General features: G+C 72.4%; 418 protein-coding genes, 6 tRNA genes, 6 pseudogenes and 1 riboswitch (2 of these 431 running past the window's edge). Of the genes and pseudogenes, 196 read left to right on the plus strand and 234 right to left on the minus strand.

Going from position 1 to position 447392, the window contains the following annotated elements; genetic code table 11:
- Positions 1–207, minus strand: the 5' end (the start) of a protein-coding gene (locus ACIP93_RS01300; RefSeq protein WP_401754390.1) for an MFS transporter. Its footprint begins 1194 nt before the window's first position; 207 of the gene's 1401 nt are visible here — the first part of the coding sequence; its start codon is at positions 205–207; its stop codon lies off the left edge, out of view.
- A 16-nt stretch (positions 208–223) separates the two neighbouring features.
- Between ACIP93_RS01300 and ACIP93_RS01305 the strand changes: the two genes are divergently transcribed.
- Complete coding sequence (locus tag ACIP93_RS01305) at positions 224–1222, plus strand: helix-turn-helix domain-containing protein (protein WP_345221811.1); 999 nt, start codon at positions 224–226, stop codon at positions 1220–1222.
- Between the two features lie 205 nt (positions 1223–1427).
- Here ACIP93_RS01305 and ACIP93_RS01310 read toward each other — a convergent pair whose 3' ends face one another.
- The gene (locus ACIP93_RS01310) at positions 1428–2477 is read right to left on the minus strand and encodes a Zn-dependent alcohol dehydrogenase (protein WP_401754393.1); all 1050 of its coding nucleotides are present in this window, start codon (positions 2475–2477) and stop codon (positions 1428–1430) included.
- Positions 2474–3412: an SDR family NAD(P)-dependent oxidoreductase gene (locus tag ACIP93_RS01315; protein ID WP_401754396.1), complete on the minus strand. Its 939-nt coding sequence runs from the start codon at positions 3410–3412 to the stop codon at positions 2474–2476. Before ACIP93_RS01315 ends, ACIP93_RS01310 begins: the two co-directional genes overlap by 4 nt.
- Positions 3413–3498: 86 nt before the next feature.
- On the opposite strand from ACIP93_RS01315, the gene ACIP93_RS01320 reads away from it, so the two are divergent.
- Positions 3499–4425, plus strand: a complete 927-nt coding sequence (locus tag ACIP93_RS01320; protein ID WP_401754399.1) for a cyclase family protein — start codon at positions 3499–3501, stop codon at positions 4423–4425.
- A gap of 210 nt (positions 4426–4635) precedes the next feature.
- On the opposite strand, the gene ACIP93_RS01325 is transcribed toward ACIP93_RS01320, so the two are convergent.
- From ACIP93_RS01325 to ACIP93_RS01340, 4 genes are all read right to left on the minus strand, one after another.
- The gene (locus tag ACIP93_RS01325) at positions 4636–5415 is read right to left on the minus strand and encodes an ATP-binding protein (protein WP_401755608.1); all 780 of its coding nucleotides are present in this window, start codon (positions 5413–5415) and stop codon (positions 4636–4638) included.
- Between the two features lie 431 nt (positions 5416–5846).
- Positions 5847–6743, minus strand: coding sequence for an acyl-CoA dehydrogenase family protein (locus ACIP93_RS01330; RefSeq protein WP_401754401.1), 897 nt, complete (start codon positions 6741–6743; stop codon positions 5847–5849).
- Between the two features lie 9 nt (positions 6744–6752).
- Complete coding sequence (locus tag ACIP93_RS01335) at positions 6753–7895, minus strand: acyl-CoA dehydrogenase family protein (RefSeq protein ID WP_401754404.1); 1143 nt, start codon at positions 7893–7895, stop codon at positions 6753–6755.
- Positions 7895–9100 carry an amidohydrolase family protein gene (locus ACIP93_RS01340; RefSeq protein WP_345221792.1) on the minus strand — a complete coding sequence of 402 codons (1206 nt, stop codon included), beginning with the start codon at positions 9098–9100 and terminating at the stop codon, positions 7895–7897. Before ACIP93_RS01340 ends, ACIP93_RS01335 begins: the two co-directional genes overlap by 1 nt.
- Positions 9101–9253: 153 nt before the next feature.
- On the opposite strand from ACIP93_RS01340, the gene ACIP93_RS01345 reads away from it, so the two are divergent.
- The gene (locus tag ACIP93_RS01345; RefSeq protein ID WP_401754407.1) at positions 9254–10804 is read left to right on the plus strand and encodes a class I adenylate-forming enzyme family protein; all 1551 of its coding nucleotides are present in this window, start codon (positions 9254–9256) and stop codon (positions 10802–10804) included.
- Positions 10805–10882: 78 nt separating this feature from the next.
- On the opposite strand, the gene ACIP93_RS01350 is transcribed toward ACIP93_RS01345, so the two are convergent.
- Both ACIP93_RS01350 and ACIP93_RS01355 read right to left on the minus strand, forming a co-directional pair.
- Positions 10883–11410, minus strand: coding sequence for an EF-hand domain-containing protein (locus ACIP93_RS01350; protein WP_345221788.1), 528 nt, complete (start codon positions 11408–11410; stop codon positions 10883–10885).
- Positions 11411–11514: 104 nt separating this feature from the next.
- A complete protein-coding gene (locus ACIP93_RS01355; RefSeq protein WP_401754410.1) occupies positions 11515–11889 on the minus strand; it encodes an STAS domain-containing protein in 375 nt (124 codons plus the stop codon).
- A 250-nt stretch (positions 11890–12139) separates the two neighbouring features.
- On the opposite strand from ACIP93_RS01355, the gene ACIP93_RS01360 reads away from it, so the two are divergent.
- Together ACIP93_RS01360 and ACIP93_RS01365 are read left to right on the plus strand one after the other, a co-directional pair.
- A complete protein-coding gene (locus ACIP93_RS01360) occupies positions 12140–12742 on the plus strand; it encodes a sigma-70 family RNA polymerase sigma factor (protein WP_345221784.1) in 603 nt (200 codons plus the stop codon).
- The gene (locus ACIP93_RS01365; RefSeq protein WP_401754413.1) at positions 12739–13878 is read left to right on the plus strand and encodes a maleylpyruvate isomerase N-terminal domain-containing protein; all 1140 of its coding nucleotides are present in this window, start codon (positions 12739–12741) and stop codon (positions 13876–13878) included. Before ACIP93_RS01360 ends, ACIP93_RS01365 begins: the two co-directional genes overlap by 4 nt.
- A gap of 40 nt (positions 13879–13918) precedes the next feature.
- Here the strand turns inward: ACIP93_RS01365 and purU are convergent, their stop codons facing one another.
- The 4 genes from purU to ACIP93_RS01385 form a co-directional block, all read right to left on the minus strand.
- On the minus strand, positions 13919–14800 hold the full coding sequence (purU, locus tag ACIP93_RS01370; RefSeq protein ID WP_345221779.1) for a formyltetrahydrofolate deformylase: 882 nt from the start codon (positions 14798–14800) through the stop codon (positions 13919–13921).
- 29 nt (positions 14801–14829) lie between these two features.
- Complete coding sequence (locus ACIP93_RS01375) at positions 14830–15345, minus strand: hypothetical protein (RefSeq protein ID WP_345221777.1); 516 nt, start codon at positions 15343–15345, stop codon at positions 14830–14832.
- 64 nt (positions 15346–15409) lie between these two features.
- Positions 15410–16864 (minus strand): hypothetical protein, encoded by a 1455-nt coding sequence (locus ACIP93_RS01380; RefSeq protein WP_401754417.1) that lies wholly within the window; start codon positions 16862–16864, stop codon positions 15410–15412.
- 260 nt (positions 16865–17124) lie between these two features.
- The gene (locus ACIP93_RS01385) at positions 17125–18513 is read right to left on the minus strand and encodes a transcriptional regulator (RefSeq protein WP_401754420.1); all 1389 of its coding nucleotides are present in this window, start codon (positions 18511–18513) and stop codon (positions 17125–17127) included.
- Between the two features lie 311 nt (positions 18514–18824).
- On the opposite strand from ACIP93_RS01385, the gene ACIP93_RS01390 reads away from it, so the two are divergent.
- From ACIP93_RS01390 to ACIP93_RS01400, 3 genes are read left to right on the plus strand one after another with little or no spacing between them, the layout of a single operon-like run.
- Positions 18825–19514, plus strand: coding sequence for a bifunctional DNA primase/polymerase (locus ACIP93_RS01390; protein ID WP_345221771.1), 690 nt, complete (start codon positions 18825–18827; stop codon positions 19512–19514).
- A gap of 41 nt (positions 19515–19555) precedes the next feature.
- Entirely contained in the window at positions 19556–20374 is an 819-nt protein-coding gene (locus ACIP93_RS01395) for an ABC transporter ATP-binding protein (RefSeq protein WP_345221769.1), read from the plus strand.
- Entirely contained in the window at positions 20371–22017 is a 1647-nt protein-coding gene (locus ACIP93_RS01400) for a transporter (RefSeq protein WP_401754424.1), read from the plus strand. The genes ACIP93_RS01395 and ACIP93_RS01400 overlap by 4 nt, the downstream gene beginning before the upstream one ends.
- A gap of 39 nt (positions 22018–22056) precedes the next feature.
- On the opposite strand, the gene ACIP93_RS01405 is transcribed toward ACIP93_RS01400, so the two are convergent.
- Together ACIP93_RS01405 and ACIP93_RS01410 are read right to left on the minus strand one after the other, a co-directional pair.
- Positions 22057–22935 (minus strand): alpha/beta hydrolase, encoded by an 879-nt coding sequence (locus tag ACIP93_RS01405; protein ID WP_345226381.1) that lies wholly within the window; start codon positions 22933–22935, stop codon positions 22057–22059.
- A 604-nt stretch (positions 22936–23539) separates the two neighbouring features.
- Complete coding sequence (locus ACIP93_RS01410) at positions 23540–24232, minus strand: metal-dependent transcriptional regulator (protein ID WP_345221765.1); 693 nt, start codon at positions 24230–24232, stop codon at positions 23540–23542.
- A gap of 266 nt (positions 24233–24498) precedes the next feature.
- On the opposite strand from ACIP93_RS01410, the gene ACIP93_RS01415 reads away from it, so the two are divergent.
- Positions 24499–25254, plus strand: coding sequence for an SIS domain-containing protein (locus ACIP93_RS01415; RefSeq protein WP_345221763.1), 756 nt, complete (start codon positions 24499–24501; stop codon positions 25252–25254).
- Positions 25255–25701: 447 nt separating this feature from the next.
- Here the strand turns inward: ACIP93_RS01415 and pdxH are convergent, their stop codons facing one another.
- Complete coding sequence (gene pdxH, locus ACIP93_RS01420) at positions 25702–26328, minus strand: pyridoxamine 5'-phosphate oxidase (RefSeq protein WP_401755612.1); 627 nt, start codon at positions 26326–26328, stop codon at positions 25702–25704.
- 335 nt (positions 26329–26663) lie between these two features.
- Here pdxH and ACIP93_RS01425 point away from each other — a divergent pair, with 335 nt between their 5' ends.
- Complete coding sequence (locus ACIP93_RS01425) at positions 26664–27764, plus strand: citrate synthase 2 (protein ID WP_401754427.1); 1101 nt, start codon at positions 26664–26666, stop codon at positions 27762–27764.
- A 115-nt stretch (positions 27765–27879) separates the two neighbouring features.
- Here ACIP93_RS01425 and ACIP93_RS01430 read toward each other — a convergent pair whose 3' ends face one another.
- The 10 genes from ACIP93_RS01430 to ACIP93_RS01475 form a co-directional block, all read right to left on the minus strand.
- A complete protein-coding gene (locus ACIP93_RS01430) occupies positions 27880–28479 on the minus strand; it encodes a TetR/AcrR family transcriptional regulator (RefSeq protein ID WP_345221759.1) in 600 nt (199 codons plus the stop codon).
- Positions 28467–29210, minus strand: coding sequence for an enoyl-CoA hydratase family protein (locus ACIP93_RS01435; RefSeq protein ID WP_401754430.1), 744 nt, complete (start codon positions 29208–29210; stop codon positions 28467–28469). Before ACIP93_RS01435 ends, ACIP93_RS01430 begins: the two co-directional genes overlap by 13 nt.
- Positions 29207–30784, minus strand: a complete 1578-nt coding sequence (locus ACIP93_RS01440) for a 4-coumarate--CoA ligase family protein (protein WP_345221754.1) — start codon at positions 30782–30784, stop codon at positions 29207–29209. Before ACIP93_RS01440 ends, ACIP93_RS01435 begins: the two co-directional genes overlap by 4 nt.
- A gap of 166 nt (positions 30785–30950) precedes the next feature.
- Positions 30951–32126 carry an acyl-CoA dehydrogenase family protein gene (locus ACIP93_RS01445; RefSeq protein ID WP_401754433.1) on the minus strand — a complete coding sequence of 392 codons (1176 nt, stop codon included), beginning with the start codon at positions 32124–32126 and terminating at the stop codon, positions 30951–30953.
- A complete protein-coding gene (locus ACIP93_RS01450; protein WP_401754436.1) occupies positions 32123–34087 on the minus strand; it encodes an acetyl/propionyl/methylcrotonyl-CoA carboxylase subunit alpha in 1965 nt (654 codons plus the stop codon). The genes ACIP93_RS01445 and ACIP93_RS01450 overlap by 4 nt, the downstream gene beginning before the upstream one ends.
- 8 nt (positions 34088–34095) lie before the next feature.
- Positions 34096–35700, minus strand: a complete 1605-nt coding sequence (locus ACIP93_RS01455) for an acyl-CoA carboxylase subunit beta (RefSeq protein WP_401754439.1) — start codon at positions 35698–35700, stop codon at positions 34096–34098.
- A gap of 328 nt (positions 35701–36028) precedes the next feature.
- Positions 36029–37732, minus strand: coding sequence for an acyclic terpene utilization AtuA family protein (locus tag ACIP93_RS01460; protein ID WP_401754441.1), 1704 nt, complete (start codon positions 37730–37732; stop codon positions 36029–36031).
- On the minus strand, positions 37729–38565 hold the full coding sequence (locus tag ACIP93_RS01465) for a TIGR03084 family metal-binding protein (RefSeq protein WP_401754444.1): 837 nt from the start codon (positions 38563–38565) through the stop codon (positions 37729–37731). Before ACIP93_RS01465 ends, ACIP93_RS01460 begins: the two co-directional genes overlap by 4 nt.
- Positions 38566–38674: 109 nt before the next feature.
- Positions 38675–39652 (minus strand): EamA family transporter, encoded by a 978-nt coding sequence (locus ACIP93_RS01470; RefSeq protein WP_401754447.1) that lies wholly within the window; start codon positions 39650–39652, stop codon positions 38675–38677.
- Between the two features lie 150 nt (positions 39653–39802).
- On the minus strand, positions 39803–42676 hold the full coding sequence (locus ACIP93_RS01475; RefSeq protein WP_401754449.1) for an FAD-binding and (Fe-S)-binding domain-containing protein: 2874 nt from the start codon (positions 42674–42676) through the stop codon (positions 39803–39805).
- 210 nt (positions 42677–42886) lie between these two features.
- Here ACIP93_RS01475 and ACIP93_RS01480 point away from each other — a divergent pair, with 210 nt between their 5' ends.
- The 7 genes from ACIP93_RS01480 (at position 42887) to serC (ending at position 49800) form a co-directional block, all read left to right on the plus strand.
- Entirely contained in the window at positions 42887–44365 is a 1479-nt protein-coding gene (locus ACIP93_RS01480) for a sensor histidine kinase (protein WP_401754452.1), read from the plus strand.
- Between the two features lie 205 nt (positions 44366–44570).
- The gene (locus ACIP93_RS01485; RefSeq protein ID WP_345221741.1) at positions 44571–44999 is read left to right on the plus strand and encodes a roadblock/LC7 domain-containing protein; all 429 of its coding nucleotides are present in this window, start codon (positions 44571–44573) and stop codon (positions 44997–44999) included.
- Positions 44996–45400: a DUF742 domain-containing protein gene (locus tag ACIP93_RS01490; RefSeq protein WP_345221739.1), complete on the plus strand. Its 405-nt coding sequence runs from the start codon at positions 44996–44998 to the stop codon at positions 45398–45400. The genes ACIP93_RS01485 and ACIP93_RS01490 overlap by 4 nt, the downstream gene beginning before the upstream one ends.
- Complete coding sequence (locus tag ACIP93_RS01495) at positions 45381–46007, plus strand: GTP-binding protein (protein WP_401754456.1); 627 nt, start codon at positions 45381–45383, stop codon at positions 46005–46007. Before ACIP93_RS01490 ends, ACIP93_RS01495 begins: the two co-directional genes overlap by 20 nt.
- Positions 46004–47260 carry a cytochrome P450 gene (locus ACIP93_RS01500; protein ID WP_401754459.1) on the plus strand — a complete coding sequence of 419 codons (1257 nt, stop codon included), beginning with the start codon at positions 46004–46006 and terminating at the stop codon, positions 47258–47260. The genes ACIP93_RS01495 and ACIP93_RS01500 overlap by 4 nt, the downstream gene beginning before the upstream one ends.
- A 20-nt stretch (positions 47261–47280) precedes the next feature.
- Positions 47281–48552, plus strand: coding sequence for a cytochrome P450 (locus ACIP93_RS01505; protein ID WP_401755615.1), 1272 nt, complete (start codon positions 47281–47283; stop codon positions 48550–48552).
- Between the two features lie 129 nt (positions 48553–48681).
- On the plus strand, positions 48682–49800 hold the full coding sequence (gene serC, locus ACIP93_RS01510) for a phosphoserine transaminase (RefSeq protein WP_345221731.1): 1119 nt from the start codon (positions 48682–48684) through the stop codon (positions 49798–49800).
- 77 nt (positions 49801–49877) lie between these two features.
- Here the strand turns inward: serC and ACIP93_RS01515 are convergent, their stop codons facing one another.
- A complete protein-coding gene (locus tag ACIP93_RS01515) occupies positions 49878–50663 on the minus strand; it encodes a TetR/AcrR family transcriptional regulator (protein WP_401754463.1) in 786 nt (261 codons plus the stop codon).
- 84 nt (positions 50664–50747) lie between these two features.
- Between ACIP93_RS01515 and ACIP93_RS01520 the strand changes: the two genes are divergently transcribed.
- Positions 50748–51731, plus strand: a complete 984-nt coding sequence (locus ACIP93_RS01520) for an ATP-binding cassette domain-containing protein (protein WP_401754465.1) — start codon at positions 50748–50750, stop codon at positions 51729–51731.
- Positions 51728–52552, plus strand: a complete 825-nt coding sequence (locus tag ACIP93_RS01525) for an ABC transporter permease (protein WP_401754468.1) — start codon at positions 51728–51730, stop codon at positions 52550–52552. The genes ACIP93_RS01520 and ACIP93_RS01525 overlap by 4 nt, the downstream gene beginning before the upstream one ends.
- Here the strand turns inward: ACIP93_RS01525 and ACIP93_RS01530 are convergent.
- A complete protein-coding gene (locus ACIP93_RS01530) occupies positions 52549–53166 on the minus strand; it encodes a Uma2 family endonuclease (protein ID WP_345221722.1) in 618 nt (205 codons plus the stop codon). The two genes, ACIP93_RS01525 and ACIP93_RS01530, sit on opposite strands and share 4 nt — an antisense overlap.
- 128 nt (positions 53167–53294) lie before the next feature.
- Positions 53295–54260, minus strand: a complete 966-nt coding sequence (locus ACIP93_RS01535) for a WD40 repeat domain-containing protein (protein ID WP_401754471.1) — start codon at positions 54258–54260, stop codon at positions 53295–53297.
- A gap of 23 nt (positions 54261–54283) precedes the next feature.
- Between ACIP93_RS01535 and ACIP93_RS01540 the strand changes: the two genes are divergently transcribed.
- Together ACIP93_RS01540 and ACIP93_RS01545 are read left to right on the plus strand one after the other, a co-directional pair.
- Complete coding sequence (locus ACIP93_RS01540; protein ID WP_380836831.1) at positions 54284–55018, plus strand: GDSL-type esterase/lipase family protein; 735 nt, start codon at positions 54284–54286, stop codon at positions 55016–55018.
- Entirely contained in the window at positions 55005–55211 is a 207-nt protein-coding gene (locus ACIP93_RS01545; protein WP_345221713.1) for a hypothetical protein, read from the plus strand. The genes ACIP93_RS01540 and ACIP93_RS01545 overlap by 14 nt, the downstream gene beginning before the upstream one ends.
- Positions 55212–55228: 17 nt before the next feature.
- Here ACIP93_RS01545 and ACIP93_RS01550 read toward each other — a convergent pair whose 3' ends face one another.
- From ACIP93_RS01550 to ACIP93_RS01560, 3 genes are all read right to left on the minus strand, one after another.
- Positions 55229–55507 (minus strand): DUF6199 family natural product biosynthesis protein, encoded by a 279-nt coding sequence (locus ACIP93_RS01550; protein ID WP_345221711.1) that lies wholly within the window; start codon positions 55505–55507, stop codon positions 55229–55231.
- A gap of 215 nt (positions 55508–55722) precedes the next feature.
- Entirely contained in the window at positions 55723–55920 is a 198-nt protein-coding gene (locus ACIP93_RS01555) for a hypothetical protein (protein WP_345221709.1), read from the minus strand.
- Between the two features lie 998 nt (positions 55921–56918).
- Positions 56919–57338, minus strand: a complete 420-nt coding sequence (locus ACIP93_RS01560) for a hypothetical protein (protein ID WP_401754476.1) — start codon at positions 57336–57338, stop codon at positions 56919–56921.
- 62 nt (positions 57339–57400) lie between these two features.
- On the opposite strand from ACIP93_RS01560, the gene ACIP93_RS01565 reads away from it, so the two are divergent.
- The 3 genes from ACIP93_RS01565 (at position 57401) to ACIP93_RS01575 (ending at position 60321) form a co-directional block, all read left to right on the plus strand.
- Positions 57401–58249, plus strand: coding sequence for a helix-turn-helix domain-containing protein (locus tag ACIP93_RS01565; protein ID WP_401754479.1), 849 nt, complete (start codon positions 57401–57403; stop codon positions 58247–58249).
- The gene (locus ACIP93_RS01570) at positions 58246–58506 is read left to right on the plus strand and encodes a DUF397 domain-containing protein (RefSeq protein ID WP_401754482.1); all 261 of its coding nucleotides are present in this window, start codon (positions 58246–58248) and stop codon (positions 58504–58506) included. The genes ACIP93_RS01565 and ACIP93_RS01570 overlap by 4 nt, the downstream gene beginning before the upstream one ends.
- Before the next feature lie 1317 nt (positions 58507–59823).
- The gene (locus tag ACIP93_RS01575) at positions 59824–60321 is read left to right on the plus strand and encodes a peptidylprolyl isomerase (protein ID WP_345221697.1); all 498 of its coding nucleotides are present in this window, start codon (positions 59824–59826) and stop codon (positions 60319–60321) included.
- 110 nt (positions 60322–60431) lie between these two features.
- Here the strand turns inward: ACIP93_RS01575 and ACIP93_RS01580 are convergent, their stop codons facing one another.
- Both ACIP93_RS01580 and ACIP93_RS01585 read right to left on the minus strand, forming a co-directional pair.
- Positions 60432–61592 carry an alpha/beta hydrolase family protein gene (locus ACIP93_RS01580; RefSeq protein ID WP_401754485.1) on the minus strand — a complete coding sequence of 387 codons (1161 nt, stop codon included), beginning with the start codon at positions 61590–61592 and terminating at the stop codon, positions 60432–60434.
- Between the two features lie 81 nt (positions 61593–61673).
- Positions 61674–62216 carry a carboxymuconolactone decarboxylase family protein gene (locus tag ACIP93_RS01585; RefSeq protein ID WP_401754488.1) on the minus strand — a complete coding sequence of 181 codons (543 nt, stop codon included), beginning with the start codon at positions 62214–62216 and terminating at the stop codon, positions 61674–61676.
- A gap of 24 nt (positions 62217–62240) precedes the next feature.
- On the opposite strand from ACIP93_RS01585, the gene ACIP93_RS01590 reads away from it, so the two are divergent.
- Positions 62241–62765 (plus strand): MarR family winged helix-turn-helix transcriptional regulator, encoded by a 525-nt coding sequence (locus ACIP93_RS01590; protein ID WP_401754491.1) that lies wholly within the window; start codon positions 62241–62243, stop codon positions 62763–62765.
- Positions 62766–62876: 111 nt separating this feature from the next.
- Entirely contained in the window at positions 62877–63875 is a 999-nt protein-coding gene (locus ACIP93_RS01595; RefSeq protein WP_401754494.1) for an aldo/keto reductase, read from the plus strand.
- 190 nt (positions 63876–64065) lie between these two features.
- Here ACIP93_RS01595 and ACIP93_RS01600 read toward each other — a convergent pair whose 3' ends face one another.
- The 3 genes from ACIP93_RS01600 to ACIP93_RS01610 form a co-directional block, all read right to left on the minus strand.
- A complete protein-coding gene (locus tag ACIP93_RS01600; RefSeq protein ID WP_401754497.1) occupies positions 64066–64413 on the minus strand; it encodes a TetR/AcrR family transcriptional regulator C-terminal domain-containing protein in 348 nt (115 codons plus the stop codon).
- A 464-nt stretch (positions 64414–64877) separates the two neighbouring features.
- The gene (locus ACIP93_RS01605; protein ID WP_345221684.1) at positions 64878–66215 is read right to left on the minus strand and encodes an MFS transporter; all 1338 of its coding nucleotides are present in this window, start codon (positions 66213–66215) and stop codon (positions 64878–64880) included.
- A gap of 63 nt (positions 66216–66278) precedes the next feature.
- Positions 66279–66716, minus strand: coding sequence for a MarR family transcriptional regulator (locus tag ACIP93_RS01610; protein ID WP_345221682.1), 438 nt, complete (start codon positions 66714–66716; stop codon positions 66279–66281).
- A gap of 154 nt (positions 66717–66870) precedes the next feature.
- On the opposite strand from ACIP93_RS01610, the gene ACIP93_RS01615 reads away from it, so the two are divergent.
- A complete protein-coding gene (locus ACIP93_RS01615; protein WP_345221679.1) occupies positions 66871–67053 on the plus strand; it encodes a ribbon-helix-helix protein, CopG family in 183 nt (60 codons plus the stop codon).
- A 68-nt stretch (positions 67054–67121) separates the two neighbouring features.
- On the opposite strand, the gene ACIP93_RS01620 is transcribed toward ACIP93_RS01615, so the two are convergent.
- A complete protein-coding gene (locus ACIP93_RS01620) occupies positions 67122–68600 on the minus strand; it encodes an NCS2 family permease (protein ID WP_345221678.1) in 1479 nt (492 codons plus the stop codon).
- 200 nt (positions 68601–68800) lie between these two features.
- On the opposite strand from ACIP93_RS01620, the gene ACIP93_RS01625 reads away from it, so the two are divergent.
- Together ACIP93_RS01625 and ACIP93_RS01630 are read left to right on the plus strand one after the other, a co-directional pair.
- Positions 68801–69076, plus strand: a complete 276-nt coding sequence (locus tag ACIP93_RS01625; RefSeq protein ID WP_380836753.1) for a DUF2530 domain-containing protein — start codon at positions 68801–68803, stop codon at positions 69074–69076.
- A gap of 230 nt (positions 69077–69306) precedes the next feature.
- Positions 69307–71730: a cation-translocating P-type ATPase gene (locus ACIP93_RS01630; protein ID WP_345221676.1), complete on the plus strand. Its 2424-nt coding sequence runs from the start codon at positions 69307–69309 to the stop codon at positions 71728–71730.
- 261 nt (positions 71731–71991) lie between these two features.
- Here ACIP93_RS01630 and ACIP93_RS01635 read toward each other — a convergent pair whose 3' ends face one another.
- Together ACIP93_RS01635 and ACIP93_RS01640 are read right to left on the minus strand one after the other, a co-directional pair.
- Positions 71992–75129, minus strand: a complete 3138-nt coding sequence (locus tag ACIP93_RS01635) for a sacsin N-terminal ATP-binding-like domain-containing protein (protein WP_401754503.1) — start codon at positions 75127–75129, stop codon at positions 71992–71994.
- 780 nt (positions 75130–75909) lie between these two features.
- Positions 75910–76821 (minus strand): DUF3027 domain-containing protein, encoded by a 912-nt coding sequence (locus ACIP93_RS01640; protein ID WP_401754506.1) that lies wholly within the window; start codon positions 76819–76821, stop codon positions 75910–75912.
- Between the two features lie 300 nt (positions 76822–77121).
- Between ACIP93_RS01640 and ACIP93_RS01645 the strand changes: the two genes are divergently transcribed.
- From ACIP93_RS01645 to ACIP93_RS01660, 4 genes are all read left to right on the plus strand, one after another.
- Positions 77122–78507 carry an MFS transporter gene (locus ACIP93_RS01645; RefSeq protein WP_401754509.1) on the plus strand — a complete coding sequence of 462 codons (1386 nt, stop codon included), beginning with the start codon at positions 77122–77124 and terminating at the stop codon, positions 78505–78507.
- 104 nt (positions 78508–78611) lie between these two features.
- Complete coding sequence (locus tag ACIP93_RS01650) at positions 78612–79097, plus strand: DUF2771 domain-containing protein (protein ID WP_345221667.1); 486 nt, start codon at positions 78612–78614, stop codon at positions 79095–79097.
- A 5-nt stretch (positions 79098–79102) separates the two neighbouring features.
- The gene (locus ACIP93_RS01655) at positions 79103–79741 is read left to right on the plus strand and encodes a futalosine hydrolase (protein ID WP_345221665.1); all 639 of its coding nucleotides are present in this window, start codon (positions 79103–79105) and stop codon (positions 79739–79741) included.
- Positions 79734–80585, plus strand: a complete 852-nt coding sequence (locus ACIP93_RS01660; protein ID WP_401754512.1) for a 1,4-dihydroxy-6-naphthoate synthase — start codon at positions 79734–79736, stop codon at positions 80583–80585. Before ACIP93_RS01655 ends, ACIP93_RS01660 begins: the two co-directional genes overlap by 8 nt.
- A 4-nt stretch (positions 80586–80589) precedes the next feature.
- Here the strand turns inward: ACIP93_RS01660 and ACIP93_RS01665 are convergent, their stop codons facing one another.
- Positions 80590–80973 carry a cold-shock protein gene (locus ACIP93_RS01665; RefSeq protein ID WP_189825350.1) on the minus strand — a complete coding sequence of 128 codons (384 nt, stop codon included), beginning with the start codon at positions 80971–80973 and terminating at the stop codon, positions 80590–80592.
- A gap of 196 nt (positions 80974–81169) precedes the next feature.
- Here ACIP93_RS01665 and ACIP93_RS01670 point away from each other — a divergent pair, with 196 nt between their 5' ends.
- Positions 81170–81421, plus strand: coding sequence for a hypothetical protein (locus tag ACIP93_RS01670; RefSeq protein ID WP_345221657.1), 252 nt, complete (start codon positions 81170–81172; stop codon positions 81419–81421).
- A 37-nt stretch (positions 81422–81458) separates the two neighbouring features.
- On the opposite strand, the gene ACIP93_RS01675 is transcribed toward ACIP93_RS01670, so the two are convergent.
- Together ACIP93_RS01675 and ACIP93_RS01680 are read right to left on the minus strand one after the other, a co-directional pair.
- Positions 81459–81659: a hypothetical protein gene (locus tag ACIP93_RS01675; protein ID WP_401754516.1), complete on the minus strand. Its 201-nt coding sequence runs from the start codon at positions 81657–81659 to the stop codon at positions 81459–81461.
- Between the two features lie 41 nt (positions 81660–81700).
- Positions 81701–82345 carry an HAD family hydrolase gene (locus tag ACIP93_RS01680; RefSeq protein WP_401754519.1) on the minus strand — a complete coding sequence of 215 codons (645 nt, stop codon included), beginning with the start codon at positions 82343–82345 and terminating at the stop codon, positions 81701–81703.
- Between the two features lie 162 nt (positions 82346–82507).
- Here ACIP93_RS01680 and ACIP93_RS01685 point away from each other — a divergent pair, with 162 nt between their 5' ends.
- Positions 82508–83473: an ABC transporter substrate-binding protein gene (locus ACIP93_RS01685; protein WP_401754521.1), complete on the plus strand. Its 966-nt coding sequence runs from the start codon at positions 82508–82510 to the stop codon at positions 83471–83473.
- Positions 83474–83499: 26 nt separating this feature from the next.
- Here the strand turns inward: ACIP93_RS01685 and ACIP93_RS01690 are convergent, their stop codons facing one another.
- Positions 83500–84603 (minus strand): hypothetical protein, encoded by a 1104-nt coding sequence (locus tag ACIP93_RS01690; RefSeq protein WP_401754523.1) that lies wholly within the window; start codon positions 84601–84603, stop codon positions 83500–83502.
- 130 nt (positions 84604–84733) lie between these two features.
- Here ACIP93_RS01690 and ACIP93_RS01695 point away from each other — a divergent pair, with 130 nt between their 5' ends.
- Positions 84734–87421 (plus strand): helicase-associated domain-containing protein, encoded by a 2688-nt coding sequence (locus ACIP93_RS01695; protein ID WP_401754525.1) that lies wholly within the window; start codon positions 84734–84736, stop codon positions 87419–87421.
- Between the two features lie 24 nt (positions 87422–87445).
- On the opposite strand, the gene ACIP93_RS01700 is transcribed toward ACIP93_RS01695, so the two are convergent.
- Positions 87446–88084 carry a VanZ family protein gene (locus ACIP93_RS01700; RefSeq protein WP_401754528.1) on the minus strand — a complete coding sequence of 213 codons (639 nt, stop codon included), beginning with the start codon at positions 88082–88084 and terminating at the stop codon, positions 87446–87448.
- Positions 88085–88183: 99 nt separating this feature from the next.
- Here ACIP93_RS01700 and ACIP93_RS01705 point away from each other — a divergent pair, with 99 nt between their 5' ends.
- A complete protein-coding gene (locus tag ACIP93_RS01705; RefSeq protein WP_345221640.1) occupies positions 88184–89827 on the plus strand; it encodes a DNA repair helicase XPB in 1644 nt (547 codons plus the stop codon).
- Positions 89828–89981: 154 nt separating this feature from the next.
- Here the strand turns inward: ACIP93_RS01705 and ACIP93_RS01710 are convergent, their stop codons facing one another.
- Together ACIP93_RS01710 and ACIP93_RS01715 are read right to left on the minus strand one after the other, a co-directional pair.
- Complete coding sequence (locus ACIP93_RS01710; protein WP_401755618.1) at positions 89982–91202, minus strand: glycosyltransferase 87 family protein; 1221 nt, start codon at positions 91200–91202, stop codon at positions 89982–89984.
- A 462-nt stretch (positions 91203–91664) separates the two neighbouring features.
- The gene (locus ACIP93_RS01715; protein ID WP_345221637.1) at positions 91665–91958 is read right to left on the minus strand and encodes a hypothetical protein; all 294 of its coding nucleotides are present in this window, start codon (positions 91956–91958) and stop codon (positions 91665–91667) included.
- 407 nt (positions 91959–92365) lie between these two features.
- On the opposite strand from ACIP93_RS01715, the gene ACIP93_RS01720 reads away from it, so the two are divergent.
- Complete coding sequence (locus ACIP93_RS01720; RefSeq protein ID WP_401754533.1) at positions 92366–94468, plus strand: HelD family protein; 2103 nt, start codon at positions 92366–92368, stop codon at positions 94466–94468.
- Between the two features lie 480 nt (positions 94469–94948).
- Here the strand turns inward: ACIP93_RS01720 and ACIP93_RS01725 are convergent, their stop codons facing one another.
- The gene (locus ACIP93_RS01725; RefSeq protein WP_401754536.1) at positions 94949–95647 is read right to left on the minus strand and encodes a copper homeostasis protein CutC; all 699 of its coding nucleotides are present in this window, start codon (positions 95645–95647) and stop codon (positions 94949–94951) included.
- 272 nt (positions 95648–95919) lie between these two features.
- Between ACIP93_RS01725 and ACIP93_RS01730 the strand changes: the two genes are divergently transcribed.
- The 5 genes from ACIP93_RS01730 to ACIP93_RS01750 all read left to right on the plus strand — a co-directional run bounded on the left by ACIP93_RS01730 (position 95920) and on the right by ACIP93_RS01750 (position 101729).
- Entirely contained in the window at positions 95920–98199 is a 2280-nt protein-coding gene (locus ACIP93_RS01730; RefSeq protein WP_401754539.1) for a heavy metal translocating P-type ATPase, read from the plus strand.
- A gap of 112 nt (positions 98200–98311) precedes the next feature.
- Positions 98312–99232 (plus strand): LysR family transcriptional regulator, encoded by a 921-nt coding sequence (locus ACIP93_RS01735; RefSeq protein ID WP_401754542.1) that lies wholly within the window; start codon positions 98312–98314, stop codon positions 99230–99232.
- 22 nt (positions 99233–99254) lie between these two features.
- Positions 99255–99902, plus strand: a complete 648-nt coding sequence (locus tag ACIP93_RS01740) for a hypothetical protein (protein WP_401754545.1) — start codon at positions 99255–99257, stop codon at positions 99900–99902.
- Between the two features lie 64 nt (positions 99903–99966).
- Positions 99967–100863, plus strand: coding sequence for a DUF2268 domain-containing protein (locus ACIP93_RS01745; protein ID WP_401754548.1), 897 nt, complete (start codon positions 99967–99969; stop codon positions 100861–100863).
- Positions 100864–100916: 53 nt separating this feature from the next.
- Positions 100917–101729: a MerR family transcriptional regulator gene (locus tag ACIP93_RS01750; RefSeq protein WP_401754551.1), complete on the plus strand. Its 813-nt coding sequence runs from the start codon at positions 100917–100919 to the stop codon at positions 101727–101729.
- A gap of 28 nt (positions 101730–101757) precedes the next feature.
- Here ACIP93_RS01750 and ACIP93_RS01755 read toward each other — a convergent pair whose 3' ends face one another.
- The gene (locus ACIP93_RS01755) at positions 101758–102261 is read right to left on the minus strand and encodes an NUDIX domain-containing protein (protein WP_345221622.1); all 504 of its coding nucleotides are present in this window, start codon (positions 102259–102261) and stop codon (positions 101758–101760) included.
- Positions 102262–102303: 42 nt separating this feature from the next.
- Positions 102304–102537, minus strand: coding sequence for a hypothetical protein (locus tag ACIP93_RS01760; RefSeq protein WP_401754554.1), 234 nt, complete (start codon positions 102535–102537; stop codon positions 102304–102306).
- A 216-nt stretch (positions 102538–102753) separates the two neighbouring features.
- Between ACIP93_RS01760 and ACIP93_RS01765 the strand changes: the two genes are divergently transcribed.
- Positions 102754–103995 (plus strand): Cmx/CmrA family chloramphenicol efflux MFS transporter, encoded by a 1242-nt coding sequence (locus ACIP93_RS01765; protein WP_401755621.1) that lies wholly within the window; start codon positions 102754–102756, stop codon positions 103993–103995.
- 25 nt (positions 103996–104020) lie between these two features.
- Here the strand turns inward: ACIP93_RS01765 and ACIP93_RS01770 are convergent, their stop codons facing one another.
- Both ACIP93_RS01770 and ACIP93_RS01775 read right to left on the minus strand, forming a co-directional pair.
- On the minus strand, positions 104021–105202 hold the full coding sequence (locus tag ACIP93_RS01770) for a methyltransferase domain-containing protein (RefSeq protein WP_401754557.1): 1182 nt from the start codon (positions 105200–105202) through the stop codon (positions 104021–104023).
- 469 nt (positions 105203–105671) lie between these two features.
- The gene (locus tag ACIP93_RS01775; protein ID WP_401754560.1) at positions 105672–105806 is read right to left on the minus strand and encodes a hypothetical protein; all 135 of its coding nucleotides are present in this window, start codon (positions 105804–105806) and stop codon (positions 105672–105674) included.
- A gap of 208 nt (positions 105807–106014) precedes the next feature.
- On the opposite strand from ACIP93_RS01775, the gene ACIP93_RS01780 reads away from it, so the two are divergent.
- The 4 genes and pseudogenes from ACIP93_RS01780 (at position 106015) to ACIP93_RS01795 (ending at position 108831) form a co-directional block, all read left to right on the plus strand.
- Entirely contained in the window at positions 106015–106563 is a 549-nt protein-coding gene (locus ACIP93_RS01780) for a UTRA domain-containing protein (protein ID WP_345221612.1), read from the plus strand.
- The gene (locus ACIP93_RS01785) at positions 106560–107348 is read left to right on the plus strand and encodes a GntR family transcriptional regulator (RefSeq protein ID WP_401754563.1); all 789 of its coding nucleotides are present in this window, start codon (positions 106560–106562) and stop codon (positions 107346–107348) included. Before ACIP93_RS01780 ends, ACIP93_RS01785 begins: the two co-directional genes overlap by 4 nt.
- 518 nt (positions 107349–107866) lie before the next feature.
- A pseudogene (locus ACIP93_RS01790) lies at positions 107867–108157 on the plus strand (transposase family protein); the annotation flags it as partial.
- Positions 108158–108261: 104 nt separating this feature from the next.
- A complete protein-coding gene (locus tag ACIP93_RS01795; RefSeq protein WP_401754566.1) occupies positions 108262–108831 on the plus strand; it encodes a hypothetical protein in 570 nt (189 codons plus the stop codon).
- 4 nt (positions 108832–108835) lie between these two features.
- On the opposite strand, the gene ACIP93_RS01800 is transcribed toward ACIP93_RS01795, so the two are convergent.
- Both ACIP93_RS01800 and ACIP93_RS01805 read right to left on the minus strand, forming a co-directional pair.
- On the minus strand, positions 108836–109108 hold the full coding sequence (locus ACIP93_RS01800; RefSeq protein ID WP_401754569.1) for a DUF4031 domain-containing protein: 273 nt from the start codon (positions 109106–109108) through the stop codon (positions 108836–108838).
- A complete protein-coding gene (locus ACIP93_RS01805; RefSeq protein WP_345221587.1) occupies positions 109105–109458 on the minus strand; it encodes a hypothetical protein in 354 nt (117 codons plus the stop codon). Before ACIP93_RS01805 ends, ACIP93_RS01800 begins: the two co-directional genes overlap by 4 nt.
- A gap of 135 nt (positions 109459–109593) precedes the next feature.
- Here ACIP93_RS01805 and ACIP93_RS01810 point away from each other — a divergent pair, with 135 nt between their 5' ends.
- The 3 genes from ACIP93_RS01810 to ACIP93_RS01820 are packed head-to-tail and all read left to right on the plus strand — an operon-like array spanning position 109594 to position 112980.
- Positions 109594–110523, plus strand: coding sequence for a MurR/RpiR family transcriptional regulator (locus ACIP93_RS01810; protein WP_401755624.1), 930 nt, complete (start codon positions 109594–109596; stop codon positions 110521–110523).
- Positions 110520–111461, plus strand: a complete 942-nt coding sequence (gene murQ, locus ACIP93_RS01815; RefSeq protein WP_401754572.1) for an N-acetylmuramic acid 6-phosphate etherase — start codon at positions 110520–110522, stop codon at positions 111459–111461. Before ACIP93_RS01810 ends, murQ begins: the two co-directional genes overlap by 4 nt.
- A gap of 37 nt (positions 111462–111498) precedes the next feature.
- Positions 111499–112980 carry a PTS transporter subunit EIIC gene (locus ACIP93_RS01820; RefSeq protein WP_401754575.1) on the plus strand — a complete coding sequence of 494 codons (1482 nt, stop codon included), beginning with the start codon at positions 111499–111501 and terminating at the stop codon, positions 112978–112980.
- A 3-nt stretch (positions 112981–112983) separates the two neighbouring features.
- Here ACIP93_RS01820 and ACIP93_RS01825 read toward each other — a convergent pair whose 3' ends face one another.
- From ACIP93_RS01825 to thrC, 5 genes are all read right to left on the minus strand, one after another.
- Positions 112984–113586: a Uma2 family endonuclease gene (locus tag ACIP93_RS01825; RefSeq protein WP_345221579.1), complete on the minus strand. Its 603-nt coding sequence runs from the start codon at positions 113584–113586 to the stop codon at positions 112984–112986.
- A 200-nt stretch (positions 113587–113786) separates the two neighbouring features.
- Positions 113787–115409 (minus strand): chaperonin GroEL, encoded by a 1623-nt coding sequence (gene groL, locus ACIP93_RS01830; RefSeq protein WP_345221576.1) that lies wholly within the window; start codon positions 115407–115409, stop codon positions 113787–113789.
- Between the two features lie 431 nt (positions 115410–115840).
- Positions 115841–116044 (minus strand): cold-shock protein, encoded by a 204-nt coding sequence (locus ACIP93_RS01835; protein ID WP_005315736.1) that lies wholly within the window; start codon positions 116042–116044, stop codon positions 115841–115843.
- A gap of 442 nt (positions 116045–116486) precedes the next feature.
- Positions 116487–116762: a MoaD/ThiS family protein gene (locus ACIP93_RS01840; protein WP_189822116.1), complete on the minus strand. Its 276-nt coding sequence runs from the start codon at positions 116760–116762 to the stop codon at positions 116487–116489.
- Between the two features lie 29 nt (positions 116763–116791).
- Complete coding sequence (thrC, locus tag ACIP93_RS01845; protein WP_345221570.1) at positions 116792–118078, minus strand: threonine synthase; 1287 nt, start codon at positions 118076–118078, stop codon at positions 116792–116794.
- 15 nt (positions 118079–118093) lie between these two features.
- Positions 118094–118221: riboswitch (SAM riboswitch) on the minus strand.
- Positions 118222–118392: 171 nt separating this feature from the next.
- Between thrC and ACIP93_RS01850 the strand changes: the two genes are divergently transcribed.
- Together ACIP93_RS01850 and ACIP93_RS01855 are read left to right on the plus strand one after the other, a co-directional pair.
- Positions 118393–119340 (plus strand): glucosyl-3-phosphoglycerate synthase, encoded by a 948-nt coding sequence (locus tag ACIP93_RS01850; RefSeq protein WP_345221568.1) that lies wholly within the window; start codon positions 118393–118395, stop codon positions 119338–119340.
- Positions 119341–119450: 110 nt separating this feature from the next.
- Positions 119451–120869 carry a trehalose-6-phosphate synthase gene (locus ACIP93_RS01855; RefSeq protein ID WP_401754581.1) on the plus strand — a complete coding sequence of 473 codons (1419 nt, stop codon included), beginning with the start codon at positions 119451–119453 and terminating at the stop codon, positions 120867–120869.
- Between the two features lie 56 nt (positions 120870–120925).
- Here ACIP93_RS01855 and ACIP93_RS01860 read toward each other — a convergent pair.
- The 4 genes from ACIP93_RS01860 to ACIP93_RS01875 all read right to left on the minus strand — a co-directional run bounded on the left by ACIP93_RS01860 (position 120926) and on the right by ACIP93_RS01875 (position 123541).
- Positions 120926–121002, minus strand: a tRNA-Met gene (locus ACIP93_RS01860).
- Between the two features lie 46 nt (positions 121003–121048).
- Positions 121049–121882: a trehalose-phosphatase gene (otsB, locus tag ACIP93_RS01865; RefSeq protein WP_345221564.1), complete on the minus strand. Its 834-nt coding sequence runs from the start codon at positions 121880–121882 to the stop codon at positions 121049–121051.
- 80 nt (positions 121883–121962) lie between these two features.
- Positions 121963–122244, minus strand: coding sequence for a DUF3263 domain-containing protein (locus tag ACIP93_RS01870; RefSeq protein ID WP_345221563.1), 282 nt, complete (start codon positions 122242–122244; stop codon positions 121963–121965).
- A 25-nt stretch (positions 122245–122269) separates the two neighbouring features.
- Positions 122270–123541, minus strand: coding sequence for an extracellular solute-binding protein (locus ACIP93_RS01875; RefSeq protein ID WP_345221562.1), 1272 nt, complete (start codon positions 123539–123541; stop codon positions 122270–122272).
- Positions 123542–123801: 260 nt separating this feature from the next.
- On the opposite strand from ACIP93_RS01875, the gene ACIP93_RS01880 reads away from it, so the two are divergent.
- The 5 genes from ACIP93_RS01880 to ACIP93_RS01900 all read left to right on the plus strand — a co-directional run bounded on the left by ACIP93_RS01880 (position 123802) and on the right by ACIP93_RS01900 (position 129476).
- The gene (locus ACIP93_RS01880) at positions 123802–124707 is read left to right on the plus strand and encodes a sugar isomerase (protein WP_345221561.1); all 906 of its coding nucleotides are present in this window, start codon (positions 123802–123804) and stop codon (positions 124705–124707) included.
- Positions 124708–125217: 510 nt separating this feature from the next.
- Positions 125218–126240, plus strand: coding sequence for an ROK family protein (locus ACIP93_RS01885; RefSeq protein ID WP_345221558.1), 1023 nt, complete (start codon positions 125218–125220; stop codon positions 126238–126240).
- Positions 126240–127406 carry an N-acetylglucosamine-6-phosphate deacetylase gene (gene nagA, locus ACIP93_RS01890; RefSeq protein WP_345221555.1) on the plus strand — a complete coding sequence of 389 codons (1167 nt, stop codon included), beginning with the start codon at positions 126240–126242 and terminating at the stop codon, positions 127404–127406. Before ACIP93_RS01885 ends, nagA begins: the two co-directional genes overlap by 1 nt.
- A 140-nt stretch (positions 127407–127546) precedes the next feature.
- Positions 127547–128479, plus strand: coding sequence for a 1-phosphofructokinase family hexose kinase (locus tag ACIP93_RS01895; RefSeq protein ID WP_401754588.1), 933 nt, complete (start codon positions 127547–127549; stop codon positions 128477–128479).
- A gap of 148 nt (positions 128480–128627) precedes the next feature.
- The gene (locus ACIP93_RS01900; protein WP_401754591.1) at positions 128628–129476 is read left to right on the plus strand and encodes a ketose-bisphosphate aldolase; all 849 of its coding nucleotides are present in this window, start codon (positions 128628–128630) and stop codon (positions 129474–129476) included.
- Positions 129477–129543: 67 nt separating this feature from the next.
- Here the strand turns inward: ACIP93_RS01900 and ACIP93_RS01905 are convergent, their stop codons facing one another.
- Positions 129544–130527 (minus strand): carbohydrate-binding protein, encoded by a 984-nt coding sequence (locus tag ACIP93_RS01905; protein WP_345221549.1) that lies wholly within the window; start codon positions 130525–130527, stop codon positions 129544–129546.
- 132 nt (positions 130528–130659) lie between these two features.
- Positions 130660–132360, minus strand: coding sequence for a diguanylate cyclase CdgB (cdgB, locus tag ACIP93_RS01910; protein ID WP_345221546.1), 1701 nt, complete (start codon positions 132358–132360; stop codon positions 130660–130662).
- A 422-nt stretch (positions 132361–132782) separates the two neighbouring features.
- On the opposite strand from cdgB, the gene ACIP93_RS01915 reads away from it, so the two are divergent.
- Complete coding sequence (locus tag ACIP93_RS01915; RefSeq protein ID WP_380836747.1) at positions 132783–133283, plus strand: flavin reductase family protein; 501 nt, start codon at positions 132783–132785, stop codon at positions 133281–133283.
- A 39-nt stretch (positions 133284–133322) separates the two neighbouring features.
- Here the strand turns inward: ACIP93_RS01915 and arfB are convergent, their stop codons facing one another.
- The gene (gene arfB / locus ACIP93_RS01920) at positions 133323–133751 is read right to left on the minus strand and encodes an alternative ribosome rescue aminoacyl-tRNA hydrolase ArfB (protein ID WP_345221544.1); all 429 of its coding nucleotides are present in this window, start codon (positions 133749–133751) and stop codon (positions 133323–133325) included.
- Positions 133752–133979: 228 nt separating this feature from the next.
- Between arfB and ACIP93_RS01925 the strand changes: the two genes are divergently transcribed.
- Positions 133980–134555 (plus strand): TerD family protein, encoded by a 576-nt coding sequence (locus ACIP93_RS01925; RefSeq protein ID WP_345221541.1) that lies wholly within the window; start codon positions 133980–133982, stop codon positions 134553–134555.
- Positions 134556–134687: 132 nt separating this feature from the next.
- On the opposite strand, the gene ACIP93_RS01930 is transcribed toward ACIP93_RS01925, so the two are convergent.
- From ACIP93_RS01930 to ACIP93_RS02005, 16 genes are all read right to left on the minus strand, one after another.
- Positions 134688–134930: a hypothetical protein gene (locus tag ACIP93_RS01930; RefSeq protein WP_401754597.1), complete on the minus strand. Its 243-nt coding sequence runs from the start codon at positions 134928–134930 to the stop codon at positions 134688–134690.
- A 112-nt stretch (positions 134931–135042) separates the two neighbouring features.
- Positions 135043–135225 (minus strand): hypothetical protein, encoded by a 183-nt coding sequence (locus tag ACIP93_RS01935; protein ID WP_345221537.1) that lies wholly within the window; start codon positions 135223–135225, stop codon positions 135043–135045.
- A 144-nt stretch (positions 135226–135369) separates the two neighbouring features.
- A complete protein-coding gene (locus ACIP93_RS01940; protein WP_401754600.1) occupies positions 135370–136647 on the minus strand; it encodes an ABC transporter permease in 1278 nt (425 codons plus the stop codon).
- Positions 136644–137528: an ATP-binding cassette domain-containing protein gene (locus ACIP93_RS01945; protein ID WP_345221532.1), complete on the minus strand. Its 885-nt coding sequence runs from the start codon at positions 137526–137528 to the stop codon at positions 136644–136646. The genes ACIP93_RS01940 and ACIP93_RS01945 overlap by 4 nt, the downstream gene beginning before the upstream one ends.
- A 99-nt stretch (positions 137529–137627) precedes the next feature.
- On the minus strand, positions 137628–138935 hold the full coding sequence (locus ACIP93_RS01950) for a YcaO-like family protein (RefSeq protein ID WP_401754604.1): 1308 nt from the start codon (positions 138933–138935) through the stop codon (positions 137628–137630).
- The gene (gene lanKC, locus ACIP93_RS01955; protein WP_401754607.1) at positions 138932–141487 is read right to left on the minus strand and encodes a class III lanthionine synthetase LanKC; all 2556 of its coding nucleotides are present in this window, start codon (positions 141485–141487) and stop codon (positions 138932–138934) included. The genes ACIP93_RS01950 and lanKC overlap by 4 nt, the downstream gene beginning before the upstream one ends.
- Positions 141488–141557: 70 nt before the next feature.
- Entirely contained in the window at positions 141558–143207 is a 1650-nt protein-coding gene (mpaP, locus tag ACIP93_RS01960; protein ID WP_380836744.1) for a daptide biosynthesis intramembrane metalloprotease, read from the minus strand.
- A gap of 197 nt (positions 143208–143404) precedes the next feature.
- The gene (locus ACIP93_RS01965) at positions 143405–143566 is read right to left on the minus strand and encodes a daptide-type RiPP (protein ID WP_189822142.1); all 162 of its coding nucleotides are present in this window, start codon (positions 143564–143566) and stop codon (positions 143405–143407) included.
- A gap of 83 nt (positions 143567–143649) precedes the next feature.
- Positions 143650–143808 carry a daptide-type RiPP gene (locus ACIP93_RS01970; protein WP_345221521.1) on the minus strand — a complete coding sequence of 53 codons (159 nt, stop codon included), beginning with the start codon at positions 143806–143808 and terminating at the stop codon, positions 143650–143652.
- Between the two features lie 110 nt (positions 143809–143918).
- Positions 143919–144077, minus strand: a complete 159-nt coding sequence (locus ACIP93_RS01975; protein ID WP_189822144.1) for a daptide-type RiPP — start codon at positions 144075–144077, stop codon at positions 143919–143921.
- A 72-nt stretch (positions 144078–144149) separates the two neighbouring features.
- The gene (gene mpaC / locus ACIP93_RS01980) at positions 144150–145361 is read right to left on the minus strand and encodes a daptide-type RiPP biosynthesis dehydogenase (protein ID WP_401754613.1); all 1212 of its coding nucleotides are present in this window, start codon (positions 145359–145361) and stop codon (positions 144150–144152) included.
- Between the two features lie 18 nt (positions 145362–145379).
- Positions 145380–146666: a daptide-type RiPP biosynthesis aminotransferase gene (gene mpaD, locus ACIP93_RS01985; RefSeq protein WP_401754616.1), complete on the minus strand. Its 1287-nt coding sequence runs from the start codon at positions 146664–146666 to the stop codon at positions 145380–145382.
- The gene (gene mpaM / locus ACIP93_RS01990) at positions 146663–147511 is read right to left on the minus strand and encodes a daptide-type RiPP biosynthesis methyltransferase (RefSeq protein WP_401754619.1); all 849 of its coding nucleotides are present in this window, start codon (positions 147509–147511) and stop codon (positions 146663–146665) included. The genes mpaD and mpaM overlap by 4 nt, the downstream gene beginning before the upstream one ends.
- The gene (gene mpaB, locus ACIP93_RS01995) at positions 147508–148584 is read right to left on the minus strand and encodes a daptide biosynthesis RiPP recognition protein (RefSeq protein WP_401754622.1); all 1077 of its coding nucleotides are present in this window, start codon (positions 148582–148584) and stop codon (positions 147508–147510) included. Before mpaB ends, mpaM begins: the two co-directional genes overlap by 4 nt.
- A 108-nt stretch (positions 148585–148692) precedes the next feature.
- Positions 148693–149673, minus strand: a complete 981-nt coding sequence (locus tag ACIP93_RS02000) for an LLM class flavin-dependent oxidoreductase (RefSeq protein WP_345221504.1) — start codon at positions 149671–149673, stop codon at positions 148693–148695.
- A 92-nt stretch (positions 149674–149765) separates the two neighbouring features.
- The gene (locus ACIP93_RS02005) at positions 149766–150143 is read right to left on the minus strand and encodes a hypothetical protein (protein ID WP_401754626.1); all 378 of its coding nucleotides are present in this window, start codon (positions 150141–150143) and stop codon (positions 149766–149768) included.
- Positions 150144–150478: 335 nt separating this feature from the next.
- Between ACIP93_RS02005 and ACIP93_RS02010 the strand changes: the two genes are divergently transcribed.
- Positions 150479–151495, plus strand: a complete 1017-nt coding sequence (locus ACIP93_RS02010) for a LuxR C-terminal-related transcriptional regulator (RefSeq protein ID WP_401754629.1) — start codon at positions 150479–150481, stop codon at positions 151493–151495.
- Positions 151496–151521: 26 nt separating this feature from the next.
- Here the strand turns inward: ACIP93_RS02010 and ACIP93_RS02015 are convergent, their stop codons facing one another.
- Positions 151522–152430 (minus strand): hypothetical protein, encoded by a 909-nt coding sequence (locus ACIP93_RS02015; RefSeq protein ID WP_401754632.1) that lies wholly within the window; start codon positions 152428–152430, stop codon positions 151522–151524.
- 279 nt (positions 152431–152709) lie between these two features.
- On the opposite strand from ACIP93_RS02015, the gene ACIP93_RS02020 reads away from it, so the two are divergent.
- Positions 152710–153522, plus strand: coding sequence for an alpha/beta hydrolase (locus ACIP93_RS02020; RefSeq protein WP_401754635.1), 813 nt, complete (start codon positions 152710–152712; stop codon positions 153520–153522).
- Here ACIP93_RS02020 and ACIP93_RS02025 read toward each other — a convergent pair.
- A complete protein-coding gene (locus ACIP93_RS02025; RefSeq protein WP_401754638.1) occupies positions 153519–154940 on the minus strand; it encodes a multiprotein-bridging factor 1 family protein in 1422 nt (473 codons plus the stop codon). The genes ACIP93_RS02020 and ACIP93_RS02025 overlap by 4 nt on opposite strands.
- Before the next feature lie 124 nt (positions 154941–155064).
- Here ACIP93_RS02025 and ACIP93_RS02030 point away from each other — a divergent pair, with 124 nt between their 5' ends.
- The 4 genes from ACIP93_RS02030 to ACIP93_RS02045 all read left to right on the plus strand — a co-directional run bounded on the left by ACIP93_RS02030 (position 155065) and on the right by ACIP93_RS02045 (position 157756).
- A complete protein-coding gene (locus ACIP93_RS02030; protein WP_401754641.1) occupies positions 155065–155736 on the plus strand; it encodes a hypothetical protein in 672 nt (223 codons plus the stop codon).
- Between the two features lie 87 nt (positions 155737–155823).
- Positions 155824–155973, plus strand: a complete 150-nt coding sequence (locus tag ACIP93_RS02035) for a hypothetical protein (RefSeq protein WP_401754644.1) — start codon at positions 155824–155826, stop codon at positions 155971–155973.
- Positions 155970–157178: a methyltransferase domain-containing protein gene (locus ACIP93_RS02040; protein ID WP_401754647.1), complete on the plus strand. Its 1209-nt coding sequence runs from the start codon at positions 155970–155972 to the stop codon at positions 157176–157178. Before ACIP93_RS02035 ends, ACIP93_RS02040 begins: the two co-directional genes overlap by 4 nt.
- Entirely contained in the window at positions 157178–157756 is a 579-nt protein-coding gene (locus ACIP93_RS02045; protein ID WP_401754650.1) for a DUF6879 family protein, read from the plus strand. The genes ACIP93_RS02040 and ACIP93_RS02045 overlap by 1 nt, the downstream gene beginning before the upstream one ends.
- A gap of 6 nt (positions 157757–157762) precedes the next feature.
- Here the strand turns inward: ACIP93_RS02045 and ACIP93_RS02050 are convergent, their stop codons facing one another.
- Positions 157763–158575, minus strand: a complete 813-nt coding sequence (locus ACIP93_RS02050) for a hypothetical protein (protein WP_401754653.1) — start codon at positions 158573–158575, stop codon at positions 157763–157765.
- Between the two features lie 308 nt (positions 158576–158883).
- Here ACIP93_RS02050 and ACIP93_RS02055 point away from each other — a divergent pair, with 308 nt between their 5' ends.
- Positions 158884–160446: a M4 family metallopeptidase gene (locus ACIP93_RS02055; protein WP_401754656.1), complete on the plus strand. Its 1563-nt coding sequence runs from the start codon at positions 158884–158886 to the stop codon at positions 160444–160446.
- Between the two features lie 134 nt (positions 160447–160580).
- Here the strand turns inward: ACIP93_RS02055 and ACIP93_RS02060 are convergent, their stop codons facing one another.
- From ACIP93_RS02060 to ACIP93_RS02070, 3 genes are all read right to left on the minus strand, one after another.
- Positions 160581–162044, minus strand: a complete 1464-nt coding sequence (locus ACIP93_RS02060; protein WP_345221486.1) for a M1 family metallopeptidase — start codon at positions 162042–162044, stop codon at positions 160581–160583.
- A gap of 184 nt (positions 162045–162228) precedes the next feature.
- Positions 162229–163245 (minus strand): zinc-binding dehydrogenase, encoded by a 1017-nt coding sequence (locus tag ACIP93_RS02065; protein WP_401754659.1) that lies wholly within the window; start codon positions 163243–163245, stop codon positions 162229–162231.
- Positions 163246–163312: 67 nt separating this feature from the next.
- A complete protein-coding gene (locus ACIP93_RS02070; RefSeq protein WP_345221482.1) occupies positions 163313–164503 on the minus strand; it encodes an NAD(P)-binding protein in 1191 nt (396 codons plus the stop codon).
- Between the two features lie 132 nt (positions 164504–164635).
- Between ACIP93_RS02070 and ACIP93_RS02075 the strand changes: the two genes are divergently transcribed.
- A complete protein-coding gene (locus ACIP93_RS02075; protein WP_401754662.1) occupies positions 164636–165310 on the plus strand; it encodes a pentapeptide repeat-containing protein in 675 nt (224 codons plus the stop codon).
- A gap of 33 nt (positions 165311–165343) precedes the next feature.
- Here ACIP93_RS02075 and ACIP93_RS02080 read toward each other — a convergent pair whose 3' ends face one another.
- On the minus strand, positions 165344–165844 hold the full coding sequence (locus ACIP93_RS02080) for a hypothetical protein (protein ID WP_345221477.1): 501 nt from the start codon (positions 165842–165844) through the stop codon (positions 165344–165346).
- Between the two features lie 134 nt (positions 165845–165978).
- Between ACIP93_RS02080 and ACIP93_RS02085 the strand changes: the two genes are divergently transcribed.
- Positions 165979–166584, plus strand: coding sequence for a Uma2 family endonuclease (locus ACIP93_RS02085; protein ID WP_401754665.1), 606 nt, complete (start codon positions 165979–165981; stop codon positions 166582–166584).
- 18 nt (positions 166585–166602) lie between these two features.
- Here the strand turns inward: ACIP93_RS02085 and ACIP93_RS02090 are convergent, their stop codons facing one another.
- A complete protein-coding gene (locus ACIP93_RS02090) occupies positions 166603–167235 on the minus strand; it encodes a response regulator (RefSeq protein WP_401754668.1) in 633 nt (210 codons plus the stop codon).
- Positions 167232–168773, minus strand: a complete 1542-nt coding sequence (locus ACIP93_RS02095) for a histidine kinase (RefSeq protein WP_401754671.1) — start codon at positions 168771–168773, stop codon at positions 167232–167234. The genes ACIP93_RS02090 and ACIP93_RS02095 overlap by 4 nt, the downstream gene beginning before the upstream one ends.
- A 363-nt stretch (positions 168774–169136) precedes the next feature.
- Here ACIP93_RS02095 and ACIP93_RS02100 point away from each other — a divergent pair, with 363 nt between their 5' ends.
- The gene (locus ACIP93_RS02100; RefSeq protein WP_345221468.1) at positions 169137–169694 is read left to right on the plus strand and encodes a heme-binding protein; all 558 of its coding nucleotides are present in this window, start codon (positions 169137–169139) and stop codon (positions 169692–169694) included.
- 474 nt (positions 169695–170168) lie between these two features.
- Here ACIP93_RS02100 and ACIP93_RS02105 read toward each other — a convergent pair whose 3' ends face one another.
- Together ACIP93_RS02105 and ACIP93_RS02110 are read right to left on the minus strand one after the other, a co-directional pair.
- Entirely contained in the window at positions 170169–170651 is a 483-nt protein-coding gene (locus ACIP93_RS02105) for a GNAT family N-acetyltransferase (protein WP_401754675.1), read from the minus strand.
- Positions 170648–171571: an aminoglycoside phosphotransferase family protein gene (locus ACIP93_RS02110; RefSeq protein WP_401754678.1), complete on the minus strand. Its 924-nt coding sequence runs from the start codon at positions 171569–171571 to the stop codon at positions 170648–170650. The genes ACIP93_RS02105 and ACIP93_RS02110 overlap by 4 nt, the downstream gene beginning before the upstream one ends.
- A gap of 73 nt (positions 171572–171644) precedes the next feature.
- Here ACIP93_RS02110 and ACIP93_RS02115 point away from each other — a divergent pair, with 73 nt between their 5' ends.
- Positions 171645–172367 carry a rhomboid-like protein gene (locus tag ACIP93_RS02115; RefSeq protein ID WP_345221461.1) on the plus strand — a complete coding sequence of 241 codons (723 nt, stop codon included), beginning with the start codon at positions 171645–171647 and terminating at the stop codon, positions 172365–172367.
- Here the strand turns inward: ACIP93_RS02115 and ACIP93_RS02120 are convergent.
- On the minus strand, positions 172288–173466 hold the full coding sequence (locus ACIP93_RS02120; protein ID WP_401754682.1) for a hypothetical protein: 1179 nt from the start codon (positions 173464–173466) through the stop codon (positions 172288–172290). The two genes, ACIP93_RS02115 and ACIP93_RS02120, sit on opposite strands and share 80 nt — an antisense overlap.
- Before the next feature lie 181 nt (positions 173467–173647).
- Between ACIP93_RS02120 and ACIP93_RS02125 the strand changes: the two genes are divergently transcribed.
- The gene (locus ACIP93_RS02125; protein WP_401754685.1) at positions 173648–175054 is read left to right on the plus strand and encodes an NAD(P)/FAD-dependent oxidoreductase; all 1407 of its coding nucleotides are present in this window, start codon (positions 173648–173650) and stop codon (positions 175052–175054) included.
- Positions 175055–175113: 59 nt separating this feature from the next.
- Here ACIP93_RS02125 and ACIP93_RS02130 read toward each other — a convergent pair whose 3' ends face one another.
- Both ACIP93_RS02130 and ACIP93_RS02135 read right to left on the minus strand, forming a co-directional pair.
- Complete coding sequence (locus ACIP93_RS02130) at positions 175114–177198, minus strand: restriction endonuclease (RefSeq protein WP_401754687.1); 2085 nt, start codon at positions 177196–177198, stop codon at positions 175114–175116.
- Between the two features lie 105 nt (positions 177199–177303).
- Positions 177304–177379 (minus strand) — tRNA-Thr (locus tag ACIP93_RS02135).
- Between the two features lie 171 nt (positions 177380–177550).
- Between ACIP93_RS02135 and ACIP93_RS02140 the strand changes: the two genes are divergently transcribed.
- From ACIP93_RS02140 to ACIP93_RS02155, 4 genes are all read left to right on the plus strand, one after another.
- On the plus strand, positions 177551–178957 hold the full coding sequence (locus tag ACIP93_RS02140; RefSeq protein ID WP_401754690.1) for an RNA-guided endonuclease InsQ/TnpB family protein: 1407 nt from the start codon (positions 177551–177553) through the stop codon (positions 178955–178957).
- 352 nt (positions 178958–179309) lie between these two features.
- A complete protein-coding gene (locus tag ACIP93_RS02145) occupies positions 179310–180446 on the plus strand; it encodes a sn-glycerol-3-phosphate ABC transporter ATP-binding protein UgpC (protein ID WP_345221450.1) in 1137 nt (378 codons plus the stop codon).
- A gap of 276 nt (positions 180447–180722) precedes the next feature.
- A complete protein-coding gene (locus tag ACIP93_RS02150; protein WP_345221448.1) occupies positions 180723–181139 on the plus strand; it encodes a hypothetical protein in 417 nt (138 codons plus the stop codon).
- Positions 181140–181232: 93 nt separating this feature from the next.
- On the plus strand, positions 181233–181985 hold the full coding sequence (locus ACIP93_RS02155; protein ID WP_345221446.1) for a nucleotidyltransferase family protein: 753 nt from the start codon (positions 181233–181235) through the stop codon (positions 181983–181985).
- 87 nt (positions 181986–182072) lie between these two features.
- Here ACIP93_RS02155 and ACIP93_RS02160 read toward each other — a convergent pair whose 3' ends face one another.
- The 11 genes from ACIP93_RS02160 to ACIP93_RS02210 all read right to left on the minus strand — a co-directional run bounded on the left by ACIP93_RS02160 (position 182073) and on the right by ACIP93_RS02210 (position 194414).
- The gene (locus ACIP93_RS02160) at positions 182073–183740 is read right to left on the minus strand and encodes a DoxX family membrane protein (protein ID WP_401754695.1); all 1668 of its coding nucleotides are present in this window, start codon (positions 183738–183740) and stop codon (positions 182073–182075) included.
- Positions 183741–183906: 166 nt separating this feature from the next.
- Positions 183907–184863, minus strand: coding sequence for a 23S rRNA (guanosine(2251)-2'-O)-methyltransferase RlmB (rlmB, locus tag ACIP93_RS02165; protein ID WP_345221444.1), 957 nt, complete (start codon positions 184861–184863; stop codon positions 183907–183909).
- Positions 184864–184994: 131 nt separating this feature from the next.
- Positions 184995–186392: a cysteine--tRNA ligase gene (cysS, locus tag ACIP93_RS02170; protein WP_345221442.1), complete on the minus strand. Its 1398-nt coding sequence runs from the start codon at positions 186390–186392 to the stop codon at positions 184995–184997.
- Between the two features lie 82 nt (positions 186393–186474).
- Positions 186475–186879, minus strand: coding sequence for a PPOX class F420-dependent oxidoreductase (locus ACIP93_RS02175; protein WP_345221440.1), 405 nt, complete (start codon positions 186877–186879; stop codon positions 186475–186477).
- A 50-nt stretch (positions 186880–186929) separates the two neighbouring features.
- Positions 186930–188144 (minus strand): MFS transporter, encoded by a 1215-nt coding sequence (locus ACIP93_RS02180; protein WP_401755627.1) that lies wholly within the window; start codon positions 188142–188144, stop codon positions 186930–186932.
- A 200-nt stretch (positions 188145–188344) separates the two neighbouring features.
- On the minus strand, positions 188345–190111 hold the full coding sequence (locus ACIP93_RS02185) for an ABC transporter permease subunit (protein WP_401754700.1): 1767 nt from the start codon (positions 190109–190111) through the stop codon (positions 188345–188347).
- A complete protein-coding gene (locus ACIP93_RS02190) occupies positions 190108–191634 on the minus strand; it encodes an ABC transporter substrate-binding protein (protein ID WP_401754703.1) in 1527 nt (508 codons plus the stop codon). Before ACIP93_RS02190 ends, ACIP93_RS02185 begins: the two co-directional genes overlap by 4 nt.
- Positions 191635–191664: 30 nt before the next feature.
- A complete protein-coding gene (locus ACIP93_RS02195; protein ID WP_345221436.1) occupies positions 191665–192240 on the minus strand; it encodes a GNAT family N-acetyltransferase in 576 nt (191 codons plus the stop codon).
- Between the two features lie 100 nt (positions 192241–192340).
- Positions 192341–192838, minus strand: a complete 498-nt coding sequence (gene ispF / locus ACIP93_RS02200) for a 2-C-methyl-D-erythritol 2,4-cyclodiphosphate synthase (RefSeq protein ID WP_345221433.1) — start codon at positions 192836–192838, stop codon at positions 192341–192343.
- Entirely contained in the window at positions 192828–193652 is an 825-nt protein-coding gene (gene ispD / locus ACIP93_RS02205) for a 2-C-methyl-D-erythritol 4-phosphate cytidylyltransferase (protein ID WP_401754707.1), read from the minus strand. The genes ispF and ispD overlap by 11 nt, the downstream gene beginning before the upstream one ends.
- A gap of 279 nt (positions 193653–193931) precedes the next feature.
- Entirely contained in the window at positions 193932–194414 is a 483-nt protein-coding gene (locus ACIP93_RS02210; protein ID WP_003953493.1) for a CarD family transcriptional regulator, read from the minus strand.
- A 569-nt stretch (positions 194415–194983) separates the two neighbouring features.
- Here ACIP93_RS02210 and ACIP93_RS02215 point away from each other — a divergent pair.
- Entirely contained in the window at positions 194984–195715 is a 732-nt protein-coding gene (locus ACIP93_RS02215) for a DUF461 domain-containing protein (protein WP_345221428.1), read from the plus strand.
- A 147-nt stretch (positions 195716–195862) separates the two neighbouring features.
- Here ACIP93_RS02215 and ACIP93_RS02220 read toward each other — a convergent pair whose 3' ends face one another.
- Positions 195863–196543: a response regulator transcription factor gene (locus ACIP93_RS02220; RefSeq protein WP_189822183.1), complete on the minus strand. Its 681-nt coding sequence runs from the start codon at positions 196541–196543 to the stop codon at positions 195863–195865.
- Positions 196540–197856: an ATP-binding protein gene (locus ACIP93_RS02225; RefSeq protein WP_345221423.1), complete on the minus strand. Its 1317-nt coding sequence runs from the start codon at positions 197854–197856 to the stop codon at positions 196540–196542. The genes ACIP93_RS02220 and ACIP93_RS02225 overlap by 4 nt, the downstream gene beginning before the upstream one ends.
- A 231-nt stretch (positions 197857–198087) precedes the next feature.
- Between ACIP93_RS02225 and phoU the strand changes: the two genes are divergently transcribed.
- On the plus strand, positions 198088–198768 hold the full coding sequence (gene phoU, locus ACIP93_RS02230) for a phosphate signaling complex protein PhoU (protein ID WP_345221420.1): 681 nt from the start codon (positions 198088–198090) through the stop codon (positions 198766–198768).
- A 159-nt stretch (positions 198769–198927) separates the two neighbouring features.
- Entirely contained in the window at positions 198928–199077 is a 150-nt protein-coding gene (locus ACIP93_RS02235; RefSeq protein ID WP_345221418.1) for a hypothetical protein, read from the plus strand.
- A 193-nt stretch (positions 199078–199270) separates the two neighbouring features.
- On the opposite strand, the gene ACIP93_RS02240 is transcribed toward ACIP93_RS02235, so the two are convergent.
- Both ACIP93_RS02240 and ACIP93_RS02245 read right to left on the minus strand, forming a co-directional pair.
- Positions 199271–199486 (minus strand): hypothetical protein, encoded by a 216-nt coding sequence (locus ACIP93_RS02240; protein ID WP_345221415.1) that lies wholly within the window; start codon positions 199484–199486, stop codon positions 199271–199273.
- A 147-nt stretch (positions 199487–199633) separates the two neighbouring features.
- The gene (locus ACIP93_RS02245) at positions 199634–200395 is read right to left on the minus strand and encodes a phosphoglyceromutase (RefSeq protein ID WP_401754713.1); all 762 of its coding nucleotides are present in this window, start codon (positions 200393–200395) and stop codon (positions 199634–199636) included.
- Positions 200396–200554: 159 nt separating this feature from the next.
- Here ACIP93_RS02245 and ACIP93_RS02250 point away from each other — a divergent pair, with 159 nt between their 5' ends.
- A complete protein-coding gene (locus ACIP93_RS02250; RefSeq protein WP_401754715.1) occupies positions 200555–201838 on the plus strand; it encodes an MDR family MFS transporter in 1284 nt (427 codons plus the stop codon).
- A 148-nt stretch (positions 201839–201986) separates the two neighbouring features.
- Here ACIP93_RS02250 and ACIP93_RS02255 read toward each other — a convergent pair whose 3' ends face one another.
- The gene (locus tag ACIP93_RS02255; protein ID WP_345221409.1) at positions 201987–202499 is read right to left on the minus strand and encodes a YbjN domain-containing protein; all 513 of its coding nucleotides are present in this window, start codon (positions 202497–202499) and stop codon (positions 201987–201989) included.
- Positions 202492–203841: a D-inositol-3-phosphate glycosyltransferase gene (mshA, locus tag ACIP93_RS02260; RefSeq protein WP_401754718.1), complete on the minus strand. Its 1350-nt coding sequence runs from the start codon at positions 203839–203841 to the stop codon at positions 202492–202494. The genes ACIP93_RS02255 and mshA overlap by 8 nt, the downstream gene beginning before the upstream one ends.
- Positions 203842–203997: 156 nt before the next feature.
- On the opposite strand from mshA, the gene ACIP93_RS02265 reads away from it, so the two are divergent.
- The 3 genes from ACIP93_RS02265 to ACIP93_RS02275 all read left to right on the plus strand — a co-directional run bounded on the left by ACIP93_RS02265 (position 203998) and on the right by ACIP93_RS02275 (position 207878).
- A complete protein-coding gene (locus tag ACIP93_RS02265) occupies positions 203998–204840 on the plus strand; it encodes a class I SAM-dependent methyltransferase (RefSeq protein ID WP_401754721.1) in 843 nt (280 codons plus the stop codon).
- A gap of 458 nt (positions 204841–205298) precedes the next feature.
- Positions 205299–206267, plus strand: a complete 969-nt coding sequence (locus ACIP93_RS02270) for an NlpC/P60 family protein (protein WP_401755630.1) — start codon at positions 205299–205301, stop codon at positions 206265–206267.
- A 267-nt stretch (positions 206268–206534) separates the two neighbouring features.
- Complete coding sequence (locus ACIP93_RS02275) at positions 206535–207878, plus strand: PP2C family protein-serine/threonine phosphatase (protein WP_401754724.1); 1344 nt, start codon at positions 206535–206537, stop codon at positions 207876–207878.
- Here ACIP93_RS02275 and ACIP93_RS02280 read toward each other — a convergent pair.
- The 3 genes from ACIP93_RS02280 to ACIP93_RS02290 form a co-directional block, all read right to left on the minus strand.
- Positions 207860–208198, minus strand: a complete 339-nt coding sequence (locus ACIP93_RS02280) for a DUF2516 family protein (RefSeq protein WP_345221399.1) — start codon at positions 208196–208198, stop codon at positions 207860–207862. The two genes, ACIP93_RS02275 and ACIP93_RS02280, sit on opposite strands and share 19 nt — an antisense overlap.
- Before the next feature lie 237 nt (positions 208199–208435).
- Complete coding sequence (locus ACIP93_RS02285; protein WP_401754727.1) at positions 208436–209059, minus strand: hypothetical protein; 624 nt, start codon at positions 209057–209059, stop codon at positions 208436–208438.
- 24 nt (positions 209060–209083) lie between these two features.
- Positions 209084–209494: a helix-turn-helix domain-containing protein gene (locus ACIP93_RS02290; RefSeq protein ID WP_401754730.1), complete on the minus strand. Its 411-nt coding sequence runs from the start codon at positions 209492–209494 to the stop codon at positions 209084–209086.
- A 222-nt stretch (positions 209495–209716) separates the two neighbouring features.
- On the opposite strand from ACIP93_RS02290, the pseudogene ACIP93_RS02295 reads away from it, so the two are divergent.
- From ACIP93_RS02295 to ACIP93_RS02330, 8 genes and pseudogenes are all read left to right on the plus strand, one after another.
- A pseudogene (locus ACIP93_RS02295) lies at positions 209717–210607 on the plus strand (IS630 family transposase); the annotation flags it as partial.
- A 45-nt stretch (positions 210608–210652) separates the two neighbouring features.
- Positions 210653–210853: a DUF262 domain-containing protein gene (locus ACIP93_RS02300; protein ID WP_401754733.1), complete on the plus strand. Its 201-nt coding sequence runs from the start codon at positions 210653–210655 to the stop codon at positions 210851–210853.
- Positions 210837–211121 carry a hypothetical protein gene (locus ACIP93_RS02305; protein ID WP_401754736.1) on the plus strand — a complete coding sequence of 95 codons (285 nt, stop codon included), beginning with the start codon at positions 210837–210839 and terminating at the stop codon, positions 211119–211121. The genes ACIP93_RS02300 and ACIP93_RS02305 overlap by 17 nt, the downstream gene beginning before the upstream one ends.
- Before the next feature lie 126 nt (positions 211122–211247).
- On the plus strand, positions 211248–212417 hold the full coding sequence (locus tag ACIP93_RS02310; RefSeq protein ID WP_401754739.1) for an RNA-binding domain-containing protein: 1170 nt from the start codon (positions 211248–211250) through the stop codon (positions 212415–212417).
- A gap of 188 nt (positions 212418–212605) precedes the next feature.
- A complete protein-coding gene (locus ACIP93_RS02315; RefSeq protein ID WP_401754742.1) occupies positions 212606–213235 on the plus strand; it encodes a hypothetical protein in 630 nt (209 codons plus the stop codon).
- Positions 213236–213573: 338 nt separating this feature from the next.
- On the plus strand, positions 213574–214185 hold the full coding sequence (locus tag ACIP93_RS02320) for a DUF6461 domain-containing protein (protein WP_401754745.1): 612 nt from the start codon (positions 213574–213576) through the stop codon (positions 214183–214185).
- Positions 214186–214599: 414 nt separating this feature from the next.
- On the plus strand, positions 214600–215217 hold the full coding sequence (locus ACIP93_RS02325) for a histidine phosphatase family protein (RefSeq protein ID WP_401754748.1): 618 nt from the start codon (positions 214600–214602) through the stop codon (positions 215215–215217).
- Between the two features lie 123 nt (positions 215218–215340).
- Complete coding sequence (locus ACIP93_RS02330; protein ID WP_401754751.1) at positions 215341–217011, plus strand: CBS domain-containing protein; 1671 nt, start codon at positions 215341–215343, stop codon at positions 217009–217011.
- Between the two features lie 309 nt (positions 217012–217320).
- Here the strand turns inward: ACIP93_RS02330 and ACIP93_RS02335 are convergent, their stop codons facing one another.
- Complete coding sequence (locus tag ACIP93_RS02335) at positions 217321–217920, minus strand: TetR/AcrR family transcriptional regulator (protein ID WP_401754754.1); 600 nt, start codon at positions 217918–217920, stop codon at positions 217321–217323.
- A gap of 62 nt (positions 217921–217982) precedes the next feature.
- On the opposite strand from ACIP93_RS02335, the gene ACIP93_RS02340 reads away from it, so the two are divergent.
- The 4 genes from ACIP93_RS02340 to ACIP93_RS02355 all read left to right on the plus strand — a co-directional run bounded on the left by ACIP93_RS02340 (position 217983) and on the right by ACIP93_RS02355 (position 220656).
- On the plus strand, positions 217983–218813 hold the full coding sequence (locus ACIP93_RS02340; protein WP_401754757.1) for a class I SAM-dependent methyltransferase: 831 nt from the start codon (positions 217983–217985) through the stop codon (positions 218811–218813).
- Between the two features lie 214 nt (positions 218814–219027).
- Positions 219028–219732: a hypothetical protein gene (locus ACIP93_RS02345; protein WP_401754760.1), complete on the plus strand. Its 705-nt coding sequence runs from the start codon at positions 219028–219030 to the stop codon at positions 219730–219732.
- Positions 219733–219791: 59 nt separating this feature from the next.
- Entirely contained in the window at positions 219792–220232 is a 441-nt protein-coding gene (locus ACIP93_RS02350) for a helix-turn-helix transcriptional regulator (protein WP_345221386.1), read from the plus strand.
- A gap of 10 nt (positions 220233–220242) precedes the next feature.
- A complete protein-coding gene (locus tag ACIP93_RS02355) occupies positions 220243–220656 on the plus strand; it encodes a VOC family protein (RefSeq protein ID WP_401754763.1) in 414 nt (137 codons plus the stop codon).
- A gap of 42 nt (positions 220657–220698) precedes the next feature.
- Here the strand turns inward: ACIP93_RS02355 and ACIP93_RS02360 are convergent, their stop codons facing one another.
- On the minus strand, positions 220699–221208 hold the full coding sequence (locus ACIP93_RS02360) for a cupin domain-containing protein (RefSeq protein ID WP_401754766.1): 510 nt from the start codon (positions 221206–221208) through the stop codon (positions 220699–220701).
- A gap of 91 nt (positions 221209–221299) precedes the next feature.
- Positions 221300–221668 carry a MerR family transcriptional regulator gene (locus ACIP93_RS02365; protein WP_345226355.1) on the minus strand — a complete coding sequence of 123 codons (369 nt, stop codon included), beginning with the start codon at positions 221666–221668 and terminating at the stop codon, positions 221300–221302.
- A 76-nt stretch (positions 221669–221744) separates the two neighbouring features.
- Between ACIP93_RS02365 and ACIP93_RS02370 the strand changes: the two genes are divergently transcribed.
- Positions 221745–223016 carry an MFS transporter gene (locus ACIP93_RS02370; RefSeq protein ID WP_401754769.1) on the plus strand — a complete coding sequence of 424 codons (1272 nt, stop codon included), beginning with the start codon at positions 221745–221747 and terminating at the stop codon, positions 223014–223016.
- A gap of 282 nt (positions 223017–223298) precedes the next feature.
- Positions 223299–223796, plus strand: coding sequence for a hypothetical protein (locus ACIP93_RS02375; protein ID WP_401754772.1), 498 nt, complete (start codon positions 223299–223301; stop codon positions 223794–223796).
- Positions 223797–223978: 182 nt separating this feature from the next.
- Here the strand turns inward: ACIP93_RS02375 and ACIP93_RS02380 are convergent, their stop codons facing one another.
- From ACIP93_RS02380 to ACIP93_RS02405, 6 genes are all read right to left on the minus strand, one after another.
- Positions 223979–224641 (minus strand): TetR family transcriptional regulator, encoded by a 663-nt coding sequence (locus tag ACIP93_RS02380; protein ID WP_345221375.1) that lies wholly within the window; start codon positions 224639–224641, stop codon positions 223979–223981.
- Positions 224642–224757: 116 nt separating this feature from the next.
- Positions 224758–227040, minus strand: coding sequence for an aminoglycoside phosphotransferase family protein (locus ACIP93_RS02385; protein ID WP_345221373.1), 2283 nt, complete (start codon positions 227038–227040; stop codon positions 224758–224760).
- Between the two features lie 174 nt (positions 227041–227214).
- Positions 227215–228081 carry a winged helix-turn-helix domain-containing protein gene (locus ACIP93_RS02390; RefSeq protein ID WP_401754776.1) on the minus strand — a complete coding sequence of 289 codons (867 nt, stop codon included), beginning with the start codon at positions 228079–228081 and terminating at the stop codon, positions 227215–227217.
- 29 nt (positions 228082–228110) lie between these two features.
- Entirely contained in the window at positions 228111–228311 is a 201-nt protein-coding gene (locus ACIP93_RS02395; protein ID WP_401754779.1) for an HAD family hydrolase, read from the minus strand.
- Positions 228311–228874, minus strand: a complete 564-nt coding sequence (locus ACIP93_RS02400; protein ID WP_401754782.1) for an HAD family hydrolase — start codon at positions 228872–228874, stop codon at positions 228311–228313. The genes ACIP93_RS02395 and ACIP93_RS02400 overlap by 1 nt, the downstream gene beginning before the upstream one ends.
- Positions 228874–229761 (minus strand): winged helix-turn-helix domain-containing protein, encoded by an 888-nt coding sequence (locus tag ACIP93_RS02405; protein WP_345221367.1) that lies wholly within the window; start codon positions 229759–229761, stop codon positions 228874–228876. The genes ACIP93_RS02400 and ACIP93_RS02405 overlap by 1 nt, the downstream gene beginning before the upstream one ends.
- A gap of 172 nt (positions 229762–229933) precedes the next feature.
- On the opposite strand from ACIP93_RS02405, the gene ACIP93_RS02410 reads away from it, so the two are divergent.
- Complete coding sequence (locus tag ACIP93_RS02410; RefSeq protein ID WP_401754785.1) at positions 229934–230128, plus strand: hypothetical protein; 195 nt, start codon at positions 229934–229936, stop codon at positions 230126–230128.
- A gap of 26 nt (positions 230129–230154) precedes the next feature.
- Here ACIP93_RS02410 and ACIP93_RS02415 read toward each other — a convergent pair whose 3' ends face one another.
- Positions 230155–231060, minus strand: a complete 906-nt coding sequence (locus tag ACIP93_RS02415; RefSeq protein ID WP_401755633.1) for a winged helix-turn-helix domain-containing protein — start codon at positions 231058–231060, stop codon at positions 230155–230157.
- 235 nt (positions 231061–231295) lie between these two features.
- Here ACIP93_RS02415 and ACIP93_RS02420 point away from each other — a divergent pair, with 235 nt between their 5' ends.
- Positions 231296–231481 carry a hypothetical protein gene (locus tag ACIP93_RS02420; protein ID WP_345221363.1) on the plus strand — a complete coding sequence of 62 codons (186 nt, stop codon included), beginning with the start codon at positions 231296–231298 and terminating at the stop codon, positions 231479–231481.
- A gap of 20 nt (positions 231482–231501) precedes the next feature.
- Here ACIP93_RS02420 and ACIP93_RS02425 read toward each other — a convergent pair whose 3' ends face one another.
- The 3 genes from ACIP93_RS02425 to ACIP93_RS02435 form a co-directional block, all read right to left on the minus strand.
- A complete protein-coding gene (locus ACIP93_RS02425; protein ID WP_401754788.1) occupies positions 231502–232791 on the minus strand; it encodes a GNAT family N-acetyltransferase in 1290 nt (429 codons plus the stop codon).
- A gap of 24 nt (positions 232792–232815) precedes the next feature.
- Positions 232816–233796 (minus strand): asparaginase, encoded by a 981-nt coding sequence (locus ACIP93_RS02430; protein ID WP_345221359.1) that lies wholly within the window; start codon positions 233794–233796, stop codon positions 232816–232818.
- Positions 233797–233867: 71 nt separating this feature from the next.
- Positions 233868–234428 (minus strand): ABC transporter substrate-binding protein, encoded by a 561-nt coding sequence (locus ACIP93_RS02435; RefSeq protein ID WP_345221357.1) that lies wholly within the window; start codon positions 234426–234428, stop codon positions 233868–233870.
- Between the two features lie 138 nt (positions 234429–234566).
- Between ACIP93_RS02435 and dtd the strand changes: the two genes are divergently transcribed.
- Positions 234567–234992: a D-aminoacyl-tRNA deacylase gene (gene dtd / locus ACIP93_RS02440; RefSeq protein WP_401754793.1), complete on the plus strand. Its 426-nt coding sequence runs from the start codon at positions 234567–234569 to the stop codon at positions 234990–234992.
- 66 nt (positions 234993–235058) lie between these two features.
- On the opposite strand, the gene ACIP93_RS02445 is transcribed toward dtd, so the two are convergent.
- From ACIP93_RS02445 to ACIP93_RS02455, 3 genes are read right to left on the minus strand one after another with little or no spacing between them, the layout of a single operon-like run.
- Positions 235059–236039 carry a folate-binding protein gene (locus ACIP93_RS02445; protein ID WP_345221353.1) on the minus strand — a complete coding sequence of 327 codons (981 nt, stop codon included), beginning with the start codon at positions 236037–236039 and terminating at the stop codon, positions 235059–235061.
- Between the two features lie 10 nt (positions 236040–236049).
- Positions 236050–236502 carry a transcriptional repressor gene (locus tag ACIP93_RS02450; protein ID WP_345221351.1) on the minus strand — a complete coding sequence of 151 codons (453 nt, stop codon included), beginning with the start codon at positions 236500–236502 and terminating at the stop codon, positions 236050–236052.
- 46 nt (positions 236503–236548) lie between these two features.
- Positions 236549–237121 carry an FABP family protein gene (locus ACIP93_RS02455; protein WP_345221349.1) on the minus strand — a complete coding sequence of 191 codons (573 nt, stop codon included), beginning with the start codon at positions 237119–237121 and terminating at the stop codon, positions 236549–236551.
- A gap of 279 nt (positions 237122–237400) precedes the next feature.
- Here ACIP93_RS02455 and ACIP93_RS02460 point away from each other — a divergent pair, with 279 nt between their 5' ends.
- Entirely contained in the window at positions 237401–237763 is a 363-nt protein-coding gene (locus ACIP93_RS02460) for a DsrE family protein (protein ID WP_401754798.1), read from the plus strand.
- Here ACIP93_RS02460 and ACIP93_RS02465 read toward each other — a convergent pair.
- The 7 genes from ACIP93_RS02465 to ACIP93_RS02495 all read right to left on the minus strand — a co-directional run bounded on the left by ACIP93_RS02465 (position 237757) and on the right by ACIP93_RS02495 (position 242207).
- The gene (locus tag ACIP93_RS02465) at positions 237757–238017 is read right to left on the minus strand and encodes a DUF3099 domain-containing protein (protein ID WP_345221345.1); all 261 of its coding nucleotides are present in this window, start codon (positions 238015–238017) and stop codon (positions 237757–237759) included. The genes ACIP93_RS02460 and ACIP93_RS02465 overlap by 7 nt on opposite strands.
- Before the next feature lie 146 nt (positions 238018–238163).
- Complete coding sequence (locus tag ACIP93_RS02470) at positions 238164–238451, minus strand: DUF1416 domain-containing protein (RefSeq protein ID WP_345221343.1); 288 nt, start codon at positions 238449–238451, stop codon at positions 238164–238166.
- Positions 238452–238488: 37 nt separating this feature from the next.
- Complete coding sequence (locus tag ACIP93_RS02475) at positions 238489–239334, minus strand: sulfurtransferase (protein WP_345221341.1); 846 nt, start codon at positions 239332–239334, stop codon at positions 238489–238491.
- Between the two features lie 177 nt (positions 239335–239511).
- Positions 239512–239598: a putative leader peptide gene (locus tag ACIP93_RS02480; protein WP_380836819.1), complete on the minus strand. Its 87-nt coding sequence runs from the start codon at positions 239596–239598 to the stop codon at positions 239512–239514.
- A gap of 164 nt (positions 239599–239762) precedes the next feature.
- A complete protein-coding gene (locus ACIP93_RS02485; RefSeq protein WP_345221340.1) occupies positions 239763–240458 on the minus strand; it encodes a DUF2993 domain-containing protein in 696 nt (231 codons plus the stop codon).
- Between the two features lie 110 nt (positions 240459–240568).
- Positions 240569–241942, minus strand: coding sequence for a hypothetical protein (locus ACIP93_RS02490; RefSeq protein WP_401754803.1), 1374 nt, complete (start codon positions 241940–241942; stop codon positions 240569–240571).
- Between the two features lie 10 nt (positions 241943–241952).
- Positions 241953–242207, minus strand: a complete 255-nt coding sequence (locus tag ACIP93_RS02495; protein WP_345221336.1) for a MoaD/ThiS family protein — start codon at positions 242205–242207, stop codon at positions 241953–241955.
- A gap of 536 nt (positions 242208–242743) precedes the next feature.
- Here ACIP93_RS02495 and ACIP93_RS02500 point away from each other — a divergent pair.
- The 5 genes from ACIP93_RS02500 (at position 242744) to ACIP93_RS02520 (ending at position 248148) form a co-directional block, all read left to right on the plus strand.
- Positions 242744–243544 carry a winged-helix domain-containing protein gene (locus tag ACIP93_RS02500; protein WP_401754807.1) on the plus strand — a complete coding sequence of 267 codons (801 nt, stop codon included), beginning with the start codon at positions 242744–242746 and terminating at the stop codon, positions 243542–243544.
- 76 nt (positions 243545–243620) lie between these two features.
- Complete coding sequence (locus tag ACIP93_RS02505) at positions 243621–244643, plus strand: LacI family DNA-binding transcriptional regulator (RefSeq protein WP_345221332.1); 1023 nt, start codon at positions 243621–243623, stop codon at positions 244641–244643.
- 188 nt (positions 244644–244831) lie between these two features.
- Positions 244832–245896: a S1C family serine protease gene (locus ACIP93_RS02510; RefSeq protein WP_401754810.1), complete on the plus strand. Its 1065-nt coding sequence runs from the start codon at positions 244832–244834 to the stop codon at positions 245894–245896.
- Positions 245897–245959: 63 nt separating this feature from the next.
- Positions 245960–246706 carry a response regulator transcription factor gene (locus ACIP93_RS02515; protein WP_401754813.1) on the plus strand — a complete coding sequence of 249 codons (747 nt, stop codon included), beginning with the start codon at positions 245960–245962 and terminating at the stop codon, positions 246704–246706.
- Complete coding sequence (locus tag ACIP93_RS02520; RefSeq protein ID WP_401754816.1) at positions 246703–248148, plus strand: ATP-binding protein; 1446 nt, start codon at positions 246703–246705, stop codon at positions 248146–248148. Before ACIP93_RS02515 ends, ACIP93_RS02520 begins: the two co-directional genes overlap by 4 nt.
- 45 nt (positions 248149–248193) lie before the next feature.
- On the opposite strand, the gene ACIP93_RS02525 is transcribed toward ACIP93_RS02520, so the two are convergent.
- Complete coding sequence (locus ACIP93_RS02525) at positions 248194–249087, minus strand: helix-turn-helix domain-containing protein (protein ID WP_401754819.1); 894 nt, start codon at positions 249085–249087, stop codon at positions 248194–248196.
- A 147-nt stretch (positions 249088–249234) separates the two neighbouring features.
- Between ACIP93_RS02525 and ACIP93_RS02530 the strand changes: the two genes are divergently transcribed.
- The gene (locus ACIP93_RS02530; RefSeq protein ID WP_401754822.1) at positions 249235–250122 is read left to right on the plus strand and encodes an alpha/beta hydrolase; all 888 of its coding nucleotides are present in this window, start codon (positions 249235–249237) and stop codon (positions 250120–250122) included.
- A gap of 42 nt (positions 250123–250164) precedes the next feature.
- Here ACIP93_RS02530 and ACIP93_RS02535 read toward each other — a convergent pair whose 3' ends face one another.
- On the minus strand, positions 250165–250752 hold the full coding sequence (locus tag ACIP93_RS02535; RefSeq protein WP_401754825.1) for a TetR/AcrR family transcriptional regulator: 588 nt from the start codon (positions 250750–250752) through the stop codon (positions 250165–250167).
- 98 nt (positions 250753–250850) lie between these two features.
- Between ACIP93_RS02535 and ACIP93_RS02540 the strand changes: the two genes are divergently transcribed.
- On the plus strand, positions 250851–251285 hold the full coding sequence (locus ACIP93_RS02540; RefSeq protein ID WP_401754828.1) for an anthrone oxygenase family protein: 435 nt from the start codon (positions 250851–250853) through the stop codon (positions 251283–251285).
- 675 nt (positions 251286–251960) lie between these two features.
- Here ACIP93_RS02540 and ACIP93_RS02545 read toward each other — a convergent pair.
- The gene (locus tag ACIP93_RS02545; RefSeq protein ID WP_401754831.1) at positions 251961–252956 is read right to left on the minus strand and encodes a LysR family transcriptional regulator; all 996 of its coding nucleotides are present in this window, start codon (positions 252954–252956) and stop codon (positions 251961–251963) included.
- A 330-nt stretch (positions 252957–253286) separates the two neighbouring features.
- On the opposite strand from ACIP93_RS02545, the gene ACIP93_RS02550 reads away from it, so the two are divergent.
- Together ACIP93_RS02550 and abc-f are read left to right on the plus strand one after the other, a co-directional pair.
- Positions 253287–253892 carry a hypothetical protein gene (locus ACIP93_RS02550; protein ID WP_401754834.1) on the plus strand — a complete coding sequence of 202 codons (606 nt, stop codon included), beginning with the start codon at positions 253287–253289 and terminating at the stop codon, positions 253890–253892.
- 77 nt (positions 253893–253969) lie between these two features.
- Positions 253970–255556, plus strand: a complete 1587-nt coding sequence (gene abc-f, locus ACIP93_RS02555) for a ribosomal protection-like ABC-F family protein (RefSeq protein WP_401754836.1) — start codon at positions 253970–253972, stop codon at positions 255554–255556.
- A gap of 79 nt (positions 255557–255635) precedes the next feature.
- Here the strand turns inward: abc-f and ACIP93_RS02560 are convergent, their stop codons facing one another.
- Positions 255636–257462 carry a bifunctional metallophosphatase/5'-nucleotidase gene (locus ACIP93_RS02560; protein WP_401754839.1) on the minus strand — a complete coding sequence of 609 codons (1827 nt, stop codon included), beginning with the start codon at positions 257460–257462 and terminating at the stop codon, positions 255636–255638.
- Between the two features lie 177 nt (positions 257463–257639).
- Between ACIP93_RS02560 and mshD the strand changes: the two genes are divergently transcribed.
- The 7 genes from mshD (at position 257640) to ACIP93_RS02595 (ending at position 262781) form a co-directional block, all read left to right on the plus strand.
- Positions 257640–258560, plus strand: a complete 921-nt coding sequence (gene mshD / locus ACIP93_RS02565; RefSeq protein ID WP_345221306.1) for a mycothiol synthase — start codon at positions 257640–257642, stop codon at positions 258558–258560.
- A gap of 113 nt (positions 258561–258673) precedes the next feature.
- Complete coding sequence (locus tag ACIP93_RS02570; protein WP_345221303.1) at positions 258674–259063, plus strand: GntR family transcriptional regulator; 390 nt, start codon at positions 258674–258676, stop codon at positions 259061–259063.
- Positions 259060–259983 carry an ABC transporter ATP-binding protein gene (locus ACIP93_RS02575; RefSeq protein WP_401754843.1) on the plus strand — a complete coding sequence of 308 codons (924 nt, stop codon included), beginning with the start codon at positions 259060–259062 and terminating at the stop codon, positions 259981–259983. Before ACIP93_RS02570 ends, ACIP93_RS02575 begins: the two co-directional genes overlap by 4 nt.
- Positions 259980–260933, plus strand: a complete 954-nt coding sequence (locus ACIP93_RS02580) for an ABC transporter permease (protein WP_401754845.1) — start codon at positions 259980–259982, stop codon at positions 260931–260933. The genes ACIP93_RS02575 and ACIP93_RS02580 overlap by 4 nt, the downstream gene beginning before the upstream one ends.
- The gene (locus ACIP93_RS02585) at positions 260930–261574 is read left to right on the plus strand and encodes a hypothetical protein (protein ID WP_401754848.1); all 645 of its coding nucleotides are present in this window, start codon (positions 260930–260932) and stop codon (positions 261572–261574) included. Before ACIP93_RS02580 ends, ACIP93_RS02585 begins: the two co-directional genes overlap by 4 nt.
- Positions 261571–261858 (plus strand): hypothetical protein, encoded by a 288-nt coding sequence (locus ACIP93_RS02590; protein ID WP_401754851.1) that lies wholly within the window; start codon positions 261571–261573, stop codon positions 261856–261858. The genes ACIP93_RS02585 and ACIP93_RS02590 overlap by 4 nt, the downstream gene beginning before the upstream one ends.
- Entirely contained in the window at positions 261855–262781 is a 927-nt protein-coding gene (locus ACIP93_RS02595) for an ABC transporter permease (protein WP_401754854.1), read from the plus strand. The genes ACIP93_RS02590 and ACIP93_RS02595 overlap by 4 nt, the downstream gene beginning before the upstream one ends.
- Positions 262782–262859: 78 nt before the next feature.
- Here the strand turns inward: ACIP93_RS02595 and ACIP93_RS02600 are convergent, their stop codons facing one another.
- From ACIP93_RS02600 to ACIP93_RS02680, 17 genes and pseudogenes are all read right to left on the minus strand, one after another.
- Positions 262860–263360, minus strand: coding sequence for a tetratricopeptide repeat protein (locus tag ACIP93_RS02600; protein ID WP_345221287.1), 501 nt, complete (start codon positions 263358–263360; stop codon positions 262860–262862).
- 129 nt (positions 263361–263489) lie between these two features.
- Positions 263490–264194 (minus strand): response regulator, encoded by a 705-nt coding sequence (locus ACIP93_RS02605; RefSeq protein ID WP_380836726.1) that lies wholly within the window; start codon positions 264192–264194, stop codon positions 263490–263492.
- Between the two features lie 269 nt (positions 264195–264463).
- Positions 264464–265750: pseudogene (locus ACIP93_RS02610) on the minus strand (sensor histidine kinase); the annotation flags it as partial.
- A 221-nt stretch (positions 265751–265971) separates the two neighbouring features.
- Positions 265972–266850 carry an SDR family oxidoreductase gene (locus ACIP93_RS02615; RefSeq protein WP_401754858.1) on the minus strand — a complete coding sequence of 293 codons (879 nt, stop codon included), beginning with the start codon at positions 266848–266850 and terminating at the stop codon, positions 265972–265974.
- A gap of 50 nt (positions 266851–266900) precedes the next feature.
- The gene (locus tag ACIP93_RS02620) at positions 266901–267806 is read right to left on the minus strand and encodes an alpha/beta hydrolase (protein WP_401754861.1); all 906 of its coding nucleotides are present in this window, start codon (positions 267804–267806) and stop codon (positions 266901–266903) included.
- 140 nt (positions 267807–267946) lie between these two features.
- Positions 267947–269128: a kynureninase gene (gene kynU / locus ACIP93_RS02625; RefSeq protein ID WP_401754864.1), complete on the minus strand. Its 1182-nt coding sequence runs from the start codon at positions 269126–269128 to the stop codon at positions 267947–267949.
- Positions 269129–269177: 49 nt separating this feature from the next.
- Entirely contained in the window at positions 269178–270035 is an 858-nt protein-coding gene (locus tag ACIP93_RS02630; protein WP_345221278.1) for a tryptophan 2,3-dioxygenase family protein, read from the minus strand.
- Between the two features lie 110 nt (positions 270036–270145).
- Complete coding sequence (locus ACIP93_RS02635; RefSeq protein ID WP_401754867.1) at positions 270146–270979, minus strand: DUF3152 domain-containing protein; 834 nt, start codon at positions 270977–270979, stop codon at positions 270146–270148.
- A 227-nt stretch (positions 270980–271206) separates the two neighbouring features.
- A complete protein-coding gene (locus ACIP93_RS02640; protein ID WP_345221273.1) occupies positions 271207–271620 on the minus strand; it encodes a DUF3151 domain-containing protein in 414 nt (137 codons plus the stop codon).
- 176 nt (positions 271621–271796) lie between these two features.
- A complete protein-coding gene (locus ACIP93_RS02645) occupies positions 271797–273290 on the minus strand; it encodes an MFS transporter (RefSeq protein WP_401754872.1) in 1494 nt (497 codons plus the stop codon).
- A gap of 124 nt (positions 273291–273414) precedes the next feature.
- Positions 273415–274437: a class II fructose-bisphosphate aldolase gene (gene fbaA / locus ACIP93_RS02650; RefSeq protein WP_401754875.1), complete on the minus strand. Its 1023-nt coding sequence runs from the start codon at positions 274435–274437 to the stop codon at positions 273415–273417.
- 231 nt (positions 274438–274668) lie between these two features.
- Positions 274669–275208 carry an orotate phosphoribosyltransferase gene (gene pyrE / locus ACIP93_RS02655; protein ID WP_401754877.1) on the minus strand — a complete coding sequence of 180 codons (540 nt, stop codon included), beginning with the start codon at positions 275206–275208 and terminating at the stop codon, positions 274669–274671.
- A gap of 141 nt (positions 275209–275349) precedes the next feature.
- The gene (locus ACIP93_RS02660; protein WP_345221264.1) at positions 275350–276165 is read right to left on the minus strand and encodes an aldose 1-epimerase; all 816 of its coding nucleotides are present in this window, start codon (positions 276163–276165) and stop codon (positions 275350–275352) included.
- 27 nt (positions 276166–276192) lie between these two features.
- On the minus strand, positions 276193–277107 hold the full coding sequence (locus tag ACIP93_RS02665) for an SRPBCC domain-containing protein (RefSeq protein ID WP_401754880.1): 915 nt from the start codon (positions 277105–277107) through the stop codon (positions 276193–276195).
- 167 nt (positions 277108–277274) lie between these two features.
- On the minus strand, positions 277275–279002 hold the full coding sequence (locus ACIP93_RS02670) for a polyamine aminopropyltransferase (RefSeq protein ID WP_401754883.1): 1728 nt from the start codon (positions 279000–279002) through the stop codon (positions 277275–277277).
- A 112-nt stretch (positions 279003–279114) separates the two neighbouring features.
- The gene (locus tag ACIP93_RS02675; protein WP_345221259.1) at positions 279115–279636 is read right to left on the minus strand and encodes a DUF2617 family protein; all 522 of its coding nucleotides are present in this window, start codon (positions 279634–279636) and stop codon (positions 279115–279117) included.
- A 320-nt stretch (positions 279637–279956) separates the two neighbouring features.
- Positions 279957–280217: a hypothetical protein gene (locus tag ACIP93_RS02680; protein WP_345221257.1), complete on the minus strand. Its 261-nt coding sequence runs from the start codon at positions 280215–280217 to the stop codon at positions 279957–279959.
- Positions 280218–280338: 121 nt separating this feature from the next.
- Between ACIP93_RS02680 and ACIP93_RS02685 the strand changes: the two genes are divergently transcribed.
- Positions 280339–281565: a pyridoxal phosphate-dependent aminotransferase gene (locus ACIP93_RS02685; protein ID WP_401754887.1), complete on the plus strand. Its 1227-nt coding sequence runs from the start codon at positions 280339–280341 to the stop codon at positions 281563–281565.
- Between the two features lie 70 nt (positions 281566–281635).
- Here ACIP93_RS02685 and ACIP93_RS02690 read toward each other — a convergent pair whose 3' ends face one another.
- On the minus strand, positions 281636–281878 hold the full coding sequence (locus ACIP93_RS02690; protein WP_345221253.1) for a hypothetical protein: 243 nt from the start codon (positions 281876–281878) through the stop codon (positions 281636–281638).
- A gap of 315 nt (positions 281879–282193) precedes the next feature.
- Between ACIP93_RS02690 and ACIP93_RS02695 the strand changes: the two genes are divergently transcribed.
- Entirely contained in the window at positions 282194–283408 is a 1215-nt protein-coding gene (locus ACIP93_RS02695; RefSeq protein ID WP_401754891.1) for a glycosyltransferase family 39 protein, read from the plus strand.
- A 42-nt stretch (positions 283409–283450) separates the two neighbouring features.
- Here the strand turns inward: ACIP93_RS02695 and ACIP93_RS02700 are convergent, their stop codons facing one another.
- The 4 genes from ACIP93_RS02700 to clpB form a co-directional block, all read right to left on the minus strand.
- Positions 283451–284290, minus strand: coding sequence for a serine hydrolase domain-containing protein (locus ACIP93_RS02700; protein WP_401754893.1), 840 nt, complete (start codon positions 284288–284290; stop codon positions 283451–283453).
- Positions 284291–284339: 49 nt separating this feature from the next.
- A complete protein-coding gene (locus tag ACIP93_RS02705) occupies positions 284340–284744 on the minus strand; it encodes a thiol-disulfide oxidoreductase DCC family protein (RefSeq protein ID WP_401754896.1) in 405 nt (134 codons plus the stop codon).
- Between the two features lie 111 nt (positions 284745–284855).
- Entirely contained in the window at positions 284856–285398 is a 543-nt protein-coding gene (locus tag ACIP93_RS02710; protein WP_345221244.1) for a YbjN domain-containing protein, read from the minus strand.
- A gap of 134 nt (positions 285399–285532) precedes the next feature.
- Complete coding sequence (gene clpB / locus ACIP93_RS02715; RefSeq protein ID WP_345221242.1) at positions 285533–288145, minus strand: ATP-dependent chaperone ClpB; 2613 nt, start codon at positions 288143–288145, stop codon at positions 285533–285535.
- A gap of 157 nt (positions 288146–288302) precedes the next feature.
- On the opposite strand from clpB, the gene ACIP93_RS02720 reads away from it, so the two are divergent.
- A complete protein-coding gene (locus ACIP93_RS02720; RefSeq protein WP_401754900.1) occupies positions 288303–288707 on the plus strand; it encodes a TIGR03618 family F420-dependent PPOX class oxidoreductase in 405 nt (134 codons plus the stop codon).
- A 107-nt stretch (positions 288708–288814) separates the two neighbouring features.
- On the opposite strand, the gene ACIP93_RS02725 is transcribed toward ACIP93_RS02720, so the two are convergent.
- Positions 288815–289192 carry a (2Fe-2S)-binding protein gene (locus ACIP93_RS02725; protein ID WP_345221239.1) on the minus strand — a complete coding sequence of 126 codons (378 nt, stop codon included), beginning with the start codon at positions 289190–289192 and terminating at the stop codon, positions 288815–288817.
- 478 nt (positions 289193–289670) lie between these two features.
- Here ACIP93_RS02725 and ACIP93_RS02730 point away from each other — a divergent pair, with 478 nt between their 5' ends.
- From ACIP93_RS02730 to ACIP93_RS02740, 3 genes are all read left to right on the plus strand, one after another.
- The gene (locus ACIP93_RS02730) at positions 289671–290513 is read left to right on the plus strand and encodes a helix-turn-helix transcriptional regulator (protein ID WP_380836720.1); all 843 of its coding nucleotides are present in this window, start codon (positions 289671–289673) and stop codon (positions 290511–290513) included.
- A gap of 34 nt (positions 290514–290547) precedes the next feature.
- Positions 290548–291192 carry a helix-turn-helix transcriptional regulator gene (locus ACIP93_RS02735; protein WP_401754904.1) on the plus strand — a complete coding sequence of 215 codons (645 nt, stop codon included), beginning with the start codon at positions 290548–290550 and terminating at the stop codon, positions 291190–291192.
- A 92-nt stretch (positions 291193–291284) separates the two neighbouring features.
- Positions 291285–291839 (plus strand): hypothetical protein, encoded by a 555-nt coding sequence (locus tag ACIP93_RS02740; protein WP_401754907.1) that lies wholly within the window; start codon positions 291285–291287, stop codon positions 291837–291839.
- Positions 291840–291893: 54 nt separating this feature from the next.
- On the opposite strand, the gene ACIP93_RS02745 is transcribed toward ACIP93_RS02740, so the two are convergent.
- From ACIP93_RS02745 to ACIP93_RS02770, 6 genes are all read right to left on the minus strand, one after another.
- Positions 291894–292340: a heat shock protein transcriptional repressor HspR gene (locus ACIP93_RS02745; protein WP_401754910.1), complete on the minus strand. Its 447-nt coding sequence runs from the start codon at positions 292338–292340 to the stop codon at positions 291894–291896.
- 7 nt (positions 292341–292347) lie between these two features.
- Complete coding sequence (dnaJ, locus tag ACIP93_RS02750; RefSeq protein ID WP_345221234.1) at positions 292348–293520, minus strand: molecular chaperone DnaJ; 1173 nt, start codon at positions 293518–293520, stop codon at positions 292348–292350.
- Positions 293521–293559: 39 nt separating this feature from the next.
- Positions 293560–294231, minus strand: coding sequence for a nucleotide exchange factor GrpE (grpE, locus tag ACIP93_RS02755; RefSeq protein ID WP_345221233.1), 672 nt, complete (start codon positions 294229–294231; stop codon positions 293560–293562).
- Positions 294231–296087 carry a molecular chaperone DnaK gene (gene dnaK, locus ACIP93_RS02760; protein WP_345221232.1) on the minus strand — a complete coding sequence of 619 codons (1857 nt, stop codon included), beginning with the start codon at positions 296085–296087 and terminating at the stop codon, positions 294231–294233. The genes grpE and dnaK overlap by 1 nt, the downstream gene beginning before the upstream one ends.
- Positions 296088–296438: 351 nt before the next feature.
- Complete coding sequence (locus ACIP93_RS02765; RefSeq protein WP_401754915.1) at positions 296439–297569, minus strand: LCP family protein; 1131 nt, start codon at positions 297567–297569, stop codon at positions 296439–296441.
- Positions 297570–297584: 15 nt separating this feature from the next.
- Positions 297585–298298, minus strand: a complete 714-nt coding sequence (locus ACIP93_RS02770; RefSeq protein ID WP_401754918.1) for an NAD-dependent epimerase/dehydratase family protein — start codon at positions 298296–298298, stop codon at positions 297585–297587.
- A 153-nt stretch (positions 298299–298451) separates the two neighbouring features.
- Between ACIP93_RS02770 and ACIP93_RS02775 the strand changes: the two genes are divergently transcribed.
- The 3 genes from ACIP93_RS02775 to ACIP93_RS02785 all read left to right on the plus strand — a co-directional run bounded on the left by ACIP93_RS02775 (position 298452) and on the right by ACIP93_RS02785 (position 304035).
- The gene (locus tag ACIP93_RS02775) at positions 298452–299051 is read left to right on the plus strand and encodes a sugar transferase (RefSeq protein WP_401754921.1); all 600 of its coding nucleotides are present in this window, start codon (positions 298452–298454) and stop codon (positions 299049–299051) included.
- 1477 nt (positions 299052–300528) lie between these two features.
- Positions 300529–302811, plus strand: a complete 2283-nt coding sequence (locus ACIP93_RS02780; RefSeq protein ID WP_401754924.1) for a (Fe-S)-binding protein — start codon at positions 300529–300531, stop codon at positions 302809–302811.
- Between the two features lie 258 nt (positions 302812–303069).
- Positions 303070–304035, plus strand: coding sequence for a Yip1 family protein (locus ACIP93_RS02785; protein ID WP_345221225.1), 966 nt, complete (start codon positions 303070–303072; stop codon positions 304033–304035).
- Between the two features lie 137 nt (positions 304036–304172).
- Here the strand turns inward: ACIP93_RS02785 and ACIP93_RS02790 are convergent, their stop codons facing one another.
- From ACIP93_RS02790 to ACIP93_RS02800, 3 genes are all read right to left on the minus strand, one after another.
- Positions 304173–304670, minus strand: a complete 498-nt coding sequence (locus ACIP93_RS02790) for a phosphoribosyltransferase (protein WP_345221223.1) — start codon at positions 304668–304670, stop codon at positions 304173–304175.
- 8 nt (positions 304671–304678) lie between these two features.
- The gene (gene dcd / locus ACIP93_RS02795) at positions 304679–305254 is read right to left on the minus strand and encodes a dCTP deaminase (RefSeq protein WP_345221221.1); all 576 of its coding nucleotides are present in this window, start codon (positions 305252–305254) and stop codon (positions 304679–304681) included.
- 84 nt (positions 305255–305338) lie between these two features.
- A complete protein-coding gene (locus tag ACIP93_RS02800) occupies positions 305339–305542 on the minus strand; it encodes a hypothetical protein (RefSeq protein WP_229897511.1) in 204 nt (67 codons plus the stop codon).
- A 124-nt stretch (positions 305543–305666) separates the two neighbouring features.
- Between ACIP93_RS02800 and ACIP93_RS02805 the strand changes: the two genes are divergently transcribed.
- Positions 305667–305740 (plus strand) — tRNA-Gly (locus ACIP93_RS02805).
- 573 nt (positions 305741–306313) lie between these two features.
- Here ACIP93_RS02805 and ACIP93_RS02810 read toward each other — a convergent pair.
- Positions 306314–306630 (minus strand): annotated as a pseudogene (locus ACIP93_RS02810) (IS5/IS1182 family transposase); the annotation flags it as partial.
- Positions 306631–306826: 196 nt separating this feature from the next.
- On the opposite strand from ACIP93_RS02810, the gene ACIP93_RS02815 reads away from it, so the two are divergent.
- The gene (locus ACIP93_RS02815; protein ID WP_401754929.1) at positions 306827–308611 is read left to right on the plus strand and encodes a DUF262 domain-containing protein; all 1785 of its coding nucleotides are present in this window, start codon (positions 306827–306829) and stop codon (positions 308609–308611) included.
- Positions 308612–308711: 100 nt separating this feature from the next.
- On the opposite strand, the pseudogene ACIP93_RS02820 reads toward ACIP93_RS02815, so the two are convergent.
- Positions 308712–309248 (minus strand): annotated as a pseudogene (locus ACIP93_RS02820) (transcriptional regulator); the annotation flags it as partial.
- 57 nt (positions 309249–309305) lie between these two features.
- Between ACIP93_RS02820 and ACIP93_RS02825 the strand changes: the two are divergent.
- The 5 genes and pseudogenes from ACIP93_RS02825 to ACIP93_RS02845 all read left to right on the plus strand — a co-directional run.
- A pseudogene (locus ACIP93_RS02825) lies at positions 309306–309492 on the plus strand (phosphotyrosine protein phosphatase); the annotation flags it as partial.
- A 164-nt stretch (positions 309493–309656) separates the two neighbouring features.
- Entirely contained in the window at positions 309657–311192 is a 1536-nt protein-coding gene (locus ACIP93_RS02830; protein WP_401754932.1) for an ATP-dependent DNA ligase, read from the plus strand.
- Positions 311193–311725: 533 nt separating this feature from the next.
- The gene (locus tag ACIP93_RS02835) at positions 311726–312190 is read left to right on the plus strand and encodes a cytidine deaminase family protein (RefSeq protein ID WP_401754935.1); all 465 of its coding nucleotides are present in this window, start codon (positions 311726–311728) and stop codon (positions 312188–312190) included.
- Positions 312187–313020 (plus strand): sulfurtransferase, encoded by an 834-nt coding sequence (locus ACIP93_RS02840; RefSeq protein WP_401754938.1) that lies wholly within the window; start codon positions 312187–312189, stop codon positions 313018–313020. Before ACIP93_RS02835 ends, ACIP93_RS02840 begins: the two co-directional genes overlap by 4 nt.
- 133 nt (positions 313021–313153) lie before the next feature.
- Positions 313154–313675: a hypothetical protein gene (locus ACIP93_RS02845; protein WP_345221159.1), complete on the plus strand. Its 522-nt coding sequence runs from the start codon at positions 313154–313156 to the stop codon at positions 313673–313675.
- A gap of 100 nt (positions 313676–313775) precedes the next feature.
- Here the strand turns inward: ACIP93_RS02845 and ACIP93_RS02850 are convergent, their stop codons facing one another.
- Positions 313776–315383, minus strand: a complete 1608-nt coding sequence (locus ACIP93_RS02850) for an alpha/beta hydrolase (protein WP_401754942.1) — start codon at positions 315381–315383, stop codon at positions 313776–313778.
- 304 nt (positions 315384–315687) lie between these two features.
- Between ACIP93_RS02850 and ACIP93_RS02855 the strand changes: the two genes are divergently transcribed.
- Genes ACIP93_RS02855 through mnhG form a run of 6 tightly spaced genes read left to right on the plus strand, consistent with a single transcriptional unit; the run spans position 315688 to position 322267 of the window.
- Positions 315688–318672 (plus strand): Na+/H+ antiporter subunit A, encoded by a 2985-nt coding sequence (locus ACIP93_RS02855; RefSeq protein ID WP_401754945.1) that lies wholly within the window; start codon positions 315688–315690, stop codon positions 318670–318672.
- On the plus strand, positions 318669–319313 hold the full coding sequence (locus tag ACIP93_RS02860; RefSeq protein ID WP_401754947.1) for a Na(+)/H(+) antiporter subunit C: 645 nt from the start codon (positions 318669–318671) through the stop codon (positions 319311–319313). The genes ACIP93_RS02855 and ACIP93_RS02860 overlap by 4 nt, the downstream gene beginning before the upstream one ends.
- Positions 319310–320902 (plus strand): Na+/H+ antiporter subunit D, encoded by a 1593-nt coding sequence (locus ACIP93_RS02865; protein ID WP_401754950.1) that lies wholly within the window; start codon positions 319310–319312, stop codon positions 320900–320902. Before ACIP93_RS02860 ends, ACIP93_RS02865 begins: the two co-directional genes overlap by 4 nt.
- Complete coding sequence (locus ACIP93_RS02870; protein ID WP_401754953.1) at positions 320899–321618, plus strand: Na+/H+ antiporter subunit E; 720 nt, start codon at positions 320899–320901, stop codon at positions 321616–321618. Before ACIP93_RS02865 ends, ACIP93_RS02870 begins: the two co-directional genes overlap by 4 nt.
- Positions 321615–321911 carry a monovalent cation/H+ antiporter complex subunit F gene (locus ACIP93_RS02875; protein ID WP_345221151.1) on the plus strand — a complete coding sequence of 99 codons (297 nt, stop codon included), beginning with the start codon at positions 321615–321617 and terminating at the stop codon, positions 321909–321911. The genes ACIP93_RS02870 and ACIP93_RS02875 overlap by 4 nt, the downstream gene beginning before the upstream one ends.
- Complete coding sequence (gene mnhG / locus ACIP93_RS02880; RefSeq protein WP_345221147.1) at positions 321908–322267, plus strand: monovalent cation/H(+) antiporter subunit G; 360 nt, start codon at positions 321908–321910, stop codon at positions 322265–322267. Before ACIP93_RS02875 ends, mnhG begins: the two co-directional genes overlap by 4 nt.
- Positions 322268–322332: 65 nt before the next feature.
- On the opposite strand, the gene ACIP93_RS02885 is transcribed toward mnhG, so the two are convergent.
- A complete protein-coding gene (locus ACIP93_RS02885) occupies positions 322333–323352 on the minus strand; it encodes a PRC and DUF2382 domain-containing protein (RefSeq protein ID WP_345221144.1) in 1020 nt (339 codons plus the stop codon).
- A 363-nt stretch (positions 323353–323715) separates the two neighbouring features.
- Between ACIP93_RS02885 and ACIP93_RS02890 the strand changes: the two genes are divergently transcribed.
- Positions 323716–326094: an ATP-binding protein gene (locus ACIP93_RS02890; RefSeq protein WP_401754957.1), complete on the plus strand. Its 2379-nt coding sequence runs from the start codon at positions 323716–323718 to the stop codon at positions 326092–326094.
- Between the two features lie 56 nt (positions 326095–326150).
- Here ACIP93_RS02890 and ACIP93_RS02895 read toward each other — a convergent pair whose 3' ends face one another.
- Positions 326151–326288, minus strand: coding sequence for a hypothetical protein (locus tag ACIP93_RS02895; protein WP_345221140.1), 138 nt, complete (start codon positions 326286–326288; stop codon positions 326151–326153).
- 294 nt (positions 326289–326582) lie between these two features.
- On the opposite strand from ACIP93_RS02895, the gene ACIP93_RS02900 reads away from it, so the two are divergent.
- The 3 genes from ACIP93_RS02900 to ACIP93_RS02910 all read left to right on the plus strand — a co-directional run bounded on the left by ACIP93_RS02900 (position 326583) and on the right by ACIP93_RS02910 (position 328842).
- Positions 326583–327005: an ATP-binding protein gene (locus ACIP93_RS02900; protein ID WP_345221138.1), complete on the plus strand. Its 423-nt coding sequence runs from the start codon at positions 326583–326585 to the stop codon at positions 327003–327005.
- 96 nt (positions 327006–327101) lie between these two features.
- Positions 327102–327590 carry a TrkA C-terminal domain-containing protein gene (locus ACIP93_RS02905; RefSeq protein ID WP_345226346.1) on the plus strand — a complete coding sequence of 163 codons (489 nt, stop codon included), beginning with the start codon at positions 327102–327104 and terminating at the stop codon, positions 327588–327590.
- Between the two features lie 19 nt (positions 327591–327609).
- The gene (locus tag ACIP93_RS02910) at positions 327610–328842 is read left to right on the plus strand and encodes a cation:proton antiporter (RefSeq protein ID WP_345221136.1); all 1233 of its coding nucleotides are present in this window, start codon (positions 327610–327612) and stop codon (positions 328840–328842) included.
- A 143-nt stretch (positions 328843–328985) separates the two neighbouring features.
- On the opposite strand, the gene ACIP93_RS02915 is transcribed toward ACIP93_RS02910, so the two are convergent.
- Together ACIP93_RS02915 and ACIP93_RS02920 are read right to left on the minus strand one after the other, a co-directional pair.
- On the minus strand, positions 328986–329651 hold the full coding sequence (locus tag ACIP93_RS02915) for a CatB-related O-acetyltransferase (RefSeq protein WP_401754962.1): 666 nt from the start codon (positions 329649–329651) through the stop codon (positions 328986–328988).
- Positions 329652–329793: 142 nt separating this feature from the next.
- Positions 329794–331032, minus strand: coding sequence for an MFS transporter (locus ACIP93_RS02920; protein WP_401754965.1), 1239 nt, complete (start codon positions 331030–331032; stop codon positions 329794–329796).
- 180 nt (positions 331033–331212) lie between these two features.
- On the opposite strand from ACIP93_RS02920, the gene ACIP93_RS02925 reads away from it, so the two are divergent.
- Positions 331213–332112 carry a winged helix-turn-helix transcriptional regulator gene (locus tag ACIP93_RS02925; protein WP_401754968.1) on the plus strand — a complete coding sequence of 300 codons (900 nt, stop codon included), beginning with the start codon at positions 331213–331215 and terminating at the stop codon, positions 332110–332112.
- Between the two features lie 115 nt (positions 332113–332227).
- Positions 332228–333805 (plus strand): alpha/beta fold hydrolase, encoded by a 1578-nt coding sequence (locus tag ACIP93_RS02930; RefSeq protein WP_401754971.1) that lies wholly within the window; start codon positions 332228–332230, stop codon positions 333803–333805.
- 15 nt (positions 333806–333820) lie between these two features.
- Here the strand turns inward: ACIP93_RS02930 and ACIP93_RS02935 are convergent, their stop codons facing one another.
- Positions 333821–334069 carry a hypothetical protein gene (locus tag ACIP93_RS02935; RefSeq protein WP_401754974.1) on the minus strand — a complete coding sequence of 83 codons (249 nt, stop codon included), beginning with the start codon at positions 334067–334069 and terminating at the stop codon, positions 333821–333823.
- A gap of 201 nt (positions 334070–334270) precedes the next feature.
- Here ACIP93_RS02935 and ACIP93_RS02940 point away from each other — a divergent pair, with 201 nt between their 5' ends.
- The 3 genes from ACIP93_RS02940 to ACIP93_RS02950 are packed head-to-tail and all read left to right on the plus strand — an operon-like array spanning position 334271 to position 336542.
- Entirely contained in the window at positions 334271–335446 is a 1176-nt protein-coding gene (locus tag ACIP93_RS02940) for an LLM class flavin-dependent oxidoreductase (RefSeq protein WP_401755637.1), read from the plus strand.
- Positions 335443–336069, plus strand: coding sequence for an FMN reductase (locus tag ACIP93_RS02945; protein WP_401754977.1), 627 nt, complete (start codon positions 335443–335445; stop codon positions 336067–336069). Before ACIP93_RS02940 ends, ACIP93_RS02945 begins: the two co-directional genes overlap by 4 nt.
- 50 nt (positions 336070–336119) lie before the next feature.
- Positions 336120–336542, plus strand: a complete 423-nt coding sequence (locus ACIP93_RS02950) for a universal stress protein (protein WP_401754980.1) — start codon at positions 336120–336122, stop codon at positions 336540–336542.
- 37 nt (positions 336543–336579) lie between these two features.
- On the opposite strand, the gene ACIP93_RS02955 is transcribed toward ACIP93_RS02950, so the two are convergent.
- From ACIP93_RS02955 to ACIP93_RS02965, 3 genes are all read right to left on the minus strand, one after another.
- Complete coding sequence (locus ACIP93_RS02955) at positions 336580–337464, minus strand: ABC transporter permease (protein ID WP_401754983.1); 885 nt, start codon at positions 337462–337464, stop codon at positions 336580–336582.
- The gene (locus ACIP93_RS02960) at positions 337461–338471 is read right to left on the minus strand and encodes an ATP-binding cassette domain-containing protein (protein WP_345221116.1); all 1011 of its coding nucleotides are present in this window, start codon (positions 338469–338471) and stop codon (positions 337461–337463) included. The genes ACIP93_RS02955 and ACIP93_RS02960 overlap by 4 nt, the downstream gene beginning before the upstream one ends.
- A gap of 263 nt (positions 338472–338734) precedes the next feature.
- Positions 338735–339154: a hypothetical protein gene (locus tag ACIP93_RS02965; protein WP_401754986.1), complete on the minus strand. Its 420-nt coding sequence runs from the start codon at positions 339152–339154 to the stop codon at positions 338735–338737.
- Between the two features lie 187 nt (positions 339155–339341).
- Between ACIP93_RS02965 and ACIP93_RS02970 the strand changes: the two genes are divergently transcribed.
- From ACIP93_RS02970 to ACIP93_RS02985, 4 genes are all read left to right on the plus strand, one after another.
- Positions 339342–340247, plus strand: a complete 906-nt coding sequence (locus ACIP93_RS02970; protein ID WP_401754989.1) for a hypothetical protein — start codon at positions 339342–339344, stop codon at positions 340245–340247.
- A gap of 5 nt (positions 340248–340252) precedes the next feature.
- A complete protein-coding gene (locus tag ACIP93_RS02975; RefSeq protein ID WP_345221112.1) occupies positions 340253–340795 on the plus strand; it encodes a hypothetical protein in 543 nt (180 codons plus the stop codon).
- Positions 340796–340890: 95 nt separating this feature from the next.
- Positions 340891–341166, plus strand: coding sequence for a DUF2630 family protein (locus ACIP93_RS02980; RefSeq protein WP_345221111.1), 276 nt, complete (start codon positions 340891–340893; stop codon positions 341164–341166).
- A gap of 255 nt (positions 341167–341421) precedes the next feature.
- Positions 341422–343065 carry an alpha/beta fold hydrolase gene (locus ACIP93_RS02985; RefSeq protein WP_401754993.1) on the plus strand — a complete coding sequence of 548 codons (1644 nt, stop codon included), beginning with the start codon at positions 341422–341424 and terminating at the stop codon, positions 343063–343065.
- Positions 343066–343098: 33 nt separating this feature from the next.
- Here ACIP93_RS02985 and ACIP93_RS02990 read toward each other — a convergent pair whose 3' ends face one another.
- Positions 343099–345198, minus strand: coding sequence for a PhoX family phosphatase (locus tag ACIP93_RS02990; RefSeq protein WP_345226344.1), 2100 nt, complete (start codon positions 345196–345198; stop codon positions 343099–343101).
- A 61-nt stretch (positions 345199–345259) separates the two neighbouring features.
- The gene (locus ACIP93_RS02995) at positions 345260–345973 is read right to left on the minus strand and encodes an MFS transporter (protein WP_401754996.1); all 714 of its coding nucleotides are present in this window, start codon (positions 345971–345973) and stop codon (positions 345260–345262) included.
- Positions 345974–346011: 38 nt separating this feature from the next.
- Between ACIP93_RS02995 and ACIP93_RS03000 the strand changes: the two genes are divergently transcribed.
- A complete protein-coding gene (locus ACIP93_RS03000; RefSeq protein WP_401755640.1) occupies positions 346012–346680 on the plus strand; it encodes a TetR/AcrR family transcriptional regulator in 669 nt (222 codons plus the stop codon).
- Between the two features lie 33 nt (positions 346681–346713).
- Here ACIP93_RS03000 and ACIP93_RS03005 read toward each other — a convergent pair whose 3' ends face one another.
- Positions 346714–347136 carry a DUF6344 domain-containing protein gene (locus ACIP93_RS03005; RefSeq protein WP_345221105.1) on the minus strand — a complete coding sequence of 141 codons (423 nt, stop codon included), beginning with the start codon at positions 347134–347136 and terminating at the stop codon, positions 346714–346716.
- Positions 347137–347450: 314 nt separating this feature from the next.
- On the opposite strand from ACIP93_RS03005, the gene ACIP93_RS03010 reads away from it, so the two are divergent.
- From ACIP93_RS03010 to ACIP93_RS03020, 3 genes are all read left to right on the plus strand, one after another.
- On the plus strand, positions 347451–349022 hold the full coding sequence (locus tag ACIP93_RS03010) for a VWA domain-containing protein (RefSeq protein ID WP_401754999.1): 1572 nt from the start codon (positions 347451–347453) through the stop codon (positions 349020–349022).
- Positions 349023–349093: 71 nt separating this feature from the next.
- Positions 349094–350704: a methionine--tRNA ligase gene (gene metG / locus ACIP93_RS03015; RefSeq protein WP_401755002.1), complete on the plus strand. Its 1611-nt coding sequence runs from the start codon at positions 349094–349096 to the stop codon at positions 350702–350704.
- Positions 350705–350878: 174 nt separating this feature from the next.
- A complete protein-coding gene (locus ACIP93_RS03020) occupies positions 350879–352810 on the plus strand; it encodes a protein kinase (protein WP_401755005.1) in 1932 nt (643 codons plus the stop codon).
- A gap of 3 nt (positions 352811–352813) precedes the next feature.
- Here the strand turns inward: ACIP93_RS03020 and ACIP93_RS03025 are convergent, their stop codons facing one another.
- Together ACIP93_RS03025 and aspS are read right to left on the minus strand one after the other, a co-directional pair.
- Complete coding sequence (locus tag ACIP93_RS03025) at positions 352814–353584, minus strand: L,D-transpeptidase family protein (protein ID WP_345221095.1); 771 nt, start codon at positions 353582–353584, stop codon at positions 352814–352816.
- Between the two features lie 396 nt (positions 353585–353980).
- Positions 353981–355747, minus strand: a complete 1767-nt coding sequence (gene aspS, locus ACIP93_RS03030; RefSeq protein ID WP_401755009.1) for an aspartate--tRNA ligase — start codon at positions 355745–355747, stop codon at positions 353981–353983.
- Between the two features lie 255 nt (positions 355748–356002).
- Between aspS and ACIP93_RS03035 the strand changes: the two genes are divergently transcribed.
- Positions 356003–358102, plus strand: a complete 2100-nt coding sequence (locus ACIP93_RS03035) for a SpoIIE family protein phosphatase (RefSeq protein ID WP_401755012.1) — start codon at positions 356003–356005, stop codon at positions 358100–358102.
- A gap of 106 nt (positions 358103–358208) precedes the next feature.
- On the opposite strand, the gene ACIP93_RS03040 is transcribed toward ACIP93_RS03035, so the two are convergent.
- Positions 358209–359168 (minus strand): pirin family protein, encoded by a 960-nt coding sequence (locus ACIP93_RS03040; protein ID WP_345221088.1) that lies wholly within the window; start codon positions 359166–359168, stop codon positions 358209–358211.
- A 117-nt stretch (positions 359169–359285) separates the two neighbouring features.
- Positions 359286–359795, minus strand: a complete 510-nt coding sequence (locus ACIP93_RS03045) for an SseB family protein (RefSeq protein ID WP_345221085.1) — start codon at positions 359793–359795, stop codon at positions 359286–359288.
- A gap of 131 nt (positions 359796–359926) precedes the next feature.
- Between ACIP93_RS03045 and ACIP93_RS03050 the strand changes: the two genes are divergently transcribed.
- From ACIP93_RS03050 to ACIP93_RS03075, 6 genes are all read left to right on the plus strand, one after another.
- On the plus strand, positions 359927–361762 hold the full coding sequence (locus ACIP93_RS03050) for an acyl-CoA dehydrogenase (protein ID WP_345221083.1): 1836 nt from the start codon (positions 359927–359929) through the stop codon (positions 361760–361762).
- A 94-nt stretch (positions 361763–361856) separates the two neighbouring features.
- Positions 361857–362573: a hypothetical protein gene (locus ACIP93_RS03055; protein ID WP_401755017.1), complete on the plus strand. Its 717-nt coding sequence runs from the start codon at positions 361857–361859 to the stop codon at positions 362571–362573.
- Between the two features lie 73 nt (positions 362574–362646).
- Positions 362647–363951, plus strand: coding sequence for a M18 family aminopeptidase (locus ACIP93_RS03060; RefSeq protein WP_401755020.1), 1305 nt, complete (start codon positions 362647–362649; stop codon positions 363949–363951).
- A 168-nt stretch (positions 363952–364119) separates the two neighbouring features.
- Positions 364120–364344, plus strand: coding sequence for a DUF6458 family protein (locus ACIP93_RS03065; RefSeq protein ID WP_345221075.1), 225 nt, complete (start codon positions 364120–364122; stop codon positions 364342–364344).
- A 120-nt stretch (positions 364345–364464) separates the two neighbouring features.
- On the plus strand, positions 364465–367701 hold the full coding sequence (locus ACIP93_RS03070) for an AfsR/SARP family transcriptional regulator (RefSeq protein WP_401755024.1): 3237 nt from the start codon (positions 364465–364467) through the stop codon (positions 367699–367701).
- Between the two features lie 223 nt (positions 367702–367924).
- Entirely contained in the window at positions 367925–368566 is a 642-nt protein-coding gene (locus tag ACIP93_RS03075; RefSeq protein ID WP_401755027.1) for a DUF4232 domain-containing protein, read from the plus strand.
- A 51-nt stretch (positions 368567–368617) separates the two neighbouring features.
- On the opposite strand, the gene ACIP93_RS03080 is transcribed toward ACIP93_RS03075, so the two are convergent.
- Positions 368618–370423, minus strand: coding sequence for an NHL domain-containing thioredoxin family protein (locus ACIP93_RS03080; RefSeq protein WP_345221068.1), 1806 nt, complete (start codon positions 370421–370423; stop codon positions 368618–368620).
- Positions 370424–370546: 123 nt separating this feature from the next.
- On the opposite strand from ACIP93_RS03080, the gene ACIP93_RS03085 reads away from it, so the two are divergent.
- The 5 genes from ACIP93_RS03085 to ACIP93_RS03105 all read left to right on the plus strand — a co-directional run bounded on the left by ACIP93_RS03085 (position 370547) and on the right by ACIP93_RS03105 (position 373696).
- Complete coding sequence (locus tag ACIP93_RS03085; protein WP_345221066.1) at positions 370547–371065, plus strand: hypothetical protein; 519 nt, start codon at positions 370547–370549, stop codon at positions 371063–371065.
- A gap of 78 nt (positions 371066–371143) precedes the next feature.
- Entirely contained in the window at positions 371144–372019 is an 876-nt protein-coding gene (locus ACIP93_RS03090) for a DUF4097 family beta strand repeat-containing protein (RefSeq protein ID WP_401755030.1), read from the plus strand.
- A 52-nt stretch (positions 372020–372071) separates the two neighbouring features.
- The gene (locus ACIP93_RS03095) at positions 372072–372560 is read left to right on the plus strand and encodes a GNAT family N-acetyltransferase (protein ID WP_401755033.1); all 489 of its coding nucleotides are present in this window, start codon (positions 372072–372074) and stop codon (positions 372558–372560) included.
- 112 nt (positions 372561–372672) lie between these two features.
- Complete coding sequence (locus ACIP93_RS03100) at positions 372673–373170, plus strand: GNAT family N-acetyltransferase (RefSeq protein ID WP_401755036.1); 498 nt, start codon at positions 372673–372675, stop codon at positions 373168–373170.
- A 31-nt stretch (positions 373171–373201) separates the two neighbouring features.
- On the plus strand, positions 373202–373696 hold the full coding sequence (locus ACIP93_RS03105) for an LURP-one-related family protein (protein WP_345221058.1): 495 nt from the start codon (positions 373202–373204) through the stop codon (positions 373694–373696).
- A 100-nt stretch (positions 373697–373796) separates the two neighbouring features.
- Here the strand turns inward: ACIP93_RS03105 and ACIP93_RS03110 are convergent, their stop codons facing one another.
- Positions 373797–374591, minus strand: a complete 795-nt coding sequence (locus tag ACIP93_RS03110; protein ID WP_345221055.1) for a carbon-nitrogen family hydrolase — start codon at positions 374589–374591, stop codon at positions 373797–373799.
- Positions 374592–374782: 191 nt separating this feature from the next.
- Between ACIP93_RS03110 and ACIP93_RS03115 the strand changes: the two genes are divergently transcribed.
- Complete coding sequence (locus ACIP93_RS03115; protein WP_401755041.1) at positions 374783–375613, plus strand: maleylpyruvate isomerase family mycothiol-dependent enzyme; 831 nt, start codon at positions 374783–374785, stop codon at positions 375611–375613.
- A 79-nt stretch (positions 375614–375692) separates the two neighbouring features.
- On the opposite strand, the gene ACIP93_RS03120 is transcribed toward ACIP93_RS03115, so the two are convergent.
- From ACIP93_RS03120 to pdhA (ACIP93_RS03140), 5 genes are all read right to left on the minus strand, one after another.
- Entirely contained in the window at positions 375693–376994 is a 1302-nt protein-coding gene (locus ACIP93_RS03120; RefSeq protein WP_401755044.1) for a nitrate/nitrite transporter, read from the minus strand.
- The gene (locus ACIP93_RS03125) at positions 376991–377632 is read right to left on the minus strand and encodes a GntR family transcriptional regulator (protein ID WP_401755047.1); all 642 of its coding nucleotides are present in this window, start codon (positions 377630–377632) and stop codon (positions 376991–376993) included. Before ACIP93_RS03125 ends, ACIP93_RS03120 begins: the two co-directional genes overlap by 4 nt.
- Before the next feature lie 77 nt (positions 377633–377709).
- The gene (locus tag ACIP93_RS03130) at positions 377710–379155 is read right to left on the minus strand and encodes a dihydrolipoamide acetyltransferase family protein (protein ID WP_401755050.1); all 1446 of its coding nucleotides are present in this window, start codon (positions 379153–379155) and stop codon (positions 377710–377712) included.
- 14 nt (positions 379156–379169) lie between these two features.
- The gene (locus ACIP93_RS03135) at positions 379170–380150 is read right to left on the minus strand and encodes an alpha-ketoacid dehydrogenase subunit beta (RefSeq protein ID WP_401755053.1); all 981 of its coding nucleotides are present in this window, start codon (positions 380148–380150) and stop codon (positions 379170–379172) included.
- Between the two features lie 3 nt (positions 380151–380153).
- Positions 380154–381323, minus strand: coding sequence for a pyruvate dehydrogenase (acetyl-transferring) E1 component subunit alpha (pdhA, locus tag ACIP93_RS03140; RefSeq protein ID WP_345221043.1), 1170 nt, complete (start codon positions 381321–381323; stop codon positions 380154–380156).
- 327 nt (positions 381324–381650) lie between these two features.
- Between pdhA (ACIP93_RS03140) and ACIP93_RS03145 the strand changes: the two genes are divergently transcribed.
- The 3 genes from ACIP93_RS03145 to ACIP93_RS03155 all read left to right on the plus strand — a co-directional run bounded on the left by ACIP93_RS03145 (position 381651) and on the right by ACIP93_RS03155 (position 383954).
- A complete protein-coding gene (locus ACIP93_RS03145; protein WP_345221041.1) occupies positions 381651–382313 on the plus strand; it encodes a response regulator transcription factor in 663 nt (220 codons plus the stop codon).
- A gap of 106 nt (positions 382314–382419) precedes the next feature.
- Complete coding sequence (locus ACIP93_RS03150) at positions 382420–382839, plus strand: pyridoxamine 5'-phosphate oxidase family protein (protein WP_345221039.1); 420 nt, start codon at positions 382420–382422, stop codon at positions 382837–382839.
- 35 nt (positions 382840–382874) lie between these two features.
- The gene (locus ACIP93_RS03155) at positions 382875–383954 is read left to right on the plus strand and encodes a phosphotransferase (protein ID WP_401755058.1); all 1080 of its coding nucleotides are present in this window, start codon (positions 382875–382877) and stop codon (positions 383952–383954) included.
- Between the two features lie 12 nt (positions 383955–383966).
- Here the strand turns inward: ACIP93_RS03155 and ACIP93_RS03160 are convergent, their stop codons facing one another.
- Complete coding sequence (locus tag ACIP93_RS03160) at positions 383967–385691, minus strand: protein kinase (RefSeq protein WP_401755061.1); 1725 nt, start codon at positions 385689–385691, stop codon at positions 383967–383969.
- 394 nt (positions 385692–386085) lie between these two features.
- On the opposite strand from ACIP93_RS03160, the gene ACIP93_RS03165 reads away from it, so the two are divergent.
- From ACIP93_RS03165 to ACIP93_RS03185, 5 genes are all read left to right on the plus strand, one after another.
- Complete coding sequence (locus tag ACIP93_RS03165) at positions 386086–387702, plus strand: protein kinase (RefSeq protein ID WP_401755064.1); 1617 nt, start codon at positions 386086–386088, stop codon at positions 387700–387702.
- Between the two features lie 766 nt (positions 387703–388468).
- Positions 388469–389116, plus strand: a complete 648-nt coding sequence (locus tag ACIP93_RS03170; RefSeq protein ID WP_345221034.1) for a PadR family transcriptional regulator — start codon at positions 388469–388471, stop codon at positions 389114–389116.
- A gap of 132 nt (positions 389117–389248) precedes the next feature.
- Positions 389249–390004, plus strand: a complete 756-nt coding sequence (locus tag ACIP93_RS03175; protein WP_345221032.1) for an ABC transporter ATP-binding protein — start codon at positions 389249–389251, stop codon at positions 390002–390004.
- Entirely contained in the window at positions 390001–392856 is a 2856-nt protein-coding gene (locus tag ACIP93_RS03180; RefSeq protein ID WP_401755069.1) for an FtsX-like permease family protein, read from the plus strand. The genes ACIP93_RS03175 and ACIP93_RS03180 overlap by 4 nt, the downstream gene beginning before the upstream one ends.
- Before the next feature lie 98 nt (positions 392857–392954).
- Positions 392955–393497 carry a bacterial proteasome activator family protein gene (locus tag ACIP93_RS03185; protein ID WP_345221028.1) on the plus strand — a complete coding sequence of 181 codons (543 nt, stop codon included), beginning with the start codon at positions 392955–392957 and terminating at the stop codon, positions 393495–393497.
- Positions 393498–393576: 79 nt separating this feature from the next.
- On the opposite strand, the gene ACIP93_RS03190 is transcribed toward ACIP93_RS03185, so the two are convergent.
- From ACIP93_RS03190 to pdhA (ACIP93_RS03220), 7 genes are all read right to left on the minus strand, one after another.
- On the minus strand, positions 393577–394557 hold the full coding sequence (locus tag ACIP93_RS03190) for an NAD(P)H-quinone oxidoreductase (RefSeq protein WP_401755072.1): 981 nt from the start codon (positions 394555–394557) through the stop codon (positions 393577–393579).
- Between the two features lie 111 nt (positions 394558–394668).
- The gene (locus tag ACIP93_RS03195; RefSeq protein ID WP_345221024.1) at positions 394669–395772 is read right to left on the minus strand and encodes a potassium channel family protein; all 1104 of its coding nucleotides are present in this window, start codon (positions 395770–395772) and stop codon (positions 394669–394671) included.
- A 37-nt stretch (positions 395773–395809) separates the two neighbouring features.
- The gene (locus ACIP93_RS03200; RefSeq protein ID WP_401755076.1) at positions 395810–397186 is read right to left on the minus strand and encodes a molybdopterin molybdotransferase MoeA; all 1377 of its coding nucleotides are present in this window, start codon (positions 397184–397186) and stop codon (positions 395810–395812) included.
- Positions 397183–398214 carry a DUF6457 domain-containing protein gene (locus tag ACIP93_RS03205; RefSeq protein WP_401755079.1) on the minus strand — a complete coding sequence of 344 codons (1032 nt, stop codon included), beginning with the start codon at positions 398212–398214 and terminating at the stop codon, positions 397183–397185. Before ACIP93_RS03205 ends, ACIP93_RS03200 begins: the two co-directional genes overlap by 4 nt.
- 68 nt (positions 398215–398282) lie before the next feature.
- Positions 398283–399749, minus strand: a complete 1467-nt coding sequence (locus tag ACIP93_RS03210) for a dihydrolipoamide acetyltransferase family protein (RefSeq protein WP_401755082.1) — start codon at positions 399747–399749, stop codon at positions 398283–398285.
- A gap of 2 nt (positions 399750–399751) precedes the next feature.
- Positions 399752–400777 (minus strand): alpha-ketoacid dehydrogenase subunit beta, encoded by a 1026-nt coding sequence (locus ACIP93_RS03215; RefSeq protein ID WP_345221018.1) that lies wholly within the window; start codon positions 400775–400777, stop codon positions 399752–399754.
- Entirely contained in the window at positions 400774–401919 is a 1146-nt protein-coding gene (pdhA, locus tag ACIP93_RS03220; RefSeq protein WP_345221015.1) for a pyruvate dehydrogenase (acetyl-transferring) E1 component subunit alpha, read from the minus strand. The genes ACIP93_RS03215 and pdhA (ACIP93_RS03220) overlap by 4 nt, the downstream gene beginning before the upstream one ends.
- 227 nt (positions 401920–402146) lie before the next feature.
- Between pdhA (ACIP93_RS03220) and ACIP93_RS03225 the strand changes: the two genes are divergently transcribed.
- Positions 402147–402767: an Lrp/AsnC family transcriptional regulator gene (locus ACIP93_RS03225; RefSeq protein WP_401755087.1), complete on the plus strand. Its 621-nt coding sequence runs from the start codon at positions 402147–402149 to the stop codon at positions 402765–402767.
- Between the two features lie 95 nt (positions 402768–402862).
- On the opposite strand, the gene ACIP93_RS03230 is transcribed toward ACIP93_RS03225, so the two are convergent.
- Positions 402863–403471 carry a TetR/AcrR family transcriptional regulator gene (locus tag ACIP93_RS03230; protein WP_345221011.1) on the minus strand — a complete coding sequence of 203 codons (609 nt, stop codon included), beginning with the start codon at positions 403469–403471 and terminating at the stop codon, positions 402863–402865.
- Positions 403468–405021: a 3-hydroxyacyl-CoA dehydrogenase gene (locus ACIP93_RS03235; RefSeq protein ID WP_401755090.1), complete on the minus strand. Its 1554-nt coding sequence runs from the start codon at positions 405019–405021 to the stop codon at positions 403468–403470. The genes ACIP93_RS03230 and ACIP93_RS03235 overlap by 4 nt, the downstream gene beginning before the upstream one ends.
- A 203-nt stretch (positions 405022–405224) precedes the next feature.
- Between ACIP93_RS03235 and paaN the strand changes: the two genes are divergently transcribed.
- Positions 405225–406949 (plus strand): phenylacetic acid degradation protein PaaN, encoded by a 1725-nt coding sequence (gene paaN / locus ACIP93_RS03240; RefSeq protein WP_401755093.1) that lies wholly within the window; start codon positions 405225–405227, stop codon positions 406947–406949.
- Between the two features lie 84 nt (positions 406950–407033).
- Here the strand turns inward: paaN and ACIP93_RS03245 are convergent, their stop codons facing one another.
- From ACIP93_RS03245 to ACIP93_RS03255, 3 genes are read right to left on the minus strand one after another with little or no spacing between them, the layout of a single operon-like run.
- Positions 407034–407726, minus strand: a complete 693-nt coding sequence (locus tag ACIP93_RS03245; RefSeq protein ID WP_401755643.1) for a TrmH family RNA methyltransferase — start codon at positions 407724–407726, stop codon at positions 407034–407036.
- Between the two features lie 20 nt (positions 407727–407746).
- Positions 407747–408970 (minus strand): HTTM domain-containing protein, encoded by a 1224-nt coding sequence (locus ACIP93_RS03250; RefSeq protein WP_401755096.1) that lies wholly within the window; start codon positions 408968–408970, stop codon positions 407747–407749.
- Positions 408967–409815, minus strand: coding sequence for a DUF5819 family protein (locus tag ACIP93_RS03255; RefSeq protein ID WP_401755099.1), 849 nt, complete (start codon positions 409813–409815; stop codon positions 408967–408969). The genes ACIP93_RS03250 and ACIP93_RS03255 overlap by 4 nt, the downstream gene beginning before the upstream one ends.
- A gap of 120 nt (positions 409816–409935) precedes the next feature.
- Here ACIP93_RS03255 and paaA point away from each other — a divergent pair, with 120 nt between their 5' ends.
- From paaA to ACIP93_RS03285, 6 genes are all read left to right on the plus strand, one after another.
- Positions 409936–410931 (plus strand): 1,2-phenylacetyl-CoA epoxidase subunit PaaA, encoded by a 996-nt coding sequence (paaA, locus tag ACIP93_RS03260; RefSeq protein WP_401755102.1) that lies wholly within the window; start codon positions 409936–409938, stop codon positions 410929–410931.
- The gene (paaB, locus tag ACIP93_RS03265; protein ID WP_345220996.1) at positions 410928–411242 is read left to right on the plus strand and encodes a 1,2-phenylacetyl-CoA epoxidase subunit PaaB; all 315 of its coding nucleotides are present in this window, start codon (positions 410928–410930) and stop codon (positions 411240–411242) included. The genes paaA and paaB overlap by 4 nt, the downstream gene beginning before the upstream one ends.
- The gene (gene paaC, locus ACIP93_RS03270; RefSeq protein WP_401755105.1) at positions 411239–411955 is read left to right on the plus strand and encodes a 1,2-phenylacetyl-CoA epoxidase subunit PaaC; all 717 of its coding nucleotides are present in this window, start codon (positions 411239–411241) and stop codon (positions 411953–411955) included. Before paaB ends, paaC begins: the two co-directional genes overlap by 4 nt.
- On the plus strand, positions 411949–412515 hold the full coding sequence (paaD, locus tag ACIP93_RS03275; protein ID WP_401755108.1) for a 1,2-phenylacetyl-CoA epoxidase subunit PaaD: 567 nt from the start codon (positions 411949–411951) through the stop codon (positions 412513–412515). Before paaC ends, paaD begins: the two co-directional genes overlap by 7 nt.
- On the plus strand, positions 412516–413580 hold the full coding sequence (locus ACIP93_RS03280) for a 2Fe-2S iron-sulfur cluster-binding protein (protein WP_345220989.1): 1065 nt from the start codon (positions 412516–412518) through the stop codon (positions 413578–413580).
- Positions 413581–413689: 109 nt separating this feature from the next.
- Positions 413690–414826, plus strand: a complete 1137-nt coding sequence (locus ACIP93_RS03285) for an acyl-CoA dehydrogenase family protein (protein WP_401755112.1) — start codon at positions 413690–413692, stop codon at positions 414824–414826.
- Positions 414827–414958: 132 nt separating this feature from the next.
- Here the strand turns inward: ACIP93_RS03285 and ACIP93_RS03290 are convergent, their stop codons facing one another.
- The 4 genes from ACIP93_RS03290 to ACIP93_RS03305 form a co-directional block, all read right to left on the minus strand.
- The gene (locus ACIP93_RS03290; RefSeq protein WP_345220984.1) at positions 414959–415303 is read right to left on the minus strand and encodes a rhodanese-like domain-containing protein; all 345 of its coding nucleotides are present in this window, start codon (positions 415301–415303) and stop codon (positions 414959–414961) included.
- A 108-nt stretch (positions 415304–415411) separates the two neighbouring features.
- Positions 415412–416230: a hypothetical protein gene (locus tag ACIP93_RS03295; RefSeq protein ID WP_345220981.1), complete on the minus strand. Its 819-nt coding sequence runs from the start codon at positions 416228–416230 to the stop codon at positions 415412–415414.
- A gap of 105 nt (positions 416231–416335) precedes the next feature.
- On the minus strand, positions 416336–417829 hold the full coding sequence (locus ACIP93_RS03300) for a DUF2252 domain-containing protein (RefSeq protein ID WP_401755117.1): 1494 nt from the start codon (positions 417827–417829) through the stop codon (positions 416336–416338).
- A gap of 235 nt (positions 417830–418064) precedes the next feature.
- Complete coding sequence (locus ACIP93_RS03305) at positions 418065–419126, minus strand: hypothetical protein (RefSeq protein WP_401755120.1); 1062 nt, start codon at positions 419124–419126, stop codon at positions 418065–418067.
- Between the two features lie 143 nt (positions 419127–419269).
- Between ACIP93_RS03305 and ACIP93_RS03310 the strand changes: the two genes are divergently transcribed.
- Positions 419270–419794 carry a MarR family winged helix-turn-helix transcriptional regulator gene (locus ACIP93_RS03310; RefSeq protein ID WP_401755123.1) on the plus strand — a complete coding sequence of 175 codons (525 nt, stop codon included), beginning with the start codon at positions 419270–419272 and terminating at the stop codon, positions 419792–419794.
- 35 nt (positions 419795–419829) lie between these two features.
- On the opposite strand, the gene ACIP93_RS03315 is transcribed toward ACIP93_RS03310, so the two are convergent.
- Both ACIP93_RS03315 and ACIP93_RS03320 read right to left on the minus strand, forming a co-directional pair.
- Positions 419830–421557, minus strand: a complete 1728-nt coding sequence (locus ACIP93_RS03315; RefSeq protein ID WP_401755126.1) for a glycosyltransferase — start codon at positions 421555–421557, stop codon at positions 419830–419832.
- 134 nt (positions 421558–421691) lie between these two features.
- Positions 421692–421774, minus strand: a tRNA-Leu gene (locus ACIP93_RS03320).
- Between the two features lie 311 nt (positions 421775–422085).
- On the opposite strand from ACIP93_RS03320, the gene ACIP93_RS03325 reads away from it, so the two are divergent.
- The 6 genes from ACIP93_RS03325 to pknB all read left to right on the plus strand — a co-directional run bounded on the left by ACIP93_RS03325 (position 422086) and on the right by pknB (position 430257).
- The gene (locus tag ACIP93_RS03325) at positions 422086–422919 is read left to right on the plus strand and encodes a DUF3662 and FHA domain-containing protein (protein ID WP_345220971.1); all 834 of its coding nucleotides are present in this window, start codon (positions 422086–422088) and stop codon (positions 422917–422919) included.
- 10 nt (positions 422920–422929) lie between these two features.
- Positions 422930–423448 carry an FHA domain-containing protein gene (locus ACIP93_RS03330; protein ID WP_345220969.1) on the plus strand — a complete coding sequence of 173 codons (519 nt, stop codon included), beginning with the start codon at positions 422930–422932 and terminating at the stop codon, positions 423446–423448.
- 150 nt (positions 423449–423598) lie between these two features.
- Entirely contained in the window at positions 423599–425089 is a 1491-nt protein-coding gene (locus ACIP93_RS03335; RefSeq protein ID WP_401755131.1) for a PP2C family protein-serine/threonine phosphatase, read from the plus strand.
- A 15-nt stretch (positions 425090–425104) separates the two neighbouring features.
- Entirely contained in the window at positions 425105–426490 is a 1386-nt protein-coding gene (locus ACIP93_RS03340) for an FtsW/RodA/SpoVE family cell cycle protein (protein WP_401755134.1), read from the plus strand.
- A complete protein-coding gene (locus ACIP93_RS03345) occupies positions 426487–427947 on the plus strand; it encodes a peptidoglycan D,D-transpeptidase FtsI family protein (protein ID WP_401755137.1) in 1461 nt (486 codons plus the stop codon). The genes ACIP93_RS03340 and ACIP93_RS03345 overlap by 4 nt, the downstream gene beginning before the upstream one ends.
- A gap of 315 nt (positions 427948–428262) precedes the next feature.
- Entirely contained in the window at positions 428263–430257 is a 1995-nt protein-coding gene (pknB, locus tag ACIP93_RS03350) for a Stk1 family PASTA domain-containing Ser/Thr kinase (protein ID WP_401755140.1), read from the plus strand.
- Positions 430258–430335: 78 nt separating this feature from the next.
- Here the strand turns inward: pknB and ACIP93_RS03355 are convergent, their stop codons facing one another.
- From ACIP93_RS03355 to ACIP93_RS03380, 6 genes are all read right to left on the minus strand, one after another.
- Positions 430336–431067 (minus strand): class E sortase, encoded by a 732-nt coding sequence (locus ACIP93_RS03355; protein WP_401755143.1) that lies wholly within the window; start codon positions 431065–431067, stop codon positions 430336–430338.
- Positions 431068–431133: 66 nt separating this feature from the next.
- Entirely contained in the window at positions 431134–432531 is a 1398-nt protein-coding gene (locus ACIP93_RS03360; protein WP_401755646.1) for a class E sortase, read from the minus strand.
- 5 nt (positions 432532–432536) lie between these two features.
- Positions 432537–433181, minus strand: coding sequence for an aminodeoxychorismate/anthranilate synthase component II (locus ACIP93_RS03365; RefSeq protein WP_345220956.1), 645 nt, complete (start codon positions 433179–433181; stop codon positions 432537–432539).
- Positions 433178–433357 carry a hypothetical protein gene (locus tag ACIP93_RS03370; protein WP_345220953.1) on the minus strand — a complete coding sequence of 60 codons (180 nt, stop codon included), beginning with the start codon at positions 433355–433357 and terminating at the stop codon, positions 433178–433180. The genes ACIP93_RS03365 and ACIP93_RS03370 overlap by 4 nt, the downstream gene beginning before the upstream one ends.
- A 78-nt stretch (positions 433358–433435) precedes the next feature.
- On the minus strand, positions 433436–434140 hold the full coding sequence (locus ACIP93_RS03375) for a class E sortase (protein ID WP_345220951.1): 705 nt from the start codon (positions 434138–434140) through the stop codon (positions 433436–433438).
- A gap of 23 nt (positions 434141–434163) precedes the next feature.
- On the minus strand, positions 434164–434976 hold the full coding sequence (locus ACIP93_RS03380; RefSeq protein ID WP_401755148.1) for a DUF881 domain-containing protein: 813 nt from the start codon (positions 434974–434976) through the stop codon (positions 434164–434166).
- A gap of 147 nt (positions 434977–435123) precedes the next feature.
- On the opposite strand from ACIP93_RS03380, the gene crgA reads away from it, so the two are divergent.
- Positions 435124–435381 carry a cell division protein CrgA gene (crgA, locus tag ACIP93_RS03385; protein WP_345220947.1) on the plus strand — a complete coding sequence of 86 codons (258 nt, stop codon included), beginning with the start codon at positions 435124–435126 and terminating at the stop codon, positions 435379–435381.
- A gap of 321 nt (positions 435382–435702) precedes the next feature.
- Here crgA and ACIP93_RS03390 read toward each other — a convergent pair whose 3' ends face one another.
- Together ACIP93_RS03390 and ACIP93_RS03395 are read right to left on the minus strand one after the other, a co-directional pair.
- Complete coding sequence (locus ACIP93_RS03390) at positions 435703–436620, minus strand: rhomboid family intramembrane serine protease (protein WP_345220945.1); 918 nt, start codon at positions 436618–436620, stop codon at positions 435703–435705.
- Positions 436621–436673: 53 nt separating this feature from the next.
- Positions 436674–437201 carry a peptidylprolyl isomerase gene (locus ACIP93_RS03395; protein ID WP_401755152.1) on the minus strand — a complete coding sequence of 176 codons (528 nt, stop codon included), beginning with the start codon at positions 437199–437201 and terminating at the stop codon, positions 436674–436676.
- A 342-nt stretch (positions 437202–437543) separates the two neighbouring features.
- On the opposite strand from ACIP93_RS03395, the gene ACIP93_RS03400 reads away from it, so the two are divergent.
- Positions 437544–438254, plus strand: a complete 711-nt coding sequence (locus ACIP93_RS03400) for a DUF5324 family protein (RefSeq protein WP_401755155.1) — start codon at positions 437544–437546, stop codon at positions 438252–438254.
- Between the two features lie 827 nt (positions 438255–439081).
- On the opposite strand, the gene ACIP93_RS03405 is transcribed toward ACIP93_RS03400, so the two are convergent.
- Positions 439082–439154: transfer RNA gene (locus ACIP93_RS03405), tRNA-Ala, on the minus strand.
- A gap of 161 nt (positions 439155–439315) precedes the next feature.
- Here ACIP93_RS03405 and ACIP93_RS03410 point away from each other — a divergent pair.
- Positions 439316–439864 (plus strand): DNA-binding protein, encoded by a 549-nt coding sequence (locus tag ACIP93_RS03410; protein ID WP_345220938.1) that lies wholly within the window; start codon positions 439316–439318, stop codon positions 439862–439864.
- Positions 439865–439905: 41 nt separating this feature from the next.
- A complete protein-coding gene (locus tag ACIP93_RS03415; protein ID WP_401755159.1) occupies positions 439906–441240 on the plus strand; it encodes a protein kinase in 1335 nt (444 codons plus the stop codon).
- Positions 441241–441295: 55 nt separating this feature from the next.
- Here the strand turns inward: ACIP93_RS03415 and ACIP93_RS03420 are convergent, their stop codons facing one another.
- The 6 genes from ACIP93_RS03420 to gyrB all read right to left on the minus strand — a co-directional run.
- The gene (locus ACIP93_RS03420; protein ID WP_401755162.1) at positions 441296–442669 is read right to left on the minus strand and encodes a hypothetical protein; all 1374 of its coding nucleotides are present in this window, start codon (positions 442667–442669) and stop codon (positions 441296–441298) included.
- A 392-nt stretch (positions 442670–443061) separates the two neighbouring features.
- Complete coding sequence (locus ACIP93_RS03425; protein WP_003958712.1) at positions 443062–443196, minus strand: DLW-39 family protein; 135 nt, start codon at positions 443194–443196, stop codon at positions 443062–443064.
- Positions 443197–443356: 160 nt separating this feature from the next.
- Positions 443357–443430 (minus strand) — tRNA-Ile (locus tag ACIP93_RS03430).
- Positions 443431–443514: 84 nt separating this feature from the next.
- Positions 443515–444162 (minus strand): DUF3566 domain-containing protein, encoded by a 648-nt coding sequence (locus ACIP93_RS03435; protein ID WP_345220932.1) that lies wholly within the window; start codon positions 444160–444162, stop codon positions 443515–443517.
- Between the two features lie 93 nt (positions 444163–444255).
- Positions 444256–446871: a DNA gyrase subunit A gene (gene gyrA / locus ACIP93_RS03440; RefSeq protein WP_345220930.1), complete on the minus strand. Its 2616-nt coding sequence runs from the start codon at positions 446869–446871 to the stop codon at positions 444256–444258.
- 42 nt (positions 446872–446913) lie between these two features.
- A protein-coding gene (gene gyrB / locus ACIP93_RS03445; protein ID WP_345220928.1) for a DNA topoisomerase (ATP-hydrolyzing) subunit B crosses the window boundary here: on the minus strand, positions 446914–447392 show its 3' portion. 1627 nt of this gene lie beyond the right edge of the window; 479 of the gene's 2106 nt are visible here — the last part of the coding sequence; its start codon lies off the right edge, out of view; it ends in the stop codon at positions 446914–446916.

Genomic DNA, 447392 nt, shown 5'->3' on the forward strand with positions numbered 1-447392 from the left:
GGACGCGAAACCGGCCGCGCCGATGATCGTCACGAAGGCGACGGCCGCGACGAACCAGGCGCGGTGGACGCGGGGCCGACGGGGCCCGTGGGACGGGAGGGGCTCAGTGGGGAGCGGCTCGGAGGGCCGTACCGGAGGTGTCGTCTGGGTCACGGGAACAGCTTCCGGGAGGCGCTCACCGCGATCGAGTGGCCCGGAGGACAGCATTCGCTACGATCGGGCCATGCCCGCGACAGACGAAACCCCGAAGCGCCACCGCGTCGCCGTCCTCGCCCTGCCCGGGGTCATCCCCTTCGAGCTCGGCATCCCGCACCGGATCTTCGGACGGGCCTACGACGAGAGCGGATCGCCGCTGTACGAGGTCGTGACCTTCGGCACCGGGCCCGGTCAAGTGCTGGGCACCCAGGCCGACTTCAAGCTGTACGTCGAACACGGCCCGGAAGTGCTGGCCGGGGCGGACACGGTGATGGTCCCGGCCGCGTACGAACCCGCCCTGCTGTACCGCGAGGGGCGGCTGCCCGACGAGGTGGCCGAGGTCCTCCGCCAGGTGCGCCCGGGGACGCGGCTCGCGTCGATCTGCACCGGCGGGTACGTCCTGGCCGCCGCCGGCCTCCTCGACGGACGGCCCGCGACCACGCACTGGCACTGGGCGGAGCACTTCCAGCGGCTGTTTCCGGCGGTGCGGGTCGACCCCGAGGTGCTGTACGTCGACGACGGCGACGTGCTGACCTCGGCGGGGGTCGCCGCGGGCATCGACCTGTGCGTGCACATGGTGCGCCGGGACTTCGGGGCGGCCGTCGCCAACGACGTGGCACGGCGCAGCGTGGTGCCGCCGCACCGGGACGGGGGCCAGTCGCAGTACATCCGCCGTCCGGTGCCGGAACCGCAGTTGGCGACCACGACGGCGGCCCGGGCGTGGGCGCTGGGGCATCTGCACGAGCCGATCCAGCTCCGGGACATGGCCGAGCAGGAGGCCATGTCGGTACGGACCTTCACGCGACGGTTCCGCGAGGAGGTGGGGGTGAGCCCGGGGCAGTGGCTGGCGCAGCAGCGGGTGGAGCGGGCCCGGCACCTGCTGGAGTCCAGCGACCTGTCGATGGAGGGGGTGGCCAGGGAGGCGGGTTTCGGGACGGCGCAGTCGATGCGGGGGCACGTGCAGGCGGCGCTGGGTGTCTCACCGACGGTCTACCGGCGCACCTTCCGCACGGGGCGAAGCGCCTGACCCCTTGGCGCGACATCCCGCACGGGGCGAAACGCCTGAACCCTTGCCGCGACGTTCCGCACGGAGCGAAACGCCTGCCCCCTTGCCGCGACCTCCCGCACGAAACGGAACGCCCGCCCCCCGGCGTACGACGTCCCGCACACGACCCCGGCCCGGCCGCCCGGCTCCCCCCCTCCCCGGCCCCCCGGCCCCCCTCCCCGCCCGCTCAGAACGTCAGCACCCCGCGCGCCACCCTCCCCCGCCCGGCGTCCGCCGCCGCCTTCGCGAAGTCCTCCACCGGGTAGGTCGCGGTCACCAACTCGTCCAGCAGCAGCCTCCCTTGGCGGTACAGCTCCGCGTACCGCGGAATGTCGCGCTGCGGCCGCGAGGACCCGTACCGGCAGCCCAGAATGGACTTGTCGAGGAACATCGCGGCGGGCAGGAAGGTCGCCTCGTCGGTCGGCGCGGTCATGCCGAGCAGGACCGCCTGACCGTGCCGGTCCAGGAGGTCGATCGCGCTGCGCACCAAGGACGTCCGGCCGACGCACTCGAAGACGTGGTCCGCGCCCGTCGGCAGCACGTCGCGCACCGCGTCCGTCGACGTCAGGAACTCCGTCGCGCCGAAGAGGCGGGCGGAGGTCTCCTTCGCCGGGTTGGTGTCCACCGCGACGATGCGCGACGCGCCCGCGACGCGCGCGCCCTGGATGACGTTCAGGCCGATGCCGCCGGTGCCGATGACCACGACCGTGTCCCCGAGCGCCACCCGCGCCCGGTTGAGGACCGCGCCCACCCCCGTCACCACGCCGCAGCCCATCAGCGCGGCGGAGGTCAGCGGAATGTCGGCCGGAATCCTGATCGCCTGGACCGCCTTCACCAAGGTCCGCTCGGCGAAGGCGGAGTTGGCGGCGAACTGGTACAGCGGGCGCCCGCCCCGCGAGAACGGCTGCCCCGGCATCCCGATCGCCTTGCGGCACATCGTCGGCCGCCCCCGGTCGCACTCCCCGCACACCCCGCAGCCCGCGAGCGTGGAGAGCGCGACGTGGTCGCCGGGGGCGACGTGCGTGACGCCCGCGCCGACCGCCTCCACCAACCCCGCGCCCTCGTGGCCGAGCACCACCGGCACCGGGAACGGAATGGTCCCGTCGATCACCGAGAGGTCGCTGTGGCACAGGCCCGCCGCCCGGATCCCGACCAGCACCTCGCCGGGGCCCGGGTCCCGGATCTCCAGGTCGTCCACCACTTCGGCCCGTTCGCCGTCGAAGACGACCGCCCTCATCGTGCTGCCCCTTCGCCGCCGGCCGCCTGCGGCCGTTCCTTCTTCGCCGCCGCCTCGCGCATCGCCGCCAACTGCGCCAGCATCGGCATCGGGTCCGTGCCCACCGTCCCGGGCAGGAAGTCCGCGATCGACTCCGGCGTCCAGGAGCCCGCGGCCGCGTAGCCCGCACGCAGCTCGCGGGGCTGTGCCCACACCGCGATCTTGGGCCCGGCGACCGTGTAGACCTGCCCGGTGATGCCCTCGGCGCGGGCCCGTTCGGAGAGGAGGTAGACGACGAGTGCCGCCACGTCCTCGGGCTCGCCGATCTCCTTCAGTTCCATGGGCACGTTCGCGGACATGCGGGTACGGGCCACGGGCGCGACCGCGTTCGCCGTCACCCCGTACCGGTGCAGGCCGAGCGCCGCGCTGCGCACCAGCGAGATGATCCCGCCCTTGGCCGCGCTGTAGTTGGCCTGGGAGACGCTGCCCTGGTGGTTGCCGCTGGTGAAGCCGACGAGGGCGCCCGAGCCCTGGGTGCGCATCACGGCGGAGGCGGCCCGGAAGAGGGTGAAGGTGCCTTTCAGGTGGGTGGCGACGACGGGGTCCCACTCCGCCTCCGACATGTTGAAGAGCATCCGCTCGCGCAGGATTCCGGCGACGCAGACGACGCCGTCGACACGTCCGTACCGGGCCAGCGCGGTGTCCACCACCCGCTGCCCGCCCGCCATGGTGGAGATGTCGTCCGCGACGGCGACCGCCTCCCCGCCCGCCGCCTCGATCTCCTTGACCACCGCCGCCGCGACCTCGCTCGTCGGCTCCGCGCCCGCCACGGAGACGCCGTAGTCGTTGACGACCACCCGCGCGCCCTCGGCCGCGCACGCCAGTGCCACCGCCCGCCCGATCCCGCGCCCCGCTCCGGTCACCGCTATGACCTTGCCGGCCAAGAAGTTCCCCATCACCACGCCTTCCCAAGGTTTCTGACGGTCCGTTAGATTTTAGGGCCGGTACGACGCCCCGGCACAAGACCCAGGAGGCCCGCAACATGTCACTGCCCGCGGAGTTCCACGACATCGCCAAGCGCGTGAACAACTGGGGGCGCTGGGGAGCGGACGACGAGATCGGCACGCTCAACCTCATCACCGACGAGGTGGTCCGGGCCGCCGCGCGGACCGTGCGCACCGGCCGCCGCGTCCCGCTCGCGCTGCCCCTGAAGCAGGACGGCGTGCAGACCGGCATGATCCCGGGGCGGGTCAACCCGCTGCACTCCATGGTGCAGATCAACCAGGAGCTCTTCGGCCCCGGCACCGTCGCCACCAGCGACGACGCCGTGACCATGGGCCTCCAGGCGGGCACCCACTGGGACGCCCTCACCCATGTCTCGCACTCGGGGAAGATCTACAACGGCCGTCCCGCCGACACCGTCACCGCGCACACCCGCGCCGCCTTCAGCGGCATCGACAAGGCCCGCCACGTCGTCTCGCGCGGCGTGCTGCTGGACGTGGCCCGCGCCCGGGGCGTCGAACGGCTCACCAGCGACCCGGCGGTGACACCCGAGGACCTGTCGGCCGCCGAGGAGCTGGCGGGCGTCACGGTCGGTCCCGGCGACATCGTTCTTGTACGGACCGGACAGGTGCAGGTGTACCTGGAGGGCGACAGGCACGGGTACGGACACCCCTCACCGGGGCTCTCGATCCGTACGCCCGAGTGGTTCCACGCGCGGGACGTCGCCGCCGTCGCGAACGACACCCTCACCTTCGAGATCTTCCCGCCGGAGATCGAGAACCTCTGGCTGCCCGTGCACGCGCTCGACCTGGTCGAGATGGGGATGCTCCAGGGGCAGAACTGGAATCTCGAAAAGTTGTCCACAGCCTGTGCACAAGAGGGCCGGTACGCGTTCCTGCTGTCCGCGATGCCGGAGCCGTTCGTCGGCGGCACGGGCACCCCGGTCGCCCCGGTCGCGATCCTGTAGCCCCCGCCGCCCGCAGGAGCCGCACCGCCCGTCCCGCACGGGTCAGCGCAGCGGAAGGCGGCCGTCCACCAGGGGCGGCCGCCGCACGTCCCGACCCGCACTCGCCGAGGAGGCCGGTGCTCCGCCTCGACGTCCCCTCGCTCACGAATCGCTCGTCCAAGCGTGATCAGGGCATCCGAGGGCGTCAACAGCACCTCGGTGAAATGTTCGTTACGTACGGTTTGTGACGGCGCACGGCGGCTTGTACGAGGGCTCGAAGGGGGGCTCGTACGGCGTCCCGAAGGCCGACGCGGCCCCCGGCTCGCGGCACACGCCCCGCGCGGCGTCCCGGGCGGTGTCGTACGGCTTCTCCGACAACCCCTCCCCGAGCCCTTCGCAGCCGGCCGCTTCGGCCCGGTCGGCGCAGGCGCTCTCCGGTGTCCGCACCCGGCGGTCCACCTCGCACCAGATGCGCTTGCCCGCGCCCTCGGCCTGCCAGCCCCACCGGTCGGCGAGGCCGTCGACGAGCTCCAGACCGCGCCCGTTCGTGTCGTCGCCCTCCGCGCGCCGGGGCCTGGGGGGGCAGGAGCTGGCGTCCGCGACCTCCACCCGCACGGTGCCGTCCGGCATCGCGGGACCGGAAGCGGGCCCGAAAGCGGGACCGGAAGCCGCCGCCTCGTCGGCGCCGCTCGCCCCGTGGGGGCGGCTCACGCCGTTGACGGCGTGCGGGCCGCCTGCGGCGGCCACGCCTCCCGCGTCACCCGGGCCGTCCGCGCCGCCGGCGCCGTTCGCCGGGGAGCCGGCCTCGTCGGACCCCCCCGGCAGCAGCATCCGCAGCACGGCCGGACAGCCCGTGTGCACCACCGCGTTGGTCACCAGCTCGGAAATGAGCAGCACCAACGTCTCGGCGACCGGCTCGTCGGCCTGTATTCCGCATCCCACGAGCCTGGACCGCGCCCACCTGCGGGCCCGCCCCACTTCCGCGGGGTCGGCCCCGACCTCCAACTGCATCTGAAGCACCTGCACCGCTCACACCATCCGAACCGGCGGACACAACGCCTCGCGTCTCCACAGGGTCACGGAACGTGATTCCCTTGCAGAGCAGCATGGTTGACGTACAGTCACCGCAACAAGCGCTTCAGGCATATTCCAGCGCGAAGGAGTACACGTGCTGCATACTGTGCGACGCACGCTGCGGAGAGTCGAACGTGAGCACTTGTGGCGCCTCCGTCCGACGCGAGGAGCGGTTACGCCGAAGCGCGCCGTCCGGTCCGGGGCCGCCGTACAGGCCGTACCGGGAATCGGGCGCTCCACCACCACTCGCATCTGACGGAGCGTACCCGAGCGACGGCCCGACTCCGGCCCGTGACGACTCCTGCAAAGGACACAACCCGATATCGACACAGGGTGACCCGTTCATGACCTCTTCTGGCAGCGGCCGTTCACCCCGGATCACCCAGCAGAGCGGCCGCCAGTTCCTCCTCCGCCTCCGCCTTCGAAGGTCCGCGTCCGGCCCGCACCCACGCCCGCTTCAGATGGAGGTGCACATCGGACTCCCAGGTGAAGCCCATGCCGCCGCACACCTGGAGGCAGTCCCGCGCGTTGCGCACGGCCGCCTCGTCGGCCAGCAGCTTGGCCGCCGCGCCCTCGACGGCCACGCCGGTGACCGCTGCCGCGTACACGGCGGTACGGGCGGTCTCGACCCGCACGAACATCTGCGCGCAGAGGTGCTTGACCGCCTGGAAGCCCCCGATCGGCTGCCCGAACTGGACGCGTTCGCAAGAGTGTTGGACGGCCAGTTCGAGTGTGCGGGCGGCGGTGCCGACCTGTTCGGCCGCGGTGAGCAGCACGCCTTCGCGGGGGTACGGGTGCGGGACCGGCCCGGGCAGCCGGTGCAGCGGTGTCAGCGGGTCGACCGAGCGGATCGGGGCGGCGGCCCCGTGCGGGCGCCCGGCGTCCGCGTGCCGGACGACGTCGGCGTCGGCGAGGTGTGCGACCAGCCTGCCGTAGGGGGCGGTGACCACCGTCTTCCCCTCGGCGGCCCCCGCCACCTCCCCCGCCGCGAGGTGGGTGTCCACCAGCGGGCCCGGCAGCAGGGCCCGCCCCGCCTCCTCGAAGAGCAGCACCGCCTCCGGGAGCCCGAGGCCGACGCCGCCCGCCGCCTCGGGCAGCCGCAGGGCGAAGAAGCCCGCGTCGCCGAGGGCCCGCCACAGGCCGCGGTCCACGCCGCCGCCCGCGTCCACGGCCGCGCGCAGGGCGGTGCGGTCGAAGCGCCGGGCGAGGAGCGCCCGCAGCCCCTGCCGCAACGCCCTCTGGTCTGCGGTGAGTTGGAAGTCCACGGGAGCGGCTCACCGGCCCTTCGGGAGGCCGAGGACGCGCTCGGCGACGATGTTCCGCTGGATCTGGGAGGTGCCGGCGGCGATCGTGTACGAGAGGGCGGAGAGCCGGTCGACGGTCCAGGTGCGGCCGAGGTCGAACGCGTCGGGCCCCAGGACCTCGGCGGCCGTGTCGTACAGCTCCTGGCGGGCGTGCGAGTAGCGGAGCTTGAAGACCGAGCCGCCGGCCCCGGGGACGCCGCCGGTGCGCTGGGCCTCGCTCACGTTCCACTGGGTGAGCCGCCACAGGGCCAGGAACTCGGCGTTCAGGCGGCCCAGCCGGCGTCGGAGGCCGGGGTCGTCCCAGCTCCCGTTGGCGCGGGCCTCGCGCGCGAGTTCCGCGAGGGTGCGCCGGCACGCGACGACCTCGCCCGCGAAGGCCGTGCCGCGCTCGAAGGAGAGGGTGACCATGGTGACGCGCCAGCCGTCGTTCTCCGCGCCGACCCGGTTCGCGACCGGCACCCGCACCTCGTCGAGGAACACCTCGGCGAACTCGGCGGACCCGGCGAGCGTGCGCAGCGGGCGGACGGTGATGCCGGGCGCGTCCATCGGCACCGCGAGCCAGGTGATGCCCTTGTGCTTGGGGGTGTCGGGTGTGACGGGCGCGGTGCGGACGAGGAGTTCGCACCAGTCGGCGACCTCGGCGTGCGAGGTCCAGATCTTGGACCCGGTGACCACGTAGTGATCGCCGTCGCGGACCGCTCTCGTACGGAGCGCGGCCAGGTCGGAGCCCGCGTCGGGCTCGCTGAAGCCCTGGCACCAGACCTCGTCGCCGCGCAGGATCGGCGGCAGCCAGCGCTCCCGCTGCTCCGGCGTGCCCTCGGCCGCGATGGTGGGGCCCGCGTGCAGCAGCCCGACGAAGTTCGCGCCGACGTACGGGGCCCCGGCGCGCTCGGTCTCCTCCAGGAAGATCAGGTGCTGGGTGGGGGTGCCCTCGCGCTGGAGGCCGGCGTACCCCGCCTCGTACAGCGTCCGCTGCCAGGCCGTGTCGTACGCGCGCCTGCCCGGCCAGTCCAGCGGATCGGGCCTGGCGGGCAGCCCCGGCAGCACCGTGCCCAGCCAGCTCCGCAGCTCCGCCCGGAACTCCTCCTCCTGCTCCGTGTACGCGAGGTCCATCAGCGCGCCCGCCGGTCCCTGTCCAGGTCGAGTCCGAGCATGCGGATGGCGTTGCCGCGCATCAGCTTGTAGACCGTCTCGTCGTCGAGGCCCTTGACGTGGTCGAGGGCCACCTCCTTGGTGTGCGGGAAGGTCGAGTCGACGTGCGGGTAGTCGGTCTCGAAGGTGGCGTTGTCGCGGCCGACGACGTCGATCGAGGCGACGCCGTGCTTGTCGCGGAAGAAGCAGCAGAAGATCTGCCGGTAGTAGTACGTGGAGGGGGGCTCGGGGATCAGGTCCTTGACCCCGCCCCAGGCGCGGTGCTCCTCCCACACGTCGTCGACGCGCTCCAGGGCGTACGGGATCCAGCCCATCTGGCCCTCGCTGTAGGCGAGTTTGAGCTGCGGGAACTTCACCAGGACTCCGGAGAAGAGGAAGTCCGTCATCGAGGCCATGGCGTTGTTGAAGGAGAGCGCGGCCTGGACGGCGGGCGGGGCGTCGGGGGACGCGGCGGGCATCTGGGAGCTGCTGCCGATGTGCATGTTGACCACCGTCCCGGTCTCCTCGCAGACCGCGAAGAAGGGGTCCCAGTAACCGGAGTGGATGGAGGGGAGCCCGAGGTGGGTGGGGATCTCGGAGAAGGTGACCGCGCGGACCCCGCGGGCCGCGTTGCGGCGGATCTCGGCCACCGCGAGGCCGATGTCCCAGAGCGGGACGATGCACAGCGGGATCAGCCGGCCGCCGCTGTCGCCGCACCACTCCTCGACCATCCAGTCGTTGTACGCGCGCACGCAGGCGAGGGCGACCTCCTTGTCGTGGGCCTCGGCGAAGGTCTGGCCGCAGAAGCGCGGGAAGGTGGGGAAGCACAGGGAGCCCTCGACGTGGTTGAGGTCCATGTCCGCGAGGCGGGCCTTGGGGTCCCAGCAGCCGCGCCGCATCTCCTCGCGGGTGATCCCCTCCAGGGTCATCTCGTCGCGGTCGAAGCCGACGGCGGCGATGTTGCGCTTGTACGGGAACTGCAGGTCCTCGTAGATCCACCAGTCGGTGGGCGGCCCGTCCGGGTCCATCGTGATCCGGTACTTGCCCGCGACGTAGGCGAGCTCCCCGATGCCGGCGGTGAGCGGTTGGGGCCCGCGGTCGCGGTACTTGGCGGGGAGCCAGGTGGAGAAGAGGTGCGGGGGCTCGATCACGTGGTCGTCGACGCTGATGATCCGAGGCAGTTCCATCCGGCGCTCCCCTTCGGGTGTTCGCTGATCTGCTGAACTGGATCTGATGACCCGTCAGAAATCAGGCTAGCCGCCGGACCTCTGGACCGACAAGGCATAGCGCCCTACGCTCACCGTCAATTCTGACTGTCCGTCAGTTACCGGGAGCGTGACGTGACTTCACCCCTGCACACCGCCCGCCCGCTCGACGCTTCCGGCACGTTCTGGGAGCTGGTGGAGCGCCGCGCCCGCCTCACCCCGCACCGCCCGGCGCTCCTCCAGGAGGACCGCTCCCTCACCTTCGGCGAGCTGCGGGAGCGCGCCGAGCGGGCCGCCGCCGGGCTGTACGAGCTGGGGGTGCGGGCCGGCAGCGTGGTGGTCTGGCAACTGCCCACCCGCATCGAGACCGTCCTGCTCTCCCTCGCGCTGGCCCGCCTGGGCGCGGTCCAGTCGCCGGTCATCCCCTTCTACCGGGACCGCGAGGTCGGTTTCGCGCTGCGGGAGTCGAAGGCGGAGTACCTGGTGGTGCCGGGCGAGTGGCGCGGCTTCGACCACGCGTCGATGGCCCGCCGCCTCGCGCGCCGTCTCCCCGGCCCCCTCGTCGTGCTCCGGGCGTACGACGAGCTGCCGGACGGCGACCCGGCCCTCCTGCCGCCCCCGCCCGGCGACGGAGCCTCCGTGCGGTGGATCTACTGGACCTCGGGCACCACCTCCGCCCCCCGGGGCGTGCTGCACACCGACCGCTCCCTGCTCGCGGGCGGCTCCTGCCTGGCCCACGCCCTGCGCCCGGCCCCGGACGACGTGGGGTCGATCGCCTTCCCGTACGCGCACATCGGCGGTCCGGACTACCTGGTGATGCTGCTCCTCCGCGGCTTCCCGGCCGTCCTCTTCGAGCAGTTCGCGATGCCGGACGCTTTGGCCGAATACCGCCGCCACGGGGTGACGGTGGCGGGCGGCTCGACGGCGTTCTACTCGATGTTCCTGACCGAGCAGCGCAAGGACCCGGCCACCCCCGTGCTGCCGACGCTGCGGCTGCTGGCGGGCGGGGGCGCGCCGAAGCCCCCGGAGCTGTACCACGCGGTGGTGCGGGAGCTGGGGTGCGAGCTCACCCACGGGTACGGCATGACGGAGGTCCCCATGATCACGATGGGTTCCCCGGACGACACCCCCGAGAACCTCGCCACCACCGAGGGCCGTCCCCCGCGGGGCATGTCGATCCGCATCACCGATCCGGCGGGCGAGCCGGTGCCGGCCGGGACCGACGGGGAGGTGCGGCTGCGCGGGGAGGCGGTGTGCCAGGGCTACCTGGGGGCGGCGGCGGACGCCGGGACCTTCGACCAGGACGGCTACCTGCTCACCGGCGACCTCGGGCACCTGACGCCGTCCGGGCACCTGGTCCTCACCGGCCGCCTCAAGGACGTCATCATCCGCAAGGGGGAGAACATCTCGGCCAAGGAGATCGAGGACCTGCTGCACGAGCACCCGGCGGTGGCGGACGCGGCCGTGATCGGCCTGCCGGACGCGGAGCGGGGCGAGCGGGTCTGCGCGGTCCTGGAACTGCGGGACTCCGCCGCCCTCGCCCCCGCGGAGGCGGTCGCGTACCTCCGCGGGACGGGCCTGGCCGGGCACAAGCTCCCGGAGCAGGTGGAGGTGGTCGACGCCCTCCCCCGCAACGAGGCCCTCCGCAAGGTCCTGAAGTACCGCCTGCGCGAGATGTTCGGGTAGCGGAGGGCGCCGACGGGGCCGGACGCGGGGACGGGCCGCGGAGACCGCCCGCCCGGGGACCGGTGCCCACGGGGCCGGCTACTGGGGGTCGGGTCCGTCGACCGTGTAGTACGTCGCGAAGGCGGTCAGGGTCTCCTCCTCGGTGATCCTGCCGTCCCCGTCCGCGTCCAGCGCCGCCGCCACCTGCTCGGCACGCCGCTCGTCCGCGCCCAGGACCCGCAGCAGCCGGATGGCCGCCCCGACCGTCACGCCGCTGTCCTCCCCCTCCGCCGCCGCGATCTCGATCGCCGCGTGCAGGAAGGGCCGGGCGATCTCGGCGAACCGCTTCGGGTTGTCCCGCAGCCGCTTCACCGCCCCCGTCACGAACTCGTCGCGGCTGACCCGCTGGTCCCCGTCGACGTCGGCGATCCCGGCCATCCCCTGCCAGAACGCCTCGGCCCCGCTGTAGAGGGCCTGGCCCTTGTCGCAACGGGCGGTCGTGCCGAACTCGGCAAGGATGGCGGCCGCCGCGGCACTGAAGTCCTCGCGGTCGATGTAACCGTTGCCGTCCTGGTCGAAGGAGGCGAAACGGGCCGCCGTCTTGCGCTCGTACTCTGCGCTGTCCATGCAGGGGAGGGTACGTCCTTGACGTGCGGAAGAAGCCGTTTCCGCGGGGAAATCATCCACCGGTGGGGCAGTCGGACACCAGGGCGACGGACGGGACGGGCCGTTCACGCGGACAGCGCCCGCGCGGTGTCGTCGACCGCCGTGTCGACATCGGGGAACACCTCGAACAGCCGCCGCACCCCGAGCGCCGCGAGCACCCGGTTCACATGGCTCCCGTCGACCGCCCCGCGCGCCGGGAGGATCAGCCGCAGGCTCCCCCGGCACGAGCGCATGAGCCGTCGCGCGGCGATCAGCAGCCCCACCCCGCTGGAGTCGCAGAAGAGCACGTCCGACAGGTCCAGCACCACCCGGTGCCGCCCGTCCGCGACGGCCCCGTGCACGCGCTGCCGCACGGCCGGCGAGGTCACCAGGTCCAGTTCGCCGGAGATGTGCAGCACGGCCCAGCCGCCGTGCTCTGCCTCTGTCACCTTCAGCGTCACGCGTCGGACCTCTCAACTAACCGGAAGTAGTCCTTCCTCATCGCGGCTGCCCTCGCCGCGCTCCCATGAAACACCGGGTGCCGGTGAGCCCCGTGCGCGGGAGGCGCGCGATGACCGGATCACTACCATCCCGAACTGCGTACCAGGCGCACTTGCCACAAAGGTGCGTGCACCGCCCGGTCTCGCACTACATTCGAAAGAGCAGCCGCTGCGGGGCGCGGCGGCACGGGGCCGGGGTTGGGGGGAAGGGATGCCGAAGGACGCACCGCCGCGCTGGGACCGCAGGATGCAGCAGCGGCTGGCGCGGGGCGAGGCGGCGGCGCTGGGCGAGCTGTACGACAGGTTCGCCTCCCTGGTGCACGGCCTGGCGCACCGGGTGCTGGACGACGAGGACGCCGCCGACCAGGTCACCCGGGAGGTCTTCGGCCACGTCTGGGAGAACCCGCAGTCCTTCGACCCCAAGGACGGCTCCATGCGGGCCTGGATGGCGCGCCTGACGCACCGGCGCGCCGTGCACCGGCTGCGGCAGGCGGAGGCGGCCGCCCTGGCGGACGGCGAGGGCACCGCGGAGGAGCTGGAGCTGAAGGTGTGCCGGGCGGCGGCGGCAGCCCGCGCGGACTACATCGTGACGTCCATGCCCGCACCCCTGCGGGAGGCCCTGGAGCTGGCGTACTTCCAGCGGCACGACTACCGGCAGACCGCGTCCCGCCTGAGCATCACCGAGGACGAGGCCCGCCGCAGGCTCCGGCTGGGGCTGCAGCTGCTGTCGACGGCGCACACCGTCCCCGGCTCCGGCCCCGGCTCCGGCCTGGACACCGCCCCCGGTGCTCCCGGCTTCGGGAGCGCGCTGTGAGCGAGGAGCACGGGGGCCACCGGGAGCGGACGGCCGGCGGCCTGTCGCACCGGGTGCTCAAGTCGCTGCTCGGGGCCTGGGCGCTGGCCGCCTGTTCCGCCGAGGAGACGCTCGCCGTGGAGGAGCACCTCACCGCGTGCGCCCCGTGCGCGGAGGAGGCCCTGCGGCTGCGGGACGCGGTGGGCCTGCTCCAGGCCGAACGCGGCCTCGACCTGGACCCGACGCTGCGCTCCCGGGTGCTGGCCGCCTGCCTGGGCCGCCGTCCGGCCCGCATCCCGGTGCCGGCCTGGGCCCGGCCGTACGACACGGAGACGGCCCGGCTGGACGCCCTGCTCGCCGACATCGACCCCGGCGAGTGGCACGCGCCCGTGCAGCTGCGCTGGTTCGAGCAGGACCGTCCGGTACGGCGCAAGGCGACGGTGGCCGCGGTCATCGGGCATCTGATGACCGTCGACGGCCTGGTGGCCGACGCGCTGGGCCTGGCCGACCCGGCCGCGTCCGACGGCCCCGGCGACCCCACCGGCCGCACCGAGGCGTACTGGCGGGGCTCCCGGCAGCCGCCCACCCGCGCGGTGCGCGTCCCCTGGCGCGAGCAGAGCCACACGCTGGTGCGCACGGTGTCCTTCGCCGGACGCGGCTCCGCCGAGCTGGCGGTGTCCTACGGAGCCTTCTCGCTGCCGCTCAGGGACGCGCTCCTGGAGCGGGCCTTCGAGTGCTGGGTGCACGCGGAGGACATCGCGCAGGCCGTGGACTACCCGTACGAACCCCCGTCGGGGGCGCATCTGCACGCGCTGGTCGACCTGGCGGCCCGGCTGCTCCCCGGCACGCTGGCCGCCCGCCGCCGGACCGGTCTCGCGCCTCCCGCGCGGGAACTGGTCGCGGCAGGCGCCCCGGGACGCACGCTGCACCTGGAGGTGGAGGGCGCGGGCGGCGGGCACTGGTACATCCCGCTGGACTCCCCCGCGGCCGCCGCCGTCCCGGACCACGAAGTGGCGCACATCGCCCTGGACGGCGTCGAGTTCTGCCGGCTCGCGGCCGGACACGTGCCGCCGCACGAGGCGGCGGCGGGCCAGGACGGCGACAAGGCGGCGGTGCGGGACGTGCTGTTCGCGGCGGCCTCGCTGTCCCGGCTGTGACGGCGCACTCGGGCAAGGGGCGGCAGAGGCGTCGGGAGCGTCAGGCGAACACGACCGTGCGGTGCCCGTTGAGCAGCACCCGGTGCTCGCTGTGCCACTTCACCGCGCGCGCCAGCGCCTGGCACTCCACGTCGCGGCCGACCGCCACCAGTTGCTCCGGGGTGACCTCGTGGCCGACCCGCTCGACCTCCTGCTCGATGATCGGGCCCTCGTCGAGGTCGGCCGTCACGTAGTGGGCGGTCGCGCCGATCAGCTTCACTCCGCGCGCGTGCGCCTGGTGGTAGGGCTTGGCGCCCTTGAAGCTCGGCAGGAAGGAGTGGTGGATGTTGATGATCCGGCCGCTGAGCTGCTTGCACAGGTGGTCGGAGAGCACCTGCATGTAGCGGGCGAGGACGACCAGCTCGACGTTCTCGGCGTCCACCAGGTCGAGGAGCCGCTGCTCGGCCGCGGCCTTGGTGTCCTTCGTCACGGGGATGTGGTGGAAGGGGATGCCGTACGAGCCGACCAGCTCGCGGAAGTCCGGGTGGTTGGAGACGACGGCGGCGATCTCCACCGGCAGGGCGCCGATCCGCGACCGGAACAGCAGGTCGTTCAGGCAGTGACCGAACCTGCTGACCATCAGCACGATCCGCATCCGGTCCTCGGCCCGGTGGATCTGCCAGTCCATCCGGAAGGAGTCCCCGACGGCCGCGAAACTAGCCCGCAGCTTGTCCACCGACACCGGGGCCCCGGCGGAGAAGGCGACCCGCATGAAGAACAGACCCGTGTCGTGGTCGCCGAACTGCCTGCTGTCCTCGATGTTGCAGCCGGTCATGAAGAGGTAGCTGGACACGGCGTGCACGATGCCCTGCTTGTCCGGGCAGGACAGGGTGAGGACGTAGTGGTCGGTTTCGGACTGTTCGGCAGGCTTGGGGTCGCTCATGACCCCAGAGGATCGCACACCGGGCCGCTTCAGGCCGACCTGGTCAGAATGCGGATGACCTCCAGCGAGCGGGGAGCCGCGTCCGGGTCGTCGCCGTCGCTCTGCGCCATGCGCACGTGCGCCTCGCGGGCGGCGCGCACGGCCTCGGGCCAGCCGGGGTCGGCCAGGTACGCCGAGACGGGGGCGTCCGCGCCGACCTGGTGCATGATCCGCAGGACCCGGAGCACGGCCACGTCCACGAGGGCCGCCTCGTCCGGGTCCCGGAATATGGACCCGACGTACTTCTCGGCGGACCAGTTGTCGAGCCAGGTGTCCTCGACGAGCCGGTAGACGGCGTCGGTGATGTCCCCGTACCCGTCCACCCCGGCGAGCCAGCACTCCTGGTGGAAGACGGGGTCGGAGAGCATGTGCAGCGCGGAACGCACCTGAGTGCGCCAGCGCCACCACGGCATGTCATTCAGCGGCATGCCGCCCATGGTGGTGGAGCGACGGCCGCGACGGGAAGGGTTCGCTGAACTTTGCACGGTCGTCGATCGTACGGGCATACGAATCCGGAGCGGACGAAGGTCCCGCGCGGGGCTCGGACGGAGGCCCCGCGCGGGGCACGGGTCACAGCTCGTTCGCCTGGTGCTCGGTGAGGCCGTACTTCCCGGCGATCGCGTTCCAGGGGTTCACCGCCTGCTGCTTCTGCTGCGAGGCCCTTCCGCTCTCGCGGTCGCCCGCGCGCCGCTCCTGGGTCGCCTTCGCCCGGCCGCCGCGGCACAGGCGGTCCTTGTCGCCCGCCACCTTGTCCGCCCACGCCGCGTAGTGGTCGTCGGCGGCGGCCGAGGCCTCCCACGCGCCGTTGAGCGCGGCGGTGAGCGCCTCGTGCCCCTCCAGCTTGTCGACCTTCAGGGCCTTCAGCCGGGTGACCAGACCGCGCCGCTGGGTGGCGGCGGCCCGCAGGTCGGTGGCGGCCTTGGCCAGGTCGCCGCACTGGCCGATGGCGGCCACCGCGTCGATCACCGAGGCGCGGCTGTCGTTGCTGTCGGCGAGCAGCTTGTCCAGCGCCTGCGCCTGGCCCTTCGCTCCGTCGGCGACCTTCTCGGCGGCGGTCTCCCGGTTGGGCAGTTCGGCACCGGCCGCGGTGTTCGTGGCGTCGGCGCCCTCGCCGGTGCCGTCGCCGCCGAAGCTCGCCAGCGCGCCGATGCCGAGGCCGATCACCGAGCAGCCGACCACCACGGCGGCGATCATCGGCACCGGCGAGATCCTGCGCCGCCGCGGCTCGGGGCCGCCCTGCCGCGCGGCGGGCTGCTGGAACTGCTGGTAGCGCGCCTCCTCCTGCTCGGCCTCCTGCTGCCGGGGCGGCAGGAAACGCGGCATCTGCTGCGTGGACCCGGCCGCCTCGCCCTGCCCGCCGCCGGCCGGCGCCTGGGTGCGGAAGAGGCTGTCGAACTCGGCGGGCGGCTGCCGCTCCCCGGGCACGCCGGGCAGCACGGGCCCCCCGTGCGTGCCGTGCTGCGCCTGCTGGTGCTGTGCCTGCTGATGCTGCGTCCGCTGATGTTGCGTCTGCTGGTGCTGCGGTGCCTGCTGGTGCTGCGGTACGCCGTCGGGCCTGGGCGCATACGGGGCGTCCGCCGGGACCGGCGGGAGGTACTGGGTGGCGTCCGCGTCCGAACCCACGGGCGGCTGGAGCGCCTGCTGACCCAGGAACGCGGTGCCGTCGAGCGGCCCGGCCTGCTGGGCCTGCGTCCCGGGCTGCCCGGCGGGGGCCTCCGGCGGCAGCGCGCCGGGCCCGGACGGCACGGGCGGCATGAACTGCGTCGGCTCGCCGTCACTGCCCGGCGCGACGGGCTCCGCCGGCACCGCGGGCATGTACTGGGTGGGCCCGGCGTCGGCGTCGGGCGCGGCAGGTGCGCCCCACACGGCCTGCTGCGGCTGCTCCGGGGGCAGCCCCTGCGGCGCGCCCGGCCCCCACGGCGGGCCCCAGCTCTGCCCGTGCGGCGGCATCGGGCCCGGCGCCTGCGGCGGCTGCCACTGCTGCTGTGCCGGGGGCAGCACTACGCCCTCGTGTGCGGGGCGCACAGCGGGATGCTGCGGCTCATCACCCTGCTCGCTTCGCGTCAACGGGGGCTCCTGCCATCGGTTCTGAACGGCCTCGCCGCGCGGGCGAGGGACGGAATCACCGCTTCACGCTACCGGGTGAATCCTCCCTCGGGCCACGCACCCACGATCCGCGCAGGCCAGGGCCGTACCCCCGCCTCCTCCCCGTAACGGACGGAGGGAAGTTGACGCTGTTCAAGCACCGCGTTGACGAGCCTCGCCCCCGGCGGGACGCTCCCCCCTCACGCCGCCTGGACCTCCATCCGGGCCCCGAACTCCCGCACCGCGGGCTCGTCGCGGTACGGCGCGAGCCGCTGCTGGAGGTCCTCCAGGTACTCCGCGCCCCGGTTCGAGCGCAGGGTGCTCAGCAGTTCCACCGCCCGCGTACCGGTCTGGCAGGCCTCCTCCACCTCGCGCTGCTGCACCTGAGCCGAGGCGAGCAGCACCAGCCCGATGGCCCGCCTGCGCACCCTGCTGTCGGGGTGCCCGGCGAGGCTCTCGCGGGCCCGGCGCGCGGCCGCGTCCGCCTGCCCCAGGTCACGGTGGCAGTGCGCCAACTCGTCGGCCAGGTACGCCTGGTCGAAGTGGGCGATCCAGACCGGGTCATCGCCCGTGTCGCCCGCGTCGTGCGCCTTGTCCATCGCGTTCTGCGCCTTCGCCGACACCACCGCGCAGGTGCGTTCGTCGCCGAGCAGGGCATGCCCGCGCGCCTCCGCCGCGTAGAACATCGCCTCCGCGCGCGGTGTCACCCTCCCCCGCGCCCCCTCCTGCGCCGCCCGCGCCAACTGGGCGATCTCACGCGGGTTCCCGAGCTGCGCGGCCAGGTGGCTCATGGACGCGGCCAGGACGTATCCGCCGTAGCCGCGGTCCCCGGCCGCCTGCGCGAGCCGCAGCGCCTGGATGTAGTACCGCTGCGCCAGCCCCGGCTGCCCGGTGTCGACGGCCATGTATCCGGCCAGCTCCGTCAACCGGGCGACGGCGGCGAAGAGTTCGCGCCCCACCGACTCGCGGTAGGAGCCCGACAGCAGCCCGGAGACGACGCTGTTGAGGTAGTGCACGACGATCGGGCGCACGTGCCCGGCGCCGAACCGGTGGTCGAGCGTCTGGAGCGCCTCCGTCGTCGCCCGCACCGCCGCCACGTCGCCGGGCCCCACCCGCGAGCCCGCCGTGCGCGCCACCTGGTGGTCGGCGCCCGTGATCAGCCAGTCGCGGCTCGGCTCCACCAGCGCCGACGACGCCACCGAGGAACCCGACAGGAAGTCCCGCCGCCCCACGTCGCTGCGCCACAGCTCGCAGACCTGCTCGATGGCGCCCAGCACGGTCGGCGAGAACTGGAGCCCGATGCCGGACGCCAGGTTCTTGCCGTTCGCCATGCCGATCTCGTCGATGGTGACGGTGCGCCCCAGCTTGCGGCCGAGCGCCTCGGCGATGATGCCCGGGGCCCGCCCCCTGGGCTGCTGGCCGCGCAGCCACCGGGCCACCGACGTCTTGTCGTAACGGAGATCGAGCCCGTGCTCCGCGCCGCACATGTTGACCCTGCGGGCGAGTCCGGCGTTGGAGCATCCGGCTTCCTGGATGAGCGCCTGGAGCCGTTCGTTCGGCTGTCGGGCGACGAGCGGCCTGGCTGCCATGTGTACCCCCTGGTGCGGGCGCGGATGAAGTCCTCGTGAATTCCGTGGAATTCGTACGCGGACATCACTGCCCGGTGGATATGCAAAGAATGCAGGTCATACGCGGAGATGGCGGAGATGAGTGCGATGTCGGAAGGCACAGGCGTTTTCCGGTACCTCCCGGCCCCCCTCCTGTGGTTGCCCGCTCGCCGCACGCCGCCCACCTGCGCGCCCCCGCCCGTGCACCGATGCGCCCCACATGCAGGATCGATGCGTCGGCGCCCGCTCGCGCGCGCCCGTAACCGGAGGTGGTGCGGGCAGTTGAGCTGTGCGTGGAAGAGACCATCGGAGTCACGGACGTCACGGACGCAGCCCAGATCCCCCAGCAGCGCGGTGATCAACTGCTCGACAGCGCCGTGCGGTACGCGGAAGAACGGCACTGGGACGTGGTCCCCGGGACCTGGCTGGAGGCCGAGGCGGGGGTGGAGCGCTGTTCGTGCGGCGACGTGACCTGCGCCGCCCCCGGCGCGCACCCGGAGAAGAAGGACTGGGCGACGCTGGCGACCGGCAGCGCGGTGGCCGCGCGCCGCATGTGGCAGAAGAACCCGAAGGCCTCGATCCTGCTGCCGACCGGACGCACCTTCGACGCCGTCGACGTGCCCGAGACGGCCGGCTTCCTGGCCCTCGCCCGCATGGAGCGCATGGAGCTCACCCTCGGTCCGGTCACCAGCACCCCCGACCGGCGGCTGCTGTTCTTCGTGCTGCCGGGCGCGGGCGCCAAGATCCCTGACCTGGTGCGCAAGTTGGGCTGGGCGCCGAGCACCCTGGACCTGGTCGCGCGCGGCGAGGGCGACTTCGTGGCGGCCCCGCCGACCCGGATGGGCGCGATGGGCGCCGTGCAGTGGGCGCGCCGCCCCACTCCCGCCAACCGGTGGCTGCCGGACGCGGAGGAGCTGATCAGCCCGCTCGCGTACGCCTGCGGGCGGGAAGCGGCTGCTGCGCGGGGGCGCGTTCGAACATAAGGTGGGCCCGTATTCCACGGGGACCACGAAAGGCTGACGACATGCCTGACCAGGCATTCGAAGCGGCGGGCGGAGCGCATGCGGCGCCGCCCGCCGCCGTACGTGTCCAGGGATTGTGGAAGCGGTTCGGCGAGCAGACCGCCGTGGCCGGAATCGATCTGGAGCTGCCGGCCGGGAAGTTCATCGGGCTGGTCGGTCCGAACGGGGCGGGCAAGACCACCACCCTGTCCATGGTGACGGGGCTGCTGCGCCCGGACCGGGGCACGGTGCACATCGGCGGCCACGACGTGTGGGCGGACCCGGTGCGGGTCAAGTCGCGGATCGGCGTGCTGCCGGAGGGGCTCCGGCTCTTCGAGCGGCTGTCGGGGCGGGAACTCCTGGCCTACAGCGGGCGGTTGCGGGGGCTGCCCGGCGAGGAGGTCGACAAGCGCGCCACCCAGCTCCTGGACGTACTGGACCTGGCGGGCGCGCAGCACAAGCTGGTGGTCGACTACTCGACCGGCATGCGCAAGAAGATCGGGCTCGCGGCCGCCCTCCTGCACAACCCGGAAGTGCTCTTCCTGGACGAGCCCTTCGAGGGCGTGGACCCGGTGTCCGCGCAGACCATCCGCGGCGTGCTGGAGCGGTACACCGCGTCCGGCGCCACCGTCGTCTTCTCCAGCCACGTGATGGAGCTGGTGGAGTCGCTGTGCGACTGGGTGGCCGTGATGGCCGCCGGGCAGATCCGCGCGCAGGGCACCCTCGCGCAGGTGCGCGGCGACGCGCCGACGCTCCAGAACGCGTTCCTGGAGCTGGTCGGGGCGCAGGGGCGCGACGCGGGGGACAGCCTGGACTGGCTCGGCGGCGGGGCGCCGCGATGAGCGCCGTCGCGGGCCGCACGCCCGGCGGCGCGTCCGCCGGGGCCGTTTCGACGGGGCTGACCCCGGTGTTCGTACGGCTGAAGCTCGCGCTGCTGAAGAACGGGCTGCGGCAGTCCTCCGGGCGCACGGCGGCGTTCGCCACGAGCTGCGTGCTGGTGCTGCTCTTCTCGGCGCTGCTGGTGCTGGGGCTGCTCGCGCTGCGGGGCACGCAGTACGCGCCGACGGTGACGGTGCTGCTGGCGCTGGTGTTCGCCGTCGCGTGGGCGTTCATGCCGCTGTTCTTCCCCAGCGGCGACGAGACGCTCGACCCCTCGCGGCTGGTGATGCTGCCGCTGGAGCCGCGGCCGCTGGTGCGGGCGCTGCTGGCGGCGTCGCTGGTGGGCATCGGACCGCTGTTCACGGTGTGCCTGGCGGTCGGCTCGGTGATCGCCGTCGCGCGGGGCCTCCTCGCGGCGCTGACGGCGGTCGTGGCGGCCGGGCTGCTGGTGCTCACCTGTGTGGCGCTGGCGCGCGCGGTGGCGACGGCGAACGTACGGCTGCTGACCAGCCGGCGCGGGCGGGACCTGGCCGTGCTGAGCGGTCTGGTCGTCGCGGTCGGCGTCCAGGTGGTGAACTTCGGCTGGCAGCGGCTGGCGGCCACCGGCGGCATGCCGGTGCTGGAGCCGGTCGCGGACGTGGTGCGGTGGGTGCCGCCCGCCTCCGCGGTCGGTGCGGTGCACTCCGTGAGCGAGGGCGCGTACGGGCGCGGCGCGGTGCAACTGCTGCTCACCGCGGTGCTGCTGGCGGCGCTGCTGTGGTCGTGGGAGCGCGGGCTGGTGAAGCTGATGACCTCGCCGGACGGCTCGACCGTCCAGGCGGCGCCGGGGTCCTCGGGGGGCTCGCGCAAGGAGTCCACGGCGGGGCCGCTGGCCCGGCTGCTGCCGGACGGGCGCACGGCGGCCACCGCGCAGCGGGTGCTGCGTTACGTCTGGCGCGACCCGAAGACCAAGGGCGCGTGGATCACCTCGCTGGCGATCGGGCTCATCGTCCCGGTGTTCAACGCCCTCCAGGGCACCGGGTCGCCGTACTGGGCGTGCTTCGCGGCGGGGATGCTCGGGATGCAGACCTTCAACCAGTTCGGCACCGACACCTCGGCGTTCTGGATGGTGGCGACGACGATCTCCTCCGTGCGGGACGCCTACGAGGAGCTGCGGGCGCGGCTGCTGGCGCTGCTGGTCATCACGGTGCCGTACACGCTGCTGGTGACGGGCCTCACGACGGCGCTGGCGGACGGCTGGGCGATCTTCCCCGAGGTGCTGGGGCTGTCCTTCGCCCTGCTGGGCGCGCTGCTCGCGGCGGGCCTGGTGGCCTCGGCCCGGTTCCCGTACTCGATCCCGCAGGACAGCTCGTACAAGAACGTGGCCCCCGGGCAGGGGTCGCTGGCCTGGATGTCGCTGGTGGTGGGGCTCGTGGTGTCGGCGGTGGTGTGCGGCCCGCTGATCGCGCTGACGGTGTGGCTGCACCTCGCCGGGACCGCCACGTGGTTCCTGCTGCCGCTGGGGGTGGCGTACGGGGCCCTGGTCACCTGGGGCGGGCTGCGGGTCGCCGCGCCCCGGACCGCCGCCCGGCTGCCGGAGATCCTGGCGGCGGTGAGCAAGGGGTAGCCGGCCGCGGGCGGGGCGGCGCTCCCGGGCGCCGTCCCGCTACCGGCCCGGCACGGGCTCGCCCGCGACCTCCTCCAGGAAGGGCTCGACGGCCGCGCGCCAGCCGTCCGGCTGGTCGTAGTGGACGAGATGACCGGCGTCCACCACCTCCGCGTACTGGCCGCGCGGCAGCACCCGCACCATCTCCTGGGCCTCCGCGCGGCCCAGCTCGCCGTCCAGGCCGCGCACGACCAGCGTCGGGCACCGCACCTGGGAGAGCTCGTCCCAGTGCGCGTCGTGCACCCAGGTCGCCCGGGACAGCAGCATCTGACGGCGGGAGAAGACCGGACGCCAGCCGTCCGCCCGCTCGGCCATCACCTCCGCGAAGAACTCGCCGCGCGCCGGGGAGGGCCGCTCCACCCAGGGGTCGTCCTCGCCGAACCACTTCCGTACGTCCGCGAGCGTCGCGAACGGCACCGGCCAGGCCTTGAACCAGTCCTCCCACTCCCGCTGGGAGGCGGCCCCGAGCGCGGAGGCGCGCATGTCGCAGACGACCAGGGCGCGCACCAGGTCCGGCCGCTTGGCGGCGAGCTGCCAGGCCGTCAGCGCGCCCATGGAGTGCCCCACCAGGGTGACCGGGCCCAGTCCCAGCTCCTCCACCACCGCCTCCGCGTCCGCGACGTAGGCGTCCCGGGAGAAGGGGCCTTCGGAGGGCTTCTCGCTGCGGCCGTGGCCGCGCTGGTCGAGGGCGACGGCCCGGTGCCGCTCGGAGAGCCACCGGGCGGTGGCCGCCCAGTGCGAGGAGCGGCCCATCAGGCCGTGCAGCAGTAAGACGCCGGGGAGCCGCTCCAGGTCGCCGCCCTCCTTGGGCGGGTCGGCGAACTCCCAGGCGGCGAGGCGTACGCCGTCTGCTCCGGTCACGTCGATGCGCCGCACCATATGACCTGGCACCCCCTTCTCGTACGGATCGTGCGTGCTCGTCCCTCGCCTGCTGACGTCCGCCGTCTCCATGTCATCGAACCCATATTCGAAGATCGGGGCGGAGCGGCCAAGAGCCCTCTTTCGAGTGACAGCGCTCAAGGATTGGCGTTCGCCGCCGAGGGGAGATCTTCTGCGGGAGGCGGGCCGCTCGGGGAAGACGGTCCGCGGGGGCCGGCCTGAAGAGCTCGGGGCTCCAGGCCGGCACAGGGGAGGACAGGCCCCGGCGCCTCAGGGCGCCGGGGCCCTCCGCGTACGGGCCGCTCGCGTGCGGCGCGCGTCGGTGCGGGCCGCTCGCGTGCGGCGCGCGTCGGTGCGGGCCGCTCGCGTGCGGTGCGTGCTCGTGCGGTGCGTACGACGGGCGCATCTCCCGCCTCCTCCCCGGCCGTGCGACGGGCCCGGCCGGCAGCCCTCGTTCACCTCTGGTGCCCCGGTTCATGTGCCGCAGACACAGCGTGGCACGCGATCCGTCCGGCCGCTGGCATTCCGGTGCGGAAGCGGGCCGGGGAACGCGACCTCAAGTCCCGTCCCCCGGCCCGCCGTTGACCTTCGAGGCGGAGACGTCTCAGCGCTTGGCGACGAAGACGTGCGAGGCCGTCTCCGCGTCCAGCTCGGCCGCCTCGCCGCTGCTGCCGACCAGCACACCGCCGGGCGAGTCCGTCACGCTGACCACCGAACCGGGCTGCACGCCGGCGCGGCGCAGCGTGTACATCAGCTGGGCGTCGGTCTGGATGGGCTCGCCGATGCGCCGTACGACGACGGTCTTGCCCTCCGGACCCGGCGCCAGCTCGCTCAGGCTGACCATGCCCGCGTCCAGGAACGGGTCGGCCTCGGACTTCTCGCCGAGCTCCTCCAGACCCGGGATCGGGTTGCCGTACGGGGACTCGGTGGGGTGGCGGAGCAGTTCGAGGACGCGGCGCTCGACCGCCTCGCTCATCACGTGCTCCCAGCGGCACGCCTCGGCGTGCACCTGCTCCCACTCCAGCCCGATCACGTCGACGAGCAGGCACTCGGCGAGCCGGTGCTTGCGCATCACGCGCGTGGCCAGTCGGCGGCCCTCCTCGGTGAATTCCAGGTGGCGGTCGCCCGCGACCGTCACCAGGCCGTCGCGCTCCATGCGGGCGACGGTCTGACTGACCGTCGGGCCGCTCTGGTCAAGGCGCTCGGCGATGCGGGCGCGCATGGGGACGACGCCCTCCTCCTCGAGTTCGAGGATGGTGCGGAGATACATCTCCGTGGTGTCGATCAGTCCGGACATGTGTGCCCCTCGGTGCTGTGACAGAAATCGTCGTGCGCTCGGTCTTCGTACTCGGTTGTGCTCAGTCGTCCTGCGCCGGCCCTGTCCCAATTCTGACGCATCGCACCGACAACCGTGCCGGGCCGGGGCGGGGCCGTATTGACAGGTCGCGGCTCAAGACCGCAACGTGATCCGCGGCACGGACGCCGCCCCTGTTCGTAACCTTGGGTAACCGCCCCGCATTCCCGGCAACTCCCACGAAACCGCCACTGGAAGGGCCCTCCGCGATGAGCGAGAACAAACTGGCCGGTCAGTTCTTCGACGCCGCGATCGGCCTGCTCCACCGGGTACGGGACGAGGAGGGCGACGCGATCGCCGCCGCCGGGACCGCGATCGCCGACACCGTCGCCGCCGGGGGCCGGCTCTTCGCGTTCGGCGCCGGGCACTCCTCGCTCGCCGCGCAGGACGTCGTCTACCGGGCGGGCGGGCTCGCCCTGATGAACCTCCTCGCGGTGCCCGGTGTCGTCGGCGTCGACGTCATGCCCGCCACCCTGGGCTCCGCCCTGGAACGCGTGGACGGCCTCGCGGGCGCGGTGCTCGACAGCAGCCCCGCCAAGCCCGGTGACGTACTCGTGGTGATCTCCCTGTCCGGGCGCAACGCGCTGCCCGTCGAGATGGCGATGAACGCGCGCGCCCTGGGGCTGAAGGTCATCGGCGTCACGTCCGTGGCGTACGCGCAGGACACCAGGTCGCGCCACAGGTCGGGCAGCTTCCTCAAGGACCACTGCGACATCGTGCTGGACAGCAAGATCGCGGTCGGTGACGCGGAACTGACGACGGAGGGCATCGACGCCCCCTTCGCGCCCGCCTCGACGGTGGTCACCACGGCCCTGATGCAGGCGGTCATGGCGGCCGCCGCCGGTGAGCTCGCGGAGCGCGGCGTCGAGGTGCCGCTGCTGCGGTCGGGGAACGTGGACGGCGGCCACGAGTGGAACGGACGCGTGATGAGCGAGTACGGCGACCGGATCTTCTTCCGGCACTGACGGCGTCCGCCGCCGCTCCACCGCCCACCCCTCCGGGTCGGCCCGGAGCGCCGGGCGCCCCTCCCCGTACCGGACCGGAAGGCCCGCGCGCCCCGGCGCCCCCGCAGGCGTTCACTCGTGCTGCACGTCCCGATCATTCAGCTCCGCCGTGTCGCGGAGCACACCCGCCTCGGGGGGACCGAGGTGCCGCGTTAATTCGGTTGAGCCGCCCCGGAAGGGCTCCTAATGTGTGACGCACACTGAAAGGAGGTGATTCGGAAGTGATTTCTTTCCGGACTCGTGAGGTGGCTGCGGGCTAGTTGCCCGTCGTCGCACTCAGTGCGGTAGCCGGCGCAGCCGGTTCCCATCCCAAGCAGTCACCGCCCCGCGGGCTCGCCGGTGTGTCCGGCCGGCCCCCTCCTCGGAGGGGACCAGAGCCCGCGGGGTTCTGCGTTCACGGGGTGTGTTTCAGGGGTTGAGGCGTTCCACGGACCAGGCGCCGGGGCCGGTGCTCACGTAGCGCAGGCGGTCGTGGAGGCGGTTCTGGTGGCCCTGCCAGAACTCGACCGTCTCCGGGGTGACGCGGAAGCCGCCCCAGTGCGGCGGCACGGGGACCTTCTCGCCCTCGGGGTAGCGGGCGGCCAACGCGTCGTAGGCGGTGGTGAGTTCCTCGCGGGAGGCGATGGGGCGGGACTGGTCGCTGGCCCAGGCGCCGAGCTGCGAGCCGTGCGGGCGGGTGCGGAAGTAGGCGGCCGTCTCGGCGCGGGAGACGCGGGCGGCGGTGCCGGTGACGATGACCTGGCGGGCGATGCGGTGCCAGGGGAAGAGCAGCGAGACGTGCGGGTTCGCGGCCAGTTCGGTGCCCTTGCGGGAGTCGTAGTTGGTGAAGAAGACGAAGCCGTCGCCGTCGTAGGCCTTCAGGAGCACCGTACGGGTGCTGGGGCGGCCGTCGGGGGTGGCGGTGGCGACGACCATGGCGTTGGGCTCGTCCAGGCCCGCGTCGACCGCCTGCTGGAACCAGTGGGCGAACTGTTCCATCGGGGTGGCGGCGAGCGCCCGCTCGGCGAGGGGCTCGCCGCGGTACTGCTCGCGCATGGCGGCGGGGTCGGGGGCGCGCCCCCCGGAGAAGGGCGAGGAGGAGGGGTCGGACGCGGCGGGAGCTGTGTTCGGCACGGGGCCATCCTGCCGCAGGGGGTGCGGAGCCCCCGCACAGAGGGTGCGCGCCGGGCGACGAGGCGCGGGCGCAGTCTTCCCACCCGCAACCGGCCTCAACCCTCTCGGAAGCGGGTCGTGCAGTGTGCCTGTTCTCACGCTTCCCCGCATCGGTGGAACCCGCCAAAATCCGGGGTGGAGCCGCTGTCGCCCCTCCACAGCAGGGGTATCGTTCCTGCCTCCCGCCGCTTGGCCTACACGCATAGAGGAGCCGCCTGATGTCCGACTTCGTACCCGGACTCGAGGGAGTCGTCGCGTTCGAAACGGAGATCGCCGAACCGGACAAGGAGGGCGGCTCGCTCCGTTACCGGGGTGTCGACATCGAAGACCTGGTCGGGCACGTGTCCTTCGGGAACGTGTGGGGCCTGCTGGTCGACGGCGCCTTCAACCCGGGGCTGCCGCCCGCCGAGCCGTTCCCGATCCCCGTGCACTCCGGCGACATCCGGGTCGACGTGCAGTCGGCGCTGGCGATGCTCGCCCCGGTGTGGGGCCTGAAACCGCTGCTGGACATCGACGAGACCACCGCCCGCGACGACCTGGCGCGGGCCGCGGTCATGGCGCTGTCGTACGTCGCCCAGTCGGCCCGCGGCCAGGGGCTGCCGATGGTGCCGCAGCGCGAGATCGACAAGGCCGAGTCGGTGGTCGAGCGGTTCATGATCCGCTGGCGCGGCGAGCCGGACCCCAAGCACATCAAGGCGGTCGACGCGTACTGGACCTCGGCGGCGGAGCACGGCATGAACGCCTCCACGTTCACCGCGCGGGTGATCGCCTCCACCGGGGCCGATGTCGCCGCCGCGCTGTCGGGGGCGGTGGGCGCCATGTCCGGGCCGCTGCACGGCGGTGCGCCGTCCCGGGTGCTCGGCATGATCGAGGAGATCGAGCGCACCGGTGACGCCCGCGCGTACGTGCGCCAGGCCCTCGACAAGGGCGAGCGCCTGATGGGCTTCGGGCACCGGGTGTACCGCGCGGAGGACCCGCGTGCGCGCGTGCTGCGGCGCACGGCCAAGGAGCTGGCGGCCCCGCGCTTCGAGGTGGCGGAGGCGCTGGAGAAGGCCGCGCTGGAGGAGCTGCACGCGCGGCGTCCGGACCGGGTGCTGGCGACGAACGTGGAGTTCTGGGCGGCGATCGTGCTGGACTTCGCGGAGGTCCCGGCGCACATGTTCACGTCGATGTTCACCTGTGCCCGCACGGCCGGGTGGTCGGCGCACATCCTGGAGCAGAAGCGCACCGGCCGGCTGGTGCGCCCGTCGGCGCGGTACGTGGGTCCCGGCGCCCGCGGCCCGCAGGAGATCGACGGCTTCGGGGACATCGCGGGCTGAGTTCCGCGGACGTACGCACGACGAGCGGGTGAACGGGCAGGGGGCGTCCTCCGGGGGGGCGCCCCCCGCCCGTGGCCCGGGAGCTCCCCCCGCCCGTGACCCGGGGGGGAGCCTCTTATCCGCGTTCCGGCGCGGGGGCGCCGAGCGCCGCCTCCAGCAGGTGCGCCCACTGGGCGACCACCCGGTCGCGGCGGGCGGTGTCGTCGGTGAGCAGGTTGGCGAGGCCGAGGCCGCGGGCCATGTCCAGGAAGCCCTGGACGATCTCGCGCACTCCGGGGCGGGTCTCGTCGGCGTGCAGGAGTTCCACCGCGATGCGGTGGCTCTCGCGGCCGAACCTGGCCTCCAGCTCGGTGACCCGGGCACGCAGCTGCTCCTCGTTGGAGGCGGCGACCCACAGGTGCAGGGCGGCCCGGAAGAGGGGGCCGGTGTAGAGGTCGACCAGCGCGCCGACGACGGCCGCCGTATGGTGCCCCGGCAGGGCGCGCAGGGCGCGGGAGCGTTCCTCGGCGACGTACTCGACGGCGGCGGTGAACAGGTCCTCGCGGGTCGGGAAGTGGTGCTGGGCGGCTCCCCGGGAGACGCCCGCCCGTTCGGCGACGACGGACACCGTGGAGCCCGCCCAGCCGCGTTCGGCGAGGCAGGCCACGGCGGCCTCCAGCAGCCGCTGCCGGGTGACGCGGCTGCGGTCCTGCTTGGGGGTGGTCACAACAGCCACGCGGGGTCCCGTCGTTCGAGGTGTGCGGTGACGCCCTCGCGTGCCTCGGCGGACGCGAACAGCGCTGCCGAGCGTTGTACCAGGTCCTCCGCGTCCCGGTCGAAGGCGTTGCGCATCTCGGCCGTCAGCAGCCGCTTGGTCTCGGCGAGCCCCTGCGGGGACGCCCTGCGCAGCGCGTCCAGCACCGGCGTGAGGACGGCGTCCACGTCCGGCGCCGTCTCGGTGAGCAGCCCGATCTCCTGGGCGCGCGGCCCGGCGAAGACCTCCCCGGTGAGGAAGTACCGGGAGGCCGCCCTGGGGTCGAGCCGGGGCAGCAGCGGGATCGAGATGACGGCGGGGGCGACCCCGATGCGCACCTCCGAGAAGGCGAAGTCGGAGGCTATGGTCGCGAACGCCATGTCGCAGGCGGCGAGCAGGCCGAGCCCGCCCGCCCGCGCGTGCCCGTCGACGCGCGCGATCACCGGCTTCGGCAGTTCGGCGATCTGCCGCAGCAGGGCGACGAACGCGTACGGGCTGGCCGGCGACTTCAGGTCGGCGCCCGCGCTGAAGGTGTTGCCGTTGTGCGCGAGCACCACCGCCCGCACCGAGGCGTCCTTGCCGCAGCGTTCGAGGGACCGGCTCAGCTCGCCGACGAGCGACGCCGAGAGGGCGTTGCGGTTCGCCGGCGAGTCGAGGGTGAGGGTGGTGATGCCGCGGTCGTGCGTGGTGGGGGCGAGGGCCTGGCGTGTCACTGTCGCTGTTCCCTTTCTCGGAGCTCCCGGCGCAGGATCTTGCCGGAGGCGGCACGGGGCACCGCGTCGACGAACTCCACGCGGCGCACCTTCTTGTACGGGGCGACGCGTTCGGCGACATGGGTGATCACGTCCTCCTCCGTGAGGTGTGCGGCGTGCGCCTGTCGGACGACGTATGCCTTGGGGATCTCGTTGTCGTCCTCGTCGCGTACCCCGATCACGGCGGCATCCGCGATGTCTTCGTGGGTGAGCAGGAGGGCTTCGAGTTCGGCGGGGGCCACCTGGAAGCCCTTGTACTTGATGAGTTCCTTGACGCGGTCGACGACGAAGAGCCAGCCGTCGGCGTCGACGCGGCCGATGTCGCCGGTGTGCACCCAGCCGTCGGCGTCGATCATCTCGGCGGTGGCGTCGGGGCGGCCGAGGTAGCCCTTCATCCGCTGCGGGCCCCGGACGGCGATCTCGCCCGCCTCGCCGACGCCGAGGTCCTTGCCGGGGGTCTCCAGGGACAGGATGCGCAGCTCGGTGCGCGGCAGGAGCTTGCCGACGGTGCCGGGCGGGGGGCTGGGGGCGTCCAGCGGCACCACGTGGGTCCCCGGCGACAGTTCGGTCATTCCGTACGCCTGGAGGACCGGCGGCAGCCCGAGGCGGTCCGCGCAGGCCTGCGCGAGGTTCGCGTCGAGGGGGGCCGCTGCGCTGACGACGTACTCCAGCGAGGAGAGGTCGTAGCGCTCGACGGCGGGGTGCTTGGCCAGCGCGAGGACGATCGGCGGGGCGACGAAGAGGGCGTTGACCCGGTGGTCCTGGATGGCCCGGAGGAACTGGTCGAGTTCGAAGCGGGGCAGGGTGACGACGGTCGCGCCGTGCGAGAGGGGCTGGTTGACCAGCGCCATCAGGCCGTAGATGTGGAAGAAGGGGAGGACCGCGAGGACGCGGTCGCCCGGCTTCATCGGGATGAACGGGTCGAGCTGGGCCATGTTGGTGGCGATGGAGTGGTGGGTGAGCATGACGCCCTTGGGGGTGCCGGTGGTGCCCGAGGAGTAGGGCAGGGCGGCGATGTCCTCGCGGGGGTCGACGGCGATCTGCGGCTCGGGGTCGGTGCAGGCGAGCAGGTCGAGTACGGAGCGGTGGCCGGGGGCGCTGTCGCAGACGAGGATCTCGGTGACGCCGCCGCTGAGTCCGGCGGCGCGTTTCGCCGTCTCCAGCAGGGGCGACACCGTGACGATCCAGCGGGCCGAGGAGTCGCGGAGCTGTTTGGCGAACTCCTCGGCGGTGGCCAGCGGGTGCACGGTGGTGACGGCGGCGCCGGCCCTGGTGGCGGCGAAGAAGACCGCCGGGTAGGCGATGGTGTTGGGGCTGTGCAGGGCCAGCACGTCGCCCTTGCGCAGGCCGGACGCGGCCAGGGCGGCGGCGATCCGGCGGTGTCCGGCGTCGAGTTGGGCGTAGGTGAGGGTGGTGCCGTTCGTCCCGTCGACGAGCGCGGGGGTGTCGCCGTAGTGGGCGGCGTGTCCGAGGACCGCCTCGTGGACGGGACGTTCGACGTCGGGCACATCGGCGTACTCGCTGTGGAACACCATGGTGTGACGGTCCCCTTCGGCACGGTGGTGCGACGGTGCGCACGGCCGGTGCGGCGGCCGCGCGCGGTGGGTGGACGGACAGGATGCGGGTACGGGGTGCGGCTCGGGGAGACCCCGGCGCGGGCCGGCCGGGGTCCGGGCGCGGCCCCGTGGGGGCCGGTGGGGCTCAGTACGACTTGGGGAGCCCCAGGGACTGGTGGGAGACGAAGTTGAGGATCATCTCCCGGCTGACGGGGGCGATCCGGGCGACCCGGGAGGCGACAATGAGCTGGGCGAGGCCGTACTCGCGGGTGAGGCCGTTGCCGCCGAGGGTGTGGACGGCCTGGTCGACGGTCTTCACACAGGCTTCGGCGGCCGCGTACTTCGCCATGTTGGCGGCCTCCCCCGCGCCCATGTCGTCGCCCGCGTCGTACAGAGCGGCGGCCTTGCGCATCATCAGGCGGGCCAGCTCGATCTCGATGTGCGCCTGCGCGAGGGGGTGCGCGACGGCCTGGTGGGCGCCGATCGGCGTCTTCCAGACGGTGCGCTCCTTGGCGTACGCCACCGCCCTGCCGAGGGCGTAGCGGGCCATGCCGACGGCGAACGCGGCGGTCATGATGCGCTCGGGGTTGAGCCCGGCGAAGAGCTGGAGCAGCCCGGCGTCCTCGTCGCCCACCAGGGCGTCGGCGGGCAGCCGTACGTCGTCCAGGACCAGCTCGAACTGCTTCTCCGGGGCCTGGAGTTCCATGTCGATCCGCGAGCGCCCGAAGCCGGGGGCCTCGCGGGGGACGATGAACAGGCAGGGCTTGAGGCTGCCGGTGCGGGCGTCCTCCGTACGGCCGACGATCAGGGTGGCGTCGGCGATGTCGACGCCGGAGACGAACACCTTGCGGCCGGTGAGGACCCAGTGGTCGCCGTCGCGGCGAGCGGTGGTGGTGATGCGGTGGGAGTTGGACCCGGCGTCGGGCTCGGTGATGCCGAAGGCCATGGTGAGGCTGCCGTCGGCGAGGCCGGGCAGCCACTGCCGCCGCTGCGCGTCGGTGCCGAAGCGGGCGATGACGGTGGCGCAGATGGCGGGCGAGACGACCATCATGAGCAGCGGCGACCCGGCGGCCCCCAACTCCTCCAGCACGATGGAGAGTTCCGCGATGCCGCCGCCTCCGCCGCCGTACTCCTCGGGAATGCTGACGCCGAGGTAGCCGAGCTCGGCGGCCTCCGCCCACAGGGCGTCGGGGTGTGCGCCGTCGGCGACGACCCCGGTGAAGTAGTCGCGCCCGTAGCGCTTGCCGAGGGCGGCGACGGCGGCGCGGAGGGCCCGCTGCTCCTCGGTCTCGACGACACTGCTGATCATGGTGGTGCTCATGCTTCCTGGTCCTCCTGTGCACTGGTGTCCGTGACGACGGCGAGCAGGGCGCCGACCTCGACCTGGCGGCCGGGGACGGCGTGGAGCGCGGTGAGCGTGCCGGAGGCGGGAGCGGTGACGCGGTGCTCCATCTTCATGGCCTCCAGCCACAGCAGGGGCTGCCCCGCCGTCACCCGGACGCCCTCCGCGAGCCCTTCGGCGACCCGTACGACCGTCCCCGGCATGGGGGCGAGCAGGGAGCCGGGGGCGGTGCGCGCGGCGGGGTCGGGGAAGCGGGGGGCGGGGGTGAGGGCGTGGCAGCCGGCGGGGGTGTCGACGTACACGGTGCGCACGGGCGCGGAGCCGCCGCGGCCGGTGTGCGCGTACGTCCGGACGCGGTGGCGGCGCCGCACCCCGCCGGTTTCGAGGACGACCTCGTGCGGGGTGACGGACACGACGCGTTCGACGCCCTCCACGCGGTAGCCGCCGTCGCGTTCGCGCCGGTAGCGGACCTCGTGCCCGTTGTAGGTCTTGGTCTGCGGCTGGGACGGGACATTCCGCCACGCCCCGCCGAAGCGGCCGCCCCGCGCGGCGGCGTCCGCGAGGGCGGCGGCGACGGCGGCCAGGGCCTCGCCGGGGGGCGGGGCGGTGAGGGCGTCCAGGTGGCGGCCGTAGAACCCGGTGTCGTGGCGGGCGGCCCGGAAGTCGGGGTGGCGCAGGGAGCGCACGAGGAGGTCCCGGTTGGTGACGGGGCCGTGCGCGCGGGTGCGGGCGAGGGCGTGCGCGAGGGCGCGGACGGCTTCGGCGCGGGTGGGCGCGTGCGCGACGACCTTGGCGAGCAGGGGGTCGTAGTGCACGCCGACGGTGTCGCCGCTCACGAAGCCGGTGTCCAGGCGCAGTCCGGGCCCGGTGGGCACGTCCAGGGCGTGCAGGACGCCGGTCTGGGGCTGCCAGTCGTGGGCGGGGTCCTCGGCGTACAGCCGGGCCTCCACGGCGTGCCCGTGCGCGTCCGGGGGCGTCGGCGGGAGCGCGCGGCCCTCGGCGACGCGGATCTGGAGGGCGACCAGGTCGATGCCGAACACGGCCTCGGTGACCGGGTGTTCGACCTGGAGGCGGGTGTTCATCTCCAGGAAGTACGCCCTGCCGCCCTCGTCGACGAGGAACTCGACGGTGCCCGCGCCGACGTATCCGACGGCGCGGGCGGCGGCGGTGGCGGCGTCGTGCAGGGTGTGCCGCTGGGCGTCGGTGAGCGCCGGCGCGGGAGCCTCCTCGATCACCTTCTGGTGCCGGCGCTGGAGCGAGCAGTCGCGGGTGCCGAGCGCCCAGACGGTGCCGTGCGCGTCGGCGAGGACCTGCACCTCGATGTGGCGTCCGCGTTCGACGTAGGGCTCGGCGAAGACCTCGCCGTCGCCGAAGGCGGACCGCGCCTCGGCGGACGCCGCCGCCAACTCCTCTTCCAGGTGCGCGAGTTCCCGGACGACGCGCATGCCGCGTCCGCCGCCCCCCGCCGCCGCCTTGAGCAGCAGGGGCAGGTCGGCTTCCGTCGCGGCGGCCGGGTCGACGGGGGCGAGCAGCGGCACGCCCGCCTTCGCCATCAGCTCCTTGGCGCGGGTCTTGGACGCCATGGCCTCGACGGCGGCCGGGGGCGGGCCGATCCAGGTGAGTCCGGCGTCGGTGACGGCGCGGGCGAAGCCGGCGCTCTCGGAGAGGAACCCGTATCCGGGGTGCACGGCGTCCGCCCCCGCGGCGAGGGCGGCCTTCACGATCAGCTCGCCGCGCAGATAGGTGTCGGCGGGGGCCGCGCCCGGCAGCCGTACGGACACATCCGCCGTACGGGTGTGCAGGGCGTCCGCGTCGGGGTCGGAGTGCACGGCGACGGTGCCGATGCCCAGCTCGGCGCAGGTGCGGAAGACGCGGCAGGCGATCTCGCCGCGGTTGGCGACGAGCAGGGTGTTGATCACGGAGGGCTCGCGTTCGGTCATGGGGTGCCTCACATCCGGAAGACGCCGAAGCCGCCGCGCACGCCCTCGACGGGGGCGGTGTGGATCGCGGACAGGCACAGGCCGAGGACGGTGCGGGTGTCGCGGGGGTCGATGACCCCGTCGTCGTACAGCCGCCCGGACAGGAACATCGGGAGGGACTCGGACTCGATCTGCTGCTCCACCACCGCGCGCAGGGCGGCGTCCCCCTCCTCGTCGTACGGCTGCCCCTTCGCGGCGGCGGAGGCGCGGGCGACGATCGACAGCACCCCGGCGAGCTGCTGCGGGCCCATCACGGCGGACTTCGCGGTGGGCCAGGCGAAGAGGAAGCGGGGGTCGTAGGCGCGCCCGCACATGCCGTAGTGCCCGGCTCCGTACGAGGCGCCCATGAGGACGGACAGGTGCGGGACCCTGGAGTTGGCGACGGCGTTGATCATCATCGCGCCGTGCTTGATGATGCCGCCCTGCTCGTACTCCTTGCCGACCATGTAGCCGGTGGTGTTGTGCAGGAACAGCAGCGGGATGTCGCGCTGGTTGGCGAGCTGGACGAACTGGGCGGCCTTCTGCGACTCGGCGCTGAAGAGGACGCCTTGGGCGTTGGCGAGGATGCCCACGGGATAGCCGTGCAGGCGCGCCCAGCCGGTGACCAGGCTCGTCCCGTACAGCGGCTTGAACTCGTCGAAGTCGGAGGCGTCGACGATGCGGGCGACGACTTCGCGCGGGTCGAAGGGGGTCTTGAGGTCGCCGGGGACGATCCCGGCGAGTTCCTCCTGGTCGTAGCGGGGCTCCTGAACCGTCTCCGGGTCCGGGTCGGGGTGTGCCTTGCGCCAGTTGAGGCGGGCGACGACGCGCCGGGCCTGGTGCAGGGCGTCGTGCTCGTCCACGGCGTAGTGGTCGGCGAGGCCGGAGGTGCGGGCGTGCATGTCGGCGCCGCCGAGCGATTCGTCGTCGCTCTCCTCGCCGGTGGCCATCTTCACCAGGGGCGGGCCGCCGAGGAACACCTTGGACCGGTCCTTGATCATCACCGTGTGGTCCGACATGCCGGGGACGTAGGCGCCGCCGGCGGTGGAGTTGCCGAAGACGACGGCGACGGTGGGGATGCCGGCGGCGGAGAGGCGGGTGATGTCCCGGAAGAGGGCGCCCCCCGGAATGAAGATCTCCTTCTGGGAGGGCAGGTCGGCGCCGCCGGACTCCACGAGGCTGATGCAGGGGAGCCGGTTCTCGTACGCGATCTGGTTGGCGCGCAGGGCCTTCTTCAGGGTCCAGGGGTTGGAGGCGCCGCCGCGGACGGTGGGGTCGTTGGCGGTGATGAGGCATTCGACGCCCTCCACGACGCCGATGCCGGTGACCATCGAGGCGCCGACGGGGTAGTCGCTGCCCCACGCGGCGAGGGGGGAGAGCTCCAGGAACGGGGTGTCGGGGTCGAGCAGCAGCTCGACGCGCTCCCGGGCGAGGAGCTTGCCGCGCGCGCGGTGCCGGGCGAGGTACTTGTCGCCGCCGCCGGCGAGGGCGCCGGCGTGGGCTTCCTGGAGGGCGGCGAGCTTGGCGAGGGTGGCGGCGCGGTGGGAGGCGTAGGCGGGGGCGGTGGGGTCGAGTGCGGTGGGGAGGGTGGGCATGGGCGGGGCCTCTCCGGGGGACGGGGGTGCTGGGCGCGGGGGGTGGGGGGCGTTCGCTCGCGCGGGGCGGGGGCGGAGGTGTCGGCGGTGGGTGTCGGCACCCGGCGCGGAGGCGGTCAGCCGCCGGGCGGTGCGACGGGGCCCGGCGCGGGGCGCCGGGGGCGGCGGGCGGGTGACGGCGGCGGGTCATCGGCGCCCGGCGCCGGGGGGCTTTTCCCCCTGCCCGCCCCTTCCCGTGGCCCTGCGGGGCCCGGGGTTGCGTGCGGGTGCGTCGTGGCTGGTCGCGCCCGCGCGGCGGAGCCGCACACCGGCACGGTCCCGGACCGGGTCACAGCAGGGCCTCCGGGATCTCCGTGCGGCGGGACCGCAGCCACTCCCCCAGCGCCTTGGCCTGCGGGTCGAAGCGGGCCTGGGACGCCACCCCCTCCCCCAGCAGCCCCGTGACGGTGAAGTTCAGCGCGCGGAGCCGGGGGAGGACGGTGCGGGTGACCGGCAAGTCGCGTACCTCGGGGAGGAGTTCCCGCAGGCGCGCCTCCGTCACGTGGTGGGCCAGCCACCGCCACGCCTCCTCCGTGCGGACCCAGAGCCCGACGTTCGCGTCACCGCCCTTGTCCCCGCTGCGGGCCCCGGCCACCAGGCCGAGCGGCGCCCGCCGCGTCGGGCCGGAGGGCAGCGGGCGCGGCAGCTCCGGCGCGGGAACGGGGACCAGCGGGCGCGTCCGTACCGGCCCGGGCACGGCCCGCGAGGTCCCGTCCGGCAGCACCGCCACGTGCGGCACCTGTGCCCTGGGCACGTACGCCGCCGAGAACACCCCGTACGGCGCCCCCTTCCCCGGCGGCGCCGTCACGTGGAAGCCCGGGTAGCTGCCGAGCGCCAGCTCCACCGCCGCCCCGCTCACCGCCCGCCCGACCTTCTCCGCGTCCGCGTCCCGCACGACGAGCCGCAGCAGGGCGCTCGCGCGCTCCTCGGTGTCCGCGTCCTCCCGGTCGGTGCGCGCCAGCTCCCAGCGCACCTGCGCCGGACGCGCCTCGGCCGCGTCGAGCGCGTCCTCGACCTGTGCGCGCACCAGCTCCGCCTTCGCCTCCACGTCGAGCCCGGTGAGGACGAAGACGACCTCGTTGCGCCAGCCCCCGACGCGGGTGAGTCCCGTCTTGAGGGCGGGCGGCGGCGCCTCGCCCCGTACGCCGCTCACCCGCACCCGGTCCGGCCCCTCCCGCGTCAGCGTGACGGTGTCCAGGCGGGCCGTGACGTCCGGCCCGGCGTACCGTGCGCCGCCCGTCTCGTAGAGGAGCTGCGCGGTCACCGTGCCGGTGTCGACGACGCCGCCCGTGCCCGGGTGCTTGGTGACGACGCAGGAGCCGTCCCGGCGGATCTCGGCGAGCGGGAAGCCGGGGCGGCGCACGTCGTGCGCGCCGAAGAAGGAGTAGTTGCCGCCCGTCGCCTGGGTGCCGCACTCCAGTACGTGACCGGCCACGACCGCGCCCGCCAGCTCGTCGTACGCCTGCGGGCCCCACCCGAACCAGTGCGCGGCCGGGCCGGTCACCAGGGCGGCGTCCGTGACGCGTCCCGTGACGACGACGTCCGCGCCCGCGTCGAGGCAGGCGGTGATACCGGCGCCGCCGAGGTAGGCGTTGGCGGTGAGGGTGCCCTCGGGCCACTGACCGGTTCCGATCAGGTCGTCCCCCTGGACGTGAGCGACCCGGACCGGAACGCCCAGCCGCCGCGCCAGCTCCCGGAGCGCCGTGGCGAGCCCGGCGGGGTTGAGCCCTCCCGCGTTGGTGACGATCCTGACGCCCTTGTCGTGGGCGAGACCGAGGCTGCTCTCCATCTGCCGCAGGAAGGTCTTGGCGTACCCCGTGGCCGGGTCCTTCAGCCGGTCCCGGCCGAGGATCAGCATGGTCAGCTCGGCGAGGTAGTCGCCGGTGAGGACGTCGAGCCCGCCGCCGGTGAGCATCTCGCGGACGGCGTCGAAGCGGTCGCCGTAGAAGCCGGACGCATTGCCGACGCGCAGGACCTCCGGCCGGCGCGTCACGCGGACGCCCCCGGTCCGGCGGAGCCGTCCGCGTCGCCCCGCCCGGCGGCCCCCCGGGGTGCGCGTCCCGCCCCCGCCGGGCCCGCGAAGGCCTGCGCGATGTCCAGCCAGGCGTCCGCGTCCTGGCCCTCCGCGCGCAGCGCCAGGTCGGCCCGGTGGGCCCGCTGCGTGGCCAGCAGGCAGAAGTCCAGCGCGGGCCCGGTGACCCGCTGGGTCGCGTCCTCCGGCCCGTACGCCCACAACTCGCCCCCCGGGCCCACCAGTTCGACCCGGAACTCCTCCTCCGGCGGCTTCCGCCCCCGTACGAGGTACGCGTAGTCGCGCGCCCGCACCCCGATCCTGGCCACCTGCCGCAGCCGTCCGGTGGGGGTGCGGCGGACGCCCAGCGCGTCCGCCACGTCCTGCCCGTGCGCCCAGGTCTCCATCAGGCGCGCGGTGGCCATCGAGGCGACGCTCATCGGCGGCCCGTACCAGGGGAGCCGGGTGCCCGCCGGGGCGGCCGCCAGGACCCGGTGCAGGCGCTCGCGGCCCGCGCGCCAGCCGGCCAGCAGCTCGGCGGGCGGCAGGGCGGCGCCCCGCGCCGCGCCCTCGTCGACGAAGCCGCCGGGGTCCGCCGCCGCCCTGGCCGCCTCGTCGGCGAAGGCCCCGGGGTCGGTCGCGGAGAGCAGTGCGACGCGGTCGGTCCAGGCGAGGTGGGCGATCTGGTGGGCGACGGTCCAGCCGACGGCGGGGGTCGCGGTCCCCCACCGGTCGTCGGGCAAGTCGCCGACCAGGCGATCGAGTTCGGCGCTCTCGTCCCGCAAGTCGCGGAGGACGGCTTCGAGTTCGGACACGTGGCGCTCCCGTTCGGGCGTGGCTGCGTGCCCGGGAGCATGACAGCCCCCGGAGAAACAAGCAAGCATGCTTGAATCTCGCGGGGGCTGTTCCGTGCGGCCGGATTGTCTACTTCCGGGACGGTTCGCGCCGCGTCCGGCTGCGGACCGCGCCGACGCTCGCGCCGATCACCAGCGCGATGGCGAGGGCGTCGACCAGCGTCAACGCCTGGTGCAGGACGAGGAACCCGGCTCCGGCGGCGATCGCGGGCTCCAGGCTCATGAGGACCGCGAAAGTCGGTGCGGGCATCCGGCGCAGGGCGATCAGTTCGAGCGTGTACGGCAGCACCGACGACAGCAGGGCGACCGCCGCGCCGAGGCCGAGCGTCACCGGGTCCAGCAGCTTGCCGCCCGCCTCCAGGACGCCGAGCGGGAGGCTGAGCAGGGCCGCGAAGGCCATCGCGAGGGCGAGCCCGTCGGCCTGCGGGAAGCGGCGTCCGGTCTGGGCGCTGAAGACGATGTACGCCGCCCAGCAGGCCCCCGCGCCGAGGGCGCAGGCGGCGCCGGCGACATCGAGACCGCCGAAGCCGGACGAGCCCAGCAGGGCGACGCCCGAGAGCGCCAGCACGGCCCACAGGGCGCTCGACCACTGCCGGGAGGCGAAGACGGAGAGCGCGAGCGGGCCGAGCACCTCCAGGGTGACGGCGGCGCCGAGCGGGATGCGGTCGGTGGCCTGGTAGATCAGGGTGTTCATGCCGCCCATGGCGAGGCCGAAGGCCAGGATCGTGCCCCAGTCCCGGCGCGTGTAGCCGCGCACCTTCGGGCGGCACACCAGGAGCAGCACCACGGCGGCGACGGCCAGCCGCAGCGTGACGACGCCGAAGGCGCCGGTCCTGGGCATGATCAGCACGGCGAGCGCCGATCCGAACTGGACGCTCAGGCCGCCCGCGACGACGAGGGCCACGGGACCCGGGCCGGGCGCGCGCCGCCGCCCGGCGGCGAGGACGGTGCCGGTCGTGGCGGTGGTGGCGGCCGCTGCCGCAGCGGCTTCCGCGTCCAGGAGGGGGGCCGGGGCGCCCTGGGCGCCGTGCGGCTCAGCGGCGTTCACTGTGGTGCACCTCGAGTTCAATGGGATGTACTCCCATGATGACACGGGGGGTTGGCGCGTCACCCGGCGCCACCGGGCCCGACGAGGGGCACGCCGGCCGCCCGCCGCCGGGCCCGCCACCGGGCCCGACGAGGGGCACGCCGACCGGCATCAAGCCTCACCCCGCCCCTCCCGAGCGCCTCCGCCGGACGCCCCGCCCCGCCGCCCCTCTCCGAGTGCCTCCGCCAGCACCTCCGCCAGGTGCCTGGCCCGGACGTTTCCGAGCTGGCCGAGCTGTGTCCGGCACGAGTAGCCGTCCGCCAGCACCTCGCCGCCCTCCGGCAGCGCCCGCACCGCGGGCAGCAACTGCTCCTCCGCGCACGCCTTCGACACCTCGTAGTGCCCCTTCTCGAAGCCGAAGTTGCCCGCCAGGCCGCAGCAGCCGCCCGACAGCGCGCCCGTCAGGCCCGCCCTCTCGCGCAGGCGGGCCTCCGCCGCGTCGCCGAGCACGGCGTGCTGGTGGCAGTGCGTCTGGCCCGCCACCGGACGGTCCACGCGCGGCGGCGTCCAGTGCGGGGCGCACTCCTCCAGCACCTGGGCGAAGGTCCGCACCCGGGCGGCCAGCGCGGCGGCGCGCGGGTCGTCCCCCAGCAGCTCCGGCAGGTCGCCGCGCAGGGCCGCCGCGCAGCTCGGCTCCAGCACCACCAGCGGTGCGTCCGCCGGCACGGCCGCCAGGGTCCGCCGCATGGCCTCCCGCGCCCGGTCGAGCTGCCCCGTGGAGACGTACGTCAGCCCGCAGCACAGCCCTGCGCGCGGCAGCCGCACCCGCAGCCCCGCCGCCTCCAGCACCCGGACCGCCGCGACGCCCACGTCCGGCGACAGGTGGTTGGTGAAGGTGTCCGGCCACAGCGTGACGACGGGGGCGGACGCGGAGGCGGGCGTGCGGGGCCGGGCCCGCGCCCACTGCCGGAAGGTGCGCGGGGCGATCCGCGGCAGCGTCCGCTCCGGGGCGATGCCCGCCGCCCGCTTGGCGAGCGCCGCCAACGGCCGCACCTGCGCACCGGCGTTGAGGAGCGCCGCCACCGCCGACGCAGGCCGCAGCCACTGCGGCAGCCGGCCCAGCGCGTAGTGCGCGGCGGGACGCAGCCGGCCCGCGTAGTGGTGGTGCAGGAACTCCGCCTTGTACGTGGCCATGTCGACGCCCACCGGGCAGTCGCTGCGGCAGCCCTTGCACGACAGGCACAGATCGAGGGCGTCGCGCACCTCCGCCGAGCGCCAGCCGTCCTCGACGACCTCCCCGGCGAGCATCTCGTGCAGCAGCCGCGCCCGCCCGCGCGTGGAGTGCCGCTCCTCGCCGGTGGCGCGGAAGGAGGGGCACATGACGCCCGCCCCGGCCTCGGCCGTACGGCACTTGGCGACGCCCACGCAGCGGCGCACGGCGGCGGAGAAGTCGCCGCCGTCGTGCGGGTAGGCGAAGGCGACGTCGCGCACCGGCTCGGCCGGCAGGACGGCGAAGCGCAGGTTCTCGTCCAGGCGGGCGGGGCGGGCGAGCATGCCGGGGTTCATGCCGCCCGCCGGGTCCCAGCAGTCCTTGAACCGTTCGAAGAGGCGCACGAGCTCGGGGCCGTACATCGTCGGCAGCAGCTCGGCCCGGGCCTGGCCGTCGCCGTGCTCGCCGGAGAGGGAGCCGCCGTGGGCGGCGACCAGGCGGGCGAGCTCCTCGGAGAAGGCACGGAAGCGGGCGACGCCCTCGCGCCGCAGCAGGTCGAAGTCGATGCGGACGTGGACGCAGCCGTCGCCGAAGTGCCCGTACGGGGTGCCGCGCAGCCCGTGGGCGGCCAGCAGCGCCCGGAAGTCGCGCAGGTACGCGCCGAGGCGGGCCACCGGCACCGCGCAGTCCTCCCAGCCCGGCCAGGCCTCCGAGCCGTCGGGCATCCGGGTGGCCGTGCCGCTGGCGTCCTCGCGGACGCGCCACAGCGCCCGCCGGCCCGCGGCGTCGGTCACCACCATGCAGTCGACGGCGTCGGCGTCCGCGCCCCGGACGATCTCCAGGGCCCGCGCCCGGGCCTCCTCGGCGCTCGCCCCGCCGGTCTCGACGAACAGCCAGGCGGCTCCGCGCGGCAGCAGCCCCCGTTCCCGTTCCGGTACGAGGTCGGCGGCCATGCCCTCCACGGTCAGCGGCCCGTACGGGAGGATGCCGGGCGCGGCCTCGGCCGCCGCGCTCTCGTCGGCGTACCCGAGGACGGCGAGCGCCCGCGCCCGCGGCGCCTCCACCAGACCGACGACGGCCTCGGTGACCACGCCGAGGGTGCCCTCGCTGCCGCAGAAGGCGCGCGCGAGGTCGACGCCGTTCTCGGGCAGCAGCGCGTCCAGGGCGTACCCGGAGATCCGGCGCGGGAGCCCGGGGAAGCCCGTGCGCAGCAGGGCGAGGTTGTCGTCCACCAGGGTGCGCAGGCCGGTGCGCGCGAGGGCGCGCGGCGCCTGGTCCCAGCCGCCGCGCGCCAGGTGCAGCGCGTCGCCGCCGTACGTCAGCACGTCCAGCTCCCGGACCTGGTCGGCGGTGGTGCCCCAGGCCACCGAGTGCGCGCCGCAGGAGTTGTTGCCGATCATGCCGCCGAGGGTGCAGCGGCTGTGGGTGGAGGGGTCGGGCCCGAAGGTCAGCCCGTGCGGGGCGGCGGCGGACCGCAGGGTGTCGAGCACGAGTCCGGGCTGGACGCGCGCCGTACGGGAGGCGGGATCGAGGTCCAGGAGGGCGCGCAGGTGCCGGGTGGTGTCCAGGACGACGCCGGTGCCGGTGGCCTGGCCCGCGATGGAGGTGCCGCCGCCGCGCGGGACGACCGGCACGCCGTGCGCCCGGCAGACGGCGAGGGCGGCGGCGACGTCGTCGCCGTCGCGCGGGGCGACCACGCCCAGCGGGACCCGCCGGTAGTTCGAGGCGTCCATCGTCATGAGGGCGCGGGCGGCGGCGTCGAAGGACACCTCGCCGCGCACGGCCGCTCTCAGATCCGCCGCCAACTCGGTCGTACCACCCTGTCGTTCAGCCATGCGTCCAGCATGCCCGGTGTCCCGAATCGGGCGAAGTGGGCAGACTTGTCCTTCTCATCCTTCGGAAAACAATCAGAAACTTTCCCAAGTGATCATCAACTCACCTATAGTGAGCACGCTTTAGGCGGACATTCCGCTTGCGGAGAGGTCCGAACGCCCTGAGCGCCCCGAACGCCCCACCGGCTCGCCACTCCAAGAGGCCCCCTTCCCATGTCGTTGCGCCGCGCGTCCGCACTGGCCCTGTCGACCACCGCGGTCGTCGGCGGCCTGCTGGTCCTGGGAGCGGTACTGCTCGCTCCCCCCGAGGCGAAGGTCCCGCTGGCCTGGGGAGGCGGAGCGGCGGCCGTGCTGCTGACCGCGGCCGTCACCACCGCCGTGCACGCCACGCTGCGCGCACGCGCCCTCGCGGACGACCTCGCCCGCGGGCAGCGGGACGCCGACCGGTTCATCGGGGACACGCTCCCGCGGCTCGTCGCGCGGCTGCGCGCGGGCGACTCGGCGGCCACCGCGCTGAACGCCGCGACGCGCGGGCTCGGCGAGCTGGACAACGCCAACTCGCGGGCGCTGCTGGACATCGTGGCCACCGAGGTCGGGCGCGGCGAGTCCGCCCGCGCGGCGGCCATGTCGGCCTGCGCCAACGCGGCGGGCCGCATGCAGGCCCTGGCGACGGGCATGCTGGCGGACCTGCGCGAGATGGAGCACCGGCACACCGACGAGGACGTGCTCGGCGACCTCCTGCACCTCGACCACCGCACCGCGCAGGCCGGCCGCCTCGCGGACAGCATCGCCGTCCTCACGGGCGCGCGGTCCGGCCGCCGGTGGGCGAAACCGATCGTGATGGAGTCGGTGCTGCGCGGGGCGATGGGCCGGATCAACGGCTACCAACGGGTCCGGCTGCACTCCACCAGCGAGATCGCCGTCGCCGGGCACGCGGCCGAGGGCGTCATGCACGCGCTGGCCGAACTCCTCGACAACGCGGCGAACTTCTCGCCGCCGACGGCCGAGGTGCACGTGTACGTGGAGGAGGTTCCGGCCGGGGCCATCATCACGGTGGAGGACAGCGGCCTGGTCATGAGCGACGTCCAGCTCCGCCGGGCGGAGCGGGCGGTGTGCGCGCAGACCCCGCTGGACCTGACCGGCCTGTCGGGCACCCGGCTGGGTCTCGCCGTGGTGGGCTGCCTGGCCCGCAAGCACAACCTGACGGTGTCGTTCCGGCCGTCCGCGCGGGGCGGCACGGGGGCGCTGATGCTGCTGCCGCAGGAGCTGCTGGTGCAGGGGGTGGCGGGGCCCGGCCCGGCTGCGGCGGCGGCGGTGCAGGCGCCCCCGGCGCCGGCGCCGGTCGCCGACGCGGAGGTGCGGGAGGAGCCCACGACGCTCCGGGTACGCCGCCGGGAGCACGCCCGGGCGGAGACCGCCGAGCCCGTGCGGCCCGCGCCGGCCGCCGAGCCGGCCTCGGACACCACCGGCGGGCTTCCCCAGTTCGGGGAGAGCGGGCTGCCGAAGCGCAAGCGGGGGCGGACGCTGGCCGCGGCACACCCGGACGGGCCGCAGGCGCCGGCCAGGCCCGCACCGGAGGCGGCGGCGCGGCGGAGTGCGGCGAACCGTTTCAGCACGTTTCGGCAGGCGGTGCAGGGGCGGGCGGAGGAGGCTGCGGATGAGGCGTCGCCCCCGTCCCACCCCTTCGCCTAGGCCCGCGGGGCGGTCGCACGGTTTCCCGCGGGAGCGTCGTGGCCGGTCGCGCCCACGCGGCGGAGCCGCACATCGGAACAGCCCCGCGCCTCCGGCGGCACGCCCTTCGGGCAGCCGTCACCCGGCCCCCTGAAAGACCCCCCGAGCCACCCCGTACCCACACTCCGACCCACCCCCACCCCCACCCGGAAGGCCACGACAGCACATGACCGCCACCACCGACGAAAAGCTCAACTGGCTGCTGGAGAGCCTTCTGGAGCGCACCCCCGGCGCCCGTCACGCCCTCGTCCTGTCCCGTGACGGGCTCAAGCTCTGCCGTACCCCCGAGCTCTCCGTCGACCAGGCCGACCAGCTCGCCGCCATCGCCGCGGGCATCCAGAGCCTGACGCACGGCGCGTCGATCGAATTCGGCGACGGCAGCGGCGGCGTACGGCAGGCCATGGCCGAGTTCTACGGCGGCATCCTGTTCATCGTCGAGGCCGGGGCGGGCGCCCACCTCGCGGTCGTCGCGGGCGAGGACTCCGACGTCGGCCTCATCGGCCACAACATGAGCGAACTCATCGAGCAGCTCGGCGACTACCTCAGCGCCGAGCCCCGCACCACCAAGGACGCCGACAGCACCCGCACCGCATGAGCACCGGGGGCAGCGCACGCATCCCCGGCCGCCCGGCGCGCACCACGCCCCGCCCCGGCCGCGACGACTCCCCGGACCGCCTCTACACCGTCACCGGCGGCCGCAGCCGCACCCACTCCGACGCGTTCGACCTGGTCACCCTGGTCGTCGCCGAGAGCGCCCCGACACCGGGGATGCAGTCCGAGCACGCGGCGATCCTGCGCATGTGCGACTACCCGGTCGCCGTCGTGGAGATCGCCGCCGAACTCGGCCTGCCGGTGAGCATCACCCGCATCCTGCTGGCCGACCTCCTCGGCACCGGCCGGATCAGCGCCCGCCATCCCCGCGCCGCCCCCGCGGCGGCCGAACTCCCCGAACCCGAACTCCTGGAGCAGGTGCTCGTTGGCCTCCGCAATATCTGACCCCGCCCCGGCCCCCGCGCGGCCGCACCTGTCCCGCACCGCCGACAACGGCCTGAAGATCGTCGTCGTCGGCGGTTTCGGCGTCGGCAAGACCACCCTCGTACGCTCCGTCAGCGAGATCCGCCCCCTCAACACCGAGGAGACGATGACCCGCGCGGGCGAGGCCGTGGACGATCTCGACCAGGCGAGCACCAAGACCTCCACCACGGTCGCCTTCGACTTCGGCCGCATCTCCATCGACGCCCGCACCGTCCTCTACCTCTTCGGCGCGCCCGGGCAGGAGCGGTTCTGGTTCCTGTGGGACCGGCTGTTCGCCGGCACCCTCGGCGCGGTCGTCCTGGTCGACACCCGCCGCCTCGCCGACTCCTGGTACGCCATCGACCGCCTCGAACACCACGGCACGCCGTTCGTCGTGGCCCGCAACGACTTCGGCGACGCCGCCCGGCACACCGACGCCCAGGTGCGCGAGGCGCTGGACCTGGCCGAGCACATCCCGATGGTCACCTGCGACGCCCGCGACCGGGCCTCGTCCAAGAACGTGCTGATCACGCTCGTACAACACCTGCACACCCTGTCCACCGCGGCCCGAGGGAGCACCGTCCAGTGACCGCACCGCCGCCGGGCTGCCCGGCCCACGCGCAGAGCGTCCCGCTCTCCGGCCCCCGCTTCCAGACGGACCCGGTCGCCCTGTACCGCGAGATGCGCCGCACGCACGGCCCCGTCGTTCCGGTCGTCCTGCCCGGCGACGTCCCGGCCTGGCTCGTCGTCGGCTACCGCGAGCTGCACCAGATCACCTCCGACCCGCAGCTCTTCTCCCGCGACTCCGACCTGTGGAACCAGTGGCCGCACATCCCCGCCGACTGGCCGCTGCTGCCGATGATCGGCCGCAAGCAGCCGTCGATCCTCTACACGGTCGGCGAACGGCACAGCCGCCGCGCCCGCCTGATCAGCGACGCGCTGGAGGCGGTGGACCCCTTCGAACTGCGGCGGTACGCCGAGGAGTTCGCGGACGGGCTCGTCGACACGTTCTGCACCAGGGGCGAGACGGACATCATCAGCCGGTACGCGATGCTGCTCCCGGTCCGCGTCCTGGCGAGGATCTACGGCATCCCCGACGCCCAGGGCCCCGACCTGGTCGCCGCCCTGAACGACATGATCGACGGCCGGGAGCGGGCGGTGGCCGGCCAGCAGCACCTGATCAGGACCTTCTCCGCGCTCATCGCCGAACGGCAGGCCGCGCCCGCCCACGACGTGGCGTCCCGGATGCTGGCGGCCGGCGCGGGCCCCGACGGCTTCGGCCCGGAGGAGATCCTCCAGGACCTGATGGTCATGATGGCGGCGGGCCACCAGCCGACCGCCGACTGGATCGGCAACACGCTGCGCCTGATGCTCACCGACGACCGTTTCACGGCGTCCCTCTCCGGCGGGCGGCACAGCGTCGCCGAGGCCATGAACGAGGTGCTCTGGGAGGACACCCCCACCCAGAACGTCGCGGGCCGCTGGGCCGCCCGCGACATCCGCCTGGGCGGGCGCGCGATCGCCGCGGGCGACCTGCTCCTGCTGGGCCTGGCGGCGGCCAACGGCGATCCCCAGGTGCGTACCGACGCCTCCGTCCTGACCGGCGGCAACAACGCCTTCCTCTCCTTCGGCCACGGCGAGCACCGCTGCCCGTTCCCGGCGCAGGAGACGGCCGAGGTCATCGCCCGGACGGCGGTGGAGGTCCTGCTGGACCGCCTGCCGGACATCGACCTGGCGGTGCCCGCCGAGTCCCTCACCCGCCGCCCGTCCCCCTGGCTGCGCGGCCTGACCGCGCTGCCGGTGACGTTCACGCCCACTCCCGCCCTTGGAGGCTCCGCATGACCGACACCACCGCCACCCCCATGACCTGCCCCGTCACGGGCGCGGGTGCGGCCGGCGCCCCCGCAGACCCCGACGCCCCGATAGCCCTGGACCCCTTCGTCACCGACCTCGTCGGCGAGGGCGCCCGGCTGCGCGCCGCCGGCCCGCTGGCCCGGGTGGTGCTCCCCGGCGGCGTGAGCGCCTACGCGGTGACCCACCACACCGCCGCCCGCGCGCTGCTCACCGACCCCCGCGTGGTCAAGGACATCGACCGGTGGACCGCCTGGCAGCGCGGCGAGATCGCCCCGGACTGGCCGCTGATCGGCCTGGTCAACCCGGGCCGCTCGATGCTGACCGTGGACGGCCCCGAGCACCGCCGGCTGCGCCTGCTGGTCGCGCAGGCGCTGACCGTACGCAGAGTGGAGCACCTGCGCGGCAACGTCGAGGCGATCACCAACTCCCTGCTGGACGCCCTGTCGGCGCACACCGCCGACGAGGTCGTGGACCTGAAGGCCCTGTTCGCCGCGCCGCTGCCGATGAAGGTCGTCACCGAGCTGATGGGCGTCGAGCAGGTCGTCTCCCCGCGCCTGACGGCCGTCTTCGACCGGTTCTTCTCCAGCGAGACCGAGCCCGGCGAGATGCCGAGGGTGATCGCGGAGATCGACGAGATCTTCACCGGCGTCATCGAGGAGAAGCGCGGCACCGCGTCCGACGACCTCACCAGCGCCCTGCTGAACGCCTCCGAGGAAGGCGACCGGCTCACCGACGAGGAACTCCTCAACACCATCAAGGTCATGATCATCGCCGGTCACGAGACCACGATCAGCCTGATCCTCCAGGCCGTCATCGGCCTGGAGACCCACCCCGACCAGCGCGCCAGGGTGCTGGCCGGCGAGGTGCCGTGGGAGGCGGTCATCGAGGAGACCCTGCGCTGGTCCACCCCCACCACGCACGTCCTGATGCGGTACGCCACCGAGGACGTCCCCGTCGGCGACGACGTCCTGCCCGAGGGCGAGGCCCTGGTCGTCTCCTTCGGCGCGCTCGGCCGCGACGAACGCGTCCACGGCGAGACCGCCGAGGACTTCGACGTCACCCGCGAGAGCGGCACGAAGCACATCTCCTTCGGGTACGGACCGCACGTCTGCCCCGGTGCCGCCCTGGCCCGCCTGGAGGCGGCCGTCGCCCTCCCGGCGCTGTACGCGCGCTTCCCCGACCTCACCCTCGCGGTGCCGGCCGCGGAGCTGCGCAACAAGCCGGTGGTGACGCAGAACGACCTCGCCGAGGTGCCGGTGCGCCTGGGCAAGCGGGCCTGACCAGCGGTTTCGCCAAGGAGCAGCACAGGAACGCACCGCAGGACGACACCCCCCGCCCCGGAGTGTCGGTCGTCTCATCCGCCGGACGGATGTAACGACCGGCCTCCGGAAGCGGCTACGCTCCGGCTCGTGGCTGAGATCCAGATTCCCGCTGACATCAAGCCCGCCGACGGCCGTTTCGGCGCGGGCCCCTCCAAGGTACGGACGGAGGCGCTCGACGCGCTTGCCGCCACCGGCACTTCCCTCATGGGCACCTCCCACCGCCAGGCTCCGGTCAAGAACCTGGTCGGCTCGGTACGGGACGGCGTGCGCGACCTCTTCTCCCTCCCCGAGGGGTACGAGGTGATCCTGGGCAACGGCGGCTCCACCGCCTTCTGGGACGTCGCGACGCACGGCCTGATCGAGAACAAGTCCCAGCACCTGTCCTTCGGCGAGTTCTCGTCCAAGTTCGCCAAGGCGGCCAAGCTGGCCCCGTGGCTGGCGGAGCCGACCGTCATCTCCTCGGACCCGGGCACCCACCCGGACCCGCGGGCCGAGGCGGGCGTCGACGTCTACGCGTACACGCACAACGAGACCTCCACCGGCGTCGCGGCCCCGATCGAGCGCGTCGCGGACGCCGACGCGGGCTCCCTGGTCCTGGTGGACGCCACCTCGGGCGCGGGCGGCCTCCCGGTCGACATCACCGAGACCGACGTCTACTACTTCGCCCCGCAGAAGTCCTTCGCGGCGGACGGCGGCCTGTGGCTGGCGGTCTTCTCCCCCGCCGCCCTGGAGCGCGCGGCCCGCGTCCACGCCTCCGGCCGTCACGTCCCGGAGTTCTTCAGCCTCCCCACGGCGATCGACAACTCCCTCAAGAACCAGACGTACAACACCCCGGCCCTCGCCACGCTCTTCCTCCTCAACGAGCAGCTCACCTGGCTGAACAAGCAGGGCGGCCTCGACTGGGCGGTCAAGCGCACGGCGGCGTCCTCGAACGCGCTGTACTCGTGGGCGGAGACCTCGAAGCACGCGACGCCGTTCGTCACCGACCCGGCGAAGCGCTCGCAGGTCATCGGCACGATCGACTTCGCGGACGGCATCGACGCCGCCGCCGTCGCCAAGGCCCTGCGCGCCAACGGCATCGTCGACACCGAGCCGTACCGCAAGCTGGGCCGCAACCAGCTGCGGGTGGCGATGTTCCCGGCGGTCGACCCGGCGGACGTGCAGGCGCTGACGGCGTGCGTCGACTACGTCATCGAGCAGCTCTGACGTTCTCGTCGAAGACGTGACGAGGGGCCCGGCGCCGCAAGCGCCGGGCCCCTCGTCGACGAGCCCCGCCCCGCGCCTCAGCGCGCCGCGAGCCGCTGGTCCACCAGCACTCCGAACCCGTCGATCAGCCGCTCCAGGCCGAAGGCGAAGTGGTCGAAGGCCGGGCTGAAGGCGTCCTCGGACAGGGACGCCATCACCGGGTAGTTCCCGCTCCGCATCGCCTTCTCCAGGTACGGCAGTTGGCCCGCCCAGAACGCGTCGTTGTCGAGCCCCGTCTCCTCCGCCGCCTCCCGCGCCTCGATCTCCATCCGCGCGCTGCCCGCGGCGAGGCTCTGCACCGCCATCAGCACCGAGACCAGCTCCGGGTCCGAGAAGTCCGTCAGGTCGCGCAGGCCCGCCATCGACACCTCCATGCTGCGCAGGGTGCCGGGCCCCAGCAGCACCCGGGACTGGTTGACCTTGAGCAGCCACGGGTGCCGGCGGTGCAGTGCGAGGGTGCCGTACGCGATCGCCCGCACCGCCCCGCGCCAGTCCTCGGCCGCCGCCGGGTCGTACTCCTCGATGAGCTCGCCCTGGACGTGGTCGAGCATCACGTCCAGCAGCTCCGTCTTGCCGGGGACGTAGCGGTAGAGCGACATCGTGCCGGTGCCGAGTTCGCCCGCGAGGCGGCGCATGGAGAGCGTGTCGAGGCCCTCCGCGTCGGCGATGCGGACCGCCGCCCCGACGACCGTCTCCAGGGAGAGGCCGCGCTTGGGGCCGCGGGCGGGGCGCTCACCGGCGCCCCAGAGGAGTTCGAGGCTGGGGCGCAGCGCGGCTGTCCCGGCCTCGACGGCACCGTCCGCCGTGTCCTTCGTTTCGCTCATGCCGCCACCCTATTTCGCGGAAACTGGGTACACCGTACTCGAATTAGGGTACGCTGTACTCAGTTCGACGGGAAGGGGAGTCTCATGAACGACGGCGAGTACGCGGTCCGGGCCCGGGGCCTGCGGAAGGCGTACAGCGGGAAGAAGGCCCTGGACGGCTTCGACATGGCCGTCCGGCGGGGCACGGTGCACGGCCTGCTCGGGCCGAACGGGGCGGGCAAGACCACGGCGGTACGGACCCTGGCGACCCTGCTGACGCTGGACGGCGGACAGGCCGAGGTGGCGGGCCTGGACGTCGTGCGACAGGCCCGCGGGGTACGGGCCCGGATCGGCCTGACGGGCCAGTACGCGGCGGTGGACGAGGTGCTGAGCGGCCGTCAGAACCTGGAGATGTTCGGCCGGCTCTTCCACCTCGGCGCACGGCGGGCCCGGGTGCGGGCCGGGGAGCTCCTGGAGCAGTTCGACCTCACCGAGGCCGCGGCGAAGAACGCGGGCTCGTACAGCGGCGGCATGCGACGCCGCCTGGACCTCGCGGCGTCGATGATCCTGGCCCCGGAGGTCCTGTTCCTGGACGAGCCGACGACGGGGCTCGACCCCCGGGCCCGCGTCGAGGTCTGGGAGTCCGTACGGGACCTGGTGGCGCGCGGTACGACGGTCCTGCTCACCACGCAGTACCTGGAGGAGGCCGACCGGCTGGCCTCGCACATCACCGTCATCGACCGGGGCCGGGCCATCGCCGACGACACCCCCGACGGGCTGAAGCGCACGGTGGGCGGGGACCGCGTCGAGGTCGTCGCGGAACAGGCGGCGGACCTTCCGGCGGTCCTGAAGGCGGTCGCGGAGGTGGCCGAGACGCCACCGGAGTGCGAGGAACTGGAACGGAGGGTGCACGCGCAGGTACGGGACCGGGTGGCGGCGCTGACGGAGGTGGCCCGGACGCTCCAGGACCAGGGGATCGCGGTGGAGGACATCGGGCTGCGCAGGCCGAGCCTGGACGACGTGTTCATGAGCCTGACCGGGCACCGCACGGACCTTTCGCAGCAGCCGGCCGAGGGAGTCGCCGCATGAGCGCCACCGCACCGGCCGCACCCGCCGCCGGCAGCCGCCTGAGCTGGGCCGCCGCCGACGGCTGGAACGTCGCCCGCCGCAGCCTCACCCACTACCAGCGCCAACCCTCGCTGATCGTCTGGCAGTTGGGCTTCCCCATCGTCTCCGTCCTCCTCTACGGGTTCGTCTTCGGAGCGGCGATGGTGGTGCCCGGCGGCGGCGACTACAAGGACTTCCTGATGCCCGGGATGTTCGCCTCGACCATGGCGTTCGGCTTCATGAACACCTGCGTGGCGATGGTGAACGACGCCTCGAAGGGGGTCATCGACCGGTTCCGCTCGATGCCGATGTCCACCTCCGCGGTCGCGACGGGGCGCGGCCTCGCCGACCTGGTCATCGCGGCGGCCGAGCTGACGATCCTGGTCGCGACGGCGCTGGCGATCGGCTGGCGGGCCGACGGCAGCCTCGCGGAGACCCTGACCGCCTTCGCCCTGCTCCTGCTGCTGCGCTTCAGCCTGATCTGGGTGGGCGTGTGGCTGGGCCTGCTGATCCCCACCCCGGAGGGCGCGGGCGGCCTCTACGCGGTGGCGTTCCCGCTGACGATGATCTCCTCGATCTTCGTGGCGCCGTCCCTGATGCCGGACTGGCTGGGCACGGTCGCGGCCTGGAACCCGGTGTCCTCGACGGTGACCGCGACCCGCGAACTCTTCGGCAACCCGGTCGCGAGCGGGGGCAGTTGGGTGGAGGAGAACGCACTGCTGATGGCGGTGGTGTGGCCGCTGCTCGTCACGGCGGTCTTCCTGCCGCTGGCGGTGCGGAGGTTCCGGGGCCTGAGCCGCTAGCTCTGGGGCTTGTGGTGGCCCGCCTCGAGGATTTCGGCGACGTCGAGAGTGACTTCGGCGCCGATGGACTCGGGGAGGGTCACCTGCTGGCCGGAGGCGTACACCTGGTGGTGGGCGTAATCGCTGGCCACCGGGTCTGTCAGGACGTGGACCCGGTTGTGCCTGCGGTTGACGACGACGTACACGGGGATGTCCGCCTCGGCGTATGCGGCGACCTTGGCCTTCAGGTCCTGGTTGTAGTTGCTGGAGGTGACTTCCAGGACGAGGCGGAAGGCGACGGGGTCGTAGCAGTTGTTCTCGACGAGGTGGTCGTCGACATCGGCGTCCACCACGACGAGATCGGGGACGGCGTAGTCGTCGGCCCCGGCGGGAAGCCACAGACCGACGCCCTGGAGGACTTCGGACTCTCCGTCGTCGAGCCCGGCTGCAATGAACGGGCGCATGAGTTTCGTCAGAGCACGGGCGTGGGCCGCATTCGGGGGCGGGGTCACGGTGAGGATGCCTCCGATGATCTCGACGCGATGGCCGGGAAGCTGCTCCATGAGGACGTTTGCCTCTTCGAGCAGGGTGCGCGGCTCACCGTCACAGGGGTGCTCGACTGCTTCGGCAGACATTGCGGGCCTCCTGGTGGGCTGTGGTCGAGAGCATCATCGTAGGCCGGGGCGGCCCGATGTGTCCTGTACGTAAGCGTTCACTCCGGAGTGAGGGTGGGGGCAAAGGAAGCACGCGACCGGCATCCTCCTCACCGCTTCCGGCGGAACCCCAGCCACGCCAGAACCACCGCCCCCGCCAGGCCCAGGAGCAGGACGCTCTTGCCGGAGAGGGCCGGGTCCTCGGCCGGCGCGGGCTTGCCGGAGGGGGACGCGGAGGAGGAGCCCGAGGGCGAGCCGGAGCCGCCCTCGACCTTCAGGGCGTACACCTCGCTCTGCTCCCCCTCCGCCCCGAAGAGCATCGTCCGCCCGTCCGGCGTGAAGGTCACCGACTCCGACTGCCCCCGGTAGCCGACGCCGAGCGACTCGCCCTCGCCCATCTCGGGCCACCGGTAGCTCTCCGCCGACAGGTACGACCGCAGCACCAGCCGCTTCCCGTCCGGCGAGAACGCCCCGTCCGTCACCCACGGGATGTCGTGCACCTTGCGGAAGACGTTCGTCCGCCCGGTGGCCAGCTTCTCCGGGCCCTCGTAGAGCCCCGCCCCGTCCTCCTCCTTGGACCCGATGTAGACGCGCCCGGTCTTCGGGTGGACCATCAGCGCCTCCGCGTTGCGCGCCCCGTCCGCGTACTTCACGTCGTACTGCGTGGCCCGTACGGTCTGGTCCTTCAGCACCTCGGGCTCGGGGAACCGGTAGATCCACACGTGGTCCCAGGACCCGTTCAGGTTGTCCCCGATGTCCCCGACGTACACGTCCCCGTCCGGGCCGACCGAGATCGCCTCCATGTCGCGCGGCTTCCCGACCCCCCGCATGGTGATCCGCGCGACGGTCTCGCCGGACCTCCCGTCCACGGCGTACACGTACGGCCCGTCCTGGTCGTTGTGCGTCCAGTACACGCCCGGATGCGCCCGGCTCGCCGCGAGCCCGCTGGACTCCGTGATCCGGGGGTCCTTGACGGTGAACCCCCCGTCGTCCGCGACGGCCGCCGCCGGGGACCCGACGACGAGGCCCGTCACAGCGGCCAGGACCACACATGTACGACGAGGAGAGATGCGCATGCGCCCAAGTGTTCAGCATCACGATGCAGGCCCCGCTCCGCATCCCCGATGATGAGCGGATGCGCAGCTTCCTCTTCGTCGGTGACTCCATGACCATCGGCTGTCCCGGCGACTACACCTGGCGCCACCGCATGTGGCGGCACCTGGAAGCGACCATGCCCGGCGCGTACGAGATCGTGGGCCCCCGCACGGCCCTGTACGACCCCGCCACCGGAGCCCCGACCTCCGACGCCTACGCCGACCCCGCGTTCCCCGCCGCGGCCCGCCGCCACCTGGCCGGCTGGGGCGAGGGCTGGCTGCACATGGCCCCCGCGATCCGTCCGGCGATGGAGACGACCGGCGCGGACACCCTCCTGGTCTCCCTCGGCCTGATCGACCTCGGCTTCTACACCGACGCCGAGCAGACCGCCGCCAACCTGGCCCTCTTCCTGACCGAGGCCCGCGCCGCGAACCCGCACGTCAGCATCGCCGTGCACCCCGTCATCCCCAACATCCGGGCCGAACGCGACGCCCCCTTCGCCGCCCAGTGCGAGCGCTTCAACGAACTCCTCGCCAAGACGGTCGCCGACCAGGACCGCCCCGGCTCACCGGTCCTCCTGGCCACCGCCCACCCGGCGTACGACATCCACACCGACACCTACGACGGCACGCACCCGGGCCCGAGCGGCGAGCACAAACTCGCCGCGGCCTTCGCCGACGCGATGCACCAGGCGTGGGGCGTCGGTGGCGCATACTCCCTGCATCATGAACACGCGTAAGCCACTGCGGCCGTCTCCCGCCCCACCCGAGATCACGTACACCAACTGCCGCCGCTGCGGCACGGAGATAGCGGGCCTGGACGGCCGCTACGCGTGCGGCGTGTGCGGCTGGGCGAACCACTACTCGGAGGGCTACCGCACCCTGCCCACCGCCCAGGACGACCCGGACTGGACGGGCCCCCACTGCCGCTGACCGCGCGGGTGTTCACCTCACATCAGCACCCGGACGAGCGCGTACACGAAGATCGCCAGGAACAGCGCGCCCACGACCCGCTGGATCGCGTACCCCTTGCGGGTCGGCTCGGTCGCGTCCACGTCCTTGACGTAGCCGCGCTGGAGTCTGCGGTTCATCCGCCACAGCAGTTGCGGCCTGACCAGTTGCAAAAGGCCCATGATCAGGGTGAAGGCCAGGAAGAACCAGGTCCCGGCATCGGGCCCCCCGTCCCGCACCGCCGCCAGGACCACATCGCCCGCCGTCTGTCTTCTCATGCCCCCCAACTACCCAGCGCCCAACGCCGCATGAGCGCCGACCAGACGCTGTCCGACCCGCCCCGCCGGGAAGAGGCGGCCCCTCACGCACACCGGACCGCCGGGCCGCCGTCCCCTCCAGCAACGACAGCCCGGTCACATGAGTGCGACCGGGCTGTCGTTGTTGCCCATCGAGCTGCCACAGGTTCCGGCTGTGGCGTCCTGATGGGTGCTGGTCAGTCCACGACCAGGTCGCCGAACGACACGATGTTGGTCTCGTGGTGGACGCTGTTGAAGTCGCCGCCGTTTTCGATCTCGTACTCGTAGCCGTAGCCGGGGCCGTCGTGGTCGTCGGCGGAGGCCGCAGCGGCACCTCCCAGAACAGTCAGGGAGGCGAGCAGGAGCGCTGCGGCGGTGCGGGGCAGTGCGGACATGAGTTGCCGTGCCTTTCGTCTGCGGATGTGTCGTTACGACCTTGTGCACACGTCACCGACGCGACCACTCGAGGAGGCCGACAGGGGGACCTAATCATCCATATGGCTTCCACCTGGTGCCCATCGGCCCTTCACGGACGGGAACGCGGAAGGTGATCGATCCGGCCGCACGGCCGCCCTCCGCTCCGAAATGCGAGGGCTTCGGCACCGAACGCCCGGCGCCCCGACGAGTTTCCTGCACGGCGGGGTCCTACTGGCAGCAACGCACACCACAGCGGTACGGCCCCTGCGCGAACCGGAGAGAGAAACACGGCAACAGCGCGAGAGCAGCCGGACCGCAGGCCGACCGTCGCCCTGCCTGCCTCGGTACTGGCAGACCGCCCGGACACGACACCAGCGGTGACGCCAGTGCTGACGCCCCTGACCACGAGATCGAAGACATCGCCGCGCCGGTCGAACACGTCGACGGTTCGGCGTCGCCGTTCGGCTCGTCCTCCGGAGCGGTCCTCGCCCTGCGCGCGGCCGGGGTGAACATCGACCGCCTGGCTCCGCATGAGCCGCCGTTCGTGGTCGCCGAAGACGACGACGGGCCGCCCAAGGGCCTCGCGCAGCAGATCACCGCGCTGCTTGCGGAAGGCCGGCACGGTGACGCGGTCAAACACTTCATGACCAGGGTGCATCATCGAGGGACGACCTTGCCGTTCGAGCGGTTCGGCGGCGCTTGGCGCCCCTCCCGGCACCCGGAGCGGAGCACGCCCCACCCCCGGCCGACCGCCGAACCCCGAACGACCACCACTTACGGGACAGCATGCAGCCGTGCTGGACGAGCTCCTTCTTGCCCCGCTCGTACGCGCTGCCCTTGTAGCCGAGGTCGGCGGCGTGCCCGCTGAGCGGCTTGCGGAGCTGGTCCTCGTGGTGAAGGTTCCCGGTCGGTGTCGGCGCACCGCCGGGGGCCGGCCCATCACCCCCTCCCGGGGCAACAGAACGTCACAAAACGGTCACCGTAGCGCGCTCGCCGCCCGCATGACCATTTCTTGCAACAACTCCGCCTCGACGAACGGCACTTCACGGGTCGGCAGCGAACGCCAGCCCAGCGGGTACGTCTCGCCCGCCACCGCCGGTACGCCCACGAAGGCGAGCGCACCCGCCTGCCGGGACAGCGCTCGGGCCCCCGCCGGCCACACGTGCCCGGCCGCCGTTTGCGGAGGCAACAGGAAGTAGTGGTACTCCTCGCCGGTGTACTCGCGCACGATCGGACCCGCGCGGAAGTCGGTGAACTCCATGAGCAGGTACGCCACATGCTCCGCGAAGAAGCCACCGATGCGGATGGCGTCGAAGTGGATGCCCGCGTGGCGCAGGGCGTGTCCGGTGGCGGGCACCCAGTCCGGCATCAGTGCCGGTGAACTTTTCCGTTCCATGCCGCAAAGGGTTCCGCCTCGCCGCTACCGTGACCAGGGACACACCGATTCTGTGCAGAGCCGTGCACAAGGAGGAGGGCACTGTGCACTCAGGTGATCGGGGATCAAAGGCGTTCGGCGCGCTACTGCGGTTCCTCCGCGAGAAAGCCGGCTTGTCCCAGGATGCGCTGGCCGCACGAATCGGATTCTCCAAGTCTCAAGTGGCCATGGTTGAGCGAGGAGAGCGCCGCCCCAGGGGCCGGTTCGTGCTCAGGTCCGACAACGCGCTGGGTGCACAGGGTGCACTGCGGCACGTCGCAGATGCCGAATTCGGCGATGCTGTTGTCGATGAACCGCCGCTCAATGACCTCGACTTGGAGGAATACCTCGCGGAGGAACGGAACGCGGCATCTATCCGCTCGTACCAGAACGTCGTCATCCCTGGCCTACTTCAGACAGAGGCGTACGCGCGGGCCGTCCATCAGTCTCTGTCCTACCCGACGCTCGACGACGAGGAGGTGGAGGAGCAGGTGGCCTTTCGAATGGACCGCAAGGCGCTGTTCCACCGCAAGCCGGCACCCGACCTCTCGTTCGTGCTGGAAGAGAGCACGCTGACTCGCCCGCTGGGAAGCACGTCCACCCTTAAAGCCGCACTCCAGCACCTCATCGAACTTGGTGAACTCCGGCACGTACGCGTCCAAGTCATGCCGCACAACGTCCAGTTCCACCCTGGTCTTATGGGGTGCATTACCCTGCTGGAAACGCGAGATCATCGGCACGCCGCGTACGTCGAGGGGCAGCGGGCCAACCGGTACCTCAACGCACCACTCGACGTGGGAAACCTGAACGGAATCTACGGCGTGCTGCAGTCCCAGGCACTCACCCAGCAAGATTCCGCGAAGCTGATCGCAAAGGTGGCACAAGAACTGTGAGCACGATTCTGACCTGGCGGAAGAGCAGCTACAGCGGTGGCGCAGGCAGCGAGTGCGTAGAGGTCGCCATCGAGTGGACCAAGTCCAGCTACAGCACCGGCCCCACCAGTGAATGCGTGGAGGTTGCCGCCAGCGCTGCGGGGACCTCCATCCACATCCGCGATTCCAAAGACATCACCCGCCCCTCCCTCACCACGACCCCCGCCGCCTGGGCGGCCTTCCTCACCCTTCCCCAGGCTGCGCGGCGAGCGCCTTAAAACTCCTGTCGAAGGTCGCGATCCGCTACCGGAGCACGACCTCTGATACGTACCTGTACGGGCACGGCCTGCTCGTCCCGAGGCTCGACGGCGTCGGAAAGCGGCACCGACAGGCAGTTGGGTGAGACAGCAGGGGCGCTGGCGAACAGAGGTCGCCTGCACTTGCGTCGGGCTGGCACGGAGACTGTTTCGCCGAACGGGTTCGCGAGAGCACGTCCCAGAAGTGGGACAGACACACGCGAAAGTGTCCCACTTCTGAGACCCCTCTCCCCGCTTCCCGCCGCATCCCCTGCCCGCTCACCAGCCCGCCCGTTCGTTCGTCCTGGTTTCGCCGCACACCCTCACGCCTCCAGGCCATCAGGCGGGGCGGGAGCCATCAGGCAGGGCGGCGACACATGCACTCGACGTACACATCACGGCACGGACTGACGACATGTGCGCCCAACGTATATGTCCCAGCTTCGACACCTCCGCGCAATGCGCCCACCCACCTACCTCAGCCACCAGCTTGTGCACCGGCCCCACGACGGCCCGCACCCGCGAAACCCAGACCGGCAGCCCCATTGAGGTCGGCGCACCCCCACAGACCGCCACCGGACGCACGCACCGGTCACCCATAGCCGACACCCCACCCACCCGCCGACGGGCAGCGAACAGCTGGGACCGTTTCCCGGCGCCCCCACCCACCCACTCGCACCCGGCAACGGCGAACGGCTGCTTCCCGGCCTCCTCCGGGGCCATTTCTGGGCCGTCCTCCGCACCACGAAACCAGCGCTGGAGGGGAGACAGTCAAGGGTGGAGCGCACGCGACATCGGCGAAGCCGACGCGACGAAGGAGCGCCCTTGACGGGCTCCCCGCAAGCGCCACACTCCGGACAAGAGGACGGCCCCCACAACACCCGATACGGGCCCATCAACCACCGCCCGAGACGCCCGCCTGGTCGTCGACAACGAGTCGACAACGACCGGTACGAGCAGGCGGCCGCCCCCACCCCGGAACGGATCACCCCACCCCGCAGAGCCCACGCACCAACAAGGTCCTCCCCACCTGTTCACCCGGCACGATCACCCCCACCGGGCCCGTCACCACCCCCTGCGCGCCGACCTCGCGCCAGAGACGAAGGTCCGGCCGACGGAAACCAACAGCATCGAGAATCCCGCACGCCAGCTCCAGCACGCCCCAGCGCACCCCGGCACGACCCTGCACGCCCCAGCACACCCCGGCACGGCCCGGCGCGACACCCACACCTACGGGCTGACCTGCGCTTTCATAGCCCGGTTGGCAGCCCGCACCCCCCAGGTGTCAGGATTGCCCCCATGACGATCCAGACGTACTTCGACATCACGATCAACGACGAGCCCGCGGGCCGCATCACCTTCAACCTCTTCGACGACGTCACCCCGAAGACGGCCGAGAACTTCCGCGCGCTGTGCACGGGCGAGCAGGGCTTCGGCTACGCCGGTTCCTCCTTCCACCGCGTCATCCCGGAGTTCATGCTCCAGGGCGGCGACTTCACGCGCGGCGACGGCACCGGCGGCAAGTCCATCTACGGCGAGAAGTTCGCCGACGAGAACTTCCAGCTCAAGCACACCAAGCCGGGCCTGCTGTCGATGGCCAACGCGGGCCCGAACACCAACGGCTCGCAGTTCTTCATCACCACGATCGTCACCGGCTGGCTCGACGGCAAGCACGTCGTGTTCGGCGAGGTCGCGGACGAGGAGAGCATGAAGCTCGTCAAGAAGATCGAGTCGCTCGGCTCGCAGTCCGGCCGCACCCAGGCGAAGATCACCATCTCCGCCTCCGGCCAGCTCTGAGCAGCCACTCGACGGCCCGGTGTCCTCTCAGGACGCCGGGCCGTCGGGCGTTTTCCGCACCCGCACCCACGCCCCCGGCACCGCACGCACTCACTCACGCACTCACGCACTCACGCACTCACGCACGGTGCGTGGAAGCTGACCTCCGGGTTCGCCCCCGACGGACCGTCCAGCAACGGCTCCCGCTCGCCCTTCAGGTGCCGGTCGAAGAACGCGGCCACGTACGTCCGCGTGATCTCCCCCGGCCTGGCCCCCGGCAGCTCCGCCGCCGGGTCGACCACACCTGTCTGACCGCCCAGGACGGGTACGTCGCAGAAGGAGAAGTGCCCGGTACCGGCGACCGTCAGCCACCGCTTCCAGCCGTCCATCGCCGCCCATGCCTGGTCCCACCGGCCCTTTCCGCCGGGGCGGTGCGTCGCGTCGGTGCCGAGGAGGAGGAAGGGGCGACCGGTGAGCCCGGCCCCGGGAGCGGCGTCGGAGAAGGCACCGTCGAGGTTGGCTCCCGCCTTGATGCGGGGATCGCGGGCCATGGCCGCCGCCGCACTGTTGCCGCCGACGGAATGGCCCGCCATGCCGATGCGCCGCCGGTCGACGTGCCGGGCGAACCGGCTTCCTCGGTCCAGGAGGCGGTCCAGTACGAAGGAGGCGTCGGCGGCCCGTACCGGCACCACCTCCGCGCTCGGGGCCCCGGCCGGCGTCAGCGTCCGCCCACCCGGGAACTCCGTCCCGAAGGACTCGTACGCATGGTCCACGGCCGCGACCACGTGACCTCGGCTCGCGAGCTCCTCGGCGAGGAGGGTGACGGTGGCGCGGTGGAGGCCGTAGCCGGGCGAGAGGAGGACCAGGGGGTGTCTGCCGGGGACGGGGCGGGCGTTCATACGGGAGTTGGTGCGGGTGCCGACAAGGAGCCGCGCGGGGAACTCGTCGGCGCGCCGGATGCCCTCCACGAGGAGCTGGGCCTCGCCCGTCCTCAGATACGGGGAGGGGGAGCCGGTGCCCTTCCGGGCGGGGTAGTGGACGGAGAGCATCAGCTCGCGGGGGCCGGGGGTCTGCGCCCAGGGGTCGGCGCGGGACGTGTCCACGAGGTGCAGATCCTCGCGGCCGACGGCGAACTCGCCGGTCGGGGCGGGGAGTCGCAGCTGCTCGACCCCGGACGCGGGGACTGCGGGACGGGGGGCGGCCGCAGCCGTGCCCGGCACTGCCGTGGGGCCGGAGACGGCGAGTGCGACCAGGGCGGCTGCGGATACGACCAGGTACCGGTTTCGTGTCATGGGGTCAACGTACGGAGCGGGGTGCCCCCGGGGCTCTGCCGAAAGTCATGCCCCGCCCCTCCCTTTCCTGCGGGTCGTCCCTCACGCCGGCAGGCCCGAAGTGCCGTGTTCCACCAGCCGGTTGGCGAAGGTGGAGAGGGTGTACGCGCCGATGCCGAGGACGACTTCGAGGGCGTTGCGCGGGGTGTGGCCGTGGGCGTAGAAGGCCGAGAGTTGGTCGGAGGCGACGTCGCCCCGGCCGTCCATGACCGCCCGGGTGAAGACCCGTACCGCCTCCCACTCCGGTACGTCCAGGGGCCGCTGCTCCTCCAGCGCGGCCACCACCCCCTCCCCCGCCCCCAGCTTCTCCAGCTTGCCCGCGTGCATCCGCACGCAGAAGCCGCACTCGTTGCGCGTGGCGACGGTCATGATCACCACCTCGCGGGCAACCGGTTCCAGGGTCGCGCTCTCGAAGAGCGCGCTCAGACGCAGGAAGCCGTTCAGCAGCTCGGGCGACTCGGCCTGCTTGGCGGCGAGCGGCGGCACGGAGCCGAGGTTCTTGGCGATGCTCTCCAAAGCCCGGACGGAACCGGCGGGGGCGGTGTCAGAACTGTGGACGGTGAAACGGAGGTCGGTGGTGCGCACGGGGCGGCCCCTAAGATGGACAACATGGTTGACGAAAAGAAGGTAAACCAGGTTGTCGATCCCGGCAAGGGAATTGCGGGGGTGGAGGACGGCCCGGCCTGGGAGCTGCCGTTCCTCCTGCTCTCCGGGTTCCGGGCCCTCATCGACCGGCTGCACGGCGAGCTGGCCGCCCAGGGCCACCCGGACGCCCGCCCGGCCCACGGTTTCGCCCTCCAGGCCATCGGGCCGGACGGCGCCACCGCCAGCGAGCTGGGGCGGCGGCTCGGCGTCTCCAAGCAGGCCGCGGGCAAGACCGCCGACCGGCTCGCCGCCCTCGGGTACGTCACCACCGCCGCCGACCCCGCCGACGCCCGCCGCAAGGTCGTCCGCCTCACCCCGCACGGCCTCGACCTGCTGAACAGGTCGGCGGCGGTCTTCGCGGCACTGCGCGCGGAATGGGCCCGGCAGGCCGGCCCCGGTCGCGTACAGGACATGGAGACGACCCTGCGGGCCCTCGTCCCCGCATCGGACCGCTACCGCCTGGACGCGGCGGGCTGGCTGGGCGGATAGGCGGTCTGGCGGGTAGGCGGTCGGGCGGGTAGGCGGACGGGCGGAGGCCCGGGGCGGGGAACGGACAGTCCCCTTGCGTCGAGTGCGCTCGAAGGCGTTGGCTTGAGTGCCATGAAGTACACACAGCTCGGACGCACCGGACTCAAGGTCAGCCGTCTCGTCCTCGGCACGATGAACTTCGGGCCGCAGACCGACGAGGCCGACAGCCACACGATCATGGATGCCGCCCTCGGCGCGGGCGTCAACTTCTTCGACACCGCCAACGCGTACGGGTGGGGGAACAACAAGGGCCGCACCGAGGAGATCATCGGGTCCTGGTTCGCCCGGGGCGGCGGGCGGCGCGACAAGGTGGTCCTCGGGACCAAGGTGTACGCCAACATGGCGGGCGACGGCGAGGCCCCCTGGCCCAACCACGACAAGCTGTCCGCCGTCAACATCCGGCGGTCGGTCGAGGCCAGTCTGCGGCGGCTGGGTACCGACCACATCGACGTGTACCAGTTCCACCACGTCGACCGGTCGACTCCCTTCGAGGAGATCTGGCAGGCCGTCGACGTCCTCGTGCAGCAGGGGAAGATCCTGTACGCCGGGTCCTCGAACTTCGCCGGGTGGCACATCGCGCGGGCCAACGAGACCGCGCGGCGGCTCGGTTCGTACGGGCTGGTCAGCGAGCAGTGCCTCTACAACCTCGCCGAGCGGCGGGCCGAGATGGAGGTCATTCCGGCGGCCCGGGAGTACGGGCTCGGGGTCATTCCGTGGTCCCCGCTGCACGGCGGGCTGCTCGGCGGCGCGTTGCGCAAGGAACGCGAGGGCGGCGGGGCGCGCAGCACGTCCGGGCGCTCGGCGGACGAGCTGGCCAAGCCGGAAGTGCGGGCCAGGGTGCAGCGGTACGAGGACCTGCTCGACAAGCACGGGCTGCAACCCGGCGAGACGGCCCTGGCGTGGCTGCTGACCCGGCCCGGCGTCACGGGCCCGATCGTCGGCCCGCGCACCGCCGACCAGCTCGCGTCCGCGCTGCGGGCGGTCGAGCTGGAGCTCTCGGAGGAGGTGCTGGGCGGGCTGGACGAGATCTTCCCGGGACCGGGACCCTCGCCGGAGGCGTTCGCCTGGTAGCGCCGCGCGGGGCCCGTCCTAGTTGCCGAGGACGGACGCCGCCGCGATGACGACGAACAGGAGGACCAGGACGCCGGCCATGATCTGGTTGCGGATTTTGGGATTCACGCATCGAGCGTAACCGGCGGGGCGGGGGCGGCCGGTCACCGGCCTCCCCCGCCCCGTAGCGGGTCGGCCGCCGGTCTCCCCGTCAGCGGGGGGCCGAGTCGATCGCGCCGAGCAGCAGGTCCAGGGCGCGTTCGAAGGCGGAGTGCCGCATCAGCGGCAGGTGTTCGCGCGCCTCGTGCAGGTGCGGGTGGGTGTCCGGTGACACCCCCGCGCAGACCGCCGCCCACGCCCCCTCGTCCGCCTCCCGCTGCTCCGGCCGCAGGCCCTGGACCGCCGCGTCCAGGGCCGCGTGGCCCAGCACCGTGTCCACGAACACGTGGTAGTGGCGGACCGCGTCCCGGGGCGGGAAGCCGGCCGCCCGCAGCAGGCCGATGCCCGTGTCGACGGCGCGCTGCTCGTTGGGCAGGCGGGTCGCCCGGAAACCGCTCAACAGGGCCGCGCGGGGGTGGCGTTGGGCCGAGAGGGGCGCGGGGAACTGCGCGACCAGCCACGACGCACCCGCACGGAACCGTGCACTTGACCGCGCGGCGAGCGCTTTAGGGAAAGGGGCGGGTCCGGGGCCTCCCTGCCCGAGCCGGGCGGGGCCGCACGGGCCGGTGCCGGGGTTGAGCTCACAGCCTCGGCGCAGAAGCGTGCCCGGCACACGCGCTCGGGCAGGGGCGGCACCCGGGTGGGCCGGGAGCGGGAGGGGCCGCCCCCTTGCCCGCCCTCCCCCAAGCTCTCGGCTTCGCTCGAGCAGGGGGTACCCCCCTCGCCCCCTTGGGGCGGCCCCGTCGCCCAAGGCGGCGGGGGAAGCGGGAAAGGCGGCCCCGCCGCCCGAGGGGACGGGGGCCGCGACGCTTGAGGGGGCGGGGGAGGGGGGCGGCGACGCCCGAGGGGGCGCGCCCCCGGGGGTCAGGTTGCCGGGGCGGGTTGGCGGGGGCGGGACCTCTCGCTCGGGACCAGCCGGAAATGCTCCCGCCCCCGCCTCAGATCCACCTTCGGCCGCAGCCCGCCGACCCGCAGGAGCAGCGCCCCGACGCCCGCCGCCGCGACGGCGGAGATGACCCCGCCGGCCGCGAAGCCGATCCGGGCCCCGTAGGTGTCGGTGATCCAGCCCAGCAGCGGCGCCCCCAGCGGCGTGCCGCCCGTGAAGACCATCATGAACAGGGCCATCACCCGCCCCCGCATCGCGGGATCGGTCGCCATCTGCACGCTGGAATTCGCGGTGACGTTGACCGTGAGCCCGAACATCCCGATCGGCACCATCAGCGCCGCGAACAGCCAGAAGGTCGGCGCGAACGCGGTCACCGCCTCCAGCACGCCGAACAGCAGCGCGGCTCCCACCAGCAGCCGCAGCCGCGAGGTGCCGCGGCGGGCGGCCAGCAGCGCGCCGGCCAGCGAGCCCGCCGCCATCAGCGTGTTGAGCAGGCCGTACGTTCCCGCCCCCTCGTGGAAGACGTCGTCGGTGAAGGCCGAGAGCCAGATGGGGAAGTTGAAGCCGAAGGTCCCGATGAAGCCGACCAGCACGATCGGCCAGATCAGCTCCGGCCGCCCCGCGACGTACCGCAGGCCCTCGCGGAGCTGTCCCTTGCCGCGCGGGGCGCGTTCGACCTTGTGCAGTTCGGACGTACGCATCATCAGCAGCCCGGCGATGGGCGCCAGGAAGGAGAGGCCGTTCAGCAGGAAGGCCGCCCCGCTGCCGACGGCGGTGATCAGCACACCGGCCACCGCGGGCCCCACCAGCCGCGCCGACTGGAAGTTCGCGGAGTTGAGGCTGACGGCGTTGCGGATCTCGTCGGGTCCGACCATCTCGGCGACGAAGGTCTGCCGGGCCGGGTTGTCGACGACGGTGACCAGTCCGCCGACGAAGGCGGTGGCGTACACGTGCCAGACCTCGACGTGTCCGGACAGGGTGAGCGCGGCCAGCGCCAGCCCGGTCAGTCCCATCGCGGACTGCGTGGCCAGCAGCAGCGGCCGCTTGGGCAGCCGGTCGGCGAGCACGCCGCCGTACAGGCCGAAGAGCAGCATGGGAAGGAACTGCAGCGCGATGGTGACGCCCACCGCGGAGGCGGACCCGGTGAGGGACAGCACCAGCCAGTCCTGGGCGATGCGCTGCATCCAGGTGCCGGTGTTGGAGATGACCTGCCCGCTTGCGAAGAGCCGGTAGTTCCGGTTCCTGAGCGAGCTGAACATGGACTGCTTGGGGGTGGTCGGTGCGGGGGCGGAGTCTGCTCCGGATCCCGTACTCAAAGTGGGTTCGCCTCCTCGACGGCGCGCGGGGTTGTTGTCGGCAGGGCCCACCCTGAACGGTTCCTACAGGTGGGCGAGTTTCTCCAGGACGGGGGCGGCAGCGCGCAGCTTCGCCCAGTCGTCCTCGTCCAGACCGTCGGCGAGGTGGGACAGCCAGACGTTCCGCTTGCGGCGGCTCTCCTCGAGCATCGCCTCGGCGGTCTCGGTCTGGCTGACCACCTTCTGGCGGCGGTCCTCGGGGTGCGGCTCCAGCCGGACCAGTCCCTTGGCCTCCAGCAGCGCCACGATGCGGGTCATCGACGGCGGCTGCACGTGCTCCTTGCGGGCCAGCTCCCCCGGGGTGGCGCTGCCGCAGCGCGCCAGGGTGCCGAGCACCGACATCTCGGTGGGGCTCAGCGATTCGTCTACACGCTGGTGCTTCAGTCGCCTGCCCAGCAGCATGACTGCGGAGCGGAGGGCGTTCACGGCGGCGGCGTTGTCGCCGTGGGACAGGTCAGGCATGTTTGTTAGCGTAACTCATTACCCATGCTAAGGACCACCTGAAACACAGTGGTAAACGCGGCGGTGGCCGATCTCACCCTTCATGTCACCCGTACGAGTGAGTCGCGGCCGGAAAGCGACGCGTCCGGCGGCCCGTCGGGCCGACTCTGGGCAGATGGACTCGTCAGTGCTCAGCCTGCGGATAGACGGCGATCTCCTCGACCGCCTCCGGGACCGTGCCGCGAAACGCGGAATGAGCGTCCAGGACTACGTGACCCGGACGCTCATTCGCGACGACTTCGACGAACGCTTCAGGACGGCGGTCGACGAGACGCAGAAGTTCTACGGCCTCACCTGAGGCGGGCGCGCTGCGTCGGGCCTCACCTGACGGGCGCGCTGCGTCGGGCCTCGCCCGAGGCGGGGGCGCTACGTCAGACCCAGCGCCGGCATCAGGTAGTAGAAGGCGAAGACCGCTGACACCGCGTACATCGCGATCGGCACCTCGCGCCCGCGCCCCGCCGCGAGCCGCAGCACGCAGAAGGTCACGAAGCCGATGCCGATGCCGTTCGTGATCGAGTACGTGAACGGCATCATCAGCATCGTCAGGAACGCCGGGATCGCGATCGTGTGGTCGCTCCAGTCGATGGCCTTGACCGAGCCCGCCAGGATCATGAATCCGACCGCGAGCAGCGCGGGGGTGGCCGCCTGGGACGGGACCATGGTGACGATCGGGGTCAGGAAGAGGCCGACCGCGAAGAGGCCGCCGGTGACCATGTTGGCCAGGCCGGTGCGCGCGCCCTCGCCGACGCCCGCCGTGGACTCCACGAAGCAGGTGGTGGCGGAGGACGAGGTGCCGCCGCCCGCCGCGACCGCGAGGCCGTCGACCAGCAGGACCTTGTTGACGCCCGGCAGGTTGCCCTTGGCGTCCGTCAGCCTGGCCTCGTCGCCGACGGCGAGGATCGTGCCCATGGCGTCGAAGAAGCAGGAGAGCAGGACGGAGAAGACGAAGAGCAGTCCGGTGAGGACGCCGACCTTCTCGAAGCCGCCGAAGAGGCTCACCTCGCCGACCAGGCCGAAGTCGGGGAGCGCGACCGGGTTGCCGGGCCACTGCGGGGTGGTCAGGCCCCAGGCCTTCGCGTCGAGGCCCGCGACCGCGTGGATGACCATCGCGACGACGGTCATCACGACCATCGAGATCAGGATCGCGCCCGGCACCCTGCGGGTGAGCAGGGCCATGGTGAGCAGGACGCCGAGGACGAAGACCAGGACCGGCCAGCCGTTGAGGTGGCCGCCCGTGCCGAGCTGGAGCGGGACGGTGGTGTGCGCGGCGTCCGGCATGCGGCTCACGAAGCCCGAGTCGACCAGGCCGATCAGCATGATGAACAGGCCGATGCCGATCGCGATGCCCTTGCGCAGGCCGAGCGGCACCGCGTTCATCACGCGCTCCCGCAGCCCGGTGGCGACCATCAGCATGACGACCACGCCGGCGAGGACGACCATGCCCATCGCGTCGGGCCAGCTCATCTGCGGGGCGAGCTGAAGGGCGACGACGGTGTTCACGCCGAGACCGGCGGCGAGCGCGATCGGCACGTTGCCGATGACGCCCATCAGGAGGGTGGAGAGCGCGGCGGTCAGGACGGTCGCGGTGACCAACTGGCCGTTGTCGAGCTGGTGACCGTACATGTCCTTGGCGTTGCCGAGAATAATCGGGTTCAGCACGATGATGTACGCCATCGCGAAGAAGGTGGCGAGACCGCCGCGCAGTTCGCGGCCGACGGTCGAACCCCGCTCGGTGATCTTGAAGAACCGGTCGAGTCCGTTGACCGGCCCCGTCGGCTGCGCCGATGACGGCTTCGGGGCGGGCGGCTGCTCGGCGGCATCCACCGGGGAGCTGGCGGGGGACATGCGTGACCTCACGGGGCGACAGGAGCGGGGCTAGATTCGGCCTGACTTGGAGGTTTAAACGAACGGAACAAGTCAAACCAGGGAAGTTTCAGTATGAATGCATAAGTCGAAGATCGGTATCTCCGCGCGTAGACCCTTGCGCCGACCGGCCCGGCGGGCTTCCCGCGACCCCCTCCCGGGTGCCGCCTACACTGACCGGCATGGCGAAGTGGACAGCGAAGCACGAGGCACCCGAGCCCCTGGAGGGCCCTGTCGTCGGCACGATCGTCGGCGGCACGATCATCTGGTTCGTGCTCTTCCTCGCCCAGTCCGCGTTCTACGGCTGGTTCGCCGACCGCGATCTGACCTGGTGGTACTGGACCCCGCTGGCCGGAGCGGGCCTCGGTCTCATCGGCATCTGGTACGTCCGGGGCCGCGACGCGGCGCTCAAGCGCTTCGCGGCGGAGCGGGCGGCGCAGGCCGGGCGGACGGACTAGGCGGGCGCGGACGTGCGGTGGGCGCGGACGTGCGGCGAGCGCGCGGGGGCCGCAGGGAGTCGCGGAGCCCCGGGCACGCCGTCCGCCGCCCCGTAACCGACGAAAGTCAACGCCGGTGTACGACTCCCGGCCGCCCCGCGTCGTCCCCGGGGCTGATCTTGCCTCCCGGTGGCCCTGAAATCCGGCCACTCGACGGGTGAACCCGAACATCCGGCCGTACCGTCGGTGCCATGACGCACATTGACGCGGGCTCGGAGCTGGACCCCGTACATCCGGTGAAACCCCCCGCTTCCGAAGGGTCGGTCGCCGTGCGCGCGTCCGGGCTGACCTCGGCCGAGGTCGCGGAGCGCATCGCGCGGGGCGAGGTCAACGACGTACCGGTACGGAGTTCGCGCTCGACGGCCGAAATCGTCCGGGGCAACGTCTTCACCCGCTTCAACGCGATCATCGGCGTGCTCTGGGTCATCATGCTGTTCGTCGCGCCGATCCAGGACAGCCTGTTCGGCTTCGTGATCATCGCGAACACCGGCATCGGCATCATCCAGGAGCTGCGCGCCAAGAAGACCCTGGACGGCCTCGCGGTCATCGGCGAGGCCAAGCCGACGGTCCGCCGCGACGGAACGGCCGCCGCGATCTCCACCTCGGAGATCGTGCTCGGCGACGTCATCGAGCTGGGCCCCGGCGACAAGGTGGTGGTCGACGGCGAGGTGGCCGAGGCGGACAGCCTGGAGGTCGACGAGTCGCTGCTGACGGGCGAGGCGGACCCGGTGCTGAAGAAGCCCGGCGACGTGATGATGTCGGGCTCGTTCGTGGTGGCGGGCGGCGGCGCGTTCACCGCGACGAAGGTCGGCCGGGAGGCGTACGCGGCGCAGCTCGCCGAGGAGGCGTCCCGCTTCACCCTCGTCCACTCCGAGCTGCGCTCGGGCATCTCCACGATCCTCAAGTACGTGACGTGGATGATGATCCCGACGGCGATCGGCCTGATCATCAGCCAGATGGTCGTGAAGGACAACGACTTCAAGAACTCGGTCGCCCGGACCGTCGGCGGCATCGTCCCGATGATCCCCGAGGGCCTGGTCCTGCTCACCTCGGTCGCCTTCGCGATCGGCGTCATCCGGCTCGGCCGCAAGCAGTGCCTCGTCCAGGAGCTGCCGGCCATCGAGGGCCTGGCCCGCGTCGACGTGGTCTGCCTCGACAAGACCGGCACCCTCACCGAGGGCGGCATGGACGTCACCGGGCTGCGCCCCCTGAACGGGGCGGACGAGGGTCACGTACGACAGGTGCTCGGCGCGCTCGGCGAGTCCGACCCGCGCCCGAACGCGAGCCTGACGGCCATCAAGGACGCCTACCCGGACGACGCCGGGTGGCGGGTCCTGGAGGCCCTCCCCTTCTCCTCCGCCCGCAAGTACAGCGGGGCGTCCTTCAGCGACGGCACGGGCGAGAACTCGACGTGGCTGCTCGGCGCGCCGGACGTGCTGCTGCCCGCCGGCGACCCGGCCCTGGCCGAGATCGACGACCTGAACGCCCAGGGCCTGCGGGTCCTGCTGCTGGCCCGGGCGACCGGCTCGGACCTGACCGACCCGCGGATCGGCGCGGGCGCGCAGGCGACGGCCCTGGTCGTCCTGGAGCAGCGCCTGCGCCCGGACGCGGGCGAGACCCTCGCCTACTTCGCCGACCAGAACGTCGCCGCGAAGGTCATCTCCGGTGACAACGCGGTGTCGGTGGGCGCGGTGGCCGGGAAGCTGGGCCTGTCGGGCGCGGAGAACACGGTCGACGCGCGGAACCTCCCCACGGACCGGGCGGAGATGGCCAAGGTCCTGGACGAGAACGCCGTCTTCGGCCGGGTCACCCCGCAGCAGAAGCGGGACATGGTCGCCGCCCTCCAGTCCCAGGGGCACACGGTCGCCATGACGGGCGACGGCGTGAACGACGTGCTGGCGCTGAAGGACGCCGACATCGGCGTCTCGATGGGCTCCGGCTCGGAGGCGACGCGGGCGGTCGCGCAGATCGTCCTCCTCAACAACAGCTTCGCCACCCTCCCCTCGGTGGTCGCCGAGGGCCGCCGGGTCATCGGCAACATCACCCGGGTCGCGACGCTCTTCCTGACGAAGACCGTCTACTCGGTGCTGCTGGCGGTCCTGGTGGTGTGCAGCCAGGTGGACTACCCCTTCCTGCCGCGCCACCTGACGCTGCTCTCGACGCTGACGATCGGCGTCCCGGCCTTCTTCCTGGCGCTCGCGCCGAACAAGGAGCGGGCCAAGCCGGACTTCGTGAAGCGGGTCATGCGGTACGCGATCCCCAGCGGGGTGATCGCCGCCACCGCCACGTTCACGACGTACCTGATCGCCCGCCACCACTACACCGGCCCGGACGCGCTGGCCGCGGAGACGAGCGCGGCGACGCTGGCGCTGTTCCTGGTGTCGATGTGGGTGCTGGCGATCATCGCCCGGCCGTACACGTGGTGGCGGATCGGACTGGTCGCGGCGATGGGGCTGGGCTTCCTGATCGTGCTGGTCGTGCCGTGGCTGCAGACCTTCTTCGCGCTGAAGCTGATCGGGACGACGATGCCGTGGACGGCGGTCGGCATCGCGGCGGCGGCGGCGGTGCTGCTGGAGCTGGCGTGGCGGTGGGTGGGGAAGAAGTGGGACGCGTGACGCCGGGCCCCGTCGGGGGCGCGGGGAACCGCGCGGGCGGCCCACCGCACGCCGCGCGGCGAGCGCCCTAGGCGAAGGGCGGGGCCGCAGGCAGCCGGGGCGCCGGGCGCGGCGCGCACGGGGCGCGCACCCGGCGCCGTCGGCACGCGCGGCACCTCCGGCAGCCCGCGCCCCCGAATCCCCCCGCTGCCTCGGAGACCGCGTGCCCCCGGTGCCTCCCGCCCCCGCCCCCGCCCCCGCCCCCGCCCCCGCCCGCAGGGCCTAGTCGAACCAGCGGTTGCGCGCCAGTTCCGCCGTGCGCGTCGGGTCCTCCAGGAGCGCCGCGACCTCGAAGCGCCGCGGCCACTGGCCGGCCGCCCAGGCGAGCCCCGCCGCCACCCCCTCCAGCGTGGCGGCGTGGATCACCCCGTCCGGCGTGCGCCGCCAGTCCAGCGAGACGCCCCCCGCGAGCAGCTCCTCGTGCTCGTGGTACGAGGCGGGGACGGCGGCCCCGAGAAGCTCCCGCACCTCCGCCGGCACCTCGTGCACCGCGCCCGACGACGTGACCTCCGCCGGCACCGTCTCGCTCAGCCGGCGGACCTGGAGGAGTTCCGCCAGCTCCGCCGCCCGCGCCGGGGCGACCGGCAGCAGCGGCAGCCCCCCGGTCAGCGGCAGCAGGTCCGGCGCGTCCACGATCAGCGCGTCACGGGCGTCCACGACCTCGACCCGCCCGTCCGTGACCACGCACAGGTCCTCCGGGATGGTGACCTGTTCGGGATCGAGCCCGGCCAGGGCCGTGTAGAGCACGTGCAGTTGCCCGGCCGTCACGTCGCTCTCCGGGTCCGTCATGCGGCCCAGCAGCTCCGCCGCGCCCCCGGGCTCCGTGAGCAGCGACGCCAGGGTGGTCCGTACCCCCAGGGCCCGCAGCACCTGTTCGTCGTCGAAGCCGGTCGCGTCGGCCTCGTCGTACAGGCCCTCCAGGAGCGCGTCCCCGCCCGCCGCGAGCAGGCCCGCCGGGCGGCGGCCGTCCAGGACCGGGTGGTCGCGCAGCCACCACGCCGTGTACGGGCGCACCGACCGGGTCGTGCCGTCGGGGAGCAGCACCCGCACCTGCTGGGTGAGCGCGTCCCGCAGCGGGGGCAGGGCGAGCAGCGCCAGCGCCTGCGGCCACTTGTCGTCGTCGACCAGGTCCAGGTCCCGTACCGCCACCAGTTCCGTCGCGACCGGCGGCAGCGGGGTGTCCGGAAGCTGGTCCAGGACGTCCTCGCACCACACGTCGACCGCGTCGAGGAGCCCCGCGTCGTCGGGTTCCGCGAAGTCGCCGGAGCGGGGCTCGAACTCGTCCGGGTCCAGGACCACGTCGGTCGCCCGTACGAGCGCGAAGGTGGCCAGCACCCCGGCCGCGGCGAGCACCTGCTCGCCCCACCTGTCGGTCAGCTCCTGGTCGCAGAGGGCGAGTTCGCCCTCGCGCATGACGGAGGCGAAGGCGCTGCCGGGGACGACCAGTTCGCCCGCCGGGGACAGCTCGCCGTCCTCGTCGGGGAGGGCGAGCGCGCCGAGCCAGGGCTCGTCGCCGGGGGCCAGGTCCGCGTCCCGTACGAGGGAGAGGACCGTGTCGGCCAGTTCGTCGGCGTCGAGCGCGTCCTCGTCCCAGACGTCGGAGCCGTCGAGCGAGGCGGCGACGGCCGCCCTCACCTGGGGGGTGGTGAGGACCGCGCGCGGGGTCGCGGGCAGCGCGCCCAGCTTCTCCAGGAGGGGGTGCGCGGCGTCCGCGTGCGCCACGCGCAGGCCGAGCCGGGCGAGGTTCTGCGGGGCGGTGGTGTCCGGCAGCGGAAGGAGGACCTGCCGGGGGCCGATCGCGGTCCGGCCGCCCGCGAGCGGGACCGGCAGGCCGGCCAGCCGGTCCGGGTCGACGCCCGCCAGGGACTCGTACAGCCGGTGCCACCAGCCGGGCGCGCGCTCGGCGCCCGCGATGCGCTCGATGGCGTCGCCGAGGGGCAGGCGGCCGACGCCCAGGGTCCTGAGCTCGGCACGGCGCTCCAGCCCGGCGGGCAGCAGGGTGGGCAGGACCTCGGAGAGGACCCGTACCGTCTCCTCCCCCGCCCCCTCCACGACCTCCGCCTCGAACGGGCGCAGCGCGGGCTGCTCCTCGGTGGGGTGGGCGGGGAGCAGGAAGGCGACGCGGGGGAGCCGGGCGACGATCGCGGCGCGCAGCGCGCCGTCGAGGACGCCCTTGCCGAGGGGGCCGGGGGTGAGGTCGAGGGTGCCGGTGGACACCGGCCGCCAGTCGCGGAGGAGTCCGGCGTACGTGTCCGCCGCCCGCTCGACCAGGAAGTCGGTGAGCGGACCGGGCGCGGGGTGGCGGCGGGTGGTGTCGAGCGGGAAGGACGCGATGAGCAGGGCGGGCACGCCCAGCGGCTCGTCGGTGGGGGTCGGCGCGTGGACGAAGCGGGCGGTCCGGGGCGGGACGGGCGCTCCGTCGGTGTCGACGGGAACGGCCCAGGCCAGGGACCAGTGGGGGCGCAGGCGTTCCTCGGTGGGGCGGTCGGCGAGGAGGTCGCGGGTGAGGGGGCCGGAGGCGGTGGCGGTGCGCCAGCGGGTGAGGCCGTGGGCGCTGTCCTCGATGTGGGTGTACGGGCCGTGCACCGAGCGGGTCAGGGTGCGGACGGCCTCCGGGGTCTCGACCACGACCTCGCTCAGTCCGGGCAGCGTGAGCAGCAGGGCGTCGTCGATCGCGGCGAGGAGGTGCTCGACCAGGGCGACGGCCGCCGGGTCGCGGAGCGGCAGCACGACGACGGTGTCGTAGCCGTCCGGGGCGGAGCCCTCGGCGGGCAGCGGCAGGCGCAGGAGGGGGACGTGGCCGTCGCGGCGGCGCAGCTCGTCGGCGAGGCCGGGGCTGCGCAGGGCCGCGTCCTCGGCCAGGCCGCGCGCCTCGGGCAGCGACCAGCGGACGCCGCCGTGGCGGCCGAGCACGGCGGGTTCGTCGCTCACCGCGAGCACGGCCGCGAAGCCGACGCCGAAGCGGCCCACGGCGGTGTCGGCGTCCTCGCGCTTGGCGGAGGCGCGCAGGGTGCTGAGGGACTCGGCGCCGGCGGCGTCCAGCGGGGCGCCGGTGTTCGCGGCGGCGAGGACGGCGGGGCCGTCGGGGGTGGCGGGGTGCAGGGTGAGGCGGAGCCGGCCGGGGACGCCGGTCCGGCCCGCGGCGTCGGCGGCGTTCTGGGCCAGCTCCACGACGAGGCGGTCGCGGTAGCCGCCGAGGGCGAGGTCCTCCTCGGCGTTCGCGTCCTCGCGGAAGCGGGCGGGGGTGGTGGTCCAGGCGTCGAGCACCGCGCGGCGGAGGCGGGAGGTGCTGAACGGGTCGCCGGGGGTGGTGTCCTCGCCCGTGTCGGCCCCGGGGGTGTCCGTCTCCTGAACGCTCACGGTGGTGCTCCTCTGTTGTGGTGTGCGGCGTGCAAGGTATCGCGCGGCTGAGCTCTGCCCCTGCCCGACGGGAGCGGGACCAGTCCCCCTCCCCCGAACCCCACCCCCCACATCCCCCAATCCTCCCTCTCCCCGGCCCCCCGGGCTCTTGGACGCCGCAGCCCGCCTTCCCCCGCTCCCTTGGGCGGCCGGGTCCGCCCTGTCACCCCGCCCCCTGAGGCTTCGCAGCCACCCTGCCGTCCCGCCCCCTTGGGCGACGCAGCCACCCTGCCGTCCCGCCCCCTTGGGCGACGGGGCCGCCCTTCCCGCTCCCCCCGCCCCCTTGGGCGACGGGGCCGCCCTCCTCGCTTTCCCCCGTCCCCTTGGGCGACGGGGCCGCCCCAAGGGGGCGGAACGGGCGGGCAAGGGGGCGGCCCCTCCCGCTCCCGGCCCACCCGGGTGCCGCTCCTGCCCGAGCGCCTGTTCCGGGCGAGCTCCTCCGCCAAGGCCGAGAGCTCAGCGCCTGTGCCGGATGCGTCAGCCCCTGCCGCTCGGGCAGAAGAGGCCCCGGACCCGCCCCTTTCCCTAAAGCGCTCGCCGCGCGGCTGCCTCCGGTTCACTGCGGACGCGTCGTGGCTGGGCGCGCAGTTCCCCGCGCCCCTGGCGGGGCGCACCGCCCGGTGGGAAATGTGCAGGAGCGTCGTGGCGGGGCGCGCAGTTCCCCGCGCCCCTGGACGGGGCGTACCGCCCGGCGGGAGGCGTGCGGGAGCGTGGGAAGGGGTTCCGCGCCCCTGAAGGGGGTCAGGAGTGGCCGAGGTCCTCCGAGGACGGGTCCGGGGTGGCGGGGACCGAGCCGCCCTCCGGGTCCGGGCGGAGGGGAAAGGCGTCGATCGCCATCGAGTCCAGCACCGGAGTCGGCTGCTTGGCCGGCTTGGGCACGACCGCCGCCTCCGAGTGGCCTCCGCAGCCGTAGGAGAGGGAGACCACGTGCCCGTCGGCCGGGCCGAACTCATTGGCGCAGATGCCGAAGGCCTGGCCGAGCGAGCCCGAGACCGGGATCAGGAAGGCGCAGGACACGCAGGTCGCGGGGGCCGCCATGGCCATCGGGGTCTTCGCCCCGTACTCCTCGTCCCAGCGGTCGGCGGCGAGGTGGAGACCGTAACGGGACAGCACCCGGGCCCGGCGCATGCCGAGTTCCTCGGCGACGGAGGTGATGGACCCCCGGACCGGGGGGACCGTCGCCGTGGCCAGTTCGGCGTCCTCGGCCTCGACGAGGGCTTCCATCTCCTCGGAGAGGAGCGAGTTCGGCGGCGGCGCGTCCTCGCCCGTCCAGCCCGGCTCCAGGCGCAGGTCCTCGGCCTCGGTGGGCAGCAGGTCGCCGGGGCCCATGTCGCCGGGGCGCAGCCGCTCGCTCCACGGCACCCAGGCGGGGGCCTGGAGGGAGTCGGGGCCCGGGAGCAGGACCGTCTCGTCGACGGTCACGACCTTGGCGCGGGAGGCGCGGGCCACCGTGACGGCCCAGCGCCAGCCCCGGTAGCCGGGCTCCTTGGCCTCGAAGAGGTGGGTGACCACCCGGTCGCCCTCGGAGAAGAGAGAAACGTGCTCGCCCACCACCCCGGGGTGGGCGGCCTCCTCGGCGGCCTCGCGTGCGAGGTCGACCGCTTCGGCGCACAGACGGTCGGGGGTACGGCTTCTCGTCGTCGCAGCACTCACAGGTTTCGCTTCTCTCCTACGCCGTATCACGGGTGCGCCAGCCGGGGAGCGATGCAGACGGATGTCGGATGTACGAGCCGCGGGCGGAGCGGACCAAGGGGCCGCGTCGACGTCCGCGCCCGGTCCTGTCCTGTCTACGTGTCTCGGGCACACCTTCCACGAACCATTCTGCGGGATCGCCGAGAGGCGCGCGGCCGAGGACAACCGCCGGTGGCGCGCTACGCACGCTACCCCCTCCGCCGCCCCCATCCCACCTGCGCGTCCGAATCCCGGTTCGGGTCGTGTGGGGTCGGCGCGTCATTGGGGCACTATGACGTGGTGGCCGGTACTCGTACGTCGTCACGCGTCTCCACCCCAACCGGGCCGCTGCGCAAGGCGGGCCGGGCGGTCGGACATGCCCTCCACCTGCCGTTCACCGGTACCGCGAAGGGCATCCGGCGGGCCACGCACGCGAACGGAGCGGGCGAGTCCGGTCTCGGGAAACTCATCGAACTGCACGCCGTGAACGGTGCGGGCGACGTATTGATCACAATTGCGCTCGCCTCGACCGTTTTCTTTTCGGTGCCGACCGATGAGGCGCGGGGCCGTGTGGCCCTGTACCTCGCGATCACGATGGCGCCGTTCACGCTGCTCGCCCCGGTGATCGGCCCGCTCCTGGACCGGCTGCCGCACGGGCGCAGGGCCGCGATGGCCGGTGCGATGCTGGCCCGCGCGGTGCTGGCGCTGGCCATGTCGGGGGCGGTCGCGACCGGCGGGATCGAGCTGTACCCCGCCGCGCTGGGCGTGCTGGTGGCGTCCAAGGCGTACGGGGTGGTGCGCAGCGCCGTCGTCCCGAGACTCCTGCCGCCGCGCTTCTCGCTGGTCAAGGCGAACTCGCGGGTCACCCTGGCCGGGCTGCTCGCCACCGGGGCCGCTGCTCCGATCGGGGCGGGACTCCAGCGGATCGGGCCCGCCTGGCCGCTCTACGGGGCGTTCCTGGTCTTCGTCGCCGGGGCCTTCCTCGCCTTCACCATGCCGGGGAAGGTGGACTCCGCGAAGGGTGAACGACGGGCCCATCTGGCGGCGGAGCACGTCGGCGAGGCCCAGACGAAGACCGGACTGCGGGACGTCGGACCGTCCGTGGTGCACGCCCTGCAGGCGAACGCGGCGCTGCGGGCCCTGTCCGGGTTCCTGATCTTCTTCCTCGCCTTCCTGCTGCGGCAGCACCCGCTCGCCGGGCAGAGCGCGGCCGTCTCGCTCGGGATCGTCGGCGTCGCGGCGGGGCTCGGGAACGCGGTGGGGACGGCCGTGGGGGCCTGGCTGAAGTCCCGCGCCCCGGAGCTGATCATCGCGACCGTGCTCGGGGCCGCCCTGGCGGTGTCCGTGCTGACCTCGGTCTTCTTCAGCGGGTTCCTGGTGGCGGCGCTGGGCGCGGTGGCCGGGCTGTGCCAGGCGCTCGGCAAGCTGTCGCTGGACGCGCTGATCCAGCGGGACGTGCCGGAGGCCGTCCGCAACTCGGCCTTCGCCCGCTCCGAGACCCTGCTCCAGGTGGCCTGGGTGGTGGGCGGCGCGATCGGCATCGCCCTGCCGCTGGTGGCCTGGCTGGGCATGGGCGTGGGCGCGGCCCTGGTGGGGCTGGGCGCGCTGGTGGCGGTACGGGGCCTGTTCAGGGCCGCCCGCGCGAAGGGCCGCGCGCCCCTCGGCTGACCCCCGGCCCGTACCGCGCCCCCCTCGGCCGGCCCCCGGCCCGCCGGGACACCCCGGAAGCCCCCCGGCGCAGCCCGGCGGCCCCGGAACGATAGCCTTCGCGCATGACCGCTGCGTTGTTCACGGGCAAGGCCCGCCGTACCACTGCCGCCCTCGGCGTTGCCGCTGCCGGGCTGCTCGTCCTCTCCGCCTGCGACAAGCCGACGCCCCGCGTGACCATGACGGTCGGCACGAGCTCGGTCAACGCCGAGGCGGACTGCTACGACGCCGACAAGGGCATCGCCGAGAAGGACATGAAGGCCTGCCTGAACAAGAAGCCCAAGGAGTCCGTCAAGGTCGCCATGGAGGAGACGCTCCGCATGGGCGTCGACCCCGAGGTCGCCGAGAACGGCTGGTCGCTGTTCATCAACGGCGAGCAGGCCGAGCCCCAGCCGTACAAGAAGACCTACCGCACCCTGCCCGGTTCGGCCTTCTTCGGTCCCCGCCAGGACGGCTCGCCTGCCCCCAAGGAGGTCGTGCTGAGCGTCGTGGAGACCGGCAGCAACAAGCTCATCGGCTCCTGGAACTTCAAGCTGGAAAAGGCCGCCTGAGCCCGGTGGACGTCCTCGTCGTGACCGCGGTCCCCGCTGAGCGGGACGCGGTCACGCGTGCGTGCGGGGACGGTTTCGACGTCCTGGCGGGCGGTGTCGGGCCCGCCGCGGCGGCCGCCGCCACCGCCCGTGCGCTGGCCGCCGGCGCGTACGGCCTGGTGGTCTCGGCCGGCATCGGCGGCGGGTTCCCCGGCCGGGCCCCCCTCGGCGCCGTCGTCGTCGCGGACGCGATCGTCGCCGCCGACCTGGGCGCCGAGACCCCGGACGGGTACCTGCCCGTCACCGCTCTCGGATTCGGGACGGTGGAGCACCTGCCTCCGGCCGATCTCGTACGCCTGACCGGCGAGGCCGCCGGGGCCGTCACCGGGACCGTCCTGACCGTCTCCACCGTCACCGGCACCGCCGCCCGCGCCGCCGAGCTGGCCGCGCGGCACCCGCGGGCCGCCGTGGAGGCGATGGAGGGCTTCGGGGCGGCCGAGGCCGCCGCGCTCTTCGGGCTGCCGGTGCTGGAGATCCGTGCCGTGTCCAACGCGGTGGGGCCCCGTGACCGGGACGCCTGGCGGATCGGGGAGGCGCTCGCCGCGCTGAGCGACGCCTTCGGGAAGATCGCACCCGTACTGGAGGGTTGGACCCCGCATGACTGACGACCGGCTGAAGATCGCCTTCTCGCCCTGCCCCAACGACACCTTCGTCTTCGACGCCTGGGCGCACGGCCGCGTCCCCGGGGCCCCCGCGCTCGACGTCGCCTTCGCGGACATCGACATCACGAACGGCATGGCCGAGCGCGGCGAGTTCGACGTGCTGAAGGTGTCGTACGCGGTGCTGCCCTGGGTGCTGGAGGAGTACGCGCTGCTGCCGTGCGGCGGGGCGCTCGGGCGGGGCTGCGGCCCGCTGGTCCTCACGCGCGAAGCCGGGGCCGACCTCACCGGGAAGACCGTCGCCGTGCCGAGCGAGCGCTCGACGGCGTACCTGCTGTTCCGGCTGTGGGCGGCCGACGTGCTGCCGGGCGGGGTCGGGGAGGTCCGGGTCATGCCGTTCGACCGGATCATGCCCGCCGTGCGCGACGGCGAGGTGGACGCCGGACTCGTCATCCACGAGGCGCGCTTCACGTACCAGAACTACGGGCTGCACAAGCTGGCCGACATGGGCGAGCACTGGGAGGCCACCACCGGACTGCCCATCCCGCTCGGCGCGATCATCGCCAAGCGCTCGCTGGGCGGGGCGCGGCTGCGGGAACTGGCGGAGGCGGCGCGCACCTCCGTGCGCATGGCGTGGGACGAACCGGAGGCGTCGCGCCCGTACGTGGCGGCGCACGCCCAGGAGATGGACCCGGCCGTCGCCGACCAGCACATCGCGCTGTACGTGAACGAGTTCAGCGCCGACCTCGGCGAGGACGGCTACGCGGCCGTGCGCGGGCTCCTGGAACGCGCGGCGGCCGAAGGGCTCGTTCCGCCCCTCGGCCGCGACGCGCTGGATTTTCCCGGGTAGCCGGTTACACGTCGAGCTGGTCCGCCACCGCACGCAGCAGGCCCGCGATCTTCTTGCCCGCCGCCTTGTCGGGGTAGCGGCCCCGCTCCAGGGACGGGGTGATGTTCTCCAGGAGCGTGGTGAGGTCCTGGACGATGGAGGCCAGCTCGTCGGGCTTGCGGCGCTGGGCGGCGGCCACCGAGGGCGTCGGGTCCAGGACCGTCACCGACAGGGCCTGGTCGCCGCGCTGACCGGCCACGACGCCGAACTCGACCCGCTGGCCGGGCTTGAGGCTCTCGACACCGGCCGGAAGCACCGAGGAGTGGACGAAAACGTCGCCGCCGTCGTCGCGGGAGAGGAAGCCGAAGCCCTTCTCGCTGTTGAACCACTTGACCTTGCCGGTAGGCACCGTCTGTCCTCGTCCTCGTACTCGTCGGGTCCGGACAGGCCGCGAAAACGGGTCCGGATAGCACTACAGCGGGTCTCCAGTGACCCGCCACTCATTAGGCTAATGGTCTGTTCGCCGCTGACAAGAGCCGCCGGGACCCCCGGGCCTCCGCCCGGGGCCGGGCCGGCTCCCGGGGGTGGGGAACTACCCTTGCCGGGTGAGCAACGAAACCCGTACGACAGAGTCCGCCGAGTCCACGGCCGGTGATCGGCTGGTTCGCATCGGTGGGATCGTCTTCTTCGTGGGCGCGATCGCGACACTGGTGACGATGGCGCCGCTGTTCCTGGGCACCGAGCCGTTCCCCTCGATCGCGTACGCGGTGTGCATGCTGATGGGCGTCGGCTTCGCGATCGCGGCGGCCGGCGTGCTGACGTCGATCGCGGCGCAGCGCAGGGCCGCGCGGGGCTGAGCCCCGGGCCCGGCGGCGGCCACGCCGACCGGCTGCGTCAGGTGCCGGCCAACCGGCTCTCCGACGGCCGCCGCCGCACCCCGCCCGTGCGGGCCGTGGTCGAGGCGGCGGACCGGGGGGCCGGGCTGACCGGGCTGACCGGGCTGACCGAGGAGGAGGCCGCGCGGGCCTTCGAACGGTCCTTCCGGGTGCGGCTGCCGCTGCACGGCCGGGCGCCGCCCGCCTGTGGTGCGTCCACTTCGCCCGTTTCCTCTCGCCGCGTCCCCCCGGACGCGGCCCTCACTCCCCGGCCGGCCCCTGTCCCCGCAGCCAGGACGGGAATTCCGTCAGGTCGCGCAGGACCACGTCCGCGCCCGCCTCGCGGAGGGGGGCCGCACCGTACGGGCCCGTCGTGACCGCCACGGCGAGCGCGCCCGCCGCCTTCGCCCCGCGCACGTCGCCCAGGTGGTCGCCGACGTAGATCCGCGCGCCCTCCGCCCGCAGGGCCAGCGCCTTGCCCTCCGCCCAGACGTTGCCCGCGAGGACGTCCGCGTCCAGGCCCAGGTGGGCGAGGTGCAGCTTGGCGTTGGGCTCCCACTTGCCGGTGACGACCAGGACCCGGCCGCCCGCCTCCCGTACCGCCGCGACCGCCTCGTGCGCGCCCGGGAGCGCCGGTGAGGGCTCGATCGCGTGGGCGGGGTAGAGGGCGCGGTAGCGGTTCGCCGCCTCCTCCACCCGGTCCGCCGGGAACCAGTTCGCGAGCTCCTGCTCCAGCGGCGGGCCGAGCCGCGTGACCACCAGGTCGGCGTCGATCGGCACCCCCGTCTCCGCCGAGAGCCGCCGGTACGCGGCACGGATGCCCGGCCGCGAGTCGACGAGCGTCATGTCGAGGTCGAACCCGACGGCGAAGGGGGCGGCGAGCGGCGGTGGCGGCGTGGCAGTCATACGGCCATTGTGCCGGGAGCCCGTTCGGGGCCCGCCCCTACACTGAGGGCCGCCCGACACCGAGGGCCGCCCGCCCCGCTCACCCGCACGTCAGCACGTCAGCACGGCCACCCCCGTCCTTCGGATGCCCGTCCCCGCCCGAGGTCCAAGGAAAGTCCGCTCATGCACCGTGCGCCGCGCCCCCTCGCCGCGCTCTGTCTCGCCGCCGCGCTCACGGCGTGCACCGCCTCCCCCGGCGCTCCCGGTCCGCCCCCGCAGGACGCGCGTGCCACCCGTACCGTCGACACCGTCATGGGCGCGGTGACCGTACCCGCCGTTCCGCGGCGCGTGGTCGTCCTGGACACCGCGGAGCTGGACTCCGCGCTCGCCCTCGGCGTCACCCCCGTCGGCGCCACCCGCGGCGACGCGCCGTCCGGGTTCCCGCGCTACCTGCCCGCCGCGAAGCTCACCGGCGTCAAGGACCTCGGCCCGTCCATGAACCCGGACCTGAAGGCCGTCGCCGCTCTCCGGCCCGACCTGATACTCGCCGGGAAGGTCCGCCACCAGGACAGGTACGCGGAGCTGCGGGCGATCGCCCCCACCGTCATGACCGACGGCGCCGGCCACTCCTGGAAGGAGGACTTCCGGGTCCACGCCGGGGCCCTGGGCCGCGAGCGGGAGGCGGCCAGGACGGCCGCCGCCCACACCGCGCACGCCGCGCAGGTCACCGAGTCCCTCGGCGGGAGGGCCGCCGCCGCCCGCATCCGGGTCAGCGTGATCCGCTTCGTCGAGGGCGCCGACATCCGCATCCAGGGCCTGCGCACCTCCCTCGGCGTCGTCCTCGCCGACGTCGGGCTCGGCCGCCCGCCGGTCGCGGCCAGGGCCGCGAGCGGTTTCTCGTACGACATCCGGCCCGACCGCATCGCGCTGGCGGGCGAGGACGCCACCGTCCTCCTGCACTCCACGTACGGCGACCCGGCCGCCGCGGGCCGCACCCGCACGCTGGCCTCCCCGGCGTGGCGGGCGCTGCCGCCGGTGCGGGCGGGCCGTGCCTTCCCGGTCGACGACGAGGTGTGGGTGCGCAGCACGGGCTACCTCGCGGCGGACCGCGTCCTGACCGAGCTCCAGGGGCGGCTGGGGCGGAGGTAGCCGCCCGGTCCGAGGCCCCCGGCCCCCTACCCGCTCATCCGCCTCGCCCGCCACAGCAGGAACAGGGCGGAGGCCACCGCCGCCACCCGCACCAGCACCGGCCACAGCCCGGAGAGGGCCTCGGTCAGCGCCCCTTCCGTCTGGAGGGAGAGCTCTGCGCCCCAGTGCCGCTCCGTGCGCCCCCACAGCCACACCAGTCCCCCGGCCACCACCACTCCCGGCACCCCCAGCGCCGCGAACTTCGCCTCCGCGCGGGTCAGCCTCCTCGACACGTACGCGAGGAACCAGCCGCCCAGCAGGAGCAGCGGGTTGCCGGCCACCGCCCCCGCCACCAGCAGCACGGCGGCCAGCAGCAGGAAGGGGCTCCCGCGCGGGACCAGGGGCGCGCGCACCGGCCCGCCCGCCTCCTCGGCGGCCACCACCGGGACGGCGCGCCGCCGCCGCAGCCGGGCCGGGAACCGGCGCCGCCCCGCCGCCCCCTCCTCGACGGCTGCGCGCTCCCCGCCCTTCCCGTCCCCCTTGCCCTTCTTGTCCTTCTCGCTCTCCTCGTTCTTCTCGTCGTCATCGGAAACCGGCGGCCGGAGTATCTCGGGGATCTCCACGCCTCCCGTGAAGCCGGGCACGGCCGTGCCCATGCCGCCAAACGGGCCCGGTTCCGTACGCCACCAGTCCGGATCGAGGTCGCCGGGGCCGAGTTCGTCCGCGTCCGCGAGGTGCGGGGCCGAGGGGCCGGGCCGTGCGGCCGACGGCTTCTCGAAGCCCACCGGGGCCTCGGGCCCCGGCTCGGCGGCGGTGCGGCGCTGCCGGGGCACCCGGCGGGACGTGCGCGAGGACAGCACCGCCTCCACCCCGCCGCCGTCCGCCGCGTCCACGACCTCGTCCGGGGTGCCGAGCCTGCCGAGGATGCGCTGCACGGCGGCGGAGCTGTCCGGTCCGCCGATCGCCCTGGCGCGCTGCCGGTCGATCTCCCCGCGCAGGGCGCTGACCAGGCGCATCCGGTCGGCGGAGGCGAGTTGACGCTGCTGGGCGAGGTCGCCGACCCGGCTCAGGTAGTCAAAGACCAACTGGTCGCTCTCGATGCCCACGGCGTCCGTCCCCTGCGTGTTCTGCGGCCCCGACGGCTTCGGCACCGTGCGGATCGTGTACGTGGATCTCCTGCCCGCAAGTGCCGGTCGGCCACGCCCAGTTGCCGACCCGCCCCGCACCGACGGTAGCGCCTGACGCGCGGGACGGAGCGCTCCAGGGGCTAACGTGGGGCGGATGGGGACCAGCGAGCGCGACCTGGAGGCGCACGTGCCCGAACAATTCACCACCGGGGACCACACGGCGGACACACCCGCGGGCCACGACACGGCCCGCACGCCCACCGCTGCCCCATGCCCTCCCGCACCCGCCGACGCCCTCCCGCCGGACGGCCGCCCCGCCCCCGTCGCGCAGACCCCGCCGGCCGCCCCGCCGACCCCCGCCGCCGCGCCCCGCACCCTCGCCGAGTCCCTGCGGCAGCGGGACGACGCCTCCCTCGCCGCCCTCCTGCGGTACCGGCCCGACCTGCTCAACCCCGTCCCCGGCGACCTCACCCTCCTCGCCACCCGGGCCGGGACCCGGGCCTCCGTCGTACGGGCCCTGGAGCGGCTCGACCGGTTCACCCTCCAGACCGCCGAGGCGCTGGCCGTCGCCCCCGACCCGACGCCGTACGAGACGCTCCTGCACCTCATGACCGGCGACGAGGGCGACCCGGCGACCGCCGACGCCCTCCCGCACGCCGTGCACACCCTGCGCGAACAGGCCCTGGTCTGGGGCGCCGACGACCGGCTGCGGCTGGTGCGCACCGCCCGTGAACTCCTCGCGCCCTCCGCCACCCACCCCTCCCCGACCGGTCTCGGCCCGACCGTCGCCGAGGCGACCGCCGGGATGTCCCCGACCCGGCTCCAGGAGATCCTCCGGGCGATCGGCATCCCCACCACCCACGACCCGGTCTCGGCGGTACGGGCCCTCACCGCGCTCTTCACCGACCGCGCCCGCATGGACGCCCTGCTCGACACCGCGCCCTCCGACGCGCTGACCGTCCTCGACCGGCTGGTGTGGGGTCCGCCGTACGGCGAGGTGAGCTCCGACCCGGCCCCGCCCGTGCGCTGGCTGCGCGACCACGGCCTGCTCCTGCCGACCAGCGCCCGCACGGTCGTGCTGCCCCGCGAGGCCGCCCTGCACCTGCGGGCCGGCCGCGCCCACCGCACCGCGCAGCCCGCGCCTCCGCGGCTCGTGCCCGCGCCCGAGCACTCCCCGAAGACGGTCGACCTCACGGCGGCCGGCCAGGCCTTCAGCGCGCTGTCCACCGTCGAGGAACTCCTCAAGGACTGGGACACGGGCGGCCCCGCCGTGCTGCGTTCCGGCGGCCTCAGCGTGCGCGACCTCAAGCGCACCGCCGCCGCCCGCGACCTGACCGAGCAGACCACCGCGTTCTGGCTCGAACTCGGATACGCGGCGGGCCTGTTGGCCTCGGACGGCCGGACGGACGAGCGGTACGCGCCCACTCCCGCCTACGACGAGTGGCTCGACCTCGCGCCCCAGGACCGCTGGGCCCGGCTCGCCGCCGCCTGGCTGCGCGCGACCCGCACCCCGGGCCTGGTCGGCGGCCAGGACGCCAAGGGCCGCACGCTGTCCGTGCTGGGCCCGGACCTGGACCGCTCCTTCGCCCCCGAGGTGCGCCACCGGGTCCTGACCCTGCTCGCCTCGCTCCCGGAGGGCACCGCCCCGGACCCGGACGCGGTGCTGGCCCGGCTGCGCTGGGAGCGCCCGCAGCACGGCGCCACCGGCGAGCTCCGGGCCCGGATCGCCCTGTGGGCCCTGGACGAGGCCGAGTTGCTGGGCGTGACGGGCCGGGGCGCGCTCTCCGCGCACGGACGCGCGCTGGCGGGTCTGGACACCGCGCCGGTGCGCCCCGAGGACCCGGCGGGCCCGGTGGTCGCCGCCCCCGCCAGGACCGAGGCCGCGCACGCCGCGGCCGCCGTTCGCGCAGCCGCGCTCCTCGCGCCGCTCATCCCCGAGCCCCTGGACCACGTCCTGCTCCAGGCCGACCTGACGGCGGTGGCCCCCGGCCCGCTCCAACGGCCCCTCGCCGACGCCCTGTCCGTGTTCGCCGACATCGAGAGCCGGGGCGGCGCGACCGTCTACCGGTTCACCCCGGGCTCGGTGCGCCGGGCGCTGGACTCCGGCCAGACCGCCACCGACCTGCACGCCTTCCTCGCGGCGCACAGCCGCACGCCCGTCCCGCAGCCCCTGAGCTACCTGATCGACGACGTGGCCCGCCGCCACGGCCATCTGCGCGTGGGCGCGGCCTCCTCGTACGTGCGCTGCGACGACGACGCCGTCCTCGGCGAGATCCTCGCCGACAAGCGGTCCGCGGGCCTCGGCCTGCGCCGGCTCGCGCCGACCGTCCTGGCCTCCCGCGCCGAACCGGCCGCCCTGCTCGACGGCCTGCGCTCGATGGGCTTCGCACCGGCGGCGGAATCGGCGGCCGGTGACGTCCTGATCACCCGGGCCGACGCCCACCGCACCCCGCCGCGCACCGCGCCCGTCCCGGTGCCGGAAGGCCCTCCCGTACCGGACGACACCCTCCTGCACGCCGCCCTGCACGCCATCCGCGCGGGCGACATGGCGGCCAACGCCCCCCGCAAGCAGGCCGTCCCGCAGTCCGCGCGCGCCCAGGGCTCGCTGCCGCGCACGTCCTCCGCGGAGACCCTGGCGACGGTCCAGGCGGCGGCCATGACGGGCTCGGCCCTGTGGATCGGCTACGTCAACGCGGACGGCGCGGCGAGCCAGCGCGTCATCGCGCCGGTGCGCGTCGAGGGCGGGTTCGTCACGGCGTACGACCACACCGCGGACGAGGTCAGGACGTACCCGCTGCACCGCATCACGGGAGTCGCCGAACTGGCCGACGACCCGGCCTAGCAGGAGGGGCGGAGGGCACCGGGGTCAGGGCGTCCGCGCGTCGGCGCGTCCGTCCCGGGAGCGGTACCGGGCGGTGAGCCCGCGCCCCCAGGAGCGCCGGGGCCCCGCGCCCGTCTCCGGCTCGTCCAGCGGCGGCCGGGCCTCCTCGGCCACGGGCGCCTCCTCCCGGTAGCGCCTCCGGTGCACCACGCGCCCCAGCCACTTGCCGAGCACCAGGTACCCGAGCAGCGCACCGGTCGTGTTCATGATCACGTCGTCCACGTCGAAGGTCCGCCCGGTGACGATCGCCCCCTGCGCCAGTTCCACCAGCACGATCACGACGACCGTCGCGAGCAGCATCCGCACGAACCGCCATCGCCTCGGCCCCAGGATCGGCAGCAGCACGCCGAACGGCACCCCGAGCAGGATGTTCCCGCCGACCTGCTTGCAGGCGGCGAGGAAGGTGTAGTCCTGCGCGTACTGCCGCAGGGAGGCGCCGGGTTTCAGGTTGCTGTGCACGAGGCCCTCGGACGCGGGCGAGGGCACCAGGGTCAGCTTCGCCAGGACGACGGAGAAGCCGATCAGGACGAGAAAGGCCAGCAGGATCAGGGCGGTCCGTAAGAGCACCCAGCTCCACAGCGGACGCGGTTCCCCTTCGGCGACGGGCGTGCGCTCGGCAGTCATGGCACCCGCTTACCCCCGCGATCGCGCCTCTCACCCACGGGACGGGGGCCCGCGTGAGGCACACTGGAGGTTTGACCGCGCGCGGAAGGACTCACGGCGTTGAATGGTCCCCTCATCGTTCAGAGCGACAAGACGCTTCTCCTGGAAGTGGATCACGAGCAGGCCGACGCCTGCCGTCGCGCCATCGCGCCGTTCGCGGAGCTGGAGCGCGCGCCGGAGCACATCCACACCTACCGGCTGACCCCGCTGGGCCTGTGGAACGCGCGGGCCGCCGGGCACGACGCCGAGCAGGTCGTCGACGCGCTGGTGGAGTTCTCGCGGTACCCGGTGCCGCACGCGCTGCTGGTGGACGTCGCCGAGACGATGGCCAGGTACGGGCGGCTCACCCTCAGCAAACACCCGGTGCACGGGCTGGTGCTGACCTCCACCGACCGGCCGGTCCTGGAGGAGATCCTGCGCTCCAAGAAGGTGCAGCCGCTGGTCGGGGCGCGGATCGACGCGGACACCGTGGCCGTGCATCCGTCCGAGCGCGGCCAGATCAAGCAGACGCTGCTGAAGCTGGGCTGGCCGGCCGAGGACCTCGCCGGGTACGTCGACGGCGAGGCGCACCCGATCGAGCTGGCCGAGGACGGCTGGGCGCTGCGGCCGTACCAGAAGCAGGCCGTGGAGGGGTTCTGGCACGGCGGGTCCGGTGTCGTCGTGCTGCCCTGCGGTGCGGGCAAGACGCTGGTCGGGGCCGGGGCGATGGCCGAGGCGAAGGCGACCACGCTGATCCTGGTGACGAACACGGTCTCGGCGCGGCAGTGGAAGCACGAACTGGTGAAGCGGACCTCGCTGACCGAGGACGAGATCGGCGAGTACAGCGGCACGAAGAAGGAGATCCGCCCCGTCACCATCGCGACGTACCAGGTGCTGACGACCCGGCGGAAGGGCGTCTACCCGCACCTGGAGCTGTTCGACTCGCGGGACTGGGGGCTGGTGATCTACGACGAGGTGCATCTGCTGCCCGCCCCGGTCTTCAAGTTCACCGCCGACCTTCAGGCGCGGCGGCGGCTGGGCCTGACGGCGACGCTGGTGCGCGAGGACGGCCGCGAGTCGGACGTCTTCTCCCTCATCGGCCCCAAGCGGTTCGACGCGCCGTGGAAGGAGATCGAGGCGCAGGGGTACATCGCGCCCGCCGACTGCGTGGAGGTACGGGTCAACCTCACGGACTCCGAGCGGCTCGCGTACGCCACCGCCGAGGCGGAGGAGAAGTACCGCTTCTGCGCGACGACCGCGACCAAGCGGAAGGTGACGGAGGCACTGGTCGCCAAGCACCGGGGCGAGCAGACGCTGGTCATCGGGCAGTACATCGACCAGTTGGACGAGCTGGGCGAGCACCTGGGGGCGCCGGTCATCAAGGGCGAGACGCCGAACGCCCAGCGCGAGAAGCTCTTCGACGCGTTCCGCACCGGCGAGCTGAGCGTGCTGGTCGTGTCGAAGGTCGCGAACTTCTCGATCGACCTGCCGGAGGCGACGGTCGCGATCCAGGTGTCCGGCACGTTCGGGTCGCGGCAGGAGGAGGCGCAGCGGCTGGGCCGGGTGCTGCGGCCGAAGGCGGACGGGCACGAGGCGCGGTTCTACTCGGTGGTGGCGCGCGACACCATCGACCAGGACTTCGCGGCGCACCGCCAGCGGTTCCTGGCCGAGCAGGGGTACGCGTACCGGATCGTCGACGCGGACGACCTGCTGGCAGGCCAGTAACCGCCGCGCGACGGGCGTTCCCGCCGGTGCGGGGCCCGGCGGGTGTTCCGGCCGGTGCGGAAGCCCGGCGGGTGTTCCGGCCGGTGCGGGGGCCCGGCGGGCGGCGCAGGGAGGGGCGCGTCGGCCGGAGCTCAGAGGCCCGGGTCGCCCGTGGTCACTTCTCGCTCTCGGGCGTGACCGGGGCCGGTGCGTCCGGGCGCCGGGGGGCGGGGGCGCGGCGGGCCGGCGCGGGGTGCTCGGCCGGCGCGGTCTGCTGGGCCCCTTCCGCCCGGGGCACGATGCCGGTACGCCGCCGGGGCCAGCGGCGGCGGGCCAGCCAGCCCAGCAGGACCAGGCCCAGCAGGGGGTACGGGGAGAGCGCGGGCTGCGCCCACAGGCCATAGGCGATGTCCGTGTCCCCCTGGTGGGGGAAGACCCAGAAGCTGCGCGCGGTGAACACCACCGCCAGGACGCCCGCGAGCCGGTACCGACCCTCCGCCAGCAGCAGCGCCAGCAGCGGCACGCACCACACCCAGTGGTGGGACCAGCTGATCGGCGAGACCAGCAGCATGGTGAGGGCGACGGCGACGATGCCCCACTCCTCCTGCCCGGCCCGCACCGCGCGGCGCGCGATCCACAGTCCGGCGACCCCGACGACGGCGGCACCGGCCAGCCAGACCAGCCCCGGCTCCATCGAGTTCATGGCGCGGGCCAGCAGGCCCTGGAGGGACTGGTTGTCCACGATCCAGACCTTGCCGACCCGGCTGGTCTCGAACATCCGCCGGGTCCAGAAGTCCAGGCTCGCCGACGGCAGCACGAGGATGCCGAAGAGGACCGTGCCGGCGAAGGACGCCAGCGCGGTGAGGCCGTTCCGGACCCGGCCGGTGACCAGCAGGTACACGATGAAGATGGCCGGGGTGAGCTTGATCCCGGCGGCGATGCCGAGCGCGACGCCCTTGCCCGGCGCGCCCTTGGGGCGGGACAGGTCCCACAGCACCAGACAGGCCAGCGCCAGGTTGATCTGCCCGTACACGAAGGTCTGGAAGACCGGCTCCAGCCAGATCGCGAACGCGGTGGCGGCGAGAATCCACTCGGGCCGCTTCGGCAGCCCGGCGAACCGCCACGACAGGCGCACGAGCACGGCCAGCAGGGCGAGGTTCCCGACGAAGAAGCAGACCTTCATGGCCGTGACCGGCAGCCAGGTGGTCGGCACGAAGAGGATGGCCGCGAAGGGCGGGTAGGTGGCGGGCAGCTTCCACTCGGTCGTCACGAAGTCGTACAGGCTGGTGCCATTGACGACGGCCTGCCCCTCGGCCCGGTAGACGAGGGTGTCGCCGAGCGGGATGCGGGTCACCACGAAGAGGGCGGTGAGCGCGGCCACGGAGAGGACGAGCAGCACACGGGCCGCGAGGAGCGGGCGGGAACGCGGGGCTGGGGACTCCTCCCTCCCCGGCTCGCGCGGGGCGCGGGACGCACGGGTGAGGGCGGCGCGGGCGTTCTCGGTCCGGTCTGTCGTCACGACGGCAACCCTATGAGGGTCCGCGGGGGGGCGGGCACGAAGGGGCCGCCACCCGTGCCCTGTCGGGGGCGCGGCACCGTCCCCCTACGGCACGGCCGGCTTCCGTGCTCCGTTAGGGACGCGGGGCCGTGTTGCCTGTGCGGCTCCGCCGCGTGGGCGCGATCTCCTCGTGCACGGCCAGCTTCCGTGCCACGTCAGGGACGCGGGAAGCTGCGCGATCAGCCACCCGCTCACTCGCGGGGGACCGTGCCTCGCATCGCGGGGCGAGGTGAAGGAGCGGCGTGGCCCAGGGTCCCGGGCGGGGCCGGGCCGCGTCCGGTGCCGGACGGGAACGGGGGGTCAGTGCGGGCGCTGGGCGGGTATCGCGCGCTCGCCGGAGGCCCAGGCGTCGCGTTCGCGGCGCCAGTCGCCGCCCGCGCGGGACTCCTCCTTCCAGTCGTCGGCGTAGTCGCCGAGGAGGATCACGCCTGCTGCCGCTCCCGCGAAGATGCGGACGGCCCGGAGGGCGCGGGCCATGCGGTGGGACTTGTCGGTGACCGCCGTCGCACCCGTGTGCGCGCGGTCCTTGGTCGTCGTCGTACGGGCGTCCGTCCTGCCCGTACCTGCACCGGGGGTGAAGGTCGCTGTACTCATACATCCATGGTGGCTCCCCGCCCTCCCCCGCGCATCGAACCCCGGGTTGAACCTCCCCCGCCCGTCCCTCCACCCTGGGTCTGACCCCGGTGGCCCCGCCTCTCAGCCCTGGGGCCTACGGGTCCCGCCCCGCAGGGCCACCGGCCCGGGAACGGCCGGGCGCGCCCCCGGCCGCGCAGAAAGTCATTCGCCCCGCCCCGCCCCCGCGGCTAGAATCGCGCGTCTGCCCGCCTCCCTTCCGTGGAGTGCGCCGCGCCGCCCGGACGGAAACCGGTCGGCAGCCAGACGTGACTTCCCCGCCGAGCCGCGCCGCACACCCGGCCGCCCCGGTCCCCGCGCCCCGCGCCGGGACCCGGCCGCCGCAAGGAACCCGGCCGCCCGGCCCGCGTACAGCCGGAGGCTCCACCGTGCCCGCGCACGACATCGTTACCGTCACCGACGGTCCCGCAGACGACCCGCTCGCCCGGGAACGCGCCCACCTCGCCGCGTCCCGCGCCGCCCTGCGCGCCATGCGCGAGGACGTCGAGAGACTCGACATCAAGGACGTCACCGCGAACTGGGTCAACGCCGCCGTCCTCACCGCCCAGATCGAGGACCGCGTCAAGGCCCTCGCGGACCTCTCCCACACCCCGCTGTTCTTCGGCCGGCTCGACTACCTGCACACGGTCGGCGCGGAGCAGGCCGAGGGGACTCCCGGCGAGAGCTTCTACATCGGCCGCCGCCACGTCCACGACGCCGACGGCGACCCCATGGTCGTCGACTGGCGCGCCCCCGTCTCGCAGCCCTTCTACCGCGCGTCGAAGAAGGACCCGCAGGACGTCGGCCTGCGCCGCCGGTTCGGTTACACCTCCGGCGAGCTGACCGCGTACGAGGACGAGCACCTCTCCGACCCCTCCGCCGCCGACGACCCGCTGACCAGCAAGCTCCTCCAGGCGGAGATCGAACGCCCGCGCGTGGGCCCGATGCGGGACATCGTCGCGACGATCCAGCCGGAGCAGGACGAGATCGTCCGGTCCGGGCTGGCCGGTTCGGTGTGCGTGCAGGGAGGACCGGGGACCGGGAAGACGGCGGTGGGCCTGCACCGCGTCGCCTACCTGCTGTACGCGCACCGCGAGCGCCTCGCCCGGACGGGGACGCTCGTCGTCGGGCCGAACCGCTCCTTCCTCCACTACATCGAGCAGGTGCTGCCCGCGCTCGGCGAGTTGGAGGTGCGGCAGGCGACGGTGGACGACCTGGTGACCAGCGGGGAGGGCGCCGGGATCGAGATCAGGGGCACCGACGAAACGTCGGCCGCCTCGGTCCTCAAGGGCGATGCCCGGATGGCGGAGGTGCTGCGGCGCGCGCTGCGCTCGCACGTGACGCCGCCCGACGAGGGACTGGTCGTGGTGCGCGGCTCGCGCCGGTGGCGGGTTCCGGTGTACGAACTGGAGGAGATCGTACGGGAGTTGCTCAACCGCGACATCCGGTACGGGGCCGCTCGTGAGGCCCTGCCGCAGCGCATCGCGCACCAGGTGCTGGTACGGATGGAGCAGGCCGGGGAGGCCCCCGACGACCGGGTGCAGGACGCGGTGGCCCGCAACGCGGCGGTGAAGGCGGCCGTGAAGGCGATCTGGCCGCCGGTCGACCCGGCGAAGCTGGTGCTGCGGCTGCTCTCGGACGCGGAGTTCCTGGCGGAGCACGCGCGGGGGGTGCTCAGCGAGGAGGAGCAGGCCGCGGTGCGGTGGACGAAGCCCGCGCGGTCCGTGCGGTCGGTGAAGTGGTCGGCGGCGGACGCGGTGCTCATCGACGAGGCGCGGGACCTGGTGGCGCGCACGCACTCGCTGGGGCACGTGGTGCTGGACGAGGCGCAGGACCTGTCGCCGATGCAGTACCGGGCGGTGGGGCGGCGGTGCAGCACGGGTTCGGCGACCGTGCTCGGGGACCTGGCGCAGGGCACCACGCCCTGGGCGACGGAGAGCTGGGCGGAGGCGCTCGGGCACCTGGGGAAGCCGGACGCGGTGGTGGAGGAGCTGACGGCGGGCTTCCGGGTGCCGCGGGACGTCATCGCGTACGCCTCGCGGCTGCTGCCGTGGATGTCGCCGGGGCTGACCCCGGTCTCGTCCGTACGGGAGTCGCCGGGGGCGATGTCGGTGCGGCGGGTCGCGGCGGACGCGCTCGACGCGGCGGTCGTCGAGGCGTGCGGGGAGGCGCTGCGGAACGAGGGCTCGGTCGGGGTGATCGCGGCGGACGCGCGGATTCCGGTGCTGGCGGGGGTGCTGGCGGCGGCGGGGCACCTGCCGCTGGCGCCCGGCGAGGAGACCACGGCCGCGAGGCGGCTGACGCTGGTGCCGGTGTCGCTGGCGAAGGGGCTGGAGTACGACTACGTGGTGCTGGACGAGCCGGCGGCGATCGTCTCCGGGGAGCCGGATGAGAGGACGGGGCTGCGGAGGCTGTATGTGGCGTTGACGCGGGCGGTGTCGGGGCTGGCGGTACGGCATGCGGGGCCCTTGCCGAAGGCCCTCCACCCCTGACCCGCCATCCCGGCGCCCCTGTCCCCTTGGGCGTCGCAGCCGCCCTTCGCCCCCGCTCCCTTGGGCGACGGGGCCGCCTCCCGGGCTCCACCCCCGGCCCCTTGGGCGACGGGGCCGCCCCAAGGGGGCGGGACGGGCGGGCAAGGGGGCGGCCCCTCCCGCTCCCGGCCCGCCCGGGTGCCGCCCCTGCCCGAGCGCCTGCGCCGGACAAGCTCCTCCGCAAGGGCCGAGAGCCCAGCACCTGTGCCGGACGCGTCAGCCCCGCCCGGCTCGGGCAGGAGAGGCCCCGGACCCGCCCCTTTCCCTAAAGCGCTCGCCGCGCGGCTGTCCAGGGTTCACTGCGGGTGCGTCGTGGCTGGTCGCGCAGTTCCCCGCGCCCCTGGCGGGGCGCACCGCCCGGTGGGAAATGTGCAGGAGCGTCGTGACGGGGCGCGCACGCACCGGCCCCGGGGACCCCCGCCCAGCCGTCAGCGTGACGCGTCAGGCGTCGAGGACCGCCCGCCACTCCCCCACCGCGTCCGCGCACACCGCCCCCGTCCACCCCCGCGGCCTCGCCGCCCCCCCGATGTGGAACGCGTTGATCCCGGCCGAGCGCAGCACCGGCAGGTGGTCCAGGCGCAGGCCGCCGCCGACCAGGATCTCCGGCGCGTAGCCGGGCGAACCGGCCCGGTCCGCCTCCGCCAGCAGGGTCGGCAGGCCCGCGTCGACGCCCTCCGCCGAGCCCGCCGTCAGGTACGTGTCCAGCCCCGGCAGGTCCGCGAGCTGCTTGCGGGCCGCGTCCCGGTCCGCCGCCCGGTCGATCGCCCGGTGGAAGGTCCAGCGGCAGCCCTCCAGTTCCGCGACGAGCCGCTCGACCGTGACGAGGTCGGGGTTCCCGGCCGGGTCGAGGAAGCCCAGTACGAACTCCTCCGCGCCCTCGGCCCGCAGCGCCCGCGCGTCCTTGACCAGCGACTCCACGTCCTGCGGCGAACCCGCGGCGAAACCGTCCGCGGCCCGCAGCATCACGCGCAGCGGAATGTCCACGGCCGCCCGGATCGCCGCGAAGGTCTCGGCCGGGGGCGTCAGCCCGTCGGCGGCCATGTCCGTCACCAGTTCGAGCCGGTCGGCTCCTCCGGACTGGGCCGCGACCGCGTCCTCGGCGTCGAGGGCGATCACCTCCAGGACTGCGCGCTCACTCATGGGGTTCGGTTCCTTCGCCATCGCCGACACGGATACAGGTCTAGTCCAATATCCAGACTAGGGCCCGCAACGGAACCGCGCACCACCCTCGTGCGACGCGCGATCGGCATCTGGCGGAAAGAGCACCCGTCGCCTCATACCCCCGGGGGGTAAGCGAGTGGACCTTGCATCGCATGGGGGTGGGGGGTATACATGGAGGCAACGCATACCCCCCAGGGGTAAATGAGCCCGTCCTTGGAGCAACCCCCGCCTCGCGCCACAGGGAGCAGTCCATGACCGTCCAGACCCCCGCCGCCACCTCCGCCCCGGCGGCCCCCGCCCACGTCGAGCTCGCCATCGGGGGCATGACCTGCGCCTCCTGCGCCGCCCGCATCGAGAAGAAGCTCAACCGGATGGACGGCGTCGAGGCCACCGTCAACTACGCCACCGAGAAGGCCCGCATCGTCTACGACGGGGACAGCACCGCCGTCGCCGACCTCATCGCCACCGTCGAGAAGACCGGGTACACCGCCGAGGAGCCCGCTCCCCCCGTAAGGGAGGAGGACCCGCCCGAGTCCGGGGCGCCCGACGATCCGGCCCTCGTGTCGCTGCGGCAGCGGCTCGTCACCGCGACCGTCCTGGCCGTACCGGTCATCGCGATGGCCATGGTCCCCGCGCTCCAGTTCGAGTACTGGCAGTGGCTGTCGCTGACGCTGGCCGCGCCCGTCGTCACGTACGCCGCCTGGCCCTTCCACCGGGCGGCGTGGACCAACGCCCGGCACGGCGCGGCGACGATGGACACACTCATCTCGGTCGGCACGTCGGCCGCCTTCCTGTGGTCCCTGTGGGCGCTGTTCTTCGGCACGGCGGGGATGCCCGGCATGACGCACCCCTTCGAGTTCACCATCGCCCGCAGCGACGGCGCCGGGAACATCTACCTGGAGGCGGCGGCCGGGGTCACCGCGTTCATCCTGGCCGGGCGCTACTTCGAGGCGCGGTCCAAGCGGAAGGCGGGGGCGGCGCTCAAGGCGCTGATGCAGCTCGGGGCCAAGGACGTCACCGTGATCCGGGGGGACGGCGGCGAGGCCGTCGTGCCGATCGCGGAGCTGAGGGCCGGGGACCGCTTCCTCGTACGGCCCGGCGAGAAGATCGCCACCGACGGCAGGGTGGTCGAGGGCTCGTCCGCCGTCGACGCGTCGATGCTGACCGGCGAGTCCGTGCCGGTGGAGGTGGGCGTCGGGGACGGCGTCACCGGAGCCACCCTCAACGCCGGCGGCCGGCTCGTCGTGGAGGCGACGCGGGTCGGCGCCGACACCCAGCTCGCCCGGATGGCCAAGCTGGTCGAGGACGCCCAGAACGGCAAGGCCGCCGCGCAGCGGCTCGCGGACCGGATCTCCGCCGTGTTCGTGCCGGTCGTGATCGCGCTGGCGCTCGGCACGCTGGGGTTCTGGCTGGGCAGCGGCGCGGGCCTGACGGCCTCCTTCACCGCGGCCGTCGCCGTACTGATCATCGCCTGCCCGTGCGCCCTGGGGCTGGCCACGCCGACCGCGCTCATGGTGGGCACCGGGCGGGGCGCGCAGCTCGGCATCCTGATCAAGGGGCCGGAGGTCCTGGAGAGCACCCGCAAGGTCGACACGATCGTCCTCGACAAGACGGGCACGGTCACGACGGGCCGGATGACGCTGCTGTCGGTGCACACCGCCCAGGGGGTCGAGGAGGCCGAGGTCCTGCGGCTGGCGGGCGCGCTGGAGAAGGCGTCCGAGCACCCGATCGCGCAGGCGGTGGCCGCGGGCGCGGCCGCGAAGACGGGGACGCTGCCCACCCCGGAGGACTTCGCGAACGTACCCGGACTCGGCGTCCAGGGCGTCGTGGACGGGCACGCGGTCCTCGTCGGCCGCACGAAGCTGCTGGGCGAGTGGGCGATGTCCCTGCCCGCGGAGCTGGAGCGGGCGAAGGCGGCGGCGGAGGCCGCGGGGCGCACCGCCGTCGCGGTCGCCTGGGACGGCGAGGCCCGTGCCGTCCTCACCGTCGCCGACGCCGTCAAGGACACCAGCGCGGAGGCCGTCCGCCGGCTGCGCGCCCTCGGACTCACCCCGATCCTGCTCACCGGCGACAACAGGGCGGTGGCGGAGGCCGTCGCGGCGGAGGTCGGCATCGAGCGGGTCATCGCGGAGGTCATGCCGGAGGACAAGGTCGGCGTCGTCACGTCCCTCCAGCAGGAGGGCCGTTCGGTGGCGATGGTCGGCGACGGCGTGAACGACGCGGCCGCGCTCGCCCGGGCGGACCTGGGGCTGGCGATGGGGACCGGCACCGACGCCGCGATCGAGGCGGGCGACCTGACGCTCGTACGGGGAGACCTGCTGGCCGCGGTGGACGCGATCCGGCTGGCCCGGCGGACCCTGGGAACCATCAAGTCCAACCTCTTCTGGGCGTTCGCCTACAACGTGGGCGCGCTGCCGCTGGCGGCGGCGGGCCTGCTGAACCCGATGATCGCGGGGGCGGCGATGGCGTTCTCGTCGGTGTTCGTGGTGGGGAACAGCCTGCGGCTGCGGGGGTTCAAGGGCGCTGCGTGAGGGGCGGGTTGCGGGATGCGGGGGGAGCCCGGGGCCGGTGGGTCCCGGGCTCCTGCCGTTTTCCGCGGCCCCGCCGGTACCCGTCCTCGGCCTTCGGTGATACCCATCAGCTATGGACGTGCACACCAGGGACCTCCGCTACTTCCTCGCGGTGGCGACCGAGCGGGACCTCTCCCGGGCCGCGGCGTCGCTCTGCGTGTCCCCGCCGGCCCTGAGCCGGCAGTTGCGACAGCTCGAACAGGCCCTGGGAGCCGCGCTGTTCGTCCGCGACCCGCACGAGGTACGGCTCACGGAGGCCGGCGAGGCGCTTCTGCCGCACGCCCGGATGACCTGCTCCACCTGGGAGTTGGGCACGGTCGCGCTCTCCGCGCTGCGCACGGCGACGGCCGGGGTGCTCACCGTCGGCCTGAGCGCGGGCCCGGGGCACGAGGGTCTGCTGCCCGCGATCCGCTCCCACTTCACCGAGGCCCACCCGGAGGCGACGCCCGTACTGCGGGAGGCCGGGTGGGGCGACCCCACGGCCGGGCTCGCCGACGGCGGCAGCGACGTCGCGTTCGTGTGGCTGCCGCTGCCCGAGCCGTCGCGGTACGCACACCTGGTGCTGGCGGAGGAGCCCCGGCTGGTCGTGCTGCCGGCGGGGCACCGGCTGGCCGGCCGCCCCTGGGCCGACTTCGCCGACCTGCTCGACGAGCCCTTCCTCGCACTGCCCGACGCGGCGGGGCCGCTGCGGGACTACTGGCTGGCGACGGACGCGCGGGGCGGGCTGCCGGCACGGGTGGGGGCGGTGGTGAGCGGTCCCGACGAGACGTACGAGGCGGTGGCGGCGGGGCGGGGGGTGGTGCTGGTCGCGTCCGGCAGCGCGAAGGCGCTGCTGCGGGGCGACGTGGTGGCGGTCCCGGTGCGGGGGGTCACCCCGTCCCGGTACGCGCTGGCGTGGCGCCGGGACGACATCCGCCCGCTGGTACGGGCCTGGGCCCGCGCCGCCCAGCACGTCACCCGGGCGCACGCCCCCGGGGGTTCCCCGCACCCCTGACCGGGCACGGCAGACTGGGCCCATGACCACCCCGTACCCCGAACTCCTCCAGCGGTGGGCCGCGACCGTCGCCGCCCTCGTCCCGGGCGCGGCCCCCGTCGACCCCGAGCCCTACGCCCGCAACCTGCTCGGCCGCTGGGCCGAGCCGCACCGCGCGTACCACACCCCCGCCCACCTCGCCGCCGTCCTCGGCCACCTCGACACCCTCGCCGACCACCCCGCCGACCTCCACCTCGTCCGCCTCGCCGCCTGGTTCCACGACGCCGTCTACCACCCGGAGCGCGACACCAACGAGGACCGCTCCGCCCGCCTCGCGGAGCGCGCCCTGCCCGAGCTCGGCATCGGGGAGAAGGAAACCGCCGAGGTCGCCCGGCTGGTGCGGCTGACGGTCACGCACGACCCGGAGCCCGACGACACCAACGGCGAGGCCCTGTGCGACGCCGACCTCGCCGTCCTCGCCGCCTCCCCCGAGGACTACGCCGCCTACGCCGCCGCCGTGCGGACCGAGTACGGCTTCGTGCCCGACCCCGATTTCCGCACCGGGCGCGCCGCCGTCCTCACCCAGCTCCTGGCCCTGCCCCGGCTGTTCCGCACGCCCTACGGCGCCAGGCACTGGGAGGACGCCGCCCGCCACAACCTCAGCACCGAGCTCGCCCTCCTGAGCCCGTGAGCAACGCAAGCGGCAGCGGCAGCGGCTGGACCCTGACCCGACAGGAGGCCCTACCTTCACCCGCATGAAGATCGTCGTGCACGACTCCGCCGCCGCCCACCTCCGCCTCCTCCAGCTCCCTCCCGCCGACCGCCGCGCCGCCCTGCGCGAGATCTACGCACCGCTGCACCCCACCCTCGCCGCGGCCTTCGGCGGTCACGCCGACCTCGTCGCCACCCATGAGCAGGGCGTCGGCTTCCCGCTCGACGGCGACGACCCCCGGCTGCCGGAAGCCGTCGAGCGGATGCGGGAGGCCCGGGTGTGGGAGCGGGTCGAGGACGCCCTCCACGCGGCCCGGGACCTCCTCCGCACCGCGCCCGGCGTCCGTACCCCCGACACCGTGCACGTCGTCCTCGTCCTCGGCGACCCCGACGACCAGCACCTCGTCACCCGCAGCAAGGGCTACTTCGGCTTCGGCGGCATCCCCGGCGCCGTCCACCTCGTCATGTGGCCCACCCCCGAGGCCCTCGCCAGGATCGGCCACGCCGCCGCGCACGAGCTGCACCACAACGTCCGGTACGCCAACGTGGTGTGGGACCCGGCGACCGTGACCGTCGGGGAGCAGGTCGTCGCGGAGGGGCTGGCCGAGGCGTTCGTACGGGAGCTGGCCGGGCCCGAGGCCATGGGGCACTGGGCCACCGCCCTCACCGGGGCCGCGCTGGACGACGCGTACGAGAAGGTGACGGCCGGGATCGGCGTCGCCGGGATGCAGAACCTCACCGCGTACGTCCACGGCGACGCCACCGCCGCCCTCCTGAACCCGGACGCCGTCCCGCTCGGCATCCCCGACATGGCCGGTTACGCCACCGGCCTGCGCATCGTGGACGCGCACCTCGCGGCCACCGGCCTCACCGCCGCCCGGAGCGTCGCGCTGCCCGCCCGCGAGGTGCTGAGCAACGCGGGGGTGCCGACCACGGCCTGAGCCACGCCCCCGCCGCGAGCCGCAGACGTAACCCCTGAGCCACACTGAACCCCATGGAACCGCAGCACGCCCCCGGGGAAGACCTCACCGTCGGCCGCGCCGCCGCCCTCGTCGGCGTCAGCGTCAAGACGCTCCACCACTGGGACGGCATCGGGCTGGTGCGCCCCCGTTCGCGGACCCGGGCCGGATACCGGGTGTACGGGGCCGAGGACGTCGCCCGCCTCCACCGCGTACTGGTCTACCGCGAACTGGGCCTCCCGCTCGCCGAGATCGGCCGCATCCTCGACGACCCCGGCGCCGACGCCCGTACCCATCTGCGCCGCCAGCGCGCCCAACTCACCGAGCGGGTGGCCCGGCTGGAGCGGATGATCGTCGCCGTGGACCGCATGCTGGCCGCCTCCGGGCCCGGCGGCATGCGGCTCACCCCCGAGGAACAGGTGGAGATCTTCGGCGCCGACTGGCAGCCCGAGTGGATCGAGGGCGCCGAGGAGCGGTACGGCGACAGCCCCCAGTGGGCGCAGTACCAGGAGCGCGCCTCCCGGCTGAGCCGCGCGGAGTGGGAGGAGGTCGCCGCCGCCACCCACATCCTCCACCAGGACCTGGCCGCCGCCCTGCGCGCGGGCACCGCCCCCGGCTCCCCCGAGGCCAACGCCCTCGCCGAACGGCAACGGGCGCTCCTCTCCACGTACTTCGACTGCACGCACGCCATGCAGGTCTGCATCTCCCGCATGTACGTCACCGAGCCGGGCTACGCGGACTCCTTCGAGGCACTGGCGCCCGGCCTCACGGCGTGGCTGCGCGACATCGTCTGCGCGAACGCGGCGGCGCGGGGAACCGACCCGGAGACGGCCGCCTGGCCCACGTGAGCGGGGCCCGCCGGCCGGCGCCCCGCGCTCAGTGGTGCCAGGGCAGCCGCACGGGCCGCTCCGGCACCCGCCCGGCCGTCAGCTCCCGCACCAGGGACGCGATCCCGTGCGGGTACACCGTTCCGCCACCCGCGACGAACTCCTCCAACTCCCCCACCGGCCACCAGCGGTGACCCGCGTGGGAGTCCCGCTCCAGACCCACGAGACCGCTCACGTCGACCTCGTACGACGCCACCCGGCAGTGGAAGAAGACATCCCGGAAGACCCCCTCCGCCCAGCCCACATCGGCGTACCCGGAGGTCTCCGCGACCGCCTCCCCGAGCGCCGACTCGGGCACCTCCAGCCCGGTCTCCTCCCGCAGCTCCCGCGCCGCCGCGCGCACGAGGCTCTCGCCCTCCTCGACGCCGCCGCCGGGGGTGCACCACCCGACCGCCCCGCCCGCGCGGAAGCCGAGCAGCAGCACCCGCCCGCCCTCGTCGACCACCAGCACCCGGGCGGACGTCCGCCGTGTCTCCCCACCCCGATCAGCCATCCGGCCACCCTACGGTCCCGCCTGCCGCCTTCCGCCTGCCGCCTACCGGGAGCGGTGCTCGGCGGCCGGGCGGGCCGCCGCGACGGCCTCCGCGAGGCGGCGTGCGGTCTCCACGTCGCACCGGCCCAGGTCGATCAGCGGGGTGGGCACGTCCCGGGCGCAGGAGGCGGAGTCCAGGGCCAGCGACGGCAGAGTGAGACCGGCGGCGACCAGGGCCTCACGCAGCGTGCGGATCGTTTCTTCAGCGGCTCGGATGCCGAGCTCCTTCGTCGTCATGATCTATATCTCTACCGGCCGTATGGTGCTTATGCGTCAGGCGAGTTGAAAGCCCCCCGAAGGGGACCGTTGAGGTGACGCACCGGTCCGGGAATGGCCGAGTTCGACGACTTGTTGAACGGTGTCATGCCCCCCTCTGATCAGTCGCGTCAACCGGACGCCCCTGCCGACATACCCGCTCCCCCTCCCGCCCCCGCGCCCCGCGCCCGCGCCCGGATGCCGCTCGCGGTCTACATGCTGGGCCTCGCCGTCTTCGCGCTGGGCACGAGCGAGTTCATGCTCTCGGGGCTGCTGCCCCCGATGGCCGAGGACCTGGACGTGTCCATTCCGCAGGCGGGCCTGCTGATCTCCGCGTTCGCGATCGGCATGGTGATCGGCGCCCCGCTGCTGGCCGTGGCGACCCTGCGCCTCCCCCGCCGCACCACCCTCATCGCGCTGATCACCGTCTTCGGCCTCGGGCAGGTGGCGGGCGCGCTCGCCCCCACGTACGAGCTGCTCTTCGCGTCCCGCGTCGTGAGCGCCTTCGCCTGCGCCGGGTTCTGGGCGGTCGGCGCGGCGGTGGCGATCGCCATGGTGGACGTCGGCTCGCGGGCCCGCGCGATGGCGGTCATGATCGGCGGCCTGAGCATCGCGAACGTGCTGGGCGTCCCGGCGGGCGCCTTCCTCGGCGAGCACCTGGGCTGGCGCTCGGCGTTCTGGGCGGTGGGCGCGGCCTCGGCGGTCGCGCTGGCCGGCGTGGTGACCCTCATCCCCCGCATCCCGCTCCCCGCCGAGAAGCCGCAGCTCAAGCGGGAGCTGAGCATCTACCGCGACCGCCAGGTGCTGGTCTCGGTGCTCATCACGGCGCTGGCCGCCGGCGGTGTCTTCTGCGCCTTCAGCTACCTCTCGCCGCTGCTCACGGATGTCGCGGGCCTGGACTCGAAGTGGGTCCCGTGGGTGCTTGGCCTCTTCGGCGTCGGCGCGCTCGTCGGTACGACGGTGGGCGGCATGGTCGCCGACGCGCGCCCCTTCGGCGTCCTGATCGGGGGCATCAGCACCTCCACCGTGCTGCTCGCGGCCCTGGCCCTGTTCGGCTCGACGGCGGCGGTCGCCGTCGCCCTCTCCTTCGCCCTCGGCTTCTCGGCCTTCTTCACGGCCCCGGCGCTGAACGCGCGGATGTTCAACGTGGCGGGCGCGGCCCCCACCCTCGCGGGCGCGACCACCACCGCCGCCTTCAACATCGGCAACACGGGCGGCCCGGCCCTGGGCGGCACGGTCATCGACGCGGGCTGGGGCTTCGCGGCCACCGCCTGGGCGGGCGGCGCGATGACGGTCGTCGCGGTGGGCCTCGTCCTCCTGTCCCTGCGGTGGCAGCGGACGGACCGGGCCGCGTCGAGGCTGGTGGCGTCGGGCGCCCCGGCGAGCTCGCCCGCCCCGGTCTCCTCCCCGAGGGCGGCCTCCGCCCCTCGCCCGAAGTAGCGGGCGGGCGGCGCGGGCCACTCGCTCAGTCGAGCCGTGGCACCGGGCGGCCCGGGGCGTCCAGCCACACCCGGTGCGATCCGTCGGCGGTGACGGTGAGCCCGAACCGTTCCGGCCCGGGACTGCCCGCGCCACGCCACCAGGCGTGAGCGGCTTCCACCAGATCCCACAGGGGCCGTGACCCGTGCTGCCACACGGTGAAGCGCTCGTCGTTCCGCCCGTCCCAGTCCACGGCCGCCCATGACGCGGCGTCCGTGGTCGCCACCCACAGACGGCGGGCGACTCCCGCGACATCGGGGTCCTCGTGCCAGGCCCGCCACACCCGCCGTAGCTGAAGGCCGATCGCGAACCGGGCAGCCCAGTCGTCCCCTGCCACCGTCCAGGGGGCGAGCCCGGAGCGGGACTCGGCGGGCACGTGGTCGTCCCGCACCACGTCCCGGAAAATCCGCAGGTCCCTGCGTTGTCCGCGCATCAGCATGAACGCCGAGTACGGGAAGAAGGGGCCCGAGGCCGCTCCGTACCCGTCGACTGTCAACCGCAGCAGCCCGTAACAGAGCCACGGCGATTCCCATGGAAGCAGGATCACCCCGCCCGGCTTCGTCTGGGCGATCCACGCCGGGGGCACTGAGCGCACTGAACAAGTGGCGATCACCCGGTCGTACGGGCCGTCGGCCTCGTACCCCGACTCCCCGTCAACGCAGACGGCATGAGGTCTCAGTCCGACAGCCGCGAGGTCGCGTACCGCCCGGTCGGCGAGGGCCTGGTCCACTTCGAGTGTGGTCACGCGCTCGGGGCCGAGGCGGTGTGCCAGGAGCCCGGCGTTCCACCCGGTGCCCGTGCCGATCTCCAGGACCCGCTGTCCCGGAGACACGTCCAGGAGGTGGAGCATGCGGAAGACGATCGAGGGCGCGGAGGCCGAGCACGACGGCCAGCGGTCCTCGGGGTCCGCCACCTGGCCGTCGTTCACCTGCGTGATCACCGGAGTGTCCGCGTACGCGTGCCGCAGCCAGGTCTCCGGGTCGGTCTCCCGGGAGCACTGCCCCCACGCGTCCCCCACCCAGATCCGGTCCGGGAGGAAGCGGTGCCGGGGAACGGCCCAGTACGCGTTCTCCCAGGCCGGGGCGGGTGAAGCCCCGAGGCCTTCGCTCATCGAGCGCAGCAGTCCACGCATGGCGGCCCGCTCGCTCCCCTCCGTCACCGTCACCACCGCACGCCTGCTTCCCCTTGTGCTTCGGCTCGGGTGCCGGTTTCGCCGTGTCCGAGGACGGCTTGCCGGTCCCGGGGTCCTTGGGCCCCGCGTGCTTCCCGTCGCCACCGCTGCCGCCCTTGCCGGCTCCCCAACCCATGGTGATCTCCTTCGGCTTCGCATTCGACGTGCCTCGAACGATCTGTTGCGGCGAGGGCGGTTACCGGACGCATGCCGTCCGGTCCTCCCTCCCAGAGCCCTCACTCGGCGGAGACGCCGCCCCGCCTCCGGCACCGCGCACACCTGCACAGCGGCCACACCCCGCTCGTCATGGGCGCGAGCCGGCCGCCGCTCCGGACCACCTGGGTCGTGGACCAGCTCCGCCCACCGTCCCGCGACACCCGCATCGTCATCAGCGGGTGTGTCGCGGCCGACACTGTTCGGGGACCGGTCCCGGAGGCGGGCTTGGTGCCGGGAGCCAGGTCCGGATTCAACTCCGCCGCCCGTGCGGATGGTTGCGCAGCTCGACATCGGCATCCGTGACCGCCGAGTAGTCGAACTCCTCCCGGGCCTGCTCCCTCTGCCGCACGAGCGCGGCACACACCCCGCGTCCTTCGACGGGCACCGGGGCCTCCACCGGAAGCCCGAGGTGTACTGGTGAACTCGTCGCCTGCTGCATGGCAACCACCCGTCATCGGATCTCACGACTGCCGCACCTTACTGCTATTCGCGAATAGTGGAAAGATTTGGCGAGAGGTGCCACTTAGGGTGAGATGCGCCCGGTGCGAAGCTGGGAGCCGCAAGAGGACGCGCAGGCCGCACGGGAGGACGCCATGAGCAGCAGCGACGAATGGGCCAGCAGCACATCGACCCCCTACCTCGCGCCGCGCGCGACGGGGCAGTCCGACGCGTGGACCGCCGAGACCGCCGCCGCCGGGCGCAGGGGGACACAGACCGTCGTCCGGGCCGGCGAGGTACCGGCCTCGGAGGATGTGGCGGCCCTGTTCGGCGTGACGGCGGGGACTCCCCTCGTCGCGCGCCGCCGGATCATGCAACTCGACGGCATTCCGTCGGAGTTGACGGACACCTACTACCCCTCAGCCATCGCCCTGGGCACTCCACTCGCCGGTACGGCCAAGATCCGGGGTGGCGCGGTGACGCTGCTGGCCGAACTGGGGCACGTCGGCGTACGCGTACGCGAGGAAGTCACGGCACGCATGCCGGACGCGGCCGAACGGGAAGCGCTGCACATGGGCGAAGGCGAACCCGTACTGCGGCTCACCCGTGTCACCCTGGACGCCGACGACCGTCCCATCCAGGCCGACGTGATGCTGATGCCCGCCCACAGCCAGCGTCTGCGTTACGAGATCAGGATCGGATGACCGTGCCCCGCAACGACCCCACCGCCGCCTCCTCTTCTGACCGACGCCCCCTCCACGAACGGATCGCCGCCGATCTGCGCGACGAGATCATGAGCGGCGACCTGCCGCCCGGCGGCAAGCTACCCTCCACCGTCAAGCTGAAGGAACGGTTCGACGCTTCCAGCGCGACCGTGCAGAAGGCGCTGCAACTCCTCAAGGAGGAGGGGCTGGCCGTGGGCCGGGCGGGTTCGGCGGTCACCGTACGCGAGCACCGGCAGCGGACCATGCGTCCCGCCTCCTACATGGCCCCGGCCCCCTCCGGCGAGCCGTACCGCTGGCTCACCGAGACCTCGAAGCTCGGGACCCACCCGCACAGCACCCTGCTCGACGTGACCGAGACCGTCCCGCCGACCGACGTCGCGGCCCGCCTCGGGCTCGGGGAGGGCCGCACCGCGATCCTGCGCCGCCAGATCCTCACCCTGGACGGCGAACCGGTGGAACTGGTGGCCTCGTACTACCCCGCCGACATCGCGCGGAGCACTCCTCTCACCGAGCGCCGCAAGATCCGGGGCGGCACCCCGGCCCTGCTCGCCGAACTGGGCTTCCCGCCCCGCCGCAGCGTCGACCGCGTATCGGCCCGCGTCCCCACTCAGGAACAGACCGCCGCACTGCTGCTGCCCGGTAACCTCCCGGTCCTGCGCACCCTGCGCGTAGTCCTCAGCAACGCGGAACGCCCCATCGAGGCCACGGTGATGGTCAAGGCCGGGCACCTCTACGAGTTGCAGTACGAATTCACGCCGGAGTAAGGAATGTCCCGAAAATCGCTGTGCGAGGAGATGCCGTTACGGTCGGCTCTCTATACCGTGAGCCGGTAATAGCCCTACCAGTGCGCCTACGGCCTCGACAGCGTCCGGAGTGGCGAGTACGAGTATGGGGTCGGGCTCCCGGAGCAGGAGGCCGCTCCAGACACGGAAGGTGGGGCGGCCCTCCGTCCCGCCCGTGTCGAAGGAGATGGACCCGGCCAGCTCGTTCACGTCTTGTGCGCCAGGCATTCCGAACGCCGGGCTGTCCTCGAACCGAAGATAGTTGTGGCTGGTGAACGGATACCACTGACTCAACGCGCTCGCCCTGGCGGCCAGCACTAATTCCTCTGCGACAGGGGGAACCCACGAGTCGGTTCCTCGCACTCCGGCGTCGTCGGATCGCGCGCATTCTTCCATCCAGTCCCAGGCATCTGCCAGTGACCATGGGGCGTTCGTCTCCATCCACCAAGTCTGGCTCGATACGCGCGCGGTCACGCTGGTTACGATGAGATGATCTTGTTGTGGCTGGTGTGATCACGGCGTCGGAACCGTCCTGGATAGTCCCGTTCACTGGGCTGAGCCCGTACTGCTTCGGCAAGTTGGTGACCGTGGTACGCCGCGAGGTCCCGGACGAGCCGCGGCGAGGATGGCCGTGGACCCTGCCACTTGAGGGCCGGGTGTTACTCGTCGTGGCGTACTGGCGCACGAACTTGACGCTGCGACAGCTGGCCCCGCTTTTCGGCGTTTCCAAGTCGGCGGCCGACCGGATCATCGACCACCTTGGCCCCAAGCTCCCCGCGAGCTCCCCGCGTACGGGCAGTGCGCCGTCGCGTCCGCCCTGCGCAAGCTCACCACCGCCGGTCACCTGCGGCGATTCCGCGAAGCCCTGCACGGGCAGGACAACACCGTGCGGTGGGTGCAGCGCACGTACTTCTCGCGGACCGCCCGGCCCGACGCCTGGTGGCAGTCGTTGGTGCGGGGCGAGAGCACCGAGAGCGAGCCCGAACGGTCCGGCGATCCGGAGCGGCGGGCGTACGTCGCCCTCGCCCGGCTCTCGCACCGCGTACCGCAGTTGACGCTCTCCGACCACGCCTGCGAGGAGCTCGCCCCGTACGCCGCCGAGTGGTTCAGGCGCGGTGCTTCGGAGGACCGGCTGATGAACGCGCTCGGGCTGATCGTGCCGAAGGTGGTGCACAGCCCGTTCCGGTTCGTGCAGGCCAAGCTGCTGAGGGAGCTGCCGCCGCCGCTGCCCGCACCCCGGCAGGGCGTGCTGGTGATGGAGTGCGCCGAGTGCGGGGTCCCCGGTGCGCCCGCCGCGCTCCCCGGCGGGCTGTGCCGCCCCTGCCGCAGCGAGCCCCATGTGCGGGACCGGCGCGGGCTGCCCGCCGATGTCGTACGGGGGAAGGCCGCGCGCATCCGGCACGACCTGCCGAAGCGAGCGGACAGGACGCGGGACAGGACGGCGCGGCACGGCACCGCGAGGTGACCCGCTACGCGGCCCCGTAGCCGTGCTTGCGCCGTCGCAGGCCGGCCGCCGTGAGGCGGCGGACGATTTCCTTGCTGCCGACCTCCACGGCGCCGGCCGCGACGGCGTCCGCGTACCGCGCCTCCGGAACGTCGTAGTGGTCGCGCTCGAAGGCGCGCGGCGGGCAGCCGATGGACGCCGCGAAGGCGTGCAGCTCCTCGTACGACACGTCGCTGACCAGGTGCGACCAGAGGCGGCCGTGGCCGGGCCAGGTCGGCGGGTCTATGTAGACCGTCATGCCGGGGGCAGCTTCCCGACGGGGGCGACGGCGACGACCGCCTTGGTGCAGACCCAGTGCGGGTCGGGACCCAGCTCCGGTTCCACCTCCAGGGCGTGCGGGTCGCCCTCGTGGCAGACCGGGCACAGCGGCCAGCGGCCGTACTTCTCCAGCAGCGCGTCCTGCACGTCCTGGGCGATCAGGCCCGTGACGTACTCGGCCCCGTCGGGCCACTGCTCCACCCACCAGCGCCGGTGCACCACGGCGTCCTCGACGATCGACACGATGCCGGGGTCGGCGACGTCGCGGGCGGTCAGGTCGGCCATGACCTGGGCGCGGGCGGTGTGCAGGGACTGTTCCAGGGGGGTCATGGGTCCATTGTCGCGCGGCGGGGCCGAAGTTCCCGGGCGAGTGTGACCTCCGCACCGTTGACTCACCCCTTCGGTTGAAAATATCTTTCAGGCGTGAGCGACACAGTGAAGGAAAGTTCCAGTACGCCGGACGCGGTGCCCGCGGCGGCTTCGGCCGCGGAAGCGCCCCCCGCCCCCGCGGCCCTCGCCGCGAAGGTGCGGACCCTCGCGCCCTCCATGACCCGCTCCATGCAGCGCGTCGCCGAGGCCGTCGCCGGGGACCCCGCCGGGTGCGCCGCCCTCACCGTGACCGGGCTGGCCGAGCTCACCGGGACCAGCGAGGCCACCGTCGTACGCACCTCGCGGCTGCTCGGCTACCCCGGCTACCGGGACCTGCGCCTGGCCCTCGCCGGACTCGCCGCGCACCAGCAGTCGGGGCGCGCGCCCGCCGTCACCGCCGACATCGCCGTCGACGACCCGATCGCGGACGTCGTGGCGAAGCTCGCGCAGGACGAGCAGCAGACCCTCGCCGACACGGCGGCGGGCCTGGACACCGTCCAGCTCGGCGCCGCCGTCGGCGCGCTGGCCGCCGCCCGGCGCGTCGAGATCTACGGCGTCGGCGCGTCCGCCCTCGTCGGCATGGACCTCGCCCAGAAGCTCCAGCGGATCGGGCTGTTCGCCCACGCCCACAGCGACGCGCATCTCGCCGTCACCAACGCCGTCCTGCTCCGCGCCGGTGACGTCGCCATCGCCATCACCCACTCCGGGTCCACCGGCGACACCATCGAGCCGCTCCGCGTCGCCTTCGAGCACGGGGCGACGACGATCGCGGTCACCGGCCGCCCCGGCGGGCCCGTCGCCCAGTACGCCGACCACGTCCTGACCACTTCCACCGCCCGCGAGAGCGAACTGCGCCCCGCCGCCATGTCGAGCCGGACCAGTCAGCTCCTGGTCGTGGACTGCCTGTTCGTCGGCGTCGCCCAGCGCACGTACGACACGGCGGGCCCCGCGCTCTCCGCCTCGTACGAAGCACTCGCCCACCGCCACCACCCCCGCACCGCGCGACAAGGAACCCCCACCCCATGAACGCCACCCCGTACAGCGACCTGCGTGCCCAGCTCGACATCCTCACCACCGAGGCCTTCCGCCCCGAGCTCGCCGAGATCGACCAGCTCTCCACGCCCGAGCTGGCCGCGCTCATGAACAGCGAGGACGCGACCGTTCCGGCGGCCGTCGCCGCCGAGCTCCCCCGGATCGCCGCCGCCATCGACGCCATCGCCGAACGGATGGCCAGGGGCGGCCGGCTGGTCTACGCCGGCGCGGGCACGGCCGGACGCCTCGGGGTGCTCGACGCCTCCGAGTGCCCGCCCACCTTCAACACCGGCCCCGGCGAGGTCGTCGGCCTGATCGCGGGCGGCCCCTCCGCCCTGGTGAAGGCCGTGGAGGGGGCGGAGGACAGCAGGGAGCTGGCCGCCGCGGACCTCGACGCGCTGGAGCTGACGGGGGACGACACCGTCGTCGGGATCTCCGCCTCCGGCCGCACCCCGTACGCCGTCGGCGCCGTCGAGCACGCCCGCAGCCGCTGCGGAGCGCTCACCGTCGGCCTGTCCTGCAACGCGGACAGCCCGCTGGCGGCGGCCGCCGAGCACGGCATCGAGGTCGTCGTCGGGCCCGAACTCCTGACCGGCTCCACCCGGTTGAAGGCGGGCACGGCCCAGAAGCTCGTACTGAACATGATCTCGACGCTGGTCATGATCCGGCTCGGCAAGACGTACGGGAACCTGATGGTCGACGTCCGCGCCTCCAACGAGAAGCTGCGGGCCCGCTCGCGGCGCATCGTCGCGCTGGCCACCGGCGCGGACGACGCCGAGATCGAGGCCGCCCTCACCGCCGCCGACGGAGAGGTGAAGAACGCGATCCTCATCGTCCTCGGAGAGGTGGACGGCCCCACCGCCCGGACCCTGCTCAAGGAAGAGCACGGACACCTCCGCGCGGCCCTCAAGTCGGCCCGCGACACCGTCTGAACTCCCCTGCCCCCCGCACAGCAAGGCACCCCGCACCATGAGCACCGGCACCCCTGAGAACAAGAACCGCGCCACCGCCGCCGCGATCCTTCCGCTCGTCGGCGGCGCGGACAACGTCACCTCGGTCGCCCACTGCATGACCCGGCTCCGGCTGGGCCTGCGCGACCGCTCGCTCGTCCAGGACGACGCCCTGAAGGCGGTGCCCGCGGTCATGGGCGTGGTCGAGGACGACACGTACCAGATCGTGCTCGGGCCGGGCACGGTCGCCCGGGTCGCCCCCGAGTTCGAGGCCCTCGTCGAGGAGGACAGGTCCGCCTCCGCCGGCGCCCCGACCGCCGAGCAACTGGCCGCCGAGGGCGCCGCGCTGCGCGCCGCGCAGAAGGCGAGGAACGCAACCCCGTTCAAGCTCTTCCTGCGCCGCATCGCCAACATCTTCGTCCCGCTGATCCCCGCCCTCATCGGCTGCGGCATCATCGCCGGCCTCAACGGACTGCTCGTCAACCTGGGATGGCTCCCGGCCGTCACCCCCGCCCTCGCCTCCATCGCGTCCGGCTTCATGGCGCTGATCGCGGTGTTCGTCGGCTTCAACACGGCGAAGGAGTTCGGCGGCACGCCCATCCTGGGCGGTGCGGTCGCGGCGATCATCGTCTTCCCCGGCGTCGCGAAGATCGACGCGTTCGGCCAGACCCTCTCGCCCGGTCAGGGCGGCGTGCTCGGCGCGCTGGGCGCGGCGGTCCTCGCGGTCCACGTCGAGAAGTGGTGCCGCAGGTGGGTCCCGGAGTCCCTGGACGTCCTGGTCACCCCCACCCTCACCGTCCTCCTCTCCGGCCTGGTCACGATCTTCGGGCTGATGTTCGTCGCGGGCGAGGTCTCCACGGCCATCGGTACGGGCGCCAACTGGCTGCTCGACCACACCGGCGCCTTCGCGGGCCTGGTCCTCGGCGGGTTCTTCCTCCCCCTGGTCATGCTCGGCCTGCACCAGGCGCTGATCCCCATCCACACCACCCTCATCGAGCAGCAGGGCTTCACGGTCCTCCTGCCCATCCTGGCGATGGCGGGCGCGGGCCAGGTCGGCTGCGCGGCGGCGGTCTTCCTGCGCCTGAAGAACAACCACTCCCTGCGCGACACCATCAAGTCCGCGCTGCCCGCCGGAGTCCTGGGCGTGGGCGAGCCGCTCATCTACGGCGTCTCCCTCCCCCTGGGCCGCCCCTTCGTCACCGCCTGCGCGGGCGGCGCGGCGGGCGGGGCCTTCGTGGGGCTCTTCTCGATGCTGGGCGACAAGGTGGGCTCGACGGCCATCGGCCCGTCCGGCTGGGCGCTCTTCCCCCTCCTCCAGGGCAGCCGGGGCCTCGGCACGACGGCCGCGATCTACGCCGGCGGCCTGCTGGTCGGTTACGCCGTCGGGTTCCTGGCGACCTACTCCTTCGGCTTCACCAGGACGATGCTGGCGGAACTGAACGCCCCGGCGGCCGGTCAGGCCGCCGACCCCGAGCAGCCCGGGGACCCGGTCGCCGTCTGACGCTCAGCGCGGAAAGCGCGAGGTGTCCAGTTCCCCGCCGAAGGGCTCGGGCAACACCACCGGCTCTCCGAAGGGCACCCGGTCCATGTGCTTGTACGCGCCGTTGTGCGGCTCGGTGAACAGGGTGCTGGTCGGCCCGTGCTCGTCGAACCGGTCGATCAGGAGGTAGGCGGGGACGGGCGCGTGCGCGTACGCCCAGAGCTTCTTGGTCCGGTCGTCACGGGCGTTGCCCCGGGAGGTGATCTCCACGACGAGAAGCGCTTCGGCCGCGTCGAGAGGGTCGGTCACGTCCGGGTCGTCGTCCGCCACGAAGCGCTCAGGCATCACCACGAGGTCGGGGATGTAGAGCTTGTCGAGACGGGCGATGTGGACGCCGAGCGTCTGGAAGACCCCCATGTCCGCGGGAAGCACCCCGTAGAGGAACTTCTGGAGCTGATGGGCGATGGCGTTGTGGTGGCGGTGAGGCGGCGGTACCAAGACGATCCGTCCTTCGTCGATCTCGGCGCGCCAGCCCTCGGGCACATCCAGTCCGCGCCAGGTTCCCAGCAGGTAGTCCCACGGCCGGACGGTCTGCGGCTGATCGTGCTCAGCCATCGCAGCGGTCATCGCGGTTCCCTTCTCTCCTGGCCCGAGGACGATCCGACCCTAGGGCGACGAACGGGCGGGTACGTGCCACTCCGGCCAGCATCCCACGAAGGGGTGACCCCTGGCCCGTGCTGCCGCGGCCGCCCGGGAACGCCACCGGGGCGGCACCCCCGAAAGGGGTGCCGCCCCGGTGGACGTGCGTACGGGACCTGCCAGGGGGACTAGAAGTCCATGTCCCCGCCCGGCATGCCGCCCGGGGCGGCCGCGCCGGCCTTCTCGGGCTTGTCGGCGATGACGGCCTCGGTGGTGAGGAACAGCGCGGCGATGGAGGCGGCGTTCTGCAGGGCAGAGCGGGTCACCTTCGCCGGGTCGAGGATGCCCTCGGCGATCATGTCGACGTACTCACCGGTCGCGGCGTTCAGGCCGTGGCCGATCGGGAGGTTGCGGACCTTCTCCACGACGACGCCGCCCTCGAGGCCGCCGTTGACGGCGATCTGCTTGAGCGGGGCCTCCAGCGCGAGCTTCACGGCGTTGGCGCCGGTCGCCTCGTCGCCCGTGAGCTCCAGCTTCTCGAAGACCGCGGAGGCCTGGAGGAGGGCGACGCCACCACCGGCGACGATGCCCTCTTCGACGGCCGCCTTCGCGTTGCGGACGGCGTCCTCGATGCGGTGCTTGCGCTCCTTGAGCTCGACTTCGGTGGCGGCGCCGGCCTTGATGACGGCCACGCCGCCGGCCAGCTTCGCCAGGCGCTCCTGGAGCTTCTCGCGGTCGTAGTCCGAGTCGCTGTTCTCGATCTCGGCGCGGATCTGGTTCACGCGACCGGCGACCTGCTCGCTGTCACCGGCACCGTCGACGATGGTCGTCTCGTCCTTGGTGATGACGACCTTGCGGGCGCGGCCGAGGAGGTCCAGGCCCGCGTTCTCCAGCTTGAGGCCGACCTCTTCGGAGATGACCGTGCCGCCCGTGAGGATGGCGATGTCGTTCAGCATGGCCTTGCGGCGGTCGCCGAAGCCCGGGGCCTTGACGGCGACGGACTTGAAGGTGCCGCGGATCTTGTTGACGACCAGGGTGGAGAGCGCCTCGCCCTCGACGTCCTCGGCGATGATCAGCAGGGGCTTGCCCGACTGCATGACCTTCTCCAGCAGCGGAAGGAGGTCCTTCACGTTGCCGATCTTCGAGTTGACGATGAGGATGTACGGGTCGTCGAGCGCCGACTCCATGCGCTCCATGTCCGTCGCGAAGTACGCGGAGATGTAGCCCTTGTCGAAGCGCATGCCCTCGGTGAGCTCGAGCTCCAGGCCGAAGGTCTGCGACTCCTCGACCGTGATGACGCCTTCCTTGCCGACCTTGTCCATCGCCTCGGCGATGAGCTCGCCGATCTGGGTGTCGGCGGCGGAGATGGAGGCCGTCGAAGCGATCTGCTCCTTGGTCTCGACATCCTTCGCCTGCTCCAGGAGCGCGGCGGAGACGGCCTCGACGGCCTTCTCGATGCCACGCTTCAGGGCCATCGGGTTGGCGCCCGCGGCGACGTTGCGGAGACCCTCACGGACCAGCGCCTGCGCGAGGACGGTCGCGGTCGTCGTGCCGTCACCGGCGACGTCGTCCGTCTTCTTCGCGACCTCCTTGACGAGCTCGGCGCCGATCTTCTCGTACGGGTCCTCGAGCTCGATCTCCTTGGCGATGGAGACGCCGTCGTTGGTGATCGTGGGGGCGCCCCACTTCTTCTCAAGGACGACGTTCCGGCCCTTGGGGCCAAGGGTGACCTTGACGGCGTCGGCGAGCTGGTTCATGCCACGCTCGAGGCCGCGCCGGGCCTCCTCGTCGAACGCGATGATCTTGGCCATGTGAAGTGGTCCTCCCAGGACTGGGGTGGATTTCTCCGGACCGTACGATTCGGCGCCCGCGACGGACGGCCTCGCGATGCCCGGGATTCCTTACCCCGACACCACTCGGCCTCACCGAACCTGGTCCAAGTTCTGTCACTCTCACGGGGAGAGTGCTAACGCCAATGATTAGCACTCGACCCATGCGAGTGCAAGCGGATACCACAGATCGCGGGAAGCGCAGCAGGTCGTGGGCCGGACGTGCGACGGGACCCGCGGCCGGGGCGCGACGGGATGCACGGCCGGGGCGCGACGGAGCCCGCGAGGGGCGCGCGGCCGGAGTGCGCCCGGACGCACCTGGGGCCCGTACCCCGGTGACGGAGTGCGGGCCCTAGGTGTGTGAGTGCTGGTGAAGTCGCTGAGTAGTGCGTCGGTGGCCGATCGCGCCGAGATCAGACGGCGAGCTTGACCATGTCCGCCTGCGGACCCTTCTGGCCCTGCGAGATCTCGAACTCGACTCGCTGACCCTCTTCAAGGGTGCGGTAGCCGTCCATCTGGATCGCGCTGTAGTGGACGAAAACATCCGCACCACCGTCGACCGCGATGAAGCCGTACCCCTTCTCCGCGTTGAACCACTTGACGGTGCCCTGAGCCATGCCTAACTCCCCTATTACTGGCCCTTGCGCGGGGCCGCACTTCGCGACCCCGGGTCAGACCCCACCCGCCGACAGGATCGCGGTGGGCGTGCGCCGTAGCGCGTCGACCGCGGCTGAATGTATCCGCCCAACTGCCCTCTGCAACAGGTCAATTGGACGAGAATTCTGGGCACGCCCGAACGCCCGGAACGGTCAACTCTCGCGTTTCCGGGGCAAGTCGGGCCGGACATAGCGTGTGCATCGGCGGCAAAACGCTCGGGCACACGGGCCGCATCTTGTCGCCTTCTCATATGCGCGGGGCATGGGCGGCGACCGGGGCTTCCCCCACTCTACCCCTTTCAACCCTGCAGAATTGCCCCCTCCGCTTGTGTGCGGAGGGGGCAACAGGGGTCGGTGCGGAGCGCGTTGGGGCGTGCGGACGCCCCCACGGCAGGGGCGGCGGTCAGCCGCCGGCGACGGCCGGGATGATCGAGACGCCGGCGCCGTCCGGGGTGGCCGTCTCAAGGCCGCTCTCGAAGCGGACGTCGTCGTCGTTCACGTACACGTTCACGAAGCGGCGCAGCTTGCCCTGGTCGTCCAGGACGCGCGCGGCGATGCCCGTGTGGTTCTTCTCCAGGTCGGCGATGACCTCGGCGAGGGTCGCCCCCTCGGCGGCCACCTCGGCCTCGCCGCCCGTGTACGTGCGCAGGATGGTGGGGATGCGGACCTTGACGCTCATGGTGTTCAGCCTTTCCAGTACGGGGGAATTCAGCGTGCCAGGCCGGCGTCGCGGAACGCGTCCAGGCTCGGGCGGATGGTCGCGGAGGGGCCGGTGGTGGGGGCCACCGCGTCCAGCGTCTTGAGGCCGTCGCCGGTGTTGAGGACGACGGTGGTGAGGGCGGGGTCCAGCAGGCCGGCCTCGATGAGCTTCTTCGTCACGCCGACGGTCACGCCGCCCGCGGTCTCCGCGAAGATGCCCTCGGTGCGGGCCAGCAGCTTGATGGCGTCCACGACCTGCTCGTCGTTGACGTCCTCGACCGCGCCGCCGGTGCGCCGGGCGATGTCCAGGACGTACGGGCCGTCCGCCGGGTTGCCGATGGCGAGCGACTTGGCGATCGTGTCCGGCTTCTGGGGGCGGACCACGTCGTGCCCCGCCTTGAAGGCCGTCGACACCGGCGAGCAGCCCTCCGCCTGGGCGCCGAAGATCTTGTACGGCCTGTCCTCGACCAGACCCAGCCTGATCAGCTCCTGCAAGCCCTTGTCGATCTTGGTGAGCTGGGAGCCCGAGGCGATCGGGATGACGATCTGGTCCGGCAGCCGCCAGCCGAGCTGCTCGCAGATCTCGTACGCGAGCGTCTTGGAGCCCTCGCCGTAGTACGGGCGCAGGTTGACGTTGACGAAGCCCCAGCCCTCGCCGAGCGGGTCGCCGATCAGCTCGGAGCAGAAGCGGTTCACGTCGTCGTAGTTGCCCTCGATGCCGACCAGCTCGCCCCCGTACACGGCGGCCATGACGACCTTGCCCTGCTCCAGGTCGTGCGGGATGAACACGCAGGAGCGGAAGCCGGCCCGGGCGGCGGCCGCGCCGACGGCGCCCGCCAGGTTGCCGGTGGAGGAGCAGGAGAGGGTCGTGAAGCCGAAGGCGCGGGCGGCCTCGACGGCGATCGCGACGACGCGGTCCTTGAAGGAGTGGGTCGGGTTCCCGGAGTCGTCCTTGACGAACAGGCCGCCGGTGACGCCCAGTTCACGGGCCAGGTTGTCCGCCTTGACCAGCTTCGTGAAGCCGGGGTTCAGGCTGGGCTTCTCGGCGACGTCGGCCGGGACGGGCAGGAGGGGGGCGTAGCGCCAGATGTTGTTCGGACCGGCCTCGATGCGCTTGCGCAGCTCCTCCGCGTCACCGGCGGGCAGGTCGTAGGCGACTTCCAGCGGGCCGAAACACAGCCGGCAGGCGAAGATCGGGCCGAGCTCGAAGCGCTCCGAGCACTCGCGGCAGGAGAGGGCGGCGGCGGGGCCGAGGTCGACGGTCTGCGGAGCGGCTTCGGTGGTCTGCACAGCCATGATGGCGAGGTCCTTTCCTCATCTTCCCCGCGACGACTTTCGTCGCGAGACGGAATTGGCACCTTCCCGACCTGACCTCGCGGTCGGCCGGGGGGTTGCCGGGACTTCAACGGGCCGTTTCCCTCTGTCCCTCTGGATGAGCGCTATGACGCCGGCGCCGCGCGGACGGCCGGGTGTTTGTGTGCGGAGGACCCCGACATGCACAGGTCGTCCGCGTTGTTCAAGACTGTAACCGAACCCCCGGACGGGTGTGCCAGACGTCCGGAGCGCGAGATGGATCACAGGAACGACCACAGGGACGGGAGTGGAGCGGCGTGCTGGAAGAGGTGGAGCGCTGGCTTGGGGCGCGGTCCTGGTCGGCCGCCGACCGCCCGCCGGAACTGCTGCTCGCCGCCAAGGCCGCCCAGGGGCTGAGCGTCAGCGTGGTCCTGCCCGCCCTGAACGAGGAGGCGACGGTCGGCGAGATCGTGGCCACGATCCGCCGGGACCTGATGGGCCCCGCGTTCCCCCTGGTGGACGAGCTGGTGGTGATCGACTCCGGTTCCACCGACCGCACCGCGAAGGCGGCGGCCGGGGCGGGCGCCCGGGTGGTGCACCGGGACGCGATCCTGCCGCGCCTGACGCCGCTGCCCGGCAAGGGCGAGGTCCTGTGGCGCTCACTCCTGGTCACCACCGGGGACGTCGTCTGCTTCGTGGACGCGGACCTGAGGGACTTCGACGCCTCGTTCGTCTCCGGGGTCGTCGGCCCGCTGCTCACCGACCCGGCCGTCGACTTCGTGAAGGCCACCTACGACCGCCCGCTCGACGGCGCGGCGGGCCAGGGCGGCCGGGTCACCGAGCTGATGGCCCGCCCGCTGCTCAACCTGCACTGGCCCCGGCTGGCCGGCTTCGTCCAGCCCCTGGGCGGCGAGTACGCGGCCCGCCGCTCGCTGCTCGAGCGGCTGCCCTTCCCGGTCGGTTACGGGGTCGAGCTCGGCCTGCTCATCGACGCCCTGCACACGGTGGGCCTGGACGCGCTGGCCCAGGTGGACGTGGGGGTGCGCGTCCACCGCCACCAGGACGGCCAGGCGCTGGGCCGGATGGCCGCCGCGATCTACCGCACCGCCCAACTGCGCCTCTCCCGGGGGCATTTGATCCGCCCCTCCCTCACCCAGTTCGAGCGGGTCGGCGCGCGTTTCGTGCCGCGCACCCACCCCGTGGACACCGAGGAGCGCCCGCCGATGCGGGAGATCGCGGAGTACGCGGCACGTCACGCCGCGTGACGCCCCCGGTCCGGGGCGGGCTCCGCACGGACCGTGACCGGCCGGACGCGTCGCGTCGGCACGGCCGCACGCACGTTTGAGGGGAATCCTTACCGGCTAGGTTTCGCCACATGACTTCCCCGTACGACGCTGAGCAGCCCCCGCCGGTCCAGGCCGAGATCCTCGTCGCCTCCAACAGGGGCCCGGTGACCTACTCCCTCGGTGAGGACGGCGAGCTGACCGCCAGGCGCGGCGGCGGCGGGCTGGTCTCCGGCCTGTCCGCGATCGGTCCGGACGCCGACGCGCTGTGGGTGTGCTCGGCGCTCGGCGAGGGCGACCGGGAGGCGGTGCGGCGCGGGGTCGGCGAGCCGGGCGTACGGATGCTGGACATCGACGCGGACACGCACGCCGACGCGTACAACGGCATCTCGAACTCGGTGCTGTGGTTCGTCCACCACCTGCTCTACCAGACCCCGCTGGAGCCGGTCTTCGACGCGGAGTTCCGCCGCCAGTGGGCGGCGTACGAGACGTACAACCGGGCCTTCGCGCAGGCGCTCGCGGAGTCCGCGGCCCCGGCGGCGACGGTCCTCGTCCAGGACTACCACCTGTGCCTGGTGCCCGGCATGCTCCGGGAGCTGCGCCCCGACCTGCGCATCGGCCACTTCTCGCACACCCCGTGGGCCCCGGTGGACTACTTCCGCCTCCTCCCCGACGACATCGCCGAGCAGCTCCTGCGCGGCGTCCTCGGCGCGGACCGGGCGGCCTTCCTGACCCGGCGCTGGGCGGACGCGTTCACGCAGTGCGCGCTGAGCGTGCTGGGCGAGGAGGCGCTCGACGGCAAGCGGATCGGGGTGCACGGGCTCGGCGCGGACGCGGACTTCCTGCGGGAGCGGGCGCACCGGGACGACGTGGCGGAGCGGCTGACGGCGCTGCGCGAGCAGGTCGGCGGCTCCGGCCGGCGCACGATCGTGCGCGTCGACCGCACCGAGCTGTCCAAGAACATCGTGCGCGGCCTGCTGGCGTACGAGCACCTGCTCCGGACCCGCCCGGAGTGGCGCGAACGGGTGGTGCACATCGCGTTCGCCTACCCCTCCCGGCAGGACCTGGCGGTGTACCGCGAGTACACGCAGGAGGTGCAGCGGGTCGCGGACGACATCAACGCGACGTACGGCACCCCGTCCTGGACCCCGGTCGTCCTGCACGTGAAGGACGACTTCGCGCGCTCCCTGGCCGCGTACCGCCTCGCGGACGTGGCGCTGGTCAACCCCATCCGGGACGGCATGAACCTGGTCGCCAAGGAGATCCCGGTGGTCTCCGACGAGGGCTGCGCGCTGGTGCTCTCGCGGGAGGCGGGGGCGTACGAGGAGCTGGGCGAGGACGCGGTCGTGGTGAACCCGTACGACGTGGTGGGCACGGCGGATGCGCTGCACGAGGCGCTGTCGATGGAACCCGGGGAGCGCGCCGAGCGGACCAAGCGGCTCGCGGCGGCGGCGACGGCGCTGCCGCCCGCGCGGTGGTTCCTGGACCAGCTCGAGGCGCTGCGCGCCTAGGAACGGCCGAAGGCCCGGAACCCCTGTGCGGGGTTCCGGGCCTTCGGCGTACCTCTTGGTAGCGGGGACAGGATTTGAACCTGCGACCTCTGGGTTATGAGCCCAGCGAGCTACCGAGCTGCTCCACCCCGCGTCGGTGAACATGACAGTACGGGGTTTCGGCGGCGGTGGGAAATCGGTTATCCGGCGATGCGCTCCGCGAGGCCGGCCAGGAAGGCGGTCACCTCGGCCGGTCCCGGCAGCAACACGTCGGCCTGCTCGGCGAGTTCGGGGATGGCGGTGCCGCTGCACACCAGGAGGCCGGGGACCCCGTCGGAGCGGAGCTTCTCGACGGCCGCGTAGGCGGGGAGGTCGCCGAGGTCGTCGCCCGCGTAGACCACGCACCGGGCGCCGACCTCGCGCACGTACGCCTCCAGCGCGACGCCCTTGTCGACGCCGGGGGGCCGCAGCTCCAGCACCAGGCGGCCGGGTTCCAGGATCAGCCCGTGCCGGGCGGCGAGCTCGGCGAGGGGTGCGCGCAGCGCCTCGAAGGCGGCCTCGGGGTCGCTGGCCCGCCGGGTGTGGACGGCGACCGCCTGGCCCTTCTCCTCCACCCAGGTGCCGCGCCAGGCCCCGTGCGCGTCGAGCACGCCGGGGAGCTCGCCGCGGGCGGCGGCGATGCCGGGGTGGGGGGCGGGGGCGTTCACGGTGCCGGAGCGGGCGTCCCAGCGCTCGGCGCCGTAGTGGCCGAGGACGACGAGGTGCTCCAGGCCGGCCGCTCCCGCGAAGCCGCCGTAGCGCACCGCGACGCCCGCCGGGCGCCCGGTGACGATCGCGACGGACGCCACGTGCGGGGCGAGGGCCGCGAGGGCGGGGACGGCGCCGGGGTGGGCACGGGCCTGCTCCGGGTCGGCGACGATGTCGGCGAGGGTGCCGTCGAAGTCGAGCGCGACGAGGGCGCGGGCGGGCTCGGCCAGCAGGGCGGCGAGGGCGTCGCGACCGGCCGGGGTGGACGGTTCGGGAAGAGTGTCCATACCGCTGAGCCTACCGAGCGGCCCCCCGGGCCGGACGGGGGGTTCCGGCCGCACGGCTCCGGCCCGGCACCGCCAGGAGGTCAGCGGCGGGCGCGGCGGTCGTCGCGGACCCGGCGCAGGCGCTTGACCGTCGCCGGGTCGTGCTCCCACGCCCTCGCGTCGTCCAGGAGCGCGTTGAGGAGCTGGTAGTAGCGGGTGGGCGAGATGCCGAGCTGCTCGCGGATCGCCCGCTCCTTGGCCCCCGGCCCGGGCCAGCCCCGCCGCTCCACTTCGAGGACGGCCAGCTCGCGGGCGGACAGCCCCCCGGCGGCGGGGGGGCCGTCCGGGCCGGGCCCGTTCTCGTACGGCTGCTGCTCAGACATGCGTCCAGCCTAGGCCGACGCTCCGCTACTGCGTCGCGCTGTCCAGCGCGGCGGCCTCACGGGAGAGGACGCCCAGGACACCCGCGGGGGTGTTCGAGGGCTCGACGGCCGTGCCGATCTGCTGCTTGATGCTCTCGCTGACCTTGGCCCAGGAGGTCTTGGAGACCGGGTAGGACACCGAGGACGGCAGCGCCTGGAGGAACTTGCGCACCTTCTGGTGCTTGCTGTCGGAGGCCATCTTCTGCGAGGCGGTGAGGGTGACGGGCAGCAGGTCGAACCGGTCGGCGAAGGCGATGACGTTCGCGTCGCTGTAGACGAAGTCGAGGAACTTGCCCATCTCCTTGCGGTGGCCGTTCTGCTTGAAGCCCATCATCCAGTCGGCGACGCCCATCGAGGGGCGCTTCTTGCCGTCGGGGGTGGGCAGCGGCGCCATCTCGTACTTCACGCCGTTCTTCTCGGCCTGCTGCATCAGCGACGGGTGGCCGTTGAGCATGCCGACCTGGCCCTTGGCGAAGGCCTCGAAGGCGGCCTTGCGGTTGAGCTTGCCGGGGGCGACCGGGCCGGTCAGGCCGGGCGTGACGAGGCTGTTCTTGAGGAACTCAAACGCGTCGATGTTGTCGGAGGAGTTGAGGGTGTACGTACCGATCTCGTCGACGTAGCCGGAGCCGCCCGCCAGCATCCAGTTCAGGGTCTCCGCCTGGGCCTCTTCGGGGCCCAGCGGCAGCGCGAACGGGGTGGCCACCCCGTCCTCCTTGAGCTTCTTCGCGTCGGCGGCGAGCTCCTTCCAGGTGGTCGGGGCCTCGGTGATGCCCGCCTTCTCGAAGAGGGTGCTGTTGTAGAAGAGCTGGCGGGTGCTGCCGACGAAGGGCATCCCGTACTGGACCCGGTGGACCTTGCCGTCCTCGGCGAGGGAGTCCAGGAAGTTGGCCTGGGTGGGGATGGAGAGCATCTCGGCGGCCGAGTAGAGCTTGTTGTCCGAGGCGTAGTCCGCGTAGGCGCCGATCTGGGCCAGGTCGGGGGCCTTGCCCGCCTTGACCATCTCGCCGACCTTGCGGTCGACGTCGTTCCAGGACTGGATCTCGACGTCGACCTTGATGCCGGGGTTCTTCTCCTCGAACTTCTCGGCCAGGTCCTGCCAGTACTTCTTGGTGCCGTCGCCGCCGTCGAGGTTGTAGTCGGCTGCCACCAGCCGCAGAGTGACGTCACCCGCGCCGCCGACGCTTCCGCAGCCGGAGACCGATATCGCCGTCGTGAGTGCGGCGACTGCCGCGGTCAGACCCAAGTAGCGCCGCTGCACAGCCCGTTCCACCCTTTATTGCCCGTTTTGTTGCTTGTTGACGTTGATGTACGCGTGCCCTTGTGAGGCGTTGCGCGCGCCACCTGCGCCCTTGTCCACATGAGTTGCGATTTTGGCCCATGTGCGACCGCGAGGTCTACACCACTTGGGTATCTCTTCCGCAACACCTTCCGCAAATCGCGTACGGCCTGCTAAGCAGAGCGGCAGCAAGGTCATCCCGTGTCCGCCCGTGTCCGTCCGTGTTCTAGGAGCCGTCGCGCATGTCCCGCACCGCAACTGAGATTGCCACCCAGCCGACCTGTTGGCGGCGCGCCGCCGAGTACGCGGCCGACTTCGAGGGCCTTCCCCTGCCTGGTGAGCGCGTCGCGGTCACCGGCTGCGGCACGTCGTGGTTCATGGCGATGGCGTACGCGGCGCTGCGCGAGGCGTCGGGCCAGGGCGAGACGGACGCCTTCGCGTCGTCGGAGTTCCCGGTGGGCCGTTCGTACGACCGTGTGGTGGCCATCACACGCTCGGGCACCACGAGCGAGGTCCTGGCGCTGCTCGCCGAGGTCCGCGGCACCGCGCCCACGCTCGCCCTCACCGGCGACCCGAAGACGCCCGTCATGTCCGCGGCGGACACCGTCGCCGTGCTCGACTGGGCGGACGAGGAGTCCGTCGTCCAGACCCGTTTCGCGACCACCGCCCTCGCCTTCCTGCGGGCGGGCCTGGAGCGTACGGGCAAGCTGGCGGACGGGGTCAAGACGGTGGCGGAGGCGGCCGTCGACGCCGAGCTGGCGGTCACCGAGCCGCTGCCCGAGGCGGTCACGTCGGCCGAGCAGTGGACGTTCCTGGGGCGGGGCTGGACGTACGGCCTGGCGCAGGAGGCGGGGCTGAAGATGCGCGAGGCGGCGGGGGCGTGGACCGAGTCGTACCCGGCGATGGAATACCGGCACGGGCCGATCTCCATCACCGGCCCGAACCGGGTGGCGTGGATGTTCGGCGCGCTGCCGGAGGGGCTGGCGGGGGACGTGACGCGGGTGGGCGGCAGCGTGGTCGCCCACGCGTCGGCGGACCCGATGGCGGATCTGATCCGGGCGCAGCGGCTGGCGGTCGTCCTGGCGGAGTCCAAGGGGTACGACCCGGACCACCCCCGCAACCTGTCGCGCAGCGTGATCCTTCCCTGATCTCGACTTGCCGGGGGGCTTCCGTGGCTGGGGGACCTTCCCGTCCCCTTGGGCGACGGGGCCGCCCCAAGGGGGCGGGACGGGCGGGCAAGGGGGCGGCCCCCTCCCGCTCCCGGCCCACCCGGGTGCTGCCCCCTGCGCAAGCGCCTGTGCCGGGCGAGCTCCTCCGCCGAGGCCGAGAGCTCAGTCCCCGTACCGGATGCGTCAGCCTCGCCCGGCTTGGGCAGAGAGGCCCCGGACCCGCCCCTTTCCCTAAAGCGCTCGCCGCGCGGCCAGGCGCACGGTTCCCGTGCAGGTGAGTGGGTGGCTGGGCGCGCAGTTCCCCGCGCCCCTGACGGGGCGTACCGCCCGGTGGGAGCCGTGCGGGTGCGTCGTGGCGGGGCGCGCGGTTCCCCGCGCCCCTGAAGGGGCGCCCCCCGGTGGGAGCCGTGTGGGTGGGTCGTGGCCGTTCGCGTCCCCGACAGAGGCAATGGACTAGACCTCTCAGGGCAGACGCGCGACACTGACCCCGTGAATCACGTCATCGCCCTCGATGTAGGCGGCACCGGCATGAAAGCCGCCCTGGTCGCCCCCAACGGCACCCTTCTCCACGAGGCCCGCCGCCCCACCGGCCGGGACCGCGGCCCGGACGCCGTCGTCGAGTCGATCCTCGCCTTCGCCGCAGACCTCCGCGCCCACGGCGAGACCCACTTCGGCGAGAGCGCCCGCGCCGCCGGCGTGATCGTCCCCGGCCTCGTCGACGCCGAGAACGGCGTCGCGCTGTACGCCGCCAACCTCGGCTGGCGCGACGTCCCCCTGCGCGCCCTCCTGAGCGAGCGCCTCGGCGGCATCCCCATCGCCCTCGGCCACGACGTCCGCACCGGCGGCCTCGCCGAGGGCCGCGTCGGCGCGGGCCGGGGCACCGACCGCTTCCTCTTCGTACCGCTCGGCACCGGCATCGCCGGCGCCATCGGCATCGGCGACGGCATCGAGGCCGGCGCCCACGGCAACGCCGGCGAGATCGGCCACATCGTGGTGCGCCCCGGCGGCGTCGACTGCGGCTGCGGCCAGCGCGGCTGCCTGGAGCGGTACGCCTCCGCCTCCGCCGTCTCCCTCGCCTGGGCGCAGGCGTCGGGCGAACCCGACGCCGACGCCGCCGACTGCGCGAAGGCCGTCGAGGCCGCGGACCCGAGGGCGCTCGCCGTCTGGCAGGACGCCGTCGACGCCCTCGCCGACGGCCTGGTCACCGCGCTGACCCTGCTCGACCCGCGCACGATCATCGTGGGCGGCGGGCTGGCCGAGGCCGGGGAGACCCTGTTCGCGCCCCTGCGCGCCGCCGTCGAGGAGCGCGTCACCTTCCAGAGACTCCCGGCGATCGTCCCCGCCGCCCTCGGCGACACGGCCGGGTGCCTGGGCGCGGGCCTCCTCGCCTGGGACCTCCTGGAGACGTACAACGACACCACCCGTCCCCAGGACGGCCCGCACCCCCACCACCGCCCCCACACCCACGCCATGCACACCGACGTCATGGCCCCCACGGAGGTATCCGACTGATGGCCAGCAGCAAGGGCAGCCAGGTCCACGTCCTGACCGGCGCCAAGGTGGTGCTCCCCACCGGCACCGTCGACGGCGGCCGGGTCATCGTCGACGGCACACGGATCGCGGGAGCGCTCCCCGACTCCGCCGCCCCCGCCGCCCCCGCGCGGGACCTCTCCGGCCACTGGATCGTGCCCGGCTTCGTGGACATGCACGTCCACGGCGGCGGCGGCGCGTCCTTCACCTCCGGCACCCCGGAGGAGGTCCTCACCGCGGTCGGCACGCACCGCAGGCACGGCACGACCACGATGGTCGCCTCCACCGTCACCGAGGACATGGACGTGCTGGCGGACCGCGCCGCGCTGCTCGCCGAGATCGTCCAGCAGGGCGACCTGGCCGGCATCCACTTCGAGGGCCCCTTCATCTCCCCCTGCCGCAAGGGCGCGCACAGCGAGTCGCTGCTGCGCGCCCCCGACCCGGCGGACGTGCGCAAGCTGATGGACGCCGCGCACGGCACGGCCAAGATGTTCACGCTGGCCGCCGAGCTGCCGGGCGGGCTGGACTCCGTACGCCTGCTGGCCGAGAACAACGTGATCGCCGCGATCGGCCACACGGACGCCACGTACGAGCAGACCCGCGCGGCCATCGACGCGGGCGCCACCGTCGCCACCCACCTCTACAACGCGATGCCCGCCATCGGCCACCGCACCCCGGGCCCCATCGTCGCCCTGCTGGAGGACGAGCGGGTCACCGTCGAGCTGATCAACGACGGCACCCACCTGCACCCGGGCGCCTTCCAGCTCGCGTACCACCACGCGGGCGCGGACCGCGTCGCGCTGATCACGGACGCGATGGACGCGGCGGGCTTCGGGGACGGCCGGTACGACCTCGGACCGCTCGCCGTCGAGGTCAAGGACGGTGTCGCGCGCCTGGTCGAGGGCGGTTCCATCGCGGGCTCGACCCTCACCCTGGACACGGCCTTCCGCCGCTCGGTGACGGTCGACGGCCTGTCGGTCGACGACGCGGTGCGCTCGCTGTCCGCCAATCCGGCGCGCCTGCTCGGCGTGGACGACCGCGTCGGCTCGCTCGACCCGGGCAAGGACGCGGACCTGGTGGTCCTGGACGCGGACTTCGCGGTCGTCGGCGTGATGCGCAAGGGCGACTGGGTGGTTGAGCCCGGATAGTTCCCCCGTGGGGTGATTCTCCGCCGAACCGGTGGGAAGCGGCTGGCCCCGCCCCTTGGGCCGGCCGCTCTTCCTTTGACATGATCCTCCTGGCAGACCAGCCAGAAAGCGCTTTCTAAGCTCTTGGGGGGACGTGGATCATGGCCAGGATCCTCACCGTCACACTGAACACCGCGCTCGACCTCACCCACCACGTCCCCCGCCTCGTCCCGCACGCCTCGCACCGCGTCACCCGCGTCACCGAACGCCCCGGCGGCAAGGGCCTGAACGTGGCCCGCGTGCTCGCCGCCCTCGGCCACGACACCGTCGTCACCGGCTTCGCGGGCGGCCCCACGGGAGAGGTGCTGCGCGCCCTGCTCGCCGCCGAGCGGCCGGTCGACGCGCTGGTCCCCATCACCGGCAACACGCGCCGCACGCTCGCGATCGTCGACGCGTCGACCGGCGACACCACCCAGCTCAACGAGCCCGGCCCGGCCGTCTCCCCCGCCGAGTGGGAGTCCTTCCTGCTCGGTTACGAGTCCCTGCTGACCGGCGCCGAGGCCGTCGCCCTCTGCGGGAGCCTGCCGCCGGGCATCCCGGTGGGCGCGTACGCCGAGCTGGTCCGGCGGGCCCGGACCGCCGGGGTGCCGGTCCTCCTGGACACCAGCGGCGAACCCCTCCTGCGCGGCATCGCCGCCCGCCCCGACGTGGTCAAGCCCAACGCCGACGAGCTCTTCCAGCTCACCGGCTCCCGCGACCCGGCCACGGCGTCGGCGGACGCCCGCCGCAAGGGGGCGCGGGCGGTGGTGGCCTCCCTGGGCCCGGACGGGATCCTCGCCACCACGGACGCGGGCGCCTGGCGGGCGGCCCCGCCCTCCCCCGTCCGGGGCAACCCCACCGGAGCGGGGGACTCCGCCGTGGCGGGGCTGCTCTCCGGGCTGGTCGCGGGGCTTTCCTGGCCGGACCGTCTGGTCCGGGCGGTGGCTCTCTCGGCGGCGACGGTCGCGGCGCCGGCGGCGGGGGAATTCTCCGTTCCGGTCTACGAGTCCCTCCTCCCGGAGGTCCACGTCACCCCCCACCCCACCCACCCATGACCTCTCCGCCCTCCGAGCACCGGCCCCCACCTAAAGCGCTCGCCGCGCGGCCGGTGCACGGTTCCGTGCAGGTGCGTCGTGGCTGGGCGCGCAGTTCCCCGCGCCCCTGGACGGGGCGCGGCAAGCCAGATCAGAAGAGGAAGCCCGTATGCCGCTCGTCAGCACCGGTGAGCTCATCACCGCCGCCACCGCCGAAGGCCACGCCCTGGCCGCCTTCAACGTCATCACCCTGGAGCACGCCGAAGCGACCGCGGCCGGCGCGGAGGAGGCCGGCGCCCCCGCCGTGCTCCAGGTCTCCGAGAACGCCGTCACGTTCCACGGCGGCAACGTCCTCGCCGTCGCCGCCGCGGCCGCCGCCGTCGCCCGCGCCTCCTCCGCCCCGCTCTCCCTCCACCTCGACCACGTCGTCTCCGTCGGGCTCCTGCACGCCGCCCACGAGGCCGGTTTCAGCTCCGTGATGTTCGACGCGTCGAAGATGACGTACGAGGAGAATGTCGGGGCGACCGCCGAGGCCGTCCGCTGGGGGCACCAGCGCGGCATCTGGGTCGAGGCCGAACTCGGCAGGGTCGGCGGCAAGGACGGCGAGGCCCCGCTCGACGCGCACGCCCCCGGGGTGAGGACCGATCCCCGGGAGGCCGCCGCTTACGTCGCGGACACCGGCGTCGACGCCCTCGCCGTCGCGGTCGGCTCCTCGCACGCCATGACCGAGCGCACCGCCCGCCTCGACCACGCCCTGATCGCCGAACTCCGCGCCGCCGTCCCGGTCCCGCTCGTCCTGCACGGCTCCTCCGGCGTCCCGGACGAGGAGATCCGCCGCGCGGTCGCCGCCGGCATGGTCAAGATCAACGTCGGTACGGCCCTCAACACCGCCTTCTCCGGCGCCGTGCGCGAGTACCTCGACGCGCACCCCGCCGCCGTCGACCCGCGCAAGTACCTCGCCCCGGGGCGCGACGCGATGGCGGCGACGGTGGCGCACTTCCTGCGGACGGTCGGGTGACGGGCACGGGCACGCGAAGGGCCCCCGCCGGAACAGGTGTTCCGGCGGGGGCCCCGGCCCGGAGGCGTCAGCTCCCCTTGTGCCCCTGCTCCAGCGAGACGCTCGCCAGGTTCGCCTGACAGCCCGCCGGACAGGCGATCACGAAGGTGTTGTCGCCCTCCTTGAGGTTCACGAAGGAGTAGGTGCTCTGCCAGCCCTTCGCCCAGTCCCCGGCCGGCGTGCCCCCGAAGTTCTTCATGTTGACGCCGGTGCCGTGCGGCTTGCCGTTGACCGTGAGGTCCGCCTTGGCGTCCTGGCCCGGAATGCCGTAGTTGACGGACAGCGTGTACTTGCCGGCCGACGGCACCTTCACCGTCCACGTCGCCGACGAGTTCGGGGCGCCCAGCGGCACGTACGTCCCGGACTCCGACTTCGCCCCCGGCACCTCCTTCACCGCGCTCAGCCCCGTCGAGAGCTGCATCATCGCCGCGTCCGACTTCGGCAGTTCCGCCGGCGGCTTCTCGCCCTCGGTCGGCTCGGCCGTCGGTGACGGCTTCTGCTCCTGGCCCGTCGTCGTGCCGCCCTTGTCGGCGGCCTGGTCCTTCTTGTCGTCGTCGCCGTTGACCAGCGCGACGCCGATGCCGATCACCACGGCCGCGACCACCGCGATCGCGCCGATCAGCAGCCCCTTGGTGTTGGGCCCGCGGCCGCGGCCGCCGCCGCGCGTCCCGCCCTGGTACGGAGCCGGACCGGCGGGGGCCCCGCCCGGCTGCGTCTCGGGGGCCGCGTAGTGGGCGTTGGGCTGCCCGTACGGCTGCTGTCCCTGCTGCGGGAAGGCCTGGGTGGCCTGCTGGCCGCCCTGCGTCGCCTGCTGCCCGTACTGGCGCTCGCCGACCGCCCGGACCTGGTTGTACGACGTTCTGGGCACCCCGCGCTGCGAGGTGGACCCCGGGTAGCCGTAGCCGCCGCCCGAGCTCGGCGGCTGAGCGCCCGCCGCACGTCCGTCCTCGTAGAGGTAGCCGAACGGATCGTCGTCCTCGGTCGTGCCCGTGCCGTTGTTCCCGGCAGTCATCCCAGCGTCACTCCTCACCGTGTTCCCGCCAGCGTCGCCGACCGGGCGAGCCTACCTGGTGCGGGCGAACGCCCCCCGGGGCGTGGACCACGGCATGCGCGCCGGGCGGAGCGGGCAGGAACGCGCGCGCGGCTACCCCGCCCTGCGGTGGACCTTCGACCTCGACCGCTTCTCGATGTACATGCGCTGGTCGGCGGACTGGAGGACCTCCTCCACCGTCATCCCGCACTCCGCCCACCCGATGCCGAAGCTGGCGCCGACGCGGACCGCGCGCCCGTCCACCCGGATCGGCGGGATGATCGCGTTGCGCAGCCGCACCGCGAGATCGGCGGCGTCCGCGCTCCCGAGCCCGTCCGCGAGGACTACGAACTCGTCACCGCCCAGCCGCGCGACGGTGTCGCCGTCCCGGACGCAGGTGGTCAGCCGTCGTGCCACTTCGATCAGGACCGCATCACCGGCCTGGTGCCCGAAGCGGTCGTTGATGGACTTGAAACCGTCCAGGTCGCAGAAGAGGACCGCGAGCCCCTTCGCACTGTCGTCGGGGTGGCCGGGAACGCCCTCCCCCGCGCCCTCCTGCGGCGCGACCGTGTGCACGTGGTGATCGTAGAAGCCGGGGTCGCCCTCGCCCATCGGATCGCCGTAGAAGCCGTCGTCGTACGCCACGACGCCGTCGTCGTACGTCAGGCCCCGGTCGTACGCGCCCTCGTACGCGGCGTCCAGTGCCTCCACCGCCGTCGCGCGTACGGCGTGCGGCCGGCGGCACAGCCGGGCGGAGAGGCGGGCCCGCAGCTCGGCGCTGTTGGGCAGGCCGGTCAGGGAGTCGTGCGAGGCGCGGTGCGCGAGGTGCAGCTCGTGGCGCTTGCGCTCCTCGATGTCCTCGACGTGGGTGAGCAGGAACCGGGGGCCGTCGGCGGTGTCGGCGACGACGGAGTTGCGCAGGCTGACCCAGACGAAGCTGCCGTCGCGGCGCTGGAGGCGCAGTTCGGCGCGGCCGCCCTCCGCCGACGTGCGCAGCAGGGTCCCCACGTCCTCGTGGTGGACGAGGTCGGCGAAGGAGTAGCGGCGCATGGCGGAGGCGGGGCGGCCCAGCAGCCGGCACAGCGCGTCGTTGGTGCGCAGCAGCCGGCCGTGCTGGTCGCCGCCCATCTCGGCGATGGCCATGCCGCTGGGCGCGTACTCGAAGGCCTGACGGAAGGATTCCTCACTGGCGCGCAGGGCCTGCTGCTCGCGCTCCAGGCGGACCAGGGCGCGCTGCATGTTCGAGCGGAGCCGGGCGTTGGTGATGGCGATGGCGGCCTGGGAGGCGTACATCGTGAGCGCTTCCTGCGCCCACGCGCCGGGCCGCCGCCCGCCGCGCGGCCGGTCCACGGAGATCACGCCGATCAGCTCGCCCTCGCCGCCGGCCGCGTACATGGGCGCGTACAGCCGGTCGCCGGGGTGCCACTCGTCGGCGAACCGCGGATCGGGGCCCTCCGTGTGCCACTGCGGGACGTCGTCCTCCACCAGCACCCAGCCCTCGTGGTGCGGAATGAAGTGGAGCGCGCCCCACCGCTCGCCCATGGTCAGCCGCCGCTCCCAGGAGCCGCGCGATCCGACGCGCCCGGTGATCAGGGCCTCCGCGGCGGTGTTCCCCGCGAACGCGGCGACGACCAGGTCGCCGTCGGGGCGTACGAGGTTCACGCACGCCAGTTCGTACCCGAGACCGGCGACGATGCCGTCGGCGACGGCCTGCACGGTGTCGGACAGACTGCGTGCGGTGTTGAGGTCAGCGACCACCCGGTGCAGTTGCCGCAGGGTCGCAAGACGGACGTACGGCTCCGACTCGGCCTCCATGACCCGCTCCCCGAGACCTCGACAGCAACGACAGCAACTCCAGGCTTCTCATCGTCCGATTGCCACCGCCACTGAATCACAGCGCGCTGCCCTCCCGGTACACAGGGTCAACAATTACTTCGCTCTGTGACTCAAGTCACAAGAGCGTACCGGAAGTTGATGTTTCGCAGGTGGGAGCGCTCCCGCGCTGCTGAGAGCACCCGTGTGGCCGAAAACGGGCGGCGAACGGAGGACGGTCCGGGGCCGGACGAGGCCCGCCCGGCCGGGGGACCTAGGTCCTGTCTGGTCCCTGTGCCCGATGTGCCCGGACATGGCCCCCGCCTAGCGTCGGTCAGGTGCTGCAGACGACTGAGACCACCCCGCCCGGCCCCCGGACCGCCCTTCCTTCGCCCCGCCCGACGGCGATCCCCCATCCTGAGGGGGTGAGCGATGACGAGTTCCGTGCCGCGATGTCCCGCCTCACGGCGGGCGTGACGCTGGTGACGGCCCACGACGAGGACGGCGGTCCGCGCGGCGAGGACGTCGGGATGACGGCGACGGCCTTCATGTCGGTGTCGCTGGAGCCGCCGCTGGTGATGGTCAGCCTGCGCGACGGCTCCCGGATGGACGACCTGCTGGCGGAGCAGCCCCTGTGGGCGGTGTCCCTGCTCTCCGAGAGCCAGCGGCACATCGCGGGCCGGTTCGCCATGAAGGGCCGCCTGAGCGACCGCCTGCTCTTCGAGGACATCCCGTGGAAGCGCGGCGAGGTGTCGGGGGCGCCGCTGGTGGGGGGCTCGCTGGCGGTGGTGGAGTGCCGCACCGAGCAGCGGGTGGCGGCGGGCGACCACACGCTGGTCATCGGCCGCGTGCTGGCCGTGGACCTGCCGAGCGCGGAGGGCGGCCCGCTGACGTACTTCCGGGGCAGGTACCGGCAGCTCGCGTGAGGCGGGGCTCCCCGCCTCGCCCGAGCGGGCCCGAGGGGGTTACTCCCAGCCCCGCCCGGAGCGGCCGCCCTTGGTCTGGCTCCGCTGCTTCTTCTCCCGCAGGCGGCGTTCGTTGATGCCGCGGGGGATCTTCGTCGCGCGGCGCGGCTTGGGCGGCGGGGCGGACGCCTCCGCGAGCAGCGAGGCGAGGCGGACGGCGGCGGTCTCCCGGTTGCGCCACTGCGAGCGGTGCTCGGCGGCGTGCACCGAGACGACCCCGTCGACCAGCCGCCCGGCCAGCCGCTCCAGGGCGCGCGCCTTCCACACCTCGGGCAGCGCCTCGGTCCGCGCGAGGTCGAAGCGCAGCTCGACGCGCGTGTCGGACGTGTTGACGTGCTGTCCGCCGGGCCCCGAGGACCGGGAGAAACGCCACATGAGCTCGGCCTCCGGGAGGGAGACGGAGCCACGGATGATGTAGGGCCCGGACATGCGTCCATAGTCCCTGCTCCGGACCCGTTCCGTCACACCGTTTTCCGGGCCGGCCGGACGGACGCGCGGGCAGCCGCGCGGCCGGCCGTACGGTCAGCCGCGTAAAGAAAGTAAAGACAACGCCGCCCGGCTGGAACTTATGGGGACCTTGGCCGCGTTAGATGGGTGACGGTAGCTTCGGGACTCGTACCGGAGCCCGCACATGACGCACGAGGAAAGGGACATCCCATGGCAGTCAGCCTCAGCAAGGGTGGCAACGTTTCGCTCTCCAAGGAGGCCCCGGGCCTGACCGCCGTCACGGTCGGCCTCGGTTGGGACGTCCGTACGACGACGGGCACGGAGTTCGACCTCGACGCCTCGGCCATCGCGGTGAACGGCGCGGGCAAGGTCTACTCGGACGGTCACTTCGTCTTCTTCAACAACAAGGCGACGCCGGACCAGACCATCGTGCACACGGGTGACAACCGCTCCGGCGAGGGCGAGGGCGACGACGAGCAGATCAACGTCAACCTGGCCGGCCTGCCCGCCGACGTCGACAAGATCGTCTTCCCGGTCTCGATCTACGACGCGGAGTCCCGCTCGCAGAACTTCGGCCAGGTCCGCAACGCGTACATCCGCATCGTGAACCAGGCCGGCGGCGCCGAGATCGCCCGCTACGACCTGAGCGAGGACGCCGCCACCGAGACCGCCATGGTCTTCGGCGAGCTGTACCGCAACGGCGCCGAGTGGAAGTTCCGCGCGGTCGGCCAGGGCTACGCCTCGGGCCTGTCGGGCATCGCCCAGGACTTCGGCGTCAGCGTCTGATCCAGTTGTACGAGTACGGGTGCGGGCCGGCCGGCCCGCGCCCGCTGCTCCCGAGGGCCTCGGCCACCGAACCGCTTCGGCGGGACGGCGGTCGGGGCCCTCGGCCGTTGCCCGCCGGGGCCGGGGCCCGGTTCAGCCCTCCGCCAGCGACCAGTCCCGCAGGCCCGGCTGGGACAGGATGCCGGTGGCCGTGCGGGTGAACTCGGCCGCCGTGGTCGGGGTCGGGGCGGTGAGCCGCAGACGCGCGCCGTTGGCGAGGAACTCCACCGGCTCGGCGCGCCAGTCGGCCGGGACGAGCGCCATGAAGCGGATCGCCGCGGTCTCCGGCGGCGCCCCGGCGGGGCCGGTGATCAATACCTGGTGCGACGTGTTCATGAACTGCTCCGGCAGGGCGAGAGGGCGGGACGAGGTGGTGCGGGGCGCACGCGCCGGTCCGGCGCCGACCGCCGCGGGGGCGGTTCCGGCGCCGGACCCGGTCGCGGCGTGGTCAGCGGGAGTCGCCGGTCCTGGGGAAGCGGGCCACCAGGGCCACGATCGCGAGCGCGACCACCGCGCCGACTCCGTAGCGGACGGCTTCGGTCGCGCCGCTGGCGAGCACCGCGACCTCCGCGCAGGCGAGCGCGGCGAGCAGGGCGGCGTAGGGGGCGCGGGTACGGGAGGTGGGGGTCATGGTGGGGGTTCCTTTCGGTGGGGGGTTCGCTTCTTGCGGCACCGGCCAGGTCGGCGGCCGGTGAGTCGGTGGGTCCGTGAGCCGGTGGGTCGGTGGGTCGGTGGGGCGGTGGGCCGGTGGATCCGCGCGGCTGCGGGGAGGAGGTCAGTCGCCCAGCTTCAGGGCCTGGCCGAACGAGAGCTTGCGGTCCGTCTGGAGGAGCGCCCGGCGGTAGACCCGGCTGCTGAGGGTGACGACGGCCGCCGCCGCGGCGAGCGACAGGGCCAGCGCGACCGCGGGCTCCCACCAGGTGACCTCGCCCGCCAGGACGCGGGCCGGCATGGTGACCGTCGAGGTCAGCGGGATGAAGGAGAGGATCTCGCGCATGCCTCCCGAGGCGGCGATGCCGACGATGAAGACGACCGCGGTGATCGCGTTGACCGGCGTCGTGGTCGCCTGGACGTCCTCGCTGCGGGTGGCGAGCGCACCGGCGGCCGCGTACAGGCAGGCCAGGACGGCGATGCCGACGACGTAGAAGACCAGGAACCAGCCCATGCCGCCGACGACGTCGGTGAGGATCGCCGTCTCCCCCGTGGCCAGCAGCCCGACCGCGCCCACCGCGCAGAACAGCGTCATCTGGGCGAGCGCCAGCAGGGTGGAACCGACGATCTTGCCGACCAGGAGCGCGCGCAACGGGACCGAGGAGGCGATGAGTTCGACGATGCGGTTCTGCTTCTCCTCCACGACGCTGGTGGCCAGCGCGGAGCCGAGGAGGACGGAGGCGAGGTAGAAGAGGAAGCCGAAGAAGTACGCCGTCATCTTGACCGCGCCCTCGGGGGCCTTGTCGGTGGAGAGGACGGTGTGGTGCAGCTGGGCGCCCTTGCTCAGGGCCGCCACGCTGGTGCCCGCGTCCTGCGCGTTGGCGGCGAGGGCGGACTGCTGGACGGCGGCGCCGATCCAGGTGGCGGCCACGTCGTTCTGGCCGGTGTCGCCGAGCAGGGTCCAGCGGCCGTTCTCGTACAGCAGGCCGGCCTCGGCCTCCCCGGACCGCACGGTCTCGCGCACCGCGTCGGCGGAGGACTCCTGCCGTACGGAGAGGGTGACGTCCTGGTCGGACTGCCGGGCCAGCTTCTCGCCCAGCGCGGCGACCTGGCCGCTCCTCTGGTCGACGACCGCGACGGTGATCTTCCCCATCGAGTCGGCGAGGAAGAGCTGGAGGCCGATCGCGCCCACGATCAGGGCGAGGGTGACGAAGGTCGAGACGAGGAAGCCCCGGTTGGTCAGCTTCACCTGGATCTCGCGGGCGGCGACGATCCGCCACGGTGCCGCGCTCCGGGTGGCCGTACGCGCGGGGGGCCGGCGGTCGCCGGAGGGGGACGCGGGTGCGGTGGGCGCCGTCGTGGTCCGCGTCTCGGTGTCGGGGGCGTGGGTCGTGGCGCTCATGCGGCGGTCATCTCCCGGTAGATGTCGGCGATGCTGGGGACGAGGGGGGTCAGGGCGTGCACGGGGCCCCTGCGCAGGGCTTCGGCGAGGAGCAGGCCCGGGTCGGTGTCGGGGCGGAGTTCGACGCGTGCGCCGTCGGGGAGCTCTTCGAGGTCCGTGACGTCGGGCAGGGCGCGGGCCCAGCCCGCCGGGGAGCCCGTGACCAGGTGGAAGCGGGGCCGCTCGCGGTGGCGCAGTTCGTCGGCGGTGCCCTGGCCGACGACCCGGCCGCGGGTCATGATCACCAGGTCGTCGCAGAGGCGCTCGACCAGGTCGAGCTGGTGCGAGGAGAAGAGCACCGGAACGCCGGCGTCGGCATACTCCCGCAGCAGTTCGGCCATCGTGTCGACCGCGTGCGGGTCGAGGCCGGAGAAGGGCTCGTCGAGGACGAGGAGCTTGGGGCTGCCGAGCAGGGCGGCGGCGATCTGCACGCGCTGCTGGTTGCCGAGGGAGAGGGACTCCAGCTTGGCCTGGCTCTTCTCGGCGAGCCCGAGGCGTTCGAGGAGTTCGAGCATCTGGGCGCGGGCCGGGGCGGCGTCCTGGCCGCGCAGTCTGGCGAGGTAGACGAGCTGGCTGAGGACGGACTGCTTGGGGTAGAGGCCGCGCTCCTCCGGCATGTAGCCGAAGTCCCGGCGGTCGGCGGCCGTCACGGGCCGGGCGTCCCAGTGGATCTCCCCGTCGGTCCTGGCGAGCACCCCCATGATCATGCGCATGGTGGTGGTCTTGCCCGCGCCGTTGCCGCCGACGAACCCGGTCAGCCGGCCGCCGCGGACCCGGAAGGACACGTGGTCGACGGCGCGGTTGCTGTCGAAGTCCCGTACAAGTTCCTTCAGTTCCAACATCTGTGCATCTCTCTCAGCTCGGTCTCTCGACGTTCGTGGGGCTCGCGCGAGCCGGGGCCTTCCGGTGGCCCGTCAGGGCGGGGGCCTTCTGGTGGCCCGTCAGGGCAGGGGGTGGGGGGCCGTGTCCCGTGGGTCGTCCACGCGGGCCGCGCAGCCGGTGCGGGCGACCGCCGACGCCAGCCGGGGCCGGTGCCAGCTCCAGTCCTGGGTCTCGTCCATCCGGAGGTTCTGGTAGCCGGGGGCCAGCACCTTGACGACGTGCCAGCCCATCGCGGCGACGGCCGGGGAGAGCCGGCGGGTGAGGTCGACGGCGAGGGGGGCGGCGCCGTCGGCGGCCAGGGCCCGGGTGAGCTCCTCGACCGGCAGCTCCGCGGCGGGAGCCGACGGCAGGGGCCGCGGCGCCCGGAAGCCGTCCACCCAGTCGCGTACGGACTCGTACGCGGCCGGGGTCAGCATGTACGCCAGCCGGTCGTGCTCCGTCACCACCGTGGCGACGGGACCGGCGTCGCCCTCCTGCCGGTGCAGTGCCCGCAGCGCGGTGCGCACCTGCCACGCCTCCTGGAAGGCCTTCACCGCCGCCTCGGCCGGATCGGTCGTGGCCTTCATGCCCACGGAGGCGAGCGCCCCCGGGGCCTCCGGGTCGATCAAGCAGGCCGCCATGCACCAGAGGTGGGGCACCGCGGTGGGGATGCGGGCCAGGAAGGGGACGGTCCCCTCGGCCCCGGCCCGCTGCCAGACGGCTTCGAGGGCGGTGTCGGCGGGCGACGGCACGTACGTCGGAAGACGCAGTTGGCGGCCCCAGGCGACGGTGAAGGCGTCGCGCTCGACGACCTCGACCATCGCCGCGCCGAGCGCGGACTCGTAGGTGCGGCCGGCCGCCGCCCCGGACGGGCTCGGGTCGAAGAGCGCGGCCGAGGTGGAGCGGGCGGGCCAGTCGACGCAGTCGGCGGGGACCAGCACCGGTGCTCCGGTGGCCGCGTCCTTCGCCTCGTACCAGGGCATGGCGGCCGCGGCGGCGTCCGGGTGGGCCAGGGCGTGGCCCGGGTGGTACGCGTGCAGGGTGACGCGGTCCAGTTCGGCGGCGGCGCCGAAACGGGCCCGGTGGGCGGCCGAGGGGTGCAGGGCGCGGCGCTCGACGGCCTCGCCCGTGCCGCGCAGCAGGGCGTCGTTGCGGGTGGCGCCGCTGGCTCCGGCGAAGCGGGCGGAGGGCGGGAGGTCCGCGCCGCCGGCGTTGTCCGGGCCCGAGCCGTCCTCGTACCCCTGGAAGCCTTCGAGGCCCTTCAGGCTGCCGACGGGCTGGAGTTCGACCGCGCTGCTCCACAGCGGCTCGTCCGCGCGGGGCGGGGCCACCGAGTGGCGCAGGGCGACGCCCGCGGCGGGGGCGAGGGTGGCCGGGATGTCGATCACGGGGTCACCTCGGCGGAGGTCGCGGCCTGGGCGGCGGCACCGGCCGCCCGCACCCCCGGCGCCAGGAACGGCAGTGCCGGAGCTCCGTCCCGCAGTGCCGCCAGCGTCACCAGGACGCCCGCCGAGCCGGTGCCGAGGTCCGTGGAGAGCCGGTAGCCGTGGTTGCCGAGGAAGTCGACGCGGCCCGGTTCGGCGGCCAGCGCCTCCCAGCCGAGGGCGTCGAGGTGGGCGCGCAGCACCCGGCGCTGGGCCTCGTCCTGCGCGTCGGCGGCGTCCGCGAGGACCAGGATCTCGCCCGCCCGGCCGTAGAGGAGACCGCAGGAGAGGGCGAAGCCGCCGTGCGGCAGCGCGACCAGGCGCTCCAGCGCGGCGTGCAGCCGGGTGTCGTCGGGGGTGTGCGGGAGCAGGGCGCGCAGGGTGAGCACGATGCCCGCCGAGCCTTCGAGGCCGGGGGTCAGGAAGCGGTCCTCGAAGGTGGGGCCCTCGATGATGTCGAGGTCGGCGTGGAGTTCGGCCACGGCCTGCGCCAACAGGGCCTCGTCGCCGGTGTGTTCGTACAGCCGCAGCAGGAACAGCGCCCGCCCGCAGCGGCCGTGCAGCAGCCCGAAGCGCTGCGGGACCGAGGTGTCGGGCAGCCGTGCGGCGAGCTCCAGCGCCTGGGCGAGGCGGCGGTCGTCACCGCGTTCGGCGGCGAGGTGCAGGGCGGTGAGGCCGAGCCCGGAGATGCCGGTGGCCAGGGTGGAGCCGACGTTGGGGTCGCAGGCGGCGAAGGCCCGGTCCAGGACCTCGTCGGCGGCCGCGTGGTGACCCAGCTCCTGGAGGGTGAAGGCGATTCCGGCGAGCCCGGTGAAGAAACCCGGTCCTTCGCCGGAGACCTGGGCCGCCTGGTCGAGCAGCCACTGCACGTGCTCGGCGGGGGCGTCGTGGCCGGCCCGGTGCAGCGCCCACAGCACGCCCGCCGCGCCGTGGGCGAAGGTGACTCCCCCGTCGGCGGCGATGAACTGCATGACGTCGCCCGGGTAGAGGCGGTCGGTGCGCTCCGGGGTGGCGGCCTCGACGATGGACGCGGCGAGCGAGGCGGCCAGGGTGTCGCCCTGTTCGCCGCCGACCGGCCAGCGGACCTCGTAGTCGGTGTGCGCGCCCAGGACGTCGGGGCCCAGGCCCCGCTCGACCTGGTCGACGAACTCCTGCGGCAGCGGGAAGTCCCGTACGGCCGCGTCCAGCAGGGTGCGGATCTTGGCGGTGCCCCACGGCACCACGTGCGGCATCGGTACGAACAGGGTCAGCCGCAGCACGTCGAGGGCGAAGAGGTCGACGTCCGGGCCCCTGAGGTGGCCGGGGGCCCGGAAGCCCAGCGAGCCCATGGCCTGCGGGCGCATCTCCTCGACGGGGCTGGCGGTCTCCAGGTCGATGAAGGCGACCTTGTCGTCCGCGCCGACCAGGATGTTGCCCGGGTGCAGGTCGCCGAAGACGACGCCCCGCTCGTGCATGGCGGCGATGCCCTCGGCGACCTGGTCGAGGATGTCGAGCGCCCACTCGGTGTACTCGACGCGGGTGCGGGCGGTGTTGCCGGCGGAGCCGTGCGGGTGCCGGTGGTGGACCAGTTCGGTCAGCGGCGTGCCGTCGACGTACTCGCGGGCCAGGAAGTAGTGCTCGTGCCCCTTGCGCTCGTCCACCAGGGCGGGCACCGAGGGCAGTCCGGCGAGCAGGGACAGCGCCCAGTGCTCGCGCTCCAGGCGGGTGACCGCGTCGTCGCCCGCGGCGTCGAGGCCGGCGAGCGGGCGGGCCTCCTTGAGGAGGACCTCGTTGCCGTCGCGCTTGTCGACGGCGCGGTAGACGCCGCCGCCGTTGGAGAAGTGCAGGGCCTTGTAGACGCGGAAGGGGAAGTCTTCGAGGGTGCGTCCGCGCCGCTCGGCCAGGGCCTCGGCCAGGAACGGCGGCAGGGTCACCCAGTCGGGGGTGTGGAAGCCGGGCCGCCGCTGGTCGGGGACGAGTTCGCCGTCCGGGGTGGTGATCGCGGGGGTGAGGGTGCCGTCCTTGAGACGGGCCGTCTTCAGGACGAAGCCGCCGTAGCGGACGTACAGCGGGCCCTGCTTCCAGCGCAGGTCGCTGAGGATGGACGGAGCGGGGGTCCCGCCGACCAGGGCGTCCAGGTCGTCCAGCGTCCGCTTCAGCTCGGCCTCGTCGACCGGGTAGAGGGTGATGAACTTCCCGCTGGCGCTGCGGTCGCCGTACTTGCTGCCCCGGCGGCCGAGGGTCTCCAGGTCGGAGATGTACTTGTACATGAGCCCGTGCTCGACGCAGTACGGGGCGACCGCGTCCAGGAGTTCCGCGGCGTTGCCGGGCGAGGCGGCGACGTGGATCTTCCAGCCCTGGTCCGGGATGCGGTTCTCCGGCGGGGTGCAGACGGTCCACTCGCGGCCCCGGACGGTGGTCCAGCCCTCGGGGAGGGTGCGTCCCTCGTGGAAGTCCTCCCCGACGGATTCGGTGGCCGGGGCGTCGTAGAAGAGTGAATCCGCTCGGATGAAGTCGATGAACCGGGTGTCGAGCACGGTGTTCTCCAGTGGTCGAAGGGCAGGCCAGTCGTCGTGAGGGCGGGCCGGGTGGGAAGTGCGGGGCGGGTCAGTGGGGCAGGAAGGGCAGTACGTAGGTGCGGTACAGCGACTTCCACAGCGGGACCTCGCCCACCGAGACCTCGGCGGTGCCGTTGGCCGGCGAGGGAGCCCGGTCCAGGTCGAGTGCGAAGGCGGTGGCGGGCATGCCGACCGCGTCGCCCATGTCGATGGGGAAGAAGGCGGAGACCGAGACGTCGGCCGGCTGCGCGGGGGCCGCGCCGATCCGGGTGGTGGCGACGGAGTCGTTCATGATCAGACCGTTGGTCCGCAGGCTCACCCGCGCGCCCTCGTGCACGAGCTGGTCGGCGCTGCCCTGCGGCAGCACCACCCGGGTGCCGGCGGCGTCGGTGACGTAGGCCGCGGCCAGGGTCTGCTGGACCGGCAGGAACAGTGCGCCGGTCCCGGCGGCCGCCAGCGCGGCGCCGACCGTCCACGCCCGCACCCGGCTGACGCCCGCCGCCTTGACCTCGGCGGCCAGCCTGACCCCGCCCCGGCCCAGCAGGTACAGGGCGTAGGAGATGACCGAGGAGGCGAGCAGCAGTCCGAGCCAGCCGACCCGCTGCATGGTGTCGATCCAGGTGCCCAGCGCCGTGGTGATGAAGTACAGCGGGAAGGCGAGGCAGCCGAGGCCGTAGAGGACCGTCCACCGGGTGGGCAGTTCCCGCTTGTACGTGCCGCCGAACAGGAGCCGGGCCAGGGTGCGCCGGGCGTCGGCCATGGACCGGTCCCGCAGGTACGGGGTGTCGACGTGGCTCATCAGGGCGATGTAGCCGTCGAGCTTGATGAACGGGGTGAGGTTGAGCAGGCCCGTCGCGTAGCTGCTGATCGCGAAGAAGAGCAGGCAGGTCTTGGCGACCGAGTCGTCCATCGGCCAGGCCACCAGGGCCGAGAGCGCGGCGAGCGAGGTCTGTACGGCGGGCCCGGCGAGGGCGGTGTGGACCCGCTGCTTGCGGTCCGGCAGCCGCCAGGCGTCCGACACGTCGCAGAAGAACGCGGGCATCAGGTAGAAGAGCATCACGCCGATGCGGGAGGGCTTGCCCCCGTACCGGATGAGGACGGCGGCGTGGCCCAGCTCGTGGATCGACACACCGAACAGCAGGGCGAGCAGTACGCCGACGAAGGTGACGGCGGACATCGGGCTGTTCAGGGTCGTCGCCACCGCCTGGTGCTGGGCGACGAGGGCGACCACGCCGAGGGCGACGCACAGGATCCCGGCCGCCACGGCGCCCTTGGAGAACAGGCGGGCGAACACGGGACGCAGGGCCTGCATGGCCCGGCCGGGCCGCAGCACGGTGAGCTGGAAGGTCATCGGGGGGACGATCAGGAAGCGCGGCGCGATCTTGGGCGGCGCGGTCTTGCCGTCGTCCAGCAGCTTGAGGGAGTCCAGTTGCGAGACGGCGCTGCCGACCCGCTCCGTGTTCCAGCCGGCGCCCAGCCGGTCGGCCAGGGCCTCGTGGTCGCGTTCGCCGTCGAGCAGCTCGACGAGTTCGGCGACGCGCTCGTTGATCCGCACGTAGCGGGAGCCGTGCTGGAGGACCCAGTTGCCCTGCCCGTCGACCGGCGCGTGGACCTCGGCGCTGGGCGCGAGGCGGGGTTGCCGGGTGTGGTCTTCGGGGAGGGTGCCGGTCGGGGGCGGTGGAATCAGGACTGCGCTCACGGAGGTTTCCTTAACGGGAACGAAACAGCGGCGGGGAGTTGGGGTGCGACACCCCTGCGGGGGGCCGGCCAACCGTGGCCGGCCGGCCCACCGCAGATCCTCGGGGTCACCCGGGCGGGCAGCCGAGGTGATGCTGGGAGTCGGTCAACTCCGTCTCCCTCAGCGTCGGTTCACTCGTCGACGCGAAGCCGGTCGGCTCAGGTGAGCGTGATGGAGGTGGCGACCGAGGCGCTGATCGCGACGCCCGTGGAGACGCCCGTCCAGAAACCCGGGGCCTCAAGGGCCTCCAGCTCCTGCATCTCCAGCTCGACGAGCTCGTTGTTGGCGATGTTCTCGACGGTGCCCAGGTTCTCGCTCATGTGAATTCCCTTTTCTGTGTGGTGTCGCGTGGTGTGTGCGGGGTGGTGCGATGAAGGGTGAAGCGGTCTGCTGCCGGCCCGGATCAGGTCAGGGTGACGGAGACGCCGACCGAGACACCGGTGGAGAAGGCGACGGAGAAGGTGCCCCAGCCCGGAGCCTCAAGGGCCTCCAGCTCCTGCATCTCCAGCTCGACGAGGTCGTTGGTCTCGATGTTCTCGACGGTGCCCAGGTTCTCGTTCATGTGAATTCCCTTGCGTGTGTGGTGTGTTCAGTGAGGGGTGGTGCGGTGCTGCGGATCCGGCGGGCCCGCCGTCGGGCGGGCCCCGGCCGGTTCGATCAGGTCAGGCCCGATCAGGTGAGGGACGCGGCGACCGAGACGATCGAGATGCCGACGCTGACGCCGATGCTGGTGCTCCAGCCCGGGGCCTGGATGGGCTCCAGCTCCTGCATCTCCAGCTCGTTGGCGACGAGTTCCAGCTCCTGCTCGACGGCCTGGATGTTGTCGCTCATGGTGTTCTCCTCTTGTGCTGTTTCTTCAGGGATGGGATGGGTGGTGCGGGTGGTGCGGTTTTCACCTCCCGGTCAGGCGCTCGGGCCCGCCGGGAGGAGTGCGTGGGAGTCGGCCGCATGGGCGGCGGCCGGCTCGGTGGCCTCGTCGAGGAGCGCGGCGATGTCGTCGGCGCTCAACCCGGCGAGGGTGGGAAGTCCGGCGCCCCAGAAGCGCACGCTGCGCAGGGCGACGGTGTGCAGCAGCTCCCTGGGGAGGCGCACGGTGTGCTCGATCCGCCAGCGCAGCATCAGCTGCTCCAGCCCGTCGTACGGGTGCGGTGCCAACCAGGGCGCGTGCACCCTGAGTCGTCCCCACAGCCGCTGGATGCGGGCGGCGCTGCCGAAGCGGGTGTCCCCCGCCAGGGCCCTGCGCCACACGAGCGGCCAGAGGGCGGCGACGGCGCGCATCTTGGCCAGGCCGAGCGCGGTGGAGAGTTCGTTCGCCAGCGCCCAGCACTTCACCGCGTAGGGGCTGCGCCCGACGTTGATGGCGCCGAGCTGGCTCTCCGCGCTGAGCCGGGCGACGCGCAGCCGCTCGGCCTCGGGCGCCGGTTCCCCGGCGGCCAGGCTGCGGGCGATCTCGTCACCGGCCAGCAGCAGCGCACCTGCCAATTCCTCGACGGCGGCGTCCTGTCGGGGCAGGTCGACACTGTCGCTGGTGTACGGGATGACGGTCCGGAAGATCGCCTCCAGTACGCCGTCCAGTACGAGCCGGCCCGGCAGGGTCTCGGTCGCCCCGGCCACCCGGAGGGCGGCGCGCGGCCTGAGGACCTCGCCCATCGCGATGCGTTTGACGCCGTCGTACGGGTAGCAGGCGACGGGTCCCGCCTCGGTGCCGGTGCCCAGGGTGGTGGGCACCGCCAGGAGGTTCGCGTACTCCCCCAGTGCTGCGGGGAGCACGACCAGCCCGCTGCGCTGGCCCGCGGTGAGGTAGCGGACGGTTTCGGGGCTGCGGCTGATCGCGGTCGCCAGCTTGGCGAAGTCGAGGGTGGAGCCCCCGCCGATCCCGACGACCAGTTCTCCGTCTCCCAGCCCCGCTGCGAAGGCCTCGATGGCCGGCAGTGTGCCGTCCGCCGGGGTCGACGCCGGGGTCGGTGCGAACCCGGCCCGGGTGAGGCGGTCCCTGACCTGCTCGGTGACGGTGTGCTCCGCCACGGCCGGGTCGGCCAGGACGGTCACTCCGGTGGGGCGCAGATCCCGGAGCAGGCCAGGGATCTGGTCGTACGCATCGAGTGCGGCGGGCATCTGTCGGCTCCTTCCGGTTCAGGCGGTCGCGGTGGCGGTGGCAGGGACGGTGGCGGTGGCGGGCGTCAGGGTGTCGATCCCCGCTTCGATGCAGGTCAGGAGCTCGGCGACGTCGTCGCGGGAGTAGGTGAGGGCGGGTACGAGCTGGATGCCGGAGGGCCCGGGGTGGACCAGGGCGCCGGCGCTGCGGATGCGGGCGACCAGGGTGGCGACGTCCTGGCCGGACAGTTCGCCGCCGTCGGCGTGCCGTACGTGCAGGGTGCGGAAGCAGCCGGTGCCGGTGGTGCCGTGGGCGAGCGGATGCCGCTCGACGAGTTCGGCGAGCCCCTGCTGGAGCCAGGCGGCGACGTCGCGTCCCGCCGCCACCGCGTCGAGGCGTTCCATCTCGGCGATGGTGGCGCTGACGGCCGCGCCGACGAGGGCGGTGCCGCCCTGGGTCTCGGCGTGGGCGAAGGTGGTGTCGGTCTCCTCCAGCACGTCGGTCACCCGCTTCGACATCACCAGTGCGGCTGCCGGGCAGGCCCCGTTGGTCAGGCCCTTGGAGGTCACCAGGACGTCCGGGCGGCCGGGCCAGCTCTCGGAGGCGAAGTACTGGCCGGTGCGGCCGAAGCCGGTGGCAACCTCGTCGGCGACCAGGAGGTAGCCGAAGTCGTCGCGCAGTCGGCCCAGTTCGGCGACGTACTCCTCGGTGAGGGGGACGGTGCCGGTGCCGACGACGGGTTCCACGATCACGGCGGCGACGCGGTGGCCGAGGGAGGTCATCAGCCGGCCGAGTTCGGCCGTGTCGTTGGGTGAGACGTGCCGGATGTGGCGCTGGTCGACTCCGTAGACCCGCTGTCCGAGGTCCTCACCGGTGAGGGCGAAGCCGCCGAAGGTCAGGCCGTGGAAGCTGCCGCGCAGCGAGACGATCAGGTTGCGGTTGGGGACGCCCTGGGCGGCGTGGAAGATGCGGGCCAGCTTCATCACGGCATCGTTGGCGACACCGCCGCCGGTGGAGAACAGCACCCGGGAGTAGTGGTCGGGGCCCGAGACCCGCAGCAGGTCGTCGGCCGCCCGGCGGGCGTAGACGTTCTCGAAGCGGAAGGCTCCCAGGTAGGAGGCGTTCCGGGCGGCTTCGGCGAGCGCCTCGGCGATGCGCTCGTTTCCGTAGCCGAGGTTGACGTTCCACAGGCCGCTGTCGGCGTCCAGGCGGGTGCTGCCGTCGGCGAAGGTGACGCGGTGTCCGCTCGCGGAGACCGCGCAGATGCTGTCGTCGCCGTGGCCGGAGGGCGGGACGAGGTAGGGCCAGAGCGCTGTCGTCGTCATCGGGTGGCTTCCGTGGTCAGGAGCGTCACGCGGTGACGCTCGCCGGGCGGGGTGAGGGGCTGGCGGGCGGTGACGGTCAGGCCCGCGGCCGTCAGCTCGGCCTCCAGTTCGGGCAGGTCGACGATGGCCACGCGGTCGGTGCAGACCGTGGTGGGGCCGTCGTCGGGCGCGCCGTCGGCGGGCAGGGGGATGAGGGTGACGGCGCGGCTGTCGGCGCCGGCCGGCCAGTGTTCGTACAGCTCGTAGACCGTGCCGCTGGCTCCGGCGACCCGTACGGCGGTCTCGGCGGGGCCCTCGGCGTCCCCTCGTTCCATGACGGTCAGCAGGAACTGGCCGCCTTCGGTCAGGTGGTCCAGGACGCTGCGGAACAGGCCCTTGCGGCCGTCCCCGTCCAGGAGGGAGAGCGAGGTGGTGCCGAGCAGGACGTGCGGGAAGCGCACCCCGCCGAGGTCGAAGGCGGACATGTCCGCCCGTACGACGGTGCAGCGGTCCCGCATGGTGGCGGGGGCCTTGCCGAGCTCGGCGTGCAGCAGGGCCAGCATGTCGGCGGACAGGTCGAGGGCGGTGACCTCGCGTCCCGCGGCCAGCAGCGGGAGGGTGAAGCGGCCCGCTCCGGCGGCCAGGTCCAGCACGGCTCCGGGAGCGGTGCGCACGGCGCTCAGCAGGGCCCGGGTCTCGGGGTCGTCGTAGGTGGCGAGGTCCTGGTAGAGGGGGGCGCCCAGGGCGTCGTACAGACCGCAGAGCCGTACGCGGTCGCCGAGCCCGGCGACGCGTCGGGCGGCGTGGGTGTGCGGGGGCGCTTCGAGGGTCAGGGGTGCTTCGGGGGTGAGGGTCGCGGTGCTCATGCGGCCACCGCCTGAAGGGGGTTGAGCCGTACGCCGTGCTGGGCGAGCAGCTCGTCCAGCACGTCGAGTTCGGCGGCGGGGACGAGTGCGGTGACGCGCTCGGGGGCGGCCAGGAGGCATTCCAGGGCGCGGGCGGTCTCCCGGCGGACGGCGAAGAGCCGGCCGCTGATCACCATGTACGTCTCGGATCCGCCGTACACGACCAGGGGCAGGGTGGCGTCGTCCAGGTCGGCGGCGGCGCCGGCCAGTTCCGGGGTGAGGCGTGCGCCGAAACCCGAGACCTTGAGCCCGGTCCTGCCGTGCGCCATCAGGATGCGCATCGCGGTGATGGCCTTGAGGTAGCGGGGCAGGAAGGGGCGGCTGTGCAGGGCCTGGTCACGGATGTCCTGCGGGACCACCGCGCCCAGTGCCGCCTCGTCGGGGCCGAGTTCGGCGAAGCGCCGGGTGAGCGTGTCGAGGCTGTCGTCGACCGTGCCGAGGACCGCGCCGGTCGGGGTGGTGGAGACGTATCCGTCCGGGTCGGCGTAGAGCCGTACGGAGGGGCCGTCCGCCGGGTGGTGGCTGCCGCCGAGGGCTCCGGCGTCGGCCAGCACCACCGAGGAGGTGAGGAGGAAGTCGGGGAAGACGCCGTCGGTCAGCGCACGGTCGGCGTCGGCGAGGTAGGCCTCGAAGTCGGGGCGGTCCGTCAGCCGTACGACGGTCGGGCCGAAGACGGTCATGTAGGGGCTGGAGGCGTAGGAGTGCGTCTGGAGGAAGAAGTCCTGGCCGTTGGAGAGCTCGTCGCCGGGCTCGGTGAGGCTGCCCTCGTGCCCCACGGCGGGGGCGGGGACGCCGGTCCCGTCGTCGGGGGCCAGCAGCAGGGTCGAGGGGCCGACGAGTCCGGCGGCCACGACGGCGGGGACGTGGGCGGCGTCGCTCAGCACGAGCGTCTGGACGCCGGGTCCCGGGGCGCCCTTGAGGGGGGCGCCGGTGGCCCAGGAGATGAGGTGGTCCTTGAGACGTTTGCGATCCGCGGTGCGGGGCCCGGCGGGGGCCGCGCCGGGCCCGGTCGAGCCCACTCCTGTCGTGTCCATGCCAGAGAACATCCTTCGTCGGTGTACGTTCCCGCCTGCCTCCAGGGGCATCGGGTCAATGTCAGGTGCTGAATGTCAGGGGGCCGGAGCCCCGGGGGCCGGTGCCGGTCAGTGCGGCGCCACGACCGCCTTGAGGATCGTCGACAGGTCGGAGAGCGTCTCCTGCGTGCCGAAGAGCTTGTGCACGGCGGTGCTGTTGAGCACGATCTCGTCGACTCCGGCCTCCTCGAAGGCCTTGAGCGCCTTGACCACCTGAGGCAGGTCGCCGCCGGCGAACGCGCCGGTCTCCACGACACCGCGCGCCACGTCCTCCAGCTTTCCCGAGCGGACGTCCACGCCGGCCCGGCCGAGCATGTCCAAGTAGTGCGGGGCCTGCATGTGCGGGGCGTTGCCGATCACCGCGAGCCGTTCGGGCACGTCGCCCTCGCGGCCGTCCTTCTGGAGCCCGGTGGGCACCATGGCGACGATCCTCGGCAGCGTCGTGCGTCCCGCTCGGGCCGCACCCTCCTCCACCGCGGGCAGGATGACCTCCCGCAGGTAGGCGGGCGGCGTCAGCCAGGTGATCACGACGTCGGCCACTTCACCCGCCAGCCTGGCCATGCCGGGCCGCAGTACCCCGAGGCCGACGTCGACCCTGGGCGCCACGGCCGGAGCGAGCTGCCCCCGGAAGGTGTAGTGCGGACCGTCCATCTCGACCGTCTCGCCGTCGAGCAGACCGCGCACGGCGGTGACGTACTGCCGCGCCACCTGGAGCGGCTTGGCGTACGGGGCCCCGAGGATGTTCGCCTGGAAGGCGGCGGCGCCGGGGCCGAAGCCCGCGATCACCGACTCACCGGTGGCCAGCGCCACCGACCGGGCCTGGAGGGCGGCTTCGTACGGGTGGCGCAGCGGCATCAGCGTGACCCCGAAGCCCGTCGGAACCCTGAACCCGGCCCCGGCCAGCCCCGTGAAGGTCTGGTGCGGCTCCATCACCATGGCCTGTCCCTGCCAGAGCCGGGTGGCTCCGGTCCACTGGACCAGTCCTGCGAAGGGCAGCGCCTGCTCCAGTCGACGGGGGACGCAGGGCAGGAGAACGGAGTAGTCGGTCATGGTCGGTCGGGGTCTCCTCGGTCGTGATCGCGGGCGGGCCGTGGTCGGCGGGTCATGGCGGGCGGGTGCGGTTCGACGGCGGCCGGTGGGGGCTACTTGCCACCGGGGCCGGGCGACGGCACCTCCCAGTCGTTGTTCTCGACCTTCAGCGCCACCGACCCACGGGCACCCGGCACCTCCCAGTCGTTGTTGTCGACCTTCAGCACCACCGACCCACGGATGCCCGGTACCTCCCAGTCGTTGTTGTCGACCTTCAGCACCACCGACCCACGGGCACCCGGCACCTCCCAGTCGTTGTTCTCGACCTTCAGCGCCACCGACCCACGGGCACCCGGCACCTCCCAGTCGTTGTTGTCGGCCGCCTGGGCCGCGCCCTGTGCACCGAAGGCGAGAACCCCCGTGGTCAGCAGACCGATCACGACCTGCGCGCTGCGGCGGGAAAGCCGGCTGTAGGACGAGTTGCTGTTCACGATGATCTCCCCGTTGCTCGGTGCGGTTTCGCTGTGTTCCTGCGGTGCTTCCTTGCGAGAACGACTTTGCCGTCTGCGGGGGCCGGTCACGAGGGCATATGCGCGCAGCTTGCTGCACCTTCGTTTTCCTCATCGTGCAGCGATCGCCATCGGGCCCTCACAAACCCTCCGCCGGAGCCCGCGCGACAACTCCGCCCCCGTAAATGGAGCCTGACACTCCGTCAGCAACCTCCGTTGACAACCCTCGATCATCACTTGAAGATCCAGTAAAAGATGTGGTGCCCGCTCGACCACGGGGGAAGACGAAAATGCCGCACTTGCTGGAGTTTCTGGGGGTGAGCGAGAGAGAGGACCACCTCTACCGCGCACTCCTCCGCCGCGAATCCACCCGCCCGCCCGCCGAGCACCCGGAGCGCCCCGCCGCCGAGCACCCCGACCCGGAATCCCAGGACCCGGAACTCCAGGACCCGGACCTCCGGGACCCGGACCTGGACCGACTGGTGACCCTGGGCCTGGCCTCCCGCGCTGCCAACGGAGTCGTACGGCCCGTCCCGCCGCCCCGAGCCGTGGACGCCCTCATAGACGGCCGCTTGCGCGCCCTGCGCGAGGAACTGGAGGGCGAGGTAACCCAGCGTGCGGTCCTCGAATCCCTCTTCCGCGAGCGCCGCGCGGCCACCCCGTCCCCGCACGCCGGAACCGGCTCCGAGAACAACCAGATGATCACGCACCTGTACGGCATCGACGCCGTACGGGAAGCCATCGACGAGCTGACCTTCTTCGCCCGCTCCGAAGACCTGACCACGCACCCGCGCGGCGTGATGTCCCCGGAGTCCATCACCGTCTCACGCCCGATCAACATGCGGCTGCTGCGGCGCGGGGTGCGGATGCGCATGATCCTGGGGGCGGCGGTCCTGCAGGACGAGGCCAGCCTGGCGTACACGCGGGAACTGGTGACGCACGGAGCGGAGATCCGTGTCTCCCACCACCCCATCGAACGCGTGATCATCGTCGACCGGCAGGCCGCACTCACCCCCATCGACCCCACCCTCACCGCCAAGGGCGCACTCCTCGTAAGGGAGCCTGGCCTGGTCTCCACGCTGATCACCCTTTACGAGCGCATGTGGCAGGCCGCCGACGAACTCCCCGGCGAGGACACCGACCTCCCCTCCGACATCGAACGCAAGGTCCTGGCCCTCCTGCGCACGGCGGACAAGGACGAAACCGCCGCCCGCCACCTCGGCGTCTCGATCCGCACCTACCGCAAGCACCTCGCCACCCTGATGCGCCGCCTGGGAGCGGCGAACAGGGTGGAGGCGGCCCTGATCGCCCACGAACGCGGCTGGCTCACCTGACCCGGAGGCCCCGGCCGCCACCCGCGTCAGCGACGCGGCGGCCGGGGCCCTCGCCCGTACCCCCGCATCCCCTGCGTCTGCTGGATCTCCCGCCGAATCCGCTCGGCCTTTCCGCGTACGACGTCGGCGGGCAACCCCTTCTCGGGGCGGGCGTACGGCGTACTCCGGCAGGGTCCGCACAGCCCGCCGGGCAGGGCCTCGGCCGGCCCCGGCACGCCGCACCCGGTGCACTCCATGGCGATCAGCCCCTGCACCGGGCCCGGCAGTTCGGGCGGCATCTCGTCGATCAGTCTGCGCTGCACGAACCCGAACGGATGGCGCACCGGCTGCGGCAGGCAGAAGGTCAGCGTCCGCACGAACTGCGCCTCGCTCATCCCCCGCTTGAACCACTCGGCGGCGAGCGGCGCGAGTGCCCCGCAGGACGCGGCGGACAGGGGCAGTTGCGGCTCATTCCGCGCGACCCGCGCCAGCGCGTCGTACCCGCGCCGCTCGGCCTCCCCCGGTTCGTCCACGGGCACGTCATGCTCTTTCCCGCTCTCGGGCACGTCGCCCAGGACCAGCGCCCGCCACCAGTGCTCGTGCCGCGCGGTCCGCGAGAACCAGGTCCGGGTGACCTGGCGGTACCCCTCCCGCTCCACCCACACCTCCTCGCGGAACCGCCGCAGATGCCCGGCGGCGGTCAGATACCTGAGTGCACTGCCGATGGCCATCTGCCCGTACGCCTCCATCTCCCTGGCCAGCGTCTTGATGCTGATGTCGGCGCCTTCGGGAAGCCCGTCGATGTACCGGGCGATGGACGCCTCACGCCTGGGCAGGTGTGCGAAGGTGCCGCCGTCGAGCGGAAGTTGATCGGGCGCGGCCTTCTTCCCGTACCCGGGCTTGGCCATCGGGTGGGCGGGGGCGTGCAGGGTACGACTAAGCTCTTGAACAGCCATGGGGGATCGCTCCTTACGATCTCGTTGGTCAGACCCCTGTGTGGTGTGCCTAGCACCGCATGGGGGTCGCTCTGTCGTGACGCACGGTACACGCTCGCAACGCGTGGTCGCGACCCGATCACGAAAAGTCATCTCGCGGACGTCCGCGCCCAGTTGACGCCGACGCACGCGTCACGCGCCCGCGAAAGGGTGGGTGGGCGGGATGAGTCCCACCCACCGTTCCCAGCAAAAAAATCTCGAACCTCGCCGCCCGGGTCTCAAGTACCTAGCATCAGGGGCATGGTCGAACACGAAACGTCGTTCTCCTCACTGGACGGGACCGCTCTGTCCGGAACGATCTCCCCGGCTGTTGCCCCTCCGATCGGCGCTGCGGTGCTGGTTCACGGGTCCGGGGTCACGCGTGAGGAGGGCGGGTTCTTCGCGCGCCTGGCCGACGGGCTCTCCGAGGCGGGAATCACCAGCCTGCGGTTCGACCTCCGCGCCCACGGCGCCAGTGGCGGCCGTGAGTCGGAGCTGACGATCGCTGCGGTGACCAACGACGTGCGCGCCGCCTGTGACCACCTTCGTGCCCAGACCGGGCAGGCCGGGCCGGTGCACGTGATCGCGGCCTCGTTCTCGGGCGGGGCGGTCGCTCTGCATGCCGCGCACCGGCCGCAGGACGTCGGTCGCCTGGTGCTGTTGAACCCGCGGCTGGACTACCGGGAGAGGTACGTCACCTCCCGTCCCGGCTGGGCCGATGACTACCTGTCCGATGAGGCAGCCGCCCACCTGGACGAGTACGGGTTCACCGAGCGGTCGCCGTTCGAACTGAACCGGGCTTTGCTGAACGAGGTGTTCTACCTCGACACCGAGGCCATCCTCGGCGCGGTGCGCGCCCCGGTGCTGGTGGTCCACGGCACCGCCGACACGTTCGTTCCCGTCGAGTCCTCGCGCACGCACCTGCCGATGTTCGGCGGCCCCGTCGAACTGTTCGAGCTGGAGGGTGCGCAGCACGGTTTCGCCGTGCACGACGACCCGAAGTACCTGCACCCGCAGTCACAGGCGTGGCAGGCCGAGGTCATCACGCGTGTGACGCGGTTCCTCACCGTCTAGGCGGCTGCCAACTCGTTCAGCCGGTCATTCAACTCCCTTACGGACGGCAGGCGGAGGTAGGGGCGCAACGCCGCGTCCGTGCGGCGGAGTTCGGCCAGAGCCTGTCCGAATCGGGCGTCGGACGCCAGGGCCAGCGAGCACAAACCGGCGTTCGCCGCCTCGTCCGGGTCCCCGGCCGCGACCAGTGCCCCAGCCAGATGGGCAGTGAAGAAAGCCCGGTCGCGCGTGCCGAATTGAGGAGTCAGGTGCTGCTGGAAGAGGGCGACGGCCCTTTCCGGCTGTCCTGCCTCGCGGTAGCAGATCGCTCTTTGCACCATGAGGCGCTCACGGGTGTAGTTCTCCCCCAGCGGTCCCGTGCACGTAGCGGTCTCCGACACCGGGTCCGCCTGATCGAGTGCGGCATGTGCGCGGTCGAGCGTGCGGGTGACGTCGTCCACTGGAGCACCGGTGAGAGCCAGGGCACGGGCCTCCTGTTGAAGCGCTTCGGCACGCGGGCGCGGAGGCAGGGTCCACGGTCCGCGTGTGGCCGCGTGGGCGAGGTCGAGCATGCGAGCCGACTCCGGTCGCTCTGTGGCCTGTGCCTGCCGCAACAGTACGTATGCGTGCATCGCGCCATCGCTGGTGACGGTCGCCCATTCCTTGGCCTGATGGTGCCAGTAGGCAGTCGCCGGGGCGGGAGCGCCCGCGTCCCGGTGGAGGAAGGCTGCGAGTTCCGCGCCACGGGCCCCGAGGCGCAGCAGGGCGTGACGCACATCGGGCCGGGCTTCGCGAGCGGTGCCGTCGATCGCGGACAGGATGCCCAGAGTGGCGGGGAGGGCATGGTGGGGGCCGGTGAGCCCGTCCGCCCGGGCAGCGTCGTCCAGAGCGGCGCGCAAGTGGGCGACCAGCTCGTGGTCGCTGTAGCGACGGGCGTCGCGGGCCGCAGCGGTGAGGTGTTCCAGGGCCGCCAGGTCGAAGAGCGGTGCGGACCCGAAGAGAACTCCGCCGAAGAACGTCCTGCGGCGCACGCCTTCCGCCGCTTCGAGCTGTGCCGCAAGCTCGGTACCGCTCCGTCCTGCCGGGCAGCGGGAACGGACGAAGCCCAGAGAGTCGAGCGGACACCCGAACAAGGCTTGAAGCACCCGGCGGGCATCCCGGTTCGGCCATGTCGACTCGCCCGACTCCCAGCGTCTGACCTGGCGTACCGAGACCCTGGCACGTTCGCCCATGGCCTGCGCTGCCGCGTCGTACGCCTCGACGAAATCCTCCTGCGTGTGCCATCCACGTCGTGTGCGGGCGGCGACGAACCTCACGTTGCCTACCGCTGGTTCAGGCATGGGCACCCCCGGTTCCAGACCCTCACCGTAGCCAGCGCCTTGGCCGGTCTGCCAACGAATGGCCTTTCCACTGCCGAGGTGTCCGGTGATCTGTCCGCCCATCCGGCCTCGACCTCGTAGGGGGCAAAGGGCTGCACTGGTCCAAGGCCGCCGCGATCCGTGTGGACGGCGCACCTGAACGAGGCAGACCGTGACCAGCCGGAGGAAGACGAGAGGGATGAGGACCGTGACGGCACACAACGGTGCGGGTCGGCATACGAGACACCAGGACGACACCGCGGATTGGCTGGCGCACATCTCGGACGCACCCGCGCAGGTCCACGCCGAGTGGACGGAGCGGGGCGTCGCGGTGCTGCCGCTCGGGCGGCGGTTCGACGCGGTGCGGGTTGCGGGGGTGCTGGTGCGGGCCGCACTCGCCACGAACGCGGTGGCCGGCCGCCCGTTGATCCTCGACCCGCACAGCGACGTGTACTACGCCCTCGTCCCGCCGCAGACCACCGAGACCTGGACCTGCGCGTTCGGCATCTGCCTGGGGCGCGGGGCGTGGCTCGGCGTGCCGCACCCCGACCGGATCGGAGCGCCCGGCCCGCACTGGACCTCGCCCGTTCGAGAAGAGCCGCCGCTCTGCACCGCACCCGGCGTCCGGGCCCTCATCGAGCGTGGCCGGCACGCGATCGAACGGGCCGGGGCGGTGCCACGTGAACGGTGCGCCTGGTGCAAGCGGGACACCGGGACACCGGTCATCGCCGGGATCATTCACAGCGGGAGCGTCGGCGGCGGGCACATCCACGCCTGCCCCGACTGCACGGCCACGTACCGCCTCCTCCCCCTCGCCGAACACCTGGCCGACAGCGACGGCGCACCCCGCTGCCGCCCGGTGAACGAGCGGCTCCCGTGAGCGGCCCCCTGTACGACGCGATCCGGCCGCCGTGCCGGTGCCCGCACCGCGCGGGCGAAACCACCCACCAATGACGGAGGTACTCCGATGGGCAACAACAAGCATGACGGCGGCACCGGCACCGGCCAGGGCGGCAGCCAACAGGACGACAGCAACAGCGGCAACAAGCATGGCGGAGGCGGTTCCGACGAGGGCGGCAACACCAATGACGGCCAGCACCCGGCGGACGGCAAATGAGCGGCCACGAGGGCGGGGAAGCGGGACCCGCGCGGCTCGCCTACGCCCTGCGTGCGGCCGGCGCGCTGACGGAGGACTGGCTGCCCGCGTACGGGGCCGTGCCCCGGCACCTCTTCGTTCCCCAGGTCATCTGGCCGGGCCGGGCCGGTATGAACCGGCAGGAGGACCGCGTCATCCGGGACGAGCAGCCGGATGTGTGGTGGGAGGCGGTCCACCGGGACGCTCCGATCACCACGCAGTGGGACGACGGAGCGTTCAGCGGGCCGGGCCGGGGACGGATGCCGACCAGTTCGAGCTCGATGCCCAGCATGGTGTTCCGGATGCTGGGGGCACTCCAGGTGGCCGAGGGATCGCGGGTCTTGGAGATCGGGACCGGCACCGGATGGAATGCCGGGCTGCTCGCGCACCGGCTCGGCGGGGAGAACGTCGTGTCCGTCGAGGTGCACCCCGAGACCGCGCGGGCCGCGCGTTCGAGGCTGGAGCGGGCTGGACTGCGTCCCCTGGTGCACGTGGGCGACGGGGCACGGGGATTCCCGGACCGTGCTCCGTACGATCGCGTGCTCGCCACCTGCTCGGTGGGGTGCGTGCCCCCGGCCTGGCGGGAGCAGACCGTGCCGGGGGGCGTCATCGTGGCCCCGTGGGGACCGACGTACGGCGGCGAGGCCGTCGTACGTCTGACGGTCAGCGAGGACGGTACGGCGGAGGGCCCGTTCGTCGGGTCGTCGGCGTTCATGCGGATGAGCGCGCAACGCAAGTCGCTCCCCTCGACGCGGGCCTTCGCCGAACAGGGGGAAGGGGTGCCGTCATGGACCCGGCTGTCGCCGGACGACGTGGGCGACTGGGTGCAGATGTTCGCCGTCGGGGTGCAGGTTCCGGACCTGTTCTGCCGGGTCGAGCCGGGCGAGGGGGACGCGTACCGGCTGCGGCTGATGGACACGGGGGTCACGGCGTGGGCGACGGCGGACCACAAGCCGGGACACGCCTCGTTCCGCGTGGTCCAGGCGGGTGCGCGGCGGCTGTGGGAGGAGGTGGAGGCCGCCTGGGACTGGTGGGCGGAACAGGAGCGTCCCGGGTTCGAGCGGTTCGGTCTCACGGTGGACGACCAGGGCGAACGGGTGTGGCTGGACGAACCCGGACGACTCGTACCGGTGCACGGATCGGCCGTGCGCCGACAGGACAGCCGACAGGACAAGGGAGACGTGTGATGTACCAGAACGACGCACCGCCCAGCTTCGACGAACTCCTCGACTCCGCGCGGAAGTCGGCGTACCACCTTGAAATGCGCGACACGTACGGCGTCGCGGACGAGGCCGTCGGCTTCGCCCACTGGCAGCGCACCGGTGACCGCGACACCGATCCCGCCTCGCCGTACTGGGAGCCGTGGGTGTCACTGATCAGCCGCACCGTCGCCCGGGGCGTGGTGGTCCGCCGCGCGCGCATCGTGTCCGAGCCGGTGAGCGCGTACATCAGGTACGAGCACAGCTCCACGGTGGTCAACCTCGGCGCGGGCGAGGACGTGCGCTGGCTGCCCAGGCGGCGGGCGTCCGGGCTCGCCCTGCCCGGCAACGACTTCTGGCTGATCGACGGGCACTTCGTCCGCTTCAACCACTTCACGGGCGACGGCGACTGGGCCGCCCGTGAGGACACAGAGGAGCCTGCCGTCGCGGAACTCTGCGCCACCGCCTTCGCGGCAGTCTGGGCTCGCGCCGTACCGCACGACGCGTACGAGATGCCGTCGTCCGAGCATGGCCTGGACACGCTCGCCGAGCACGTTCCGCGCTGAAGGGGGTCAGGAGGCCCCCTTGCGGAGGACGTCGGTGACCTTGAGCTCCTCCTGTTCCGAGGCTCCGAAGGGGTCCACGCGGACGCCGTCCGGGGCGGCGGTGACCTCCAGGACCAGGTTGCCGCCCATGAAGCGCAGGTCGATGCGCACCCGGGGGGAGCCCCCGTGGTCCGGCATCCGGTGGATGCCGGAGGGCAGGTAGTCCAGGGACGTCAGGACGCGGTGGAGGGCGGGGTGGGAGGCGGGCTCGGGGGGCGGGGAGGTCCGGAAGGCCTTCGTGATGCGCTGCCTGTGGAAGTCGCCCTCGCACTTCTCCACGGCGCGCAGGGGGATCTCGTCACGGGACGGGGGGAGCCCGGTCGTCGGGCCCGGCGGCTCGGTGCCGTCCGGGCCGTCCGTCGGAAGCGGGACCGGCGGGGGCGTCTCGTCGGGGCCGTAGCGGGGAGTGGCGGCCTCCCGGTCCGGCAGGTCCTCGGGGCGGGGCACGGCGCCCTTGTCGGTGGGGGTGTCCTCGTCGGGCGGAAGGGGCTCGTCCGTCGGGGCGTCGGGGTCGCAGGCGTTCAGGGCGCGGCCGATCAGGTCCAGGAAGCGGGCCTCCGCCTCCGGGGTGCCCGCCGGGGTCTTCTCCTTCGCCCGGTCCGCCGCCGGGGCACCGGTCGCGGTGCCCGCCTGCCGGGCGCTCCCGCCCCCGGCCCGGTCGTCCGAGGCCGCCCGCTGGGTTCCGCAGCCGGTCAGGAGGAGGACGGCGGCGGCCGTGGCGGCCAGGGCGGTCGTCAGCAGGGGCCTGGGGAAGGGCCGTGCGGGGATCTCGGTTCGCATGGGGACATGGTGTGCCCGCCGGTTCCGGCCCCGCATGGGTGTTCGTACTCAGGTGACGGCCCCGGGCGGACGCGTGCGGATGAGTACCGCACCCCCTCCGCCGCCTGCACAACTTCAGCCCATCGCACACCAGTTGTCCGCCTACTGATCGACTTCCGCCACAAGTGGGTCCCCGGCAAACGATCAAGGGGCAAGGGATGGTCAAAAGGTTGTGAGGCAATTGTTGGCACACGGTCAACAACGGTCGATCGGTGTCACTCTCACATCGCTCAGCTCTTACCCCCCACGGAACGAGTGATGGAGAGCGCATGACCCCCCACGTTTCACGGAAGAACTCTGTCCGCGCCACCGCCCTCGCCGCCGCGGCCGCCATGGTGGTCGTCGGCGTGCAGGCCGGGACGGCGGCCGCCGTGCCCGACCCGGCGCGGCAGGCCCCCGCGACCTCCGCCGCCGAGGTGCGGGCCACCGCCATCAAGTCCGCCCAGGCCAACGCCGCTTCGGCGGCCAGAGAGCTCGGTCTCGGCGCCGGTGAGAAGCTCGTCGCCCGCGATGTCGTCAAGGACGCGGACGGGACCGTGCACACCCGGTACGAGCGGACGTACGACGGCCTGCCCGTCCTCGGCGGCGACCTCGTCGCGCACGTCGCCGAGGGCGGAAAGCTCAAGGGCGTCGACCGTGCGACCGACGCGAAGATAGCCGTGGCGTCGACGACGCCGAAGCTGAAGGCGGCCGCGGCCGCCCGCAAGGTGATCTTCGCGATCAAGGACAGGCCCGTGCTGGCCTTCGAGACCGTGAAGTCGGGCACGAAGAAGGACGGGACCCCGAGCCGGCTGCACACCGTCACCGACGCCGACACCGGCAAGAAGCTGTACGAGTTCGACGAGATCGAGACCGGCAGCGGCGGCAGCATGTACAGCGGCGAGGTGCCGCTCACCACGACGAAGGGCGGCTCGGGCTTCGAGCTGACGGACGGCGAACGCGGCGGGCACAAGACGTACGACCTCAAGGGCGGGCAGTCCGGGACCGGCACGCTGTTCACGGACGCCGACGACACGTGGGGCAACGGCAAGGCCGACGACCCGCAGACGGCTGCCGTCGACGCCGCGTACGGGGCCGCCACGACCTGGGACTTCTACAAGTCCGAGCTGGGGCGCAACGGCATCGCGGGCGACGGCAGGGCCGCCTACTCCCGGGTGCACTACGGCGCGGCGTACGTCAACGCCTTCTGGGACGACAGCTGCTTCTGCATGACGTACGGCGACGGCGTCGGCAACACCCACCCGCTGACCGCCATCGACGTCGCCGGGCACGAGATGACGCACGGGCTGACGGCGGCCACCGCCAACCTGGAGTACGCGGGCGAGTCCGGCGGCCTCAACGAGGCGACCTCCGACATCCTCGGCACCGCCGTCGAGTTCTTCGCCAAGAACAAGGAGGACGTCGGCGACTACCTCATCGGCGAGAAGATCGACATCAACGGGGACGGCTCGCCGCTGCGGTACATGGACAAGCCCAGCAAGGACGGCACGTCGCTCGACTACTGGGACGAGAAGGCGGGGGACGTGGACGTGCACCACTCCTCCGGCATCGCCAACCACTTCTTCTACCTGCTCGCCGAGGGCAGCGGGGCCAAGGAGATCAACGGCGTGCGGTACGACTCGCCGACGAAGGACGGGTCGAAGGTCACCGGCATCGGCCGGGAGAAGGCGTACAAGATCTGGTACCGGGCGCTGTCGACGTACATGACGTCGACCACGGACTACCGGGGCGCCCGTGCGGCGACCCTGAAGGCGGCGGGCGACCTGTACGGCGCGGACGGCGTCGAGGCGAAGACCGTGGCCGCCGCCTGGACCGGGGTCAACGTGAAGTAGCCCCCGGGCGAAGGCCGTTGGGCGTCCACAGGTGGGCGTCCGCAGGTGGGCGCCGGCCGGTGCGTGCCGGCCGGTGCGTGCCGGCCCCCGGCGTCAGCCGTTGGCGGCAGCCGTCGGGCGTCATTCGTCGGGCGTCATGCGTCGGGCGTCGCGGGGCGTACGCCCCCGTGCAGCCAGACGTCCCAGACCGCCGACAGATCCGCGTCCGTCTTCCCTTCGACGTACGCGGTGAAGTCGGCGGTCGACGCGTTCCCGCCCCGGTACTTCGCCGGCCACTCCTCCAGGATCTCCCAGAAGGCGTCGTTGCCGACCGCCTGGCGGATCTTGTGCAGGACCATCGCGCCGCCCCCGTACACCGGGTGGCCCGAGACGTTCCGGGGGCCGGGCGGACTCGCCGGCGGGAACTTCCAGTTCGCGTCGTCCCCGAACGCCGCCTCGAAGGACTCCTGGGCCGTGCGGCCGCCCTCGTCCTCGGTCCACAGCCACTCCGCGTACGTCGCGAAGCCCTCGTTGAGCCACATGTCCCGCCAGTCCTTGGGCGAGACCGAGTTGCCGAACCACTGGTGGGCGATCTCGTGCAACTGGGCCTCTTCCAGGGCTCCGTCGTTGCCGGTGACGCCCGCGTAGACCGGCTTGGTCTGGGATTCGAGGGCGTACCCGACGTCCCCCTCGCCCCGGGTGACGACCGAGCCGATCGAGTCGAAGGGGTACGGGCCGAAGTAGGTGACCGCCCAGTCCATCATCCTGGGGATCTCCTTGCGCAGCCCGAGGCTCTCGGCGTCCACGGACCGCTCGGCCGCCGCGTACACCGGGACGGTCCGCGTCACCGTCTCCTCGTCGTCCGCGAGTTCGGCGGTCGCCTTCGACTCCCACACCGCGAAGTCGCCGACCGCGACCATCGCGAGGTAGCCGGCCATCGGCTCGCGCATCTGCCAGGCGAAGGTGGTGCGGCCGTTCGCGGTGCGGGGCGGGTTCTTCAGCTCCCCGTTGGAGATGGCCGTCCGGCCCGCCGGGACGGTGACGGTGATGTCGTACGTCGCCTTGTCGGAGGGGTGGTTGTTGCCGGGGAACCAGGCCATGGAGCCCGTGGGCTGGCCGACCGCGACCGAGAGCTTTCCGTCCTCGGGGCGCAGCCAGCCCTCGCGGGCCCCGTCGACGTCCTTGATCTCGCGCGGCGTGCCCGAGTAGCGGACGACCGCCGTGAAGGTCTCGCCCTTGCGCAGGTCCCGCTTGGGGCGCAGGGTCAGCTCCGTACCGGCCCGGCGGGCGGCGGCCGGCTCGCCCTCGACGGTCGCGGAGGCGACGGTGAGGCCGGCCAGGTCGAGGTTGAACGCGCTCAGCTCCTGGGTGGCCTTCGCGGTGATGGTGGCGGTGCCCTTGAGGCGGTTGCCGGCGGGGGTGTAGTCGAGGTCGATGGCGTAGTGGGTGACGTCGTAGCCGCCGTTGCCCAGCTTGGGGAAGAGGGGGTCGCGCAGGCCGTGCGCACCGGGACCGCCGGTGGGGACGCCCTCGCCGGTGCAGCCGCTCACCGCTGCCGCGAGGAGGAGGGCGACGGTCGCGGCACGGGCGCGGAGGGGGCGGCGTCGGCGGGAGGGCATCCCCCGATCTTAGGCGGGGCGGGGGCGGGGCGGGCGGGTTCGGGAGCGGAGGGTGGGGAGTGGGGGCGGTTCCCCGTACGACCTCGGGGGCGGCTCCCCGTATGACCTCGCGGGCGGCTGCCCGTACGGCCTCACGGGCGGCTTCCCGTACGGCCCCTCCCGGAGGCGCCTTTCCCCCACCGCCTCACGGGACCAGCACGACCTTGCCCGTCGTCCGCCGGTTCTCCAGGTCCTCGTGCGCGCGGTCCGCCTCCGCCAGCGGGTAGAGCTGGACCGCGGGGCGCAGGACGCCCTCGGCGGCGAGGGCCAGGGCGCGGGTCTCCAGGGTGCGGATGGGGTTCGGGCCGCCGCCCGCCCTGGCCAGCATGGGCGGGCCGAGCACGACCTCGCTGGTGATGGCGCGGTCGGCGAGTTCGGCGTCGGTGAAGGTGAGGGGTTCGCCGTCGTGGACGCCCTTGCCCGACCAGCCGAAGACGAGGTGGCGGCCGCCGGGGGCGAGCAGGTCGACGGCGGCCAGGCCGGTGTCGCCGCCGACCGAGTCGAAGACGACCGTGGCGCCGCCGATGCCGCGCGCGGAGAGGAAGGAGGTGACCTGTTCCTGCCAGTCGGGGCGGAGGTAGTCGACGGCGAGGTCGGCGCCGTTCCGCTCGACGAGGGCGGTCTTGGCGGGCCCCCCGGCCAGGCCGACGACGGTGCCGCCCGCGTGCTTCACGTACTGCACGAGGAGGGTCCCGATGCCGCCCGCGGCCGCCGGTACGACGGCGACGGTGTCCGGCGCGGCCTCGGTGAAGCCGAGGATGCCGAGGGCGGTGCGGCCGGTGCCGATCATGGCGACGGCCTGGGGGTCGGTGAGGTCGTCGGGCACGGGGTGCAGCCTGGCGGCGTCGGTCACCGCCAGCTCCGCGTAGCCGCCGGGGTTCGCGCCGAGGTGGGCGACGACCCGGCGGCCGAGCCAGGACGGGTCGGCGCCCGCGCCGAGCGCGGTGACGGTGCCCGCGACCTCGCGGCCCGGGACGGTGGGCAGGGCGGGCAGCTCGGGGAAGGGGCCCCGGTCGCCGCGGCGCAGGGCGGTGTCGACGAGGTGCACGCCGGCCGCGGCGACGGCTATCCGGACCTGGCCGGGGCCCGGGAGCGGGTCCTCGGTCCTCTCGTACGTGAGGTTCCCGGCGGGACCGAAGGCGTGCAGGCGGATCGCGTGCATGGTCGACTTCCTTCACTGGTGGGGCCGTCGGCGTGCGCGGCCGGCTCAGGCGGATCATCCTGTGACCTCAAGCGCGGTTGAGGTCAAGGGGGCGGGCGGCGCGGAGCGCGAGGGAGGCGGCTTCCAGGGCGCTGTTGAAGGAGACCTCGGCGAGGAGGCCGGGGGCGGCGACCTGGTCGCCGGCGAGGTAGACGCCGTCGCCCCGGTCGACGGCGGGCCGGTCGCGCCAGGTGGTGCCGGGCAGGTCGACCGCGCCGGTGCGGCCGGTCGCGAGGGCTTCGGAGCGGTGGGTGACGCGCTCGCGCCAGCCGGGGAACCCGAGGTCGAGCAGCCGCTCGGCGCGGGCCACGCCGGTGGACCTGGGCCGGCCGTCCGCAACCGGGAGCTGGGCCTGCACGAGCTGTTCGCCGGCCGGCGCCAGGGTCGGGTCCTGGGCGGTGAACCGTTCGATCCACCCGGGCGCGTCCAGGTCGGAGACGATGAACGCGTCCCCGCGCCGGGTGCGCAGCCCGAGGTCGAGGAGGGCGGTGCGGCCGCTCTCCCAGACCAGGGAGTCGTCCCGGAGCAGGGCGCGGGCGGCGGGCAGGGAGGTGGCGACGACGACGGGCCCGCGCGCGGCGGCGTCGGCGAGGCCGCCGGGGGTCATGCGGGACGCGGTCTCGATCCGTACGCCGAGCCGTTCCGCCCGCGCGACGAGCCGCGCCACGACCGAACTCCAGCCGCCGACCGGATACCTGGCCTCCGGCGGCAGGGCCAGCACGCGCCGCAGCCGCTCCTGCACGAAGCGGGCGGAGAGCGCGCCGGGGTCGTGGTGGAAGAGGGCGACGGCGACGGCGTTGGCGGCGTACCGGGCGTGCCGCTCGCCGATGAGGGAGGCCGCCCAGGAGAGGAAGTCGCGGTCGACCGGGGCCTGTCGGGGGTCGCGGCGGCCGAGCCGGAGCACCGGGAGCGGGGGCGTGCGGCGCAGCGAGCCGTCGCGGTGGAAGCGGGTGCGGGCGGCGGCGGAGAGGGGCACGGCCGCGACGGGCCCGACGAGGTCGCGCTGCTGGAGCCAGGTCCACAGGGGGCCGCGCGAGTAGAGGGCGTGGGGGCCCTCGTTGGTCAGGTACGGGCTGCCGTCGGCGGTGCGGGCCCGGCCGCCGGGGTCGCGGTGGGACTCGTGCAGGGTGACGCGGGCGCCGGACTCGGCGGCGGTGACGGCGGTGACGAGCCCGGCGAGGCCGCCGCCGACGACGGTGAGGGGGGTGCTGCTGGTCATGGTGGGTGCTCCCGGTGGCTGGGGGTCGTGCTGCCTGTGGGAGTGGGACGGACGGGGGCCGCCGGGATGTGACATCGGGCCGGGGAGAGCCGCGCGCGGGGCGTTGTCAGTGGGGTGGGGCAGCATGGGGGCATGGCACGCGCAGCGAAGAAGGACGGGGTCCCGGCCGTACGGCGCCCCGAGGTGCGGCTTCCGGAGCTGGAGCCGTTCGGGGGCGGGGAGCTGGAGCCGGAGGGGGACTACGACGGCCTGGAGTTCCGGGACCTGGACTTCGCGGGGCAGGAGGGCCGGGGCTCGCGCTTCCTGGACTGCGGGCTGTACGGGGTGGCGCTGGACGGGACGCGGCTCGGGCGGGCGCGGCTGATGGACTGCGTGCTGGAGCAGGTGCGGGGCGTGGGGACGCAGCTCGCGGAGGCGTCGCTGCGGGACGTGGAGGTGATCGACGCCCGGCTGGGCGGGACGCAACTGCACGGGTCGGTGTGGGAGCGGGTGATGGTGCGGGGCGGGAAGCTCGACTTCGCGAACCTGCGGAAGGCGAAGCTGACGGATGTCGTCTTCGAGGGCTGCGTACTGGTGGAACCGGACTTCGCGGAGGCACGGCTGACGCGGGTGGAGTTCCGGGACTGCGTACTGAAGGGGGCGGACCTCACGGGGGTGACGATGCGGGACGTGGACCTGCGGACGGTGTCCTCCCTGGACATCGCCCGGGGTGTGGACCGCCTGCGGGGCGCGGTGATCAGCCCGGGGCAGCTGCTGGACCTGGCTCCGGTGTTCGCGGGGGCGATGGGGGTGCGGGTGGAGGGGTGAGGACCCCCGGGCCCCCGCCCCGGGTCCCGGCCGTCAGCTCACGCGGGGGAACTTCGCCTGGAGGGTCCAGAGGGCCGGGTTGTCGGCGAGGCCCTCGTGCATGTCCGTGAGGTCGGCGATCAGGTCGTGCAGGAAGTCCCGTGCCTCCCGCCGCAGCAGCCGGTGGCTGAAGGTCAGCGCGGGCTCCTCGGCCGGCATCCAGTCGGCCTCCACGTCGACCCATCCGAAGCGCCGCTCGAAGAGCATCCGGTCGGTCGACTCCGTGAAGTCGAGTTCCGCGTACTGCCGGAGCGCCGACCGGTTCCCCCGGGGGTCCTGGTCGATCTGCTCCACGATGTCGCACAGCGCCCACGCGAAGTCGAGCACCGGCACCCATCCCCAGGCTGTGGAGATCTCCCGGTCCGCCTTGACGTCCGCGAGGTACACGTCCCCGCAGAACAGGTCGTGCCGCAGCGCCCGTACGTCCGCACGGCGGTAGTCCGTCTGCGGGGGATCGGGGAAGCGGCGGGAGAGGGAGTAGCCGATGTCGAGCACGTTCCCGATGGTCGCACGGGGAGGGGCGGGACGGAGAAACGTATCAGCGCACACGTTCGAGTGAAGGGGCTGAGGTTCCGGGATGCTAATCCGGCCTACGCTGGGAGAGTCGCGCTACGCGAAGGAGGTCCGCCATGGCACTGCCCGCACCGGAGTGGGACGCGTTCGAGGACGAGTCCGACGAGTTCCAGGACAAGAACCCGGCCATGTCGGTCGAGGAAGCCTTCGACATGTTCAGCGCCGTCGCCCCGAAGGGTTGGCGCGTGGAATTGATCGAAGGGGACATTTACGTGACACCTCCCGCCAACGGCGAGCACGAAGAAATCGTTTCCGAGGTCAGTGGGCAGGTGCGCGATCACCACCGGAAGCTGGGGAGGTACACAGGGGCCGGACTGCTGGTCCCCGGCGCCTCCCGGACCGGCAAGGTCGTGCCCGACCTCGTGATCGCCCCCAAGGGCAGCTTCGACGACGACCTGGAATGGCACGAGCCGTCACCGGTCGTCCTGGTCGCCGAGGTCACCTCCTCCTCCACCGCGGGCAACGACCGGGTGAAGAAGCTCCGGGGCTATGCCCGCGCCGGAATCCCCGCCTACCTGCTCATCGACCGCGAGGCGGGCCGGGCCGTGCTGTGCACGGAGCCCGCCGGGGACGACTACGTCAACAAGGTCGCGTACGACATGCCGGGCAAGATCCCGCTGCCCGAGCCGCTCGGCTTCGACCTCGACACGAGCGAGTTCTGACCGCGCCTGCACCGAGGCTCAGGGCAGCAACCGCTGCTCCTTCGCCACCGCCACCGCGCCCGACCTCGTGTCCACCCCGAGCTTGGCGTAGATGCGGCCCAGGTGGGTCTTGACGGTCGCCTCGCTGATGAACAGCGCGCGGGCGATCTCCCGGTTGCCGAGACCGTGGGCGAGCTGGGCCAGGATGTCGGACTCACGGTCGGTGAGGGCGGGACGGCCGGCGCCCCGCAGTTGCGCCATGACCCGGCTGGCGACCGGCGGCGAGAGGGTGGTGCGCCCCTGGGCGGCGGAGCGGATCGCGGCGAACAGCTCCTCCGGCCGCTCCGCCTTCAATAGATAGCCCGTGGCCCCGGCGGCGATCGCCCGGGTGATGTCGGCGTCCGTGTCGTACGTGGTGAGGACGAGCACGTGGGGGCCGGTCCCGGCGATGCGGCGGGTCGCCTCGACGCCGTCGATGCCGTCCCCGAGCTGGAGGTCCATCAGCACGACGTCGGGCACGAGCCGGGCGGCGGTGGCCACCGCCTCCTCCCCGCTCCCGGCCTCGCCGACGACCTCGATGTCCGGTTCGCTGGAGAGCAGGGCCAGCAGGCCCGCCCGTACGACCGCGTGGTCGTCGCAGAGCAGGACCCGTACGGCGGGAGGGGTCGTCATGACTGGGGCTCCAGGGGTACGGCGAGGGGGATCGCGGCGGACAGGACCGTGCCCTCGCCGGGGGCGGACTCGACCGCGAGGGTGCCGCCAAGCTGCTGGACGCGGGCGCGGATCGCGGGCAGGCCGTGGCCCCGCACGCCCGCCGCGCCCCGCGGCGCCCGGGGGTCGAAGCCACGGCCGTCGTCCGCGATGTCGAGGACCACCTGGTCGTCCAGGTAGGTGAGGGTGAGCGCGGTGGTGGTCGCCCGCGCGTGTTCGCGGACGTTGGCCAGCGCGCCCTGCGCGATGCGGAGCAGGGCGGACTGGACGCGGTCGGGGAGGGGCGCGGCGGGGGCGGCGCCGTCGATGTGGAGGCGGGCGTTCTCGCGGGCGGCGACGGCGCGGAGGGCCTCTTCGAGACCTCCGCTGCCCGCCTCCGCGAGGTCCGCGGGCGCGAGGTCGTGCACGAACCGGCGGGCCTCGGCGAGGTTGCGCTCCGCGATGGAGGTGGCGGTACGGACGTGGCGGCGGGCGGTCGCCGGATCGGTGTCCCAGGTGCGGTCGGCGGCCTGGAGCAGCATCTGCTGGCTGGACAGGCCCTGCGCGAGGGTGTCGTGGATCTCGTACGAGAGCCGCTGACGCTCCGCGAGGGTGCCCTCGCGGCGCTCGGTGGCGGCGAGTTCGCGGCGGGTGCGGATCAGGTCCTCGATGAGGGCGCGCTGGCGGGCGGCCTGCCGCTGCATGTGGACGAAGGTCCCGGCGGCGACGGCGGCCACGGCGGGCGGCGCGAGCAGCAGCGTGGGGTCGAACTGCCCCTTGGCGAGCTGGAGTTGGGCGGCCACGACGAAGACGGTGAGGAGGGCGACGAGGGCGAGGGCGGTACGGGTGGGGAGGGTCCTGAGCCCGGTGTAGAAGAGCGGAACGGCACACCAGGCGAAGCTGGGGGCGAGGACGACGAGGACCACCCAGACGCCGACGACGATGCCCAGGTGAACCCGGGGCCGGGCCCGCCCGGGCCCCCGGCCCCTGCGGACCACGTAGAACAGCACGTGCAGGACGGCCAGCGCGACGCTCAGCCCGATGATCCACGGGGTGCGGGCCTCCCCCGGGTGACGCAGGAGGAACCGGGCGAGGGAACCGCCGAGGAGGAGGAAGAAGGCGACGTGCAGGAGAAGCGCGAGGGGCCGCGCGTCGGGATCACCGGCGGGCGTTCCCGGGGCGGCCGGGGCGGGGGCGTGGTGCGGGGTGGCCGGGGCGCCGGGGGTGGGGGCGCCGGGAGGGGTGGCTGAGGCGTCACCTGCGGCGGAAGTCCCGTGCGGGGCGGGCGGGGCGCCGCCCGGGGCGGAGGCCCCGTGCGGGATGGCCGAGGCGCCGCCCGGGGCGGAAGTGCCGTGTGAGGTGGCCGGGGCGTCGCCCGGGGCGGGAATTCCGTGCGGGGTGGCCGGGCCGCCCGGGGCGGAAGTCCCGTGCGGGGTGGCCGAGGCGTCGCCCGGGGCGGAAGTCCCGTGCGGGGCGTCGCCCGGGGCGGAAGTCCCGTGCGGGGTGTCGGGGTCGGGCATCGGATCCGTGTCCTCGTTCCGGTCGTGCGTGGTTCGGGTCGCGCCGCGCGAGGCCGTTCCCGGCCGGCCGGGAGCCCGCGTACCCCTCCAGCCGCGGACTCCGCTGCGCTGCGCGAGGCCGGCCATACCGTCCGCCGTACCCGGGACCCGGCGGGGCCGACAGGGCGGGCCGCACATCCATCCTCCCCCCATCCGGGACCACCCCCGCATCAACCGATCGGTCGACCCCCGTGTCGGCCGGGCGGCCCGCCGGGTGCAGCCGGTGCACCGACCGTACGGGCACGGTTCCCCGCCCAGGATTGAAGTCAGAAGGAGCCCGGCACTCCGCCGCTCCGGCAGCACCCCCCTCCCCTGGAGTCCACCATGCGCAAGCTCTCCGTCCGTGCCCGTGCCCTGACCGCCTCCGCCGTGCTCGCCGCCGTCGGCGCGGGCACGTTCGGCGCGGTGAGCGCCAACGCCTCCGCCCCGGCCGCCGAGTCGATCGCCGCCGTCAAGGCCGACGCCTCGAACCGCAACCTCCAGCAGTCCACGCACCTCACCGTCGCCGCCGCCACCAAGGCCGCCGAGGCCGTCCTGGACGCCGCGAAGAAGGAGAACCAGCGCGTCTCCGTCGCCGTCGTGGACCGCAACGGCAACACCATCGTCTCCCTGCGCGGCGACGGCGCCGGCCCGCAGTCGCCCGAATCGGCCGCGAAGAAGGGCTACACCGCCGTCGCCTGGAACGCCCCCACCTCCGAGCTGGTCAAGCGCCTCGCCCAGGCCCCGAACCTGAAGGACATCCCCGGCACCCTCTTCCTCGGCGGCGGCGCGCCGGTCCAGGCCAAGGGCGCGCCGATCGCGGGCATCGGTGTCGCGGGGGCTCCGAGCGGCGACCTCGACGAGAAGTTCGCCCAGGCCGGTGTCGCCGCTCTGGGCCGCTAGTCGCGGACGGCATCGACGGCGTACGGCCCGCACTCCGTGCCGAGGCACGGACCTCCGCCTCCCCCGGGCACGGGCCTCCGCCCCCGCCCCCTTGGGGCGGCCCCCACCTCCGCCCCCTTGGGCGACGGGACCGCCCTTCCCACTCCCCCCGCCCCCTTGGGCGACGGGGCCGCCCCAAGGGGGCGAGGGGGGCACCCCCTGCTCGAGCGAAGCCGAGAGCTTGGGGGAGGGCGGGCAAGGGGGCGGCCCCTCCCGCTCCCGGCCCACCCGGGTACCGCCCCCTGCGCAAGCGCCTGCGCCGGACGCACGACCCCGCCCAGGCCGAGACCCCAGCCCCGTACCGGACGCACAGCCCCGCCCAGCTCAGGCAGAGAGGCCCCGGACCCGCCCCTCCACCTAAAGCGCTCGCCGCGCGGCCAGCGCACGGTTCCCGCGCAGGTGAGTGGGCGGCTGGGCGCGCAGTTCCCCGCGCCCCTAAAGGGGCGTCGCCCCGCCCAGCCTCCCCAGCGCCTCGTCCGTCAGCCGGTACACATCCCACTCCCCCTGCCGCCGCGCCCCCACCGCCTCGTAGAAGTCGATCGCCGGCCGGTTCCACTTCAGCACCGACCACTCCAGCCGCTCGTACCCCCGCGCCACGCACACCCGCGCCAACTCCCCGAGCAGCGCCTTCCCGTACCCGCCGCCCCGCGCCGCCGGCCGCACGTACAGGTCCTCCAGGTAGATCCCGTGCACCCCCCGCCACGTCGAGAAGTTCAGGAACCACAGGGCGAAGCCGACGACCTTCCCGCCCCCGTCCTGCGCCACATGCGCGAAAGCCGCCGGGCGCGCGCCGAACAGCGCCTCCCGCAGCTGCTCCTCACTCGCCCGGACCTCGTCCAACGCCTTCTCGTACTCGGCCAGTTCCCGCACCATTGCGTAGATCTCCGGAACGTCCCCGGCCGTCGCTTCGCGAATCATGCCCGCACCCTAAGCAGGGCCTTCGCGACGACCACATGGACGTCCGGCATCCGGACCTCCCCCTCCGCCAGCTCCCACAAGCAGTCCTGCAGCACCCGCCCCAGCGTCCACGCCACCGCCCGGTCCCGCTCCAGCCCCATGACCTCCACCAGCACATCGAACCGCCGCACCACCTCCCCCGCGTCGAACCGGTTCCGGATCGCCGGGAGGAGTTCGAACCCCGGGTCCCCGGCGAGCGGCTTGGGGTCGATCACCACCCACGGCTCGCTCCGCCCCGAACCCGCCCTCGGCGCCAGCACGTTCTCCGCGTGCAGGTCCCAGTGCAGCAACCGGTCCCCGGCCTCCCCCGCCACCTCCCGCACCGCCCCCGCGCACCGCTCCAGCAGCCGCCGCTCCGCCCCGTCCGCCAGCGCCGGAAGCAGCCTCGGCACGTCGTCGAGCACGGCGGCGGCGATGTCCCCCAGCCGCCGCATCCCCGCCGGAGCGGCCACCGCGTTCAGCCGCGCCAGCGACTCCGCGATCACCCGTACGCCGTCCAGCGCGTCCCGCACCCCGTCCAGCGGCCTGCCCTCGTCCAGCCGCTCCAGCAGCAGCGCGCCCCGCGCCTCGTCCGCCGCCAGCACCTCCACCACCCCGAGCCCCGCCCACGCCCGCAGCGCCGCCGCCTCCCCCGCGTTCTCCTCGTCCCGGAGCTGGAGCTTGAGCACCGCCGCGAGCCCGTCCCCCTCCCGCACCACCGGCACCACCAGCGCCGCCGCCCCGTGCATCACCGGGCCGTCCGGCCGCAGGCCCCACCCCGCCAGGCACTCCCGCACCCGCCCCGGCAGCCCGGCCACCCAGGCCCGCCCCGCCTCCCCGTTCCACCGCAGTTGCGCCGCCGCCAGCCCGGCCGGCACCCGCACCTCGTACCGCTCGCCCATCCCCGCACCACCTCACTCGCCGTACGGGCGGAGAACGCCCGAGCGAATCAGCTCATACCGCAACAATCGGACCATGCTCCGCCCCCTCCGCAGCGCCCTCGCCAGAGCACTCCACCACCTCCGCTCCGCCCCCGGCACCCACCTCTGGCTCCTCGTCCTGCTCCTGACCACCGTCGCCACGCGTCACATGGACCCCGCCTTCACCGACGCGTTCCTCCGCCAGCGGTCCACCAACATCCACCACCTCTCCCAGGACCCCAGCCGCGTCCTGATCACCTCCGCCCTCTGGCTCGACGGCGGCGGCTGGCTCCCGTACGCCGTCCTGTACTCCCTCTTCCACGCCCCCGCCGAACGCCGGCTCGGCACCCTGCGCTGGCTCGGGGTCGTCCTCGCCGCGCACGTCGGCGCGACGTACCTGAGCGAAGGAGTCCTCGGCTGGGCGATCAGGCACGGCATCGCCCCGCCGGAATCCGTCAACACCCTGGACGTGGGGGTGAGTTACGCACTGGCCGGCGTCGTCGCGGTCCTCACCCACCTCATCCCGGCCCCCTGGCGGTACCCCTACCTCTTCGCCGTCCTCACCTTCTACGCCCTCCCCCTCGTCAACGGCCGCACCTTCACCGACGTCGGCCACCTCGCCGCCGCCCTCATCGGCCTCGCCTGCTACCCCCTCACCAGGAACCGCGCGACACACCGCGGCGGGCACGGCCGAGACCTCACAGGGAATCCAGCGCCGCGGCGTCCCCGGCAGCCCCGTACTCCTCCATCAGCTCCGCCCAGAACCCCAGCTCCCTGACCTCCGCGTGCCGCAGCCGCCTGCCCCCCGCCGTCGGCCGCAGCACCTCGTACGCCTCCCGCAGCCCCTCCGCCACCCCCGCCGTCAGCAGCTCCAGCCGGTCCCGCACCAGCAGGTCCCAGTCCACCGCGCCCGGCCCCCGCCCCTCCCGGTGCAGCTCCACCAGCGGCAACTGCCGCCCCACCGCCCACACCGCCAACTGCGGCACGTCCCGCCACAGATGAGCGTGCCCATAACGCTTCCCGCGCCCCTTGCGCGCCACCACGCCCCGCACGCACCGGGCGATCTCCACCGCCCGCAGCACCCCCACCGCCTCCGTGTTCTCGTTGAACACCGCCCGGTACGACTCCCCGCCCCGGTCCGCCCACAGCCGCTCCCGCCCGGCGGCCCCGTCCGCCGCGTGCGCCACCTCCAGCCGGGCCCCCGGCGCCAGGCACGCCAGCGCCGACGTCGCCTCCTCGACCGACACGCACCGCCCGGCCCCGTACGGCTCCCGCACCTCCCCCCGGCGCACCGCGAAGCTGACCCCGTCCGCGCGGAACTGCCGCATCACCCGCAGCACGTTCGGATCCCGCACCAGCTCGTCCTGCGCGGTGGCCGGATTGCGCCGACGGTCCTCCGCGTCGAGTTCCCCCCGTACGACATCCACGGCAGGACCCGTCACCAGCTCCACCCGCAGCAGCGACCGCTCCAGCGAACCGGCGGGCAGCCCCTCCGCGACCGCCCGCGCCAGCACGCCCAGCCGCTGCACCCCGTCCAGGACTTCGGGACCGGTCACCTGGACGGTCCCGCCGCCCCGCGGTCCCGTCGGCAGCACCCGCACCTCGTGCGCGCCCAGCACCACCGACCCCACCACCCCGAAGTCCCACGGCCGCTGCCACAGCAACTCCGTCAGCTCGACGTTCGCCGCGCTCGCCCCGAGGAAGCCGCGCCGGCCCCCCACCCACTCCCGGTCCACCAGCCGACCGGCGCCCACCCACACCGACCACCGGTGATCACCGATCCGCTCCACCCTCTCCGACCTCAGAACCAGCCCGTCGAACGACGCGGGCACGGACGCCGCCACGAGCTGCGGCGGCAGAAAAAGAACCTCACTCATGCCCCGTCCAACGCCCCCGCCACCCACAAGGTCGCGCCCGCACATCCGCACCCCGGCCCCTCCCCCACCCCCCGACACACCGTCGAGCCGCGCCCCCCGACCGCGCCCCCGACGCCCATTGCGCCCCCCACCCCCTCCCGTTAGCGTCCCGGCACCACCGCCGAACAGGACGAAGGCCACCATGCGCAGCACCCCCACCTCCCGCACCACCAACGGAGGCATCTCCTTCTGGTACGCCGACCACGGCACACCCGGCCCCCGCGAACCCCTCCCCGGCGACACGACCGCGGACGTGTGCGTCGTCGGCGGCGGCTACACGGGCCTGTGGACGGCGTACTACCTGAAGAAGGCCGCCCCCCACCTCGACATCACCGTCCTCGAAGCCGCGTTCTGCGGTTACGGAGCCTCCGGGCGCAACGGCGGCTGGCTCTACAACGGCATCGCGGGCCGCGACCGCTACGCCCGACTGCACGGCCGCGAGGCCGCCACCCGCCTCCAGCACGCCATGAACGACACCGTCACCGAGGTCGTCGACACCGCCGCCGCGGAAGGCATCGACGCCGACATCCACCGCGGCGGCGTCCTCGAAGTCGCCTACACCCCCGCCCAGTTGACCCGCCTGCGCGCCTTCCACGCGGCCGAGACCGCCTTCGGGGAGAAGGACAGGGTCCTCCTCGGCGCCCGCGACACCGCCGCCCGCGTCAAGGTCGCCGGCGCCGTCGGCTCCACCTGGACCCCGCACGGCGCCCGTCTGCACCCGGCCAAGCTCGTCACGGGCCTCGCCGACACGGTCGAGGCCCTCGGCGTGACCATCCACGAGTCGACGCCCGTCACCGAGATCGCGCCCCGGCGCGCCCGCACCCCCTACGGCACGGTCCGCGCCCCGTACGTCCTGCGCTGCACCGAGGGCTTCACCCCGAACCTCAAGGGCCAGAAGCGCTCCTGGCTCCCCATGAACTCATCCATGATCGTCACCGATCCCGTCCCCGCCCACCTCTGGGAGACCATCGGCTGGGACGGCCGCGAGAACCTCGGCGACATGGCCCACGCCTACATGTACGCCCAGCGCACCGCCGACGACCGCATCGCCCTCGGCGGCCGGGGCGTCCCGTACCGCTTCGGCTCCCGCACCGACAACGACGGCCGCACCCAGCCCGCGACCGTCGCCGCCCTCCGCGCGGTCCTCACCCGCTTCTTCCCCACTCTCGCGGGCACCGGCATCGCCCACGCCTGGTCCGGCGTCCTCGGCGTCCCCCGCGACTGGTGCGCCACCGTCACCCTGGACCGCTCGACCGGCCTGGGCTGGGCCGGCGGCTACGTCGGCTCGGGCGTCGCCACCGCCAACCTCGCCGCCCGCACCCTGCGCGACCTCCTCCTCCAGGACTCCGGCCAGGGCGCCGCCACCGCCCTCACGACCCTCCCCTGGGTCGGCCACCGGGTCCGCAAGTGGGAACCCGAACCCTTCCGCTGGCTCGGCGTCCAGACCCTGTACGCCGCCTACCGCGAGGCCGACCGCCGCGAACTCACCGCCCGCACCGCCACCACCCACCCCATCGCCACCCTCGCCAACCGCATCGCGGGCCGCTGACCGCGGCCCGCCACCGGGCCCGGCGGGCCCACACCCCGCCGGGCCCACCCGTGGCCGAGCTACTGGACCTCGACCCCGTAATCCTGGATCAGCTCACCCAGCCCGCCCCTGTAGCCCCTTCCGCCGGCCACGAAATCCCAGTCCCCGTTGCGGCGCCGAAAGGACCCCAGCACCAGAGCCGTCTCACCCGACCTGCCGTCCGCGACGGGCAGCCGATCCAACTCAGCACCCGACGGGTCCCGCAGCAGCACACTCGCGTCGGTGAAACCCGACAAGTCGGCATCCGGATTCCTCTCGACATCCACGGACGCCACCAGAACGAGGCGATCCGCCTCCCTCGGCAACCCGTCGAACGCCACCCGCACAGCGGCCCGGTCACCCGCCACACCCGCCACCATGCGCACAGCACCGTCCGGTGTCCGCGCATTGTTGAAGAAGACGAAGTACTCCTCCCCCAGCACCCGGCCGCCCGTGCACACCAACGCACAGACGTCCAGCGCCACGGGCCCCGCCCACGTCATCCCCAGCACGTTGAAATCGTCCGCACCACCCGCGTCAACCGGCTCCCGGGGCGACGGAACGGGCGCCGTCGCACCCGATCCGGCCCCGCCCCCTCCCAGCGCACCGCGCAACCCGCACCGATGCAGCAGATCCACCAGTTCCGTCCCCGACACCAACGTCAACGGCTTTCCCTGGGCGAACGTGTACGACCCCGGCCCGAATCCCGACGTCGTCACCAGAACGCCCTTGTTCGCCCCCGCCCCCTGCACCGTCCCGAACAGATCACGCACCGCACTCGGCGGCACCGTGTTCCGGTACCGCTTCACCTGAACAATGATCTTTCCACCGCTGATCGGATCCGGATCCAACGCATCCACATCCACCCCGCCGTCATTCGACCGCTGCGTCGTCACCGCCTGCATCCCCCGAGCCCGGAACAACTCGGCGACCAAACACTCGAACTCCACCGGATCCATCTCCAGCAAATCCGGCTCCCCACCGGCCCCGTGCGACACCACCCCCGACCCCACCTGCTCCGGCAACCGCCCCGGCCGCACCGCCACCCGTTGCTCCGGCCGCGCCGACAACTGCCCCCGCAACCCCTCCACCAGACAGTCCACCGCCGCCACGAACTCCAGATTCAACGCCCCGAAAGCAGCCTTCTCCACCATCACCGTGCTGAGAAAGACCTCCGCCGGCTGCCCCGTCACCGGATCCAGACCGTCAACGAACCCGTTCAGCACCACCGAGTCCAGCGTGCCGAACTCGTCCGCCACGAACACGTCCCGCAGCGCCAGCAACACACACTGCGCCAGCACACTCCGATACAAGGCCTTGCGCTGCGTCATCGGGCGGGCCGACTCCCGCTCCTCGTCGGCACTCGCCACATAACGCACCCCCTTCACCTCAGGAACCACATCGAAGCCCGGCAACTCCCAGTTCAGCACCAGTTGACGGCCACCCCGGTCGAACGCACCCGACACCCGCCGCGGAAAGTCCTCCGGCCACGCCGCCGACGCGTACAGCGCCGCGGAGAAGAACTCCACCACCGTCTCCGGCTCACCCGCACGCAACGCGTCCTTCATGCCCGTGATCCCGGCGTTGTGCCCCCGAATCTCCGCCAGCCGAGCCGCCGCCCACGCGTCGTACTGCTGCCGGTACCCCGCCAACTGCTGCTGCCGCTGCATCTCCGCAGCCTGCGCCGCATGCCAGTCCCGCTCGAACCTGGCCCGCGCCTCTTCCTGCGCCTGCGCCCGGCGCGCAGCAGTCCACCCGCCGCCCTGCGCCTGATAGCGCCCCGGATCCGGCATCACCACCGGCACCGCCAGTTGCCCGGGCGCAAAAGGCTCCACCACCTCCGGCCGCACCAGCGCACCCACCCGGAACGGAGCCGCCCGGCACCCCGCAGCAAGCAACCCCTCCAGCCGGGCCACCTCGGCATCCAGCTCTTCCGTACGCCGCCGCGCCTCCGCCTCGCGATGCTGCCGGTACGCCGCCTGCTGCTGACGGTCCGCCCGCGCCCTCTCCCGCTCGTACGCACGCTGCTGTTGCACCTGAGCCCGCTGCTGGGCCTCCACCCGGCGCTGCTGCTGACGCTGCGCCTCCGCCCAGGTGCCGATCAGCCCGCTCGACCGACGACTCATCCCGCTGCCCTCCCCCACACGGGGCCAGGGAACGCCGCCCGGACCCCCGTACCGTCCTGAAAACGCAAGTGTCCCGGACCCTGGGGGTCCGGGACAGGTGTTTCGTGGAGCCGCCTGTCGGAATCGAACCGACGACCATCCCATTACAAGTGGGAGACTCTGCCAACTGAGCTAAGGCGGCGCTGCTCGCACCACTGAATTCACGCGCGCGAGCACCCTCACTTTACACAGGGCGCTCCCTGCCGATCCACGAACTCACCTGCTCTCCCATAACCCTCCCGGCCACCCGTCGTTGAACGCACCGAATCGCTGTTCCGACAATCGGACAAAGCGAAGAAGCGAGGGAGGAGGCATGACCGAGGCACCCGAGCAACCGCTCCCGCCCCGCATCACCGGCACCGAAGCCAAGCGCATCAAGCGCGAGGCCCTGCGCATCCCCGACCAGCGCAAGCACCACCAGCGACCGGCCGCACCCATGAAGCGCCGGTCCAAGGAGCCCGGTACCCACCAGCGTGTCTACCGCTATCGCTGCTACCCGACCTCCGACCAGGCAGAACAGCTCATCGAGACCTTCGGCGCCTGCCGCTGGGTCTACAACGAGGGCCTGACCCTGCGGTCGAATGCCTGGCGCGACCATCGCGTCCCAGTCGGTTTCGCCGAGACCTGCCGCGCCCTCACCGGCTGGCGTCAGGCCCGCGAGACGTACTGGCTCCAGAACGTCTCCTCGACCGTCCTCCAGCAGTCCCTCCGCCACCTCGAAAACGCCTTCACCCGCTTCTTCAGAGGAGGGGTGAACTACCCGCGACACAACAAGAAGGGCCGCTCACGCGACTCCGCGACGTACGTACGCACCGGTTTCCGCTGGTTCGAGGACCCCGAGCGACCCGGCACCGGGCTGATCGCCCTCGCCAAGCAGACCGCCCCCCTCGACATCCGCTGGTCCCGCCCGCTCCCCGCAGGCACCACGCCCGTGAAGCTCACGATGACCCGGGACCGCGCGGGCCGCTTCTTCCTCTCCGTACTGGTCGAGGAACACATCGCACCTCTGCCTCCCGTCTTCCTGTCGGGCACCCACGCCCCGAAGGCGGTCGGCATCGACCTCGGTCTGGCCGCCCTCGTCACGCTGGACGACGGCGAGAAGCTGGACCACCCCCGTCTGCTTCGGAAGTACGAGAGGAAGCTCGCGAAGGCCCAGCGCGAGCTGCACCGCAAGAAGAGGGGATCGGCGAACCGGGAGAAGGCGCGCCAGGAGATCGCCCGCCTGTACGCCCTGATCAGCGACGTCCGCAAGGACATGCTGGACCAGCTCACCACCCGCCTCGTGCGCGAGAACCAAGTGCTCGTGGTGGAAGACCTGGCCGTCATGAACCTGATGCGGGCGGCCACCGGTCCTGGGCGCAGACGCAAGGCGAAGCTGAACCAGTCGATCCTCGACGCCTCGTGGGGCGAGCTGCTGAAGCAGCTCCGCTACAAATGCGAGTGGTACGGACGGACGCTCGTGATCGTCGACCGGTACTTCCCGTCGACACGACGTTGCTCGTCCTGCCGTCTGAAGGGGGAGCGGCTGGATCTCTCCGTACGGGAATGGACATGCGGCAGTTGCGGCGCGGTGCACGACCGGGACGTGAACGCGGCACGGAACCTCCGTGAGGAGGGGATGCTGCTGTACGGGCTGGTGGCCGAGGCTCTGCCTCCGGGACGGACCCCGCCTCCCTTGATCCGCGCCTCCGAAGTGCTGGAGGTTCCACTGGCCGCTTGAGACACATGCTGTACCGGACCGACGGGCCGTCGGCCGTAATGCCCGTGGAGCTCGTGCAAGACCGGCAGGGCGTGGTCCGCCAAGATCTCGTTCGGTCGGCAGTGGGTGTCGAAGCGGGAAGCCCAGCATCAGCAGGCACCGGTCAAAAGTTCGTTGCTCTGCCTGTAGACGCGCAAGGTCAAAAGTTCGTTGCTCTGCCACGGTTCACTAGCCGCGAAATCGCCCACCCCTTCCCTACTGACAGAACCCACTCGCCCGGGTAGCGTCACCCCTGGTCCGCCAAATTGGACCAGACCACTCCCTTACAACGGATCGTCCGGCACGTTCCTGCCGGTGAAGGAGACGCATCGCCATGGCGACAGTCACGTTCGACAAGGCCACCCGCATCTACCCGGGCTCCACCAAGCCCGCCGTGGACCAGCTCGAGATCGCGATCGAGGACGGCGAGTTCCTCGTCCTCGTCGGCCCGTCCGGCTGCGGGAAGTCCACCTCCCTGCGCATGCTCGCGGGCCTGGAGGACGTCAACGGCGGTGCGATCCGCATCGGCGACCGCGACGTCACCCACCTGCCGCCGAAGGACCGGGACATCGCCATGGTGTTCCAGAACTACGCGCTCTACCCGCACATGTCCGTCGCCGACAACATGGGCTTCGCCCTGAAGATCGCGGGCGTGAACAAGGCCGAGATCCGCAAGAAGGTCGAGGAGGCCGCGAAGATCCTCGACCTCACCGAGTACCTCGACCGCAAGCCGAAGGCCCTCTCCGGCGGTCAGCGCCAGCGTGTCGCGATGGGCCGCGCCATCGTGCGCGAGCCGCAGGTCTTCCTCATGGACGAGCCGCTGTCGAACCTCGACGCCAAGCTCCGCGTCTCGACCCGTACGCAGATCGCGAGCCTCCAGCGCCGCCTGGGCATCACCACCGTGTACGTCACGCACGACCAGGTCGAGGCCATGACCATGGGCGACCGGGTGGCCGTGCTGAAGGACGGCCTGCTCCAGCAGGTCGACTCGCCGCGCAACATGTACGACCGCCCGGCCAACCTCTTCGTCGCCGGCTTCATCGGCTCCCCGGCCATGAACCTGGTCGAGGTCCCGATCACCGACGGCGGCGTGAAGTTCGGCAACAGCGTCGTCCCGGTCTCCCGCGAGGCGCTCAGCGCCGCCGCCGACAAGGGCGACACCACCGTCACGGTCGGCGTGCGCCCCGAGCACTTCGACATCGTCGAGCACGGCGGCGAGGCCGCGAAGACCCTGACGAAGGACTCCGGCGACGCCCCGGCGGGCCTCGCCGTCTCCGTCAACGTCGTCGAGGAACTGGGCGCCGACGGTTACGTGTACGGCTCCGCCGAGGTCGGCGGCGAGCACAAGGACCTCGTCGTCCGCGTCAACGGCCGCGCCGTCCCGGACAAGGGCACCGAGCTGCACGTCGTCCCGCGTCCGGGCGAGCTGCACGTCTTCTCGACCAAGACCGGCGAGCGCCTCAGCGACTGATCCCCGCACCGCACACGGAAGGGCCCCGCACCGGACTGCGGGGCCCTTCCGCATGTGTGCCACCGCCTCACCGGACCGCCGACCCGTCACCCCGCCCACGCGCTTCCCCAAGCGCGTCCCGTCCCACGTTTAGCCGCCACCCACTCGAAATACCCCGGCACACTGGGCATTTCGAGCACCGTACGTCAACCCCTCATTCGAAAAAGGACATCGAACCATCCCCCATGAGGGTGACTGAATGTCGCCAAATCGTCACCGGCCGCTACGCTCACTCGCGTGACCCACTCAGCACGCCGTATCGGCCGAACCCTCGCCCTCGTCCTGCCCGTCGTCCTGGTTCTCTCCGGGACCCTGGCCGTCACCCGCGTCCCGTGGGTCGCCGGCACTCCCGAGTCCCAGATGCTCACCGCATCCGCCGAAGGTGTCTCCCAGCAGGCCAAGTCCCGTGCCCCGCAGGATATTCTGCGCGACCGGCTTCTGGTGGAACTTCAGGAGAAGGACCCCGGAACGGCCCTCACCCACCTCCAGCGCGAGGTCGAGCGCCGCCCGTCCCTCGCCAAGCACTGCATGAACATCGCCCGCGCCCTCGGCCGCGCCGCCGTCACGCACTACGGCCCGACCCGCGCCCAGTCGTACTCGCGGCCCGTCTGCGACACCTCCTTCGCCTCCGGCGTCGCGAACCACCGCCCCTGACCCGCCCGAGACCACGGACCCGGACACGACCGACAGAGCTGACAGTCCTGCCCCTCGCCGGCGGCGCCCCGCGCGCCGCATATCGTCCCCTGCATGACCCCCACCCCCAGCCCCCTCACCGCGACGTCCGCCGCACCGACGCAGGCCGTCGTCCTGGCCGGCGGCCAGGGCTCGCGACTGCGCCCGTACACCGACGACCGCCCCAAGCCGATGGTCGAGATTCCCGGCACCGGAACCCCGATCATCGGCCATCAGCTGTCCTGGCTCGCCGCCGAGGGCGTCACTGACGCAGTCGTCTCCTGCGGCCACCTCGCCGAGGTCCTCCAGGACTGGCTCGCCGACCGGGCCCCCGAACTCCCCCTGCGCGTCACGACGGTGGTCGAGACGGAGCCCCTGGGCCGGGGAGGCGGCCTGAAGCACGCGGCGCAGCACCTCCCCGAACCCGGACAGCCCTGGTACGCCGCCAACGGCGACATCTGGACCCGGTTCTCCCTGCGCGACATGGCCGCCTTCCACGCCGAGCGCGACGCCACCGCCACCCTGGCCCTGGCCCGACCGCGCATCCCCTGGGGCGCCGTCGAGACGGACACCTTCGGCAACGTCACCGACTTCATCGAGTCGCCGCCCTCGCCGTACCTCATCAACGCGGGCGTGTACGTCTTCTCCGCCGCCTTCACCGCCCTGCTGCCCGACCTCGGCGACCACGAGCGCACCACGTTCCCCCGCCTGGCCCGCTCCCGCAGCCTGGCCGGCTACCCGATCCCGCAGGGCGCCTACTGGCGTGCCATCGACACCGCGAAGGACCTCACCGAGGCCGCCAAGGAGCTGGCCGCCCAGCGGGGTTGAGGCTCCCGCGTACGCACGCATGCGGGAGGGGCCCGGCACCATCGCGGTGCCGGGCCCCTCCGTTCAGCCGTGCGTACGCCTGTCGGCCTACCCGAGCAGTCCGCCGATCACCTTGTCCGCACCCGAACCGCCGCCGGAGCTGCCGCCGTTGGAGCCGCCGCCCGAGGACGAGCCGCCCGAGGAGGACCCGCCGGTGCTCGAACCGCCGGTGCTGCCGCCACCGGAGGCGGTGCCGCCGCCGCTGGAGGACGGTCCCGCCGTGGCGGTCGGACCGGCGGTGCTCGCCGCCGGGGGGGTGTTCCGGGTGGGCGTGCGGCCCGTGGAACCCTGCTTCCGGCTCGGGCCCGCGGTCGCGCCCGCGGTGGCCGTGGCCCGCGGACCGGCCGACGTGCTGGGCCTCGCCGACGGCTTGACCGAGGCGGAGGCCGAGGGCCTGGGCGCCTTGCGCTCCGGGGTCTTGGGGGTGCGCTGGACGCCGGGCTCCTTGGGGAGCGGACGGCCGGGCAGGTGGTTCGCCGGGTCGTCCTCGGGGCCGGGCACGACGACCTCCGCCGAGCGGACCGCTCCGCCGAGCACCGAGCCGACCAGCAGGGTGAGGCCGACGACCAGCGTGACCATCAGGAAGCCGCGCCGCAGCACCCGCCGCCGCAGCTCCCACACCTCGCTGCGCGGGCCCAGCGTCCGCCAGGCCTCGCCCGTGAGCCGGGAGTCCATCGAGTAGACCGGAGCGCCCGCGATGATCAGCGGCGACCAGGCGGCGAGGTAGATGATGTCCGGCGCGTCGTAGGCCGGGACGCTCTTCCAGCTCACGGTCAGCAGCAGCGCCGCCGACAGCAGCGTCCCGACGACCGCCGCGACCCGCTGCCACAGCCCCAGCACGGTGAGCACGCCCACGATGACCTGGAGGAAGGCCACGCTGAGCCCCGCGCCCACCGGGTGCTGGAGCGCGAAGTCGCGCAGCGGCTCGGCGAGCGGCCACGGGTGCAGCGCGTTGAGCCACTTGACCATGGAGCCGCGCTCGCCGCCGTCGAAGAAGACGGGGTCGCAGAGCTTGCCCATGCCCGCGTAGATGGAGATGAAGCCGAGGAAGACGCGCAGCGGCAGCAGCACCACGCCGAGGTTCATCCGCCGGTCGGGGTAGAAGGAGTGCCGCGAGCGCCCGTCGGTGCGCTCGTCCGGCCTCTCGTCCTCGTCCTCGTACGGGACTTCCTCGTCGGTCTCGTATGTGTCGTACGCGCCCTCGGCCTGCCGCATGCGGGGCAGCATCCGGGGGGGCTCGCCCGTCGCGCCGGCGACGGCCGGGGTCTGCATGGTGTCGTCGGGGAGCCGCCCCGGCGGCCCGACGCGCGGGATGAGCTGGGTCGCCCCGGCGTCGAGGTCGTCGGACGCGTCGAGGGGGCGGGTCGCGGTCGAGTCGCGCACGGCCTGGAGGAGTCCGCCCGCGCCGGGGTCGCCCGGCTCGGACCTGCCCGTCCACACGACGGGCGTCCGGCGGCGTCCGGCCGCCGCGCCCGCCGCCGCTCCGACGGCCGCTCCCGCCCCGCTGAGGGCTCCCGCCCCGCTGAGCGCGGGGATCCTCGCCGTCCGGTCGTCCAGAGCACCCCGCACCACGGTGGGGCGCGCGCTCTGGCTCGGGGCGAGCTGCACGCGGAAGCTGGCGTGGTTGACGATGACCTGCGCCGGGTCGCAGGGCACCTTGACCATGCTCAGTGCGGGCTGATCGTCGAACCCGGGTGTTCTGGTGTCCACACTCATCTAACCGAGTGAAGTGTGTTGAGGACACTGCCTTGACGCCTTCGATCTGTCCGAGACCCGTCAAACTGACACGATCTCGCCCCGTTCCCGCCGACACCGCAGGTCACCACAGGTGGACGAGAAGGGCCCCGGACGGAATCCGGGGCCCTCGGCACGACCGGACGCGCTACTTCCGGCGGCGCGCCGTCTCGTACAGGACGATCCCGGCCGCGACACCGGCGTTCAGCGACTCCGCGCCGCCCGGCATCGAGATCCGCACCCGGTAGTCGCAGGTCTCGCCGACCAGGCGGCCCAGGCCCTTGCCCTCGCCGCCGATGACGATGCAGACCGGGCCCGCGAGCTGCTCCAGGTCCTCGACCTTGTGCTCGCCGTCGGCGGCGAGGCCGACGACCGTGACACCGGCCTTCTTGTACTCCTCCAGCGCGCGGGTCAGGTTGGTGACGCGCGAGACGGGGGTGCGGGCGGCGGTGCCGGCGGAGGACTTCCACGCGCCGGCGGTCATGCCGGCCGCGCGCCGCTCGGGCACGACGACGCCGTGGCCGCCGAAGGCGGAGGTGGAGCGGATGATTGCGCCGAGGTTGCGCGGGTCGGTCACGCCGTCCAGCGCGACGACCAGGGGCTCCTCGTGGTTGTCGTACGCCGCGTCCAGCAGGTCCTGCGGGTGGGCGTACTCGTACGGCGGGACCTGGAGGACGACGCCCTGGTGGTTGAGGCCGTTGGTCATCCGGTCCAGCTCGGCGCGCGGCGCCTCCATGAGGTTGATCTTGCCGCGCTCGCCGGCGAGCTGGAGGATCTCGCGGACCCGCTCGTCGTTGTCGATGTACTGCTGGATGTAGAGCGTGATGGCGGGGACGCCGTCGCGCAGGGCCTCGTAGACCGGGTTGCGGCCGACGACCATCTCCGAGGTGCCCTTGGCGCCGCCGCGGCGCGGGGCGGGGCGGCGGGCCTGGGCGTGCTTGGCCTTGGCGGTGGCGAGACGGTTCGCCTTGTGCTTCTTGCGGTCCTCCGCCTTCGGGGTCGGGCCCCTGCCCTCGAGACCCTTGCGGCGCTGCCCGCCGCTGCCGACCTGCATGCCCTTCTTGTTGGACGTGCGTCGGTTCCTGCGCTGGCTGTTGCCGGCCATGACTACCTGTTTCCTGTGGATCCGGCGATCCACATGGTGATGCAGATCGTCTATGCGTCGTTCGTGTGTACGTCAATGAAGTGTGCCGCCCGGGAGCCCGGGCGGCACGTCGGTAAGCCCTGGGACAGCCCCTAGCGGGGCCCGAGCGTCCACCTCGGTCCGGCCGGGCTGTCCTCGATGACCAGGCCCGTCTGCTGGAGCTGGTCGCGGATGGCGTCGGCCGCCGCCCAGTCCTTGCGCTCGCGCGCGGACTGGCGCTGGTCGAGGACGAGCCGTACGAGGGTGTCGACGACCCCGTGCAGGTCCTCGCCGCGGTCGGACTCGCCGGCCCAGTGCGGGTCGAGCGGGTCCAGGCCCAGGACACCGAGCATGGCACGGACCTCGGCGAGGCGGGCCACCGCGGCTTCCTTGTCGTCGGCGGCGAGGGCGGAGTTCCCCTGCCGGACGGTGGTGTGGATGATCGCGAGGGCCTGCGGGACGCCGAGGTCGTCGTCCATGGCCTCCGCGAACGCCGGGGGCACCTCGGCGGCGGGCTGGACCGGCCCCGCCTTCTCCACCACGCGCTGCACGAAGCCCTCGATGCGCGCGAAGGCCGACTCCGCCTCGCGCAGGGCCTCCTCGCTGTACTCGATGGCGGAGCGGTAGTGCGGGGTGCCGAGGTAGTAGCGCAGCACGATCGGCCGCCAGGTCTTGACCATCTCGGAGACGAGGACCGAGTTCCCGAGGGACTTGGCCATCTTCTCGCCGGCCATCGTCACCCAGTGGTTGTGCACCCAGAAGTTCGCGAAGTCGTCGCCGAACGCCTTGGCCTGGGCGATCTCGTTCTCGTGGTGCGGGAAGATCAGGTCGATGCCGCCGCCGTGGACGTCGAAGGCCCGGCCGAGGTACTTGTGCGCCATGGCCGAGCACTCCAGGTGCCAGCCGGGACGGCCGCGGCCCCAGGGGGACGCCCAGCTGGGCTCGCCCGGCTTGACGGCCTTCCACATGGCGAAGTCGCGGGGGTCGCGCTTGCCGGTGATGCCCTCCTCGGCGGGCTGGCGCAGTCCGTCGAGCTCCTGGTTGGAGAGCTCCAGGTAGCCGTCGTACGAGCGGACGTCGAAGTAGACGCTGCCGTCGGCCTCGTACGCGTGCCCGCGCTCGATCAGGCCCTGCATCATCTCGACCATCTCGGTGATGTGACCGGTGGCGCGGGGCTCGTAGGTGGGCGGCAGGCAGCCGAGAGCGGTGTAGCCGTCGTTGAAGACGCGCTCGTTCTCGTAGCCGATGGCCCACCACGGGCGGTCCTGCTCGGCCGACTTCGCGATGATCTTGTCGTCGATGTCGGTGACGTTGCGGACGAAGGTCACGTCGTAGCCGCGGTGGGCGAACCACCGCCGCATGATGTCGAAGTTCAGTCCCGACCGGATGTGCCCGATGTGCGGGGCGGCCTGCACGGTGGCGCCACACAGGTAGATCGAGACACAGCCCGGGACGAGCGGGGTGAAGTCACGCGTCTGCCGGGCGCTGGTGTCGTACAGGCGAATAGTCACCTCTCAAGGGTACTGAGTGTTTGCCGTGCCACGGGCCCGTACCCCGCGCGGAGGCCCGGCGGGACACGGGCCGGGGCGCCCGTCAGATGTTGCCGACGACCTTGCGGGCCCGCACGCGGACGACGACGCGCTCGGTGTCGTCGACGGCGGTCGGGTTGAACTCGGCGTACTTCTTGCCGGTGTACTTCACGGACAGCTCGTCGATGAGCTCCTGGCCGCCCTCGGTCGTCAGCTCGGCGGTGCCGCGGATCTCGGCGTAGGAGTAGGGGGCGTCGAAGGGCTGGAGGAGGACGGTGACGCGGGGGTCGCGCCGCAGGTTCTTCTCCTTCCGCCTGCCGAGCGTCGTCGAGAACAGCACGTCGTCCCCGTCCCGCTTCACCCAGACCGGTGAGACCTGGGGACTGCCGTCGGGCTGGATGGTGGCGACGGAGATGAAGACGGGGGTGTCGAGGAGTGCCTTGAGCTGGTCGCTGAGTGCGGCGGTCACGGTGTTCGCGTCCTTCCGGGGGTCACGGGTACGGCTTGGCCTCTCTACGTCTACCCGGTCGCCCGCTCCCCATGGCGGAGGCAGCGCGCGAGAAGCGCTCCGGCCAGTGGCACGGCGGCCAGGACGCTCCACAGGACCACGCCCCCGCCGGCCGTCAGCGTGCCGGTGGCGGAGCTCCCCACCAGCACGACCAGCCCCGACACGGAGGACAGCGCCCCCATGGCGAGTCCGAGGTGCCGGTCGTCGACGAGGTCGGGCACGAGGGCGCGGGCGGCGGGCACGAGCAGCATCTGCCCGAGCGTGACGGCGACGACGAGGAACGCGCCGGGAAGCAGTCCGGCGGCCCCGGTGAGGCGCAGGGGCACGGAGGCGGCGACGCCGAGGAACCCGGCCCCCACCACGCACAGCCCGCTGACCAGCGCGGTACGCAGTCCCAGCCGCCGGCCCGCCCACCGGGTGACGGGGAGCTGCACGGACACCACCAGCAGCGAGGACAGCGCGAACAGCCACCCGAGCGCGGCCTGCGAGCCGGTCGCCCGTTCCACCTCGGCGGGCAGGGAGAGGTAGAGCTGGTTGTACGCGACGAGGTAGGAGCCGTACGCCAGGCACACGACGGCGAAGCCGGGGCCGGCCAGCAGCGCCCGCACCCCGCCCCGCCGGTGCTCCCGCTCGTGCGCCCCTTCGCGGGCGGGCATCAGCCGCCAGTGCCCGGCCAGCACGGCCACGAACACCGCGGCCCCCGCCAGACAGACCGCCCGGAACCCGGCCCCCAGCAGCAGGGACCCCAGCAGCGGCCCGAGGAACGCGCCCGCCTGCCCGGCCGCGGAGAACACGGCCAGCACCTGGGCCCGGGGCGTCCCGGTCGCCGCCTCGAACCGCACGGCCTCCCGCGCGGTCTCCGACTCGACGGCGGGCGAGAACAGCGCCGCCGCGAACCCGATCAGCAGGACGGCCCCGACCACGGTCGCCGTCCCCTCCGCGAACGCCAGCCAGCCGAACCCGGCGATCCGCAGCACGCACCCCACCAGCACCACGGGCCTCGGCCCGTACCGGTCGGTGAGGGCCCCGCCGACGACGAACAGCCCCTGCTGGCTGAAGGTGCGCAGCCCCAGCACGAACCCGACCGCCCACCCGGCCATTCCGAGCGCCGTGCCGAGATGCTGCGCCAGGTACGGCAGCACGGCGAAGAACCCCACGTTGAACGCGAGCTGCGTCCCCACCAGAAGCCGCAGGTACGCCGGCAGCCCCCGCACCTCCCGGAACACCCGCCACCGGCCCCGGGACGCCGGGGCGGCCCCCTCCGCCCCGGCCCCCTTGGGCGACGGGGCCGCCCCCAGGGGGCGGAACGGGCGGGCGAGGGGGCGGCCCCGCCCGCTCCCGGCCCGCCCGGCCGCCGCCCCCTCGTCGGGGCCGCCGGGGTCCGGGCCCGCCCCGGCCCCGCCGCAGCCGCCCCCGTCCGGCCCCCTCACACCCGTACCTCCGCGACCCCTTCGTCCACAGCTGTGGACGACCGCCCGCGCCGTCCGCCTCCCGCGACCGCCGCCCACAGCACCGCCCCCGTCCCCAGCGCCACCAGCGCCCCCGCCGGTCCCAGCACCGCCCACGGGGCCCGTTCCGCGTACGGCATGTTCTCGGCCAGCATCCGCCCCCACTCGGGGGCCGGCGGCGCCGCACCCAGTCCGAGGAAGCTCAGCGAGGCGAGGGCCAGGGCGAGCGCCGGAACGCGCAGCACCGCGTGCCGGACGACCCCTGGCAGCACCCCCGGCAGGATGTGGCGGCGCAGCACCCACCCGGGCCCGGCCCCCGCCGCCCGGGCCGCCGCCACATGCGGAGCGGCCCGTTCCTGCTCGTACAGCGCCCGGGTGTGCGCGGCCAGCGGCGCCCAGGCCACCACCGACACCGCGACCGCGGCCGCCACCGCGCCCGGGCCCGCGACGCCCGCGACCACCAGGCCCGCGACGATCGCGGGCAGCGCGTTGACCATCTCGGTGAAGCCCCCGGCCCCGGGGACCAGTCCCACCAGCACCCCGATCACCAGTGTCACCGCGGAGACCGCCAGCGCCGCCAGCACCGTCCGTCCCGCCCCGTGCCCGAGCCGGGCCAGCGTGTCGCGGCCGAGCGAGTCCGTGCCGAGGGGATGCCCGGCCCCGGGCCCCGCCAGCCGGGCCGTCACGTCGATGGCGTACGGGTCCCGCAGCAGCCCCGCCACCACCACTCCCACGAACACCACCGTCACCAGCACGGCCCCCCACCGCACCGCCCGCCCCGCCGCGAGCCGGGGCCTGACCAGCGTCGGCAGCGCACCGTCCCGCAGCGCGGGCCCGAGGAGCAGCCGCCCGAGCCCCCGCACCGCGAGCCCCGCCGCCACCCCGAGCAACAGCAGCACCAGCACGGCCGCCTGAAGCACCGGCAGGTCCTGGGCCAGGGCGGCGCTCAGCGCGGTGCCGCCGAGACCCGGAATCGCGAAGAGGGTCTCCACCGCGACCGCCCCGCCGGTCAGGCCGACCACCACGAACCCGAACTGCGGCAGCACCCCGGGCAGCGTCCGGCGCAGGGCGTGCCGCGCCACCCGGGCGCCGGGAATGCCGCGGGCCGCGGCCGCCCGCGCCCAGGGCTCCGCGAAGGCCGCCGGCAGCGCGTCGTCCAGCAGCCGCCCGAGCAGCGCGCCCGCCGGGACGCCCATGGCGACGGCGGGGAGGACGGCCGAGGAGAAGGTCCCCCAGCCCACCGCGGGGAACCACCCCGCCTGCACGGCGAAGACCGTCGCCAGCACCGCCGCGACCAGGAACTCCGGCAGCGCGGCGAGCGCCGCCCCGAGCACGCCCGCCCGCGCCCGGACGAGCCCGCGCCGCGCCCCGAGCCGCAGCGTCCGCAGGCACAGCAGCCCCGCCAGCACCACGGCCACCAGCAGCGAACAGCCCATCAGGGTCAGGGAGACCCCGAGGGCGGCCGTCACGTCCGGGCCGACGGGCGCGCCCGACACCCACGACACCCCGAAGTCCCCGTGCGCGACCCCGCCCAGCCAGTCGCCCAGCACCTGCGGCGGGCCGCCGTCGAGGCCGGTCTCCGCGCGGATCGCGGCGAGCACCCCGGGGGTCGGCGGCCGGTCGGCGTACCGCGCGTGCAGGATGGTCAGAGCCGGATCGTTCCTGGTCAGCCAGGGCAGCAGCCCGACGGCCAGCACCATGCCGACGAGGGCGGCGGCCCTCCCGGCGAGCCCTCCCAGCCTCATCCGACGCGTGTGTCGGCGGTGACCAGCGTCCGCTCCGTCGGGTCGAGCGAGACGCCCTCGACGCCCTTGCCGACGCCCTGCACGAACCGCTCGTGCACCAGCGGAACCACCGCGTCCGTGCGCAGCACGGCCGCCTCGGCCTTCATCTCGGCGGCCTGCCGGTCCGGGGTCCCGGCGGCGGAGACGGTCGCGGCGACGGCCGCGTCGACCTGCTTGTCGCAGAGCTGGGCGATGTTGAAGGACCCGGCGCAGGTGAAATCGCTGGCCAGGTACGAGGACGGGTCGCCGGTGTCGAGCAGGGTGTTGCGCGGCAGGATGAACGCGTCGAACTTCCCGCCGAGCGCGTCGGCCTCCATCTGCGCGTAGTCCCGGACCACCTGGCGGACCCGGAAGCCCGCCTTCTCCCACTGCTGCTGCACGGCCGTGGCGACCTCGGGCAGCTCGGGCCGGTTGGTGTAGGTGGCGAGGACGATCTCGCCGGCGGCCGTGACCTCGTCCTTCGGTGCGGGGGCGGTCCGGTCCGCGACGGGCACGCGCTGCTTCGCCGCCCAGCCGACGCCCGGCCCGAAGAGGCCCTGCGCGGTGTCGGCCCGGCCCTCGTACACGCCCTCGACCAGCGCCTTGCTGTCGACGGCGGTGCGGGCGGCGGCCCGCAGCGCGGCGTCCGCGAAGGGGCCCTTCCGGGTGTTGAGGTACAGGCTGTTGGTGCGCGCGGTGGGCACCTCGCGGACCTGCCCCTCGTCCAGCAGGGAGGCCTGCGAGACGGGCACGTACTCGGCGATGTCGGTCTGCCCGGCGCGCAGGGCGTTGGCCCGCGCCTTGCCGTCGGCGACGAACTTCACGTCGACGCCGGGGGCCTTGGCCTTCGTGCCCCAGTAGGAGTCGTTCCTGGTCAGGGTCGCGCTGACGGCGCCGTTGAGCTCGGTCAGGGTGAACGGGCCGGTGGCGTGCCCGGCGGGGTTCACCTTGCCGCCGCCGTACGCGCCCGCCGACAGGATCGCCAGCGAGGGGTTCGCCAGGCGCTGGGGCAGCAGCGGGTCGGCGGTCTTCGTCGTGATGCGTACGGTCTGGACGCCGCCGGAGACGACGGCCTCGGCCTCGATGTCCGTGTCGCTGAGCACGCGCGGCTTGGGCGAGGCCTGTTCGGCGGCGGCCAGCGCGCGCACGACGGACTCGGCGTCGACCGGCTTGCCGTCCTGGAAGACGGCCTTGCGGAGGGTGAAGGTCCAGGCCCTGTCGCCGTCGGGCTTCCACCCGGTGGCCAGTGCGGGCAGTGCCTCGCCGTTCCTGCCGAGCGCGGTGAGGCCCTCGACGACCGCGAGACGGCTGAGGGTCACGGCGTCGTCGCCGTACGGGGACATGGCCTGCGCGGGCGGAAAGGCGAGCGAGACCCGCAGCCGTCCGCCGTCCCCCGAGCCCGTCGCACTTCCGGAACCACCACCTCCGCAGGCCGTGACGGTCAGGGCGAGCGTGGCGGCGGTCGCTGCGAGGGGCAGCGCGGCACGACGGCGTATCGAGGACATGTCACGACCCTACCTGAAAACGATTGTCACCTAGCGGGCGGCGATCTCCGCGACGGGCAGCTCGAAGTGGACGATGCCCTGCCCCCCGCCGGGCAGCTTCCGCTCGTCGCAGACCTCGGTCGCCAGCGAGCGCCAGAACGGCTCGGCGCCCGGAACGGCGGGGTCGGTGTGCAGATAGACCGCCTCGTACCCGCCGGCCTTGACGACAAAGTCGCACAGTTCACTCACCAGCGCGCGGGCGAGCCCGTGCCGCCGGTGTTCCGGGCGGACGTAGATCCGGCACAACTGGGCGGTGGTCCCGGACGGGAAGCGCTCGGCGACCCATTCCGGATTGGGCGGCGCCTGGGGCCCCTGGTCGCGGACGGCCCCGGTGGCGACGATCCCGCCGTCCTTCTCGACCACCAGGAGGGTGCGCCGCTCGGGGCGCAGATACGTTCCGTCGGGGTCGATGATGTCCGCATGCCAGCGCGGGACGTACCCGGACCCCAGGTCGCGGTAGACGGTGTCCAGCATGACGGCGCGGGCCCCGCCGACGTCCTCGGGGGTCGCGGGCCGCAGCACGTATCCGGCGGGGACGCCGGTCCTGACCTCGGTCGTCGCCGTCACCGTCGGCCTCCACTCCTGTCGCACGCCTTGCCGTACCAGCGTACGTGCAAGGCGTGCGCAAGAGCGGAACGGGAGGTTCAGCCGCACCGGGCCCGCGGCCTCAGGCGCGGTGGACCAGCGCCGTGGCGATCGCCGCGAGACCCTCGGCGCGCCCGGTGAGCCCGAGCCCGTCGCTGGTCGTCCCGGACACCGAGACCGGCGCGCCGACCGCCGCGCTCAGCACCTTCTGGGCCTCCTCGCGCCGCTTGCCGATCTTGGGCCGTACGCCCACGACCTGCACGGCGACGTTCCCGATCTCGAAGCCCTCGGCCCGTACGATCCGGGCCGCCTCGGTGAGCAGCGTCACCCCGGACGCGCCCGCCCACTCCGGGCGCCCCGTCCCGAAGTGCGCCCCGAGGTCGCCGACCCCGGCGGCGGAGAACAGCGCGTCGCAGGCGGCGTGGGCGACGACGTCCGCGTCCGAGTGCCCGGCCAGCCCGAACTCCTCGTCCGGCCAGTGCAGTCCGGCGCACCACAGCTCGCGGCCGCGCTCGAAGGCGTGGATGTCGGTCCCGATGCCGACCAGCGGCATGACCGGCCTGTTGTCCTCAGAAGCCATCGTTGGCCCTCCTCCGTGCGAGTACCGCCTCGGCCAGCACCAGGTCCAGCGGCCGGGTCACCTTGAACGCCTCTTCGTGCCCGGGCACCACCACGACCGGCCGGCCGAGCCGCTCGACCATACCGGCGCAGTCCGTGGCCCCGTCCCCGGCGGCGGGGACGGTCGCGTGGGCGTGCGCCAGCACGGCGCGGTCGAAGCCCTGCGGCGTCTGCACGGCCCGCAGCAGCGCCCGCTCGGGCGTCGCGACGACCGGTTCCGGCGTGCCGTGCGGCCTCGGCTCGACCTGCTTGACGGTGTCGGCGAGCGGCAGCGCGGGCACCACGGCGACGGCCCCGTCGCGTACCGCCTCGACGACCGCGTCCACGGTGTCCACCGGGACGAGCGGCCGTGCCGCGTCGTGCACCAGTACGGCGGCGATGTCGTCCGGCAGCGCCTCCAGGCCCAGCCGCACGGACTCCTGGCGGGTGTCGCCGCCGGGCACGACCAGGAACTCGGTGCGCTCGGGCAGCGCGTGCTCGTACTCGTCGAGCAGGCTCTTGACCTCGCCCGCACCGTCGGCGGGGGCCACCACGACCACCAGGGAGACGTACCGGGAGGCGGCCATCGCGCGCACGGCGTGCACCAGCATGGGGGTTCCGTTGAGGGTACGGAGCGCCTTGGGGGCGCCGGGGCCCAGGCGGACACCGCGGCCGGCGGCCGGGATGACGGCCGCGGTGCGGGTGGGGCGCGCGGGGTTCGCGGCGGTGTCCGCGGAGCTCGCGGCGGGGCTCTCGCGGGGGCTTTCGGAGGGCGCAGAGGGGTGTTCGACTGTCATGGACTACTCCGGAGGTTTGTGTCCTCGTCCCCCATGGGTATGGCCACAGCGAGCCGGGCGCGACGCCCTGACCGGACCCCTTCCGTGACAGTCGGACGGGGCGGCGCATCGGCAGCGCGAAAAAAAACCGCATGCGGGATCAGGCGCGGGGAACGTAGAAAGAAGAATGCCGCGGTGTCCGAACGGCCGACTGCGGACACAGTCGGTCGCCGGGCACCACGGCATCACTCACACCATCAACGCACGCACCCGGGTGCAGCCGGGCACGTGAACAAACGGTTACGACGCGAGAACCTCGTCCAGCAGGGCCTCGGCCTTGTCCTCATTGGTGTTCTCCGCGAGCGCCAGCTCGCTCACCAGGATCTGGCGTGCCTTCGCGAGCATGCGCTTCTCGCCGGCGGAGAGACCGCGCTCGCGCTCACGACGCCACAGGTCGCGCACTACCTCGGCGACCTTGATCACGTCGCCCGAAGCGAGCTTCTCCAGATTCGCCTTGTAACGACGGGACCAGTTCGTGGGCTCTTCCGCGTACGGTGCGCGCAGCACCTCGAAGACCCGGTCCAGCCCGTCCTGGCCGACCACATCGCGTACACCGACGAACTCCGCATTGTCCGCAGGCACACGAACAGTCAAGTCGCCCTGGGCGACCTTGAGCACCAAGTAGGTCTTGTCCACGCCTTTGATCTGACGAGTCTCAATGGCCTCGATCAGCGCGGCCCCGTGATGGGGATAGACCACGGTGTCGCCAACCTTGAACGTCATGTGACAGGTACCCCTTCCGTGGCTATCCAGAGTAACACGGAAACTGCTTGTTCTGAATGGCGTTTCCGCAGGTCAGGGCATATCTCGGGGCTTGACAACTACGACAGGAACGTGCTGCGGAGGCCTTCCGGAAGACGGTATTCGCAGGTGGGAGCGGCTGTGCGGGCGACGAGAAACGTGTACGTTACGCGCACCACAGAGCCCCGCGGAGCGCCCGAAAGTCCCGGTTTGCCGGGTTCCACGAGGTGAACTTCACCTACTCCGTTCGGAGATCGGTCACCCGTCCGGCGGCAATGCGGGCCAGCTCCCCGCCCACTGCGCGCCAATCCCGAATTGATCACGGTCTCCTTGATCAATTCCGTGGGCAATATCCCGCCATTGAACGCTGTACGAATTCCGCCAGCCGTTCGCGGCCGCGCGGGGACGGCGACCGCCGGGGCCGATCGGGACCGCCCCGGCACGCCGACCGGCGCGGGGGGCGGGTCGGGTGCGGAGGCGGGTCGGCGAGTCGATAACCTAAGCCGGAATCAAGTCCCCCCGTCCGTAACGTCCAAGGAGTTGCCGCCGCCGTGAGCCGCAGCCTTCGACGCGGCACCCTCGCCGCCACCGCCCTCGCGTTCTCGATCGTCTCGCTCGCCGCATGTGGCGCCGGCAACGACGCACAGACCCTGCAAGTCAAGCCGGACAACGCCGCGATCTCCGTCGACAACGGACAGATCAAGATCCAGAACGCGCTGGTGATCACCCAGCCGCTGGACGAGAAGACCAAGAAGGCCGGCGAGGGCGACGCCGTGGTCTCCGCGACCGTCTTCAACGACGGCGACAAGCCGCAGACCCTGGACTCCGTCAAGCTCGGCGACTCCGCCGCCCAGGTGAAGCTCACCTCCGGCAAGGCGCAGGGCGGCAAGCCCGGCCCGATCACCGTGCCGGCCGGCGGTTCCGTGATCATCGGCGGCAAGGACAACGCCTCCGCCGTCGTCGCGAACGGCAGTGAGGCCGAGAGCCCCCAGCTCGGCAAGGCGCAGCCGGTCACCTTCTCCTTCAGCGAGACCGGCGACGTGACGCTGAAGGCGTTCGTCGTCCCGGCCGTCGGCCACTTCGAGGGCTTCGGCCCGGACAAGGTCCCGGCCGCCCCGTCCGGCACCCCGTCCCCGACCGGCTCGCCCTCGGGCACCCCGGCCTCCGGCGCCCCGACCGGCACGCCCGCCGGTTCGCCCTCGGGCACCCCGGCGAAGAACGGCGCCGCGAAGAACACGCCGCCGGCCAACGGCGCGGCCACCGGCGCGGGCACGGCTCGCTGACGCCGCCGCAGCCGTCCGTACGACGAGGGGCCCCGCCGGAATCGGATTCCGGCGGGGCCCCTCGTCGTACGCGGTACGCGGTGCGCGTGCGGCGGTGGCACGCGCACGGGAGTCGTACGCGCCCGGCGGTCGTGCGCGTGCGGCGGTTTACGGCTCGAACTTGTAGCCCAGGCCCCGCACCGTGACCAGGTAGCGCGGGGCGCCCGGGTCCGGCTCGATCTTGGCCCGCAGGCGCTTGACGTGGACGTCGAGGGTCTTGGTGTCGCCGACGTAGTCCGCGCCCCAGACCCGGTCGATGAGCTGCATGCGGGTCAGCACGCGGCCCGCGTTGCGCAGCAGCATCTCGAGCAGGTCGAACTCCTTGAGGGGGAGGTCGATCTTGGCCCCGGCGACGGTGACGACGTGCCGGTCGACGTCCATCCGTACCGGACCGGCCTCCAGGGCGGCCGGGGTGACCTCCTCCGGTTCGCCCCGGCGGCGCAGGACGGCGCGGATGCGGGCGATCAGCTCGCGGGAGGAGAAGGGCTTGGTGACGTAGTCGTCGGCCCCTATCTCCAGGCCGACGACCTTGTCGATCTCGCTGTCCTTGGCGGTCACCATGATCACGGGGACGTTGGAGCGCACCCGGAGCTGGCGGCAGACCTCGGTGCCGGGCAGGCCGGGCAGCATGAGGTCCAGGAGGACGAGGTCGGCGCCGTTGCGCTCGAACTCGTCGAGGCCGTCGGGGCCGGTCGCCGCGATCGCGACCTCGAAGCCCTCCTTGCGGAGCATGTAGGACAGGGCGTCGCTGAAGGATTCCTCATCCTCGACGACGAGCACTCGGGTCACGGAAGGACCTCCGGGGCAGGGGTGATCTCACGGATGGGGGTCTTGTGCGCGGGGTCGGCGGCGGCCGGGGCTTCGTCGTCGAAGCCCTCGACCGCGTCGGCGTCCCCGGGCCCGACGAGGGGACGGCCGGGGGTGTGCTCCACCCTGGTCTCGCGGACGGAGCCCGCTTCGGGCAGCCGCAGGGTGAAGGTGGAGCCCTGTCCCTCGGAGCTCCACACGGTGACCTCGCCGCCGTGCGAGGCGGCGACGTGCTTGACGATGGCCAGGCCCAGGCCGGTGCCTCCGGTGGCGCGGGAGCGGGCCGGGTCGACGCGGTAGAACCGCTCGAAGACGCGGTCGCGGTCGCGTTCGGAGATGCCGATGCCCTGGTCGGTGACGGCGATCTCTATGAGGTCGCCGCCGACGGCGGGCACCCGGCGGGCGGCGACGGCGACCTTGGTGCCGGCCGGGCTGTAGTTGACGGCGTTCTCCACCAGGTTGCCGAGGGCGGCGGCGAGCTGGCCGCGGTTGCCCCAGACGTGCAGGCCGGAGGTGCCGCCGGCCTGCATGGCGATCTGCTTGGTGGAGGCCGTCTGGCGGCTGCGGTCGATGGCCTCGGCGACCAGCTCGTCCACCCGTACCGGTTCGGAGTCCTCCAGCGGGTCGTCGTTCTGCACCCGGGAGAGGTCGATCAGCTCCTGGACCAGGGAGGTCAGGCGGGTCGCCTCGATCTGCATGCGGCCGGCGAACCGGGTCACCGCCTCCGGGTCGTCGGAGGCGTCCATGACGGCCTCCGACAGCAGGGACAGCGCCCCCACCGGGGTCTTCAGCTCGTGGCTCACGTTCGCGACGAAGTCGCGTCGTACCGCTTCGATGCGACGGGCCTCGGTGAGGTCCTCCACCAGGAGCAGCACGAGCCGCGAACCCAGTGGCGCGACCCGGGCGGACACCGCCAGCGCCTCGCCGCGACCGGTGCCCCGGCGCGGCAGGTCCAGCTCGACCTGGCGTATCTCCCCGTCGCGGCGGGTGTCGCGGGCCATGTGGATCATCGGCTCGACCGCCAGCTTTCCGCCTCGGACCAGGCCCAGGGCGTACGCCGCCGAGCTGGCCTTCACCACGTTGTCGCTCTCGTCGAGCACCACCGCGGAGGAGCGGAGCACGGAGAGGACGGTGTCCACTCCCGGCGGCAGCGTGGCGTTCACCTCGGGGCGCACGGCGGCGCGGGTGGGACGCTTCTGTTCGCGTTCGCTCCAGCGGAACGCCAGCATGGCGATGATGCCGGTGCACAGTCCGGCTATCGCTGCTGCTGCGGCCACTGCCGCGTTCACGTCCATGTGCACAAGGTTATGCCTGGTCACCGACACTGCCCCAAGCGAATGGGTGCGGCCTCGAACGTTCGTCGCCCAGAGTTCACCAAGGGGATGGGGGTGGTTCACTTCGGCGGCCGGAACCGGACGCGTATCGGACGGATGGTGGGAGGGTGGGGACCGGAGCCCCGCCAGACCCCGGAAGACACCGGCCCGCTCCGCAGTGGAGCGCGCCGCTCTCAGAAAGCAGGAACCCCCATGCGGGACGCGTACCACGAGGAACTGGACTCGATCGGTGAGGACCTGGTCGAGATGGCCCGCCTGGTCGGCTCTGCGATAGGGCGCGCCACGACCGCCATGCTGGACGCCGACCTGAAGCTCGCGGAGAGCGTCATCGCGGCCGACCAGAAGGTCGACGACCTCCAGCACGACCTGGAGGCGCGCGCGATCGCCCTGCTGGCCCGCCAGCAGCCGGTCGCCACCGACCTGCGCATCGTCGTCACCTCGCTGCGCATGAGCGCCGACCTGGAGCGTTCGGGCGACCTCGCCCAGCACGTGGCGAAGCTGGCCCGGCTGCGCTTCCCGGCCACGGCCGTGCCCAACGACCTGCACGCGACCATCCTGGAGATGGGCCAGCTCGCCCAGCGCCTGATGGCGAAGGCGGCGGAGGTCATCATCACCAAGGACGTCGACCTGGCCCTCCAGTTGGAGCAGGACGACGACGAGATGGACCTGCTGCACCGCACGCTCTTCACGCACCTGATGGACGACCGCTGGAAGCACGGCATCGAGACCGCCGTCGACGTCACCCTCCTCGGCCGCTACTACGAGCGCTTCGCCGACCACGCGGTCTCGGTCGCCAAGCGCGTCGTGTACCTGGTGACGGGCGAGCACGCGGACGACGTCCAGGCGGCGCAGGAGAACACCGCGCAGGCGTGACCGGACGAGCCCGTGCAGGACACATCGACACCCGTGCTTCCGCGCGCTGTTGATGCGCCCGCCGATCGGGCATGCAATGGGTGGGGGGAGACCGCCCGTCTCTCCTGCCGTGCCTTCGGGCATCGGGCCAGTGATCCATCGAGCACCCGAGGAGATCCCATGGCCGACACCCCCGCCACGACCGACACCCCGCCCGAGCCGGGGGAAGTGACCCGCCTGCCGCTGCTCGGCGCCTGCGGCTGCGGCTCGGGCTGCGGCTGCGGCTGCCAGTCCGGCGCACCGTGCCAGTGCGGCGGCTGCTGCGGCTGACCGTCACGCGGTACGCACGGAGGGCCCGCCTGCCACGGGCGGGCCCTCGTCATGTCGCGCGCGTCGGCGGCGGCGCGGTGTCCTCGTCATGTCACGCGCGCGTCGGCGGCGGCGCGGTGTCCTCGTCATGTCACGCGCGCGTCGGCGGCGGCGCGGTGTCCTCGCCGCGTCCGTAACGCCCTGCCGGACCGCCTCAGCCCCGTTCCTCGCGGCGTCGCCGCCACCGGTCGGCCGCCCACCCGCCGCCCACGGCGGCTCCGGCGGCGGCGGGCCAGGTCACTGCGTCGGGGACGCCCAGGGCGGACAGGAACAATCCGACCAGTCCGCACGCGGCCAGGGCCCCGGCGATCCACACGGCCATCCGCAACTGGCCGTGCAGCCACTGCCGGTACTCGGGTTCCGGGCTCATCCGGCTGCTCCCCTCCGACGACGACCACCGCCGCACCCGCGTACCCGCCCCCGACGGTTTCAGTACGGCCGGCCGCGCCCCCGGAACGGCGAAGAGCCCCCGGCCGCGGAAGTCCGCTGCCGGGGGCTCCTCGCGTACGGGAGGGGGCTACTTCTTCTTGCCCTGGTTCTTGACCGCCTCGATGGCCGCGGCGGCCGCGTCCGGGTCGAGGTACTTGCCGCCCTTGGTGAGCGGGCGGAGGTCGGCGTCGAGCTCGTAGTAGAGCGGGATGCCGGTCGGGATGTTCAGGCCGGAGATGTCCTCGTCGGAGATGCCGTCGAGGTGCTTGACCAGGCCGCGGAGGCTGTTGCCGTGCGCGGCGACCAGCACGGTCTTGCCGTCGAGGAGGTCCGGGACGATGCCGTCGTACCAGTACGGCAGCATGCGCTCGACGACGTCCTTGAGGCACTCCGTGCGGGGGCGCAGCTCGGAGGGGATGGTCGCGTAGCGGGGGTCGTCCGACTGCGAGAACTCCGTGCCGTCCTCCAGGACCGGCGGCGGGGTGTCGTACGAGCGGCGCCACAGCATGAACTGCTCCTCGCCGAACTCGGCGAGCGTCTGCGCCTTGTCCTTGCCCTGGAGGGCACCGTAGTGGCGCTCGTTCAGGCGCCAGCTCCGGTGGACCGGGATCCAGTGGCGGTCCGCGGCCTCCAGCGCGAGCTGCGCGGTGCGGATGGCGCGCTTCTGGAGGGAGGTGTGCAGCACGTCCGGGAGGAGACCGGCGGCGGTCAGCAGCTCACCGCCCCGCACTGCTTCCTTCTCGCCCTTGTCGGTGAGGTTGACGTCCACCCAGCCGGTGAACAGGTTCTTCGCGTTCCACTCGCTCTCGCCGTGGCGGAGGAGGATCAGCTTGTACGGTGCGTCGGCCATGCGTACGAGCCTAATGGACATTCCGGGAACCTCGCGCGTGCGGGCGCGCGGGGATGGATTGACGGTCCGCGTCAAATGAATGGCGGGCCGGAGACGGGCTTACGTAAGGTTCGGTTAATTGCCGAGCCACTTACACCACTTGCATCCGGGGGGATGTCCATGTCCGCGACAGGTCTGCGGCGCGCCGTGCGCGAGAGCGTCTCGGGGCTCCCCCGGGAGTTCTGGTGGCTCTGGACGAGCACGCTGGTGAACCGGATGGGGGCGTTCGTCGCCACGTTCATGGCGTTGTACCTGACGCTGGACCGGGGGTACTCGGCCACCTACGCCGGACTGGTCGCCGCCCTGCACGGGCTCGGCGGGGTGGTGTCGTCGCTGGTGGCCGGGGTCATGGCGGACCGGCTCGGGCGGCGGCCCACCATGCTGGTCGCGCAGGTGTCGACGGCGCTGTCGGTGGCGCTGCTCGGGTTCATGGAGCATCCGGTCGCCATCGCCGGGGTCGCGTTCCTGGTCGGCATGGCGTCCAACGCCTCGCGGCCGGCCGTGCAGGCGATGATGGCCGACATCGTGAAGCCGACGGACCGGGTGCGGGCCTTCTCGCTCAACTACTGGGCGATCAACCTGGGGTTCGCGATCTCCTCGACGGGCGCCGGGTTCCTCGCCGAGTACAGCTACCGGGCCGGTTTCCTCATCGAGGCCGCCATGACGCTGGTGTGCGCGGTCGTCGTCTTCGTGAAGCTGCCGGAGTCGCGGCCCGAGCGCACGGTCCAGCAGAAGGCGGACGAGGCGGGCGTCGGGCTCGGAACCGTACTGCGCGACGGGCGCTTCATGAGCGTGGTGGGGCTGTCGTTCCTGGTGGCGCTGATCTTCCAGCAGGGGTACGTGGCACTGCCGGTGGCGATGGGGACGGACGGGTTCTCCAGCTCGGACTTCGGGACGGCGATCGCGGTCAACGGCGTGCTCATCGTGGCGCTCCAGATCCCGGTCACGCGCTTCATCGAGCACCGGGACCCGCGGCGGCTGCTGGTCGTGTCGTCCCTGCTCGCGGGGTACGGATTCGGGCTGACCGCCTTCGCGGGGTCGCTCGGGGTGTACGTCCTGACCGTCTGCGTGTGGACCCTGGCCGAGATCGTCAACTCGCCCATCCAGACCGGGCTCGTGGTGCGGCTCTCGCCGGTGCACGGGCGGGGGCGCTACCAGGGGATGTACACGATGTCCTGGGCGGTGGCGGCGCTGGCGGCCCCGCTGCTGGGCGGTTACGTCATCGACCGGTTCGGCAGCGCGTGGCTGTGGGGCGCGTGCGCGGTGATCGGCATGGTGGCGGCCGCCGGGTACTGGCTGCTGATGCGGGGGCTGCCGGCGGACGCGGAGCCCGAGGTGGAGCAGGTCTCCGTGCCGGAGGGCGGCGCGGCGGCGAAGGCGGGGGAGGTCGCGCCGGCCGCGTAGGTCCTCGTATCGGGTGGCAGCACGCGAGGAGTCGCCCGGGGAAGTGCCCGTGGAGAAGACCCGTCCGGGACGCCCCGGGCCGTCCGGCCGGGGTTCGTCACACGGGCCGGCCGGCTCGTACGGCGGCCAGGGCAGAGCGAGGGCGGGATCAGGTGCGCGGCCGGGTCAGGTGGGCGAAGGCGTCCAGGTTGCGGGTGGACTCGCCGCGCGAGACGCGCCACGCGTACTCCTTGCGGATGGCGGACGCGAAGCCCAGCTCCAGGAGGGTGTTGAAGGGGCCGTCGGCGGCCTCCAGGACCGAGCCGAGGAGGCGGTCGATCTCGTCGGGGGTGACGGCCGCGAGGGGGAGCTTCCCGGCGAGGTAGACGTCGCCGAGGGAGTCGACGGCGTAACTCACGCCGTACAGGCGGAGGTTGCGCTCCAGGAGCCAGCGGTGGACGGCCTCGTGGTTCTCGTCGGGGTGGCGGATCACGAAGGCGTTCAGCGAGAGGGAGTGCCGGCCGACGATGAGGGAGACCGTGGTGGAGAGCTTGCGGGTGCCGGGGAGGGTGACGACGTAGGAGCCGGGTGCGGGGTTCTCCCACTCCAGGCCGGCGTCCTTCAGGACCGCTTCGAGGACGTCCCGCGCCGCTTTCTCCGCCTGCTCAGCTTTGTCAGCCATGGTGCGAGCGTACGTGACGGCGGTGTTCGTGCACCGCCGCGGTGTAGACGTCCGCGGTGGCCGCCGCGGCGGTGTCCCAGCCGAAGGCCTGCGCGTGCCGGGCGGCGGCGGCGCCCATGGTGTCGACCAGCTCGGGGTGGTCGATGAACCGGCGCAGCGCCCGGGCGTACCCGGCCGGATCGTGGCCCGCTATGAGGAAGCCGGTCTTCTCGTCGCGCACGGCGACCGGCAGGCCGCCGACGGACGCCGCGACGACCGGGGTGCCGGTGGCCTCGGCCTCGATGGCGACCAGGCCGAAGGACTCGCTGTAGGACGGCATGACGAGGGCGGAGGCGGCGCGGAACCAGTCGGCGAGGCGGTCCTGGCCGACCGGCGGGCGGAAGCGGACGACGTCGGCGATGCCCAGGCGCGCGGCGAGCTTCTGGAGCTTCTCGGGCTTGGCCAGGCCGCTGCCGCTGGGGCCGCCGACCACCGGGACGACCAGCTTGGTGCGCAGGCTCGGGTCCTCGGCGAGGAGGACGGCCACGGCCCGGAGCAGGACGTCGGGGGCCTTCAGGGGCTGGATGCGGCCCGCGAAGAGGGGTATGAAGGCGTCCTGCGGCAGGCCCAGGCGGGCGCGGGCGGCGGCCCGGCCGTCGCCGGGGCGGAACCGGTCGAGGTTGACGCCCGGGTGGACGACGGCGACCCGGGCGGGGTCGGCCTCGTAGAAGCGGACCAGTTCGTCGGCCTCCTCGGCGGTGTTCGCGATGAGGCGGTCGGCGGCGCGGACGATCTGGGTCTCGCCGATGACACGTGCGGCGGGCTCGGGGGTGTCGCCCTCGGCGAGGGAGGCGTTCTTGACCTTGGCCATGGTGTGCATGGCGTGGACCAGGGGCACGCCCCAGCGCTCGGCGGCGAGCCAGCCGACGTGGCCGGAGAGCCAGTAGTGGGAGTGGACCAGGTCGTAGTAGCCGGGGCGCTGGCCGGCCCAGGCCCGCATGACGCCGTGGGTGAAGGCACAGAGCTGGGCGGGCAGCTCCTCCTTGGCCAGGCCCTCGTACGGTCCGGCGTCGACGTGGCGGACCAGGACGCCGGGGGCGAGCTCCACGCGGGGCGGCAGGCCGCCGGTGGTGGCGCGGGTGAAGATCTCGACCTCGATGTTGATCGCGGCCAGGCGCTTGGCGAGCTCGACGATGTAGACGTTCATGCCGCCCGCGTCGCCGGTGCCGGGCTGGTGCAGGGGTGAGGTGTGCACGCTGAGCATGGCGATGCGGCGCGGCTTGCGGGGCGTGCCGGGCAGCCGCAGGCGCGGCGGGGTGGCCGCGGCCAGTGTGCCGGTGAGTCGGGAGACGTACTGGCTCACGTCGACGGTCCTCTCGGCTGACTGCGCGGGCATGCCGAAGGGGGGCGGTGCCGCCCTTCCGAAGGTCGAGAACAGCGGAACGTTCTGTTCCATTTCCACTTTGCCAAATCATTGCCGTACGGGTCGGCGCGTTCCGCGCGCTTTAGGATTTCGTCCATGGCCTCCCGCACCGCTTCCCCGCGCCCCGTCGGCGCCGTCACCCGCGGGACCACCAACCCGAACCGGCTGCGGCGCATGGACCGCTGGATCGCCGCCGTGCACGGGCAGGCCCTGCGGCGCACGGACGGGGCGGTGGCCGTCGACCTCGGGTACGGGGCCGCGCCCTGGACGGCGGTGGAGCTGCTGGGGCGGCTGCGGACGGCCGCGCCGCGGGTGGAAGTGACCGGTGTCGAGATCGAGCCCGCGCGGGTGGCGGCGGCGAGGCCGTACGAGCGGGACGGGCTGACCTTCCGGCACGGGGGCTTCGAGGTGCCGCTCGACGGCGGGCGGCGGCCGATGCTGATCCGGGCGGCCAACGTCCTTCGGCAGTACGACGAGGAGCAGGTGGCCGCCGTCTGGGCGCGGCTGCGCGGCCGGCTCGCCCCGGGCGGGCTGCTGGTCGAGGGGACCTGTGACGAGATCGGGCGGCGGCACGTGTGGGTGGCGCTGGGGGCGGAGGGGCCGCGGACGGTGACGTTCGCGGCGCGGCTGGCGTCGCTGGAGCGGCCGTCGGACCTGGCGGAACGGCTGCCGAAGGCGCTGATCCACCGGAACGTGCCGGGCGAGCCGGTGCACGCGTTCCTGCGGGACTTCGACCGGGCCTGGGCGGCGGCGGCGCCGTTCGCTTCGCTGGGGGCGCGGCAGCGGTGGGTGCGGGCGGTACGGGACCTGGCCGCCGACTGGCCGGTGACCGGCCCCCACTCCCCCACCGGGCACGCCCCGGCGGACGGGGAGCGGCGCTGGCGGCAGGGGGAGGTCACGGTGCGGTGGGAGGCGCTGGCGCCGGTGGGGTGGGGGTAGGGAGTGCCCTGGGGGCGCCGAGGGGGTCCGGAACGCCACGTACCGGTGGACGCGGAACACCACGCACCAGCGGCCCGGAACGCCACGTACCGGTGAATAACGCGGGACTTTTCGCCGCGGGGAGCTTTTCGGGGAACGGGATTTCGATCTCGTTCGTCGGACGGGATGTGCAGGGAAGGGCCGGAAGGTTCTCGGGGGTTGTGAGGGGACGCTGTTGCGGCCTCTGTCGCTTTCGCGGCGGGCGTGGCAGCATCTCGGCAGAGTCGCCAGGTTACTGACGGTAAATCAGATGTCGTGCCGGTCGCAGGGACCGGGCACGGAACTCGTTCCGGGGGGAGCTCGTGTACCGACGCCGCAGCAGCAGCCGTGCCGCGGACAGCAGGGCCGGCGGTCTTCGTGTCACGACCGCCCTCGCGCTGGCCTGCGCGCTGAGTGTGCTGGTACTGCCGGGCCAGGCGATGGCCGTGCCCGAGCCGCCGTCCGCGCCTGGTGGGAACGCGAGTCTCGAACAGGTACGGAGAGAGATCGACGAGCTCTACCGCAAGGCCGCGGTCGCCACCGACGCCTACAACCTCGCCGAGGACCAGGCGCAGGGGCAGTCCGGCGAGATCGTGAAGCTGGCACGGACGATCGTGGCCGGCGAGCGGAAGATCAACGAGCTGAAGGACCGGCTCGGCGCGCAGGCCCGCGCCCAGTACCGCACGGGCGGGGTGCCGCAGAGCGCGCAGCTGATGCTGAGCGGGAGCCCGGACCTCTTCCTGCGCGGCGCGGGCCGCATGCAGCAGGGGCAGTCGGCGGTCAAGAACATGCTGGACGAGCTGCACCGCACGCAGGAGGACCTGCGCACCTACTCCAAGGACGCCAGTACCCAGTGGACCAGGCTGGAGGCGAACCGCAAGAACAAGGAGAAGGCGCGCAAGGAGATCAAGAAGCAGATCGACGCCGCCGAGAAGATCGAGTCCCGGCTGGCCGGCAAGGACCGCGACCGGCTGCTGGAGCTGGAGCGCGACGCCCAGCAGCGCGCGCAGTCCGCCTGGGTGGGCTCCGGGGCGCTGGGGGGAGGCGGCGGCGCGGCGACGCAGCAGGGCAAGCAGGCCGTGGACTACGCGATGGCCCAGCTCGGCGACCCGTACGTGTGGGGCGCGGAGGGCCCGTACGCCTTCGACTGCTCGGGGCTCACCCAGCAGGCGTGGCGAGCGGCGGGGCGCGGGATACCGCGGACCTCGCAGGAGCAGTGGCGGCTGCTGCCGAGGGTGCCGGTGTCGCAGATGCGGCCCGGGGACCTCATCGTCTACTTCTCCGACGCGAGTCACATCGCGATGTACCTGGGCAACGGCTCGATGGTCCACGCCCCGCGCCCGGGGCGGAACGTGACGGTGGCGGGCGCCGGCTCGATGCCGATCCTGGGGGTCGTACGGCCCGGCTGAGGCGGGGACCCGCTCCTCGCCGGGCGGGCGTCCCCACCCATGGGAGCGCGTGATCTTTGTCATGGGAACGAGTTCGCGGCGACCGCCCTCGGGCCCCCGCCGGAACCCGGTCATGCCGGGCCGCAAGCGGTGAAAACTCCCGGCATATGACCCGGGCGGATTCGTGAACGGCATTCCGCTCGTCCGCCGGGTACCGCTAAGGTCCCCGTTTGGCGGGGCGTCGCCCGGCGTCCCACCGCCCTCGGGGGGAGGGAAGGAACCGAACCGATGCCCGTACCCATACCGCGGCAGAGAGCAGTGCCCGCCGTGGAGAGCGACGGACGGGGCGGCTCTTCGCAACCCGCCGAGCACTCCACGCCCCAGCAGCCGGCCGACCTCACGCTGCTGGTCGTCGAGAACGACCCCGCCGACGCCGTCGCCGTCCCCGACCTGCTCGACCGGGACACCGCGAACGGCGGCCGGGTCCGGGTGCGCACCGCCCGCAACCTCACCGAGGCCGCCCGTCTGCTCACCGACGACGTGCACTGCATCCTGCTCGACCTGGCGCTGCCCGGCTGCGGCCAGTGCCCCGAGTGCGCCGAGCCCGGCCACGCGCTGGGCGCGCTGCACGACGTCCTGCGGATGGCCCCGCACCACGCGGTGCTCGCGCTCACCCCGTCCGACCGCCCGGAGCACGCCGCCGACGCGGTACGGGCCGGGGCGCAGGACTACCTGTTCCGCGACGAGCTGGACGGGCGGCTGCTGAGCCGGGCCATCCGGTACGCGGTGGAGCGCAAGCGCGCCGACACCGCCTCGTACAAACTGGCCGAGTCCCGGCTGCACGCGCAGGAGAACGCCCGCCTGGAGCGCGGACTGCTGCCCACGCCGCTCCTCGAAGGCTCGGACCTGAGGTTCGCCGCCCGCTACCGCCCCGGCCGCTCCCGGGCGCTGCTCGGCGGGGACTTCTACGACACCGTGCGCACCCCGGACGGCACGGTCCACGCGATGATCGGCGACGTCTGCGGTCACGGCCCCGACGAGGCGGCGCTCGGCGTCGAACTGCGCATCGCCTGGCGGGCGTTGACCTTCGCGGGCCTGTGCGGGGACGAGCTGCTCTCCACCCTCCAGCGGGTCCTGGAGCACGAGCGCGAGAGCGAGGAGATCTTCGCGACCCTCTGCACGGTCGACATCGCCCCCGACGGCCGCCGCGCCGGTCTTTGCCTGGCCGGGCATCCCGCGCCGCTGATCGCCCGGCAGGGGCAGCTCGCGCAGCTCATGCCGTTCGACGGCGGCGGCCCGGCGCTCGGCCTGCTGCCGCACGCCCGCTGGCCGCGCAGCCAGGTGCAACTGGGCGGGGCCTGGAGCCTGTTGATGTACACGGACGGCTTGATCGAGGGCAAGATCGCGGGCCCGGACGGCTCGGGCCGCCCCGGGCGGCTCGGCCAGGACGGCATGGTCGCGATGATCAACCGGCAGTTGGCGGACGGCCTGCGCGGGGACGAGCTGCTCGAAGCCGCCATGACGCGCGTCCGCGAGCTGAACGGCGGCGAACTCACCGACGACGTCGCCCTGTTGCTCCTGGACCGGGACCGCGGCGAGACGGGCGGCAGGGTTCAGCGGCCGCCGTTGTAGGGCCCGTACGGTCCGTCGCTGCTGCTGCCGCCGCTGCGCCGGCCGCCGCCGGAGACCTGACGGAGTGCGGGACGCACGTCCACCAGGAAGACGATCGACGCGACCAGGCCGGCGATCTGGAGGAACAGCATCGGCACCAGCAGGTTCACCACCGCGGTGATGCCGAGGATGATCAGCCAGAAGTTCTTGGACTGCTTGTCCGCGGCCCGGTAGGCGTCCGCCCGCGCGGTCGCCGCCATGACGAGCGCGACCACCGCCGTGATGAGGAAGACCCAGCCGACCACGAACATCAACGTGGCATCGAATCCCGTACGCAACATTTCGAGCACCGCCTCATCGGTTTGACCGCCTGGTGAACGCCCCGCGTGACCGCTTCGCGCGACCGGCCTGCGCGATGGCCCCGCGCGGACGCGCCACACGAACGGGCCGCGCGAACGCACTGCGCGAACGCATTGCGCGAACGCCCTGCGTGATGGCCCTGCCCAAGGTACCGAAACGACGGGCCGGACGCCCTCGCGGCGACGCGGCCCGTCGTGTCCGGTCCGTGAACCGGGCTGTTACTTCTCCTCGGCGGCCCCGGCGAGCCCACCGGCCGGGCCCGCCTTCTTGGCAGCGGCCTTGCGGGGCGCCGGGGTCTTCTTGGCCTGGGCGTCCTCGGCCGTGGCCCCGCCGACGACGCCGGCCTCGGCCTCCACGACCGGCTCGGCCTTCACGACCGGCTCGGGCTCCACGACCGGCTTCGGCTCCGGGTCCGGCTCGACCGCGACGGCGATCTCGTTGATCTCCTCGGCGGCCTCGCCGCGCCACTGCTTCACGGCCTGCTCGCCGTGCTCGGCGACCCTCTCGTACGTCTCACGGGCCTTGACCGCGTACTCGGCGGCCACGCCCACGCCGCGCAGGGCGAGGTCCTGGGCGGTCTCGCCCAGCTTCTTCAGGTCGGTGTCGAAGGAGCCGACGACCTCGGAGAACTTGGCCTGAAGGGTGGCCTGCGCGCCCTTGGCCTGCGACGTCACCTTCTCCTGGACGACCTTCGGGTCGGTCTGGCGCACCTTCCCGAAGCGCTCCGGCGCCTCGTCGGCGAGCTTCTTGGCCTGCCGTGCGGCGAGGTCGGCGGTGCCGGCGAAGAAGTAGAGGGGGGTGGGGTCGGTGAGGGTCTTTCGCAGGTCATCGCTGATGGCCATAACTGGGGTCCTCCCGGATCGCATTCAGTGTGAGGGTGTCGCTTCACTGCCGGAACCGCGGTCGCCGGGGGCGTCCTCGTTCGCACTCTCCGCCGCGTTCTCCTTGCGGAAGGACTCGTAGATCTGGAGCAGCACCTGCTTCTGCCGCTCGTTGATCAGCGGGTCGGCCAGGATGACGGCGGGCGTCTCCAGCTCGTCCCGGTCCTTCTCGTCGAGGATTCCCGCCTGCACGTACAACGTCTCGGCGGAGATCCGCAGCGCCTTCGCGAGCTGCTGGAGGATGTCCGCGCTGGGCTTGCGCAGGCCACGTTCGATCTGGCTGAGGTACGGGTTGGACACCCCGGCCGCATCGGCGAGCTGCCGCAACGAGAGCTGCGCGCTGCGGCGCTGCTCCCGCAGGTACTCCCCGAGGTTGCCGACGTTCAGTGAAGCCATGCCCCGATGGTGCACCCCTCCGCTAACTTTTGCAAGCATCCGCTTGCAAAAGTGGTCCACGCCACGGAGCGCGGCTGAGACAACCGTCCGCCGTCCTGTCTCTGCAATATGTAGGCAGTCCCGTTCTTCTGTAGGCATGCATGGCTGGGTCCCGGTCATGCGTAGGCAAGTTCTGGGGTGTTCCGGTCTTGTGTAGGTACGGCGGTCTTGGCGCTTCTACGGTCGAAGTGGCTGGTCGGCGGCCGGGAGACGCTGGTCATACGCCCGCGCGGCAAGCCGGTCGGGGTGCACCAACTGCTCGGAAGACCGAAACAAGTCGCCGTGCGGCAGGCGGTCCTGGATCACCGACCCTGTGACGTGGGCCTGAGTGGACAACTATGGATGCGGCGGCTGATCGGGAAGCTGTACCGGATGCGGCTGACCGAGGAGGTAGGGGTGGGCAAGTACCTGAAGCGGTGGGGGCTGTCCTTCCAGCGCCCGGACAAGCGGGCCTTCGAGCAGGACCGCGAGGCCGTGCGGCACTGGCACCAGGAGACCTGGTCGGAGATCCGCGCGAAGGTGAAGGCGGCGAGATCCTCTTCGCCGACCAGGTCGGCATCCGCTCCGACCAGGTCATCGGCTGCACTTGGGGCAAGAAGGGAAAGACCCCCGTCGTGTAGCGACCGGCAACCGGTTCTCGGTGAACGCGATGTCGGCGATCAGCACCAAGGACCGGATGCACTTCATGGTCTTCACCGAGAGCTTCACCGCTGAAGTGATGTGCCGCTTCCTGGGCCGGCTCTCCGGCCACTTCGACCACAAGGTCCACCTCGTCGTCGACGGTCACTCCACCCACCGTTCCAAGAAGGTCCGCAACTGGCTTGCTGCCCACCCCGACGACGTCGAGCTGCATTTCCTGCCCCCGTACTTGCCAGAGCTGAACCCCGACGGGCTGGTCAACGCCGACTTCAAGCACAGCCTGCCCAAACAGCACCGAGCCCGGAACCAGGTTGAACTCGCCGCCGAGACCCGCCGCTTCTTCCACAGACGCCAGCGTCAGCCGCACATCGTCCACGGCTGCCTCGGCGGCTGCACGTCCGCTACGTCCCAAACGAGAACCCCATGAGTTTCTGATCAATACGGCTGCGCACGACAGGGGTCCCATGACAGGGTTAGACCATGGCAGAGCTATCTCCTCAGCAAAGATCTATTCAATCCATCTACGCCTGGTACAGCGAAAATAAGCTGTGGGTTAATCGCCGCTACCAGCGAAAGCTGGTTTGGACCTTGACTGAGAAGCAGAAGCTGATCGAATCAGTACTCAAAGAGTACCCAATTCCCGCAATTCTGCTAGCAGAACGAGATGGGGGGGGAGTATGAGGTAATCGATGGACTGCAACGACTGCACACCATTACCTCTTTCATCGAAACTGCCTTCGCTACACTGGATGATAAATATTTCGATGTGGCTCAGTTCGTTACGGCGAAAAATCGAGCGGAAGAGGATGACGCTTTCTCTGTCGCCGTCGGAAAAACTTTGGCATCTCGCGAAGTGGGTGCATTTCTCGACTATTCAATTTCCGTATCGGTCATGCGCGGAGCGACCGACGCCGAGATCGATGACGTCTTTGCAAGGATCAACACCTAAGGCCACAGGCTTAGCGACCAAGAACGCAGACAGTCAGGTGCTCAGGATGAATTTTCAACGCTGGTTCGCGAACTTTCTTGCGACGTCAGAGGCGACGCGTCAAGTGATGTCCTAAGCCTGGAAAAGATGCCGTCCATTAGCATCGACCTTCCCAAGACGAAGCACGGGTATGAGGTTGCTGCCGAAGAGGTCTTCTGGGTCGAGCAAGGGATTCTTAGGTCTACCGACCTGCGGGACTCAATGGACGAACAATGCATCGCAGATATCGCAGCATCCGTCATCGGAGGAGATCTAGTAGAGAGGTCGAAGGATGCCCTCGACCAAGTCTACGAAAGCGGATCAGATCGAAATCGCCAACTAATCAGTGCACTCGACGCCTATGGCGCAGAGAGGTTCTCTGCCGAGTTCAAACTCTGCATCGACGAGATTCGTGCAGTCTGTGCTGATTCCGACGCGAGCAAGCTGCGGTCGATTATCTTCTCAAAGAGGACCACAAACCCCTTTCCTGCCGCCTTTGCGGTGCTCTTCATTACGTTTCACGAACTCCTCATCGGAGAGAACCAGAAGATCGCAAATTATCATGGAGTAAAGTCCGCCATCACCGATCTTGATAAACGGATCGAAACCAGCCGCCGCTCAACGGCGCCGACCGAGCGACGAAAGAATGTCGAGACGATCAAGGGTCTAATTCGCCCTCACTTCGTGAAGAGCGAACCTCGGGATATCTTCGGCGATCACACCACGACCGACATCGACTCCATTATCCGACGCTCGGAAATCGAAGCTCCTCACTATGAACTGAAGCAGGGAATGCTGCGACTGCACGGAAAACGAGAGATCGACCCGAATATCATCGATAAAGTTATGCGGACTATCTGCGCGATCGCCAATAACGGAAAGAATAGGGCAGGAACGATCCTGATTGGATTGGCAGATAAGGAGGCAGACGCAAATCGAATCGTTAGCCTGGACAGAGTGACGCCGCGCAAGGTGGGTCGGCGCTTCGTCGTGGGAGTTAATAGGGAAGCAAAATCTCTCGGTGAGACCCCTGAGCGGTACGCGGCCCGTTGGAAGGAAGCTATTCGCACATCCGGGTTGGACGATGGCCTTAAGGGTTCAGTGCTGGCAAGTTTGACCCATTCGGATTCCTACGGTCTCGGCGTGATCGTGATTCGAATTCCCGAGCAGCAGAAGGTATCTCTCTTCAGCGGCAAAGCATACGTAAGAGAGGGCGACGAGACTGTTGAAGTAGCGGACCCTGCGCTTCTGCTTGAGCTGCCTCAGCGTTTCATCTGAATCGCTTTCCGTTTTCATCGCGTGGGAACCATGGCGAAGTGGGCTCAGCAGCAGAAATCTTGATTTTTTTCAGCAGGTTGATTCAAAGATTGCCGCAGTATGCACGGCATGCGTGACGACATATTCTGCAAGGTAATATCACAATCGAGCCGCCTAAAGTATCAGAGGCCGCGCAGCGGGGGCAATCAATGATTAGTCAGCCCACTTATTTCTACATTCCGCCAGACATTGAGGCAGGACTAATCGGCGGCGACCTTATTCAATACGGAGGCATCGTCCGCAATCAAATGGGACAGATTGTCAAGCACTTGAAAGAACTCCCCCTGCCCTTGAGTAACCAAAAGGTAGCTGTGCATGTAGCAGGGATGCTTAAAAATTCGCGTATCCTCATCCCGACCGCCGTAGTGGGTACATTAGTCGCGGGAGCAGCCGTCATTGCCGTCGCGAAAAAGCGCAGGCAAAACAGAAAGCCTCAAGTGCTGGAGTACGCCCAAAGTTACAACGACTCATTGGTTACTTATGTGGAAGCAGTTCATGAAGGACGCCTTGAACTGAAAATCATCGATCTGCTCATCGCCGACTTGGATGCCGCCAAGACGTATTCTAACGAAGGCGACAGTATCACCTTTGACTTTTCGACTAATCAGGCGGAGATGCTGGTTAACATCGTGGTTGATTATACGAGGCAACTAGCCGAAGCGAACTCCGTTGACTTGGACGAGCTTCAGGGAGTAGCACCGGCTTCCGAGAACGATGCTGTTGTTGACCTGCGTCGCTATTTTGAAGCCCAGAGGAAAATTTTCACTGAGGCTGCATAGTCCAATTATTCTGGGAGGGGACTCACTAATTGCAACGGATCCGCCGCCCCAAGGAGCGTCGTGAGGATAGGTCAGTCAACTGGGGTTAGAAGCCATGCCTTCACGCCTCTTCTTTGTCTACTGAGCGCAGACGAGAGCCTAGCCCAGCAGACAACTACCTACGCATGAGCGGGACGGGATAGGTGGTGCCTGACCCGTCCAATCGTAGGCACCGCAGGTCAAAGTCTCACCCTGCCCACAGTTATATGGAACAGGACAACAGTCGACACTTCGCGGCGCTGGTCGGCACCGGGTTCCCGACTTCCTCCCTGTCATACCCGTCGTGCAGGATCTCCCGCATGGCGACTGCTGCTGACTACATGTGGTTCGAGGAAGACTTCCCGGACCTCGCCGAGTCCTACTGCGTCACCCTCGTGCACGACGTGACCCCTCACGAGCTGGTGCGCAGGTTGAAGGGCCGGCCCGAACCCGAGGTCACCGGGAGCACGGCACTCGTCGACACCGCATACGACCTCTGGGGCCCCAGCATCACGCGGACGTACTTCGGAACGACGATGCTCGGGGCCTGGACCGTCATGATCGAGCCCAACGGCTGGCACGGAGTGAACGAGGCGAAGGCCCTTCCCGCATCGGTGGGCACCCGCTGGATCTCCCACTACGACAACGCGAACGCCAACAACGACGGTGCGTTCTTATGGGCCGAGGACACCGAGCTGCGACTCCACTTCGAACTCCGCGATGCCGGCTACCGTTCCGGTACCCGCGCCGACGACCTCCTCGAGGAGATCCGCCACCTCGGCTTCGCCTTCCCGGAAGAGCCGACCGATACGGACGCCGACCTGGCCGTGCCGGCCGCCTTCGCGCTCGCCGAGCACCTCACCGGCCTCCGCGTCACTCCGACCCTCCTTCGAGACACCTCCTTCGTCTGCGGCACCGCCGAGGTCTGCTGAAGTCGACCCACCAGGGCACGCCGGGTCAGACGCCGGTCCTCATGCGTCGCTGACCGTACGGCGCCGACCTGGCCGGATACCACCAAGTCCCTTGCGCGGTTCGGGCAGGTCGCGTCGCCGAAGACGAAAGCCGGCGCCTCGGCGACCGGTCACCCCTCAGTGACGGCCTTCCCGCGGCCACGCGGGCCACGGCCGCATTCCACCGCCGCTTCCCGGTGCAGGCGCCCCACGGGGCATCAGTCGCGCGTGGCTCAGCACGACCATCGAAGCCTCAACCGGCATTGAAGCCCTCCCGCCCCAGAAGCCTCCGTCGCGGCCGTACTGGGACAGCGCAGCCGCGACGGAACTGCGTACACAGGGCCCGGCGTCCATCCCTGACATACAAGATCACGGATGACGACGGAGCCCCGGGACATGACAGCCACTCGATACCTCTACCTCGCCCGGCACGCTGAGGCGTCGGCGGACGAGACGACCCTGACGGACAGCGGCCGCCGACAAGCTGTTCTGCTCGGTGAAAGGCTCCGGAGCACCCCCCTTGCGGCGATACACCACGGGCCGCTGCCCCGGGCGCAGCAGACGGCCCAGTTGATCAGCGCACACCTTGACGCCGTCCCGCTGCGCCAGTCGGAACTGGCCGGCGACTACGTCCCCCACCTGCCCACGAAGGAGGAGCTGCCGCCGGATTCAGCCGAAGCCATGCTCAGCTTCCTCGCTCAGGTGCCGGAAGAAGAGCGCGACCGGGGTCCAGCACTGGCCCGGGAAGCACTCGCAGAATTCACGGGCCCGGTCGACGGCGATCACCCCCGCCATGAACTGGTCGTCACCCACAACTTCCTCATCGGATGGCTGGTCCGAGCCGCCGTCGACGCGCCCGAGTGGCGCTGGATGGGCCTCAACCACGGCAACGCGGCTCTGACGGTCATCCGCTACGCGCCTGGCAGGCCGTCCTCCGTGCTCCTCTACAACGACATGCGGCACCTGCACGCAGAACTGCGCTGGACCGGCTTCCCGCCCGAACTCCATGTCTGACCAAGAAGGCCGGTGCCGGGGCGCCGGGCAACCGGCTTCCCGGCTGCCCAAGTACCCTCCCCCTGACCGAGCTCGCGGTATTCAGACGAGTACGTGTGCCAGTGATCTGCCTGAGGGGGCTGCGTGGTGAAGGCATGGATGATCCGGGCCGGGGCTGACGGTGAACGCGAGGACGCCTCGCTCAGTGAAGGCCTGACCATCGCTGGCTGGCCCGAGGTCGGTGACCTCACCCACTGCTCGTCCTGGGATGACCTCCGCACGGAGATCGACAAGGCCTATCCACGCGAAAACCCGCGGGTCCTGAGCAACTGGCAAGGTCAGTTGTGGCGCTTTCGTGCCGTTCTGACTCCTGGGGACATCATCGTGCTCCCTCTGCAGACCGGCAGCGTTGCGATCGGGTACCTCACCGGCGACTACCAGTACCGGGCGGACTCCCCCCCCGGGTTGCGCCACGTACGTACCGTCGCCTGGAGCCGTACCGACGTACCGCGCTCCGAGTTCCGTGCGGACCTGCGTGCCACGCTCGGCTCGCTCCTCACCGTGAGCGAGTTGCGCCGTCTCGACGCCGCGTCCCGGCTCGCTGCCCTCGCCGATGGCAAACCTGACCCGGGAAACCCCGACGCTCCCGAGCACTTGAGACTCCTGGAGGGCCCCGCCGCCCTCGCCGAGAAGGTGGCTGAAGCAGCCAAGGGCCGCCCCACAGAACTTGCCGTACGCGACTTCCTCAGCATCTGGGACGTCGTGAGCCGCTCGTCCAAGGCCATCGCCGCCATCCGGCGTGATCTGGCTGAGTTCGGCCTTTCGACCGTCCCGCCGTTCACCGAGGTCCCGATCGACCACACCATCCGTATCATCCCGATCGGGCAGGCCCCGGAAGCCGAACGGCAGCTCATGGGGCAGGAGACGGGCGCGCTCGAATTGGAAACCGTAGAGCTTGACGATCCAGGACCTGAGCTCCTCGACGTTCCCGACGAAGAGACCGCAACCGATGCTGAGACAGCGATCGGCGCTGGGGAGGAAGGCGATGAAGACGAACAGCAGACTCCGCGAACAGCCCCGGTGGTGGTGACGGTGGGACGGCTTCCCTCGGCCCGCAGTCACCTGAAATCGGTCCGGTTGTCCGACCCACTGAACCTCGCCATAGAGCTCATGTCCGAGCACTCCTTCGACCAGCTACCCGTTCTTGACGATGACGGCCATCTGCGCGGCTCCATCACCTGGCGGGAGATCGGCGCGACGAACCGCCCCACGAACGCGCTCGTCAAGGACGCTGCCGTTCTGAAGGTCCGATCAGTACGCACCGACGACCCGTTGGTGGACTGCCTGGTCAACGTCGCTGACCATGGCTGCGTGTTCGTCGTAAACCCGGATGGAAGCCTGTCCGGCATCGTGACAGGGCACGATTTGGCCCACCGGTTCGAGCAGGAACTGCGGCCCTACGCACTTCTGGAGGAACTGGAGCGCCGCCTGCGCCGCGCCCTTGTCCTCGCCCTGCGCCGGATCAAGGAGACGACCGGTGAGTACGGCCTGCCGGGCGATCCGACCAGAATCCAGAAACTCGTCACGGAGGGGATGGACTTCAAACATTACGTGCAGTTGTTGAAGCGTCCCGATGTGTGGGAGGCAACGGGCTGGCAGTTCCCTCAGACGCGCTTCGCCGAGCGCTTGGACCGAGTCAGAACGATCCGCAACAAGACGATGCACTTTCACGAGATGGATGACGACCGCGCCAGCGCCGTCGAAGAAATCCGCGTCGCCCTGCAGATGCTCAAGACGGTCCAACCGCAGGCCTGACCGCCACGGCGAAAGCCAAGCTCACCGGGTCCTCCGTCATCAGCGCGCCCGAGGAGTTCCTGAGCTCGGTGGCTCGGCCCGTCACCGGCGCGCCCACCCGAAGCCGGCCGTTGACGTCGCGCTCAACCCGAGCCGGCCCAGGGCGACCCCGCGACGGCCCACTTCAACCGGTGGATCTGTCGGCACAGTGTCGTGGCCACCGCCGGTCAAGGCGCGGGCTCCGTGCGTCCGGCAGTCGGAGCACGTCGAGGCAGATGGGTGCGGGCCGGGCCGGTGAGGGGCCGCGCCTGGTCCCTGTAGGGAGGCGGGTCACGGCCGGGCCGGACGCAGGGCGTCGGCCATGACGGTGGTCACCATCTTGCGGACGGTGTCGGGCTGCGGTGGGGCGCTCGTCCGGTCGGCGAACAGCAGGTGGCCGGCTCCGACCAGGGTGGGGGCCAGGGTGTCGATGTCGGCGGCAGCGGCCAGACGGCCCGACTCGCGCTCGGCGGTGAGGTACGCGGCGATCATGGCCGTGCCCTGCACGACCAGGGGGATGCCGGTCAGGCCGGCCTCGCGCAGCCGGGCGCGGAGGCCGTCGCGGAAGGTGAGGAGCGCGACGATCGCCACCGTGACCGGCCCGAACAGGTCCTCCAGCGCGTCGACGAGGTTGTCCACCACGCTCCCGGTGCCGGTGGCCGCGCGCAGCGTCGTGGTCCGGACCTCGATGCCGCGGACGCGGGTGAGGACCAGTTCCGCCAGGAAGGCGTCGAAGTCGGTGAAGTGCCGGTGCAGCACGCCCTTGGCGCAGTTCGCCTCTTCCGTGACCGCCCGGCTGGTCAACGCGTCGGGCCCGTCCCGAAGCAGGACCCGCTCGGCGGCCTCGAACAACTGGCCGCGCACGTTGTGGATGTGCACCCCTGACGGCATGGTCCCCCTCATTCCGTGCTGCCCGCTTCCGTGGGTGGGCAACCGCCCATTAGGGTGGGCGCATGCCCATTTTAGCGCGGGGACAGTCGGACGGGTCCGGCCCCGAGCCCCACCGCCACCGGCGGACGGCCGAGTCGTTCGGAGTGGACGCCGAACGCTACGACCGCGCCCGACCGCCGTATCCCCAGGCCCTGGTGGACAGGATCGTCATGGCGAGTCCCGGTCGGCGCGTGCTCGACGTCGGGGCCGGGACCGGCATCGAGGCCCGGCAGTTCCAGGACGCCGGGTGCACGGTGCTCGGTGTCGAGCCCGACGAGCGGATGGCCGCCTTCGCGCGACGCAGCGGTGTCGAGGTCGAGGTCGCCGGGTTCGAGGACTGGCCGCCGGCCGGGCGGCAGTTCGACACGGTCGTCGCCGGCACCGCCTGGCACTGGGTGGACCCCGTCGTCGGCGCGGCCAAGGCGGCACAGGTGCTCCGCCCCGGCGGCCGGCTCGCCCCCTTCCACCACGTCCCGCAGCTTCCGGCCGAGATGATCGACGCCCTCGCCGGAGCACTCCGACGGGTCGCCCCCGGCTCCCCGTTCAACCCCGGCCTGCTGCGGGACTCGGCCGTGGAGGCCTACCAGCCGCTGTTCGCGAGGATCGCCGACGGCATCCGGCAGTCCGGCAGGTTCAGCGAGCCGGAGCAGTGGCACTTCACCTGGCAGCGCACCTACTCCCGGGCGGAGTGGCTCGACCAGCTCCCCACCTTCGGCGGCCTCACCCAACTCCCCGCGGACCGACTGGCGGTGGTCCTGCACAGTGCCGGGTCCGCGATCGACGGGCTCGGCGGCCACGTCACCGTGCCCTACACCTCGGTCGTGATCACCTCGACCCGCTCCCCTGCGGCCTGAACCACCGCCGCAGATGCCGGGCCTCCGCCGGGTGCGGGCGGGCGGGTCCGGCACCGGCGCCTCGGACAGAGGCGGTTGCCTGCGGGAAAGTAGGACACCGGTCCGCCGATCTGTCCCACTTTCCGGCCCCCTTGCCCGTCCCGCTCCTCCGCAGGCAGCGCAGGACAGGGTGAAATCGTTCGACGGGACGTGCCGGAAGCGCCATGATCCGGCGGTGACGACATCGCAGCAGCACCTGGTCCTGGCCGCGGCCCGCAACAACGCCGCATGGTGTGCGGCGATGAGCCGCTCGCACGGCCTGGCGGGCGAGTTCGGGGACCGCGCCTGGTCCGCCCCCGCCCGTACGCCGCTCTACTACCCCGACGCGGTGACGCTGGCCCCGCACGTCGTGCCGGAAACGCTTGTCTCCCGTATCGACACGGCAGCGCCCGGCGCGTCCGTCAAGGACAGCTTCGCCGATCTCGACCTGGCGGGGAGCGGTTTCGGGGTGCTCTTCGAGGCGCAGTGGATCCATCGCCCCGCCGGGGCGGCCGTCCCCGCGCCGGAGTCGTCCTGGCAGGTGGCGGACAGCCCGGAGGAGCTGCTCGCCTGGGCGCTGGCCTGGGACGGAGGGGCGGGCAACGCGGACCTGTTCCGGGCCGAGTTGCTCGACGACCCGGACACCTTCGTGGTCGCCGTACGGGACGCCGGGGGCGGTGTGGCCGCCGGGGCGGTGGTCAGCCGCAGCGACCGGGTGGCCGGAGTCTCCAATGTCTTCGGCAGTCCGGCGGCGGCCTGGCCCGCCGTGCTGCACGCGGTGGGCTCGCTCCTCCCCGCCCTGCCGGTGGTCGGTTACGAGCAGGGCGAGGACCTCGCCGCCGCCCTCCGCCACGGCTTCGAACCGATCGGCCCGCTGCGGGTGTGGCTGCACGGCCTGTAGTACGGGGCCGGCACGGGAGCGGGCGGCCGTTGTCGGTGCCCCGTGCCATGCTGGAACGCGTGGATCTGGAGGATGTGGCACGGCTGCGGCGAGCGCGGGACACGATGGACCGTTTCTACGCCCAGCCTCTGGACGTGCCCGCCCTGGCCAAGGCCGCGCTGATGTCGCCGGGGCACTTCTCGCGCAGTTTCCGCGCCGCGTACGGGGAGACTCCGTACAGCTACCTCATGACCCGCCGGATCGAGCGTGCGAAGGCGTTGCTGCGCCGTGGGGACCTGAGCGTGACGGAGGTCTGCTTCGAGGTGGGGTGCACGTCGCTCGGGTCCTTCAGCTCGCGGTTCACGGAGCTGGTCGGAGAGTCGCCGAGCGCGTACCGGGCCAGGTCGCACGGGGCGCGGGGGTTCGTCCCCGCGTGTGTGGAGAAGGTGGTCACGCGGCCGGGCGGGCGGCGCGGGAAAGCGGTCAGTTCTGGAGAAGCGCCGGGCGGGGCGTCGCCGTAACGTCGACGCCATGGACATCAGCCTCTCCCAGTGCTTCATCGCCGTCGACGACCACGACAAGGCGCTCACCTTCTACCGCGACGCCCTCGGCCTCGCCGTGCGCAACGACGTCGGTTACGAGGACATGCGGTGGGTGACGCTGGGCTCCGCCGACGAGCCCGGCGGCGTCGAGATCGTGCTCGAACCCCCGCTGGCCGACCCGAACGCCCCGGCCGCCGACCGCAGGGCCATGGCCGAACTGCTCGCCAAGGGTTTCCTGCGCGGGGTGATCTTCTCGACCCCGGACTGCGACGCCACCTTCGAGAAGCTGCGGCGGGCGGGCGGCGAGGTCGTGCAGGAGCCCGTCGACCAGCCGTACGGCGTCCGCGACTGCGCGTTCCGCGACCCGGCGGGCAACATGATCCGCTTCACGCAGGCCAAGTAGCCCGCCCCCGCCGGAAACGCCCCGGCCCGGTTCCCGGCGGCCTCACTCGGACGCTTCGAGGGCCGCGCGCCAGACCGGGCTGTCGACGTAGTGGTTGTCGTAGAGCTCGGAGGAGTTCTTGATCTCGTCCGGGCTCGCCTCGCCGCGCACGACGCGGTTGAGCAGGCGCAGGTAGTCGAAGCGCGGCATGCCGGGCGTGAAGACGAAGAGGACGTCGGCGGTGGAGCCCGGTGCGGCGGCGAAGGCGTGCGGGGTGCGCGGCGGGACGATGAGGAAGTCGCCCTGGTGCAGGGTCTCGACGGTCTCGTCGAGGAGGACCCGGAGCGAGCCGCCGACTACGAAGAACATCTCCGAGGCGCGGGTGTGGAAGTGGGCGGGGGCCCCGACCGCGCCGGCGGCGAAGGTGGACCGGTAGGAAGTGACCGGGCTGCCGTCCGTGCCGCAGTCGGCGAGGAGGGTCATCACGCTGCTCGGGTCGCTGGTGGTCTCGGCGGTGGCGGCGCGGGTGAGGAGGGGGCGGGGGGCTTCGGTGCGGGTCTGCGCGGTGTTCATGAGGACAACCCTAGGCAGCCGAAAGACCCCGTACCGGGTTCATTTCAGGGGCAGTTCGGGGGGTCAATCCTGGCGGGTCCGTGCGCCTCGCTCATGCCTCGGCCCTCGGGCGCACCGCCTCCAGGTACTCCGCGATCGCGTCCCGGTTGCGTTGCAGGCACTCCACTCTCGCCTGCATCCGCGCGAGTTCCGTCTCCAGCGTGCTCAGCATTTCCGGGGTCGCGTCCGGGAAGTGGATGGTGCGGGGTTTGTCGAGGCACGGGAGGATCTGGCGGATGATGCGGGTGGGCAGGCCGGCGTCCAGCAGGCCGCGGATCTGGGCGACCCGGTCCACGAAGCGTTCGTCGTACGAGCGGTAGCCGTTGGCCGTGCGCTCGGCCGCGATCAGGCCCTGTTCCTCGTAGTAACGGAGCATCCTGCGGGGGGTGTTGGTGCGCTCCGAGAGTTCGCCGATACGCATGCCGCCGGCCATGTGACCCACCTCACAGATCGTCGCGTTGACCTTCACACCAATGTGAGGGTTCGAGCATACGGGCATGACAACCGCACACGCCACAAAGCCAGTTGGGGCCACGCCGGAACCCACCACGGAACCCGCCGCACGGCTTCCCCTCGCCGCCCTGCTCGCCCTCGCCACCGCCGTCTTCGTCACCAGCCTCACCGAGACCCTGCCCGCCGGCCTGCTGCCCGCGATGAGCGCCGACCTCGGCGTCAGCGAATCCGCCGCCGGACAGACGGTCACGGTCTACGCCCTCGGCACCGCCCTCACCGCCATCCCGCTGTCCGCCGCCACCGCCGGCTGGCGGCGCAAGCGGCTGCTGCTGACCTCGATGGCCGGGTTCGCCGCCGCCAACACGGTCACCGCGCTCTCCACCGACCACACCCTCACGATGGCCGCCCGCTTCCTCGCCGGAGTGGCGGCGGGCCTCGCCTGGGCCCTGCTCGCCGGGTACGCCCGTCGACTGGCCCCCGCCCACCTCCAGGGCAAGGCGATCGCCGTCGCGATGGCGGGCATCCCGGTGGCCCTCTCGCTGGGCGTCCCCGCCGGCACCTTCCTCGGCGAGGCGCTGAGCTGGCAGGTGGCGTTCCTGGCGATGACGGGGCTGACCGTCGCCCTGCTGGGGTGGATCGCGGCGATCGTGCCGGACCAGCCGGGCCGGGCCCGCACACCGCGCGTCACGGCCGAGGGGACCGGGACGCCGGGCGTCTTCCGCGTACCCGGCGTCATGCCCGCCCTCCGGGCGCCCGGCGTGACGCCCGTCCTCCTGGTCACCCTCGTCTTCGTCCTCGCGCACACCGTCCTCTACACCTTCGTCGCCGCCTTCCTCGCCGAGCTGGGCATGGGCGACTCCGTCGACCTGGTCCTGCTCGTCTTCGGCGCGGCGTCACTGGCCGGCATCTGGGTGGTCGGCACGCAGATCAACCGCCGCCTGCGCACCCTGATGATCGCGGGCATCCTGCTCGTCGCCCTCGCCGCCGCCCTCCTCGCGCTCCTGGCCGACAGCGCCGCCGTGGTGTACGTCGCGGTGACGCTGTGGGGCCTGGGGTGGGGCGGCGCGCCGACCCTCCTCCAGACCGCCGCGGGCGATGCGGCCGGCGAGCACGCCGATGCCGCGCAGGCCGTGCTGGTCACCCTCTGGAACGCCGCGATGGCGGCCGGCGGAGTCGTAGGCGGAATCCTGCTGGGGCTGCTCGGACCGGCCTCCTTCCCGTGGAGCGTGCTGGTCCTGCTGGCGCCCGTCCTGGTCACCGTGCTGGTCGCCCGGAGGCACGGCTTTCCCAAGAGCCGTACGGAAAGCGCAGGTTGAACCGCACTTTCGGCCGGACGAACGGACGGCGAACCGGCCCCGCGCGTCCTGCCCCGCACCCATGCCGGCGTCGAGCGCCTCCCCCGGAGCGCTCGGCGCCGCCGCGCGTTCCCCTCGGAACCGGAACTGACCGGAACATGACGACGATTGACCGATTCGGGCACATCCGGCAATTGGCCGAAAAGCCCATCTAGTCACCAGAACGGTCCCTCTGCTGAGCTGTAGGCGGTCACGTCATCGCCCGCACCGGCGGGCAGGACCACACCGAAAGGCAGGGACCGGATGAACCCGATGAAGCGCGTCGGCACGGGGGTGGCGGCGGGCACACTGCTGGCGGCCTCACTGCTCGGCATGACCAGCGGCACGGCCACCGCCCAGGGGCCGGCGGCCGGAAGCGGCCTCGGTGAAGTGCGGGCGACCGTCGCCTCGGTGATGGGCGCGGACGTCGCCGCCCAGGGCCGCCAGGTCGACGCGAAGACCATCGACTACGGCGGCTTCACCGCCACCAGGGCCGACAAGGACGCCAAGGGCGTCAACGTCAAACTGACCTGCCGTTACGGCTACCTCTGCATGGAGGTCCGCGGCACCGTCTTCAACTACTACAAGTGCCAGACCTGGACCGTCTCCAACTGGTACGGCACCGGCCCGTGGATCAACAACCAGACCTCCGGCACGGTCGCCCGCTTCTACGGCAAGTCCGGCAACCAGCTCTGGACCTCCACCGCCTACAGCAGCGGTACGGCCGACTGGGCGCCGGTCTACTCGCTGCGCCCCTGCTGACCGACCCCGTCCGAGGGCCCGCGCACGACGCGGGCCCTCCCTTCGGGACGCGCCCCCCGGCCCCGCCGACAGCGGCACCGCGAACGCGAGCATCACCGGCTGCCGCCGAAGGGACAGGTGCCGAACACGGAGGTTCGCGGAGCATGTGCGGGGGGGGGAGGCGGGGTGAGGGAACTGGGCGATCAGGCGCGGGGGCCGGGCGAGGAGGCGCGACGCGGCGCTCCCAGGTCCAGGTCCAGTCCCTCCCGCAGTTGCCGGAACGCGGTCCCCGCCTCCTCCACGGCCATCTCGTGCACCGCGTCCGCGCTCGCCCCCGCCTCGATCCGCCGCCAGTTCTCCAGCGCGAGCACCCGCAGGACGACCCCGATCTGCCCGGCGGCCACCCGCGCCCGCACTCCCGCCCCGAGCACCTCCCCCAGTTCCTCCGCGAGGGCCGCCTCGGACCGGCGCAGGTAGGTGAACAGGCGGGCTTCCAGGCTCGGCGTCCCGTACAGCATCCGCTGGTACGCGAGCACGCCCGGGTCGTCGCACAGCCCGGTGATCGGGTCCCGCGCGGCCAGCCGCTCCCGCAGATGCCGCTCCAGCGCGTCGAGCGCCCCGACCCCCGCCGCCCGGCCCGCCCGCACGACCCGCGCCGACTCGTCCTCGTGGTCGGCGAACCGGTACAGCGCGAGGTCCTCCTTCGCCGGGAAGTACCGGAACAGCGTCGGCTTGGAGACCTCGGCGGCGGCGGCCACCTCCGCCACCGACACGGCGTCGAAGCCCCGCTCCAGGAACAGCCGCACGGCCGCGTCCGAGATGGCCTCGTACGTCCGCTGCTTCTTCAGCTCCCGCAGCCCGCTCACCGCACACCCCCTCGCTCACCCGTCCCGGCTCGACGGTCATCCTAGTTCTGCGTACGGCTTACGCAGTGGCACGCGCCGACCCGCCGGCCCCCGTCATGCCCGCCCCGGCGGGCGATTCAGCACGTGGCCCCCCGGCCGCCGATACGCGGGCCGTCGTGTTCGCCTCGCGTCAGCACCAGGGCGAGGTACGGGTTCTGCACGCGTGCGTGGCCCAGTCCGAGTGCCTCCGTGGCAGCGCGCAGGGTCATGGAGTACGCGTTCACCGCCCGGCGCACATTGGGGGCGTCCAGGCTCGCGCCCGTGACCAGCCTGTCGAGGTCCACGTAGGCCGAGCGGACCAGCTCGATCCACCGGTAGGTGTGCACGTCGCCCGCCCAGCCGGCCGCGTACTCCGGGGACCGCTTGCGCAGCGCGTCCGCCCAGCGGTTCAGCATGCGCTGCCGGATCTCGCCCTGGTGCGGTGTCAGGTGGAGGTGCCGCACCAGGTCGTAGAGGGGGTCGCCGGCCACGGCCATCTCCCAGTCGATGACTTCGAGCTGGCCGAGCTGCGGGCCCCGGACGAGGTTCCAGGGGTTCAGGTCGCCGTGCAGCAGCACCGGGGCCCGAGGGGTGACGCTGCGTCGCAGCAGAAGCCCCCGCAGCAGGGCCGCGTCCGGCAGCCCCAGTTCGCGGGCCAGTCGGAGCGACTCCGGCGGGAGCGAGGCGACCAGCTCCACCAGTTGGTCGCACAGCCACCGGTAGAAGGCCCCCGGCGGGAGCCGCGGCTCCATCCCGTCGACGTCCACCTCGGTGAGCGCGGCGAGCTGGTCGACCAGGTCGTCGGCCTCGTACGGCGACAGTCCGTCGACCGGGTGCGAGGGAGAACCGCCGAAGGTCCCGGAGTAGGTGAGCACGGCGAAGGCGTCCGACGGGGCGCTCTCCCCCAGTGCCAGCAGTCTCGGCGCCCGGACCGCCCCGACCCGGGCGACGGCCCGCAGCACCTCCGACTCGTCGTTGAAGCACTGCTCGCGCCGGGCCGCCGAGCGCAGCCGGCGGCGTACGACCAGCCTCCTGCCCCGGACGTCCACCACCGTGTTGAGGTGCCCGGTGCCCTTGAAGACGCGCTCCGAGTAGGCCGCGCCCTCGGCCACGAGGGTGTCGGCCACCGTCTCCCGAGCCGCGTCCTCGTCGGGGAACTCCTCCGCGTTCACCCATGCCGTGACCACCCCGGCGAACGGTCCCCGCGTCCGTTGCCCGGCCTGTTCCATGCGGGCCATGTGCCAGCGGCGCAGGATCTGCGCGGCCCCCACGACGTCCGGCACGCCCGACAGGCGCAACGGCTCCCGCGCCGCCTCCATGGCCCGTACCACCGCCTCCGCCGCTTCGCGCAGGTCCGCGGGCGCGCCGGCGGCCCCCAGCGAGCGCGCGGCACGCATGACGTCCGGGAAGACCGACTGGGCGCGCTCGAAGTCCAGGTAGTGCCGCAGGTCGGTCTCCAGCCCCCGGGCCGCCTCCGGGCGCCGCGCCTCCATCGCCCGGGCCCAGACCTGCTTGACCTCGTCCTGCTGGGAGGGCGGGTACTGCATCCGCACCAGATGCGTCGCCAGGTCGTGCAGCGGATCGCCGAGCGTCGCCAGTTCCCAGTCCACGAAGATCAGCGGAGGGGCCGCGACGTAGGAGACGATCACGTTGTCCCGGTGCAGGTCGGTGTGGAGCAGGCCGAAGGGCCGCGGCACCATGGGCGGCACCCGGCCCGCGAAACCCGCCATGGAGTCCGCCGGAATGCCCAGCGCGGCGAAAAGACCGCCGAATTCGGCCCAGTTGGGCCGACGGACGTGCCGGTCGGTCAGCAGTGCCAGATGGCGCAGGAAGGCGCGGCTCTGCCGGTCCCGGGGCCAGCCCGTCGGCAGCCTGGGGAGTTTGCTCTGACCGATCCTGGCCATCTGCGCGAGCTGATCGACCAGCGCCTCCACCAGCAGGTGGTCGACCGGTTTGCCGTTCTGGCAGATGCTGGAGAGCGGCACGCCCTCCACATAGCTGAGGACCGTCGAGCTTCCGGCCTTGGCCAGGCAGCGCGGTACGTCCGGCAGGACGCCGCGCAGGGCGTCCAGGATCTGGGTCTCGTCCTCCCAGGTCCTGATGACGACGGAGAGCGCCTCCCGCTCCCGCAGCCGCACCGTCACGGTCTCCCCGGCGGGCCTGCCGACCGCCCGCGCCATCGGCTCGGTGAGCGGCGCCAGGTAGTTCCGGTTGTGGAAGCCGCCGCTCACCTCGCCCCGGCGGATCGCGGAGTCGACGAACGCCGGATAGACGTGCACCCAGGCGGGCTTGGGCGCCGTCGGCTTGGGGGCCGAGGGTTTCGGCGTCCGGGGCACGGCGGGGGCGTGCGTGCCGAAGACCGTGGCGGGGGAACCTTGCACAAGCCGCTCCCGGCGTATCGCACAGTGAAGTCCAAGACGCGACACATTAGTGGCCGGAAGGGGTTTGAGCGCGCCGTGTTACCCGATTGGCAGACGGTCTGTACGTCGTTGAGATGAACGGGAACCGCTCCCGGGGGCACGGGCGGCCGACGGCCCGACGGGAGTGCGACGGGACTACGCGTCGGAGACGGCCAGCAGGTCCCAGACGGAGTCGAACCACTCCTGGGAGTCCGCGACGAAGACCGAACCGAGCGAGGCCGGGTCGCCGTCCTTCACGTACCGGAACAGCATCGCCCGCAGCCCCAGCACGTCGATGGTGTCCAGCTCCTCGCCGTCCGCCAGCTCGATGCGCCGCTCCACGATCTTGTAGTAACCCTGGAGCGCGGTCGTCCCGTTGAACAGGTACAGCTTGGCGTGCGGCGTGAGCGGAACCCGCCTGATCTCCTCCGACACCTCGGCCACCAGCCGCTCGCGCCGCAGCCCTTCCAGGCTGGTGCGGATCAACTCGCTGTGCAGCGCGCTGAGTTCGTGCATCCGGGCCGCCAGCCGGGCGTCGCCGGGGCCGTCCTTGGGGCTCGGGTACGGCATCTGCGTCTGCGCGTCGGGAAGCAGCAGGCGCACCTTGATGCTGCTGGGGGAGATCTCCCCCTCGCGCACCCGTCGCACCTGCTCGGCCAGGTGCCCGCTCAGGGTCTCCGCCGTCAGGCTGAAGACATCCATCGTGACGTGGTCGGCGGCGAACGTCTCCCCCACGACGGTACGCAGCAGCCCCGGGCCTCCCGACTGTCCGGGGTGCACCCGCTGCACCTTGACCACCCGGGTCCCGCTGCCGACCCGCCCCTCGATCCAGCCCTCGCCGACCAGCTCGTTCATCACCCGCCGGATGGTGTCCTTGGCGACCCCGAAGCGCTCGGCCAGTTCCCGCTGCGGCGGCAGCAGGGAGCCCACCGTGTACGTGCCGTCGGACATGGCCGTGCGCAACTGCGCGGCGACACGCCGGAAGACCTCACCGCCGCCGTCGCCGCCCGGAGGATTCGTCACGACGGGAACGTACCTCTGAGCGCCCGCCCTCAACCCCGGTCGTCGAGCCCCCGACGCTCAGGCGGATCGGTGCCCCCGATGAGCTCCAGCACCTCCCCCAACGACCCCACCACCGCCTCCGCGCCCGCCTCCCTCAGCCGTGTCACCCGTCGTGCGTCCTTCGCGTAGCCCAGGAAGGCCACCCCGGCGCGGCCGGCCGCCTCCAGGTCGGACGGGGTGTCGCCGATCATCAGGGACTTCGCCGGTCCGCGTCCAGCGCCCGCAGTGCGCGGTTGAGGCAGTCCGGGTCCGGCTTGAGGCGGTCCAGGTCGGCGGTGCGGCCGTAGACGTGGCGGTCGAAGCAGGGGGCGAGGCCGCGCTGGGAGAGGTAGGCGTGGGCCGCCCGGGGGGAGTTGTTGGTGGCGATGGCCAGCGGGGTGCCGCGTGCCGACCACTCGCGTATGAGGTCGTCGACGTGCGGCGTCGGCGCGGCCGTCCGCGCGGCCCGCAGTTCCTCGTCGGTCAGGGCCGCCTCCAGTTCGCGCACCAGCCCGGAGTCGGGGTGGCTGTCCCCGATCGCTCTCAGCACGGCGTGCGGGTCCTGCCGGTCCTCCTGCGGCATCCGGACCGCCAGGTCCCGGCGGGCGAGCCAGGCGATCAGCCGGTCGGCTATGTCGTGCGCGCGGTGTTCCGCGAAGAGCCCGCAGATCGGGCCGTCGAAGTCGAAGAGGACGCAGGTGGCGCCGGTGATCGCCTGTGCTGCCCGCTCGATCACCGGCGCCGCCTGTTCGAGGTCTGTGGTTTCAGAGGCCATTAGGAGAGTGTCAGGTCCGAGGTGACGGTGTTCCAGAGCGCGTCGAACCACTTCGCGGATTGTTCGACGAAGGCCGCGTCCCGCAGCCCCGTCTCCGCGTCGAAGGCGAAGAGGACCGACTCCGCGCCCAGCGCGTCGTACATCTCCAGGTTGGTGTCCCCGATCTCCTCCTGGCGCCTGATGACCTTGTAGTACGCGAAAAGCGCCTCGGCGCCGTTCAGTACGTACAGCTTCAGGGGCGGGGTGAAGGGCAGCGCCCGGAAGGTCACGTCCACGTCGATGCCGTGCGAGCGGCGCAGGCTGCGGAGGTTGTGCAGCAGCACCTGCCCCTGCGCGTTGCGCTGCTGGAGCCAGCGGTGGTGGACCAGCCGGGCTTCGTCCGGCTCGACGCCCCGGGGGAAGGCCAGCTCGATGTTGCGGGCCGGCAGCAGGATGCGGACGGTGACGGAGGACGGCTTCAGACGGTTCTCGTGGATCAGCTTCAGGGGGTCCGCGATCGCCAGCAGCAGCGACTCCGAGGTCAGGCTCAACGCGTCGACGCGGACCTCCTCCGCCTCGAAGGCCCGTGCCAGCCGCGGTCCCAGCGCGCTCAGCGTGGGCTGCGGACTGCCGCCCCGGGGGTCGCCCTCCGCCGTCACCGGGGAGGCGGCCGCCACCCTCGCCGGCGCGCCCCGCGTCGCCTCCGTGAGGAGGCCCTCCGCGTGGAGGACGCGCAGGGCCTGGCGGATGGTGCCGCGTTCCACGCAGAACTCCTTGACGAGCGCCGCCTGTGTCGGCATCGGCTCGCCGGCCTTGATCTCGCCTCTTCGGATGCGGTCGCGCAGGGTGTCGGCCACTTCCCTGTACGTCCGCCTGCCACCGCTTCCCGGACTGCTCAACTCGCTCACACCACAACGGTATAACTCACAGCCATCTGATGGGAGTTGTCGCTCAGTTGTTTATGGATCGCGACCAAGTGGGGACAACTCCCTTGAGTTGGTTGCCACTTGGCACACTTGGCTGAGGCAGCGTCGCCTCCCCGCCGCCCGTACCGCCGGTGATTCCCGAGGGAGGGACCCCATGCCTGCTCTGCTGCTGCTTTCCGCCGTCTTCGTCATCGGATTCGAGAGGTTCGTCGAGTGGCGCTACGGGGCCCCCGGCTCCATTGGTGTCCTGCTCATCTGCATCGGGGCGAAGGCCAAGAGCCCCGCCTGCGCGGGCGTCGGTGCGGCCCTCCTCACGCTCGCGGTGCTCGCGCCCGTCGCCGCCGCCTAGGGAGCAGCCCGGCTGCCGACTCGCGCTCAGTTGGCAGCCAGGTCCAGATCCTGGCTGATCGTGTTCCAGATCGCGTCGAACCACGACTGCGACTGCTCCACGAACGTCCGGTCCCGCTCCCCGCCCGCCTGCCGGTCGAAGGGGAACAGCATGGACCGGGTGCCCACCGTGTCGTACATCTCCAGGGGCTCGCGGTCCTGCTCGAACTGCTCCTCCTGCTTCGTGATCATGTAGTACGCGAAGAGGGCCTCCGTGCCGTTGAGGAGGTACAGCTTCACGGGGGGAGTGAAGGGGAGCGCCCGGAAGGTCACGTTCACGTCGATGCCGTGCGAGCGGCGCAGGCTGCGGAGGTTGTGCAGCAGCACCTGCCCCTGCGCATTGCGCTGGGAGAGCCAACGGCCGTGCGGGCGGGGGTCGTTGCCGTCCGCGACCGGCGTCGGGAAGGCCAGGTCGATGTTCCGGCTGGGGAGCAGCACCCGCACGGTGATCCTGGACGGCCGCACCCGGCCCTCGTGCACCCGGCGCAGCGCCTCCCCGAAGCCCAGCGTCAGCGAGACGGCCGTCAGGCACAGGGCGTCGATCTCGACGTGGTCGGCCTCGAAGGCCTCCGTGATCCGTGAGCCGAGGGCGACCATGGTGGGCTGCGGCGGCGAGGCGACGCTCGCGCCGAGCGCGGCGGGCGCGTCGCCCGCGACCGTCGCCGGGGAGCCCTTGGTCACGTTGGTCAGCAGCCCCTCCTCGACCAGGATGCGGAGCGCCTGGCGCACCGCGCCGCGCTCCACCGCGTACTCCTCCGCCAACTGGGCCTGCGTCGGCATGCGGTCTCCCGGCCGCAGCTCCCCGGTTCTGATCCGGGCCCGCAGCGCATCGGCCACGTCTCGGGGTGACCTCTTCCGGCCGTTCATCGCGGCGCCGACTGTGCTCACAACCAGAACACTACAACTTCACACCATCTAACGGGAGTTGTTGACGGACCTGGTTAAAGGTTCTTGGTGCATGGGGACAACTTCAGAAGAGTTGGCCACCAACTCGTACAAGGTGGTTCCGCTTCCACCGGGATGGTCCGCAGCGACACCAGGATCGTCCGCCCCTCCACCAGCCTGGCTGTACGGCCCGTACCGACCGGCCAACGGGCCGCCACCCCGACCACCGTCTGGAGTGATCCCCATGCCGCTCATCGTCTTCCTCGCCCTCGGCGCCTACCTTCTCAGCGAGGTGGTCGAGAAGCAGTACGGTCTGCTCGGCGCCGCGGCGCTCGGCTTCCTGACCGTCGGCGTCAAGACGAAGAACACCACCTGCATCAGCATCGGCGCCGTGGCCCTGGTCTTCCTCGGCCAGTCCGCCCTCGGCTGACGCCGCACGGGCGAGGACCCTCAGAAGATGTCCGGGCACCACGGCTGACGCGCCGTCCGGAACAATCCGTCCACCCGGGCCGCCGCCCCCGCCACCTCCTCGGACACCTCACCCAGCGCCGCCATCCGCAGCGCCGACCGCCCACCCAGGTACAGCGCCCCCAACTCCCGCGCACCGAGGCGGAGTTCCGCGTCCTCGGCCGTCGGCTCGCAGGTCGCCGTACCGAACTCCGACACCGTCAGCCGGAAGCGTCCGCCCGCCAGGCCCAGCCGGTCCGCCACCTCCAGCACCACCGTCCCGCTCTTCTCGTACGTCCTGGCCTCCAGCGCCCGTACGACGTCCAGCACCCGCACCCACAGCCAGTCCGCCGACGTCACCACGGACGCCGCCCGCTGATCGACCAGCAGGTCGGGCAGCAGGTCGTCCGGCGCGCGGTAGCCGGTCCGCACCTTCGCCACCCAGTCGATCGAGCACAGGTAGTGCCACAGCGCGCGCTCGGCCGCGGGGCTGGTGGCGATCATGTGGTCCACGTGCACGGTGTTCAGCGGCTGCTTGCCGTCGCCCCACATGTCGTCCGCCCGGTACGCCGCCAGCCCCTCCACCTGCCCGCCGCGCGAGGCCGGGGCGCGGTAGACCACGTAGAAGGCGGGCGGCTGGGGGTCGAAGGAGTACGCGGTCAGGCCCGTACGCGCCTGCCACCAGTGCTCGTCGCGGTCGATCGCGCCGTGCCGCTCCGCCCGGAACCGCTCGTGCAGCTCCGGGCCCGCCTTGCGGATCTCCTCGCCGTCGACCAGATCGATCCGGCCGCCGCACTCGGGGCCCGACCAGCGGGGGTCCAGGCCCGTGCGGTGCGTGTCGATCTCCCAGACGTTCGTGGAGGTGGCGTGCCCGAAGCCGTAGCGCCCGTAGATCGGGTACTCGGCGGCGATCAGGGTGGCCACCACGTCACCCCGCTCCTTCGCCTCCGCGAGGTCCGCGCGGATCATGCGGCTGAGCAGTCCGCGCCTGCGGTGCGTCGGCGCGACGGTGACCGCGGAGACCGCGTCGGCCCGCACGAACTGCCCGCCGGGCACCGTGAGCTGCTGGGCGAAGGAGCGGTACGTCGCCACGCACCGCCCCTGGTCGAACGCCCCCCGCGCCCGCGAGAGGTCGGTCCGCGACAGCCGCAGCGCGAGATCCTCCTCGGTGTACGCGGCGGCCCGCAGGAACCCGGTGTTGGTGGCACGGGCCCAGTCCGGGAAGTCGGCCTCGGTCAGCACTCGTACGTCAAGGGAGTCGGCGGCAGCGGAAAGATCGGCGTGGGCGCTCATGCGCCCACGCTAAGCACGCCCCGCTCAGAATGTCGCCCGGATTTCCCCGACCTTCACCGGCCCGCCGAGCAGCGGCGCGTCCCCGATCCGGGCCACCACCTCGCCGTCCACGCCCAGCAGCCGCAGCGCCCTGGCCAGGACCGGCCCCAGCGCCCGCCCGGCACCGTCGTCGATCTTGAAGGCGAGGGCCCGCCCGTCCGGCAGCGCCATCGCCTGCACGGCCTCCGCGCCCATCTTCGACAGGGCCCCCGGCACGGCCCGCATCAGCCAGGTGTCGGGGCGCCTCGTGCCCGCCACGTACTCGGGGTGCGCCCGCATCGCGTCGGCCACCCGGCGCTCGGGGGTGCCCTCGTCGGCGAGGACGAAGTGCCGGAAGGCGCGGGCGAGGCCGGCCAGGCTGATCGCCATCAGCGGCGCCCCGCAGCCGTCCGTGCCCACGGCCGTGACCCGCTCGCCCGCCGCGCGCTCCACGCCCGCCAGGACGAGCTGCTGGAGGGGGTGGGCGGGGTCCAGGTAGCCGGCGGTGTCCCAGCCGTTCAGCCGGCAGGCGGCGATCATCGCGGCGTGCTTGCCGGAGCAGTTCATGGTGACCCGGTCGCGGACGTGCCCGGCGGCCAGGTACGCCTCGGCCTCGACGGGGTCCAGCGGCAGGTCCGGCGGCGTCTGGAGGTCGGCGTCGGTGAGCCCGTACTCGCTGAGCATCTCGCGCACGAGAGCGAGGTGGAAGCCCTCCCCGGAGTGGCTCGCGGCGGCCAGCGCCAGGCGCTCGCCGGACAGGTCCAGGCCCGCCCGGAGCACGGCGGCGGCCTGCATGGGCTTGTTGCTGGAGCGGGGGAAGACGGGGGAGGTGACGTCGCCGAGGGCGAGCTCCGTGCTGCCGTCGGCCGCCAGCACCACCAGCGAACCCCGGTGGTGGCCCTCGACGAAGCCGGATCGGACGACTTCGGCGAGGACCGGGGGTATGACAGGGGCCGGGCCGGCAGCGGGGGCGGTGGAGGTCGTCATCGTCGACAGGGGCCTTCCGGACAGGGACCCGCCCGCGATCGGGGCCGGCCGGGGATCGCCCGGTCAGGACCTCAATGGAGCAGATCGTCTACTTGTGCTTCGCCTTCACGGTACCTGCGGGCGATCTCCGCGCTGCAATCGTCGGCGGTGCGCTGGAGGGCCTGCCGCTGCCGGGAGACCTGCTGCTCGTAGCCGATCAGGCGGTCCATTCCCGCGTGCAGCTCCGCGTCCGTCCGGGCGTCGAGGTCGGACAGCTCGACCTCCGCGAGCATCTCGGCGGCCAGCCGCGTGTACTCCTCGTTGCGCGGTGTGGACAGCGTCACGTGCCGGGCGGAGGAACGGTGGGCGGAGGGGGTGTCGGCGAGGATCTCCGACAGCCGCTCCACCACGGGCGTCATGGGCCCGCCCCGCCGGGCCAGCTCGGCGCGCAGGATGTCGATGCGGCCGTGCAGCAGCCGCCGTACGTAACTGAGGTCGGCCTCGTCGCTCTGCGCGCCCTGGCGCAGGGTGCGCAGCTCGGGCAGGCCCAGGGCCCCGAGGTCGAGCGGTGGAAGTGCGGGCAGTGCGTCGCGCACCCCTCGATCACCGGCCCTGTGGCCGTGAACCGTGTGCCCGGCGCCAGAAATGCTCATGAGTGTCCGTCCCCTCGAACGGTGCGGCGCACCGCCTTGCCCCGCATCGTGCCACTCCTGCCGCTTCCCACGCAGGCACACTGCACCCGTATGGCCCTTGCACGGGGGAGGGGATCGCGGGCGGGCATCATGGTCGGCATGCGAGCTGTGGTGCAGAGAGTGGACGGCGCGAGCGTCGTCGTCGGCGGCGAGACGGTCGGGGAGATCGTCGGCGAGGGCCTGTGTGTCCTGGTGGGAGTGACCCACGAGGACACCCCGCAGAAAGCGGCGCAACTGGCCGGGAAGCTGTGGTCGGTGCGGATCCTGGAGGGCGAGAAGTCCTGTTCCGACGTGAACGCCCCGCTCCTGGTGATTTCACAATTCACCCTGTACGGGGACGCCAGGAAGGGCCGGCGCCCCACCTGGAACGCCGCCGCCCCCGGCGAGGTCGCCGAGCCGCTGGTCGAGGAGGTCGTGGCGCGGCTGCGGGAGCTGGGGGCGACGGTGGAGACGGGCCGGTTCGGGGCGGACATGCGGGTGTCGCTGACCAACCACGGGCCATTCACGGTGCTGCTGGACGTCTAGGCCCGGAGAATCGGAGCAGAGGGACCTCCGGGCCCGGAAAGTGGGACATCCGGGCCGCGAAGTGCCCTACTGCTCGACGACGACCTCCTGGGCGGCCGCCGTGTCCCCCGCCATGAGCTCGGCGTCCACCGGCACGTTCCGCTTCACCAGCGCGAGCGCGATCGGCCCGAGCTCGTGGTGGCGCACGGACGTCGTCACGAAGCCGATCTGCCGTCCGTCCGGGCCGTCGGCCGCCAGCCGCACCGGCGTCCCCGACGGCGGCAGCAGGACCTCGCTGCCGTCCAGGTGCAGGAAGACCAGCCGGCGCGGCGGCTTCCCGAGGTTCTGCACGCGGGCGACGGTCTCCTGCCCCCGGTAGCAGCCCTTCTGCAGGTGCACCGCGCTGCCGATCCATCCCAGCTCGTGCGGGATGGTCCGGTGGTCGGTCTCGAACCCGAGCCGGGGCCGGCGCCCCTCCACCCGCAGCGCCTCGTACGCCAGCACGCCCGCCGCGGGCCCGTGCCCGGCGGCGAACTTCTCCAGGTCGGCGCGCGGCAGGAACAGGTCCCGTCCGTACGCGGTCTCCCGTACGACCACGCCGTCCGGCGCCTCGGCGATCGACCCGGCGGGCAGCCAGACGACGGCGAAGTCGTCCGTCCGGTCCTGGACCTCGACCCGGTAGAAGAACTTCATGCTCTCCAGGTACGCGATCAACTCGCCCCGGGTGCCCGGCTCGACGTGCATCCAGACGGTCTCGCCGTCGTCCACCAGGTACATCGCGTGCTCGACGTGCCCGTTGGCGGTGAGCACCAGCGCCTCGGTGGCCTGCCCGGCGGGCAGCTCGGTGACGTGCTGGGTGATCAGCAGGTGCAGCCAGCTCAGCCGGTCGGAACCGGTGACGGCGACGACCCCCCGGTGCGAGAGGTCCACGAAACCCGACCCGCCGGCGAGCGCGCGCTGCTCGCGGAACAGGTCCCCGTAGTGCGCGGCCACGCCCTCGTCACGTCCCTCGGCGGGGACGGCGCCGGGCAGGGAGAGGAGGGGGCTGCTCGGTGAATTCGACTGCATACCACCCAGCCTACGACTCGGCCGGGGAGCCCTTCTCCGCCGTGGTCCCCGCCGTGCAGCCGGCGCACCGGCCAAAGATCGCGAAGTGCTTCATATCGGTCTCGAACCCGAATTCGCCCCGCAGTTTGGCGATGAAGTCCCCGGCGACCTCCACGTCGGCCTCGATGACGTCGGAGCAGTCCCGGCACACGAGGTGGAGGTGGTGGTGCCGGTCGGCGAGGTGGTACGTCGGCGCGCCGTGCCCGAGATGCGCGTGGCTGACCAGCCCGAGCTCCTCCAGGAGCTCCAGGGTGCGGTAGACGGTCGAGATGTTGACCCCGGAAGCGGTCTTGCGCACCTCGCCCAGGATGTCGTCGGGCGTCGCGTGCTCCAGCGCGTCCACCGCTTCCAGCACAAGCTGCCGCTGCGGTGTCAGCCGATAACCGCGCTGCCGCAGATCACTCTTCCAGTCGGTGCTCACCACGCCGCCCAGTGTAGGCAGCGCGGCGAGCGTCCGGCCCGCGTCCGGCTCAGCGGAAGAACGCGATGCCGTCGTCCGGCAGGTCGGGGAGGTTCTTGGCCATGGCCTCGACCTCCTCCGGGGTGACGGTCTTCTTCAGGTGCGCGGACATGTACGGGCGCAGCTCGACCTCGGGGGTGGCCTTCTCACCGACCCACATCAGGTCGCTCTTGACGTAGCCGTACAGACGCTTGCCGCCCGTGTAGGGGCCGGACGCGGCGGTGCGCGCGACGGCGTCCGTCACCAGGTCGATCTGCGGCTTCTGGGCGGCCAGCTCGCCGTACCAGATCTCGACGACACCGGTGTCGCGGGTCATGACGACCTCGACCTTGCGGTCCTTGTCGACGCGCCAGAAGCCGGACTCGGTCTCCAGCGGCTTCACCTTGTTGCCCTCGGCGTCGAGGATCCAGGAGTGCGAGACGTACTCCAGGAAGTCGCGGCCGTCGTGGCTGAAGGTGACTTCCTGGCCGAAGTTGGCCTTCTCCTGGCCGGGGAAGTCGGTGACGCCCGCACCCGTCCACTTCCCGAGGAGGAAGACGAGGGGGACGAGGTCCGGGTGGAGGTCGGACGGGATCTCGATCATGAGGGGCTCAGGCGATCTGTGTGGAGGGGGTGACGGCTCGCTGTCCGGTACGCGTGTGCGTCCGTACGGGTCAGCGCTGGCCCTGGTAGAGCTTCTTCACGGCCAGACCGGCGAAGGCGAGGACGCCGACGCAGACCAGGACCAGCAGGGCGGAGAAGACTGCCTCAAGCACGGGGTGCTCCTTGGGATGAGCGGGGTGTGGGACACGGGCCGGCCCCCAGCTTAGTCCGCCGGGCTCCGGCGCTCTCGGTGAGGTTCGCCGCGCACTAGGGTCGGGGCATGTCGAAGAAGCTCGTGATCAAGGTGACCGCCGGGGCCGACGCCCCCGAGCGGTGTTCGCAGGCGTTCACCGTCGCGGCGGTGGCGGTGGCCAGCGGGGTGGAGGTGTCGCTGTGGCTGACCGGTGAGTCGGCGTGGTTCGCGCTGCCGGGGAGGGCGGCGCAGTTCGAGCTGCCGCACTCGGCGCCGCTGCCGGACCTGATCGAGTCGGTCCAGGCGGGCGGGACGATCACCCTGTGCACGCAGTGCGCGGTACGGCGCGACATCGGCGAGCAGGACGTGCTGGAGGGCGTGCGGATCGCCGGGGCGCAGGTGTTCGTGAGCGAGATCATGGCGGACGGCGTGCAGGCACTCGTCTACTGACGCCGGGGACGCCCGTCCAGTTCGTCCCACCAGTCGTCGGACCCGGGGTCCCCGGTGGTGTCGTCGTACCACCGGTCCTCGGGCCCCTTCCGGTTGGCGACGACCGCAGCGACGGGCGGGATGACGGCCGCCACCACGCACATGCCGACCGCGACCGGCACCGACCACAGCCGCACGACCGCGCACGCGCCCACGAAGAGGACGAGGCACGTCCCCATCAGAAGGAAGTAGCCACGGCGGCGACGGGCGTACATGCCCCCACGGTACGTCCGGGGGCCGGGCGGTACGAGGGACGCGTCAGGAAAGAGCAGACCGGAGGGCCGCACCCTTCGTCACAGGTATGGCGTCCAACCCCCTGTGGGTGCGGCCCTCCGGCCGGTATCGCTGCGCGACGCGGTTCTCAGACCGCGATCGCGACCTCCGCGAGCCCGCCCGTCCGGGCGACGACCGTGCGGTCGGCCGTGCCGCCCGGGACCAGGGCGCGCAGCGTCCAGGTGCCCTCGGCGGCGTAGAAGCGGAACTGACCGGTGGCCGAGGTGGGGACCTCGGCGGTGAACTCGCCGGTCGAGTCGAGGAGGCGGACGTAGCCGGTCACCGGCTCGCCGTTCCTGGTGACGCTGCCCTGGATGGTGGTCTCACCGGGCTTGATGGTGGAGGCGTCGGGGCCGCCGGCCTGTGCTCCGCACATGAGGGGTACTCCAAGTTCCGTGAGGGAGGGAGGGTGCTTACTTGCCGGCGCCGAGCTCGATCGGCACGCCGACCAGGGAGCCGTACTCGGTCCAGGAGCCGTCGTAGTTCTTGACGTTCTCGACGCCGAGGAGCTCGTGCAGGACGAACCAGGTCAGGGCCGAGCGCTCACCGATGCGGCAGTAGGCGATGGTGTCCTTCGACAGGTCGACCCGCTCGGCCTCGTAGAGCGCCTTGAGTTCCTCGTCGGACTTGAAGGTGCCGTCGTCGTTGGCGTTCTTCGACCACGGGATGTTGCGGGCGCCGGGCACGTGGCCGGGGCGCTGCGACTGCTCCTGCGGGAGGTGGGCGGGGGCCAGCAGCTTGCCGGAGAACTCGTCGGGCGAGCGGACGTCGACCAGGTTCTGGGTGTCGATGGCCGCCACCACGTCGTCGCGGTAGGCGCGGATGGACTCGTCCTGCGGCTGGGCCTTGTACGAGGTCTTCTCGCGCTGCGGGACCTGCGCGCCGTCGACCAGGTCGCGGGAGTCCAGCTCCCACTTCTTGCGGCCGCCGTCCAGGAGGCGGACGTCGCCGTGGCCGTACAGCTTGAAGTACCAGAAGGCGTAGGAGGCGAACCAGTTGTTGTTGCCGCCGTAGAGGACGACCGTGGTGTCGTTCGCGATGCCCTTCTCGGAGAGGAGCTTCTCGAAGCCGGCCTGGTCGACGAAGTCGCGGCGGACCGGGTCCTGGAGGTCCTTGGTCCAGTCGATCCGGATCGCGTTGCGGATGTGGTTCTTCTCGTACGCGCTGGTGTCCTCGTCGACCTCGACGACGGCCACCTTCGGGTCGTCCAGGTGGGCCTCGACCCAGTCGGCGTCGACCAGTACGTCGCTGCGGCTCATGTGTTTCTCCTCCGGGGCAGTTACGGGGGGATACGGGTGCGTGCTTGCACGGTGCTGCGGGGTGCGCCCGGGTACGGCTGCGGGGCCGCGGGGGCGGCGGCGCACGGTACGTCGGGAGGGGGCGCGGATCGCCCCGGGAAGGCGGGGGTACGGACTACGAGGCCCGGCGGGTCCCGCTCAGAAGGAGCGGCGACAGAGCATGGCGGCGACGCGGCACAGGTCTACTGCCCGCCGCTTCGTGAGGTCCGCCTGTCGCTGCTGCATGGGTCCGATCGTAGGGACGTACCGGTGGGCGTGTCACCGGTGTGTCATATCGTGAGACGAAAACGTCCGGTGCATGGGATACGACGAGGGGCCGGAACGTCCGTCCCGGCCCCTCGTCCCGCCCGTTCGGCGTCCAGTCCTGCGGAATGGACTCCTCCGTCTCGCTATCCGGCCAGGTGCACGTTCGCCCCGCTCACGGAGATCTCCATGCCCGTCTCGACCGGGGTGACCTTGTCCAGCTTCAGGCCGTTCGGCAGGCCGCCGATCGGGCGCTCGAAGTCGATCTTCTTGCGGATCAGCTCCTCGACGCCGGGGATGCCCTGTCCGGGCACCTCGTCGGCGCGCACGGCGATGGACCTGCCGCCGTCCTTCAGGCTCACGCTGGACAGCACGCTGCGGGTGATCTCCCGGCCCAGGACCGAGACCGTGCCGGTGACCTTGACCTTGCCGTTCCCGCCGTGGGCGAGCTTGACGTCCTTGTCGCCCGCGGCGCGGGTGAGGTCGTCGTAGGAGATCACGGCGGTGCCGGTGGCACGGGCGGCGGTGGCGGAGGAGAAGTTGTTCTCCAGGGCCACGTCGTGCAGTTCGGCGGTCATCCTGCCCACCGTCAGCTTCTTGCCGTCCGCGCTCGCCTGGAGGCCGTCCAGGGCGACGTCGACCCGGTCGAGGTTCTTGCCCAGGACCTGGGTGAGGAACGGGAAGCCCTTGATGTCGACCTGGGGTTCCGTGGCGAGGCCCTGGCTGGTGCGGACCTTGGCGGCGACCTCGCCCTCGGCGTAGTTCACGGCCAGGCGGTCGGCGGCGACGAAGATGCCGCCGAAGACCACCGCCAGGATGAGAAGTATTCGTATCGCTCGCATGACCGGTGTTCCCCCACCCGCGTTCGTCGGCCCCCGTGTCTGACGGTGAGCCTAACCGGTGGGGATCACACCATTCCCACCGATGACCACCTGCCACAACGACACCGCGGTCAGGCGAACGCCCTGCCCAGCAGGTACACCGCCGGGGCCGCCGCCGTCAGCGGGAGCGCCACGCCGGCGGTCATGTGCACGAACTTCGACGGGTAGTCGTAGCTCGCCACCCGCAGCCCGATCAGCGCGCACACGCCAGCCCCGAGGCCGATCACCGCGCCGCCCGTGCCGACCCCGTTGGTCCCGCCGACCGCGATGCCGGCGCCCGCCGCGGCGAGCAGCGCGACCGCCACCGACGCGGCCGTCGGCAGCGGCAGCGCCCGCGCGAAGACCGCGACGGCGACCGCGGCCCCGCCGACCGTCATGGCCTTGGGGTCCGCCGCCAGGTGCCCGGAGGCGACGACCGCGAGGGCGGCCGAGGTGACGCCCGCGGTCAGGGCGTACAGCCGCTCGTCGGCGGGCATCCCGTTGCGCAGGTGCAGGACGAGGGTGAGCAGCACCCAGACGCCGAGCGTGCCCAGGATCGCGGCGGGCGCGTACAGGGCGTCGAGGAACAGGATCGCCACGTCGGCGACCACACCGCCGAGGAAGGCCAGCGCGATGCCCTGCCGGGCGGGCCACATGCCGTTCAGCCGGAACCAGCCGGCCGCCGTGACCGCCTGGAGCAGCACCAACGGCACGACCAGGGCGAACGGCCCGAACGACGCCGCCCCGGCGAGCAGCGCGCCGAGCACCGCCGTGATCAGGGCGGGCCGCATGCCGGGCTCTATGACCGGCGACCGCCCTTCGGCGCGGGCCCGCTGGGCGTCGGTGATCCGCACGTTGCCGCGGGTCGCCGGGGAGCTGTAGGCGGGAGCGGGCTCCGCGGCCGGGGGGACGCCGTGCGGGGCGTGGGCCCGCGGGGCCGCGGCGGCGGGGGCGTGCCACTGCTCGGGGCCGGGCTGGGGGTGGGGCTGGGGGTGGGGCTGTGGTTGGGGGTGGGGGTGCTGGGCCGGAACCTCGGGCGGGAGCGGCTGACTGCCGGTCGGCTGGGTCCCGTACGCAGGGCCGCCGTACGAACCGTCCGGAGGACCCCCGTACGAGGCGTCCGAGGAACCCCCGTACGAGCCGTCCGGGGTGCCGCCGTACGAGCCGTCGTACGAGGGCTGGTTCTGCTGCGGGAGGTACGCGGTGTCCGCGGCCGCCAACCCGGGCTGGGCCGCCTGGTACTGGGTGTCCCAGGTCAGGCCCTGCCAGGTCTGGGTGGAGTACGGGTCCTGGGGCTGGGGTTGAGCCTGGAACTGCGGGGACTGCGGGGCCTGTTGGTCGGCGGGGTGGGGCTGGTCGCCGTACGGAGCGGCCGGGAAGGGGTCCTGCCCGTACGCGTCGGCCGGCGGCCGGTTGTGGCCCTGCTGCCGGTACGGGTACTGCTCGTTGCTGCTGGAGTTGCTCATGGTCTGGGGTTCACCCTCCTGCGAACGGCGGGAGCACCTCGACCGTGCCGCCCTCGGCCAGCCGTACCGTCCCGTGGTCACGAGTGCCGACGGGGTCGCCGTCGATCAGGAACGAGCACCGCTGGAGCACCCGCGTCAGCTCCCCCGGATGCCGTTCGCGGACCGCGTCCAGCGCTTCGGCCAGGGTGTCTGCCGCGTACGGCTCCTCGGCGGTGCCCGCGGCGGCCTTGGCCGCCGCCCAAAAGCGGATGGTTCCCGCTGCCACAGCGGCACTCCTCTCACGCGACCGGCTCGTCAGCTGTCCATCATGGGCCATCCGGCGCACCCGCCCGCCACCACCGCTTCGGCCCCCACGCCCTGACGCGCTTCCGTGCGCCCCCCGTGCACCGGTGCGCACGAAAAACCGCGGCCCCGCCTTACGCGGGCCCGGACCGCGGCACGACCGGGCGGTGCGCCGGGTCCGCGGGGTGATCAACGGAACAGGGAGGGCGTCCGCACGGTGGGCTATTCTGCTGGGCAGAGGACTCGGGCAGCGTTGCCCCCGAGTCCTTTTGTGCTTTCCGGGTGACCTAAAGAGCTCGGAAAGAACAGGGCAAGAGAGCAGGAAAGCGGGCACGTCGGACCCCGGGGCGCGGGGGCCTTCGGCCTAGGACGTACGTACACAGCAGTACGTACCCACCCAGCAGTACGCATGCAGTGCCGTAAACGTCCTCGCAGGGACCGAGGAGGAACCGACGTTATGGGCGAGCGAACCGTGCACCAACCGAAGACGACGACGATCGTGCGAGCAGGTGGGGCGCGATGAGCTCCCTGCTGCTCCTCACCAACGCCCTCCAGCCGTCGACGGAGGTGCTCCCCGCCCTCGGCCTGCTGCTGCACAGCGTGCGCGTGGCCCCCGCCGAAGGACCGGCGCTGGTGGACACCCCCGGCGCGGACACCATCCTGATCGACGGCCGCCGCGACCTCCCGCAGGTGCGGTCGCTGTGCCAGTTGCTGCGCTCCACCGGGCCCGGCTGCCCGCTGATCCTGGTCGTCACCGAGGGCGGCCTGGCCGCCGTCACCGCCGACTGGGGCGTCGACGACGTCCTCCTGGACACGGCGGGCCCGGCCGAGGTCGAGGCGCGGCTGCGCCTGGCGACGGGCCGCCGGAACCTGACCGCGGACGACATCCCCACCGAGATCCGCAACGGCGACCTGACGGTGGACGAGGCGACGTACAGCGCGAAGCTCAAGGGGCGGGTGCTGGACCTGACCTTCAAGGAGTTCGAGCTGCTGAAGTACCTGGCGCAGCACCCGGGCCGGGTCTTCACGCGCGCGCAGCTCCTCCAGGAGGTGTGGGGCTACGACTACTTCGGCGGCACGCGCACGGTGGACGTCCACGTGCGGCGGCTGCGCGCGAAGCTCGGCGTCGAGAACGAGTCCCTGATCGGTACCGTCCGCAACGTCGGCTACCGCTTCGTGGTACCGGAGAAACCGGAGAAACCAGAGAAGGCGGCGAAGACGGACACGACGGAGGCCCGCGGGCCGGGGCGGGCCGTCGGCCGGGAGGCCGAGAAGGCCCGCGCACGGGCCTCCGCCTCGGTAGCCCGGACGGCGGAATGACCCGTACCGGGCCAAGTCGGCCGGATCCTTGGGACGACCGGCCTGTGACCTGGTCTCTCCGCGTAGACTTCCGCGCGTGGCCAAGGTGACGCGGGACGATGTGGCAAGACTGGCGGGGACGTCGACCGCGGTCGTCAGTTACGTCATCAACAACGGACCCCGGCCGGTCGCCCCGGCCACGCGCGAGCGTGTCCTCGCCGCGATCAAGGAGCTGGGCTACCGCCCGGACCGGGTCGCGCAGGCCATGGCGTCCCGCCGCACGGACCTCATAGGGATGATCGTGCCGGACGCCCGGCAGCCGTTCTTCGCCGAGATGACGCACGCGGTGGAGCAGGCGGCCGCCGAGCGCGGAAAGATGGTGCTGGTCGGCAACTCCGACTACCGCAACGAGCGCGAGATCCACTACCTGCGGGCCTTCCTCGGCATGCGGGTCTCGGGCCTCATCCTGGTCAGCCAGGGCATGAGCGAGAGCGCCGCCGCCGAGATCGACGCGTGGGACGCCCGGGTCGTGCTCCTGCACGAGCGGCCGGAGGCCATCGACGACGTCGCCGTCGTCACGGACGACATCGGCGGCGCGCAGCTCGCGACGCGGCACCTGCTGGAACACGGCCATGAGTACGTCGTCTGCTTCGGCGGCGTCGAGTCCACCCCGGCGGTGGGCGACCCGGTCGCCGACCACGTCGAGGGCTGGCGGCGGGCGATGCACGAGTCGGGGCGGTCGACGGAGGGGCGGCTCTTCCAGGCGCCGTACGACCGCTACGCGGCGTACGAGGTGGCGCTCGGGCTCCTCTCCGGGCCCGAGCGCCCGCCCGCGATCTTCTGCTCGACGGACGACCAGGCGATCGGCGTGCTGCGGGCGGCGCGCGAGCTGCGGATCGACGTGCCGGGGGACCTGGCGGTGGCCGGTTTCGACGACGTCAAGGAGGCGGCCCTGACGGACCCGCCGCTGACCACCGTCTCCTCGGACCGCCCGGCGATGGCGCGGGCGGCGGTGGACCTGGTCCTGGACGACGGCCTGCGGGTGGCGGGCTCGCGCCGGGAGCGGGTGAAGCAGTTCCCTTCGGCGCTGATCGTGCGGCGCTCGTGCGGCTGCGGGTAGCCGGGCGGCGTTCGTGCGGCTGGGGGTGGCTGGGCGGTGCGCCGGGGGCTGCGAATAGCCGGGCGGCGTGCGCGGGGCCGGGGGCGGTTTCCCCGCAGGCGCCCGCGCTCCCTTACATCGGGCATACGGGAATCTGCCGGGCTTCTTAACCGGCCCTCAGACAGTTCTCATGCGCCGAGCCCAAGCTCATGAACATGACGAACGAGACCTTCCCCACCGGCAGCGCCCCCGACCCCGCAGGCGCCCCCGGCAGCGACCCGCACCCGCAGCCCGCGTACACCGGGTTCCCGCCGCCCCCGGCGCACGCCCCCACCGTCCACCGGCGCCGCGCCGGCCGCCCGGTGGCCCTGCTCGCCGCGGTCGCCGTCGTCGCCGCGACCTTCGGCGGCGGCGCCGCGTACCTCACCGAGCGCTACACCGGTGACGACGGCACCGGCCTCAGCAGCGCGGGAGCCCCCGGCAGCAACGTCTCGCAGTCCAGCATGGGCACCGTCTCCGGCGTCGCGCAGGCCGTCGGCCCCGCCATCGTGGAGATCGGCGCGCAGTCGTCGTCCGGCCGGTCCACCGGGTCCGGTGTGATCATCACCGCCGACGGCGAGGTCGTCACCAACAACCACGTCATCGCCGGGGCCGACTCCGTCAAGGTCAAGCTGTCGGACGGCAGGACCTACACCGCCGAGGTCGTCGGCACCGACCCGGACAAGGACCTCGCCCTCCTGAAGATCCAGGGCGCCGCCAAGCTCCCCACCGCCAAGCTCGGCAGCAGCAAGGACGTCAAGGTCGGCGACCAGGTCGTCGCGATCGGCTCCCCCGAGGGCCTGTCCGGCACCGTCACCAGCGGCATCGTCTCCGCCCTCGACCGGGACGTCACGGTCTCCAAGGAGCAGCCCCAGCAGCAGCGCGACGGCGGCGGCTGGCCGTTCGAGTTCGGCGGCGAGCAGTTCAACGGCGACACCGGCCGGTCCAAGACCACGTACAAGGCCCTCCAGACCGACGCGTCCCTCAACCCCGGCAATTCCGGCGGCGCGCTCATCAACATGCGCGGTGAGATCATCGGCATCAACTCCGCGATGTACGCACCGAGTTCGGGCGACGGCGGCAGCGCGGGCAGCGTGGGCCTCGGCTTCGCCATCCCGGTGGACACGGTCAAGGCCGACCTCGACAGCCTCCGCAAGGGCGGCCCGGGCGGCCGGCAGCAGGACCAGGGCCGGCCGGAGCAGCGCGGCGACGGCCTCGGCGGCCTCGGCGTGTGACGCCCGGCACCGTGCAAAGCTGGACGCGCCGCCCCGTACCGAGAAGAGCAGGACCAGGACGAGATGACTCCCGCAGCCACGCCCCCCGAGGACCGGACGACGGCCTCCGCCGAGCGCATCCTCGTCGTCGACGACGAGCCCGCCGTGCGCGAGGCGCTCCAGCGCAGTCTGGCCTTCGAGGGGTACGCGACCGAGGTCGCCGTGGACGGGGCCGAGGCGCTGATGAAGATCGCCGCGCACTCCCCCGACCTGATCGTGCTCGACATCCAGATGCCGCGCATGGACGGCCTCACCGCCGCCCGCCGGCTGCGCCACTCCGGTGACACCACGCCGATCCTGATGCTCACCGCCCGCGACACGGTCGGCGACCGGGTCTCCGGCCTCGACGCGGGCGCCGACGACTACCTGGTCAAGCCCTTCGAGCTGGACGAACTCTTCGCGCGGGTAAGGGCGTTGCTCCGCCGCAGTTCGTACGCGGCCCAGGCCGGGCTGCCCGGGACGCCGGGCGACGTCCTGTCCTTCGAGGACCTGCGGATGGACCTGGTCACCCGCGAGGTGACCCGCGGCGAGCGCCCGGTCGAGCTGACCCGCACCGAGTTCACCCTGCTGGAGATGTTCCTGGCGCACCCCCGTCAGGTCCTCACCCGCGAGCAGATCCTGAAGTCCGTCTGGGGCTTCGACTTCGAACCGTCCTCGAACTCGCTCGACGTGTACGTCATGTACCTGCGCCGCAAGACCGAGGCGGCCGGCGAGCCCCGCCTGGTCCACACGGTCCGGGGCGTCGGCTACGTCCTGCGGGGCGGGGAGTGAACGGCCCCGTCCGCCGCCACCGCCGCCTCCCCCTGCGCTCCCGGCTCGCCCTGCTCGTCGCCACCGCCGTCGCGCTCGCCGTCGCCGCCGCATCCGTGGCCTGCTGGTTCGTCACGCGGGAGGCGCTGCTGAACGCCCTGGACGGTTCGCTGAGCAACAACCTCCCCGACCGGGGCTACGTGTCCCAGCGGATCGACCTCGACCCGGCGGCGGGCCGGGCCCGCTGCCTGCGCGAGATCCCCGGCCGCGACGACCCCACCGCGTACCAGCAGACCATCCAGGTCGTCACGGCCGACGACCAGCAGTGCGTCATCATGGGCCGGCAGTCGGTCCGGGTGACGGACCTGGACCGGGCGGTGGCCGCCGGACACCTGGCGGAGGCGCACCACGACGCCGTCGCCTCCGACGGCAGGAAGTACCGGGTCTACACCTACCCGTTGCGCGACTACCCCCAGCTCCAGCTCGCCGTGTCCGTCGCCCGCCCGCTCGGCGAGGTCGACAAGCCGCTGGACGACCTCGCCCTGCTCCTGCTCTTCGTCGCCGGGGCCGGCGTCCTCCTGGCGGGCGGCGCGGGACTCTGGGTCGCCCGCAGCGGGCTGCGCCCCGTCGACCGGCTCACCGGCGCCGTCGAACACGTCGCCCGCACCGAGGACCTGAGCCTGCGCATCCCCGTCGAGGGCGACGACGAGATCGCCCGCCTGTCCGCCTCCTTCAACGCGATGACCGCGGCCCTCGCCTCCTCCCGCGACCTCCAGTCCCAACTGATCGCGGACGCCGGCCACGAGCTGCGCACCCCCCTCACCTCCCTGCGCACCAACATCGAACTCCTCGCCCGCAGCGAGGACACGGGCCGCCCGCTCCCCCCGGACGACCGCAGGGCGCTCCTGTCGTCGGTGAAGGCCCAGATGAGCGAACTCGCCTCCCTCATCACCGACCTGCAGGTGCTGGCCCGCCCGGAGTCGGCCCCCGGGCACGCCTCCCCGAAGGTCGTCGGCTGGCACGACCTGACCCGTACCGCCGTGGAACGCGCCCGCCTGCGCGGCCCGGAGCTGTCCTTCGACGTCTCGCTCGCCCCCTGGTACGTACGGGCCGAACCCCCGGTCCTGGAGCGGGCGTTGATGAACCTCCTCGACAACGCCGTCAAGTTCAGCCCGCCCTCGGGCACCGTCGACGTCCGCCTCCACCTCGGCGAACTGACCGTCCGCGACCACGGCCCCGGCATCCCGCCCGCCGACCTCCCGCACGTCTTCGAACGCTTCTGGCGCTCCCCCTCCGCCCGCGCCCTCCCCGGCTCCGGCCTGGGCCTGTCCATCGTGGCCCGCGCCATCCGCGAGGCGGGCGGCGAGGTCTCCCTGCGCGCCCCCCTGGACGGCGGCCCGGGCGCGGAGGCGGTGGTGCGGCTGCCGGGAGCGCCGACACCGCCGCCGGGCGGGGTGGCGTAGCGCCGCCGGAAGGACCGGGTGCGGCAAGCGCGTCACGCACACCTTTCAGGCGCGGCGGCGCTCAGGAAGGTCCCCGGCTCCGGGCCGTGCCGTGCCGCGGGCCAGCGCGGACAGGCGTTCCGCGTCCGGGGTGCCGGGTTCGGCCGACCAGAGGACGAGCTGCTGTTCGGGGGAACCGGCGTAGCGGAAGGTGTCCCAGTCGAGGGTGAGTTCGCCGACGGCGGGGTGGGCGATGCGTTTGCTGCCGAAGTCCTGGTGTGCGACCCGGTGTTCGGCCCACCAGGCCCGGAACTGCCGGTCGGCGACGGCCAGTTCGCCCACGAGAGCCGTGAGGGCCGGGTCGGCCGGATGCGTTCCGGCTTCCATCCGCAGGACCTCGACGCAGGTGCGGGCCACGTCCTCCCAGTCCGGGTAGACGTCGCGCATCGCCGGGTCGGTGAAGACCATGCGGATGTAGTTGCGCTCGGACTCGGGCACGGCCGCGAAGTCGCAGAGCAGTTCCGCCGCCAGCGGGTTCCACGCGAGGATGTCGAGCCGTGGGCCGAAGACGATGGCGGGCGTGGTGGTGAGCTGGCCAAGCAGCCGGGTCAGGTGCGGGTGCACGTGGGGGCGCGGGGACCGGCGCGGCGTCGTGCGGTGTCCGGTCCGCGCGGCCTGGGCGACCAGTCCTTCCGCGTACGTCCTCTGGTCGGCGTCCAGCCGCAGCTCCCGCGCAAGGGAGTCGAGCACCGGCGGCGACGGCGCCAGCCGGCCCTGTTCGATGCGTACGTAGTAGTCGGTGCTGATCGCGGCGAGCTCGGCCACCTCCTCGCGGCGCAGCCCCCGCACGCGCCGCCGGGTGTGCGCGCGCTCGGGGAGCCCCACCTGCGCGGGGGTGAGCTCGCCACGGCGGTGCCTGAGGAACTCACCGAGCTCACGAAGATGCGCGGAACCAGTCATTCCTTCAGCATGGCACCGGGGAGAAGGCCCTGCCTGGGAGAGATCCTTCCTAGGAAACAGCACGACCTTCCTGCGCCCGGCCGTCGGCCGGACAGTGGATACGGGCCCGCAGATCGCCGGCCGCCCACCACCCCGCAGGAGCAGAACATGAGGACTGACGTCCGCTTCCCGACCAACGGCCTGCAGCTCGCCGGCCACCTCTATCTCCCCGACGGAGTCGACGGACCGTTCGCCGCCCTCGTCGTCGGCCACCCCACGACCGGAGTCAAGGAGCAGGCCCCGGCGGCGTACGCGACCCGCCTGGTCAAGGAGGGCTTCGCCGTCCTGACCTTCGACGCCGCCTTCCAGGGCGAGTCCGAGGGCCTGCCGCGCGGTCTGGAGGACCCCTTCCAGCGTGCCGAGGACTTCCGCGCGGCGGTCTCCCACCTCACCACCCGCCCCGAGATCGACCCCGACCGCATCGGCGTGATGGGCGTGTGCGGCTCCGGCGCCTACGCGCCCTACGCCGCCCAGACCGACCACCGGATGAAGGCCGTGGCCGGTGTGTCCGGGACCGACGTCCCCAGCTTCTTCCGCGGCGCCGACCCCGAGGGCTGGCAGCAGATGGTGGCGAGCTCCGGGAACCTGCGCAGCGCCGAAGCCGCCGGCGAGCCCGCGGCGACCTTCGCCGTGCTGCCGGAGACGGTTGACGCCGACACCCCCGCCCCGACGGCCGAGTTCGTCGACTACTACAAGACGCCCCGCGGCAGGCACCCGCGCTCCACGGGGGACATGGTCGTGCGCAGCGCGGACCTGCTCGACCAGTTCGACTCCTTCGCCGACGTCGCCAAGATCGCGCCTCGCCCGCTGCTCATGATCGCCGGTACCGAGGCGGTGACCCGCGGGTTCTCCGAGAAGGCCGTCGCCGACAGCCCCGGCAACGCCGAGCTGTTCCTCGTCGAGGGCGCCGGCCACGTCGACCTGTACGACCGCGATGAGTACGTCACCCCTGCCGTCGCCAAACTGGTCGAGTTCTTCGGCGAGCACCTCGCCTGAGCCAGCACGCGGCGGCGCCGGCCCGCCTCCCCCCGGTACCGCTCAGGGCGCCGGCACCACCGCGAGCCGGTCCACCAGCAGGGCGATCCGCCGGTCGGCGAGCTCGGGGGGCAGGCGGCCCGCGCGGGTGAGGGTGGCCAGGCCGTGCAGGGCCGCCCAGAAGGTCTCCGTGAACAGGCCCGGGTCGGTGCCGTCGCCCGCGACCTCCGCCAGGCTCTCGCGCAGTGCGGCGAAGGCGTCCTTGAGGGGGGCCGGGGTGTCCTCCCGGGCGTACGCGAGGCCGCCGTCGAGGTGGAAGAGGGCGTCGTAGACCGCCGGGTGGCGGGTGGCGAAGTCGAGGTAGGCGCGGGCGAGGGCGGCGACCCGTTCCCGGGGGCCGGGGGCGGCGGCGGCGGCGGCCCGTACCGCTGCGGCCATCTCGGCGGCCCCTTCGAGGGCGACGGCGCCGATGATCTCGCGCTTGCCGCGGAAGTGGCTGTAGAGGACGGGCTGGCTGTACTCGATGCGCTCGGCGAGCCGGCGGGTGGTGACCGCCTCCCACCCTTGCCGCTCGGCGAGTTCACGGGCGGTGGCGACGATGAGGCGCTCGCGCTCGGCGCGTTCGCGCTGCTTGCGTTCGTGGACCGACATGACTGGATTCTAGCAGCGCTAGACAAGCGAGCGCGAGTAGGTCTAGCGTTGCCATGACACCTAGCGCCGCTAGGTAACGTGCTCGTGGAGGGGTCGTCATGCTCGATGCGCTTCAGGTCGTCACCACCGTGCTCGTCGGACTGATGGTGGGGGTGGAGTCCGCGGTCGCCTTCGTCATGAACCCGGTCCTCGGCTCGCTGCCGGAGGACGCCGAGCAGCAGGCGCGCAGCAAGGGGGGCCGGATGCTGGGGGCGCTGATGCCGTTCTGGTACGTCGGCTCGCTGGCCCTGGCGGCGGCCTGGGCGGTCGCCGCGGGCAACGCCCTGGTCGTCACGTCGGCGGGTCTGCTCGTCCTCAGCGTGGTCATGTCGCTCCTGCTCCTCGTCCCGATCAACAACCGGGGCAAGCGGTGGACGCCGGAGACCCGGCCGGCCGACTGGAAGGAGCAGCTGAGCCGGTGGGACCGCTACCACTGCGTACGCGTGGCCGTGATCGTCGCGGCGTTCGCGCTGCTCGTCACCGCGCTCGTCTGACGGCCCGTCGCCCGCGGGGAACTGCGCGACCAGCCACTCACTCACCTGCACGGGAACCGTGGGCAGCCGCGCGGCGAGCGCTTCGAGGAAGGGTCCGTGCGGAGGGGTGGTCGTGAGCGGCTCGGTGGGACATGTGTGGGGATTTCTGTCCCACTTCGCGGGACGCCATAACGGAGGAGCCGGGTCGTCGGCTGTGTTCCTGCGGGCGCTGCCCGCGCTTTCGTCCCCGTCGCGTTCGGCGGGAGCGAGGTGCGTCCTCCCGAGCGGCCCGCATCTCCCGTCGGACACGGGCGGCCTCGCCTCGGACGACCTCCGGTGAGGGGCTGCGCTCCCGCGCGGGCGTCGTGCTCCGGCAGGGGCGGCACAGGCCGCCCGGCAGTTCCCCGGGCCGTCCGGCCGCCCCGCAGCCGAGGCACTCGGCCATGGGTACGCCGAGGGGGTCCGGGGGCAGCTTGGCGAGCAACCGGGACTGCGCGAAACCGAACGGGTGGGTGGCCGGGTTCGGCAGCAACAGGGCGAGGGCGTACACGAGTTGGGTTTCACTCGCCCCCGCCGGAACCACTCCCCCGCCGTCTCGGCCGACGCGTAGCACTCGCTCTCCGACAGCGCGAGCCGCGGCTCCTGCCGCCGCCCCTCGCACCGCGCAGTCCGTGATGTCCGGCGGGCAGGGCGTGCTCAGCGCGTACGCGCGGCGGCCCGGGGCTCCGCGTCCTCCCGCATCGCCGCCCGGTCCGCCGGTGGCAGCCACGCGGCCGGCGGCAGGTCGAGCCAGTGGCGCTCGTGTGCCAGGCGCCGGGCGGTGGCGGTGAGGGCGTCGAGCGCCGGATGGTCGAGGCCGGTGCGCCAGACCAGGGAGAGGGGCGAGAGCGGTACGGGGTCGCTCAGCAGGCGCAGGGCCATGCCGGGTACGTCGATGAACTCCGTGCTCGCCAGCACCCACCAGCCCCGTTTGCGTACGACGCGCATGAACTCCTCCGGGCCCTCGATCTCCGGGAACGGCTCGGCCAGGCGGACGCCGTGCCCGGCGAACAGGCGCAGGGCGAGGTCCGTCCACTCGGCGGCGGACGGATTGCCCGCGGCGGCGTACAGGGTCCGGCCTGCCAGGGCCTTCAGCGGGACCCGGTCGTTCGCGCTCAGCGGGTGGTCCTCCGGCAGGAGCACCGCCAGCCGTTCGAAGCGGACCGGACGGTGGGACAGGCGCGCGGTGACGGCTGGGTCGAGTCCGGCGAACCGGCCGAAGGAGGCGTCGAGGGAGCCGTCCAGGATCTCCTGGGCGGCTCCGGTGAGGCCGGTGTGGAAGCGGGCGACGAGCTCCAGTTCCGGATGGGAGCGCCGGGTCTCCTCCAGCACCTGGTGGCCGGTGGTCACCAGGTCCCCGACGTCGACCAGGAGGGGCCGCTGCCCGCGGCCGGAGACCGCCGCGGCGAAGACCTCGTGCGCGGCGAGCACGTCGCGGGCGTACGGCAGGAGCCGTGCGCCTTCGGGTGTGAGGCGGACCTGCCGGGTGCTCCGGACGAACAGGCGGGCGCCCACGTCGCGTTCGAGGCGTTGGATGTCCCGGCTCAGCGCCTGCTGGGCCACGTACAGCCGGCCGGCGGCGCGCGTGAAGTGCAGTTCCTCGGCGGTGGCGACGAAGGCACGCAGAAGACGGGGGTCGAAGTCGCGGGGCATGCGGGAAACCTACCGCCGTGGGCAGCAGTCACAACCGATCTGCGTCAATGCCGGTCAGGCAGGTGTTGGACGCCGGAGGTCGTGGCGAACGAGCGTAGGGGCCATGCCTCATCACGTACGTTCACGTCCTGTCTCCCCCTCGGCCCCGCGCCCTCTGCTGCTGACGGTCAGCGGGCAGACGCTGGTGGCCGCTGCCGTGCGTCCGGAGCGTCGGGGGGAGGCTGATGGCGGCGGCGAGCGGAGTGGTGGGCGCCAGGCGTCCGCTCCGTTCGGGGATGCGACAGGGCGCGGCCGGGCCGGGTGGATGCCCATGAGGTGGAGGAGGAAGCGGTGAGCCTGGGGGCGGATGTGGCCGAGCTGTTGGCGGGGGCGGGCATCGGTGACGTGGATGTCGCTGCCGCCGTGGCCGACGAGCACGTCAGGACGGCCGCGTACCGGCGCGTCGTCGCGGCGGCCGTCGCCTCGGGGAGCCGGGAGCGGGAGCGTGCGGTCGTGGACGTGCTGCTGCGCGATCCGCACGAGTTGGGCGCGAAGACGGCGGTGGTCGCCCTCGTGGACGGGGTCGCGCGGAGGGCGGGCGGGCTCGGTGAGTTCCGGGCGCGGGCGGAGGAGCTGCGGGTGGCGGCCGGGCGGTTCAGGGGGGAGGGGCACCGCGCGTTCGTCCGGCGGCGGATCGACGACTGGGCGCTCTGGCACTCGGTCCGGGAGGGCCGGGTGCCGACGGCGGGCGAGCTGGCGGAGGCCACCGACTGGATGCAGCGGCTGTTCGCCGGGCAGTCCACGTCCACGGCGGTACTCGCCCTCCTCGCCGCGTCCGGCCGCACCCGGAAGGTCCGCAACGTCGCGAAGGGGCGGGTCGCGGGGGTGCGCCCTGCGGGCGGTGCGGGCCGGTCAAACGAGACGCAGCGTCTTGCGGAGGGCGGCCCGGGGCGGTAGCGTGCGCCCCAGGGCCTAGTGAGACGGAGCGTATCGTCTCGTAGGGCCCGTCCTGACCCCTGCGGAAGGCACCCCACTTGTTCCCAGCGACCGCCACCCCCACCTCCCAGCTCGCCGCCCTCGACCTCACCAAGCAGTACGACGGCCGGCTCGTCCTGGACCGCGTCTCCTTCACCGTCCGGCCCGGCGAGAAGGTCGGTGTCGTCGGTGACAACGGGGCCGGGAAGTCGACCCTCCTGCGGCTGATCGCCGGGCGCGAGCTGCCCGACAACGGCAGCCTCACCGTCACCGCCCCCGGCGGCGTCGGGCACCTCGCGCAGACCCTGGACCTGCCCGGCACCGCCCGCGTCGGCGACGCGGTCGACCTCGCGCTGCGTGACGTACGGGAGCTGGAACGGGCCCTGCGGACCACTCAGGACATGGCGGTGTACGCCGCCCTCCTCGCCGAGTTCGAGGCGCGCGGCGGGTACGACGCCGACCGGCACGTCGACACCGCGCTCCACCACCTCGGGGAGCGCGAGGCCCTGGACCGGGGGCGCGCGCTGGGCACCCTGTCCGGCGGGCAGCGCTCCCGGCTGGCCCTCGCGGCCGTCCTCGCCTCCTCGCCCGAACTGCTCCTGCTCGACGAGCCGACCAACGACCTCGACGACGCGGCCGTGGCCTGGCTGGAGGGAAGGCTGCGGGCGCACCGCGGGACCGTCGTCGCCGTGACGCACGACCGCGCCTTCCTGGAGCGGGTCACCGGCACCGTTCTGGAGGTGGACGCGGACCTGCGGACGGTCCACCGGTACGGCAACGGATACGCCGGGTACCTCACCGCCAAGGCGGCGGCCCGGGCGCGCTGGGCCCGCCGGCACGAGGAGTGGAAGGAAGAGCTGGCCCGGCAGTCCGCCCTGGCGGAGAGCAACACCGCCCGCCTGCACGCCATCCCCCGCAAGCAGCCGCGCGGCTTCAGCGGCGCCGGGGCCTTCCGCGCCCGGTCGCGGGCGCACGGCGCGACGGGGCGGATCCGCAACGCGCGGGAGCGGGTCCAGCGGCTCACCGAACGTCCCGTTCCGCCGCCCCCGGCGCCGCTCGTCCTCACGGGGCGGATCGCGGGTGAACGCCCGTCCGCGGCAGTGGAGTTGAGCGGCGTGCGGGTGAGCGGACGGCTCGCTCTCGACGCGCTCACGCTGGAGCCCGGCGAGCGGCTGCTCGTGACCGGGCCCAACGGGGCCGGGAAGTCCACCCTGTTGGAGCTGCTGGCGGGAGCCGTCGAGCCCGACTCCGGCACGGTCTCGCGTCCGGGGCGGATCGGGATGCTGCGGCAGAACACCCCGTACGCCGTCACCCGCGACCAGCGGTCCGTACTGGCCGCGTACGGGGAGGAGCGGGCCCGGCTCCTCGTACGGCACGGGCTGTTCGGGGAAGCGGACCTGGCCACTTCCGTGGCCGCGCTCTCCACCGGGCAGCGGCGCAAGCTGGAGCTGGCCGACCTGCTGGCGGAACCCTTCGACCTGCTCCTCCTCGACGAGCCGACCAACCACCTCTCCCCCGCCCTCGTGGAGGAGCTGGAGGCCGCGCTCGCCGCCTTCCCCGGCACGCTGGTCGTCGCCACCCACGACCGGCGGCTGCGGGAGAGCTTCGCGGGCGGCCGGCGGCTGGAGCTGGAGCCGGTCCGGTGAACCGGGGGCGGGCACGCGGAAGGGGCGGCACCCGGAGTTCACCGGGTGCCGCCCCTTCGCACGACAGCGCGAGCGCGGACTACTTCACGATCGTGATCCGGTCCGTGGCCGGCGGTGCGAGCGGCTTGGCGACGCTGGAGTTCGCGGCCAGGTAGGCGTTGAAGACGTCCAGGTCGGAGGCCGCGTTCAGCTTGTTCTTGCCGAGGGCGAGGGCGGGGAAGTTGTCGCCGCCGCCCGCGAGGAACTCGTTCATCGCGACCCGGTAGGTCTTGGCCGGGTCGATCACCTCACCGTTGAGCTTGACGGTGGCGGCGTCGACGCGGTCGGCGCCCGTCTTGGTGAGGTCCAGGGTGTAGGTGAGGCCCCGGGAGACCTGGAGGATCTTCGGCGAGGCCTCGTTCTTGCCGCTGACCTGCTGCTTCAGGGCGGCGATGAGGTCCGCGCCGGTCAGGTCCACGACGTTCATCAGGTTGGTGAAGGGCTGCACGGTGAAGGCCTCGCCGTACGTCACCACGCCGTTGCCCTCGGAGCCCGACTGCTTGTGGACGAGGTCGGAGCGGATGCCGCCGGGGTTCATCAGGGCGAGCTGCGCGCCGCCCTTGTCGGCGGCGGCCAGGCCCTGCTGCTGGGCGTCGGCGATGAGGTTGCCCAGCGGCTTCTCCATGGCCGTGGAGCCGCGGCCCTCGATGTCGGCGGAGATGTAGCCCTGCGGGCGGTTGGCGATCGGGGCGGCGAGGACGTTCCAGCGCTGGATCAGGTCCCGCATGTCCGCGCCCAGCTCCTCGCGCTCGGACTGGTCACGGGTGACGATGTGGTTGCGCGAGCTGGGGGCCTTGGCCGTCGTACGGACGATGTCCTTGGTGCGGCGGTCGTAGGTGAGCGTGGTCTCCGTGTAGACCTTGCCGAAGGAGGCGGCCGAGGTCACCAGGCGGGGGTTGCCCGCCGGGTCGGGGATGGTGCAGACGTAGCTCTGGTGGGTGTGGCCGGTGACCAGCGCGTCGACCTTGGGGCTGATGCCCTTGGCGATGTCGGTGATCGGTCCCGAGACGCCGTCGCCGGGGCCGGGGCTGTCGCAGTCGTAGTCGTACGCGGTGGAGGCGGGGGCGCCGCCCTCGTGGATGAGCGCGACGATGGACTTCACGCCCTGCCGGTCGAGTTCCTTGGCGTACTTGTTGACCGTCTCGATCTCGTCGTGGAACTTCAGGCCCTTGACGCCGGCGGCCGTGACGATGCCCGGGGTGTTCTCCAGGGTGACGCCGATGAAGCCGATCTTGACACCGTTCTTCTTCCAGACGGTGTACGGCTTCAGCAGGGTCCTGCCGGTCTTCTCCTTGGTGACGTTCGCGGAGAGGTACGGGAAGTCGGCGCCCTTGAACTTCTTCGGCTTGCCCTTCCGGTCCTTCTCGTAACAGCCTTCGGTGGGGTGGCAGCCGCCGTTCTGGATGCGCAGCAGTTCGGCGGAACCCTCGTCGAACTCGTGGTTGCCGACGGACGTCACGTCGAGCTTCATCTTGTTCAGGGCCTCGACGGTGGGCTCGTCGTGGAAGAGCCCCGACAGCATGGGGCTGCCGCCGATCATGTCGCCCGCGGCGGCCGTGACCGAGTACTCCTTGCCCTGGCGGGCCTTGCGCAGGCTGGTCGCCAGGTGCTCGACACCGCCGGCGTCGATCGCGCCGACCTTGCCGGAGGTACCGGTCGGGGGCTCCAGGTTGCCGTGCAGGTCGTTGAAGGAGAGGAGCTGCACGTCGACCGTGCGCGCCGGCTTCGGGTGGCCGTGGCCGTTTCCGCCGCCGTTGCCGTTCGCGGCCGCGGGCATCGCGGCGACGAGCGCGCCCGCGGTGGTGAGACCGGCGGCGGCGAGGAGGAACCGCCGGGCGGCGCGGTTCGGGCGAGGGTTCGCTGACATCTGTCCCCTTGTGAGTTCAGCGTGAAGGGTGCGGGGTGCGCTCGTGAGCCTAAAGTCAACGCGCGTAGCGCAACAGGGGGTAGCGGGTTACGAGGTGGTTTCCGTTGGCGGTGCGTCAGAGACGCGGCCCATGGCGTCCGGCCCCGCCAGCCGGGCCCTCCCCGTACCCTCGACCCCATGACCAGCGACGCGACTCTTCCCGGCCCCGGCCGACTCCGGATCCTTGACGCGCTCGACGGGGCACAGGCCGCCCAGGTGCTCGAGCTGCTGTCCGACGCCGCCCGCAGCGACGGCGTGCAGGCCGTCTCCGAGCAGGGGCGCCTGCGACTGCGCGGCGGGCGACGGGAGGGGGTCACCCACTTCCTGATCGACGACGGCGGACTGCTCGTCGGATACGCCCAGTTGGAGGCCGCCGACCCCGTCGAGGCGCCGGCCGCCGAACTCGTCGTACGGGCCGACCAGCGCGGCAAGGGGTACGGCCGGGCCCTCGGCGACGCGCTCCTGGACGCGTCCGGGCGGCGGCTGCGGGTGTGGGCCCACGGCGGGAAGCCGGCGGCCCGGCACCTGGCGCAGGTGCTGGGGATGGCGATGTTCCGGGAGCTGCGGCAGTTGCGGCGGCCGTTGAGCCCGCTCGACATCCCGGAGCCCGTCTTCCCGGAGGGCGTGGTGGTACGGACCTTCGTGCCCGGTCAGGACGACGCGGCCTGGCTGGCCGTGAACGCCGCCGCCTTCGCGCACCACCCCGAGCAGGGCTCGCTCACCCAGCGGGACCTGGACGACCGGATGGCGGAGGAGTGGTTCGACCCGGAGGGGTTCTTCCTCGCCGAGAAGGACGGGGAGCTGGTCGGGTTCCACTGGACCAAGGTGCACCGCGAGGAGCAGCTCGGTGAGGTGTACGTGGTCGGGGTCGCGCCCGGCGCGCAGGGCGGCGGGCTGGGCAGGGCGCTGACCGCCACCGGGCTGCGGCACCTCGCGGCCCGGGGGCTGCCGACGGCCTCCCTGTACGTGGACGCGGACAACGTCGCGGCGGTCACCGTCTACGAGCGGCTCGGTTTCACGACGTACGAGACGGACTTGATGTACCGGACCGAGTCGTAGGACCTCGTCGCGGTACCGCAGGACCGCCCCCGGGGCCGGTGTCCCAGCTTGACGCCGGCCCTTTTCTGCATCACCCTTTCACTACTTGATTAGTGAAAGGGAGGTGAAGCGCGATGGTCGAGTACCGCATCGACCGGCGCAGCGGTGTCGCGACCTACCTCCAGATCGTGCAGCAGACCAAGCACGCCCTGCGGCTCGGCCTGTTGCAGCCGGGCGACCAGCTCCCCACCGCGCGCGCGGTGGTGGAGGCCACCGCCATCAACCCGAACACCGTGCTCAAGGCGTACCGCGAGCTGGAGCGGGAGGGCCTGGTGGAGGCCAGGCGCGGGATGGGGACCTTCGTGACCCGGTCCCTGGGGGCCGCGCAGCCCGCCGGTTCGCCACTGCGCGAGGAACTGCGGACGTGGGCGGAGCGGGCCAGGTCGTCGGGGATGGACAAGGACGACCTGGCCGCGCTCTTCACCTCCGTACTGGATCAGATCTTCGAAGGGGAGCAGGGATGACCATCGCCGCGATCGAGGCCGTCGGCCTCGGCAAGAGGTACGGGCGGTCGGGGAAGTGGGCGGTCCAGGACTGCTCCTTCCGGCTGCCGCAGGGGCGGATATGCGCGCTCGTGGGGCCCAACGGAGCGGGCAAGTCCACCCTGTTGGGGCAGCTCGCGGGGCTGGTGCGGCCCACGCGGGGCGAGCTGCGGGTGATGGGTAGGACGCCGGGAACGGCGCGTGAGCAGATCGCGTTCCTCGCGCAGGAGAAGCCGCTGTATCCGCAGTTCACCGTCGCGGAGACGCTGCGCATGGGGCAGGAGCTGAACCCGGGGCGCTGGGACGCCGGGCGCGCGGCCCGCATCGTCGCGGACGGCGGCCTGGACCTCGGGCTCAAGGTCCGCGAGCTGTCCGGCGGCCAGCGCACCCGCGTCGCGCTCGCCCTGTGCCTGGGCAAGCAGCCCGACCTGCTGCTGCTGGACGAGCCGATGGCCGACCTGGACCCGCTCGCCCGCCACCAGTTGATGGGCAACCTGCTGGCCGAGGCCGGCGAGAGCGGCACCAGCGTGGTCATCTCCTCCCACATCCTGGCCGAGCTGGAAGGCGCCTGCGACTACCTGCTGCTGATGGAGGGCGGGCGGATCCGGCTCGGCGGGGAGTCCGAGGAACTCCTCGCCGCGCACGCGCTGTTGTCGGGTCCGGCCGCCGAGCTCGACGCGGACACGACGGTCGTCGAGTCCAAAGTGACGGGCCGTCACATGACGGCTCTGATCCGGCGCGACGCCAAGCCGGTGGGCGGCGACTGGGAGGTCGACGAGCCGACGCTGGAGGAGCTGCTGCTGGCCCACATGCGCTCGCCGCAGGCTCCGCCACTGCTGACGCCGAGCGCGGACCCGCGCTGCGGGGCGGCGGGACGGTCCGTGACGGAGGTCCGCGCATGAGCACGCTGACGCTGCTGCCGCCGCTGCGCGGCCCGCGCTGGGTCGCGGCGCGCCAGCACCGCCTGACGGGACGGGTGTTCGGGGCGGTGGTCGTGTTCTCCCTCCTCGCCGTGGCGGTCTTCCTGGCGGTCGCGGCGGGCACCGGCCCGAAGACCGGCTTCGCCCGGTCCGCCGACACCGGCATGACCATGCTGCTGCAACGCGTCGCCGGGGCGGCGACGCTGCTGCCCGCGCTGGTGGGGGCGTTCGTCGCGGGCCCGCTGGTCGCGCGGGAGCTGGAGTCGGGGACGTACACATGGCTGTGGACGCAGTCCGTCTCGCCGGTCCGCTGGCTGGCGACGAAGCTGGCGCTGGTGTCGGCGGTGACGCTGTCCGGGACGGCCGTGCTGGTGGTGCTCTTCCGGCTGGCCCGGGGCTCGCTGAGCCAGGATTCCCGGTTCTCGCTGGCCTGGTACGACACCTCGTACGAGATGCTCGGGCCGGTACAGGTCGCGATGTGCGCACTGGGCATCGGCGTCGGCACGCTGGTCGGGCTGCTGGTGCGCAGGACGGTGCCCGCGATGGTGGTCGCCGGGATCACGGTGCTCACGGTCTCCTGGACCTTCTCCGGGCTGCTGCGGGAGCTGCTGTGGCCGGTCGACACGCTGGTGTCGAGGACGCCGATCGAGTCGCTGCACACCCCCGGGGTGTGGGACCTCGCCGACGGCATGCTGACCGCTTCCGGGACGCGCGTCCTCAGTGACACGTGCCTGGGGACCGAGGGCGTCGGCAAGACTCCCGAGCGGTGCATGGCCGACCTGGGCGGCGTCCGGTACTTCGCGGACGTCCACCCCGAGACCCATCTGTGGCCGCTCCAGCTCGTGGAGTCGGGTCTGGTGCTGGTACTGGCGGGACTCGCCGTCGCGGTCGCGTTCCGGGTGCTGCGGGGCCGGCACGCGGGGGCGTCGTGAGTGCCGTGGGCGCGGGGGCCGCGCCGGGGGGCGGTGTGCCGTACCGGCACGTGCTGCACCAGCACCGGGCGGCGCTGCGGACCGCGCTCGCACTGGCGGCACTCGCGGCGGCCCTGGTCGCCGGCGGGCGGCTGTGGGCGGCGGACGGCGGCTGGGGGCCGACCGTCGGGCAGGCTCTGGCACTGGGGCTCCCGCTGTTCGGCGGGATGCAGGTGGCGGGGCCGATGGTGGCCGGGGAACTGGCGTCGGGGACGTACAAGCTGGCCTGGACGCAGGGCGTCACCCCGGCCCGCTGGCTGGCGGCGAAGGCCGCGGTGCCGGCGGGGGTGCTGGTCGCGCTGACGGCGGGGCTGGGATGGGTGCACGACTCGGCGGTGGCGCTCGGGCCGGCGCCGGTGGCGTACGCGCTGTTCGCGGTGGCCTTCGGGGTGCTGTGCGGGCTGCTGGTGCGGCGGACGACGGGGGCGATGGCCCTCGCCGGGGCGACGCTCGGCGTTCTGCTGCTGGCGGGGCGCGCCCAGCCGCACGACACGTTCGCCGGACAGCTCACGCTCGCCGTGCCGCTGGTGGCGGCGACGGCGGTGGCGGCCGGGGCCGCGTTCCTGCTTCTTCGCCGACTGTCCAGGGGGGACGTGTCATGACCGGTACGTCGAGCACGGTGAGCCCGGTGAGCCCGGAGCGCACGCGTGCTCCGCAGGGCGAGGCGCACGTGCCGAGCCCGCTGGGCGGGGCGGTGCGGGCGGCCCTGCGGCAGCACATCTGGGCCCTGCGGATCACTCTCGCGCTGCTGGTGCTGGTCGCCGGGGCGTGGGCGGGGTCGGGGGTGTGGCTGGAGGTGACGGGGGCGTCGGGGGGCGACGACACCGCCGTCGTGGCCGTGGCGTCCTTCGCACTGCTCCGGGTACGTCATGGGGGGCGGGCGTGAGCGGGACGCCGGGCACCAGCCGCGTGTCCGGGCCCGACCGGCTCGTGCTGCGGCAGAGCCGGCCGGTGCTGCGGCCGGCGGCGGCGCTGTTCGGGCTGGGGCTGGTGACGGTCCTGGGGCTGCGCCTGGTGGGGGTGGGCGACGGTTCGCCGCACCGGACGGCGATGCGGGCCCTCACCGAGCACGCCGGACACGCCGCCGTGCTGGGGCCGTTGCTGATCGGGGCGCTGGTGGCGGGGCCGCTGGTGGCACGGGAACTGGACTCGGGAACCTACCGGCTGGCCTGGACGCTGGGCATGTCACCCGCGCGGTGGCTGGGCGCGAAGATCGGCGTGGCGGCGGGGGCCGCAGCGGCGGGGTCGGTGCTGCTGGGGGTGGTGTTCCGGCTGGGGCAGGGGGCCGTCGAGGGCGGGTTCTTCCCCTGGCACCAGGCGCACGCCTATGCGGCGTCGGGCACCGCCGGAACCGCGTACGCCCTGCTCGGGGTGGCCGTCGGCGCACTCACCGGGCTGCTGGTGCGGCGCACGCTGCTCGCGGCGGGCGCCGCGGCGGTGGCGACGGGAGGGCTGATGCTGGCCGTGGGGCGGGTGCGGGAGTACCTGTGGCCGGTGGTGACGGTGACGCGGCCGGAGTCACCGGGGACGCCGCCGGCGGTCCTGCCCTCGCCGTGGGAGGTCTCCTCCGGGCTGCTCACCGCGTCCGGGAAGCGGCTGCCCTGGCGGTACTGCTGGGAACAGCCGCTGGAAACCTACGCGGACCCGAACGGCTGCATGGCGTCGCGCGGGGCGGTCTCGCACTTCTCCGACCTGCACCCCGAGTCCCATTTCTGGCCCCTCCAGCTCATGGAGACCGCGGTCGTGCTGGTGCTGGCGGCGGGGGCGGTGTGGCTGGCGTTCCGGGTGTTGCGGAGGGTGCATGGGTGAGGGGGCGCGGGGCCCGGGGTCCGCGCTCGCCGGGGTGCGGGGCGGGCGCGTGCGGCCCGCACCCCCGGGGGCGGGTGGTCACTCCACCGCCGTGAGGTCCTTGGCGTAGTACTCGATGGCTTCCCGGTAGTTCCGCACGGACGCGTCGGTGCTGGTCTCCGTCAGCAGGCGCAGCAGGATCCGCATGCCGTCGTGGGCCTCGCCCGTGTTGAACAGGGCCATCGCGAGGAAGGCGCGGAGCGCCCCGTGCTCGGGGAACTCCCGCGCCCCGGTGCGCAGCGTGCGGACGGCGTCCTCGTACCGGCCGAGCGTCCGGTACGTACTGCCCAGGCCCAGCAGCGCGCCCCTGCGGTCCTCGGGGGTCAGCGTCCCGGCGAGCGCGCTCTCGTAGAAGGGGACCGCCGCCGCCTCCAGACCGAGCCGGTCGTGCGCCCACGCGGTCTGGTACGCGATCTCCGCGTCGTCGGGGAAGCGCTCCCCGAGGGCGAGGAGGCGGACCCGGGCCTCTTCGGTGCGGTCGGCGGAGCGCAGGGCCACGGCTTCGGCGAGGAGGGCGTCACGGTCGTGGTGGGTGGTCATGGGGGGATGATCGCAGGGGAGGGACGGGCCGGCGAAGGTATTTCTCCAGAAGCCCCGTGCCGGGGGCGGGGGCGGGGGCGGGGCGAACGCCCCGTCCGGCGGGGCTCCGCCCGTCCGGGGACCGGCCCCCTACCCCGGCCGCACCAGCCTCGCCTCGTACGCGAACACCGCCGCCTGGGTCCGGTCCCGCAGGCCCAGCTTCACCAGCACCCGGCTCACATGCGTCTTGATCGTGGACTCGGCGACGACCAGGCGGGACGCTATCTCGCCGTTGGAGAGCCCGTGCGCGATCAGCACCAGGACCTCCGTCTCGCGGTCGGTGAGCTCCCCTAGCTGCGTTTCCTCGGCGGGCCGGCGCACCGGCACCGTCTCGGTCAGCTTGGCGAACTCGGCGATCAGCCGCTTCGTCACGGCGGGCGCGAGCAGTGCCTCCCCGCCCGCCACCACCCTGACCCCCTCGGCCAGTTGGCGGGCCGAGGCGTCCTTCAGCAGGAATCCCGAGGCTCCCGCCCGCAGCGCCTGGTAGACGTACTCGTCGAGGTCGAAGGTGGTGAGGACCAGCACCTTGGTGTCCCCGCCCGCCGCCACGATCTCGCGGGTCGCCTCGATGCCGTTCAGCTCCGGCATCCGGATGTCCATCAGCACGACGTCCGGTCGCAGGGCCGCCGCCTGCGCCACGGCCTGCCGTCCGTCGACCGCCTCGCCGACGACCTCGATGCCGGGCATCGCGTTGAGGAGTACGGAGAAGCCCTCCCGGACCATCATCTGGTCGTCGACGATCAGCACCCGGATGGCGCCGGCGGGCGTCGCCGGGGGGACGTGGGCGGTCGTCATGCGGCGGACTCCTTCCGCAGGGAGGGACCGGCGGCCGCCGGAGGCGGAGAGGAGGGCCCGGGGGGCCCTTCGGGCCGGGCGGCGGGCCCGGTGGCCGCGGTGACCGTCGACGACACGGCGTCCTGCCCCGCGCCTCCCGGCCGCCCTTGGACCGGCACGGGCACCGGCGCGGCGGCGGATACGGGCTCGGCCACCGGGTCAGGGGTGGGCGCGGGCACCGGCACTGCGTCCTCCACCGTGGCCGGTGTCCCGGCCCCCGCTCCCCCGGCCCCCGGGGCGTCCGCCGCGACCGGCACGAAGACCGTCACCTCGAAGCCCCCTTCCGGTGTCGGCTCCGCCGTCATCTCGCCGCCCAGCATCTGCACCCGCTCCCGCATCCCGGTCAGCCCGTGCCCGGCGCCGGGCGAGGGCGGGGCGTCGGCCGTCCCGGGCCCGTTGGCCACCCGCAGCCCCAGGCCGCCCAGGACGTAGCTCACCTCGACGCGGGCCTCCGCGCCCGGCGCGTGCCGCAGTACGTTGCTCAGCGCCTCCTGGACGATCCGGTAGGCCGACAGCTCCACGCCCTGTGGCAGGACCCGCACCGCGCCGGTCGTGGCCTGCTCGACCGAGAGGCCGATGTCCCGGACGTTCGCCAAGAGCTTCGGCAGGTCGGCCAGTCGGGGCTGCGGCGCGTCGGGGGCCTCGTAGTCCTCCGCCCGGACGACGCCCAGCACCCGGCGCAGTTCGGTGAGGGCCGCCACCGCGTTCTCCCGGATCGTGACGAAGGCCTGCTCCAGCTCGGGCGGCGGGTTCTGCACCCGGTAGGGGGCGGCCTCCGCCTGGATGGCGACGACCGACATGTGATGGGCGACCACGTCGTGCAGCTCACGGGCGATGGTGGTGCGCTCTTCGAGCAGGGTGCGCCGGTCGCGCTCCACGGCCGTGACGGTCTTCTGCACGACGATCTCGCGCCGGTGCGCCCGACGGCTGTGGACGAAGGAGACCAGCAGGAGGAACATGCCGAGGAAGAAGAGGACGGGGAGGCCGTTGCCCCCGCTCGACGACTCCAAGGAGATCAGCGCGCTGTACAGCGCGTTGATGCCCCACATCCAGGCCGCCGCCCGGGGGCGGGTCCTGGCGGCGACGACCGTCGTGACCACCAGCATCGCCACGATCGAACCCGGCGGGTACGGAACCCCCGCCCCGTACGCCCGAAGGACGCCGGCGAACGGAATCGCCGCCAGGCAGGCCCACCAGGCGAGCACCGGACGGATCAGCGTCAGCGCGACCGGCAGCGCCGAGAGGAACCCGACGAGGAGCTGCTCCTCCCCGCCGGACACGCTCGTGAAGCCGACCCCGAAGGCGAGGACCGCCAGCGCCAGCACCAGCGCGTGCACCGACCAGGCCGCGCCCGTCCGTGTCCACCCGGGGAAGCGGGCCCACCCCGGGGTGGCCGTGTTCAGGGGCGGCAACGGCCGGAAGGCGAGCGGGTCGCGCAGCAGATCCTCGCGCAGACCCCGCAGCGCCGTCGCGGCGAGGCGGAATTCGGGGCTTCTACTTCGGGTCGTCTGGTTCACGTTTCCCAAGGTAGGGCGGGGTCCGCGAAAGGGCGTCCACCCGTGCTCCTACCTTTCACGTCCCCCTCAGGTACTACGCGCCCCGCCCCGTCGGCCCGTACTCCTACACGCCCCGCCCCGCCGGCCGTACCCCTACGTGCCCCTGCGCTCCCGCCGGGCCGTAGCCCTACGCGTCCGGCAACCCGTACCCCGCCCGTCCGCCCGTCTGCCGATCCATGCCCCTACACATCCGCCTGCCCGGGCTCCGCCCGGAACGCGTCCGCGTGCGCCGCCGCCCACTCCTCGAAGGTCCTGGCCGGGCGCCCCGTCACGTCCTGCACCGTGGTGGCCACCGTGCGCCCCTCGACGGGAGTGTTGCCGTACACCTCCAGCATGAAGTCGATGGTCTCCTGCGGCATGTGCTGCGCCCGCATCCGCTCCACCGCCTGCTCCGCGGTCAGCTCGACGAGCCCGATCTCCGCGCCCCGCGCCGCACCGAGGATGCGCACCTTGTCGTGCACCGTCAGGGCGGCCGGCCCCGTGATGACGTGCGCCTTCCCATGGTGGCCGCCGTCCCGGGACAGCAGGGCCACCGCCGCGACCGCCCCGATGTCGCCCTCGTGCACCATCGAGCTGACCCGGTCCGTGAACGGCTCCTCGACCCGGCCGTGCGTCTTGATGTCGTCCGCCCAGAACAGGGCGTTCGACATGAACTCCACCGGCATCAGCACGGTCCACTCCAGACCGTGCTCGTTGCCCCGCACCGCGTCCTCCAGCGGACTGGGGCCGCCGCCGTGCAGCACCGTCACCCGCCGCACCCCCGCCTTCGCGGCCCGCGCGAGGATCTCGGGGCCCGTGGCCAGCGGCGCGTAGTCCTCGCCGCCGAAGACGATCAGGTGGACCGCTTCGACGCCGTCCAGCGCGGGGGCCAGGGTCGCCGGGTCGGCGAGGTCTCCGCGTACGACCTCGACCTCCGCCGGGAAGCCGGCCCTGGCCGGGTTGCGGGTGAGGGCGCGCACCCGGGCGCCCCGGGCGAGGAGTTCGGCGACCACCTGGCGGCCCACCGAGCCGGTGGCTCCGGTGACCAGGACCTTCTGCGCGTCGTTCCGTGTGTTCGTCATGTCTCACACCGTAGGAGGGCTTGCGGACAGATACGGTCCGCAAGTCGCGTCTAGTAGGCGAGTTGCGCGATCTCCTCCGCCACCACCGCGCACGCGTCCGCCGCCGGGTCGATCAGCGGGAAGTGCCCGACGTCCTCCAGCAGGGTCAGCCCCACCACCTCCCCCGCCTTCGCCGCCGCCTCCGCGTACGCCTCCGCCACCTCGTGCGGAACGGTCGTGTCGAAGCGGCCCTGCACCACGGCCGTCGCGATTCCGGTGGGCAGCAGGGCCGCCGGGTCCGCGTACGGCCTGCGCTCCTCGTACGCGTCCTGCCCGCCCAGGAGCTGGACGACCGCGCCGCCGCACACCCCGCGCCGCACCGCCTCCTCGAAGTCCGCGACCGGCGCGAGCGCGACCACCCCGCGCAGCGGCGGCGGCGCGTCGAGCCGCCACGGCGACCCCTCGGGGAGCACGTGCCGGGAAGCCGCCCACAGCGCGAGCTGACCGCCGGCGGAGTGCCCGGTCACGACGGTGCGGCGGACGTCCGCCTCGGGCAGCGCCTCCTTCGCCAGGTGCGGCAGCGCGTCCAGGGCGGCGGCGACGTCGTCGAAGGTCTCCGGCCAGCGGCCCGCGAGCGGACCCGACGCGTCCTGGTGCGGCAGCGAACTGCCGCGCCGGTACTCGACGTTGGCGACCGCGAAGCCGCGCCGGGCCAGGAAGTCGGCGAACGGCGTGACGTGCTGCCGGTCGTACGGAGCCCGCCACGCCCCGCCGTGCAGGACGACCACCAGCGGGGCCGCCCCGCTCCGCTCGCCGCGCGGCGCGTAGAAGTCGATGATCTGGTCGGGGTGACCGCCGTACGGAGCGGTGGCGTCCGGCGCGACGGCGGGAAGCGCCGGCGGCTCGTCGGGAGGGAGCCCGGACGGCCCGTCGAGGGGGAGCCCGGACGGCTCGTCCGGCAGGGGAATGCTCGGCATGACGGCTTCAACCTCCGGGCACTGGTGGGTCGTTCCTACACCCTTGTGGATCATTAAGCGCGGACGCTACCAGGCGTTTTGTGTGCGTGTGGCCACGCCGGAGACCGTTCCCCCCGACGTGGCCACCTGCTACGACGGCGCTACAGCACCTCGGCCAGCACCCGGGCCGCCCGCTCCACGTCGGCGAAGCCGACGTACAGCGGAGCGAACCCGAAGCGCAGCACGTCCGGGTGCCGGAAGTCCCCGACCACGCCCCGCGCGATCAGCGCCTTCATGACCGTGCCCGCGTCGTCGCAGCGCAGCGCGATCTGGCTGCCGCGCTCGGCGTGCGCGAGCGGCGTGACCAGGCCGAGACGCCCTTGCGGTGCGTACGCCGTCACGCACTCCACGAAGAAGTCCGTGAGGGCGAGGGACTTCGCCCGTACGGATGCCACGTCGACGCCCTCCCAGACGTCGAGCGAGGCCTCCAGCGCCAGCATCGACAGGATGTCGGGCGTACCGACCCGGCCGCGCAGCGCGCCGTCGCCCGGCGCGTACTCCGCCGTCATCCCGAACGGGTCCGCGTGCCCCGTCCAGCCCGGCAGCGGCGAGTCGAACCGGTCCTGGTGGCGGGCGGCGACGTACAGGTAGGCGGGCGAACCCGGCCCGCCGTTCAGGTACTTGTACGTGCAGCCGACCGCCAGGTCCACCCCGTGCTCGTCGAGCCCGACCGGCAGCGCGCCCGCGCTGTGGCACAGGTCCCAGACGGCCAGCGCGCCCGCCGCGTGGACCGCGGCGGTGAGCCCGGGCAGGTCGTAGAGACGGCCCGAGCGGTAGTCGACGTGGTTGAGCAGCACGGCGGCGGTACGGGGCCCGAGGGCGTCGCGCACCTCCTCCGGCCGCACCGGGCGCAGGGTGCGGCCGGTCATCCGGGCGGCGGACCGGGCGATGTAGCCGTCGGTGGGGAAGGTGGTGGCGTCGACGAGAACCTCGTCGCGCTCCTCCCCGGCCAGCCGGATCGCGCCGACCAGCGCCTTGAAGACGTTGACGCTGGTGGAGTCGCCGACGACGATCTGTCCGGCCGCGGCGCCCACGAGCGGGGCGATGCGGTCGCCGATCCGCTCGGGCGCGGTCCACCAGCCGCTCTCGTCCCAGGACCGGATGAGCAGCTCGCCCCACTCGCGGCCCGCCACGTCCTGGAGGCGTCCAGGGACGGCCGCGGGCAGCGCGCCCAGGGAGTTCCCGTCCAGGTAGACGAGGCCTTCGGGGAGGCTGAACAGCTTGCGGTGCCTGGCGAGTTCGTCGGCGGCGTCGAGTTCGGCCGCACGTTTCACGTGAAACATCGCCGGTGCGCTCGCGGAAGCATTCTCAGGCACGTCCTCGTGCGCGTTCTCAGACATGGCTGCGCGCCGTCCACAGCTCCGGGAACACGTTCTTGCGGGCGCGCTTCTCCAGCCACGCCACCCCGGCGGAGCCGCCCGTGCCGACCTTGGAGCCCATCGCGCGGCGGGTGGCCACCAGGTGGTCGTTGCGCCAGCGCCACACGAGCTCGCCGACCTCGGTCAACGCCTCGCCGAGCACGATCAGTTCGGAGCGGTTCGCGCCGACCTGCTCCTCGGCGTACACCTGCGCCCAGACCGCCTCGATCTCGGGAGAGGGCTCGTACTTCTTCGTCAGGTCCCGCTCCAGGACCTCCTGCGGGACGGGCAGGCCGCGCCGCGCGAGGAGGCGCAGGACCTCGTCGTACAGGCTGGGCTGGTGCAGCGCCTTCTCCAGCTCGTCGTGCACCCGGGGCGCGCCCCGGTGCGGGACCAGCATGGAGGCGGACTTGTCGCCGAGCAGGAACTCCAGCCGCCGGTACATCGCGGACTGGAATCCGGAGCCCTCGCCGAGCGCGCTGCGGTAGGAGTTGAACTGGGTGGGCGTGAGGTTGGCGAGCGGCTTCCAGGAGGCGTTCAGCGCCTCCAGCTCGCGGGTGGAGCGCTTCAGTGCGTCCAGTGCCACGGGGAGCTTCTCCTCGCGCAGCGCTGCCGCCGCGGTCTCCCACTCGTGGACGATGACCGTGAACCACAGCTCCATGACCTGGGTGGTGACCAGGAAGACCATCTCTCCGGGATCGTCGGAGAGGGGGTGCTGGAGGTGGGTGAGTACGTCGGCCTGGACGTAGTCCTCGTACGGTGTGGTGCCTGCGAAATCGAGGTTCGGGGTCTCCGAACCTTCGGTTCCGGGCGCCTCGGGGGTGTGCGTCATCGCATGCTCCTCGACACGGCTTCCAGGTAGCGGTCCGCCCCTTCCTCGAAGGATTCTCGGGCCCCGGTCCCCTGCTGGGCAGCATAGTCCGGGCCTGCGCGAGGTGCGCCTCAGAGGGCGGGACCTGCGAGGTACGTCCCATTGGTCCCGTACGGATGGGCGTTGGAGTCGCATCCGTCGAGGCCCTTGATCTGCTGCATCATCACGGGTGCGGGACGGCCGGGGCCCGGGCAGCCGAGGTGGCCGAGGCCCAGGGCGTGGCCCAGTTCGTGGTTGATGATCAGGTGCCGGTACGCGGCGGGGGCGCCGGCGAACCGCGGCGAGCCGGTCAGCCAGCGCTTGAGGTTCACCACGACGCCCTTCCCCGTCTCGCAGTTCAGCTCGCCGCCGGTGTCGAGGCCGGCCTCGGCGCACAGCCGGTCGGCGGTCTTCGGGGTGGCGATGCGGATGACGAAGTCGGCCTTGCCCGTGACCAGTTGGAAGCGGCCGCGCCCGTTGCGGGCCCAGCCCCGGGGGTGGGCCACGATGCGCTGGATCTCGGCGGCGGCCTCGTCGGGCTCGACGCCGCTGCCCCTCTCGACCTGCACCTGGTAGCGGCGCAGGGTGCCGGAGCCGACGGGGCTGCCGTTCAGGCGGGCGGGGGCGAAGGTGCCGCTGCCCGAGTCGGGGACGCGTGCGCGGCTCGGCGGGTCGCTGGAGACCTCACCGGGGCTGTCGGGGGTGGCGGGACCGCCGGTGGCGGCGGGGTCGGGGGCTGCTCGCGGTGTCGGGCCCGGTCCGGTGTCCCAGGCGGCTATGGCGAGTCCGGTGCCGCCGAGGCCCGCGGCGAGGCAGAGGAGCAGGACGAGGAGGCGGCCGCGGCGGGTCAGACGGGTGCGGGCGGGCGGCCGGGGGCGGGGTGTCCGGCCCCCGGACGACGGGTGTCTGCAGCGGCCTCGGCCCACGTCGGAGCCCTCCCCTGGTCGGTGTCTCCGGCAGGTGGGGGGAGCGGGGCGCGGGGGCCCGGACACCGGCGACGGTCTTGCCTAGCGGTCCGGGCGATCGTACAGGCGTCTCATCGGCCGCCCGGGGCCGACGGCGCGGCGGTGTGTCGGCCCGGGGCCGGGGCCGACGGCGCGAGGGACATGCCGTCCCGGGGCCCGGCCGCGGCCCCGGGACGTGTGCGGGCCGGTCAGCCCAGGGTGTCGGCGGCCAGCGCGGAGGAGTCGCGCAGGAAGGTCGAGCAGCGCTCGTACTCCTCCTGGTCGCCGATGGCCTGCGAGGCGCGGGCCAGGGCGTGCAGGGCGCGCAGGAAGCCGCGGTTGGGCTCGTGCTCCCACGGCACCGGGCCGTGTCCCTTCCAGCCGGCGCGGCGCAGCGAGTCGAGGCCGCGGTGGTAGCCGGTGCGGGCGTACGCGTACGACTCGACGACGGAGCCCTTGTCGAACGCGTCGTCCGCGAGCTGCGCCCAGGCCAGCGAGGAGGCCGGGTACTTCGCGGCGACGTCGGCGGGCGCCGTGCCGTTCGCGAGGAGCTCGCGGGGCTCCGGGTCGTCGGGCAGGTGGGTCGGGGGCGGTCCCCCGAGCAGGTCCTGGTGAATAGCCATGCCCCCTAGTCTGCCTCCCCCCTGCGACAACCCGCACCGCTCCACCGGCCCCCCTCCCCGCCAGGACGACCCGCACCGCTCCACCCGCTCCCTCCCCGCCAGGACGACCCGCACCATTCCACCCGCCCCCTCCCCGCCACGACGCCCCGCACCGCACCGCTGGGGCCGACCCCGCGCTACGACGACCCGCCCCGCTCCTGCCGGTCCGGCTCCAGGGGCGGCGCGTCCACCCCGCAGTGCGTGCGGCACTCGCTCTCAGGAGCCGCGCCCTTCGGATTGCGCACGGTCGTGAAAGCGATCAGCGCGCCCAGCACCAGCACGCCCGCGCACATCGGCATCGCCCGCCGGAAGGTCGCCCCGAACTCCTGCGCCGAGCGGTACGCGTCCGGCCCCATCCCCGCCAGCAGCGGCAGCGCGGCCACCGCGACGAGTCCGGCGGCGCGGGCGGCGGCGTTGTTGATCCCGGAGGCGAGCCCGGCCCGCCCGTCCGCCACCGAGGCCAGCACGGTCGCGGTGAGCGGGGCCACCAGCGTCACCATGCCCGTCCCCATCACCACCATCGCCGGCAGCACGTCCGCCAGGTACGACGCGTCCTCCCCCACCCGCAGCATCAGCAGCATCCCCGCCGCGCACAGCAGCGGCCCCACGGTGAGCGGGACGCGGGGCCCGGTCCGCTGGGCCAGCTCCCCGGAGCGGGCCGACAGGAACAGCATCAGCACGGTCGTCGGCAGCATGGCCGTCCCCGCCTGGAGCGCCGAGTACCCGGCCACCACCTGCAACTGCAACGCCGCCAGGAAGAAGAACCCGCTGAACGCGGCGTACACGCACAGCGTCACGACGTTGATCGCGGTGAACTGCCGGGAGGCGAAGAGCGTGAGCGGCATCATCGGCTCGGCCCGCGTCCGCTCGACGTACAGGAACGCCCCCGCGACGGCCACCCCCAGCACGCCGCACCCCACCACCACGGCCGACGCCCCCCGCGCCGGGGCCTCGATGAGCGCGTACGTCACCAGGGCCAGCGCGACGGCCGCCAGCACGGCCCCCAGCACGTCGAACCGGCCATGCGCCTGCGGATCCTTCGACTCCGGTACGTGCCCGAGCGCGACCGGCACGCACAGCGCGGCCAGCGGCACGTTGATCAGGAACGCCCAGCGCCAGCCGGGCCCGTCCACGAGCCACCCGCCGAGGAACGGTCCGACCGCGGCCCCGATCCCGCCGAGCCCGGACCACAGGCCGACCGCCCTCGCCCGGTCGTCGGGGTGGAACGAGGCCTGGATGAGCGCGAGCGACCCCGGCGTGAGCAGCGCCCCGCCGATGCCCTGCAACGCCCGGGCGGCGATCAGGACGGTCGCGTTCGTTGCGAGCCCGCACAGCAGGGAGGCGGCGGCGAACCACACCACCCCGACCACGAACACCTTCCGCCGCCCGTACCGGTCTCCGAGGGCGCCGCCCAGCAGGATCAGTCCGGCCAGCGTCAGCATGTACGCGTTCACGGTCCACTGGAGCCCGGCGAGATCGGCGCCGAGGTCCTTGCCGATGCGGGGCAGGGCGACGTTGACGACGGTGGAGTCCAGCATCGCCATGCTGGACCCGAGCACGGTGGTGAGCAGTACCCACCGCCCGGTCGCGCTCCCGACCCGGAGCCCTCCGGCACTTTCGGTTTCGGCCATATCCGGATGGTCCCCGCACCCGGCCGGTCCGGCCAGGCGAAAGGGGCCGCCCCCTGGAAACGGCGAGGGCCCGGCCACCCCGGACGCGGAGGTCCGAAGGGGCCGGGCCCTCCCGGGAAGGGAATTACTTCAGGCGGGTGCCCGTGGAGCGGAGGGCCGCGCAGGCCTCCGTCACGCGCCTCGCCATGCCGGCCTCGGCGGCCTTGCCCCACGTGCGCGGGTCGTACTTCGACTTCGTGCCGACCTCGCCGTCGACCTTCAGCACCGCGTCGTAGTTGCGGAACATGTGGTCCACGACCGGACGCGTGAAGGCGTACTGGGTGTCCGTGTCGAGGTTCATCTTCACGACGCCGTTCTCCAGCGCGGTGGCGATCTCCTCGGCGGTCGAGCCCGAGCCGCCGTGGAAGACGAAGTCGAACGGGGACGTCTTGCCGTACTTCGAGCCCACGCCCTCCTGGAGGTCCTTCAGGAGCTCCGGACGGAGCACGACGTTGCCCGGCTTGTAGACGCCGTGCACGTTGCCGAAGGAGGCGGCCAGCAGATAGCGGCCCTTCTCGCCCAGGCCGAGCGCCTCGGCGGTGCGCAGCGCGTCGTCGACGGTCGTGTACAGCTCGTCGTTGATCTCGTGGCTGACGCCGTCCTCCTCGCCGCCGGTCGGGGTGATCTCGACCTCAAGGATGATCTTGGCGGCGGCGGCCTTGGCCAGCAGCTCCTGGCCGATGGCCAGGTTGTCGGCCAGGGTCTCGGCGGAGCCGTCCCACATGTGGGACTGGAAGAGCGGGTCGCGACCGGCCTTGACGCGCTCGGCGGAGATGTCGAGCAGCGGGCGGACGTAGCCGTCCAGCTTGTCCTTGGGGCAGTGGTCGGTGTGCAGCGCGACGGTGATGTCGTACTTCGCGGCGACGATGTGCGCGAACTCGGCCAGGGCGACCGCGCCGGTGACCATGTCCTTGTTGTGCTGGCCACCCAGGAACTCCGCCCCACCGGTGGAGATCTGGATGATGCCGTCGCTCTCGGCCTCGGCGAAGCCGCGCAGTGCAGCATGCAGAGTCTGGGACGAGGTCACGTTGATCGCCGGGTAGGCGAACTTCTCCGCCTTCGCCCGGTCGAGCATCTGGGCGTAGACCTCGGGGGTTGCGATGGGCATCTGTCCGCTCCTTGGGATATGCGGGTGTGCGTGCTGGTCCCTGACCTGGGGGCGACGTCATCGTCGCCGCCCATCTTTCCAGACTCTCCCCGGGTCTCCACCCGGCGGCCGCCCCCGTCCCGGGCGCCGGAATGCGCAGAGGTCGGAGCGTTTCACGTGAAACACTCCGACCTCGGGCAAAACCCCAGGTCACAGCCCTGCCCTCGTGGGACAAGGACCTGGGTCACCACTTCAGGCCAGGCCGAGATCACCCAGCGCGTAGCCGGTCAGGTAGGGCAGCCCGGCGTCCGCGACGGCCTGTGCCGCACCCCGGTCGACGATGGTGGCGACCGCCACGACCTCGCCGCCGGCCTCGCGGACCGCCTCGACGGCGGTCAGCGGGGAGCCGCCGGTGGTGGACGTGTCCTCCACGACCAGGCAGCGACGGCCCTTGACCTCGGTGCCCTCGATGCGGCGCTGCATGCCGTGCGCCTTCTGCGCCTTGCGCACGACGAACGCGTCGAGCCGCCGGCCGCGGGCGGCGGAGGCGTGCAGCATCGAGGTGGCGACCGGGTCGGCGCCCAGGGTCAGCCCGCCGACGCAGTCGAAGTCGAGCTCGGCGGTCAGGTCGAGCATGACCTGGCCGACCAGCGGCGCGGCCTCGCCGTCCAGCGTGATCCGGCGCAGGTCGATGTAGTAGTCGGCCTCCAGACCCGAGGAGAGGGTCACCTTGCCGTGCACCACGGCCTTGTCCTTGATCTGCTGGAGCAGGTCAGCGCGTACGTCAGTCATGCGTACGAGCTTAAGTGGCGGCCGAGGACCCCGCCGCCACGGCCCGTGGGGAGGCCCTCGGCCCGACCACAGCCGCCCATGCGCGCCCCGGGAGCAGGCCCTCGGCCCGGCCGACGCCCCCACCCGCCCCGAAGCAGGGCCTCAGCCCAGCCGCCGCCACGTCCACGTCGTCGAGGCCTCCAGCGGGTCCACCGGCGTGACCAGGCGCGGCAGGGTGTTGAGGCCGTTCGGCGGACCGGTCTGCGGCTCGACGCACACGGCCGCCTCCTGCTCGTCGTACACGACCACCCACTCCTCCCGGCTGGTCACCCTGATCTCCAGCTCGCCGGGCCAGGTGAGGGTGACGTCGACGCCGTCGGGCATGCCGAAGCAGTCGTCCCAGGGGCCCGGCCGGGGGTCGACGCGGCGCCCGGTGGGGAGGTGGTCCTCGCCCCGCTCCTCCTGCCAGGCGGCGGTGAAGTCCAGAGTCACGTCCTGGCCGCCGAGGTTGCGGCGGAACCAGGGGTGCCAGCCGACCTGCGCCGGGAAGGAGTCGTCGTACGTCTCGACGCCCAGGGTGAGCGTGAGCGCGTCCGGCGTCAGGTCGAAGAGCTGGGTGACGCGGCCCGCGTAGGGCCAGGGGCTGGTGAGGTCGTACGTGAACGACGCCGACGCCGTGTCACGGACGGCGGTGCGCCAGCGGGTGTCGCGGCCGGTGCCGTGGATGGCGTGCGGCGGGGAGTTCACCGGGAGCTGGTGGACCTTGTCGCCGTCGCGGAAGCGGCCGTTCTCGGTGCGGCCGCACCACGGGACCATCGGGAAGCTGCCGAAGTGCTTGCCGTTCTCGGGCCGGCGGAGCACCTCGGTGCCACCGATGCGCAGGCTCTCAATCCGGCAGCCGTCCGCCGGGTCGACGGTCAACTCGGCGTCGCCTGCGGTCAGTACGACGGCGGTGTTCTTCTTCTCTTCGCTACTCACCCTGGGGACACTACCCAGCCCGGGGGGCTACCTGCGCCGCCTGAGCACCCGGCCGACGACCACGGCGGAGGCCACCGCGAGCGCGGCGGCGGGGGCCAGCCGGCGCAGGGTGAACGTGCCGGAGGCGGGGGCGGGGGCCATGACGGGGGCGTACCGGCCGCGCGGCGGCGCGTGGTCGACCTCCTCGGCGCTGCGGCCGATCATGGTGCGACGGGCGTGCGCGGCCTCGGCCAGGGGCTCGTCGGGGAAGGCCTCCGGGAGCTCGCCGGGGAGCCCTTCGAGGGCTTCGCGCAGGGCGAGCTCCTCGTCCTCGCGGGTGGGGCCCGGGCCGGGGAGGGGGTCGTCCTCGGTCAGTTCCTCGTCGCTGAGCCGGTCGAGGGAGGGCGCCGGGATCTCGGTCTCGAAGAGGGAGGCGCGGGGTTCGTCGGGCCGGGAGTCGCGGTCCGGCCGGGGCTCGGACTTCGGGGCGCCCGGCTTCGGGGACGCCTGCTTCGGCTTCGGGGCGGCCGGGCCCGCGGCCTCCGTGCCCAGCGCTGCCGCGAAGCGGTCCAGGAGGCGGCGCACGGCGGACTCGACCGTGGCGGCGTCCAGTTCGGTGATGCGTCCTTCGCCGTGGGCCGTGCCGGTGAAGCTCAGCTTCGTACCGTCCTCGTGGCGGGCGGTGCGGACGGTCAGGGACAGTTTCACGGAGCCGTTGCCGCGGGCTTCGGCGCCCTCGCCCTCGACGGTGCAGGCGCCCTTGGCCGCGGGGGTGACGGTCAGGGCGCCTCGGTAGGTGATGGTGTGGCCGCCGAGCCGGACCTTCAGACGGCCGGTCAGCGGGGTGGACGACTTGTCGGCGTCCTGCTGGAAGCCGGGGAGGCAGCGGGCGACCCGGGCGGGGTCGGCGAGCGTCTGCCGGACGGCGGCGGGCAGCACCGGAACGAGCACCTCATGGTCCATGGTCCCTGAGCCTACTCAGGCGCGTCCGCTTCACACCCCGTCTCGCCCAGAAGTCCCGGGACGAAGGCGGCGACGGCGGGACCCGCCGCCCGTACGGCCCATCCGCCGCCCGGGGCCGCCGCCCGTACGGCCCTGCTGCCGTACGGATTCACCCGCCGCACGGGCCCCTACTGCCCGTACCTCGGGTGCACCAGCGTGGACGCCGCCACCCCCCGCAGCCGGCCCGCCTCCGCCGACCTCGCGCCCTCCAGGAGCAGCGGCGCCGTCAGTGAGCGCAGACGCGGGGCGTCCGGGGAGATGCCCAGCCCCGGGCGGGTGCGGGCGGCGAGGATCAGGCCCCAGTCGCGCGGGACGCGGGAGTCGCCCGACGGGCGGTCCGGGCCTGCGCCGAAGTCGGAGACGCGGCCGGTGGCCCGGTAGGGGCGGGTGGCGAGGCCCGCCGCGCGCAGGGTGGCCTCGACGGTCCAGTAGACGTGGGGGCGGGCGCCGGTCGGGCCCGCGTGGACGACCATCCGGCCGCCGGGGGCGAGGACGTCCGCCGCGAGCCCGTAGAACTCCTGGGAGTAGAGCTTGGTCGAGGCCGTGATGCCCGGGTCGGGCAGGTCGGAGACCACGACGTCGTACGGGAGGCCGTCGAGCGGGGCGGAGCGGAGCCAGGCGAAGGCGTCCGCGGTGACGACGCGCAGCCGGGGGTCCTGGTGGACGCCGCCGTTCAGGGCGACCAGCGCCGGGTCGGTGCGGGCGAGCTGGACGACGCCCGGGTCCAGTTCGACCAGGGTCACCGAGCGGACGCCGGGGTACCGCAGGACCTCCCGGGCGGCCATTCCGTCGCCGCCGCCGAGGATCAGCACGCGGGCGTGCCCGCCGCGCATCGCGGGGTGCACCAGGGCCTCGTGGTAGCGGTACTCGTCCCGGCTGGAGACGCGCAGGCGGCCGTCCAGGAAGAAGTCCATGGGGCCGGACGCGCTGCCGGTGATGACGACCTCCTGCGCGTCGGTCTGCACGGCGACCCGCACCCGGTCCCCGTACACCGCGCGCCGGGCCGCCCGCTCGAAGTCGTCGACCAGGACGGTCGCGGTGGCCAGGGAGGCGAGGACGGCCACGTTGACGCCGACCAGCAGCCAGCGGTTGCGGCGCGTGAGTTCGCGCCGGAACAGCCACAGCACGAGGGAGCCCCCGGCGGCGGTGTTCACCGCGCCCGTGACCAGCGCGCCGGTGAGCTGGCCGAGCATCGGGAGCAGGAAGAAGGGGAAGAGGAGGCCCCCGACGAGCGCGCCCACGTAGTCGGCGGCGAAGAGGTCCGCCACGTCGCCGCTGGCGTCGTCCCCCTTGGCCGCCTCGGCCCCCTCGGCCCCCTCGCCCGCGGCGCGCGAGCTGCCGATCCGCTGGATCAGCGTCATCAGCAGCGGGATCTCCGCCCCGATGAGGACGCCGATGGCCAGTGAGAACGCCACCAGGACGTACCGCGCGCCGCCGAACCACGCGAACGACGCGTACAGCACCAGCGCCGAGCAGCCGCCGACCGCGGCGAGCCCCGCCTCCAGCATGCCGAAGCCGACGGCGGCCCGGCACCGCAGCCGTTTGGCGAGCAGCGAGCCGACGCCCATCGCGAAGACCATCGTGGAGAGCACCACGGAGGCCTGGGTGACCGAGTCGCCGATCAAGTACGAGGCGAGGGCGACCAGTTCGAGTTCGTAGACCAGACCGCAGGCGGCGCACAGGAAGACCACCCCGAGCACCAGGAACCTGGCCGTCCGCGGGCTCACCGGAAACGGCCGCCCCGGCCCGGACCGCCGCCCGCCCTGCACCGGAACGCGTTCGGAGGAGCGTTTCAGCGAGTCGGGGGGAGGTCCGGCGGGGTCGGGCCCGGCTGGGGCGGAGGCCGGTTGGATCATGTTGGGCAACGCTACGTCACCGCTTGCTCGCAGCACGTCACCCACACGGGTGCACCTGGGGCGCGTACGGCATACCCCGCGCCACGCGGCGCCCGCCCGCGGGGCGCGGGCCTCAGACCCCGGCCGGCACCCGGGTCCCGACCCGGGTGCGGGTCACGACCAACTGGCCCTCCTGCGGATAGGCGTGCCAGGTGCGCCAGTTCACCTGGCCGCCGCCCTCGTGCTGGGCGAGCAGCGCGGTGAAGGCGTACGGGCTGCCGGGGAACGTTCCCGCCAGCCCGTGGGGGTGGTCCGCGACCAGGGCCAGCAACTCCTGGGCGCGGCCCGCGAAGGCGGCCTCCGAGAGGAGTTCCACGCGGGCCGCGAACTCGTAGTCCCAGTCGCCCACCTGCCTGGACACCCCCAGCGGCAGCGGGGTCCTGCTGCCCGGGATGCAGGCGACGGTCTCCGAGCAGTACCCGTCGCCCTCCGTGAGGAGCACCTGGTGGGACGCGCCGAGGAGACGCAACTGGAGCGTCGCGCCGCCGAGTTCGAGGTCGAGGACGGCCAGGGCGGGCAACGGCTCCCGGCCGAGCGCCCAGGCCAGATCGGAGGCACACGTGTCGGTGTAGTCGGTCTTGAGGGTCGTCAGCATGGGGTGGCTCCGCAAACACGCAGTGGGGGGTGGGCCAGGGGCACGCCGGAGATGTACGGGGTGGAGCTGGAGAACCGCCCGCTCGGGGAATTTCCACAGCGAGGGAATCATGAAGTGTGCGGCGCACCTAGCGTTTTTACCCAATCTGGCGTGGTTTCCATCCCCTCGGGGGCCACACGGTTCAACTGTTCAACAAAAGGGCGCCCGGCGGAAGTTGAGAAGGGGACACGCGTACGAGTCCTCTCCCCGGCTCCGCCGGGCGCGCGGTGTGCCGTACCGGCGGATCGGCTGCCCCGTGTCAGCCGCTCCGCCGGACGCCGTCAGCTGCCGCCACCGCCGCAGCCGCCCCCGCCGCCACCGCCGCAGGAGGACGAGCCGCCGCCGCACGAGGAGCCGCCGCTGTCGCCGCCGCCCGCCCACACCCCGCCGAACAGGCTGGAGTCCGAGCTGCTCGAACGGCGCCGCTTCTTCGTCGTGCTCACCTTGGTGCGCCGCTTCGGGTCCGGCGTGCCGAAGACCTTCGCGACGATCGCCACGAGCACCACCAGCATCACACCGAGCGCGATGAAGAGACCGGTCACGGCCCTCACCGTCCTTCCGTTCCCCCGGAGCGGAGGGCGTTCCCTCCGCACGTGGAGGAGGGATTCCCGAACGCCGACGCGCCCAAAGCACACTTGAGCAAGTCCAGAGGTTCCGCGCAGGATGGCCGCCATGACGACCTCCGCAGGCTCCCCCCACGGCGCCCCCGACGCCCCCCGCCCCTTCCTCAACCGCCGGCTCGCCGAGTTCGGGACGACGATCTTCGCCGAGATGTCGGCGCTGGCCGCCTCGACCGGCGCGATCAACCTCGGCCAGGGCTTCCCCGACGAGGACGGCCCCGAGGAGGTCCGCGAGGCGGCGGTGCGCGCCCTGCGCGACGGCCGCGGCAACCAGTACCCGCCGGGTCCGGGCGTCCCCGAGCTGCGCCACGCGATCGCCGCCCACCAGCGCCGCTACGGCCTCGCCGTCGACCCCGACACCGAGGTCCTGGTCACCGCGGGCGCGACGGAGGCCATCGCCGCCTCCCTCCTGGCCCTGCTGGAGCCCGGCGACGAGGTGATCGCGCTGGAGCCGTACTACGACAGCTACGCGGCCTGCATCGCCATGGCGGGCGGCCGCCGCGTCCCCGTGCAACTGCGCCCGGAGGACGGCGCGTACCGGCTCGATCTCGACGAACTCCGCGACGCGGTCACCCCCCGCACCCGCCTCCTCCTCCTCAACACCCCGCACAACCCCACCGGCACCGTCCTCACCCGCGACGAGCTCACCGAGATCGCCCGGCTCGCCGTCGACCGGAACCTCCTGGTGATCACCGACGAGGTGTACGAGCACCTGGTGTACGACGCCGAGCACCTCCCCCTCGCGGCCTTCCCCGGCATGCGCGAGCGGACGGTGACCATCTCCTCCAGCGGCAAGACGTTCGCGTTCACCGGCTGGAAGGTGGGCTGGGTGACGGCCCCGCCCGCGCTGGTGGCGGCGGTCCGCTCGGCCAAGCAGTACCTGACGTACGTCTCGGCGGGGCCCCTCCAGTACGCGGTCGCCGAGGCGCTGGCGCTCCCGGAGTCGTACTACGAGGACCTGCGCGCCCAACTGCGCGCCAAGCGCGACCTGCTGTGCACGGGCCTCGCGGAGGCGGGCTTCGGGGTGTACCGGCCGGCCGGGACGTACTTCGTGACGACCGACATCCGCCCGCTGACCGGCGGGGACACCGCCGACGGCTTCGCCTTCTGCCGCGAACTGCCCGAGCGGTGCCAGGTGGTGGCCATCCCGAACGCGGTGTTCTACGACGACCGCGCGGCCGGCGCGCCGTTCGTCCGGTTCGCCTTCTGCAAGCGGACCGAAGTCCTCCAGGAGGCCGTGGCCCGTCTGAAGGGGCTCGCGGCGGCCTGACCGGCACACCGGGAGGCCCGTGGGGCCGGCCCTCCGGAACGCTCCGTGCCGGCGCTCCGGGGGAGGCTGCTCAGGGCTTGGACCTGCTGCGCTTGACCGCCGCGCCCGTGAAGCCCGCGCAGACGACGATCGCGACGCCGATCACGCCGCCGGCCACCGTGCGCAGGGTGCCGTCGAAGACGGTCCCCGCCACGGCCAGGGCCACCACGAGCAGGGCGAGCGTGAGCACCGGCCCGGTCAGGCCCGGACTGCTCCGGTCGGCCCCGGCCGGCCGGGCCGGCTCGGTCTGCTGGTTTGGCTGTGCTCCGGACACGGCTGTGTCTCCCCTCATCGGCACCTCGTCTGACCTGCGCTTTCGGTGCCCTCCTACGGTCCCATCGGCGGCCGTGCCCGTCAGGGGCCCCGGCGTGCAGCTTCCTGCGCGGCCGGGTGCAGCTTGTTGCAACGGCCGCCCCGGCGGCGGGAGAAGGGCGGAAACCTTTCCGCAGGGGTTCGCTGACACCCCGTACGCTTTCCGTACACCCGGTCGGCCGACCTCCGGTAGCGGACGGCACCGGGGCCGATCAGGGTCGGGGATGGCCGGCCACCGGCCGCCCCGCGACCGTCCCCGCCGCCCGGAGGTAGCCCCGTGTCCGTCGACACCTCCGTCGACACCGTCGTCCCCGCCCGGTCCACGAACGCCCCCCGCCCGGCGGCCCGCCGCGACCGGGCCGCCGCCCTGCGCGCCGCGTTCCTGCGGGCGGCCCCGGCGCTCGCGCTGTTCGCGGCGGTGCGGCTGACCGGGACGCTGCTGATGGCGGTGTGGGCGTGGCACATCGGCAAGTCGCCGCTGCGGCTGCTCGGCCAGTCCTGGGACTCGCTCTGGTACACCCGGATCGCCGCGCACGGCTACGGCCACACCCGGATCTTCGGCGACGGCGAGATCATCCAGAGCGACCTGGCGTTCTTCCCGCTCTATCCGGGGCTGATCCGGGCCGTGTCCTCGCTCCTGCCCGTCACGCCGGGCGGCGCGGGCCTGCTGATCTCGTGGACGGCCGCGCTGGCCGCCGCCTGGGGCGTCTTCGCGGTGGTGGACCGGCTCCACGGGCGCCGGGTCGCCACCGTCACCGTCGTGCTGTGGGGCCTGCTCCCGCACTCCGTCGTCCTGTCCATGGCGTACACCGAACCGGCGCTCGTCGCCCTGTCGGCCTGGTCGCTGTACGCGGTGCTGACCCGGCGCTGGCTGCTCGCGGGCGCGCTCGCCGCGCTGGCGGGGCTGTCGCGGCCGAACGCGGTGGCGCTGGTGGCCGCCGTCGTGCTGACGGCGGCGCACGAACTGCTCAGGAGACGCCAGCGCGGCTGGCGGGTGTGGGCGGGGGCGCTGCTCGCGCCGCTCGGCTGGGCGTCGTACGTCCTGTACGTCGGCATCCGCAAGGGCGATCCGCTCGGCGGGTACTTCGCCGTGCAGGCGGACTGGTCCTCCCGCTTCGACTTCGGCTCGGGCACCCTGAAGTTCATCAAGCACCTGGTCAGCGCGCCGGAACGGTTCGGCTTTCCGATGGCGCTGGTGATCGTGGCGGTCGGAGTGCTGCTGTTCGCCCTCATGGTGTACGGAATGGACCGCCGGCCCCCGCTCGTGCTGCTGGTCTACGCGGGCGTCCTGGTCGTCATCACGGTCGGCGGTGCGGGTTTCTTCGAGTCCAAGCCCCGCTTCCTGCTCCCCGCGTTCCCGCTCCTGCTCCCGCTGGCCTGCGCCCTGACCAGGGCCCGGCCGCGGGCGGCGGTCACGGTGACCGTCGCGCTGGCCGGGCTCTCGATGGCGTACGGGACGTACCTGCTGGCGGTCGCGCCGATGCCGATGTGAGCTGCGGCGCCCTCAGGGACGCCGGGGCGGCCCGCGGTGGGTTCAGGACGCCGGGGCGGCCTGCGACTCCTTCAGGATTTCGATGCCCAGCGCGTCCGTGCCCTCCGCCTGCCCGGTGAGCCGGTGGACCATGACCCAGTGGCCGTCGGGCAGCGCGCCGGTGAACACGGAGGCGTCACCGGTGGCCCCGTTGTGCCAGAGCAGGGTGCCCGCCCGTTGCCAGGACAGGGCGGGCTCGCCCAGCCGCCGCTCGACGAGCAGGCCGGTCACCAGAGCGGCGGCGGCCCGTGGCGTGGCCCACAGCCCCCCGGCCGGGAGGATGGCGCCGGTCATGGTCCAGGGGCGGCGCGGCCGCCCGAACAGGCCCCGGCTGAGCAGCCGCCGGTCCTGCGGCGGCGCGGCGGACACCTCGGTGACGTCCAGCGGGCCGAGCACGTGCCGGGCCAGGAGTTCCTCGTACGACAGGTCCGCGGCGGCGGCGAGGGCGGCGCCCAGGACGGCGTACCCGAGGTTGGAGTACTCCTCGACGGCGCCCGGCTCGGCCACGGTCAGCGAGCCCAGGTCGCGGAGCAGCGCGTCCAGCGCGGCGGCGTCGAAGTCCGCGTAGGGATCGCGGCGGCGCAGCCCCGGCGGCACCCGGGGCAGGCCGGAGGTGTGCTGCGCGAGGTGCCGCAGGGTGATGCCGGTGCCGGGCGGCACGGGGAGGAACTCCTCCAGGGGCGCGTCGGTGTCGACGGTCCCGGCGGCGCTCAGCCGGGCCAGCACGGTGCCGGTGAGCGCCTTGCTCAGGGAACCGATCTGGACGTAGCGGTCGGCGGCGTGCCCGTGCCGGATCTCGGGGCTGCGGCCGCTGCGGAATATGCAGGTGGGGACGTGGCTCACGGAGGGTTCTCGTCGCTCTCGTCGGGGCGGGGCGCTCGGCGGGACGTGTTCAGTCGGGCGGGCGGGGGACCGCGCAGGCCGCGGTGCCGCCGGGCAGCCGGTGCCGGTTGGCCGCCACCCACCGGTAGACCAGGTGGGCGAGGGGGCGTACGAACGGCAGCCGCAGAACGAACCCGGCCGCACGGTAGCGGCGGGCCGGGGACGACCCGAGGAAGCGGCTCACCGCGTCCGCGCCGCCGTAGCGGGCCGCCCCCCGGTGGAACAGGACGACTTCCCGGTCCAGCCGTGCCAGATGCGGCCCGGTCAGCTCCTCGGGAAGGGCCTGCCAGGGCACGGTGGGGATCCGGGGTCTGGCGTGCTCACGGATCAGCCGCACCGAGCTCTCGCAGAACCCGCAGTCGCCGTCGAAGGCCAGCACGGTGCGTGCCGGGGAGGTCTGGGGGCCGCTGGACATGAGTTCCTCTCGTGGTGCGCGGGGAGGGGCGTGGGCCCGGCACGACGCAAGCCCGGTCGCCGTGGCGGCCGGGCTTGCGTCGTGCGGGTGTGCCGCCGGGGTCCCGGGGGCTCAGGCCTCGTCGTCGCCCTTGTCCTTGTCGTCCTCCACCGCGGAGTCGACGTCCTTCTCCAGGCCGAGCTGCTCGACGACCCACTTGTCGAACTCGATGGAGGCGCGGACCCAGCTGACCGTGGAGGACACGAAGTGCTCCAGGGAGACGCCGGTGCCGATCAGCATCTGCGCCTCGCCGATGAGGCGGACGGAGCCGTCGTCGTGGGTGTGGCTGTAGACCTTCGGCCACAGGGTGCGGCGGTTCCAGTCGTCGAGGAGCTCCAGGAGCTGGAGCTTGTCCTCGATGCTGTGCGGGCGGTCGTAGAACGTCCGGACCGAGAAGACCTGCTGGTCGTCCTCGCCGCGGAACATGAAGTACGTGCGGAACTCTTCCCACGGCGCGGCGAGGTCGCCCTCGTCGTCGACGACGTACTTCAGCTCCATCTGGTCCAGAAGCTGCTTGACCAGGTCCTGGTCGGGGATGACGGGGCCTGCCGGTCCCTCGGGCTGCGGTTCGGGCTGTCCCCCGAAATTCGGAATCGAGGACGGGTCGATGCTCACCGTGTATTTCCCTTCGTACGGTTGCCGTCATCCTCTCCCATTGCGGGAGGGGGAACGCAAGCCCCGGCGGGTGCGATCCGCTGCGCGCTGAGAGAACACCGCGCGGCGCACCCGCCGGGACCGGCCCGTGCTCCTTACAGCTGCTTCTCGGCGGGGGCGCCCGCAACCGGCCCCACCAGCAGCTCGTCCCCGACGCGCTCGACGCGGACCGTGTCGCCGTCGGTGACCTCGCCCGCCAGGATCTCCTTGGCCAGCCGGTCGCCGATGGCGGTCTGGATGAGGCGGCGCAGCGGCCGGGCGCCGTACGCCGGGTCGTTGCCCTCCTCCGCCAGCCAGGCCAGGGCCTCGGGCGTGACGTCCAGGGTGAGCCGGCGGTCGGCCAGGCGCTTGGCGAGGCGGGCCACCTGGAGCTCGGCGATGTGGGCGAGCTCGTCCTTGTTCAGGGCCGAGAAGACGACCAGGTCGTCGAGGCGGTTCAGGAACTCCGGCTTGAAGGAGGACCGCACGACTTCGAGGACCTGCTGCTTCTTGACCTCCTCGGGGCTCGCCGGGTCCATCAGGTACTGGCTGCCGAGGTTGGAGGTCAGGATCAGGATGGTGTTGCGGAAGTCGACCGTCCGCCCCTGGCCGTCGGTGAGGCGGCCGTCGTCCAGCACCTGGAGCAGGACGTCGAAGACCTCCGGGTGCGCCTTCTCGACCTCGTCCAGCAGCACCACGCTGTACGGGCGCCGCCGCACGGCCTCGGTGAGCTGGCCGCCCTCCTCGTACCCGACGTAGCCGGGCGGCGCGCCGACCAGCCGCGCGACGGAGTGCTTCTCGCCGTACTCGCTCATGTCGATGCGGACCATGGCCCGCTCGTCGTCGAAGAGGAAGTCCGCGAGGGCCTTGGCCAGCTCGGTCTTGCCGACGCCGGTGGGGCCGAGGAAGAGGAAGGAGCCCGTGGGGCGGTCGGGGTCGGCGATGCCGGCCCTGGTGCGGCGGACGGCGTCCGAGACGGCCCGCACGGCCTCGCCCTGGCCGATCAGGCGCTTGCCCAGCTCGGCCTCCATGCGCAGCAGCTTCTGCGTCTCGCCTTCGAGGAGGCGGCCGGCCGGGATGCCGGTCCAGGAGCCGACCACGTCGGCGATGTCGTCCGGGCCGACCTCCTCCTTGACCATGGTGTCGACCTCGCGGACCTCCGCCTCGGCCTCGGCGGCCTCCTCCAGCTCGCGCTCCAGGCCGGGGATCTCCCCGTACAGCAGCTTGGAGGCGGTGTCGAAGTCGCCGTCGCGCTGGGCCCGCTCGGCGGTGCCGCGCAGCTCGTCCAGCTTCTCCTTCAGCTCACCGACCCGGTTGAGGCCCTGCTTCTCCTTCTCCCACCGGGCGTTCAGCCCGCGCAGCTCCTCCTCCCGGTCGGCGAGGTCGCGGCGCAGCTTCTCCAGGCGCTGCACGGAACCGGCGTCGGTCTCGTTCTTGAGCGCCAGCTCCTCCATCTTGAGCCGGTCCACGACGCGCTGGAGCTCGTCGATCTCCACGGGGGAGGAGTCGATCTCCATCCGGAGCCTGGACGCGGCCTCGTCCACCAGGTCGATGGCCTTGTCCGGGAGGAAGCGGGAGGTGATGTACCGGTCGGACAGGGTCGCGGCGGCGACCAGCGAGGAGTCCGCGATCTGCACCTTGTGGTGGGCCTCGTAGCGGCCCTTGAGCCCGCGCAGGATCGCGATGGTGTCCTCGACGGACGGCTCGGCGACCAGCACCTGCTGGAAGCGGCGCTCCAGGGCGGGGTCCTTCTCGATGCGCTCGCGGTACTCGTCGAGCGTGGTCGCGCCGACCATCCGCAGCTCGCCGCGGGCCAGCATGGGCTTGAGCATGTTGCCCGCGTCCATGGCGGAGTCGCCGCCCGCGCCGGCCCCCACGACGGTGTGCAGCTCGTCGATGAACGTGATGATCTGGCCGTCGCTCTCCTTGATCTCGGAGAGGACGGTCTTCAGCCGCTCCTCGAACTCGCCCCGGTACTTCGCGCCGGCGACCATCGCCCCGAGGTCCAGCGACACGAGCCGCTTGTTCTTGAGCGACTCGGGCACGTCCCCCTTCACGATGCGCTGTGCCAGCCCCTCGACGACGGCGGTCTTGCCGACGCCGGGCTCACCGATGAGCACGGGGTTGTTCTTCGTACGGCGCGACAGCACCTGCACCACGCGCCGGATCTCCTGGTCGCGGCCGATGACCGGGTCCAGCTTCCCGTCGCGCGCGGCGGCCGTGAAGTCGGTGCCGAACTTCTCCAGGGCCTTGTACTGGCCCTCCGGGTCCGCAGTCGTCACGCGGCGTCCTCCCCTGCTCTTCTCGAAGGCGTCGAGCAGCTTGTCCGCGCTCGCGCCCTGGTCCTTCAGTACGTCGGCGGCCCGGCCGCCCTTGGCGGCGAGCCCGATCAGCAGGTGCTCCGTCGACAGGAACTCGTCCCCGAGCTCCTTGGCGCGCCGCGCGGCGTCGGCGACGACGGCCAGCATGTCGCGGTCGGGCTGCGGCGGCGAGACCGTGGACCCGGTGACGCTGGGCAGGGCGGCGAGCAGCCGCTCGGCACCGGACCGCACGGCTGCCTGGTCCGCCTCCACCGCGGCCAGCAGGTCGGTGATGTTCTCGTTGTCCTGGCCCTCCAGCAGGGCGAGCAGCAGGTGCGCGGGGGTCAGATCGGGGTGGCCGTCGGTCACGGCCCGGTCGGTGGCCGCGTTGATCGCGTCCCGGCTCCTGTTGGTCAGCTCGGCTTCCACGTCTGCACTCTCCTCCTGTACGCCCTCACGGCATCGGCAAGCCGCCTTGCACGTGCCTCGCGGCACGACCTCCATGACTCATCCAACGTGCACAAAGTTGAGTCTATTCCACTCAGCTTTACGATGCGTGGCCGGGCCGGGGGTTACTGTGCGCTGCATGGCCATCGACCTGCACGACCCGACCCCGTCGTTCCGCGCCTTCTGGAGCGAGTACCACCTCTGCACCCTCACTACCCTCCGTCGGGACGGCACGCCACACGTGGTGCCGGTAGGGGTGACGTACGACCCCGAACAGGGCGTCGCCCGGGTGATCTGCTCACGCGGCAGCCGCAAGGCGGTCCACGTGCGGGCGGCGGGCGAGGCGGGCGCCCCGGTGGCGGTGTGCCAGGTGGCGGGCGCGAAGTGGTCGACCCTGGAGGGCGTGGCCCGGGTGCGCGACTCCGCCGACGAGGTCGCGGACGCGGAACGCCGGTACACGGAGCGCTACGGGCGGCAGCCGCGGGAGAACCCGGAGCGGGTCGTCCTGGAGATCACGGTGACCCGGGGCCTGGGCAACGCGTAGGCGGGGCCGGACGCACGCAGCACAGCGGCGCCCTCGTGTTCAGGTTCACGAGGACGCCGCTGTGTGGGGGAAGCGCCTGGGCGATCTACTGCGACGGGGGAATCGCGTCAGGCACTGCGGGGGGTGGCTGCGGTGGCCCGCTGGGCGGACCGGGAGGAGGCCGTGCGCGCGACGGAGCGGGGGGTGGCGCGCGGGGCGCCCTCCGTCTCGTAGAGCTGGTGGTCGGCCTTCTCGAGGTTCACGAAGATGTTGCCGTAGCGGACTTCGCACCGGATGGGCTGTGGGGCGCCCCGGGGTCGGCGCAGACACCGGTAGGCACGGACTTCCTCGTCCCTCTCGCGGACGACCAGGATCGGATCGCCGAAGAGGGTCACCATCAGCGAGTCACCGGGCTCGGGGAGCGCGGAGACGAGATCGACGAGGTGCCAGCCGCCGCGCATGACGCGGGCCACTTCGCGTCTGAAGGCGGGGTCGTCCGACGGCATGTCAGCCCCAGCCCAGGTCGGTCTTGACGGAGCTGGGGGAGTTTCCTCCGCCTGCGGCCAGGCCCCAGCCCAGGTCCGGCTCTGACATCTGCACGGCACCCCGACCGAGGTCCTCGGGCGATGCGACAGCACCGCTCACGCCAGCACCCACGCCGAGCACAAGTCCCGCAGTAGTAGCGGCGACAAGCACAGAGCGAAGCATTTTCTTACGCATAGTCGGCTTCGTCCTTACTTGATGGCTTCCTCGACCCCGTGATGAAGACGATGGCCCATCCAGGCACGTCAACACCACTGGGCCGATGCATCATGTTCCTGTACGTTCAGGACCCTGGGGGGTGGGCATATGCGTGAAGAGGGTAAGAAATCGGTACATCCGCACAGTGTCAGTGAACTGTGCGAACCCGGAGCGCAGCTTTACGCCATCGCCCTGCGCACCGGCCGCATAGCGCGCAGCGAGGTGCAACCCGCGCCCTGCCTCATGGATTTCGCCCTGGTCCACCCCGACCCTGACGACGCCAACTGGCTTCTTCCGGTTCCACCGTCGGCCGCACTGGGCCAACTCCTGCACCCCATAGAGAAGGAAATGCAGGACCGCAGGCTGTTGACGGCCCAACTCGCCGACGCATTCGAGCCGTTCATGGCCATCAGCGCGCAGGTCTCCGCGACCACACATTCCATCACGGTTCTCGAAGGCCTCAAGCGCATCAACGACACGCTCGACGTCTCGGCCGCCCAGTGCCAGAAGGAAGTCCTGACGATCCAGCCCGGAGGCGGCCGTCGCGAGAACATCCTGGAACAGGCCCTGAAACGAGGCCAGCCGCTCGTCGACCGCGGCGTCGCGATGCGCACGCTCTACCAGCACACCGTCCGGCACAGCCAGGGCACCCTCGCGTACGCCGAGCGGATGGCCCAGGGCCAGGTGGAGATACGGACCCTGGAAGAGCTGGTCGACCGTCTGATGATCTTCGACCGTTCCGTCGCGTACATCCCCGTCAACGACGACCGCCACGTGGCGCTCGAGATCCGACAACCCGCGCTCGTCGCCTACCTCACGCAGGTCTTCGAACAGTTCTGGAACCACGCGGTGCCCCTGCTGGAACCCGTCGCGTACGACCCCACCCCCGAAGGCATCTCCGGAGTCCAGCGCTCCATCGCCAAACTCCTCATCGAGGGGTACGTGGACGAGGCCATCGCCCGCCGGCTCGGCATGAACGTCCGCACCTGCCGCGCCCACATCGCCAAACTCGCCGCGTCCCTGGGCAGTGGGAGCCGCGCCCAGCTCGGCTATCTGATAGCAAAGTCGAACATCCTCGACCCCTGACCCCACCTGCGCCCCTCCCCCGAACGGAACAGCCTTGCTCCCGGCGATCACCGTCCTGGAAGGACTCGAGTGCATCAACGCCGCCCTTGACGTGGCTTCGGCGGAATGCAGCACAGAGGTACGCACGCTCCAGCCGGGTGGCGCCCGGTCCGAGACCCACCTCACCCAGGCGCTGGAACGGTCCAAACTCTTCGGCCGGCGCCGCATCCGCATGCGCTCCCTCTACCAGCACACCGCCCGCCACAGCTACGGCCTGCACGCCTACCGCGACCGCCTCTCCGGCATCCACCTGGAAATCCGCACCCTCGAAGAACTCGTCCCCCGCCTGATGATCTTCGACCGCACGGTCGCGTACATCCCCGCCGGTCCCGACACCACCAGCGCCCTGGAACTCCGGGACCCCACCCTCATCACCTTCCTCACCGCCGCCTTCGACCACTTCTGGCGACAGGCCGTCCCCCTGGACGACCCGCTTCCCGCCGACGCGGCCGACATCCGCCGCTCCATCGCCCGCCTCCTCGTCGACGGCCTCGTGGACGAGGCCATCGCGCACCGCCTCGGCCTCAACATCCGCACCTGCCGCGCCCACATCGCCAAGCTCGCCGCCTCCCTCGGCGGCACCACCAACCGGGCGCAACTCGGGTACCTCATCGCCACGTCGGGCATTCTCGACCCCTGACCCGTCGGAAGTCCCCCGCGGCGCGCAACCCCCCGCCCCGCGCCACGGTCTCCAGAGGTGAGCCAGCCAGTCCCCCTCCCGAAGGCCACGGCATGACCGACCCCGCCCCCGCCCCCCTCGACCTCACCGAGCCCCCCGCGCCGTCCCGCCCGCCGCTGGACGACCCGCTCTTCGGCGCGGTCACCGTCACCGTCGAGACGCACACCCGCGTCACCGTGTCCGGCCCCGGACTCCCCCGTACCGTCCTGATCCGCGTCCCGGGCGACGACGCGCCCGACGCGCACATCGGCATCGGCACCCGCGACGCCGCCGCCCTCGCCCTGACCGTGGACGGCGTCCCCGCCGGCATCGCCCCCGGCAGGGGCCGCCTCCGCCGCTCCACGTACAAGGTGGACGCCACCCACGCGGGCACGCGCTACCGCCTGGTCCCGGCCTCGCTCGGCACCAGCGCCTTCCTCCGCGACAGCACCGTCCTCGGCGAGTTCACCGCCGACGGCGACGCGACGGTCCTCGTGGAGTGGCGCGAGGACGCCGCCCCCCGGCCCGCCGACGCCTCCGTCGGCTACGCCCTCGCGGCGGCGTACGGCACGGGCGGCCAGCCGATGTGGATGACCCTGGTCGACGTGGTCACGGAGCTCATCCCCTGAGCACGCCGAAAGGGGCCCGGGAGCGGTCGCTCCCGGGCCCCTTTAGACGCGGTCTCAGTCCTGCGGCCGCTTCGGCCGCCACACCACCAGCGCGCTCGTCTGCTGGACGTCCTGGTACGGCACCAGGTCGCGGCGGTACGAGGCGTGCACCTGGGCCTCGCGCTGCTGGAGGGCGGCGGCCGCGCCGTCCACCGCCGCCGAGAGCTCGGCGACGCGGGACTGGAGCGCCGTGACCTGGTTCTCCAGCTCGATGATGCGCTTGATGCCGGCCAGGTTGATGCCCTCGTCCTGCGACAACTGCTGCACCGTGCGCAGCAGTTCGATGTCGCGGGCCGAGTAGCGCCGGCCGCGCCCGGCCGTGCGGTCCGGGGAGACCAGGCCGAGGCGGTCGTACTGACGCAGGGTCTGCGGGTGCAGGCCGGAGAGCTGTGCGGCGACCGAGATGACGTACACCGGTGACTCGTCGGTCAGCTCGTAGGGGTTCCGTCGTCGGCCGTCCATCGCTCTCCTACGCTCCCTTCGCGTCCTGGAACAGTGCGGCCCTCGGGTCGTCGCCCGCGGTGGCCTCACGGTAGTTCTCCAGGGCTTCCCTGGCCTTGTCGTTCAGTTCGGTCGGTACGGCGACCTCGACGGTGACCAGGAGGTCGCCGCGGGTGCCGTCCTTGCGGACCGCGCCCTTGCCGCGGGCCCGCATGGTGCGCCCGTTGGGCGTCCCGGCGGGCAGCTTGAGGGTGACCGGCGGCCCGCCGAGCGTGGGCACCTTCACCTCGCCGCCGAGCGCCGCCTCCGTGAAGGAGACCGGCACCGTGACGGTGAGGTTGTCGCCCTTGCGGCCGAACACCGGGTGGGCGTCGACGTGCACGACGACGTACAGGTCGCCGGCCGGTCCGCCGCGCTCGCCCGGGGTGCCCTTGCCACGCAGCCGGATGCGCTGCCCGTCGGTGACACCGGCGGGGATGCGCACCTGCATCGTGCGGGAGGACTTGGCCCGGCCCGAGCCCTTGCAGATGTCGCAGGGGGTCTCGGCGATCAGGCCGCGGCCCTTGCAGTCGACGCACGGGTCGGTGAGCGAGAAGCCCCCGCCGCCGCCCCGCGAGACCTGGCCGGTGCCGACGCAGGTCGGGCACACCCGGGGCGTGCCGTTCTTGTCGCCGGTGCCGGAACAGGCCTTGCAGGGGGCCTGGGAGGACATCCGCAGCGGGACGGTCGCGCCGTCGACGGCCTCGGTGAAGCTGAGGGTGACCTCGGACTCGATGTCCTGGCCCCGCCGGGGCTGCGTGCGGGTGCCCGCGCCGCCCCGGTTGAAGAGGCCGCCGAACACGTCGCCTATGCCACCGCCGAAGCCGCCCGTCTGGGTGCCGCCGGCCGCGCCGCCGAAGAGGTCGCCCAGGTCGAAGTTGAACGAGCCGCCCGCCGCCCCGGGGCGGGGGCCGAAGCCCCCGTTGCCGAAGAGGGCGCGTGCCTCGTCGTACTCCTTGCGCTTCTTGGCGTCGCCCAGGACGTCGTTCGCCTCGGAGATCTCCTTGAAGCGCTCCTCGGCCTCGGCGTTGCCCTTGTTGGCGTCGGGGTGGAACTCCCGGGCCAGCTTCCGGTACGCCTTCTTGATCTCGGCCTCGGTGGCGTCCTTGGGGACGCCGAGAACCTTGTAGTAGTCCTTCTCGACGAAGTCCTTCGTGCTCATTTCCCCGACGTCCCTCCTCTCGGATCCAGCAGTGCGGCACTACCCCTTCTCGGGGTCACCGCTCTCCTTCTTGTCGTCGGAGGAGGCTCCCGCCGAGGAGTCCTCCGACTTGTCGGCCGCCGCGCCCGGCTGGGGCTCGGCCACCGCGACCCGTGCGGGCCGGATCGTGCGCTCGCCGATCCGGTAACCCGGCTGCAGGATCGCCACACAGGTCGTCTCGGTGACGTCCGGCGCGTAGCTGTGCATCAGGGCCTCGTGGATGGTCGGGTCGAAGGGCTCGCCCTCCTTGCCGAACTGCTGGAGGCCCATCTTCGCGGCCACCGTCTCCAGGGATTCGGCGACGGACTTGAAGCCGCCGACCAGTTCCCCGTGCTCCCGGGCCCGGCCGATGTCGTCGAGCGTCGGCAGCAGCTCGGTCAGGAGGTTCGCCGCGGCGATCTCCTTGACCGTGACCCGGTCCCGCTCCACCCGGCGACGGTAGTTCTGGTACTCCGCCTGGAGTCGCTGGAGGTCGGCCGTGCGCTCGGCGAGCGCCATCTTGGCCTGGTCCAGCTGGGCGGTCAGTGCGACGTCCTTCGCGGCGTTCGCGTCGTCGGCCGGGGCCGCCGAGCCCTCCTCCGGGGAGGGGGTCTCAGCGGCCTTCGGCTCGGCGTCGTCCGCGCCGGGAGAGACGTCGGGCTTCTCCTCGAAGCCCGGAGTCTCCTCCGTCATCAGGCAGCGCCGCCCTTCTTGTCCTTCTCGTCGTCGACGATCTCGGCGTCGACGACGTCGTCGTCACCGTGCGCCTGGCCGGCGCCCGGAGCGGCGCCCTCGGCGCCCGGGGCGCCCTGGGCGGCCGCGTCGGCGTACATCGCCTGGCCGAGCTTCTGCGAGACCGCGGCGACCTTCTCGGTGGCGGTGCGGATCTCGGCGGTGTCCTCGCCCTTGAGCTTTTCCTTCAGCTCGGTGACGGCGGTCTCGACCTCGGTCTTGACCTCGCCCGGGACCTTGTCCGCGTTGTCGGTGAGGAACTTCTCCGTCTGGTACACGAGCTGCTCGGCCTGGTTGCGGGTCTCGGCGGCCTCGCGGCGCTTGTGGTCCTCCTCCGCGTACTGCTCGGCCTCCTCGCGCATCCGGTTGACCTCGTCCTTCGGCAGCGAGGAGCCGCCGGTGACGGTCATCTTCTGCTCCTTGCCGGTGCCGAGGTCCTTCGCGGCGACGTGCATGATGCCGTTGGCGTCGATGTCGAAGGCGACCTCGATCTGCGGCACGCCGCGCGGGGCCGGCGGCAGACCGGTCAGCTCGAACATGCCGAGCTTCTTGTTGTACGCCGCGATCTCGCGCTCGCCCTGGTAGACCTGGATCTGCACGGACGGCTGGTTGTCCTCGGCCGTGGTGAAGATCTCGGAGCGCTTCGTCGGAATCGTGGTGTTCCGCTCGATGAGCTTGGTCATGATGCCGCCCTTGGTCTCGATGCCCAGGGACAGCGGGGTCACGTCGAGGAGCAGGACGTCCTTGACCTCGCCCTTGAGGACACCCGCCTGGAGCGAGGCGCCGATGGCGACGACCTCGTCCGGGTTGACGCCCTTGTTGGCCTCGCGGCCGCCGGTGAGCTCCTTGACGAGCTCGGCCACGGCCGGCATGCGGGTCGAGCCGCCGACGAGGACCACGTGGTCGATCTCGGAGAGGGCGATGCCCGCGTCCTTGATGACGTTGTGGAACGGCGTCTTGCAGCGCTCCAGCAGGTCGCTGGTGAGCTGCTGGAACTGCGAACGCGTGAGCTTCTCGTCCAGGTGCAGCGGGCCCTCGGCGGAGGCCGTGATGTACGGCAGGTTGATCGAGGTCTCCGTGGAGGAGGACAGCTCGATCTTCGCCTTCTCGGCGGCCTCGCGCAGACGCTGCAGGGCCATCTTGTCCTTGGCCAGGTCCACGCCGTGGTTGCCCTGGAACTGCTTCACCAGGTAGTCGACGACGCGCTGGTCCCAGTCGTCACCACCGAGGTGGTTGTCGCCGTTGGTGGCCTTCACCTCGACGACGCCGTCGCCGATCTCCAGCAGCGAGACGTCGAACGTGCCGCCACCGAGGTCGAAGACCAGGATGGTCTGGTCGTCCTTGTCGAGGCCGTACGCGAGAGCGGCGGCGGTCGGCTCGTTGACGATGCGCAGGACGTTGAGGCCCGCGATCTCACCGGCCTCCTTCGTCGCCTGGCGCTCGGAGTCGTTGAAGTACGCCGGGACGGTGATGACCGCGTCGGTCACCTTCTCGCCCAGGTAGGACTCGGCGTCGCGCTTCAGCTTCTGCAGGATGAAGGCGCTCATCTGCTGCGGGTTGAAGGACTTGCCGTCGAGGTCGATCTTCCAGTCCGTGCCCATGTGGCGCTTGACCGAACGGATCGTCCTGTCGACGTTGGTGACCGCCTGACGCTTGGCCACCTCGCCGACGAGCACCTCGCCGTTCTTCGCGAAGGCGACGACGGACGGCGTGGTCCTGGCGCCCTCGGCGTTGGTGATGACGGTGGGCTCGCCGCCTTCGAGAACGCTGACGACGGAGTTAGTCGTGCCCAGGTCGATGCCGACCGCACGTGCCATTTCGGATTCCTCCAGTTACGTACTTGAGTGGATCTGGCTCAAGGATGCATCACTCCCGCGCCCACGTCAACAGACCTGAGTCGCCCCCACTCAACTCTTATGCGGTCCTTACTCGCAATGATCGAACGGCCTCGCGTTTACGCAGGTCAGCGCGTTGCGGCAGAAGTGAGAAGTGCAGCCGGACCAGGAACGCGGGCGCCCCACCGGCCCCCGCAGGCACCCCGCGCCTCCTACCCGAGACCCCACGGCTCACTCACCGCACCCCGTCCAGGGTCACCGGGACCGCCTCCCCCCGCATCCCGACGGCGTACGTCAGGACCTCCCCCCGGGCCCCCGTGCCCGCGCCCGTGCTCACTCGTACGCGTCGTGGACCGGCTCGTACTCCGGCTCGGGATTCTCCTCGGGGGGTTCCCTGCGGGCCCTCTCCAGTGCGGCGAGCACCGGCTGGTCCTTCCTCACCGCCTCGAACACCCGCCGCGCCTCCGGCTGTTCCAGGTCGAGCCGGTACCAGTGGTCCTGGGCCTGGTGGTGCGGGAGGGTGGTGAAGGTGAGCGCCCCCGGCGGCAGGGCGCGCAGGCTGTCGGCGACCTCGTACAGCTCGCCGAGCGAGTCGAGTCCGGAGTCGGCGGTCAGCGCGGCGGTCGCGGCGTCGAGCACCGGGTAGAGGCGGGCCGGGTTGGAGAGGGTGCCGTTGCCGCGGATCTTGGCGACGAGGCGGTTCACGAAGTCCTGCTGACGGCTGATCCGGTTGAGGTCGCTGCCGTCGCCGACGTACTTGCGGGCCCGGACGTAGCTGAGCGCGGTCCGCCCCTTCAGCAGGTGCCTGCCCGCGTCGAGGTCGAGGCCGACGTTGGGGTCGTGCTCCGGTTTCTCGAGGTCGACCTCGACGCCGCCCACGGCGTCGACGATCCGGGTGAAGCCCTGGAAGTCGACGATCAGGTGGTGGTCGATCCGGATGCCGGTCAGCTTCTCCAGCGTACGGATGGTGCAGGCGGCCCCGCCGAACTGGAAGGCCCAGTTGAACTGGGCGTTCTGCGCCCGGCTGTGACTGCCGTCCGCGCGCGGGCAGCTCGGCACGTCCACCCGCAGGTCCCGGGGCACGCTCAGCACTTCGGCGCGTCTGCGGTCGGCGGCCAGGTGCAGCAGCATCACCGTGTCGCTGCGCCCGCTGCCGGCCTCCTCGCGCCAGTCGGAGCCGAGCAGCAGGATGTTGCGCGCCCTGCCCGGGTGCCGGGCCGGGCGGTCGACGCCGTGCTCGGCGAGCGCGGCCGCGGTCGCCTCGTCGGTCCTGATGTTGCCGTCGATCTTGCGGTACGCCAGCCAGCCCGCGACCCCGGCCAGCCCGAGGAGGAGGGCCAGCCCGGCACAGACCAACCGGAGCGTGCGGCGGCCCCGGAACCGGGCCCGCCGCGACGGGGCCCCCGGCGCGTTCCCGTCCCCCCGCGCGTCCGCGGCCCGGGGCGTGCTCTCGTCCTTCGGCATATCTGCCACCCCCTCTCAGGCCACCGGCATCAGCTCGGGAACCCGGTGCGCCGCGCACCGGTCGTCCGTGCGGCGCGGTCCCTCCTCGACGGAGACCGCGGGCTGCCGGCCCGGCGCGGTGCGGGCGGGCGCGATGCCGGGTCGGCGGCGGCGCGGGCCGTCGCCGGGCGACGGGATGTGCGCGGCCGTGGCGGACGAACCGGCCGGCCGGGCGGCCGGAGCGGCGGGTGCGAGCGCGGACAGCTCGTCCGGGCCGCCCGGGTCGCCCGCCCCGCGGACCTGCGGGCGGACCGTCTTCAGCACACCGTCCACCAGCTCGCCCACGGAGCACAGCGAGCGGGCCCGGGGGCCGAAGGTCTGTACGGTCCCGGCGGCATGCGTGCCGTACACCGTGCGGTACGCCGTCACGGCGGCCCCGGCGAAACGTTTCGCCTCTTCGTGGCGGGAACGCGGGCCCGCCGGATCGACCTCGCCCCGGTACGTCCCGGACTCGGGGCGTGCCCGGGTGTCGCCGTGACTCCCGGAGGTGGAGACGAGGACGGAACGGGCGCCCTTCGCGGTCGCCGGGCCCGGGGCGTGCCGCGTGCCGTCGGAGCGGGCCCGCAGGGTCTCCTGCGGGTGGCGGAGGCAGCCGACGGGGCAGCCGACCCCCTCACAACCCGCGTCGAGCAGCCGTCCACACAGGTGGGAGCCGATGAACCCGGCTCCCCCAGTCACCACGGCACGCATGCCGACCAACACCTCTCCGCGCCTCTTCGATCCGGCCGGGTGACACGGGCGTGGCGTCGACCGCACCGGATGCAGTTCATCGTGGGAGAGTCATTGCCACAAAACCGGCTATTCGCATTAAGCCGGTCAAAGATCCCACGAAAGGGTGCGGCGATGCGGGCACCGTCCGCGAAACGGGCATTCGATCTGACCGGCAGCCTCCTCCTGCTCCTCCTTCTCGCCCCGCTGCTGGGGGCCTGCGCCGCCGCCGTGGCGTTCACCTCCCCCGGCGGCGCCTTCTCCCGGCAGGTCAGGGCGGGACGGGGCGGCGAGCCCTTCGAGCTGCTGAAGTTCCGTACGACGCGCGCCTCGACCGCCCCGGGCCGGGCCCGCCCCGCCGTCCTCCACGGCGACGGAGGCCGCCTCCTCCCGCTGCGCGCCGACCCGCGCGTCACCCCGGTCGGCCGTGTCCTGCGCCGCTTCGCGCTCGACGAACTCCCGCAGCTCGTCAACGTCGTACGCGGTGAGATGTCCCTGGTGGGCCCGCGCCCGCTGCCGGTGGCGGACTCCGGCCGCACGGGCCTGGCCCCGGGGCGGCTCGGGGTGCGGCCGGGCATCACCGGCCTGTGGCAGGTCAGCGGCCGCTCCGACCTGCCCTGGAACGAGATGGTGCTGCTGGACCTGGAGTACGTCGACCGTCACTGCCTCGGCCTGGACCTGACGATCCTGGCCCGCACAGTCCCCGCCGCGCTGACCGCCCGCAGCGCGCGCTGACGCCGCCCGGCGCCCTCCGCCCGTCCAGCTCCCGCGCCGGTCGCTCCGGAGCGACGACGTACGGCTGCCCGCAGCGGGCGAGGACCGCCCGGGAGGCCGGTCGGACTCCCCCGCACGGCCACGGCTGCGGCGTCCTCCCCTCGGCGGCGGACCCCCGGCCCGCTCGTACGGCGCGGCAGTCCGGGCCACCCGCACCGGCTCCGCGTACCGCTCGGCGAACATCCGGGCGCAGGGCGGGGAGGCGGGCGGCGGCCACCCGCAGCGCGGGCCCGGTGGGCTCGGCCCCACCGGTGACCGCGCCGACGCCCTCGGCCCGCACCGCCTCGGCCACCGAGGACCCGGCGAAGACGAGCACCGGCAGTCCGGCCGCGAGCGTCTCGGCGTACACGGGCAGCGCGTTCGCCGGGCAGCGGCCGGGAGAGACCGGCCCGCGCCAGGACGACAGCCCGTGGCGCAGCTCCCGCGTGGTCGAGTGCGCCCAGGAAGCGCACCGAGGCCCCGGGGGGCCGACCGCCGCCCGGCACTCGGCGGCCAGGTCGCCGTCACCGACCACGTCCAGCGGCTCGCCCTCGGGCCACCGCCGCAGCAGCTCCGGCATTCCCCCTCCGCGCCGAACCGTCCCACACACACCCAACACCCCACTTCCCGTGGAGGAGTTGACCCGGCGCGCGTCAACTACGAAGTCCGGTACGAGCGGCAGCCGGCCGCCCGGGACGTCCGCCTTCCCGTACGCGCGGCGACTCGGCTCGGAGAGCACGACGAGCGCGCCCGCCCGCGCGAGCAGCGGATCGCCCGCCGCCCGGGGGCCCCGGCAGGAACCCTCGCGCAGATCCGCCCAGCGGGTGCAGGCGGCGCGCAAGGCCCACTCCTGGTCGCGGGCGGCCTCGTTCTCACCGCCGGGCGCACCGGAACCGCAGAAGTTGTGCACCAGCGCGATCCGCACCGCTCATCGAGCCACCCCCTGCCCGACCGGCCGGGACGGACGCGGGACGGTCCGGACGGGCGGGGTTGTCGCGCGGGCGGCACCACCACGGCCGGTCCCGTCCACAGCCGACGCGGGGCGCTCACGCGGTTCCCGACGTGACGTACGGACAACGGTCCAGCCGGGCACTGCCCCGGTCGCACATCCAACGGCAGGTGCGCTCCGGCCCGGCGCGCCGCACGCACGTTCACGGCATTTGCCGGCCTTGGGGCCAATGGCAGCCTTGGAACCAACCACCCACCGACCGCCCCAGCCCTTCCCGAAGCGCGGAAGCACGGAAGCGCACGGCACCGACCGGAAACCCCCGGTGCGACCTCCCTCACTGAGGGTCGCCTGAGCGACACAGATCACCGGCTCGCTGGATACTGTGCGACGGCATAAGTGGGTAATCTCAGCTCGACTGGATAAGTTACCGCTTAGTAATCAAGAAGCCCGGTGCCGCAGCCGCCCCGGGCACCCCCCTTACCCACCCTCGCAGGCCCGAGGAGCCCCCCAATGCAACTCGCCGCGATCATCGTGTCGCTGGTCCTCATGGCAGTCGGCGCCGCGCTGTTCGGCCGTGCGATCGTCCAGATCTATCGCTTCGTACGGCTCGGACAGCCCGTGCCCGCCGGCACCCGTACCGACTATCCGTGGCAGCGCGCGGTCACCGTGGTCAAGGAGTTCCTCGGCCACACCCGCATGAACAAGTGGGGCGTCGTCGGCGTCGCGCACTGGTTCGTGGCGGTGGGCTTCTTCTCGCTGCTGCTGACGATCGTCAACGCCGTCGGCCAGCTCTTCCAGGCCGACTGGATGCTGCCGGTCATCGGCACGTGGGCTCCGTACAACATGTTCGTGGAGTTCATCGGCACGATGACGATCCTCGGCATCCTCGCGCTGATCGTCATCCGCCAGTTGAGCAAGGCGGACAAGCCGGGCCGCAAGTCCCGCTTCGCGGGCTCCAACGCGGGCCAGGCGTACTTCGTCGAGTCCGTCATCCTGATCGTCGGCATCTGCATCTTCACGCTGCACGCCCTCGAAGGCGCCCAGCACCACGTGGACAGCTACGAGGCGTCCTTCTTCCTCTCGTACCCGCTGCTGGCCTGGTTCCGGGGCATGGACCTCGGCACGCTCCAGCAGCTCACGTACTTCTTCGCGGGCCTGAAGATCGCCACGTCCTTCATCTGGATGATCACGGTCGCGCTGAAGACCGACATGGGTGTCGCCTGGCACCGCTTCCTGGCCTTCCCGAACATCTTCTTCAAGCGCAGGGCCGACGGCGACGTCGCGCTCGGCGCGCTGCTGCCGATGACCACGGGCGGCAAGGAGATCGACTGGGAGGACCCGGCGGAGGACGCCGTCTTCGGCGTCAGCCAGGTCGAGCAGTTCAGCTGGAAGGGCATCCTCGACTTCTCCACCTGCACCGAGTGCGGCCGCTGCCAGTCGCAGTGCCCCGCCTGGAACACGGGCAAGCCGCTCTCCCCCAAGCTCCTGATCATGTCCCTGCGCGACCACGCGCACGCCAAGGCCCCGTACCTGCTGGCCGGCGGCGGCAAGGACATGGAGGGTACGGAGAAGGCCTCGGCCGAGGCCCTGAAGGACGTGCCGGCCGCCGCCCTCGCGGAGGCCGAGCGCCCCCTGATCGGCACCGCCGAGGAGAACGGCGTCATCGACCCCGACGTCCTGTGGTCCTGCACCACCTGCGGCGCCTGCGTCGAGCAGTGCCCGGTGGACATCGAGCACATCGACCACATCGTCGACATGCGCCGCTACCAGGTGATGATCGAGAGCGCGTTCCCGTCCGAGGCGGGCACGATGCTCAAGAACCTGGAGAAGAAGGGCAACCCCTGGGGCCTGGCGAAGAAGCAGCGCCTGGAGTGGCTCAAGGAGCTCGACTTCGAGGTGCCGGTCGTCGGCAAGGACATCGAGGACCTCACCGAGGTCGAGTACCTGTACTGGGTGGGCTGCGCCGGCTCCCTGGAGGACCGCGCGAAGAAGACCACCAAGGCCTTCGCGGAACTCCTCCACATGGCGGGCGTGAAGTTCGCGATCATGGGCGGCGACGAGAAGTGCACCGGTGACTCCGCCCGCCGCCTGGGCAACGAGCCGCTCTTCCAGCAGCTCGGCCAGGAGAACGTGATGGCCCTCAACATGGCCTTCGGCGAGGAGTACGACGACGACGGCAAGGTGACCGAGGACTCCAAGAAGCCCCGCACCGCCAAGAAGATCGTCGCCACCTGCCCGCACTGCCTCAACACGATCGGCAACGAGTACCCGCAGATCGGCGGCGACTACGAGGTCATCCACCACACCCAGTTGCTCCAGCACCTCATCGACGAGGGCAAGCTGACCCCGGTGACCCCGGTCGAGGGCCTCATCACGTACCACGACCCCTGCTACCTGGGCCGTCACAACAAGGTCTACACGCCGCCGCGCGAGATCATGTCCGCCGTCCCCGGCCTGCGCCAGCAGGAGATGCACCGCCACAAGGAGCGCGGCTTCTGCTGCGGCGCCGGCGGTGCGCGGATGTGGATGGAGGAGCGGATCGGCAAGCGGATCAACAACGAGCGCGTGGACGAGGCGCTGTCCCTCAACCCGGACATCGTGTCCACGGCCTGCCCGTTCTGCCTGGTCATGCTGACCGACTCGGTCAACGGCAAGAAGAACGACGGCAAGGCCAAGGAGTCCGTGACGGTCGTCGACGTGGCGCAGCTCCTGCTCGAATCGGTCAGGACGCCGGCCGACCCGGCCGGCTCCGACGAGCCGGCGGACGCTCCGGAGCCCGAACCGGTGAAGTAGTCCGTACGTCCGTGTGAGCGGCCGGTTCCGCCCGAGCGACGGAACCGGCCGCTCTGTGCTGCGCGAGGGGCGTACGCCGTCCCCGACGTCCCGCGTCCCCTCCCGGATCGCACCGGCCGCCGCCCCCTCGGCCGCCCTCCACCCCCTCCGGCGGACCCCCCGGGGTTCCCCTAGGGGATGTCACAGCTCGGCGGCAAAGGCCCCCGTATTCGCCACCGCCCGTCCCCGGCCGTATCCGGAGCGGGTACGTTCGTCGGCGTGGCTGGATTCAGGATCGGACGCGGCCGGGACAACCGCACGCAGCAGCAACCGCAGCGGCAACAACCGCAGGCGCAGCCGTACGGAGGGCAGCAGGCACCGCCTCACCCCCCGTACGGCGGTCAGCAGTGGCCGCAGAACCCCGGTTACGGGCACGGGGACCCACGGGGCAACGGCGGCTACGGAGGCGGCGGCCCCGACGAGCCGGAGTACTTCGGCGACCCGCAGGGCGGTTACGACCCCCGCGGCAACGCCCCCTACGACCCGTACGCGCCGGGCGGCGGCCCCGCCCCGTACCCGGCGGGCCCCCACGACCCGTACGCCGCGAACAACCCGGGCCACACCCAGGCCTTCAGCATCAACGAGGACCCCTACGGCGGCGGCGACACCTACCGGGCCGGCAACGCCCCGCCCCCGCCGGTCGGCCCGCGCCTGCACTGGAAGGAGCTGCTCTCGGGCATCGTGCTGCGCCCGGGCGCGACCTTCTGGCAGATGCGCGACCACCAGGTCTGGGCGCCGGCCCTGATCGTGACGTTCCTCTACGGGATGCTCGCGGTCTTCGGCTTCGACAAGGCCCGCGAGGACACGATCAACGCGACCTTCTCCAGTGCCGTGCCGTACGTCCTGATCACCGCGGTGGCGATGACGCTGTGCGGCCTGATCCTGGGCGCGGTGACGCACACGGTGGCCCGCCAGCTCGGCGGCGACGGCTCCTGGCAGCCGACGATCGGCCTCTCACTGCTGATCATGTCGATCACGGACGCCCCGCGCCTGCTGCTCGCCGTGTTCCTGGGCGGCGACAACGGCCTGGTGCAGATCATCGGCTGGGCCACCTGGCTGGCCGCCGGCGCGCTCTTCACCTCGATGGTCAGCAAGTCCCACGACCTGCCCTGGCCGAAGGCCCTGGGCGCCTCGGCGATCCAGTTGGTGGCGCTGCTGTCCCTGATCAAGCTGGGCACGCTCTGACACGTACCCGCACACGGAGGGCCCGGGGCGATGTCATCGCCCCGGGCCCTCCGCCGTACCGCGCTTGCGCGCGTCTGTGCTGACGCCTCTCCGCTGACGCGCCTCTGCTGACGCGGTCTCCGCCGACGCGTCTCCGCTTACGCGTCGAGAACCTGCCCGGCACGCCGCACGACGGGCTTCTCCACGGACCACGGGAAATTGATCCACTCGTCGGTCCGCTTCCACACGTACTCGCACTTCACCAGCGAATGCGACTTCTCGTAGATGACCGCACTGCGCACCTCCGCCACGTGCTCCAGGCAGAAGTCGTGGACCAGCTTCAGCGTCTTTCCGGTGTCCGCCACGTCATCAGCGATCAGCACCTTCTTGTTGCTGAAGTCGATGACATTCGGCACGGGCGCCAGCATGACCGGCATTTCCAGGGTCGTGCCGACCCCGGTGTAGAACTCCACGTTCACCAGGTGAATGTTCTTGACGTCGAGCGCGTACGCCAGCCCACCCGCCACGAACACACCACCGCGCGCGATGCTCAGCACGATGTCGGGCTCGTACCCGTCATCGGCGATCGTCTGCGCCAGCTCGCGCACCGCGTGCCCGAAGCCCTCGTAGGTCAGATTCTCTCGTACGTCACTCATACCGGCTATCACACCTGCGTCCGATGGAAATTGAGGAAGGACCGCGAGGCCGTGGGCCCGCGCTGCCCCTGATAACGGGACCCGTACCGCTCGGACCCATAGGGAAACTCAGCCGAGGAGCTCAACTGGAACAAACACAGTTGACCGATTTTCATTCCCGGCCACAACTTGATGGGCAGCGTCGCCAGATTCGACAACTCCAACGTCACATGCCCGGAAAAACCAGGGTCGATAAACCCTGCGGTCGAATGCGTCACCAGCCCCAGCCGCCCCAGCGAGCTCTTGCCCTCCAGCCTCGAAGCGAGATCGTCCGGCAGGGTGATCGTCTCGTAGGTCGAAGCGAGCACGAACTCACCCGGATGCAGGATGAACGCCTCGTCCCCCTCAGGTTCCACCAGCCGCGTCAGATCCGCCTGCTCGACAGCGGGATCGATGTGCGGATACCGATGGTTCTCGAACACCCGGAAGTAGCGGTCCAGCCGGACGTCGACACTCGACGGCTGCACCATGGATGCGTCGAACGGATCAATACGTACGCGTCCGGCATCGATCTCGGCCCGGATGTCCTTGTCTGAGAGAAGCACCCACCGAGGATACGCAGAGCGCGCGGGCCCGCCCCAATCGGACAACCCCACGCGCTCGCACGACTACAACCCGCAGCTACTGCCCTACTTCTCCCCGGCCACCGGCACGGCGTGCCGCAACCGCGCACACCGGGGACATCTCACGAGCCTCCCGGGCCCGATCCGCCCCTCACCGAGCTGCCGCAACGGGAACGAAGAGGTGCTGAACACGTGCCCCTCGGCACAGCGGACGACGGTGCGATCCATCAAGTCCCTTCCCCAAACCACGCGTGGACGAAGCTGCCACATTAGGGGATATACAGGACCCCCCACCAAGCGGCACTCCGCGCCTCGTCCCCCCACCTCTGGACACCGGGAGCCCGACATGGGGTACAGTGTCCGACGATGCGGCAGCAGCTCAACGGCCGTTTTCGCGGGTGTAGTTTAATGGTAGAACATGAGCTTCCCAAGCTCAGAGCGCGAGTTCGATTCTCGTCACCCGCTCCACGTAGTACATACGAAAGCCCCGGGCTAGCGGCCCGGGGCTTCTTTGCTGTCCAGACCGGTCTAGGCGTCGCGCACCACCTCCGCACCACCTTAACCGTCCTTCCGCTGTTCAGCGTCCTTCTCCCCCGTGTGGCCTGTGCCCGCAGTCACCCAAGGTCAACACCTCAGCCAGACCAAGATCTCATCCCAGCGGACCTGCCGAGCCCAGTGCGCCAGTGTCAGGGCGGCGGAAATACCCAGCGCCCGGGCCAGCACGCCCGCTGCCGGCAGTGCGACTGGTACGGCCGTAGCGGATCGCGGACCGACCGCGAATGCACCCCGAACAGCGCGACGGGGGGTTTCCTCGTGATCGACGAGTTCGGGGTTGGGATCCTGAGAGGATGCAAGGGTGAACGGGGTGGCAGAAGGCCCTCCGACGATTCGGCGGCTTGCTCGGCCAACTGCGCGTAGCGACCGAATTGACCGCGCGTGAGCTCGCCGCGGCCATCTGGGTGGCTGCGGCCACGGTCTCGAAGACCGAGCGCGGAGGTCACGCCAGGCGACCAGACGTTACGGCGTCAGGCAGTGGGTCACGGCCTGCGCGCCGCGGGTCGACGGGCCGGGATACCGGCTCGAGAGTAGCGAGCCGAGGCGTTGGATCACCCGGCACACAGTTGAAGAGGAGGTCTCGGCGCGAAGAGCGTTGTCAGTTGCCACATGGTCAGGTTCGTGCGGTATGACACGGCCACCACCAGGAGCTGTTCGGCCAGCGGCAGGCTCCATGGGCGGCCCCGCAACGTGCCGCTTCCGTTCCGGTCACAGACTGCCCTGACCAGCCGACCGAGCTGCTCCATCCGCATCCCGGTGAACGTCTCCACCCACAACGCCCCAACCCTCAACACCCTTTTCATATAAGGAGGATGCTCAGTTTTCGGCCTTGTCCGACACCCTTAAGTCCGACACCCTTAAGAGGGAACTTGCTCGTAAGCTCGTCGAACCGGTACGCGCCCCGAGATGATGATCTTCACTGCTAAGTGCCCAGATCCTTCCCCACCCAGTTCCGCAATACGCAGAGTCATCCTGGTTCGCATCAACTACGTTGGTGGCATGCAGAGTTCAGAGCTTTCCGTCCAAGGGCAGAACCTCCACCAGCTGTACAACCAGTACTACAGAAATAAACTGCTTGTTGACCGCCGCTACCAACGAAAGCTGGTCTGGACGCGCGACGAGAAGGAGAAGTTGATCGACTCGGCTGTCAATAAGCTGCCCATCCCGCTAATTCTCCTCGCTCAGAGGAAAAAAGGGGGTGTAGAGATCCTCGAGTTGATCGACGGACTTCAACGTCTCGAGGCATTTTTCTCCTTCATGGAGAACAAGTACCCTTACCAGGGCGAGTACTTTGATTTGGCCACTACAGGGGACACTTTGGCCAAGCTTCACTCGGGGGAGCTCACCCAAAAGGCACCTAAAATGTCGCGTGAGACCTCCCTGGCGATCGCTAACTATCAAATTCCCGTCTCAACCTATCGTGATGCGGCGACCTCATCAATCGATGAGGTGTTTCGCCGAATCAATAGCGGCGGAAGACGCCTGAGTTTGCATGAGATTCGGCAGGCAGGCGTAACAGGGCCGCTCTCAGATGTAGTACGACGCACCAGCGCGACCATTCGGGGTGATGGAACCTTTGCGGAGGCTCTCACCCTCAGTGAAATGGAAAAGCTTTCTATTTCGCGAAAGGATCTTGACTACGGCCTGGACCTGGAACGAATTTTTTGGACCCGGCACAAAATCATCGGAGCAGATGACATCCGCTCTTCCGGTGACGAGGAAATGGTCCTGGATCTAGTTCTTGACGCCGTCCTCAACCCCTGGCCTACGAGCGGTTGGCAAAATCGAGACGTAGCATATGGTTTGCCACGAAAGATTAGGTCAGCATCTCCGGAAGAAGTCGATGCAGCTATCACCGCCGTTGGGGTCGAAAACCTACAGCAGCGTATTGTAGCGGTAATCGAATTGCTGGACGAGGCCATGCATGATCATGGCCCGCTCGGGCACCATATGGTGCATCTAGAGACTTATGAGAAGGGCACCCGGCGGCAGTTTCAAGCGGTCTTTTCCATCCTTTACGAACTCACCTTTGTGGACGAGATGCAGCCGCTCTCAATGGAAGCCATTCGCAACGTCTTGAGTAACTTCTGGGGCCGCGACCTGGCGATTCCAACCGGTGGGAGCGCATGGGGAAAGGACGAGAAAGCAAAGCTCTATCCGCAGGTGAAGCGGCGCATCAAGAAGGCTTTCTTCAAACCAGAATCCAAGAGCATTGCCAAGCAGCTCAATGCGCGTCTAATGGTAGAAAGCTACCTTCAAGGTCCGGTTAACGAGGATCCTCTTGTCGAACTTAAGCAGGGATTCTGTACTCTTTCAGACCCGCCTACCGAGAATTTCAATCTCTTTGACGAGGTAATGCAGACGGCGGTCGGCATGGCAAACTGGGGCCGCGATGCGTCGGGCCTCATTCTGATTGGTGTAGCAGATAAGTCGTCTGCCGTGAATCGTTTGACAGAGCTTTTCGGCACCACTCCGGTAGAAATTCATGGTCAACACGTAGTGGGCACCGAGGATCAGATTGTTCACTTGGGGCACAGTATCGACTCCTGGTGGCTCAAGTGGCAGGAGAAGATTAAGTCCGCCCCCGTGGACTCTGATTTTTCGACGGGCCTTGTGCACAGCTTCAGCCCGCTTATCTGCGATGGAAGAGTTCTTTGGATCATGAAGCCTCGGTCCCTGGGGAAGCCCATCTCATACAAGAATAGGTTCTTCGTGCGGGTCGGTGCGTCGACACATGAAATGGAAACCGACGAATTCCTTTCGCATATTTCTCGCAACTTCTGACTCACTTTCCCGTGCGGGGAGAGCTGTAGCCCAAATCTGCATATCTCATTGCGGCTAATATGCGCCTGCTTCCCAGCCGATCAGCACCCACGCTGCGGTCGCGGAGGGCCTGGTAACCGTCGGCGAGGCGGCCCTGCTGACTGTAGGCGCGGGCGGTTTCGATCCACAGGGCGGTACGGCGTTCGTGGGCCGGATGTGACGGTGCATGAGGGGGCTGGCGGTTTCCAGGGCGATGCCCGCGTCGCCGAAGGCGTCGGCGGCGCTGACCGCGTGGAGGGAGACGTTGGTGGGGCTGAAGTTGGCCCAGGCGGCGGAGCGGTCGAGGGAGAGGTAGTGGGCGACGTCGTGGGCTTCGGTCAGGAAGTCCTTAGTGGCGGAGCAGTTGCCGACGCTGCTGGCCGCGGTGACGCCGCGCAGGAGAAGGTCGAGGGCCGCCAGGTAGCGCGGAGAGCGTTTGTCGTACGCGCCGGTGAGCTGGTCGGCGGTTGTGCCCCGCACCAGGGTGACGGCCTGGCGGGTGTGCCGCTCGCGCGCCAGAAGGTGGGCGTGTACGCGGACGCTGGAGGCCAGGATGATCGGGTCGCCGCCAGCGTTCGGCCTCGACCATGGCACGGCCCACGGCAAGCCAGGCGTGGCCGTGGACGCCGAAAAGTACCCACCGACTGTGTCTCAGTTTTGCCATTTCCGCTGAGCGGAGTCGGGCGTCTGCATCAGCTTGGGTTGCGGCGACACCTGGCCCGTCTTTCCCGGCAAGCGTTGCCTGGACTGGCAGCTCGAAGGCCCCGAGGGGCAGGGCGTCGAGGCTGTCTGTTCCGTCTGTGACGAGAGCTGGGTCCTGGTCGGGGCTGATCGGTGAGGTCCCGCCGGAGCCGGTCGGGTGAGCGGGTGTGCCCGCCGTGTGGTGGGGAGGGGTGGGTGCGGTCCTGAGGGGCAGGAGAGGTCTGTCGTGTGCGGGTGGCCCTCGGCGTGCGTGGGTCGTGGGTGCGGTGGACGATCGGGGGAGGGCCGGTCGTGGTCCGTCGGTGGTGTGGTGGCGGGAGGGCGTGTGAGGTTCGTCGAGGTGGCGAGGGCTTCCCGGAGTGTCGGGGCGGCTTCCGGGCGTACCCGGAAGGTGGCGTTGCTGGCGGAGGTGTTCCGGGGGGCGGCGGGGGCGGACGAGGTGGCGTTGGTGGTGACGTACTTGTCGGGGAGGCTGCCGCAGCGGCGGATCGGGGTGGGGTGGGGGGTGCTCAAGGACGCCGCGGGGCCGGCCGCGGAGGCGTCCTTGGAGGTGGCGGACGTGGACGCGGCGTTGGGCCGGATCGCGGCCGTCGCCGGGCAGGGGGCGCGGACGGAGCGCAAGCGGCTGGTCGACGCACTGCTGGGGGCGGCGACGGAGGAGGAGCGGGAGTTCCTGGTGCCGCTGATCCGCGGGGAGCTGCGGCAGGGCGCGCTGGACGCGGTCGCGGCGGAGGCGTTGGCGAAGGCGTACGAGGCTCCGGTGGAGGGCGTACGGCAGGCGCTCATGCTCGGCGGTTCGCTCGCGGAGGTGGCGCGGGCGCTCGCGGCGGGCGGGGCCGGGGCGTTGGAGGCGTTCCGGCTGGAGGTGGGGCGGGCGGTGCTGCCGATGCTGGCGCAGAGCGCGAAGACGCTGGCGGAGGCGGTGGAGCGGGTGGGGGTCTGCGCCGTCGAGGAGAAGCTCGACGGGGTGCGTATCCAGGTGCACCGGGGTGGCGGCGAGGTGCGGGTGTTCAGCCGGACGCTCGTGGAGATGACCGGGCGGGTGCCGGAGGTGGTGGAGCTCGTACGGGCGCTGCCCGGCGGGGACCTGGTGCTGGACGGGGAACTGCTCGCGGTCGGGGAGGACGGGCGGCCGCGGCCGTTCCAGGAGACGTCGGGGCGGGTGGGGAGCGCGGTCGGGGCGGACGGGCTGCCGGTGGGGGTGCCGCTCACGCCGCTCTTCTTCGACGTGCTGTACGGGGAGGGGCGTGAGCTCCTCGGAGTACCGGACGCCGAGCGTCGTGCCGTACTGGAACGGGTCGTGCCGGACGAGGAGTTGAGGGTACGGAGGGTAGCCCCGGTCCGGCCGGGCGAAGTGGCGGCGGCGGAGGAGTTCCAGCGGGAGGTGCTGGCGCGGGGGCACGAGGGGGTCGTCGTGAAGGGGCTTGACGCGGGGTACCGGGCGGGGCGGCGGGGGGCCTCGTGGGTGAAGGTGAAGCCCGTGCACACGCTGGACCTGGTGGTGCTGGGGGCCGAGTGGGGCAGCGGGCGGCGGACCGGGTGGCTGTCGAACCTGCACCTGGGGGCGCGGGGGGAGGACGGGTCGTTCGTGATGCTCGGGAAGACGTTCAAGGGGCTGACGGACGAGGTGCTGGCGTGGCAGACGGCGCGGCTGAAGGAGCTGGCCGTGGCGGAGGAGGGGTGGGGGGTGCGGGTGCGGCCGGAGCTGGTGGTGGAGATCGCGTTCGACGGGGTGCAGAGGTCGACGCGGTACCCGGCGGGGGTGACGTTGAGGTTCGCGCGGGTGGTGCGGTATCGGGAGGACAAGGGGGTGGGGGAGGTTGACGGGGTGGAGGTGGTGAAGGGGGTGTTGGGGAGTTAGGGGGTGGGGGTTGCGTCGCCGACGGGGGCGGGGTGGGGGCTGCGGCGCGCGAGAGATGAGGGGGAGGGGAGGGTGGCCCCGGCGCCCGGGGGGGGGCGGAAGTTGCGTCACTGACGGGGTTGGGGTGGGGGGAGCTGCGGCGCACAAGAAGCGAGGGGGAGGGAAGGGCAGCCCCGACGCCCGAGGAGACGGAGGTCGCGTCACCGACGGGGATGGGGTGGGGGGAGCTGCGGCGCGCAAGAAGCGAGGGGCAGGGAAGGGCAGCCCCGGCGCCCGAGGGGGCGGAGGTCGCGTCACCGACGGGGATGGGGTGGGGGGGGGAGCTGCGGCGCACAAGAAGCGAGGGGAAAGGGAGGGTGGCCCCGGCACCCGTGGAGACGGAGGTCGCGTCACCGACGGGGATGGGGTGGGGGGAGCTGCGGCGCACAAGAAGCGAAGGGGAGGAAAGGGCAGCCCCGGCGTCCGAGGGGGCGGAGGTCGCGTTTCGGAGGGGGTGAGGGTGGCGGGGGAGAAGGATACGTAGCATGCCCGGCATGGATGACGGAGTCGGATCGGCACGGGAGCTCACCCACGACGAGGTCGAGCTCATCGCCCACGCGCGGCGCATCGTCGATGCCCACGGCGACGGCGACCAGGACGGCAGGCACACCATGGGCGCCGCCGTCCGCAGCGCCGACGGGAGCGTGTACGGCGGAATCAACCTCTACCACTTCACCGGCGGCCCCTGCGCCGAACTCGTCGCCCTCGGGCATGCCCGCGCTTCCGGGGCCCGGGAGTTGACGACGATCGTCGCGGTCGGGGACGGCGGGCGCGGTCCTGTCGGGCCGTGCGGACGGGACCGGCAGGTGCTGCTCGACCACCACCCCGGCATCCGCGTCCTGCTGCCCACCCCCGAGGGGGTGCGGAGCGTGGTCGTGGAGGACCTGATGCCGTACGGAGCGCGGTGGACGCCCGACGAGGGCATGTCCTCGCCGCACGCCGAGGGGGAGGCGACGTGACCGCCGCTCTGGTGGGGGCCGACTGGCTGGCAGCGCGCCTCGGGCACGAGGGGGTCGTGGTGCTGGACGCCTCCGTGGGGGCGAACCGGCGGAAGGGGCCGTGGATCCCCGGCGCGCTCGTCTTCGACATCGACGGGGAGATGTCCGACGCGGCGAGCGACATCCCGCACACCATGCCGAGTGATGCGCAATTCACCGAGCGGGTAAGGGGGTTGGGGGTCCGGAACGCCGATCAGGTCGTGGTGTACGACACCGTCGGGATCTACTCCAGCGCCCGCGCCTGGTGGATGCTGCGCGCGGCCGGGTTCGAGCAGGTGGCGGTACTGGACGGCGGGCTCCCCGCGTGGCGCGCGGCGGGCGGGGCCGTCAGCGGCACTCCGGCCGAGCCCCCTGCCCGGGCCGGCGACTTCACGGCACGCGTCTCCCCCGGAGCCTTCCTCGGGCGGGACGACGTGCGCAGGGCGCTGGGCTCCCCCGGCGTCCGCGTCCTCGACGCACGCTCGCGCGGGCGTTTCGCGGGTACGGAACCGGAGCCGCGGGCGGGGCTGCGCGGCGGGCACATGCCGGGGGCGGTGAATCTGCCGTTCGGGGAGCTCCAGGACGGGGAGGGGCGGATGCTTCCCGGGGCGCGCTTGCGGGCGAGGTTCGACGAACTCGCCGGTGGTGCGCAGCAGTTGGTGGTGAGTTGTGGGTCGGGGGTCACCGCGTGCGTGCTGGCGCTCGGGGCGGAGGTCGCCGGGTACGGGGAGCGGGTGGCGGTGTACGACGGGTCGTGGAGCGAATGGGGGCTGGAGGGGGCCGGGACGCCGGTCGTGACCGGGGAGGCGTAGTGGCACGGGCGTGACCCGCGCGTGCCAAGCGGGCATCAAGCACACATCAAGGAACGGGCAGGAGTTGGCGAAATGCGTCAGCGTGCCGTCAACTCCCGCCGCAAGAGATGCTTTTGCTGCTTAATCTCCCCCCATGGGACCCGAGGGAGGGCCGCCCCGCGAGACGGCGTTCGACGCTGAATGGGCCGACGCGGTACGGCACGCGGTGCGGTGTGCGGTGGCGTTTCTGGTGATGCTGCTGGCGGTCGACGCGGGCGCGGGGGCGTCGAGCTGGGTGCGGGCGGCGGTGTGGGCGGGGCTGGCGCTGGTGCTGCTGGTGATCCTGGTGCCGGTGCGGGTGGCGGCGGGGAACGGGTGGGTGTCCGTGCGCGGGCTGCTGGGTGAGCGTGTCGTACGGACGGACCGGCTGGTCGCCGTGCGGTGGGCGGAGGGGGTCTCCGGGCGGGTGGTGCTGCGGGACGCGCACGGCGGGCGGGTGGAGCTCGATCCCAGGGTGCTGGCGGCCAATCCGGAGCTGTGGCGTCTGGTGGACGAAGGGGTGCGGGTGTCGCGGGCGGCGACGCTGCGGTGCGGGACGGCGGAGACGCGCCGGCTCGGGGAGCGGGTGGACGGGGAGACGGCACGGGCGGTGTTCCGGGTGTCGGGGTTGGAGTAGGGGGACGAAGTGGGTTGGTTGGGTGGGGTGCTGGCGTAGGACGGGATGTGTCGCCGGGGTGGCTGCCACCGGGGGTCCCCCGCCCTCGGTCGCGTCGCCCTCAGCAGCTCACGTCCGATCCCGGACGCACGCCCCCGGTCAGGAAGGCCGTGACGCGGGCGTCGCCGCAGGCGTTGCCCGTGCCCAGGTAGGAGCCGTGGCCCGTGGTGTTCACGCTGACCAGGCGGGCCCGGTCGCCCAGCGCCTCGCGCATCTTCAGGGCTCCGAAGTACGGGGTGGAGGGGTCCCGGCGGTTCTGGACGACGAGGATGTTGGAGGGGCCCGAGGACGTGATCCGGGCCGGTTCATCAGCCGGGGCCCACTTCCAGAAGGAGCACGGAGTGATGTTGGCCGGGAAGCCCGCCGTCAGCGGGTACCGGGCGCGGTCGGCCAGGACGGCTCGGCGGTGGGCGGCGACCGTCCCCCGCCCCTCGGGCCACCGCACGTCGTTGCAGATCACGCCGATGGTGGTCGCCGCGTCGGCGTCCGGGACCGGCCCCGCGATGTCGGGAGTGAGCACCGGCCTGACCTCAGGGTCCGTACTCGACGCGGCGGCGATCAGTCTGGCCAGGGCGGGGTGGTTGGCCTGGCCGTAGAGGGCGTTCTGGAGGGCCTGGCGAAGGTGGTTGCCGGTGAGGCGGGTTCCGGGGGTCGTCGACTCCTTCGGCGCACGGTCCAGGCGCGCCGCCAGTGCGAGCACCAACGGGCGTACGAGAGCGGGGTGTTGGGCCAGTCGTGGCGCGAGCCCGTCCGTCTCGCGGGCCGGGTCGGCCGCCCACGCCGCGAACGCGGGGAAGGCGTCCTCGACGGCCTGCCCCGTGTTGCGCATCCAGGTCCGCGCGAGGTGCGCCGGATCGGGGTCGGCGACGCTGTCCAGCACCCAGCGGTCGGTGTGCTGCGGGTACTTCTGCGCGTATACGGCAGCCGCGTACGCCCCGTACGACGTCCCCCACGCGGACAGCTTGCGCTCGCCGAGGGCGCGGCGGAAGAGGTCCATGTCGCGGACCTGGTTGGCGGTGGAGAGGCTGCGCAGGACCGGGCCGCCGTTCTCGGCGCAGAGGGCGGCGGTGCGGCGGGAGCGCTCGATGTTGGCGTCGATGTTCCCGCCCGGGGCGGGCCAGGAGCGGAGGGCCGTCAGGTGGCGGTCGGCGGAGGGGAGGCGGCAGGTGGCGCGGGTGCTGCCGCCGGTGCCCCGGGGGTCGAGGGCGACGAGGTCGTAGGCGTCGCCGAGCCGCGCTTGGAGCTTCGTGCCCCGCTGGGTGAGCCGCTGCACACCGGACCCGCCGGGGCCGCCGGCCAGCACCAGGAGCGCCCCGCGCCGCTTGGCCGGGTCCTCGCTGCGTACGCGGGACACGGCGAGGGAGAGCTGCGGCCCGGCGGGAACGGCGTGGTCGACCGGCACGGTGAGGGTGGCGCACTCCTGGGTGGCGGGCCCGCCCAGGTCGGGGCGGGGGCAGGGGGTCCAGGCGAGGGCGTCCTGCGGGGTTGGGGCGGCCTGCCGGGCCGAGGCGTCCTGCGGAGCCGAGGCGGCCTGCCGGACCGGGGCGGCCTGGGCGCCGGGGACGATGAGCGGGCTGATCGCGGCGGCGGTGGAGAGGGCGAGGAGGAGGCTCTTCGAGCGGTAAGTAGGCACATCAGCAAGGTATTTGGGCTTGAGGCGGGGGCCCATCGGGCAGCCCGGTGAGCCGGGGGTGGGGGTAGCCCCCGGCTTCCCGACCCCGACCCCGGCCCCGGCCCACGTCCCGAGCCGACCCACGTCCCGAGCCGGGGCACGGCCACCGGAGCACAACCACCGGAGCGCAGGCGTCGGCCCGCACCCCCACCCGCACCCCGCACCCCGCACCCCGCACCCCGCACCCACGCTCCCCCGCCGCCCGAGGCCCCGCCCCCCAAGGGCCGTTCGAGCGGCCGGCCCCCGCCGGGGCGGCGTGTTGAGCACCGGCGCACGAAGCCGCCAAGGTATTCGTACGCTTATGACCTTTTTGGTCCTGGCCCATTTCCTCCTCGCCCTCTGCGCCGCCCCTCTCGTCCGCCGCCGGGGACCGCGTGCCTTCGTCGCGCTCGCCCTTCCTCCGGCCGTCGCCCTCGGGTGGGCGCTGACCCGGCGGGGCGAGGTCGTGGACGGGAGACCGGTCGACGAGGCGTGGACGTGGGTCGGGGGGTACGGGGTCGAGGTCGCCTTCCGGCTGGACGCCCTGTCGCTGCTCATGGTGGTCCTGGCGGCCGGTGTCGGCGCGCTCGTGCTGCTGTACTGCGTGAGCTACTTCGACGCGGGCGAGCGTCGACTCGGCCCGTTCGCCGGGCAGTTGCTCGGTTTCGCCGGGGCGATGCTGGGACTGGTCCTCGCGGACGACCTCGTGGTGCTGTACCTGTTCTGGGAGCTGACGACCGTCCTGTCGTTCCTGCTCATCGGGTACGACTGCGAGGAGCGCGGCGCGCGCAGGTCCGCGCTCCAGGCGCTCACCGTCACCTCGGTGGGCGGGCTCGCCATGTTCGTCGGGTTCCTGATGATCGGGGACGCGGCCGGGACGTACCGGATCTCGCGGATCGTCGAGCAGCCGCCCGCGCAGAGCACGGCCCTCTCCGTCGCCGTCGTGCTCGTCCTGTGCGGGGCCGTCGCCAAGTCGGCGATCTGGCCGCTGAGCCTGTGGCTGCCCGGCGCGATGGCCGCGCCGACGCCCGTGAGCGCCTATCTGCACGCCGCCGCCATGGTGAAGGCCGGGGTGTACCTCGTGGCCCGGCTCGCGCCCGCCCTCGCCCACGTCGCGCCGTGGCGGCCCCTGGTCCTCGCCCTCGGCGCCGCGACCCTGCTGCTCGGCGGCTGGCACGCGCTGCGGCAGAACGACCTCAAGCTGATCCTGGCGTACGGGACGGTCTCCCAGCTCGGGTTCCTGATGCTGCTGGCGGGAGCCGGGACGTACCGCGCCGCGCTCGCCGCCGGCGCGATGATCCTCGGGCACGCCCTCTTCAAGGCGCCCCTGTTCCTGCTGACGGGGATCGTCGACCACGCCGCCGGGACCCGCGACCTGCGGAAGCTGTCGGGGGTGGGGCGGGCCCTCCCGTGGGTGGCCGGCGTGGCCGTCGTCGCCGGGATGTCGATGACCGCGCTGCCCCCGCTGCTCGGGTTCGCCGCCAAGGAGGCCGCCTTCGAGGCGCTGCTCGACGGGACGGCCGGGGAACTCTGGCTGCTCGTGTCGGCCGTGCTCGGCTCGGTGCTCACCACCGCGTACACCCTGCGGTTCCTGTGGGGGGCCTTCGCCCGCAAGCCGGGGCGGGCCGACACGCCCGTGCACCGCGTCGGGCCCGCCTTCCTCGCGCCGCCCGCGCTCCTCGCCCTCGGCAGTCTCCTGCTGGGGCCCGGCATCGGGTGGACCGCCGGGCTGTTCGAGCGGTACGCCGCCCAGTACCCGGTGCCGGAACACCCGTACCACCTCGCCCTCTGGCACGGCTTCGGCCCCGCGCTCGGACTCTCCGCGCTCGCCTGGGTCCTCGGTGCGGGGCTCTTCGTCCTGCGCGCCCCGGTGGCCCGGCTCGGTTCGCGGATCGCCTGGCCGTCCGCCGAGCGGGCCTTCGACGGGTCCGTACTGGGCGTGGAGCGGGCCTCGCTCCAGCTCACCGGATACGTCCAGAAGGGGTCGCTGCCCGCGTACGTCGCCACCGTCCTCGCCGTCATGACCTGCGGGCTGCTCGCCGTGTTCGCCGCCGACCGGCCCTGGCAGCACGATCCGCCCGCGCCCCGCCTCTGGGACACCCCGTGGCAGGCCGTCGTCGCGGCCCTGACCTGCGGCTGCGCCCTGCTGTGCCTCTCCGTGCAGCGCCGCATGCAGGCCGCCGTGCTGGCCGGGCTCACCGGGTACGGCACGGCTCTGCTGTACGTCGTCCACGGCGCGCCCGACCTGGCGCTCACCCAGTTCGGGGTGGAGACGGTCTCCACGGTGGTGCTCGTCCTCGTACTGCGGCGGCTGCCCCTGTTCTTCGGCGACGCCCAGCCACGGCGCCGGCGCGCGACGGGGCTGGTGCTCGCCCTGGCCGGCAGTCTGGCGGCGGCGGTCGCGGTGTGGCTGGCGGCGGGCGCGCGCACGGGCGCCCCGATCGGGACGGCCATGGTCGGGGCGACCGCCGAGCACGGGCTCAAGGACGTCGTCGCGACGATCCTGGTGGACTTCCGGGCCTGGGACACGCTGGGCGAGTCGGCCGTGCTGGCGGCGGCCGTCGCTGGGGTGACCGGCCTGCTGTTCTCGGAGAGCGGGCTGGAGGATCCGGATGTGCCGGGGACGTGGCGGCCCGGCACGCGGACCGCCGCGCGGGCAAGGGCCGAACCTCCGCCCTCTCCGTACGACGCGGCCGCGCCGGAGGGCTCCTGGCTCGCGGCGGGCGGCGCGACCGACCCCCGGCACCGGTCGGTGGTCTTCGAGGTGGTCGCCCGGCTGGTCTTCCACCCGGTCCTGATCCTCTCCGCGTACCTGCTCTTCTGCGCGGAGAACCTGCCGGGCGGCGGTTTCGTCGGCGGGCTGGTCGCGGGAATCGCCCTGACGATCCGTTACCTGGCGGGCGGGCGGCACGAGTTGGCGGCGGCGACCGGCTTCCACGCCGGGTTCTTCGTCGGCCTCGGGCTCGCGCTGTCCACCACGGTCGCGCTCGCGGGGCTGTTCTTCGGCGGGACCGTGCTGCACTCCTGGTCCTGGCACGGGCACCTGCCGCTGATCGGGGAGTGGCACGCCGGTACGTCCGTCGTCTTCGACGTCGGGGTGTACCTGCTGGTGACGGGCGTCGTCCTGGAGACGGTCCGGGCGATCGGCGCGTGGGCGGACCAGGGGGCGGAGGGGGCGGAGCCGACGGAGGGAGCCGATTCGGCGGAGGAGGGCGAGCCGGCGGCGGGGGCCGGTCGCCGGGTCCGTCCCGCCGGCACGGGCCCCGCCGGACCTCGTGCCCGCACCCTCCCGGAGGAGACCTCGTGACCGTCAGCGCCACCCTGCTCACCTGCGCCGTCGTGCTGACCTTCGTCGGCAGCGTCCTCGTCCTGACCCGCAGCCTCACCCGGGTCCTGATGGGCGTCATCGTGGCCGGCAACGGGGTCAACCTCTTCGTCCTCGCCGGGAGCGGACCGGCCGGGAAACCGCCGCTGCTGTACCCGGGGGTGGACCACGCCACGGTGAGCGATCCGTTCCCGCAGGCCATCGCGCTGACGGCGGTGGTGATCACGCTGGGCGCCACCGCGTTCGTACTGGCGATGGCGTACCGCAGCACACAGCTCACCGGTACGGACTTCGTCCCCGACGACGTGTCCGACCGCCGGGTCGCCCTGCGCGCGCAACTCGCGATGGAGCGGCGGCAGTTGCTGGCGAGAGCCCACGCCGGGAAGACGGACCGGCACAGCGCGCGCGGGGCGTGGCGCGAACTCTGGCGCGAGCAGCGCCGTCGGCTGCGCAACGACCGCGCGTACCAGGCCCGCGCGGGCGGTTACGCGGACAACCGCTGGGACGACGTCCTCGGCACGGACCCGGAGGAACGGGGGGACCCAGAGGACCCGGCCGCCCCGCCGGCCCCACCGCCCCCCACGGACCCCGAGTCCCCGTCCCGTCCCCAGGAGTCCCGTTGAACGCGCTCGTGCCGTTGCCCGTCGTGCTGCCCCTCGCCGTCTGCGGGTGGTCGGTGGCCGTCGGGCCCCGGTTCGTCGCCGCGCAGCGTGTCGTGTCCGTCGCCGTGCTGGGCGTCGTTCTCGCCGTCGACCTCGTCCTCCTCGTCCAGGCCGACCGGAACGGGCCCCTCGCCGTCCATCTCGGCGACTTCTCGCCCCCGCTCGGCGTGACGCTCGTCGCCGACCGGCTGTCCGCGCTCATGCTGACCGTGTCCGGAGCGGTCACCCTGCTCGTCCTGCTGTACGCGCTGGGGCAGGAGGGGCGGGCGCGCGGGCCCCGGCCGTTCTCCTTCTTCCACCCCGCCTACCACCTCCTCATCGCGGGCGTCTCCCTGACCTTCCTCGCCGGTGACCTGGTCAACCTCTACGTCGGCTTCGAGATCATGCTGATGGCGAGCTTCGTGCTGATCACCGTCGCCGGCAACGAGGCCCGGCTGCGCGCCGGTTCGACGTACGTGATCGTCTCCCTCGCGTCCTCGCTCGTCTTCCTGGTCGGCATCGCCCTCACCTACGCCGCCACCGGCACCGTGAACTTCGCCCAGCTCTCCCTGGCACTGGGCGAACTCCCGGCCGGCATCCGCACCCTCGCGCAGGCCCTGCTGCTCACCGTCTTCGGCGTGAAGGCCGCCGCCTTCCCGGTCGGGGCCTGGCTGCCGGACTCCTACCCGACCGCCCCCGCGCAGGTCACCGCCGTCTTCGCCGGCCTGCTCACCAAGGTCGGCGTGTACTGCATGCTCCGCACCGAGACCCTGCTCTTCCCCGGCAACCGGCTCGCCCCCGTCCTGATGACCGTGGCCTGCGCCTCCATGCTGGTCGGCATCCTGGGCGCGGTCGCGCAGACCGACCTCAAGCGGCTGCTGTCGTTCACCCTCGTCAGCCACATCGGCTTCATGCTGTACGGGCTGGCGCTCGGCAGCGCGGCCGGGATCGGCGGCGCGATCGTCTACACCGCGCACCACATCACCGTGCAAGCGACCCTCTTCCTGGCCTGCGGGCTGCTCGAAGAGCGGTACGGGACGACGGAGTTGACCCGGCTCGGCGGAATCGTCCGGGCCGCGCCGCTGCTGGCCGCGCTGTGGTTCGTGCCCGCGATGAGCCTCGCCGGGATTCCGCCGCTGTCCGGGTTCCTCGGCAAGCTGGGGCTGGTCCGGGCCGGGGTGGCGGACGGCGGGGCCTGGGCGTACGCCGGGGCGGGCGTCGCCATGGCGACGAGCCTGCTCACGCTGTACGTCGTCACCAAGGTGTGGAACCTCGCCTTCTGGCGCACCGCCCCCGCCCCGGACGCCGCGCCCGCCCCGGCCCTCACCCACCCGGCGGACCCCCCGCCCCTGGGCGGCGGCGCGACCGTCGTCCGCACCGCGGCCCCGCCCCGCACGGAGGCGGCGTCCGGCCGGGCCGTGCTCCGCCTGCCCACCGCCGTGACCGCGGCCGCCGTCGCGCTCGGCCTGGCGTACACCTTCCTGGCCTCCCCCCTGATCGGCGTGGCGGACCGCTCCGCCGCCGAACTCCTCGCCCGCACCCCCTACATCGAGGCGGTGCTCGGACCGTGAGCGCACCCGGCACCACCACCCCCCGCGCCCGGCGCGGCCGCCTCGACCTGCCGCTGATCGCCTGGCTGACCGTGATCTGGATGCTGCTCTGGTCCGGCGCGACCTGGGGCAACCTCATCAGCGGGCTCGCGGTCGCCACCGTCCTGTGCCTGCTCTTCCCGCTGCCGCCCGTCGAACTCGGCCTGCGGCTGCGCCCGTTGGGCATCCTACTGCTCGCCAGGTCCCTGCTGCGCGACATCGTCGCCGCCAGCCACGCCGTCGCACTGCTCGCCTGGTCCGGGCGGGTCGGTCCGGCGGCCGTGGTGGGGGTGCCGCTGCGCTGCCGTACGGACCTGATGCTCGCGGCGACCGCCGTCGCGGTCTCCAGCGTGCCCGGCGGCGCGCTCATCGAGGTCGACGCGGCCGCCGCCACCCTGTACCTGCACGTCTCGGGTGCGGACGACCCGCGGACCGTGGCCCGCACCCGGCGTGACGTATGGCGGCTGGAGCGGCTGGTGGTACGGGCGTTCGGCACCCGGGAGGAGCTGGCACGGGTGCGGCGGGACCCTCCGCCGGCCGATCCCCCGCCACCCCCGCCGACCGATCCCCCGCCACCCCCGTCGCCCGAATCCCCGCCGGCCGAACCCCCACCGCCCGGATCCCCGCCGGCCGAAGCCGCGCCGCCTCCCTCGCCCGAGCCCCCTTCTCCCCCCGCCGGAAAGGCCCCCCGCCCGTGAAGCTGGCCGCCGACGTCCTCCTCAACGCCGCCCTCGCCGTGCTCGCCCTCGCCGGGGCCCTGCTGCTGATCCGGATCGCCCGCGGGCCCTCGATGCTGGACCGGGCGGTCTCCGTCGACGTCGCGGCGGCCCTGATCGTCGCCGGGGTCGGCGTCGAGGCGGCCCTGACGGAGACCCGCTACTACCTGTCGATCATGCTGGTGCTGGCCTTCCTCGGCTTCACCAGCTCGGTCTCGATCGCCCGGTTCATCGCCCGGCGGGACCGCCCCACGGCGAAGGAGCGCGCCTCGTGAACGACCCGAGCCCCTGGTCCGGCGCCGCGGACCTGATCAGCTCGGTCCTGATCCTCATCGGGGCGGTGAACTGCCTGTCTGGCGTCATCGGGCTGCTGCGGCTGCCGGACGTGTTCACCCGGAGCTACGCGGCGACGAACCCGCAGACCTTCGGCATGCTGATGCTCCTGGCCGGGGTCGCGCTGCGGCTGCGCTCCACCTTCGACCTGGGGACGCTGGTCCTGGTCGCCTTCTTCCAACTGCTGACGAGCGCGGTCGCGGCCCACCTCGTCGCCCGGGCCGCGTACCGGACGGGACTGGCCGACGACGCCCCGCTGCTCTACGACGAACTGGCCGACCGCCACCGCCACCGCTGACGCGGGTCCCCGCGCCCCCGGGAAGGGGGCGCGGGGAGCACGAAAGGGAGACCCCGGGAGGGGAGTCAGCGCTTGGTGGTGGGACCGCCGAGGTCGCCGTCGGCGTACTTGGCGCGGACGCCGTCGTTGAAGTCGACTTCCTCCTTGCGCACCTGGCCGGTCATCTCCTTCTGCTCGGTCACCTTGTAGACCTCCAGCCGCACCCGCTCGACCGGCACCGTCTCCTTGCGCATCACCGCGCGCTCCTCGTGCAGGACGACCTCGACCTGGCCCTCGCCGATCTGCGCCGCCGTGCGGCCCGCGCGGCGCTCCTCGTCCGTGATCGGGACGCGGGTGACCCGCACCTCCTCGTGGCTGACCGCCACGGACTTGGTGACGTCCTCCGTCACGACCCGCTTGCGGAGCTGGGCCCGGCCCGCCTCGCGTTCCTCGGTCGCGAAGCTCAGGCGCTCCTCGGAGAGCAGGAGCTCCTCGGTCTGGCCCTTGACGCCGTCCGCACCGGCGGCCGAGCGGGCCCCGGCGCCCGCCAGGGTGCGTCCGCCCGTGCCGTCCGACATGGTGTCGGCCAGCGGACGGGCCGTCGTCCTGCCGCGGTCGGCGGCACCGGAGGCGGCCGCGGCCGCCGTGCCGGTCGCTGCCGTACCGGCGGCCGCCGCACCCGCGGCGCCTGCCGCGTGGCGGCCCGTCGACGTCGTCTGCGTCGTCTGCGTCGTCTGCGTCGTACGGCCCGCGGCGCCGTTGCCGGAGAGGCGGCCGGTGTCGCCGGGACCCGACAGCCCGTAGTGCCGGTACAGCTCGCCCTCCTCGGAGCGGTCCAGGTGGCCGTCCACGTCGATCCTCGGGGCGTCCTTGATGAGGTCCTTGCTGTGCGGCACGCGCAGGCCGCTGTCCGTGCGCGTCGAGCCGGCCAGGGGCACGAAGGTCTCCTTGGTGCCGAACAGCCCGGTCCGTACCGTGACCCACTCCGGTTCCCCGGTGGTGTCGTCGCGGTAGACCTTCTGCACGGCCCCGACCTTGTTGCCCTCTGCGTCGACCACGTTCGCGCCGGACAGGTCCTCGGGGGTGTAGCCGTTGGGAGCGGTCATGGGCTTCTCGTCTCCTTCCGCGCAGCGTCGGTGCGGCACTGATGCGGCACCGATCCAGTGCGATGCCCTGCGCATACGTCCAGTGCGCGCCTCTCCCGCCGCGTTCGCTACCCCAGTGATCGCGCGAACACCCTCCGAAAGCGCCCCCGGACCCGCCGGGGAGCCGCCCCACCGGCTGTATCAGGCCCTGCACGGCCTGTCGGGCCCGTTCCGCCCCAGGTACTCCGTTCGAGTGAACCCGGTTCTGGAGGCGGTCTTGCTCCGGGCCGTCACGACCTGTCACCGTGCGGTCCGTACGCTGACACGTGATGCCCTAACGGGCCACACTGGTGGGCACATTGAGAACCGCGTGTGGGGGGCGACATGGCACTCGGCTACACCCGGCGCACCGGCACGCTGCCCGTGGAAGTGACCGGTTTCGTGGGGCGGGTCTCCGAGCTCGACCGCGTCCGGGAACTGCTGCGGCGCTCGCGTCTTGCCACGCTGATCGGGCCGGGCGGCGTCGGCAAGAGCCGTCTCGCACTGCGTACGGCACTGTCGCTCAAGGGCGACTACGACGACGGGGTCGTGCTGGTCGAACTGTCCGCGCTGCACGACCCGGAGCTGCTGCCGGGCGCCGTGGCGAGCGCGCTGGGACTGCCCGAGCAGTCCGGGCGGGTGGTCGTGGACGTCGTCGTCGAGCACCTGGAGGAGCGCCGGGTGCTGCTCGTGCTCGACACCTGCGAGCACCTCCTCGACGCGTGCGCGCTGCTGGCGGACCTGCTGCTGCGCGAGGCGCCGGGCGTGACGGTGCTGGCGACCAGCCGGCAGCCGCTGGACGTCCCCGGCGAGCACACGCTGCCGGTGCCGCCGCTGGGCGACGTGGACGCCGTCGAGCTGTTCGCGCAGCGGGCGGCGGCCGTCGTGCCGGACTTCGAGGTGACCGACGACAACCGCGACGACGTGCTCGCCCTGTGCCACCGGCTGGACGGCATCCCGCTGGCCATCGAGCTGGCGACGGTACGGCTGCGGGCCCTGCCCCTGGCGCAGCTCGCGGCACGTCTGGAGCACCGCTTCCAGGTCCTCACCGGCGGGCGGCGCAGCGCGACCCTGCCCCGGCACCAGACGCTCCGTACCGCCATCGACTGGAGCCACGAGCTGTGCTCCCCGCAGGAGAAGCTGCTGTGGTCGCGGCTGTCGGTGTTCGCCGGCTCCTTCGACCTGACGGCGGTCGAGGAGGTCTGCTCGGACGACTCGGACGACTCAGCCGCCCCCGACGGCTCAACCGCCCCCGACGGCTCGGGGAGCGGCGGCCCGCTGCCCCGCGAGGAGATCCTGGAGCACCTGATAGGGCTCGTCGACAAGTCCGTCGTGCTGCGCGACGGCGACGAGGGCGCCCGCTACCGGCTGCTCGACACCATTCGGGAGTACGGGGCGGACAAGTGCGGCGCCGCCGAGCGCGAACGGTGCGGGCGCCGCCACCGCGACCACTACCTGGGCCGCGCCTCGTACTTCTTCGAGATGCTGCTCAGCGCCGAACAGGTCCCGCTGTACTGGCAGTTGCACCGCGACCTCGCCGACCTGCGCAGCGCCCTGGACTACTCGCTCGCCCGCCCCGACGGGGTGCGCCCCGCCCTGGTGATGGCGGCCCGGCTGTGGCCGTTCTGGTCGACGGCCGGGCTCTTCACGGAGGGCCGCTACTGGCTCGACAAGGGCCTGACCCAGGAGCCGGAGCCGTCGCGCGAACGGTCCCAGGCGCTGCTGTGGGGCAGCCTGCTGGCCGTGATGCAGGGCGACGTGGGCGTGGCGCACGCGGGCTTCACGGAGACCATGGAGGTCGCCCGGGCCGCCCGTTGCGAGCTGGACCGGATGCTGGCGCTCGGCTACCTCGGCGGGATCGCCTGGCTGTTCGGGGAGACCGCACAGGGCCGCGAGGCGCTGACCGAGGCGCTGGCCGGGCTGGTGCGCATCGACGACCCGCTGGGCCTGACCCTGTTCCACTACGCCAACGCGTACTGCTTCGCCCTGATACGGCGTTCCGACGACTCGGACGCGCACGCCGACCAGGCGCTGCGCCGGATCAAGGAGGCCCCGGGCGGCGGGGTCGGCGAGTGCATGATCACCAGCCAGGTGCTCGGCATCAAGGGCATGGCCGCCTGGACCCGGAACGACCACTCCGAGAGCGTGCGCCTGGCCCGGGAGTCGCTGCGGGCCAGCCGGGAGCTGCGGGACGTGTTCGCCGCCACCAACTCCCTGGAGCTGCTCGCCTGGGGCTCGGCGGAGACCGGCCGCCACAGGCTGGCCGCCTGGCTGCTGGGGGCCTGTTCCGAGCAGTGGCGGAAGATCGGCTCGCCGATGATCGGGGTGGCGATCTACCAGGACGACCACTCCCGGGTGGAGACGGTCGTACGCGAGCAGCTCGGCGAACCGGAGTACCGGCTGCTCTACGAGCAGGGCGCGCGGCTCACCCTCGACCAGGCCGTCGAGCTGGCCCTGGCCGGGGCCTCCCGCCCGGTGTCCGCCGCGACCGCGGCCGACGGCAGGTCGTCCCTGGAGCACCTCACCCGGCGCGAGCGGGAGGTGGCGACGCTGGTCTCGGCGGGGCTGACCAACCGGGAGATCTCGGAGCGGCTGGTGATCTCCAAGCGGACGGCGGACGCGCACGTCGAGCACATCCTCGCCAAGCTCGGCTTCTCCTCGCGCACCCAGATCGCCGCGCTGGCGGGCGACGGGCCGGCGCTCGACGGGCCGGCAGGTGGGTGAGACGGCGGCGAGCGGGACGGCAGCGGGCGGAATCGCGGCCGGGTGGCGGCCCCCGCCTACTTCGACGGGCGACGCAGGTACCGCGCCGCCGCGTTGAGCACCGCGTACGCGAAGAACAGCGCGAGGAGGACCTGGGCGGCCACGGGCAGTTCCGGGCCCGGGGCGGCGGCGAGGGCGGTGCTGAGCGACGTCATGCGTCGCGTGTGCCCCCGTTCCGCGCGGGAACGCGGGCCCGTCCGGGGTCCGCCCATTCGGGCGACACCGCCCCGCCGCCGTTCGACCCCGTTCGGCACCGTTCTGGGCCCTTCATTCCGCACCCGAGGCGGTTCGAGGACTTTGGTCCTTTTTGCACCCCCGGCAGGATTCGTAGGACTGAAAACGCGATGATGGGGAAAGTGCGTCAGCAGAGCACCGGACATCACGGGGGACGTCAGGTGTACGACATGGACGGACGGTGCTAGATGGTGCTAACGGCGCGGGAAGCGACAATGACGGTGACCATCCCCTTCAGTGCCAGTGCGACGTACGACGGAGCGCCCGGCACGATCGGGGAGGCTCGCGATTTCGCCGAGGACTTCCTGGCACGGGCCGAGGCGCTGCACGGCGTACCGGTCACCCCGAGGACCTCGGGCACGGTCAAGCTGGTGGTCAGCGAGCTGGTCACCAACGCGGCGAAGTACGCGCCGGGCCCCTGTCTCCTCGACCTCTCGATCGGCAGCGACCGCACCGGCGAACCCGACCTCCAGATCACCGTCTGGGACACCGAGGACAGCATGCCGCAGCCCGGCGCACCGGACCCCGAGCGGATCGGCGGGCACGGCCTGGAACTGGTGCTGGCGCTGGTGTCGCGGTACGACATCCAGCGGATGGCCGGGGGAAAGCGGGTGCGGGTGCACCTGCCGCTGCCCTGAAACCACCGCGCAAAATTGCACAAAGCCCGACAACTCCGGCGGGAGTAAGGTAATGGAAACTTAAAGTTGATCAGTTTCCGCTCCCCGGAGGACGCCATGGGAACCCGCCGCTCCACCCTCCCCGGCATCGGCACCCAGTACGACTTCACCACCGAGGACGGCCGGCACATCTCCGTGGTCGTCCACCACGACGGCCGCCGCTTCCTCGGCTTCTACGACCGCGACGACCCCGACGCCTGCCAGCAGGCCGTCCCGCTCTCGCAGGACGAGGCCACCGCGCTCGCCCACCTCCTGGACGCCGCCCCCATCGACGCCGTGCGCACCGACGGCATCGACCTGGTCACCGAGCACATCCCGGTCACCTCCAAGTCCCCGTACGGCGGCAAGCTCCTCGGCGACACCAAGGCCCGTTCCCGTACCGGCGCCTCCATCGTGGCCGTCCTGCGCAGGGCCAGCGCCCACCCCTCCCCGGAGCCGGGCTTCCGCCTGGCCATCGGCGACACCCTGGTCGCGGTCGGCACCCGCGAGGGCGTGGACGCGCTGGCGGAGATCATCGCGGGCACGCCGGCCGGCGTGGACGACTGAGCCGGACGGGACGCACACCATGCACCACACCACCGCCCTCCTGATCGAGCTCGGCGCGGTCATCCTGGCGCTCGGCATCATCGGCCGCCTCGCCGGACGCATCGGCCTCTCCCCGATCCCGCTCTACCTGATAGCCGGTCTCGCCTTCGGCCACGGCGGCCTCATACCCCTGGACGCGAGCGAGGACTTCACCGCCGTCGGCGCCGAGATCGGCGTGATCCTCCTGCTGCTGCTCCTCGGCCTCGAATACAGCGCGAGTGAGCTGGTCAGCAGCCTCAAGACCCAGTACCCCTCCGGAATCGTCGACTTCCTCCTCAACGCGGTGCCCGGCGCGGCGGCGGCCCTCGTCCTCGGCTGGGGCCCCGTCGGCGCGGTCGCGCTCGCGGGCGTCACCTGGATCTCCTCCTCGGGCGTCATCGCCAAGGTCATGACCGACCTGGGCCGCCTCGGCAACCGTGAGACCCCCGTCGTCCTCGGCGTGCTGGTGATGGAGGACCTCGCGATGGCGGTCTACCTGCCGCTGCTCACCGCCATGCTGGCGGGCGTCGGCCTGGCAGGCGGCAGCGTCACCCTGCTGATCTCCCTCGGCACGGTCGGACTCGTCCTGTACGCGGCCCTGCGCCACGGCCGCCTGATCAGCCGCGCGGTGTCCTCGGACAACCCCGAGATGCTGCTCCTGGTCGTCCTCGGCCTGACCGTCCTGGTGGCAGGCGTCGCCCAGCAGCTCCAGGTGTCGGCGGCGGTCGGGGCCTTCCTGGTCGGCATCGCGCTGTCCGGCGAGGTGGCGGAGGGCGCGCACAAGCTCCTCTCCCCCCTGCGGGACCTCTTCGCCGCCGTCTTCTTCGTCTTCTTCGGCCTCTCCACGGACCCGGCGGACATCCCGCCGGTCCTGCTTCCGGCGCTGGTCCTGGCCGTCGTCACGACCCTGACGAAGATCGGCACGGGCTGGTACGCGGCCCGCCGCGCCGGCATCGGTGCGCGCGGTCGCCTGCGGGCGGGCGGAACCCTCGTCGCCCGGGGCGAGTTCTCCATCGTCATCGCGGGCCTCGCGGTGGCCACCGAGCCCCGTATCGGCCCGATCGCCACCGCCTACGTCCTGATCCTGGTCATCATCGGCCCGCTGGCGGCCCGCTGGACGGAACCCCTGGTCACGCGGATGCGGGGCGGCCGGGGCCGGAAGCAGGCCGCCGGGCCGCCGACGCTGGAGGACATGATCGCGGCGGAGTCCGGCACGCCCGCCGCCCGGTCGTAACGCGGTACCGCGCGAAGGCCGGGCCCGTGCCGCCACGGCGTACGGGCCCGGCCGCCCCGCACATCAACCTGCCGGCAGGTCAACCTCCCGGCGGGTCAACCTCCCGGCGGGTCGGCCTCCCGGCGGGTCGGCCTCTCGGCAGGTCAGCGCGGGGCGACGGCCGCCAGTTCGTCCACGGTGCCCGCCATGATCAGGCGGACGTGCTCGGTGATCAGCTCGACGGGCCAGTCCCACCAGGCGATCCCGACCAGCCGTTTGACGTCCTCGTCACTGAACCGCTTGCGGATCAGCTTCGCCGGGTTGCCGCCGACGATGCCGTAGTCCGGCACGTCGGAGGTCACGACGGAACCGGCCGCGACGATCGCCCCGTGCCCGATCCGCACCCCGGGCATGACGGTCACGCCGTAGCCGAGCCACACGTCGTTGCCCAGGACCGTGTCGCCGCGCTGCGGCAGGTCCATCAGCAGGTCGACGTTGGGCCCCCACGCGCCGCCCAGCGTCGAGAACGGGAAGGTGGACGGGCCGTCCATGCGGTGGTTGGCGCCGCCCATGATGAACCGCACACCGGTGGCGATCGCGCAGAACTTCCCGATCCGGAGACGGTCGGGGCCGTAGTGGTAGAGGACGTTCCGCGTCTCGAAGGCCGTGGGGTCGTCCGGGTCGTCGTAGTAGCTGTACTCCCCCACCTCGATCAGCTCGGACGTCACGAGGGGCTTCAGCAGGACGACGCGGGGCTGGCCGGGCATGGGGTGCAGGGTGCTCGGGTCGGTGACCGCCAACTCGGCGGCGGGCTGGGTCGGTTCACTCATGGGGTCCCCTCGTGCTGACTGCGAATGATCACCCCGAACCTCTCATGCCCGCCGCCGGGGTCCCACACGGGCCGGTTCCCCGCCCGCCAGGCGAGGTGGCCGCCGCCCAGGTCGGTCACGGTCCGCCCCCACCTGACAGGGCTCACCCGCTGGGGCGCTTGGGACCGAAGTCCCGGAGACGGCCGGCGCGTGCGGCGAGCAGGCACAGCGGGGGCAGGACGGCCGCCGCGCAGACCGCCTCCAGGGCCGCATGGGTTCCGGCGTACGTGGCGAGCACGCCCGCCATGAGCGCGCCGACGGGCTGGGCGCCCCAGGAGACGAAACGCACGGTGGCCATGACCCGGGACAGCAGCTCGGGCGGGGACTGGGTCTGGCGGTAGGTGCGGGTGGTGATCGAGCCGATGACGACGCCGAAGGCGAAGCCCGCGTTGCCGAGGGCGAACCAGTACGCGTCGGCGGCACTCGTGGTCAGCGGAATCAGCGCCGCGGCGGCGACGCCGCCCGCCAGCGTGGCCCCGACGACCCCGCGCGCGGTGCCGAACCGCCGGGTGATCCGCACCGCCACCGACGATCCGGCGAGCGCGCCGATACCGTCCATGGCGAGCACCAGGCCGAGTTGGACGGGCGTCAGACCGGCCTCGCGGACCAGATAGAGGGGGGTGAGGGCGAGCAGCGCGGCGCAGACGAAGTTGGTGGCGGTCGCCCAGAGCATGCAGGGCATCATCACCGGATGCCGCGTCACGTACCGCCAGCCCTCGCGGATCTGCCGCAGCGCGCTGTCGCCGGTACGGGGCGCGGGACGGCGCTCGGGGAGGGCGCGCAGCAGGACGGCCGAGACGACGTAGCTGACGGCGTCCACCAGGAGCGCGCCGACCGGACCCGCCGCCTGCACGAGGAGACCGCCCGCGGAGGGGCCTCCGGTCTCGGTGACGGCGGCCGTGCCGGACATCAGACTGTTGCGGGCGGCGAGCTGGTGGGCCGGGACGACGGCGGGCAGGAAGGTCGAGTTCGCTATGTCGAACAGAACGGTGCAGGCACCGGTGACCAGAGCGGCGAACAGCAGATGCGGGTACGTGAGGGCATCGCACCACCAGGCCGCCGGCAAGGACCCGAGCGCGCCGAACCGGACGAGATCCAGGGCGACTTGCAGCCTGCGCAGCGGCACGCGCCCGGCGACCACCCCGGCCGGGAGGCTGAGCAGCAGCCAGGAGATCTGACCGGCGGCGGCGAGCAGGGTGACCTGGAGGGCGGAGGCGTCCAGGACGGTGAGGGCGACCAGGGGCAGGGCGAGCGCGGTGACGGCGGTGCCCGCGTGGCTGACGGTGGAGGCACACCAGAACCGCCAGAAGTGGCCGGCGGAGGCCGTCAGGGTCTCGCTCATGCCACGTCCTTCTCCGACGGAAGACGAGTGAGTCCCCTTTGGAGACTGACTCCTACGAGTGAGTTTCTATCGGAAACTCACTCGGTGCCGCAAGATGGTTCCGACGACGAGCGATGACGAACAACGACGGACGACGGCGCACCCGGAGACCCCGCTCGCACTCCGCACGACAGGAGACCCATGGCCAGGACCGTTCCCGAGCGGGATGCCGCCTGCGCGATCGCCCAGGCGGCCGCGGTGATCGGCGACTGGTGGAGCCTGCTCCTGGTGCGGGAGACCGCGCGCGGACACCACCGGTTCGACGCGCTTCTGGAGGAGCTGGGGATCTCCCGGAAGGTGCTGACGGAGCGGCTGGCGCAGTTGGTGGAGGCCGGGGTCCTGGAGAAGGTTCCGTACCAGCACAACCCGGTGCGCCACGAGTACCGGCTGACGGAGCGCGGACGCGGCCTGCTGCCCGTGCTGCTCTCCATGCAGGACTGGGCGGACCGCTGGGTGCTCGGCGACGGCTCGCTGAGCGGCACGGCCGACGAGACGAGCGCCGAGGCGCACCGGGTGGCAAGCCTGGTGGGCGAACGCCTGCCGCACCTGCGACTCCCCCGGCACGTGGACGGCACCCCGTCGGACCCGGTGGCGGAAGGGGCCGCGGCCACCGTCCTGTTCACCTACCCGGCGACCGGCCGCCCGAGCCCGTTGCCCGACGGCTGGGCCTCCATCCCCGGGACGGTCGGCTGCACACTGGAGAACCGGCTGTTCCGCGAGAAGTACGACGACTTCCGAGCGGCGGGAGCCCAGGTGCACGGCGTGAGCACCCAACGCCCCGACGAACAACGGGTGTTCGCGGTCGAGGAGGGCCTGCCCTTCCCCCTCCTCTCCGACGTCGACCTCCGCCTCTCAGCGGCGCTGCGCCTGCCGGTGTTCCGCGCGGGCCAGGCCCTGCGCCTGAAACGCGCCGTCCTGGTGCTGGACCGCACCCGCACGGTGCGCCACGCCCGCTTCCCGGTCCTGGACATCCCGGGCGCGGTACACGAGGCCCTGGAAACGGCCCGGAACCTGGCCGCCGACACCGGTCCGACCCGGTAGGCGGCATCCGACGCCCGTCCCCCGGGCGAGGCGGTGTGCGTCGCGCGAAGCACCCCTCGCCCGTACGGAGGTCCACCGCGTGCGGCCGGGCCCGGGGCCGCCCAGGCTGGGCCGCATGGGAGAGTGCGGACAGGGACGTGCGCGCCGGGCCCGCCTGCCTGCCGGGCGGGCCCGGTACGTCGTCGGACTGCTGCTCTGCCTGGTCCTCGCCGCCTGCGGCGGGAGTGGCGGGAGCGAGGAACGGGCCACCGCGCCGCCCCCCGTGCCCGCGCCCCGGGCCGTGTGGCAGGACTGTCCCGTCACCGGTCAGCCCACCCGTGAGTGCGCCGTCCTCAAGGTGCCCGTCGACGCCGCCGAGCCCGGCTCCGGGGACCTCGACCTGGCCGTCTCCCGGCTGCCGGCCACCGACAAGCGGCGGCGGGTCGGCGTGCTCGTGATGGACCCGGGCGGGCCCGGCCTCCCGGGGCTCTACACCGCCGCCGCCCTGCTGCCGCCGCAGATCCGCGCGCGGTACGACGTCGTGGGGTACGACCGGCGCGGCTCCGGCCGGAGCACGCCCGTCGACTGCGGTGAGCCCGGCGGCACGATCGGCAGGCCGGCGGACGAGGGGGAGTCCGCCGACCCGGCGCGGGCCGATCCGGCGGCCGTCGAGCGGGACGCGAAGGCGTACGTCACCCGGTGCCGTGCGAAGTACGGAGAGCTGCTGGCACATCTGGGGACGGACGCCACCGTGGCCGACCTGGAATCGATACGGCTGGCCCTCGGCGAGGACAAGCTGAGCCTGCTCATGGCCAGTTACGGGACCATGACCGCCCAGGCCTACCTGCGCACCCATCCCGACCGCGTCCGCGCCGCCGTCCTCGACGGCCCGGTCGATCCGGCGCAGTCCGGCGTCCGGGCGGCCCTGGCGGGTTCGGCGACCGAGGAGGAGGCCTCCGGCACCGCCGGGATGACCCCCGAGCAGAAGAGGGCCGCCCGGCTCCGCGCGCGGACGGCCGGGTTCCGGGCCTGGTGCACCACCTCGGGACCCGCCGAGTGCGCCGTCGCACCCGAACCGGACGAGGCCCTGGCCGCCGTCGCCGCGAAGGAGCCCGACGCCCTGGCCGGGGCCGCCGCCGCCGTGATGGTCGTCCCCTCCGACTGGCCGGGCTTCAGCCGGGCCCTCGACAGGGCGGCGGACGCGACGCCGGGCGACAGCGACGCGTACGCGAGTCTGCGGACGTACGCCGAGAAGGGCTTCCCGAAGGACGTCGCCGCCGCCCTGAAGGACCCGGGGGCCGGGACCGCCTTCGAACTCGGCGTCAAGTGCGCCGACTTCGGGTGGCCGAAGACCACCGCGGGGCTCCTGAAGGAGGTCGCGCGGGAGGCGGAGAGCAGGGACGCGGAAGGCAGTGCTGCTTATTACGCGGCGTTCTACGCGCCCTGCGCCGTCTGGCCGCGCGGCGGGCCCCCGCTCGGCGCGATCAGCGCGCCCCGGGCCCCGCGGCCGCTGCTCCTCAACGCCGAGAAGGACATCCGTACGCCCCTGGCCGCGGCCCGGAAGGTGGCGGAGCGGCTGCCCGCCGCACTGCTCACGGCCGGCGGACAGCTCCACGGCCTGGCCCGGTCCGGCGATCCGTGCGTGAACACGGCGGTGGAGAGGACGCTGGTCGACGGCCGGGCGGCGAGGGACGGCACCTGTCCGGAGGACTAGGCCACGGCCCGGCGTTCAGTTGAAGCGGCGCAGGTGTTCCTCCGTGGGCCGGAAGCGTTTGGAGCAGTTGCCGCACCACCAGCGCCAGTGGTGCTCGTCGCTCTCCCGGATCTCGGCCCGGGTGTCCTTCCAGAGCAGGCCCTGACGGCAGTGGGGGCAGGTGGGAGGGATGGGGGGCGGCGAGGGGACCCCCGGGGCGGGGGCACCGGGGGCGGGGGCACCGGAGGCGGGGGCGTCGGTGCGTGCTGTCGTACGTGTGGACATCCCGGCAGAGTGCACCGCCGCAAGCGCGGCGTGGAGCGATTTCATGCAGGCATCACCCCTTCGGGTAGCCGGGCGTGACCGGGCGGGGTCCCGGGCGCACAGGGGTGGGAATAGATCCCGTACCGCACCCGTTCTTGAGGTCGTTCAACATTCAACCGTCATGCGACGGAATCACACCAGGCGGGTGCCCCGATGAACGCGATGCAGTTCGGAATCTTCACCGTCGGCGACGTCACGGCCGACCCGACGACGGGCCGGACGCCGACCGAGCACGAGCGGATCAAGGCGATGGTCGCCATCGCCCAGAAGGCCGAGGAGGTCGGCCTGGACGTCTTCGCGACCGGTGAGCACCACAACCCGCCGTTCGTCCCGTCCTCCCCGACCACGATGCTCGGCCACATCGCCGCGCGCACCGAGCGCCTCATCCTCTCCACGTCCACCACCCTCATCACCACCAACGACCCGGTGAAGATCGCCGAGGACTACGCGATGCTCCAGCACCTGGCCGACGGGCGCGTCGACCTGATGATGGGACGCGGCAACACCGGCCCGGTCTACCCGTGGTTCGGCAAGGACATCCGCCAGGGCATCGCGCTCGCCGTGGAGAACTACGCGCTCCTCCACGAGCTGTGGCGGAAGGACGTCGTGAACTGGGAGGGGAAGTTCCGCACTCCGCTGCAGTCCTTCACCTCGACCCCGCGCCCGCTGGACGGCGTCCCGCCGTTCGTCTGGCACGGCTCGATCCGCTCCCCGGAGATCGCCGAGCAGGCCGCGTACTACGGCGACGGCTTCTTCGCGAACAACATCTTCTGGCCGAAGGACCACTTCCGGAAGCTGATCAACCTCTACCGCGAGCGCTACGCGCACTACGGGCACGGCACCCCCGACCAGGCCGTGGTGGGCCTCGGCGGCCAGCTCTTCCTGCACAAGAACTCGCAGGAGGCCGTGCGGCGCTTCCGTCCGTACTTCGACAACGCCCCGGTCTACGGACACGGCCCGTCCTTGGAGGAGTTCACCTCCCAGACCCCGCTGACGGTCGGTTCGCCGCAGGAGGCCATCGAGAAGACCCTCACCTTCCGCGAGAGCTTCGGCGACTACCAGCGTCAGCTCTTCCTCATGGACCACGCGGGCCTGCCGCTGAAGACGGTTCTGGAGCAGCTCGACATCCTCGGCGAGGAGGTCGTCCCGGTCCTCCGCGAGGAGATGGAGAAGAACCGTCCGGCCGGCGTCCCGGACGCCCCGACCCACGCGGCCCGGGTGGCCCAGGCCCTCGCCGACACCACCGGCACCACCGGCGCCACCGGCTCCGACAGCGACACGAACACCGGCTCCCACAGCGACTCCGCCCACGGCACCGAGGAGGTCTCGGCATCATGACCACGTCCCCGCACCCGGCCGCGCCCCGTCTGGTCGTCGTCTCGGCCGGCCTGAGCGTCCCCTCCTCCACCCGCCTCCTGGCGGACCGTCTGGCGGAGGCGGCGCGCACCGAACTCCCCACCGCCTCGGTGGAGTTCGTCGAGCTGCGCGAACTGGCCACCGCCATCGCGAACCACCTGGTCACGGGCTTCCCCAGCGAACCCCTGCACCGGGCGATCGAAGCGGTCTCGGCGGCGGACGGCCTGATCGCCGTCACCCCGGTGTTCGCCGCCTCCTACAGCGGGCTGTTCAAGTCCTTCTTCGACCTGATCGACCCGGACGCCCTGACCGGCACCCCGGTCCTGATCGCGGCGACCGGCGGCACGGCCCGCCACTCCCTCGCCCTGGAGCACGCCGTCCGGCCCCTGTTCTCGTACCTCCACGCGCTGACCGTCCCGACCTCGGTCTTCGCCGCCTCGGAGGACTGGGGCGGGGAGGGTGACGCGTTCACGGCCCACCTCCCGGGCCGGGTCGTCCGGGCGGCCGCGGAGCTGGCCGCCCAGATGCGGATGCGGAGCGCCCGCCCGGAGACCGAGGAAGTGACCCCCTTCGCCCAGCAGCTCTCCGACCTGCGCCTCGACTGACCGTTTCGCGTAGATTGACCGGAAAGAAGCCGTCCTGAAGGGGAGCTCCCATGGCAGCAGGAAAGATCGTCGTCGGTGTGGACGGCTCGGACCATTCCGTGCGCGCCCTGCACTGGGCCGCCCGCCAGGCCGGCCTGGCCGGTGCGGAGCTGGTCGCGGTGACGGCCTGGGAGTACCCGGTCTGGGGCGGCCTGACCCCGGAGGCGGCCACGTACGACCCGCAGCGCGAGGCGGCGAAGGTGCTCACCGAGACCGTCGAACGGGCCCTGGGCGCGGCGGCCGCCCGCCAGGTCACCCGGAAGACCCACAAGGGCAACGCGGCCGAGGCCCTGCTGCGGCAGGCGGAGGACGCCGAGCTCCTGGTGGTGGGCGCCCGCGGGTACAGCGGCCTGAAGGCGGCGGTGCTGGGCTCGGTCTCCCTGCACGTGGTCCAGCACGCGCCGGTCCCGGTGACGGTGGTGCACGGGGCCTGACCGCCCCGCCCCCGGCGGGAGGCGGGCGGCCGGCCGCTCACTTGCGGTTGTAGAGGCGCATCGTGGCCGACCCGAAGACCACCAGGAAGAACGCCGCCCAGCCCAGGGACCACGCGATGTCCGCCCCCGGCCAGTTCCCGGCCATCAGCTCCCGCACCGCCGTGGCGACGTGCGACACCGGACTGTTGTTGACGAACGCCTGGAGCCAGCCCGGCATCGTCCTGGGGTCGACGAAGACGTTGGACAGGAAGGTGAGCGGGAAGATCACCATCATGCTGACGCCCATCACCGACTTCTCCGAGCGCAGCATCAGCCCGAACATCGTCCAGATCCAGGAGAAGGCGAAGGAGAAGACCATCAGCAGGGCCACGCCGGCGAGCACGCCGAGGACCCCGCCCCGGGGGCGGTAACCGATGACCAGGCCGACCCCCAGGATCACCGCCGAGGCGATCAGGTAGCGCACGACGTCACCCAGCAGATAGCCGACCATCGGCGCCGGACGCCACATCGGCAGCGTGCGGAAGCGGTCGAAGACGCCCTTGGTGATGTCGGTGTTGATGGCCAGGCCCGTGTACATCGTGATCATGACGATGGACATGACCAGGACGCCGGGGAGCAGGAACTGGATGTACGAGGAGACGGAGCCCGCCAGTGCGCCGCCGAAGAGGTAGGCGTACATCAGGACCATCATGATCGGGAAGGCCGTGACGTCGAAGAGCTGTTCCGGCACGTGTTTGATCTTCAGCATGGCGCGCCAGCCGAAGGTCAGGGAGGACGTCAGCGCGCTGGGCCTCGCCGGGCGGTCCCTGGCGACCAGGAGGGCGGCCAGCTCCTCCGCGTCGGGTGCCTTGACCAGGGCCAGGTCCTCGGACTTCTTGCCCGTGGGGGTGGCCGCGGTCTCCGTGCCGGTGCCGGCGGTCATGCCGTCACGCCCTTCTTGTCCGTGAGGGCCATGAAGACCTCGTCGAGGCTGGGTTGGCCGAGGGCGAAGCTGTCGACCGTGATGCCGGAGCGGGCGAGGGCCGCGAGGGCCCGGGCGGCCTGCTCGGCGGCGCCCTGGTCGGTACCGCTGCCGTCGACGGTCGCGGTCAGCGCGACCGGGTCCGGATCGAGCTGGACGGTCGCCCGCATGGATTCCGCGAGGATGCGCTCGGCCTCCGGGCGCTGCCCGGCGTCCCGCAGCCGCAGGTGTACGGAACCGGAGCCCACGGAGGCCTTCAGCTCGCCCTTGGTGCCCTCGGCGATGACCTTGCCGTGGTCGATGACCGCGATCCGGGAGGCGAGCTGGTCGGCCTCGTCCAGGTACTGCGTGGTGAGCAGGACCGTGGTGCCCTGTGCGACGACCGCGCGGACGATGTCCCAGACCTGGTTGCGGCTGCGCGGGTCGAGGCCCGTGGTGGGCTCGTCCAGGAAGAGCAGGTCCGGCGTGTTGAGGATGGAGGCGGCGATGTCGATGCGGCGGCGCATGCCGCCGGAGTAGTTCTTCACCTGCTTGCCCGCCGCCGCCGTCAGCCCGAAGGCCTCCAGCAACTGGCCCGCGCGGGAGCGGGAGTCGGCCTTGGAGTGGCCGAGCAGGCGGGCCAGCAGGATCAGGTTCTCGGTGCCGGTGAGGTCCTCGTCCACGGACGCGTACTGCCCGGTCAGGCTGACCCGGGAGCGCACCGCGTCCGCCTCCTTGACCACGTCCCTGCCGAAGACGTGGGCCGTGCCTCCGTCCGGGCGCAGGAGGGTGGCGAGCATCTTCACCGCCGTGGTCTTGCCCGCGCCGTTGGGCCCCAGGACGCCGTAGACGGTGCCCGCGGGGACGGCGAGGTCGATGCCGTCGACGGCGCGGTTGTCGCCGAAGACCTTGACGAGGCCGTGGGTGCGGATGGCGAGGTCCGCGTCCGCGCGGGACGCGGGCGCCGCGTCTGCAACTGGGTGGGTCAACTTCCCTGCTCCTTCAGCCGGTTCACACTGGTGTTCTACGGCACCCCGGAGCCGGACCGCACGCCATGCCGCCAAATGGACCGTACCTGAGGGGAGTTGAGCGTTTCTCCGCATTTTTCTTCGGGCGTTGGTCGCCGTCGTGCGTTCAGTGCGCAGCCACCGCGCCGGTGGTTCAGCCCAAGCGCGGCCACCGCGCCGGTGCTCGGTCCGAGCGCGGCCATCGCGCCGGTGCTCGGTCCGAGCGCGGCCACCGCGCCGGTGTCTCAGTCCGTGTGCGAGTAGCAGTAGTAGTACGTGCCGATGGCGATCCCCGCGCCCACCGCGAGCCCCAGCACCGCCGAGCCCAGCACGCTGCCGTCGCCCCGGCTGGCCAGGAAGCCCATCGCCACCGCCGTCAGGACGCCGAAGCCCACCGCCCGCAGGCCCGGCGTGACCGCCCGCAGCGCCTGCCAGACGCCCGCGAACAGGGCGGCGAAGAGCAGGCCGCAGACGAGGCCGAGCCAGACGTTGCCCGCGGTCAGCTCGCCGCCCCTGCGGTCGACCAGGCCGACGTACAGGCCGTAGACCAGGCCGAGCGCGGCGGAGATGCCGCCGATGGCGCGCGGGGTGGCCGTGCTCCGGGTGACGCCGACGGGGAGGGGCTGGTCCGCTCTCCGCCCAGGTATCACTGCGTGTGCTCCCATGACAGCTCCGTCCCTCCGGGCCGTACTCGGTGCGTACGGCGCTTGAGCCCCCGCGTTCGCCCATCCAGGTCACACCCGGTCGGCGGACGCGGCAAGTGGATCAAGGCCGCTTCCCGGAACCGCCCAGGTCACCACTACGGCGGCGCTCCGCTCGCGCGGGCGCGCGGGCCCGGCTTGGGTGGGGGACATGCTGCTGCGCCGATTCCTGCCCGTCGCCCTGCTCGCCCTGGTGGCGCTGCTCGTGCCCCTCGGCGCGGTCGCCGTGTGGGCGCGCGCCGAGGTCCAGGACACCGGGCGGTACGTCGACACCATGGCTCCGCTGGCCGACGACCCGGACGTGCAGAAGGCCGTCGTCACCCGCCTGACCGGCGAGATCATGAGGCAGGTCGACCTCGGCCCGCTCCAGAACGGCGCGGAGCGCCTGATCGGCGAGGCCGCCCGCTCCTTCACCGGCACCCAGTCGTACCGGAACGCCTGGAACACCGTCCAGCGCGTCACCCACGACGCCTTCCGCGACGCGCTCGCCGCCGAGCGGGGCAGCGGCGACCGGGTCCTGCTCGATCTCGCGCCCGTCACGGCCGAGCTGAAACAGCGGCTCACCGACGACGGGGTGCCCTTCGCGGGCCGGATTCCGGTCGTCCACACGGACCTGACGCTGGTCGAGACGGACCGACTGGACACCTGGCGGTCGGTCTACGCCTTCCTGCGCGGCGCGGCGTGGTGGGCGCCCGTGGCCGCGGGGCTGCTGGCGGTGGCGGCGGTCGCGCTGTCCGTACGGGGACGGAGGCTGCCGGCCCTCGCGATGGCCGGCGGCGCGGTCGTCCTCGGCGCGCTGCTGCTGGCCCTGGTGCTCGCGGTGGCGCACAACCTGGTCCTGTCGCACCTGCCCGAGGACCTGAGCCGGGCGGCGGCCGAGGCCCTCTACGCCACGGCGACGGGCCGCCTGCGCACGGCCGGCTGGTGGCTGGGACTCGCCGGGCTCGCGGTCGCCCTGTCGGCGGGCGGCCTGTGGTGGGTCCGGGGGCGGAGGGTGAATTCCGGCACCCCTTCGGAGCAATGGGCTCGCGAGGACACGACGGCGCACGCAGGGTGACCCCCATGAAGATCACCCGCGCCGCTGGCGCCGCAGTCCTGGCCGCCGTCATCGCCCTGACCGTCTCCGCGTGCGGCGACGACAAGAAGTCCGCGTCGGACGCCGTCTCCAACGCCACCCAGAAGGCCGGGGAAGCCGCCGCCTCCGCCACCCAGAAGGCGGGCGAGGCCGCCACCTCCGCCACCGAGAAGGCCGGGGAGGCCGCCGACAAGGCCAAGGAGTCGTACGCGTCGGCCTCCGCGTCGGCCGACGAGAAGTTCAAGGAGGTCAAGGACGGCACCGACGCCAAGGGCGACGTGAAGGTGGGTGCGGTCAAGGCGGAGGGCGACCGCAGCACGGCCGAGGTGACGGTCGCCAACAAGGAGTCCAAGGAGCAGACCTACCTGGTCCAGGTGAACTTCCGCGACGCGGGCGGAAACCTGCTGGACGCGGTCGTCGTGAACGTCAAGGACGTGGCGGCGGGCAAGGACGGCACGGCCGTCGCCAAGAGCAACCGGTCCCTGGAGGGCGACGTCAAGGCCGAGGTGGGCAAGGCCGTGCGCCACTGAGCCGCTTCGGGGGCGGCGGGAGCACGAGTCGCGCTCCCGCCGCCCCGCCGCCAGGCTTGGTCTCAGCAGCCCCGACCCGACGGAGGAGCGAGCCCGTGAACACCCCCGCAGATTCCGGCGTCCCCGAGATCCTCGGCAGCATCGACCGCCTGGTCGCCGAGGAACAGGAGCTGCGCCGGCGTGCCACCGCCCGGGACGGGCGCCCCGGTGGCCTCTCCGACGCCGACCGCACCCGGCTCGCCGCCCTCGAAGTGCAGCTCGACCAGTGCTGGGACCTGCTGCGCCGCCGCCGCGCCCGCGCCGAGTTCGGCCAGGACCCCGGCGCGGAACAGCCCCGCCCCGCCAGCGAGGTCGAGGGCTACCTCGGCTGAACCGCCCGCCCCGGGCCCCTTTCCCGCCCCCGGTGACCAGCGCCGGACGCCCGGCTCGCGCCGCCGGACCGGTTCACGAACCGGTCACGGTGCACGCACCTGGTTCTCACTCGTTCACCCGTTCGTGGCACCATTTGCTGCGTTCCGGGCGCTGACGGCCCCCGCCCGTACGGCCCGGCCCCGGACGCGGCCCGCACGCTCACTCCCACGCCGGCCGAGACCGCGGAGTACGGCAGCGAAGGGACCGGGTGCGCAGTGCGACAACGACCAGAGGCAGCCGCGGCGGACCGTGCCCGCACCGGAACACGCGGAACACGCGGGCGGGCCGGGACGCGTGGGCGCGCCCGCGCCGCCGTCCTCGCCCTCGCCGCCGCCCTCGCGCTCACCTCCTGCGGCGGGCCCGAGACCCCGCAGGACTCCCGTACCAGGAACCTCGCCCGGCCCGACGTGCCCGCGCCCGAGGCCCGGTGGAACGACTGCCCGGTCACCGGCCAGCCCACCCGCGAGTGCACCACCCTCAAGGTCCCGGTCGACGCGGCCGAGCCCGGCGGCGACAAGATCGACCTCGCCGTCTCGCGCATCCCGGCCACCGACCGCAAGCGCCGCATCGGCGTGCTCGTCATGGACTCCGGCGGTCTCGGCCTCCAGGGGCTCTACACCGCGGCCAACACCCTCCCGCCGCAACTGCGCGCCCTGTTCGACGTCGTCGGCTTCGACCGGCGCGGCACCGGCCGCAGCACCCCCGTCGACTGCGGCCCCGCGCCCGGGCCGATCGCCTCACTGGGCGCCGCCGAGAAGCTCCCCACGGGCGCGGACACGGCCGCGGTCGCCGAGGCCGCGAAGAAGTACATCGCCGACTGCCGGGCCACGTACGGCGAGTTGCTCTCCCACCTCGGCACCGCCGACGTCACCGCCGACCTGGAGTCTATCCGCCTCGCCCTGCGCGAGGACAAGCTGAACCTCCTCCTCCACTCGTACGGTTCCCTGCTCGGCCAGGACTACCTGGCCGCCCACCCCACCCGGGTGCGCGCCGCCGTGCTGGACTCGGCGTACGACCCGGCCCGCAGCGGCACCGAGCACGCCGTCGACGCGGCGAACAGCCCGGCGGCGGTCGGCAGCACCCAGAACCTCGCCAGGAGCACCCCGTACGCCGCCCGGCTGCGCGCCTACACGGCGGGCTTCCGCTCCTGGTGCAGCGCGGCCGGCCCCGCGGAGTGCGCGCTCTCGCCCGACCCGCAGAAGTACCTCGACCAGGTCGCCCGCAAGGCCCCCAACCTCCAGCAGGCCGCGTACGCCGTGATGGCCGACCCGGCGGACTGGCCGGGCTTCAGCCGCGCCGTGGACCTGGCGCTGGACGGCACCGAGGACCCCGAGCACCCGGCCTACTCGGAGCTGCGGGCGTACGCCGAGCAGGGCTTCCCGCAGGACGTCGCGGCGGCCGACCGGCCCGCCCCCGCCTCCTACGCCCTCACCCTGGCCAACCACTGCACCGACTTCGCCTGGCCCCGCGACACCGCGGCCCTGCTGGAGGGGCTGACGCGGACCGCGCGGGCCAAGGGCACCCCGAAGGCCGCCCCGGCGCTCGGCGCCGCCTACGCCCCGTGCGCCCAGTGGCCGCAGAGCCCCGGCGGCACGCTCGGCCCGCTGACCCTCAAGAAGCTCCCGCCCGCCAAGCTGAAGGCCGCCCCGCGCCCGCTGCTCGTCAACACCAACGGCGACCCCCGCACTCCGATGCAGGGCGCCTGGAAGGTCGGCACCCGCTACCCGGCGGCCCTGCTGCGCGTCGGCGGCGCGATCCACAACATGAGCCTCAAGGGCAACCCCTGTGTCACCGCGCACCTCCTGAACACGCTGGTCTCGGGGCTGCCCCCGAAGAACGCGAAGTGCCCGGCGGTGTGAACCGCCCCGCCGGGCACGTCACTCGCGAGAGGGTCACACGCCGATGTCGCGGCCGTCCTTGCGCCAGACCGAGACGACCGCCGGGCGGACCATCCTGCCCGGGCCGTCGGGCCAGGCCGACAGGGGCTTCTCGACGGTCGCGCCGTCGAGCTCGCCCGGGTGCTGCACCGCGACCAGGACGCGGCTGTCCTGGATGAGCGGGCCGCAGGTCTCCGCGCCCCTGGGGACGGTGAGGAACTGCTTCAGCTCGCCGCGCCGCTCGCCGGCCGTCGCGACGCCGAACAGGCCGTCGTGGGAGCCGAGCTGGTTGCCGTCGGTGGAGATCCACAGGTTGCCGTGGGCGTCGAAGGCGACGTTGTCCGGGCAGGAGATCGGCGAGACCTTGTCCTTCGGGAAGCCCGCGAAGTAGGTCGCCGGGTCCTTCGGGTCGCCCGCGACCAGGAACAGCCGCCAGGCGAAGGTGGTGGCCGTCGGGTCGTTGCGGCGCTCGGCGAGTTCGAGGATCTGGCCGTGCTTGTTGAGGTTGCGCGGGTTGGCCTCGTCCGCGCCCGGCTTGCCGGGCTTGCCGCGGTCGGTGTTGTTGGTGAGCGCGACGTAGACGCGGCCCGTGCGCGGGGACGGCTCGACGTCCTCGGGGCGGTCCATCTTGGTCGCGCCGACCTTGTCGCCGGCGAGGCGCGTGAAGACGTACACCTCTTCGGCCGTCATGCCCGGGACGTGCGACTTCTTGCCCGTGGCGAGCGGGATCCAGGTGCCGGAACCGTCGAACTCGCCGTCGTTCGGCAGCTTGCCGGTGCCGTCGATCTCGGCGGCCGGGCTGTCGCCGGTGAGCTTGGCGACGTACAGCGTGCCCTCGTCGAGGAGGGTGAGGTTGTGCTCGCGGGCGGCCCGCGAGTTGCCCCTGCGCATCCGCTTGGACGACACGAACTTGTAGAGGTAGTCGAAGCGCTCGTCGTCGCCCATGTAGACGACCGGGCGGCCGTCGTCGGTCAGGCGCGGCTGCGCGGCCTCGTGCTTGAACCGGCCGAGCGCGGTGCGCTTGCGCGGCGTGGAGTCCGGGTCGTACGGGTCCAGCTCGACGACCCAGCCGTGCCGGTGGGACTCCTGGGGCTCCTGCGCGACGTCGAAGCGCTTGTCGAACCGCTCCCACTTGCGCTCGGAGGCGCCCTTCTGGATGCCGTACCGCTTGTCGGTGGGGCTCTTCGCGTGGTCGGCGTTGGCGAAGTAGCCGTTGAAGTTCTCCTCGCCGTGGAGCGTGGTGCCCCACGGGGTGGTGCCGCCCGCGCAGTTGGCGAAGGTGCCGAAGACCTTGGTGCCGGTCGGGTCGGCGGACGTACGGAGGAGCTTGGAGCCGGCGGCCGGGCCGGTGAGGCGCATCGGGGTGGTGACGGTGATCCGGCGGTTGAGGTGGTGGCGGGGGACGGCGGTGAGGCCCGCGTTCCGGCGGTTCTCCTCCACCACGACGACGCCGAGCCCGTGCGCGGCCCAGGCGATCTCGACCTGCTCGCGGGTGGGGTTCTCCGGGTCGTACCCGCGGAACATCAGGTTCTCGTCGGTGTACTCGTGGTTGGCGACCAGGATCTGGCGCTCGCGGGAGCCGAACTCGCCGCGCAGCGGGAGCAGCGACAGGAAGTCGTTGTTGTACCCGAACTGGCCGGCCTGGGCCTTCGCCGTCTGGTTCTCCGGGTCGAAGGCGGGGGCGCCGCGGAGGATCGGGTCGCCCCACTTGACGACGATGTTCTGCTCGTAGCCGTCCGGGATGGTGACCTTGTCGTCCTTGTTGGGGGCGACGGGCGTGAAACGGAGGCCCTTGGCGCCCTGGGCCTTGCCGCGTCCGTTGCCGTGGCCGTTCCCGTGGCCGTTGCCGTGGCCCGCCGCCGGGGCGGCCACCGCCTCCGGGGCGCCGCCGACCGCGAGGGCGCCGCCCGCCGTCGCGGCGACGGTGACGACCGCCGCGGCGCGCATCATCGACCGGCGGGACAGGGCGCCCGCGATGATGTCGCCGACGTACTCGTTGTCGCTCGTGTTCGGGACTTCCTGGAAACAGGCGTCACCGCAGCGGTAGCGGCACGTCAGGGCGGAACGTCCGCCCGCGTGCGGCGACGGGTTGAGCAGCGGCAGCAGGTTGCGCACGGGTCGGGTCCCCTCCGAGGTCATGATGGCGTACGTCTCCGGGGGTCTGGGCACGCCCGGGTCACGGCGGTGACATTAGGTGGGTTGGGGGGTGCGGGCGGTGCCCCCACGATGAACACCAGGTGAAGTCCCCCCAACCGGTCCCCTCCACCCCCACCCCCTCCGACGCCGCAGCCGCCCTGCCGCCCCCCTGTCCCCTTCGGCGTCGCAGCCTCCGTCCATCCCCGCTCCCTTGGGCGACGGGGCCGCCCTTCCCGCTTCCCACCGCCATCGGGATGAACGCCGAGCCCGCCTCCGTCGGCGAGTAGCCGAGCACGAACTGCACGTACTGGGTGACCACCGGCAGCATCCCGCCGTTGCCGACCTGCACCAGGGTCAGCGAGAGACTGCCGCCGGCGAAGTCGCGGTCCCGGAAGAGCCGCAGCGGGACCATCGGCTCGTCGACCTTCAACTCCCAGGCGACGAAGCCCGCCAGCCCCAGCACCGCCACCACCAGCGCGACCACGGTCGAGGTGTGCGAAAACCCGTCCTTGGGCTGCTCGTTGATCGTCCAGACCAGCGCCACCATGCCGGCCACCGACAGCACCGCCCCGACCGGGTCCGGCTTCTTCCACGCGCCCTTCGACTCCGGCATCAGGAACAACGCGGCGAGAATCGCGACGACCGCCACCGGCACGTTGATCAGGAAGACCGCGCCCCACGAGAAGTGCGTGACCAGCAAGCCGCCCAGCACCGGGCCGCCGATCAGGCCCAGCATCGAGACCGAGCCCCACACCGCCATCGCCTTGCGCAGCTCGTCTCAGCCGGGAGCAGATCGTCGCGGAGGCGGTACGGCTGCTGGACGCCGACGGCATCGAGTCCTTGAGCATGCGGAAGCTCGGCACCCGCCTGGGCGCCGGCGCGACATCCCTCTACCGGCATGTCGCCAACAAGGACGAGCTCATCGAGCTGGTCGTGGACGAGATCTACGGGGAACTCGAAGTCCCGGCGGTGACCCGGGAGCTGGGCTGGCGCGAGGCCGCGGTCCGCAGCGCGTACAGCGTGCGGGCGATGGCGATCCGCCACCCGTGGATGGCTTCGGTACTGGGCCAGGTGGGCCTTGTCCACCTGGGGCCGAACGTGCTGCGCATGACGGAACGACTGGCCGACGTCATCGCGTCGGCGGGGTTCACCGCCGAGGAGGCCGATCTCGCCCTGAGCGCGGTCTTCTCGTACGTCATCGGGTATGCGACCAGCGAGGCCGCGCAGTTGTCGTTGATCGCACGCAGTGGAATGACGGAACAGGAGTGGATGGCGAGCCTGACCGGTGTGGCCGCTGCCGCCACGGAGGAACTGCCGCGACTGCGGGAGGGACACGACAACTACCGGGGGAGGACGGCCGAGCAGATCCGGGGGGAGAAGTTCGACTACGGGCTCCAACGCGTCCTGGACGGAATGGAGTTCCGGCTCGGCACTCTCTCGACCGGCGGCGGCGCGGAGTAGTCCGGTCCGGGCGGGCGGGGACCGTGCCGCCCCTCACACCGCGGCGAGGTGCGCCCGGGCGGCGCTGTCGGCCGCACCGCGTGTGGCGGCCTTCGCCGCGGCCTCGCCCGGGAGGGCGTCGGTCAGCGCGCCCAGGCCGTCGAGCACGTCCAGGGCCGGCACCGTGCGGACCGACGGGGAGCCGCCGTGCGCCTCCGCGCTGATCCGCTGCTTCATCGTGGGCGGCACGGAACGCGTCGGCACCTCCGTCTGCAACCGGGACGCCGTCGGCGCCACGGCTGTCCACCCGGCCCGCCCGGCGGGGGAGTCGGCGCGCTCCGCGGCGGCGGGGGCCGGCTGCGGGGCGTCGGAGGAACGGTCGGCGGGGGCGGCGGAGGCGGACGCCGGGGCGGCGATGCCCAGCATCGCGAGGAACGCGACAATCGCGCTGATCAGTGCGGTCCACATCGTCTTCATGGCACGGCTCCTTGAAGCTGCTTCGGGTGGGTGGCGGGCGTACGGCAGGGCGGGTACGAGTTCCGGGATGTCCGGTTTTCGTACTTTCCTCATGATGTGGAGGACGCACGAGAACGCAGGGACCGCCACTCCGATTCGCAGTTCTTCGGACAAACACCACCCGTGCGGAGCAATCGGTGCCCGGCATTCCTCGCCCCGGCCGTTGCTCCACCCGTGCGGAAGCGGCCGCTAACCTTACGTGTCACCCCTGGTCAGGGATCGGTCCCGCCAGTACGGACATACAACGCACTCAACTCACGCGAAAGGCCTCGCCCATGGGCATTCGGAGCTTGCTGCGCAAGGTGTTTGGCGGTCGGACGGAACAGGTCGAGGAGCCCTCGGCGACGACTCCCTCCGTCCCGGCCCAGACCGAGCGCACGGAGCCGGCCGATGCCGGGGCGAACACCCCGTCCGGCGGCCGGAGTTCGACCCCCGCCCCCGAGCCGGACCCGGCCGCCGCGCCCTCGGGCCCCTCCTCCTCCCTGGCCGCGGAGCTGGTCGCCGAAGCCTTCGACAACCCCAAGCGGACCACCCCCGCGAAGCCGGCCACCGAGCCCGTACGGGAGGAGCACTCGGCCCCGGAGGCCGAGTCGGTACGGGAGGAGCCTCCGACCCCGGAGGCCGCGCCCGTACGGGAGGAGTCCCCGGCCCCGGAGGCCGCGCCCGTACCGGAAGAGAAGTCCGTACGGGAGGAGAAGCCCGTACCGGAGCAGGACCAGGAGCCGGTGGCCGCCTCCGCGCCGGAACCGGTGACGCGGCCCGAGTCGGAGGAGGACCCCTCCCCGGCCGTCCCGGCCCAGTCCGCCCCGAAGGACACCCCGGCCCCCGCCGCCGAGGTCCGCCTCCCCACCCAGACCGCCCGCACCACCGCCCCCGAAGCGACCTCGGCCCAGCCCGAACCTGCCGCCGAGCCCGAGCCCGCCGCTCAGCCCGAACCTGCCGCCCAGGCCGAACCGGAACCCACCACCGAGCCGGAGCCCGAGCCCGCCGCCCAGCCCGAGCCCGCCGCCCAGGCCGAACCGGAACCCACCACCGAACCGGAGCCCGAGCCCGCCGCCCAGGCCGAACCGGAACCCACCACCGAACCGGAGCCCGAGCCCGCCGCCCAGGCCGAACCGGAGCCCGCCGCCGAACCGGAGCCCAAGCCCGAACCCGCGCCCGAGCCCGACGCGCCCCGCGAGGCCCTCACCCCCGCCCAGCTCAAGAAGCTGAAGGTCCCCCACCGCGCCGCCGGCACCGCGCTCCGCAAGGCCGAGGTGCCGGAGGCCGCCCGCGCCAAGGTGTACCTCGTCCTCGACCGTTCCGGCTCCATGCGCCCGTACTACAAGGACGGCAGCGCCCAGAAGCTCGGCGAGCAGGCCCTCGCCCTGGCGGTCCACCTCGACCCCGGGGCGGCCCCCGCCGTCCCCGTCGTCTTCTTCTCCACCGACGTCGACGGCACCGGCGAACTCACCCCCGCCGACATCGAGGGCAAGGTCGACTCCCTCCACGCCGAGCTCGGCCACATGGGCCGCACCAGCTACCACCGCGCGATCGAAGCGGTCGTCGACCACTACGAGAAGCACTCCGCCGCCCACGACGGCCCCGCCCTGGTGATCTTCCAGACGGACGGCGCCCCCGAGGCGAGGGGCGCCGCCACCGCCGCCCTCGCCGAAGCCGCCCGGCTGCCCCTCTTCTGGCAGTTCGTGGCCTTCGGCGACACCGACGCCAAGGGCTTCGACTACCTCCGCAAGCTGGACGCCGAGAACGCCGCGTTCTTCCACGCGGGCCCGGCCCCCGCCGACCTCACCGACGCCGCCCTCTTCAAGGGCCTGCTCGCGGGCTCCGCGGAGTGGCTGAGGGGCTGACCGGCACACCCCGGCGCCCTCACCGGAATACACAGGTGAGGGCGCCTCTCCGTACCACTTAAGATTTCCGCATGGCGGCCACTGGAATCGAGAAGCAGGAGTCGGCGGCGTACTACGTCACGACCCCCATTTACTACGTCAACGACGCTCCTCACCTGGGCCACGCCTACACGACCGTCGCAGGCGACGTGCTCACGCGCTGGCACCGTCAGCGCGGCGAGAAGGTGTGGTACCTCACCGGCACGGACGAGCACGGTCAGAAGATCATGCGCACGGCCGAGGCGAACGGCGTCTCCCCCCAGGAGTGGTGCGACAAGCTCGTCACCGAAGCCTGGAAGCCCCTCTGGGAGCACCTGAACATCGCCAACGACGACTTCATCCGCACCACGGAGAAGCGTCACACGGACCGTGTGCAGGAGTTCGTGCAGGACCTCTTCGACAAGGACGAGATCTACAAGGGCGGCTACGAGGGCCCGTACTGCGTGGGCTGCGAGGAGTACAAGCTCCCCGGCGACCTCATCGAGGCGGAGGACGGGACGAAGCTCTGTCCCATCCACAAGAAGCCGGTGGAGATCCTCAAGGAGGAGAACTACTTCTTCAAGCTGAGCGAGTACGGCCCGAAGCTGCTGGAGTTCTACGAGGCCAACCCGGGCTTCATCCAGCCGGAGTCCGCCCGCAACGAGGTCGTGAACTTCGTCAGGCAGGGCCTCCAGGACCTCTCCATCTCCCGCTCGACCTTCGACTGGGGCGTCCCCGTGCCGTGGGACGACAAGCACGTCATCTACGTCTGGGTCGACGCGCTGCTGAACTACGCGACGGCGGCGGGCTACGGCTCCGACCAGGAGCGGTTCGACGCGACCTTCCCCGCGGACATCCACCTCGTCGGCAAGGACATCCTGCGCTTCCACGCGGTGATCTGGCCCGCGATGCTGATGGCGCAGGGCCTCCCGCTGCCCGGCAAGGTCGTCGCGAACGGCTGGCTGATGGTCGGCGGCGAGAAGATGTCGAAGTCCAACCTGACCGGCATCAAGCCGCAGGACCTCACCTCGCACTTCGGCGTGGACGCCTACCGCTGGTACTTCCTGCGCGCGATCTCCTTCGGCAGCGACGGGTCCTTCTCCTGGGAGGACTTCACCGCCCGCTACACCTCCGAGCTGGCCAACGACTACGGCAACCTCGCCTCCCGCGTGGCCGCCATGGTCGGCAAGTACTTCGACGGCACGCTGCCCGCGGCGACCGCTTCCAGCGACGCCGAGGAGGCCGTGCGGGAGGGGCTGGCGAAGGCCGTCGCCGAGGCGGACCGGCTGATCGGCGAGGAGCAGGACTTCCAGGGCGGCATCCTGGCGATCTTCGACTTCGTGAAGCAGGTCAACGGCTACATCACGGAGCAGGAGCCGTGGAAGGTCGCCAAGGACGCGTCGGACGAGGGCCGGGCGCGCCTCGCGACCATCCTCTACACCTCCGCCGAGTCCCTGCGCGCGATGGCCGTCCTGCTGAACGCCGTCATGCCGGAGACCTCACAGAAGCTGTGGGACTCCCTCGGCGCGGAGGCCGCCGGGCTGGGCGCGCTCGCCGACCAGCGGGTCCAGGACGCGGGCGCCTGGGGCCTGCTGCCGGCCGGTGCGACGGTGACGAAGGGCGCGGTGCTGTTCCCGCGCCTGGAGGAGAAGCCCGCCGCGTGATTCCCTGACGTACGAGAGGGCCCGGGGTCGTGCCGATCCCGGGCCCTTCGTCGTACGTACGGACATGTCGGGCGGCACCAAGTGGCCTTCGGCCCAAGGAACTTGGCGCGTCTGGCAGACTTCCTCGGGCCGAGCGAACCGGCGCTTCGGGCGAACACCGTGGGGGAAGCACGCATGTGGGGTCGGGGGACCGTGCTCGGCGGCCGGTACACGCTGGCCGAGCGCGTCGGCGGCGGCGCGATGGGCGAGGTCTGGCGGGCCGAGGACGGCGTGCTGGAGCGTTTCGTCGCGGTGAAGATCCTGCTGCCGAAGTTGCTGGAGGACCCCCAGTTCGCGGCCCGTTTCCGGCGCGAGGCGAAGCTGCTGGCCTCGCTCGCGCACCCCGGGATCGTCGATGTCCACGACTACGGCGAGCAGGAAGCCGCAGGTCAGGACGGTGACCGGATCGCATACATCGTCATGGAGCTCATCGACGGACGGCCGCTGGACGAGGTCCGCGAGGACGACGGGCCGATGCCCGCCGGCCGCGCGCTCGGGCTGGTCGCGCAGGCCCTGGACGCGCTGCACACCGCGCACCGGGGCGGCATCGTGCACCGCGACCTGAAGCCGTCGAACCTGATGCTGAGCGGCGACGGCCGCATCACCGTCACCGACTTCGGCATCGCGCACAGCAAGGCCGCCTCCCGGCTGACCGCCTCGCACTCGGTGCTGGGCACGGCCCTGTACATCGCGCCGGAACAGGCGGAGGGGCTCGCGGTCCTCCCGGCGTCCGACCTGTACTCGCTGGGCGTCGTCACGTACGAACTGCTCACCGGGGAGGTGCCGTTCAACGGCGACACGGTCCTGGAGGTCGTCCTCAAGCACATCCGGGAGCCCGCGCCCGCGCTGCCGGACTCCTTCCCTCCCGCCGTGCGGGACTTCGTCGCACGGGCGCTCGCGAAGGCGCCGGAGGAGCGGTACGCGGACGCGGCGGTGATGGCGGCGGCGGCGCGGGCCGCCGGGACGGGGGAGGGGGGTGCAGGTGCCGGGTTGCCCGGGGCTGCTGTGCCTCCTGCTGTGGTCCCTGTGCCTCCTGTCGTGGCTCCTGTGACTCCTGTCGTGGTCCCTGAGACTCCTGCCGTGGCCCCTGCGGCTCCTGAGGCCCCGGTGCCTTCTGCGGTCCGGCCCGGCCCTCCCCGGATTCCGGTTCCGGTCCCGGCGGCCGATCCCGTGCTCGTGTCCGGCCCGACCGGCGTCGTCCCCGTACCGCGGCCGTGGTGGCAGCGGCTGCCGAAGCCGGTGCTCGTCGTCGTGCCCGTGGTGGTGTCGACGGCCACCGTGCTCACCGTCGCCCTGACCCCGCACGTCCGTGACGCGCCCCGGGACGCCGCCCGCCCGTCCACCTCCGTGTCCGCGGGCGGGACGCCCGTGGCGCAGATCCCGGCCGCGCCCCGCGGAACCCCGTCCGCCACCGGCAGAACCGCTGCCGGCAAGCCCGCCAAGGGCGACGACAAGGCCAGGGGCGGGGCCGCGACCGACGGGTCCGACGGCGCCAAGGGCAAGCCGGGCACCGGGGGCGACGGCAAGGACACGGACCCCGGCAAGGGGAGCGGCGGCGGCCCGGACAGCGGCAAGGGCTCCGGTGCGGGTTCCGGAAGCGGCGGCGGTGCCAAGCCCCCGCCCGCGGGCCCCGGCAAGCCCGACAACTGCGGCGGCGACGGCTGGGGCGCGATCACCAACGTCGGCAGCGGGCGCAGGATGGGCCTCGCCGGAACGGACCCGTCCGGCAGCGGCGGCAAGGTCGTCTCCGGTGGGAACTCCCAGTTCGGCTGGGTGCTCGGCGGCAACCAGTTCACCGAGTTCCACGCCTGCACCCTGGCGGGCGGCGCGCTCGGGCTCAAGCAGGCCCCCGCGTACGACGAGAAGACGGGCACCGTGCTCGCGCAGGGCAGCGGCTACTCCGGGTACGTCACCGCGTGGAAGACCACCCCGGCGGCCGGCGGCGCGGTCCAGATCAACTACTACGTCGGCGACGGCTGCGTCACCGACGTCGGCGCGGGCCGCCAACTGGCCGTCGACCCGTGCACCCCGGGCAACAAGCACCAGTTGTGGCGGCTGCCCGGCTAGCGCTCACTTCGCCAGATCCGCCTTCGGCCCCATCACCACCACCGGCTTCTTCGCCGGGTCCAGCGCGCGCAGCAGCTCCCGCATCACCTCGCGCTTGAGGGCGACGCAGCCCTGCGTGGGAGTCGTGTGCTCGACATGCAGCCAGATGCCGCCGCCCCGGCCGTCGCCCAGCGGGCGGCCCCAGTCGAGGGGGCTGCGGCCCGCGTGGCGGTTGTAGTTGATCGCGACGACGTAGTCGAAGGAGCCGCGCAGGGACTGGCCGGAGTCGTCGGTGCGGTCGATCGTGTAACCGCGCCCCTGGTCGTACGGGAGCTTCGTGCCGGGGTCCTTCAGCAGCCCGCCGGCGTCGGTCAGCCCGTACACGCCGATCGGGGACCGCAGGTCGCCCCGGACGTGGTGCCCGGTCCAGCCGCGTCTCGCGTTCTGCGCCGGCCAGACCGGCCCGGCCTTCCAGCCGTCGTCCGTCTTCTCGTACAGGACCGCCTCGGCGTCGGAGGAGTTCCGGTCCCGGCCGGTGACGACGAGCGCCTGCCGGGTCTCCGGGCCGACCTCGCCGCGTGTACGGGGGCCCAGGCCCGGCAGCTCGGGCGTGGGCGCGGCGTCGGTGCGCGCGCTCTGCGGGGCCGGGGCCGACTTCCCGCCGGCGCTGGAGTCGTGCAGGGGGGCCGCCTTGCGACCGGACTGCGGGCGTGCGTCCTGCCCGCAGGCGGTGAGCACCGGGAACAGCACCAGGGCGGTCGCCGCGCACACTCCGGTCCGTACGCGTGTCTTCACGTCGTCGTGCCCTTCTTCAGTCGCCTGATTCCGGTGCCGGACGGCCTGAGGGGTGCGGGTGACGTCCGGGTCGTACTCCGGGGTGCCCGTTCTTCCGCGAATGATCCCCCGGTGGGCCCTGCGCGCGTGCGGGACGGGGCGGGGTCAGCCGGTCCGGCCGGTCCCGTTCTCCTCGGAAGGGTCCCGCGGGAGCGCTCCGGGCCTCTGTTCGGCAACACTCACGCCGGTCTCCTCCGGGATCGGTGGCACCTTTCCACGGTACGGGGCCCGCGCCGCGTACCGGCTCGCTCCTCCTCCGCCTGCGCCCCGGCGGGACCCCGGCGTACGCCGAAGGCCCGGAATCCGAGGATTCCGGGCCTTCGTACGAACGGGTGAGCCGTCGGCCCGCCGCTTGACCTACTTCTCGACCGGCTTCCGGAGCTGGATGTTCAGCTCGCGCAGGCGGGCCTCCTCCAGGACGGTCGGGGCGCCCATCATGAGGTCCTGGGCGTTGCCGTTCAGCGGGAAGGCGATGGTCTCGCGGATGTTCGGCTCGTCGGCCAGCAGCATCACGATGCGGTCGACGCCCGGGGCGATGCCGCCGTGCGGCGGGGCGCCCAGGCGGAAGGCGCGCAGCATGCCCGCGAACTCGCGCTCGACGGTCTCGGCCTCGTAACCCGCGATCTCGAAGGCCTTGAGCATCAGCTCGGGCTCGTGGTTGCGGATCGCGCCGGACGACAGCTCGATGCCGTTGCAGACGATGTCGTACTGGAAGGCCAGGATGTCCAGCGGGTCCTTCTCCTCCAGGTCCTTCATGCCGCCCTGGGGCATCGAGAAGGGGTTGTGCGAGAAGTCGATCCTGCCGGTCTCCTCGTCCTTCTCGTACATCGGGAAGTCGACGATCCAGCAGAACCGGAAGACGTTCTCCTCGAAGTGGCCCGCGCGCTTGGCGGCCTCGACGCGCACCGCCGACATGATCTTGGAGACCTCGTCGAACTCGCCCGCGCCGAAGAAGACCGCGTGGCCGGGGACGAGGGAGAGGCGGTCGGTGAGCGCCTTGACGTCGTCCTCGGTGAGGAACTTCGCGATCGGACCGGCCAACTGGCCGTCCTCGCCGACGCGGACCCAGGCCAGGCCCTTCGCGCCCTGCTCGACCGCGTAGTCGCCCAGGCCGTCGAAGAACTTGCGGGACTGACCGGCCGTGTCCGGCACCGGCAGGGCGCGGACGTGCTTGCCGGCGAAGGCCTTGAAGCCGGACTCCGCGAAGACGTCCGTGACGTCCACGAGCTCCAGCTTGGCGCGCAGGTCCGGCTTGTCGTTGCCGTACTTCAGCATCGACTCGCGGAAGGGGATGCGCGGGAAGGGCGAGGTGACCTCGCGGCCGCCGCCGAACTCGGTGAAGAGCTCGGTCATCAGCTTCTCGATGGGCTGGAAGACGTCTTCCTGCTCCACGAAGCTCATCTCGACGTCGAGCTGGTAGAACTCGCCCGGCGAACGGTCGGCGCGGGCGTCCTCGTCGCGGAAGCACGGCGCGATCTGGAAGTACCGGTCGAAGCCCGAGATCATCAGCAGTTGCTTGAACTGCTGCGGGGCCTGGGGGAGGGCGTAGAACTTGCCCGGGTTCAGGCGGGACGGAACGACGAAGTCACGGGCGCCCTCGGGGGAGGTCGCGGTGAGGATGGGGGTGGCCATCTCGTTGAAGCCCAGCGCGACCATCTTGGAGCGGATGGCGGCGATGACCGACGAGCGCAGCATGATGTTGCGGTGCATGCGCTCGCGGCGCAGGTCGAGGAAGCGGTACTCCAGGCGGCGCTCCTCGTTCACCCCGTCCTCGGCGTTGATCGTGAAGGGCAGCGGGGCGGCGGCGCCGAGCACCTCGACCTCGCCGACCTCGATCTCGATCTCGCCGGTGGGCAGCTCCGGGTTCACGTTGTCCGCGCCACGGGCGGAGACCTTGCCGTCGATGCGGACGACGGTCTCCTTGGTCAGCTTCGCGAGGGCCTCGTTGGCGGCGGTGCCGGGACGGGCGACGAGCTGGACCAGACCGTAGTGGTCGCGCAGATCGATGAAGAGGATGCCGCCCAGGTCGCGACGATTGTGCAGCCAGCCGCTCAGCCGGACGTCGGCGCCGACGTCGGAGGCGCGGAGCTCGCCGCACGTGTGGGACCTGTACCGATGCTGCATCGTTCATCCAATTCTTCGCGAGATTCTTCGCGAGACAGGCGGGAATCAACTCGCCTCAAGGTTACCGGCCCCTCCCACCGCCGTCTCACGAGAAAACAGGGGCCGGTGTTTCACGTGAAACAGGGGCCGGTGCACGCGGGGAACGTGGCGGTGTTTCACGTGAAACATGAGCCGGGGCCCGCGGGGACGGGCCGGTGTTTCACGTGAAACACGGGCCGGGCGGCCGGGTTCCGTACGACCTGGAAGGATGGCCCCATGCGCACCGAGGACGTGCTGGCCGCGATCGACACGGGCCTGTGGCGATGGAACAACGCGTCGGGGACCGTCACCTTCGACGCGGAAGCGGCACGTCTGATGGGTCTGCCCGCCGAGGAGGTGCAGCTCACCGAGGCCGCCGCCCGCGCCCGTTTCCACCCCGTGGACTGGAACGAGATACAGGGAATCGTCCAGCTCGCCGTCGCCGAGGGCACGGTCGCGGAGGCCCGGCTGCGGGTGATGTCCGAGGACGGCCGTCAGGTGCTGCGCACGGTGCGGAGCCGTTCCAAGCCCTTCGGCGAAGGCGCGTCCTACCAGCTCATCGGCACCATCCAGGAAGTCGCCGAGTCCGCGCCGGGCACCGCCGCCCGCACCCCGGTGACCGGCGACTGGCGGCGCTCCCGGGAGGCGTTCCTGCTGGACGCGGGCCGGGCGCTGGCCGAGGCGCGGTCCACGGCCGAGGTGCTGCGGGTCGCGGCCTCCCTGTCCATGCCGGGGTTCTCGCCGGACGGGCTCGCGGTGTTCGGCGTCGCGGGCGACCGGCTGACGACGATCGGGCACCACGGGCACAAGCCGGGCGACGAGGACCCGTTCCGGGACATGCCGCTGGAGACGGACTACCCGGCCGCCGAGGTCGTACGGACGGGGCGGGCCATCTACCTCCCCACCCCGGAGGACTACCGGACCCGCTTCCCGCTGACCTGGCCGCTCGCGGAGGGCTTCGGGCGGCGGTCCTGGGCGTTCGTGCCGCTGGTGGTGGCGGGCCGGACGATGGGCGCGTGGATGGCCGGGTTCGCGCACCCGGTGGCGTTCACGCCGGACGAGCGGTCGGTGCTGACGACGGTCGCGCGGATGCTGGCGCAGGCGCTGGCGCGGGCCGGGGTGGAGGAGTCGGAACGGGAGCTGTCCGAGGGGCTCCAGCGCTCGATGATGCCGACGATCGGGCCGGAGATCCCGGGCATGAAGGTGGCGGCGCGTTATGTGCCCACCGGCGGCGGACTCCAGGTCGGCGGCGACTGGTACGACATGATCCCGCTGCCCAGCGGCCGGTTCGCGCTGGTCATCGGCGACGTCCAGGGGCACGACGTGCGGGCGGCCGGGCTGATGGGCCAACTGCGGATCGCCCTGCGCGCGTACGCCTCCGAGGGCCACCGCCCCGACGCGGTCCTCTCGCGGGCCTCCCGGTTCCTGCACGGCATCACCGACACCTACGCCCCCGACGACCACGCCTCGCCGCGCTTCGCGACCTGTCTCTACCTGGAGGTCGACCCGGTGGACGGCACGGTGGAACTGGCCAGGGCCGGCCATCCGGAGCCCGCGGTGCGGATGCCGGACGGGACCGTCCTCGTCCGGACGACGGCGGGCGGTCTGCCGCTGGGCATCGACGCCGACACCGACTACCCGACCACCCGGCTCGCCCTGGAACCCGGCGAGACGCTGATGGTGTGCACCGACGGCCTGATCGAGACGGGCGGCCACGACCTCGACTCCGGCTGGTCACGCATCCGGACGATCCTGGAGAACCACCGGGAGCTGGACCTGGAGCGCCTCGCCGACGACCTCGTGCAGGCCGTGCACGGGCCCCCTTCGCACCACACCACCGGCCCCCTCTCGGACCGCCGCGAGGACGACATCGCCGTCCTGCTGCTGAGCCGGGACGCGTCCCGTGCCGACCGGACTTCGAAGGTGCGGTCCACGGCGGTGACCGTCGCGCAGGCCGAGCCCGAACGCATCGCGGGCACCCGCCACCAGTTGCGCGAGCTGCTGCACGACTGGGCCGACGCGGACCAGGTGGACTCGGCGGTCCTGATGGTCTCCGAGATGGTCACCAACGTGCTGGTGCACACCGACGGGGACGCCCTGCTGACCGCGCGGGTCACCGGCCCGGCCGGCTCGCGGACGCTGCACGTCGAGGTGACGGACGTCAGCGACGAACTGCCGCACAAGCGGCGGCCCGGCGAGATGGCGTCCTCGGGGCGCGGGCTGCTGCTGATGGAGATGCTGGCGCACAAGTGGGGCGTGGACCCCCGGGGCCAGGGCAAGTCGATCTGGTTCGAGCTCTACGAGGACGCGCCGCCGGTCTCGTACGAGGGCCTCTGAGGGAGCCACGGGGAACTCCTGGGAAACCCCGGGAAACCCCGGGAAACAGGAAAGCGGGCCCGGCGCGGTTCTTCCCGCCGCCGAGGCCCGCTCCTGCCGCCGCGCTCTACTGCATGCCGTGCACCGCGGGGACCTTCCCCAGCAGCCCCTTCTGGAAGTCCTCGAAGGCCTGCCTCAGCTCGGCCTGGCTGTTCATCACGAACGGCCCGTAGTGCGCCATCGGCTCACGGATCGGCCGCCCGCCGAGCAGCACGACCTCCAGGTCCGGCTCGTGCGCGTCCTGCTTCTCGTCCGCCCGGACGGTCAGCGACCCGCCCTCGCCGAAGACCGCCGTCTGCCCCTTGTGCACGGGCCGCCGGTCGGCGCCGACGCTGCCGCGGCCGGCCATGACGTACGCCAGGCCGTTGAAGTCCTCGCGCCAGGGCAGGGAGATCTCCGCACCCGGCCGAACCGTCGCGTGGATCATGACGATCGGGGTGTGCGTGACGCCCGGACCCTCGTGCCCGTCGATCCCGCCCGCGATGACGCGCAGCAGCGCACCGCCGTCGGGGGAGGTCAGGAGCTGCACCTCACCGCCGCGGATGTCCTGGTAGCGGGGCTTCATCATCTTGTCGGACGCGGGGAGGTTCACCCACAGCTGCAGGCCGTGGAAGAGGCCGCCGGACATCACCAGCGACTCCGGCGGGGCCTCGATGTGCAGCAGTCCCGCACCCGCGGTCATCCACTGGGTGTCGCCGTCCTTGATGGTGCCGCCGCCCCCGTGGCTGTCCTGGTGGTCCATCACGCCGTCGATCATGTACGTGACCGTCTCGAAGCCCCGGTGCGGGTGCCAGGGGGTGCCCTTGGGCTCGCCCGGCGCGTACTCCACCTCGCCCATCTGGTCCATCATGATGAACGGGTCGAGGTAGTCGTACTTGATCCCGGCGAACGCGCGGCGCACCGGGAAGCCTTCCCCCTCGAAACCGCTGACCGCGTCCACGACACCGAGAACGGGTCGCGCGACGGCGTCCGCGGCCGCGACCACCTTGGGCAGGGTGAGCGGGTTTTCGACAGTTACTGCGGGCATCGTGGGCCTCCTAGCGGGATGTTCCGGTTTCAAGTTAGTTGAATGGTGAACATCCCGCAAGGCGTGCGTGTTCCCGGCGCGGGGCGCGTCCGCCCCCCGCGCGTCCGTGGGGGTCCCTCAGCCGTACATCCGGCGCATCGCGAAGTCGACCATCTGCTCCACGGCCTTCGCGTCGAACACCATCCGGTGCTCGCCCTCCATGTCGAGCACGAAGCCGTACCCGGTCGGCAGCAGGTCGATGACTTCGGCGCCCGTGATCACGAAGTACTTGGACTCCTTGCCCGCGTACCTGCGCAGCTCCTTGAGCGTGGTGAACATGGGGATCACCGGGTGCTGCGTGTTGTGCAGCGCCAGGAAGCCGGGCCCGTCACCGCGCGGGCAGTAGACCTTGGACGAGGCGAAGATCTGCTGGAAGTCCTCGGCGGACAGCGTGCCGGTCGTGAAGGCCCGCACCCCGTCGGCCAGCGAGGGCGGCGACGGCTCGGGGTACAGCGGCTGCTCCCCGTATCCGCCCTGCTGCGGCTGCTGCTGTTGCGGCGGAGGCTGCGGCGGGGCGTAACCCTGCTGGGCGCCCCCCGGCGGGGCGTAGCCCTGCTGCGCACCCGGATTCTGCTCGTAGCCATACATGCGGGAAAGAGTAGTGGGCCACATCTGGCCGCACGGGGTTGCGGCTTATTACCGACGGGTAGCATCATCGTAGCTACTAGCTGGTATTTGTACGAGGAACCTGCCTCCCCGAGTTATACGGAGCCGTCGCCATGGGGCACTACAAGTCGAACCTCCGGGACATCGAGTTCAACCTCTTCGAGGTGCTCGGCCGCGACAAGGTCTACGGCAGCGGCCCGTTCGCGGAGATGGACGTCGAGACCGCCAAGAGCATCCTGGACGAACTGCGCCGGCTCGCCGAGAACGAGCTCGCCGCCTCCTTCGAGGACGCCGACCGCACCCCGCCGGTCTTCGACCCGGCCACCAACACCGCGCCCGTCCCGGCGTCCTTCAAGAAGAGCTACCAGGCCTTCATGGACTCCGAGTACTGGCGCCTCGGCCTGCCCGAGGAGATCGGCGGCACCACCTCCCCGCGCTCCCTGATCTGGGCGTACGCGGAGCTGCTGCTCGGCGCCAACCCGGCGGTCTGGATGTACTCCTCGGGCCCGGCCTTCGCCGGCATCCTCTTCGAGGAGGGCAACGAGGCGCAGAAGAAGGTCGCGCAGATCGCCGTCGACAAGCAGTGGGGCTCCACGATGGTCCTCACCGAGCCGGACGCCGGTTCGGACGTCGGCGCGGGCCGCACGAAGGCGGTCCAGCAGGAGGACGGCTCCTGGCACATCGAGGGCGTGAAGCGCTTCATCACGTCCGGCGAGCACGACATGTCGGAGAACATCCTCCACTACGTCCTCGCCCGCCCCGAGGGCGCGGGCCCCGGCACCAAGGGCCTCTCCCTCTTCCTGGTCCCGAAGTACAACTTCGACTGGGAGACCGGCGAGCTGGGCGAGCGCAACGGCGTCTACGCCACGAACGTCGAGCACAAGATGGGCCTCAAGGCCTCCAACACGTGCGAGATGACCTTCGGCGACCAGCACCCCGCCAAGGGCTGGCTGATCGGCGACAAGCACGACGGCATCCGCCAGATGTTCATGATCATCGAGTTCGCGCGGATGATGGTCGGCACGAAGGCCATCGCGACGCTCTCGACCGGCTACCTGAACGCCCTGGAGTACGCCAAGGAGCGCGTCCAGGGTCCGGACCTGGCCCAGTTCATGGACAAGACGGCCCCCAAGGTCACCATCACGCACCACCCCGACGTGCGCCGCTCGCTGATGACGCAGAAGGCGTACGCGGAGGGCATGCGCGCGCTGGTCCTGCACACCGCGTGCGTACAGGACACCATCGCGGTCAAGGAGGCGGCCGGCGAGGACGCCTCGGCCGAGATCGCGCTGAACGACCTGCTGCTGCCGATCGTGAAGGGCTACGGCTCGGAGAAGTCCTACGAGCAGCTCGCCCAGTCGCTCCAGACCTTCGGCGGCTCCGGGTACCTCCAGGAGTACCCGATCGAGCAGTACATCCGCGACGCCAAGATCGACACCCTGTACGAGGGCACCACCGCGATCCAGGGCCAGGACTTCTTCTTCCGGAAGATCGTCCGCAACCAGGGCGCGGCGCTGAACCAGCTCGCCGAGGAGATCAAGAAGTTCCTCGCGGTGGGCACCGGCGGCGACGACCTGGCGGGCGCCCGCGAGCAGCTCGCCAAGGCGGCCGTGGACCTGGAGGCCATCGTCGGCGCCATGCTGACGGACCTCGCGGGCACCGAGCAGGACGTGAAGTCCATCTACAAGGTGGGCCTGAACACCACCCGTCTGCTGATGGCCTCCGGCGACGTGGTCGTCGGTTACCTGCTGCTGCGCGGCGCCGCCGTGGCCCAGGAGAAGCTGACGACGGGCTCCGCCAAGTCCGCCAAGGAGACCGCCTTCTACACCGGCAAGATCGCCGCCGCGAAGTTCTTCGCCGCGAACGTCCTGCCGGGCGTGGGCGTCGAGCGCGCCAAGGCCGAGGCGGTCGACAACGACCTGATGGAGCTGGACGAGGCGGCGTTCTAGTCGCCTCGCGGTTCCCGAGCGGGCCGGGGATGTCTCACGTTTCACGTGAAACATCCCCGGCCCGTTGTCGGTGGTGCGTGCGACGCTTGTGTGCATGGCTGGACAGGAACAGCAGGGCAAGGGGTACTCGGTACCGGCGGGGCTCCCCTATGCGCTCAAGGAGCTGCACAGCAGGCTGGGCTCCGCGAACGACCTGGTGAAGGACCTCTACGACGGCGCGCACCCCGCCGAGTACGAACCCGTCGCCGACTCCCTGTACGGGGCGTACCGCACCGCTTCGGAAGTGGCCCCGGCACGCAACGTCACCGGGTGCAAGGAACATCCGGACGGCGCGGTGGACCCGACGGTGCCGGACGGCTGGGGCCGCTGCCTCATCTGCAACCACCGGCGCAGGCTCGTGGAGCGGGGTGCGCCGACCCCGGCGGAGGACGTGCCGCGCCTCCCGGAGCGGGACGGCCGCCAGGCGACGCCCGCCATGCTGCGGGAGCAGTTCGCCCTGGTCAACGAGCGGTCGTTCAACCTCGGGACGGGGTCTCGGCCGGAGGAGTTCGCGGCCCTCGCGGAGGTGTTGCACCGGGCGTTCGTGCTGGCCCGGGAGCTGTCCCGGCCCCGCAACTCCTCCGGTTGCTCCCTGCACCCCGGGGCCCCCGTGGACCCCGACGCCCCTCCCGGTGAGGAGTGCATGTTCTGCGCGGGCCGCCGCCGGCAGGCTTCCCGGGCTCCGGGCACCCCGCAGATGCTGCCCCGGGTACCGAGGGGCGAGCGCCGGATGCCGCTGCGCAGACGCTTCGAGCGGCCGCCGGGGCTCTGAGGCACGACGGGCGAGGGGGAGGGGCCGTACGGTGGCGCGCCGGGATGCCGGACCCCCTGGTTACGCTGATCACATGAGCACCGCAGCCCGCACCACCCCCCGCTTCGACCGGGGCCACACCGACGACCTGATGTCCTTCCTGACGGCAGGCCCGTCCCCGTACCACGCCGTGGCCGCCGCCGCCGAGCGGCTGGAGAAGGCGGGCTTCCGCCAGGTCGCCGAGACCGACGCCTGGGACGGCACGACCGGCGGCAAGTACGTCCTGCGGGGCGGTGCGATCATCGCCTGGTTCGTCCCGGAGGGCGCCTCGCCCCACACCCCCTTCCGGATCGTCGGCGCGCACACCGACTCCCCGAACCTCCGCGTGAAGCCGCTGCCCGACACGGGCAACGAGGGCTGGCGGCAGGTCGCCGTCGAGATCTACGGCGGCACCCTGCTCAACACCTGGCTCGACCGCGACCTCGGCCTCGCCGGCCGCCTCACCCTGCGCGACGGCTCGCACCGCCTCGTCAACATCGACCGCCCCCTGCTGCGCGTGCCGCAGCTCGCCGTGCACCTCGACCGCCAGGTCAACGAGGGCATGAAGCTCGACAAGCAGCGGCACATGCAGCCGATCTGGGGCCTGGGCGAGGTGCACGAGGGCGACCTCATCGCGTACATCGCCGAGGAGGCCGGTCTCGACCCCGAGGACATCGCGGGCTGGGACCTGATGCCGCACGCCGTGGAGGCCCCCGCCTACCTGGGCCGCGACGAGGAACTGCTCGCCGGCCCGCGCATGGACAACCTGATCTCGGTGCACGCGGGCGTCGCGGCGCTGGCCGCCGTCGCCACCGGGGACGAGAAGCTCTCCCACATCCCCGTACTCGCGGCCTTCGACCACGAGGAGAACGGCTCGCAGTCCGACACCGGCGCGGACGGCCCGCTGCTCGGCAACGTGCTGGAGCGCTCGGTGTTCGCGCGCGGCGGCTCCCCCGAGGACAGGGCGCGCGCCCTCGCGGGCTCGATCTGCCTGTCCTCCGACACCGGTCACGCCGTGCACCCCAACTACGCGGAGCGGCACGATCCGACGCACCACCCGCGTGCCAACGGCGGCCCCATCCTCAAGGTGAACGTGAACCAGCGGTACGCCACCGACGGGGCGGGGCGCGCGGTGTTCGCGGCGGCCTGCGAGAAGGCCGGGGTGCGGTGGCAGACCTTCGTGTCGAACAACTCGATGCCGTGCGGCACGACGATCGGCCCGATCACCGCCGCCCGGCACGGCATCCAGACCGTGGACATCGGCGTCGCGATCCTGTCCATGCACAGCGCCCGTGAGCTGTGCGGGGCAAAGGACCCGTACCTGCTCGCCAACGCGCTGACCGCGTTCCTGGAGGGCTGACCGAAGGGGCTGCTTCCAGCCCCTTCGGAAGGCCGAACTCCGCCTCCACGCATGGCCTTTGCGGGCCCGGGTACGCGCCTCGTACAGCGAGGCCCGAAGCTGTCCGGGCCCCGAACGGTCACAACCAATCGCGAACCATCGCGTTCGCGCACTCGGAGGCGAACAGACATGGGCCTGGGCGGCTGCATCGTCCTCGTCGCGGTGGGGGCCATCCTGACCTTCGCCACGGACTGGGAGCTCGAAAGCGTCAACCTCGACCTCGTCGGGGTCATCATGATGCTGGTCGGCATCATCGGAATCGTGGTCTTCACCAGCGTCCTCAAGCGGCGTCGCGGCATGATCGTCCCGCCCGTGCAGGGTGTCGTCGAGGACCGCGACCGTCGGTACGAGTAACCCCCACCCCGGCCACACCCCCGCGCACCTGCGAGAACGGCTGAAACCTCGGCTCGGTCGGCACACGTCGCCCCGGTAGGCTGACGCTTTGGTCCGTCACAGGTTCGCGGGGAGGCGCCAGTGGAATTCCGGTTGCTCGGAGCGGTGTCCGTCGCGACCGAGGCCGGTGAACTCCCCCTCGGCCCCGCCAAGCGGCGCAGCGTGCTGGCGGCACTGCTGCTGCGGCCCAACACGGCGGTGCCGGTCGACCAGCTCATCGACGCCATCTGGGACGAGGCCCCGCCCGCCCACGCGCGCACGGTCGTCCAGGGCCACGTCTCCCGGCTCCGGGCCCTGCTGAACGACGGCGAGGCGGCGGCGTACGGCGTCGAGCTCACCACACAGGGCCGGGCCTACGTCCTCGAGATGTCGGAGTCCCTGCTGGACGCCTACCGGTTCGAGGAGCTGGTGCTGCTGGCCCGCACCCAGCGGCAGGCCGCCGACGCGGTGCTGATGTTCCGCGAGGCGCTCTCCCTGTGGCGCGGCCCCGCCCTCACCGGGACGGTGTCCTCCGAGCCGCTGCTGGCCGCCGCGCACGCCCTGGAGGAGACCCGCCTGGTCACGGTCGAGGACCTGGCCGAGGCCTACAGCGAACTGGGCGAGCACGGCCGCGCCGCCGCCGTCCTGCGCGCCGAGGCCGTCGCCCACCCCATGCGGGAGTCCCTCTCGGCGGCGCTGATGCTCGCCCTGTACCGGGCGGGCCGCCAGTCCGACGCCCTCGACTGGTACCACCGCACCCGCCACCTGCTCGCCGACGAACTCGGCGTCGACCCCGGCCGCGCCCTCCAGACCGCCTACGGCGCCATCCTCCAGGGCGACCCCTTCGACCCCCCGGCCCCCGAGACCTGGGCCCCCGCCCCCTCGGCCCTCCACCTCAGCGCCCCCCTCGCCCCCTCCACCTCGGCCCATCCCGCCTCCGCCCACCTGGGCGCCTCCGGCACCCCGCACCGCAACCCGGCCGACTCCGCGCACCCCGACCCCGGCGGCGCGGTACACCCCGGCGGCTCTGCTCCCGCGCACCCCGGCTCGGTACACCCCGGCGGCTCCGCCCCCGCGCACCGCGAGCCCACCGCCCCGGCGCACGCCGCCACCACCACGGACCCCGGCCCCGTGCACCCCGGCGCCCCGCACCGCGAGCCCGTCGGCTCTCCCGCACCCGCGCTTCCCAGCCCGTGGGCGCGGGTTCCGCCGGGGGCGGAACGGGCGGGCACGGGCGAACCGGTCCCGCCGCCGACCGACGCCCCCGCCCCCCGGCCCACCCCGGCGCCGGACGCCGTCCTCGACGAGCCCGGCCCCGCCCCCGTACCGCCGCAGAAGACCCCGCCCGCCCTGCCGGGCGCGCCCGCCCCGTCGGTCCCGCACGTCCCGGCCGACCCCACCGCCCCCGACCTCCTCCCCCGCCACCCCCGCGGCTTCCTCGCCCGCACCTCCCCCCTCACCGCCCTCACCCGCATCGCCGCCACCCCCGACTCCCCGATCGCCCTCATCACCGGCCCCGCCGGCGTCGGCAAGACCGCCCTCGCCCTCCACTGGGCCCACCACCACCGCGACGCCTTCCCCGGCGGCCTCCTCTTCGCCGACCTGCACGGCTTTGACGCCCTGCCCGCCCCTGAACCCGCCGACGTGATCCGCGAGTTCCTCCTCGCCCTGGGCGTCGCCCGCCACGCCCTCCCCGAGACCCCGGCCACCGCCGCCGCCCTCTACCGCCGGCTCACCGCCGGCCGCAGGCTCCTCGTCGTCCTCGACAACGCCCGCAGCTCCGCCCAGGTCCGCCCCCTGCTCCCCGCGGGCGACACCTGTGTCACCCTCGTGACCAGCAGAAACCGCCTCGGCGGCCTCATCGCGGACGACCTGGCCCGTCCCGTCCCGCTGGACGTCCTCGACACGGCGGACTCCGTCGCCCTCCTCGCCACCGTCCTCGGCGAAGAGCGCGTCGCCGCCGAACCCGACGCCGCCCGCGCCCTCGCCGCCCGCTGCGACGGCCTGCCGCTCGCCCTGCGCATCACGGCCGCCCGCCTCGCCACCCTCCCCGACCGCACCCTGGCCCGGCACGCCGACGAACTCGCCGACGAGCGCGGCCGCCTGGCCCTCCTCGCGGTCGAGGACCGGGGCGTGGAGGCGGAACTGCGCCTCAGCCTGAGCCAGTTGGACGCCTCCACCCAGCGCGTCTTCCGCGGCCTCGGCGCCCATACCGGCCCCACCGTCGACTCCTACGCCGCCGCCGCGCTCGCCGGTGTGCCCGTCCCCGAGGCCGCCGCCGCCCTGGAGCGGCTCTGCGGCGCCCACCTCGTCCAGGAGCACGGCCGCCCCGGCGGCGGCCGGTACGCGCTGCACGACCTGGTGCGCCTCTTCGCCCGCACCACCGCCGACGACCCGGCCGCCCTGCCCCGGCTCCTCGACTACTACGTGTGTGCCGAACTCGCCGCGAACGCCGTCGCCGAACCGGGCAGCCGCCCCTGCTGCTCGCTCCCCGACGACGTACGGAAACCGTCCCGGACCCCCCGGTTCGCGCAGCGCTCCGAGGTCATCGAGTGGTACGCCGCCGAGCGCGAGGCCCTCGCCGGGGCGCTGGCGGCGGCCCGCACGGCCGGGCTCGACGACCGGGTGTGGCGGCTCGCGATCCTCCAGTGGCCGTACATCCTGTGGCGGGCCCGGGACGGCTGGACGCCCCTGCTCCGCACGGCGCTGGAGGCCGCCGTCGCCGTCGACGACCCGCGGGGCGAGTCCCGGGTACGGGCCCTGCTGGGGTGGGTGCTGGTGGAGGAGGAACGCACCGAGGAGGCGCACCCGCACCTGGAGTCGGCTCCGGTGCTGGCCGCCCGGGCGGGCGACCCGGTGGACGAGGCGATCGGCCGGATCAACCTCTCGCTCGCCCAGCGCAGGCGCGGCGACCTCGACGCCGCCCGGTCCGGCTGCGTACGCGCGCTGGAACTGGCGCGGCAGGCCGAGGACGTGCCGACGGAGCTGCTGGCGGGGCTGTCGCTGGCCGAGCTCTGCCTCCAGGCCGGCGACCCGGCGGCCGCCCTGCGGTACGCCGACGCGGGCCTGGCGCTGGGGCCGCACGGCGGCATCGGACAGGCCAGGAAGCTGCTGCTGAGCACCGTGCGGGGCGAGGCGCTGACTCTGCTCGGGCAGTCGGCGGAAGGGCTCGCCGTACTGCGGGACGCGGCGGTCGCGGCCGAGCGGGACGGCTACCACGAGGGCGCCTGCCGAGCGCTGGCCGTGCTGCTCAAACACCCCGGCGCCGAGGCGTACGAGGACCGCCACGCGCGTGCGGCAGCCGCGCTGGCCGCGGAAACGGGCCGCGGCCACCCGTAGAACGCAGGTGCGGCAAGCCGGGGCGGGCCGCGTTTTCGCAGGTCAGCGGCGGCATGCGCGCGATCCACGAAGTGCGACAGCGGAACGTTAGCCGGGCGATAACGGCTGCCGTCAGGCTCGTCCCCGAGGGGGACGCGGCACGAGGTCGTGCCGGACGGCCCGGCCGGACGCGCGGGCCGCCGGGGCTCCGCCCCCTGTTCACCAGCCCGGGGGGACCTGCACGATGCGCCGACGCGACGACCGCCGTACCCGGGACCGGGCGCGCCTGGGGGCGGTGGTGGCGCTGGTCCTGGGGGCCGTCGGCTGCACCGATGTTTCACGTGAAACAGCGCCGCACCGGGTGCTGAAAGCGGCGTCCGGGCCCGCCGGACCGGCGGCCGTCGAGGGACTGGACGACTGCACGACGGACGAGGTGGCCTTCCGGGTGGAGGTGCCGCCGTCGCGCCGCGGCGACCGGGCGGTGTTCCGGGTCGCAAAGGTCGTCGTCACCGGCACCGGGCCCCGGCCGTGCCTGCTGGACCGCGCACCGTACGTGCACGTCAGGATCGCCCCGAGCGATGCGACGATCGCCGTGAACCGCCCGGAACCACGGGCCCCGCGCGTCGTGCTGAAACCCGGCGGGGAGGCCGCGGCGCCGCTGTACTACACCGTGCTCAGGCCGAAGGGCCGCCGCCACTGCGACGAGTGCGGCCCCGCCGCCGACGGCACCGCGACGGTCGCCCTGGCCGACGGGCCCGTGTCGCGCTCCGCGCCGATCGTCGGGCCGGGCGGGAAGGGCCGGGCACGGCTGGTGCTGTGCCCCGGCCAGGCGGAGGTGGGAGGGTTCAGGGCCTTCGACAGGAACAGCCCAGGCCCTCCCCGTTGACCGCGCCGGGCCGCCCGCGCACCGGAGGGCACGCCCGGCACTCCTCGCGCCTCAGCCGTCCAGCCCCGCCAGGACGAGCGCCAGCCGCGTCTCCCCGCCGTCGACGACCCGCACCGGAACGCCCCAGTCCTGCTGGTGGACGTGACAGGCCGGGTACTCGTTCGCCGGGTCGTCGTCGCAGGAGGCGGCCATCGCGGAGACGTGCAGCACGCCCTCGGTGACCTCCGGGTTCAGCCGGATCTCACGTGCGAGGTCGGTGCCCGTGCCCTCGCCTTCGGCGATCAGCTCGGGCGGAGTGGCCGAGACCAGCAGCCGGGTCGAGGGACCGTACCGGGTGTCCAGCTTCTGGCCGCCGGGCGCCTGGAAGACCACGTCCAGCCGGAGCGTGCCCGGCGCGACGTCCGTCGCCGCCCGCTGCGTACGGTGCGCGACGGCCTCCACCCGTACCGCCTCGTCGGGGAGCCGCAGCCGGGTCAGCCGGTGGCGGGCGGACTCCACGACGACGATGTCGTCCCCGACGAGCACGGCGTCGCTGGGCTCGCGCAGGTCCGTGGCGAGGGTGGTGACCTGTCCCGTCGCGGGCTCGTAGCGGCGCAGGGCGTGGTTGTAGGTGTCACTGAGCGCGACCGAGCCGTCGGGCAGCGCGGTGACGCCCAGCGGGTGCTGGAGCAGCGCCTGTCCGGCGTCGCCGTCCCGGTGCCCGAAGTCGAAGAGGCCCGTGCCGACGGCCGTGTGGACGACGTCCTGCGTGTCCACCCAGCGCAGCGCGGAGGTCTCGGAGTCGGCGACCCAGAGCCGCTCCTCGGTGGCGGCGAGGCCGGACGGCTGGGCGAACCAGGCCTCGGCGGCCGGGCCGTCGACCAGGCCCTCGTTGGTCGTTCCGGCGGCGACGCGGACGGTGCCCGCTTCGGGGTCGTACGCCCACAGCTGGTGGACGCCCGCCATGGCGATCCACACCTCGCCGCGCCACCAGGCGACGTCCCACGGGGAGGAGAGCGACACGTCGAGCGCGGGCCCGCTCGTCGGCTCGCCCTGCCACCACTGCTTGCCGGTGCCCGCGACGACGCCGACCTCGCCGGTCTCGGCGTCGTACACCTTGAGCCGGTGGTTGACCGTGTCGGCGACGATCACCCGGCCGTCGGGGAGGAGGGCGAGGCCCTGCGGCTCGTTGAAGTCCCCGTCGATGCGGCGCAGCACGCTCTCGCCGTCGGGAGCCAGCTCCACGAGCTGGTCGCGGGTGGTGTCCGAGACGAGGAGGTTGCCGCTGCCGGGCAGGACCAGGGCCTTGCCGGGGAAGCGCAGGTCGGTGGCGACGGGCTCCGGCTCGACGTACGGTCCGTCGCCCCGGCGCAGCGTGCCCTTGGCCTCGTGCTCGGCCTCCAGCTCGGTGACCAGGCGCTCGATGGCGTGCGCGTGGCCCTCGCCGGCGTGCTGGGCGACGACGTATCCCTCGGGGTCGATCACGACGAGGGTCGGCCAGGCGCGGACCGCGTACTGCTTCCAGGTGGCCAGCTCGGGGTCGTCGAGGACGGGGTGGTGGACCTGGTAGCGCTCGGTGGCGTCGACGACGGCCTGGTGCTCGGCCTCGTGGACGAACTTCGGCGAGTGCACGCCGATGATCACCGTGGTGTCGCTGTGCCGCTGCTCCAGCTCGCGCAGCTCGTCCAGGACGTGCAGGCAGTTGATGCAGCAGAAGGTCCAGAAGTCGAGGATGACGATGCGTCCGCGCAGGTCGGCGAGGGTCAGGTCCTTGCCGCCCGTGTTGAGCCAGCCGCCCTTGCCGACGAGCTCGGGGGCGCGTACGCGGGCACGGGCACGGTGGGGGGCGGAGTTCGCGGCGGCATCAGCGGCAGTCATGGGACAAGGGTGCCACCGCCGCACGGAAGCACGGTCACGGCACCGTGCAGGCACTTCCGCGGGAGCATCCACGGAGCCATGACCGGCCTTGCTGTGGCACCAGGGTGAAGCCATCATGGCGTCATGGATCTCTCCCCGTACGTCGACACCCTCCGCCGTGAGCTCGCGGTGGCCGCCGAGGCCGGCGGCGAGGACGCCCGTGTCCTCGCCGAACGGCTCACCGCACCGCTGGAGTCGGCCGCCCGCCTCGCCCTGCTGAACGTGCTGTCCGACGCCATGGGCGAAGTGACCCGCGAACTGGCCCCCGGCTCGGTGGACGTACGGCTGCGGGGGCTCGACCCGTCCTTCGTGGTGACCCCGGCGCCGGGCGCGCCGTCCGAGCCGAGCGCTCCGTCCGCGCCCCCGGCTCCCGTGCTGCCCCCGGAGGCCGACGACGGCGGCACCGCCCGGATCAACCTGCGGCTGCCCACGCACCTCAAGACCCGGGCCGAGGACGCGGCATCCCGCGAGGGCCTGTCCCTCAACGCCTGGCTGGTACGGGCCGTGGGCGCGGCCGTCGATCCCGGCACCGGAGGCGGCCGGAGCCCACAGGACCCGGGGGCGGGCCGCGGACGGCAGAGCTTCACGGGGTGGGTCCGCTAGGAGCCCTCCGGTGCTGCCCGGGAAGCCCGTCAGCGCCCTCGCCCGAAGACCACCACCGCCATCAGGGACGGGACTGCCATGCCGAAAGCCAGCGCCACCGACCAGCCGCACCCCCACCGCTTCGACACCGCCGCTCCCGTCGCCGCCACGGTGCACGTCGAGGTGGGCACGGTACGGGTCACCGCCACCGACCGGAACGACACCGTCGTGACGGTTCGGCCCAGCGACAGCGCCAACACCGGCGACGTGAAGGCCGCCGCGCAGACCCGGGTGGAGTGTGCGGGCGGCTTCCTGCGGGTCCGTGCCCCCAGGACCCGCAGCCTGTTCGGCAGATCGCCCTCGATCACCGTGGATGTCGAGCTGCCCACGGGCTCCAGTCTGGACGGCAGGAGCGCGGTCGGTGACTTCGACTGCCGGGGACACCTCGGCGAGGTGCGGATCAAGGCCTCGGTCGGCGACCTCCGTGTCGCCCACGCGGACTCCGTCGACCTCTCCACCCACGGCGCCGTCACCGCCGACCGCGTCGAGGGCGATGCCGCCTTCACCACGGGTTCCGGCGAGATCCGGGCCGGCCGGGTCGGCGGTGCCTGCGACGTCAAGAACTCCAACGGCAACACCCGCGTCGACGACGTGGCCGGCGCCCTGACCCTGCGCATCGCGAACGGCCAGGTGGTGGTCGGCCGCGCCCACTCCTCCGTCACCTCGCGCTCCGCCAACGGGAGCGTCCGCATCGACGAGGTCGTCCGCGACAAAACCACCGTCGAGACGTCGGCGGGCAACATCGAGATCGGCATCCGCGAGGGCTCCGCGGCCTGGCTGGACGTCAAGTCGACCATGGGCAGGGTCTACACGGACCTGACGGACTCGGCGGGCCCCGGCGATGCCGAGGAGGCCGTCGAGGTACGGGCGTACACGACGATGGGCAGCATCACCGTCCGCCGCTCGCCGGTGTGACCCCCGCACCGCACCGCACCACCCCACATCCGCTTCACGCCGAGGAGTCCCCTTGCCCGTCATCCCTGACCTGACCACCCAGCGCCTCGTCCTCCGCGCCTGGACCCCCGAGGAGATCGACGCGGTGATCGCCGGGAAGCGCCTCCCGCACTGGGCCGAGGACTTCCCCGCCGAGGGCGACAAGGCCCTCGCGGGGCTCTTCGAGAAGCACCCCGGCTGGTACGGCGCGTACGGGCACCGCCAGATGATCGAGCGCGAAAGCGGCCGGGTCGTCGGGGCGATAGGCCTGTTCTCACAGCAGCCCGACGGCACGGTCGAGTTCGGTTACGGGGTCGCGCCGTCCCACCAGGGTCTGGGGTACGCCACCGAGGCCGCCCGCGCGATGATCGTGCACGCGCTGACCATGCCGGGCACCGAGGTGGTCTTCGCGAAGGTCTCGCTGGACAACCCCGCCTCCCTCCGCGTCCTGGAGAAGGCGGGCCTCGTCCCCTGGACCGGCCTGGAGCTGGAACCCGGCCTCACCGCCTTTCGCACCCCCTGACGTTTCACGTGAAACACCGCCCGTCGTGTTTCACGTGAAACATGGCGGGCGGGCCCGAACCCTCGCCGAAAAAAGCCAAGTTGGAGTCCGCTCCGCGTCCTAGGCTGCCCCCATGCCCGCACTCCAGCTCCTGCGCGCCGATCACGCTCCCGCCCTCCTTGCCTTCGAGCGCGAGAACCGGGCGTTCTTCGCCGCAGCCATTCCTGACCGGGGCGATGCCTACTTCGCCGAGTTCGAGGCCCGCCACCAGGCCCTCCTCGACGAACAGGCCACCGGCACGATCGCCTTCCACGTCCTCGTGGACGAGATCACCGGCGAGATCCTCGGCCGGTTCAACCTGGTCGACCTCCACGACGGGACCGCCGACGTGGGTTACCGCCTCGCCGAGAAGGCCACCGGCCGCGGGCTGGCCACCGCCGCCGTCCTCGACCTCTGCTCACTCGCCGCCACCCGCTACGGCCTGCACACCCTCAATGCGGCGACCACGCTGGACAACACCGCCTCCCACCAGGTCCTGACCCGCACCGGCTTCACTCCGACGGGTACGACGACCCTCCTGGGCGAGCCGGCCCGGGCGTACACCCGGCAAGTCCACGCGCCGAAGGCGTGAGGGTGTCACCGGGGCGGGTATCCGTCATGGCATGAAATTCCTCGTACGCGACAAGCTCTTCTCCATCGGTGACGACTACTGGATCGAGGACGAGAACGGGCGGCACGCCTTCCTCGTCGACGGCAAGGCGCTCCGGCTGCGCGACACCCTGGAGATCAAGGACCCGAGCGGCCGCGTGCTGATCACGCTCAGGGAGAAGATGCTCAGCCTGCGGGACGCCATGACGCTGGAGCGGGACGGGGAGCCCCTGGCGACCGTGCGCAAGAAGCGGCTGTCGCTGATCCGCAACCACTACCGGGTCACGCTGAACGAGGGCACCGAACTGGACGTCAGCGGGCGGGTGCTCGACCGCGAGTTCGCCGTGGAGTACGACGGGGAGCTGCTGGCGCACATCTCGCGCAAGTGGTTCCGGGTGCGCGACACGTACGCGGTCAACGTCGTGCGTGAGGACGCGGACGCGCCGCTGCTCATCGCCGTCGCCGTGTGTGTGATCCGGATGGCGGAGAAGGAGCGGGAAGGGGACTGAGCGGGGACGCCTCAAGGGCACCCGAACAGCAAAGGGGCTGCCGGGCCCCAGCCCCCGCGGCACACCTCGGCCCCTGGCGCCCGGCGGCGCGCCGGCCGCCTCAGCGACGGGGTGCGGCGAGCCCCAGGAGCCGGTCCTTCAGCGCCGGGAACTGCTCCCTGGTGGCCTCGGGACGCCCCGGTTCCAGCTCGACCACGAGCACCTCTTCCCCGGGCCCCGCCTCGGCCAGCACCTCGCCCCACGGGTCGACCACGATGCTGTGCCCGGCCTGCTCGACACCGCCGTGCGTCCCAGCGGTGCCGCAGGCCAGGACGTACGCCTGGTTCTCCACGGCCCGGGCCCTGGCCAGCAGCGTCCAGTGCCCGCGCCGCTTGGCGGGCCATCCTGCGGGGATCACGAAGGCGGTGGCCCCCGCGTCGAGGAGTCCCCGGAACAGCTCGGGGAAGCGCAGGTCGTAACAGGTGGCGAGCCCCAGGCACAGTCCAGGCGTGCGTACGGAGACCAGCTCGCCGCCCGCCGCCATCAACGCCGCCTCGCCCTCGTCGAAGCCGAAGCGGTGGATCTTCCGGTAGACGGCGGCGAGTTCGCCCTCGGGGGAGAAGACCAGGGAGGTGTTGAAGAGAGGGCCTTCGGGATCGCGCTCGACGAACGACCCGGCGTGCAGCCAGACCCCGGCGTCCCGCGCGGCCTTCGCCATCACCTCGTACGTCGGGCCCTCCAGCGGTTCCGCCTCCTCGGCGAAGCCCTCGTACGCCCACGCACCGGTCGGCCAGAGCTCGGGAAGCACCACCAGGTCGCTGTCCTGCTGCGCCCGCACCAGTGAAGCGACCCGCTCCCGACGGGAATTGACCGATTCATCGTCGTTTACGTCGATCTGGAGCAGAGAGGCGCGCACACTACCACCGTCCTGGCATTCGAGCCGTCAACACGGGCCTACGATCGTCACACGAAAGCACTGCCGGGGTGCCTCCGGGCAGCGTAACTTAGCGTCCAAGTCCGCCACCCAGACCGCACCTGCCCGCACGCACGCACGGCAACCCAGCCGCACCGTCCGCGCCGCCGCCACTGAACCGCCCGAGGGGTCCCGTGACCGTCCACCATCCCGCCCTGCAAACCTACGCCGACGCCTGGACGCACTCCATAGAGGCGATATCCGAGCTGGTGAAGCCGCTCGTCGAGGGCGAGTGGAACCGCCGCACGCCCTGCCCCGGCTGGTCGGTGCGCGACCTCGTCTCCCACGTCATCGGCGCGGAGTGCGAGATGCTGGGCGACCCCCGCCCGATCCACTCGCTGCCCAGCGACCTCTTCCACATCACCTCCGACATCGCCCGCTATCTGGAGGTGCAGGTCGACGTCCGCCGCCACCACACCGCGCCGGAGATGACCTCGGAGCTGGAGTACACGATCATCCGACGCAACCGGCAGTTGCGGAACGAGACCCGCTCGCCCGACACCCTGGTCCGCTCGCCGCTCTCCGGCCGCGAGATCCCCCTGGAAACGGCGCTGCGCATGCGGGCGTTCGACGTGTGGGTGCACGAGCAGGACCTGCGCACCACCTTCCGGCAGCCCGGCAACCTGGACTCCCCCGGCGCCTACGTCGCCCGGGACTTCCTGCTGAACGCCCTGCCCAAAGTCGTCGCCAAGGACGCGGGCGCACCACCCAACTCGGCGGTCGTCTTCGACGTGCACGGACCGGTCGAGTTCCTGCGCACGGTCCGCGTCGACGCCCAGGGCCTCGGCACCATCGACGGCACCCCCTCGCTGGGCCCGCTCGTGACGATCGCCCTGGACTGGGAGACGTACTACCGGCTGGCCTGCGGTCGCGTGCGGCACGCGACGGTGGCCGACCTCGTGAAGATCGAGGGCGACGAGGACCTGGCCCACGAGATCCTGCGGAACTTCGCGGTCACCCCGTAGCGGTGTTTCACGTGGAACACCGGCCGTCCGGCGTCACATGCGGGTCGTTTCCCGTGGAACACCGCCCGGAGCAGGGCCGTCACACCGGTACGTGCACGGCTTCGACCCTGCTCGCCACCAGGTGCTCCCGCTCCCGCCGTGCGGTCCGCGTGCGCAGCCGCAGGATCTGGGTCAGCCCCACCGCCTCCAGCACGAACACCGAGGCGAACGCGATCCGGTAGTTGTCGCCGGTCGCGTCCAGGAGCACGCCCACCGCGAACAGGGTGGTCATGGAGGCGATGAAGCCGCCCATGTTCACGATGCCCGAGGCCGTGCCCTGCCGCTCCGGCGGATTCGCGGGCCGCGCGAAGTCGAAGCCGATCATCGAGGCGGGCCCGCACGCCCCGAGCACCACGCACAGGGTCACCAGCAGCCACCCCGGCACGTGCTCCCCGGGATAGGCGATCGTGGCGCCCCACAGGAGGGCGGTCGCCGCCACCGTGCCGAGCGCCAGCGGAACCCGCGCCGCGTGGTGCCGGCCGATGACCTGGCCGTACACGAGCCCGATGGCCATGTTGGAGAGGACCACCAGCGTCAGCAGCTCTCCGGCCGCCGCCCGCGACATGCCCTGTGCCTCCACCAGGAACGGCATCCCCCACAGCAGCAGGAAGACCATCGCCGGGAACTGGGTGGTGAAGTGCACCCACATCCCGAGCCGGGTGCCGGGCTCCCGCCAGGCGGCCGCGATCTGCTCACGTACGAACGAGGGTCCGGCCTTCGCAGGACGCGGCGGCTCGTGGCCCTCGGGGTGGTCCTTGAGGAACAGCAGCGTCAGCACGAGGACGGCCACCCCGGCCGCCGCACTGCCGACGAAGGTCGCCGTCCAGCCGTACCCGTGCAGGGACCGCGCGATCACCAGCGTCGAGACGAGGTTGCCCGCCATCCCGAACAGGGCGGCGACCTGCGCGATCATCGGCCCGCGCCGGGCCGGGAACCAGCGGGTGCCCAGCCGCAGCACGCTGATGAAGGTCATCGCGTCGCCGCAGCCGAGCAGCGCGCGGGAGAGCAGCGCCATGCCGTACGTCGGCGAGAGCGCGAAGCCCAGTTGGCCGAGCGTGAACAGTGCCGCGCCGATGAGCAGCACCTTCTTGGTGCCGAGCCGGTCGACCAGGAGGCCGACGGGTATCTGCATGCCCGCGTACACGAGCAGTTGGAGTATCGAGAAGGTGGACAGCGCGGAGGCGTTGACCTGAAAGCGGTCGGCGGCGTCCAGGCCGGCGACGCCCAGGCTGGTGCGGAAGATGACGGCGACGAAGTAGACGGCGACGCCGATCGACCACACGGCGACCGCCTTGCGGCCGCCGGGCGGGTCGCCGTGCACGACGCGGGCTGCGGGCTTCATCGGTCGTCCCCCCTGACCAGGGTCTTCACCCGGCTGACATGGCGGCGTACGCAGGCAGCCGCGGCTTCCGGGTCGCCGGCCCGGAGGGCGTCCAGCATCTCGGCGTGCTCGGCGATATTGAGCGCGATGCGGTCCGGGTGGGCCTCCATCACGGCGACGCCCATCCGCAGTTGCCGGTCGCGCATCTGGTCGTAGAGGCGGGAGAGGATCTTGTTCCCGGCGTTGCGGACGATCTCGGCGTGGAAGCAGCGGTCGGTGACGGCGACCTCCGCCAGGTCGCCCGCGACCGCCCGCTGCTGCTGCTCGGCGAGCAGCTCTTCGAGGCGGGTGAGCAGCCGGGGCGAGGCGGGAATCGCCTTGCGCACCGCGAACTCCTCGACCAGCAGCCGGGTCTCCACCACGTCCGCGATCTCCTGCGCGGAGACCGCGAGGACCAGGGCGCCCTTCTTCGGGTAGAGCTTGATGAGCCCCTCGACCTCAAGACGCAGCAGCGCCTCGCGCACCGGAGTGCGGGAGACGCCCACGGCCTCGGCGAGATGGCCCTCGGTGAGGAGCGTCCCGCCTTCGTAGCTGCGGTCGAGCACCCCCCTCTTGATGTGGTCGTATACACGTTCGGCGGCGGGGGGTGCGGCAGGCATGCGCACAGCTTAGATACAACAGGTGTGCAAGAGAAAGGCCCGTCCGCGATGCGGACGGGCCCCTCTGGGAGCTGCGGTTACGCCCAGGTGATCAGGCGCTTCGGGTGCTCCAGGACCGCCGCCGTGTCGGCCAGGACCTTGGACCCGAGCTCGCCGTCGACCACCCGGTGGTCGAAGGACAGGGCCAGCGTGGTGACCTGGCGGGCCTTGACCTTGCCCTTGTGGACCCAGGGCTGGAGCTTGATGGCGCCGACCGCGAGGATCGCGGACTCGCCCGGGTTCAGGATCGGGGTGCCGGTGTCGACGCCGAAGACGCCGACGTTGGTGATGGTCACCGTGCCGCCCTGCATGGCTGCCGGGGAGGTCTTGCCCTCGCGGGCGACCGACACCAGGTCGGCCAGGGCGGACGCCAGTTCGGGCAGGGTCTTGGCCTGGGCGTCCTTGATGTTCGGGACGATCAGACCGCGCGGGGTGGCCGCGGCGATGCCCAGGTTCACGTACTCCTTCTGCACGATCACCTGGTTCTCCTCGTCCCAGGTGGCGTTGACCTCCGGGTTGCGCCTGATGGCGACGAGGAGGGCCTTGGCGATGAGCAGGAGCGGGTTGATCCGCAGCCCCGCCATGCCGTACTTGTCGGGGTCCGCCTTGAGTTCCGCGACCAGCTTCATCGTGCGCGTCACGTCGAGGGTGATGAACTCAGTGACGTGCGGTGCGGTGAAGGCGCTCTTCACCATGGCGGCCGCGGTGGCCTTGCGGACGCCCTTGATGGGGGTGACCTTTTCGCGGGAGGCGGGCGCGGACGCGCCGGTTCCGGCGAGGTCCACCGGGGCGGCCGGGGCGGCCGGTGCCTCGGTGACCGTTTCACGTGAAACATCCGGCGCGGCGGCCGGGGCGGCCGCCGCGTGGACGTCCTCCCGCGTGATGACGCCGTTCGCACCGGTCGGCGTGACCGTCGCGAGGTCGATGCCCAGGTCCTTGGCCAGCTTGCGGACCGGCGGCTTGGCGAGGGGGCGCGTGCGCTCCTCGACGGCCTGGACCGAGGTGGAGGTGCCGTTCAACTCGGCCTGCACGGAGGCCGAGTAGGCCGCCTTCTCGGGTGCGGACGTGTCCGTCTTGCGGGCCCGGCGCTTGGTCGAGGACTCGGCGACGCCGTACCCGACCAGGACCGGCTGACGGCCCTTGGGCGCCTCGTCCTCCGCCGGCTCCGCCACGGACGCGGGAGCGGGAGCGGCGACCGGCTCGGCCGGAGCGGCAGTACCCGGCGCCACGTCGACCACGATGATCGACGTGCCGACGTCGACCGTCACGCCCTCCTCGAAGCGGAGCTCGTGCACCACGCCGTCGTACGGGATGGGCAGCTCGACAGCCGCCTTCGCCGTCTCGACCTCGCACACGACCTGCCCGTCGGTGACGGTGTCACCGGGCTGGACGTACCACTTGAGGATCTCGGCCTCCGTGAGGCCCTCGCCCACATCGGGCAGCTTGAACTCGCGGTAGCGGGCAGCGTTCTGCGTCTGTGTCATGTCAGTCGGCCCCTTCAGTACGCGAGCGAGCGGTCGACGGCGTCGAGCACCCGGTCCAGACCCGGCAGGTACTCCTCCTCCAGGCGCGCCGGCGGATACGGGGCGTGGTATCCGCCGACCCTCAGCACCGGTGCCTCCAGGTGGTAGAAGCAGCGCTCGGTGATGCGGGCGGCGATCTCCGCGCCCGCGCCGTAGAACACCGGTGCCTCGTGCACGACGACCAGGCGGCGGGTCTTCTCGACCGAGGTCTGGATGGCGTCGAAGTCGATCGGGGACATCGAGCGCAGGTCCACGACCTCCACCGACTTGCCCTCCTCGGCGGCGGCGGCCGCCGCCTCGACGCAGACCTTCACCATCGGCCCGTACGCGACCAGCGTGAGGTCCGTGCCCTCGCGGGCGACCTCGGCCCGGTGCAGTGGCGCGGGGACGGCCTCCGTGTCGACCTCGCCCTTGTCCCAGTAACGGCGCTTCGGCTCGAAGAAGATCACCGGGTCGTCGCCCTGGACGGCCTGCTGCATCATCCAGTACGCGTCGGACGCGTTGGAGGGGGAGACCACCTTCAGGCCCGCGACGTGCGCGAACAGGGCCTCGGGCGACTCGCTGTGGTGCTCGACCGCGCCGATGCCGCCGCCGTAGGGGATGCGCACGACGACCGGCAGCTTGATCTTGCCGAGCGAGCGGGCGTGCATCTTCGCGAGCTGCGTGACGATCTGGTCGTACGCCGGGAAGACGAAACCGTCGAACTGGATCTCCACGACGGGCCGGTAGCCGCGCAGGGCGAGGCCGATCGCGGTGCCGACGATGCCCGACTCGGCGAGCGGGGTGTCGATGATCCGGCCCTCGCCGAAGTCCTTGAACAGACCGTCGGTGACCCGGAAGACGCCGCCGAGCTTGCCGACGTCCTCGCCCATGACGAGGACCTTGGGGTCGTTCTCCAGCGCGGTGCGGAGCGACTCGTTGATCGCCTTGGCGATCGGAAGCTTCTTGACTGCCATGGCTTACTTGCCCTCCTCGGCGAACGACGCCTGGTAGGCGGCGAACTGGGCGCGCTCCTCGTCGACGAGCGCGTGCCCGTCCGCGTAGACGTTCTCGAAGATCGCCATGGTGTCGGGGTCGGGCATGGCGCGCACGGCCTCGCGGACCCGCTTGCCGAGGGTCTCGCTCTCGGCCTCCAGCTCCTCGAAGAAGGCGGCGTCGGCGAGGCCCTCCTTCTCCAAGTACGTGCGCACGCGCAGGATCGGGTCCTTCGCCTCCCATGCCTCGCGCTCCTCGTCGGCCCGGTACTTCGTCGGGTCGTCGGAGGTGGTGTGCGCGCCCATGCGGTAGGTGAACGCCTCGACCAGCGTGGGTCCTTCGCCGCGGCGGGCCCGCTCCAGGGCGGACTTCGTGACGGCGAGACAGGCCAGGACGTCGTTGCCGTCGACGCGGACGCCGGGGAAGCCGAAGCCCTGGGCACGCTGGTAGAGCGGCACCCGCATCTGCTTCTCGGTGGGCTCGGAGATCGCCCACTGGTTGTTCTGGCAGAAGAAGACCACCGGGGCGTTGTAGACCGCGGAGAAGGTGAACGACTCGGCCACGTCGCCCTGCGAGGACGCGCCGTCGCCGAAGTACGCGATCACGGCGGAGTCCGCGCCGTCCTTGGCCACGCCCATGGCGTAGCCGGTGGCGTGCAGGGTCTGCGAGCCGATGACGATCGTGTACAGGTGGAAGTTGTTGCTGTTGGGGTCCCAGCCGCCGTGGTTCACGCCGCGGAACATGCCCAGCAGGTTCGTCGGGTCCACCCCTCGGCACCAGGCGACACCGTGCTCGCGGTAGGTCGGGAAGACGTAGTCGTCGTCCCGCAGCGCGCGGCCCGAGCCGATCTGCGCGGCCTCCTGGCCGAGCAGCGAGGCCCACAGGCCCAGCTCGCCCTGGCGCTGGAGCGAGGTCGCCTCGGCGTCGAAGCGGCGGGTGAGGACCATGTCCCGGTACAGCCCGCGCAGCTCGTCGGCCGACAGGTCGATCTCGTAGTCCGGGTGCGTGACCCGCTCGCCCTCGGGCGTCAGCAGCTGGACGAGCTGCGGCTCGCCGGCGGCCGGTGCGGGGGTCGTCTTCTTGGCGCTGGCGCGCTTGGTGCCTGCTCCGCTGCTGCGTCGCGGTTTACGCGCGGCAGTGCTCTCCACGGTCACGTGCGTGCTCCTCCGTCGGTCCGGCCCCCGGGGTCTGCCGGGAAACCAGTGCGGCTCGCCCTGAATCCGTACCCGCGCACGGGGTGGGTGCGGCTCGGCCGGGACAGGGCGTGACAGGTGCCCCGGCGAGCGCCCTGTCAAAAGAACGTTACCCAGTGCTTCGCATAACTGCGAAACCCCATTTGACCTGCGATTTTGCTTGGATTTCCAAGTAAATCGAGGAATGCGGGAACAATCACTGGTCAGAGCCTTGCGGGCCGCCGGAACAGGGGAACGTTATCCCGGTCACCTCGGGCACGGGAAGACTTCGTATGTGAGGATGGCGGCGTGCGCGAATCAGGCAAAATTACTGTTTTCCTTCTTGATGACCACGAAGTCGTCAGGCGGGGCGTCCATGAATTGCTCTCCGTCGAGGACGACATCGAGGTCGTCGGCGAAGCGGGCACAGCGGCAGACGCCCTGGTCAGGATCCCTGCGACCCGTCCCGATGTCGCCGTCCTGGACGTCCGGCTGCCGGACGGGAGCGGAGTGGAGGTCTGCCGCGAAGTTCGTTCGCAGAACGAGGACATCAAATGTCTGATGCTCACCTCGTTCGCCGACGACGAGGCCCTTTTCGACGCGATCATGGCCGGTGCGTCCGGCTATGTCCTCAAGGCCATCCGCGGCAGTGAACTCCTGTCGGCCGTCCGGGACGTGGCCGCCGGCAAGTCCCTCCTCGACCCGGTGGCGACCGCCCGCGTCCTGGAGCGGCTGCGGGCCGGCAACAACGCCAAGGGCGACCAGCGCCTGGCCAACCTCACCGAGCAGGAGCGCAAGATCCTCGACCTGATCGGCGAGGGCCTCACCAACCGCGTGATCGGCGAGCGCCTCCACCTCGCCGAGAAGACGATCAAGAACTACGTCTCCAGTCTGCTCTCCAAGCTGGGCATGGAGCGCCGTTCGCAGGCCGCCGCCTATGTCGCCCGCATGCAGGCCGAAGAGCGCCGCTGACCTGGCGGAAAGCACCACTGGAGACCCCGCTGATCAGGCGCTTTGTGACTTTTCTCGGGACCTAGGTCTCTTTTGGCCGGCCTGCTGCATCGCGCACAGTGAAGCCATGCCCACTTCCGAGCGCTTCCGCGCGATGCAGCTGCTGACCTCCGTTCCGTACGGCCGGGTCGCCACCAGCATGCGTGCGCTGCCGTTCCTCGCCGTCGCCCGGCATGTGGTGACCGACGGCGCGGTCCTGCTGCGGATGCACGCCGGTTACGGCTACCACCAGGCGTGCAACGGCAGCGTCGTGGCGTACGAGACCGACAACTTCAACTCCGGCGAGCAGTCGCTGTGGTCCGTGCAGGCCACCGGCGAGGCCCGTGTGATCGAGCCGACCGAGGCCGAGCGGGAGCTGTTCGGACCAGGGCCGCAGGAGGTCGAGGGTGAGCCCTTCGATCCCGTCCACATGCGGATCGACCCGCAGTTCTTCCTGGTCCACACCCTGCGCGACGTCCGCGAGCGAAGCCTCCAGCACACAGGGTGAGACCACCTGACCGCCCGTGATCTACCATCTGCCGGGTGCCGCGCTCATCTGTATCCGCAGAACCTGCCGAGTCTGCCGACATCGCCGGACCGGTCGCCGTTTCACGTGAAACATCGGCGCCCGTTCCGCCCCTCGGCGGCCTGCTGCGCCGGTACGCGTTCCTGGGCGAGCCGGTGTCCTGCGAGCCCGTCGCCCAAGGTCTGCTGAACCACGGTTTCCGGCTGACCACCACCCGCGGCGTCTACTTCCTCAAGCACCACCTGGACGGCGACCACGCCGCCATCGCCCGCCAGCACGGTGCCACCCAGCGCCTGGCCGCCCTCGGCGTCCCCGTCGCTCCGCCCCTTCCGACCACCGAAGGCGACACCGTCGCGGTGGTCGAGGGGCGCTGCTACGCCCTGCACCCCTGGGTCGACGGCAGCCACCGCGACGGCGCCCAGCTCACTGAGGCCGAGTCGCTGCGCCTGGGCGCCCTCCTGGGCGTCGTGCACACCTGCCTGGCCCAGGTCATGGAGTCCGCGGCGGGCCGGGACGGCGAGGAACTGAGCGCCGACCCCCGCGACAGCTTCGAGACCATCGAGGAACTGCTCCTGCTGGCCCGCACGAGTCGTCCCCGGGACGCCTTCGACGGTCTGGCCGAACACCGCCTCCTGGAGCGCCGCACGCTCCTGGAGCGGCACGCTCACCGCCGCCCGCCCGCCGGGGCCGAGCCCACCGCCGGCTGGGTGCACGGCGACTTCCACCCGCTGAACCTGCTCTACCGGGGCGCGGAGCCCGCGGCCATCGTCGACTGGGACCGGCTCGCGGTGCAGCCCCGCGCCGAGGAGGCGGTCCGTGCGGCCGCCATCTTCTTCGTACGGCCCGACGGGGAGCTGGAGCTGACGAAGACCCGCGCGTACGCACGGGCCTACCGGCGCACCACGGGGGCCGGGGAGGCGGAGCTGGCGGCGGCCGTGCACCGGGTGTGGTGGGAGCGGCTGAACGACTTCTGGATACTGCGCTGGCGCTACCAGTTGCACGACCGAAGGGCCGACCCGCAGTTTCCTGCGGCGTCGGCCCTGGCGGTCTGGTGGACCGAGGAGTACGAAGCCGTGCTGGACGCCTTCGCGGGGTGAGAGCGGGTCCGGTTACGTGGTCTTGCCGGCCGGGTCCGTGCCCTGGACCGCGCCCGCGCCGCCCGGTGCGCCGCCGGGGGTGCCGCCCGGCGTACCGCCGCCGGGAGTGCCGCCGGGGGTGCCGTTGTCGTCTCCGCCCGGTGTACCGCCGTTGGGCGTGCCGCCGTTGGGAGTGCCGCCATCGTCACCGCCCGGCGTACCGCCGCCCGGCGTACCGCCGTTGGGGGTGCCGCCGTTGGGAGTGCCGCCGTCGTCACCGCCCGGAGTGCCGCCGGGGGCGCCGCCCGCGTCATTGCCCCCGTTGCCGGTCGGGGGCTTCGTCGGGTCCTTCGTCGGCGCCTTCGTCGGGTCCTTGGACTTCGTCTTGGAGGGCTTGTTGACCGGCGGCGGCGGGTTGCCCCCGGTGGTCGAGGTCGAGGAGCTGTTGCTCTGGCTGTTGCCGCCGGAGGAGTCCTCATCCGTGGGCGACTCGTCGTCGGACGGGGTCTGTCCGGGGGTGCTCTTGACGGTCGGGGTGTGGGTCGGCTTCCCACTGGGGTCATCGTTTGTGAACACGCCGTTCGCGGCCGCCACACCGCCCGCGATCGCCAGGAGCGCGATCACCGCGATGATCCAGATCTTGGCGCGGCTGGGACGGTCGTCGTAGTCGGCGTCGTACGCCCCGTCGTGCGGGTTCTGCGGCGGCAGCATCGCGCCGCCCGGCCGGAACTGCGAGGTGTCTCCGTGCGCCGGGTGTCCCATGGCGGCCGTCGCCGCGACGCCGTGCGCCGGGGTGTAGCCCGACTCGTGCATCTCGACCGGGCCGGTGTTCCAGGTGCCCGTGTGGCTGCCCTGCTGCTGGAGCATCTGGAGGCCGTACTGGACGAGACCGCGCATCTCCTCGGCGCTCTGGAACCGGTCGTCCGGGTCCTTCGCGAGGGCGCGCATGGCCAGGCCGTCGAGTTCCGGCGGCGCCACGTCCGACATCTCGGACGGCGGCACCGGCAGGTCCTGGACGTGCTGGTAGACCACCGACAGCGGCGTCTCGCCCATGAAGGGGGGCCGCAGGGCGAGGAGCTCGTACAGCAGGCAGCCGGTGGCGTACAGGTCGCTGCGGTGGTCGACGGCCTTGCCGAGCGCCTGCTCCGGGGAGAGGTACTGCGGGGTGCCCATGACCATGCCGGTCTGCGTCATCGTCGACTGCACCCCGTGCAGGGCGCGCGCGATGCCGAAGTCCATCACCTTGACCGCGCCACCGTGCGTGATGATCACGTTCGCGGGCTTGATGTCGCGGTGCACGATGCCGTGCTGGTGGCTGTACGCGAGGGCCTCCAGCACGCCGGAGACGATGATCAGCGCCTGCTCGGGGCCCGGGGCCTCGGCGTTGAGCAGCAGGTCGCGGATGGTGTTGCCCTCGACGAGCTCCATCACGATGTACGGGACGAGGTTGCCGTTGATGCGGTCCTCGCCGGAGTCGTACACGGCCACCACGGCGTGGTGGTTGAGGCCGGCGACCGACTGCGCCTCACGCGTGAAGCGCGCCTTGGCGACGGGGTCCTCCGCCAGGTCGGAGCGCAGCAGCTTCACCGCGACCGTGCGGCCCAGCCGTACGTCCTCCGCGGCGAAGACCTCGGCCATGCCGCCGCGGCCGAGACGATGGGTCAGCCGGTAGCGACCATCGCCGACAAGTCCGCCCATACCGAACGATTCCGGCAGGTCAGACACTCCACCGCCGGTGTCCTCGGGTTCGGGTGCCATCAGTCCTCGCCGTCATCATCTGTCCGCGCCCGCGGGTCCGTACGGTCCGAAAACCGACGGTTCGTAAGCCCGCGTCGCGGTGGTTCACAGGGTTCTCCGCCACGTCACGCTACAGCCTCATGCGTGGCCCCTCTGCTATCAGATGGACCTGCCATCAAAACCGTTGCGCCTGTACCCGTGCAAATTACCCACCCTTCGGGGTCGCGCGGATAACGCTTCCGAGACTCTTCTTCTCCCGTACGGTCACGGAACGGGCACCTCGCTTGACGTGTCAGTGCCCTCGGGCAGACTTGGCCCGTAATGAGGGATGATCGCGGATTCTCTCCGCATTGTCTCCGCACCAGCGAGCGCCGGTCCGACGCGGGTCCACCGCGGCCGAGGGGGAAGCACAGTCATGAGCCAGGACGGCACGCAGGGCCGGTACGCGGGTGGCTCCGTGGCAGGTGGCCGGTACCAGCTTCGGGACCTGCTCGGCGAGGGGGGCATGGCCTCCGTCTACCTGGCTTACGACGCCGCCCTGGACCGCCAGGTGGCGATCAAGACATTGCATACGGAACTGGGCCGCGAAGCCGCCTTCCGCGAGCGGTTCCGGCGCGAGGCCCAGGCTGTGGCCAAGCTCTCGCACACCAACATCGTCTCGGTCTTCGACACCGGCGAGGACGAGCTGGGCGGCTCCCGGATGCCGTACATCGTCATGGAGTACGTCGAGGGGCAGCCGCTCGGCTCGGCCCTCGACCGCGACATCCAGCAGTACGGCGCGATGCCCGCCGACAAGGCCCTGAAGATCACGGCCGACGTCCTCGCGGCGCTGGAGACCAGCCACGAGATGGGTCTGGTCCACCGCGACATCAAGCCCGGCAACGTCATGATCACCAAGCGCGGCGTCGTGAAGGTGATGGACTTCGGCATCGCCCGCGCCATGCAGTCCGGCGTCACGTCCATGACCCAGACCGGAATGGTCGTCGGCACCCCGCAGTACCTCTCGCCCGAGCAGGCGCTGGGACGCGGCGTGGACGCCCGCTCCGACCTGTACTCGGTCGGCATCATGCTGTTCCAGCTGCTCACCGGCCGGATCCCGTTCGACGCCGACTCGGCGCTGGCGATCGCCTACGCGCACGTCCAGGAGGAGCCGGGCGCCCCGTCCGCCATCAACCGGACGCTGCCGCCGGCCGTCGACGCGCTCGTCGCCCGGGCTCTGAGGAAGAACCCGAACGAGCGCTTCCCGAGCGCCGCCGCCATGGCCGACGAGTGCCACCGCGTGCTCGCGTCCCTGCAGCCGGGCGCGGCTCCCTCGATCGTCCCGGGCAGCGGTCCCGCGCAGGGCGCGGGCTCGGGCGTCGGCTCCGCGGTGTTCCCGCCGGTCGGGCAGACGGGGCAGGCGGCTCCGCAGAGCGGGGTGCAGACGCCGTACCAGCCGCCGACGCCGGGCCCCTACGGTCCCGCGACGCCGGTGCCGGTGCAGACCCCGGCTCCGCAGGCCGGGTACGGATATCCGCAGCAGCCCGGCGGGTACGCGACGCCCGCGCCGTACACGCAGAACCCGACGTCGCCCTCGATGCCGGGGGGAGCGCCGGGAAGTGCGCCGGGCAAGAAGAAGAACACCCCGATGACGATCGGCGCGGTGGTGGTCGTACTGGCCGTGATCGGCGGCGTGGTCTTCGCGCTGCTGCCGAAGGACGACCCCGAGGACAAGCCGACCGAGAAGACGTCACAGGCGGGCTTCAAGGGACCGGACCGATCGAAGACGATCAAGGTCACCGAGTGCAGCGAGGCGAAGGAGGACAACCTCGACCCCGCCAAGGTCGTCATGCCCAACTTCGTCTACAAGAACGTCCGCTCGGCCAAGGAGTGCGCGCAGGCCGCGGGCTGGACGATCCGGGAGAAGCCGATCGACGAGAACCAGTGGGGCGAGGAGACGGTCATCGACCAGTTCCCGCTCGCGGGCTCCGCGATCGACCCCAAGGCCACCAACATCGAGCTCACCGTCTCCACCGGCAACCCCGCCCAGTAGCGGCCGCGGCCCCGCGGGCGACGGTCTGCGCCTCCTCACTGCCGCCGCAGACGCACCCCCAGGAACCCCAGCCCCAGGCCCACCAGCACGATCCCCACCCCCAGGGGCACCGCCCGGTACCTCTCCGTCGCTCCGGCCCTGGCCTGTGCATACGCCTGTGACTCCGCTGCCGGGGGCCGCGTCCCCGGTGGCCTTGACGGCCTGCGCGGGGCCGTCTCCCGCTCCCCGGCCGGCACCCGTACCGCCACCGGCCGCACCACCTCCGGTTCCGCCCTGCGCCCGGGCCTGACCCGTCCCTCCGCGGCCTTCCTCCCGGCGAGCCGCGCCTCAGGGGCCGTCACGGCCATCGACGCCGGGGGCGAGGGGGACCCGGACGGCTCCGCGGACACGGACGGCTCCGCGGACGCGGATGCCGAGACGACGGCCGGCTCCGCAGGCGCAGAGGCAGACGCCGAGGACACGGGTGCGGGCGCGACGGACTCGCGCGAGGACACGGGCGCGGATGCGGACGCGGACGCGGACGGCGGGGCCTCCTGCGCCCGTCCCGTCTCCGCGCCCCCCAGCAGCAATCCCGCCGCCACCCACGCCACGACCTGCCCACGGACCCCTGGAGCCATCGGGTGACCGCCTCCCGTCCGGTACCGCCGAACCGTCCGACCCAGCGTCACACAACGCAATCAAACGGGCACACGGAGCGGGCCATTCGGAGCGCACCCCCGACGGAGGCCGCTTGCCACGGCGGGCATACTCGGTATACATACTCAGTATGTCCATCCGCCACGGGCTCCTCGCCCTCCTCGAACAGGGCCCCCGCTACGGCTCCCAGCTGCGCACCGAATTCGAGTCCCGCACCGGCGCCACCTGGCCCCTGAACGTCGGACAGGTCTACACGACGCTCAGCCGCCTGGAGCGCGACGGCATGGTCGCGCCCGACGGCGACGACGACGCGGGACACCCGCTGTACGCGATCACCGACGCCGGACGCGAGGAACTGCGCCAGTGGTTCGAGCGCCCCGTCGACCGCACCAGCCCGCCCCGCGACGAACTGGCCATCAAGCTGGCGATGGCCGTTGGCACACCCGGTGTCGACATCCAGGCCGTCATCCAGGCGCAGCGGCACGCCACCCTGAAGGCGATGCAGGACTACACCCGGCTCAAGGCGCAGGCCCTGGTCGCCGTCGAGTCCGGCAGCGGGGACCTCCAGGACGACCCCGGGGGCCGCGACGACGTGGCCTGGCTGCTCGTACTGGAGCAGCTGATCTTCCAGACCGAGGCCGAGGCCCGCTGGCTCGACCACTCCGAGTCCCGGCTCGTCCGGCTCTCCGCCACGGCCAAGCGGGGAGCCACCCCGCCACCGGCCGAACCCGCACCGCGCCCGGCCAGGAGCGGGGCCGCCCGCGCGTCCCGGCGCTGATCCACCGCCGCGCCGGACATCACCGCGCCGGACCACCGCTGCTCGCGTACGAGCGCCCGCGACCATCACTTCCGTACGACCGCCGAACGGCGCCCCGTGCCGCGCGGCCCTGCCAGGGGGGACCCCTCACTCATGCCCGACCAGTCCCAGCAGCCCGTGCTGCAACTGGAGCAGCTGACCCGTGTACACGGCAGCGGCGCCACCGAGGTGCACGCCCTGCGCGGCGTCAACCTCTCCGTCTTCCCCGGCGAACTCGTCGCCGTGATGGGCCCCTCCGGGTCCGGCAAGTCCACCCTGCTCACCATCGCGGGCGGCCTCGACACCCCCAGCTCGGGCAAGGTCGTCGTCGAAGGCACCGACATCACGCAGGTCAGCCGCAAGGAGCTGGCCGCGCTGCGCCGGCGCAGCATCGGTTACGTCTTCCAGGACTACAACCTCATCCCGGCCCTGACCGCCGCCGAGAACGTCTCGCTGCCCCGCGAGCTCGACGGCATATCCGCCCGCAAGGCCCGCGTCTCCGCGCTCGCCGCGCTGGAGGAGATGGGCCTGTCGCACCTCGCCGACCGCTTCCCGGACGAGATGTCCGGCGGCCAGCAGCAGCGCGTGGCCATCGCCCGCGCCCTCGTCGGCGACCGCCGCCTGGTCCTCGCCGACGAGCCGACCGGCGCCCTCGACTCCGAGACCGGTGAGTCCGTCCTCGCCCTGCTGCGCACCCGCTGCGACGCGGGCGCCGCCGGCGTCCTGGTCACCCATGAGCCGCGGTTCGCCGCCTGGGCGGACCGGGTGGTCTTCCTGCGCGACGGCTCGGTCGTCGACGAGACGGTACGGACGGACGCCGATTCCCTCCTCGCCGCCACCACCACGGGCGGGCAGGCGGGCACCAAGTGAAGGGCTGGTACCACTCCTGGCTCGCGGCGATCCGCATCGCCCGCCGTGACGCCTGGCGCTCCAAGGGCCGCAGCATCCTCGTCCTCGCGATGATCGCCGTACCGATCCTCGGCGTCAGCGCCATCGACGTGACGCTGCGCAGTGCCGAACTGACCCCCGACCAGAAGCTGACCCGTGAGATGGGTGCGGCCGACGCCCTCCTGACCGACGCGGGCTGGGGCGGCCTGCCGATCCACCAGCCGCCGGACCCCCGCTTCACCGGCACCGAGCCGGTCGGCGGCTTCAAGCAGTACGAGAACAAGCCGATGCCCGAGGGCAAGGCGGACGTCACCAAGGCGATCCCGGCGGGCGCGAAGGTGCTCGTCGACACCCGGGCGGTCGCCCGGCTGCGCACCACGCACGGCCTGCTCTCCACCGAGGTCCGCGAGATCAAGGCCGCGGACCCGATGGCCGCCGGTTCCCTCACGCTGACCGGCGGACGCCACCCCGAGAAGGCGGGCGAGGTGATCGCCACCGACGCCTTCCTCAAGGACAGCGGCCTGTCCGTGGGCTCCACACTGACCGCCCGCTCGCTCGACACGAAGTTCACCGTCGTCGGCTCCTACGAGCTGCCCGAGTCCCTGAACCTCACCCAGGTCATCGCCCCGCCGGGCACCCTCATCGCCCCGCTCAACGAGGCGCTGAAGGCGCAGGGCCTGCCGGACGCCGGAGGCAGCACGGCCTACCGCGTCTCCGTCGGCGGCGAAGGTTTCACGTGGAACATGGTCAAGGAGGCCAACGCCAAGGGCGTCCAGGTGGAATCGCGGGCGGTCATCCTCTCCCCGCCGCCGGTCTCCGACGTCCCCTACTTCAAGAACCACAGCAGCGAGGCCCGGGAGTACGGCAGCAACCGTGAGCTGCTGACCATCGCCGCGACGATCGTGGGCATGGCCCTGCTGGAGGTCTGCCTGCTGGCCGGCCCCGCGTTCGCGGTCGGCGCCCGGCGCTCGCGCCGCCAGCTCGGTCTGGTCGGGGCCAACGGCGGCGACCGCCGCCACATCCGGGCCATCGTCCTGTCCGGCGGCCTCGTGATCGGCCTCGTGGCAGCCGTCGTCGGCACGGTCCTGGGCCTGCTGCTCACGCTCGCCCTGCGACCGGTCCTCGAAGGGCTCATGGGCCAGCGGTTCGGCGCGTTCACCGTGCGCCCCCTGGAACTGCTGGGGATCGCCGCCGTCGCCGTCCTCACCGGCCTGCTGGCCGCGATCGTTCCCGCGATCAACGCCTCCCGGCAGACGCCGCTGGCCTCGCTCACCGGGCGCCGCGGCGTGCGCCGCGCCAACCGGGTGCTGCCGATGCTGGGGCTGGCCGCCGTCGCCGCCGGTGTCGCGGTCGCTCTGTACGGGGCGACCAGCAGCGACAACGTTCTCCTGGTCGCGGGCGGCAGCGGCATCGCCGAGCTGGGCGTCGTCGCCCTCACGCCGGTGCTGGTCGGCCTCTTCGGACGGCTCGGCCGCTGGCTGCCGCTGTCCCCCCGGCTCGCCCTGCGCGACGCGATCCGCAACCGGGGCCGTACGGCTCCCGCCGTCGCGGCGGTGCTGGCGGCGGTCGCGGGCTCGGTCGCCGTGGCCACGTACGCCGAGAGCCACGACGCCAAGCAGCGCGCGGAGTACCGGGCGATGCTCCCGTACGGCAGCGGCATGGCGGTCACCGACGAGGCGGGCGGGCGCGACGTGCCCGCCGTCCGCCAGGCGGTCCAGGCCAACATCCCGCTCGACGCCCTCGCGGACGTCCAGCGCATCGTGGTCGGCAGCAAGAACTGCACCGCGTACAGCGACGACGCGAAGTGCGGCAACTACGACGTCTTCATCCCGAAGGCCAACCGCTGCCCGCTGCACGATCCCGGCAAGAACATCGACGACTTCAGCATCGCCGAGCGGCGCGCGTTCTCCAAGGACGAGCGCTGCCGGGTCACCGAGGGCGGCGGCGCACCCCAGCAGGGCGGCGTCCTCGTCGGTGACGAGAAGGTGCTCACCGCGCTCGCCGTCACCGACCCGGCCCTCGTGAACGCCCTCCGGCAGGGCAAGGCCGTCTCCTTCGCCCCGACGACCTTCGTGGACGGCAAGACCGGCATCAAGCTGGTCACCGACCGCAAGAAGGCCGACGAGGCGATGGCCGCGCAGAAGGAGCCCCCGGGCGAGGTCCGCCAGCTCCCCTCGGTCCTGGCGCCGAAGTCCGTGAACGGCTACGGGCTCCAGCTCCTGGTCCCGCCCTCGCTCGCGAAGTCCGCGGGGTTCACCACCGTCCCCTACGGCGTGCTCTTCTCGACGTCCGCGCTGCCCAGCTCCGAGCAGACGCAGGCCCTGAACGGGGCGATCGACAAGATCGGTCTGGACGAGGGCGTGACCATCGAGGCCGGTTACGTCAGCGAGAACGGCATCGTGCTGCTGGCCCTGACGGTGTTCGCCGGTCTGATCACCATCGGCGCGGCCGGCATCGCCACCGGGCTCGCGCAGGCCGACGCCGAGGCCGACCTGAAGACCCTCGCCGCGGTCGGCGCACCGCCCCGCGTGCGGCGCGCGCTCAGCGGCTTCCAGTGCGGGACGGTCTCCTTCATGGGGGTGGTCCTGGGATCGGCCGCAGGCCTGCTGCCCGCCATCGCGCTGGTGCTCTCCGACCGCCGCAAGGACGCGTCCCTGGCCCAGGAGAGCCTGGACATGGGCTGGGGCAGCGGCATGGCGCGGGTGGACATGCCGATCGTCATCCCGTGGGAGACCCTCGGCGGGCTCATCGTCGTGGTCCCGATCGGCGCGGCCCTGCTCGCCGCGCTGGTCACCCGCTCCCGGGGTGCGCTCGCCCGACGCGAGGCGGGCTGACCGGGAATCCGCTCCAAGCTGTGCCCCCGTACGAAGGTGGATCACCTTTGTGCGGGGGCACAACCACTCTTGACGCACGTGTACGAGACAATGACGGCATGGAGATGCCGAGGAGTGAACGGTCGCAGGAGAGCCCTCAGGTCCTGGTCGTCGGGCAGGACGGGATGGCGCTCGGCGGCGGTGACGACGAGTCGCGCGAGGTGCCTGTGACGGACATGGTCGAACAGCCCGCGAAGGTCATGCGGATCGGCAGCATGATCAAGCAGCTCTTGGAGGAAGTCCGTGCGGCTCCTCTGGACGAGGCGAGCCGGGTACGGCTCAAGGACATTCACGCCAGCTCCGTGAAGGAGCTGGAGGACGGGCTCGCCCCCGAGCTGGTCGAGGAGCTGGAGCGGCTCTCGCTGCCGTTCACCGAGGAGGCCATTCCCTCCGAGGCGGAACTGCGCATCGCGCAGGCCCAGTTGGTGGGCTGGCTCGAAGGGCTCTTCCACGGCATCCAGACCGCGCTGTTCGCCCAGCAGATGGCGGCGCGTGCCCAGCTGGAGCAGATGCGCCGGGCACTCCCGCCCGGTGCCTCGCACGAGGACGACGACGAGGGCGGCCACGGCCCCGGGGCCCGCACGGGCGGCCCGTACCTCTAGGACACCATCGGAAAAAGGGGCCGTGTTTCACGTGAAACACGGCCCCTTCGTCGTGCCGGTGCCCGCTCTGAGACCGCGTTCAGTTCACGGTGAGCAGGATCTTGCCGATATGGCTGCCCTCGTCGAGTGCCGTGTGCGCCTCGGGGGCCCGGTCCATCGGGAAGGTCCGGTCGACCACCGGCCGCACCCGGCCCGCCGCGATCAGCGGCCACACGTGCTCGCGCACCGCCGCCACGATCGCCGCCTTCTCGCCCAGCGGACGCGCGCGCAACGAGGTCGCGGTGATCGCGGCCCGCTTGCGCAGCAGGGCGTTGAGGTTGATCTCGCCCTTCACCCCGCCCTGGAGGCCGATGATCGCGAGGCGTCCGTTGGTGGCGAGCGCCTTCACGTTCTGGTCCAGGTACTTGGCGCCGATGATGTCGAGGACGACGTCCGCGCCCTTGCCGTCGGTGGCCTTGCGCAGTTCCTGCACGAAGTCCTGCTCGCGGTAGTCGATCAGGACGTCCGCGCCCAGCTCCGCGCACCGCGCCAGCTTCTCCGGGCCGCCCGCCGTGACGGCGACCTGCGCGCCGATCGCCTTGGCGAGCTGGATCGCCATGGTGCCGATGCCGCTGGCACCGCCGTGCACGAGGAGCGTCTCGCCGGGACGCAGGTGGGCGATCATGAAGACGTTCGACCAGACCGTCGCGGCGACCTCGGGCAGCGCGGCGGCCGTCACCAGGTCCACGCCGTCGGGCACGGGCAGCAGTTGCCCCGCCGGGACGGCGACCTTCTGCGCGTAGCCGCCGCCGGAGAGCAGCGCGCACACTTCGTCGCCGACCGCCCAGCCGTGCACGCCCGCGCCGAGGGCGATGATGCGGCCGGAGCACTCCAGACCGGGGTAGCGGGAGGCGCCGGGCGGCGGGTCGTAGAAGCCCTGCCGCTGGAGCAGGTCGGCCCGGTTCACGGCGCTCGCGGCGACCTCGACGAGGACCTCGCCCTCGTTCGGGACGGGATCGGGGACCTCCGCCCAGACGAGCGCGTCGGGGCCACCGGGTTCAGGGATCGTGATCGCATGCATGGCCTCGAAACTACCCCCGGTGCCTGTGATCAGTCCGAAGAGCCCCGAGTGGACCCCCGGGCCGCGGCGGGTCCGTACCCTGTGGGGCCTTCCCCCGCCGGCAGCCGGGGCTCAGTCCGCCGCGTTGAACCGCATGTCCGCGCCCTCCGAACCCGGCACCGCGCGCACGATCGTGATGACGCGGTCGGTGAGCTGGAGCGGACTGGCCTTCGGGTCGTCGTAGCCGAGCAGCCGGTGTCCGCGCAGGACGCTCACCACGAGGTCCTCGGTCTCCCGGACGTTCTTGCCGACCTCGCTCTTTATGACCGGCCGTTCGATCAGGTCCAGGCCCGAGCCCTGCTGGATCAGGTCCTCCATCACCGTGCCGGCGCTCGGGCTGAGCACCGACAGGCCCAGCAGGCGGCCCGCCGCGCTCGCGCTGGTGATGACCGCGTCCGCGCCGGACTGCCGCAGCAGCGGCGCGTTCTCCTCCTCGCGGACCGCGGCGACGATCTTCGCGCCCCGGTTGAGCTGACGGGCGGTGAGGGTGACCAGCACCGCCGTGTCGTCGCGCTGGGTGGCGATGATGATCTGCCGGGCCCGCTGGAGCTCCGCCCGCAGCAGCACGTCGCTGCGGGTCGCGTCGCCGACCACTCCCGTCAGCCCTTCCGCGTTGCAGGTCTCGATGACCTTGGCGCTCGGGTCGACGACGACGATCTGGTCCTTCTTCAGGCCCGTGGCGATGAGGGTCTGCATCGCGGACCGGCCCTTCGTCCCGTACCCGATGACGACAGTGTGGTCTCGCAACTGGGACCTCCAGCGATTCAGCCGGAACTCCTCCCGCGTCCGCTCGGTGAGGACTTCGAGAGTGGTACCGACCAGGATGATCAGGAACAGAACCCGCAGCGGCGTCACGAGCAGCACATTGGTGAGCCGCGCGCCGTCGCTGTACGGAACGATGTCGCCGTACCCCGTGGTGGAGAGGGTGACGGTCGAGTAGTAGACGGCGTCGAGGAGGTCCACGCCGCCGTCGGAGTTGTCGTGGTAGCCCTTGCGGTCGATCCACACGATGAAGACCGTCACGGCGAGCACCATCAGCGCCATCAGCAGCCGCTTGGCGACCTGCCGCAACGGGCGCTCGACGATGCGCCTGGGCAGCTTGACCGGGGCGGTCGTCAGATGCTCGTCGGCATCGCGCGCCATCGCGTCATGGCCTGGCAGTTTCACGTGAAACATCCTTCCGGTCGGCCTGGCTGGGGTGCGCCCGGATGTTTCACGTGAAACACCCCTCGGCCCACGGCAGGTCGAGGATTTCCAGTTCGTCGCCGGCGCATGCGCCGCCGGGCGGAATCACTGCCAGCCCGTCGGCCGCCGCGACCCCCCGCAGCATCGCCGGTCCGTTGTAGTGCAGGGGTACGGCATGGTCCGCGCCGGAAGCGTCCGTGCGGTGGGTGACGGGCACCAGCCGGGTGGAGGCCGGGTGGCCGGGCACGTCGTCGCGCACCGGAGCACGGTACGGCTCGGGGGCGGGCCGGTGGGCGAGCGCCCGCAGCAGCGGCTCGGCCAGCGTCAGCAGTCCGGACACGGCGGCGAGCGGGTTGCCGGGAAGCCCCACCAGGTGGGTGTCGGGGGCGAGCCGGGCCAGCAGCATGGGGTGGCCGGGGCGCACGTCGACGCCGTCGACGAGGAGTTCGGCATCGACGGAGGCGAGGAACGGGTGCACGTGGTCGAGGGGCCCGGCGGCGGTACCCCCGGTGGTGACGACGACATCCGCTTCGGAACCGAGGACCGCCTTGCGCAGCGCCGCGGGGTCGTCGCCCAGGCAGCGGGTGTCGAGCACGTCCGCTCCGAGGGCACGCAGCCAGGGGGCGAGCATCGGGCCGAGCGCGTCGCGGACCATGCCGTCGCGGGGCAGCCCGGAGGTCAGCAACTCGTCGCCGAGGACGAGCACTTCGACGGTGGGCCGGGGCACGGTCAGCAGGGTGTCGTATCCGGCGGCGGCCGCCAGGCCGAGGACCGCCGGGGTCACCACGGAGCCCGCGGGCAGCAGGCGGTCACCGGTGCGGCACTCCTGGCCGCGCGGGCGGATGTCCTGACCGGTAATCACCTCGCGCTGCGCGTGCAGGCGTTGCTTGGCCGCGTCGGCGTGGGCGTGCTCGCGGCGGACGACCGCGGTGGCCTCGACGGGGATGCGGGCCCCGGTGGCGATCCGTACGGCCTCGCCGTCGCCCAGCGGGTCGGGGGCGTCGCGTCCGGCGAGGATGCCGGGGCCTTCGCGGAAGGACCAGGGCCCGGGGCCGGCCACGGCCCAGCCGTCCATGGCGGAGGTGTCGAAGGACGGCAGGTCGGTGAGGGCGTCGAGGGGTTCGGCGAGGATCTGCCCGAGCGCCTGTTCCAGGGGCACGCGGCGGGGGCGGGCCGGTGCGGTGCGCCCGGCGAGCGCGGCGGCGGCGCGGGCCTCGGGCCAGGTGGTGGCGGGATGGGCCTCAGCGGCGGGCGCGGGTGCCTGGTCCGTGGATGCCTCCGGGGCCGTGTCGGGGGGCCGCGCGCCGGGGGGATCGGCGGCGGGTGCGGGCACGGCGGGCGGTGTGCGGCTGACGAGCGCGAGGGCCTGTTCGATGCCGTCGATCTCGTGGTCGGTGTCGCTCACGCGGGGCCCGCCTGTCCGGAACGGGGCCCGCCGGAGCCAGCCGGTCCGGAGCCCGCCTGCCCCGAGCCCGCCGGACCGGAACCGGGCGCGCCGGAACCCGCCTGTCCGGGGCTCGCCTGTCCGGAACCCGTCTGCCCCGAGCCCGCCGCGCCGGAACCGGGCCCGCCGGAGTCCGGGGCGGTTTCGGTCTCGGCGGCCCAGCGGGCCGCGAGCGCGGTCGCCTTGGCGGCGGCCGCGGCGACGGCTTCGGGCCCTGCGGCCCCGGCGCGGCCCGCGGCGTAACCGACCAGGAACGTCGTCAGGGGAGCGGCGGGTCGGGCGACGCCGTGCGCGGCGTCGCGCGCGAGGTCGAGGAGGAGGGGGGTGTCGACGGTGAGGTCGAGACCGAGTTCGTCCTTGACTGCGGTGATCCATTCATCCAGCACGTGCCCATGCTCCCTGATGCGGGCACGGGCCGCTGCGATGTTTTCCCAGGTGTCGCAGTCGAAGGAGGCGAAGGGATCGGCGGCGGTGACACGCGTGAGGGCGAGCTCGGCGGTGAGCCGCCGCAGCGGAAGGCCGGAGAGGGAACCGTGCTCGGCGGTCAGCAGGGCGAGCCGGCGGTGCAGCGGTTCGGTCCGGTACACGGCGACCAGGGGCTGGTCACGGCCGGTGCCGTCGACGAGGAGCGCCCCGTCGGTGCGCGGGTCGTCCGCCACGGACCGTACGAGCGTGTCGGCCGTGGCCCGGTCCACGAACGGCAGGTCCACGGAGAGCACGAGGACCAGCGGCGCCCGGGTCCCGCGGACCCCGGCGGCCAGCGCGGCGAGCGGGCCGCCGCCGGGCGGGTCCTCGCGGGCCCAGGTCACCGGGCGCGCGGTGGCATGCCGGCCGCCGACGACCACCGTGGTCCCGGCCCCTTCACAGGCCGTCAGGACCCGGGCGAGCAGGGTCCGTCCGCCGATCCGCACCGCGGCCTTGTCGACACCGCCGAGCCGCCGCCCGGCGCCCCCGGACAGCACGACGGCGTCATACGCGTGGGCACTCATGCCCCGAAGTATGGCCGGGCCCCGCGGCCGTCGTCGGCGAGGGGGCCCGGCCCGGGGCCGATGGCGTGTCAGAGAGTGCGCAGCAGCAGTGCCGGGTGCTCGACGCAGTCGGCGACATACCGCAGGAAGCCGCCCGCGGTGCCGCCGTCGCAGACCCGGTGGTCGAAGGTCAGCGAGAGCTGGACGACCTGGCGCACCGCCAACTGGCCCTCGTGCACCCACGGCTTGGGCACGATGCGGCCGACGCCGAGCATGGCCGCCTCGGGATGGTTGATGATCGGCGTGGAGCCGTCGACGCCGAACACCCCGTAGTTGTTGAGGGTGAAGGTGCCGCCGGTGAGCTGGGCGGGGGTGAGCCTGCCCTCCCGGGCCGCGTCGGTGAGGCGGACGAGCTCCTCGCCCAGGGACTCCACGCTGCGGGTGTGCGCGTCGCGGACGACCGGGACGACGAGTCCGCGCTCGGTCTGGGCGGCGAAGCCCAGGTGCACCTCGGAGAGCCGGACGATCTCGCGGGCCTCGGTGTCCACGGTGGAGTTCAGCTCGGGGAAGCGGGCCAGGGCGGCCGTGCAGACGCGGGCGAGGAGGGCCAGCACGGACACCTTGGGCCCGTTGCCGACGCTGTTCATCGCGGCGCGGGCGGCCATCAGCTCGGTCGCGTCGGCGTCCACCCAGCAGGTGGCGTCGGGTATCTCGCGGCGGCTGCGGGACAGCTTGTCGGCGACGGCTCCGCGTACCCCCTTGAGGGGGACCCGGACGGCGGACGCGGCGGACGGGGACGGGGCGGGCGCGGCTGCCGCAGCGGCGGAAGCCGTGGCGGGGGCGGCGGGACCCGGGCGGACGGCAGCGGTCGTCCCACCGGCGGCGGGCGCACGGAGGGCCTGCTCCACGTCGCCGCGCAGGATGAGCCCGTCGGGTCCCGAGCCGCTCAACTGCCGCAGATCGAGTCCGTTCTCGCGCGCCAGCCGACGTACGAGAGGAGAGATCACCGGCACGGGACCTCCGCCCCTGCCGGTGGGAGCGGGCGCACCGGCAGGAGCCACCGGAACAGCGGAAGGGGCGGCGGCAGCCGGGACCGCCGGGGCCTGCGGAGCCACGGGCTGCGCCTCACCCGCCCCCCGCGCCCCGGCCCGCACCCGGCGCCGGCGCGCCGCAGGGGCCGTCGTGCCGTACCCCACCAGCACGTTCCCCGACCCGGACCCGGAGGCAGCGCCCGAGCCGTTCGCGGCGGGGGCACCGTCCGAGCCGTTCACGGCAGGGGCACCGTCCGAGGCGTCCGCGCCCACCGCCACGGTCAGCAGCGGCGAGCCGACGGGCAGTTCCGTCCCCTCCTCGCCGAAGCGCGCGGTGACCACGCCCCCGTACGGGCACGGCACCTCGACCATCGCCTTGGCCGTCTCGACCTCGACCACCGGCTGGTCGACGGCGACGACGTCGCCGACCCGCACCAGCCAGCGCACGATCTCCGCCTCGGTCAGTCCCTCGCCGAGGTCCGGCAGCCTGAACTCCAGACTCGCCATTCCAGAAGCCTGTGCCATCGTCAGTCCTCCCACTGGAGCCGCGCGACCGCGTCCAGCACCCGGTCCACGCCGGGCAGGTGGTGGCGCTCCAGCATCGGCGGCGGGTACGGCACGTCCAGCCCGGCGACGCGCAGTACCGGAGCCTCCAGGTGGTGGAAGCAGCGCTCGGTGATCCGGGCGGCGATCTCGCCGCCGGGTCCGCCGAAACCGGGCGACTCGTGCACGACGACCGCGCGCCCGGTGCGCCGCACGGAGGCGGCCACCGTCTCGTCGTCGAAGGGCACGAGGGAGCGCAGGTCGACGACCTCCAGGTCCCAGCCCTCCGCCGTCGCGGCCTCGGCGGCCTCCAGGCACACCGGCAGGGACGGCCCGTAGGTGATGAGGGTGGCGCTGCGGCCGGGGCGGCGGACGACGGCCCTGCCCGTCGGGGCGACGGCGGTCGGTGCGTCCGGCGACCAGTCGGCCTTGGACCAGTAGAGCCGCTTGGGCTCCAGGAAGACGACCGGGTCGTCGGAGGCGATGGCCTCGCGGAGCATCCCGTAGGCGTCCTCGACGGTCGCCGGGGTGACGACGTGCAGGCCGGGGGTGGCCATGTAGTACGCCTCGGAGGAGTCGCTGTGGTGTTCGACGCCGCCGATGCCCCCGCCGTACGGAATCCGGATCGTCAGGGGCATGGGGAGTGCGCCGCGCGTCCGGTTGCGCATTTTGGCGACGTGGCTGGCGAGCTGCTCGAACGCCGGGTAGGCGAACGCGTCGAACTGCATCTCCACGACGGGCCGCAGCCCGTACATCGCCATGCCGACCGCCGCGCCGAGGATGCCGGCCTCGGCGAGCGGGGTGTCCGTGCAGCGGTCCTCGCCGAACTCCTTGACCAGGCCGTCGGTGATGCGGAAGACGCCGCCGAGCGCGCCGACGTCCTCGCCCATGACGTGCACGGTCGGGTCCTCGGCCATCGCGTCGCGCAGGGCGCGCTGGAGGGCCTGCGCCATGCTCGCGGGCTTCGCGGCGGCCTTCGCCGCGCCGCGGGCCACGGTGGTGCTGCTCATCGCCCGTCCTCCACGTCTGCTTCCGCTTCCAGCTCGGCCCGCAACTGTGCCTCCTGCTCGCGCAGTTGCCCGGTGCGCTCTGCGTAGACGTGGGTGAACAGGTCCATCGGGTCGAGCACCGGGTCCGCGTTCATCCGGGCCCGCAGGTCGGCGGCCATGGCCTCGGCGGCCTCCGCGGCCTCCCGTACGCCGTCCTCGTCCAACAGGCCGCGGGCGGTCAGCTCCCGCTCCAGCAGGGCGATCGGGTCGTGGTCGCGCCAGGCGTCGACCTCGGCGTCGCCGCGGTAGCGGGTGGCGTCGTCGGCGTTGGTGTGGGCCTCCATGCGGTACGTGATCGCCTCGACCAGCGTCGGGCCGCCGCCGCGCCGGGCGCGCTCCACGGCCTCGCCGAGCACCTGGTGCAGGGCGGCCGCGTCGTTGCCGTCGACCAGGCGGCCCGGCATTCCGTATCCGACGGCCTTGTGCGCCAGGGAGGGGGCGGCGGTCTGCTTGGCGAGAGGGACGGAGATGGCGAAGCCGTTGTTCTGCACGAGGAAGACGACCGGCGCCTGCCACACGGCGGCGAAGTTCAGCGCCTCGTGGAAGTCGCCCTCGCTGGTGCCCCCGTCGCCGACCATGGCCAGCGCGACCACGTCGTCGCCCTTGAGGCGGGCGGCGTGCGCGAGGCCGACCGCGTGCGGCAGTTGGGTGGCGAGCGGCGTGCACAGGGGCGCGATGCGGGCTTCGCGCGGGTCGTACCCGGTGTGCCAGTCGCCGCGCAGCAGGGTGAGCGCCTGCACGGGGTCCAGGCCGCGGGCCACGACGGCGAGGGTGTCGCGGTACGAGGGGAAGAGCCAGTCCTGCTCCTGGAGCACCAGCGCGGCGGCGACCTCGCAGGCCTCCTGGCCGGTGCTGGAGGGGTACACGGCGAGACGGCCCTGCCGGGTGAGCGCCGTGGCCTGCGCGTTGTACCTGCGGCCGCGCACCAGTTCGGCGTACAGCCGGCGCAGCAGGGCGGGGTCGGCCCCGGCGGCGGCCCCGGTGCCGAGCACGCGGTACGGCGACGCGTCGGGGAGCAGCGGAGCGGGGTCGGTACGCGGCTGCCAGGCCGGGGGCGGGCTGGGCCGGTAGGCCGTACTGCCCGGCATCTCTTGAATCGTCACGACGAACACCTCCTCGTGGGAGCGGTGTGGACATGCCGCCCCGGCGGGTACAGGACCCACAGGACGGAAAGGACAGGTCCAGGAGGGCGCCGGAATGTGGCGCGTCTCACCTACCGATTGTTCGGTCGTGGGTGCAGTTTGGCTACAGGCGGCATCAGCCTGTGGACAAACGGTTCTGCGCAGCCTGGGATGGGGACAGTACGTCCATGGCGGGGAAGCGGGGGGACATGGCAGCTGAACAAATGGCCGGATCGGGTGACGGGGTTTCCCGGGACGCGGGGGATGTCCACAGGAACCGCGCCCGGGACCTGCCGCCCGCCGCCCCCCGGGACGAGCAGCTCGCCGGCGCCCGGGGCCCGTCGCCCGCCCTCACCGGGGACCGGCCGCCCGCCCGCCCGCTGGACGCCATCGACCGCGACATCCTGCACATGCTCCAGACCGACGGCCGGGCCTCGATACGGTCCGTCGCCGAGCGCGTCCACGTCTCGCGGGCGAACGCCTACGCCCGCATCAACCGGCTCATCGACGACGGCGTCATCCGGGGCTTCAGCGCCCGCGTCGACCACGAGAGAGCAGGCCAGGGCGCCTCCGCGTACATCACCCTCAAGATCGTCCAGAACTCCTGGCGGACCGTCCGCGAACAGCTCCAGGCGCTGCCGGGCGCCGCGCACATAGCGCTGGTCAGCGGCGATTTCGACGTCCTGCTGCTGGTGCACACCCCGGACAACCGCACCCTGCGCGAACTGGTCCTGACGAAGATCCAGTCCATCCCGGAGGTGCTCAGCACGCGCACCCTGCTGGTCTTCGAGGAGACCGGCCTGGACCCGCAGCGCCCGGCCCAGGACTGAGGCCCCGCCCCAGGGCTGAGGGGCCCGGCCCAGGACTGAGGGGCCCGGGTGCCGGGCGCGTCCCGCACCCCGGCGCCGGGCGCGCCCCACGCCGCTCAGCCCGTGCGCAGCCCGTCGAAGGCCATCCGTACCACCGTGTCCACCAGCTGCTCCTGCTCCGCGCCCCCGTCGGGATGCGGCCGGTACCACTCCACCAGCGAGTTGATCATCCCGAAGAGCAGCCGGGTGGCCAGCCGGATGTCCACGTCCGCCCGCAGATCGCCGTCGGCGGCGGCGGCCTTCAGCAGATCGGCCACCCGCTGGTCGAACTCGCGCCGGCGCTCCAGCGCCCACCGCTCCGTCTGCGTGTTGCCGCGCACCCGCAGGAGGAGGGTCACGTACGGCAGTTCCGCCATCAGCACCTCGACGGTGCGCCGCGTGACGTGCTCGACGCGCTCGATGGCCCGCCCGCGCTGCGCCCGCGGCTCCTCCAGGGCGGCGAAAAGCCCGTCCAGCGCCCGGCTGACCGCCCGCCGCAGCAGTTCCTCCTTGCCCGCGACGTGGTGGTAGATGGACGACTTGGAGATGCCCGCCGCCTTGGAGAGGTGCTCCATGGAGGTGCCGTCGTAGCCGCGCTCGTTGAAGACGTTCACCGCCACGGCCAGCAGCGTCTCCGGGGTGTACGTGTCCCGCTTGGCCGCGGTCGGCCGGTCCGTGGTGGTCATCCGGTGCTCTCCTGTGCGGCGGCGTCCGCCCGGCCGGCGGCCTCGGACGCGGACGCCTGGTCGGCGTACCCCTGCCGGTAGTGCGCGAGCGAAGGGGCGTAGCGCCCGGTGGGGCAGCGCTGGTGCATCGCGGTGAGCAGGTCGAAGGTCCAGTCGGCGGTCAGTTCGCGGCCCCATTCCAGCGGTCCGCGCGGGTAGTTGACGCCCAGGCGCATCGCGGTGTCGATGTCACCGGCACTGGCGACGCCCTTGGCCACGGCGTCCAGCGCGAGGTCCACGAGCATCGCGACGGTGCGCGCGACGATCATGCCGGGAACGTCGCCGATGACGCTGACGTCCTTGCCGAGCGCCTGGAAGAGCCCGATCGCCTCGTTGAGGGTCTCCTCGGAGACGTCGTCGGACGCGGCGAGGGCGATGCGGGTGGCGGCCCGGTAGTCCAGTGCCAGGTCGAAGTAGACGACGTCGTCGTACTCCACCGAGGTGTGCCCGTCGACGGGGGCGAGCTGGCCGCCGCCGGGGAGGCCGATGTACGGGCCGCCGGAGGCCAGTTCCGTGACCTCGATGCCGTCCGTCTCCCGGAGCATCGCGAGCACCTCGGCCGCCGGCCCGAAGTCACCGGCGACGGTGACCCGCGCGGGCGGCCGCGCCGGCGGCGCGGTGTGCGGCGCGGGCCCGGCGCCGTTCTCTCCGTACGGGAACCAGCCGTGCCCGGACTTGCGGCCGAGCCGGCCGGACTCGACCAGGCGGCGCTGCGGCAGCGCCGGCACGAACTTCGGGCTCTGGTGGAACGCCTCCCACACCGAGCGGGAGACGGCCTCGTTGACGTCCTGGCCGATCAGGTCGGTCAGCTCGAAGGGGCCCATCCTGAAGCCGCCGGACTCACGCAGCACGGCGTCGATGGTGGCGGGGTCGGCGGCCTGCTCCTCGTACACCGCGAAGGCCTCGGCGTAGAAGGGCCGGGCGATCCGGTTGACCAGGAAACCGGGGGTGTCGGCGCAGCGCACCGGGGTCTTCCCCCAGGCGAGCGCGGTGTCGTAGGCGCGCGTGGCGGCGTCCGCGTCCGTGGCGAAGCCGCTGACGACCTCCACGAGGGGGAGCAGGGGCGCGGGATTGAAGAAGTGCATGCCCACGAAGCGCCCCGGATGCTTCAACGCGCCCGCGACGGCGGTCACCGACAGCGAGGAGGTGTTGGTGGCCAGCAGACAGTCGGGGGAGACGAGTTCCTCCAGCGACCGGAACACCTGCTGCTTGACCTCCAGACGCTCCACGATCGCCTCGACGACGAGGGCGGCTCCGGAGAGGTCCCGCAGGTCGTGGGCGGGGTGCAGCCGCTCCAGGGCGGCATCGGCGTCGGCGCGCGCCAGCTTCCCCTTCTCCACCAGCCGCTCCACCCGGGAGCGTACGGAGGCGTCCGCGGCGGTGGTGCGCCCGGCGTCGACGTCGAAGAGCCGGACGGGGTGTCCGGCGAGGAGGGCGACCTGGGCGATGCCCTGGCCCATGGTCCCGGCCCCGACGACGGCGACGGTGCGGGAGCGCTCGATTGCTGTCATGCGGCCCATCCTCCAGGACGGTTGTCCACAGGTTCACGCCGGTCCCGTGAACCGGTCGTCCACAGGTTCATGTCGGCCCCCTTGTCCCGACCGATCGTTCGGTTACTCTAACCGTGTCCGACCGTCACGGCCCAGCCCGAGCCCGCCCGGAGCTCAGCCGGTGCCCATCACGAGCCCATCTCGACGAGGAGTTGGTCCGCGCAATGCAGTCGCCGCAGACGCCGTCACAGTCGCCGCAGAAGCTGACGCAGCTGACCGAGACCCACCGGCCCACACTCGACCAGGCCCTCGACGCGATCCGCACGCGCGCCTACTGGTCCCCGCACCCCGAGCACCCCAAGGCGTACGGCGAGAGCGCGGCGGCCGACGGTCTCGCCGCGTTCGAGGCACTGAAGAACACCCGCTTCGACCTCGGCGGCCAGCCGGGCACGGACGGCTGGGTGGGCGGCTCCGCCGCCGACGGCGGCGAGGTCTCCCCGTACGGTCCGGAGCTGGGCGTCTCCTACCCGCACGCCGACCTCGACGTCCTGCTGCCCGCCCTGCGCGCGGGCATGGGCGCCTGGCGCGACGCGGGGCCCGAGGCGCGCGCCGTGGTCTGTCTGGAGATCCTGGCCCGGATCAACGCCCGCACGCACGAGTTCGCGCACGCGGTGATGCACACCAGCGGCCAGGCGTTCATGATGGCGCTCCAGGCGGGCGGCCCGCACGCCCAGGACCGCGGCCTGGAGGCGGTGGCGTACGCCTACGCCGAGCAGACCCGGGTGCCCGCGTCGGCCGACTGGTCGAAGCCGCAGGGCAAGCGCGACCCGCTGAACCTGGCGAAGTCCTTCACGGCCGTCCCGCGCGGCGTCGCCCTGCTCATCGGCTGCAACACCTTCCCCACCTGGAACGGCTACCCGGGCCTCTTCGCCTCCCTGGCCACCGGCAACCCGGTCCTGGTCAAGCCGCACCCGCGCGCGGTGCTCCCGCTCGCGATGACGGTCAAGGCCGCCCGCGAGGTCCTCGCGGAGGCGGGCTTCGACCCCAACCTGGTGGCGCTGGCCGCCGAGCGTCCCGGCGAGGGCATCGCCAAGACGCTCGCCACCCGCCCCGAGATCAAGATCATCGACTACACCGGGTCCAGCGAGTTCGGCGACTGGCTGGAGGCCAACGCCCGGCAGGCGCAGGTCTACACGGAGAAGGCCGGCGTCAACACGGTCGTCGTCGACTCCACCGGCGACTACCAGGGCATGCTCGCCAACCTGGCGTTCTCGCTGTCCCTCTACAGCGGCCAGATGTGCACCACTCCGCAGAACCTGCTGATCCCCCGGGGCGGCATCACCACCGACGCGGGCCCCAAGTCGTACGACGAGGTGGTCGGCGACCTCGCGAAGTCGGTCGGCGGCCTGCTCGGCGACGACGCCCGGGCGAACGCCCTGCTGGGCGCGCTGGTCAACCCGGACGTGAAGGCCCGCCTGGAGGCGGCGGCCGGCCTCGGCGAGGTCGCCCTGCCGTCCCGGGAGGTCACCCACCCGGACTTCCCCGGGGCCACGGTCCGTACGCCCGTCATCGTCAAGCTGGACGGCGCGAAGCCGGACGACCAGGCCGCGTACCTCTCGGAGTGCTTCGGCCCGGTGTCCTTCGCCGTCGCCGTGGACTCCACGGCCGACGCCGTCGAACTGCTGCGCCGTACCGTCCGCGACAAGGGCGCCATGACGGTCGGCGCGTACACGACGTCCGACGAGGTGGAGCGGGCCGTGGAGGAGGTCTGCCTGGAGGAGTCCGCGCAGCTCTCGCTGAACCTCACGGGCGGGGTGTACGTCAACCAGACCGCCGCGTTCTCGGACTTCCACGGTTCCGGCGGCAACCCGGCCGCGAACGCCGCACTGTGCGACGGCGCGTTCGTGGCCAACCGCTTCCGGACGGTGGAGGTGCGCCGCCAGGCCTGACGGCGGCGTACGCACCGGAAAACCGAACGCCGTGGTTCGCGCCCCCCAACGCGGACCACGGCGTTCCCGGTGCGCCCCGTCGGGTCAGGACGGTCCCGGCACGTCCGCGTACCGCTGCACCCAGGCGTGCATCGCGATGGCCGCGGCCGCCCCCGCGTTGATCGACCGCGTCGACCCGAACTGCGCGATCGAGCAGACCATCGACGCGTGCGCCCGCGCCTGCTCGGTGAGCCCCGGCCCCTCCTGCCCGAACAGCAGCACGCACCGCTTCGGCAGCACCGTCCGCTCCAGCGGGACCGCCCCCGGCAGGTTGTCGATGCCGATGATCGGGACGTCCTCGGCGGCCGCCCACGCGGTCAGCGACGCGGTGTCCGGGTGGTGGCGCACATGCTGGTAGCGGTCGGTGACCATGGCCCCGCGCCGGTTCCAGCGCCGCCGCCCCACGATGTGGACCTCCTTGGCGAGGAAGGCGTTGGCGGTGCGCACCACGGAGCCGATGTTGAAGTCGTGGCCCCAGTTCTCCACGGCGACGTGGAAGTCGTGCCGCCGGGTGTCCAGGTCGGCGACGATCGCCTCCCGCGTCCAGTACCGGTACGGGTCGACGACGTTGCGCCGGTCGCCGTGCGCCAGCAGCTCGGGGTCGTAGCGCTCGCCCTCGGGCCAGGGCCCGGGGTGCGGGCCGACGCCGATCCCGTCGCCGAAGCCGTCGTCGTACTGGACCGGCTCGTACGGGACCGGCTCGTACGGGACCGGCTCGTCCTGGGCGGGCTCGCCCACGCTGCTGTCGTTCTCGCTGCTCACCCCACGAGCGTACGGGGCTGCTCCACGGCCTCGGGACGCCGCTGGGGGCGGCGCTTGCGCGAGGGGGCGAGCACCCGGTCCCGCAGCCGGCCGGCCCGTCCGCCCAGCCACAGCAGGAACACCGTCGGCAGGAACACCGCGTCCGCGGCGATCATCGCCAGCGAGAAGAACGGCAGCCCCAGCAGCACCGCGATGCTCGCGTGCTCCAGGATCATCAGCACCAGCAGGACGTTCTTCACGCGCCGGTTGAAGAGCGTGAACGGGAAGGCGACCTGCACGATCACCGTTCCGTACGTCACCAGCATGACCATCGTGCCGTGCGCGGCGAGCTGCTCGGACAGCCACGGCCAGGGCGTGAAGTAGTCCAGGTGCAGGGGGTAGTGGACCGCGGTGCCGTCCTGCCAGCGCGAGCCCTGCACCTTGTACCAGCCGGCCGTCGCGTAGACGAAGCAGACCTCGACCATGATGATCAGCAGACCGGCGTTGTGGACAAGGTTGGCCAGGACGTCCAGCAGGCGTCGCGGCTCACCGTCCGCCCGGCGGCACGCGGCCCACCACAGCAGGTGCGCGAGCAGCAGCGCCCAGAACACCAGCGCCCAGCCCCAGCTCAGCAGCCCCATGACGGTGACCGCGGCGAGGGCCGCGCCGAGCACCGCCCACAGCACGGGCCCCACCCGGTCCCGTACGGCGGCGGCGACGGCACCGCCCGCGTCCCGCACCCGGCGCGCGTCCAGCGACCACACCCGGCCGCAGCGCGTGAGCACCAGGTACATCGCCATCAGGTGGATGACGTTGTCGCCGCCGTCGCCCATGAAGACGCTGCGGTTCATCAGCGACAGCACGCCGATCATGAACAGCACGGACATCGTCCGGGTGCGCCAGCCGACCAGCAACAGGGCGCTGGAGACGATCGCGAGGACGTACACGAACTCGAACCACAGGGTGCTGCTCGTCCACATCAGCACGGTGAACGCGCCGTTGTCGGCGATGAGCTGCTGCCCCATGTCCCAGCCCCAGGGGCCGTCGGGTCCGTACAGCTCGTGCCGGTGGGGCAGTTCGCGCAGCAGGAACAGCAGCCAGGTCCCGGAGAACCCGATGCGCACGATCGCCGTCTGGTACGGGCCGAGGGCCGTGGCGGTGACGCGCTGGAGACCCCGCAGGAGCGACTGCCGCACCCGGGCGGGCAGCGGCCTGGCGAGGAACGGGCCGACGGCGCTCACCTGGTCACTCCCGCCTCGTCGGCGACCTTCGTCAGGTCGGCGCGCGTCACCGTCCACCAGGGCAGCGTCCGGTACACGGGCTTGGTGGAGATCTTCTCCGTGCTCCACGGCGGCGGCTTCACCGAGGTCGTGGAGGAGCGGACCTGGATGCGCACCACCCGGCCGCCCATGTCGAGCTCGGACATCCGCTCCAGCACGATGCGCCGCACGTAACGTGCGGAAACGTCCCCGCGCATGCCCAGTGACTCGTTCTTGTCGTTGTGCCAGTTGGTGTAGAAGTCCCAGCCGCGACGCAGTTCGTTCTGGGTGGTGTGGCTGGGCAGGAGGCTGCCGCGGATCTGCTCGGCGTCCTTGGCGGAGAAGTCGATCCACTCCGTGATGCGCCACTGGCCGCTCTCGGTCTGGATCTGGGCGCGGGACTGGACGGCGACGTTCTGCTGCAGCGGGTTGGGGGCGAAGAGCTTCCAGTTCTGCTCGAACTCGGGGTTGATCCAGGCGCTGACGGCCTCGCCGTGCTCCTTGGAGAGCGTGTTCGACGGTGCGATGTGCAGGAACACCGCGCCGAGGTGGACGAGTGCGGTCACGCCGGCCAGGGCGAGGACGAGGGCCGCGACGATCCGGGACGGAAGGGAGAGCCCCGCGATGCCGGGGATCTCCACGGGCGCCTCGGGGGGCGGCGCGGCGGCCTCCGCCGGATTCTCGGCGGCGTCCGTGGTCGGGCCGTCGTCCGGGGTCGGGTCGGCATCCGGGGCCTTGGCGTCGTCCGGGGCCGGGCCGGCGGCCGGGGCCTTGACGTCGCCCCGGGCCCTGTCGTCGCCCCGGGCCTTGTCGTCGTACGAATCCATCCCGCCCCGATCAGACGCGTCGGCCAGTTGTCCACAGAGGTTGACACCCTACGGGCCGTCGCTCCACCATTGAAGCCAACGAACCGAACGATCGGTCGGTAGGTGGCACAGGGGGCCAGGATGACGGCAGTGACGGAAGGGCAGACCCACCCCGCGGCAGAGGGGCGGGCGGGAACGGCTCCGGACCCGCAGACGGTGTTCGACGCGGCCGTCGCCGCGGACGAGCGCATCGAACCGCGCGACTGGATGCCGGACGCCTACCGCGCCTCCCTGGTCCGCCAGATCGCCCAGCACGCGCACTCCGAGATCATCGGCATGCAGCCCGAGGCCAACTGGATCACCCGCGCCCCCTCCCTGCGCCGCAAGGCCATCCTCATGGCCAAGGTCCAGGACGAGGCCGGCCACGGCCTGTACCTCTACAGCGCCGCCGAGACCCTCGGCACCAGCCGCGAGGAGCTCCTCGACAAACTGCACGCGGGCCGCCAGAAGTACTCCTCGATCTTCAACTACCCCACCCTGACCTGGGCCGACGTCGGCGCGATCGGCTGGCTGGTGGACGGCGCCGCGATCACCAACCAGGTCCCCATCTGCCGCTGCTCCTACGGGCCCTACGCCCGCGCGATGGTCCGCATCTGCAAGGAGGAGTCCTTCCACCAGCGCCAGGGCTTCGAGTCGCTCCTCGCCCTCTCCCGGGGCACCCCGGAGCAGCACGCCATGGCCCAGGATGCGGTGAACCGCTGGTGGTGGCCGTCGCTGATGATGTTCGGCCCGCCCGACGACGAGTCCTCGCACTCCGCGCAGTCCATGCAGTGGAAGATCAAGCGGCACTCCAACGACGAACTGCGCCAGCGCTTCGTCGACATCGCCGTCCCCCAGGCCGAAGCCCTCGGCCTCACCCTTCCCGACCCGGACCTGCGCTGGAACGAAGAACGCGGCCACCACGACTTCGGCGCCATCGACTGGGCCGAGTTCTGGGACGTCCTCAAGGGCAACGGGCCCTGCAACGACCAGCGCATCACCCAGCGCCGCCGCGCCCACGAAGAGGGCGCCTGGGTGCGGGACGCCGCCGCGGCACACGCAAGCAAGCACCGCCAGAACCAGGGGGAAGCCGCATGACCGGCCCGGACACGACCAGCACGGACCAGCACCACGACTGGCCGCTGTGGGAGGTGTTCGTGCGCTCCCGCCGCGGACTGTCCCACACCCACGCCGGCAGCCTGCACGCCCCGGACGCCGCCATGGCCCTGCGCAACGCCCGCGACCTCTACACCCGCAGGTCCGAAGGCGTCTCGATCTGGGTCGTGCCGTCCGCCGGGATCACCGCCTCGTCCCCCGACGAGAAGGACTCCTTCTTCGAGCCCTCCGGCGACAAGCCCTACCGCCACCCCACCTTCTACGCGATCCCGGACGGGGTGAAGCACCTGTGACCGCCGCCGTCCCGCGCACCGCGGCCCTCGCGCTGGGCGACGACGCCCTCGTCCTCTCGCACCGGCTGGGGGAGTGGGCGGGCCACGCCCCCGTCCTCGAAGAGGAAGTCGCCCTCGCCAACATCGCGCTCGACCTCCTCGGCCAGGCCCGCATCCTGCTCTCCCTCGTCGGCGACGAGGACGAACTCGCCTACCTCCGCGAGGAACGCGCCTTCCGCAACCTCCAGCTCGTCGAGCAGCCGAACGGCGACTTCGCCCACACCATCGCCCGCCAGTTGTTCTTCTCCACCTACCAGCACCTCCTGTACGACCGACTGGCCGCCGGAGAGGGCCCGTTCGCGCCCCTCGCGGCGAAGGCCGTCAAGGAGACCGAGTACCACCGCGACCACGCCGAGCAGTGGACGCTGCGCCTGGGCGACGGCACCGAGGAGAGCCACGGCCGGACACAGCGCGCGGTGGACGCCCTGTGGCGGTTCACCGGAGAGCCCTTCCAGCCGGTCGAGGGGCTGGAGGAGGTGCCGCCGCTGGAAGAGGAGTGGCTGGCCTCCGTCACCGCGGTACTGGAGCGGGCCACGCTGACCGTGCCCGAAGGCCCCCGCACCGGAGCCTGGACGGCGGGCGCGGGCCGGCAGGGCCTGCACACCGAACCCTTCGGCCGGATGATCGCCGAGATGCAGCACCTGCACCGCAGCCACCCGGGGGCGACATGGTGAAGGACCACGCGGCAGCAGGCGAGGACACCGCCCTGGAGGCCGAACTGCGCCGCCTGGCCGGCACGGTCCCCGACCCCGAACTGCCCGTCCTCACCCTGGCGGAGCTGGGCGTACTGCGCGCCGTGCACGTCACCGGACCCGGCCGCGTCGAGGTCGACCTCACCCCGACGTACACCGGCTGCCCCGCCGTCGAGGCGATGTCCGCCGACATCGAGCGGATCCTGCACGACAGCGGCGGCATGACCGAGGTCACCGTCCGCACGGTGCTCGCCCCGGCCTGGAGCACGGACGACATCAGCGCGGAAGGGCGGCGCAAGCTCGCCGCGTTCGGCATCGCACCGCCGCGCACGACGCGCGAGGTGAACGGCCCAGGTTCTGCGGGGTCGGGGGGTTCCGGGAGTCCCGGTTCCGGCCCGGTACCGCTGTCGCTCGCGATCCGCTGCCCGCACTGCGGCTCCATCGACACCGAACTGCTCAGCCGGTTCTCCTCCACCGCGTGCAAGGCACTGCGCCGCTGCGTGGCCTGCCGCGAACCCTTCGACCACTTCAAGGAGTTGTAGATGCCGTTCCACCCGCTCCGGGTCCGGGGCATCGAGCGGCTCACCGACGATGCGGTGGCCGTCACCCTCGCGGTGCCGCCCGAGCTGCGCGAGACCTTCCGGCACGTGCCCGGCCAGCACCTGGCACTGCGGCGGATCGTGGACGGACGGGAGATCAGGCGCACGTACTCGATCTGCGCCCCGGCGGCCGAGGCCCCGGACGAGCCGGTGCTGCGGGTCGGCATCCGGCTGGTCGACGGCGGCGCGTACTCGACGTACGCACTGAAGGAACTGCTGGTCGGGGACACCGTCGAGGCGATGCCGCCGACGGGGCGCTTCGTGCTGGAACCACGCGACGGGCACTTCGCCGCGATCGTCGGCGGCAGCGGCATCACCCCGGTGCTGTCGATCGCGACGACCCTGCTGACCCGACGCCCCCACGCCCGGTTCTGCCTGATCCGCAGCGACCGCACGGCGGCCTCCACGATGTTCCTGGAGGAGATCGCCGACCTCAAGGACCGCTTCCCCGACCGGTTCCAACTGGTCACGGCGCTGTCGAGGGAGGAGCAGCAGTCGGGTCTGCCGTCGGGGCGACTGGACGGGGACCGGCTGACGGAACTGCTCCCCGCGCTCCTGCCGGTCGCCGACATCGACGGCTGGTACCTGTGCGGGCCGCTCGGCCTGGTCGAGGGCGCCGAGCGCGCGCTGCGCGGACTCGGGGTCGGCCGGGACCGCATCCACGAGGAGGTCTTCCACGTCGACGACGGCGCGGCCGCCGCAGCACCGGCCGCGACCGTGCCGGCCGCGGTGGGCGGCACCCTGACCGCGACCCTCGACGGGCGCTCCGGGACCTGGCCGGTGCAGGACGGCGAATCGCTGCTGGAGACCGTACTGCGGGCGCGGGCCGACGCTCCGTACGCCTGCAAGGGCGGGGTGTGCGGGACCTGCCGGGCGTTCCTGGTGCGCGGTGAGGTGCGCATGGACCGCAATTACGCGCTGGAGGAGGAAGAGACGGCCGCGGGCTACGTGCTGGCCTGCCAGTCCCGTCCGGCCACCGGGGAAGTGGAGCTGGACTTCGACCGCTGAACGTACGGCGCCCCGCGCCCGCCGCCATTCCCTTCCCGTAGAACGTGTTCTATCTTGACGCTCCGTCAGATGTTGGCGTTCCGCGAGCACGGGCACGGAGGGCAGGGCAGTGGACTTCACCTTCACCGAGGAACAACAGGCGGCCGCCGAGGCGGCACGGGCGGTCTTCGCCAACGTGGCGCCGGACGCGACACCGAGCCCGGCGCTCACCACGGGCGCCGTCGCCGACGACTTCGACCGCCCGCTGTGGGCGAAGCTGGCCGCCGCCGACCTGCTGAGCCTGCTCCTGGCGAAGGAGCACGGCGGCGCCGGCCTGGACCCGCTCGCCCTCTGCCTGGTCCTGCGCGAAGCGGCGAAAGTGCTGGCCCGGGTGCCGCTGCTGGAGACGAGCGCGGTGGCCCTGACCGTACAGCGGTACGGGGACAAGGAGCTGGCGGACGAACTGCTGCCCCGGGCCGGACGCGGCGAGCTGGTCCTCACCGCCGCCGCCCACGGGCGCACCGGCCACGAAGGAGCCGAACTCGCCGTCACGGCACGCCAGTCGGACGGCTCCGGGTGGACCCTGGACGGCGTCCAGACGGCGGTGCCCTGGGCCCGGCACGCCGACCACATCGCGGTGCCCGCGCACACCGAGGACGGACGCACGGTCCTCGCGCTGATCCCCCGCGACCGCACCGGCACCACCCTCGCCGACCAGGTCTCCACCAACGGCGAACTCCTCGCCGAGGTCCGCCTGGACGCCGTGCCCGCGACCGCACACGAGGTGATCACCGACCCGGCGGCCTGGGAGCGGCTGCACGCCCTGCTCACCACCGGAACCTGCGCGCAGGCACTGGGCCTGGGCGAACGCGTCCTGGAGATGACGGCCGCCTACACCTCGCAGCGCGAACAGTTCGGCTTCCCCGTCGCGACGTTCCAGGCGGTCGCCGTGCAGGCCGCCGACCGGTACATCGACCTGCGCGCCATGGAGGCCACCCTCTGGCAGGCCGCCTGGCGGCTGAGCTGTGACGCGGACGGGGCGCTGCCCCTGGCGGGAGACGTGGCGGTGGCGAAGATCTGGGCCTGCGACGGCGTACGCCGCACCGTGCAGACCGCCCAGCACCTGCACGGCGGCTTCGGCGCGGACACCGACTACCCCCTGCACCGCTACCACGCATGGGCCAAACACCTGGAACTCAGCCTCGGCCCGGCCGCCGCCCACGAGGAAGCCCTGGGCGACCTGCTGGCGGCCCACCCGCTGGGGTAGCGCTCCGGGAACGGACCGGGCACCCGGCCGCCGGGCTCAGCGTCCAGGGAACGCCCCGGACACCCGGCCGCCGGGCTCAGCGTCCCGAAAACGGACCCGACACTTGTTCGCCGGGCCGACGGCCCGGGAACGTCACAGGACGAACGCGGGGGCGTCGCCCTCGGCGACCATCGGCCGGCCCGCCCCGTCCCACGCCAGCATGCCGCCCTCGATGTTCACCGCGTCGATGCCCTGCTGCACGAGGTACTGGGTGACCTGCGCCGAACGCCCGCCGACCCGGCACATCACATGGGCGCGGCGACCATCCGCCACCGCCTCGGTGACCTCGCCGAACCGGGCGACGAAATCGCTCATCGGAACGTGCAGCGCACCCTCGACGTGCCCGGCCGCCCACTCGTCGGCCTCCCGGACGTCCAGCACCAGGCCGTCGGCCGGCACCGACGCGACGTCCACCGAGGGCATGGAGGCGAAATTCATGGGGTCAAGCCTTCTCTCGTACACACGAACCACAGGATTACACGACTACAGATCACTCACCGCACACGACGACGGGCCGCCCACGGCCCCCCGCCGCCGCCCGGAACGCTACTGCACCCAGCGGGCCAGCTCGGCCTCCCGCTCGGAGACCTGCGCGAGCAACTGCTCGGCGATCTCCTCCAGGAGCCGGTCGGGATCCTCGGGCGCCATCCGCAGCATCGACCCGATGGCGCTCCCCTCCAGGTCACGGGCGACGACGGTCAACCACTCCTTGCGCCGCGACAGCCACTCCAGCCGGGCGTACAGCTCCTCGCTGGCGCTGAGCCGCACCTCGGGCACGGGCCCCGCCGCCCACTCCTGCGCCAGTTCCCCGAGCAGGGCCTCGTCACCACGCGCATAGGCGGCGTTGACCCGGGTCAGGAACTCCTCCCGGCGGGCCTGCTCCTTCTCCTCCCGCGCCAGGTCGGGATGGGCCTTGCGCACCAGCTCGCGGTACAGCTTCCGGGCCTCCTCGCTGGGCCGCACCCGCTCGGGCGGCCGAACCGGCTGCTCGTTCAGCATGGCCGCGGCCTCGGGCGAGAGCCCGTCGGAGTCCATCCAGTCGTGGAAGAGCTCCTCGACGCCCGGCATCGGCATGACCAGCGCCCGCAGCTCGTCCGCCTTCGCCCGGTCCTCCGGATCGCCGGTCCGCCGCGCCTTCGCCTCGGCGATCTGCGCGTCCAGTTCGTCGAGCCGCGCGTACATCGGCCCGAGCTTCTGGTGGTGCAGCCGCGAGAAGTTCTCGACCTCGATCCGGAAGGTGTCCACCGCGATCTCGAACTCGATCAGCGCCTGCTCGGCGGCCCCCACCGCCTTCTCCAGCCGCGCCTCGGGCCGTGCGTCGTCTTCATTGGGGGGAACCGGTCCCCCGGCGGCATCCTGAGTCACCCGGCCAGCCTACGGTCCCGGGCGGGGCCAGGTCCTCTTCCCCTGCCGGACGGGCCGTCCTGGGGCCCCCTCCCCCCTCCCCCCCGCCCCCTCACCCCACCCCCCTCACACCCCCATCTCCCCCTCGATCCGCCCACCCCTCACCGCGGCCACCAGCTCCGCGTGGTCCGCCTCCGTGCGGTCCGCGTACGTCACGGCGAAGTCGGCGACGGCCTCGTCGAACTCCTCGTTCTTCCCGCAGTAGCCCGCGACGAGTTCCGGATCGGCGCTGTGCGCGTGGGCCCTCGCCAGCAGAGCCCCCGTCATCCGCCCGTAGTCGTCGACCTGCCCCGCCTCCAGTGCCGCCGGATCCACGCTCCCCTTCCTGTTCCTGAACTGCCTCACCTGGTACGGCAGTCCGTCGACCGTGCACCAGCCGAGCAGGATGTCGCTCACCACCTGCATCCGCTTCTGCCCGAGCACGACCCGCCGCCCCTCGTGCACGGGCTCCGGTATCGCGAACCCCGCCGCCGGCAGGTACGGGGTGAGAGCGGAGGCCCGCGCCTCCTTCACCTGGAGGACGAGCGGCTCCCCCCGGTGGTCGAGCAGCAGCACCACGTACGACCGGGTGCCGACGCTCCCGGTGCCGACCACCCGGAACGCCACGTCGTGTATCGCGTACCGGGCCAGCAGCGGCAGCCGGTCCTCGGCGACGGTCCCCAGGTACTCCCCGAGCGCGGTGGCGACCGCGGCCGCCTCCGCGTCGCCCACCCTGCGCAGCACCGGCGGCGCGTCCACGAAACGCCGGCCGCCGTCCTCGGTGACCTCGGTGGACCGGGCCGCGAACCGGGCGCTGGTGTTCTTGCGGGCCTTCTCGGAGACCCGTTCCAGCGTCCCCAGCAGGTCGCGGGCGTCGGTGTGCGAGACGAGTTCCTCGTCGGCTATCGCGTTCCACGCGTCGGCAGCGGGCATCTTCGCCATCAGGCGCATGGTCCGCCGGTACGCGCCGACCGTGTCGAACGCTCCCCGGCGGCAGGTGTCCTCGTCGGCCCCCGCCTCGCGTCCGGCGAGCACCAGCGAGGTCGCGAGCCGTTTGACGTCCCACTCCCAGGGGCCGACGACCGTCTCGTCGAAGTCGTTGAGATCGATGACCAGGCGGTTCCTGGCGTCTCCGTAGAGGCCGAAGTTCGCCGCGTGCGCGTCTCCGCATATCTGGGCGGCGACCCCGGTGACGGGGGTGCCGGCCAGGTCGTGGGCCATCAGGCCCGCCGTGCCGCGCAGGAAGGAGAAGGGGCTGGCGGCCATGCGTCCCACGCGTATCGGCGTCAGGGACGCCACCCGCCCCCGGTTGGACTCCTCGACGGCCCGTACGGCGTCCGGCCGCCCCGCGTCGAGGGGGAGCCTGCGGTGGTCGCCACGCGGCACCTTCGCCCGCAGGGCCTTGCCCTCGGCCTTGCGGGACTCGGCCTTGTGGGAGGCCGCCTTATGGGACTCCGCCGTGTGGGACTTCGCCTCACCCGATGCCGCCCGACCCGGTCCCGACTCCGCACCTCCCCGCACGGCCCGCTTCGCGAAGCCCTCCACGTCCGGAATCCGCCCGTTCTCCCCGGTCCCGTTCATCACGCCGCCTCCCCCGCTCCGTACCGCTTCACGAACCGCTCCCCGCGGCCGTTCATCAACTGCCCACGACCGTAGCGCCGTTGTCGCCCCCCTGCTCAGACACCCTGTGGATAACCGAGGATTAGTACGAAAAACGGCCCCGGACCGAAGTCCGGGACCGCTCTCCCCCCTGCACACAACCTCACGTACGGGACCCACATCCGCCGGCCCCACACGGACTCGCACGCACCCCGCCTCACACCCCGACCGCCTCCTCCAGCTCCTCCTCCACCGCGTCCTCGCCCCGCACAGCCGCCCCGGGCTGCTTCCCCCGCCGCGCCGCCTCAGCGAGCGCCGCGGCCCCCATCACGGCCGCGCCGGCCACGAACCACAGCGCCAGGACCAGCACGCTGCGTCCGACCCCGTTGCCCTCGAAGTACACGTGTCCGCGCGCCCCTTCGATGAACCCGGCGCCGTTCCAGAACGAGTGCAGCGCAGCGAAGAAGCCGGACTGGAGCTCCGGCCGGAAGATGCCGCCGGAGCTGGTGAAGTTGAGCATCACGAACAGCACCATCACGCCCAGCGTGGTCCACCGCTTGAGGAAGGTGTGCAGTCCCACACCGACCAGCAGAATGCCCGCCGAGTACAGCCACGACATCGCCCACACCCCGGCGAGCCCCTGGTCCACCAGGTGGAAGAGCGGCCCCGCGAACACCGCCCCGATGGCGCTGACCACCAGTGACATGCCCACCGCCAGCAGTGCCCGCAGCCGCAGTGCCAGCACCGCCCCGGCGCCGCCGATCACCGCCACCGAGGCGTACGAGCCGATGCTGAGCGCGACGAGCAGGAAGAACAGGCCCTGCCCCGTCGGGTCTCCGGACGCCACGGGCACCACGTCGGTCACCTTCAGCGGCGCCCCCTGCTGGGCCGCGATCCCGGTGAACACCTTCTCGACGACGGTCGCGGTGGTGTCCGACCCCGCCGAGGCGACGAGCAGCTCCGGTTCGGCGCCCGGCACGTACGCCCCGTAGGTCTCCCGGTCCTCCAACTGCTGCCGCGCGGTCGCCCGGTCGCCGACGGTACGGACGTCGAGCGCGCCGTCGCCCTTGTCGTTCAGCGTCTGCGCCAGCACCTGCGCACTCGGCCCGGACCCGACGACGTCCACGCGCAAGTCGTGCGGCGCGGGCGCGTGGAAGGCCCCCAGGTACGCCAGCCCCATGCCGATGCACATGAGCAGTGGGGTGAGGAGGTGGCCGAGGACGTGCCGGAGTTGCGCCCCCGTACCGCTGTGAGCCGTGGCCATGGGGGAAGCAGACATGGGCAAACTCCAAGAAATGGGACTACGGGGAGAGCGAGGGCAGCAAGGAAAGCGACCCGGGAAGAAAAAGACACAGTGGTTGGCAATTACAACCACCCGATGAATGTACTATACAACCAATAGAGCGAAGGGCAAACCACCCCATGACCACCCAGCACCCCCACGAAACCCAGCAGCCCCACAACACACAGCGCCCCCACGGCACCGAGCAGCCCCACGGCGCCCAGCCCCCTCGAAGCACCGACGCCGGCCGCAGCACCGCCGTCGACACCATCGAGCGCGAGCTGACCGCCTTCGCCCGCCGGGCCCGCGCCACCGCCGCCCGGCTCCACCCGGACCTGCCCCTGGTCTCGTACACGCTGCTCGCGCACATCCACGACCAGCAGGGCTGCCGCGCCACCGACCTCGCCACGCACTACATGCTCGACAAATCCACCGTCAGCCGGCAGCTCACCACCCTGGAGAAGCTCGGCCTCGTCGAGCGCCGACCCGACCCCGCCGACCAACGCGTCCAGGTCCTGCACCCCACCGCCGCCGGCGCCGCCACTCTCACCGCCACCCACGCCAGCCGGCACGCCGCCTACCAGGAGCGCCTCGCCGACTGGAGCGAGGACGACCTCACCCGCTTCGCCTCGTACCTGCTGCGCTACAACAACAGCCGCACCTGAGAAGCCCCGCCCCCCTCACGGCGCCTCTCAAAGGCTCAGAACCGCACGCTCCACACCGTCGCCGACCCCGCCGACCCTCCCGCCACGGCCGGTATCCGCAGCCGCGTCGCCGCACGCCCGTCGATGAGGTCGCGCACCCCCGCCGCGTTCGGCTGCAACCGCCCCTTGTCGAACCGTACGAAGCTCACCCTGGTCCCCGCGGGCACCCGCACCGTCCGCCCGTCGCCGTACTTCTCCCGGTACTGTCGGTACGTCAGCGCATCGCACCCCGAATACCAGCCGAACTCCGGCTCGTAGCCGGTGACGATCAGGCAGCGCTCCCCGTCCTTCGCGGCCAGCGCCCGCGCCACCGGCACCGTCGACGCGCCCAGCTTCGTCGGCGCCGGCATCGCCCCGTGCGCCACCACCTGCGCCGTCCCGAGCACCGTCACCGCCGCCAGCGCCCCCACGCACAGCAGCACCCGGGGCGCCCACGCCCGGGTGAGCTCCGCCAGCGCCTGCACGCCGAGCACGGTGAGCAGCGTGACGGGCAGATACACGAACCGGGGCTCGCCGTCGGTGGCCACCCCCAGCACTACGAACACCAGCAGCGCCGCGGCCCCCAGGAACACCCGGCGCCGGTCGTCGCCACGAACCCCGGCCCCGGACGCACCGCCCCGACGCACCCGCCGCCAGGCCGCGAACGCCGCGCACACCCCCGCGGCCATGACCACCGCGCCCAGGTCGCCGGCCAGCCGGTACGGGAAGACACTCAGGTAGTAGACGAAGCCGTCGCCGACGTACTCCCGGTTGGCCTGCGAGGTCGCCGACAGGATCATGCCCAGCGGCTTCCCGGTGCGCTCCACGGCGTACACGAAGTGCGGCACGAGCCCCGCCGCGAGCACGCCGACCGCCGCCCACAGCCGCCACCCCAGCGCCCACCAGGCCCGGGGCCCGTACGCGAGAACACCCGCAAGAGCGACAGCGAGGAGGTTTCCGACGACTCCGTAGCGCAGATAGAAGGCGGCGAGCACCACGACCGGCGTCAGCAGGAGCGCCCTGCCGCCTGCCTTCGTGCCGGCCTGCTCCAGCGCCCGCACCAGCAGGAACACCACGATCAGCAGCAGCGCGGTGGACCCGATGTCGTTCAGGAACTCCGGCATCCTGCGCAGGAATCCCAGCCCGCTCAGCAGCACCAGGACCGCCACCAGCGCCCGCCGGGGCGTCGTCCACGCGCGGGCCACCAGGTACGTCACGCACAGCATCAGCAGGGCCAGCACCAGGGCCACCGCGCGCAGCGCCCCCGTGCCGCCGCCGGACGCGTAGCCGTCGTACCCCGTGATCCACAGGGCGAGCGCCCCCAGCGCCGGCAGCCCGACGGGCCGGTAGACGCCCCAGCCCGCGTCCGGCGTCCCGTCGAACCAGAAGCGCGCCTTGTTCGCGTAGACCGCCTCCTCATGACCGAGGTACGGCTCGAAGTCCTGCAACCAGGCCCACACGGCGGCCGTGAGGACCAGCACCGCCACGACGTACGCCCACACCGGAACGCGTCGCAGCCACTTCTCAGCCGTGTCCCAGAACCCGGGAACTCCGCCCGGGACCGGGCCGTTCTCCCTCCACCAGGGCTTCGCGAGGAGCCACAGCACGGCGGCGAGCAGCAGATAGGGCCACGGCTGCCAGCCGGGCAGCCAGCCCCCCAGGCCCACTGCCAGCATCACCTGCTGCGCGGCAGCCAGCCCCGTCAGCACCCCCGCACCGACACCGAACAGCCCCGACCGCGTCACAACCGCCTCCGACCAGCACACCGTCAGACCGACCGCCCCGTGAGCAGAGAGGTCGCCCCGAGCCCGGACGTCCCGTGTCCGGACATACAGAAACGGGCCCCACCGTTTTCACGGTGAGACCCGAATCCCAAGAGTGCGCGAGGGGGGATTTGAACCCCCACGTCCCGAAGGACACTGGCACCTGAAGCCAGCGCGTCTGCCGTTCCGCCACTCGCGCATGAGTGATGTCGTTCGATTTCCTCGCACTGGTTTGTGCGACTGCCTGGCGACAAGAAGAAGATTAGCACGCTGGTCGGGGTGGGTTCACACCCCTTGTTTCCGGGGACCCGCCAGTGGAACGTCGGCCTCCGGCACCCGCTCCTCAGAGGAGGAGCGCACGTGCGGGACACTGTCAGGAAGCCACCTCTACGATCCCTTGTGAGGGGTGACACTCATCGACTGGGCGGACAAGGGGAACCAGCCGTTTTCCCGGCGCGTGGATACGATCAGTAAGCAGTACCAGGACGACAACGACGGAGGAGGTGCCCCATGGGAGTCCTGAAGCGTTTCGAACAAAAGCTCGAAGGCATGGTGAACGGCACCTTCGCCAAGGTCTTCAAGTCCGAGGTCCAGCCCGTCGAGATCGCCGGCGCCCTCCAGCGCGAGTGCGACAACAACGCGACGATCTGGAACCGCGACCGGACCGTCGTCCCCAACGACTTCATCGTCGAGCTCAGCGCCCCCGACTACGAGCGTCTGAGCCCGTACTCCGGCCAGCTCGGCGACGAGCTCTCCGGTCTGGTCCGCGACTACGCCAAGCAGCAGCGCTACACCTTCATGGGACCCATCAAGGTCCACCTGGAGAAGGCGGACGACCTCGACACCGGTCTCTACCGCGTACGCAGCCGCACGCTCGCTTCCAGCACGTCCCAGGTCGCGGCGCCCGACGCCGGCCCCGGCCCCGCCGCTCCGCGCGGCGGCGGACTCCCGCCGTCCGCACCGGGCGGCCCGCCGCCCATGCCGCCCGGACCGCCCGGCGGCAACCGCCCGTCGGCCCCGGACCGGAGGCCCCCCGCGGGCCCCGGCCCGATGCCCGGCGCCCAGACCAGACGCTGGATCGAGATCAACGGCACCCGTCACCAGATCTCCCGTCCCACCCTCGTGATGGGCCGCAGCACCGAGGCCGACGTACGGATCGACGATCCCGGCGTCTCGCGCCGGCACTGCGAAATCCGTACGGGCAACCCCGCGACGATCCAGGACCTCGGGTCCACCAACGGCATCGTGGTGGACGGACAGCACACCACCCGCGCTACGCTCCGCGACGGCTCGCGGATCGTCGTGGGCAGCACCACCATCGTTTACCGGCAAGCCGAAGGGTGAAGCGGGGGCAATGTCAGAGCTGACCCTGACGGTCATGCGGCTAGGTTTCCTAGCTGTCCTGTGGCTATTCGTAATCGTGGCCGTCCAGGTCATCCGCAGCGACCTGTTCGGCACCCGTGTCACGCAGCGCGGCTCCCGCCGCGGCAATGCGCCCGACACGCGTGCCCAGCAGCAGAACACCGGGGCGGGCCGCCAGGCCGCGCCTCCGCAGCAACAGCAGCGCCAGCGCCGCGGCGCACCGACCAAGCTGGTCGTCTCCGAGGGCAGCCTCACCGGAACCACGGTGGCGCTCCAGGGGCAGACCATCACCCTCGGCCGCGCGCACGATTCGACGATCGTGCTGGACGACGACTACGCGTCCAGCAGGCATGCCAGGATCTACCCGGACCGCGACGGCAACTGGATCGTCGAGGACCTGGGTTCCACCAACGGCACCTACCTCGACCGGAACCGGCTCACCACGCCGCAACCGATTCCGCTGGGCGCGCCGATCCGCATCGGCAAGACCGTCATCGAGCTGCGGAAGTAGTACGACAATGAGCGAGCGGAGCGAGCGAGCCGCAGCGGCCCTGGCACAGGGCCCCCGAGCCCTGCCCGGGGCCCCGGGCGCGCTCTCGACCGGAGGGTGGGCAGTGTGGCTCGAAACCCGGTGTACCCGGAGCCGACGGGCGAGGTGCGTATGAGTCTGTCCCTGCGCTTCGCCGCCGGATCGCACAAGGGCATGATTCGCGAGGGGAACGAGGACTCCGGCTACGCCGGCCCCCGGCTCCTCGCGATCGCCGACGGCATGGGCGGCCAGGCCGCCGGCGAGGTCGCCTCCTCGGAGGTGATCTCCACTCTGGTCCAGCTCGACGACGACGTACCCGGGTCGGACATCCTGACCTCCCTGGGCATGGCCGTGCAGCGGGCCAACGACCAGCTGCGGCTGATGGTCGAGGAGGACTCCCAGCTGGAGGGCATGGGCACCACGCTCACCGCCCTGCTGTGGACCGGCCAGCGCCTGGGCCTCGTGCACGTGGGGGACTCCCGCGCGTACCTGCTGCGCGACGGCGTCCTCACCCAGATCACGCAGGACCACACCTGGGTGCAGCGCCTCGTCGACGAGGGCCGCATCACCGAGGAAGAGGCCACCACCCACCCGCAGCGCTCCCTGCTGATGCGCGCGCTGGGCAGCGGCGACCACGTCGAGCCCGACCTCTCCATCCGTGAGGTACGGGCCGGCGACCGCTATCTGATCTGCTCCGACGGCCTGTCCGGCGTCGTCTCGCACCAGACGATGGAGGAGACGCTCGCCAGCTACCAGGGCCCGCAGGAGACCGTCCAGCACCTCATCGAGCTGGCACTGCGCGGCGGCGGCCCCGACAACATCACGTGCATCGTCGCCGACGTCCTGGACGTCGACGGCAACGACACCCTCGCGGTCCGGCTCAACGACACCCCGGTCGTCGTCGGCGCGGTCGCCGAGAACCAGCACCAACTGCACGACAGCGGCGCCATGCAGACCCCGGCCGGCCGTGCCGCGGGCCTGGGCCGTTCCGCGCCGCAGCCGTCCCCGGGCGGCTTCGGCCCCGCGGGCAATGGCGGCAGCAGCGGCGGCGGAGGCGGGTACGGCGGCGGTCTGCCGGACGAGACGTTCGACATGTACAACGGCGAGGACTTCGTGAAGTCCCCCGGCCGCAAGTGGTTCAAGAGATCCCTGTACCTGGTGCTCGCGCTCGCCGTCGTCGGCGGCGGCCTGTACGGCGGCTACCGCTGGACCCAGACCCAGTACTACGTCGGCGCCAACAGCGAGCACGTCGCGCTGTACCGGGGTGTCGACCAGGACCTTCCGTGGGTCTCCCTCTCGAAGATCGAGAAGGACCACCCCGAGATCGAACTCAAGTACCTCCCGGCGTTCCAGTCCAAGGAGGTCAAGGACTCGCTGCCCGCGAGCGACCTCGCCCAGGCGCGCGAGAAGATCGAGAAGCTCGCGCTCCAGGCGTCCGCCTGCAAGAAAAAGTCCGAACAGCGGTCCGCGCCGCCGAAGCCGCCGGCGAAGCCCGACCCGGCCAAGTCGCCCGGCGCCACGAACTCGCCCACACCCACTCCGAGCGCCCCCGCTCCCGGTCCCACCCTCTCCGAGGAAGAGCAGGAACTGGCCTCGCAGTGCGGTAAGCCGGCCACACCGTAGGGGGCCCACACCACCATGAGCGTTGTCACCAACACGACCACCATCGGCGCGATCGAAGCACCCAGCAGGCGCAACACCGAGCTGTTCCTGCTGGCGTTCGCCGTGATCATCCCCGTCTTCGCGTACGCCAACGTGGGCCTCGCGAAGGACGGCTCGCTGCCCGCGGGCATGCTCGGGTACGGAGTGGGCCTCAGCCTCCTCGCCGGCGTCACGCACCTGATGATGCGCAAGTTCGCCAAGTACGCGGACCCGCTGATGCTGCCGATCGCCACCCTGCTCAACGGCATGGGCCTGGTGTTCATCTGGCGGCTCGACCAGGAGCCCTCGCTCGGCAAGGCCATGGCGCCCAACCAGCTGATGTGGTCGACCGTCGGCGTGGCCCTCTTCCTCGCGGTCCTGCTGTTCCTCAAGGACCACCGGGTGCTCCAGCGCTACACCTACATCTCCATGGTGGTGGCGCTGGTCCTGCTGATCCTGCCGATGTTCTTCCCCGGCGTGAACGGCGCCAAGATCTGGATCACCATCCCGGGTGTGGGCTCGCTCCAGCCGGGTGAGTTCGCGAAGATCATCATCGCGATCTTCTTCGCGGGTTACCTCATGGTGAAACGCGATGCCCTGGCCCTGGCCAGCCGCCGCTTCATGGGGATGTACCTGCCGCGCGGCCGCGACCTCGGCCCGATCCTGGTCATCTGGGTGCTCAGCCTGATGATCCTGGTCTTCGAGACCGACCTCGGCACCTCACTGCTGTTCTTCGGCCTCTTCGTGATCATGCTGTACGTCGCCACCGAGCGCACGAGCTGGGTGGTCTTCGGCCTCACCCTGAGCGCCGCGGGCGCCGTGGGCGTGGCCTCGTTCGCCACCCACGTCCAGTCGCGTGTGAACAACTGGCTGAACCCCCTCGCCCACGGGTCCAACGGTGGTGTCACCGAAACCGCCCAGGCGATGTTCTCCTTCGGCTCCGGCGGCCTCTTCGGCTCCGGCCTCGGCCAGGGGTACTCCCGGTTCATCGGCGGCATCGCCCCCAAGAGCGACTACATCCTCGCCACCGTCGGCGAGGAGCTCGGCCTCACCGGCGTCATGGCGATCATCCTGCTGTACGGCCTGCTCATCGAGCGCGGCATCCGCACCGCCCTGGCCGCCCGGGACCCCTTCGGCAAGCTCCTCGCGATCGGCCTCTCCGGTGCCTTCACCCTCCAGATCTTCGTGGTCGCGGGCGGCGTCACCGGTCTCATCCCGCTGACCGGTATGACGATGCCGTTCCTGGCACAGGGCGGTTCCTCCGTGATCGCCAACTGGGCGCTGGTGGCCATCCTGCTGCGCATCAGCGACACCGCCCGGCGGCCCGCGCCCGCGCCCGCCCCGTCCCCCGACGCCGAGATGACCCAGGTGGTCCGCCCGTGAACAAGCCCCTGCGCCGGGTCGCGATCTTCTGCGGAATCCTGGTCCTCGCCCTGCTCGTCCGCGCCAACTGGGTCCAGTTCGTCCAGGGCGACAAGCTCAAGTCCCACAAGGACAACCGCCGTGTGCTCGTGGAGCGTTACGCCCACCCGCGCGGCAACATCATCGTCGACGGCGAGGCCATCACCGGCTCCGTGGAGGCGAAGAACGGCGACCTGAAGTACAAGCGCACCTACAAGGACGGCCCCATGTGGGCCCCCGTCACCGGGTTCGCCTCCCAGGTCTACGGCGCCACCCAGCTGGAGAACCTCAACGACGGCATCCTCACCGGCACCGACGACCGCCTCTTCTTCGACCGCACGCTCTCCCTCTTCTCCAACGAGGAGAAGAAGGGCGGCAACGTCGTCACCACCCTCAACGGGGACGCCCAGCGCGCCGCCTACGAGGGCCTCAAGGGCAAGAAGGGCGCCGTCGCCGCCCTCGACCCGAAGACCGGCAAGATCCTCGCGCTGGCCAGCACCCCGTCGTACGACCCCTCGAAGATCGCGGGAATGGGCGACGCCGATGCCTGGAAGCAGCTCGACAAGAAGGTCAACCCGGACGACGTCTCCCTCAACCGGGCGCTGCGCCAGACCTACCCGCCCGGCTCGACCTTCAAGGTCGTCACCGCGGCCGCCGCGCTGGAGCACGGCCTGATCAGCGACATCGACGCGCCGACCAAGACGCCGCTCCCGTGGGTCATGCCCGGCACGCGGACCGAGCTGAAGAACGAAGGCACCATCCCCTGCGAGAACGCCACCCCGCGTGTCGCGCTGCGGTGGTCCTGCAACACCGTCTTCGGCAAGCTCGGCTCCGACCTCGGTGCGGACAAGATGAAGGAGACGGCGGAGAAGTTCGGCTTCAACAGCGAGCAGTTCACCCCGGTCCGCTCCAACGCGAGCGTCTGGCCCAAGAAGTTGAACCCCTCGCAGACCGCGCTCTCCTCCATCGGCCAGTTCGACACCTCGGCCACCCCCCTCCAGATGGCCATGGTCACCGCCGCCATCGCCAACGACGGCAAGCTGATGACCCCGTACATGGTCGACAAGCTGACCGACCCCAACCTGGACGTCGTCAAGCAGACCGACCCCACGGAGATGAGCCAGCCGCTCTCGCCGGACAACGCCCAGAAGGTCCAGCAGATGATGGAGACCGTCGTCAAGGAGGGCACCGGCACCCGGGCCCAGATCAACGGCGTCACCGTCGGCGGCAAGACCGGTACCGCTCAGCACGGTGTGAACAACGAGGGCAACCCGTACGCCTGGTTCATCTCGTACGCGAAGACCGACAAGGGGTCTCCGGTCGCCGTCGCCGTCGTCGTCGAGGACAGCGAGGCCGCGCGGGGCGACATCTCCGGTGGCGGCCTCGCCGCGCCCATCGCCAAGAACGTCATGAAGGCGGTGCTCGACCGCGCCAAGTAGGCGCGGGACCAAGGACCCGGCGGCGGTCCGCAGAGGAATGTTTCACGTGAAACGGTCAGGCCGACCGCCGACGTTTCACGTGAAACACCCCAGCGGAAACCGATGTTTCACGTGAAACGTCCCCCCGCCCCGCCGGGTCCGGCGTGACCCCCGTCACCCCGCTTCACCATTCATGCACGTTGACGTACCGGTCAGGTATCAGGTGACGGTCGCGGGCCGAACGGCTGCGGACCGCCCGGTACCGTATGCGCGAACAGCACACCGCCGGACCACGCACAGGTGCGGTCGGGACAGACGGAGAGGGCTGGATTAGCTATGGAAGAGCCGCGTCGCCTCGGCGGCCGGTACGAGCTGGGCTCGGTGCTCGGTCGTGGTGGCATGGCCGAGGTCTACCTCGCCCAGGACACCCGGCTCGGCCGCACCGTCGCTGTGAAGACACTCCGGGTGGACCTCGCCCGCGATCCGTCCTTCCAGGCCCGGTTCCGCCGTGAGGCCCAGTCGGCCGCCTCGCTCAACCACCCGGCGATCGTCGCCGTCTACGACACCGGCGAGGACTACGTCGACAACGTCTCCATCCCGTACATCGTGATGGAGTACGTCGACGGATCGACCCTGCGCGAACTCCTGCACTCCGGGCGCAAGCTCCTTCCCGAGCGCACCCTGGAGATGACCGTCGGGATCCTCCAGGCGCTGGAGTACTCGCACCGCGCCCAGATCGTGCACCGCGACATCAAGCCGGCCAACGTCATGCTGACGCGCACCGGCCAGGTCAAGGTCATGGACTTCGGCATCGCCCGCGCCATGGGCGACTCCGGCATGACGATGACCCAGACCGCGGCCGTCATCGGCACCGCCCAGTACCTCTCCCCCGAGCAGGCCAAGGGCGAGCAGGTCGACGCCCGCTCCGACCTCTACTCCACCGGCTGTCTGCTGTACGAGCTGCTGACGGTACGTCCGCCCTTCATCGGCGACTCACCGGTCGCGGTCGCCTACCAGCACGTACGGGAGGAGCCGCAGCCCCCGTCGAACTTCGACGCCGAGATCACGCCCGAGATGGACGCCATCGTCCTCAAGGCGCTGACCAAGGACCCCGACTACCGCTACCAGTCGGCCGACGAGATGCGCGCCGACATCGAGGCCTGCCTCGACGGGCGTCCCGTCGCCGCGACCGCGGCCCTCGGCGCGGTCGGCTACGGCGGGTACGGCGGCAACGACCAGCCCACCACCGCCCTGCGCCAGACCGGCCAGGGCGGGCAGACAGCGATGATGCCGCCCGTCGGGAGCGGCGGGGACGGCTACGGCGGCCCGAACGGCAACGGCGGCTACGACGAACCGCAGGGGCGCCGTCGCCAGCAGCCCAAGAAGAGCAACACGTCGACGATCCTGCTGGTGATCGCGGGCATCTGTGTCCTCGTCGGCGCGGTCTTCATCGGCAGCTCGGTGTTCAGCAAGGACAAACCGCAGGACAAGGTCGTTCCCAAGCTCATCGGCAAGGTGCTCGCGGACGCGAAACTGTCGGCCGACAACGTCGACATGGTCCTCAAGGCGACCAACAAGCCCTGCGACGACATGGACAAGGGCAAGATCTGCTCGCAGACCCCGGCGGCCGGCACCACCCTCCCCAAGGGCGGCTCCATCGACGTCGTCGTCTCGACCGGCGCTCCCAAGGTCGAGGTCCCCGACGTCATGGAGCAGACCGAGAAGCGGGCCACTCAGCGGCTGACCAAGGAAGGCTTCACGCCCAAGGTCGAGCAGGAGGAGTCGCAGAAGCCCGAGGGAACGGTCATCGACCAGCGCCCCAAGGGCGGCGAGCAGGCGGAGAAGAACTCCGAGGTCACCATCGTCATCGCCAAGAAGAAGACGACGAAGCTCCCCAATCTCAAGGGCCAGACCTTCGAGGCCGCCTCGGCGACCCTGACGAGCCTCGGCTTCACCAAGATCACCAAGGCGGAGCAGGAGTCGGACCAGCCGCCCAACACGGTCATCCAGCAGACGCCCGAGGCCGGCACCAAGGCCCTCCCCGACACGGGCATCACGCTGATCGTCGCCAAGGCCAAGGCGACCCAGCCGCCGCCGGACGGCGGCACCGCGCAGATCCCCTTCGACCTCACGGGCAAGACCGTCGGCGAGGCCAGGGGCAAGCTCGAAGGACTGGGCCTGCGCGTCGTCGTGCCCGACGGCGTCCCGGACGACGCCAAGGTCATGAGCACCAACCCGCCCGCGGGCAGCACCGTCCCCAAGGACAGTGAGGTGACCCTGACGCTCTTCCCCGGCCAGGGCCATCACGACGGCGGAGGACTGTTCGACTAGCAGCCCGCGCACCCGGCCCCGGTACGCGGAAGGGCCCCCGGCACACACCGTGCCGGGGGCCCTTCCGCGTGCGGTGGACTACCGCAGTTCCGCCGGGGGCGTCCGCTGCGCGTTCACCCGCTCCGTGCGCTCCAGCTCGCCCCACACCACGTAGCGGTACTTCGACGTGTACACCGGTGTGCAGGTCGTCAGCGTGATGTAGCGGCCCGGTTCGGTCCTGCCCGACTCCCGGGGGACCGGGTCCAGCACCTTCACGTTGTACTTCGAGGTCTGCGGCAGCGAGGCGTACACCTTGTAGACGTACCAGGTGTCCTTGGTCTCGAAGACGATCGAGTCGCCCTTCTTCAGCTTGTCGATGTTGTGGAACTTCGCGCCGTGCCCGTCGCGGTGCGCGGCCAGCGAGAAATTGCCCTGCCGGTCCGACGGCAGGGCGGCCTTGACGGGGTCCGTGTAGTAGCCGGCGATGCCCGCGTTGAGCGCCTCGGTGCTGGTGCCCTCGCGGACCAGCACCTCACCGTTCTTCATCGCGGGCACGTGCAGGAAGCCGAGCCCGCCCTTTATGTCGATCTCGCCGGGCGCGCTGCTCTCCCACTGCTGGCGGACGTCGTCGCTCTGCCTGCCCGCCTCGCGGTCCGCCAGGACGTTCGTCCACCACAGCGAGTACGCGACGAAGAGCCCGAGCACCAGTCCCGCCGTGATCAGCAGTTCGCCGAAGACACTGATCGCCCCCGCGATCCGGCCGCGCGGCCGGGTCGTACGCGGCGGCGCGGACTTCTCGGTCCGCTCTTCCTGCTCGGTACTCGCTGCCACCGCACCCGTCCCTCGTGTCCTGGTCACCGGCGTCGCCGGCCCCGGCGGCCGCGTGCAGCCGCTCCGTCAGCCGTCGAGCGCCTTCGGCATGCCCTTGCTCCGGGGGCGCTCCTCGACCATCTTGCCCCAGACGATCAGCCGGTAGGTGCTGGTGAATTCCGGGGTGCACGTCGTCAGGGTGATGTAGCGCCCGGGCCCGGTGAAGCCGGAGCCCGGCGGCACCGGCTGGATGACCCCCACGTTCGACGGCGAGGTCTGCGGCAGCATCGACGTCATCTCGTACGTGTAGAAGGTGTCCTGCGTCTCCACGACGATCTTGTCGCCCTTGACCAGCTTGTTCACGTAGCGGAACGGCTCGCCGTGCGTGTTGCGGTGGCCCGCCACCGCGAAGTTGCCCTGCTTGTCGCCGGGCATCGCCGTCTTCAGCCCGCCGTCCGCGTAGTGGCCGACCATGCCGCGGTCCAGGACCTTGTGCTTGTCGATGCCCTCGGCGACGGGCACCTTCACGTCCAGCTTCGGGATGTGCATGATCGCGAAGCCCTGGCCCGGTTCGAACGCCCCGGCCGGCTTCGCACCGTCCTTGGCCTTGGCCCATCCGTCCTGGAGGCTGTGCGCGGCGCCGTCGGCCTGCATTCCGGCCCGGACGTTGGTCCACCACAGCTGGTACGTCACGAAGAGCAGCATCACGACGCCGAAGGTGATGAACAGTTCTCCGACGAACCGGCTGACGACGACGCCGGTGCTCTCCTTGCCCGCGGACGCACCCGCCGAAGTGCCGGTCGGCGCGCGCCCCTTCGCGCTCCTGCGGCGCTCCGCCCTGCCCCCGGTGCGCACGGGCTCCGACGCACCCTCACCCCCGTCACGGTCCGGCCCCGTCACCGGCTCCGGTGCGAACTCCCGCTCCGGCAGGTACTGCTGCGGCTCAGCCTCGTACGCCTGCTGCGGCGGTACGTACGTCTGCTGCTCCGGTGCGTACACCTGCTGCGGCGGCACCGGGGCCACCGGCTCCCGCGGCGCGTGGAGGGCATCCGGCGACGGCGCGTACGCAGCGTCCTGCGGCGGCGCCCAGGAGACGTCCGGCTGCGGCGGCGCGTACGCGGCAGCCTGCGACGTCGCGTACGGCGCGTACGGGACCTCCGGCTGCGGCGGGACAGCAGGCGCCTGCTGCTCCCCGTACCAGTCGCGGCGGTACCCCTGCGGGTCGTACCACTCCTGCTGCGGCTCCTGATGGCCGCTGTACGCCCCGTAGGCGCCGTCACGGCCCCCAGGGGCTTCCTGCCCCCAGCCCTGCTGCCGCGTGCCCGGCAGCGGATCGTTCAGCGGGTCCGCGAGCCGGTCCACCGCGGCCCCGAGATCCTCCTGCGCCCCGTACACCTGCCGCTGCGGGTCGTACCCCTCCCCGGGAGCGTGGCCGTAGCCCTCCTGGGGGACGCCGTAGCCCGCCGCGTCGTGCTCGGGGCGCAGTGCCGTCACGCGAGCGCCTTGGCCGCACCCACCACCGGGGCCAGCCCGGCCGACCGCGCCACCGCCTCCGTGTCCCCGCACTGCACCAGCCAGTTGGCCAGCATCAGATGCCCCCACTCGGTGAGCACCGACTCCGGGTGGAACTGCACGCCCTCGACCGGCAGGTCACGGTGCCTGAGCCCCATCACGATGCCGTCGGCGGTCCGCGCGGTCACCTCGAGGGCGTCGGGGACGGACGCGGGCTCCGCCGCCAGGGAGTGGTAGCGCGTCGCGGTGAACGGCGACGGCAGCCCGGCGAACACGCCCGCGCCCTCGTGCAGCACCGGCGACGTCTTGCCGTGCAGCAGTTCCGGCGCCCGGCCGACCACACCGCCGTACGCGACCGCCATCGACTGCATGCCCAGGCACACCCCGAAGACCGGGACCCCGGTGCCGGCGCAGTGCCGCACCATGTCGACGCAGACGCCCGCCTGCTCCGGCGCACCCGGCCCCGGTGACAGCAGTACGCCGTCGAAGCCGTCCTGGGCGTGGCTCAGCTCCACCTCGTCGTTGCGCAGCACCTCGCACTCGGCGCCGAGCTGGTACAGGTACTGGACCAGGTTGAAGACGAAGCTGTCGTAGTTGTCGACGACCAGAATGCGCGTGCTCATGAGCTGTTGGACCCGTTTCTTCCGTCGACGGTCACATCACCGAACGGCAGCAGGGGCTCCGCCCACGGGAAGACGTACTGGAAGAGCACGTACACCACCGCCAGGACCAGCACGATCGAGATCAGCGCCCGCACCCATGTGTTGCCCGGCAGATGCCGCCAGATCCAGCCGTACATGCTGTCCCTTCCCGTTCGGTGGTCACCAGACTAAAGGGCAGGGGCAAGCGGCAGGGGTTACTCGTCCCGAGGCGGCGGTCAGCCTTCCAGAGCCGCCGGCCGCCCCTCGCCGACCGGCTGCGTGGCGTCCAGGTGCGCCCAGACGACCAGCCGGTGGGTGCTGCCCCACTCGGGGTCGCAGGTGGTGAGGGTCAGATAGCGGCCCGGTCCGTCGAAGCCGGCCTTGCGCGGTACCGGATCGACGACGCCGACGTCACCGGGCACGGTCAGGTACGGCTTCTTCTGGACGCGGTACGTGAACCAGGTCGTCCCGTCGTTCACCACCACCGCGTCCCCGCGCCGCAGCCGGGGGAAGTCCTTGAAGGGGTCGCCGTACGTCCTGCGGTGGCCGGCGACGGCGAAGTTGCCGGTCCCGCCCGGCCGGGCGGTGCCCGCGTAGTGGCCCAGGCCCTTCTTCAGGGTGCCGGCGCCGGTGCCCTCCAGGACGGGCCAGTCCCACTGCCGGCCGAAGCGGGGCACGTACATCACGGCGAAGGGCTTGCCTTCTTCGTGGGCGGGCGCGGTGCTCGGCTCCGTCGTACCGGCGGCAGCGGGCGCCGGTGCGGGGGGACGCCGTGCCCACTCCTGCTCCAGCGAGTCGATCTGGCCGTCGGAGGCACCGGTGGCCTGTACACCGGTCCAGAAGAGCACGTAGCCGACGAACAGGACGATGAGCGCGCCCACGGTGACGCAGAGTTCGCTGAACGTCCTGACGACCAGTCGCACCGACCGTGGCACCGACACCGGGGAAGCCCCCTCCCGAGCCCCTACGGCTGTCGCACGGGCTTCGCGTAGTGGAGATCCACTGTGCCCGAGTAGCCCGGCAGAGTCACCGCCTCGCGCTCGTCGACTTTCCAGCCGAGTCCGTACGCCTTGACGTACAGCTGGTAGTTCTGGACGGCCCGGGAGGCGGTGAGGGACTGCTTGAGGCGGCCGCGGTCGCCGACGGCGGTGACCGTGTACGGGGGCGAGTAGACGCGGCCCTGGAGGATCAGGGTGTTGCCGACGCAGCGCACCGCGCTGGTGGAGATCAGACGCTGGTCCATGACCTGGATGCCCTGTGCGCCGCCCTGCCACAGGGCGTTGACGACGGCCTGGAGGTCCTGCTGGTGGATGACCAGGTCATTGGGGTGCGGCTTGGGGTAGCCGGGGTTGGCGGTGGCGCCGGGCGGGGCGTCGTTGAGGGTGACGGTGACGGCGTCGCCCGTCAGCTTCTTGGTCCCGGCGGCCTTCTCCAGCACGCCCAGCTTGGCGTCCTCGGCCCGGGTGCTGCCGTCGTCGCGCCGGGCGAGGGCGTCGACCTCGCTCCGCACGACACCGGTGGACTTCTCCAGCTCCTTGTTCTTGTCGCTGCGCTGCCGGGTGAGGTCGGAGAGCTTCAGCAGGGAGTCGTCCGTACGGATGTTGGTGCCCTTGGCGGTGTTGAAGCTGGTGACGAAGATGAGCCCGGCGAGGGCGAACACGGCGGCGGTCAACAGCCGTACGGGACGCAGGCCCGGACGTCGTACGGGCGGCCGGTCGGTGGACCTCTCCGGCACGCGTTGTGCGGGCTGCTCCGGAGAGTCGGCAGAATTGCTCATACCCTTATCTCCTTCCACGCCGCGGAAGCACTACGCTAACGGACGCCCGGGGGAGGCCGTGTTTCCCCTGTCGGCTCCCGCTTGTCCCCCGGCGTCACGCCACAGTTCCCTGCGCGGTAACGCAGCGCATCGACAGGAGAGTCCCTCGTGCCGAAGTCACGTATCCGCAAGAAGGCCGAATTCACGCCTCCGCCCGCCACGAAGAAGGCGACGGCGATCAAGCTGACCAACCGCAGCTGGGTCGCGCCGGTGATGCTGGCCCTGTTCCTGATCGGGCTCGCCTGGATCGTGCTGTTCTACGTGACCGAGGGCGACCTGCCGGTGCAGAGCCTGCAGAACTGGAACATCGTGGTCGGCTTCGGCTTCATCGCCGCCGGCTTCGGTGTCTCCACGCAGTGGAAGTAGGGGCTTGAGGGCTGGGGACGCGGGGCGCGCGAAGCACACGGGCACCTCGTTCCGCAAGCATTCCCCAGAGCTGTCCACAGCGTTATCCACACCTGAGGAAAAGTTATGACGATCTGTGGATAACTCTCACGCTGTTGACGCCAGTGTGATCGCATCCTCACTCCCCGCCCCGCTGACGCCCCTTGTCCTGGCCGGAAAAACCCAGCTCAGCGACGAGGGGCTCAGTTGTTCCCGCATGAGCCCACAGCGTGCACAGCCATGGCCACGCGCTGTGGACAACGCCCGCGGCACCGGGTGGGGAAGTCCTCCGCCCACAGCCCCTCAGGCGACCAGCGTCGCCGTTCTGACCAGCACCGTCACCAGCACGGCGACGAAGACCAGGCCCAGGGTCCCGGCCTGGACGAGGTTCCGCTTCTCCTTCGGCGCGTACACCAGGCCCAGCGCCAGCAGCAGGCCACCGACGAGGCCGCCGATGTGCGCGGTCCACGAGATGCCGGGGACACCGAAGGTGATGATCAGGTTGATCACCAGCAGGGCGATGACCGGCCGCATGTCGTACTTCATGCGCTTCATCAGCACGGCGGTCGCACCGAACAGCCCGAAGATCGCTCCCGACGCACCCAGCGACAGGGCCTCGGGCGCGGAGACCGCGTAGGTCAGCGCGCTGCCCGCGAGACCGGACAGCAGGTACAGGGCGAGGTAGCGGGTACGCCCCAGCGCCGCCTCCAGCGGGCCGCCGATCCACCACAGGCTGAGCATGTTGAACGCGATGTGCCAGACCTGCTGGTGCAGGAACATCGACGTGACCAGCCGGTACCACTCGCCGGCCGCCACGCCCTCGAACACCGGGTACGGCGGCGGAGGCCACGCCCCGACCAGGACGAGCTCACCGATGACGCGCTCTCCGGTCTCCGGAATCAGGGTGAGGCCGAACACCAGCAGGTTGATCGCGAGCAGGATCTTGGTGACCAGTCGCGGGTCGCCGCCGCGCACCACGCTGCCCACGACGTTGCGCGGCTGGTTCGCGCCGGGCGCGTGCCCCGTCCCCGAGCCGCCCCGCACACAGTCCGGGCACTGGAAGCCCACTGAGGCGCTGACCATGCAGTCGGGACAGATCGGCTTGTCGCACCGGGTGCACCGGATGGCGGTCTCCCGGCCGGGGTGCCGGTAGCAGTGCGCCACCGGGTCCTGCGCGTCGTCGGCGGGCTGGGGGTCCGGGCTCTTCGGCGGCTGCTCCATGCCGTCCATTGTCACGACTGCGCGCGGTGCCCGGCCACGGTCCCGGCGGTCATTCAGCGCTTCTCCACCAGGACGGTCTCCACGACGACGTCCGTCACGGGCCGTTCGGTGCGCGGGTTGCGCTCGGCGCGGGCGATCGCGTCGACGACCCGCTTGCTCGCCTCGTCGGCGACCTCGCCGAAGATCGTGTGCTTCCGGTTGAGCATCACGGTCGGCTCGACGGTGATGAAGAACTGCGATCCGTTGGTGCCGGGCCCGGCGTTCGCCATGGCGAGCAGGTAGGGCCTGTCGAAGCTGAGCTCGGGGTGGAACTCGTCCGCGAACTCGTACCCCGGGCCGCCCATTCCGTTGCCCAGCGGATCGCCGCCCTGAATCATGAACCCGCTGATCACCCGGTGGAAGATCGTTCCGTCGTACAGCCGGTCGGTGGTCTTCTCACCGGTGCCGGGGTGCGTCCACTCGCGTTCGCCGCAGGCCAGCTCGACGAAGTTGCGGACCGTTCGGGGCGCGTGGTTCGGCAGCAGCCGGATGTCGATGTCGCCCTGGCTGGTCCTGAGAGTGGCGTAGAGCTGCTCGGCCACGGGTCTCCTCCGCTGAGTCCTGGTGGGCCCGCTGCGGTGCTTCAGCCGGGCGTGCGTCGATCCTCGCACGCCCCACCGCGTACGGGCCGGGTCCACCCCGTACCGACCGCTCGCCGACCGGCTTTCTTCGGACGAGTACCCCCGGAACCGGCGCGGGCGGCCGAGAAGCGTGGCATTGTCGTCGGCAGTTCCCCTTGAACCATATTTGCCCCACCGTCTCCGTTCATGACCGTTCATGACCCGGATGCCCTTCCGCACATGCCGGGATCGGCCGTGCCGGGCATGATTTCGATTCGGGTGGAAAGGCGCATCAACGAAGCGCCACCGAGGAGGAGGATTTCCGTGACCCGTAAGGACAGCGTGCGCCACGCGACCAGTACGGCGAAGGACAGCGTGCGACACGCCGCCGAAGTGGTGGCGCCCTACGCGGGCACGGCCAAGGACACGGCCGTGCACTACGCGCACGAAGCCCGCACCAAGCTCGCCCCACGGGTTTCGCAGGCCACCCAGCAGGCAGCCGAGCAGGCCCGCGCACAGTACGGGGCGCACCTCGCCCCCCGTATCGAGCAGGCCCGCACCCATGTGCCGGCCCGGGTGGACGAAGCGGCCCACAAGGCGGCCGTACGCACCAGGCAGGCAGCCAAGCAGGCGGCGGACTACGCGGCGCCCCGCGTCGAGCAGGCCGTCGCCGCCGCACAGCCGGTGCGCGACGAGGCCGCGGCCCGCAGCGCGGCCGCTCTCGCCGCACTGCGCGGCCAGGTCTCCGCGAAGGAGGTCCAGAAGCTCGTGCGCAAGCAGGAGCGCCGGGCCCGTTCGGGACGCCTCGCCAAGCGGCTGACGGTACTGGGCGTGCTGGCGGGCGGTGCTTTCGCCGCCTGGAAATGGTGGGACAAGCAGGCCAACCCGGACTGGCTGGTCGAGCCCCCGGCGGCCACCGAGGTGCACGACCGCACCCCGCTGACCTCTGTCGACAGCAACGGCAAGGCCGTTCTCGACCCCGAGGTCGAGGCCAAGCAGGCCGAGGCGGAGGCCGCGGACCCCAAGGACCGCTGACCTCCTCCCGCACCGAGAAGACCCTCTGTCCCGTGACGTCACGGGCCGGGGGGTCTTGCTTGTGGCCTCTGCGGACGGGGAAGCGGGGTCCGCTCAGGGGGCGACCGGCACGGGTCTGCGGTGTCGCGCAGGTCGGCGAAGGCGACGTGCCGGACGCGGTTGAAGGTGGCGAGGACCGCGAGGCGGGTCGAGTTCCAGGGCGGCGGCCAGCCCGCCGTGCAGGCCGATGAGCGTGGCCCGCACCCGGTGCGCCCGGTACTTCGCTCCGTACCGCTGGAAACGGGCCCCGCCCACGCCAGACCATTGGGCATTGCGATAGCGAATAGAGTTTCTCGGGGCTCGGGGTCTTCCCCTCCTTCAGCGCACGAAGGGACTGACCTGCCAGCAGTGGCGATCCCCAGGTGGTGACGAGCGGTACTCCGCCCGGCCGTTTGCACAAGCATTTCGTGCCGCGCGCGAAAGGTTCTATGTGAGGGCGTTGGCACCGTAGTCCGTGTTCGAGGGGACGCCGAGTACGACGACGACCACGCAGGCCGCTCCGGCTGCCTTCAGGGCGGCGGACGCGGACCCACCCGGCCAGAACTGGGAAAGGAGCAGCCCCGCTCGGCGATCTCCTGCCGCAGCCAGACCGCTGATCACGGTGACACCGCGCCCCGCGAGTCCGCCGACGCTTGCGCGCGCATGCGCGACACCCTCCCGCGTGGGCGCACGCACGCCCACCACAACGACCTCCAGCGCGTACCAGAGGCGTTGCACTCCGCCGAGCGACCCAGCCACGCGAAAACCCCACTGCCTGCGTTTCCGCAGTTCAGTGGGGTCTCGTCACGTGGAGCCTAGGAGATTCGAACTCCTGACATCTGCCTTGCAAAGGCAGCGCTCTACCAACTGAGCTAAGGCCCCGAAAAGGGATGCCGCGAACGCGCTGCACAGCGCGCGTCCACCGACGCACACCAGAGTAGCGGGTGACCCCCGCAATCCTGCAAACAGATTGGGACTCCCCGTCGGTGACCACTCTCCGTAAGATGCACCGCGAGGTTCGCAGCAGCGAAGGGGAGACGCAGATGGACGCAGCACAACAGGAAGCCTCGGCGCGGGCCAGAGAGCTTCAGCGCAGTTGGTACGGGGAGCCGTTGGGGGCGCTCTTCCGCCGGCTCATCGACGACCTGGGACTCAACCAGGCCCGGCTCGCGGCCGTGCTCGGCCTCTCCGCGCCCATGCTCTCCCAGCTCATGAGCGGCCAGCGCGCCAAGATCGGCAACCCCGCGGTGGTCCAGCGCGTCCAGGCCCTCCAGGAACTCGCCTCCCTGGTGGCCGACGGCAGCGTCAGCGCGGGGGAGGCCACGGACCGGATGGAAGAGATCAAGAAGTCCCAGGGCGGCTCCGTCCTGAGCACCACCAGCCAGTCCACGCCCAGCTCCGGTGCGCCCACCGTGCGCCGCGTGGTGCGCGAGATCCAGTCGCTGCTGCGCTCGGTGGCCGGGGCGGGCGACATCATCAACGCGGCGGACTCCCTCGCCGCCGACCACCCCGAGCTCGCCGAGTTCCTGCGGGTGTACGGCGCCGGGCGCACCGCCGAGGCCATCGCGCACTACGAGGCACACCAGAGCTGACGCGTCACCAGAACTACTGCGGACGGGGGCGGGCGGGGGCCATGGGCGAGATCTTCGCGAACCGGTACGAACTGATCGACCCGATCGGACGCGGCGGGTCGGGAGCGGTGTGGCGCTCCTGGGACCACCGCCGCCACCGTTACGTCGCGGCGAAGGTGCTCCAGCAGCGCGACGCCCACGCGCTGCTGCGCTTCGTCCGCGAGCAGGCCCTGCGCATCGACCATCCGCACGTCCTGGCGCCTGCCAGTTGGGCGGCGGACGACGATCAGGTCCTGTTCACGATGGACCTGGTGAACGGCGGCTCGCTCGCCCACCTCATCGGGGACTACGGCCCGCTCCCGCCCCGCTTCGTGTGCACCCTCCTCGACCAGTTGCTGTCCGGCCTCACCGCCCTCCACGCCGAGGAGGTCGTGCACCGGGACATCAAGCCCGCGAACATCCTCCTGGAGGCGACCGGCACGGGCCGGCCGCACCTGCGGCTCTCGGACTTCGGCATCGCCATCCGCAAGGGCGACGCCCGTCTGACCCAGACCGACTACGTCATCGGCACCCCGGGCTACCTCGCCCCCGAGCAGCTCCGGGGCTGCGAACCCGACTACCCCGCCGACCTCTACGCGGTCGGACTGGTCGGGCTCTACCTGCTCCAGGGCCGCAAGCCCGAGCCCGGAGAGCTCGCCGAGCGCTTCGCCCACGGCACCCCCGCCGCCCCCGAGGGGATTCCCGAGCCCCTGTGGCAGGTCGTCGCCGGACTGCTCAGGCCCGATCCGCAGGCACGGTTCCGTACCGCCATCGGCGCCCGCAAGGCGCTCGCGGCGGCCATGGAGCTGATCCCGGAGGACGACACGGGGCAGGACCCGGTGGAGGTCTTCGACCAGTTGGGCCCGCTGCCGCCGGGCTTCGGCCCCTCGGGCCCACAGCACCCCGGTCCGTCCAAGGCGCGTCAATCCTCCAGCCTCCCGGACCCGCGCTCCCGGACGTCGGCCCCGCAGGGCCGCCCGACACCCGCCGTGCCGGCTTCGGTGCCCCGCGCGGCGGCCGCACCGCAGTACGCCGTACCGGTGCCCGATCCGGCCCCGACCTCGACCCCGCCCCCGGACCGGGCCCGTACTTCCGCGTCCACCCCGACGCCGGCCCCCTCCCCGGCTCCCATACCCGCCCCGCACCCCGCGCCGCCCACACCGACCCCCGTGTCATCGACCGGCAGCTACCGCCTCGCTCCCCCGCCGCCGCAGCCCGCGCCCGCCGCCTTCCCACCGCCCGGAACGCCCCGGCCGTCCCCGAAGCGCACCGGGCCGCCCCCGAAGGTGACGGTCCCGGTCCTGCTGCTCGCGCTGGTCTGCTTCGCCGTGGGCATCTGGGCCCTGACCCAGACCTGATGCGGAGCAGCCGTCCGCACATGCGACCGGCATCGCTGAACTGCCCGCCCCCCTCCTACCGGCCTGGGGGCGCCCCGTACCCGGACCCCATGGACCCCGGACCGGCCGCCCCCGCTCCCGCCCTCCGTCTGGCCAGCAAGGTCCACACCCCCAGACCCAGGACCAGCACGCTCCCGGTGCCGATACCGACCGCCGCGACGACCCGCATCACCCCGCTCCGCCCGTCCTGCCCGCCCGGCCGCGCCTTGTCCACTGCCTGGGGACCCTTCCCGGGGAGGCCGAACTCCCGGGAGGCCGCCGCGTACGCCGGGCCGGCCTTCCGGCTGCCCTGCACCGCGACCCGGAGCGTCACCCCGTACGCCCCGTCGCCGAAAACGGTGCCCACCTCGGGGCTTAGGGTGACCCGCAGGTAGTACCAGCCCGCCAGCCGCATGCCGCCGACGCGGTCGGAGGAGTCGAAGCGGTTCTCGTACGCCACGGGCGGCAGCGGATCCAATGACACCGTCTTGAGCTCGCCGTCGTACAGCATCGAGTGGTGGCCCGCCACGAACGTCCGCGCGGGATTGTGCAGTGAGAACGCCAGCGCTCCGCCCACGATCCCCTTCCGGCCTCCCTCGGCGTTGTGCAGGCCGACGTCCGCGTGGATCTGCTGCCCCCAGTCGACGGGCACCCGGTAGAAGAGCGTCTGCCCGGGGGTGATCTCGTCGCGCCACTCCCCGCCGGCCAACGTCGAGGCGTCGTTGAAGCCGGTGCCGCCGTGCCGCTTGCGCGCACCACCCGTCGGCGGTCCGGGCGACGCGCTGGGCCAGCTCCGCGGCGCCTCGGTCGGACCGGCCTTCTTCAGCCCCGGCTCGGCCTGGTGCCGGATCTCCAGTTCCCAGGCCTCCCGCGAGGACGAGGCCCTGGTGGTGCGCTGCACCAGGACGTAGTAGACGCCCGCCGTCCCGCACCTGCGCGCGTCCGGCTCGATCAGCCGGGCGGCGGTGGCGCTCAGCGGACGCGGGTACGTCGCCGATCCGAAGTTCCTGGTCTGGCCCTGGTCACAGGGGTGGCTGCTCGCGTCGAGCACCGACACCTTGAGCCCGTCGGCGTAGTGGACGTCCGCGCCGGGCTTCGGCACCCCGACGGCCGAGACATGCGCGTTCGTCCTCGCGTCGAGATCCAGCCGGTAGTACCGCTTCTCGTCCGGCCCGATGCTGTCCCGGTACGTGTGCCCGGCCACCAGCGGGGGAGCGTCGGCCGTGCTCGACGTGGCCCGGACCCGCTCCGCTCCTTCAGCGAAGACATAGGGAACGGGCGCGGCCGCCGCGAAGGTCTGTCCCGGCAGGCCGACGGCCGCGCAGAGCACCGCCGCCATCCCTCCGACGAGTACCCGCAACCGTCCGCGCCCCGAAGCCGGCCACCGCTCCCCGCCGTGCTGCCTTCTCACCACGCCGCCCCTCGCCCTCTCCGGACGGCCGCCAGCCGCCGCGACGATCCCAACGGACTCCGTGGGGCTCATCCTGCCCGGCCACACCAGCAGTGTCCGCTCATACGACCGATTACCGGCCCTGGAAGCCCCTCTGCGGGCCTGGGAAGTGACGGCCCGCCAGGAACCCTTCCCCGCCTTGCGCATCGCCCACAGCCCGTTCCACCGCTTTTCGGCCGACCGGGCCGCACAGCCGAGACCAGGCGCGCGTTTCACGTGAAACACCGACCCATGTTTCACGTGAAACATCGACCACGCACCACCCAAAGGCCCGGGGGCCACCCAAAGGCCCGGACAGCACAAAACCCCGGCCGCTCGAAGCGGCCGGGGTCTTGCGTGGTGACTACTGGGGCTCACACACCCGAACCTGCGGGCACGGAGTCAGTCGCCTCTGTCCACAGATCCTGCTCGGCGCGATCCGCCTGGATCTGGCGGTACACGAGGAGCCCGCCAATGGCGGCCAGTGCGACCAGGAGAAGCTTCTTCACCGCGCTACCTCGTCTTTCCTTGACGTAGGAGACCTCTTGGCGGCCGACTATACACACCGGCCGATACCGATCGGTGACCTACCGGGGGGGTTCAAGTACCGGATACACAAAACCGGTTGGCCCGGACGAGAATTACCTCGTCCGGGCCAACCGGCATCTGTGGGGCTAACAGGATTTGAACCTGTGGCCTCATCCTTATCAGGGATGCGCTCTAACCAACTGAGCTATAGCCCCGCCGCGCTCGCGCGCTGACTCCTGAAGATTAGCGCACGTGGGGCGCAGTCCCAAAATCGGTTCTCCGCCCCCCGCCACCAGTGCCTACTCGTCCTCGGCGAGCGTGAGCTCCACACCGCCCACGAAACCGGCCGACAGGTTGTAGATGAAGGCCCCCAGCGTCGCCAGGGCCGTCATCAGCACGACGTCGATCACGGCGATCACCGAGGTGAAGATCAGCACCCGCGGCAGCGACAGGAACGACTGGAGGTCGAACCCGCTGCTCTCGCCGGAACCGGCCGTCGAGCTGGTCGCCTCGCTGATCGTGCCGCCGACAGTCGCGAAGACGCCCATGGCGTCCATGACCATCCACAGCACGGCCGCCGCGATCACCGTGCAGACGCCCAGCGCGATCGACAGCAGGAAGCTCACCTTCATCACCGACCACGGGTCGGCCTTCGCCACCCGCAGCCGCGCCTTGCGCGTACGGGGCGTGGTCCGCGCACCCGTACGGGGCCGGCGCACGGCCCCCGTCTGACCGCCCTGCGTGCCGCCACCGCCCGCAGGAGGACGCTGACCGCCCTGGGTGGCCTCGCCGCCCTGCTGGCCGCCCTGCGGCGCCGGGTACGCCTGCGGCGGGTTGTACGGCTGGGACCCCGGCCCCTGAGCCGGCTGCTCCCGCTCGCCGGGCAGCGGTCCGGCCGCGTACCCCTCATAACCCTGCTGGGGCTGCGGCCCCCGGGTGTCCGTCACAGTTCCCCCCTGGGAGTCCGCGGCAGAGCCACGGGCACCGGGTGCTGCAGGTGCGGAAGTTTTTCCTCCGGTGCCCGTGGCTCCACTCACGACCTACTCCTCGTGCTCCCCTGCCGAAGGCTCGGCGCCCTCGGCGACTTCGGTCGCGGCCGTGGCGGTGACCGCACCGTCCGCGTCGATCTCGGAGCCGTCGGCTCCGTCGACCTCTTCGGCCTCACGGCCGGCCTCGGCGTTGCGGGCGATGCCGACGACGGCGTCCCGCTTGCCCAGGTTGATCAGTTGGACGCCCATGGTGTCACGGCCCGTCTCCCTGACTTCGTTGACTCGCGTGCGAATCACACCACCGCCGAGGGTGATGGCGAGGATCTCGTCCGTCTCCTCGACCACCAGCGCGCCCACGAGCGAGCCCCGGTCCTCCACGATCTTGGCTGCCTTGATGCCGAGACCGCCGCGGCCCTGGACGCGGTACTCGTCGACGGGAGTGCGCTTGGCGTACCCGCCGTCGGTTGCGGTGAAGACGAACGTACCGGGCCTGACCACATTCATCGAGAGCAGTTCGTCGCCCTCGCGGAAGCTCATGCCCTTCACACCGGACGTCGCTCGGCCCATCGGGCGCAGCGCGTCGTCCGTCGCGGTGAACCGGATCGACTGCGCCTTCCTGCTGACCAGCAGCAGGTCGTCCTCGGCCGACACCAGTTCGGCGCCGATCAGCTCGTCGTCGCTGCCGTCCGCGGTCTCCCGCAGGTTGATCGCGATGACACCACCCGAACGGGGTGAGTCGTAGTCCTTGAGCGACGTCTTCTTCACCAGGCCGCCCTTGGTGGCCAGGATCAGGTACGGCGCCGCGTCGTAGTCCCGGATCGCCAGGATCTGCGCGATCTTCTCGTCCGGCTGGAACGCGAGGAGGTTCGCCACGTGCTGGCCGCGCGCGTCCCTTCCGGCGTCGGGGAGCTCGTACGCCTTCGCCCGGTAGACCCGGCCCTTGTTCGTGAAGAACAGCAGCCAGTGGTGGGTGGTGGACACGAAGAAGTGGTCGACGATGTCGTCCTGCTTCAGCTTCGTGCCGCGGACGCCCTTGCCGCCGCGCTTCTGCGAGCGGTAGTCCTCGGTCTTCGTGCGCTTCACGTAGCCACCGTTGGTGATGGTGACGACGATGTCCTCCTCGGCGATCAGGTCCTCGATGGACATGTCGCCGTCGAAGGGCACCAGCTGGGAGCGCCGGTCGTCGCCGAACTTGTCGACGATGACGGCCAGTTCCTCGCTGACGATCGCGCGCTGGCGCTGCGGGGAGGCCAGGATCTCGTTGTACTCGTTGATCTTGGCCTGCAGCTCGTCGTGCTCCGCGACGATCTTCTGCCGCTCCAGGGCGGCCAGCCGGCGCAGCTGCATCTCCAGGATCGCGTTCGCCTGGATCTCGTCGATGGAGAGCAGGCCCATCAGGCCCTCACGGGCGATCTCGACCGTGTTCGAGCGGCGGATCAGCGCGATGACCTCGTCGATCGAGTCCAGCGCCTTAAGCAGGCCGCGCAGGATGTGCGCCCGCTCCTCCGCCTTGCGCAGGCGGAACTTCGTACGCCGGACGATGACCTCGATCTGGTGCGTCACCCAGTGGCGGATGAACGCGTCCAGCGACAGGGTGCGCGGCACACCGTCGACGAGCGCCAGCATGTTGGCGCCGAAGTTCGACTGCAGGTCGGTGTGCTTGTAGAGGTTGTTCAGCACGACCTTGGCGACCGCGTCGCGCTTGAGCACGATGACCAGGCGCTGGCCGGTGCGCGAGGAGGTCTCGTCGCGCACGTCGGCGATGCCGCCGACCTTGCCGTCCTTCACCAGGTCGGCGATCTTCTGCGCCAGGTTGTCCGGGTTCGTCTGGTACGGGAGTTCCGTGACGACCAGGCACTGACGGTTCTGGATCTCCTCGACGGCCACCACGGCGCGCATCGTGATCGAGCCGCGGCCCGTCCGGTACGCCTCCTCGATGCCCTTGCGGCCCACCACCAGGGCGCCGGTCGGAAAGTCGGGGCCCTTGATGCGCTCCATGAGGGCGTCCAGGAGTTCCTCCTGCGAGGCCTCCGGGTTCTCCAGGCACCACTGGGCGCCGGCGGCGACCTCGCGCAGGTTGTGCGGCGGGATGTTCGTGGCCATGCCGACCGCGATGCCGGCGGAGCCGTTGACCAGCAGGTTCGGGAAACGCGACGGCAGGACCGTCGGCTCCTGGTTGCGGCCGTCGTAGTTGGCCGTGAAGTCGACGGTCTCCTCGTCGATGTCGCGGACCATCTCCATGGAGAGGTTCGCCATCTTGCACTCGGTGTAGCGCATGGCGGCCGCCGGGTCGTTGCCCGGGGAGCCGAAGTTGCCGTTGGAGGCCACCAGCGGCATCCGCATCGACCACGGCTGCGCCAGCCGCACCAGGGCGTCGTAGATCGAGGAGTCGCCGTGCGGGTGGTACGTGCCCATGACGTCACCGACGACGCGGGCGCACTTGTAGAAGCCCTTCTCGGGCCGGTAGCCGCCGTCGTACATCGCGTACAGCACACGGCGGTGCACGGGCTTCAGGCCGTCCCGCACGTCGGGCAGCGCCCGCGCCACGATGACGGACATCGCGTAGTCGAGGTACGACCGCTGCATCTCGGTCTCGAGCCCGACGGGCTCGATCCGTACGGTCTGATCCTCGGGAACAGGGGTGACAGGGGTGTTCTCGTCGGCCATTGCTGGTCAAAATCCTTTCGAAGCGGTCAGCGACGGACCGACTCAGATGTCGAGGAAGCGAACGTCCTTGGCGTTGCGCTGGATGAACGAGCGCCGCGCCTCGACGTCCTCACCCATCAGCACCGAGAACAGGTCGTCGGCCTGCGCCGCGTCGTCCAGGGTGACCTGGCCGAGCACACGGTGGTCGACGTCCATCGTGGTGATGCGCAGTTCCTCGGCATCCATCTCGCCGAGACCCTTGAAGCGCTGGAGGTCGCCCTCCTTGATGCGCTTGCCCTGCTGCTCGCCCGCCTCGCGGAGCGCGTCGCGCTCACGGTCGGAGTAGGCGTACTCGACGTGGTCGCGGCTCCACTTGAGCTTGTACAGCGGCGGACGCGACAGGTACACGTGCCCCGCCTCGACCAGCGGCCGCATGAAGCGGAACAGGAACGTCAGCAGCAGCGTGTTGATGTGCTGACCGTCGACGTCGGCGTCCGCCATCAGGATGATCTTGTGATAGCGGAGCTTCTCGATGTCGAAGT

Source organism: Streptomyces sp. NPDC088745, from assembly GCF_044751045.1.
Classification (GTDB): domain Bacteria; phylum Actinomycetota; class Actinomycetes; order Streptomycetales; family Streptomycetaceae; genus Streptomyces; species Streptomyces cremeus.

Excerpts from the sequence above, each read along its gene's own strand:
- ACIP93_RS01305 (WP_345221811.1), top strand. The coding sequence starts at position 224 with ATGCCCGCGACAGACGAAACCCCGAAGCGCCACCGCGTCGCCGTCCTC.
- ACIP93_RS01310 (WP_401754393.1), bottom strand. The coding sequence starts at position 2,477 with ATGAGGGCGGTCGTCTTCGACGGCGAACGGGCCGAAGTGGTGGACGAC.
- ACIP93_RS01315 (WP_401754396.1), bottom strand. The coding sequence starts at position 3,412 with ATGGGGAACTTCTTGGCCGGCAAGGTCATAGCGGTGACCGGAGCGGGG.
- ACIP93_RS01320 (WP_401754399.1), top strand. The coding sequence starts at position 3,499 with ATGTCACTGCCCGCGGAGTTCCACGACATCGCCAAGCGCGTGAACAAC.
- ACIP93_RS01325 (WP_401755608.1), bottom strand. The coding sequence starts at position 5,415 with ATGCAGTTGGAGGTCGGGGCCGACCCCGCGGAAGTGGGGCGGGCCCGC.
- ACIP93_RS01335 (WP_401754404.1), bottom strand. The coding sequence starts at position 7,895 with ATGGACCTCGCGTACACGGAGCAGGAGGAGGAGTTCCGGGCGGAGCTG.
- ACIP93_RS01340 (WP_345221792.1), bottom strand. The coding sequence starts at position 9,100 with ATGGAACTGCCTCGGATCATCAGCGTCGACGACCACGTGATCGAGCCC.
- ACIP93_RS01350 (WP_345221788.1), bottom strand. The coding sequence starts at position 11,410 with ATGGACAGCGCAGAGTACGAGCGCAAGACGGCGGCCCGTTTCGCCTCC.
- ACIP93_RS01360 (WP_345221784.1), top strand. The coding sequence starts at position 12,140 with ATGCCGAAGGACGCACCGCCGCGCTGGGACCGCAGGATGCAGCAGCGG.
- purU (WP_345221779.1), bottom strand. The coding sequence starts at position 14,800 with ATGAGCGACCCCAAGCCTGCCGAACAGTCCGAAACCGACCACTACGTC.
- ACIP93_RS01375 (WP_345221777.1), bottom strand. The coding sequence starts at position 15,345 with ATGCCCGTACGATCGACGACCGTGCAAAGTTCAGCGAACCCTTCCCGT.
- ACIP93_RS01385 (WP_401754420.1), bottom strand. The coding sequence starts at position 18,513 with ATGGCAGCCAGGCCGCTCGTCGCCCGACAGCCGAACGAACGGCTCCAG.
- ACIP93_RS01395 (WP_345221769.1), top strand. The coding sequence starts at position 19,556 with ATGCCTGACCAGGCATTCGAAGCGGCGGGCGGAGCGCATGCGGCGCCG.
- ACIP93_RS01400 (WP_401754424.1), top strand. The coding sequence starts at position 20,371 with ATGAGCGCCGTCGCGGGCCGCACGCCCGGCGGCGCGTCCGCCGGGGCC.
- ACIP93_RS01405 (WP_345226381.1), bottom strand. The coding sequence starts at position 22,935 with ATGGTGCGGCGCATCGACGTGACCGGAGCAGACGGCGTACGCCTCGCC.
- ACIP93_RS01410 (WP_345221765.1), bottom strand. The coding sequence starts at position 24,232 with ATGTCCGGACTGATCGACACCACGGAGATGTATCTCCGCACCATCCTC.
- ACIP93_RS01415 (WP_345221763.1), top strand. The coding sequence starts at position 24,499 with ATGAGCGAGAACAAACTGGCCGGTCAGTTCTTCGACGCCGCGATCGGC.
- pdxH (WP_401755612.1), bottom strand. The coding sequence starts at position 26,328 with ATGCGCGAGCAGTACCGCGGCGAGCCCCTCGCCGAGCGGGCGCTCGCC.
- ACIP93_RS01425 (WP_401754427.1), top strand. The coding sequence starts at position 26,664 with ATGTCCGACTTCGTACCCGGACTCGAGGGAGTCGTCGCGTTCGAAACG.
- ACIP93_RS01440 (WP_345221754.1), bottom strand. The coding sequence starts at position 30,784 with ATGGTGTTCCACAGCGAGTACGCCGATGTGCCCGACGTCGAACGTCCC.
- ACIP93_RS01445 (WP_401754433.1), bottom strand. The coding sequence starts at position 32,126 with ATGAGCACCACCATGATCAGCAGTGTCGTCGAGACCGAGGAGCAGCGG.
- ACIP93_RS01450 (WP_401754436.1), bottom strand. The coding sequence starts at position 34,087 with ATGACCGAACGCGAGCCCTCCGTGATCAACACCCTGCTCGTCGCCAAC.
- ACIP93_RS01455 (WP_401754439.1), bottom strand. The coding sequence starts at position 35,700 with ATGCCCACCCTCCCCACCGCACTCGACCCCACCGCCCCCGCCTACGCC.
- ACIP93_RS01475 (WP_401754449.1), bottom strand. The coding sequence starts at position 42,676 with ATGGCTGAACGACAGGGTGGTACGACCGAGTTGGCGGCGGATCTGAGA.
- ACIP93_RS01480 (WP_401754452.1), top strand. The coding sequence starts at position 42,887 with ATGTCGTTGCGCCGCGCGTCCGCACTGGCCCTGTCGACCACCGCGGTC.
- ACIP93_RS01485 (WP_345221741.1), top strand. The coding sequence starts at position 44,571 with ATGACCGCCACCACCGACGAAAAGCTCAACTGGCTGCTGGAGAGCCTT.
- ACIP93_RS01490 (WP_345221739.1), top strand. The coding sequence starts at position 44,996 with ATGAGCACCGGGGGCAGCGCACGCATCCCCGGCCGCCCGGCGCGCACC.
- ACIP93_RS01505 (WP_401755615.1), top strand. The coding sequence starts at position 47,281 with ATGACCTGCCCCGTCACGGGCGCGGGTGCGGCCGGCGCCCCCGCAGAC.
- ACIP93_RS01515 (WP_401754463.1), bottom strand. The coding sequence starts at position 50,663 with ATGAGCGAAACGAAGGACACGGCGGACGGTGCCGTCGAGGCCGGGACA.
- ACIP93_RS01520 (WP_401754465.1), top strand. The coding sequence starts at position 50,748 with ATGAACGACGGCGAGTACGCGGTCCGGGCCCGGGGCCTGCGGAAGGCG.
- ACIP93_RS01525 (WP_401754468.1), top strand. The coding sequence starts at position 51,728 with ATGAGCGCCACCGCACCGGCCGCACCCGCCGCCGGCAGCCGCCTGAGC.
- ACIP93_RS01530 (WP_345221722.1), bottom strand. The coding sequence starts at position 53,166 with ATGTCTGCCGAAGCAGTCGAGCACCCCTGTGACGGTGAGCCGCGCACC.
- ACIP93_RS01535 (WP_401754471.1), bottom strand. The coding sequence starts at position 54,260 with ATGCGCATCTCTCCTCGTCGTACATGTGTGGTCCTGGCCGCTGTGACG.
- ACIP93_RS01540 (WP_380836831.1), top strand. The coding sequence starts at position 54,284 with ATGCAGGCCCCGCTCCGCATCCCCGATGATGAGCGGATGCGCAGCTTC.
- ACIP93_RS01545 (WP_345221713.1), top strand. The coding sequence starts at position 55,005 with ATGAACACGCGTAAGCCACTGCGGCCGTCTCCCGCCCCACCCGAGATC.
- ACIP93_RS01550 (WP_345221711.1), bottom strand. The coding sequence starts at position 55,507 with ATGAGAAGACAGACGGCGGGCGATGTGGTCCTGGCGGCGGTGCGGGAC.
- ACIP93_RS01555 (WP_345221709.1), bottom strand. The coding sequence starts at position 55,920 with ATGTCCGCACTGCCCCGCACCGCCGCAGCGCTCCTGCTCGCCTCCCTG.
- ACIP93_RS01560 (WP_401754476.1), bottom strand. The coding sequence starts at position 57,338 with ATGGAACGGAAAAGTTCACCGGCACTGATGCCGGACTGGGTGCCCGCC.
- ACIP93_RS01575 (WP_345221697.1), top strand. The coding sequence starts at position 59,824 with ATGACGATCCAGACGTACTTCGACATCACGATCAACGACGAGCCCGCG.
- ACIP93_RS01580 (WP_401754485.1), bottom strand. The coding sequence starts at position 61,592 with ATGACACGAAACCGGTACCTGGTCGTATCCGCAGCCGCCCTGGTCGCA.
- ACIP93_RS01590 (WP_401754491.1), top strand. The coding sequence starts at position 62,241 with ATGGTTGACGAAAAGAAGGTAAACCAGGTTGTCGATCCCGGCAAGGGA.
- ACIP93_RS01595 (WP_401754494.1), top strand. The coding sequence starts at position 62,877 with ATGAAGTACACACAGCTCGGACGCACCGGACTCAAGGTCAGCCGTCTC.
- ACIP93_RS01610 (WP_345221682.1), bottom strand. The coding sequence starts at position 66,716 with ATGCCTGACCTGTCCCACGGCGACAACGCCGCCGCCGTGAACGCCCTC.
- ACIP93_RS01615 (WP_345221679.1), top strand. The coding sequence starts at position 66,871 with ATGGACTCGTCAGTGCTCAGCCTGCGGATAGACGGCGATCTCCTCGAC.
- ACIP93_RS01620 (WP_345221678.1), bottom strand. The coding sequence starts at position 68,600 with ATGTCCCCCGCCAGCTCCCCGGTGGATGCCGCCGAGCAGCCGCCCGCC.
- ACIP93_RS01625 (WP_380836753.1), top strand. The coding sequence starts at position 68,801 with ATGGCGAAGTGGACAGCGAAGCACGAGGCACCCGAGCCCCTGGAGGGC.
- ACIP93_RS01630 (WP_345221676.1), top strand. The coding sequence starts at position 69,307 with ATGACGCACATTGACGCGGGCTCGGAGCTGGACCCCGTACATCCGGTG.
- ACIP93_RS01650 (WP_345221667.1), top strand. The coding sequence starts at position 78,612 with ATGACCGCTGCGTTGTTCACGGGCAAGGCCCGCCGTACCACTGCCGCC.
- ACIP93_RS01660 (WP_401754512.1), top strand. The coding sequence starts at position 79,734 with ATGACTGACGACCGGCTGAAGATCGCCTTCTCGCCCTGCCCCAACGAC.
- ACIP93_RS01680 (WP_401754519.1), bottom strand. The coding sequence starts at position 82,345 with ATGACTGCCACGCCGCCACCGCCGCTCGCCGCCCCCTTCGCCGTCGGG.
- ACIP93_RS01685 (WP_401754521.1), top strand. The coding sequence starts at position 82,508 with ATGCACCGTGCGCCGCGCCCCCTCGCCGCGCTCTGTCTCGCCGCCGCG.
- ACIP93_RS01695 (WP_401754525.1), top strand. The coding sequence starts at position 84,734 with ATGGGGACCAGCGAGCGCGACCTGGAGGCGCACGTGCCCGAACAATTC.
- ACIP93_RS01700 (WP_401754528.1), bottom strand. The coding sequence starts at position 88,084 with ATGACTGCCGAGCGCACGCCCGTCGCCGAAGGGGAACCGCGTCCGCTG.
- ACIP93_RS01715 (WP_345221637.1), bottom strand. The coding sequence starts at position 91,958 with ATGAGTACAGCGACCTTCACCCCCGGTGCAGGTACGGGCAGGACGGAC.
- ACIP93_RS01725 (WP_401754536.1), bottom strand. The coding sequence starts at position 95,647 with ATGAGTGAGCGCGCAGTCCTGGAGGTGATCGCCCTCGACGCCGAGGAC.
- ACIP93_RS01730 (WP_401754539.1), top strand. The coding sequence starts at position 95,920 with ATGACCGTCCAGACCCCCGCCGCCACCTCCGCCCCGGCGGCCCCCGCC.
- ACIP93_RS01735 (WP_401754542.1), top strand. The coding sequence starts at position 98,312 with ATGGACGTGCACACCAGGGACCTCCGCTACTTCCTCGCGGTGGCGACC.
- ACIP93_RS01740 (WP_401754545.1), top strand. The coding sequence starts at position 99,255 with ATGACCACCCCGTACCCCGAACTCCTCCAGCGGTGGGCCGCGACCGTC.
- ACIP93_RS01745 (WP_401754548.1), top strand. The coding sequence starts at position 99,967 with ATGAAGATCGTCGTGCACGACTCCGCCGCCGCCCACCTCCGCCTCCTC.
- ACIP93_RS01750 (WP_401754551.1), top strand. The coding sequence starts at position 100,917 with ATGGAACCGCAGCACGCCCCCGGGGAAGACCTCACCGTCGGCCGCGCC.
- ACIP93_RS01755 (WP_345221622.1), bottom strand. The coding sequence starts at position 102,261 with ATGGCTGATCGGGGTGGGGAGACACGGCGGACGTCCGCCCGGGTGCTG.
- ACIP93_RS01760 (WP_401754554.1), bottom strand. The coding sequence starts at position 102,537 with ATGACGACGAAGGAGCTCGGCATCCGAGCCGCTGAAGAAACGATCCGC.
- ACIP93_RS01765 (WP_401755621.1), top strand. The coding sequence starts at position 102,754 with ATGCCGCTCGCGGTCTACATGCTGGGCCTCGCCGTCTTCGCGCTGGGC.
- ACIP93_RS01780 (WP_345221612.1), top strand. The coding sequence starts at position 106,015 with ATGAGCAGCAGCGACGAATGGGCCAGCAGCACATCGACCCCCTACCTC.
- ACIP93_RS01785 (WP_401754563.1), top strand. The coding sequence starts at position 106,560 with ATGACCGTGCCCCGCAACGACCCCACCGCCGCCTCCTCTTCTGACCGA.
- ACIP93_RS01800 (WP_401754569.1), bottom strand. The coding sequence starts at position 109,108 with ATGACGGTCTACATAGACCCGCCGACCTGGCCCGGCCACGGCCGCCTC.
- ACIP93_RS01805 (WP_345221587.1), bottom strand. The coding sequence starts at position 109,458 with ATGACCCCCCTGGAACAGTCCCTGCACACCGCCCGCGCCCAGGTCATG.
- murQ (WP_401754572.1), top strand. The coding sequence starts at position 110,520 with ATGAACGCCACCCCGTACAGCGACCTGCGTGCCCAGCTCGACATCCTC.
- ACIP93_RS01820 (WP_401754575.1), top strand. The coding sequence starts at position 111,499 with ATGAGCACCGGCACCCCTGAGAACAAGAACCGCGCCACCGCCGCCGCG.
- ACIP93_RS01825 (WP_345221579.1), bottom strand. The coding sequence starts at position 113,586 with ATGACCGCTGCGATGGCTGAGCACGATCAGCCGCAGACCGTCCGGCCG.
- groL (WP_345221576.1), bottom strand. The coding sequence starts at position 115,409 with ATGGCCAAGATCATCGCGTTCGACGAGGAGGCCCGGCGCGGCCTCGAG.
- ACIP93_RS01835 (WP_005315736.1), bottom strand. The coding sequence starts at position 116,044 with ATGGCTCAGGGCACCGTCAAGTGGTTCAACGCGGAGAAGGGGTACGGC.
- ACIP93_RS01840 (WP_189822116.1), bottom strand. The coding sequence starts at position 116,762 with ATGAGCGTCAAGGTCCGCATCCCCACCATCCTGCGCACGTACACGGGC.
- thrC (WP_345221570.1), bottom strand. The coding sequence starts at position 118,078 with ATGGCTGTGCAGACCACCGAAGCCGCTCCGCAGACCGTCGACCTCGGC.
- ACIP93_RS01855 (WP_401754581.1), top strand. The coding sequence starts at position 119,451 with ATGACTTCCCCGTACGACGCTGAGCAGCCCCCGCCGGTCCAGGCCGAG.
- otsB (WP_345221564.1), bottom strand. The coding sequence starts at position 121,882 with ATGGACACTCTTCCCGAACCGTCCACCCCGGCCGGTCGCGACGCCCTC.
- ACIP93_RS01870 (WP_345221563.1), bottom strand. The coding sequence starts at position 122,244 with ATGTCTGAGCAGCAGCCGTACGAGAACGGGCCCGGCCCGGACGGCCCC.
- ACIP93_RS01880 (WP_345221561.1), top strand. The coding sequence starts at position 123,802 with ATGTCCCGCACCGCAACTGAGATTGCCACCCAGCCGACCTGTTGGCGG.
- nagA (WP_345221555.1), top strand. The coding sequence starts at position 126,240 with ATGGCCAGCAGCAAGGGCAGCCAGGTCCACGTCCTGACCGGCGCCAAG.
- ACIP93_RS01895 (WP_401754588.1), top strand. The coding sequence starts at position 127,547 with ATGGCCAGGATCCTCACCGTCACACTGAACACCGCGCTCGACCTCACC.
- ACIP93_RS01900 (WP_401754591.1), top strand. The coding sequence starts at position 128,628 with ATGCCGCTCGTCAGCACCGGTGAGCTCATCACCGCCGCCACCGCCGAA.
- ACIP93_RS01905 (WP_345221549.1), bottom strand. The coding sequence starts at position 130,527 with ATGACTGCCGGGAACAACGGCACGGGCACGACCGAGGACGACGATCCG.
- cdgB (WP_345221546.1), bottom strand. The coding sequence starts at position 132,360 with ATGGAGGCCGAGTCGGAGCCGTACGTCCGTCTTGCGACCCTGCGGCAA.
- arfB (WP_345221544.1), bottom strand. The coding sequence starts at position 133,751 with ATGTCCGGGCCCTACATCATCCGTGGCTCCGTCTCCCTCCCGGAGGCC.
- ACIP93_RS01925 (WP_345221541.1), top strand. The coding sequence starts at position 133,980 with ATGGCAGTCAGCCTCAGCAAGGGTGGCAACGTTTCGCTCTCCAAGGAG.
- ACIP93_RS01930 (WP_401754597.1), bottom strand. The coding sequence starts at position 134,930 with ATGAACACGTCGCACCAGGTATTGATCACCGGCCCCGCCGGGGCGCCG.
- ACIP93_RS01935 (WP_345221537.1), bottom strand. The coding sequence starts at position 135,225 with ATGACCCCCACCTCCCGTACCCGCGCCCCCTACGCCGCCCTGCTCGCC.
- ACIP93_RS01940 (WP_401754600.1), bottom strand. The coding sequence starts at position 136,647 with ATGAGCGCCACGACCCACGCCCCCGACACCGAGACGCGGACCACGACG.
- ACIP93_RS01945 (WP_345221532.1), bottom strand. The coding sequence starts at position 137,528 with ATGTTGGAACTGAAGGAACTTGTACGGGACTTCGACAGCAACCGCGCC.
- ACIP93_RS01965 (WP_189822142.1), bottom strand. The coding sequence starts at position 143,566 with ATGAGCGAGAACCTGGGCACCGTCGAGAACATCGCCAACAACGAGCTC.
- ACIP93_RS01970 (WP_345221521.1), bottom strand. The coding sequence starts at position 143,808 with ATGAACGAGAACCTGGGCACCGTCGAGAACATCGAGACCAACGACCTC.
- ACIP93_RS01975 (WP_189822144.1), bottom strand. The coding sequence starts at position 144,077 with ATGAGCGACAACATCCAGGCCGTCGAGCAGGAGCTGGAACTCGTCGCC.
- mpaC (WP_401754613.1), bottom strand. The coding sequence starts at position 145,361 with ATGCCCGCCGCACTCGATGCGTACGACCAGATCCCTGGCCTGCTCCGG.
- mpaD (WP_401754616.1), bottom strand. The coding sequence starts at position 146,666 with ATGACGACGACAGCGCTCTGGCCCTACCTCGTCCCGCCCTCCGGCCAC.
- mpaM (WP_401754619.1), bottom strand. The coding sequence starts at position 147,511 with ATGAGCACCGCGACCCTCACCCCCGAAGCACCCCTGACCCTCGAAGCG.
- mpaB (WP_401754622.1), bottom strand. The coding sequence starts at position 148,584 with ATGGACACGACAGGAGTGGGCTCGACCGGGCCCGGCGCGGCCCCCGCC.
- ACIP93_RS02000 (WP_345221504.1), bottom strand. The coding sequence starts at position 149,673 with ATGACCGACTACTCCGTTCTCCTGCCCTGCGTCCCCCGTCGACTGGAG.
- ACIP93_RS02015 (WP_401754632.1), bottom strand. The coding sequence starts at position 152,430 with ATGGCTGTTCAAGAGCTTAGTCGTACCCTGCACGCCCCCGCCCACCCG.
- ACIP93_RS02020 (WP_401754635.1), top strand. The coding sequence starts at position 152,710 with ATGGTCGAACACGAAACGTCGTTCTCCTCACTGGACGGGACCGCTCTG.
- ACIP93_RS02025 (WP_401754638.1), bottom strand. The coding sequence starts at position 154,940 with ATGGGCGGACAGATCACCGGACACCTCGGCAGTGGAAAGGCCATTCGT.
- ACIP93_RS02035 (WP_401754644.1), top strand. The coding sequence starts at position 155,824 with ATGGGCAACAACAAGCATGACGGCGGCACCGGCACCGGCCAGGGCGGC.
- ACIP93_RS02040 (WP_401754647.1), top strand. The coding sequence starts at position 155,970 with ATGAGCGGCCACGAGGGCGGGGAAGCGGGACCCGCGCGGCTCGCCTAC.
- ACIP93_RS02045 (WP_401754650.1), top strand. The coding sequence starts at position 157,178 with ATGTACCAGAACGACGCACCGCCCAGCTTCGACGAACTCCTCGACTCC.
- ACIP93_RS02050 (WP_401754653.1), bottom strand. The coding sequence starts at position 158,575 with ATGCGAACCGAGATCCCCGCACGGCCCTTCCCCAGGCCCCTGCTGACG.
- ACIP93_RS02055 (WP_401754656.1), top strand. The coding sequence starts at position 158,884 with ATGACCCCCCACGTTTCACGGAAGAACTCTGTCCGCGCCACCGCCCTC.
- ACIP93_RS02060 (WP_345221486.1), bottom strand. The coding sequence starts at position 162,044 with ATGCCCTCCCGCCGACGCCGCCCCCTCCGCGCCCGTGCCGCGACCGTC.
- ACIP93_RS02065 (WP_401754659.1), bottom strand. The coding sequence starts at position 163,245 with ATGCACGCGATCCGCCTGCACGCCTTCGGTCCCGCCGGGAACCTCACG.
- ACIP93_RS02070 (WP_345221482.1), bottom strand. The coding sequence starts at position 164,503 with ATGACCAGCAGCACCCCCCTCACCGTCGTCGGCGGCGGCCTCGCCGGG.
- ACIP93_RS02075 (WP_401754662.1), top strand. The coding sequence starts at position 164,636 with ATGGCACGCGCAGCGAAGAAGGACGGGGTCCCGGCCGTACGGCGCCCC.
- ACIP93_RS02085 (WP_401754665.1), top strand. The coding sequence starts at position 165,979 with ATGGCACTGCCCGCACCGGAGTGGGACGCGTTCGAGGACGAGTCCGAC.
- ACIP93_RS02090 (WP_401754668.1), bottom strand. The coding sequence starts at position 167,235 with ATGACGACCCCTCCCGCCGTACGGGTCCTGCTCTGCGACGACCACGCG.
- ACIP93_RS02095 (WP_401754671.1), bottom strand. The coding sequence starts at position 168,773 with ATGCCCGACCCCGACACCCCGCACGGGACTTCCGCCCCGGGCGACGCC.
- ACIP93_RS02100 (WP_345221468.1), top strand. The coding sequence starts at position 169,137 with ATGCGCAAGCTCTCCGTCCGTGCCCGTGCCCTGACCGCCTCCGCCGTG.
- ACIP93_RS02105 (WP_401754675.1), bottom strand. The coding sequence starts at position 170,651 with ATGATTCGCGAAGCGACGGCCGGGGACGTTCCGGAGATCTACGCAATG.
- ACIP93_RS02110 (WP_401754678.1), bottom strand. The coding sequence starts at position 171,571 with ATGGGCGAGCGGTACGAGGTGCGGGTGCCGGCCGGGCTGGCGGCGGCG.
- ACIP93_RS02115 (WP_345221461.1), top strand. The coding sequence starts at position 171,645 with ATGCTCCGCCCCCTCCGCAGCGCCCTCGCCAGAGCACTCCACCACCTC.
- ACIP93_RS02120 (WP_401754682.1), bottom strand. The coding sequence starts at position 173,466 with ATGAGTGAGGTTCTTTTTCTGCCGCCGCAGCTCGTGGCGGCGTCCGTG.
- ACIP93_RS02125 (WP_401754685.1), top strand. The coding sequence starts at position 173,648 with ATGCGCAGCACCCCCACCTCCCGCACCACCAACGGAGGCATCTCCTTC.
- ACIP93_RS02130 (WP_401754687.1), bottom strand. The coding sequence starts at position 177,198 with ATGAGTCGTCGGTCGAGCGGGCTGATCGGCACCTGGGCGGAGGCGCAG.
- ACIP93_RS02140 (WP_401754690.1), top strand. The coding sequence starts at position 177,551 with ATGACCGAGGCACCCGAGCAACCGCTCCCGCCCCGCATCACCGGCACC.
- ACIP93_RS02145 (WP_345221450.1), top strand. The coding sequence starts at position 179,310 with ATGGCGACAGTCACGTTCGACAAGGCCACCCGCATCTACCCGGGCTCC.
- ACIP93_RS02155 (WP_345221446.1), top strand. The coding sequence starts at position 181,233 with ATGACCCCCACCCCCAGCCCCCTCACCGCGACGTCCGCCGCACCGACG.
- ACIP93_RS02160 (WP_401754695.1), bottom strand. The coding sequence starts at position 183,740 with ATGAGTGTGGACACCAGAACACCCGGGTTCGACGATCAGCCCGCACTG.
- rlmB (WP_345221444.1), bottom strand. The coding sequence starts at position 184,863 with ATGGCCGGCAACAGCCAGCGCAGGAACCGACGCACGTCCAACAAGAAG.
- ACIP93_RS02185 (WP_401754700.1), bottom strand. The coding sequence starts at position 190,111 with ATGAGGCTGGGAGGGCTCGCCGGGAGGGCCGCCGCCCTCGTCGGCATG.
- ACIP93_RS02190 (WP_401754703.1), bottom strand. The coding sequence starts at position 191,634 with ATGTCCTCGATACGCCGTCGTGCCGCGCTGCCCCTCGCAGCGACCGCC.
- ispF (WP_345221433.1), bottom strand. The coding sequence starts at position 192,838 with ATGGCTTCTGAGGACAACAGGCCGGTCATGCCGCTGGTCGGCATCGGG.
- ispD (WP_401754707.1), bottom strand. The coding sequence starts at position 193,652 with ATGACAGTCGAACACCCCTCTGCGCCCTCCGAAAGCCCCCGCGAGAGC.
- ACIP93_RS02210 (WP_003953493.1), bottom strand. The coding sequence starts at position 194,414 with ATGACGTTCAAGGTTGGCGACACCGTGGTCTATCCCCATCACGGGGCC.
- ACIP93_RS02225 (WP_345221423.1), bottom strand. The coding sequence starts at position 197,856 with ATGGACGTGAACGCGGCAGTGGCCGCAGCAGCAGCGATAGCCGGACTG.
- phoU (WP_345221420.1), top strand. The coding sequence starts at position 198,088 with ATGCGGGACGCGTACCACGAGGAACTGGACTCGATCGGTGAGGACCTG.
- ACIP93_RS02235 (WP_345221418.1), top strand. The coding sequence starts at position 198,928 with ATGGCCGACACCCCCGCCACGACCGACACCCCGCCCGAGCCGGGGGAA.
- ACIP93_RS02240 (WP_345221415.1), bottom strand. The coding sequence starts at position 199,486 with ATGAGCCCGGAACCCGAGTACCGGCAGTGGCTGCACGGCCAGTTGCGG.
- ACIP93_RS02245 (WP_401754713.1), bottom strand. The coding sequence starts at position 200,395 with ATGGCCGACGCACCGTACAAGCTGATCCTCCTCCGCCACGGCGAGAGC.
- ACIP93_RS02250 (WP_401754715.1), top strand. The coding sequence starts at position 200,555 with ATGTCCGCGACAGGTCTGCGGCGCGCCGTGCGCGAGAGCGTCTCGGGG.
- ACIP93_RS02255 (WP_345221409.1), bottom strand. The coding sequence starts at position 202,499 with ATGGCTGACAAAGCTGAGCAGGCGGAGAAAGCGGCGCGGGACGTCCTC.
- ACIP93_RS02265 (WP_401754721.1), top strand. The coding sequence starts at position 203,998 with ATGGCCTCCCGCACCGCTTCCCCGCGCCCCGTCGGCGCCGTCACCCGC.
- ACIP93_RS02270 (WP_401755630.1), top strand. The coding sequence starts at position 205,299 with ATGGCCGTGCCCGAGCCGCCGTCCGCGCCTGGTGGGAACGCGAGTCTC.
- ACIP93_RS02275 (WP_401754724.1), top strand. The coding sequence starts at position 206,535 with ATGCCCGTACCCATACCGCGGCAGAGAGCAGTGCCCGCCGTGGAGAGC.
- ACIP93_RS02280 (WP_345221399.1), bottom strand. The coding sequence starts at position 208,198 with ATGTTGCGTACGGGATTCGATGCCACGTTGATGTTCGTGGTCGGCTGG.
- ACIP93_RS02285 (WP_401754727.1), bottom strand. The coding sequence starts at position 209,059 with ATGGCCATCAGCGATGACCTGCGAAAGACCCTCACCGACCCCACCCCC.
- ACIP93_RS02290 (WP_401754730.1), bottom strand. The coding sequence starts at position 209,494 with ATGGCTTCACTGAACGTCGGCAACCTCGGGGAGTACCTGCGGGAGCAG.
- ACIP93_RS02300 (WP_401754733.1), top strand. The coding sequence starts at position 210,653 with ATGGCAGAGCTATCTCCTCAGCAAAGATCTATTCAATCCATCTACGCC.
- ACIP93_RS02305 (WP_401754736.1), top strand. The coding sequence starts at position 210,837 with ATGGGGGGGGAGTATGAGGTAATCGATGGACTGCAACGACTGCACACC.
- ACIP93_RS02310 (WP_401754739.1), top strand. The coding sequence starts at position 211,248 with ATGCCGTCCATTAGCATCGACCTTCCCAAGACGAAGCACGGGTATGAG.
- ACIP93_RS02315 (WP_401754742.1), top strand. The coding sequence starts at position 212,606 with ATGATTAGTCAGCCCACTTATTTCTACATTCCGCCAGACATTGAGGCA.
- ACIP93_RS02320 (WP_401754745.1), top strand. The coding sequence starts at position 213,574 with ATGGCGACTGCTGCTGACTACATGTGGTTCGAGGAAGACTTCCCGGAC.
- ACIP93_RS02325 (WP_401754748.1), top strand. The coding sequence starts at position 214,600 with ATGACAGCCACTCGATACCTCTACCTCGCCCGGCACGCTGAGGCGTCG.
- ACIP93_RS02335 (WP_401754754.1), bottom strand. The coding sequence starts at position 217,920 with ATGCCGTCAGGGGTGCACATCCACAACGTGCGCGGCCAGTTGTTCGAG.
- ACIP93_RS02340 (WP_401754757.1), top strand. The coding sequence starts at position 217,983 with ATGCCCATTTTAGCGCGGGGACAGTCGGACGGGTCCGGCCCCGAGCCC.
- ACIP93_RS02355 (WP_401754763.1), top strand. The coding sequence starts at position 220,243 with ATGGACATCAGCCTCTCCCAGTGCTTCATCGCCGTCGACGACCACGAC.
- ACIP93_RS02360 (WP_401754766.1), bottom strand. The coding sequence starts at position 221,208 with ATGAACACCGCGCAGACCCGCACCGAAGCCCCCCGCCCCCTCCTCACC.
- ACIP93_RS02365 (WP_345226355.1), bottom strand. The coding sequence starts at position 221,668 with ATGCGTATCGGCGAACTCTCGGAGCGCACCAACACCCCCCGCAGGATG.
- ACIP93_RS02370 (WP_401754769.1), top strand. The coding sequence starts at position 221,745 with ATGACAACCGCACACGCCACAAAGCCAGTTGGGGCCACGCCGGAACCC.
- ACIP93_RS02375 (WP_401754772.1), top strand. The coding sequence starts at position 223,299 with ATGAACCCGATGAAGCGCGTCGGCACGGGGGTGGCGGCGGGCACACTG.
- ACIP93_RS02395 (WP_401754779.1), bottom strand. The coding sequence starts at position 228,311 with ATGATCGGCGACACCCCGTCCGACCTGGAGGCGGCCGGCCGCGCCGGG.
- ACIP93_RS02400 (WP_401754782.1), bottom strand. The coding sequence starts at position 228,874 with ATGGCCTCTGAAACCACAGACCTCGAACAGGCGGCGCCGGTGATCGAG.
- ACIP93_RS02410 (WP_401754785.1), top strand. The coding sequence starts at position 229,934 with ATGCCTGCTCTGCTGCTGCTTTCCGCCGTCTTCGTCATCGGATTCGAG.
- ACIP93_RS02420 (WP_345221363.1), top strand. The coding sequence starts at position 231,296 with ATGCCGCTCATCGTCTTCCTCGCCCTCGGCGCCTACCTTCTCAGCGAG.
- ACIP93_RS02425 (WP_401754788.1), bottom strand. The coding sequence starts at position 232,791 with ATGAGCGCCCACGCCGATCTTTCCGCTGCCGCCGACTCCCTTGACGTA.
- ACIP93_RS02430 (WP_345221359.1), bottom strand. The coding sequence starts at position 233,796 with ATGACGACCTCCACCGCCCCCGCTGCCGGCCCGGCCCCTGTCATACCC.
- ACIP93_RS02435 (WP_345221357.1), bottom strand. The coding sequence starts at position 234,428 with ATGAGCATTTCTGGCGCCGGGCACACGGTTCACGGCCACAGGGCCGGT.
- dtd (WP_401754793.1), top strand. The coding sequence starts at position 234,567 with ATGCGAGCTGTGGTGCAGAGAGTGGACGGCGCGAGCGTCGTCGTCGGC.
- ACIP93_RS02445 (WP_345221353.1), bottom strand. The coding sequence starts at position 236,039 with ATGCAGTCGAATTCACCGAGCAGCCCCCTCCTCTCCCTGCCCGGCGCC.
- ACIP93_RS02455 (WP_345221349.1), bottom strand. The coding sequence starts at position 237,121 with ATGATCGAGATCCCGTCCGACCTCCACCCGGACCTCGTCCCCCTCGTC.
- ACIP93_RS02460 (WP_401754798.1), top strand. The coding sequence starts at position 237,401 with ATGTCGAAGAAGCTCGTGATCAAGGTGACCGCCGGGGCCGACGCCCCC.
- ACIP93_RS02465 (WP_345221345.1), bottom strand. The coding sequence starts at position 238,017 with ATGTACGCCCGTCGCCGCCGTGGCTACTTCCTTCTGATGGGGACGTGC.
- ACIP93_RS02470 (WP_345221343.1), bottom strand. The coding sequence starts at position 238,451 with ATGTGCGGAGCACAGGCCGGCGGCCCCGACGCCTCCACCATCAAGCCC.
- ACIP93_RS02475 (WP_345221341.1), bottom strand. The coding sequence starts at position 239,334 with ATGAGCCGCAGCGACGTACTGGTCGACGCCGACTGGGTCGAGGCCCAC.
- ACIP93_RS02480 (WP_380836819.1), bottom strand. The coding sequence starts at position 239,598 with ATGCAGCAGCGACAGGCGGACCTCACGAAGCGGCGGGCAGTAGACCTG.
- ACIP93_RS02485 (WP_345221340.1), bottom strand. The coding sequence starts at position 240,458 with ATGCGAGCGATACGAATACTTCTCATCCTGGCGGTGGTCTTCGGCGGC.
- ACIP93_RS02490 (WP_401754803.1), bottom strand. The coding sequence starts at position 241,942 with ATGAGCAACTCCAGCAGCAACGAGCAGTACCCGTACCGGCAGCAGGGC.
- ACIP93_RS02500 (WP_401754807.1), top strand. The coding sequence starts at position 242,744 with ATGAGCTCCCTGCTGCTCCTCACCAACGCCCTCCAGCCGTCGACGGAG.
- ACIP93_RS02510 (WP_401754810.1), top strand. The coding sequence starts at position 244,832 with ATGAACATGACGAACGAGACCTTCCCCACCGGCAGCGCCCCCGACCCC.
- ACIP93_RS02515 (WP_401754813.1), top strand. The coding sequence starts at position 245,960 with ATGACTCCCGCAGCCACGCCCCCCGAGGACCGGACGACGGCCTCCGCC.
- ACIP93_RS02525 (WP_401754819.1), bottom strand. The coding sequence starts at position 249,087 with ATGACTGGTTCCGCGCATCTTCGTGAGCTCGGTGAGTTCCTCAGGCAC.
- ACIP93_RS02530 (WP_401754822.1), top strand. The coding sequence starts at position 249,235 with ATGAGGACTGACGTCCGCTTCCCGACCAACGGCCTGCAGCTCGCCGGC.
- ACIP93_RS02535 (WP_401754825.1), bottom strand. The coding sequence starts at position 250,752 with ATGTCGGTCCACGAACGCAAGCAGCGCGAACGCGCCGAGCGCGAGCGC.
- ACIP93_RS02540 (WP_401754828.1), top strand. The coding sequence starts at position 250,851 with ATGCTCGATGCGCTTCAGGTCGTCACCACCGTGCTCGTCGGACTGATG.
- ACIP93_RS02545 (WP_401754831.1), bottom strand. The coding sequence starts at position 252,956 with ATGCCCCGCGACTTCGACCCCCGTCTTCTGCGTGCCTTCGTCGCCACC.
- ACIP93_RS02560 (WP_401754839.1), bottom strand. The coding sequence starts at position 257,462 with ATGTCAGCGAACCCTCGCCCGAACCGCGCCGCCCGGCGGTTCCTCCTC.
- mshD (WP_345221306.1), top strand. The coding sequence starts at position 257,640 with ATGACCAGCGACGCGACTCTTCCCGGCCCCGGCCGACTCCGGATCCTT.
- ACIP93_RS02570 (WP_345221303.1), top strand. The coding sequence starts at position 258,674 with ATGGTCGAGTACCGCATCGACCGGCGCAGCGGTGTCGCGACCTACCTC.
- ACIP93_RS02575 (WP_401754843.1), top strand. The coding sequence starts at position 259,060 with ATGACCATCGCCGCGATCGAGGCCGTCGGCCTCGGCAAGAGGTACGGG.
- ACIP93_RS02580 (WP_401754845.1), top strand. The coding sequence starts at position 259,980 with ATGAGCACGCTGACGCTGCTGCCGCCGCTGCGCGGCCCGCGCTGGGTC.
- ACIP93_RS02590 (WP_401754851.1), top strand. The coding sequence starts at position 261,571 with ATGACCGGTACGTCGAGCACGGTGAGCCCGGTGAGCCCGGAGCGCACG.
- ACIP93_RS02600 (WP_345221287.1), bottom strand. The coding sequence starts at position 263,360 with ATGACCACCCACCACGACCGTGACGCCCTCCTCGCCGAAGCCGTGGCC.
- ACIP93_RS02605 (WP_380836726.1), bottom strand. The coding sequence starts at position 264,194 with ATGACGACCGCCCACGTCCCCCCGGCGACGCCCGCCGGCGCCATCCGG.
- ACIP93_RS02615 (WP_401754858.1), bottom strand. The coding sequence starts at position 266,850 with ATGACGAACACACGGAACGACGCGCAGAAGGTCCTGGTCACCGGAGCC.
- ACIP93_RS02620 (WP_401754861.1), bottom strand. The coding sequence starts at position 267,806 with ATGCCGAGCATTCCCCTGCCGGACGAGCCGTCCGGGCTCCCCCTCGAC.
- kynU (WP_401754864.1), bottom strand. The coding sequence starts at position 269,128 with ATGTTTCACGTGAAACGTGCGGCCGAACTCGACGCCGCCGACGAACTC.
- ACIP93_RS02630 (WP_345221278.1), bottom strand. The coding sequence starts at position 270,035 with ATGACGCACACCCCCGAGGCGCCCGGAACCGAAGGTTCGGAGACCCCG.
- ACIP93_RS02640 (WP_345221273.1), bottom strand. The coding sequence starts at position 271,620 with ATGGCTATTCACCAGGACCTGCTCGGGGGACCGCCCCCGACCCACCTG.
- ACIP93_RS02645 (WP_401754872.1), bottom strand. The coding sequence starts at position 273,290 with ATGGCCGAAACCGAAAGTGCCGGAGGGCTCCGGGTCGGGAGCGCGACC.
- fbaA (WP_401754875.1), bottom strand. The coding sequence starts at position 274,437 with ATGCCCATCGCAACCCCCGAGGTCTACGCCCAGATGCTCGACCGGGCG.
- pyrE (WP_401754877.1), bottom strand. The coding sequence starts at position 275,208 with ATGACTGACGTACGCGCTGACCTGCTCCAGCAGATCAAGGACAAGGCC.
- ACIP93_RS02665 (WP_401754880.1), bottom strand. The coding sequence starts at position 277,107 with ATGGACCATGAGGTGCTCGTTCCGGTGCTGCCCGCCGCCGTCCGGCAG.
- ACIP93_RS02670 (WP_401754883.1), bottom strand. The coding sequence starts at position 279,002 with ATGATCCAACCGGCCTCCGCCCCAGCCGGGCCCGACCCCGCCGGACCT.
- ACIP93_RS02675 (WP_345221259.1), bottom strand. The coding sequence starts at position 279,636 with ATGCTGACGACCCTCAAGACCGACTACACCGACACGTGTGCCTCCGAT.
- ACIP93_RS02685 (WP_401754887.1), top strand. The coding sequence starts at position 280,339 with ATGGCCGCCATGACGACCTCCGCAGGCTCCCCCCACGGCGCCCCCGAC.
- ACIP93_RS02705 (WP_401754896.1), bottom strand. The coding sequence starts at position 284,744 with ATGTCCAGCGGCCCCCAGACCTCCCCGGCACGCACCGTGCTGGCCTTC.
- ACIP93_RS02720 (WP_401754900.1), top strand. The coding sequence starts at position 288,303 with ATGGCCATCGACCTGCACGACCCGACCCCGTCGTTCCGCGCCTTCTGG.
- ACIP93_RS02725 (WP_345221239.1), bottom strand. The coding sequence starts at position 289,192 with ATGCCGTCGGACGACCCCGCCTTCAGACGCGAAGTGGCCCGCGTCATG.
- ACIP93_RS02730 (WP_380836720.1), top strand. The coding sequence starts at position 289,671 with ATGGATTTCGCCCTGGTCCACCCCGACCCTGACGACGCCAACTGGCTT.
- ACIP93_RS02740 (WP_401754907.1), top strand. The coding sequence starts at position 291,285 with ATGACCGACCCCGCCCCCGCCCCCCTCGACCTCACCGAGCCCCCCGCG.
- ACIP93_RS02745 (WP_401754910.1), bottom strand. The coding sequence starts at position 292,340 with ATGGACGGCCGACGACGGAACCCCTACGAGCTGACCGACGAGTCACCG.
- dnaJ (WP_345221234.1), bottom strand. The coding sequence starts at position 293,520 with ATGAGCACGAAGGACTTCGTCGAGAAGGACTACTACAAGGTTCTCGGC.
- grpE (WP_345221233.1), bottom strand. The coding sequence starts at position 294,231 with ATGACGGAGGAGACTCCGGGCTTCGAGGAGAAGCCCGACGTCTCTCCC.
- dnaK (WP_345221232.1), bottom strand. The coding sequence starts at position 296,087 with ATGGCACGTGCGGTCGGCATCGACCTGGGCACGACTAACTCCGTCGTC.
- ACIP93_RS02765 (WP_401754915.1), bottom strand. The coding sequence starts at position 297,569 with ATGCCGAAGGACGAGAGCACGCCCCGGGCCGCGGACGCGCGGGGGGAC.
- ACIP93_RS02770 (WP_401754918.1), bottom strand. The coding sequence starts at position 298,298 with ATGCGTGCCGTGGTGACTGGGGGAGCCGGGTTCATCGGCTCCCACCTG.
- ACIP93_RS02775 (WP_401754921.1), top strand. The coding sequence starts at position 298,452 with ATGCGGGCACCGTCCGCGAAACGGGCATTCGATCTGACCGGCAGCCTC.
- ACIP93_RS02780 (WP_401754924.1), top strand. The coding sequence starts at position 300,529 with ATGCAACTCGCCGCGATCATCGTGTCGCTGGTCCTCATGGCAGTCGGC.
- ACIP93_RS02790 (WP_345221223.1), bottom strand. The coding sequence starts at position 304,670 with ATGAGTGACGTACGAGAGAATCTGACCTACGAGGGCTTCGGGCACGCG.
- ACIP93_RS02800 (WP_229897511.1), bottom strand. The coding sequence starts at position 305,542 with ATGTGGCAGCTTCGTCCACGCGTGGTTTGGGGAAGGGACTTGATGGAT.
- ACIP93_RS02815 (WP_401754929.1), top strand. The coding sequence starts at position 306,827 with ATGCAGAGTTCAGAGCTTTCCGTCCAAGGGCAGAACCTCCACCAGCTG.
- ACIP93_RS02835 (WP_401754935.1), top strand. The coding sequence starts at position 311,726 with ATGGATGACGGAGTCGGATCGGCACGGGAGCTCACCCACGACGAGGTC.
- ACIP93_RS02845 (WP_345221159.1), top strand. The coding sequence starts at position 313,154 with ATGGGACCCGAGGGAGGGCCGCCCCGCGAGACGGCGTTCGACGCTGAA.
- ACIP93_RS02850 (WP_401754942.1), bottom strand. The coding sequence starts at position 315,383 with ATGGGCCCCCGCCTCAAGCCCAAATACCTTGCTGATGTGCCTACTTAC.
- ACIP93_RS02855 (WP_401754945.1), top strand. The coding sequence starts at position 315,688 with ATGACCTTTTTGGTCCTGGCCCATTTCCTCCTCGCCCTCTGCGCCGCC.
- ACIP93_RS02885 (WP_345221144.1), bottom strand. The coding sequence starts at position 323,352 with ATGACCGCTCCCAACGGCTACACCCCCGAGGACCTGTCCGGCGCGAAC.
- ACIP93_RS02890 (WP_401754957.1), top strand. The coding sequence starts at position 323,716 with ATGGCACTCGGCTACACCCGGCGCACCGGCACGCTGCCCGTGGAAGTG.
- ACIP93_RS02895 (WP_345221140.1), bottom strand. The coding sequence starts at position 326,288 with ATGACGTCGCTCAGCACCGCCCTCGCCGCCGCCCCGGGCCCGGAACTG.
- ACIP93_RS02900 (WP_345221138.1), top strand. The coding sequence starts at position 326,583 with ATGACGGTGACCATCCCCTTCAGTGCCAGTGCGACGTACGACGGAGCG.
- ACIP93_RS02905 (WP_345226346.1), top strand. The coding sequence starts at position 327,102 with ATGGGAACCCGCCGCTCCACCCTCCCCGGCATCGGCACCCAGTACGAC.
- ACIP93_RS02910 (WP_345221136.1), top strand. The coding sequence starts at position 327,610 with ATGCACCACACCACCGCCCTCCTGATCGAGCTCGGCGCGGTCATCCTG.
- ACIP93_RS02915 (WP_401754962.1), bottom strand. The coding sequence starts at position 329,651 with ATGAGTGAACCGACCCAGCCCGCCGCCGAGTTGGCGGTCACCGACCCG.
- ACIP93_RS02920 (WP_401754965.1), bottom strand. The coding sequence starts at position 331,032 with ATGAGCGAGACCCTGACGGCCTCCGCCGGCCACTTCTGGCGGTTCTGG.
- ACIP93_RS02925 (WP_401754968.1), top strand. The coding sequence starts at position 331,213 with ATGGCCAGGACCGTTCCCGAGCGGGATGCCGCCTGCGCGATCGCCCAG.
- ACIP93_RS02930 (WP_401754971.1), top strand. The coding sequence starts at position 332,228 with ATGGGAGAGTGCGGACAGGGACGTGCGCGCCGGGCCCGCCTGCCTGCC.
- ACIP93_RS02935 (WP_401754974.1), bottom strand. The coding sequence starts at position 334,069 with ATGTCCACACGTACGACAGCACGCACCGACGCCCCCGCCTCCGGTGCC.
- ACIP93_RS02940 (WP_401755637.1), top strand. The coding sequence starts at position 334,271 with ATGCAGTTCGGAATCTTCACCGTCGGCGACGTCACGGCCGACCCGACG.
- ACIP93_RS02945 (WP_401754977.1), top strand. The coding sequence starts at position 335,443 with ATGACCACGTCCCCGCACCCGGCCGCGCCCCGTCTGGTCGTCGTCTCG.
- ACIP93_RS02950 (WP_401754980.1), top strand. The coding sequence starts at position 336,120 with ATGGCAGCAGGAAAGATCGTCGTCGGTGTGGACGGCTCGGACCATTCC.
- ACIP93_RS02955 (WP_401754983.1), bottom strand. The coding sequence starts at position 337,464 with ATGACCGCCGGCACCGGCACGGAGACCGCGGCCACCCCCACGGGCAAG.
- ACIP93_RS02965 (WP_401754986.1), bottom strand. The coding sequence starts at position 339,154 with ATGGGAGCACACGCAGTGATACCTGGGCGGAGAGCGGACCAGCCCCTC.
- ACIP93_RS02970 (WP_401754989.1), top strand. The coding sequence starts at position 339,342 with ATGCTGCTGCGCCGATTCCTGCCCGTCGCCCTGCTCGCCCTGGTGGCG.
- ACIP93_RS02975 (WP_345221112.1), top strand. The coding sequence starts at position 340,253 with ATGAAGATCACCCGCGCCGCTGGCGCCGCAGTCCTGGCCGCCGTCATC.
- ACIP93_RS03005 (WP_345221105.1), bottom strand. The coding sequence starts at position 347,136 with ATGAAGACGATGTGGACCGCACTGATCAGCGCGATTGTCGCGTTCCTC.
- ACIP93_RS03010 (WP_401754999.1), top strand. The coding sequence starts at position 347,451 with ATGGGCATTCGGAGCTTGCTGCGCAAGGTGTTTGGCGGTCGGACGGAA.
- metG (WP_401755002.1), top strand. The coding sequence starts at position 349,094 with ATGGCGGCCACTGGAATCGAGAAGCAGGAGTCGGCGGCGTACTACGTC.
- ACIP93_RS03020 (WP_401755005.1), top strand. The coding sequence starts at position 350,879 with ATGTGGGGTCGGGGGACCGTGCTCGGCGGCCGGTACACGCTGGCCGAG.
- aspS (WP_401755009.1), bottom strand. The coding sequence starts at position 355,747 with ATGCAGCATCGGTACAGGTCCCACACGTGCGGCGAGCTCCGCGCCTCC.
- ACIP93_RS03035 (WP_401755012.1), top strand. The coding sequence starts at position 356,003 with ATGCGCACCGAGGACGTGCTGGCCGCGATCGACACGGGCCTGTGGCGA.
- ACIP93_RS03040 (WP_345221088.1), bottom strand. The coding sequence starts at position 359,168 with ATGCCCGCAGTAACTGTCGAAAACCCGCTCACCCTGCCCAAGGTGGTC.
- ACIP93_RS03045 (WP_345221085.1), bottom strand. The coding sequence starts at position 359,795 with ATGTATGGCTACGAGCAGAATCCGGGTGCGCAGCAGGGCTACGCCCCG.
- ACIP93_RS03050 (WP_345221083.1), top strand. The coding sequence starts at position 359,927 with ATGGGGCACTACAAGTCGAACCTCCGGGACATCGAGTTCAACCTCTTC.
- ACIP93_RS03055 (WP_401755017.1), top strand. The coding sequence starts at position 361,857 with ATGGCTGGACAGGAACAGCAGGGCAAGGGGTACTCGGTACCGGCGGGG.
- ACIP93_RS03060 (WP_401755020.1), top strand. The coding sequence starts at position 362,647 with ATGAGCACCGCAGCCCGCACCACCCCCCGCTTCGACCGGGGCCACACC.
- ACIP93_RS03065 (WP_345221075.1), top strand. The coding sequence starts at position 364,120 with ATGGGCCTGGGCGGCTGCATCGTCCTCGTCGCGGTGGGGGCCATCCTG.
- ACIP93_RS03075 (WP_401755027.1), top strand. The coding sequence starts at position 367,925 with ATGCGCCGACGCGACGACCGCCGTACCCGGGACCGGGCGCGCCTGGGG.
- ACIP93_RS03080 (WP_345221068.1), bottom strand. The coding sequence starts at position 370,423 with ATGACTGCCGCTGATGCCGCCGCGAACTCCGCCCCCCACCGTGCCCGT.
- ACIP93_RS03085 (WP_345221066.1), top strand. The coding sequence starts at position 370,547 with ATGGATCTCTCCCCGTACGTCGACACCCTCCGCCGTGAGCTCGCGGTG.
- ACIP93_RS03090 (WP_401755030.1), top strand. The coding sequence starts at position 371,144 with ATGCCGAAAGCCAGCGCCACCGACCAGCCGCACCCCCACCGCTTCGAC.
- ACIP93_RS03100 (WP_401755036.1), top strand. The coding sequence starts at position 372,673 with ATGCCCGCACTCCAGCTCCTGCGCGCCGATCACGCTCCCGCCCTCCTT.
- ACIP93_RS03105 (WP_345221058.1), top strand. The coding sequence starts at position 373,202 with ATGAAATTCCTCGTACGCGACAAGCTCTTCTCCATCGGTGACGACTAC.
- ACIP93_RS03120 (WP_401755044.1), bottom strand. The coding sequence starts at position 376,994 with ATGAAGCCCGCAGCCCGCGTCGTGCACGGCGACCCGCCCGGCGGCCGC.
- ACIP93_RS03125 (WP_401755047.1), bottom strand. The coding sequence starts at position 377,632 with ATGCCTGCCGCACCCCCCGCCGCCGAACGTGTATACGACCACATCAAG.
- ACIP93_RS03130 (WP_401755050.1), bottom strand. The coding sequence starts at position 379,155 with ATGACACAGACGCAGAACGCTGCCCGCTACCGCGAGTTCAAGCTGCCC.
- ACIP93_RS03135 (WP_401755053.1), bottom strand. The coding sequence starts at position 380,150 with ATGGCAGTCAAGAAGCTTCCGATCGCCAAGGCGATCAACGAGTCGCTC.
- ACIP93_RS03150 (WP_345221039.1), top strand. The coding sequence starts at position 382,420 with ATGCCCACTTCCGAGCGCTTCCGCGCGATGCAGCTGCTGACCTCCGTT.
- ACIP93_RS03160 (WP_401755061.1), bottom strand. The coding sequence starts at position 385,691 with ATGGCACCCGAACCCGAGGACACCGGCGGTGGAGTGTCTGACCTGCCG.
- ACIP93_RS03165 (WP_401755064.1), top strand. The coding sequence starts at position 386,086 with ATGAGCCAGGACGGCACGCAGGGCCGGTACGCGGGTGGCTCCGTGGCA.
- ACIP93_RS03170 (WP_345221034.1), top strand. The coding sequence starts at position 388,469 with ATGTCCATCCGCCACGGGCTCCTCGCCCTCCTCGAACAGGGCCCCCGC.
- ACIP93_RS03175 (WP_345221032.1), top strand. The coding sequence starts at position 389,249 with ATGCCCGACCAGTCCCAGCAGCCCGTGCTGCAACTGGAGCAGCTGACC.
- ACIP93_RS03185 (WP_345221028.1), top strand. The coding sequence starts at position 392,955 with ATGGAGATGCCGAGGAGTGAACGGTCGCAGGAGAGCCCTCAGGTCCTG.
- ACIP93_RS03190 (WP_401755072.1), bottom strand. The coding sequence starts at position 394,557 with ATGCATGCGATCACGATCCCTGAACCCGGTGGCCCCGACGCGCTCGTC.
- ACIP93_RS03195 (WP_345221024.1), bottom strand. The coding sequence starts at position 395,772 with ATGTTTCACGTGAAACTGCCAGGCCATGACGCGATGGCGCGCGATGCC.
- ACIP93_RS03205 (WP_401755079.1), bottom strand. The coding sequence starts at position 398,214 with ATGAGTGCCCACGCGTATGACGCCGTCGTGCTGTCCGGGGGCGCCGGG.
- ACIP93_RS03210 (WP_401755082.1), bottom strand. The coding sequence starts at position 399,749 with ATGGCACAGGCTTCTGGAATGGCGAGTCTGGAGTTCAGGCTGCCGGAC.
- ACIP93_RS03215 (WP_345221018.1), bottom strand. The coding sequence starts at position 400,777 with ATGAGCAGCACCACCGTGGCCCGCGGCGCGGCGAAGGCCGCCGCGAAG.
- ACIP93_RS03225 (WP_401755087.1), top strand. The coding sequence starts at position 402,147 with ATGGCAGCTGAACAAATGGCCGGATCGGGTGACGGGGTTTCCCGGGAC.
- ACIP93_RS03230 (WP_345221011.1), bottom strand. The coding sequence starts at position 403,471 with ATGACCACCACGGACCGGCCGACCGCGGCCAAGCGGGACACGTACACC.
- ACIP93_RS03235 (WP_401755090.1), bottom strand. The coding sequence starts at position 405,021 with ATGACAGCAATCGAGCGCTCCCGCACCGTCGCCGTCGTCGGGGCCGGG.
- paaN (WP_401755093.1), top strand. The coding sequence starts at position 405,225 with ATGCAGTCGCCGCAGACGCCGTCACAGTCGCCGCAGAAGCTGACGCAG.
- ACIP93_RS03255 (WP_401755099.1), bottom strand. The coding sequence starts at position 409,815 with ATGGATTCGTACGACGACAAGGCCCGGGGCGACGACAGGGCCCGGGGC.
- paaA (WP_401755102.1), top strand. The coding sequence starts at position 409,936 with ATGACGGCAGTGACGGAAGGGCAGACCCACCCCGCGGCAGAGGGGCGG.
- paaB (WP_345220996.1), top strand. The coding sequence starts at position 410,928 with ATGACCGGCCCGGACACGACCAGCACGGACCAGCACCACGACTGGCCG.
- paaD (WP_401755108.1), top strand. The coding sequence starts at position 411,949 with ATGGTGAAGGACCACGCGGCAGCAGGCGAGGACACCGCCCTGGAGGCC.
- ACIP93_RS03280 (WP_345220989.1), top strand. The coding sequence starts at position 412,516 with ATGCCGTTCCACCCGCTCCGGGTCCGGGGCATCGAGCGGCTCACCGAC.
- ACIP93_RS03290 (WP_345220984.1), bottom strand. The coding sequence starts at position 415,303 with ATGAATTTCGCCTCCATGCCCTCGGTGGACGTCGCGTCGGTGCCGGCC.
- ACIP93_RS03300 (WP_401755117.1), bottom strand. The coding sequence starts at position 417,829 with ATGAACGGGACCGGGGAGAACGGGCGGATTCCGGACGTGGAGGGCTTC.
- ACIP93_RS03305 (WP_401755120.1), bottom strand. The coding sequence starts at position 419,126 with ATGTCTGCTTCCCCCATGGCCACGGCTCACAGCGGTACGGGGGCGCAA.
- ACIP93_RS03310 (WP_401755123.1), top strand. The coding sequence starts at position 419,270 with ATGACCACCCAGCACCCCCACGAAACCCAGCAGCCCCACAACACACAG.
- ACIP93_RS03325 (WP_345220971.1), top strand. The coding sequence starts at position 422,086 with ATGGGAGTCCTGAAGCGTTTCGAACAAAAGCTCGAAGGCATGGTGAAC.
- ACIP93_RS03330 (WP_345220969.1), top strand. The coding sequence starts at position 422,930 with ATGTCAGAGCTGACCCTGACGGTCATGCGGCTAGGTTTCCTAGCTGTC.
- ACIP93_RS03335 (WP_401755131.1), top strand. The coding sequence starts at position 423,599 with ATGAGTCTGTCCCTGCGCTTCGCCGCCGGATCGCACAAGGGCATGATT.
- ACIP93_RS03340 (WP_401755134.1), top strand. The coding sequence starts at position 425,105 with ATGAGCGTTGTCACCAACACGACCACCATCGGCGCGATCGAAGCACCC.
- pknB (WP_401755140.1), top strand. The coding sequence starts at position 428,263 with ATGGAAGAGCCGCGTCGCCTCGGCGGCCGGTACGAGCTGGGCTCGGTG.
- ACIP93_RS03365 (WP_345220956.1), bottom strand. The coding sequence starts at position 433,181 with ATGAGCACGCGCATTCTGGTCGTCGACAACTACGACAGCTTCGTCTTC.
- ACIP93_RS03370 (WP_345220953.1), bottom strand. The coding sequence starts at position 433,357 with ATGTACGGCTGGATCTGGCGGCATCTGCCGGGCAACACATGGGTGCGG.
- ACIP93_RS03380 (WP_401755148.1), bottom strand. The coding sequence starts at position 434,976 with ATGAGCAATTCTGCCGACTCTCCGGAGCAGCCCGCACAACGCGTGCCG.
- ACIP93_RS03390 (WP_345220945.1), bottom strand. The coding sequence starts at position 436,620 with ATGGAGCAGCCGCCGAAGAGCCCGGACCCCCAGCCCGCCGACGACGCG.
- ACIP93_RS03410 (WP_345220938.1), top strand. The coding sequence starts at position 439,316 with ATGGACGCAGCACAACAGGAAGCCTCGGCGCGGGCCAGAGAGCTTCAG.
- ACIP93_RS03415 (WP_401755159.1), top strand. The coding sequence starts at position 439,906 with ATGGGCGAGATCTTCGCGAACCGGTACGAACTGATCGACCCGATCGGA.
- gyrA (WP_345220930.1), bottom strand. The coding sequence starts at position 446,871 with ATGGCCGACGAGAACACCCCTGTCACCCCTGTTCCCGAGGATCAGACC.